Below are 454,064 nucleotides of genomic sequence, written 5' to 3' on the forward strand. Positions count from 1 at the left end.
GCATGGCGCTCTTCCGAGTATGGCTCGAAATACGCGTAGTAGATGCTGTCGAACTCGGGCGTATGGTCGATGGTCATCGTCTTGCCGTCGAACGTCGTCGGCACGCGGAACCAGTCGACCCGGTCGTAGCTCGCGACCGCGCTGTAGTTACGCCATCCCGATGGATACGCACATTCGGCCGCATTCTCGAACGACATCACGCACCGCTCACCGCGGGCGCCTGTCAGCCGGAAGTAGAACCATTGAGCGAATTCCGAACGGTTGTCGCCACGTACGCGCAGCCGGATCGCGTCGGGGCTGTCGCACGACACGACGTCGATGGCGCCTGCGTCGAAATTGCTGGTGATCGAAAGGGTCATCTATCTCTCCAGTGTCGACCGGAGTTTGTGCTTCAGCACTCACTCCGGTCCCATGCAAGGCTGACGACCGGAGCCGGCGGTTTGCCGCGTGTCCAGCCTCATGCATGTGCCGGCCGTCTCGTGAACGGCCGGCTTGGTCACTCGCCGATTCGCCGGCGATATACGTAAGTCGAATCGTTCGACGCGGCGGCATCGAACGCGTAGTCTTCCACCGCGAAATCCTTCAGCGCCGCCGGTTCGGCGATGCGGTTCTCGACGATGTAGCGCGCCATCAGGCCACGGGCGCGCTTCGCATGGAAGCTGATGATCTTGTAGCGGCCGCCCTTCCAGTCCTCGAACACCGGAGTGACGATCGGCGCGGCCAGCAGTTTCGGCTTGACCGACTTGAAGTACTCGGTCGACGCGCAGTTGACCAGCACGCGCGCCGCGCCACTACGCGTCTCGAGCTGCTCGTTCAGCGCCCGCGTGATCCGGTCGCCCCAGAATGCATACAGATCCTTGCCGCGCGCGTTCGCGAAACGGGTACCCATCTCGAGCCGGTACGGTTGCAGCAGGTCGAGCGGACGCAGCAGCCCGTACAGGCCCGACAGCACGCGCACGTGCTGCTGCGCATAGTCGAGATCGGCCGCCGATAGCGATTTGGCATCGAACCCTTCGTACACGTCGCCGTTGAACGCGAGCACCGCCTGCTTCGCGTTGGCCGTCGTGAAAGTCGGCGACCAGTCTGCATAGCGCTGGAAGTTCAGCCGCGCGAGCGGGTCGGAGATGTCCATCAGCGTCGAGATGTCCTGCGGCGACAACTTGCGCAGGCTGTCGATCAGTTCCGCCGCATCGTCGACGAATGCAGGCTTCGTGTAAGACGGCACGTGGGCGGGCGTTTCGTAGTCGAGGGATTTGGCTGGGGAGAGAACGATTATCATAGAGGCTCGCTGGCACGCCGTGCCTTGCGGTCAGACGAAAACCACCGATTGTAACGAATGACCCGCTCCCTCGCCCCGCATGCCGCACATCGCGTCGTACTCGACTCGAACGTCTGGATCGACATACTCGTATTCGACGACCCCGCCACACGCCCGATCCGTGCAGCGCTCGAACGCGGCGCGCTGGCCGCCGTAATCGACGGCCGCTGCCTGAACGAACTCGAGCTCGTGCTCGACTATCCGCAGTTTCAGGCGCGCGCGATCGACAAGGCCGAAGCGCTCGCGACAGTCGCGCGTTTGACAAGCCTTGTCGAGCCGCCGCCCATGGATGCCTGCGCGCCGCCCCTGCCGAAGTGCAAGGACCGCGACGACCAGAAGTTTCTCGAGCTCGCGCGCGCGGCGCAGGCCGACTGGCTCGTGTCGAAGGACCGCGCGCTGCTCAAGCTCGCGAAGCGCACCGCGCGCGACTTCGGCTTCCGGATCGCGCAACCCGCGCCGTTTACGGAAGCCTGCGCGCTCGGCGCCGCGTTGGCCACCATTTCCACGCCGGCCTGACGGGCCCGGCGCTACCCGCTTGCGACCGTACCGATGAACGCTCCTTCCGACATGCCTACGACTCCTGTTTTCCCCTCGCGCCTGCCGAACGTCGGCACGACGATCTTCACGGTCATGAGTGCGCTCGCCGCCGAGAAAGGCGCCGTGAACCTTGGCCAGGGCTTCCCGGATTTCGACTGCGACCCGCGCATCGTCGACGCGGTCGCGGCCGCGATGCGCAATGGTCACAACCAGTATCCGCCGATGGCCGGCGTCGCGCCGCTGCGCGATGCGATCGCCGACAAGATCACTCGGGTCTACGGCCGACGCTACGATCCGGCCACCGAGATCACGGTCACGGCCGGCGCGACGCAGGCCTTGCTGACGGCGATCCTGTGCGCGGTCCATCCGGGTGACGAAGTGATCGTCGTCGAACCGACCTACGACAGCTATCTGCCGTCGATCGAGCTCGCCGGCGGCAAGCCCGTGTTCGTCACGCTGGAAGCGCCCGACTATACGATTCCGTTCGATCGCCTGGCCGCCGCGATCACGCCGAAAACGCGGATGATCATGATCAACACGCCGCACAACCCGACCGGCACCGTGTGGCGCGAGGCCGACATGCACAAGCTCGAGGAGATCGTGCGCGGCACCAACGTGCTGATCCTGTCGGATGAAGTGTACGAACACATGGTCTACGACGGCGCGCGGCATGAAAGCGTTGCGCGCTATCCGGAACTGGCCGCGCGCAGCTTCATCGTGTCGAGCTTCGGGAAGACCTACCATGTGACGGGCTGGAAGGTCGGCTATGTCGCGGCGCCTGCCGCACTGACCGCGGAGTTCCGCAAGGTCCATCAGTTCAACGTGTTCACGGTGAACACGCCGATGCAGATCGGGCTCGCCGACTACCTGCGCGATCCGGCACCGTACCTGACACTGCCCGACTTTTATCAGAAGAAGCGCGACTTCTTCCGAGCCGGCCTCGAGCGCACGCGCTTCAAGCTGCTGCCGTGCCCCGGCACGTACTTCCAGTGCGTCGACTATTCGGCGATCAGCGATTTGCCCGAAGCGGAATTCTCGAAGTGGCTCACGTCGGAGATCGGCGTGGCGGCGATTCCGGTGTCGGCGTTTTATCACGAGCCGCACGAATCGGGCATCGTGCGCTTCTGCTTCGCGAAACAGGAAAGCACGCTCGCATCTGCACTCGAACGGCTCGCACGCCTGTAACTCCTGCATGGACGGCCGGACGCGGTACGGCACCGCGCCCGCGTCGCGCTTACGAACGTGCGGCGCTCGTCGCCTCGACGTAGGCCTTGCGATCCGCCGCCACGCGTTGCGCGGCCGGCCGCTCGCCGACCAGTTTCGCGTGCGCCTTCCAGTCGATGCCGGCATCGAGCAAGAAATCGCGTCCGAAGATGGCCTTCGTCGCCATGCCGATCACCGGCAGATGGATCGCCGCGGCAATGTCCGCAAGGCTGAACGTGTCGCCGAGCACGTAAGGCGAGAACTGCGTCATCCGCTTGAACGCATCGATCGCGCGCGGCAGGCGCTTTTCGACGTGCGCCTTCATCCCGTCGCTGACCTTGCCGCCGAAAAACGCCTCCGTATAGACCTCGCGCGCGGTCCATTCGAGATACAGCTCAAGCGTCTCGATGAGTTCGCGCACCTTCGCGGCAGCGAACGGTCCGGCCGGAAAAATGGCCTTGTCGGGATAACGCGCCGCCAGATACTCGATGATCACCTGGGACTCGAACAGCGCGCCCTCTTCCGTCTTCAGGAACGGAATCTTACCGAGCGGCGAATCGGCGAGCAGTGCCGGATCACTGATCGGCAGGCTGCATGCCGATTCCTCGAACGGGATGTCATGTTCGAGCAGGACGAACTTCACCTTGTTGTAATAGTTGGACAACGGAATACCGCATAGCTGTAGCATCGGAGTCTCCTTCGTTGCTGAAACGCGGCCAAGGTGACACCGGCCGCATCGGGATGCGTCGCGCTGAAAAGCACGTTCGTGCTAGTCTAAAGCAGTTTCGCACCCGTCACGACAACAATGCATCCGCTGCGGCAGCACCCTCACGGGTATGCGCAGGCGTCCGCGTAGCATGCGGTGCCGCAGCCTCGCCATCCGATGGAGACACACTCGCATGAGTGCTGAACTGCTGGCCTCGCGTCCGCCCGCGAGCGAATCGACGCTCGTCCTCACGCTGTCCAATCCAGGCGCGCGCAACGCGCTGCACCCCGACATGTATGCGGCCGGCGTCGAAGCGCTCGCCACCGCCGAGCGCGACCCGGCCATTCGCGCGATCGTGCTCACCGGTGCCGATCGTTTCTTTTGTGCGGGCGGCAACCTGAACCGGCTGCTCGAGAACCGTTCGAAGGATCCGTCCTACCAGGCCGACAGCATCGATCAGCTCGCTGCATGGATCACGGCGATCCGCGAAGCGACCAAGCCCGTGATCGCGGCAGTCGAAGGGGCGGCCGCCGGCGCGGGCTTTTCGCTCGCGCTCGCATGCGACCTGATCGTTGCCGCGCACGACGCGAAGTTCGTCATGTCGTATGCACGCGTCGGCCTCACGCCCGACGGTGGCGGCTCGTGGTTCCTCGCGCGCGCACTGCCGCGTGCGCTTGCCGCTGAAATCCTGTTCGAGGGCAAGCCCGTCGTCGCCGATCGCCTGCATGCGCTCGGCGTCGTCAATCGGCTCGCCGTGCCCGGTGCCGCGCTGTCCGACGCGCTCGCGTGGGCTGACTCGCTTGCAGGCATCTCGCCGAACGCGCTCACGCGCATCAAGTCGCTGCTCGACGATGCGACCGCGCAGCCGCTCGATGCGCATCTGGGCACCGAGCGCGATCACTTCGTCGCATCGTTGCATCATGCGGATGCATTCGAAGGCATGACCGCATTCCTCGAGAAACGCGAGCCGCGCTACAAGCGCTGATCTGCACGCCCCGGTCGTTACAGCGGCGTTTCCGCCGCCACAACGACACGCATGCACGGGCGCGCGGCCGCACTTTTCCGTCGCCTGCAGCCCGCATCGATCCATGCTCTAATGACCGCCTGTCGCGGCGCCCCGCCGGCGCCGTTTTCGCGCATGCAATAAAGGAGTTGACGATGATCGACGTCTACAGCTGGGCGACCCCGAACGGCCACAAGGTACACATCATGCTCGAGGAAACGGGCCTCGCGTATCGTGTGCATCCGGTCGATATCGGTGCGGGCGACCAGTTCAAGCCCGAATTCCTGAAAATCAGCCCGAACAACAAGATCCCCGCGATCGTCGACGCTGACGGCCCCGGCGGCAAGCCGATCTCGCTGTTCGAATCGGGCGCGATCCTCGTGTACCTGGCAGAAAAGACCGGTCAGTTCCTGCCGACCGAGCCGGCCGAGCGCTACGCGACACTCGAATGGCTGATGTTCCAGATGGGCGGCGTCGGCCCGATGCTCGGACAGGCGCATCACTTCCGGCTGTATGCGCCGGAGAAGATCGAGTATGCGATCAATCGCTACACGAACGAAGCGAAGCGCCTGTACAACGTGATGGAAAAGCGCCTCGGCGAATCCGAATATCTCGCCGGCGACACGTACACGATCGCGGACATCGCGACCTTCCCGTGGACGCGCTCGTGGCAAAACCAGGGCATCGCGCTCGACGAACTGCCGAACGTGAAGCGCTGGCACGAAACGATTGCCGCACGTCCGGCCGTGCAGCGCGGCGTCGAAGTACTCGCATCGTTACGCAAGCCGCTGCAGGACGACAAGGCACGCGAGATGCTGTTCGGCGCAACGCAATACGCGAAGCATTGACGAACCACGGGCGGCGCGACACGGCGGCATCCATCGATGCCGCCGCGTGCATCAGAAGTAGTGCAGTGTAATGAATTCCGCAGCGCAAACGAGCAATGGCACGTCCGGGCGCTCGACCTGCATCGACACCGACCACGTCACCTGAACACCGCCCCGCGCGGCCTCCGTAGCTTCCTTCACCGCGAACAGCGCGCGCACGCGTGCACCGACCGGCACCGGCTTCAGGAACCGCACGCGGTTCAGTCCGTAGTTCACGCCCATCTTCTGCTCGAAGCGCATCGCATCCGTCATCAGCGCGGGAATCAGCGACAGCGTCAGGAATCCGTGCGCGATCGGGCCGCCGAACGGCGACTCGCGCCGGGCCCGCTCGGGATCGACGTGAATCCACTGGTGATCGCCGGTCGCGTCGGCGAAGCGGTCGACCCGGCGCTGGTCGATCTCGATCCAGCCGCTCGCGAGCGGTTCCGCGCCGACCCGCTCGTGCAGCTCTTGCGCCGTTGAGATCAGCGGCAATGTCGCGTCCGTCATGCGCTCGCTCCCGGAGCGCGGCGCAGGCCGAAGATCACCTTGGTATGCACGGTGATCACCGTGTCGCCGGCACCGTTGACACCGATCCACTCCGTCGACACGATGCCGCGATCGGGCTTGCTCTCCGATACGCGCTTGTCGTGGATCTTCTGGTACATCGTGATCGTATCGCCGGCACGCACGGGCTTGAGCCAGCGGATCGAGTCGATGCCGGGCGAACCCATGCTGGTCGAATCCGGTCCCAGCTTCTTGATGAGCAGGCTCATGAACACCGAGCACGTATGCCAGCCGCTCGCCACCAGTCCGCCGAACGGCGAGGCCTTGCCGGCCGCTTCGTCGAGGTGGAACGGTTGCGGATCGTAGCGTTGCGCGAACGCCTTGATGTCGTCCGATTCGAACGTATAGCGGCCGATTTCGGTCGTACTGCCGACTTCCAGATCTTCGTAACTGATACCCACTCTCTGTCTCCCATGGCGCGCTCATGCGCCCCCGTCATGCCACGTCGGTCAGCGCGAAATCCGGCAGTGCCGCGATGCGCGCAAGATGATGATCGGTGTCGCCGAGTGTCGTCTCGATGATTGACAGCCGCTTGAACAGATGTGCGGCGGCGACCTCATTGGTCACGCCCATGCCGCCGTGCAGTTGCACCGCCTGCTGGCCGACGAAGCGTGCGGCCGCGCCGACCCGCGCCTTCGCCGCCGACACCGCCTTGCGACGCGCATCGGCATCGCCGCCCGCGTAACGCACCGCAGCCAGGTAAGTCAGCGAGCGCGCCTGCTCCGCGTGAATCAGCATGTCGACCATCCGGTGCTGCAGTGCCTGGAATCGTGCAATCGGCACACCGAACTGTTCGCGTGTCTTTGTGTATTCGACCGTCGCGCGGTTCAGCTCGTCGAGTGCGCCAATCGCTTCCGCGCAGAGCAAGAAAGTCGCGTAATCGGCGATCTGCTCGAGTGCGGCCGCATCGCGTGCGCCGCCCGTGAGCTGCCGCGCGGGCGTGTCATGCAGCTCGATCGTCGCGGCGCGCTGGCCGTCGATCGTCCGGTAGTCGACGAGCTTCGCCCCCTCGGCACCGCGCTCGACGACGAACAGGCCGATGCCGCCGCCATCGACACGCGCGGGCATGATCCACGCATGCGCCTGCGCGCCGTGCTGAACGACCGACTTGGTTCCGGTCAGCCGATATGTGCCGCCCTGCTTGCGCGCGCGCGTATCGAGTTCGTACAGGTCGTAGCGTGCCCGCGGTTCGTGGAATGCAACGGCCAGACGCTTCTGCCCTTGTGCGACCGCTTCCAGCAGCGCGGCATCGTCACCCATGCCGGAGCCGGCGACACGCAGCGCCTCGATGCCGACCGCCGTCGCCCAGTACGGCTCGACCACCAGTGAGCGGCCGAGCTCCTGCATCGCGACCAGCATGTCGACCGGGCCGCCACCGAAACCGCCCTGTGCATCCGGCACGGGCAGCGCGGTCAGGCCCAGCTCCGCGAATGCGCTCCATTGCGCGTCCGACACGCCGGCTTCGCTTCGCACGATAGCCTGGCGTGCGTCGAATCCGTATTGCTCGCCGAGATAACGGCGCAGCGCGTCGGCAAACTGTTGCTGCTCGTCGGTAAAGCTGAAATCCATGGTTGTCTCCGTTCCCTGATCACAGCCCCAGGATCATCTGCGCGATGATGTTCTTCTGAATCTCGTTCGAACCGCCGTAGATCGACGTCTTCCGATAATTGAAGTAGTACGCGGCGAGCGGCGCGGCATCGTCGTCGCCCGCGCAGCTGTGTTCGCGCTCGCCTTCAAGGAACGGGACGTCGAACGGCGCGGCGAGCGGCCCGATCGCCTCGAACATCAGCTCGGTAAGCGCCTGCTGCACCTCGGTGCCCTTGATCTTCAACATCGATGCCTCGGGGCCGGGCCCCTTGCCGCTCGTCTCGCGGCTCACGACACGCAGCACCGTCACCTCGAGCGCCATCAGTTCAACTTCGAGCGCCGCGATCTTCGCGGCAAACACGGGATCGGCGAGCAGCGGCTTGCCGTTCTTGCGCTGGTTCGACGCCACACGCTTCAGGAACGCGAGCTCGCGCTTCGACGCGCCAACGCGCGCGATGCCGGTGCGCTCGTGGCCCAACAGGTATTTCGCATAAGTCCAGCCGCGGTTTTCATCGCCGACCAGATTCTCGACGGGCACCTTCACGTCTTCGAAAAACACCTCGTTGACTTCGTGATCCTCGTCGAGCGTGATGATCGGGCGCACCGTGATGCCGGGTGTCTTCATGTCGATCAGCAGGAACGAGATGCCCTCCTGCTTCTTCGCCGCCGGGTCGGTACGCACGAGACAGAACATCATGTCCGCATACTGGCCCAGCGTCGTCCACGTCTTCTGGCCGTTGACGACGTAGTGGTCGCCGTGACGTTCGGCTCGGGTGCGCAGCGATGCGAGATCCGACCCGGAGCCCGGTTCCGAATAGCCCTGGCACCACCAGTCGGTGCCGTCGAGAATGCGCGGTAGATAGTGGCGCTTCTGCGCTTCGCTGCCGTATTTCATCAGCACCGGCGCGACCATCGATACGCCGAACGGCAGCACCGTCGGCGCACCGATGCGTGCGCACTCCTCATCCCAGATGTGACGCTGCGTCGCGTTCCATTCCGGGCCGCCATATTCGGCCGGCCACGCGGGTGCGGACCAGCCGCGCCGGCCGAGAATCCGGTGCCAGCTCGCTAAATCCTCGCGGTCGAGTCGTTTGTGATCGAGTACCTTGGCGCGCAGTGCATGAGGCAGATTGACCTCGAGCCAGGTGCGGACGTCGACGCGGAACGCGTCGTCGGCGGGGGAATAATCCAGATCCATGCGCAGTGTCTCCTGGCCGCGACCGTCCCCGGCCCAGGACACACTGCGTACGTCATTGCAGCGGTTCTTTCAGCGCGGCAGGAATCGGCAGCGGCATCACGTCGATGCCTTCTTCGACCAAGGATTGCGCATCCTCCGGCGTCGTGACGCCACGAATGCTGCGCGCCGGCGCCTCGTTGTAATGAATGCGCCGCGCTTCCTCGGCGAAGCGCTCGCCCACGTTCTCGGTCTTCTCCAGCACCTCGCGCAGTGCGCGCATCACCTGCGCCTGCAACGCACGCGGATCGGCCGGCTGCGCCTGCGTCGCACCCGACAGGTTCAGGCGCGGCGCCGACGGCATCCGGTTGATCTCGGTCGTCCCGCACACCGGACATTCGACCAGGTTGCGGGACAACTGCGCTTCGAACTCATCGGCGGAAGCGAACCAGCCTTCGAACCGATGACCGTGCGGGCACTGTAAATCGAGGACCTTCATGCTGAATCAGGGCGTGTGGCGAGTGTAGCGCAAAACGCGCTTTTGTGAACGATCGTGCTAAACCAGGATCGCGCAGCCGGACAGCGGCCGCGTCACGGAATTGTAACGCGGCGCCCCACCCGCCGCTGACGCGCCGTCAGGGCTTCTCGACCGGGCCGAGCGGCCAGGTTCCGGAGAGCACCTTGTCGAGCCACATCGCGCCGATGATCGTCTTCACGTCAGTGATCTGGCCCGTGCGCACCCACTCCTGCAGGTCGGGCAGCGTCGCCGTGAAGGTTTCAAGGAACTCGCCTTCGTCGAGCTTACGCTCGCCGGCAGTCAGGCCGCGTGCGAGATACAGGTCGATGAATTCGGTCGAATAGGAAATGATCGGGTGAATCCGGGCCAGGAACATGTATTCACGCGCCGTGTAGCCGGTCTCCTCGCGCAGTTCGCGCACCGCGCAGGCGAGCGCGCCCTCTTCCGGATCGAGCTTGCCGGCCGGGAATTCGGCCATGACCTTGCCGATCGGATAGCGATACTGGCTTTCCATCAGCACACGGCCATCGTCGAACAGCGGGATCACCATTACCGCGCCGGGGTGCTGGACGTATTCGCGCGTGGCCTGCTTGCCATCGGGCAAACGAACGGTATCGCGCTTCAGCTTGAGAAACGAGCCGTCGAAAATCGCCTCGCTCTCGAGGCAAGTTTCGGTCAGTGCGGCGTCGTGATTGGGTAGTTCGGCCATCGGCGGGCTCCGGAGGAATGAGCACGCGACGGCCGAAGCCGTCAGCGTCGTTTGACGAGATACTGGAACGTGAAGCCGGGAAACGCGAACACGACGAAGAGACTGAACGTGATCGCGTAGAACTGCCAGCCCTGTTCGAAGCGGTTGCCGGCGCGCGACTCGAGCCAGAAGCCGAGCGCGCCGACGACGAAATACAGCACGATCAGCTCGCCGATCCGAACCCACGCATTCTTCTTCGTCGCACCGATCGGCACGATGGCGAAGAGGCGTTGGTTCAGGAACGGCACGTTGGCGCCCGCGAGCGCCAACAGCACGATGAACCAGCCGGCTGCCGACATTACAGCGGCAGCGTGTGACGAATCGCCTGCAGGCAGGCCGTCAGCAGCGGGCTCGGGATCAGGCCGAGCACGACAACTGCAATACCGTTCAGCACGAGGATCGTGCGCTTGCAGAAATCGCCGGTGACCGGGGTCGCATCCTGCGGTGCATCGAAGTACATCAGCTTGACGATGCGCAGGTAGTAGAACGCGCCGAACAGCGACGTGATCACGGCCAGCACGGCCAGCCACGTGAGACCCGCGTTGACGGTCGCCTCGAGAACCGCCAGCTTCGCGTAGAAGCCGACGGTCGGCGGGATACCGGCCAACGAGAACATCATGACCATCATCACGAACGCGAACACCGGGCTGCGCTTGTTGAGACCCTTGAAGTCGTCGATGGTTTCGGCTTCGAAATCGCGACGTGCGAGCAGCATCACCACGCCGAACGAGCCGAGCGTCGTGATCAGGTAGACGATCGCGTAGAACATCGCCGAGCTGTACGCGTTCGCCGGTGCGGTCGCGTCGCCCTTCACGATGCCGGCGAGCAGGCCGAGCAGCACGAAGCCCATGTTCGAGATCGCCGAGTACGCGAGCATCCGCTTGATGTTGCGCTGGACGATACCGGTGATGTTACCGACGATCAGCGACAGCGCGGCGAGGATCACGAGCGCGGTCTGCCAGTTCTGTGCGAGCGGCAGCAGGCCCATCACCAGGAAGCGCAAGCCCCACGCGAACGCGGCAACCTTCGGGCCGCCGCCGACGAACAGCGTCATCGCGGTCGGTGCGCCCTGGTAGACGTCCGGCACCCACATGTGGAACGGCACGGCGCCGAGCTTGAACGCGATACCGGCGACGATGAAGATCACGCCGAACATCAGCACGGCCGCATCGGTGTTGCCGCCGACCGCCTTGTACACCTCGCCCAGCTCGAGCGAGCCGGTCGCGCCGTAGAGCATCGAGATGCCGTACAGCACGAAGCCCGACGCGAGCGCGCCCAGCACGTAGTACTTCATCGCGGCTTCGCTCGACTGTGCGGCATCGCGGCGCAGCGCGATGACGGCATACAGCGACAGCGACATCAGTTCGAGGCCGAGATACAGCGTCAGGAAGTTGTTGCCCGACACCATCACCAGCTGACCGAGCAGCGAGAACATGCCCAGCAGGAACACGTCGCCGCGGAACATGTCGCGGTCTTCGAGGTATTTGCGCGAATAGACGAGCGAGACCGCGAAGCCGAGCGACACGACGGCCTTCATCATGCTCGCGAACGAGTCGACGACGACCATCCGCGAGAAGAAGTAATACTGCTGCGGGTCCAGCGCCTGAACGCCGAACCACACGCCGGCGACGATCGACGAAACCACCGCGATCAGATAGGTCAGGCGGCGGCCAGCGGCACCGGTAAAGGTGTCGTTCAGCCATGCGACGACGATGGCGACCATCACCAGCGCGTCAGGCAACAGGACATTCATAGGTGCGTTCATGATCTTGATTTCCTCCGCTCGCGATTACTGGGCCAGCGGCAGCTTCGACTGCGCGACGTGGGAGAGGAGGTTTTCCACGGAAACGTGCATCACGTCGGTGAAAGGCTTCGGATACAGGCCCATCAGCAGCGTGAACGCGGCGAGCACGGCCAGCATCGTGAATTCGCGACGGCCGATGTCCTTCAGCTTGGCAACGTGATCGTTCGCCACCGCGCCGAAGTACACGCGCTTGTACATCCACAGCGTGTAGGCCGCGCCGAGGATCAGCGTGAATGCCGCGCCGAACGCGATCCAGAAGTTGTACTGGACGGCCGCGAGAATCACCATGAACTCGCCGACGAAACCCGAGGTACCCGGCAGGCCGCAATTGGCCATCGAGAACAGCATCGCGAATGCCGCGAACTTCGGCATCACGTTCACGACGCCGCCGTAATCGGCGATCTGGCGCGAGTGCACGCGGTCGTACAGCACGCCGATGCACAGGAACATCGCGCCCGACACGAAGCCGTGCGAGATCATCTGGACGATCGCGCCTTCGACGCCGAGCTGGTTGAAGATGAAGAAGCCGAGCGTGACGAAGCCCATGTGCGCGATCGACGAATACGCGACCAGCTTCTTCATGTCGGCCTGCACCATCGCGACGAGGCCAATGTAGATCACAGCGATCAGCGACAGCGTGATCACGACCGGTGCCAGGAAGTGGCTTGCGTCAGGCGTGATCGGCAGCGAGAAACGCAGGAAACCGTACGCGCCGAGCTTCAGCATGATCGCCGCCAGCACGACCGAGCCGCCCGTCGGCGCTTCCACGTGCGCGTCCGGCAGCCAGGTGTGCACCGGCCACATCGGCACCTTCACCGCGAATGCAAGGAAGAATGCGATGAACAGCATGATCTGCGGCGTCATCGCGATCTTGGCGTTCTGCCACGTCGCGAGATCGAACGAATGCGTCTGCGTGTACAGGTAGATCAGCGCGACCAGCATCAGCAGCGAGCCGGCCAGCGTGTACAGGAAGAACTTGAACGCCGCGTACACGCGGTTCGGGCCGCCCCACACGCCGATGATGATGTACATCGGAATCAGGGTCGCCTCGAAGAACACGTAGAACAGCAGGCCGTCGGCCGCCGAGAACACGCCGATCATGATCCCGGACAGGATCAGGAACGCCGCGAGGTACTGTGCGACGTTCTCGGTGATCACTTCCCATGCGGCGATCACGACGATCACCGTGATCAGCGCGGTCAGCACGACGAACCACATCGAGATGCCGTCGACGCCAAGGTGATACGAGATGTCGAAGCGTTCGATCCAGGTCGACTTCTCGACGAACTGCAGCGCAGCCGTGCTCGAGTCGAAGCCCGTGATCAGCGGGATCGTGACCGCGAGACCGAGCAGCGAACCGATCAGCGCGACCCAGCGGGCCGTCCCCGGATTTTTGTCGTTACCCACCGCGAGCACGAGGAGGCCGAAAACGATCGGCAACCAGATCGCGGTACTGAGAATCGGAAAAGCGTGCATTAGTTGTCCCCCCGCCTTATTTGCCGCCGAGCGTTACAAACAGGGTCAGGAGCCCCAGCATGCCGATGATCATGGCGAACGCGTAGTGATAGATGTAACCGGATTGGAGGAAGCGGATCACGCCGGCGAACCAGCCGATGAACCGGGCGCTGCCGTTGACGAGGCCGTCGATCACGACGACGTCGCCTTCCTTCCACAGGCCGCGGCCGATCGCCACCGAACCACGGGCGAACACCACTTCGTTGATCTTGTCCATGTAGTACTTGTTGTCGAGCAGCGTGTAGATCGGACCGAATGCGCGGCGGATCGACGCCGGCAGCTCCGGACGCTTCAGGTACAGGAACCACGCGACGACGACACCGGCGAGCGCCAGCCACACCGGCAGGCCCGACACCGAATGCAGGCCCATGCCCACCCAGCCGTGGAACTCTTCGGCCATCTCGGCCAGCGCCGGATGGTTTTCGCCGATGAAGATCACCTTGTCGAACGCGACGCCGTGCTGGAAGAAGTCGCCGAACAGCATCGGGCCGATCGCGATCGCACCGATGATCACCGACGGAATGGCCAGCAGGACCAGCGGCACCCACACGACCCACGGGGTCTCGTGCGGCTCGTGCGCGTGGTCGTCATGACCGTGGCCATGGCCGTGATCGTCGTGACCGTGCGCGGCCGCCATGCCCATCGGCGATTCCGGATGCTTCGGCTTGCGGAAGCGCTCTTCGCCATGGAACACCAGGAAGTACATGCGGAACGAGTACAGCGCCGTGACGAACACGCTCGCGACGACCGCGAAGTACGCGAAGCCCGAACCCGGCAGATGCGACAGCTTCACCGCGTCGATGATCGAGTCCTTCGAGTAGAAGCCCGAGAAGAACGGCGTACCGATCAGCGCCAGTGAACCGACGAGCGACGTGATCCACGTGATCGGCATGTACTTGCGCAGGCCGCCCATGTTGCGCATGTCCTGGTCGTGGTGCATGCCGATGATCACCGAACCGGCGCCAAGGAACAGCAGCGCCTTGAAGAACGCGTGCGTCATCAGGTGGAACACGGCGACCGGGTAAGCGGACACGCCGAGCGCGACGGTCATGTAGCCGAGCTGCGACAGCGTCGAGTACGCGACGACACGCTTGATGTCGTTCTGGACAATCCCGAGGAAGCCCATGAACAGTGCCGTGATCGCGCCGATCACCGTGATGAACGACAGCGCGGTATCCGACAGCTCGAACAGCGGCGACATGCGCGACACCATGAAGATGCCAGCCGTCACCATCGTCGCCGCGTGAATCAGCGCGGAGATCGGGGTCGGGCCTTCCATCGAGTCGGGCAGCCACACGTGCAGCGGGAACTGCGCCGATTTACCCATCGCGCCGATGAACAGGCAGATACAGGCGACGGTCAGCAGGCCCCAGTCGGTGCCCGGGAAGTGCAGGCTGGCGAGCTCGGCACGCTTCGCGAACACTTCGCCGTAGTTCATCGAGCCCGCGAACGCCAGCAGCAGGCCGATGCCCAGCAGGAAGCCGAAGTCGCCCACGCGGTTCACGAGGAACGCCTTCATGTTCGCGTAGATCGCGCTCTCACGCGTGAAGTAGAAGCCGATCAGCAGGTACGACACCAGACCCACCGCTTCCCAGCCGAAGAACAGCTGCAGGAAGTTGTTGCTCATCACGAGCATCAGCATCGAGAACGTGAACAGCGAGATGTACGAGAAGAAGCGCTGGTAGCCGTCTTCTTCCGACATGTAGCCGATCGTGTACACGTGCACCATCAGCGAGACGAAGGTCACGACGACCATCATCATCGCGGTCAGCGAATCGACGAGGAAGCCGACTTCGAGTTTCAGCGAGCCGACGTTCATCCATTCGTAGACGGTCGCGTTGAAGCTCGCGCCGCCCATCACGTCGAGGAAGACTTTCGCCGACAGGAGGAACGCGATCAATACGCCGAGGATCGTGATCCGGTGTGCGCCCTTGCGCCCCACTGCGTTCCCGAACAGCCCCGCAATCAGCGAGCCGGCCAGCGGAGCGAGCGGAATCGCCAGCAGCAGGTTTTCATTGAGTGTCGTTGACATAACAGCGTTGCCTGAAATTAACCTTTGAGCTGATCGAGATCCTCGACATTGATCGTGTCGAGCTTACGGAACAGGGTCACCAGAATCGCGAGACCGATCGCGGCTTCCGCTGCGGCGACGGTCAGCACGAAGAACACGAATATCTGGCCGTGCACGTCGCCGAGGTAGTGAGAGAACGCGACGAAATTGGTGTTCACCGCCAGCAGCATCAGTTCGATCGCCATCAGAATGATGATGATGTTGCGGCGGTTCAGGAAGATCCCGACGATCGCGATCGCAAAGAGGATCGCGCCGAGCACGAGGTAGTGAGCAAGAGTCAGCATGGTTTTCTTTTCCTCCGCTTAGCCGTTGGTGCTCGAACCGGCTTCGCTCTGAGCCGTTTCCGGCTGCGGCTTTTCCGCTTCCATCTTCACGAGGCGCACGCGGTCGCCGCGGCGCACCTTGACCTGATCCGACACGCGCTGGCGCTTGCTGTCCTTGCCCTTGCGCTCGGTCAGCCCGATCGCGGCGATGATCGCGACCAGCAGCACCAGGCCGGCGATTTCAAACGCGAAGATGTAGTCGGTGTAGATCACCTTGCCGATCAGGCGCGTGTTCGACCAGTCGGCCATCGCGCCTGTCGCCATCGCGTGCACCGTGTGCGTGTCGCCGTAGCCCCGCCACAGGATCAGCGCGGTCTCGACCACGATGATCGCGCCGACGACGGTCGCCATCGGTACGAAGCGCTTGAAGTCGCGGCGCAGGTAATCGATGTTGATGTCCAGCATCATCACGACGAACAGGAACAGCACCATCACGGCGCCCACGTACACCAGCACCAGCAGGATCGCGAGGAACTCCGCTTCCAGCAGCATCCAGATCGCGGCGGCGTTGAAGAACGCCAGCACAAGGAAAAGCGCAGACGCCACCGGGTTGCGCGAAGTGATCACCTTCAGCCCTGATACCACCAGGAGCAGCGCGAAGATGTAGAACAGTACGGTCGTGAATTCCATGATTACCGGTTCATCGTTAGGCCATAGTCAGGCGCGGCTTGCGGGACGCTCTCGCGTGCCGCACCCGTCGCGGCGGCTCGGCCCGTTCATGCCGGGCCGGCACTGCAAACACAATCAACGATACGGCGCGTCGGCGGCCTTCGCCGCAGCGATGTCCTTCTCGTAGCGATCGCCCACCGCGAGCAGCATTTCCTTCGTGAAATACAGGTCGCCGCGCTTCTCGCCGTGGTACTCGAGAATCTGCGTCTCGACGATCGAATCGACCGGGCAGCTTTCTTCGCAGAAACCGCAGAAGATGCACTTCGTCAGGTCGATGTCGTAGCGTGTCGTGCGGCGCGTGTTGTCCGCGCGCGTTTCCGACTCGATCGTGATCGCCAGCGCGGGGCACACGGCCTCGCAGAGCTTGCACGCGATGCAGCGCTCTTCGCCGTTTTCATAGCGGCGCAGCGCATGCAGCCCGCGGAAACGCGGCGAAATCGGGGTCTTCTCTTCCGGGAACTGCACGGTGAACTTGCGCCGGAACGTGTAACGACCGGTCAGCGCGAGCCCCTTCAGCAGTTCCGTCAGGAAGAAGGTCTTAAAGAAGTGTTGGATTGCCGTCATGATTTCGTCCGATCTTTACTTCACCCAGATGTTGAGCGGCGACATCATCCAGAAGCCGACCACGACCACCCAGATCACCGTGACGGGCAGGAATACCTTCCAGCCCAGACGCATGATCTGGTCGTACCGGTAGCGCGGGAACGTCGCGCGCACCCAGATGAACACCGACAGCAGCGCGAATACCTTCAGCACCAGCCAGAAGATGCCCGGAATGAACGACAGGAATTCGAACGGTGCGTCCCAGCCACCGAGGAACAGCGTCGCGGCCAGCGCCGAGATCACGATCATGTTGATGTACTCGGCGAGGAAGAACAGCGCGAACGCCATGCCCGAGTAATCGATCATGTGACCTGCGACGATCTCCGACTCCCCTTCCACCACGTCGAACGGGTGACGGTTCGTTTCGGCGATGCCGGACACGAAGTAGACGACGAACGCCGGCAGCAGCGGCAGCCAGTTCCACGACAGGAAGTTCACACCGTGGCCGGCGAAGAAGCCGTGCTGCTGCGAGCCGACGATTTCCGACAGGTTCAGGCTGCCGGCCGTCATCAGCACGAGCACGAGCGCGAAGCCCATCGAGATTTCGTACGACACCATCTGCGCCGCGGCGCGCATCGCGCCGAGGAACGCGTACTTCGAGTTCGACGCCCAGCCGGCGAGAATCACCGCGTACACGCCGATCGACGAGATCGCCATCGCATACAGCAGGCCCGCATTCACGTTCGCGAGCACGGCTTCGGCCTGGAACGGGATCACTGCCCACACGGCGAACGCCGGCACGACCGTCATGACCGGCGCGATCAGGTACAGCCAGCGGCTCGCTGCGCTCGGCTGAATGACTTCCTTCAGCAGCAGTTTCAGCACGTCGGCGATCGGCTGCAGCAAGCCGCCGGGGCCGACGCGGTTCGGGCCGAGACGCACGTGCATCCAGCCGATCAGCTTGCGTTCCCACAGAATCAGGTACGCGACGCACAGCAGGATCACGACGGCGACGACGAGGATGCGCACGAGGGCCCACACCGTCGGCCACGCGACGCCGAGAAGCTGGGCTCCGCCCGCGTTGATCGTATCGAACAAGCTCATTTACGCCTTCTCCACCACCAGTTCACCGGACAGGCTGCCGAGCGCTGCGCCGGCAGGCGTCGCCGCCGACACGCGAACGACCGTCTCCGCAAGATTCGCGTCGCGCACGGCCGGCAACTGCACCGCGCGCTCGCCCTGGCGCACGCGTACCGCGTCGCCTTCCTTCAAGCCCAGCTTGTCGAACAGCCCGGCCGGCAGGGCTGCGGCATTCGCAGCCTTCGCGGCGGCCGTCAGGTGCAGCGCACCCGCGCGGCGCACGAGGGCGTCGGCATGATAGATCGGCACGTCGGCGAGGCGCTCGAAGCCGCCGTTCGCGGCAGCTGCCGCGACGCGTGCCGGCGCGACCGACGTCTGGTTCGACAGACGGTTCGCGACGCCTGCGTCGCCGAGCGCCGCGAGACGCACTTCTTCCGCAGTTTCATATTCGAAGTTCGGCAGGCCGAGCAGGCTGCCGAGCACGCGCAGCACCTTCCACGCCGGACGCGTGTCGCCGAGCGGGCGCACGACGCCGTTGAAGCTCTGCACCGAGCCTTCCGCGTTCACGTACGTGCCTGCCGTTTCCGTGAACGGCGCGATCGGCAGCAGCACGTCGGCGTAATCGAGGCCGTGCTTGAACGGCGACATCACGACGACCATTTCGGCTTGGTTCAGCGCGGCAAGCGCCTGTGCCGGATCCGCCGTGTCGAATTCCGGTTCGACGTTCAGCAGCACGTAGCCCTTGCGCGGCTGCGCGAACGCTTCGCGTGCGTTCAGGCCGCCTTCGCCCGGCAGTGCGCCGACGGCGTGCGCGCCGACCGTGTTCGCCGCCTCCGTCAGGAAACCGAACGTGGCGCCGGTGTTGTCGGCGATCCACTGCGCGACCGCGTGCAGCTTCGCGAATTGAGGGTGGCGGACGGCTGCATTGCCGAGCAGCACCGCGCGGCGCTCGCCGTTCGCGAGCGACTGGGCGACTGCTTGCGCAGCCGGCGACGCGGTAACGCCCGCGAGCGCGTCAGGCAGCGCTACGCCGCGCAGTTGCGCAACGGCGGCAGCGACGCCAGCCAGTTCGTCGAGCCATGCCGACGGCGCGGCGACGATGCGCTTCGCGGTCGGAATCAGCGAGTCATCGGCGGTCGCGTGCAGGAAGTGCAGCTTCGCGCCATTCTTCGCGGCCTGACGCAGGCGTGCGGCGAACAGCGGGTGGTCGCGGCGCAGGAAAGAACCGACGACGAACGCGGCATCCACGTTCGACAGGTCGGCGATCGGCATGCCGAGCCACGGCGCGCCCTGGACCGGTGCCGAGAAATCCTGCTGACGCAGACGGAAGTCGACGTTCGGCGTCTTCAGTTCGTTGGCGAGTTGCTTCACGAGGAACAGCTCTTCAGCCGTGCTGTGCGCGCTCGCGAGCATCGCCAGCGCGTTCGCGCCGTGATCCGCGGCGATGCCCTTCAGGCCCTTCGCGACATATTCGAGCGCGGTCTGCCAGTCGGTTTCGATCCACTGGCCGCCCTGCTTGAGCATCGGCTTCGTCAGGCGCTCTTCGCTGTTCAGGCCTTCGTACGAGAAACGGTCCTTGTCCGAGATCCAGCATTCGTTGATCGCTTCGTTCTCGAACGGCAGCACGCGCATCACGCGGTTGTTCTTCACCTGCACGACGAGGTTCGCGCCGACCGAATCGTGCGGGCTCACCGACTTGCGCCGCGACAGTTCCCACGTCCGGGCGCTGTAGCGGAACGGCTTGCTGGTCAGCGCGCCGACCGGGCACAGGTCGATCATGTTGCCCGACAGTTCGGAGTCGACCGTCTTGCCGACGAACGTCGTGATTTCCGAATGCTCGCCGCGGCCCAGCATGCCGAGCTCCATCACGCCGGCGATTTCCTGGCCGAAGCGGACGCAGCGCGTGCAGTGGATGCAACGCGACATTTCTTCCATCGAGATCAGCGGCCCCACGTTCTTGTGGAACACCACGCGCTTTTCTTCCGAGTAGCGCGACGACGACTTGCCGTAGCCGACCGCCAGATCCTGCAGCTGGCATTCGCCGCCCTGATCGCAGATCGGGCAGTCGAGCGGGTGGTTGATGAGGAGGAATTCCATCACCGACTGCTGCGCCTTCACGGCCTTGTCGGACTGCGTGCGCACGATCATGCCGGCCGACACGGGCGTCGCGCAGGCAGGCACGGCCTTCGGCATCTTCTCGACTTCGACGAGACACATCCGGCAGTTGGCCGCGACCGACAGTTTCTTGTGATAGCAGAAGTGAGGAATGTACGTATCCGCCTTGTGCGCAGCCTGGATCACCATGCTGCCTTCGGGCACCTCGACCTTCTTGCCGTCTATTTCAAGTTCAACCATGATGGTGAATGGTCCTTAACCTATTTCCGCCCGTTCGCGCGTTCGCCCGACCGTGCGCTCAAATTCCGCAACCGGTGCTTCGCTTCAGGCTGCCGCCGCGTGCGCGTGGCCGCCGACCATGCAGTGCTTGTGCTCGACGTGGTACGCGAATTCGTCCCAGTAATGCTTGAGCATCCCGCGTACCGGCATCGCCGCCGCATCGCCGAGCGCGCAAATCGTGCGGCCCATGATGTTCTCGGCAACCGAATTCAGCAGGTCCAGATCTTCCTGGCGCCCTTCGCCGTGCTCGATACGATTCACGACGCGATACAGCCAGCCGGTGCCTTCACGGCACGGCGTGCACTGGCCGCACGATTCCTCGTAGTAGAAGTACGACAGGCGCAGCAGCGAACGCACCATGCAGCGCGTCTCGTCCATCACGATCACCGCGCCGGAGCCGAGCATCGAGCCCGCCTTCGCGATCGAGTCGTAATCGAGATCGGTCTGCATCATGATGTCGCCCGGGATCACCGGCGCCGACGAACCGCCCGGAATCACGGCCTTGATCTTGCGACCGCCGCGCATCCCGCCGGCGAGCTCCATCAGCGTCGCGAACGGCGTGCCGAGCGGCACTTCATAGTTGCCCGGACGCTCGACGTCGCCCGACACCGAGAAGATCTTCGTGCCGCCGTTGTTCGGCTTGCCGATCTCGAGGTAATTCTGCGGCCCGATGGACAGCAGGAACGGCACCGCGGCAAACGTCTCGGTGTTGTTGATCGTGGTCGGCTTGCCGTACACGCCGAAGCTCGCCGGGAACGGCGGCTTGAAGCGCGGCTGGCCTTTCTTGCCCTCGAGCGACTCGAGCAGCGCCGTTTCCTCGCCGCAGATGTACGCGCCGTAACCGTGGTGCGCGTGCAGCTGGAACGAGAATTCCGAGCCCATGATGTTGTCGCCGAGGAAACCCGCGGCACGCGCTTCATCGAGCGCGGCCTCGAAGCGTCGATACACTTCGAAGATTTCGCCGTGGATGTAGTTGTAGCCGACGGTGATGCCCATCGCGTACGCGCCGATGGCCATGCCTTCGATCAGCGCATGCGGATTCCAGCGCAGGATGTCGCGATCCTTGAACGTGCCCGGTTCCCCTTCGTCCGAGTTGCAGACGAGGTACTTCTGCCCCGGGAACTGGCGCGGCATGAAGCTCCACTTCAGGCCGGTCGGGAAGCCCGCACCGCCACGGCCACGCAGGCCCGACGCCTTCACGTCGGCGATCACCTGCTCCGGCGGAATCTTTTCTTCGAGAATGCGGCGCAGCTGCTTGTAGCCGCCGCGCGCGACGTAGTCTTCGAGATGCCAGTTCTCGCCGTTCAGACCAGCGAGGATCAGCGGTTTGATGTGACGGTCGTGGAGGGACGTCATTTCGAGAGCTCCTCAAGCAGCTGGTCGATCTTCTCGCGGCTCATGAAGCTGCACATTCTGTGATTGTTCACCAGCAGCACCGGTGCGTCGCCGCACGAGCCCATGCATTCGCCTTCCTTCAGCGTGAACTTGCCGTCGGGCGTGGTCTCGCCGAAGTCGATGCCCAGCTTCTGTTTCAGGTAGTCGGCGGTCGCTTCCGCGCCACCGTGCGGGCCAAGCTGGCACGGCAGGTTCGTGCAAAGCGTGATCTTGTGCTTGCCGACCGGTTTGAGCTCGTACATCGTGTAGAACGTCGCGACTTCCTGCACGGCGACGGCCGGCATGCCGAGATAGTCCGCGACGAACTGCATCAGTTCGGGCGACAGCCAGCCGTGCTCTTCCTGAGCGACGGCCAACGCCGACATTACGGCGGACTGTTTCTGATCGGCGGGATACTTCGTCAACGCTCGATCGATTTCCTTCAGGCCTTCAGCTGAGATCATTTTCAGACACGACTCTTTCAATTCCTACCGAACGAACAACCTGCCGCACTGCTGTGCAAGGACGGCAGACCTGGCGCTCACTGTTGACAGCTTGCGAAGCCGCGCCGGTTCAGCGCGCATCGCGTGTGACTTACTGCTCGCCGCCCGCTCGCGCGGGCGGCGCAACCATTAGCGATCGATTTCGCCGAACACGATGTCCTGCGTACCGATGATCGTGACGGCGTCGGCAATCATGTGCCCGCGCGCCATTTCGTCGAGCGACGCAAGGTGCGCGAAGCCCGGTGCACGAATCTTGAGGCGATACGGCTTGTTCGCACCGTCCGACACGAGGTAGATGCCGAACTCGCCCTTCGGATGCTCGACCGCCGCGTACGCCTCGCCTTCCGGCACGTGAAAACCTTCGGTGAAGAGCTTGAAGTGGTGAATCAAGTCTTCCATGTTGGTTTTCATGCCGACGCGCGACGGCGGCGCAACCTTGTGATTGTCGGTCATCACCGGGCCCGGATTCTTGCGGAGCCACTCAATACACTGTTTCGCGATGCGGACGGACTGGCGCATTTCCTCGACCCGCACCAGATAGCGGTCGTAGCAATCGCCGTTCACGCCGACCGGCACGTCGAAATCCATGCGGTCGTACACTTCGTACGGCTGCTTCTTGCGCAGGTCCCACGCGATACCCGAACCGCGCAGCATCGGGCCAGTCAGGCCCATCTGCAGCGCGCGTTCCGGGCTGACGACGCCGATCCCGACCAGACGCTGCTTCCAGATCCGGTTGTCGGTCAGCAGCGTTTCGTACTCGTCGATGCACTTCGGGAAACGCGCGAAGAAGTCGTCGATGAAATCGAGCACCGAGCCGCTGCGCGCTTCGTTCATCTTCGCGAGCGCCTTCTCGTTGCGAATCTTCGACGCCTTGTATTGCGGCATTGCGTCAGGCAGGTCGCGGTAGACGCCGCCCGGACGGTAGTACGCCGCGTGCATCCGGGCGCCGGACACCGCTTCGTACACGTCCATCAGGTCTTCCCGCTCGCGGAATGCGTACAGGAACACCGCCATCGCGCCGACGTCGAGCGCGTGCGCGCCGATCCACATCAGGTGGTTCAGCACGCGCGTGATCTCGTCGAACAGCACGCGGATGTACTGCGCGCGCTCCGGCACGTCGATGCCGAGCAGACGCTCGATCGCGAGCACGTAGCCGTGCTCGTTGACCATCATCGACACGTAGTCGAGACGGTCCATGTACGGCACGGACTGAATGAAGGTCTTGTTTTCGGCGAGCTTTTCAGTCGCGCGATGCAGCAGGCCTATGTGTGGATCGGCGCGCTGAATGACTTCGCCGTCGAGCTCGAGCACGAGGCGCAGCACACCGTGCGCTGCCGGGTGCTGCGGGCCGAAGTTGAGGGTGTAGTTCTTGATTTCTGCCATGACGCCCCCTTAATGTTTCAGACCGCCATAGCGATCCTCGCGGATCACGCGCGGCGTGATTTCGCGCGGCTCGATCGTCACCGGCTGGTAGACGACCCGCTTTTCTTCCGGGTCGTAACGCATTTCGACATAGCCCGACACCGGGAAGTCCTTGCGGAACGGATGGCCGATGAAGCCGTAGTCGGTGAGAATGCGGCGCAGATCGGGGTGCCCCTCGAACACGAGGCCGTACAGGTCGAACGCTTCGCGCTCGTACCAGTTTGCGGAGGTCCAGATGTCGACGAGCGATGCCACGATCGGCAGATCGTCGTCCGGTGCGAACACGCGCAGGCGCAGGCGCCAGTTGTTCGTAACCGACAGCAGGTGCGACACGGCCGCGAAACGCGGGCCGTCGTAGGCGCCGTCGCCGTAGGTCTGGTAATCGACGCCGCAGAGGTCGATCAGTTGCTCGAAACGGAGCTTCGGATCGTCGCGCAGCATCTTTGCGACTTCGAGGTAATCGCTCGCCTTCACGACGAGCGTCAGTTCACCGATCGCTTCGGTGAGGCTCACCACGCGCGCGCCGAGCGCGGCTTCGAGGTTTGCCTTGAGGGTCTCGATTTTGCTTGCCATATTGAGGGGACGCTCGGGGCTTTATTGACGGGCGATGGTGTTGGTGCGGCGGATCTTCGCCTGAAGCTGGATCACGCCGTAGACCAGCGCCTCGGCTGTGGGTGGACAGCCCGGCACATAGACGTCGACCGGCACGATCCGGTCGCAACCACGGACCACCGAGTACGAGTAGTGGTAGTACCCGCCACCGTTCGCGCACGACCCCATCGAGATCACCCAGCGCGGCTCGGCCATCTGGTCGTACACGCGGCGCAGTGCGGGCGCCATCTTGTTGCACAGCGTGCCGGCGACGATCATCACGTCCGACTGACGCGGACTCGGACGGAACACGACCCCGAACCGGTCCAGGTCATAACGGGCCGCGCCCGCATGCATCATCTCGACGGCGCAACACGCGAGCCCGAACGTCATCGGCCACAGCGAGCCGGTACGCGTCCAGTTGATCAGCTTGTCAGCCGTCGTGGTGACAAACCCTTCCTTCAAGACCCCTTCGATACTCATTTGCTTTCCACTCCAGACGAGCGGCCCAGCGTGGCCGCCCATGCAAACCGGCGATTAACCCATCACTCCCAGTCGAGGCCGCCTTTCTTCCAGATATAGGCAAAGCCCAGCAGGAATTCGAGCAGAAAAATCATCATTGCGATGAAACCCGGCCAGCCGATGTCCCGGAGCGCGACGCCCCACGGAAACAGGAATGCGGTTTCGAGATCGAAGATGATGAACAGGATGGCGACGAGGTAGTACCGGACGTCGAATTTCATCCGGGCGTCTTCAAAGGCTTCGAAGCCGCACTCGTACGGTGCGTTCTTATCGACGTCCGGCTTGTTGGGACCAAGGAGCTTGCCGATGCTGACCAGCGCTATACCTAAACCAGTGCCCACGAGGAGGAACAACAAGACGGGGTAATAGGCTGCGAGGTTCAAGGCAATCCTCTATCGGTTGGTTCTGAGCGTCCGGAGAATACCACTTCCGGCGGAAGGAATCATTTCGGAGTGCATGCGATCACAAGACAATCGCAAGGCACACCCCACAAATGAAAAATGCCAGCCACTAGAAGCGGCTGGCATTGAGTAACTTTGGTGCCGACGGCGAGACTCGAACTCGCACAGCTTTCGCCACTACCCCCTCAAGATAGCGTGTCTACCAATTTCACCACGTCGGCACTGCATGCAACTCGGGTTGTACTGCTTGTTCCCGCGAATCGCTTCAAGAATTAAATTCTAACCCGAGTTCCAGATTTGTTCAACGCACAAACGCAAAAAATTTAACTTTTTATTTCGGGACGTCCTGGCCCGGCGCGCTCGCTGCCGAACCCGCGACGGCAGACGCGGCGACGGCCGGCGCCGACGCCGCAGGCGCCGATGCCGGCGCGGTCGCGGCGGTGCCGAGCACACCCGCCGACGGCGTCGACTTGTACGAACCAAGGTACGTCAGCGCCAGCGTCGCGACGAAGAAGATCGTCGCGAGAATACCCGTCGTGCGCGACAGGAAGTTCGCGGAGCCAGTAGCACCGAACAGGCTGCCCGACGCGCCGCTGCCGAATGCAGCGCCCATGTCGGCGCCCTTGCCGTGCTGCAGCAGCACGAGTCCGATCACACCGAGTGCAGACAGCACCTGCACGACAATAATCAGCGTCTTGAATAACAGCATCACACCCACCCGATTGGATCAGGCAACCGGACCAACCGGTCGCCATCATGGTTCAATTCGATCGCGGACCGCTCAACGTGCGGCCCGGCAGATCGCCAGGAAATCTTCCGCCTTCAGCGACGCGCCGCCGATCAGGCCACCGTCGATGTCCGGCTGCGCGAACAGCTCTTCCGCGTTGTCCGGCTTCACGCTGCCGCCGTACAGCACCGATACGTCCGCCGCACCCTTCGCCGCGAGACGCGCACGCAGGAATGCGTGCACGTCCTGTGCCTGCGCCGACGTCGCGCTCTTGCCCGTGCCGATCGCCCAGACCGGCTCGTACGCTACGACGATGCGCGCCGCCTCGTCGGCCGTCAGCACGGCCAGCACCGCATCGAGCTGCGCTCCGACCACCTGCTCGGTCGCGCCCGCTTCGCGCTCGTCGAGCGTTTCACCGACGCACACGACGGGCGTGAGGTCCGCCGCGAGCGCGCGCTGCGCCTTCGCGGCGACGGTTTCGTTGCGCTCGCCGTGATACGCGCGACGCTCCGAGTGACCGACGATCGCATACTGCGCGCCGAACTCCGCCACCATCGCGGCCGCCACTTCACCGGTGAACGCGCCCTGCTCGTGCGCGGACACGTCCTGCGCGCCGAACGCGACACGGCCGCCGCCGAGCTGCGCCTGAACCTGCGCGAGGTACGGGAACGGCACGCACACGCCGACCGACGTTTCGGCCGGCACTGCGCCCACGCCCTGCACCACTTCGTTCAGCAATGCCTGGTTGCCGGCCAGCCGGCCGTGCATCTTCCAGTTGCCGATCACTCGCTTCGTTCGTTGTTTCGACATCGTGTCTGTCTCGTCACTATCTTGTCATTGACGCGCCGGAATCCGGCCCGTCAGGTTGGATCTAGCGAAGCAAACCCGCGATTTTACTGCGCACGGCTTGAACCGGTCAAACCGCGCATGTCAAGCCCGCCGCCCGGCCATCACGTGTTCGCGCCCCAATCCAGCACGATCTTGCCGATGTGCTCCCCACTCTCCATCAGCGCATGCGCCTGAGCGGCGTCACCGGCCGGCAGCACACGGTAGATCACCGGCTTGATGCGACCGTCCGCGAGCAACGGCCAGACGCGCGCCTTCAACTGCGCGGCGATGCGCGCCTTGAACTCGACCGGACGCGGGCGCAGCGTCGAACCCGTCACCGTCAGCCGGCGCCGCAGGATTTCGTTGAGGTTGACCTCGGCCTTTGCACCGCCAAGCAGCGCGATCAGCACGAGGCGGCCGCCATCCGCGAGCGCGGACAGCTCGCGCGGCACGTACGAGCCGGCGACCATGTCGAGGATCACGTCGACGCCGCGATCGTGCGTCAGCGACTTGACGACCTCGACGAAGTCCTCCGTCTTGTAGTTGATCGCACGCTCGGCGCCGAGCGCCTCGCATGCGCGGCATTTGTCGGCATTCCCCGCCGTGGCGAACACGCGAAAGCCAAGCGCGTGGGCGATCTGGATCGCCGTCACGCCGATCCCGCTCGAACCGCCCTGCACGAGCAGCGTTTCGTGCTCGCCGCCTTCGCCCGCGCCGAGCAGCGCACGGTCGAACACGTTGCTCCACACCGTGAAGAAAGTTTCGGGCAGCGATGCGGCCTCGATGTCGGTCAGCCCGTCGGGCACCGGCAGGCATTGCGGCAGCGGCACGACCGCATATTCGGCGTAGCCGCCGCCCGCGAGCAGCGCGCAGACGCGATCGCCCAGCTTCAGGCCGAACGGATTCAGCGCCGCATCGGACAGGTCGCCGCCGACGATCTCGCCCGCGACCTCGAGGCCCGGCAGATCCGACGCACCCGGCGGCGGCGCATACGCACCCTTGCGCTGAAATACGTCCGGCCGGTTCACGCCGGAAGCCGCCACCTTGATCAGCACTTCGCCGCGCTTCGGTTCGGGGCGCGGACGCTCCGCGAGCTTCAGCACGTCGGGGGCGCCGAATTCGGTGATTTCGATGGCTTTCATGGTGGTCGCTCCAGGATCAGTCGGATGGCGCGCCCGCGCGCGGCACGGGCGCCTCGCAGGCGCTGCTGCGCCGCACAACGATGCTACAGAAAAAACGGCCGGCACGCTTTCGCACTGCCGGCCGTTCTCACGCCTGTCCGCTTACTGCTGCGGCGGCGTATCCGCCTGCGACGCTGCCGCCGCTTCGTTCAGCAGCGCCTTCGCCGACAGACGCACGCGACCCTTCTCGTCCGTCTGGATCACCTTGACCTTCACCTGCTGGCCTTCCTTCAGGTAGTCGTTGATGTCCTTCACGCGCTCGTTGACGATTTCCGAGATATGCAGCAGGCCGTCCTTGCCCGGCAGCAGGTTCACGATCGCGCCGAAATCGAGCAGCTTGAGCACCGTGCCTTCGTACACCTGGCCGACTTCGATCTCGGCCGTGATGTTCTCGATGCGCTTCTTCGCCTCGGCCATGCCTTCGCTGCTCGTGCTCGCGATCGTCACGACGCCGTCATCCGAGATGTCGATGGTCGTGCCGGTTTCTTCGGTCAGCGCGCGAATCACCGAACCGCCCTTGCCGATCACGTCGCGGATCTTTTCCGGGTTGATCTTGATCGTGATCATGCGCGGCGCGAATTCCGACAGTTGCGTGTTCGCGCCCGAAACTGCCGACGTCATCTTGCCGAGGATGTGCATGCGACCTTCCTTCGCCTGCGCGAGCGCGACCTGCATGATTTCCTTCGTGATGCCCTGGATCTTGATGTCCATCTGCAGCGCCGTCACGCCTTGCTCCGTGCCGGCCACCTTGAAGTCCATGTCGCCGAGGTGATCCTCGTCGCCCAGGATGTCGGTCAGCACCGCGAACTTGTTGCCTTCGAGGATCAGGCCCATCGCGATACCCGCGACGTGCGCCTTCATCGGCACGCCGGCGTCCATCAGTGCGAGGCAGCCGCCGCACACCGACGCCATCGACGACGAACCATTCGACTCGGTGATTTCCGACACGACGCGGATCGAGTAGCCGAATTCGTCGGCGCTCGGCAGGCACTTGACCAGTGCGCGCTTCGCGAGACGGCCGTGACCGATTTCACGACGCTTCGGCGAGCCGACGCGACCCGTTTCGCCGGTTGCGAACGGGGGCATGTTGTAGTGGAGCATGAAGCGCTCGCGGTATTCGCCTTCGAGCGCGTCGATGATCTGCTCGTCACCCTTCGTGCCGAGCGTCGCAACGACGAGCGCCTGGGTTTCGCCACGCGTGAACAGCGCCGAGCCGTGGGTGCGCGGCAGCACGCCAGTGCGGATCTCGATCGGACGCACCGTGCGCGTGTCGCGACCGTCGATGCGCGGCTCGCCGTTCAGGATCTGCGAACGCACGATCTTCGCTTCGATGTCGAACAGGATGTTGCCGACGGTAGCCTTGTCGGCCGCGACCGTGCCGGCCGCCAGCGCGTCTTCCTCGAGCTTCGCCGAGGTCGCCGCGTAGACTTCCTTCAGCTTCGTCGAGCGCGCCTGCTTGTCGCGCAGCTGGTAAGCGGCGAGCAGGTCGCCGTGGGCCAGTTCCGTCACGCGCGCGATCAGCGCCTCGTTCTTCGGCGCCGGCTGCCAGTCCCACTCGGGCTTGCCACCGTCGCGCACGAGTTCGTGGATCGCGTCGATCGCCGTCTGCATCTGCTCGTGGCCGAACACGACCGCGCCCAACATCACGTCTTCCGGCAGCTGGTCGGCTTCCGATTCGACCATCAGCACCGCGCGCTCCGTACCGGCGACGACGAGATCGAGGCTCGATGCCTTGAGCTGCTCACGCGTCGGGTTCAGCACGTATGCGTTGTCGATGTACGCGACGCGCGCGGCGCCGACCGGACCGTTGAACGGCAGGCCCGACACGGCGAGCGCAGCCGATGCACCGATCAGCGCGGGGATGTCCGCCGGGATTTCCGGATTCACGGACAGCACGTGGATCACGACCTGCACTTCGTTGTAGAAGCCTTCCGGGAACAGCGGGCGCAGCGGACGGTCGATCAGGCGCGACGTCAGCGTCTCGTGCTCCGACGGACGGCCTTCGCGACGGAAGAAACCGCCCGGGATCTTGCCGGCCGAGTAGGTCTTTTCGAGGTAGTCGACGGTCAGCGGGAAGAAATCCTGGCCCGGCTTCGCCGACTTCGCGCCGACGACGGTTGCCAGCACGACGGTGTCTTCCACGTCGACGATCACGGCACCGCTCGCCTGGCGAGCGACTTCACCGGTTTCGAGGCGCACCTTGTGCTGGCCCCACTGGAATTCCTTCACGACCTTGTTGAACATGGACATGGTTGCTCCTTTGAATTCATTCATTTCATTCGCCGCCCGGGCCATCCCGTGCGGCGGCGTCCCGACCGAATCACCCGGAGCAAGGTGTGTTTTTTATGCCATTCCAGCGCGCCGCTCGACGAGCGCCGCGCTGGAATGACACAAATCCCGACCCCGGTATCAGCCGTTCCGGCAGCCGGCACTCACGTGCCGGACAGCCCGCGGTGCGCGTGACGCTACGCACCGCGCAAAAACAAAATGCCTGCATCAGCGGACTGACACAGGCATCTTGCTGGCGGCAATCGCCTCGATTACTTACGCAGACCCAGCTTCTCGATCAGCGCGCGGTAACGGTCGGCATCCTTGCCCTTGAGGTAGTCGAGCAGCTTGCGGCGGCGGCTCACCATGCGCAGCAGGCCGCGGCGGCTGTGGTGGTCCTTCGCGTGGGTCTTGAAGTGACCCGTCAGTTCGACGATACGTGCGGTCAGCAGTGCGACCTGGACTTCGGGCGAACCCGTGTCGTTGGTACCGCGGGCGAACTGAGCAACGACTTCCGACTTCTTGATATCTGCAACAGACATGTGATTTCCTTTGTTTCCTACTTGCTAACTGAACAGGCGGACACGGAAGAATGGCCGTGCCGTGACTTACAACCGGCGGGCATTGTAGCACAACTGCACGTCGTTCCTACCGCCCCCTGTCACGGGCGCGTCATCGAGCAGGTCGATGCCATCTGCGTGCGCTGCGCGGGCACCGCGAGGACCGTCCGGAAGCCATATCCCGAGCCCTCGTTGTCGAAGCGCACGCCCGGCGCGCCGGCCTTGTCCATTTCCATCACGTAAAGGGGCTGGATCAGCTGATGATCCTGCGCGCGCATCGTCGACGCGTGGAAGCCGTCGTCGAACGCCAGTCCCTCCAGCGCATGCGCCACCGCGACGGGATCGGCCGAAGCGGCCCGCGTCATCGCCGCAGCGAGCATTTCGATCATCAGGCTCATGCGCCGCACCGGGTAGTCGTCCTGAGCGGCGGGAAAACGGGTCCGGAACGCGCGGTAAAACGCGTCCGACTTCGCGCCGCCTGCGTTCGGATGCCAGTCCGCGACGGCCACCACCCGCCCGACGCCCGCATCGCCCAGCGCGGCAGGCGCGCCGAGGCTGTTGCCATAAAACGTATAGAACTTCGCGTTCAGCCCTTGCTCGCGCGCCGCCTTCACGAGCAGCGTGAGGTCGTTGCCCCAGTTGCCGGTCACGACGGCGTCCGCACCACTCGCCCGGATTTTCGCGATATAGGGCGAGAAATCCTTGATGCGCCCGATCGGATGGAATTCGTCACCGGCTATCGTCACGTCGGGGCGCCGCTCGGCCAGCGCCTGCCGCGCCAGACTGCTGACGTCGTGACCGAAGCTGTAGTCCTGATTCAGCAGGTAGACCTTGCGCAGCGCGCGGTCGCGCGCCATCACGTCCGCCAGCGCGGCCATCCGCATCCCCGCATGCGCGTCGAAGCGGAAATGCCAGAAGCTGCAGCGCGCACCTGTGAGCGCCGGATCGTCGGCCGAATAGTTGAGCAACAGCATCCGGCTGTCCGGATTGCGCGCATTCAGCTTGTCGAGCGCCGCGACGAGCGCGGCCGCGACCACCGAGCTGTTGCCCTGTGCAACGAAACCGATGTGCCTGTCCGCCGCCGCGCGCAACTGCACGAGCGCCTCCTCCGGGCTGCCTTTACTGTCGAGCACGACGAGTTCGAGCGGGTGTGCGCCGTCGCGCAGTTTCACGCCGCCCGCCGCATTGACCTGTTCGACGCCGAACCGCAGGTTGCGCTCGACCGCAGCGCCCGCGTTCGCGAATGGGCCCGACATGCCCTCGATCAGTGCGATGCGCACCGGCTCGCCCGCCGCGAACGCGGACGACGCCAGCAGCCACCCCACGCTCAATGCGAGCGCGCAACGTTTCCACAGCTGCATCGGCTCCTTGCCCTTCAATATCTGTCCGAGAAGCGCGGATCATAGGCCGCGAGCGCTACTGGCCGCAAGCGCGGCGCGAAGCGACACCTCGATGGTCGCTGCCGACGATCCGCACCGATTTTTTCTGCGCGATGCGCCGACGCGCGCCGTCCGTGATACAACTGAGCGGTTAGAGAGCTCTGGAGAATCCCATGCGCATTCGCATTCCCGTGCGCCTGCCGGTGCTGGTCGCCTGCGCGGCGGCGCTGCTTGCCGGTTGCGCACAACCGTGGCAGCAATACCAGGCCGGCCAGGACGAGTCGGCGATCGTCGCGCGTATGGGGCCGCCGCGCGAGATCTACGACCTGCCCGGCGGCGGCAAGCGCCTGATGTGGCCGACTCAACCGATGGGCGAAATCACCATTGCGGCCGACGTCGACGCGGCCCACCGGATCGTCAACGTCCGACAGGTGCTGCAGCCGAGCGAGTTCTATCGCGCGGATATCGGCAAGTGGACCAAGACCGACGTGCTCGTCAATTTCGGCCGCCCGGTCGAGACGTCCTACTTCCCTCTGATGAAGCGCGAAGTGTGGACCTACCGCTATCTGGAAGACAACGTCTGGTACATGATGTACAGCTTCTACTTCGACCAACAAGGCATCCTGCGCACCACGCAGAAAACGCCGGACCCGCTGCACGACCCCGACCGCCGCAACCTCTTCTGATCGGAACGATTGCGCTTTATACGCAATTTTCACAATGGCCATTTACGAATTATTGCGTGAATGGCCATTTTCATTTCTTGGTCATATTCGATTAATTTCCCATTCGATGCGGCAATCCTTTCCGATCGAAGCTGCGCTGAAAGCATTATGCGGAATCCCTTGCCACACGGGCGTCAGCGGGAAACAGGCATGCACGACACATGTCATGCATTGCATTGGTGCATGCGCTGCACCACGCCAGATCGAGTTGAAACAATTTGTTTCATTGGCACCAGACGTTAGGGCATACCCCTAATATCGGACGAAATTGAACCTTTCAATTTAGAAAGCATCATATTGCTCCACTTCGTCCGGTATCTGTTTGCCCTTATCAGAAAGGAGTCCTCATGAATCGCCCCAAGAGCATGCTGGTTGCCAACATCGCCTGGGCCCGCGAGACGCACGAGCATACGCCCGGCTTCTTCGATGCACTCGCACGCGGCCAGAACCCGCGCGTGCTGTGGATCGGCTGCGCCGACAGCCGGGTGCCAGCCGAAACCATCACGCATTGCGCGCCCGGCGAACTGTTCGTCCATCGCAACATCGCGAACCTGTTCCATCCCGACGACGACAATTCGGCGAGCGTGCTCGAGTACGCCGTGCGCGTGCTCGAAGTCGATCACGTGATCGTGTGCGGCCATTACGGATGCGGCGGCGTGCGTGCGTCGCTGCTGCCGCCGCCCGCCGACCTGCCGCACGTCGCGCGCCGCATCGCGCCGCTGTGCGCGCTTGCACGACGCCATCGCGGCACACTGGACGGACTCGACGACACGGCGGCCGCCGACCGCCTGGCCGAGCTCAACGTGCTCGAACAGGTTCGGCTGCTGCGCGCGTCGCCGATCGTGCATGGCCGGCAGCGGCCGCCGCTCGTGCACGGCTGGATCTTTTCGCTCGCCGACGGCCGCCTGAAGGAACTCGACTCCGGCTACACGACACCACCGGTCGAAGCGGAGCATGCCGCCATGGCCGCCGCACTGAGCTGATCGCCCCCTTACGCCAAGAAATCACCCCAACCATGAAACTGAACGAGCGCCTGTCCACGCTGCCGCGCGACATCGTCGCCGGCATCGTCGTTTTCCTCGTCGCGCTGCCGTTGTGTCTCGGCATCGCCAATGCGTCCGGCGTCGAGCCGTTCGCCGGGCTCGTGTCCGGCATCGTCGGCGGCATCGTCGTCGCGCTGCTGAGCGGCTCGTCGCTGTCGGTCAGCGGACCGGCCGCCGGCCTTGTCGTGATCGTCGTCGAAGGGATCGCGCAACTCGGCAGCTTTTCCGCATTCCTGCTCGCGGTGCTGTTGTCCGGCGTGCTGCAGTTCGGCTTCGGCATGCTCCGCGCCGGCCGCTTCGCCGCATACGTGCCATCGCCCGTCATCAAGGGCATGCTCGCGGCGATCGGCCTGCTGCTGATCATCAAGCAGATTCCGTTCGCATTCGGCATCGGCGGGGCGGCCGCGCAATCGTTTGCGTCATGGCCGAGCCTGCCGACCGCCTGGGCCGCGACGGCCATCGCACTTGTCTCGCTCGCGCTGCTCATCGCGTGGGATCTGCCAGCGCTCAAGCGCTTCGGCTGGGTGCGCTCGGTGCCCGCGCCGCTCGCGGTCGTCGTGTTCGGCATCGCCGCGACGCTCGTGCTCGGCGTCGTTGCACCGTCGGTCTCGCCGGGCGCCGCGCATCGCGTCACGCTGCCGGAGCTCGAATCGTTCGCGGCACTCGCGGCATCGCTGAAGCACGCCGAGTTCGGCCCGAACTTCGCGCAGCTGGTCAATCCGGACGTGTGGCGCGTCGCGATCACGCTCGCGGTCGTCGCGAGCCTCGAGACGCTGCTGAGCCTGGAGGCGGTCGAACAGATCGATCCGAAGCGCCGGCCGACCCAGCCGGACCGCGAGCTGAAGGCCCAGGGTGTCGGCAATCTCGTCGCGGGTGCGTTCGGCGGGCTGCCGATCACGTCGGTGATCGTGCGCAGTTCGGTGAACGTGAACGCGGGCGCGCAAAGCCGGATGTCGGCGATCGTGCACGGGATCCTGCTGCTTGCCAGCGTGTTCGCGCTGACCGGGCTGATCAACCTGATCCCGCTCGCGAGCCTCGCGGCGATCCTGATCCACACCGGCTTCAAGCTCGCGAAACCGGCGCTGTTCCGCTCGGTGCTGAAGCAGGGCTCGGCCGCGTTCGTGCCGTTCGCCGCGACGATCGCGGGCGTGCTGGCGGTCGATCTGCTATTCGGCATCGCGCTCGGCATCGCATGCAGCGTGCTGGCGGTCGCGGTCGCGAACCTGAAAAGCCCCGTCACGCTCGCGCAGCACGACGACCATTTCCTGCTGTCGTTCCGCAAGGACGTGTCGTTCCTCGGCAAGGTGCAGGTCAAGCATCACTTGCGGCACATTCCCGACCGCGCGGCCGTGATCATCGACGCGACGCGCGCCGACTACATCGATCACGACGTGCTGGAACTGCTCGACGCGTTCGTCGCCGATGCGCCGCGGCGCGGGATCGCGGTCGAATTCCGCCGCCGCAGCCCGGCACCCCGCCCCTCCGCGCGCCGCTGGCTGTTCCGCGCGCCGGCGGCCGAATGACCGGCGCATGAAAAAACACCCCGGGCGGCGCAAGGCCGCACGGGGTGTTTCGTGTGCGCCGGACGCTCGACGCGCAGCGCTTACGAGCGCTGCGGGTTGACCTTGTCGTCCTTCGAGTGCAGCTTGTTCAGCGCCGAGATGTACGCCTTCGCGGACGCCGCGACGATGTCCGGATCGGTGCCGACACCGTTGACGATCCGCCCGCTCTTCGACAGCCGGACGGTCACTTCGCCCTGCGCCTGCGTGCCGGTCGTGATCGCGTTCACCGAATACAGCAGCAGTTCGGAACCGCTGCCGACTTCGCCCTCGATCGCGTTGAACGTCGCGTCGACCGGCCCGTTGCCGCGCGCCTCGCCGGTCACTTCCTTGCCCTCGACCGCGAACACGATCTTCGCTTGCGGCTGCTCGCCCGTCTCCGAACGCTGCGACAGCGACACGAACTTGAAGTGCTCCTGCTCTTGCGCGAGCGCCGACTCTTCGGAGACGATCGCGATGATGTCTTCGTCGAAGATCTCGGCCTTGCGATCGGCGAGATCCTTGAAGCGCAAGAACGCGGCGTTCAGTTCGGCTTCGCTGTCGAGCGACACGCCGAGTTCCTGCAGGCGCTGCTTGAACGCGTTGCGGCCCGACAGCTTGCCGAGCACGATCTTGTTCGCGGTCCAGCCCACGTCTTCGGCGCGCATGATCTCGTAGGTGTCGCGCGCCTTCAGCACGCCGTCCTGGTGGATGCCCGACGCGTGCGCGAATGCATTCGCGCCGACCACCGCCTTGTTCGGCTGCACGACGAAACCGGTGATCTGCGACACGAGCTTCGACGTCGGCACGATCTGCGTCGTGTCGATGCCGACGTCGAGGCCGAAGTAGTCCTTGCGGGTCTTCACGGCCATCACGATTTCCTCGAGCGACGTGTTGCCCGCGCGCTCGCCGAGACCATTGATCGTGCACTCGATCTGCCGCGCACCGCCGATCTTCACGCCGGCAAGCGAGTTCGCCACCGCCATCCCGAGGTCGTTGTGGCAGTGCACGGAGAAAATCGCCTTGTCCGAATTCGGAATGCGTTCGCGCAGCGTCTTCACCAGGTTGCCGTAGAGCTCCGGCACACCGTAGCCGACCGTGTCGGCAATGTTGATCGTCGTCGCCCCTTCGGCGATCACGGCTTCCAGCACGCGGCACAGGAAGTCGAGATCCGAACGGCTGCCGTCTTCCGGCGAGAATTCGACGTTGTCGGTGAACTTGCGCGCGAAGCGCACCGCGAGACGCGCCTGCTCGAACACCTGGTCCGGCGTCATCCGCAGCTTCTTCTCCATGTGCAGCGGCGACGTCGCGATGAACGTGTGGATCCGCGAGCTGTTGGCCGGCTTCAGTGCGTCGGCCGCGCGCTGGATGTCCTTGTCGTTGGCGCGCGCCAGCGAGCAGATCGTGCTGTCCTTCACCAGGCCGGCGATCGTGTGGATTGCGTCGAAGTCGCCGTTCGAGCTGGCCGCGAAACCAGCCTCGATCACGTCGACCTTCATCCGCTCGAGATGCTTCGCGATGCGGATTTTCTCTTCCTTCGTCATCGACGCGCCGGGCGATTGTTCACCGTCACGCAACGTCGTATCGAAAATGATCAGCTTGTCTGTCATGGGGGGCTCCAGGGCTCTTTATACGGGAATCAAACGTAATGAGATCGCGCCACCGCTGGCGACGCTCAACAACAGACGAGGCTTGACGGAGGGCGAGAACGGTCAGCGCGGCAGGCGCGCCAAAGCTAGCGCGCGTAGCGGCGCACCGGCTAGAAGGAGGGAGAGGCGGGAAAATGCAGTCATGCCGAAGACTATAGCGGCATTCCGCTGGGTGCGCAATCGGACGGCACCCGGGATCCGGGCCGCGCCGTGCGAAAAAGGGGCAAATGAAAACGGCGGCCTCAAGGCCGCCGTTGCCGGGCAGGATTGCGCGTCAGTGATCGCGCTGCGACGAGCGCGCGGGGTTCGCCCGTCCGCGCACGGCCATGTAGGCCCAGAATACGTAGCCGGACAGTCCGTACAGCACGAACAGGCAGAACAGCATCAACGGCGGATCGGACGACACGAGCACGAACGCGACGACGACCAGCAGGATCGCCGCGAACGGCACGCGATGCCGCACGTCGAGCGCCTTGCCACTGTAGAACGGCGCGTTCGACACCATCGTCACGCCTGCATAGATCGTCAGTGCGAACGCGACCCACGGCAGCCAGCCGAGCTTCATCGGCACGCGGTTGTCGGTCGCGAGCCAGACGAAGCCGGCGATCAGCGCGGCGGCGGCCGGACTCGGCAGCCCCTGGAAGAATCGCTTGTCGACAACGCCGATGTTCGTGTTGAAGCGCGCGAGACGCAGCGCGGCGCCCGAACAGTAGACGAACGCGGCGAGCCAGCCCCAGCGGCCGAGATCCTTCAGCACCCATTCGTACATCACGAGTGCCGGCGCGACGCCGAACGACACCATGTCGGACAGGCTGTCGAACTGTTCGCCGAACGCGCTTTGCGTATGCGTCATTCGCGCAACGCGCCCGTCCATCCCGTCGAGCACCATCGCGACAAAGATCGCGATCGCGGCGATCTCGAAGCGCACGTTCATCGCCTGCACGACCGCGAAGAAGCCGCAGAACAGCGCAGCGGTCGTGAACGCGTTCGGCAGCAGGTAGATGCCGCGCGTTTTCAGGAACCGCTGGCGCGCGGCGCGGCGGCTTTCGATGGGCGCCGGATCCGGCGCCATCACCTTGTTGCGGCGGAACGGGCGTGGCGTCTGGCCAGAGCCGTTGCGCGGCCGACGCGGTTTGAATGCGGCCATCGTGCGTCCCGCCGCTTACTGTTCGAGCTCGGCGAGGATCGTCGACGACGCGTAGACCTTCTCGCCGATCGACACCTTCGCACGGCTGCCGAGCGGCAGGTACACGTCGACGCGCGAACCGAAGCGGATGAAACCGTAGCGCTGGCCGCGCGACAGCGGCTCGCCGGCACGCACGTAGCAGAGAATCCGGCGGGCGACGAGGCCTGCGATCTGCACGGCGGTGACGGTCTTGCCGCTCGCCGTCTGGATCACGACCGCATTGCGCTCGTTCTCGGTCGACGCCTTGTCGATCGCCGCGTTCAGGAACGCGCCGGGGAAGTATTCGACCTTGGTGACCGCGCCGTCGACCGGCGAACGCTGCGAATGGACGTTGAAGACATTCATGAACACGCTGATCTTCAGCGCTTCGCGATTCGCGTACGGATCCTGGGTGGTCTCGACCGCGACGATGCGGCCGTCCGCCGGGCACAGCACCGCGTTCGGCTGCGCCGGGATCGGGCGCTGCGGATCGCGGAAGAACTGGACGACGAAGACGAGCAGCAGCCAGAACGGCCATGCGAAGCCGAAGCCCCCGACGGCGTGGATCAACAACGCGATGACGGCTGCAATCGCGATGAACGGCCAGCCTTCGCGCGCGATGATCGGATGAGGATAGTTCATGGGTTCGTTCGGTGTTCGGTGAATTGCAAAGCCCGTAGGATAGCAAAAGCCGCCCGGGGCACTGCTGCCTTCGGACGGCTTTTTGATACCGACCCTCCACTCGAAGGGCCGGAACAGCACGACGTGCTTAGTTCTTCGTCTGGTCGACGAGCTTGTTCTTCGCGATCCACGGCATCATCGCGCGCAGCTTCGCACCGACTTGCTCGATCTGGTGCTCGGCCGTCAGGCGGCGGCGCGACTGCAGCGTCGGCGCGCCTGCCTTGTTCTCGAGGATGAAGCTCTTCGCGTATTCGCCCGTCTGGATGTCGGTCAGACACTGCTTCATCGCCTTCTTCGTCTCTTCCGTGACGACGCGCGGGCCCGTCACGTACTCGCCGTACTCGGCGTTGTTCGAGATCGAGTAGTTCATGTTCGCGATGCCGCCTTCATAGATCAGGTCGACGATCAGCTTCAGCTCGTGCAGGCACTCGAAGTACGCCATTTCCGGCGCGTAGCCGGCTTCGACCAGCGTCTCGAAACCAGCCTTGATCAGCTCGACGGTGCCGCCGCACAGCACGGCCTGCTCGCCGAACAGGTCGGTTTCGGTTTCTTCACGGAAGTTCGTCTCGATGATGCCTGCACGGCCGCCGCCGTTCGCTGCCGCGTACGACAGCGCGATGTCACGCGCCGCGCCCGACTTGTTCTGCGCAACCGCGATCAGGTGCGGCACGCCGCCACCTTGCGAGTACGTGCCGCGCACGGTGTGGCCCGGCGCCTTCGGTGCGATCATGATCACGTCGAGGTCGGCGCGCGGGATCACCTGGCCGTAGTGGACGTTGAAGCCGTGTGCGAATGCCAGTGCGGCGCCCTGCTTGATGTTCGCGTGCACTTCCTTCGCGTACACGTCGGCGATCTGCTCGTCCGGCAGCAGCATCATGACGACGTCCGCGCCCTTCACCGCTTCGGCGACTTCCTTGACCGACAGGCCCGCGTTTTCTGCCTTGCTCCACGACGCGCCGCCCTTGCGAAGGCCGACCGTCACGTTCACGCCGCTGTCCTTCAGGTTCAGTGCGTGCGCATGGCCTTGCGAGCCGTAGCCGATGATCGTGACTTGCTTGCCCTTGATGAGGGAGAGGTCAGCGTCTTTGTCGTAGAAAACGTTCATGATGGTTCCTTCGCTAATTCAAAAATTCAACAATTCGTTCAGATGGAGTACTGCGAGCCGGGACATGACGGCGCACCCGGCGTGCCTTTTCTGCAATTCGGCATCACACCTTCAGGATGCGCTCGCCGCGTCCGATGCCGGAGCTGCCGGTACGCACGGTCTCTAGGATCGCGGTGGCGTCCAGCCCCTGGATGAATGCGTCGAGCTTGTCGCTCGCGCCCGTCAATTCGATCGTGTAGGTCTTTTCGGTCACGTCGATGATGCGGCCGCGGAAAATGTCCGACATCCGCTTCATTTCTTCGCGCTCCTTGCCCACTGCACGTACCTTGATCAGCATCAGCTCGCGTTCGATGTGTGCACCGTCGGTCAGGTCCACCACTTTCACCACCTCGATCAGGCGGTTCAGATGCTTCGTGATCTGTTCGATCACGTCGTCCGAGCCAATGGAAACGATGGTCAGCCGCGACAGCGATTGGTCTTCGGTCGGCGCCACCGTCAAGGTTTCGATGTTGTAGCCGCGTGCGGAAAACAGACCGACCACGCGCGACAGCGCGCCCGGTTCGTTTTCCAGCAGGACGGAAATGATGTGTCTCATGTTCGCTTCTTCCAGAATGTGTCCGTGTCGATTCACTCGCGCCGCGCGCCGCCCCGATGCCGCACCGCCCTTCGTGAAGGCGGCCGCTTCGATCCGGGCGCGCGTCGCGCCGTTAGAGATCTTCCGATCCGAGCAGCATCTCGGTGATGCCCTTGCCGGCCTGTACCATCGGCCAGACGTTTTCGGTCGGATCGGTCTGGAAGTCGAGAAACACGGTGCGGTCCTTCAGGCGCAGCGCTTCCTTCAGCGCCGGCTCCACATCCGAGGTCTTTTCGATCCGCATGCCGACGTGGCCGTATGCCTCGGCAAGCTTCACGAAATCAGGCAGCGCATCCATGTACGAATGCGAATAGCGCTTGCTGTATTCGATTTGCTGCCACTGGCGGACCATGCCGAGATAGCGGTTGTTCAGCGAAATGATCTTCACGGGCGTGTCGTACTGCAGGCAGGTCGACAGTTCCTGGATGCACATCTGGATCGAGCCTTCGCCCGTGATGCACAGCACGTCGTCGTCCGGGTGCGCCATCTTGACGCCCATCGCTGCCGGCAGGCCGAAGCCCATCGTGCCGAGGCCGCCGGAGTTGATCCAGCGACGCGGCTTGTTGAAACGGTAGAACTGCGCGGCCCACATCTGGTGCTGGCCGACGTCCGAGCACACGAACGCGTTGCCGTCCGTCAGCTCCCAGGCCTTCTCGACCACGTACTGCGGCTTGATGATCTCGCTTTCGCGATCGAACTTCAGGCAGTCCTTCGAACGCCAGCCCTCGATGTCCTTCCACCATTGCGCGAGCGCCTCGGTGTCGGGGCCATGCTCGGCCGTCTGCAGTTGCTCGATCAGCTCCTTCAGCACTTCCTTCACGTCGCCGACGATCGGGATGTCGACCTTCACGCGCTTCGAGATCGACGATGGGTCGATGTCGATGTGGATGATCTTGCGCGGGCGCGACGCGAAGTGCGCCGGGTCGCCGATCACGCGGTCGTCGAAGCGGGCGCCGATCGCGATCAGCACGTCGCAGTGCTGCATCGCCATGTTCGCTTCGTACGTGCCGTGCATGCCGAGCATGCCGAGGAATTTCTTGTCCGACGCGCGATAGCCGCCGAGGCCCATCAGCGTGTTCGTGACCGGGTAGCCGAGCAGGTCGGCGAACTGGTTCAGTTCGCGCGACGCGTCGGCGAGGATGATGCCGCCGCCCGTGTAGATGTACGGACGCTTCGCCGACAGCAGCAGCGACACGGCCTTGCGGATCTGGCCCGAATGGCCTTTCGTGACGGGGTTGTACGACCGCAGCGACACGCTCTTGACCGGCTCGTACTGGCACGGGGTCTTCGAGATGTCCTTCGGGATGTCGATCAGCACCGGGCCCGGACGGCCGGTGCGGGCGATGTAGAACGCCTTCTTGACGGTTTCCGCGAGGTCGCGCACATCCTTCACGAGGAAGTTGTGCTTCACGCACGGACGCGTGATGCCGACCGTATCGCATTCCTGGAACGCGTCCTGGCCGATCGCGGCAGTCGGCACCTGGCCGCTGATCACGACCATCGGGATCGAATCCATGTATGCCGTTGCAATGCCGGTCACCGCATTGGTGACACCGGGGCCGGACGTCACGAGACAGACGCCGACGTTGCCGGTGGAACGCGCATACGCATCGGCTGCGTGCACGGCCGCCTGTTCGTGGCGCACCAGCACGTGCTGAATCTTGTCCTGCTTGTAAAGCTCGTCGTAGATGTAGAGTACCGAGCCGCCGGGATAGCCCCAGATGAATTCGACGTTCTCGTCGGCCAGTGCCTTCATGAGCACGGTGGCGCCGATGGAGTCGCTATCGGGAGGGGAAAGGGGTTCCGACGTGGAGAATTCCGCGCTGGGCATGTTCATTTTGACCTTTCGAATTTTCGGCAAAAAATTGATCGGGTGCTCTCTGCCGGGCTTGTGGCTCGGGTTCAAGCGGCGCGTCCAGTTTGAAGGGCGGGCTTCTTGGGCCAGCCTCAAATGAGACCATCACTTCATGTTGCGAATCGTTGACGATAGCGGGTCGTGCTGGGGGCGTCAAGCAAAATATCCCGCAGCGCATCATGGCCTCGTCCGTCCGGGCCGCAGACGCTGTTCGCGCGCAACGTACCGAGCCGCTCCCGGTGCCAAATCGCGCGAAAATTTGTTAGCATCCGCGGGTTTTACGAAATTTTTCGACCTTTCACACGCCGCAGTCCGCAGCGCATACCTTTACGGAATGGCATCAGACAAGGAACTCGCCGACTTTCTGGCGGGCGTCGAAAGGCGCGCGTTCAAGCAGGCTGCGTACGCCGTGCGTGACGACGATGCGTCGCTCGACATCGTGCAGGATGCGATGATCAAGCTGGCGGAGAAATATGGCGACCGGCCGGCGGCCGAGCTGCCGCTGCTGTTCCAGCGGATCCTGCAGAACGCGATCCATGACTGGTTCCGCCGGCAGAAGGTCCGCAATACCTGGGTCACGCTCTTCTCGTCGCTCAACAACACGGACGACGAGGACTTCGATCCGCTGGAAACGCTCGAGTCCGCGGACGACAATGCGGGCGTCGAGAGCACCGAGCACCGCCTGGAGCGGGAGCAGGTTCTGGCCCTGATCGACGAAGAAATCCAGAAACTTCCGACGCGTCAACGGGAAGCGTTCCTGATGCGTTATTGGGAAGATATGGATGTCGCCGAGACTGCCGCCGCAATGGGGTGCTCCGAAGGCAGCGTCAAGACGCACTGCTCGCGAGCCACCCACACCCTGGCGCAAGCGCTCAAGGCCAAAGGAATCACGCTATGAGCTCCGCTCCCGTAAATCGAGAACACGAATTCGCGCTGAAGGTCCGCCGCGCGCTGGACGAACGTGCCGCGGCGCTGCCTGCCGCGACCACCGACCGTCTGGCCGTCGCGCGCCGGGCCGCGCTCGCGCGCAAGAAGCCGGAAGCCGCGACCGCGCCGGTGTTCGTGCCCGCGTTCGCCGGTGCCGCCGCATACGGCACGCCGCCCGCGAGTCGCCCGCAGACGTCGTTCGCGCGCCGCCTGCTGCGCGCCTGGCCGCTCGCGCTGCTGCTCGCGGGGCTCGTCGGCATCGCGTACTGGGAAGACATGCAGCGCACCGCCGAGCTCGCCGACATCGACGCGGCGATGCTCAGCGACGACCTGCCGCTCAACGCGTATCTCGATCACGGGTTCAACGCGTATCTTTCGCACGCACGCTAACAGAGAATAACGAGGGGATCGCACGGGTGAGTCAGAAACGCGGCCTGGCCGTATTTTTCGGATGCGTGATCGCGATCGCCGTTTCGTACGTCGCCACCTATTCCCGATTCAACCCGCCTCCCACGACGACCTCCGTCGCGGCCAGCAGCGCGCCCGCGCCGACCTCGGCCGCCGCCGGGCTGACCACCGAACTCGCCCCGCTGCCCCTGCCGCTGCCGGCCGCCAACGGCCCGCTGTCGTGGGCGCGCCTGACGCCTGCGCAGCGCGCGGCACTCGCGCCGTTCGCCGAACAGTGGGACGGTTTTAGTGACGCACGCAAGCGAAAATGGCTGAAGATCGCGTCACGTTTCGCGAAATTGACGCCTGATGAGCAGAAGCACCTGCAAGAGAGGATGTCCGAGTGGGCGCGGATGACGCCCGAGCAGCGCCGCGTCGCGCGTGAAAATTACCAGAGCGCGAAGGAGTTGTCCGCGCAGGCCCGCGAGCGTGCGTGGAAGGCGTACCAGCAACTTCCCGAAGAACAGAAGCAGCGCCTCGCCGCAACCGAGCGCCGTCGCCGGCCGAGCGTCGTCAGCGCGCCGCCGGCGGTCGCCGATCGCGATGTGCGCCGTCTCGTGAATTCGCACGAGCATCCGGCGAGCAACCCGGCGCCGGCATCGGCGCCCGCTACGGCCGGCGCCGGCACGCCGCCCGTGGCGGCATCGTCGACGTCCGGCACCGCACCCGCTCCTGCAACCGTCACGCCCGTCTCGCCGGCCGACGCGCCGTCGATGTTCAAGGGCTCCTGACCCGCCGTGGCGAGCGCCTCCGCACCGCAGGCCCCGGCCGTCGTCGCCGCGCCATCCGTGCGGCGGCGCCTCGCCGCGATGCTGTACGAAGCCGTGCTGCTGTTCGGCGTCGTGTTCTTCGCGGGCCTCGCATTCAGCCTCGCGACGCAGCAGCGCAACGGCCTCGTTCATCACAACCTCCTCGCCGCGTGGATCGCGGTCGTCGTCGGCGCGTACTTCGTCTGGTTCTGGACCCACGGCGGCCAGACGCTGCCGATGAAGACCTGGCGGCTGCGGCTCGAATCGTCGAGCGGCCGCCCGCTGAGCGCCGGCCACGCGCTCGTCCGCTACGCGCTCGGGTGGCTGTGGTTCCTGCCGCCGCTCGCGCTGCATCCGCTCCTCGGCCTGTCGGTGCCCGTCACGCTTGCGCTGGCCGCCGCGTGGATCGCCGCATGGGCCGGCGCCGCCCGATTGCACGCCGATCGCCAGTTCCCGCACGACCGGATCGCCCGCACGCGCATCGTCGCAATTCCGCGCTGACGCGCCGCGGTCCGCGCGACCGCGACCCGTTCCGCGCGTTCGGCGCATCCATCAGACGAAAAGCCTCGAAGGCGCTGCGGCGGCCACCCCGCGCGGCGGGCCCGATCATCGCAGGGCGGTCGGTTCGGCCGATTACGCAACGGCGCCGCATTCACTGCTAAACACGCCGGAACGACAGTAATAAGAACGTCTCGTGACTGTCACGGCATAGTCACGCCCGCATGGCGCAATGCCGGTAATGTCAACCGGCGCGAGTCATGCATGGGCCAGAAAACGTCCGCGACCTCCCTGTTCCGTCAACCGCTCGGCGCCCGCGCCGTCACCGCCTTCCTGTCCGGCTCGGCCGCAACCGATGCCCTTTCGTCGCACGAACCGACGGCCGCGCACGCCAGGCAACACGATGACCCGGAGCCGTCCACCCACCGCTACCGCACGATCTGGCTGTCCGACATCCATCTTGGCTCGAGCGGCTGCCAGGCGCCGTACCTGCTCGACTTCCTGCGCCACAACGATTCGGAATACCTGTACCTCGTCGGCGACATCATCGACGGCTGGCAGCTGAAGAAGGGCTGGTACTGGCCGCAGGCGCACAACGACGTCGTGCAGAAGGTGCTGCGCAAGGCGCGCAAGGGCACGCAGGTGGTCTACATCCCGGGCAACCACGACGAAGGCGCGCGGCAGTTCTGCGACCTCGCATTCGGTGACATCCAGGTGCGCGGCGAAGCATTTCACACGACGCTCGCGGGCAAGCGCCTGTGGATCGTGCACGGCGACCTGTTCGACGGCGTGATCCAGCACGCGAAATGGCTCGCGTATCTCGGCGACACGCTCTACACGCTGATCCTCGTGCTGAACCGCTGGTTCAACCGGATCCGCAGCCGGCTGGGCTTCCAGTACTGGTCGCTGTCGCAGTACCTGAAGCACCAGGTGAAGAACGCGGTGAACTTCATCTCGCAGTTCGAAACCGTGATGACCGACGAAGCACGCCGCCGCGGCTGCGACGGCGTCGTGTGCGGGCACATCCACAAGGCGGAGATCCGCGACATCGACGGCGTGCTGTACTGCAACGACGGCGACTGGGTCGAGAGCCTGTCCGCGCTCGTCGAAACGATGGAAGGCGAGCTGAAGATCGTCTACTGGACGGTGATGCGCACCGCGCCGTCCGCCGCTCCGTCGCGCAAGGCCAAGGCCACCGCCGCCTGACACAACTCCACTTACAGGACACATGCCGCGATGAAGATCATGATCGTCACCGACGCGTGGGAACCGCAGGTCAACGGCGTCGTGCGCACGCTGAAGAGCACCTCGCGCGAACTCACCGCGCTCGGCCACCGGGTCGAAATGCTGACGCCGCTGGAATTCCGCACGGTGCCCTGCCCGACCTACCCCGAGATCCGCCTGTCGATCCTGCCGTACCGCAAGCTGCGCGCGCGGATCGACGCATTCGCGCCCGACGCGCTGCACATCGCGACCGAAGGCCCGCTCGGCCTCGCCGCACGACGCTATGCGCGCGCGCGCAAGCTGCCGTACACGACCGCGTACCACACGCGTTTTCCGGAATACGTGCAGGCGCGCTTCGGCATTCCGCTGTCGGCGACCTACAAGTTCCTGCACTGGTTCCACGGGCCGTCACTCGCGGTGATGGCGCCGACCCCGGTCGTGAAGCAGGACCTCGAGAAATTCGGCTTCACGAACGTCGTGCTGTGGACGCGCGGCGTCGATCTCGACATCTTCCGGCCGATGGAATCGAAGGTGCTCAATACCGCGCGGCCGATCTTCCTGTACGTGGGCCGCGTCGCGATCGAGAAGAACGTCGAGGCATTCCTGCGCCTCGACCTGCCCGGCTCGAAGTGGGTCGCGGGCGAAGGTCCGGCGCTCGCCGAACTGAAATCGCGCTACCCGGAAGCGAACTATCTCGGCGTCCTGTCGCAAGCCGAGCTCGCCAAGGTGTATGCTGCGGCCGACGTGTTCGTGTTCCCGAGTCGCACCGACACGTTCGGCCTCGTGCTGCTGGAGGCGCTCGCGTGCGGCACGCCGGTCGCCGCGTACCCCGTCACGGGCCCGATCGACGTGCTCGGCGGGGGCGATGCCGGCGCGATGCACGAAGACCTGCAGGAAGCCTGCCTCGAGGCGCTCAAGATCGAACGGGAGACTGCCCGCGCGTGGGCCGAGCGCTTCTCGTGGCGCGCGGCGTCCGAGCAGTTCGCGTCGCATCTGAAACCGCTGCCGAAGACTGCGTACTCGCCCCCCGAAGGTGCCGCCGTTTGAAACGAGACCTGAACGACAAGACCCCGCTCCCCGCCGCGACGGCGCAACCGCATCGCCCGTTCGACGAAGAAGAACCGCACGCCGATGCGGACGCGCACGCGCACGAACCGCTCGGCCCCGACGATCGCCTGGCGCCGCTGCCGCCGAACCCGTACAAGCGCCACCGCGGCATCACGCGTGCGTGGTACGCGCTCAAGCATTCGCTGAACGGGTTTCGCGTCGCGATCCGCGAAGAGAGCGCGTTTCGCCAGGAGCTCACGCTCGCCGCGCTGATGCTGCCGATCGGCGCGTTCTCGCCGGTTCCCGCCGCCTCGCGGGCGCTGCTGATCGCGTCGGTCCTGCTGGTGCTGATCGTCGAGCTGTTGAACTCGAGCGTCGAGGCCGCGATCGACCGCATCTCGCTCGAGCGTCACGAATTGTCGAAGCGCGCGAAGGATCTCGGCAGCGCGGCGGTCACGGTCGCGCTGTTCGCGTGCGTGACGACGTGGGGCTTCGTGCTCGGCCCGGTCGTCGCACGCTGGCTCGGCTTCTAGCAGCACCCGCGGCACCGCCTGCGTGCGGCGGTGCACCATGCGCGGAACGCATCGCGATCACGAAATGCGCCCGTTGTAAGGAATCCGCGGTTTATAATCGTCGGCCAGACCTAGAACAGCAACCCGCGCCGGACGAATCTCGCAGCATCGATTGCAGCGCCCGCCAGTCCGGCATACACAGGGCCGGACGACATGGAAGCGAAACCTCCCCGCCGCACCCGCGAACGGATTCTCGAGTTGTCGTTGAAACTCTTCAACGAGATCGGCGAGCCGAACGTCACGACGACGACGATCGCCGAGGAAATGGAAATCAGTCCAGGCAACCTGTACTACCATTTCCGCAACAAGGACGACATCATCAACAGCATCTTCGCGCAGTTCGAGCAGCAGATCGAACGGCGGTTGCGCTTTCCCGAAGATCACCGTCCGACGATCGACGAAACCTGGTCGTACCTGCAGTACATGGCCGACTTCATGTGGACCTACCGGTTCCTGTATCGCGACCTCAACGACCTGCTCGCGCGCAACCGTACGCTCGAGACGCACTTCAAGCAGATCATCAGCCACAAGGTGCGCTTCGCGCACGACATGTGCGAGCTGCTCGTGTCCGATGGCGAAATGGTCGCGACGCCCGCCGAGATCGAAGTCATCGCCACCAACATGGCCGTGATCTCGACGTACTGGCTGTCGTATCAGTACGTGATGCACCCGCGCAAATACAACGACCAGGACGCGATCCGCGAAGAGCTGCACCAGGTGAGCATGCACGTGATCTCGGTCATGGCCCCTTATCTGCGCGGCCGTTCGCGCCAGCTGTTCGACGATCTCGTCTCCGGCAAGCTGCCCAAGCGCCAGTTCACCGACTACCTGCCGCCGCGCGACGGTTCGCCGCGCCCAGCCGGCAGCCCGGTCGCCGCCAAGCCCGCCGCGAAGGATACGAAACAATGAAGGCTGTCTGTGTTTACTGCGGCTCGGCGTCCGGCGTGCGGCCCGTCTATGCGGACGCCGCGCGCGCGTTCGGCCGCGCGCTCGTCGATGCGGGCCTCACGCTCGTCTACGGCGGCGGCCGCGTCGGCCTGATGGGCGTGATCGCCGATGAAGTGATGGCGGCCGGCGGCCGTGCGGTCGGCGTGATCCCCGAGTTGCTGGTCGACAAGGAAGTCGGCCATACCGGGCTGTCCGAGCTGCACGTCGTGCCCGACATGCATCACCGCAAGAAGATGATGGCCGACCTCGCGGATGCGTTCGTCGCGATGCCCGGCGGCGCCGGCACGCTCGAGGAATTCTTCGAGGTCTATACGTGGGCGCAGCTCGGCTATCACCGCAAACCGGTCGCGCTGTACAACATCGATGCGTTCTACGATCCGCTGATCGCGCTGCTGCGCCATACGGTCGACGAAGGCTTCATGCGCCCGACCTACTTCGACGCGCTGTGCATCGACGCCGAACCGGTCGCGCTGATCGAACAGTTGCGCCGCTACCAGCCGCCCGTCCGCGACAAGTGGGCGCCGGACGCGGCCAAGTAACGTTTATCGGGAGCCGCACGCGATGCCCGCACCGTCGTCCGAGCGCCGGGCCGTCCTCATCACCGGCGCGAGCCGCGGCATCGGCCGTGCGACCGCCGTGCTCGCGGCCGAGCGCGGCTGGGACGTCGGCATCAACTACGCACGCGATGCGGCGGCAGCCGAACTGACCGCGCAAGCCGTTCGCGACGCCGGCGCACGCGCGTGTGTCGTCGCCGGCGACGTCGCAAACGAAGCGGACGTCATCGCGATGTTCGACACCGTCGCGGCGGCGTTCGGTCGCCTCGATGCACTTGTCAACAATGCGGGGATCGTCGCACCGTCGATGCCGCTCGCCGACATGCCCGTCGACCGGCTGCGGCGGATGTTCGACACCAACGTGCTCGGCGCCTACCTGTGCGCGCGCGAAGCCGCGCGCCGGCTGTCCACCGATCGCGGCGGGCGCGGCGGCGCGATCGTCAACGTGTCGTCGATCGCGTCCCGGCTCGGTTCCCCGAACGAGTACGTCGACTACGCGGGCTCGAAGGGCGCGGTCGATTCGCTGACGATCGGCCTCGCGAAGGAACTCGGCCCGCACGGCGTGCGCGTCAACGCGGTGCGGCCCGGCCTCATCGAGACGGAAATCCATGCGAGCGGCGGCCAGCCGGGCCGCGCGGCACGCCTCGGCGCGCAGACTCCGCTCGGCCGCGCGGGCGAGGCGCAGGAGATCGCGGAAGCGATCGTCTGGCTACTCGGCGATACCGCGTCATACACGACGGGCGCCCTGCTCGACGTCGGCGGCGGCCGATAATCGCGCCCCAAAAGGGCGAAAAACGGACCGGATGAAGCGATCCGTGGTCACGACACCACAAATCTCCACAATATCGTGACCATTTCAGTAAACATCCGTAACAGATCCGTGCTCTACTAGCGCCAAGTCAAAAACAGTCGATCATCCGGCTGTCATCTCGCTTCGATGCGACCCTTATGGGTCCGGCCTATGTCGCCGGCCCGCTTGACCCGACCGAGATCTTTTCCATGCCAGGAACCGCAGCGCCCGGCCGGCGACGCACATCCGTGCCCGCTTCGGCCATGCACGCCCGATCAGCCGCCGATCCCGACCTCAGCGCGACACGCCATGCCGCCGGCACGCCCGCCGTGGCCGGCACTCCCGCGGCAGACGCCGCCGGCGATCGCGTCCTCCGGCTCGGCTGGCGCGTCTGGCTGCTGGTTGCCGCGCTGGTCTGCGCGTACACGCTGCCGGGCGTGCTCGGCCACGATCCGTGGAAGCAGGACGAAACCTATACGTTCGGCATCATCCAGCACATGCTCGAGACGGGCGACTTCGTCGTGCCGACCAACGCCGGCCAGCCGTTCATGGAAAAGCCGCCGCTCTACGCGTGGGTCGCGACGAGTCTCGCGTGGCTGCTGCAGCGGGTGATGCCGCTGCACGACGCGGCACGGCTCGCGAGCGCGCTGTTCGCGGCGCTCGCGTTCAGCTTCATCGCGCGCGCCGCACGCAGTGCCAGCCGGGCCGACAGCTGGCTCGACCTGCGCGTGATCGGCCCCGTCGTGCTGAGCGCGAGCACGCTCGTCGTCGTCAAGCATGTGCACGACATGATGACGGACGTCGCGCTGTTCGCGGGCACTGCGATGGGCTTCTGCGGCCTGCTCGAGCTCGTGATGCAGCACGTCGCGCGTGCGCGCCAGATGCGCCACGGGCTGCCGGTGCGGCCGTCCGGCCGCTGGGCCGCGCCGATCTTCGGCGCAGGCGTCGGCATCGCGCTGATGGCGAAGGGGCTGTTCGTGCCGCTCGTGTTCTCGGCAACGCTCACGGGCGTGCTGGTGCTCTACCCCGCCTGCCGTACGCGTGCGTTCGCGCGCTCGCTCGCCGTCGCCGCGCTCGTGTTCGCACCGTTCGCGCTCATCTGGCCCACGGCGCTGTTCCTGCGCTCCGAAGCGCTCTTCATGACCTGGTTCTGGGACAACAACGTCGGCCGCTTCTTCGGTTTCTCGGTACCGGAACTGGGCGCGGAAAACGACAAGCCGTTCTTCATCGTGCGCGCATTCCTGCTGCTCGGCTTCCCGGTCGCACCGCTCGCGATCGCCGCGCTGGCACGCGGCGCATGGCGCGACTGGCGCACGCCGCGCATCGCGCTGCCCGTCCTGTTCGCCGGGATCGGCCTTGCCGTGCTGCAAGTGTCCGCGACCTCGCGCCAGCTCTACATCCTGCCGTTCTTCGCGCCGCTCGCGCTGGTTGCCGCGCAGGCGATCGAGCGCCTGCCGCGCGGGCTGCATCTTGCATGGGATTACCTGAGCCGACTGCTGTTCGGCACCGTGGTCGCGCTCGCGTGGGCGATCTGGGCGGTGATGGCCGACCCGGGTGCATCGCGTGCGGGCCTCGCGCCGCTAGGCCGCTGGCTGCCGCTCGACTGGACGATGCCGATCGTGCCCGGGTTCGTGATCGGCGCGCTCGTGCTGACGGTCGGCTGGCTGTGGCTGCTGCCGAAGCTGCGCACGACCGGCCTGTGGCGCGGCGCGCTGTCGTGGGGCGCGGGCGCGCTGGTCGCTTGGGGTCTCGTGTATACGCTGCTGCTGCCGTGGCTCGACGTCGCGAAGAGTTACCGGTCGGTGTTCGACGACCTGAACACGCACCTCGCGCTCGAATGGAGCGATGGCGACTGCATGGCGAGCCTGCACGGGCTCGGCGAATCGGAAGCGCCGATGCTGTACTACTTCTCCGGTATCCAGCACACGCCGATCGACGACGCGAAGACGACGCGCTGCACGTGGATGATCGTCCAGGGCGTGCGGGCCGTCGACCCGGCGCCGGGCAGCGAATGGAAACTGTTCTGGACTGGCGCTCGCCCGGGCGACGACGAGGAACTGCTGCGCGTCTACGTGCGCACCCCCGAAGAGCACGAAACGCAGTGATGCAAGGCGGCGCCGCGAAGCGGCGCCGTCGTCATTTCCGCAAGGCCGCGCAAGCAGCGCCCAAGCGCGGTTTCACGCCGGCCGCCCCACCGCCCCGCGCGTCAGAACGACGAGCCCGGCCCGCGCAGGAATGCCGTCTCCGCATCGGTCGACGGGCGGCCGAGAATCGCGTTCCGGTGCGGAAAACGGCCGAAGCGCTCGACCACGGCCGCATGGCGCAACGCGAAGTCGTGATAGCTCTCACACCCGGCTTCGCCACGAATGCCCGCGCACAGGCGCACGGCCTCCCGCTGGCTCTCGCCCGATTCGTCGTGTTCGAACGGCAGGTACGCAAACGCGCGGTGATGGCCACTTGGCAATTGCGCGTCCCACCCGGCCGCGACGACGCGCCGCGCGAGTGCCAGGGCCTTCGGATCGGCGGCGAACGCACGCGGCGTGCCGCGATGAATGTTGCGAGAGAACTGGTCGAGCACCACGATCAGCGCGAGCGCGCCGAGCGGCGTGTCGGCCCAGCGATCGTGGGCGCCGTCGCACGCGGCGTCGAGCAACGCGCCGTAGCGCGTCCGCAGCAGGTCGTCGAACGCCGCACCGCCGTTGAACCACACTTTGCGCGCGTGGCCGAACTCGACCGAACCCGGCTCGCCGAACCAGAAATCGAGAATCTCGCGCGCTTGCGGATCAAGCGCCGCGGCACTGCCCGTCAGGTTTTCGACCTTCATGCAAACTCCAGTACGAGGCGCCGTGTCCGCGCGCTCTTCTTTTCCAGTTTGGCGACCCGCAGCTCGCCGATTTCCGACGTATTGCGCACATGCGTGCCGCCGCACGGCTGAAGATCGACGCCTTCGATGCGCAGCAGCCGCACGCGACCCAGCCCCAGCGGCGGCTTCACGCTCATCGTGCGCACGAGCTCGGGCCGCTCGGTCATCTCGGCGTCGGTGATCCATTCGGTGGTGACGGCATGCGAGCCGTGGACCAGCGCCGCGAGACGGCGCTCGACGTCGACGCGGTCGATCGCGTCCGACGTCGCGAAATCGAGCCGCACGTAGTCGGCTGTCACGCTGCAGCCGTCGACCGGGTACGGCAGCACCGCGCACATCAGGTGCGCGGCCGTATGCAGCCGCATGTGCCGGTAGCGGCGCAGCCAGTCGATGTCCGCGACCACGCGCGCGCCGGGGGCGAGCGCCGCGACATGCGCTTCCTGGCCCGGCGCGGGCACGTGCACGGCATCGTCGGGCGTTGCGCCGTCGAACTTCGCCTTGCGCGTGTCGGCGATCGTGATCGTGCGCCCGTCAGGCAGCGTCAGCGTGCCGCTGTCGCCGGCCTGCCCGCCGCCAAGCGGATAGAACACGGTGCGGTCGAGCCGGATGCCGTCATCGCCGACGGCCGCAACGACGGCTTCGCATTGCGTCAGATAGGCATCTTCACGAAACAGGGCATGGGTCGTCATCGGGCGAGCCTCGTATCGATGGGGAAACGGTCAGTGTCGCGCCGCACCGGCCAGGCGCCCAGACGCAGATCGTCCGGCATGCGGACAGCGGCGTACCGGTCGATCAACCGGGCCGGTTGCGCATCCAGTCGGCCGTATCGTAGAACGAATGCATGAGCCGTTCACGCAACGGCTCGGCCAACCCGATGTCCTCCATTGCCCACGCCATGCAGCGCAGCCACTGATCGCGCTCGACCGATGCGATCGGGAACGGCAGGTGCCGTGCGCGCAGCCGCGGATGGCCGAACCGGCTGATGTAGTGATCGGGGCCGCCGAGCCAGCCGCTCAGGAACCAGAACAGCTTGTCGCGCGAGCCGTCGAGCGACGCCGGATGCAGCGCGCGAATCTCCGCGAACTCGGGCTCGAGGTCCATCAGGTCGTAAAAACGGTCCACCATTTCGCGCACGCGGGCTTCGCCGCCCACGAGCTCGAACGCCGTCGGTTGCGACGGCGCTTCATCATTCACATCGGTCATACGAATAATCGGAAACGGGATAGTCGGGGCCGCCGGCGACGCTCACGCGTCGCGCAGCGACTGCAGCGCCGGGCGTCGCAACACATTATGCAGGCTCAGCCAGCCGGCCGCACCGGCGCACGCGACGCCGGCCGCGATGCCGGCCGGCACGAGCCACGGATCGACGGCGAGCTGGAAGTCGAACACGCGCGACGCGAGCGCCCAGCCGACCGCGATCGCACCGGCCGACGCCAGCGCACCGGCCAGCGCGCCGACGACGATGAATTCCGCGCGCTGCACCGCATTGATCTGCGCGCGCGACGCACCGAGCGCACGCAGCAGCGCAGCCTCGCGCACGCGCTCGTCGCGCGAGCCGGCGAGCGCCGTGTACAGCACGAGCACGCCCGCAGCGAGCGTGAACGCAAACAGGAACTGCACCGCGCCGACCACCTGCAGCATCATCCGCTGCAACTGGGCGAGGATCGGCGCGAGGTCGATCGCGGTCAAGTTCGGGTAGCGCGCGATCAGCGGATCGAGCAGCGCCGTCTGCTCGGCCGGCAGGTGGAAGCTCGTCAGGTAGACGGCCGGGAAATCCTTCAGCACGGGCGGCGGCATCAGCACGAAAAAGTTGACGCGAAACGAGCCCCAGTCGAGCTTGCGCACGCTGGTGATCGGTGCATCGACCGTCAGCCCCGTCACGTCGAAGCGCAGTGTGTCGCCCGGCTTCACGTTCAGTGTCTTCGCGAGCCCGGCCTCGATCGAGATCTGCGGGCTGGCAGAGCGGCCGAACCAGTCGCCGGCGACGATCCGGTTGTCGGACGGCAGCTCGATCGTATACGACAGGTTGAACTCGCGGTCGACGAGCCGGCGCGCCTCGTCCGACGGATACGCGTCCGGGTTCACCGGCTTGCCGTTGATCGCGACGAGCCGGCCGCGCACCATCGGCGCGGGCACCGCATCGCGTACGCCGTGCGCGGCGAGCCACGCTGCAACGTCGTCGCGCTGATCGGGCTGGATGTCGATCAGGAACTGGTTCGGCGCATCGGGCGGCATCGACTGCCGCCAGCCGGCGACGAGGTCGTTGCGCGTGATCGCGATCAGCAGCAGGCACATCAGGCCCAGCGCGAGCGCGGTGATCTGCAGCGCGCTGGCCGTGCCGCGCCGGTGCAGCGACGCGAGCGCGTAACGCCAGCCGACACCCGCGGCCACGCGCGCGTCGCGCACCGCGCGCGCCGCCGCGTACAGCGCGAGTCGCGCGATCAGCGAGAACCCGACCAACGCGCCCGCGAACCCGCCCGCGACGATCAGCCCGAGCTTCAGGTTGCCCGCCGCGACGATCAGCAGCCCAGCGAACAGCACGACGCCGAGCGCATACAAGGCCCAGGCCGTGCGCGACGCATCGCCCCAGTCGCGCCGCAGCACACGCACCGGCGGCACGCGAGTGAGCGGTGCAAGCGGCGGCAGCGCGAAGCCGAGCAGCAGCACGAGCGCGGCGCCGATTCCGACGAGCGCGGGCCAGGGCGTGGGCGGCGGCAGCACGACGTCGATCAGGCTGCCGAGCGCCGCGAGGAGCGCCCAGTGGCCGCCGTAGCCGAGCAACGCGCCGGCGCCCCCCGAGACGATGCCGATGCCGGCGAATTCGAGCGCGAACAGCGTGCCGAGCGTGCGGCGGCTCACGCCGAGGCAGCGCATCGTCGCGCAGCCGTCCAGATGGCGCCGCATGTAGCGCTGCGCGGCCATCGCGATCGCGACCGCCGCGAGCAGCGCGGTGAGGAGCGCGACGAGCGTCAGGAAATGGCGCGCGCGATCGAGCGTCTGGCGCACCTGCGGCTGGCCTTCCTGCAACGATTCGAGGCCGACGCCGCGCAGCTTGCCGCCGTCCACGCGCCCGTGCGCATAGGCCTCGAAGCGCGCGACGGCCGGCGTGTCGCCGGCCACGAGCAGCCGATACGTGACGCGGCTGCCGTAACCGGTGAGCCCCGTCGCGGCGAGCTCGTCCGCGCGCATCATCAGCCGCGGCGAGAAATTGACGAACGAGAAACCGCGATCGAGTTCGCGGGAGATCGACGCCGCGACCGTGAACGTGCGCAACCCGACGCGCACGGTGTCCCCCGCCTTCAGGTGCAATGCATCGAGCAGCGCGGGATCGGCCCACACGGTACCGGGCGCGGGAATCGCGGTCGCCTTGTGCGCGGCGGTCGCACCGGCCGGCACGATCTCGACCGCGCCGCGCAGCGGATATCCGGGCGATACGGCCTTCACGGCCGCGAGGCGCGCGGGCGCTGCGGCGCCCACCTGGCCTCCGGCGGCCGATGCAATCATGCTCGGGAAAATCGCGGTCGTCGCGGTACGCAGGCCGAGTGCGCGCGCCTCGCGGTCGAACGACGGATCGACGGGATGGTCGGCACGCACGACGAAATCGGCGCCGAGCATCTGGCGCGCGTCGCGCTCGAGCCCCTGGCGCAGCCGGTCGGCGAGGAAGCCGACGCTCGTCAGCGCGGCGACCGCGAGCACCAGCGCCAGCACGAGCAGCGTCAGCTCACCGGCGCGCCAGTCGCGCGCGGTCATCCGTGCGGCCTGGCGGATCAGGTCGCGCCAGCCGAAGCGGCCGGCATGGCCGGGCCGCCCGGCAGGCGACGGGTCAGCATGCTGCCGCTCGGCGGGTGACGGCGGCTTCAATCGCGCTTGCCCCCGATCGAGTTGAGCCGCGACACCATGTGGTTCGCCATTCCGCGGAAGCCGCCCGACACGCCGCGCCACAGACGCGGCAGCGCCCAGGCCGACGCCGCGATGAACGCCGCGAGCAGTACGAGGAACGCGAGCGGAACGAAGAACGCGAGTGCGAGGCCGCCGAACACGAGGCCGTCCTCGGTGGACGACGCGACCCAGTTCGAGATCGGCTCGGGAGACAGGTTGATCAGCGCGCGCGTGCCGGCCTTCGCGACATGGGCGGCACCGGCAAGCGAACCGCCGGCCAGCCCGGCGACCGCGAGCACGGTCGGGTCGGCATGGCCGAGTGCACCGGCGGCCAGCACCGCGCCGGCCGGAATGCGGATGAAGGTGTGCACCGCGTCCCACAGTGAATCGAACGCGGGAATCTTGTCGGCAAGGAATTCGGTGACGGCGAGCACGGCGGCCGCGCCGATGACCCACGGCGACGTCAGGACCGCGAGCGTGTCAGGCAGATGGAGCCAACCGACCCGCGCGAGCACGCCGGCGATCAGCACCGTCAGGTAAAGGCGCAGCCCGCTCGCCCACGCGAGCCCCGCGCCGAGCGAAATGGCTTCGATCATGGCCCTCTCCTTGCACTTTTTCGTGCGCTTTGCCGATTGATCGGATCGAGTCGGTACGACGGCCGCGCGGCGCGTGGCGACCGGCGCCGCGCGGCCGAGCGCGGCGCGGCGACATTCAGGCCCGAATGCGTTCCATTATAGAAGGCTGGCAGGCGGGCCGGCGCAATTCCGCAGTGCGTCACGACCGGCCGCGCACCGGCCGGCGCGCGGCCCGCCGGCATCAGCCAGCCGACGACAGCTTCAGGCCGACCAGCCCCAGCACGATCAGCGACGCGCTCGCGACGCGGGCGACGGTGAGCGCCTCGCCCATCATCACGATCCCGAACACGAATGCGCCGACCGCGCCGATGCCCGTCCATACCGCATATGCGGTGCCGAGCGGCAACTGGCGCATCGCGACCGCGAGCAGCCCGAAGCTGGCGAGCGCCGTCACGATCGTAAACACCGACGGTCCGAGCTTCGTGAAACCCTCGGACGATTTCATGCCGGCCGCCCAGGCCACTTCCAGCAAACCGGCAATCAACAACAATACCCACGCCATCTCGACGTACTCCGGATCGGATGGGGCCGTCCCCGTTGAAGCGAATGACCCGGGGTCGTCCCCGGGCGGCGCCGAGTATAACAAGGCGCTTACGGGCATGCGGGATGCGCCGGAGGCGAACGGGGAGCGGACCGACGCATGGCGCGGCCACCTCCGCCCTGTCGCGCGCGGTCTCAGTTCGACACGCGCTTGGCGCCGACACCGCCGACGCAGCGGTCGTCGCGATACAGCGCCCACTCGTCGCATACGCGACCGTCCTTGAACACGCACATGCCCACCTGCCCGCGCGGCAGGTTGCGGATCACGTGGCGGCCGCCGAGCTTTTCGCAATTGACCGACGCGGGATTGGCGAGCGCCTGCTGCGGCGCCGAAGGCTGTTGCCCGGGCGGCAGCGGCTGCGCGAACGCGCCGGGCGCGGCAAACGCCAGCGCACTGATGACGACGAGACGGACGGACATGGCACGCTCCTCGGTTTCGTTCGCGGAATGGTCAGCATAGCGGGGAATCCGTGGCCGGTGTGCGTGGCCGGCGCATGCGGCGGCAATGTCGCGCCGATGCAACTTCACCGGCGTGCCGCCTTGCATTCAGGTCATATCACGCGGCGCCGACGAGCCGGTAGCCGACGCCCGTTTCGGTGACGATGTGCTCGGGCTGCGCGGGATCGCGCTCGAGCTTCTGGCGCAGGTGCGCCATGTAGATGCGCAGATAGTGATGGCTCTCGACGTGCGACGGCCCCCATACGTCGCGCAACAGTTGACGGTGCGTGAGCACGCGCCCCGCATGCCGCACGAGCGTCGCGAGCAGCCGGTATTCGAGCGGCGTCAGGTGCACGATCTCGCCATCGCGCCACACCTGGCGCAGCGCGAGATCGACGCTCACGCTGCCGAAGCCGACCTTCGGCGATTCGTTCGCGCCGCCCTGGTTGCGCCGGCGCAGTTGCGCACGAATCCGCGCGCGCAGCTCGGACACGCCGAACGGCTTGGTCAGGTAGTCGTCGGCACCTGCGTCGAGCGCAGCGACCTTCTCCTCTTCCTGCGTGCGCGCGGACAGCACGATCACCGGCACCTCGGACCAGCCGCGCAGCTCGCGGATCACATCGAGGCCGTCGGTGTCGGGCAGGCCGAGATCGACGATCACGAGATCCGGCTTGCGGGTCGCCGCGTCGATCAGCCCCTGCTTGCCCGTCTCCGCCTCGAACACGGCGATGTCCTCCTCTTCGAGCGCGGCGCGCACGAAGCGGCGGATCTGTTTCTCGTCCTCGATCAGGACGACGGTCAGGCTCGGTTCACTCATGGTCTGGCAATGGCTTGGAGGGAGACGATGCGCCGGGCACGTCGATTTCGTCGTCGGGTACGGCAGGCACGGCCGGCGGCGTCTCGACCGGCAGCGTGAACCAGAAGCGCGCGCCCGTCACGCGGCCGTCGGGCGCGGTACGGTTGAGCGCGCCGATTTTACCGCCGTGCGCCTCGACGATCGCGCGACAGATCGCAAGACCGAGCCCGATGCCGGGCGTCGCCGATTCCTTCTCGCCGCGCGTGAACTTGTCGAAGATCCGCGTTTCCATGCCGGCCGGCAGGCCCGGGCCGTGATCGTCGACGTGCACGCGCACAAATGGTTGGCCGTCGTCGGTCACGCGCTCGGCGCCGATCTCGATCGACGTGTCGGGCGGCGTGTACTTCGCCGCGTTCTCGAACAGGTTGGTGAACAGCCGCTCCATCAGCACCGCGTCCATCTGCAGGAGCGGCAGGTCGGCCGGCAGCGACACGCGCGCGGGATGCCGCGCGAGCACGCGCTTGCACGCGGCGAGCGCCGCGCCGACGGTTTCCTCGAGCAGCGACCACTGGCGCTTGAGCTGCAGGCTGCCGGCCTGCAGCCGCGCCATGTCGAGCAGGTTCGTGACGATGCCCGTCATCCGCAACGCCTCGTCGTGGATCGCGTCGACCAGCTCGCCCTCGCGCTGCGCGAAGCGTTCGGCCGCCGCGGCGTCGCCGTCGCGCGCGGCCGCGCGTCCGTTCGCGAGCATCGAGGAAAAACCGACGATCGTCGTGAGCGGCGTGCGCAGGTCGTGCGAGATCGCCGACAGCAGCGAATTGCGCAGCCGCTCGGACTCCATGTTGACGAGCGCGTCGCGCGCGATCTCGACGTAGTGCACGCGCTCGAGCGCAAGCGCGATCTGTGCGGCGAACGCATCGAGCATCCGCAACTGCTCGGGCACCTCCAGCTCCCGCGGGTCGCGCGACGCGACCGCGAGCACGCCGCGCGTGCGCATCGGCGCCTTCAGCGGCAGGTACAGCGCGGCGGTCGCGGGCAGCGTGTCGGTGCCGCGCCCGGCCGGCTTCTGCTGGTCGTACACCCACTGGCCGACGTCGCTGTCGAGATCGGCGCCGGTCAGCGTGACGGCCGCGTCGGGCTCCTCGATCTTCTGCCGCACCTGGTCCGCGCTGTCGGGCAGCAGGAACGCCACGCGCGCGCGAAACACCTCGCCCACGTGGCGGCTGCCGATCTCGACGATCTGCTCGGTCGTCAACGCCGCGCCGAGTTCGCGCGCCATCGCGTAGATCGCGCCGGTGCGACGCTCGCGACGCTGCGCGATGCTCGCCTGGCGCGTCAGCGTCGACGTCAGGTGGCTGATCACGAGCGACGTCAGCAGCATCCCGAAGAAGGTCAGCAGGTACTGCGTGTCGCTGACCGAGAACGACATGCGCGGCGGCACGAAGAAGAAATCGAACGCGGCGACCGACAGGAACGACTGCAGCACGCCCGGGCCGCGCCCGAGCCGCACGGCGGAGAACACGACGCCGAGCAGGTACAGCATCACGAGGTTCGTCAGGTCGAGCCGCTCGGACACGATGCTCGCGACGCCGGTGATCGCCGCGCAGATCGCGGCCGCGTACAGGTAATGACGCGGCGGCGAACGCCGCATGCCGAATTGCGCGAATGCGTCGCGCCAGTCGCGTGCGCGCGCGTCGAGCGGCGCCGCGCGCACTTCGTCGCTCGCGGACGCGCGGATCAGCATCAGGTCGACGTCGCCCGCGCGCTCGGCGAGCTTTTCGCCGAACGGCCGCGCGAAGCGGCGCATGAGCCCGACCTTCGGCGAGCCGCCCGCGACGAGCTTCGACACGTTGCGCACCTTCGCATAGCCGATCAGCGCGGCGACCGCGTCGTCGCCGGCGAGCGTCGCCGTCTCCGCGCCGAGCTCGGCCGCGAGCTTCAGCGCATCGAGCGTGCGCTGCCGCCGCGCGTCGGGCAACCGTTGCAGTCGTGGCGTCTCCACATAGACGGCGATCCAGTCGGCCTTCAGGCTCGCGGCGAGCCGCGCGGCCGCGCGCACGAGCGTCGGCGCCTCGGGGCCCGGCCCGACGCAGACGAGCAGCCGCTCGCGCGCCTGCCAGATGCGCTGGATCGAACGGTCGGCGCGGTATTCGCGCATCTGCGCGTCGACGCGGTCGGCCGTGCGCCGCAGCGCCAGTTCGCGCAGCGCGATCAGGTTGCCCTTGCGGAAGAAGTTGCGCACCGCGCGCTCGGCCTGCTGCGCGAGATAGACCTTGCCGTCGCGCATCCGCGCGAGCAGTTCCTCGGCCGGCAGGTCGACCAGCGTGACCTCGTCGGCCGCGTCGAACACGCGGTCGGGCACGGTCTCCCACACGCGGATGCCGGTGATCGCGCCCACCACGTCGTTCAGGCTTTCGAGATGCTGGACGTTGACCGTGGTGTACACGTCGATGCCCGCGTCGAGCAGTTCGTAGACATCCTGCCAGCGCTTCAGGTGGCGTGCGCCCTGCACGTTCGAATGCGCGAGTTCGTCGACGAGAATCAGCTGCGGTGCGCGCGCGAGCGCGCCGTCGAGATCGAATTCGGCGAGCGTGCGGCCGCGATGGTCGATGCGCGCGAGCGGCAGCACGTCGAGGCCGTCGAGCAGCGCGGCGGTTTCATTGCGGCCATGGGTCTCGACGATGCCGACGACGACGTCGACACCCTCCTGCCGGCGCTGGCGCGCGGCCTGCAGCATCGCGTAGGTCTTGCCGACGCCGGCGGACGCGCCGAAGAAGATCTTGAGCTGGCCGCGCCGCTGCTTTTCTTCGTCTCGCTGCAGCTTGTCGAGGAGTTGGTCGGGATCGGGGCGGTTCATGCGTCGGGAAGGCGAGGCGCGGGGTCGCGAACGAGTACTGTCATTGTTGTCCCAAATCGCCGCAAAAGGCAAAGACGGCGCATGCGCCGTCGGAAAAACGCGTCCGCCGCGGATCGGGCCGCGCCGGACGCCGGTTGTCGCAAACGCTCAGTGTGCGGCCTGCGCGGCATCGAGCGCGAGGTTCAGCTTCAGCACGTTCACGCGTGGCTCGCCGAGCACGCCGAACTGGCGGCCCGTCGTGTTCGCGGCGACGAGCCGCGCGACCGCGTCGGCCGTCAGGTTGCGCGCCTTCGCGACGCGCTCGACCTGGTACGCGGCGGCAGCCGGCGTGATCTCCGGATCGAGGCCGCTCGCCGACGCCGTCACGAGGTCGACGGGCACGGGCTTCGACATGTCGGTGCCCGCGTCGCGCAGCGCGACGATGCGCGCCTTCACCTGATCGGCAAGCGACGGGTTCAGCGGGCCCAGGTTCGAGCCGCCGGAGCCGGTCGCGTTGTACGGCATCGGCGACGTGGCCGACAGCCGGCCCCAGAAGTACTTCGGTGCATCGAACGGCTGGCCGATCAGCGCGGAGCCAACCGCCTTGCCGTCCTTCTCGATCAGGCTGCCGTTCGCCTGCGACGGGAACACGGCCTGCCCGAACACGGTCATCACGGCCGGGTATGCGAGCCCCGTCACGGCGGTCAGTACGACGAAGATCACGACGAGCGGGCGAATCAACGATTTCATGATGGTTCTTCCTTCAAGTACGGCGCATCAGGCCCAGCCGAGCGCGGCGAGCGTCATGTCGATCAGCTTGATGAACGGGAACGGCAGCAGCACGCCGCCGAGGCCGTACACCAGCAGGTTGCGGCGCAGCAGCGACGCGGCGCCGAGCGGCCGGTAGGTGACCCCCTTCAGCGCGAGCGGTATCAGCGCGACGATGATCAGCGCATTGAAGATCACCGCCGACAGGATCGCCGACGCCGGCGACGTCAAATGCATGATGTCGAGCACGCGCAGCTGCGGGTACGTCGTCACGAACGCGGCCGGGATGATCGCGAAATACTTGGCGATGTCGTTCGCGATCGAGAACGTCGTCAGCGAGCCGCGCGTCATCAGCATCTGCTTGCCGATCTCGACGATCTCGATCAGCTTCGTCGGGTTCGAGTCGAGGTCGACCATGTTGCCGGCTTCCTTCGCCGCCTGCGTGCCGGTGTTCATCGCAACCGCCACGTCGGCCTGCGCGAGCGCCGGCGCATCGTTGGTGCCGTCGCCCGTCATCGCGACGAGGCGCCCCGCCGCCTGGTGCTCGCGGATCGTCGCGAGCTTGGTTTCCGGCGTCGCTTCCGCGAGAAAGTCGTCGACGCCGGCCTCGGCCGCGATCGCCGCGGCGGTGAGCCGGTTGTCGCCCGTCACCATCACGGTCTTGATGCCCATCTTGCGCAGTTCCGCGAAGCGCTCCTTGATGCCGCCCTTCACGATGTCCTTCAGTTCGATCACACCGAGCACGCGCGCGACGCCGTCATGCAGGTCGGCCACGACGAGCGGCGTGCTGCCGCGTCGCGCGACGTCGTCGACCGCGCGACGCACGTCCTCCGGAAAGTGGCTGCCGTGCGTCTCGACATAGCGGCGAATCGCATCGGCCGCGCCCTTGCGGATTTCACGGCCGGGCAAGTCGACGCCGCTCATCCGCGTCTGCGCGGAGAAGCCGAGGAACGTTGCATGCAGTTGCGCCATGTCGCGCTGGCGGATGTTGAAGCGCTCCTTGGCCAGCACCACGATGCTGCGGCCTTCCGGTGTTTCGTCGGCGAGCGACGACAGCTGCGCGGCGTCGGCCAGCGCTTCCTCGGTCACGCCCGGCGCGGGCACGAACGTCGACGCCTGGCGGTTGCCGAGCGTGATCGTGCCGGTCTTGTCGAGCAGCAGCACGTCGACGTCGCCGGCCGCCTCCACCGCGCGCCCCGACGTCGCGATCACGTTCGCCTGCATCATCCGGCTCATCCCGGCCACGCCGATCGCGGACAGGAGGCCGCCGATCGTCGTCGGGATCAGGCACACCAGCAGCGCGACGAGCGCGGTGATCGTCACCACGTGACCGGCCTTCATTGCTTCGACCGAGAACATCGAGAACGGCAGCAGCGTCGCCGTCGCGAGCAGCATCACGATCGTCAGCGCGACGAGCAGGATCGTCAGCGCGACCTCGTTCGGCGTCTTCTTGCGCTTCGCGCCTTCGACCATCGCGATCATCCGGTCGAGGAACGCCTCGCCGGGGTTCGCCGTGACCTTCACGACGATCCAGTCGGACAGCACGCGCGTGCCGCCCGTCACCGACGAGAAGTCGCCGCCCGATTCGCGGATCACCGGCGCGGATTCGCCGGTGATCGCCGATTCGTCGACCGACGCGACGCCGTCGACGACTTCGCCGTCGGCCGGGATCACGTCGCCGGCCTCGACCAGCACGATGTCGCCGCGACGCAGGTCGGACGCGGTCGTGATGCGGATCGGCGACTTGGGATGCGGCTCGTTGAGCTTCTTCGCCATCACGTCCTTCTTCGCGCTGCGCAGCGATGCGGCCTGTGCCTTCGAGCGGCCTTCGGCGAGCGCTTCGGCGAAGTTCGCGAACAGCACCGTGAACCACAGCCACAGCGCGATCGCGAGGATGAAGCCCGCCGGCGCCTCGGCCTGGCCGGCGAGCGCCGCGATCCACAGGATCGTGGTCAGGATGCTGCCGACGTACACGCAGAACATCACCGGGTTGCGGAACTGCGTGCGCGGCGTGAGTTTCTTGAACGAATCCACGATCGCCGAGCGCAGCAGCGCCGGATCGAACATGGACCGTGTTGCGGAATGTTGAGTCATTGCGATCTCTTCAATCTCTTCAGTCTTTGCAAGGTGTCGCCATGCGGGCGCGCATCACGCGCCCAGCCACATCATCAGATGCTCGACGCCCGGGCCGAGCGCGAGCGCCGGCACGTAGGTCAGCGCGCCCACCAGCATCACCGTGCCGAGCAGCAGCACGACGAACAGCGGGCCGTGCGTCGGCAGCGTGCCGCTCGTCACCGCGATGCGCTTCTTCGCGGCGAGCGAGCCGGCGATCGCCAGCACCGGCACGATCGTGCCGAAGCGGCCGAACCACATCGCGATCGCGGTCATCCAGTTGTAGAACGGCGTGCCGACCGTCAGGCCCGCGAACGCGCTGCCGTTGTTGTTCGCGGCCGAGCTGAACGCGTACAGGATTTCCGAGAAGCCGTGCGGGCCGGGGTTCGCGATGCCGGCACGGCCTGCGTCCGCCAGCACCGCGACCGACGTGCCGACCAGCACGAGCAGCGGCGTGAGCAGCACGACGATCGACACCATCTTCATCTCGTACGACTCGATCTTCTTGCCGACGTATTCGGGCGTGCGGCCGATCATCAGGCCCGCGACGAACACCGCGAGCAGCGCGAACACGAGCATCCCGTAGAGGCCGGAGCCGACACCGCCGTAGACCACTTCGCCGAGCTGCATCAGCAGCATCGGCACGAGGCCGCCGAGCGGCGTCAGCGAATCGTGCATCGTGTCGACCGCGCCGCACGACGCAGCCGTCGTCGCGACCGTGAAGATGCCGGTCTGCGCGATGCCGAAGCGCGTTTCCTTGCCTTCCATGTTGCCGCCCGGCTGCAGCGCGCTCGGCGACTGGTCGACGTGCAGCGCGGCCAGCGTCGGGTTGCCGGCCTGCTCGGCGCTCACCTCGACGCCGATCGCGATCGCGAACGCGACCGTCATCGCCGCGAGCACCGCGATGCCCTGCCGCCGGTCGCCGATCATCCGGCCGAACACGAGGGCCAGCGCGGCAGGGATGATAAGGATCGCGAAGATCTGCAGAAAGTTCGTGAACGGCGTCGGGTTCTCGTACGGGTGGGCGGAGTTCGCGTTGAAGAAGCCGCCGCCGTTGGTGCCGAGCATCTTGATCGCTTCCTGCGATGCGACCGGGCCCATCGCGAGCGTCTGCTTCACGAGCGGGGTCGGCACCGTCACCGGGTTGCCCTTGTCGTCCTTCACGGCGTTGCCCTGCGCGTCGAGCTTCGGCGCCGCATACGTGCTCGCCTGCAGCACCGGCACGTCCTGGTACGCCTTCATGTTCTGGATCACGCCCTGGCTCATCAGCAGCGCGGCGACGAGCGCGGCCATCGGCACGAGCACGTACAGCGTCACGCGCGTGAGGTCGACCCAGAAGTTGCCGATCGTCTGCGCGGTATGGCGCGCGAAGCCGCGAATCAGCGCGATCACGACGACGATGCCGGTCGCCGCCGACAGGAAGTTCTGCACGGTCAGGCCGAGCATTTGCGTCAGGTAGCTGACGGTCTGCTCGGGCGTGTAGTCCTGCCAGTTGGTGTTGGTGACGAAGCTGACGGCCGTGTTGAACGCGCCGTCGGCCGTCATCGCGCCGAATTGCTGCGGATTGCCGGGCAGGAAGCCCTGCAGGCGCAGCAGGCCGTACAGGAACAGCGCGCCGAGCGCGTTGAACGCGATCGTGGCGATCGCATACTGCTTCCAGTTCATTTCGGTGCCTGCGTCGACGCCGGCAATGCGGTACAGCGCGCGCTCGAGCGGCCCGAACACGCGCACGACGCGCGAGCTGCCGTCCATCACGCCCGTCAGGTAGCGCGCGATCGGCACGGCCGCCGCGAGCAGCACGACGATGAACAGCAGCATCTGCAACAGGTTGTTCGCGTTCATTCGATGTCCTCCGCGCGCAGCAGCGCAAAGACGAGATACGCGAACAGCAGGGCCGTCGAGGCGCCCGCGAGCCAAAGCATCCAGGTCATGCGCGCCCCCCGCGTCCGTATTGCACGAGCTTCCCGCAACCGGCGAGCAAACCGAGGATCAGCGCGGTGAACAACACCAGCGCGCCGATGAAAACCCCATCCATTTTTGTGTTCTCCGTCGTCGAAATCGGACGACTAGAACCTTATGGGAACGCGCGTAAAGGTCGGGTCAAAGGTGATCGGGGCGGTATAAAAAACGCGTAAACGCGTGCGGCGGGGAACCGGGGAGCGGGATGAAGACGGAACGGACGGCAAACGGCGCCGCCCGTCACGGTGCGTGCCGGCGTGGCGCCGGCACGAAGGGATGCGTCACGGAACGAGGATCGTCGAGCCGGTCGTCTTGCGCGACTCGAGGTCGGCATGCGCGCGGCCGACTTCCGCGAGCGGATAGCGCTGGTTGATGCTGGTCTTCACCTTGCCCGACAGGATCACGTCGAACAGTTCGGCGGCTGCGGATTCGAGATCCGCGCGTTTCGCGATGTACGAGAACAGCGTCGGCCGCGTGAAGAACAGCGAGCCGCGCGACGAAAACTCCTTCGAGTCGATCGGCGGCAGCGGGCCCGATGCATTGCCGAAGCTGACGAAATACCCGAGCGGCGCGAGGCAGTCCAGCGAACCGATGTAGGTGTCCTTGCCGATCGAATCGTAGACGACCGGCACGCCCGCGCCGTGCGTGATCTCCTTCACGCGTTGCGTGAAGTTCTCGCGCGTATAGACGATCGGATGATCGCAGCCGTGCGCCTTCGCGAGCGCGGCCTTCTCGTCGGACCCGACCGTCCCGATCACGGTCGCGCCGAGTGCCTTCGCCCACTGGCACACGAGCAGGCCGACACCGCCGGCCGCCGCATGGATCAGGATCGTGTCACCGGCCTTCACCGGGTACGTGCGGCGCAGCAGGTAGTGCGCGGTCAGCCCCTGCAGCATCACCGATGCCGCGTCGTCGTAGCTGATCCCGTCGGGCAGCTTCACGAGCCGCTCGGCCGGCATCACGCGCTCCTGCGCATACGCGCCCGGCGGCTGCCCGACGTAGGCGACGCGGTCGCCCGCCTTGAGCGCGGTCACGCCGTCGCCGACCGCCGTCACCTCGCCCGCGGCCTCCATCCCGAGGCCGCCGGGCAGCGGCTGCGGATACAGGCCGGTGCGGAAATACACGTCGATGTAGTTGAGCCCGACCGCATGCTGCCGAATGCGGACTTCGCCCGCCTTCGGCTCGCCGACCTCGACATCGACCCACTTCATCACATCCGGGCCGCCCGGCTGGTCGTATCGGATTGCTTTCGGCATCGTACTCCTCCTTGTCTCATCGTCGGTTCGGAAACGGTGAACGCGATCGGCACGCTGCTTCGCGGCATCGCGTAGCGCATGCGAAAGATCGCGAAGCCCGATTCTCGCGCGTCAGATGAAGTCGTGCAGGCAGTCGTTCATTATCCCTGCCGCGTCAGGGGTAATAGGATCGTCGGTTCCGCCATCAGCGATGGCAACCTCACGGATCGTTGATTTTTAACGTTCGCCAAATCAGACATTTCCAATATTCAGACGGCGTAGAACCCGCTAGCTTTTCTCAATTGATCGACAAGATGCCTTGCCAAGAGGAGTTGCGCAATTTCGACACCGCACGAGATCGGAGCCTTCCATGACTAATCCAGAAGAAAAAACACCCTACCTCAAGATCCACTGGTTCATCCACAAATGGGTCATATGCGGCGGTGCCGACGGATGTGAAATCGTTCGCAATGCCGAGCTGAGTCTGGATCAAGCACCGCCGATGCCCGCATCGCCGAAGACTCCCGCGCAGACGAGCAAGCCGGTTACAAAACCCGATCCGGCGACGAAAATGCTGGACGACGTCGAAGCGATGCTCAACGCCGTCTCCCGATTCCGAACCTGGCTGAATACGCCAGATCCGCCGAAGTCTGTGCCTATCGCACAACCTCCACAGCCGAACCGGGAAGCAATTCCACCGTTCGATATACAAGAGATTCCGCTAACGATGCGTAAATTGAACATGCCTGTTGGTGCGAAGCTGATGGAGCGCTGGTTTGCGGGCGAACTCAACTACTCTCCCGATGATGCCGCAGAAAAGATGGGCGTCGATCAAAACGGCACCCGCTACCCGCCAGGCATGATTAGCAAGACGGACATCTCAATGAAATGGATCCTCGGTTTCGAACGAGCGAAATCTCGGTACGAAACTCTCGTCAAGCAAGCAATATTCAATTCAGCGTCTTTAGCAAGAATCGCCGCAATTTTGAAGCGCTATCCGCGCAGAATACCCATCGATGCAAACGAAATATTTGGGGGAAGAATAGAAGATATCCATCAACATCTGCAATTCCAGATGGTAGGCGTCGAAAGCTCATGGTCGCAAAAACTGAGGCAGGCATACAACCGAGCCGTCGAAGATCGCGGCGTTCCGGACGACCTCACCGCCGCACTCGGTTCGTTTACGATCTATGCTGCAATCGAGCGCGCGTATGTCGATGTCAACTCAGCCGTAGTCGATGAGATCTCAGTGTATGTAAAAGATAATTACACGTTCAATACCGAACCGGACAGAATCTCACAATACCTCGGCCATTGGAGTAGCAAGGGGGTCATCGTGGTACCTGCCACCATGGCCGCGACGACCGTCGCCAATCGAAGCTGGGCCGGGTTTCGGTCAAGCTGGGAAATCCCCGGATCAAAGGAAATGTTTACTATCCCGTGCGCAACGCGGATTTCCGAAACTGGCAAATGAAGCATCGACGCGGTGGAGACTTCATGATCTACTCCGATCGCATCATACTGAGCCTGCTGCTCCATCCGATCAAGGTGTATCTATGATCACGGAAGCCGCGCATCTGACTTGGGTAATCGCACTATTCGCAACCCCGGTCATTATCCTGCTAGTGCCCCCTTATCTGCTCGCGGCCGCACTTTTTGCCTTGTCTGGAACGCGACAAAACCGGCAACGCCGCATCAGACGCGCGGTGAAACATGCGTCGTTCGTGGTCGCAGCAACTGCCGGCATTGGCTATCTCGGGTACAACGTATGGCTTGCCGAACTACGCCAGACGGCCCACGCTTGCACATCGCAGATGTCATCTGACAGGAGGTATGTCGTGACACAGTGCCTATTGAACGCCGGATACGACGTACTGCGCGTATACGACGACCACACCAAACGAATGCTCGCAGAGAGAACCTACGCCTGTGAGCCATCCAATATAACAATGGTGATCGCCGAGGGACGCACCTTCGACGGTTGTGCCGCCGAGAAGAGCAACATCACACTTCCTCCGTCGATACTGGATCAGGTACGTGCGCGACTGCCGTAACGACCATGCACACACGCCCACTCATTGCTGTCATCACGTCCTCGCAGGAGTAATACAAACCACTTCGTAGACCTAGCACCGATCTGCCATGTTCCGCGCCAGATCGTCGAGCAGCATCCGCGCGGTCGCCACGTTCGTCGCGACCGGCACGTTGTGCACGTCGCACGCACGCACCAGCGCGGTGATGTCCGGATCGTGCGGCTGCGCGGTCATCGGGTCGCGCAGGAACACGACGATGTCGACGCGGCCTTCGGCCAGTTCCGCCCCGATCTGCAGGTCGCCGCCGAGCGGCCCCGACAGCTTGCGCTCGACCTCGAGGCCGTGCGCGGCGGCGATGCGGCCGCCCGTCGTGCCCGTTCCGACCAGCCTGCATTGCGCGAGCGTCTCGCGGTACTGGCCCGCGAGCGCGACGATCTCGTCCTTCTTCGCGTCGTGCGCGATCAATGCGATGCGGGGTTTGCTCATCTCCGATTCCTTCGTGGGTCGATTGTTGTCGTATGCATGAATGGCGGCGCGCGCGTCAGAACGTGCCTGGATATGCACCGCCGTCGAGCAGCCAGTTCTGCCCGGTGATATAGCCGGCGTGCACGCTGCAGAGGAACGCGCACGCCGCGCCGAATTCGGCGCGCGTGCCGAGGCGCCCGGCCGGGATTTCCTTCGCGCGCCGCGTGCGCATCTCCTCGACCGTCACGCCCTGCGCCTTCGCAGACGCCGCGAGCGTCGTCGCGATCCGGTCGGTGTCGAACAGCCCGGGCAGCAGATTATTGATCGTCACACCCTGCCCCGCGACCTTGCGCGACAGCCCCGCGACGAAGCCGGTCAGCCCCGAGCGCGCACCGTTCGACAGCGCGAGCACGTCGATCGGCGCCTTCACGGCCGAACTCGTGATGTTGACGATCCGGCCGAAACCGCGCCCGATCATCCCGTCGACGGTCGCCCGGATCAACTCGATCGGCGTCAGCATGTTCGACTCCAGCGCGCGGATCCAGTCGTCGTGCGAGAAATCACGGAAGTCGCCGGGCGGCGGCCCGCCGGCATTCGTCACGAGAATGTCCGGTTGCGGGCAGGCGGCGAGCGCGGCCGCGCGGCCGTCGGGCGTCGTGATGTCGCAGGCGACGGCGGTGATCGACACGTTCGACTCGGCGCGGATCTCCTCCGCGGTTTCCTCCAGCGTGGCGCGCGTGCGCGCGACGATCACGAGATTCACGCCCTCGGCGGCCAGCGCTTCCGCGCAGCCGCGACCGAGCCCCTTGCTCGCCGCGCACACGAGCGCGGTTTTTCCTGCGATGCCGAGATCCATGGTCGATTCCCTTGTGGCAACGCGCGCCGGCCGAGCCCCCGCCGCGTTGCCGGAACGGACGCGCGGTCGGGTACGGGCGCGCTCGGCGCGCGGATTGTCGTGAGACGTCGATAATATCCGGATCACGTGGCGCGCCTTGGTAAAATTGCGGCCATAAGCGATGGCCGGCCTGGCGCCGGCGCCGCCCCGATCCCCTTTTGCCGCCAAGGCACCCCGTCATGAAACAGGACAGCCGTTTCCCGAATCTCTTCATCACCGATCACCCGCTGATCCAGCACAAGCTGACCCACATGCGCGACAAGGACACGTCGACGCGCACGTTCCGCGAACTGCTGCGCGAGATCACGCTGCTGATGGGCTACGAGATCACCCGCAACCTCCCGATCACGACCAAGCGGGTCGAAACCCCGCTCGTGGCGGTCGACGCGCCGGTGATCGCGGGCAAGAAGCTCGCGATCGTGCCCGTGCTGCGCGCCGGCATCGGGATGTCGGACGGCCTGCTCGACCTGGTGCCGTCCGCGCGCGTCGGCCACATCGGCGTCTACCGCGCCGAGGATCACCGTCCGGTCGAATACCTGGTGCGCCTGCCCGATCTCGAGGATCGCATCTTCATCCTGTGCGACCCGATGGTCGCGACCGGTTATTCGGCCGTGCACGCGGTCGACGTTCTCAAGCGCCGCAACGTGCCGGCCGCGAACATCATGTTCGTCGCGCTGGTCGCCGCTCCCGAGGGTGTGCAGGTGTTCCAGGACGCGCACCCCGACGTGAAGCTGTTCGTCGCGTCGCTCGACTCGCACCTGAACGAGCACGCGTACATCGTGCCGGGCCTGGGCGACGCGGGCGACCGCCTGTTCGGCACCAAGAACTGACGCGCGCCGCCGCCGGGCCGCGCGGCCCGGCGCGCGCCGAGCGGCCCTCCCGGCCGTTCGGCCATGCACGGCGGCCCCGAAGTGACGGTCGCCGCGTGATAAAATCACGATCCACTCGACACGCGCGGCCCCGCGGCATCACGCCCGCCCAGACGGCCGCCGATTCAACGACACATTGGCACAATCGCCCGCGCAGCGCGCCCGGGCACGGAGAAAGGTATGGCTGGTCATTCGAAATGGGCCAACATCAAGCATAAGAAGGCAGCGGCCGACGCGAAGCGCGGCAAGATCTGGACCCGCCTGATCAAGGAAATCCAGGTCGCGGCCCGCCTCGGCGGCGGCGACGCCAGTTCGAACCCGCGTCTGCGCCTCGCCGTCGACAAGGCGGCCGACGCAAACATGCCGAAAGACAACGTCAAGCGCGCGATCGACCGCGGCGTCGGCGGCGCGGACGGCGCGAACTACGAGGAAATCCGCTACGAAGGCTACGGCATCGGCGGCGCGGCGGTCATCGTCGACACGCTGACCGACAACCGCACCCGCACGGTCGCGGAAGTCCGTCACGCATTCTCGAAGTTCGGCGGCAACATGGGCACCGACGGTTCGGTCGCGTTCATGTTCGATCACGTCGGCCAGTTCCTGTTCGCGCCCGGCACGTCGGAAGACGCGCTGATGGAAGCGGCGCTCGAAGCCGGCGCGGACGACGTCAGCACGAACGACGACGGCTCGATCGAAGTGCTGTGCGACTGGCAGGCCTTCTCGGCGGTGAAGGATGCGCTCGAAGCCGCGGGCTTCAAGGCCGAGCTCGCCGAAGTGACGATGAAGCCGCAGAACGAAGTCGAATTCACCGGCGACGATGCGGCGAAGATGCAGAAGCTCCTGGACGCGCTCGAGAACCTCGACGACGTGCAGGAGGTGTATACGAACGCCATCATCGTCGAGGAATGAGATGCCGGCCGCCGTGCGCATCGTCGCGGCGGCGGCCCGACCGATTTCGCGGCCGGCGCGCCTGCGCGTGCCGGCCGCCCTGTTTTCTAGTCTGCGGGGAATCCCATGAAACTACTCGTCGTCGGTTCCGGCGGCCGCGAACATGCGCTGGCGTGGAAGCTCGCGCAATCGCCGCGTGTCCAGATGGTCTACGTCGCGCCCGGCAATGGCGGCACGGCGCAGGACGAGCGTCTGAAGAACGTCGACATCACGTCGCTGGACGCGCTGGCCGATTTCGCGGAAAGCGAAGGCGTCGCGTTCACGCTCGTCGGGCCGGAAGCGCCGCTCGCGGCCGGCATCGTCAACCTGTTCCGCGCGCGCGGCCTGAAGGTGTTTGGCCCGACCCGCGAAGCCGCGCAGCTCGAAAGCTCGAAGGATTTCGCGAAAGCGTTCATGAAGCGCCACGGCATCCCGACCGCCGACTACGAAACCTTCTCCGACGCCGCCGCCGCACACGCGTACATCGACGCGAAGGGGGCGCCGATCGTCGTGAAGGCCGACGGCCTTGCGGCCGGCAAGGGCGTCGTCGTCGCGATGTCGCTGGAAGAAGCGCATGCCGCGGTCGACATGATGCTGTCGGGCAACAAGCTCGGCGACGCCGGTGCGCGCGTCGTGATCGAGGAATTCCTCGACGGCGAGGAAGCAAGCTTCATCGTGATGGTCGATGGCAAGCATGCGCTGGCGCTGGCTTCCAGCCAGGACCACAAGCGCCTGCTCGACGAGGATCGCGGCCCGAACACGGGCGGCATGGGCGCCTATTCGCCCGCGCCGATCGTCACGCCGCAGATGCACGCGCGCGTGATGCGCGAAATCATCATGCCGACGGTGCGCGGGATGGAGAAGGACGGCATCCGCTTCACGGGCTTCCTGTATGCGGGCCTGATGATCGACAAGGAAGGCAATCCGCGCACGCTCGAGTTCAACTGCCGGATGGGCGACCCCGAGACGCAGCCGATCATGGCGCGCCTGAAAAGCGATTTCTCGAAGGTCGTCGAACAGGCGATCGCGGGCACGCTCGACACGGTCGAACTCGACTGGGACCGCCGCACCGCGCTCGGCGTCGTGCTGGCCGCGCACGGCTATCCGGACGCGCCGCGCAAGGGCGACCGCATCAACGGAATCCCGGCCGAAACCGAACAGGCCGTGACGTTCCATGCGGGCACGACGCTCGCCGAAGGCGACAAGCTCGTCACGTCGGGCGGCCGCGTGCTGTGCGTGGTCGGCCTCGCCGATTCGGTGCGCGAAGCGCAGCAGCATGCGTACGACACGATCAACCAGATCAATTTCGAAGGCATGCAGTACCGTCGCGACATCGGCTTCCGCGCGCTGAACCGCAAGAGCGCGTGACGCCCTGACCGCCGCCGTGCCGTCGCAAGCGGCGGCCTCCTCTGCCGGGGTTCGATAGAATGCCCGGCAGATGCCTTTTTTACGGCCCCCGCTTTCGCGCGGAGGCACCCAGTTCAGACATGACCGATTCGACCTACGACGTGGCGCGCGTGCGCACGTACCTCCAGGGCCTGCAGACACGCATCGCCGACGCGCTCGGCGCGCTCGACGGCACGCCGCTCGCGACCGATGCGTGGCAGCGCGGGCCGCAAGAGCGCCTGCGCGGCGGCGGCTGCACGCGGATTCTCGAAGGCGGCCGCGTGTTCGAGCGCGCGGGGATCGGCTTTTCCGACGTCGCGGGCGACGCGCTGCCGCCGTCGGCGAGCGCCGCGCGCCCGCAGCTGGCCGGCCGCGGCTTCGAGGCGCTCGGCGTGTCGCTCGTGCTGCACCCGCGCAACCCGTACTGCCCGACGGTGCACATGAACGTGCGGATGCTGATCGCGACGAAACCGGGCGAGGCCCCGATCTTCTGGTTCGGCGGCGGCATGGATCTGACACCCGTTTATCCATTCGAGGACGACGCGCGGCATTTCCACCAGACCTGCAAGGACGCGCTCGATCCGTTCGGTGCCGAGCTCTATCCGCGTTTCAAGACGTGGTGCGACGAGTATTTCTTCCTGAAGCACCGCAACGAGACGCGTGGCATCGGCGGGATCTTCTTCGACGATTTCTCCGAGCCCGGATTCGAACGCTCGTTCGAGATGATGCAAGGCGTCGGCGACGCGTTCCTGAACGCGTATTTGCCGATCGTCGAACGCCGGATCGCGCTGCCGTACGGCGAGCGTGAACGCGAGTTCCAGGCTTATCGGCGCGGCCGCTACGTGGAATTCAACCTCGTGTTCGACCGCGGCACGCTGTTCGGCCTGCAAAGCGGCGGACGGACGGAGTCGATCCTGATGTCGATGCCGCCGGTCGCGAACTGGCGCTACAACTGGCAACCCGAGCCGGGCTCGCCCGAAGCGCGCCTGAGCGAGTTCCTCGTGCCGCGCGACTGGGTCTAAACCCGCCGCGCTCCGCCGCCTCCAAGAACAGGACACGTTTTTCTGAACACCACCGCCCGCCCCGCCCCGCAGCCGCGCCCGCCGTTACGTCGCATCGGCCTGCTGGGCGGCACGTTCGATCCGATCCACGACGGCCACCTCGCGCTCGCGCGCCGGTTCGCCGACGAGCTCGGCCTGACCGAGCTCGCGCTGCTGCCCGCCGGACAGCCTTACCAGAAGCGCGATGTGTCGGCCGCCGAGCATCGGCTCGCGATGACGCGCGCCGCTGCCGATTCGCTGTCGCTGCCCGGCGTGACGGTCACCGTCGCCACCGACGAGATCGAACATGCGGGGCCGACCTATACGGTCGAGACGCTTGCGCGCTGGCGCGAGCGGATCGGCCCCGATGCTTCGCTGTCGCTGCTGATCGGCGCCGACCAGCTGGTGAGGCTCGACACGTGGCGCGACTGGCGCAGGCTGTTCGACTACGCTCACATCTGCGCGGCAACGCGCCCGGGCTTCGACCTCGGCACGGCGTCGCCTGACGTCGCACGCGAAATCGCCCGGCGTCAGGCCGGCGCCGACGTGCTGAAAGCGACGCCGGCCGGCCACCTGCTGATCGACACGACGCTGGCGTTCGATATCGCCGCAACCGACATCCGTGCGCACCTGCGCGAATGCATCGCGCGTCACGCGCAAATGCCCGATGCGTCGGCCGAGCATGTGCCGGCCGCCGTCTGGGCCTATATTCTTCAACATCGTCTCTACCATTCCTGATTCCATGGATATCCGCAAACTGCAGCGCGTGATCGTCGACGCTCTCGAAGACATCAAGGCGCAAGACATCAAGGTGTTCAACACCAGCCACCTCACCGAACTGTTCGACCGCGTGATCGTCGCGTCGGGCACGTCGAACCGCCAGACCAAGGCGCTCGCGTCGAGTGTGCGCGACAAGGTCAAGGAAGCCGGCGGCGACATCGTCAGCTCCGAGGGCGAAGACACGGGCGAATGGGTGCTGGTCGACTGCGGCGACGCGGTCGTGCACATCCTGCAACCGGCACTGCGCCAGTACTACAACCTCGAGGAAATCTGGGGCGACAAGCCCGTGCGGATGAAGCTCGGCGGCGGCAAGGGTCCGAACGGCGTCGCGACGGCCGGCGAAGACGAGGACGAAGAGGAAGAAGCGCCCGCACGCCCTGCGCGCAAGACGGCGGCCCGCCGCCGCTGAGCCGCAGCGAGTCGCCCCGATGAAGCTTTTCATCCTCGCGGTCGGCCACAAGATGCCCGGCTGGATCGCGTCCGGCTTCGACGAATACACGAAGCGCATGCCGCCCGAGCTGCGCATCGAGCTGCGCGAGATCAAGCCCGAACTGCGTTCGGGCGGCCGCAGCGCGGAAAGCGTGATGGCCGCCGAGCGGCAGAAGATCGAGGCCGCGCTGCCGAAGGGCGCGCGCATCGTCGCGCTCGACGAGCGCGGCCGCGACTGGACCACGATGCAGCTCGCTCAGGCGCTGCCCGGCTGGCAGCAGGATGGTCGTGACGTCGCGTTCGTGATCGGCGGCGCCGACGGACTCGATCCGGAACTCAAGGCGCGCGCCGACCTGCTGCTGCGCATCTCGAGCATGACGCTGCCGCACGGGATGGTGCGCGTGTTGCTTGCCGAACAGCTTTACCGGGCGTGGAGCATCACGCAGAATCACCCTTATCATCGCGCATGACGCGTCGTCCTCGGGACGCGCGCCGCGCGCTCAACGAGATAACGACACCATGCCGTCCAGCACGCCTCCTGCCCTTTTCCCGATCCTCTATCTCGCTTCGCAAAGCCCGCGCCGCCAGGAGCTGCTGCTGCAGATCGGCGTGCGGTTCGAATTGCTGCTGCCGCGTCCCGACGAGGACGCCGAGGCGCTCGAAGCCGAACTGCCCGGCGAAGCCGCCGATGCGTACGTCCGGCGTGTGACCGTCGCGAAGGCCGAGGCCGCGCGTGCGCGCCTCGTCGCGAGCGGCAAACCGGCCGCGCCGGTGCTGGTTGCGGACACCACCGTGACGATCGACGGCGCGATCCTCGGCAAGCCCGCCGACGCCGACGACGCGCTCGCGATGCTGACGCGCCTCGCGGGCCGCGAACACGAGGTGCTGACCGCGGTCGCGGTCATCGGCGCCGACGGCGAACTGCTGCCGCCCGCGCTGTCGCGCTCGTCGGTGCGCTTCGCAGCCACGCCGCGCGACGCGTTCGAACGCTACGTCGACACCCGTGAACCGTTCGGCAAGGCCGGCGCCTACGCGATCCAGGGGCGCGCGGCCGAATTCATCGAGCGAATCGAAGGCTCCCATTCGGGTATCATGGGTCTGCCCCTCTTTGAGACCGCGGCACTGCTGCGCGCCGCGCGCGTCGACTTCTGAATCCCACCATGAACGAAGAAATCCTGATCAACCTCACGCCGCAGGAAACGCGGGTCGCACTCGTGCAGCAAGGCGCGGTGCAGGAGCTTCACGTCGAGCGCACGCTGTCGCGCGGGCGGGTCGGCAACATCTACCTCGGCAAGGTCGTGCGCGTGCTGCCCGGCATGCAGTCGGCGTTCATCGACATCGGCCTCGAGCGCGCGGCGTTCCTGCACGTCGCGGACATCTGGCATCCGCGCCTCGCGGGCGAGCCGCAGTCGGGCGCGCCGCACCAGCCGATCGAGAAGACCGTGTTCGAAGGCCAGACGCTGATGGTCCAGGTGATCAAGGATCCGATCGGCACGAAGGGGGCGCGACTGTCGACGCAGGTCAGCATCGCGGGCCGCACGCTCGTGTACCTGCCGCAGGAGCCGCACATCGGCATCTCGCAGAAGATCGAGAGCGAGGCCGAGCGCGAGGCCGTGCGCGCACGGCTGACCGCCGTGATCCCGCCGGACGAGAAAGGCGGCTACATCGTGCGCACGATTGCCGAGGACGCGACCTCGGACGAACTGGCCGCCGACGTCACCTACCTGCGCAAGACCTGGGCAACGATCGTCGCGCAAGCGCAGCGGCTGCCGGCGACGAGCCTGCTGTATCAGGATCTCGACCTGGCGCAGCGCGTGCTGCGCGATTTCGCGAACGACGACACGACGCGCATCCAGGTCGATTCGCGGGAGACCTACCAGCGCCTCGCGGAATTCGCGGGTGAGTTCACGCCGGCGGTAAGCCCGAAGTTGCATCACTACACCGGCGAGCGGCCGCTGTTCGACTTGTACAACATCGAGACGGAGATCCAGCGCGCGCTGTCGCGACGCGTCGACCTGAAGTCGGGCGGCTATCTGATGATCGACCAGACCGAGGCGATGACGACGATCGACGTGAACACCGGCGGCTACGTCGGTGCACGCAACTTCGACGACACGATCTTCAAGACCAACCTCGAGGCCGCGCATACGATCGCGCGGCAGCTGCGTCTGCGCAACCTCGGCGGGATCATCATCATCGACTTCATCGACATGGAGAACGCCGAGCATCGCGACGCGGTGCTGTCCGAGCTGAAGAAGGCGCTGTCGCGCGATCGTACGCGCGTGACGGTCAACGGCTTCTCGCAGCTAGGGCTCGTCGAGATGACGCGCAAGCGCACGCGCGAATCGCTCGCGCACGTGCTGTGCGAGCCGTGCCCGACCTGCCAGGGCAAGGGCCAGGTGAAGACGTCGCGCACCGTGTGCTACGACATCCTGCGCGAGATCCTGCGCGAATCGCGCCAGTTCAACCCGCGCGAATTCCGCGTGATCGCGGCGCAACAGGTGATCGATCTGTTCCTCGACGAGGAGTCGCAGCATCTCGCGATGCTGATCGACTTCATCGGCAAGCCGGTATCGCTGCAGGTCGAGTCGAACCTGAGCCAGGAGCAGTACGATATCGTGCTGATGTGACGTTCCCTCTGCCCGCCGCCGGCCATGCCGCGCGGCGATCCAACGCGGCGCCGGCCGCTCGCGCATGTCGCACCCGCGCCCGCCGCCGCTGCCTTTCCCCCCCCCTTCCCGTTCATCACACACCATGAGCAAACGCTACAACCGCCGCCAACGCAAGAAACTCCACATCGCCGAGTTCCAGGAACTCGCGTTCAACGCGACTGCGCAATACCGCAACGAACTGTCCGACCTCGAGCGCGGCCAACTGATCGATGCGTTCATCGATTTCGTCGAAGCGAACGGGCTGTTGACCGTCGCGTCGGCCGACGAAGGAATCGGCGCTTACGTGATCTCCGGCGCGCCGCGCGGCACGACGACCGACGCCGATCGCGAGAACGTGCGCGCATGGCTGGCCGCACGCCCTGAGCTGACCGACGTTCAGGTCAGCGAATTCACCGACGCGTGGTATCCGGAAGCCTGACGTTCCGGTTGCTTCGCGCCTCGCACGGCGCCCGCGCCTGCCCGCCGTGACGGCGGGCCAGGCGCCGCTGCCCCCTCCTTCCGCCTTCCCCCATCACACGACTCACATCGCGTCGATCGTGATTACCCCGACTTCAGCAATGAATCGGACGCTTACTTCAATTTAACGATCATTAAAAGACACCTCACGTCGGTGGACCTACTCTGATCGCACGAATCCGGTGATTTCCGGCACGATCGGCAAGCAAGACGAAAGAATGCAAACGATTCGTCCTGCAAGCGCTCCGGCTTCGGTTCAGGCGAATACGCGACGCGGCGGCAGGTCAATCAGGGAGACAACAACGATGCGCCCGCCGCTTCCCTTCCGCAGCGGCGACACGCCGGCGCACACGAAGGCCGCCTGACTCATTTCCATAATCGAGACGAGGACGACATGAACACGCCCACCATTCATCAAGCAGGACTCCGAATGATCATGATCGCGGCCGGTGCCGCGGCGCTGATGTCGCTGTCCGCGTGCGGCGGCTCCGGCTCGCTGAGCCAGGGCACCGGCGGCTCCGGTTCGGGATCCGGCGATACGACGGCAACGACCGGCGGCACGGGCAACGGCTCCAGCGGGACATCGGCCAACGGCGTCGGCCAGACGACCGCTGCGTCGAGCAACATCGTGACGGCAGGCGGCGGCGCCATATCGGGCGTCGGCACGGCGATCGCCGCGCAATCGGTGCCCGGCACGAGCCCCACGACGACACAGGGACTCGGCGCCGTGGTGCAGGACGTCGGCGCGGCTGTCACGACGCTCGGCACCGGCCTCGGTTCGGGCCTCGGCCAACTCGGCGCGTCGTCGGATCCGGTCGGCACGACAGTCGCGAGCACGGGGGGCGTGGTCACGAATCTCGGTCAGGCCGTCGCCGCGACGGGCGATGTCGTGTCGAGCCTCGGCGCCAGCGGTTCGGCCCTGGCGCCGCTTGCGCCCGTCACGTCGCCCGTTGGCGGGGCCGTGACGACGCTCGGCAACACGATCGCGGGCGCCGGCGGGACGCTCGGCACGCAACTGTCGACCGGCCCGGTCGCGCAAGTGACGGGCGCGGCCAGCTCGGCGATCACGCCGATCACGACGACGGTCGGCTCGGTCACGCAGACGGTCGCGGCAAGCACGCCGCTCGGGGCCCCGCTGACGAATCTCGTGACGACCGTCGGCACCGGCGTCGCGAACGCCGGCCCGACGCTCGCGAATACGGGCAACAATGCGGTCACGACCGGCGTCGGCAACGTCGTGACCGCCACCGGCAACACGGTCGCCACCGCAGGCACGGCGCTGCTCGGCGGCGGCAACGCATCGACGAATCCGCTCGGCCCGGTGACGGGGCTCCTGTCGACGGGCGCGCTCGGCGGCGCGGCGGGCGGCAGCAACCCGGCAGGTGCGCTCACGTCGGCGGTCGGCTCCGTGACGGCGGCCGCCGGCAGCTCGCCGGTCGGCGGCCTGACGGGCGGCAGCGGCACGGGCGCGCTGTCGAAGACCGGCGGCGGTCTGCTCGCCCCGGTCACGACGACGCTCGGCGCACTGGTCAAGTAACGCCGCGCCGGCAGCCCGTACGGCGCCTGCCCGTCGTCGACGGTCGGGCGCCGTGCTCTTTGGCGCCCCCGACGCCGCCCTTGCGGCGATCGATCCCCGCCATTTCCCCCCATCCCGCGCCCAATCCTCCGCAGAAATCGGTCCTGAAAGGAAGACACGTTAAACTCTCACCTCGCGCGGTGCGCCGCCCGCACCCGCCATCCATCGCCAGCCGCGCCCCTGCGCGCGGCCCCGACCCATGGAGTGAGTATCAATGAGCGGCGGACTTCCGTTTCCCGCATCCCGCATGTCGTTCCCGTCCCCGACGGTCTTGCTGGCTCTCTCGGCCGCCGCGCTGCTGTCCGGCTGCGGGCTGCTGCCAACGCAGAATCCGCCCGCGCCGATCAGCGAGGCGCTCGTCGAACCCGTCGAGGAAACCGCCGGCGAACCGCTGACGATGCCGCCCGTGCCGCCGCTCGTCCAGCCGGAGGAACCGGAAGCGCCGAAGAAGCCGCACCGTGAAGTGGCGAAGCCGAAGCCGGTGCAGCGCCCCGAATCGCCGACACCGCCTCCGCCGCCCCCGCCGCCGCTCGTCGCGACACGCCCGCTCGACCGCACCCAGATCCATGCGCTGCTCGACAGCGAGGTCGCGCGCCGCAACGGCAAGGTGATCGGCCGCGCGGTCGACATGGTGACCGACGCGAGCGGCAAACCGCGCGAGATGGTCGTCAACCTGCAGGGGTTCATGGGGGTCGGCGACCGCAAGGTCGTCTTCCCGTGGAACGTGTTCCGCTTCACGCCGGGCGGCAAACAGGAGCCGATCGTGCTCGACGTGCCGTCGGGCGACCTGCCGCCGGCCGCTCGGCCCAAGGCGGTACCGCTGTCGGGCTCGCCTGCGGCGTCACCCACGACGCGCCTGACGCTGCTCGACAGCGACGTCGAACGCCCGAACGGCACGAAGATCGGCCGGGTCGTCGACGTGCTGATCGACCGCGGCGCGCAACCGCAGGCCGTCGTGCTCGACCTCGGCGGGCTCGTCAATACCGACCGCCGCTCGATCGCCGCGAGCTGGGGCGCGCTGCACTTCGTCACGCGCGACAAGGCGCTGCGTCCGCAACTCGACCTGAACGACGCGCAGATCAAGGCGTCGCCGCCCTACGCGGCGGACAAGCCGATCGTCGTGGTTTCGCCGCCGGCTACCGCCGCCGCGCCGGCTTCGCCTGCGAGTGCCGCCCGATGACGATCAAGCATTCCGTCAGCGTTCGCAGTCTTCGAGCCCTCGACTGGCTCAACTTTTTCGTTGCAAACGTTCAAACCGGGTTCGGTCCGTTCATCGCGTCCTACCTCGCATCGCACAAGTGGACGCAGGGCGAGATCGGTATGGTGCTGTCGATCGGCACGATCAGCGCGATGGTCAGCCAGGTGCCGGGCGGCGCCGCCGTCGACGCGCTGAAGAACAAGAAAGGCGCGGCCGCATGGGCAATCGCGGCCATCATCCTGTCCGCGGTGCTGCTCGCGTCGAGCCCGACGATCGTGCCGGTGATCGCGGCCGAAGTGTTCCACGGCTTCGCGAGTTGCATGCTCGTGCCCGCGATGGCCGCGATCTCGTTCTCGCTGGTCGGCCGCGCCGATCTCGGCGACCGGCTTGGCCGCAACGCGCGCTGGGCATCGATCGGCAGCGCGATCGCGGCAGGCCTGATGGGGCTCACCGGCGAGTATTTCTCCGCGCGCGCGGTGTTCTGGCTGACTGCGGTGCTGGCGTTGCCCGCGCTGTTCGCGCTCGCGATGATCCAGCCGACACACGAAGTGATTCCGCACGCGTCGAAACCCGACGACCGCGACGAAGGCGAGGAACGCGAGACGCTGCTCGAGTTGCTGCGCGACCGGCGGATGCTGACCTTCGCGGCATGCGTCGTGCTGTTCCACCTGTCGAACGCGGCGATGCTCAACCTCGCGGCCGGCGAAGTGACGGCCGGCATGGGCGAGAACGTGCAGCTCGTGATCGCCGCGTGCATCATCGTGCCGCAGGCGATCGTCGCGATGCTGTCGCCGTGGGTCGGCCGCTCGGCGCAACGCTGGGGACGCCGGCCGATCCTGCTGCTCGGCTTCTCGGCACTGCCGGTGCGTGCGCTGCTGTTCGCCGGCGTGAGCAGCCCTTACCTGCTGGTGCCGGTGCAGATGCTCGACGGCATCAGCGCGGCCGTGTTCGGCGTGATGCTGCCGCTGATCGCGGCCGACGTCGCGGGCGGCAAGGGACGCTACAACCTGTGCATCGGGCTGTTCGGGCTCGCGGCCGGAATCGGCGCGACGCTCAGCACGGCCGTGGCCGGCTTTGTCGCCGATCATTTCGGCAACGCGGTCAGCTTCTTCGGGCTCGCCGCCGCCGGCGCGCTCGCGGTGCTGCTGGTCTGGCTCGCGATGCCGGAAACGCGCGTCGAGAACGGCGATGCGACCGCCGGCGAGCCGGCCGCGGCATCGCCGGAACAGGCCCACTGACACGCCCGCATCTCCTTCCCGGCCCGGCACGATGGATACGATCAGGACACTCAACGAAGCGCGCCAGCAGATCCAGCAGTCGATCTTCGATCTGTTCAAGGGGCTGACCTTCGGCGAGCGGCTCACGCAAGGCGCGCTGATGGCGTTGCAAGCCGTCTGCGGCGCGTGCCTCGCGTACGCGATCGGCCGCGCACTGCACACCGAGCAGGCCGTATGGGCGGCGGTCACCGCGATCGCCGTCACGCAGCACAACTACTCGGACACGATGTCGCTGTCGCGCGACCAGTTCATCGGCGCGATGATCGGCGGCCTGGTCGGCTTCGCGGGTGCCGCGCTCGGCGGCGACCGCCTCGTCGCCTATGCGATCGCGGTGGCGGTCACCATCGTCAGCTGCTGGTGCCTGAACGTCGGCAGCGCGGCGCGGCTTGGCGGCGTGACCGCGACGATCGTGCTGCTGTTTCCGGGCAACGGCCCGCTATGGGACATTCCGCTGATGCGGCTCGGGGAAGTGGCGCTGGGTACGGTCTGCGCGCTGGCCGTGTGCTGGGTGATGTCGCGCATCGAGCGGCGCTGGCTCCGCCGGGCGGCGGACGAGAACAAGGACAAGTGACGCGGCTGCCGGAACGCACGCGCCGGCAGCCGGATGAATCGACGATCGGCGGCAGGTGTTACGGGCCGACGCGCAGCACGATGCCCGAGCCGATCTGCACGAGCAGGTAGTCGCCGCCGACGCCCACCCAGTGATAGCCGCGCGGCGGCGGGCTCAGGCGGTAGCCGCGCCAGTCGTCGACCACGTACTGGCGATCGCGGAATTCGTCCGGGAGACGGTCGCCCTTGTGCCACTCGCGGCGCGGCTGGTCGGCCCAGCGCGGCGGCACGTCGTCTTCGCGATGCATCGCCTGGCCCGGCGGCATGTGCTTCGGGCCGTGACCGTGCCGCATGCCTGGACCGCCCTGGTCTCCGTGCCTGTCGTAGTTGCCGTGATCCTGCGCCATCGCGACCGGCGCTGCGAAACCCGCCGCGACCAGCGCGGCCAGCATCATCCCGTGCACTTTCTTCATTGACCTTCCCTCCGTGTTGTCACGTCGAACCGGAAACAACGAAACCGGACCTGCCCGATCAAGACTAGCACACGGTAGGGGCGATCCGACGTCACGCCGCCTGCTGCTGATACTGGATCCGGTGGAGGTGCGCGTACAGCCCGCCATGGCGCAGCAGCTCGTCGTGGCTGCCCGTTTCGACGATCTTGCCGGCTTCGAGCACGAGGATCCGGTCCGCGCGCTCGATCGTCGACAGCCGGTGCGCGATCACGAGCGTCGTGCGCCCTTCCATCAACCGCTCGAGCGCAGCCTGCACGTGGCGTTCGGATTCCGAATCGAGCGCCGAGGTCGCCTCGTCGAGGATCAGGATCGGCGCGTCCTTGTAGATCGCGCGCGCGATCGCGAGCCGCTGCCGCTGGCCGCCCGACAGACGCATCCCGTTGCCGCCGACCAGCGTGTCGAGCCCGTCAGGCATCGCGGCAACCGCGTCGGCGAGGTTCGCGGCCTCGAGCGCCGCCTGCACGCGCGCGCGATCCGGCGTCTGCCCGTATGCGACGTTCGCGGCGATCGTGTCGTTGAACAGCACGACGTCCTGGCTGACCATCGCCATCTGGCCGCGCAGCGCGTGGATGTCGTAGTCGGCCACCGGTACGCCGTCGACCAGGATCGCGCCGCCCGTCGGATCGAAGAAGCGCGGCAGGAGGTTGACGAGCGTCGTCTTGCCGCTGCCCGACGGCCCCGCGAGCGCGATCATCTCGCCCGGCGCGACCTTGAACGAAATGCGATCGAGCGTCGGCCGCTCGGAGGCGCCGTAGTCGAACGACACGTCGCGGAATTCGATCTCGCCGCGGGCATGCGGCAGCGCACGGCCACCGCCCTGCGGCTCGGCCGGCTCGTCGATGAGCCCGAAGATCAGCTCGGCGGCCGTCATCCCGCGCTGCAGCGGCTGGTTGACGTCGATCAGGTGCTTGAGCGGCGAAATGACGAGCAGCATCGACGTGACGAACGCGACGAAGCCGCCGACCGTCGTCTGATCGTTGGTCGACTGCACGACCGCGATCGTGATCACGACGGCGAGTGCGATCGACGCGAGGAACTGCGTCAGCGGCTGAGCGAGCCCGCCCGAGATCGTCATGCGCATCGCGTAGCCGCGCAGGCGCTTGCTCATCGTCGTGAAGCGATCCATCTCGTACGCTTCGCCGTTGTGCACCTTCACGACCTTGTAGCCGCCCACCGTCTCCTCGACGATGTACGACAGCTCGTTGGTCAGCGTCTGGTGCTCGCGGTTCAGGCGGCGCAGGCGGCGGTTGATCTTGCTGACGAGCCAGCCGATGCCCGGCAGGATCACCGCGACGATCAGCGTGAGCCGCCAGTTCAGGTAGAACAGGTAGCCGAGCAGGAACACCACGGTCAGCGAGTCGCGCACGAGCGTGACCATCACGCCGGTCAGCACCGACAGGATCTGGTTGACCTCGAACACGATCGCGTTGATCACGGTGCTCGCGGTTTCTCGCTGGAAGAACGATGCGCCCGTGTGAATCATCCGCTGGAACATCTCGAGCCGCAGTTGCAGCAGGATGCGGTTCGACACGTAGTTGAGCAGATAGTTGGACGCGTACTGCGACACGCCGCGCACGAGCGCGAGGCCGATCACCGCGATCGGCACGTACCATTTCGCGCGGTCGCTGCCGTGCGAGCCGAAGCCGTGGTCGAGCAGCGGCTTGAGCAGCGCCGGGATCCCGGCTTCCGTGGCCGCGACGACGCCCATCGTCATCACGGCGAGCAGCACGATACCGACGAGCGGCCGGATGTACGGCCACAGGCGCTTGAGGACCGTGACCGGCGACGTACCGGTGCCGTCCATCGGTTTGCGAAGAGTGTTCTGGGTTTCCAAGGCAATCCTTCTTGAGCCGCGACGCGGCGCCCGGGGCGAGACTGCCCGGAATTCACCCCGTCCGGCGGGTGCCGAAAAAGGCCCAACATTATAGCTGTACCGCTTCCGCCGGCATGGCCGTCGCCGAAGCGGCCGCCGACCGGCGCGCGGGTATACTGCCGCTCACCGTTTTCTCCGCCTTTTCGACGATTTCATGGCAGAACCCACCCTCGGCGTCGCCCTCATCGCCCTCAACGCGGCCGCGCGGCTCGCGCAGTGCCTCGACGCGCTGACCTTCGCCGACGATGTCGTCGTGATCGACGGCGGCAGCACCGACGATACCGTCGCGATTGCTCGCGCGCGCGGCGCCCGCGTGATCGTCGAGCGCGACTGGCCGGGCTTCGGCCCGCAGAAGAACCGCGCGCTCGATGCCCTCGACACCGACTGGATCCTGTCGCTCGACACCGACGAGGTGGTCAGCCCGGAACTCGCGCAGTCGATCCGCGCGGCCATTCGCGCGCCGGCCGCGCAGGTCTACGCGCTCGACCGGCTGTCGAGCTTCTGCGGCCAATGGATCCACCATAGCGGCTGGTATCCGGACTGGGTGCCGCGCCTGTTCCGGCGCGGCACTGCCCGCTTTTCCGACGACCTGGTGCACGAACGGCTGGTGTTCGACACGCCCGCGCATCGGCTGCCGGGCAAGCTGATGCACTATTCCTACGAGGATTTCGAAACCGTCGTGCGCAAGCTCGATGCGTATTCGACGGCCGGCGCACGCCAGCGCCGCGCGGCCGGCCAGCGCGGCGGCTTCGGCAAGGCGCTCGCACGCGGCGCGTGGGCGTTCGTGCGGACCTACGTGCTGCGGCGCGGGTTTCTCGACGGCCGCGCGGGCTTCATGATCGCCGTGTTCAATGCGGAAACGGTGTACTACCGGTTCCTCAAGCTCGGCCACGAGCCAGCCCGCTGAGCACGCGCGACCGCGCCCCCGACCCTGACGCCGCCGGCATGCGGCCACCCCGGCGTTACAATGCCGGGCTGCCCGCGCGCCATGCGCGCCCGAGCGCGGCGCCGCGCCATGCGCCGCCGACACGACGACCACCGAATCCGACCGCCATGTTCTCCATCATCATCCCGACCTGGAACAACCTGCCGTACCTCAAGCTCGTCGTCGACAGCCTGCGCCGTCATTCGGCCTACGACCACCAGATCATCGTGCACGTGAACGACGGCTCGGACGGCACGCTCGACTGGGTGCGCAGCGAAGGCATCGAGCACACCGCGTCGCCGGCCAACATCGGCATCTGCCACGCGGTGAATCTGGCCGCCGCGCGCGCGACGCGCGACTACGTCGTCTACATGAACGACGACATGTACTGCTGCCCCGGCTGGGACGCGGCGCTCGTGCGGCGCATCGAGCAGATGCCGACCGACCTGTTCATGCTGTCCGGCACGATGGTGGAGCCGGTCGACACGCGCAACCCGTGCGTCGTCGTCAGCGATTTCGGCCGCGACGCCGAACAGTTCGACGCGGCCGGCCTCGTCGCGGCCACGCCGCGGCTCGCGCGCGCGGATTGGCTCGGCTCGACCTGGCCGCCGACGCTCGTGCACCGCGACTGGTGGAACCGCATCGGCGGCTACAGCAGCGAGCTGTCGCCCGGGATGAGCAGCGACAACGACTTCTCGATGAAATTCTGGGACGCCGGCTGCCGGATCTTCCTCGGTGTCGGCGACAGCCTCGTCTATCACTTCCAGCAGAAGAGCACGGGCAAGATCGTCAAGAACGATGGCCGCCGCCAGTTCCTCAACAAATGGGGCATGACGCAGGCCACGTTCGACCGCTATTACCTCCATCGCGGCGAGCCGGCGGGCTCGCGACTCGTGCTCGACACGCCGGCCGTCGAAGGGCGCCTGAAGCGCGCACTGCTACGCTCGCGGATCAAGCGCGCATTCGGTTGATCAGACCCCGGAAACGACACGGAAACGGCCGCAGCTTCGCGTATACTGCGCGCTTCGTCCCGCGCGGTGCCGCCGGGACGCGCGGCGCGCAGCACGGTGCCCGCATCCCGCATTCGTCCATTCGACAGGTTCCGATGCTTTCGTTTTCCGCTCCCGCCACGCGGCGCCTGACCGCCGCCCGCGCTTTCGCCGTCATCGCGCTGTGCATGGTGCCCGTCTCGACCGCGCTGACCAACGTGTTCTGCGGACTGTTCGCGGCCGCGCTCGTCATCTCCCCCGAATTCTGGCGCGACCTGCGCACGTTCGTCACCGAGCCGGCGTCGCTCGCGGCGCTTCTGATCCTCGCAGCGCTGACCGCGAGCGTCACCTATACGGTCGCGCCGCATCCGAAGGCGTGGAACTGGGTCGCCAAGTACGACAAACTGCTGCTGGTGCCGTTTGCCGTGCTCGCGTTCCGCCACTCGAACTGGGCGCCGATCGTGCGGCGAGCATGGTTCGGCACGCTGTGCATGGTCCTGCTGCTGTCGACCACCAACTATCTCGGGCTGACCGCGATCGGGCCCGCGCATGCGACCGAACTGCCGCTGTCGCGTGCATGGGTGTTCAAGAACCACATCGCGGCCGGCATGTTCGGCGCGTTGCTGTTCTATCAGGCGGCCGACCTCTCGCTGTCCGCCCGCACCGCGCTGTCGCGCGCCGCGTTTGCCGCCGTCGCCGCATGGTCGCTGATCAACGTGTTCGTGATGCTGCAGGGACGAACCGGGCAGGTCATCGCGCTGCTGCTGATCCTTGTCGTCGCGGTGCGCTTCGTGCTGCTGCTGCGCCGCCAGTCGGCGCTGCGCGCGGGCCTCGCCGCCGGAGCACTGGTCCTGGCGGGTGTCGCGCTCGTCGTCGCTGCGTGCACGGTGCACAACGGCCGGCTTGTGAAGGTCGTGTCGGAAGTGCAGCAGTATCGGCAGACCGATGCGGTCACGTCGACCGGGCTGCGCCTCGAGTGGTACAAGAAGGGCCTTGAGCTGTATCGCGTGCGCCCCGTGATCGGCTACGGTGCGGGCGGCCTCGAATTCGAGTTCGAAAAGCTCACGGCCGGCAAGACGGCCGCCGAAGGGCAGCTCACGTCGAATCCGCATAACGAATACCTGCTGATGGCCGTGCAGCTCGGCACGCTCGGCGTATTGCTGTTCGTGAACCTGATCGTGCAGATCGCGCGTGGCAGCCGCGCGCTCGATCCGCGTTCGCGGCAGCTGCTGCTCGCATGGCTCGCGATCTTCGCGATCGGCAGCCTTGCGAATTCGCTGCTGCTCGATTTCGCCGAAGGGCATCTGCTGGTGCTGCTCGCCGGGATCCTGATCGGCTGCGGCGCGCGCACCGAGGCACTGCCGCGCGAGACGTCGGCGATCCGTCGCAGCGCGTAACGCATCATGCGGCGGGCGGCGCGCGATCCGCGTTGCCACCTGCCGCAGGTTCGGGCGCTCGGGCTTCAATGGCGGCGCACGCGCGCCGCTGCCGGAAGCTCAGCCGCGCGCCGTCGACGCGTCGCCACGCCATCGCTTTTCAAATCAGGAAACGCAAGGCCTTCACACGTCAGTCGGAACGCGCGCGATGCAATCGCGACGTGTCGATGACCACGTCGCTGGCGCCAAGCGCAGTCAGCCCGAGCATCTCGGCTGCCGCCGCCTTCACACGCTGCGCGCCGAGATTGACGAGGCAGTCGCTACGGCTGTCGACATGATGCTCGCAGCCTTCGTGCCGGCACGGCACGCAATCGCCCTCGCCCTGCAGCAGCCACACGTTGCCGTGCCGCGCGGAGCCGCGCAGCGCCCACGGGTTCTCGGTCGCCGGCCAGTGCTGCGGCCACGGCCCCCAGCGCACCGGATCGGACGGACCGAACAGCGCGATCGTGTCGGTGCCCGTCGCGGCCGCAACGTGCGTCGCGCCCGTATCGGGTCCGATGAAGAGCCGCGCACGCCGCACCAGTTCGGCGCTTTCGCCGAACGTCAGGCGGCCGACCAGATTCAGCACGTCGCCGCCCGCCTCGGCCGCGACCTGCTCCGCGTACTCGCGCTCGCGATCGGCCGGTCCACCCGACAGCGCGATCGCAAATCCCTGCGCGCGCAGCCAGTCGATCATCTCGACCCAGCCCTCGAGCCGCCATTGCTTGTAGCGGAACATCGGATACGGATGCAGCACGACGAGCGGCTTGCCGTCGCGGATTGCCGGCGATTCGGCGAGCCACGCGTCGAATCGCGCGCGCCGCGCGGGATCGTCGCCGATGCCCGGCGCGACCACCTCGGATACCGGCTCGATGCCGATCACCGGTGCAAGCGCGAGCGTACTGACGACCGTATGCGCGGACTCGTGATGATTGATCGCGATGCCGTTCAGCATCATTCGAGTCAGCCACGTGACGCGGTTCGGATCGACGAGGCCGACACGCCTGCGGCCGGCGAACCAGCTGTAGAAGCGCGGCCGGTCGGAGCTGAGCGCCGCGCACGCGAGATCGTAGCGGCGCCACATCGATAGCGCGTCGCGCAGCCGCTCGCGGAACCCCGCACGCTGCGCGACGACGATCACGCGCCGCACGTCGGGGTTGTGCTCCAGCACGCCCTCGGTGCCGCGAAACACCAGCATGTCGATCTGCGCGTCGGGCCAGCGCGCCTTCAGCGAACGCACGAGCGGCGTCGTCAGCAGCACGTCGCCGATACGGCGCGGAGCTGCGACGAGGATGGTTCTGGGCGGGCGGGCGGAAGAAAACAGGGCCAAGGCGATCGTTCCATCTAGCTGGCTGGACAAGGCTCGCAATGTACAGGATTTTACGGCCGGCGGCGTGGCGTCCGGCGCAGGCGTCGGCAACGCGCCGCGGTCGTCAGTCGGGGCGCCCGTCCGGCATCGCGGCAGGCAACCATGCGCCGCGTACGGCGGGGCCCGCAGCCATCGCGTGGCCTGTCGCCCGTTCGGCCGTTCGATGGCAGCGCCGGCAATGCCGTCGCCGCCTGCCGTCCCGGGGGGCTACGAAAAGATTGCGTCGACGCCGGGTGCCGCGAGCGTGGCGGCCGGGACCGGCACCGCGCCGCCCATCGCGTCGTCGGGCTGTCCGGCCGGCGTCAACAAATGAAGCACCGCGCGCTCGAGCGCGTCGACGCCGATCGCGTCGACCGTCGCGCCGGCCCGCAGGATCACGTGCGGCACGCCGAGCGGATGCCAGCGCCGGTATTTCTCGGGACGGTCCTCGAACAGCGCGGCGACCGGCACGCCGAGCGCAGACGCAAGATGCACGGGCGCGCTGTCGGCCGACACGATCGCGTCGAGCAGGCTCGCGGCGGCCACCAGGTCGGCGACGGACGACGGCGTGACATGCCGTGCGTTCACGTCCCGCCACGTGTCGCGATCGGCGTCGGCCGACACGGCGGGATCGCGGAACACGACCACGTCGGCGAACGGTGCGAGCCGCCGGCCGAGATCGCGCCATCGATCGTCTGGCCAGCGCCGCTCGGCTGCCTTGTTCGACACGAAGAGGCCGACGCGCGGTTTCGTGCGCGGCCCGAGCAGCCGATACCACGCCTCCTGCAGCGCGCGGTCGGGGTGGACGGACAGCGCGAGACCGTCGAGATCGGTGCGGCCGAGTTCGGGCACGAGCCGGAATCCCGACAGCGCCTCATGGCACATCGGCCGCGACGCGACGTGTTCCGGCTTGCGATCGTCGAATTCGGAATCGGCATCGTGCCAGCGACAATCCTTCACGCCGAGCTGCCGCGCGAACCGGATGCTGCTGCGATGCATGCCGCCGTTCGGCACGACCACGAGGTCGAACCGCAGGCGACGCAGCCGGCGCACGAGCCGCAGCCGGTCGAAGAACGCGCGCATCCGTCCCGGGCGGTCGTTGCGCTCGCACTGACGGCTGTACACGTAGGTGTGGACCGTGTGCACGTCCGGGTTGCCGGCCAGTGCGGCCGCGTTGTAGCGGTTCGCGACCACGTGCAGTTCCGCCCCGGGCCAACGCTGTTTCAGCGCGCCGAGAAAAGCGGTCGTGCACAGCATGTCGCCCAAAAAATCAATCCGGATCACGAGGATCCGCCCCGTCGGTTTCCCGTTGGCCATTGTTGTGGTCGTGCTGTCGATTTTTATCGTCGCGTACCGATCGGCATCCTGGCGTCCTTCCCCATGCCGGCCTCGTCGCTTGGTCGCTCGCGGCACCGCGCCGCATCGCGTGCAGCACTGAACCGTCCCCGTTTGTTCGCGCATGCGATGTCGCAGCCGGCCGGCGGACGTGCCGTGGCCGGCGCCGCATCCGCGTCGCGCGCGACGGATTGTATAGCGTCAGGATGACAGCCCCAAGCACCCGCCGAAATGAAAACGGCCCGCCGCACCGCCCAAAGGCGATGCGACGAGCCGTGCGAACGACGACCGTCAGGCGGGACCGCTCAGTACGTGATTTCGACGATGCTGCCGTCGAACGTCGCGCGCAACTCCGCGAGCAGCGTGTCGCTCGGTTTGACGCGCCACGCGTCGCCGAGACGCATTTCACCCTGCGCGCGCGCATTGCTGTAGTGAACCTGGACCGCGAGCCCGCTCGGCAGCGGCGCCTGCGGGCGACGGCCGCCGTCGCGCCCGCCGCCGCGCGGCGCCGGTGCCTCGACCGCCTGCACGGCCGCCGGATCGTCCTTTGACACGTGCGGCTCGAGCACGCGGCGCAGCGCCGCCGCATCCGCATTGCCGTTCATCGTGAGCCGCACCGCCTGCGCGTAGCGGCTGCGCGCGCGCTCGAGATCCATCACCGTGTCGGCCGTGAAACGGATGCCGCCGGTGAACGCATCGTTGCGCGCCTGCCCCTGCACGATCAGCAGTTCGTCTTCCTTGAACAGCGCCTTGTTCGCCTCGAACTGTTCGTTAAAAATCGTGATCTCGCACTGGCCTGAACCGTCGTCGAGCAATGCGATCAGCATCTTGCCGCGCTGGGTCATCTGCGTGCGCAGCGATGCGATGATGCCCGCGACGAGCTTGTCGCGCCCTTCCTTCAGGTCGCCAAGCTTCTGTCGCACGAACCGGCGCACTTCGTCGCGATATGCATCGAACAGGTGCCCGGACAGGTAGAAGCCGAGCGCGCCCTTCTCTTCCTGCAGGCGGCGCTTGTCGTCCCAAGCGGGTTCGTCCACGAGTGCATGCGCGTGCAGCGACTCGCCGCCCATGTCGAACAGGCCGGCCTGCATCGCGTTCGCAGCGGCCTGATCGGCCGCTTCCATCGCGAGCGGCACCGACGCGAGCATTTGCGCGCGATTCGCGTTCAGCGAATCGAACGCGCCGGCACGAATCAGCGCCTCGACCGTGCGGCGGTTGACGACACGCCGGTCGATCCGCTCGCAGAAATCGAACAGGTCGGTGAACGGCTTTTCCTCGCGCGCGCGCAGGATCTCCTCGATCGCGTTCTGGCCGCTGCCCTTCACCGCGCCGAGACCGTAGCGAATCGTGCGCGAGCGCTTGCCGTCGGCTTCCGCGACGGGCTCGAACCGGTAATGCGACTGGTTGATGTCCGGCGGCAGCACGGTAAGGTTGTTCACGATGCAGTCGTCGAACAGGATCTTCACCTTGTCGGTGTCGTCCATCGCGAGCGTCATGTTGGCCGCCATGAATTCGGCCGGATGGTGCGCCTTCAGCCACGCGGTGTAATACGCGAGCAGCGCGTAGGCCGCCGCGTGCGACTTGTTGAAGCCGTAGCCCGCGAACTTCTCCATCAGGTCGAAGATCTCGTCGGACTTCTCGCGCGTGAGGCCGTTCTTCGCCGCACCCTCGGCGAAGATCTCGCGGTGCTTGACCATCTCCTCGGGCTTCTTCTTGCCCATCGCGCGACGCAGCAAGTCCGCGCCGCCGAGCGAGTAGCCGCCGATGATCTGCGCCATCTGCATCACCTGCTCCTGATAGACCATGATGCCGTAGGTCTCTTTCAGGACGGGCTCGACGCGCGGATCCGGATACTCGACCTTCTCGCGGCCGTGCTTCCGTGCGCAGAAGCTCGGGATCAGGTCCATCGGGCCCGGACGGTACAACGACACGAGCGCGATGATGTCCTCGAAGCGGTCGGGCTGCGCGTCCTTCAGCATGCCCTGCATCCCGCGGCTTTCCAGCTGGAACACGGCGACCGTGTTGGCCTTCTTCAGGATCTGGAACGATGCCGGATCGTCGAGCGGCACCTGCGCGAGCGACCAGTCGGCCTTCGACGCATCGAGACGGCGGATGTAGCGCTCGGCCCAGTCGAGGATCGTCAGCGTCGTGAGACCCAGAAAGTCGAACTTCACGAGGCCGACGGCTTCGACGTCGTCCTTGTCGTACTGGCTGACGACGCCGCCGTCATCGCCCTGCGTGTACAGCGGGCAGAAGTCGGTCAGCTTGCCGGGCGCGATCAGCACGCCGCCCGCGTGCATCCCGACGTTACGCGTCAGGCCCTCGACGCGCTGCGCGAGGTCGAGCAGCTGGTGCACTTCGTCCTCGTGGTCGTAGCGCTCCTGCAGCTGCGGCTCTTCCTTCATCGCGTCGGCGATGGTCACGTGCTTGCCCGGCTTGAACGGAATCAGCTTCGCGACGCCGTCGGTGAACATGTAGCCAAGGTCGAGCACGCGGCCGATGTCGCGCACGGCCGCCTTCGCGGCCATCGTGCCGAAGGTGGCGATCTGCGACACGGCGTCCGCGCCGTATTTTTCCTTCACGTACTGGATCACGCGATCGCGGCCGTGCTGGCAGAAGTCGATGTCGAAGTCGGGCATCGACACGCGTTCCGGATTCAGGAATCGCTCGAACAGCAGGTTGTAGCGCAGCGGGTCCAGATCGGTAATGCCGAGCGCGTACGCGACCAGCGAACCGGCACCCGAGCCGCGGCCCGGGCCGACCGGCACGCCGTTGTTTTTCGCCCAGTTGATGAAGTCCGCAACGATCAGGAAGTAGCCCGGGAAGCCCATCTTCGTGATGGTCCCGCACTCGAACTCGAGCCGCTTGTAATACGTGTCGCGCTGCGCTTCGCGCTCCGCCGCATCCGGATACAGCTGTTCGAGGCGCTTCTCGAGCCCTTCCTTCGACAGCTGGACCAGGTAGTCGTCGAGCGACATGCCGTCCGGCGTCGGAAACAGCGGCAGCTTCGGCTTGCCGAGCTCGAGCTTCAGGTTGCAGCGCTTCGCGATCTCGACCGTGTTGGCGACCGCCGACGGCAGGTCGGCGAACAGCGCGACCATGTCGTCCTGCGTGCGGAAGTACTGATCGGTCGTGAAACGTTTCTGGCGCCGCGGGTTCGCGAGCATGTCGCCTTCCGAGATGCACACGCGCGCCTCGTGCGCGGTGAAGTCGTCGTCGGTCATGAACTGCGTCGGATGCGTCGCGACGACCGGCAGCTTCAGCGACGCGGCGAGCGTCGCGGCTTGCTGGATGTACGCCTCGGCGCCCGGCTGGCCGTAACGCTGCAGCTCGATGTAGAAGCCGCCCGGGAACACCTTCGCCCAGCGCTCGGCATGACGGCGCGCGGCTTCCTCGTTACCGGCCGCGAGCGCGAGCCCGATATCGCCCTGCTGCGCACCCGACAGCGCGAGCAGCCCTTGGGACAGCTCGCCGTCGAGCCAGCTCGCGTCGAGCTCTGCGCGGCCGCGATACTGGTTCGTAAGCCACGCCTTCGACAGCAGCTCGCACAGATTCAGGTAGCCAGTCTTGTCCTTCACCAGCAGCAGCAGGCGCGACGGTTTGTCGCGATCGTCCGGATTGGTGATCCAGACGTCGCAGCCGGCAATGGGCTTGATGCCCTTGCCGCGGGCTTCCTGGTAGAAACGAACGAGGCCGAATGCGTTGCCGAGATCGGTAAGGGCGAGCGCGCCCTGACCGTCCGCGGCCGCCGCCTTGACGATGTCGTCGAGACGCACGATGCCGTCGGCAATCGAGAATTCGGAGTGAACGCGAAGATGGACGAAGCGGGGATCTGACATGGGCGATATTGTAGCCGCGTCGTCGCGCCGGCTGCCCAAAAAATCCCCGCGCCCGGCCGTTCGGCCGATGCACGCGACGTCGGCCGAACGGTCAGGTGCCGGCGCACGCGCAGTTTGCGGGATAATACGGGTTTTCGAATCACCGCCCAGGCTTCGCACCCTTTTTTGCGGGGCCGCCGTGCGCCCGCCGCACGGCCGCGGCCGTTTTCCCGTCGGACCATCATGACCATCGTCAACCTTGCCGCCTACCATTTCGTGTCGCTCGACGCGACCGAGCAATGGCGCCCGCTCGTCACCGCCCGCTGCAACGAACTCGGCCTGCGCGGCACGATCCTGCTCGCGCCGGAAGGCATCAACCTGTTCATCGCCGGCCCGCGTGAGGCGACCGACGCATTCATCGACTACATCCGCCACGATCCGCTGTTCGAAGGCAAGTTCGCGACGCTGCAGTTCAAGGAGAGCTTGTCCGACTCGCAACCGTTCCGCCGGATGCTCGTGCGCCTGAAGCGCGAGATCATCACGATGAAGAAGCCCGCAATCAAGCCGGAGCTCGGCCGCGCGCCGTCGGTCGACGCACACACGCTGAAGGCGTGGCTCGACCGCGGCCACGACGATGCCGGTCGTCCGGTCGTGATGCTCGACACGCGCAACGCGTTCGAAGTGGACGTCGGCACGTTCGACCACGCGCTGGACTACCGGATCGACAAGTTCAGCGAGTTCCCGGAAGTGATCGACGCGAACCGCGCCGATCTCGAGGGCAAGACGGTCGTGTCGTTCTGCACGGGCGGCATCCGCTGCGAGAAGGCGGCGATCCACATGAAGGAAATCGGCATCGAGAACGTGTACCAGCTCGAGGGCGGGATCCTGAAGTATTTCGAGGAAGTCGGCGGTGCGCACTATCACGGCGACTGCTTCGTGTTCGACTACCGCACCGCGCTGAATCCGCAACTGCAGCCGACCGCAAACGTCACGTGCTTCGCGTGCCGCGCAGTCGTCACGCCGGAAGCCCAGCAATCGCCGAGCTACGTGCCCGGCCAGTCGTGCCCGGCCTGCGCGCAGGCAGCCAGCGCCGCGTAAGCGCGCGTCGCTCCGCGCCCCGATGAACGGCTACCGCGGCCGCTTCGCGCCGTCGCCCACCGGCCCGCTGCATTTCGGCTCGCTGGCCGGTGCACTCGCGAGCTGGCTCGACGCCCGGGCACACGGCGGCACGTGGCTAGTGCGCATCGAGGACATCGACGGCCCGCGCACGGTGCCCGGCGCCGCCGACGACATCCTTGCGACGCTCGCGCATTTCGGCATGACGCCCGACGAGCCGCCCGTATGGCAAAGCACGCGCGAGGCCAACTATGCGGCCGCGCTCGAACGGCTCGTCGACGCGGGGCTCGTCTACCCGTGCGGCTGCACCCGCAAGGAAATCGCCGATTCGCTACGTGCCGCGCACGAGCGCCACACGACGCTCGCGTACCCGGGCACCTGCCGCACCGGCCTGCACGGCAAGCCCGCGCGCGCGTGGCGGCTGCGCGTGCCGGACGGCGACGATGCGATCGTCACGTTCGACGACCGCTGGCAGCACACGCAAACGCAGAACCTCGCGACCGACGTCGGCGATTTCGTGCTGAAGCGGGCGGACGGCCAATGGGCGTACCAACTCGCGGTCGTGGTCGACGATGCCGACGCGGGCATCACGCACGTCGTGCGAGGCGCCGACCTGCTCGATTCAACCGCGCGCCAGATCTACCTGCAGCGCTGTCTCGGCGTGCCGACGCCGGCATACCTCCACGTGCCCGTCGTCGTCGATGCGAACGGCGAAAAGCTCAGCAAGCAGACGGGCGCGATTGCGCTCGAGCGCAACGATCCGCTGCCGGCGTTACGGGCCGCCGCCGCGCATCTCGGCCTCGCTGCGGATGGCGATCCATCGGGCGATACGATGGATGCGTTCTACGCAGCCGCGACCGATGCATGGGCGCGTCGCTTCGGGCCGCGCGCCGGTTGACGTGCGGGCTATATCGACCGCGTTCCGGCATCCGTCAGCGCCAAGTCGATCGGAACTGCGCCCCCGCTGACGACACGGCACCGAACCGTTCGCTGAACCGCCCCTGATCGACTCGGCAACGCGTCGCGCCCTCGCCCGCCTCTTCACGATTCGTCTCGCCAATGAAAAACGGGCACATGCTCTTCGCATGCACCCGTTTTCGCGGCAGCGCTCGCGCGCCGCACCGACTGCCTGAACCGCCCGCTTACGCCGACGGCTTGCGCGGCATTCCGAAGCCGCCGAGCAGCGCGGCGACCTGACGCTTCGGCCCCTTCTTCTCGGGTTGCTGCGCGGACTTCGACTCTTCCGGCTGCTGCGCCGGCGCCGACGGTTCATACGGCTTCAGGAAGAAATCGTCGACCGGCGCCTCGTGGCGACGGTGATGGCCGCCACGCTCGGAACCGCCGGAACGACGCGCCGACGCACCGCGATGCTCGTCGCGCTCGCGGCGCCCGCCACGTTCGCCGCCACGCTCCGCCCCGCGCTCGCCGCCACGCTCGTCGTGACGATGGCGCGCCGGCTTGTCGAGCGCGAGCGTCTGCACGTCGAGCGGACGCTTGATCAGCTTCTCGATATCGGCGAGCTGCTTGCGCTCGTTCGGGCTGCACAGCGACAGCGCATCGCCCGTCGCGCCCGCGCGGCCCGTGCGGCCGATGCGGTGCACGTAGTCTTCCGCGTTGAACGGCAGGTCGAAGTTGATCACGGCCGGCAGTTCGGCGATGTCGAGACCGCGCGCGGCCACGTCGGTCGCGACCAGCGCCTCGATTTCGCCGCGCTTGAACGCGTCGAGCGCCTGCATCCGCTCGATCTGCGACTTGTCGCCGTGGATCGCCGACGCGACCACGCCGTCGCGCTCGAGGTTGCGCGCCAGCCGGCTTGCGCCGATCTTGCTGTTGCAGAACACGATCACCTGCTTGAGCCCGCGATCGCGCAGCAGCTGCACGACCGCGGCCTGCTTGTCGCCCTCGGCGACGTCGTAGACGATCTGCGTGACGTTCGCGTTCGTCGAATTGCTGCGCGCGACCTCGATCGTCTGCGGGTTGCGCAGGTAGGTCGATGCGAGCTTCTTGATTTCCGGCGAGAAAGTGGCCGAGAACAGCAGCGTCTGACGCTCCTTCGGCAGCAGGTTCAGGATGCGCTGCAGGTCCGGCAGGAAGCCCATGTCGAGCATCCGGTCGGCTTCGTCGAGCACGAGCATCTGCACCTGCCCGAGGTTTGCCGTCTTCTGCTGCACGTGGTCGAGCAGGCGGCCCGGCGTCGCGATCAGGATCTCGACGCCGCGGCGCAACTCGGCCATCTGCGGGTTCATGTCGACGCCGCCGAACACGACCGCGCTGCGCAGCGACGTGTGCTTCCCGTACGCATGCACGTTCGCGGCGACCTGGTCGGCGAGCTCGCGGGTCGGCGTGAGGATCAGCGCGCGCACCGGATGGCGCGCGGGCGATGCGCTCGTGTTGGCCTGCGGCAGCAGCCGCTGGAGGATCGGCAGCGAGAAGCTCGCGGTCTTGCCGGTGCCCGTTTGCGCGGCGCCCATGACGTCGCGGCCGGCGAGCACGACCGGAATGGCCTGCGCCTGGATCGGCGTCGGCGTCGTATAGCCCTGCTCCGCAATGGCTTTCAGGATATCGGCGGCAAGGCCGAATTGATCGAAGGTTGCGTCGACTGGCTTGGCGACAGAATCGGACATGGTGGCGTTTCGCTCAAAAGGCGCGGCGGGGACATCGTGCGTCAGGCCGGCCGGGCCTGCGCTCATCACATTTCGGAAGTAGACGGAGCCGCGGCGCGCCGCGCGGCGCCGCTCTGGCGCTTGGGACCGGTTCATTTCGAACAGCGGGCGCCACAGGCCGTGCGGACTCCGTTCGGCGCGAATGCCGTCGGAAAGGGCCGTATTGTAGCACTGCGCAGCAATCTGTCCGTGACAACGCCGCGAACGCCCACGGCGGCGGTTCGCGGCGTGCTCCGACAGGCCGGGCGCGGCGAGACGCGTCGGGCGACCGGGCTATCCCGATCGGCTGATGACTAGAAATAGGGGTCGAATGCCGGACATATGTTTCGGAAATCGGCAAGCGGCCGACGAACCCGAGCACGCCTGCCTCACGTTTCGGCCCAAGGTCGAAACCGGCTGCCCGCACCGATCGCGGCAATCGGCACGCCCGCACGGCGTACCCGATCGCGCGCGGCGCTCAGCCCTTCTTCTTTTTCTTCTTTTCGACCTGCACGCAGTCGCCCAGCAGCGGAGCCGCATTCTGGTCGGCGATCTCGTCGCGCAGGGTTCCTTCCTTGCCCTTCGTCCACCAGGTATAGCGCCCGGCCTGATAACGCACGCCCGACGCCGAAACGGTATCGACGAACAGCAGTTGCTGCCCGTTGACCGGCACCAGCGCGAAGCTCTGACCGTTGCCCGCACGCCAGTACGACACGCGCACCGGCTGCTTCTGGTTCGCGCACTGATAGACGGTCTGCTCGCGGGAATCGGCGTCGATCTCCTCGACGGTCAGTTGCGCGGCATGCGCGACGGAAATGGCGGCGCCGGCCAGCGCGAGCGCGGCGAAGGTTTGGCGAATCATGCAGGTCCTCTCACGAGACGGGTGGAAGCGCGCCCTCGCGGGACGCGCGGTTATCGTTGATTATGGTTGAGCGTTCCACGGTCAGGGATCGATGACGTCGGCGCATGCATCGGTCGGCGCGGCCGCGACATGGCCGACGAGCGGCACAATCTTCAGCCCGGCCGATGCGACCCGGCACGGCGCGGCCGCAAGGCCGCATCCCGCGAGACTCGCGATCAGCGCCAATGCGGCGCCCACCTTGCCGAAACGGCAGATCCACCGCCATGTCGACGCCATCGTGCTCTCCTGTGATCCGGTCAGCGCGCCGACACGGGCCGCACGGCCGCCGCGGCGCGCTTCGCGCGTTCGCGGGCTTCGTCGACGGTCGCACCGGTCGCGAGGGCAACGCCCATGCGCCGTTTCGTAAAGCTTTCCGGTTTGCCGAACAGGCGCAGGTCGGCGCCCGGCACGGCCAGCGCGTCGCGCACGCCCTCGAACGCGATGCCGCGCTCGTCGAGGCCGCCATAGATCACCGCCGACGCGGCCGGCGAGCCCAGCGTCAGATCGACCGGCAGCCCGAGAATCGCGCGCGCGTGCAGTTCGAATTCCGACTGGCGCTGCGATGCGAGCGTCACGAGGCCGGTATCGTGCGGCCGCGGGCTCACTTCGGAGAACCAGACTTCGTCGCCACGCACGAACAGTTCGACGCCGAACAGCCCCCGCCCGCCAAGCGCCTCGGTCACCTTGTGCGCGATCTCGCGCGACTTTTCCAGCGCGACGGCGCTCATCGGCTGCGGCTGCCACGATTCGACGTAATCGCCCGCCACTTGCACGTGCCCGACCGGCTCGCAGAAATAGGTGCGCGTCTCGAGCGTCGCGGGATCGATCGCGCGCACGGTCAACTGCGTGATCTCGTAGTCGAAATCGATGAACCCCTCGACGATCACGCGGCCGTGGTTCACGCGGCCGCCCGCCATCGCGTAATCCCACGCGGGCTTCACTTCGGCCTCTGTCCGCACGACCGACTGCCCCTTGCCCGACGACGACATCACCGGCTTCACGACGCACGGCATGCCGATCTTCGCGACGGCCGCGCTGAACGCGTCGAACGACTCCGCGAACGCATACGGCGAAGTCGCCAGCCCGAGCTCCTCGGCCGCGAGGCGGCGGATGCCCTCGCGGTTCATCGTGAGCTGCGTCGCGCGCGCGGTCGGGATCACCTCGGCCAGGCCGGCCGCCTCGATCGCCGCGAGCGCATCGGTCGCGATCGCCTCGATCTCCGGCACGATCAGATGCGGGCGCTCGGCCTCGACGACCGCGCGTAGCGCGGCCGCGTCGGTCATGTCGATCACGTGCGCGCGATGCGCGACCTGGTGGCCCGGCGCATCCGGATAACGGTCGACGGCGACAACTTCGACGCCGAGCCGCTGCAACGCGATGATGACTTCCTTGCCGAGCTCGCCCGCGCCGAGCAGCATGACGCGCGTGGCCGAGGGTGAAAGCGGCGTACCGAGCCGCTGACCGATCTGCATGTGATTTCCCGCTGGTTCTGTTGGAGGACGAAAACGGCTTCGATGTTAACACGCGCACCCGCGCCGGTCCGGCCGGTTTCGTCGCGTCGCCGCGTCGCCGCGCGAAGCGCGCCGGAGGGTTGCGAACGTTTTCACGCGCGAAGTGTCGGCTCGCCTCGCGCGGGGCGGGTGCGTTACTCTTACGCCTTGATCAGAATCCGATGAGGAACGAGGCTCATGTCCCACCTGTCCGCCGCCGCACGCGCACGCACCGGCCTGCTGCGCCCGCTGCGCGCGCCGCTCTGCGCGTTGACGCTTGCCACGCTTCTCGCCGCCTGCGCAATGCCGACCCACCCCGATTCCGCCGCCCCCGCACCCGACCCGTACAACCCCGCCGCCGTCCAGCTGCTCGACGATACGAGCTGGGAGCTCACGAGCTGGGTGAACGCCGACGGCACGCCGCGCACGATTCCGCACGGCGACAACGGCGAGCCGATCAAGCTCGCGCTGTCCACCGACTCGGGCGTGCGGCGCGCCAGCGGCTTTTCCGGCTGCAACCGCTACATGGGCACCTACGCGCTCAAGAACGGGTTGCTGAGCTTCGGGCCGCTCGCCGGCACGCGCATGGCATGCCCGAACACACTCGGCGGCCAGCTCGAACACGCGTACCTCGATGCGCTCGCGCACATCCAGAAAACCGGCGTGCAGATGCGCGAGCCGCAGCAGCTGCAGATCGTGACCGAAGCCGGCGCGACGCTGACCTTCACGCGCCGGAGTTCCTGATGCAGCGCGCGGGCGAAGGCCGCCCGGCCGCCTGCGCCACGCGCGAATTCCGCACGCACGCGTCGCGCCGCCTGGAAGCGCATCGACGCCTTCATGCTGCCTTGGAGTCCTGTTCGCCGGCCGGTTAAACTCGGCGGGTCGCGCACCGCGCTCCCGCCCTCTTCCTGTTTCATCAAAGCATGCACACGGTTGTCTTCGGCTGGTTCGGCATCTCCGCCGTCTGGTTCCTCCTTCTCATCTGGCGTCTCGTTCAGGCGATGCTGCCCGGCGGCGGCGGGCTCGCCGGCCGCGGCTCGATTCGCCTGTGGCTCGGTTTCGCGGCCGTGTTCGTCGCGAGCTGCGCGCTGACGAGCCCGCTGTCGGGCCCCGACACGAATGCGCTCGGCCACGCGTTCTCGAACGGCTTCGCGCATGTGCTCGGCCCGATCGGCACGCCCGTCGCGATGGTCGTCCTGTTCTTCGCGGGCCTGCCGTGGCTGACCGGCATCGGCTGGCGGCAGTTCGCCGCTTGGGTCGACACGTCGTTCGGCGTCAAGCTCGCGCGCGATGTCGGCGACGACGACGTACGCGGCATCGCCGACCTGCCGCGCAGCGCGCTGCATCGCGACGACGACATCGTGCAGCCGACCACCGCACACACCGTCAACTCGATGGCGCCGCGGCAGAACGGCCGCTATTCGCGCCCAACGTTGTGGAAACCGGATCCGCAGGCCCGGCCGAAGCCGCGCGGCAACGCAGCGCCGCGTCCGCTCGCGGAGCCGGTCGCGCCGTCGGGCTGGCTGAAGCCGGCCTCGGCCCATCGCATGCCCCCGCCGCCCGCACCGGGCACGACGAGCGCCATGCCGCCCCCGACGACCGGCAGCACCGCCAGCCTCGCGCGGGCCGCCGCGAACGCACAGATGCCGCGCCCGAATCCGGCCCCGCTTCCGGCCGGGTTCGAGCCCGTTCGACCGCAACCGACCACCGCGCGACCGGCCGCAGCCGCATTGAAGCAGCCGGCCGCGCCGCGCACCGTCGTCACGCCGCGCCCGGCTGCAGCGACACCGCCGCGCACGCCCGCACGGCCAGTGGCAGGTACCGGCGCTGCCGGCCAGCCGCCGGACGCGGCACGGCGCCGCCCCGCGCCGCCGGTCCCCGCGCGCGCGCCGCTCTACGCATGGGTGCAGCAGCCCGCGGAGCCGATCACGCCGGCGCCGAGCGTTCACGACACGCTGCGCTCGATCGAGGCCAGCACCGCGCAGTGGGCGACGCTGGACGACGTGCGTACGCCCGATTCGGCGCCGGCGACGGCCGCCGCAGCGACCATGTCCGGCGCGGTTGCAGCGGCAGCGAGCGTCGCGGCGTCGGCATCGACGGCCGCACCCGCCGGGATCGTTGCGGGCGCGCATCAGGCCGCGCCCCGCGACGCACGCCTTCCGGACATGCACGAAACCGCGTCGGCATACGACGACGCACCGATCGTGCTGGATGCATTCATGCCGGCCGAGCCGAGCGTGCGAGCGCCCGTCGTTGATGCGGGCGCGCCGGCGTTCGGCGAGACCGTGCGGCAGGTCATGCCGGATCCCGGCGTCGAGACCGATGCACCGACGCGTCACGCGCACGGCGAGCATCGGGATGACACCGATGCTCCCGCCGCGCCGGTATTCGACTCCCCGATCGACTTTGCACCGTGGGAAGACATCGTCAGCCCGCCGGTTTCCGAATTCGGCGCAGCAGATGAAAGCCAGCTCGCTGCGCCGCTGTCCGACGCGGATGCGTCGGCGGCGACGGGCAAAGCTGCCGATACGCATCCGGCCGCCATCACGCCGAGCGCAAACGCCATGGGCAGCACCGCCGATCCGAGGGATGCGGCAACGGCCGCAGGGACGGTTCGTCAGGCCGAGTCGCGATCCACGCCGTCGGCCGGTACCGCCATATCCGTCGATACGAAACAAGACACGCTCGCGACTCAGGACGTCGTGAAACCTGTCCAGCAGGTCGCGCCGACCGCTCCCCTCCCCGCTTCGTCGAACGCCGCAGCACCGACGTGGCCGGTTGCCGATGCAACGCCCGTCGCGGCAGCGACGCCGATGGCTGCAGGCACGTCGAACACCGCACCGGCCGACGCCGCGACGGGAACGGCCTGGCATGCGGCTACAACGCACGCTGGAGACACAGCGCCGTCGCCGGCAGGTGCGCAACGCGCCGTGCCGCCAACACCGGCCGCGTCGACCTCCACGATCGCGGAACCTGCGTCCGTCAATGTCACGGCGTCCGCGTCGTGGTCGAAACCATTGTCCGCTGAACACTCCTCTGCTGCGCAGATGATTCGGGCAACCGATGCGTCGTCGCGCGTCGGCACCGCGCCGGGCTCTGCTGCACCGGCACCGGCGAACACGTCGAACAGCACACCTGCCGCTGCAACGGCGTCGGTCCCCGGCATGACGAGCACGGCCTCCTGGTCGCCGTCGCAACCGCCCGCATCGGCGGCGCCCGTTGCATCGGCTGAGCCGCTGCCGCCGGCGGGCGCCACGGGGTCCGCATACGGCTCCAGCGGTCACGTGCCGGCTGCGGCGTCATCGGCGCTCGGTACCGCGGGTCCGGCATCGGCCGCGGTCACGCCGACGCCCGCAGCGATGACACCCGCCCAGATGCCTTCGAACGGTGCCGCCGCCCTGTCCACCATGCAGCCGTCGGCACCCGCGGCGTCTGCCCCGAAGGTTACGAGCGGAGCCCCCGGCGCGACCGCAACACAACCTTCTGCGGCCGCGCCAGGCATGGCGGCGACGGCGTCTGCCCTGACGCCTGCAATGAATGCTTCCGGTCCGGCCACGTCGCAAGCGTCCGCGACCGCGCCGACCACGGCGGCCGCGACGGTCCCCGCCTCGACCGGCACGTCCTTCAGCGCAACCGCATCGCAACCGGCGCAAAGCACGCAGGGGTCGCCTGCCGTCGCATCTATCGCCCCGCCGGGCAGCGCATTTGCCGCAACGTCGATCGCACCGGCGACGCCTTCGGCAGCACCGACGAACCGCACACTCGACGCTTCGTCGATCGGTACGCCAGCTACGCCGACCGGAGCAGCGCAGGCCGCACGCGGCGCCGCGCCTGTCACCGCTGCGGTGGTCCCGGCGCCGTCTTCCGGCGTACTGCCCCCGTCGAGCACGATCGGTGCCGCTGCGCCCGCCACGTTCGGCGGCGTGTCTGCAACGACGGGTGGCGCGCCAGCCTCCTTCGCCGCGACCACCACCGCGACGGCATCGGCCGCATCCCCGACTTCCGCGGCCGCGTCGGTCTCGGCAATGCCAACCGTCTCGGCACCCGGCGGACCCATCAACACGGCGACACCGGCGCAACCGGTTGCGTCCGCACCGGCGCCGCAGACCCAGTCGTTCACGCCACCGCCCGCTCCCTCTGCCGTACCGGCGAGCGGGCCCATGCCGGGCGCCGGTGCGACGCCCGCGGCAGCCGGCATTGCCATCCCGGCCGTCACGACCGCACCACCTCCGGGCACCACACTTTCCGAGGTCGCCGCGCCGCCGGCACCCGCGGAATCGAGCGCCCCGGCCCTGGACGCGTCGGCCGCACCCGCGCGCCAGCCGCGCCCGAACGCATTCGAATTCCACGCACCTGCGTCGTTCAACGTCGAACTGCCGACGCTCGACCTGCTCGAGCCCGCCTCCGACGACGTCGAAACGATCACCGAGGAACACCTCGCGCAGACTGCCCAGGTCATCGAGCAGCGCCTGCAGGAGTTCAAGGTGCCGGTGACCGTGGTCGGCGCATCGGCGGGCCCGGTAATCACGCGCTTCGAGATCGAACCCGCGCTCGGCGTGCGCGGCAGCCAGATCGTCGGCCTGATGAAGGACCTGTCGCGCGGCCTCGGTCTCACGTCGATCCGCGTCGTTGAGACGATTCCCGGCAAGACCTGCATGGGCCTCGAGCTGCCGAACGCGAAACGCCAGATGATCCGGCTGTCGGAAATCCTCGAATCGCGCCAGTACCAGCATTCGGCGTCGCAGCTGACGATCGCGATGGGCAAGGACATCACGGGCCACCCGGTCGTCACCGATCTCGCGAAGGCGCCGCACATGCTGGTCGCCGGCACGACGGGTTCGGGCAAGTCGGTCGCGATCAACGCGATGATCCTGTCGCTGCTGTACAAGGCGACACCCGAGGACGTGCGGCTCATCATGATCGATCCGAAGATGCTCGAATTGTCGGTCTACGAAGGCATCCCGCACCTGCTGGCGCCGGTCGTCACCGACATGAAGCTCGCGGCGAACGCGCTGAACTGGTGCGTCGGCGAAATGGAGAAACGCTACCGCCTGATGTCGGCCGTCGGCGTGCGCAACCTCGCGGGCTTCAACCAGAAGATCCGCGACGCGGAGGCGAAGGAAAAGAAGATCGGCAACCCGTTCTCGCTGACGCCCGACGATCCCGAGCCGCTGTCGAAATTGCCGCTGATCGTCGTCGTGATCGACGAGCTGGCCGACCTGATGATGGTCGCCGGCAAGAAGATCGAGGAGCTGATCGCCCGCCTCGCGCAGAAGGCGCGCGCGGCCGGCATCCACCTGATCCTCGCGACGCAGCGCCCGTCCGTCGACGTGATCACGGGCCTCATCAAGGCGAACATCCCGACGCGCGTCGCGTTCCAGGTGTCGTCGAAGATCGACTCGCGCACGATCCTCGACCAGATGGGCGCCGAATCGCTGCTCGGCCAGGGCGACATGCTGTTCCTGCCGCCGGGCACGGGCTATCCGCAGCGCGTGCACGGCGCGTTCGTCGCGGACGAGGAAGTGCACCGGATCGTCGAATACCTGAAGCAGTTCGGCGAGCCGCAGTACGAGGAAGGGATTCTCGACGGCCCGACGGCCGACGGCGCGACACAGGACCTGTTTGGCGACGCGCCGGATGCGGAAGCCGATCCGCTGTACGACGAAGCGGTCGCGTTCGTCGTGCGCACGCGGCGCGCGTCGATCTCGTCGGTGCAGCGCCAGCTGCGCATCGGCTACAACCGCGCCGCGCGCCTCGTCGAACAGATGGAAGCCGCCGGACTCGTGTCGCCGATGGGCATCAACGGCAGCCGCGAGGTGCTCGTGCCGGCCGCGGCCGACTGAGCACGCGGCCGACGATCGATACGGGCGCCCCGCGCAAGCGGCCGCTCAAACGAAAAAAGGGCGCTGCCGAGGCAGCGCCCTTTTCCATTTGCCGCGCGTTTACTGCGCCACCGGCACCAACTTGAAGTCGACCGGGCTGCCGACCGCCACCTTCTGCGGATTCTGGCCGAGCAGACCGGTTTCGACGTCGCGACTGAATACATAGAACGTGTCGCTGTCCTGGTTGCCGACGATCAGCCACTTGCCGGTCGGATCGATCAGGAATTCGCGCGGCGTCTTGCCGAGGCTCGACCGATGCCCCACGGTCTTCAGCCGGCCATCCGCCTTGTTCACCGCGTAGATCACGATGTCGTTCACGTCGCCCCGGTTGCTCGCGTACAGGAAGCGGCCGTCCGGCGACAGGTGGATCGCGCCGCCGCCGACCTTGCCCTTGAAGCCCGGCACCGTCATCGGCAGCGTCTCGATCGGCGTCAGCTTGCCGTCGTGGTAGCCGAACACCTCGACCGACGCGTTGAGCTCGCTCGTCACGTACGCGAACCGGCCGTCGGCGCTGAACACCAGGTGACGCGGGCCGGAGCCGGCCTTCACCGGCGTGTAGCGCGTGTCGGTCGGGCTGATCAGCCCTCGGCTGCCGTCCACCGTGTAGCGGTAGCCGTAGATCTTGTCCGCGCCGAGATCCTGCACGAACAGGTAACGGCCGTCGGGCGAAAACACCGTCGAGTGCACGTGCGCGCCGTCCTGGCGCCCTTTCACGGGCCCGGTGCCTTCGTGGTGCACCGTCAACACGGCCGTGCCGACCGCGCCGCCGTCACGGACCGGGAACACGGCGAAGCTGCCGCCCGGATCGGCCGCGACCGAGTAGTTGGCCGTGACGAGGTACTTGCCGTCCGGCGACAGCGCAAGATAGCAAGGATCGTTCCCTTCGGACGACACGCGGTCGATGAACGTGAGCGCGCCCGTCTTCGGATCGAAGCCGAACGCGCTGACGCCGCCGCGCTGCGTCGCCGGGCCGTTGTCGCCGGGAAGTTCGTTGACCGCGTAGACGGTGCGGCCGTCGCGGCTCGGCAACAGATAGGACGGGTTCACGGTCTTCGCCGACGACACGGGCGCGACACTGCCCGTTTTCGTATCGAAGCGGTACACGTAGATCCCGTCGCTGCCATGGCCCGTATAGGTGCCGACGAGCAGGTTGTAGACACCGTCGGCCGGTGCCGGCGATTGTTGAGCAAAGGCATGGGTCGCGGACAAGGACAGCACGATCGCGAAACCTTTCATCCAGTGAGCGAGCCCAAGCGGGAACCCTCGTGTCGAAGCGCGTGCGTCACGCTCGCGTAAACGGCTGGGCATTGAATCCTCCTTGCATCGAGTCGCTTCAAGTGTTGAGATAGGACGAAACGCCGGCCGTTCATGCGCTCCGCCGCCACCCGGCCGAGTATACGGGGCGCGACGCCGGCACGTGAAGCCAGAGCGCCGCAGCCTGCATTGTGAACTCGAATACCCAAGGACCGCTTGCCCATGCCCGCCCTGATCGAAGACTACGCGCTCGTCGGCGACGGCCACACCGCCGCGCTGATCTCGAAAGACGGCTCCGTCGACTGGCTGTGCTGGCCCCGCTTCGATTCGGGCGCCTGTTTCGCGGCCCTGGTCGGCACGCCGGAGCACGGCCGCTGGCTGCTCGCGCCGGCCGCCGACGCCGCGGTCACGCACACGACGCGCCGCTATCGCGGCGACACGCTGATCCTCGAAACCGACTACGAAAGCGCGGACGGCGCCGTCACCGTGATCGACTTCATGCCGCCCGGCAACGGCTGGTCCGAGCTGGTGCGGATCGTCGTCGGCCGCCACGGCACGATGAAGATGCGCATGGAACTGGTGTTGCGCTTCGACTACGGTTTCTCGATCCCGTGGGTCACGCAGCTGACGCGCGAGGACGGCGTGAAGGCGATCGCCGGCCCCGATACCGTCGTGCTGCGCACGCCGGTGCCGCTCACCGGCAAGAACCTTCACACGCTCGCGGAATTCACGGTGAGCGCCGACGAGCGCGTGCCGTTCTCGCTCGGTTATGCGGCGTCGCACCTGCGGCTGCCGCCCGCGCGCGATCCGCTGTCGATGCTCGCCCGCACCGAGAACTACTGGCTCGAATGGTCGGGCCGCTGCCAGGTGCAGGGCCGCTACGCGGCCGCCGTGCGCCGCTCGCTGATCACGCTGAAGGCGCTCGCGTACGAGCCGACCGGCGGGATCGTCGCGGCGCCCACCACGTCGCTGCCCGAGAAGATCGGCGGCAACCGCAACTGGGACTACCGCTACTGCTGGCTGCGCGACGCGACGATCACGCTGCTCGCGCTGATGCGCGGCGGCTACTACGACGAGGCGCGCGCCTGGCGCACGTGGCTCGGCCGCGTGATGGCCGGCTCGCCCGAGCAGATCCAGATCATGTACGGGATCGCAGGCGAGCGCCGGCTGCCGGAAATGGAGCTCGACTGGCTGCCCGGCTACCAGGATTCGAAACCGGTGCGCGTCGGCAACGGCGCCGCGAACCAGCTCCAGCTCGATGTGTTCGGCGAAGTGATGGCCGCGCTGCACCTCGCGCGCGTGGGCGGCCTGCAGGCCGACGACACGGTGTGGTCCGTCCAGTGTTCGCTGCTCGATCATCTCGAGAAGATCTGGCAGGAGCCCGACGAAGGCATCTGGGAGACGCGCGGCGGCCGCCGCCATTTCACGTTCTCGAAGGTGATGGCGTGGGTCGCGTTCGACCGCGCGATCAAGTCGGCGGAGATGTTCCGGCTGCCCGCGTCGCTCGACCGCTGGCGCGCGCTGCGCGACCGGATCCATGCCGACGTCTGCGACAACGCATGGCATGAAGGCAAACAGGCGTTTGCGCAGAGCTACGGCAGCGACGAGCTCGACGCGAGCGTGCTGCTGATGCCGCTGCTTGGCTTCCTGCCGCCGGAGGACCCGCGCATCGTCGGCACGGTCGATGCGGTCGAGCGGGAATTGCTGCACGACGGCCTCGTGATGCGCTACCGAACGACGGAGTACGACGACGGCCTGCCGCCCGGCGAAGGCACGTTTCTCGCATGCAGTTTCTGGCTGGTCGACAACTACGCGCTGCTCGGCCGGATCGACGACGCGCACCGGCTCTTCAGCCGCCTGCTCGCGCTGTCCAACGATCTCGGATTGCTCGCCGAGGAATACGACCCGGTCGAGGGCCGGCTCGTCGGGAACTTCCCGCAGGCGTTCTCGCACGTGGCGCTGGTGCATACCGCGATGAACCTGATGCATCACGAGGACGCCATGGCGCGCGCGGCCGGCCAGCCCGCGCCGGCCGTGGCGACGGGGCGCTGACCGGGGACGGAGCGGCGGCGGGCGGCTTCTTCAGAGATCGTCAATTCGCAAAAGTTTGATGAAAAATCGGGGAAATGTTGCATTGCACCACCCATCGTTGTCCGATATGATCGATTCGATTGTCCGGCCGCACTGCAACATGGCCGGTCGCTGACCCACACGGCACGCCGCGACGCCCCACGCCGCCCTTGCGCACCGTCCCCCACGCGGGAGTAGTCTGCATGCTTTACCAACTGCACGAATTCCAGCGGGCGATGCTGAGCCCGCTCACGGCCTGGGCCCAGGCCGCATCCAAGTCGTTCGCCAATCCGTCCAGCCCGTTCTCGCTGATGCCCGGCGCGACGCGGATGGCCGCCGCGTACGAACTGATGTACCGGCTCGGCAAGGACTACGAGAAGCCCGAATTCAACATTCATCAGATCGTCAAGGACGGCCACAACATCCCGATCGTCGAGCAGACGATCATCGAGAAGCCGTTCTGCCGGCTGCTGCGCTTCAAACGCTATTCGGACGACGCCGATGCCGTCACGCAGTTGAAGGACGAGCCCGTCGTGCTGGTCTGCGCGCCGCTGTCGGGCCACCACTCGACGCTGCTGCGCGACACCGTGCGCACGCTGCTGCAGGATCACAAGGTGTACATCACCGACTGGATCGACGCGCGGATGGTGCCGGTCGAGGTCGGCCCGTTCCACCTGCACGACTACATCGCGTACATCCAGGAATTCATCCGCCACATCGGCGCGCGCAACCTGCACGTGATCTCCGTGTGCCAGCCGACCGTGCCGGTGCTCGCGGCGATCTCGCTGATGGCGAGCCGCGGAGAGGACACGCCGCTCACGATGACGATGATGGGCGGCCCGATCGATGCGCGCCGCAGCCCGACGTCGGTGAACTCGCTCGCGACGCAACATTCGACCGCGTGGTTCGAGAACAACGTGATCCACACGGTGCCCGCGAACTATCCGGGCGAAGGCCGCCACGTCTATCCGGGCTTCCTGCAGCACACGGGCTTCGTCGCGATGAATCCGGAACGTCACGCGCAATCGCACTGGGACTTCTACCAGAGCCTGCTGCGCGGCGACGAGGATGACGCCGAGGCACACCGCCGCTTCTACGACGAGTACAACGCGGTGCTCGACATGGCCGCCGAGTACTACCTCGAGACGATCCGCGTCGTGTTCCAGGAATTTCGGCTCGCGGAAGGCACATGGGACGTCGAAGGCGAGCGCGTGCGCCCGCAGGACATCAAGCACACCGCGCTGATGACGATCGAGGGCGAACTCGACGACATCTCGGGCAGCGGCCAGACACACGTCGCGCACGAGCTGTGCACGGGCATCCCGCAGGACGATCGCCGCAGCCTGACCGCGGAGAAGTGCGGTCACTACGGGATCTTCTCGGGCCGCCGCTGGCGCACCATCATCTACCCGCAGCTGCGCGACTTCATCCGCGAGCATGCGCCGGAACCGAAGAACGGCGCGGCGAAGGTGCCTCCCGATGCGCAGGACGCAACCACGATCGATACCGTGCCGGCCGCCACGCCGCAACCCGAGTCGACAGCGCGCGCGACTGCCGCGAAGCGCGCGCGTGCGAAGGCACCGGCCGTGACGGTTGCGCCCGCCAAGACGACCACAGCGAAGGCCGCCCCGGCCGCGAAACGGGCGGGCGGCACGCGCGCCAAACCCGTTCGCGCGCGCAAGGCCGCCTGACGCGCCGCGTTCCGACGCAAAAAACGCCGCCGTTGCTTGCGCACGGCGGCGTTTTTTTATCCGGCGGCCCGGCGTGGGCCATTCATCGGCGCGCGGGCTCAGCGTCGCAACAAATACGCGAGCAGCACCTCGGTATTCATCCTGACCATCTCCGCGCGCTCGTCGGCTTCGCTGAAATCGCGACCAAGTGTCGCGGCGAGCGTGAAGCGGTTCGACACGATGTAATAGCCGAGCCCCGACAGCGTCACGTAGAAGCGCAGCGGATCGACGTCGCTGCGAAACAGCCCGGCCTTCTGGCCGCGCATCAGCACGTTGCCGAGCTTCGCGACGATCGGCGACATCATCTCGCGGATCCGCGTCGACTTGTGCAGGTAGCGCGCTTCGTGCAGGTTCTCGTTGTTGATGAGCCGCAGCAGCTCCGGATGATCGCGGTAGTAATCCCACACGAAATGCGCGAGCCGCGTGACGGCCTCGACGGGCGCGACGCCGTCGAGATCAAGCACGCGCTCGGCCTCGGTCAGCGCGGAGAACGCGTGTTCGAGCACGGCCGTAAACAGCTGCTCCTTGCTGCCGAAGTAGTAATAGAGCATGCGCTCGTTGGTTTCGGCCCGGCGCGCGATCTGGTCGACGCGTGCGCCGAACAGCCCTCCACTCGCGAACTCTTCGGCGGCCGCCATCAGGATGCGGCGGCGAGTACCTTCAGGATCTCTTTTGATTTTTGGCTGATTCATGGTGGCGTTTTGCTATGTGAGCCGCGTGATCCGGACCGGCACCCCCACCGCCTCGGCGCCGGCTGCCCTGGAACGAGCGCACCGCATGCGGCCGCCCCCCCTGCTGAGCCCCTGCAAAAAAGCGGTTCGATTATGCGCACAGACAGCGTCCAGCGCAATGCGGGAAATCGGCGATAATCAAGGTTTGGCAAACCTTTCCGGCCGCGGCCATACGCGGCCGAGAGCCATTCGGCGCTGCTGCGCCCGTTGTCACCGTGACCGATTCCAAGACCCTCGCGGATCGCATCGAAGATCTGCTTCCCCAGACGCAATGCACGAAGTGCGGCTATGACGGCTGCCGTCCGTACGCCGACGCGATCGCCGCCGGCGACGCGAACTACAACCAGTGCCCGCCCGGCGGCGCCGAAGGCATTGCACGCCTCGCGAACCTGCTCGGCAAGCCCGTGATCCCGCTGAACCCCGTCAACGGCACCGAGCATCCGCGCGCCGTCGCGTTCATCGACGAAAGCCTGTGCATCGGCTGCACGCTATGCATGCAGGCATGCCCGGTCGACGCGATCGTCGGCGCACCGAAACAGATGCACACGATCGTCGAATCGCTGTGCACGGGCTGCGACCTATGCGTGCCGCCCTGCCCCGTCGACTGCATCGCGATGGTCCCCGTGACCGACGAGCGCACCGGCTGGGACGCGTGGTCGCAGGAACAGGCGGACGCCGCTCGCGAACGCCACGACCGTCGGCTCGCCCGCCAGCGTCGCGAACGCGAGGCCGCCGAAGCGCGCGCCGCCGCCCGCCGCGCGGCCAGTGCCGGCGCGGCCAAGGCGGCGCCCGCCGCGGCACAGCCTGGCGCACCGGGCGCCGCCCCGGCCGACGACGCCGATGCGAAGAAACGCGCGATCATCGCCGCCGCGCTCGAGCGCGCACGCAAGAAGAAGGAAGAACTGGCCGAGCACGGCGCCGGGCCGAAAAACACCGAAGGCGTGAGCGCGGCCGTGCAGGCCCAGATCGACGCGGCCGAAGCCCGCCGCAAACGGCTCGCCGAACAGCACGCGCAGCGCGATGCCGAGGCCGCCGGCAACGATCACGACGATCCGAACAACGACGACCGGAACAGCCCGAGCGCGCCGCCCGACAAGAACCGTCCATGAACGCCTCCAAACGACGCGCGATCTACGAAACGCTGCAGAGCCTTAATCCGCATCCGACCACCGAGCTCGAATACACGACGCCGTTCGAATTGCTGATCGCGGTGATGCTGTCCGCGCAGGCGACCGACGTGTCGGTCAACAAGGCGATGCGCAAGATGTTCCCGGTCGCGAACACCCCGCGACAAATCGTCGCGCTCGGTGAAGAAGGCGTCGCCGACTACATCAAGACGATCGGCCTGTACCGCACCAAGGCGAAGAACGTGATCGCGACGTGCAACATCCTGCTCGAGCGCTACGACGGCGAGGTGCCGGCCGATCGCGAAGCGCTCGAGAGCCTGCCCGGTGTCGGCCGCAAGACCGCGAACGTCGTGCTGAACACCGCGTTCGGCCAGCCGACGATCGCGGTCGACACGCACATCTTCCGCGTCGCGAATCGCACGGGGCTCGCGCCGGGCAAGGACGTGCGGGCCGTCGAGGCCGCGCTCGAGAAGTTCACGCCGAAGGAATTCCTGCACGACGCACATCACTGGCTGATTCTGCACGGTCGCTACGTGTGCAAGGCTCGCAAGCCCGAATGCTGGCACTGCGCGATCGAGCCGCTGTGCGAATTCCGGCCGAAGACACCACCGCCGAACGAGTGAGCGGCTACCGCGGCTGACGCGCGTCACGCATCACGCGGCCAGCGCGCCCGCGCGCCACGCAGCACGACTTATGCGCCGTTACGGCGCCCGCCGCTTTCCCCTTCCCTGCTATGCGTTGGACGTCGCCGTCGCGTCGTCGGCCGCCGCGCCGCCCGCACGCACGAGCGCCAGCACCGCCGCGAGGATCGCGACGCCGCCCGCCCACTGCAACGGCGACAGCGCCTCGCCGAACAGCAGCGCCGCGAGCGCGACCGTGACGACCGGTTCGAGCGTCGAAAGCATCGACGTGCGCGCGGCCCCCAGCCGCTCGAGCCCGGCGAAGAACGCGAGCATCGCGGCGACCGTCGATACCAGCGCGATCGCGAGCATCGATGCCCAGCCGGCGGCCGTCTCCGGCCAGCGCGGCGGCGCGCCGAACGCCGCGGCCCGCACGATCGCGATCGCGACGAGCGTCGCGGTCGCCGACAGGCAGATGATCGCGGTGGTCGCGAGCGGATCGACGCCGCGCGTCGCCTTCGTGCCGCCGACGATGTACAGCGAATAGATCACCGCGGCGGCCAGTGCGAGCGCGATGCCGAGCGGCTCGCCGTGGCCGCCGCCGACCATCAGCGCGGAGCCCGCGACACAGAGCACGAGCGCGACCGCCTTCGCGCGCGTGAGGCGCTCGCCGAGCCACCACGCGGCCAACAGCGTGACGAACGCCGGATACAGGTACAGCAGCAGCGCGACGAGGCTCGCCTGCGCATGCTGGAGCGCGCTGAAATAGCAGAATGACTGCCCGACGTAGCCGAGCGCGCCCATCGCCACGAGCGGCGCGAGCGCGCGGCCGCGCGGCCATGCGACGCGGCGGTGCCGGGCGATCGCGGCAAGGACGGCGCCGCCGATCGCGAAGCGCACGATCAGCAGCCCGAGCACGTCGACGCCGGCCGCATACGCGTAGCGGCCGAAGATCGCCATCGCGCCGAACGCGGCGGCGGACAGCGCGACATAGAGCGCGCCCTGCAGCGCGGCGGACGGTGAGCGAACGGTGGCGGACATGATGGAACGGTGTGAGCGCGACGACGGGAATCGTCGGAGTGTAGCGGCCCGGCGGCCGGCAGCCTAGCCCGCGCTAACCCGTTGCGCCGCGCCGGCCAAGTCCCGTGGATGTCGCGGCGCGACGCCGCGGAGCGCCCGGCCCGCCCGCCGCCAGCGCCATGTGCCGACCCGGCGTACAATGCGCGACGCGGCATGACGCCGCCCGAATCACCACGCGTCCCCACCATGTTCAATCCAAGTCGCGACGAAGTCCGTCGCTTTTTCACCGAGACCTGGCGCAAGCAGCGCGCCGGCGAGATCCTGACGCCGCTGGAAGCGATGGCAGCCGACTGGATCGTCGAGCATCCCGAATATCACGACGACCTCGCGGACGCCGACGGCGCCGCCGCGCGCAACTACACGCCCGAGGAAGGCCGCACGAACCCGTTCCTGCACCTGTCGATGCACCTCGCGATCAGCGAGCAATTGTCGATCGACCAGCCGCCCGGCATCCGCGCCGCGCACGACAAGCTGGCCGCGAAGCTCGACTCGACCCACGAGGCGCAGCACATGATCATGGAATGCCTCGGCGAGACGATCTGGGAAGCGCAACGCACCGGCACGCCGCCCGATACGGACGCGTACCTGCAGCGCATCCTGCGCCGCGCGTCGCGCGACTGAGCATCGCGGACAAAAAAATACCCCGCCGCGGCGGGGTACTCTGGCTGCACGGACCGGCAAGGTCCGGCGCGCTTACTTCTTGAAGACGAGATCGGTCTCTTTCAGCGACTCGATGTAGGCCGCGATGTCCTTCATGTCGCTGACCGACAGGTTCTGGACCTGCGCCTGCATGATCGCGTTGTTGCGACCGAGCAGCGGGTTCGTCAGCCCCATCTGGTACTGGCGCATCGCCCACACGAGGTAGTCGGCGTGCTGGCCGGCGAGGCGCGGATACTCTGCGTTGATCGGCTTGTTCAGCTGCGCGCCGTGGCAGGCCGCGCAGTTGTGCGACTCGACCAGTTCCTTGCCCTTCGTGGTGTCCGCCGCATGCGCGGTACCGATCGCGAGGCCGGCCGCCAGTGCAACCGCCGCCGTCTTGAATGCGTTGTTCATGAATGCTCCTGTCCCGCCGGTAAGAATCGGCGGCGCGCGCTTTACTTGTAGGGATTGTCCTTCGTGTCGGCCTTCTGGGCGGCGTAGTAGGCCGCCAGATCCGCGATGTCCTGGTCCGTCAGCGAACCGGCGATCGCGTTCATCGACGGGAAGTGACGATCCTTCTTGCGGTAGGCCTTCAGCGCGTTCTCGAGGTATTGCTGGTTCTGGCCGCCGAGGACCGGCACCCGGTAGACCTCCGGGTATGCCGCGCGGTAATCCTGGATGCCGTGGCAACCGATGCACATGGCGGCCTTGCTCGCCCCGTCCTTCGGGTTGCCGACCACACCGGCCGCCTGCGCGCTGCCCGCGAGCGCCACGAGCGCTGCGACAACGACGTGTTTGCCGACGAATTTGTTCATAGCTCTTGTAACCTAGCTTGAGGGGAAACTGGCGCCGAAGCGGCAACGGCCCGCGCCGTTTTGCTTATCGGATCGCCACGCAGGCCAAAAAAAACGGCCAGATTGTACCGCGTCGGCGGGGAACGCGTCCATATGGCGCCCCGGTCCGCCCCGCCGCAGCCCCGCAACGATACGCGGCCCCGGGCCAACCGGACAGCCCTTCTGACTTATACTGGGTTTTTTTGCGACCAGGAAAGAGCGCCGCCATGCGTTTCGAAGGATCCTCGCACTACGTCGCCACCGACGACCTGAAGCTCGCGGTCAACGCCGCACTGACGCTGCAGCGCCCGCTGCTGATCAAGGGCGAGCCCGGCACCGGCAAGACCATGCTCGCCGAGGAAGTGGCGGCCGCGCTCGACATGCCGCTGTTGCAGTGGCACATCAAGTCGACGACGAAGGCGCAGCAGGGCCTGTATGAATACGACGCGGTATCGCGGCTGCGCGACTCGCAGCTCGGCGACGAGCGCGTGAAGGACATCGCGAACTACATCGTGAAGGGCGTGCTGTGGCAGGCGTTCGACGCCGAGCGCCCGAGCGTGCTGCTGATCGACGAGATCGACAAGGCCGACATCGAATTCCCGAACGACCTGCTGCGCGAGCTCGACCGGATGGAATTCCATGTGTACGAGACGCGCGAGACGGTACGCGCGAAGCACCGCCCGCTCGTGATCATCACATCGAACAACGAGAAGGAGCTGCCCGACGCATTCCTGCGCCGCTGCTTCTTCCACTACATCCAGTTCCCCGATGCGGCGACGATGCAGAAAATCGTCGCGGTCCACTTCCCGAACATCCGCGAAGAGCTGCTGCACGCGGCGCTGCAGAGCTTCTTCGAGTTGCGCGGCGTGTCGGGGCTGAAGAAGAAGCCGTCGACGTCCGAGCTGCTCGACTGGCTGAAGCTGCTGCTCGCCGAGAACATCCCGGCCGACGCGCTGCGCGGCGCGGACGCGAAGCAGATCGTGCCGCCGCTCGCGGGCGCGCTGCTGAAGAACGAGCAGGATCTGAGCCTGCTCGAGCGCCTCGTCTACATGAACCGGCACAACCGGTAACCCACCCGCGAAGGCCCGGCCATGCTGCTCAATTTCTTCTACGCGCTGCGCGCAGCCAAGCTGCCCGTCTCGGTGAAGGAATACCTGACGCTGCTCGAATCGCTGAAGGCCGGGCTGATCTCGCCGTCGATCGACGCGTTCTACTTTCTCGCGCGGATGACGCTCGTCAAGGACGAGCAGTACTTCGACAAGTTCGACCAGGCGTTCGGCACGTATTTCCACGGCGTGTCCGCCCTGCCGTCCGACGCGCTCGACATTCCGCTCGACTGGCTCGAGAAGCGTCTCGAGCGCGAGCTGTCGCCGGAGGAAAAGGCGCAGATCGAAGCGATGGGCGGCCTCGACAAGCTGATGGAGCGCCTGAAGGAACTGCTCGACGAGCAGAAGGAACGCCACGAAGGCGGCAACAAGTGGATCGGCACAGGCGGCACGTCGCCGTTCGGGCACGGCGGCTACAACCCGGAAGGCGTGCGCATAGGCGGCCCGTCGAACGGCAACCGCACCGCGGTCAAGGTGTGGGAGGCGCGCGCGTATCGCGACTACGACGATTCGGTCGAGATCGGCACGCGCAACATCAAGGTCGCGTTGCGGCGCCTGCGGCGCTTCGCGCGCAAAGGCGCGGCCGAAGAGCTCGACCTGCCCGGCACGATTCGCAGCACCGCCGCGAACGCCGGCTGGCTCGACCTGCGGATGGTGCCCGAGCGTCACAACAACGTGAAGGTGCTGATGCTGCTCGACGTCGGCGGCTCGATGGACGACCACATCAAGCGCACCGAGGAGCTGTTCTCGGCCGCGAAGGCCGAGTTCAAGCATCTCGAGTTCTACTACTTCCACAATTGCGTGTACGACCACCTGTGGAAGAACAACCGCCGCCGCCATTCCGAGCGCACCGCGACGTGGGACGTGCTGCACAAGTTCACGCCCGACTACAAGCTGATCTTCGTCGGCGACGCGACGATGAGCCCTTACGAGGTGCTGCAACCGGGCGGCTCGGTGGAATACAACAACCCCGAAGCCGGCGCCGTGTGGCTGCGCCGCCTCGCCGACCAGTTCCCGCACCATGCCTGGCTGAATCCCGAGCCCGAGCGGCTATGGGAATACCGGCAATCGGTCGCGGTGATCCGCGACCTCCTCGGTCAGCGCATGTATCCGCTCACGCTCGCAGGTCTCGAAACCGCGATGCGCGCGCTCAGCAAGTAACGAACCCACCCTGCAGACACGAAGGCCGCGTCCGAGCGGCCTCCTCCGGAGATAGCATGAACCCATCGCCAACCGCGAGCGCGGGCCGCGCCGGCGGCCGCCGCTTTTTCACCGATACGTCCGTCTCCGCGCTCGTCGCCGGCTTCGTCGCGATGATGACGGGCTATACGAGCTCGCTCGTGCTGATGTTCCAGGCCGGCCGCGCCGCACACCTGACCGACGCGCAGATTTCGTCGTGGATCTGGGCATTGTCGATCGGCATGGCGCTGACGACCATCGGCCTGTCGCTGCGCTTTCGCGCGCCCGTCGTCGTTGCGTGGTCGACGCCCGGCGCCGCGCTGCTGATCGCGTCGCTGCCCGGCGTGCGGTACCCCGAGGCCATCGGCGCGTTCGTCGTGTGTGCGCTGCTGCTGACCGCGGTCGGCGTGAGCGGGCTGTTCGACACGCTGATGCGGCGCATTCCGGCCGGCATCGCGGCCGCGTTGCTCGCGGGCATCCTGTTCGAGATCGGCATCGAGATCTTCCGCGCCGCGCAGTTCCAGACCGCGCTCGTGCTTGCGATGTTCTTCACTTACCTGATCGTCAAGCGGCTCGCGCCGCGCTATGCGATCGTCACGACGCTGATCGTCGGCACCGCGGTGGCCGGCGGCCTCGGCCTGCTCGACTTCAGCCGCTTCCAGATCGCGCTCGCGCAACCCGTGTTCACGATGCCCGCGTTCTCGATCGCATCGATCGTCAGCATCGGCATTCCGCTGTTCGTCGTCGCGATGGCGTCGCAGAACGTGCCGGGCATCGCCGTGCTGCGCGCCGACGGCTATTCGACGCCGTCGTCGCCGCTCATCGCGACCACCGGCCTCGCATCGCTGCTGCTCGCGCCGTTCGGCTCGCACGGCGTGAACCTCGCGGCGATCACCGCGGCGATCTGCACGGGGCCCGAAGCGCACGAGGATCACGCGAAGCGCTACACCGCCGCCGTGTGGTGCGGCACGTTCTATCTGATCGCAGGGATCTTCGGCGCGACGATCGCCGCGCTGTTCGCGGCGCTGCCGAAAGCGCTCGTCGTGTCGGTCGCCGCGCTCGCGCTGTTCGGCTCGATCATGAGCGGCCTCGCGAACGCGATGCAGGACGTGAAGCAGCGCGAAGCAGCGCTCGTCACGTTCATGGTCACCGCATCGGGCCTCACGCTGCTGTCGATCGGCTCGGCGTTCTGGGGGCTCGTCGCGGGGATCGTCACGCAGGTGATCCTGAATGCGCGGCGCCCCGCGTAGCGCCGCATGGCGCGGGCCCGCACCGCAAACGATTCGCCCGAAACGTGCGCGACGCGATTCGGGCCTAAAATAGTGGATCGGAGGCGGCGCCCGGCGCCGCCTCGCTTCGCTGCCGCGCTCGCGCGGCCCGTGAGAACCCCGGCGCCTTGCGCCCTCCTCCCGAATCGCCATGACTACCGCACTCGACCAGCTGAAGCAGTACACGACCGTCGTCGCCGACACGGGCGATTTCCAGCAGCTTGCGCAATACAAGCCGCAGGATGCGACCACGAATCCGTCGCTGATCCTGAAGGCCGTCCAGAAGGACGCGTACAAACCGATCCTCGAGAAAACCGTCCGCGATCATCGCGACGAAAACACCGATTTCATCATCGACCGTCTGCTGATCGCATTCGGCACCGAGATCCTGAAGCTGATCCCGGGCCGCGTGTCGACCGAGGTCGATGCGCGCCTGTCGTTCGACACGCAGCGCTCGATCGACAAGGGCCGCGAACTCATCAAGCTGTACGAAGCCGCCGGCATCGGCCGCGAGCGCATCCTGATCAAGCTCGCGTCGACGTGGGAAGGCATTCGCGCGGCCGAGGTGCTGCAGAAGGAAGGGATCAAGTGCAACATGACCCTGCTTTTCTCGCTCGTCCAGGCCGCTGCATGCGCGGAAGCCGGCGCGCAATTGATCTCGCCGTTCGTCGGCCGCATCTATGACTGGTACAAGAAGCAGGCCGGCGCCGACTGGGATGAAGCGAAGAACGGCGGTGCAAACGACCCGGGCGTGCAATCGGTGCGGCGCATCTACACGTACTACAAGACGTTCGGCTACAAGACCGAAGTAATGGGCGCGAGCTTCCGCACGACGAGCCAGATCACCGAGCTCGCAGGCTGCGACCTGCTGACGATCAGCCCCGATTTGCTGCAGAAGCTGCAGGAAAGCACCGACACGGTGGCACGCAAGCTGTCGCCGGACGCGCTGCAGGACAAGCCGACCGAGCGCGTCGCGATCGACGAGGCATCGTTCCGCTTCCAGCTGAACGACGAAGCGATGGCAACGGAGAAACTGGCCGAAGGCATCCGCGTGTTCGCCGCCGACGCAGTGAAGCTCGAGAAGCTGATCGATGCGCTGCGCTGAACCGTGCCACACGTGAAGGTTGTCAGTTGAACTGTCAGCAAGACTGACAACAGCCGTCAGCACGCGTGCCGAACGGCCGCGAACCTCGTGTTCGCGGCCGTTTTTATTTTTCATTCCATCGTCAAGCGCGCGCACTACAATCCACGTCACGAGTGCGCCGGCCGCATCCCGACGCGCTTTTCCCGGTCAATCTTGGAAGTACCCGGGGCGGCACCGACACGCCGGCCCGGTCAACAGGAGACAACGATGCAAGTCCAACCGTACCTGACGTTCTACGGCCGCGCGGAAGAAGCCCTTCAGTTCTACGAAAAGGCGCTCGGCGCGAAGACGATGTTCAAGATGCACTTCAAGGATGCGCCGCCGAATCCCGACTACCCGATGTCGCCGGAGATGAGCGACAAGGTGATGCATGCGAGCTTCACGATCGGCGATTCGATGATCATGTGCTCGGACGGTGACTGCAGCCAGCCGGGCGGCGGCACGCACGCCGGTTATTCGCTATCGCTGAACCCGGCGACGGTCGAGGAAGGTCAGAAGCTGTTCAATGCGCTTTCCGACGGCGGCGAAGTGACGATGCCGTTCGGCAAGACGTTCTGGGCGCTTGGCTTCGGCATGGCCAAGGATCGTTTCGGCGTGCACTGGATGGTCAACGTCGAGGACCTGTCGCAACGCGAGGATCTCGCGAAACGCGCACAAGGCTGACGCCGACGAAAACGCCCGCCACTTCTCAGTGGCGGGCGTTCGCTTGCCGCACGATGCGCGGCAAGCGGCACACAGGCGCGCCCCCTGTTCAGCTCTCGACGACGTCGAGGTAATCCTCCGGCCGCGTGCGGTCCTCCACGTGCGTCATGCCCATCACGCGCACCAGGACGCTTACCACCACCGACACCACGAGGTTCACGACCAGCGACCACACGGCCGCATAGCCGGGGATTGCGAGACCGAACAGGTGGATCGTGAAGATCGAGCTCGCGAGCTTCAGCGACACCGCCATCCACGTGCCGCACACGATGCCTGCGGCCCAGCCGGCCAGCAGGCCGCGGTGGTCGAGCAGCCGCGTGTACAGGCCGAGCACGATCGCGGGCAGCGTCTGGATGATCCAGATCCCGCCGAGCAGCTGCAGCTGGATCGCATAGGTCAGCGGCAGCCCGAGGATGAACGCCACCGCGCCGACCTTCACGATCAGCGACACGAGCTTCGCGACGTGCGTCTCCTGGTCGTGCGTCATGTTGCGATTCACGAACTCGCGATGGATGTTGCGCGTGTACAGGTTCGCGGCCGCGATCGACATGATCGCCGCCGGCACCAGCGCGCCGATGCCGATCGCCGCGAACGCGACGCCGACGAACCACGACGGGAAATACTCGAGGAACAGCGCGGGCACCGCGAAGTTCGGGCCGAACGCCTTGAAGTACGGCGCGTACTGCGGCATGTCCTTCACGCCAGCCGCGAGCGCCATGTAGCCGAGCAGCGCGAGCAGGCCGAGCACGAACGAGTACGCGGGCAGCATCGCCATGTTGCGGCGGATCGAGTTGCCAGACGCCGACGACAGGATCGCCGTGACCGAATGCGGATACAGGAACAGCGCCAGCGCGGACCCGATCGCGAGTGTCGCGTAAGCGCTGTAGCCGTTCAGGCTCGCCGCGTCGGGCGCCTTCAGCAGCAGCTTCGCCGGCGGCACCGACGCGAAGATGTGCCCGAAGCCGCCGAGCTTCGCCGGAATCACGATGACCGCCGCGGCAATCGTGATGTAGATCAGGATGTCCTTCACGATCGCGATCATCGCGGGCGCGCGCAGCCCCGACGTGTATGTGTATGCGGCGAGAATCGCGAACGCGATGATGAGCGGCAGGTCGCCGACGAAGCCCGTCGTGTCGAAACCCAGCGCGCCGATCACGACTTCGATGCCGACGAGCTGCAGCGCGATGTACGGCATCGTCGCGAGGATGCCCGTCACCGCGATCGCGAGCGCGAGCATGCGGCTGCCGTACCGCGCGTTCACGAAGTCGGCGGCCGTCACGTAGCCGTGCCGCTTCGCGATGCTCCACAGCTTCGGGAACACGACGAACGCGAACGGGTAGATCAGGATCGTGTACGGCAACGCGAAGAAGCCCATCGCGCCGGCGCCGAACACGAGCGCGGGCACCGCAACGAACGTATAGGCCGTATAGAGGTCGCCGCCGAGCAGGAACCACGTGACGATCGTGCCGAAGCGGCGTCCGCCGAGGCCCCATTCGTCGAGATGGGCGAGATCGCCGCGCCGCCAGTTCGCGGCCAGGAAGCCGATGATCGTGACGCCGATGAAGAGCAGGACGAAAACGAAGGTTGCGCCGAGGTTCATCGCGCACCTCCCTGCGGGCCGCTCGCCTTCCACGCGTTCTTGGTCTTGAAATACACGAACGCGGTGATCACCGCGCTAATGAACACCCACAGCAACTGGTACCAGTAGAAAAACGGAAAACCCAACCATTGCGGTTCGATCTTGCTGTACGACGGCACCCAGACCATCGCGATCAGCGGCAGCACCAGCAGCCAGAGCCAGCGCTTGGCGGCCCGACTGGCGTCGGCATCGTGAGCCATGACGTCTCCTCATCTTTCCCGGTTATCGATCTTGTCAAACGGGTACGGCGGCGAGAGGAGGGGCAAAACGGGTAAGCTGCGGCTCCCCTGGCTTCGCGCCAGTATAGGAGTCGCGAGCGAGCGGTCAAGCAGGGGCGAACCCGAGGTGATCCGCCCCCAGTCAAACGGTTGCACCGGCATGCGGCCGGCGCATGAGCGTCAGATCGCGAACGAGGATTCGCGTGCGCCGGTCGTTTCTTTCAAAGCTTTCACCCACTTGCGCGCGGGCAGCTTCAGCGTGTCCTCGATCAGCTTCGCGCGGGCTTCCAGCTGTGCGAACGATACGTCGAGCGCGGGGCCCGAGAACGCGATCGCGATCCGGTTGCCGTCGTGCACTTCCGGCAGCGCGATCACGCGACGGTCGAACGCCGCGTTCAGATGCTTCATGTTGCGCACGAAACTCGGATGGTCGCCGAACAGGTTGATCGTCGCGATGCCCGCGTCGGCAAGACAGCCGCGCACCGCGCGGTAGAACGCGACGCTGTCGAGCACCGGGCCGCGCGCGGTCGCGTCGTACAGGTCGATCTGCAGTGCGCCCGTCGTGCCGCGGTTGGCCGGATCGTTGACGAAATCCCATGCGTCGGCTTCGTGCACGACGAGGCGTGCGTCATCGGGCGGCAGCGCGAACATCGTGCGCGCCGCGACGATCACGGCCGGGTTCAGTTCGACGGCCTCGACCTTCGCGTGCGGCAGGAAGCGGTGCGAGAACTTCGTCAGCGCGCCGGTGCCGAGCCCGAGCTGGACGATCCGCGCGGGCGTTTCGAGGAACAGCAGCCATGCCATCATCTGCTGTGCGTATTCGAGCTCGATGTGCAGCGGCTTCGAGATCCGCATCGCGCCCTGCACCCATTCGGTACCGAAGTGCAGGAAGCGCACGCCGCGCTCTTCCGAGAACGTGACGGGCGCGAAGCGCGGCTTGCGCGGCGCGTCGAGGACGGGCACGTCGTCGTGTTCGCCGATCTCCGGGCGGCGCTTCACGCGCGGCGGCTGGAGCTTTTCGGAGCCGTTGTAGGCGGACGGCTTGCGTTGTTTGAACGCGCGCGCCTCGGCGGACGCGCGCTTGATCAGTCGGGTCATGATTGAATCTCGCTGGGTGACGCTGGATGAGCGGACGAGAGGATAGCATTGGTGGGGGATGGCGGCCGCGCCGCGTATCCTGCCCTGCATGATTTCGAACCAGTTGGCGCTACGCTGCACGCGTGATCGAAGGAGGACGCATGAACTCGAACGGCAAACGGATCTGGTTTCCGGCGAAGCGCTACGGTTGGGGATGGGGGTTGCCGGTGGCCTGGCAGGGCTGGGTCGTGCTGCTGCTGTTCGGGACCGGGATCGTCGCGAGCGCGTGGGTGGTGCCGCCGCACCGGTCGCCGATCGCATACGGTGCATGCATCGTGGTGTTGATCGCGCTGTTGACTGCCGTTTGCTGGATCAAGGGCGAAAAGCCCGGGTGGAGATGGGGCAAGGACGACTGAGCACCGCGGCGGTGTCCGCGCGCGATCCGGGTCGGCGTCAATCGCGAATCGCCCGCCACTGCGCCAGCTTCTGCTCGAACGACAGCATCGCATTCGCCGGGCTCGACGAAGGCAGCACCAGCGTGTCGTACCCGGCCTGACCGATCACGTCGGCAAATCGACCTGCCGTCTTGCCGTTGAAACACACTTTCTTCAGCAACGGCGCATGCTCGCGCAACGACTCAAAGTCGTTCGGCTTCGCATTCCGGATCGCCGAATCGAGACTGCCTTGTCGATGGCACGCATCGAGGACATCCCAGATGCCGATCCCGTGCGAAAGCACGCGCTCGAGCCGCGCGCCGTACGCGAGCTCGTGCAGCCCCGGCTCGCCGAGCACCGCGCCGAGCAACCGCCAGAACTGATTGCGCGGATGTGCGTAGTACTGCGCGGCATCGAGCGACGCCTCGCCCGGAAAGCTGCCGAGAATCATCGTATGCGTGTGCGGCCCGACGACCGGCGGAAAGCCTCGCAGCATCACGCCGCTCCACGCGGGCCGACCGATCGCGGCCCGTCGCCGTGCGCATCGAGATGGCGCCACAGCGCGGGCAGCATGCACTCGGTGACCATCAGCGGCTTGCCATGGCGCTGGAACACCGAGCGCCGCGCGGCGAACGCATGCGGCGCCCGCGCACCCTGCAACGCATGGCTTGCGAGCGCGTACAGCGGATGGCCGGCGATCACGCGCCGGCTGACGAGCGTGGAACGCGCGACCTGCGGATCGCTGTACAGCAGCTCCGCGAGCGGTCGCGTGCGCAACCGCCGCATTGCCTGCCACACGCCCTTGCTGGCCGCGAGCGGCGCGATGCTGTGCGCGGCGACGTACGGCATGCCGTCGACCGACAGGATCACCTCGCGCACCCACATCGGCGCGCGCGGCGAACTGTCGAGCGCGTCCGGTTCGTCGAACCACGGACAGTCGACGGCCTCGCGCGTCACGCGCACGCTCACGCTGCCGAGCCGCGCCAGATGCGCCGTCAGCGAACCGCCGCGCGTCAGCCAGTCGCGCTGATCGAGCGTGCAGCCGGGCCGGGGCGTTTCGCGCCAGCCCGCCCGCGCGCCGTCGAATCGCATCCGTGCGTTCACGCCGAGCGCGACAGCAGCAGCGCGTTGGTCCGCTTCACGAAGCTCGCCGGATCGTCGAGCATCCCGCCTTCGGCCAGCAACGCCTGGTCGAACAGCAGGTGGCACCAGTCGCCGAAATCGGCGCTGTCGGCGTTCAGCTGCTTCACGAGCGCGTGCTCCGGGTTGATCTCGAGGATCGGCTGCATCGCCGGCGCGTGCTGGCCGGCCGCCTTCAGCATCCGCTGCAGGTAGCCGCTCATGTCGTTGTCGTCCGCGACGAGGCACGACGGCGAATCGGTCAGGCGGAACGTGACGCGCACTTCCTTCACCTTGTCGCCGAGCGCTTCCTTCATCTTTTCGACGACCGGCTTGATCGCCTCGCCCGCCTGCTCCTGCGCCTTCTTTTCCTCGTCGTTGAGCTCGCCGAGGTCGAGATCGCCGCGGGCCACGCTCGCGAGCGGCTTGCCGTCGAATTCATGCAGGAACGACAACATCCATTCGTCGACGCGGTCGGTCAGCAGCAGCACCTCGACGCCCTTCTTGCGGAACACTTCCAGGTGCGGGCTGTTCTTCGCGGCCTGCCACGTATCGGCGGTCACGTAATAGATCTTGCTCTGCTCGGGCTTCATGCGCGACACGTAGTCGGCGAGCGACACGTCCTGCGCGTCGGTGTCGCCGTGCGTCGATGCGAAGCGCAGCAGCTTCGCGATACGCTCGCGGTTCGCGTGATCCTCGCCCAGGCCTTCCTTCAGCACCTGGCCGAACGCGCTCCAGAACGTCTTGTACTTCTCCTTGCCGGCGTCCTCTTCCGCGTTCGCGAGCTCCTCGAGCATCGACAGCGCGCGCTTCGTCACGCCCTCGCGGATCGCCTTCACGTCGCGGCTTTCCTGCAGGATTTCACGCGACACGTTCAGCGGCAGGTCGGCCGAATCGACGACGCCCTTCACGAAGCGCAGGTATTGCGGCAGCAGCTGCTCGGCGTCGTCCATGATGAACACGCGCTTCACGTACAGCTTCAGGCCGCCGCGGTAATCGCGGTTCCACAGGTCGAACGGCGCATGCGCCGGCACGAACAGCAGCTGCGTGTATTCGCTGCGGCCCTCGACGCGGTTGTGCGTCCACGTAAGCGGATCCTGATGGTCGTGCGCGATGTGCTGGTAGAACTGCGTGTACTGCTCGTCGGTGACGTCGCTCTTCGAACGCGTCCAGAGCGCGCTCGCCTGGTTGACGGTCTCGTCCTCGTCCTTGAGGACCATCTCGCCCTTTTCCTGGTCCCACTCTTCCTTGCGCATCAGGATCGGCAGCGCGATGTGATCGGAATACTTCTGGATGATCGACTTCAGGCGGTGCGACGACAGCAGTTCGTCCTCGCCTTCGCGCAGGTGCAGCGTGATGGTCGTGCCGCGCTGCGCACGCTCGATCGCGTCGATCGTGAAATCGCCCTCGCCCGCGCTTTCCCAGCGCACGGCTTCATTCGCCGGCAGCCCGGCGCGGCGCGTCTCGACGGTGATCTTCTCCGCGACGATGAAACCCGAGTAGAAACCGACGCCAAACTGGCCGATCAGCGCCGCATCCTTCTGCTGGTCGCCGGACAGCTTCGTGAAGAATTCCTTGGTGCCCGAACGCGCGATCGTGCCGAGGTTCGCGATCGCCTCGTCGCGGCTCATGCCGATGCCGTTGTCGTCGATCGTGATCGTGCGCGCGGCCTTGTCGAAACCGATGCGAATGCGCAGGTTCGGATCGCTCTCGTACAGCGCGTTGTCCGCGAGCGCTTCGAAACGCAGCTTGTCGGCCGCGTCGGACGCGTTCGACACCAGTTCGCGCAGGAAGATTTCCTTGTTGCTGTAAAGCGAATGAATCATCAGGTGGAGGAGTTGCTTGACCTCTGCCTGAAAGCTCATCGTTTCGTGTGCCATGGATGCTGTTTCCTCTTACTTGAATGGTGTAACCCCCGACATCCCGGCGCACGATGCCGGGCCAGACGGGTGTTGCCGCAATCTGGGGGCGGGCGGCGGGATTTCAAGGGCCCGGCTGTGCGCTTCGGTGCTCTGTCCGGCGCACTCGCGATACCGATCGTGGATGCGCGCTGTTCACGGGCGAAATTCGGACCGATCCAATGTTCCGGCCGCTTTCAATTCGCTGAAATGACGTATCGCTTCCCGAATCGAGAACGAAATGATTCCTTGCAGCTTCGAACTCAATGACCGGTCCATCAGCCACTTCCGGCTCCGCGGCCTCGAATTGCCCGCGTTTTCAGGACTTCCCCTTACGTCAATGCTCGGACGGCCGCCTGCGTTGCAGAACTCGGCCCGATCCCGCCTGGAAAATACTACGTTGTCGACCGACGATCGGGAGGAAGGCTCGGATGGTTGCATGATCGTGTCGGCGGAAAATCGGAATGGTTCGCGCTATATGCGGCCGATGGCTCGATTGACGACGCCACACTGTGCGACGACGTGCAACGAGGCCAGTTCCGCCTGCATCCGCGTGGTATTCGCGGAATCAGCCGTGGATGTATCGTGATCGACAGTCAAAGCGACTTCCGGCGTTTGCGGGAGCTCCTGCTCGATAACGGCCTGCATCCCATACCCGGAAGCATGCTGCGCGCATACGGAATGGTGACAGTGCGGTGAAGCGGCTAGTCCAAATCTGCATGGTCATTGGCTGGATTTCCTCCATATCGCTTGCACTGACCTATTGGTGGATTCGTCATCCCGACCTTGCCCCTGCTCCGCCGCTCGCGTTCTCGCTGTGGCTGGACCGCCTTTTCTCCGCACATGATTGCGAGTCTTCAGCGAATGTCGACATCTACTACGCATTTGTCGTGTCGGTGCTGGTGGCAAGCCTTCTTACGTTCGTCTGCTGCCGGATATTCGGGCGGATCAATCGATCCCGTCTCGAATGACATCGTCGACTCCGCGCCTCGTGCGCCGGACGACGAAGCGCGACGCGCCGCCGTCACGACGCGCGCCGCGCCGCCGACTCGATATAGCGCGCGAGAAACCCCGGCAACGCCGGATCCCCGCAGTTCGCGACGTTGAAGCGCGTCCACGTCGACGACGACTGCTGCGGCGAGAACAGGCTCCCCGGCGTCAGCAGAAACCCTTCCTCGTGCGCGGCGGCCGCGAGCGCGTCCGAATCGACGCCCGTGTCGGCCCACAGGAACATCCCCGCCGCCGGCATCGTGAAGAGCCGCAACCCGGTACGCTCGAGCATCCGCGCGGTCTTGTCGCGCACGCCGTCGAGCCGCGCGCGCAGCCGCTCGACGTGGCGCCGGTAATGTCCCTCGGTCAGGATCTTGTACAACACGCGCTCGTTGAGCTCCGGCGTCGTCATCCCGACCAGCATCTTCTGGTCGGTGACCGCCTTCGCGATCTCCGGCGCGCAGGCGACATAGCCGACCCGCAAATTCGCCGCGAGCGTCTTCGAATAGCTGCCCAGGTAGATCACGCGCTTCAGCTGGTCGAGGCTCGCGAGGCGCGTGGCCGGATAGCTCGGCGGGCACAGGTCGCCGTACACGTCGTCCTCGACGACGAGGAAGTCGTACGCCTCGGCAAGCTTCAGGATCCGGAACGCCTGCGCGGCCGACAGCGACGTGCCGGTCGGGTTCTGCAGCACCGAATTGATCACGAGCATCTTCGGCCGCCACATCTGCACGAGCGTTTCCAGCGCGTCGAGATCGGGGCCGTCTGGCGTATAGGGCATGCCGACCAGTTGCGCGCCCTGCGACGCGAAGCGGCCGAACATCTGGAACCACGCGGGATCGCCCACGATCACCGCATCGCCGGGCCGCACGTAGATCCGCGAGATCAGATCGATCGCCTGCGTGATGCCTGACACCAGCACGAGCTGCTCGGGCTTCGCGCCGATCTCGACTTCCGCGAGCCGCGTCTGCAATTGCTGGCGCAGCGGCAGGAAACCCTGCGCGGTGCCGAAACCGAGCATCTGCGCGCCGGACTGGCGCCCGAGCGCGCGCAGCGCGCCGGTGATCAGCTCGCCGTCGAGCCAACGGCCCGGCAGGTACCCTAGGCCCGGCCCTTTTTCCGGGCTGACGGTGTGCAGCATGTTGCGCAGCAGCCAGACGACGTCGATCGTGTTGTGCACCGGCGCGGCCTCGGCCACGCGCACCACGTTGTCGGCGGGCTGCGGGCCGGCGGCGGTGCGCTCACGCACATAGAAGCCCGAGCCGCGCCGCGAGTCGAGGTAGCCCTGCGCGACGAGCCGTTCGTACGCTTCCACCACGGTAAAGCGCGACACGCTCTTGTCGAGCGCGAGCTTGCGGATCGACGGCATGCGCATGCCGGGCCGGAATACGCGTTCATCGATGCGGCGCCGCGCCCACTGGACGAGCTGGTCGACGAGCGTGAGCGTAGCCGTATCGTGCGGCGCGGGAATCTGGGCGAGTGGGACGGTGGACATGGGCGGCGGCTCTCCAACTGTACCGAAGGCTATCGCGTGGATTGTACCGTTACTGTGCCGGTGCCGACGATTACAGTTCTTCGGAATGGCGATCGTGCGGCTGCCGGCGCGGCCTTGCCGCACGCGGCGCCGCGTCGCCCCACCCATATCGCGGCCCGGGCGCCGGCCGGCTCCGTACCGTCCGGCGCATCGCCCGCCCACCATGACACTTTCGCTTCCCGACCGACGTTCATGCCAGCCCGCTCCCTGACCCTCGACCATCTCGTGATTGCCGCGCGCACGCTCGACGAAGGCGTGCGCCATATCGCCGCGTCGCTCGGCATCGAACCGGCCGGCGGCGGACGCCATCCGCTGATGCGCACCCATAACGCGCTGTTCGGCGCGTGGGGCGGGCTGTACCTCGAAGTGATCGCGATCGATCCCGACGCGCCCGCCACGGGCGACGATGCCACGCCGCCGCGCGCGCGGCTGTTCAGCCTCGACGATCCGGCGATGCATGCAAGGCTCGCGCAGGGACCGTTTCTCGCACACTGGGTCGCACGCGTCGATCGGCCGCGCCAGCTCGCGATGTGGCAAAGCCAGTATCCGGCGCGCATCGCGCCGGTCGTCGCGATGCGGCGCGGCGACCTGAGCTGGGGCCTTACGGTACCCGACGACGGCGCGTTCCCCGCGTGGCAAGGCGCGGGCGACGGCCTCGTGCCGTCGCTGATCCAGTGGGACAGCCCGCGCCATCCGGCCGAATCGCTGCCGAACGACGGCGTCGCGCTCAAGGCGCTCAAGGGCGTCCACCCGCGTGCGGACGTCATCCGCGAGCAGCTCGACTGGCTCGGCGCCGGCCATCTGCTCGACCTCGACAGCGGCGACGGCCCGCCGGCGCTCGTCGCCGAATTCGAAACCCCGCAGGGCGCGCGCACGCTGCGCTGAACGCCCCTGCCGCCCTCGATACCGAAACCCCGCAATACGGAGACACCCCATTCATGAATTCGCGCGAAACCCGCGGCATGCTGCTCGGCCTCATCGGCGTGATGATCTTCAGCCTCACGCTGCCGATGACGCGTATCGTCGTCTCCGAGCTCAATCCGCTGCTGAATGGGCTCGGTCGCGCGCTCGCCGCATCGGTGCCGGCCGGCCTGCTGCTGTGGTGGCGGCGCGAACGGCTGCCGACCCGCGCGCAGCTGAAAAGCCTCGCGATCGTGTCGGCCGGCGTGATCATCGCGTATCCGGTGTTCTCCGCCTGGGCGATGAAAACCGTCCCGGCCTCGCACGGCGCGGTCGTGAACGGGCTGCAGCCGCTGTTCGTCGCGCTGTACGCGGCGTGGCTGTCGCATGAACGGCCGTCGAAGGCGTTCTGGGCCAGCGCGCTGGCGGGCAGTGCGCTCGTGATCGCGTTCGCGCTGCGCGACGGCGGCGGCACGGTGCAGGCCGGCGACGCGCTGATGCTCGTCGCGGTCGGCATCGGCGCGCTCGGCTACGCGGAAGGCGCGCGCCTCGCCCGCCAGATCGGCGGCTGGCAGGTGATCTGCTGGGCGCTCGTCGTATCCGCGCCGTTCCTCGTGTTGCCGGTCGGCTGGCTCGCATGGACGCAGCACGTCGCGCACCCCGCCCCGCTCGCGCTGCGCACGTGGCTCGCATTCGGCTACGTGACCCTTTTTTCGCAATTCATCGGTTTTTTTGCGTGGTACGCCGGGCTCGCCATGGGCGGCATCGCGCGCGTCGGTCAGGTGCAGCTGCTGCAGATCTTCTTCACGATCGCCTTTTCCGCGCTGCTGTTCGGCGAGACGGTGACGCCGTCGACGTGGCTGTTCGCGGCCGCCGTGATCGCGACCGTGATGCTCGGCCGGCGCTCGGCGGTGGCCACCGCCCCGCGTCCCGCTCGCGCCGGCTGATGAGGTGCGCCATAATGTCCGTTTTGCCTGAACGGTTTTGCCCACCCGGCCGCGACGGCCCGATCGCGCTCCCGCAAGCCTACCCGGCCGCGTCGACGCGATCAGCCCGATCGACCTTTCTTGATTGACCACGATATCCGAACGAGGAGACTATGAATCCGAGCGACCTGCACCCGCCGCACTGGCAGCTTTCCGAACGCGCCCGCAAGCTGACGAGCTCTGCGATCCGCGAGATCCTGAAGGTCACGGAACGCCCCGAGGTCATCTCGTTCGCAGGCGGCCTGCCCGCTCCCGCGACGTTCCCGGCCGAACGCATGCGCGCCGCGGCCGACCGCGTGCTGCGCGATGCACCCGCCGCCGCACTCCAGTACAGCGCGACCGAAGGCTACCTGCCGCTGCGTGAATGGATCGCCGAGCGTTACAGCGTGCGCGTGTCGCAGGTGCTGATCACGACCGGCTCGCAGCAGGCGCTCGACCTGCTCGGCAAGGCGCTGATCGATCCGGACAGCCCGATCCTCGTGGAAACCCCGACCTACCTCGGCGCGCTGCAGTCGTTCTCGCTGTACGAGCCGCGCTATGTGCAGGTGCCGACCGACGAGCAGGGCCTGCTGCCCGAAGGCCTCACGCCCGACCTGACGCAAGGCGCACGCCTGCTGTACGCACAGCCGAACTTCCAGAACCCGACCGGTCGCCGCCTGCCCGTCGAGCGCCGCCGCGCGCTCGCCGCGTTCGCGCAGTCGAGCCCGTTCCCGGTGCTGGAAGACGACCCGTACGGCGCGCTGAACTACCAGGGCGAGCCGCTACCGACGATGCTGTCGATGGCGCCCGACCATATCGTGCACCTCGGCACGTTTTCGAAGGTGCTCGCGCCGGGCCTGCGGATCGGCTACATCATTGCCCCCGAGGAACTCCACTTCAAGCTCGTGCAGGCCAAGCAGGCCACGGACCTGCACACGCCGACGCTCACGCAGCGCATCGCGCACGAAGTGATCAAGGACGGCTTCCTCGATGAGCACATCCCGACGATCCGCCAGCTGTACGGCGCGCAATGCGAAGCGATGCTCGCGTCGCTCGCCCGCCACATGCCGGAAGGCGTCACGTGGAACCGGCCGGACGGCGGCATGTTCATCTGGGTGAATCTGCCCGCGCAGATCGACAGCATGAAGCTGCTCGAGGCCGCGGTCGCCAACCACGTCGCCTTCGTGCCGGGTGCGCCGTTCTTCGCGAACGACCCGCAGCAGAACACGCTGCGCCTGTCGTTCGTGACGGTGCCGCCGGAGAAGATCGAGGAAGGCGTCGCTCGCCTCGGCAAGCTGCTGCGCGAACGTCTCTGATCCCTTTTTCCTGTCACGACTCTCAACGAGGAATCGAACACATGGCTAACGTCTACGACAAACTGAAGTCGCTCGGCATCGAACTCCCGACCGCCGGCGCACCGGCCGCCGCCTACGTGATGAGCGCGCAAAGCGGCAACACGGTCTACCTGTCGGGCCACATCGCGAAGAAGGACGGCAAGGTCTGGGCCGGCAAGCTGGGCGCCGACCTGAAGACGGAAGACGGCAAGGCGGCCGCGCGCTCGATCGCGATCGACCTGCTCGCGACGCTGCACGCACACACCGGCGACCTGAACAAGGTCACGCGCATCGTGAAGCTGATGAGCCTCGTCAACTCGACGCTCGACTTCACCGAACAGCACATCGTGACGAACGGTGCGTCGGAGCTGATCGCCGAAGTGTTCGGCGACGCGGGCAAGCACGCGCGTTCGGCGTTCGGTGTCGCGCAGATTCCGCTCGGCGCGTGCGTCGAGATCGAACTGATCGCCGAAGTCGCGTAACGGGCGCATCGAGATGACCGGTCGTCTCGTCCGCTTCAAGCAGGTCGACGTCTTCACGTCGGTGCCGTTCAAGGGCAACCCGCTCGCCGTCGTGTTCGACGCCGATTCACTCGGCGACGACGCGATGCTCGAGATCGCCCGCTGGACGAACCTGTCGGAAACGACGTTCCTCTGCACCCCGACCGATCCCGACGCCGACTACCGCGTGCGGATCTTCACGACGGCCGGTGAACTGCCGTTCGCCGGCCACCCGACGCTCGGCACCGCGCATGCGTTCCTGGAAAGCGGCGCACGGCCGCGCGTGCCTGGCCGGCTGATCCAGCAGTGCGGGGTTGGCCGGGTCGCGCTGCGCGAGCAGGCCGGCGGCTGGGCGTTCGCCGCGCCGCCGGCTCGCGTCACGCCGCTCGACCGTTCGGACTACGCGGTGCTGGCCGCCGCGTTGCGCAGCGACGCGATCGACCTGGATGCCGAGCCGTGCGCGGTGGACAACGGCGCGCCGTGGCTGGTCGTGCGGCTGAAGTCGGCCGACGCGTGCATCGGCCTGTCGCCCGATCCGGCCGCGCTGGAGGCGCTCACGCGCCGCTATGGGACGGACGGCCTCGCGGTCTACGCGCCGCACGTCGAAGGCGGCCCCGCGACGTTCGAAATCCGCTGCTTGATGACGGGCGGCAACTTCGGCTTCGGCGAGGATCCGGTCACCGGCAGCGCGAACGCCGCGCTGGCCGGGCTGCTGACGCGGCAGGAACGCCGCCCCGGCCAGTCGTACACGGCCCGCCAGGGCACGGCGATCGGCCGCGACGGCCGCATCTGCGTCAGCTATGACGAAGACGGCACCACGTGGATCGGCGGTCACGTCGTCACGGTCGTCGACGGCACCTTCCGGTCCCCCGTGTAACATTTCGCGATGTGCGATGGCGCCGGCCCGTCCGGCGCCCCCTACGATTCGCCCAACTATCGCAAAAGTGTTCCAGCCAGTAATATCGGGCCTAATCCGTTGTTTCGGAGGTCTGTCCATGGTTGCGCGTCCCGCGAACGAACAGACGTCGGGACAATCCGAACCATAGCCATCCAGACGGATGAAGAACGCGAGCAGGACGCCGCCCTCTCTGATGAGCTCCGCCCGGTCAAACCACACGCCGCCGACCCGGCCGCTGCGCGCGCCGCGCAAGTCGCGCCGTCGCGCGCTGTTCGCGATCCCGCTGCTCGGGATGCTGGCGCTTGCGCTGCTGTGGGCGGTGATCGTGGCGCGGCTGTCGGTCGAAAAGGACAGCGCGTACAAGGAAGCGGCGGCCTCGGCGGCGATCCTGTCGTCGGCGCTCGAGCAGCACACGGTCAAGGCGATCCACCAGGTCGACCAGATCACCCGCTTCGTCAAGTTCGAATTCGAGAAATCGCCGTCGCGCTTCAACCTCGCGAGCGCGGTCGAAAAAGGCGTCGTGCCGAGCGACACGCTGATCCAGGTTTCGCTCGTCAACGCGAAGGGCATCCTGTTCGCGAACACGGCTGAACTCCATCCGAAGCCGATCAACCTGTCCGACCGCGAGCACTTCAAGGTCCACCTCGCGCACAACGACGATCGCCTGTACATCAGCAAGCCCGTGCTCGGCCGCGTGTCGAGCCATTGGACGCTGCAGATGACACGGCGCCTGAACAACCCGGACGGCAGCTTCGCCGGGATCGTCGTGGTATCGGAAGATCCGAGCTACTTCACGAACGACTTCTACAACAACGCGGCGATCGGCAAGGAAGGCGTGATCGCCGTGGTGTCCGACACGGGCGCCGTGCTCGCGCGGCGCACCGGCTCGCTCAGCAACGCGCCCGGTGCGTTCTCCGCATCGGGCGTCTACCCGATCGCCGAGCGCGTGACGGGTACGATCATCGACCCGATCGACGGCGTGACGCGCATCGTGTCGTACCGCCACCTCGACGGCTACCCGCTCGCGGTGATGGTCGGGCTGTCGCAGTCCGAGGAATTCGCGGACTACTACCACACGCGCAACGTCTATCTGCTGATGACGAGCTTCATCACGCTAGCGATGCTCGCGTTCTTCGGCGTCGCGACGGGGCTGATCGGCAAGCTGCTCGGCCGCGAGCGCGAGATGACCCAGCTCGCCGAATACGACCTCCTCACCGGCCTCGCAAACCGCTACGCGACGCTGCGCGGGCTGCGCAACGACGTGTCGATGCCGGCAAGCCTGTCGCGGCTCGGCCTGCTGTTCATCGACCTCGACAACTTCAAGACCGTCAACGACACCCTCGGCCACAACGCCGGCGACATCGTGCTGCAGATGACAGCGTCGCGCCTGTCGGATGCCGTCGGCGACGAAGGGTCGCTCGCCCGGATCGGCGGCGACGAGTTCGTCGTCGTGATGAAGGGCGACGACGTCGAACGGCGCGCGGTGCGGCTCGCGGAAGCGATCATCCGGATGTTCGCCGAGCCGTTCGACGTGCGCGGCAGTTCGTTCGTGCTGCATGCGAGCATCGGCATCGCGCTGCACACCGTCGCGAACGAAAGCGAGATCGACCTGCTGAAGAAGGCCGATCTCGCGATGTACAGCGCGAAGGACGCGGGCAAGAACTGCTACCAGTTCTACGCGCCGCACCTGTCGCATCGCGCCGACCACCTGATGCGCTGGGAACAGCAATTGCGCGTCGCGCTCGCCGAGGGGCAGCTGTTCCTCGCCTACCAGCCGAAGATCGATCTGACGCACCGCACGATCACCGGCTTCGAGGCCCTCGCGCGCTGGGACCACCCCGAGCACGGGATCATCTCCGCGAACGAATTCATTTCGATTGCCGAATCGACGGGGCTGATCGTGCCGATCGGCGACTTCGTGATCCGCACCGCGTGCGAACAGATCGCGCGCTGGCGCGACGATGGCCACGACACGCTGACGCTCGCGGTCAACATCTCGCCGGTGCAGTTCTGGCGCGGCGACCTGATCGAGACGATTTCGCAGGCGCTGCAGGACACCGGTATCGAGGCGAACCGGCTCGAAATCGAGATCACCGAGACCGCGATGATGGAATATCCGGAGCTCGTCTCCGAGAAGATCGTCGCGTTGAAGAAGCTCGGCATCCGCATCGCGCTCGACGATTTCGGTACCGGCTATTCGTCGCTGTCGTACCTGCACCGCTTCTCCGTCGATACGCTGAAGGTCGACCGCTCGTTCGTGCAGGCGATCCCGAACGATCGCAGCGTGTGCGTGATGGTGTCGTCGATCGTGCATCTCGCGCGCTCGCTCGGCCTGACGGTGGTCGTCGAAGGCACCGAAACCGAGGAGCAGATCGCATGGCTGTCGGCGCTCGGAGAAATCGAGGCGCAGGGCTTCCTGTTCTCCCGCCCCGTGCCGGCCGACGCGATCCCCGCGCTGATCGCGCGCTTCGGCGTGCGCGGCGACCGTCCGAACGTCCTCACGCACCGCGCGACCGGCAGCACGGGCGCCTGAGCCCGCAGCCCGCGCGGCAATGTTGCGCAGCACACCAATTATTTCGGTTTCCGATTCGGTTGTTTAGTCCATTAACTGGCGTTTTCGCGCATGGCAGTGTCACGATGCGCGGCGGACAATCGGGAGGGCCATCGTGTCGGCGGGCCGCCGGCACGTTTCCATGCGCCAGCCTCCCCTGCGCCAACAACACAGTCATGACAACCATCGAAGTCGAAGCGGCCGAACGTGTCGAACAGGCACCGGCATCCCTATGGGCCTTGTTCAAGGTTGTCGCCGGCATTTCCGCCGTGTCGTGGGGCGGGCTTTCGATGATGGCGCAACTCGAGCGCCACTATGTCGAGCGGTTGCAGCGCATCGAGCCGCACGTGTTCGCCGATCTCGTGGCCCTCGCATGGCTCGTGCCAGGCCCCGTCGGCTGCAATGTCGCCGTGCAGGTCGGCCGGACGCTGCATGGCCGCACCGGCGCATGGATCGCCGGCATCGCGAGCGTGCTGCCGTTCTTCGTGCTGATGACGCTGTTCGCGATCTTCTACCGCACGCCGATCGTGCGCTCGCTCGCCGCGCCGATGCTGATCAATCACTTCGGGATGGTGCTCGCCGCACTGATCGGCGTCACGTGGGTCAAGCAGTTGCGCACGCTCGCGAGCACACGGCTCGAACAGGCGATCGCCGCACTATCGACGATTCTGCTCGCTTTCGCGCATAGTCCGACCGCTTTCGTCGGGATTCTCTTCGCTGCGTTTGCAGCCGGCTGGCTGACCGGGCCACCGCAACACGACGCGGTCGATTTCACGCTGTCGAAACGCGACCGCAGCCTGCTCGTGCTGCTCGCCGTGCTCGTCGCGCTGTTCGCGCTGCCGTTGCCCGGCGACTATCAGGAGACGCTGCTGTGGCCGCGGCTCGCCGGCGCCGGCATGACGCTGTTCGGCGGCGGCTTCTCCGCGCTGCCCGTGCTCAAGACGCTGTTCGTGTCGCCGGCCACCGGCATCTCCGATCACGACTTCACGCTCGCGTTCGCGCTGTCGCCGGTGTCGCCCGGCCCGCTGCTGAACGTCGTGCCGTTTCTCGGCTACCTGACCGCCGGCTGGACCGGCGCGCTGCTCGCGACCGCAGCGCTGTTCATTCCGTCGGGGTGTCTCGTCGTGTTCGCGCAGAATCATCTGTTCCGGCTCAAGCGCCATTCGCGCTTCGAGCACGGGATGCGCCTGCTGCGCGCGGCAACGACGGGATTTCTCGTCGTCGCCGTCGTGAAGATCCTGCATCGCGAACCGGCCGATCCCGTCTACTGGCTCACGGGCGCCTTTGCGACGCTGTGCTTCGCACGCTTCAAGGTGCCCGTGTACGCCGTCTACGGTGCGGTCGCGATCGTGTGCGGCGCGTGGCTGTTGTGGGCGGCCATCGCGCACTGACGGCAGGCCCTCTTCCACCGCCGACCACTTGCCGCTCAGCCTGCCTGCACCGCGACGCGGCGTGCGACCCAGCGTGCCCGCAGCGCGTCGTACGCGAGGTTGAAGCAGAACGTGTATGGCAGGAAGAACAGCACGATGCCGAGGTCAAGCAGCAGCGCCTCGACGAGGCTCACGTTCAGCCACCATGCGGCAACCGGCACCACCATCGCGACGAGGCCGAGCTCGAACGCGACCGCATGCGCGATGCGCATCCCGAGCGTGCGCGTGAGGCCGGCGCGGCGCTCGAAACGGTCGAACAGCGTGTTGAACGTCATGTTCCAGGCCATCGCGATCAGCGACACCATCACCGTCAGCACGCCGACGTGCGAGACCGGCATATCGAGCAGCCACGCGCCGATCGGCGCGCACAGCGCGATCGCCACCAGCTCGAACGTCAGCGCGTGAACGAGGCGTTCCGTCACCGTTTTGTTCATCTGTTTCATGGTTCCTCCAATTCGTTTGTGCAGCGTATGCGGCGCATTTTGATCGGCGCAACAGCGTGAATCCAGTTTGATATCATCGGTTTTTCCGATACAACACTGTGAGATCCGCGCATGCACCACGCCCCCGAAGCCCTGCTCGCCTTCGCCGAAGCCGCGCTGCTCGGCTCGTTCACGGCCGCCGCGCGCAAGCTCGGCAAGCGCCAGTCGACGGTGTCCGAAGCGATCGCAAACCTCGAGATCGATCTCGGCGTGCAGTTGTTCGACCGCTCGACGCGCACGCCGACGCTGACCGATGCCGGACGCGCGCTGCTGCCGCAGGTGCAGCGCGCACTGGAGGCCGGCGCGGCGATCGACCGCACCGCCGCGCGGCTCGCGCAGGGCGAGGAAGCACGGCTGACGCTCGTCGTGTCCGATACGTATCAATCGAAGCGTTACGAGGAAACCTTGATGGCACTCGAGCGGCGCTTTCCGACGCTGGAACTCGAATGTCAGATCGCCGAACACGAGGACGTGCTCGACCTGATCCAGCAGGGCCGCGCTCAGCTTGGGCTGATGGCCGCGCGCGCCGTCTACCCGCCCGATATCGGCGCGGCGACGGTGGCGGAGGAGTCCGAGATCGGCCTGTTCGTCGGGCGCACGCACGCGCTGGCGGCCTTCGGCGACGCCGACGTGCCGCATGCGGCACTGCGCGACGCGCGCGAACTGCGCCTCAACACGTATGTGAAACCGGAGGATCGCGGCGCCGACGACCGGATCGTCATCGGCACGCAGCGCTGGCTCGCGCCGAGCTATCTGATGCTGCTGGAGATGGCGGTGCTGGGGTTCGGCTGGGCCGAGCTGCCGCGCTGGATGGTCGAGCATTTCGCGCGCGATCGTCTCTGCGAGCTGCGCTCGCGCGGCTGGCCGCGCCGCGTGCGGGTCGATGCGGTGTGGTCGCGCAACCGGCCGCTCGGCCCGGCCGGCGCGTGGCTGCTCGACGCGATGCTGGCAGCATAGCGGCGCGCGGCATCGCGCCGGCGGCGGCCGAATGGCGCGGCAAGGTCAGGCGTTCGCGCTCAGAATCCGCGCGACAGCACGGCCGCACCGATCGTCACCACGCCGAGCACGAGGTTGACGACGACGAGCAAGCGCACGGTGTTTACCGCGCGCGCGCCGTCCGGCCAGTTCTGCGCCTGCACCGCGCGGCGGATGCGCGGGAACAGCGCGAAGCGAATGTGACCGAAGATCAGCATCATCACGACACCGAGCCCCGCCATCGCATGCAGCGTCCACGTCGCGTGCGCGCCGCCGAAGGCCGTGAGCAGGAAACCGCCGGACAGCAGGATCACGATCACCGACCCCGACACCCAATTGAAGAAGCGGCCGAACACGCCCTCGATCAGCGGCAGCCGCAACTGCGGCGTCAGGTCGGACAGCGCCGGACGCAGGCAGAAGTTCGCAAAGACCATCCCGCCCACCCACACGGCGACGGCCAGCAGATGAAGAAACAGCGCGACGGCAACGGCGTGGGACATGGCGGCAATCCTGGTATGAGTTGAGTGCAACGAACAGCCGCGTCACGCGCGGTCTCGAGCGACGTTCGACCAGCACGCCGCCGAGCGGTTCGGCCCTCTGGCGGAATTTCACAATATTTTGCAAGTTCCGCGTGACGGCGCCACTCGCGCTTACCTGAATGCGTCGCGCAAAAAAGAACCGGCCGCACGCCCGCCGAAGCGGAGGTGCGGCCGTCGATGCCGGTCGAACCGGCCAGTGGATGCGGCGTCAGCCGAGCAACGGACGCAGCTCGTTGACGACCTTGAGCTTGGTGTCCGGCGCGCGGCCCTTGCGTGCACGCTTGCCGACGTGCGGCGCCAGCCCCGCGTACGACAGCGTTTCGTCCTGCGCCTTGCCGCCGCGACCGGTGCCGATCAGCACGACGCCGGCCGGGTCGATCGCAAGCGCCTGCACGAGCGTTTCCTTGTCGTCGAGCGCCATCAGGATCACGCCGCGACCGCCGCCCGACAGCGTCTTCATCTCGTCCATCCCGAACACCAGCAGACGGCCGCCGCTCGACAGACACGCGACCTGCGTCGCGTTCGGCAGCACGGGCATCGGTGCGAGCGGCACCGCGCCCGCATCGATGGTCATGAACGATTTGCCGGCCTTCACGCGGCTCACCATGTCGCCGACCTTGGCGAGGAAGCCGAAGCCGTTGCTCGACGCGAGCAGCAGTTGCTGGTCGGCCGGCGCTGCGTAGTAGTGCATCAGATGCGAGCCCGACTCGAGCTCGATCAGCGACGTCACCGGCACGCCGTCGCCGCGCCCGCCCGGCAGCACCGACACGTCGACCGAGTACACACGGCCGCTGCTGCCCCACGCGATCAGTCGATCCGGCGTGCGGCACTGGAACGCCGCATACAGGTGATCGCCCGCCTTGAACGAGAAGCCGGCCGGGTCGAGCCCGTGGCCCTTCAGCGCACGCACCCAGCCCTTCTGCGACACGACGACCGTCACCGGCTCGTCGACAACCTTCGCCTCGAACGTCGCGCGCTTTTCCTGCTGGATCAGCGTGCGGCGATCGTCGCCGTACTGCTTCGCGTCGGCCTCGATCTCCTTGATCATCAGCCGCTTCATCGCGCTTTCGTTCGCGAGCAGTTCCTCGAGCTTCGCCTTCTCGTCGCGCAGCGCCTCGAGTTCCTTCTCGATCTTGATCTTCTCGAGCCGCGCGAGCTGACGCAGGCGGATTTCGAGGATGTCTTCGGCCTGGCGGTCGCTGAGGCCGAACGCGCTCATCAGCGCCGCCTTCGGCTCATCCGACTCGCGAATGATGCGGATCACCTCGTCGATATTCAGGAAGACGATCATCCGCCCTTCGAGGATGTGGATGCGATCGTCGACCTTCGCGAGACGATGGCGGCAACGACGCGTCATCGTCAGCTGGCGGAACTTCACCCACTCGTCGAGGATCGTCAGCAGCCCCTTCTGGCCCGGCCGGCCGTCGGCGCCGATCATCACGAGGTTCAGTGTCGCGTTCGACTCGAGGCTCGTGTACGCGAGCAGCGTGTTCACGAATTCCGTCTGGTCGATCGTGCGCGACTTCGGCTCGAACACGAGCCGCACCGCCGCTTCCTTGCCCGACTCGTCGCGCACCGCGTCGAGCAGGTCGAGCATCGCCTTCTTGGTGTTGAGCTGCTCGGGCGTGAGCGTCTTCTTGCCGAGCTTGAGCTTCGGGTTGGTGAGCTCCTCGATTTCCTCGAGCACCTTCTGGCCCGACGTGTTCGGCGGCAGCTCGGTGACGACGAGCTGCCACTGGCCGCGCGCGAGATCCTCGATCTTCCAGCGCGCGCGTACCTTCAGGCTGCCGCGGCCGGTCTCGTAGGCCGCCGCGATCTCGGTGTCGCTCGAGATGATCTGGCCGCCGCCCGGGAAGTCCGGGCCGGGAATCAGGTTCATCAGCTCCGCGTGCGTGAGCTTCGGATTGCGGATCAACGCGACCGCCGCCGCCGCGACCTCGCGCAGGTTGTGCGACGGAATCTCGGTGGCGAGACCGACCGCGATGCCCGACGCGCCGTTCAACAGAACGAACGGCATGCGGCTCGGCAGCGTCTTCGGTTCCTCGAACGAGCCGTCGTAGTTCGGCATGAAGTCGACCGTGCCCTGGTCGATCTCGTCGAGCAGCAGCTTCGAGATCGGCGTGAGCCGGGCCTCGGTGTATCGCATCGCCGCCGCGCCGTCGCCGTCGCGTGAGCCGAAGTTGCCCTGGCCGTCGATCAGCGGATAGCGCAGCGAGAAGTCCTGCGCGAGACGCACGAGCGCGTCGTATGCCGACTGGTCGCCGTGCGGATGGTATTTACCGAGCACGTCGCCCACCACGCGCGCCGACTTCACCGGCTTCGCGTCCGGGCCGAGGCCCATTTCGTTCATCGCGAACAGGATCCGGCGCTGCACCGGCTTCTGGCCGTCGCATACGTCGGGCAGCGCGCGGCTCTTCACCACGCTGACCGCATAGCTGAGGTACGCCTGCTCCGCGTAGTTGCCGAGCGTCAGCGCATCGGCGTCCGGTGCGTCGGATCCGGCGAAGAGATCGGAAGTATTGTCGTCCATCTGTATTCCGTATTCGTAAGTGGCGTGAGGCCGGGCCGGGCGTCATGCCCGGCCGCGCGGGTTTAGATGTCCGCTTCGACGTCGTTGCCCTTTTCCTCGAGCCAGCCGCGTCGCGCGGCTGCCTCGCCCTTGCCCATCAGCATGGTCATCCGCGCGACGGTCGCCTCGTAGTCGAGTTCGCCGAGCTTCACCGGCATCAGGCGGCGCGTGTCGGGGTTCATCGTCGTGTCCCACAACTGCTCCGCGCTCATTTCGCCGAGACCCTTGAAGCGGCTGATGCTCCATTGCGTTTCGCGCACGCCGTCCTTGCGCAGCTTGTCGAGGGTCGCCTCGAGTTCGCCTTCGTCGAGCGCATAGAGTTTCTGCGCGGGCTTCTTGCCGCGCGCGGGCGCATCGACGCGGAACAGCGGCGGGCGCGCCACGTACACGTGGCCGCGCTCGATCAGCTGCGGGAAATGCTTGAAGAACAGCGTGAGCAGCAGCACCTGGATGTGCGAGCCGTCGACGTCCGCGTCCGACAGGATGCAGATCTTGCCGTAGCGCAGGTTCGACAGGTCGACGGTGTCGTCGGGGCTGTGCGGATCGACGCCGATCGCCACCGAAATGTCGTGCACCTCGTTGTTCGCGAACAGGCGGTCACGCTCGGTTTCCCACGTGTTCAGCACCTTGCCGCGCAGCGGCAGGATCGCCTGGTATTCCTTGTCGCGGCCCATCTTCGCGGAACCGCCCGCCGAATCGCCCTCGACGAGGAACAGTTCGTTGCGCGCGATATCTTCCGTCTCGCAGTCGGTCAGCTTGCCCGGCAGCACCGCGACCCCCGAGCTCTTGCGCTTTTCGACCTTCTGGCCCGCGCGCGTGCGCGCCTGCGCCTGCTTGATCACCAGTTCGGCGAGTTTCTTGCCGTGCTCGACGTGCTGGTTCAGCCACAGTTCGAGCGCCGGACGCGAGAACGACGACACGAGCTTCACCGCGTCGCGGCTGTTCAGCCGTTCCTTGATCTGCCCCTGGAACTGCGGATCGAGCACCTTCGCGGACAGCACGAACGACACGCGCGCGAACACGTCTTCCGCGAGCAGCTTCACGCCTTTCGGCTGCAGGTTGTGCAGTTCGACGAAGCTCTTGACCGCCTGATAGAGACCGTCGCGCAGGCCCGACTCGTGCGTGCCGCCGGCCGGCGTCGGGATCAGGTTCACGTACGACTCGCGCACGAGCGACCCCTCCTCGCTCCATGCGACGACCCATGACGCGCCTTCCCCTTCCGCGAAGGTTTCGTCGGTCGAGCGCGCATCGGCGAAGCGCTCGCCTTCGAACAGTGGGATCAGCAGCTCGCTGCCGTTCATCTCGTCGAGCAGGTAGCCGCGCAGGCCGTCCTCGTACTTCCACGCCTGGCGCTCGCCGGTCTTCTCGTTGACGAGCACGACCTCGACGCCCGGCAGCAGCACGGCCTTCGAGCGCAGCAGACGCTGCAGCTCGCCGAGCGGCAGGTTCGGCGAATCGAAGTACTTCGGATTTGGCCAGACCTGCACGCGCGTGCCGGACTTCTTCTCGCCGCGGCCCGCGCCTTGCGTTGCGAGCGGCTTCACGACGTCGCCATCGGCGAAGCCGAGCTCGGCGATCTTGCCGTCGCGCCAGACCGTCACGTCCAGACGCGTCGCGAGCGCGTTCGTCACCGATACGCCGACGCCGTGCAGACCGCCCGAGAACGTGTACGCGCCGCCGGCGGCCTTGTCGAACTTGCCGCCCGCGTGCAGGCGCGTGAACACGATCTCGACGACCGGCACGCCCTCTTCGGGGTGCATCCCGAACGGGATGCCGCGACCGTCGTCCTCCACCGACACCGACTGGTCGGCATGCAGCGTGACGGTGATCTGCTTGCCGTAGCCGCCGAGCGCTTCGTCGGACGCGTTGTCGATGACTTCCTGAATGATGTGCAGCGGATTTTCGGTACGGGTGTACATGCCGGGCCGCTGCTTGACCGGCTCGAGACCCTTGAGCACCTTGATCGATGCTTCGCTATAGGCCGCGCTGGGCTTCTTCGTTGACATAGGCGCTGAATTTCGTCATTCATCGGGACGTTGTCCACATCTCGTGTGGATAACGTCGTGGACAAAACGTTGAGTTCCGTAAAAAAGCGAATCGAAACAACGGTGTGCTTGGACTGCTCCGAAAGCGGGCGCGCGGCGTTCGCTACGCTGCCCGGGACGCGCGGTATTTTACTGGTTCCGCGTGGCGCGCCGTCGCAAGATCGCTCGCACGGCGCACGGGGCGTCAGACCGGCTTGCGCTTTGCCTCGAGCGTCTCCCACCGCTCGAGCGCAGCGAGGAGCTCGTCGTCGATCGCCGCGAACCGCTCGGTCAGGCGCGTGCCTTCCTGCGGATCTTTCGCGAAGATCGAACCGTCCTCGAGCTGCGCGTTGATCGTCTTCTGTTCTTCCTCGAGCGCCGCAATCTTCTCCGGCAGCGCATCGAGTTCGCGCTGCTCGTTGAACGACAGCTTCACCGTGCGCTGTGCGTTGCGGCCGGCCGCGCTTTTCGCCGCGTCTTCCTTGACCGGCGCCGCTTCCTTCACCGCGCGCTTCGCCGCCTCCTGCTGCGCGAGCTGCTGCGAACGCTCGCTCTGGATCTGCCAGTCGGTGAAGCCGCCGACGTATTCGCGCCACTTGCCGTCGCCCTCGGCTGCGATCACCGACGTGACGACGTTGTCGAGGAACGCGCGATCGTGGCTGACCAGCAGCACCGTGCCGTCGTAATCGGCCAGCAGCTCTTCGAGCAGTTCGAGTGTCGGGATGTCGAGGTCGTTGGTCGGTTCGTCGAGCACTAGCACGTTGGCCGGACGCGCGAACAGTCGCGCGAGCAGCAGCCGGTTGCGCTCGCCGCCCGACAGCGACTTCACCGGCGAGCGTGCGCGTTCCGGCGCGAAGAGGAAGTCGCCGAGATAGCTCATCACGTGCTTGCGCACGCCGCCGATCTCGACCCATTCGCTACCGGGGCTGATCGTATCGGCCAGGCTCTTTTCCTGGTCGAGCTGCGCGCGCATCTGGTCGAAATACGCGACTTGCAGGTTCGTGCCGGTGCGCACCGTGCCCGCGTCGGGCTTCAGCTCGCCGAGGATCAGCTTGAGCAGCGTGGTCTTGCCGGCGCCGTTCGGGCCGACGAAACCGATCTTGTCGCCGCGCATGACCGTCGTCGAGAAGCTGTCGACGACCGTGCGGTCGCCGTAGCGCTTCGTCACGTCCGTCAGCTCCGCGACGATCTTGCCCGACTTCTCGCCCTGCGCGACGTCGAGCTTCACGTTGCCCTGTGAATTGCGGCGCTCCGCGCGCTCGTTGCGCATCTGCACGAGCCGCGCGATGCGGCCGACGCTGCGCGTGCGGCGCGCCTCGACGCCCTTGCGGATCCACACTTCTTCCTGCGCGAGCAGCTTGTCGAACTTCTCGTTTTCCACGCGCTCGACTTCCAGCTGCTGCGCCTTGCGCGTCTGGTACGCGGAGAAGTTGCCCGGGTACGACAGCAGCCGGCCGCGATCGAGCTCGACGATGCGCGTCGCGACGCGATCGAGGAACGCGCGATCGTGGGTGATGAACAGCAGGCCCGCGCGCTGCGCGACGAGCAGTTCTTCCAGCCAGCGGATGCCGTCGAAGTCGAGGTGGTTGGTCGGCTCGTCGAGCAGCAGCACGTCAGGCTGCAGCACGAGCGCGCGCGCCAGCGCGACACGCTTCTGCATCCCGCCCGACAGCGCATCGACCTGCGCATCGCCGTCCGTCAGGCCGATCTGCGCGAGCGTCATCGACACGCGCGTGCGCCAGTTCCATGCATCGTGCGCGTCGAGCGTCGACTGCAGCGCGTTCATCCGCGCGAGCAGCGCATCGTGCTCGGCGCCTTCGGGCGTCTCCGCGAGGCGGTGCACGATCGAATCGTATTCTTCGAGCACTTCGCGCGTGTGCGCGAGCCCCGATGCGACGGCGTCGAACACGGTCGCGCCCGGTTCGAATTCGGGCTCCTGCGGCACGTAGACGGTCACGAGCTCCTGCTGGCGCGTGATCAGCCCGTCGTCTGGCTTCGCCAGTCCGGCGACGATCTTCAGCAGCGACGACTTGCCCGCGCCGTTGCGACCGATCAGGCCGACGCGCTCGCCGGCCTCCAGCGAGAAATCCGCGTGATCGAGCAACGCGACGTGACCGAACGCGAGTTGCGCGCCGGTAATGGAATAAAGCGACATGGGGAGACGGCGAAGAGAGAAATCGGAAGCGCCCATTGTACCGGTGGCGGACGCCAGCGCCGGGATGGCCGGACGGACTAGGGCGGTGCGCGGGTCATTTCGTGCCGCGGCGGCATGACGGCGCGCGTGCGGCGGACGAGGCCGCGATGCGACGCGGCGGTCTTGCGCAGCCCCCGCGGCGGGCATACGGCCCTGGCTTCCCGGCCGCGTACCCGCATGCGGGAGATGCGATTACTTCACGTTGACCGAGATCGTCGAGCTCAGCTCGGGACCGTACGAGCGATGCGCGCCGTCGCCGAGCTGCAGCGTCAGCGTGTGCTGGCCGGGCGGCAGCTTCACGTCGGTTTCGGTCTGGCCCTTGCCGAAGTGCAGCGAATGGTCGGTGGCGGGAATCACGTCGCCCTTCGGCACCGGCTTGCCGTCGATCAGCAGGTGATGGTGGCCCGTGTCCGGCGTCATGTCGCCGGCCGGCTTGAGTTCCATCCCTTCGAGGCCGAACTTCACGTGCACGGGGCTCGACACCGTCGCGCCGTCCTTCGGCTCGACGAAGAATACGCGCGCCTCGGCACGCGCGAGCGTCGACACGGCCAGAGCCGCGACGCATACCGCACCCGCGATCCACTTCTTGTTGAGCATCGTTTTCTCCTTCAGATTGAAAGGCTCACGAAGCATACACTGCGCGCCCGGCCCGCGCGACGACGGTCGTTGTTCGCGATGCGTACGTTTAAAACGACGTTGCGGCGGCGTTCGGCGAAATTCCGGTACCATTGCGCCTTTCATCCGCCGGCCACACTGCGGACGGCATCACGGATTTTCATCATTCCGAGCACCACATGAGCGAAGTAACCGAATACCAGAGCTGGGTCTGCCTGATTTGCGGGTGGGTCTACAACGAAGCGGAAGGCCTGCCCGACGAGGGCATCCCCGCCGGCACCCGTTTCGCCGACATTCCCGCCGACTGGCGCTGCCCGCTGTGCGACGTGGGCAAGGAAGATTTCGTCGTCGTCGATTTCTGATTCCGGTTTCCGGACACGACTGAGCGCGCGGCGCGTATCGGCACGCATTCCGTCCGCCGATGCGCCGCGCGTTTGCTATACTCTGCGCGCTGTCCACATCGCCGTCCCGTTCGCGTCTGCCGTACGTGAATCCGCGGACAGGGCTCTCCCCGTAGTTCAATGGATAGAACAAGCGCCTCCTAAGCGCTAGATACAGGTTCGATTCCTGTCGGGGGGACCAAATATCCCCCCAAGGTTTCGCAAACTTTCACAAGAGAACCCCGCTAGGCTTGGCTTCGCGGGGTTTTTTGTTGCACACTTCCGCCATCGACCGCCAGCACAAACAACCCCCTGACAGGGGGCGTTCTGGGGTTCCGACAATTCCGCCTCACCGACAACCCCCAGCGCACGCAGACATGGCCCTCACCGACTTGAAAGTCCGCACCGCCAAACCAGCGGAAAAGCAGCAAAAGCTCTATGACGGTGGAGGCTTGCTTCTGCTGATCACGCCGGCAGGCGGGAAGCGATGGATCTTCAAGTACCGGGGCAACGGCAAGGAAAAGAGCCTCGCGCTCGGCATCTATCCTGACGTGTCGCTTAGTGACGCTCGCAAACGCCGCGACGCCGCACGCGAGAAACTAGCAGCCGGCATCGACCCCAATGAGGCCAAGAAAGCAGACAAGCGTGCCGCGAAGCTCGCCGGCACCAACTCCTTCGAGGCAGTCTCCCGCGAGTGGCTCGAAACACAGCGAGATGGATGGTCGGAAACGTACGCCAGCAAGGTCATCAACTGCCTCGAGATCGACGTCTTTCCGAGAATCGGCACGCGCCCAATCGCAAGTATCGAGGCGCCAGAGATACTTGAGATCGTGCGGACGGTCGAATCGCGCGGCGTGCGAGAGACCGCCAAGCGGGTACTTCAGCGATCACGTGCCGTGTTCCAGTACGGCATCATGACCGGCCGCTGCTCGCGGAACCCAGCTGCGGATATCGATGCTGAGACGGTGCTGAAGAAAGGCCCGGGCGTGCAGCACATGGCCCGCGTGAAAGCCACCGAGATCCCGCAGTTGATGCGTGACATCGACGAATACCAAGGCGACCTCATTACAAGGCTCGCGCTTCGATTCATGGCACTGACGTTCGTGCGGACGAAGGAGATGATCCAGGCCGAGTGGTCGGAGTTTGACGAAGCCGCCGCAGAATGGCGCATCCCGGCGGAGCGCATGAAGATGCGGGACCCGCACATTGTCCCGCTTTCGCGCCAAGCGCTCGACGTACTCGTCGAGCTCAGGCAGATCAACAGCCAGCGCCGCTTCATCTTCTACAGCGTGCAAGGTCGCGGCCCGATCTCGAACAACACGATGCTCTACGCGCTTTACCGCATGGGATACAAGTCCCGCATGACAGGGCACGGTTTCCGGGGACTGGCAGCAACAGCGCTGCGCGAACTTGGCTACAGCCGGGACGTGGTCGAACGGCAGATGGCTCATGCCGAACGCAATCAGGTGACGGCCGCCTACGTCCATGCAGAGTACCTGCCGGAGCGTCGCCAGATGATGCAGGCGTGGGGAGATCAACTCGACCGACTCAAGAACGGCGGCGAAGTGATCCCGATCACGGTAGCTCGATAGACAGCCCCGCAAAATCCGGCCGTCAAGTTGATCACTTGCGCATCATATGTTCGGGCGCGTCCTTGCCCCAGTAGACCTTCCCGTCCTTATCCATCTTCCACTGGTCGGACTGCGCGCGGTGACTTTCGGGCTCGTAGTCGACCGCGACCTTCTTCAGACGTGCCGACTCGACGCGGCGATGGCGACGGTGCCACTGCGCCTTGTCCTGCGCTTCGGATTCTGCGGTGGTGATGCCGCCGATCGGAGTCTTCCGTTTGCTCCGGCTCATTTCGCACCTCATTTTCATAGGCTTAACGTGCGAAAGCCCGCTCGCGGCTGGCTGACGGCAATCGTCGCATAAAGGCGTAATAAGTGCAAGAGCCCGCTGGCCCTCGGCCGGTGCAGGCATTTTCTCGTCCGAAGGACCCGAGGATTGGGCATGAGGTCACGCATTCATCCGCGAAAGCGACACGACGTCCCCGCGGTGGTCGGTACTCGCCAGCACGTGAAAGAACGACATGGTGCCGTGCCCGAAGTGCAGCGGCGTTCATGCGGTTGTTGGCGTCCGGTTCGCAGCATGTACCGCTGCCGGCAGCCGCGCGGTTGGACCCGCTTTCGCCCAGCAACCCATCCTCGATTGTCAAAAATCATCGCCCTTCCGCAATCGGCTGCCCCGACTTTGATATGATCTTTTGGCATCGGGGCAGAATTCTCCACCGCATCCTCCCTCCTCACCGCCCCGATACTCGAAGTCCCGGCATGCAGCCTCCATTCTTCCGCCGGACCTTCGCTTTTTGTATGAAGCACGCAGTCTCGGCCTCGGGAAATCGATAGCGGTCGGGCGCGCTCTCCACGAACGGGGTGACCGCATGAGCGGGGAAGTGTTGTTGAAGGTACTGCGCGGCGGTTACGCGCAGTTCGATCGCATCGTCAAACTCGACACGCCGCTTGGCGACGACTGGCTCGTGCCGCTGTACGTCAAGCTTCAGGCGCGGCTCGGGCGCAATTTCGAGGTGATCGTCGACGCATCATCGGTTGTCGGCGACAAGATCAAGCTCAACGCCCTGATGCTGCAACCGGTCACGCTCTGGATTCGCCAGACGGACGGCGGCTATCTACCGATTCACGGCTACGTGCAACAGGTCCGCCGCCTAGGAAATGACGGAGCGCTATCGTATTTTCAACTCCGATTCGCCTCCTGGTTGAGCTTCCTCAAGCTCAGCAGCGACCGGCGAGACTGGCAAGAAGCCAGCGGCTGGCAGATTCTCACCGATGTATTCGACAAGCATCCGCAGGCGAACGGCCAGTACGGGCTCGAGTTGCGCACCGCGATGCGCTCGTATTCGCACCGCGTCCAGTGGGAAACCGACTGGAATTTCGTGCACCGCAGCCTCGAGGAAGTCGGCGTGTTTCCGCGATTCGATTTCGCAAAGGATGGCAAATCGCACAAGGTTGTCATGATGGACGACCTGTATTTCGGGCCGTCGCTGCCAAAGCAGGAGATGAAGTTCAGTCACGCGGGCCCGAACGAGGAATTCGACGGGCTCACGCAACTGAGCGAGCAGCAGGACGCTCAAAGCGCGACGCTGACGCTTGGCACAGCCGATTACAAGCGGCCGGACCTCGACAAGCAGATCAGCACGCCCGCAGCGAATCTAGATGAACTCCCTGGACAGGGCGAGGATTACCTCTATACCGGCTCGCAAACATGGGCTGTATCCGACGCGGGGCAACAGCAGGCGCGCATCCGTACTGAAGAATGGGCCTCCCGGGCGAAGCGCTATTTCGCGGTCGGTAGTCCCCGCTACGCATTGCCCGGCTACTGGTTCAAGGTGACCGGACACCCGATCCTCGACACGCTGCCGGACGAGGATCGTGAGTTTTCGATCATCGCGAGCGACTGGCTGATTCAGAACAATCTGCCCGGCCTTGACGCGCTCGCGCGGTTCCCGCGCAGCCTGCGCGGCGAGATCGAGCAGGCGCAAGCGGCCGGGGCCGGTGTGGCGGTCAGTCATCGTGATGGCGGCGTCGGATTCCTCCAGGTCGAGATCGAGGCGCAACGCCGCCGCACGCCGTTCCGTAGCCCGTTCGAGCACGAGAAGCCTGAAATGCACCTGCAGACGGCGATCGTCGTGACGGACAGCGACGACGAAATCCACACGGATGACGGAAATCGCGTGCGTGTCCGGACAACGAACAGCCGGAATGCCCCCAATACGAAATCGACGCCGTGGATTCGTGCCTCAATGCCCGATGCCGGCTCGAAGCGTGGCGGCTACTTCCCGTTGCGGAAAGATGATCAGGTACTCCTGGGATTCGTGAATGGCGATTGTGATCGCCCCGTCATCATCTCGAGGCTGCACGGGGGCACGACGATGCCGGTATGGCATACCCACGGCCTGCTGTCCGGCTTACGGTCCCGCGAGTACGGTGGCGACGGCTTCAACCAGCTCGTCATGGACGACTCGAGCGGCCAGAACCGGGTCCACCTGTACTCGTCGAGCTACAGCTCCCATCTACATTTGGGCTACCTGATCGAGCAGTCCGACAACACACGTGGTGCGTTCCTCGGCAACGGATTCGACTTGAAATCCGGCGCATACGGTGCCGTGCGCGCCGAGCAGGGTCTGTATGTGTCAACACAGCCAGCCACTGCGCAGCCGATGAACGTAACAGCCGCGACCGAGCCGCTCACGGGCGCGGAAGCCGTGCTTGAAACCGCGTCGAAGGCCAGTGAAACGAATCGGGCCGAAAGCCTGCAGGACGGTCAGACCGCGCTGAAGTCGTTCACCGACGCCACGCAGCGCACGGTCGCGGGCACGACCAAGGGCGGCCGCACGGCCGGAGGTGGCACGGGCAATGCGAACGGTTTTTCGAAGCCGGTGATGCTGCTGTCGAGTCCTGAGGGCATCGCGGCATCGACGCAGCAATCCGTGCATATCACGGCAAACCAGCATGCGAACATGATTGCCGGCAAGAGCGTCAACTTGGCGGCCGGCAAGTCGTTGTTGGTAAGTGTGCTCGACAAAATGAGCCTGTTCGCGCAGAACCTCGGCGTCAAGATTTTCGCGGCGAAGGGGCCGGTAGACATTCAAGCGCAAAGCGGCCCGGCTTCTTTCGTAGGCCTTCAGGACGTGAAGATCGAAAGCGCGGACGGGCGGCTGATTCTGACGGCCGCGAAGGAAGTGTGGATCGGCGCAGGCGGCTCGTATATCAGCATCAAGGGCGGGTTGATCGAGAACGTGACGACCGGCCAGATTCTGGAAAAATGCGCAAATTGGGACAAGCCGAGCGGCGCGAGCGGGACGATTCGCGATCCGTTGCACGCGACGCCGGTGTCGACCGACGGCGGCCGCGGTTCGCTCTTCTCAGGCTGACCCTGAACCAGCCATCGTCCACGCGGCGACAAAAACGAGAAACGAGAGATTCCGAGAAATATGAACAAGAGCCACCCTACCCCGAAGTCGGCTTCGCCAGCCAAGCCGCCGGCTGTACCGAGCCCATCGACCACACCGGACACAGCATCGACACCGCCGTACAAGCAGCTGCGGTGGACCTTCCCGTTCACACCGACCGGGAAGGACGACCCCGCCGACCCGATGACGTACATGAAGGTGCTCGCCAGCGCTGAAGACGGGTTCTATCCACTCGGCGCAAACGGTATGTGGCACGGCGGCATCCACTTCGACCAGAACACGGCTGCCCAACTGAAGCAAGGCGACGGCATCCGCGCAATCGCCGACGGCGAAGTCGTCGCATATCGGCTCGACAGCAAGTATCCGGAACAGGACTACCAGGACGGCCGGCACGCGCTGTATTCGACGGGCTTCGTGCTGATTCGCCATCGGCTGCAACTTCCGCCAGCACCACCGCCGAAGACGGACCCGGCGAAGAGTTCGCCCGCCCAGCCTCCTACATCGTCGACAACGCCATCGTCGCCCGCTACCTCAGCGAACCCCAATGCGACGACGAGTCAGCCGGCACCAGGCGAAACGTTGACGCTCTTCAGCCTGTACATGCACACGATGGACTGGAACACCTACCAGTCTGCGGCAGAACAGGCGAAAGTCGCTCAGGTCGATCGCTCCAAGCTGAACATGGGGCCCATGCCGTATTGGGAAGGCGAGCGTTACTATCGGGTCGGCGACAAGGCCAAAGACCAGCAAGAGGTGCCTCGGCCAAAGGCACCCGTGTCAAGCAATCGCGATGTGCTTGGTGAGTTCATCGAAAGCAATTTTAAGAAGGTGCCCGAGCCGGAGGAGGACACGAAAAACGCGACTCCGGTCCCACCTCCGATCACGGGCCTTCGCATCCGTGACCTGCCGAACGGCAAGATCATTGGCATCTTGCCGAAAGGGGCGGAATTGACTGTTTCGGACACCGACGAGCAGGCCAAGGCAAGACCGGGCTGGGTGAAAATCAAGGCGATCAAATCCGGTACGGCAGCGGCTGCAGTCGTCGGACAGCCAGTGTCGCCACACGCGCCATACGGGTACGTGTTCGTGAATGAACTTGACCCGGTTGTAGACCCTAAACCGCTGGATACGGTCGTTGTGCTGAAACAACCCTATACGGTCAAGACCGGTGACCTGATCGCCCAACTCGGTCACTATCTGCGTTACCCGGACGCAAAGCTGTTGCCGCCGAAGCCGACCCGCCCGTTGCTGCATCTCGAGATCTTCGCCGGCCCCGAGCTCGAAGCGTTCATCCAGAAGAGCCGCGAGCGAGCAAAACAGTTGCCGGCGTCCAAAGCGTTTCTGGAAATCTCGCAGGGAGCGCGGCTCGTCAACGATCTGCCGGAACCGGACCAGAAGCTGCAACCCGGCACCAAGCTTGTCGCTCTTGCCGCTGACGCAAAGGGCAAGTGGGTTAAGGTGCAACCGAAAACAGCCGCGCCCGTACATGGCGGCCGCCACACGAAGCCGGTATTCAACGACGCCGGTGCTCCTGTTTGGGTCGATGGCAGCCTCGCAAACACGACGACAACCGCGATCGTGCCAGGGTGGAAGGATTTCCCATTGAGCTTCTCGAACGCCAAGGGGCCTGGGGCGGATTTCCGCTACGTGATCCGACGCGTCGACCTGGAGAAGAACAGAGCAGGAAACATCGCGAAAGACGGCAAGGGGCGCCACTGGTATTACGTGACGATCGGCACCAAAGACGGTGGTACTCGCACCGGATGGGTGTGCGAGCAGGACCATCCGCTCGTGCGAATGTGCGGGCCATGGGACTGGCCAGGCTTTGAACTGATCGACAACAGCAACATCACGCCGATCGACATGCTCAAGCGCTACATCCACGTCGCCGAACAGTTCCTGGCAGACGAAGACAAGACCGAATTCGAGACGAGTGCGGCCACGGTCAACGCGAGCCCGCTCATCTCGAAGCTCGAAAAGGCGATCGACGCGAACCACGACGGGAAGGTAACAGCGCAGGAACTGAAGCACGCGCAGGAAACGCCCTGGATGGCGGAAGCCCTCTCCCATCTCGTCGTACGCTGTGAAAGCGAATGGGGCGGCGGCCTGGGCAAGTGGGAAGCACTCTCACCGCTGATGAAGAAGCTGCTTTGGCTGTGGAAGGCAGAGATCGAGCGGATCGGCAAGCTGCAATGGTGGGAGCAGGTCTCCAGTGTGGAAGGTTTCCCGAAGGAACCAAATCCGTGGCATTTCCATCCGATAGGATTGGTTGGCAATTTCATCAATTCAGAAATTAGCGGCAAAATACTTCAGCTATCCGACCAGGACGTAGTCGACTTAATTAAGGTTACGGCAACCGAGGTTGCCTTAAGCTTAGATGACGAAAATTTAGGAAAACAAGCCGGCGCAGTTGTCGACACCATCCTAAACCGCCGAATGTCAGGCCTAAAAAAATGGAACACGATTCGAGGCGTAATTAATGAGAGATGGCAATTTTCCGATATTAACGCACCAAGACCCAGCGCTTATGGAAGCGTGCAAAACGTGCCCGACAGCCGAGTTTCCCCGAGAGTAAAATCTCTCGTTATCGCTCATTTGCAAGACCGTGCCAACGGAGGAGCGTCCCTAGTTGGAAATAACCTAAGTTATGCAAATCCATACGCGTTGGATGAGGCTTCAGATGCAACAAAAGCATGGGTTGAAGATGTCATCCGTCAAGCGAACGTTACTGGGTATAGATATGGGAAGGGGCGTGCAGTTCACGTACACGGAACAACGCAAGGATTGATGCCATCCCGACCAGACCCTTATACAATCGAGCTTCCTGAAGCATACAATCGCTAATTTTTCGAGAAGATTATGAAAAAAATCATTTCACTAGCACTTCTACTAATACCTCTTAGCTCATTCGCCGAAGCATGCGTCGGCGGCGGAAATGTATATAATGATTTATCCTGCGCCGATCACGCGCTAGCCAAGTCGAAGCAGGACCTTAATTCAATTTACCAAAAATTATATGCATCCACACAGTACAAGAATGAGCTTGAGCAATCACAGAAGGCCTGGCTCAACTATAGAGAGAAGCAGTGTAACGGCTATATTGCTGCCGAGGCGTCACAATCCCAAGGCGCCGGCTCGGGACTAATCACGAAAGATTGCCTTGTCGCGATCACCAAACAACGAGTTGATTATTTGAAAACTCTTCTCGAGAAATAGTAAGTTAACGTGATGAATCTAATCCGCGTTGGCGACAATACCGACCATGGCGGGAAGGTCGAAACAGGCTCAACGACGATGCGCTTCGACGGTCGATTCGTCGCGCGCAAGGGTGATCGCGTGTCGTGTCCGCAGCATCCCGACGTGTCGCCCAACATCATTGAGGAAGGCGACCCGTCGATGACGGACGGCGGAATACCGATCGCCCGGCACGGCCACCGCGCCACATGCGGCTGTCGCCTGATTTCAAGTCTCTTCTGAGCGAGCGAGGAGGCAGGCACCATGAAAATGGCCGCATCCCCGGTGGGTCAAGATTCGGTGGAAATCAACACACTGCCCCTGGTCTCCTGCACCACCGCCCGCGCCGAGCTTCACCAGACATCGGCCACCACCCCGCAACCCCGCCACATCATCACAGCATCAACCCCGTCCTGACCTGCGGCATCAAACTCGCATTCGCGCCCGTCACGACAAACGTGCCCGCCAGCGACGCCCCGGCCGGCAGCGCCAGCAGACTGCCGTCCCCAAGCCGATTCGCATCGACGACGATCTGGTTCGCCGCGCAGCCATTCGTCAACAACCCGACCGGCAAACCGGCAATCGACGAGAACGTGTTGCCCGTCACGCTGAACGAACACACGTTCCCGTACGCCCGGAAACCCGCGTAGCCGGAACCCGACACGCGGTTGTCCGCCACCGTGACATCCGACACGGTTCCCGACCACGTATCCAGTTCGATCGCGCCCTGCTGCGTCGGCTGCAGCCCGTTGTTCACGTTCGTATTCTGGATGTTGGTCACGGTATTGCCCCTGATGACGACGTTCGACGAGCCGTAGGTCTTCCAGCTGTCCTCCTGCGCGACCAGAATCCCGGCCGCCTTCTCGACGCCGTCGACCGTGTTGTTCGAGATCGTTACCGCCTGCCCGCCGACGACGGTGATGCCGCGTCCCCACGCGTTGCCGGACACCGAGTTATGGTCGATCAATACGTTGCCGCTGAGGCGACCGTCGCCGAGATAGCTGACCACGGCGATCAGGTCGTCACCGGTGCCGGCCACCGTATTGTTCTGCACCAGCACGTTGGTCGAACCGTAAGTGGTATGGATGCCGTCGGCCAGCGTCGCCCGTATGGTATTGCCGACAATCGCGATACCGTTGCCACCGAACACGAAAATCCCGGCGCTCGCGCCGCCCTGGATCGTCACGCCGAGCACTTGCACGTCCGAGCCCGTCACCTCGACCTTGGTCGACTCCGGCGTCGTGAGCCGTGTCGTTCCGGTGCCGGCCAGCGTCACGCCGACGAGCGTCGAACCGGCGCCGCTCATCACGATCGTCTGGTCGGCCGGATTCGTGGCGGCCAGCGTCGCGCCGTATCCGGAAATCACCGCCTGGGGCACCGTCACGGCAAGCGAATGCCCGACGATGTAGCGTCCCGGCGCGATGACCAGGCGCTGGCCGGCACGCAGGCTGTCGAATGCCTTCTGCAACGTGTCGGCCTGGTCGCTGCCGTCGGCGGCCGGATAGACCGTCACATCGGCAACCGGAATCGGCTTGGTGCCGCTGGAAGTCGGATGCGTCGCACCGGACGCCGTACCGGTCGCCCCGGCGCTCGACGCCGGGCTGCCGGAATTCGCCGATGAAGCCGATGTGCCGGATGCAGCACCGGCGGGTGCGGCGGACGATGTCGATGTGCCCGCAACGGTCTGCGCGCCTGCGGCAGCGTTGTCGTCGCCGCCACATGCGGCAAGACAAAGGCAGAGCGCGGCAAGCATCGCCCGATCGACTGTACGCATGCGAAGTTCCGCTAGCCCAGATTGGCGTCATCGTAAGTACGCCCGATCACTTTGTAAATGAATTCAGCAATGCACCTGTGAAATAGTTCGTTATCCACTTCCGTTCATCGCCGCGTCATCACGGAGACATGCGACCGCACCTTGCCGGATCGCGACGGACATATACGGGAGAGTGCGTGGAATCCCGCACCTTCGTCCGCAAAGCGAGGCGGTCGAGCACTACGTGGTGCAGACGGCGCGCACGTTCACACGCCGCTCGAAGCCGGCCGGTTGCCTGATCGTGCTGTCGGCGCTGCATCCGGCCGAACGATCGGATACGTTCCGGCAAACACTGATCGCGATGCGCGAGCGGACGGCCTCCGCGTTACGCGCGCGGCGCGACGAAGGCGTTGCAACCGACGGGCTCTTCACGCATGCGAAGCTCGATGCGATTACACGCCACTACGTGACGGTGCAACAGGGGATGTCAATTCAGGCACGCGACGGCGCAAGCCGTCGCGGATCGGAAGACGGTCGCGCAAGCCGCGCTGGCCGCATGGCCGCCGCTCGCGGGCGCGAACGGCGGATAATGTCGGGCTCCGGAAGGAAACCTGCAAAACCGCGCGGCCGTGCAGCGGCAAGCGCCCCCGCATGACCGCACCGGTGGACGCGTTACTGCGTGACGGCGTGCTGCACGTCCTTCGACGCGTGCCACACGCGATAGCGCACGTCGAAACCGTCCGGCACGTACACGACGAGCGGCAGGCGGCTGTTGTAGCGCAGCAGCTGGCCATCACCACGCACCTGCACGAAGCGCTGCTGCGGCGCCTGGCCCGGGCAGGCCATCAGCGTCGACGCCGGCCCCTTCACGTCGGTCAGCCGGTAGTACGTATAGCCCCAGCCCTTCACGTCCTCGGCGGTCAACTCACCGCCGAACCATTGCTGGTTGCAGTCGGTCTGCAGCGTCTTGCCAATCATCAGCTCGACGCGCGCGTCGCCCTCGTTCTCGAGCGGGGGCAGCGCGATCACCGCGCGCTGCTGGCCAGCCGCCGGCTGCGGGAACATCTTGATCGATTCGGCCGACACGGCGGGTGCCGATGCGGGGCCCGCCGCGCAAGCGGCTGCGGTCGTCACGCAAAGGGCGGCCAGGACGGCCCGGATCGCGAATTTCATCGATGTGCTCCTGATAAACAAAATAGGCCCCGATGCTAACACTTTCGTCGCGCGACCTTACGAGGCTGTAATTTGACGACACAAATGCAAACAGCCGGCAATCCCCGCGCGCGGTACTTATAGGGGAACCAACGGAGAACATCATGCTGAAGCTCATTGCCGCCGCCGGCGTCGCCACGCTGCTGGCCGGGTGCGTCGTCGGTCCGGACGCAGGATACGGTTACGGACAGCCCTACTATTCCGATCCCGGCTACGCGTACGGGCCGGCCTACGGGCCCTCGCCCATCTATGGCACGGTCAATATCTGGGGAGGTGGCGGCGGACGCGACTGGGACCGCGGTCACCGCGACTACCGCCGGTGGGATCGCGATCGTGGCGATCGCGGGGACCACGGCGGATGGGGACGCGGCGGCGGACGTCGTGGCGACTGGAACGAAGGCGGCGGCGGACGCGGCGACGGCGGCCATCGTCACTGACCCTGCGGATCCAATTGCAACCGTTTGTATCCGCACGCGGCCTCGCGCGGCTGCCGTCTGGCATTCCCGATCCGACGTCCGAGAAATGACAAAGGCCCTTGCATTACGCGGGGGCCTTTCCTTTCGTCTTCGTGGTACTGGTAATTCGTTCAATCGTGACCGGCCACGCGGCGCCGCGCCCGGTCAGCCCCCGCTCACCAGCCAGCCGGCCGCGCATAGCCGCCCGACACCGGCGCGCCGCAGACGTACGGGCGCTGATAGCGGTCGTAGCAATAGTCCGAGCCATCGTCCTGGTATTGCGCTTGCTGATAGGTCGGATACGCCGGCTGCTGGTAAGCCGGTGCCTGGTAGTACGTCGGCGGCTGATAGGCCGGTGCCTGATACACGGGTGCCTGATACGCGACGGGCGGATTCATCGCCGACGTCACGATTGCGCCGAGCACCGCGCCGCCGATCAGCGCGCCGATGATGGCGCCCCCGTCGCGGCCATGCGCGGACGCCGGGCCCGCCACGGCGAGCGAACCGGCAAGGACACATACTGCGGCAATTCTTTTCATGATGGACTCCCACGCGAAGTGGTACTGGATGCGATGCATTGTGGTCGTGCGCGGCCGTAATAGATGCAGCAAGTGGTAACGCGCCATTACGGGTATCACGCACACCGAAACGCGACCCCGCCGTGCTAGGATTTTCGGCACACAGGAGACGCCTTCATGCAGCCCGAAACCGCCCGCCGTTTCGATACCGAATTCGCGCCGCGCATTGCGCAGGCGATCGCCGCCTTCTTCGCCGACCACGTGCTGACCGGCGTCGTCCCGTACGGCGGGCACGGGCAACCGACGCGCGTGCAGATCCGCAGCGCACCGCACGAGCACGTGAGCGGCTTCGTGCATCCGCTGAACCTCGAACTGACCTGGGACACCGACGAGATCGAACGACTGATGGCGCCCGACGGGCCCGCGCGGTTCGAGCACTACCTGAGCGCGCTGCCGAGGAAGCTGAGCGCATGGCAGGGCGCGCGCGACATCGATCTCGCATCGCGCACGCAGGCCGACCCGCTCGTGCGGCTCGGCGGCCTCGATTTCGAAGGCTGAATGCACGCACCGGCCGCCGGCGACGTCGCGCGATACGGTCCGGTGATACACTCGACCGGTCCCGCTCCGGCGCCGTCAGGCTGACCGGGCCGTTCACCGCCGCCGCCCGTGAGTATGGTTGCACACGCAACCGGCATCCGGGCACGCGGACCATCACGCCTTCGCTCCCGTCATGAACGCCGATACCGGCCTGCCGCTTCCGCAACGCTACTGGGCAATCGTCTGCGTCGCACTGGGCATCACGCTCGCCGTGCTCGACGGCGCCATCGCGAACGTCGCGCTGCCGACGATCGCGCGCGACCTGCACGCGTCCGATGCCGCATCGATCTGGATCGTCAACGCGTACCAGCTCGCGGTGACGATCACGCTGTTGCCGCTCGCGTCGCTCGGCGAACGCGTCGGCTATCGCCGCATCTACATCGCCGGGCTCGCGCTCTTCACAGCGGCGTCGCTCGGCTGCGCGCTCGCCGGCTCGCTGCCCATGCTCGCCGTGATGCGCGTGATACAGGGGTTCGGTGCGGCCGGCATCATGAGCGTGAACGCAGCGCTCGTGCGGATGATCTACCCGTCGTCGATGCTCGGACGCGGGTTGTCGATCAACGCGATGGTGGTTGCACTGTCGTCGGCGATCGGCCCGACGGTCGCGTCGGCGATCCTGTCGGTCGCGCCGTGGCCCTGGCTGTTCGCGGTCAACGTGCCGATCGGCATCGCCGCGGTGTTCGGCAGCCTCCGTGCATTGCCGGCCAACCCGCTACACGACGCACCGTACGACTTCCCGAGCGCGCTGATGAACGCGTGCGTCTTCGGTCTGCTGATCATGGCCGTCGACGGGCTCGGGCATGGCGAAAGTCACGCATACGTCGCGGGCGAACTGGCGATCGCGTTCGCGGTCGGCTACTTCTTCGTGAAGCGGCAGTTGTCGCAGCCGGCACCGCTGCTGCCGGTCGACCTGATGCGCATCCCGATGTTCGCGCTGTCGATCTGCACGTCGATTGCATCGTTCACGTCGCAGATGCTCGCGTTCGTCGCGCTGCCGTTCTGGCTGCAGCATTCGCTCGGCTTCTCGCAGGTCGAGACCGGCCTTTACATGACGCCGTGGCCGCTCGTGATCGTATTCGCCGCGCCGCTTGCCGGCGTGCTGTCGGATCGTTATTCGGCCGGCATCCTCGGCGGCATCGGACTCGCGCTGTTCGCGGCCGGGCTGTTGTCGCTCGCGACGATCGGCGCGCATCCGGGCACCGTCGACATCGTGTGGCGGATGGCGCTGTGCGGCGCGGGTTTCGGGCTGTTCCAGTCGCCGAACAATCGCGCGATGCTGTCGTCGGCGCCACGCGAGCGCAGCGGCGGCGCGGGCGGGATGCTGAGTACGGCACGCCTGACGGGCCAGACGCTCGGTGCCGCGCTCGTCGCACTGATTTTCGGGCTGGCGCCCGACCACGGGCCGACGATCGCGCTCTACGTCGCCGCCGTATTTGCGGCGCTCGCCGCTGTGGTCAGCATGCTGCGCATCGCGTCGCCGCGCCCCGACACGGCGGTCTGACGCCGCCGCTCACGCGGCGTCGAGCGCGTCCATCACGAAGCGCACGCGCGCCTTCACGCTCACGCACGGCAGTTCGATCAACCGATACCCGTACGCCGTATAGCAGTCGACCATTGCGTCGTAGGAGCGCACGGCCTCCGCGAAATCCTGCCGGCGCTCGGTATCCTGCGCGTAGATATCGGGCCACGGCGGCGCGATGAACACGCGGCGGTGATACCGAAAGCGCCGCGCCGCGGCCTCCGCATGCGCGGGCACCGCGAGGCCCGTCAACCGCAGATAGCCGATCACGTCCGGCACGCCGCGGTCGAAGAACACGGGTCCACGTGCGCCTCGCGCGAGGTGATACGAACGCATCTCCCAGTTCAGCATCAGCTCGGCGAACGCGGCCCGGTCACGCCAGGGCAACGCCGGGCCGTCGATCGCCATCTGGTCGCGGATCACCCCGCGCCCGGCCTCGTGCGAGCGCGCGAAACCGCTGCGTTCGAGCGCATCGAGCAATGTGCTCTTGCCGGAGCCGGGGCCGCCCGTGACGACGAAGAAGCGAGCGGACACCTCCTGCGCCACGCCGTCGTCCTCCACGCGCTCAGACATGCGCGGCTCGTCGGCCCGCGCGCTGCGTGACCGACGCGGCCGCCGCAACGCTGCGCAAGTCGGCAACGAACGTGTCGCGCCAGACGGAAAGGTTGTTCCCGCGCAGCCGCGCGAGGTTCTCTTCGTGACGCGCCTGCCGCTCCGCGAGCGGCATCGACAGCGCGCGCTCGAGCGCATCGGCCATCTGCGACAGGTCGTAAGGATTGACGAGCAGCGCACCGGTCAGCTCGGCCGCCGCGCCGGCGAACTCCGACAGCACGAGCACGCCCGGATCGGCCGGATCCTGCGACGCGACGTATTCCTTCGCGACGAGATTCATCCCGTCGCGCAACGGCGTCACGTAGCCGACCTGCGACATCCGGAAGAACGCCATCAGCAGATTGCGCTCGTACTTGCGGTTCAGGTACTGGATCGGCGTCCAGTCGAGCTGCGAAAAGCGGCCATTGATGCGGCCGGCCTCGCCTTCGAGCGTTTCGCGAATGCGCTGGTAGGTCTGCACGTCGGAGCGCGTCGGCGGCGCGATCTGCACGAGCGATACGCGCCCCTGCCAGCCCGGCGCGTTGGCGAGCATCCGCTCGAACGACTGGAAGCGTTCGACGAGCCCCTTCGAATAGTCGAGCCGGTCGACGCTCATCACGAGCTTGCGGCCGCCGAGCGCGTCGCGCAGCATCTTCACCGGCTTGCGCGACGCGTACTGGACGGCTGCCTGCGCGATCGCATCCGGGTGCACGCTGATCGGATAGGCGGCGATCTTCACGACGCGGCCGTGCGCATGCAGCATCCCGTCGTCGCTGGCCGCGCCGATGCCGCGCCGCTCGATGTAGTCGGCGAACGCCTGCTTGTCCGCTTCGGTCTGAAAGCCCGCGATGTCGTACGCGCACATGAACTTCACGAGTTCCTCGTGCGGCGGAACGATGCGCAACATGTCGGGCGACGGAAACGGGATATGCAGGAAGAAGCCGATCGGGTTCTTCACGCCGAGTTCGCGAAGGCAATGCGCGAACGGCAGCAGGTGATAGTCGTGCACCCAGATCAGGTCGTCGGGCCGCAGCAGCGCGGCGAGCTGCTTCGCGAGCATCGCGTTCACGCGCAGATAGCCCGCGTACTCCTGCCGGTCGAAGCGCGCGAGATCGCCGCGGTAGTGAAACACCGGCCACAGCGTCGCGTTCGAGAAACCGCGGTAGTACTGATCGTAGTCGCGCCGGGTCAGCCCGAGCGTCGCATACGTGACGTTGCCGTCACGCTGGATGGCGGGCGCGACGTCGGGCGTACCAACGATCTCGCCGTTCCACCCGAACCAGACGCCGCCGGTTTCCTTCAGCGCGTCCATCACGCCGACCGCGAGACCACCCGCGCTCGGGCGCGTGTCCTCGCCGGCGGCGACACGGTTCGATACCACGATCAATCTGCTCATGCGGCTTTCCCTCCTCGATTCGATTGGATGACGCGCAACGCGCGCCACGACGGGCGCGACGGCCCGAAGGCGGTCGCGCGGCGATTCAGATGTGAGCGATGCAACAAAGAGCGCAATGAAATGCAGCGGCGGAATGCAACGGCGACGGAATCAGGCGTCCTGCTCCTGGCCGAGGTCGCGTTGATAATCGAGCCCTTCCGGGCGTGCGCCGCCCTGGTTGTGGTCGCCGTCCGACGGCGTCTCGTCGGGCGGCGCGCCGGCCGGCGCATCGGTCTGCGGACGCGGGCGCTCGGGCCCCGTGTCGGGCGACCGGGGAGAAAACCGTTTCGAACGACGCATGGCTGGGTGTCTCATATGCAACGCGGCTCGGAGCCGCCGTAGAAACATTCCATAACAAAAGAGTCTAGGTGGCTTCCTCGCATGCCAAGGTAACAATTGCCTTCAATTTGTAACGTTTCGACCCCTGCTCAGCCGACTGTCCGACAATGACGCCGCGCGTGCGCGCGCGAGTCGCCAGCACGGCGATTTGTCAAAGCTTTGCAGTTTTCCTATGACAATTGCGAAACAATGACGCGGCATGGGGGCGCGCATGCGTCGCCGCTCACCCAGACAGGACTCGCACTCAGGGATGAACATTCGTTTCGAACCGCCGCGTCGGGCCATGCCGGCGCGCATCGTGCTGGCCGCGATCGCCACGGCCGCACTGCTGTCCGGCTGCAACTCGCTGTACAGCGAAGGCGCGACTGCCGGCGCCGGTATCGCGGGCGCCGCGATTGCCTCCAAGGTCACCAACAACGCCGCCGTCGCGACGGGTATCGGTCTCGGCGCCGTCGCCGGCGCGCGTGCGGGCGTCCAGTACACGCAGCGGGTCGCGCATCGCTACACGCAGGAGCAGATCGCGGAAGCGGCCGGCCCGCTCGACGTCGGCGGTGTCGCACCGTGGAAGACGCACCATTCGTTCCCGATCGAGGACGACGAACAAGGCCGCGTGACGGTCAGCCGGATGATCAGTATCGGCCCGCTCGACTGCAAGGAAATCGTGTTCGCGGTCGACACGCCCGCGAAGGCCGACAAGGCCGCGGAATCGGCGTTCTACGTCGCCACGATCTGCCGCGACGGTCCCGTGTGGAAATGGGCGTCGGCGGAACCCGCGACCGAACGTTGGGGCGCGCTGCAATGAGCGTCGCGATCCGCATCGCGGCGATCGGCACGCTGTGCGCGGCCAGCGCCGCGCTGTCGGGCTGCGGCTCGGTCGGCGCGGCGAGTGGCGCGCTCGCCGGCGCAGCGACGGGCCTCGTCACCGCGAACCCGGCCGTCGGCGTCGGTGTCGGGATTGCCGTGCAGGCGGCGACCGACGAGGCCGTCAACCGCACGATGAAGCAGCTCCATCAGAATCAGCAGGACGCAATCGCGAAAGCGGCGGGCAGCCTGGCCGTCGGCGAAGTGAAGCCGTGGAAGGTGAAGAACACGCTGCCGCTCGAAAACGGCGAAGGCGAGGTGCGCGTCACGCACGCGTACTCGACGGCGCTCGCGCTCTGCAAGGAATTCGCATTCTCGGTGAAGGACGGCGACAAGGCCGACTGGTATTTCGCGAATGCGTGCCAGCAAGGCACGCACTGGAAGTGGGCGTCGGCCGAACCGGCCGTCGACCGCTGGGGCAACCTGCAGTAACGATGCGATGCGCGGCGCATGCGGATGCCGGGCCGCGCGGCCCGGCTCGATGGCTCAGGACTCGACGTCCTCGAGACTGAAAATTTCGGTCTGGTCGTTGTACGAAAAGATCTCGCCGTAACGCCCCCAGTCGATCACCGCGTCGAGCGTTTCCTCGGCCGCGCCGTCCGACAGGAAATCCTCGAGTTCCTGCTCGAAGCGCACGCGCGGCGCGCGATGGCCGGGGCGCTCGTTCAACACCTTCTTGATCCGCGCGGCGAGCGGCACGTGCTTCAGCAGATGATCCGCGAACATCAGCTTGCGCTCCTGCGTGCCGAATTCCGCGAACACGCGCCCCGGCGGCGTCAGGAACACGTCACCTTCGCGCACGTCGGCAAAGCCGAGGTACTGCAGCACTTCGGCGATCGGGAACAGGTCGTCGACTTCCAGATGCAGCGTGCGCGCGATTTCCGGCATGTCGGCGCGGCCGTGATACGGCGCCATCGCGAGCGTCTCGATCAGGCCGGCCATCAGGTTGGTCGACACCTGCGGCAGCCAGCTGCCGAGCTCGAGCCCCTTCTTCGTCGCCTCGCCGGTCTGGCGTGCGGTCATCTTCGCGTAGATGTCGTCGACGAGCTTGCGGAAGGCCGGATCCAGCCGGTTGCGCGGATGCTTGAACGGCACCTTGATCTCGGCGATCACGCGGCCCGGATTCGACGACAGCACCAGAATGCGGTCACACATGAACACCGCTTCCTCGATGTTGTGCGTGACGATCAGCACCGACTTGATCGGCATGCGGCCTTGCGTCCACAGGTCGAGCAGGTCGGTGCGCAGCGTTTCGGCCGTGAGCACGTCGAGTGCCGAGAACGGCTCGTCCATCAGCAGGATCGTCGGGTCGACGACGAGCGCGCGCGCAAAGCCCACGCGCTGGCGCATGCCGCCCGACAGCTCGCGCGGATACGCGTTCTCGAAGCCGTCCAGACCGATCAGGTCGATCGCGGCGAGCGCGCGCTCGCGACGCTCGCGCGCACCGACGCCGAGCGCTTCCAGACCGGCTTCCACGTTCTGCAGCACGGTCAGCCACGGGAACAGCGCGAAGGTCTGGAACACCATCGCGACGCCTTCGGCCGGCCCGGTCAGCGGCTTGCCGAGGTAGGTCACTTCACCGCCGGTCGGCTCGATCAGCCCGGCGATGATTCGCAGCAGCGTGGATTTGCCCGAGCCCGAACGGCCGAGCAGCCCGACGATCTCGCCTTCGCGCAGCGACAGGTTCGCGTCGTCGAGCACGAGCAGTTCGCCCTGCGTCTTGTTGAAGCCGCGGCAGACGTGATCGACGCGCAGGATCTCCTCGCCGAGGCGCGGCGGCTGGGACGTCTGGACGGGGGCGTTTACAGCATTCGGATTGTGCATCGCGTTTCGCTCTCAATCGGTCTCAGTCGAGCCGCAGCTTCGCTTCGGCGAAGGCATACAGCGGGCGCCACAGCAGGCGGTTGAACAGGGTAACGAACAAGGACATCACGGCGATGCCCAGGATGATCTTCGGAAAGTCGCCCGCGGCGGTGGTCTGCGCGATGTACGCGCCGAGGCCGTGCGCCTCGATCCTGGTCGTGCCCCACTGCACCGCTTCGGACACGATGCTCGCATTCCACGCACCGCCCGACGCGGTGATCGCGCCGGTCACGTAGTACGGGAAGATGCCGGGCAGGATCGCCTGGCGCCACCACTGCCAGCCGCGGATCCGGAAATTCGTCGCGGCTTCGCGATAGTCGTTCGGATAGGACGTCGCGCCCGCGATCACGTTGAACAGGATATACCACTGCGTGCCGAGCACGATCAGCGGCGACAGCCAGATATCGGCGTTCAGGTGGAAGCGCGCGATCACGATCACGAACACCGGGAACAGCAGGTTCGCCGGGAACGCGGCGAGGAACTGCGCGAGCGGCTGCAGCTTCTCGGCGAGCTTCGGGCGCAGCCCGATCCACACGCCGACAGGCACCCAGATCACGGACGCGATCGCGATCAGCACGACCACGCGCAGCAGCGTGATGAGGCCAAGCACGATCACATGGCCGACTTCGGCCATCGTCACGCCGGTCGACACGAAACTGACGACACGCCACACGATATAGGCAGTGCCGAGCAGCACGAGCACCGCCCACGCGATATCGACCGTGCGCGACGCCTTCTTCTCGACCTTGGGCAGCGTGAAGCGCATCGCGCCCGACAACGGAAGACGCAGCGGAATCCGCGCGGCCTTCGCGAAGAACCAGCCGGCCGGCACGAGCAGTTGATGAATCAGGCGCGTACGGCGCACGAGGTCGAGCAGCCAGGATTGCGGCGCGTCGCCCGACGCGGTGTTCTCCATCCGGAACTTGTCGGCCCACGCGATCAGCGGGCGGAACAGGAGCTGGTCATAGGCCAGGATCACGACCGTCATCGTCAGGATCACCCAGCCGATCGCGCCGAGGTTCTTGTCCGAGATCGCCTGCGCGAGATACGCGCCGATCCCGGGCAGCGTGATGGTCTGGTTGCCGACGGTGATGGCCTCCGATGCGACGACGAAGAACCAGCCGCCCGACATCGACATCATCATGTTCCAGATCAGCCCCGGCATCGAGAACGGCACCTCGAGCTTCCAGAAGCGCTGCCACGACGTCAGGTGAAAGCCGCGCGACACTTCGTCCAGATCGCGCGGCACCGTGCGCAGCGACTGGTAGAAGCTGAACGTCATGTTCCACGCCTGGCTCGTGAAGATCGCGAAGATCGCGGCCAGTTCGGCGCCGAGCACGCGGCTCGGGAACAGCGCGAGGAAGAACGTCACCGTAAAGGAGATGAAGCCGAGCACCGGCACCGACTGCAGGATGTCGAGGATCGGGATCAGCACCATGCCGGCGCGGCGGCTTTTCGCGGCGAGCGTGCCGTAGACGAGCGTGAACGCGAGCGACGCGACCATCGCGGCGAGCATTCGCAGCGTGGTGCGCAGCGCGTATTCTGGCAGGTTCGACGGATCGAGCGAGATCTTCTGGGTCTGAAGGGTCCCGATCGGCGCCATCGTTTCATGAAAGCCGACGACCGCCATCGCGATCAGGCAGATGATCAGCGGGAACGCGATGAAGTCCCATCGGTTCGGCAGAACGCGCCACGCGGACGCGTTGGCGGTCCGGTTCGGATTGAAGAATCCGACGTCCATCAGGCGCCCTCCCCGGTAAGGCCGAACGAAGCCGGCAGACGATGTTGATTCATGGCAAAGCGCACGGGCGCGGTAATTCGACGCGGTAATTCGATTGATTCACGATCTGACGCCAGCGCGAGGCCGCCGTGCGTGCAGGCTGCGCCCCGGCGCGGCGAGTCTGGCCGCGACGGCACGACACTACACCAACCTGTATTTCAGGTTCAACCGTCCGGGGCCGGCGCCGCGCGGACGGCGCACCGATCGTGCCCGGCAGCGGGCGAACAACAGGCGCGCGATGCGGAGCAGCCCGGCCGCAGTCCTCAGGCCGGCATGCAGGCCCCGAATTATGCCGTGATCCGGGCCGGCCGGGAACCCGCCAACCACACGCGGACGCAATCCATGCCGGACGTCAGCGGACGATTGCGGCGAAGCAGGTATGATCGGGGCTAGCCCCTGGCGTCGGTGTTGACCACAGCCGCCGGGGATCGACCGACCAGCGGGAGGAAGGGAATGGCAGGAAACTTGGTGATCGTCTGCCGCGATCAGGATGCCGATGCGTTCTACGAGCTGATGCAGGAGTATGGGTCGTTCCAGACCCGGCTGTCGTCGACGGCATGGTACCTGAACATGAACGTCGTGCCGGAATCGCTGCAGGAGGAGATTCTGGAGCGCCTTGGCCGCTATACGACCGTCTATATCTTCGAGGCCACGAGCGTGACCTACAACACCATCGACAGCAACGCCGCCGAGACGCTCGGCACGCTGTTCGGCGAATGATGTCGCGCGGCGCCTGCCCGGCAGGCGCCGCATCCGCGCTTACGCGGCCTTGGCGTGCAGTTCGTCCTTCGGCACCACGTCGAACGGGAATGTCATCGCCACACGCAGGCCGCCCTCGGGACGATTGCCGATCTCGCACGCCCCGCCCAGCCTCAGCACCAGCCGCTCGACGATCGCGAGCCCCAGCCCGCTGTGGCCATTGCCGCCGCGCGCGGGGTCGAGCCGCACGAACGGCCGCGTCGCGGCCGCCAGGTCGCGCGGCGCGATTCCACCGCCGCTGTCGCTGACCGACAGCACGTAACCCGTCGGCGTGCGCGCCGTCTCGACGAGCACGGGCGGGGCGCCGTACGCATGCGCGTTGTCCAGCAGGTTCGACAGGATCCGGTCGAGCGTCGCGGTCGGCAGGCGGAAACCTTCGTCGGCTGCCAGATGCGTCTGGACCGCCGGCGCGTTCGGTGCGACCGCGCGGTAGCTGCGCGCGATCCGCTCGCAGGTCTGGTCGACCGGCACGGGCTCGCTGCGGTCCGCCCCGCCGTGCGCGAACACGAGGAACTGGTCGACGATGTGCGACATCGAGTCGACATCGCGCACCACGCCGTCGCGCAGCCGCGCGTCGTCCATCATTTCCGCGCGCAACCGCATCCGCGCGAGCGGCGTACGCAGGTCGTGCGCGACGCCCGCCAACATCACCGCGCGATCGCTCTCGGCTTGCGACACCTGTTCCACCATCTGGTTGAAGCCGTGCGTGAGCTGGCGCAGCTCACGCGGGCCGCGCTCGCGCAGCGGCGGCACCGGCTGGCCGCGGCCGAAGCGCGCGACCGCGCGCGCCAGCGAGCGCAGCGGCTGCTGCAACTGCCAGGCCGCAAACAGCGCGGCAATCACGCCTGCCGAGAAGATCGTGCCGAGCCACAGCAGCATCCGGTCGAGCGAGCGCGGCGGGCGCAGCGGCTGCACGGGCACCACGATCCAGTTGCGGTCGGTCGGCTCCTTGACCCACAGCACCGGGGGATGGCCCGGCGCGCCGATCTCGACCAGGGTGCCGGGCGGCATGCGCTCGCTCACGTCGTCGCGGAAACGCTTGAGCGGCGCCGGCAGGTTCGACCCTGCGCTCGTCGGCACGTCGGGACTGTCCGGCGACACCAGCCGCACCCGTGACGGCAGCGGCTGGTCGGGCGTGCGCTCGACGTGCTGGCGCACGGCGTCGACGAGAAAGGCGGCCTCCTCGACCGCGTAACGCGTCTGCATCTGGCTGCGCTCGAGGCGCATCGCGAAGAACCACGCGAAGTGCGACAGGAGCAGCACGCCGACGACCAGCAGCGCCAGCCGCCCGAACAGTGAATCAATGGGTTTGCGCATGGGCCTCGCCGTCGGGCACGAACACGTAACCGCGCCCGCGGACCGTCTGGATGAAGCGCGGCGTCGACGGATCCGTTTCCAGGATGCGGCGCAGGCGCCACACCTGGACGTCGATGCCGCGGTCGGTGCCGTCGTATTCGGGCCCGTGCAGCAGCTCGAGCAGCCGCTCGCGCGTGAGCGTGCGCAGCGCGTGGTTCACGAAGATCTTCAGCAGCGCGAATTCGCTGCTCGACAGCGTTGCCGGCTTGCCGTCGACCGACAACGTGCGCGCCTGGAAGTCGAGTACGAAGCGGCCGAACGCGAACGGCTCGCGTTGCTCGGGCGCAGCCGCCGACGGCGTCGCCCGGCGGCGGCGCAGCACGGCCTGCACGCGCGCGAGCAGCTCGCGCGGGTTGAACGGCTTGCCGAGGTAGTCGTCCGCGCCGAGTTCGAGCCCGACGATGCGGTCGACGTCGTCCGCGCGTGCCGTCAGCATGATCACGGGGATATCGTCGCCGGCCGCCCGCAGTTGGCGCAGTGCGGTCAGGCCGTCCACGCCCGGCATCATCAGGTCCAGCACGATCAGGTCGGGCCGCTCGCGCTCGAGACGCTTCTCGAGCGTCGCCGCGTCGTGCAGCACGGACACTTCCATCCCCTGGCGCACGAGATAGTCGCGCAGCAGGTCACGGAGTTCTTGGTCGTCGTCGACGATGAGAATCTGGGTAGTCATGGCTCGAAGTTTACCGCGCGAGCGCGGAGTCGAAGAACGATACAAAGGAACGAAAGGGTTACTGCGGGTTACGGCGCAAGGGAACTGTAATGCACCGTAACCGGGCAGCCACCCCGCGTAACACCCGCCGGGACACGCGCCGCTAACCTGCGTCTTACCGGATGCGGCAAACGCGTCACCCGCGCATCGCATCGCCGGACCCTTTGGATACAGGAGTTCCTGAAATGTATAAGAAGACTTCCCGCGTGGCCATTGCGGCCGCCGCCGTGCTCGCTCTCGCATTCGGCACCGCGCATGCCGCGTCGCCCAACGACATGCCGCCGCCGGGCGGCCCCGGGATGCACCAGATGCACGGCGGGCATGACGGCGGGCATGACGGCGGCCCGTTTGGCGTGATCATGAAGCTGCACGATCAGCTGAAGCTCAACGCATCGCAGGAGCAGCAATGGCAGACGGCCGTCAACACGATGAAGCAGAACCATGAAGCGATGCGCAAGAGCCACGAGCAGATGCGCGAGCAGTTCAAGGCGCAGCAGAATCAGCCGATCCTCGACCTGAACGCGATGCACGCCGCCCGCCAGCAGGCCGAGCAGCAGAATGCGCAGCTGCGCGAGCAGAGCTCGGCCGCGTGGCTCGCGTTCTACAACGGACTGAACGACCAGCAGAAAACGACGGTCAGCACCGCGCTGAAACAGCAGTTCGCGCGGATGGAGCAGCGTCACGAGAAGATGAAGGAACGCTGGCAGCAACACCGCGCGGGCAACGCCGCGTCGGCGCCCGCGCAGTAAGCCGGCGGGCCGCCTTCCCGGCCGGCATCGCGGGGGACGCGGGCACTCGGCCCGCGTCCCCCATTTTGTTTCAGGCGACGTCGAACAGCAGCACCTCGGCCGCCCGGCCGCGTGCGAACGCGATTGCGTCCACCCCGGCGATCCGCGCACCGTCGCCCGCGGCGAGCGCGTGGCCGTTGACTTCCACGTCGCCGCGCGCCACATGCACATAAGCACCGCGTCCGGCCGGCACACCGAATACCACCTCCTCGCCGCCGTCGATCAGCCCCGAGAAGATTCGCGCATCCGCCCGGATCGACAGCGCCCCGTCGTCGCCGTCCGGCGACGCGACGAGCCGCAGGCGGCCGCGCTTCTCGTCGTCGGCGAAACGCCGCTCCGCGTAGTCGGGTCGCCCGCCGCGCTCGGCCGGTTGCAGCCAGATCTGCAGCAGATGCAGCACGCGGTCGCACGACGCATTGGTTTCACTGTGCATGAGCCCCGTGCCGGCGCTCATCCGCTGGATGCCGCCGGCGCGGACGATGGCGCCGTTGCCGAGGCTGTCGCGATGCGCGAGCGCGCCGTCCAGCACGCAGGTGACGATTTCGAGGTCGCGGCGCGGCTGCATCCCGAAACCGCGTGTCGGCGCGATCCGGTCCTCGCTCAGCGCGCGCAGCGCGCCGAATGGGGCAGGCGCGGCCTCGGCATGACCGGCAAGCGGAAAGCTGTGGCTCGACTCGAGCCAGCCTTGGCGCGTGTGGCAGCGGTCGGCGGCGCGGCGGATCTGGAACATGGGGCGGGCACTCCGGCAGGCAGATATTCTTTGTTCGGGTTTACCTGCACTCTAGGGGCGCACCGAGCGAGCCACAATCCTCCGCCCGCGCACCGCATCGTTGCACCCACGAACCCAATCAGCGCACTGCTCGTTGCGAATACCACGATTGCCGCAACGCCCGGATCGAAGAATCCATCGGTCACGCCGGATTGCCGTTTTCCGGGTATCGCGTTCGGGTAAAATACCGCCCTTTTGGCGTTCGCCCGTCCGGCGAGCGCCGATGCCAGCGTGCCGAAACACGAATTTTGGCCGTCTAGAATACGCCGCGGCGCCCGGCCCGACCGGCCGCGAGCGCCTCCCCGGAAGTGAGCGACAAAAGAATGGAAATGAAGAAGGCCGCCCTGTGCGCCGCCCTCGCCCTCGTGGCGGGCAGCGCCTTCGCGAAAGAGTGGAAGACCGTGCGGATCGGCGTCGATGCCAGCTACCCGCCGTTCGAGTCGACCGCGCCGAGCGGCGAGATCGTCGGTTTCGACGTCGATCTCACCAAGGAAATCTGCAAGCGCATCAACGTGAAGTGCGTGTGGGTCGCGCAGGATCTCGACGGGATCATCCCCGCGCTGAAGGCGAAGAAGTACGACGTCATCGTGTCGTCGCTGACCGTCACCGACAAGCGTCGCGAGCAGATCGACTTCTCCGACAAGGTGTACGACGCGCCCGCGCGAATGATCGCGAAGGCCGGCTCGCCGCTGCTGCCGACGGTCGCTTCGCTCAAGGGCAAGCGCGTCGGCGTCGAGCAGGGCTCGACGCAGGAATCCTACGCGAAGGCGTACTGGGAACCGCAAGGCGTGACGATCATTCCTTACCAGAACCAGGACCAGGTCTATGCCGATCTCGGCTCGGGCCGCCTCGACGCGACGCTGCAGGATGAACTGCAGGCGGACTACGGCTTCCTGCGCACGCCGCGCGGCAAGGGCGTCGCGTTCGCCGGGCCGGAAGTGAAGGATCCGAAGACGATCGGCGACGGTACCGCGATCGGCCTGCGCAAGGAAGACACGGACCTGAAGCTCAAGATCAACAAGGCGCTGGCCGACATGCACAAGGACGGCACGTACGACCGGCTGTCGCACAAGTATTTCTCGTTCAGCGTCTACTCGGCTCGTTGAGCGCCGACAATGACGGGAAGCGGATGCGGGCGCGCCCCGCGTCCGGCAGTACAGGCAGTCAACCACGCGCCGCCCGCCCCTCGCCCGCTGCTCTGCGCGACGGGCTGGCCCGGCACCGTTGCCGGGGCGGACGGTCATGATACGCACGGGGCGTTCCGCGCAGCTTGGCGGGCGCGTCTTTCGCGGCGCACCGCGTGCGCCGTCCGGGACCACACCAGGGACCACATATGTTTCTACAAGGCTACGGCCCGCTGATCCTCGCAGGCACCTGGCAAACCGTCAAACTGGCGGTGCTTTCGCTCGCGCTGTCGTTCCTGCTGGGCCTGCTCGGCGCGGGCGCGAAGCTGTCGCGCAACCGCGTCACGAACGGCATCGGCACCGTCTATACGACGCTGATCCGCGGCGTACCCGATCTCGTGCTGATGCTGCTGCTGTTCTACAGCCTGCAGATCTGGCTGAACATGGCGACCGACGCGCTCAACTGGGATCAGATCGACATCGACCCGTTCCTCGCGGGCGTGCTCGTGCTCGGCTTCATCTACGGCGCGTACTTCACCGAAACCTTCCGCGGCGCATTCCTCTCCGTGCCGCGCGGCCAGCTCGAAGCAGGCAGCGCGTACGGGATGACCAACTGGCAGGTGTTCACGCGGATCATGTTCCCGCAGATGATGCGCTTCGCGCTGCCGGGCATCGGCAACAACTGGCAGGTGCTCGTGAAATCGACCGCACTGGTGTCGATCATCGGCCTCGCGGACGTCGTGAAGGCGTCGCAGGATGCCGGCAAGGGCACGCTGCGGTTCTTCTTCTTCACGCTGATCGCGGGTGCGGTCTATCTCGCCATCACGACGATCTCGAACTTCGTGCTGATGTGGCTCGAAAAGCGCTACTCGACCGGTGTCCGCAAGGCTGACCTATGATCGAACTCATCAACGAATACTGGCGCAACTACCTCTACACCGACGGCTTCCGCATCACCGGCGTCGCGATCACGCTGTGGCTGCTGGTCGTGTCGATCGGCCTCGGCTTCTGCCTGTCGGTGCCCCTCGCGGTGGCCCGCGTGTCGAAAAGAAAGTGGCTGTCGGGCGCCGTGTGGCTCTACACGTACGTGTTCCGCGGCACGCCGCTCTACGTGCAGTTGCTGCTCTGCTACACCGGCCTCTACAGCCTGCAGGTCGTGCGCGGCACGCCGCTGCTCGACGCGTTCTTCCGCGACGGGATGCACTGCACGCTGCTCGCGTTCACGCTGAACACCTGTGCGTACACCACCGAGATTTTCGCGGGCGCGATCAAGGCGACGTCGTACGGCGAGATCGAAGCCGCGCGCGCGTACGGCATGTCCACCTTCACGATGTATCGCCGCGTGATCCTGCCGTCGGCGCTGCGTCGCGCGCTGCCGCTCTACAGCAACGAAGTGATCCTGATGCTGCACGCAACCACCGTTGCGTTCACCGCGACCGTGCCGGACATCCTGAAGATCGCGCGCGACGTGAACTCGGCGACCTACATGTCGTTCCACGCATTCGGGATCGCAGCCCTGCTCTATCTCGTGATCTCGTTCACGCTCGTGTGGCTGTTCCGCCAGGCCGAGCGTCGCTGGCTCGCGTATCTGCGCCCGCAAGGCAAGTAAGTTTTCGCAGGACTATTGATGAATTCCCAGACTCAGAAGCTTTTCGTCGACGATCTGCACAAGCGGTACGGCGACAACGAGGTGCTCAAGGGCGTGTCGCTGAAGGCCAACTCGGGCGACGTGATCAGCGTGATTGGCTCGTCCGGTTCCGGCAAGAGCACGATGCTGCGCTGTATCAACTTCCTCGAGCAGCCGAACGCGGGCCGCATCGTCGTCGACGGCGAGGAAGTGCGCACCACGCCGGACAAGACGGGCGCGCTGCGCGCGGCCGATTCGAAGCAGCTGCAGCGCGTGCGCACCAAGCTGTCGATGGTGTTCCAGCATTTCAATCTCTGGTCGCACATGAACGTGATCGAGAACGTGATGGAAGCCCCCGTCAACGTGCTCGGCATCCCGAAGAAGGAAGCCGAAGACCGTGCACGCGAGTATCTCGAAAAGGTCGGCCTCGCGCCGCGCGTCGAGAAGCAGTATCCGTCGCACTTGTCGGGCGGCCAGCAGCAGCGCGTCGCGATCGCGCGCGCGCTGGCGATGCATCCGGACGTCATGTTGTTCGACGAGCCCACGTCGGCGCTGGATCCGGAACTGGTCGGTGAAGTGCTGAAGGTGATGCAGAAGCTGGCCGAGGAAGGCCGCACGATGATTGTCGTCACGCACGAGATGGGCTTCGCGCGCAACGTGTCGAATCACGTGATGTTCCTGCACCAGGGGCGCGTCGAGGAAGAAGGCGTGCCGTCCGAGGTGTTCGCCAACCCGAAGAGCGAACGCCTGCGCGGGTTCCTGTCGGGCAGCCTCAAATAACGCGCGCGACGCGCGACGACACGCGAACGGGCGCCACGCGGCGCCCGTCTTGCGTTTACGCGGCGTCCACCGGCGCGCCGTCGGCGAACGCGCGCAGCGCATCGCCCGCGAGCCGGTAACGCACCCATTCGCTCTGCGGCGCCGCGCCGACGCTTTCGTAGAAGCGAATCGCCGGCTCGTTCCAGTCGAGCACGCTCCATTCGAAACGCCCGCAGCCGGTGTCCACGGCGATGCGCGCGAGCGCCTTCAGCAGCCGCAGCCCCGCACCCGCGCCGCGGAAGCGCGGCGATACGTACAGATCCTCGAGATACAGCCCCTGGCGGCCGAGCCACGTCGAATACGAGAAGAAATACACGGCGAAGCCGGCCGGCTCGCCGCCGACCTCGCAGATCAGCGCACGCGCGGGCGTGCCTTCGCCGAACAGGCTGCGCTCGAGCGACGCAGGCGTCGCGACCACCTCATGCTCGGCCTTCTCGTAGATGGCCAGCTCGGTGATGAAACGCAGGATTTGCGGCACGTCGGCGACGGTGGCGGGACGAATGTCGATTTGCACGGTAGGGAGCCCTCCTTCGGCCCGGACCAAAAACGGAATGCGGCGCCCGCGCGAGCGCGCGTGGCGTCGGACAGATCGACATGCTACGTTTGCCGATCAACTGCAGGAAGTGCAGTTTATTCATCCGGACATGAACATGATGCATCCCGACCTGCGCCGTCTCGACCTGAATCTGCTGCTCGCATTCGACGCGCTGTACCGCCACCGGTCTGTCGCAGCGGCCGCGCACGAACTGGCGATGAGCCCGTCCGCGCTGAGCCACGCGCTTGCCCGACTGCGCGATGCGATCGGCGATGCGCTGTTCGTGCGGCTCGGCAACGAGATGCAGCCGACCGTGCGCGCCGACGACATCGCCACCTGGGCCGGCGATGCGCTCGACACGATGTCGAAAGGACTGGCCCGCGCACGCCGCTTCGATCCCGCGCAAAGCGACCGCACATTCGTGTTCGCCGCGAGCGACTACATGGCATTCGCCGTGCTGCCGGCGTTGCTCGCGCGCATCGAGCAGGTCGCGCCACGGTTGCGGATCCGCGTCGTCCACTCCGACCGAAAGATTTCGATCGACGAGCTCGCAGCCGGCCGCATCGACTTCGCGCTCGGCTATCACGAGGAATCGACCGCCGACGCGCCAGGCATCGAGGATTTCGACTGGTTCTCGGACGACTACGTGGTGATCGCGAGCGCCGCGCATCCGTCGATCCGCCGGCGGCTGACGCTCGACCAGTACCTCGCGGCACGCCACGTGGTCGTCACGCCGTGGAACGAGTCGCGCGGCGTCGTCGACTACGTGCTCGACCGGCTCGGCCTCGCTCGGCAGGTCGCCGTGCAATTGCCGAGCGTGCTGGCCGCACCGTTCGTAATCGCGGAATCCGCACTTCTGATGACGGTGCCGAACCGCGCCGCGCAGGCGTTGCGCCACGCGGCGCCGATCCGCATCTTCCCTGCGCCGTTCGCGATCCCTCGCTACACGGTGAAGGTCTACTCGCATGCGAAGCATGCGCGCACCGACGCGCACCGCTGGCTTCGCGCGCAGTTGCTCGACGCTCGAGCGGCACCCGCTTGAGCCGGACGCGCTCCACGGCAAGCGGCGGCGCCCTTGCCGGACAAGCGTTTCAGGTTCCGCCCGGCAACTGCGCGATGCCGCCAATTCATTACGAAATACTTACCAATTTCGTCTCGCCGGCGCTTACGCTTGCGCCCCGATCGCGTCAATAGTGGCAATCCTTGACCCATGTGCGTCGAAACCATGTCTCCCTTTTCCGACAAGGGTTTTCGGGGAGTCGACGTCCCGTTGGGCCCCCGTCGCGCACTGTGTTGCATGGCAAATTGGCGACAGGTGTTAGTCAAACAACGATTTCCATCGCCACAAAATTGTATTTTTGCTAAATTAGTAACCAAAGTAGCAAAACGAAGTTCGTGAAATGTAGTTTAGCTTCACGACACAACAAGGAGACCCCGCAAGCCGACCCGGCCGCGCGGGACCGCTCAACGGTTTTCCGTCCGCTTGCCCGCGTGCCGCGCTTACCGGCCCTGCACGAGGTCTCCCTGGTTATCCCGCTTTTCGCTTTTGCCCGGCGCTCGCTGCTCCGGGCATCTCGTGCAGTCTGGGTTGACTTTTTGACAGGGTATGGAGGAGATGATGAAGAAAGCTTTGGTCGCGGCCGCGCTGATGGCTGCTGGGGTGGTTACGGCGCACGCGCAGAGCAGCGTTACGCTGTATGGTCGCCTGGATGCCGGCCTCGAGTACCTGAACGGCCTGCAGAACGGCCACCAAGTGCGCGCCGAAAGCGGCGACTGGGGCACGAGCCTGTGGGGCTTGAAGGGCAGCGAGGACATCGGTGGTGGCAACAAGGTCCTGTTCCACCTCGAAGGCGCGTTCAACACGATGACGGGCGGCTTCAGCGGCTCGATCTGGGATCGTTTCGCGACCGTCGGTATTTCGAACGACCGCTACGGTACGCTGCTGCTGGGTCGCGAACTCGCGATCGCCAACGGCGTGTGGGACTTCGATCCGCTGGGCCAGTCGAGCTGGTCGTCGGCATCGCTCGTGCGCGGCCGCAACTGGAACAAGACCAGCAACAACGTGTCGTATCAGTCGCCGCAGTTCTACGGCCTCGACTTCTACGGCCAGTTCGCGTTCTCGAACTCGACCAGCTTCAACGGCAACACGACGGCCGGCCAGCCGGGTCGTGCAGCCGGCGCGCAGATCACCTATACGAACTCGCTGTTCCAGTTGCGCGGCATCTACGACGAAACGCGCGACAGCAACGGCCGCTTCTCGGACGTGTTCAACTACTCGCGTGAATACTTCGCGGGCGTGAACGTGTTCCTCGGCCAGTTCAAGCTGCAGGCGGCCTACCAGTCGTCGCACGCGGACGGCAGCGGCGGCCCGGCCGTCAACAACGGCATCACCGGCACCCAGCAGGTCTGGGGCGGCGTGACGTGGCAGGCAACGCCGGCGGCAGCGCTGATCGCGGCCGTGTACCACGTGAACGCCAACCACGGCGGCGGCAACGCGAACATCTACACGGTCGGCGGCTCGTACAACATTTCGAAGCGCACGCTGTTCGACGTGCAGGTCGCGACGGTGCGCAACAGCTCGACGGCCAACTTCGGCCTGAACGCGAACGGCGCCGGCACGGCCGTCTCGACGGGCAACCCGCATCCGGGCGGCAGCCAGACCGGCGTCTACGCCGGCATCCAGCACCTGTTCTGATCAGGCGCTGCCCAGAGAACGATTCGACAACACTTTCCACGCTGCTGCGAGAGGCGCGTATCGGTGCGGTACCCACCCGGGTATCCGCACCGTTTTTTATTGGCGGGGCGGATCGCGCGATCCGCGGCCCGATCGGCCGATCGGGCCGGATGCGGCGGTCAGACCGCCGCTTCGTTCTCCTCGCCGGTGCGGATGCGGATTACGCGCTCGACGTCCGACACGAAGATCTTGCCGTCGCCGATCTTGCCCGTGCGCGCCGCGCCGATCACCGCATCGATCACCTGGTCGACCTGCGCTTCCGCGACGACCACCTCGATCTTCATCTTCGGCAGGAAGTCGACCACGTATTCGGCGCCGCGATACAGCTCGGTGTGCCCTTTCTGGCGGCCGAAGCCCTTCACTTCCGTCACGGTCAGGCCGGTGAGGCCCACTTCGGCGAGCGCTTCGCGGACTTCGTCCAGCTTGAACGGCTTGATGATGGCGGTAATGCGTTTCATGATGGTTGTCCCTCAATGCTCGTTTGGATGCAAAATCGCGATCCCGATTGTAAGCCGGCCGGCCGCGTACGGCCCAGCACGGCTCAGTCGAGACGTTCGGTGAAGCGTGACGTGATCGGATAGCGCCAGTCGCGTCCGAATGCGCGGTGCGTGACGCGAATGCCGATCGGCGCCTGGCGGCGCTTGTATTCGTTGATCTTGATGAGCCGCGTCACACGCGCGACGTCGGCCTCCGCGTAGCCAGCCGCGACGATTTCCGCGAGCGGCCGGTCCTCCTCCATGTACATCCGCATGATCGCGTCGAGCACGTCGTACGGCGGCAGGCTGTCCTGGTCCGTCTGGTTCTCGCGCAGCTCGGCCGACGGCGCGCGCGTCAGGATCCGCTCGGGAATCACGTCGCGCAGCGCGTAGTCCGTCGTGGCGTTGCGATAGCGGCACAGCCGGTAGACCAGCGTTTTCGCGATGTCCTTGATCACCGCGAAGCCGCCGGCCATGTCGCCGTACAGCGTGCAGTAGCCGACCGCCATCTCGCTCTTGTTGCCGGTCGTCAGCACGATCGAGCCGAACTTGTTCGACAGCGCCATCAGCAGCGTGCCGCGGATGCGCGCCTGGATGTTCTCTTCCGTCGCGTCCTCCGCCCGGCCCGCGAATTCGCCGGCGAGCGCCGCACGGAACGCGTCGAACATCGGCGCGATCGCGATCTCGTCGTAGCGCACGCCGACGCGCCGCGCCATCTCCGCCGCGTCAGTGGTCGAGATGTCGGCCGTGTAACGCGACGGCATCATCACCGCGCGCACGCGCTCGGGCCCGAGCGCGTCGCAGGCGACCGCGAGCACCAGCGCCGAATCGACGCCGCCCGACAGCCCGATCAGCACGCCGGGAAAACCGTTCTTGCCGATGTAGTCGCGCACGCCGGTCACGAGCGCGCGATAGACCTGCGCATCGACCGGCAACTCCGGCGCGATCGCGCCGGGCAGCGGGCGCGGCCCGTCGAATTCGACGATCGCGTGCCCTTCTTCGAACTGCGGCATCCTCGCGACGAGCGCGCCCTGCGCGTCGAGCACGAACGAGCCGCCGTCGAACACGAGCTCGTCCTGGCCGCCGACGAGGTTCACGTACACCATCGGCAGCCCGGTTTCGCGGATCCGCGCGCGCAGGATGTCGATGCGCAGCGCTTCCTTGTTCATGTGGTACGGCGAACCATTCGGGATCAGCAGCACCTGCGCGCCGGCGGCCTTCGCGATCTGCGCGGCCGACGCATGCCATGCGTCCTCGCAGATGATCACGCCGTATCTGACGCCGTGGAGCTCGAACACGAGCGGCTCGGTGTCCGTCGCGAAGTAGCGCTTCTCGTCGAACACGTCGGCGTTCGGCAGATCCTGCTTGCGGTACGTACCGACGATCTCGCCGCCGACGATCAGCGACACCGCGTTGTAGGTGTCGGTCGGCGGCACGCCGCGCTCGATCGGGCGGTTTGCATTACCATCGACGGCTGGCGCGCTCCGCAACGGATGGCCGACCAGCACCGCGAGCCCGTCGAACGCGCGCAGCGCATCGGCGAGCGTGTCGAGCGCGGCGGCCGCCGCCGTGTAGAACGCGGGTCGCAGCAGCAGGTCTTCCGGCGGGTAGCCGGACAGCGCGAGTTCGGGCGCGATCATCAGGCGCGCACCATCGTTGTGCGCGGCGCGCGCGGCGGCGACGATCCGCGCGACGTTGCCGGCGAAATCACCGACGGTGACGTTGATCTGGGCGAGAGCGAGTCGGGTCTTCATGACGGGATCGGCGCGGCCTGGCGGCGCGCCCTGAACGGCTGACGAAATCGTCCCGGACGCGGGCCACGGCGGCACGCGTCCGGCGGCATCCAACAGTACGGATTCACGCTTGAAACACGAACGCATCGATTATCGCACGGGCATCCTGTCGTCCCCCGCGGAGGTGCCGGCCGACGAATGGAACGCGCTGCTCGAGCGCGACGCGCAGCCGACGCCGTTCCTGCGCCACGAATTCCTCGACGCGCTGCACGTCGCGCGCTGCGCGGTCGACGACACCGGCTGGTCGCCGCACTTCGTCACGCTGACCGACGCGCGCACGGGCCGGCTCGCCGCCGCCGCCCCCGTCTACGCGAAACAGCATTCGTACGGCGAATACGTGTTCGACTGGGCGTGGGCCGATGCGTACCAGCGCAACGACCTGCCCTATTACCCGAAGCTGCTGTGCGCGGTGCCGTTCACGCCGGTGCAGGGCACGCGCCTGCTCGCCGCCGACGACGACGCGCGCCGCCGGCTCGCGGCCACGCTGCTGGCGTTCGCCGAGCAGAGCGACGTGTCGTCGCTGCACGTGCTGTTCCCCACCGGCGACGAAGCGCGGCTGCTCGAGTCGATGGGGATGATGCTGCGCGAAGGCGTGCAGTTCCACTGGCTCAACGACGGCTATCGCGACTTCGACGACTTCCTCGGCACGCTCGAGCAGAAGAAGCGCAAGAACATCCGCGCGGAACGGCGCAAGGTGCGCGATGCCGGGGTCACGTTCCGGCGGCTCACCGGCGAGCAGATCGCCGACGCCGACTGGCGCTTCTTCACGCGCTGCTATCGGCAGACCTACCGCGAGCACTATTCGAGCCCGTACCTGAACCTCGACTTCTTCCGCGCAATCGGGGCGACGATGCCGGAGAACCTGCTGCTCGTGATCGCCGAAGCCGACGGGAAGCCGATCGCGAGTTCGCTCGCCGTCTACCGGCGCGGCGCGAACGGCAGCGGCGGCACGCTGTACGGCCGTTACTGGGGCGCGCTCGAACACGTGCCCTGCCTGCATTTCGAAACGGCCTACTACCAGTTGCTCGAGTTCTGCATCGAGGCCGGACTCGACACGTTCGAGGGGGGAGCGCAAGGCGAGCACAAGCTCGCGCGCGGTTTCCTGCCGACCGTCACGCATTCCGCGCACTGGCTCGCGCACCCGGCGTTCTCCGATGCGGTCGCGCGCTTTCTCGAACGCGAGACCGAGCATATCCACGCGTACGTCGACGAGCTGCGCGAGCACGATCCGTTCCGGCGCAGCGCCGGATAGCGTCGGCCGGCCGGCGCGCCGCTTCGGCGACGGTCACGGCGATCGTTGGCGTTGACGCACGCCATTTCTGAGACACTGACGGCTTCGCATCCCGCCGCCTTCCCATGTCCTGGTTTCTGTATCTGATCGAGTGCGCCGACGACAGCGTCTACACGGGCATCACGACCGACGTCGCCGCGCGCTTCGACGAGCACGCGTCCGGCAAAGGCGCGCGCTATACACGCTCCCGCAAGCCGCGCGCCGTGCTCGCATCGTTCCCGCTGCCCGACCGGTCGATCGCATCGCGCGCCGAATACTGGGTGAAGCGGCTCACGGCCGCGCAGAAACGCGAGCTGGCGGCCGGAATCCGGACGCTCGAATCGGTGTTGCCGGCCGGGATGTCGACCGGCGGAAACGTCGACGCCGCCGGGCCGCAGGACGGCGCATCCCGACGGAAGAAGGTGAAGGCGCAACGCGCCGACATTGCGACGCAGCCGGCCAAAACTGAAGCGGCTCGCGGCAAAGCCGCGAAGAGCGGAACTGCCGGAAAAAAGCCCGAGGCTGCGAAGACCGCGAAGACCGGACGCGCCGCGACGGTCCCAACGTCGGCAAAAGCCGCGCCGGCCGCCGTGAAACGTGCGAGGACGGCCGACGAAACGGAACGGAAAAAGACCGCCTCGCGCTGCACGCCGGCAAAACGGGGCAAGCCGGCCGCGAATGCACCGCCGAAACGGAAAGCGCCGGCGATCGTCGGCAAGCCCGCCTCGAACGGACTCGCCGCTCCGGCGCGCGACCGTTCGTCGGCAAGAAAGGCCGCCGCCGAAGTCATCGAAACCGTCGCGCCCCCCGTTGCCCGCGTGCACCGCGCGACGGCGAAGACCGCGGCAAGCACGGGCAGCCCCGCTCCGGCCCGCAAGAAAACCCTCACACGCGCCGCCCCGCGCACAAAACAAAACCGCGCGGCCTCCTGAGGAGACACGCGCGGTTTGCGTTCCGAACGAACCGGCCGCGAGGCCGGCCTGCCGGCTTACTTCTTGTAGTTCGCGGCGCCGTCGGCGATTTCCTTGTGCGCGGCGTCGATGCCGGCCCAGCCTTCGACCTTGACCCACTTGCCCTTCTCGAGCGCCTTGTATTGCTCGAAGAAGTGCTTGATCTGGTCCTTCAGGTACTCGGGCACGTCGTCGATCGACTTCAGGTTCGCCGTCATCGGGCAGACCTTGTCGTGCGGCACGGCGACGAGCTTCGCGTCGACGCCCGACTCGTCCGTCATCTGCAGCATGCCGAGCACGCGCGAGCGCACGATCGAGCCGGCCAGCAGCGGGAACGGCGTGATCACCAGCACGTCGACCGGATCGCCGTCGCCCGACAGCGTCTGCGGGATGTAGCCGTAGTTCACCGGGTAGCGCATGCCCGTGCCGATGAAGCGGTCGACGACGAGGAGACCCAGCTCCTTGTCCGCCTCGTACTTCACCGGATCGCTTTGCGCGGGGATCTCGATGATCACGTTGAAATCGTGCGGCAGGTCCTTGCCGGCCGGAACATGATTGAAGCTCATAGCGCTCTCTGTTGGTCGATGGAATTCGGGACAGGGCGCCGCGACCGTTGCACCGCCGCGGGCGTCCCCGCAGGGAATGCGCCATTATAGCCAATCGACCGGTGGCGTCCGGATGACGATCGGCGCGATAATCGTTCCGGATCTCGAGGCGCCGAACCGCGCACGGCGTCACTGCGGCCGGCATCCGGCCGATGCGCGAAGCATGGGAGCAGGCATGGAAGAAGCGAAGCACTTCATCGCGGGCGAATGGACGTTGCCTGCGCAACTGGAGACGATCCCGGTCGTCGACCCGTCCGACGGCCAGCCATTCGCGACGATCGCACGCGGCACCGCGCCCGACATCGAGCGCGCGGTCGCCGCGGCGCGCGACGCGTTCGCGGGCCCGTGGGGCGCGGCGAGCGCCGCCGAGCGCGGCCGCGTGCTGATGCGGCTGTCCGCGCGCGTCGCCGACCACCTCGAGGAACTCGCCGCGATCGAGGCACGCGACACCGGCAAGCCGCTGAAGCAGGCACGTGCCGACGCCGCCGCGCTCGCGCGCTACTTCGAGTTCTACGCGGGCGCCGCCGACAAACTGCACGGCGAGACCCTCCCCTATCAAGCCGGCTACACGGTGCTGACGGTGCGCGAGCCGCACGGCGTCACCGGCCACATCGTGCCGTGGAACTACCCGATGCAGATCTTCGGGCGCAGCGTCGGCGCGGCGCTCGCGGCCGGCAACGCGTGCGTCGTGAAGCCGGCCGAGGATGCGTGCCTGTCCGTGCTGCGCGTGGCCGAGCTGGCCGCCGAAGCCGGGCTGCCGGCCGGCGCGCTGAACATCGTCACCGGCTACGGCCATGAAGCGGGCGCCGCGCTCGCGCGCCATCCCGGCATCGATCACATCTCGTTCACCGGCTCGCCCGCGACCGGCAAGCTGGTCACGCAGATGGCCGCCGAGAACCACGTACCCGTCACGCTCGAGCTCGGCGGCAAGTCGCCGCAGATCGTGTTCGCCGACGCCGATCTCGACGCGGCGCTGCCCGTGCTCGTATCGGCGATCGTGCAGAACGGCGGGCAGACCTGCTCGGCGGGCAGCCGCGTGCTGATCGAGCGCGCGGTCTACGAGCCGCTCGTCGAGCGGCTTGCCACCGCGTTCAACGGGCTGCGGGTCGGCCCGAGCCGCGCGGATCTCGACTGCGGCCCGTTGATCAACGCCAAGCAGCAGCAGCGCGTGTGGGATTTCCTGTCGGACGCGCAGCACGACGGCATTCCGATGGCCGCGCACGGTCAGGTCGTCGCCGACGCACCGGAAAGCGGCTTCTACCAGGCTCCCGCGCTGCTGCGCGACGTGCCACCATCGCACCGGCTCGCGCAGGAGGAAGTGTTCGGCCCGGTGCTTGCCGCGATGCGTTTCGTCGATGAAGACGAAGCGGTTGCGCTCGCGAACGGCACGCCGTACGGCCTCGTCGCGGGGATCTGGACCCGCGACGGCGCACGCCAGCTGCGTCTCGCGCGCCGCCTGCGCGCCGGGCAGGTATTCATCAACAACTACGGAGCAGGTGGCGGCGTCGAACTGCCGTTCGGCGGCGTCGGCCATTCGGGGCACGGTCGCGAGAAAGGCTTCGAGGCGCTGTACGGCTTCACCGCGCTGAAGACGATCGCGATCCGGCACGGTTGAACCAGACGGACCCGGCCGGCAACGACCGGCCGCGCACCGAAACACCACGCATTCTTCCAATACAGGAGACACACCATGCGGCTGAGCGGCAAGACGGCCATCGTCACGGGCGGCGGTTCGGGCTTCGGCGAAGGCATCGCGAAGACCTATGCACGAGAAGGCGCGAACGTCGTCGTCAACGACCTGAACGGCGCGGCGGCCGAGCGCGTCGCGAGCGAGATCGCGCTGGCGGGCGGCAAGGCGATCGCGGTCGCGGGCGACGTGTCGAAGGACACCGACTGGCGCACGCTGCTGCAAGCCGCGCTCGACGATTTCCATTCGGTGCAGATCGTCGTGAACAACGCCGGCACCACGCACCGCAACAAGCCGGTGCTCGACGTGACGGAAGCCGAGTTCGACCTCGTGTATGCCGTCAACGTGAAGAGCCTGTTCTGGAGCGTGCAGACCTTCGTGCCGTATTTCCGCGCGCAGGGCGGCGGCGTGTTCGTGAACGTCGCGTCGACGGCCGGCGTGCGGCCGCGCCCGGGCCTCGTCTGGTACAACAGCACGAAGGGCGCGATGATCACCGCGAGCAAGTCGCTCGCGGCCGAGCTCGGCGCCGACCGGATCCGCGTGAACTGCATCAACCCGGTGCTCGGCGAGACCGGCCTGATGACCGAGTTCATGGGCTGCGAGGACACGCCGGAGAATCGCCGCCGGTTCCTCGCGACGATTCCGCTCGGCCGCTTCTCGACGCCGCAGGACATCGCGAACGCGGCCCTGTACCTCGCGTCCGACGAAGCCGAGTTCATCACCGGCGTCTGTCTCGAAGTCGACGGCGGGCGGTGCATCTAGCCGCACCGCCGTGATTGCGCCGCGCCGGCATCACCGGCCGGCGCCGCATCTGCGCATCAGCACTGCCCCGCATGGCCGGAAATCGGGCGCCGCAGCGCCCCGTCGGCCTCGACAAGAACGAACAGGAGACAACATGGCAACATCGACGCAGTCGCTGCCGGGCTCGTCCGGCGCATTCGAGGAAGCAACCTATCGCAAGGTGTCCTGGCGGCTCACGCCGCTCCTGCTGCTCTGCTACGTGGTCGCGTATCTCGACCGCGTGAACGTCGGCTTCGCGAAGCTGCAGATGGCGAGCGACCTGAATCTCAGCGACACGGTCTACGGGCTCGGCGCCGGGATCTTCTTCTTCGGCTACTTCCTGTTCGAAGTGCCGAGCAACATCATCCTGCACAAGGTCGGCGCGCGCGTCTGGATCGCGCGCATCATGGCGACGTGGGGCGTGATCTCGATCCTGACGATGTTCGTCACGACGCCCGCGATGTTCTACGTGATGCGCTTCCTGCTTGGCGTCGCCGAAGCCGGTTTCTTCCCCGGCGTGATCCTGTACCTCACCTACTGGTATCCCGCGCACCGGCGCGGCCGGATGACGACGTTCTTCATGACGGCAGTCGCGTTGTCCGGCGTGATCGGCGGGCCGATCTCCGGCTTCATCCTGAAGGCATTCAACGGCGTGAGCGGCTGGCACGGCTGGCAATGGCTGTTCCTGCTCGAAGGGATCCCGTCGGTGCTGGCCGGCGTGCTCGTGTTCTTCGCGCTCGACGACCGGATCACGAAAGCCAAATGGCTCACCGACGACGAGAAGGCACTGCTCGCGCGCAACGTCGACGCGGAGGAAGCGACCAAGGAAGACCTGCCGCTCGGCGCGGTGATGGCGAGCCCGCGCGTGTGGCTGATGGCGCTCATCTACTTCTCGTTCGTGATGGGACTGTACGGCGTCGGCTTCTGGCTGCCGACGATCATCAAGGCGACCGGCGTGACGGACACCTTCATGATCGGCCTGCTGTCGGCGGTTCCGTATGCGGCGGCGGTGGTCGCGATGATCCTGATCGCGCGCAGCGCGGACAAGCGGCGCGAACGACGCTGGCACCTTGCGATTCCGGCCGCGTTCGGCGCGCTCGGGCTTGTTCTGTCGGTGATCTGGGCGCACCAGACGGCGCTCGCGATGCTCGGCCTTACGCTCGCGACCATGGGCATCCTGACGACGCTGCCGCTGTTCTGGAGCCTGCCGACCGCGTTCCTTGGCGGCGCGGCCGCTGCCGCGGGCATCGCGATGATCAACTCGATCGGCAACCTCGCGGGTTTCCTCAGCCCGTACATGATGGGCTGGCTCAAGCAGGCGACGGGCGCCAACGACGCGGGCATGTACATGCTCGCCGGATTCCTCGTGCTCGGCGGGCTGCTTGCGCTGTCGGTGCCGAAGCGGCTCGTCGACAAGTGACACCGCACGTGATGCCGCACGCGACGACGTGTGAGCCGCAGGGCAATGCATGAAAAAGCCCCGAATGCCAACCGGCCTTCGGGGCTTTTTTACGCGCGGCAGGCAAGCGCCGCCGCGTCAGACCACGGTGATCGCGAGCGCGCTTTCGCGGTAGTGCTTGGCCGCCTTGTCGGTTTCGCCGAGATGCTCGAACAGGCGTGCGAGCGCACGGTGCGCGCGCACCTTCAGCGCGTCGTTGTCGGCCTGCTTCAGCGCGGCCTCGAGGAACGACTGTGCCTTGCCCCACAGCTGCTGTTGCTGACAGAGACGACCGAGTGCGAACAGCAGGTCGGCATCCTCCGGGTGATCCTTCTTCCATCCTTCGGCCTTCTGGATCAGCGGCAACGCATCGCCGCCGGCCGTGTCCGGATAGCGGCGCAGCAGGCGCGCATCCCAGTTGTGCGCGAGTGCTTCCTCGACGATGCGGCGCGCCTCGGTACGGCGCTCGAGCGCCACCAGCAGGTCGGCCGCGAGATCGGCCAGGCGCGGCGACTGGCGCTCGAGCGGCGACAGCGACTGCCACACCTCGAGCAGCGCGTCCGGGTCGTGCCGACGTTCACGCAGCAGATTCTCCGCCGCCTGCTGACGCAACCGCACGGCCGCGGCCGGATGCAGCGCCTCGCGCTTCTCGAGCGCCTTCGCGAGCTTCAGCACCTCGGCCCAGTTCTTCAACTGCTGCTGCGCGCGCAGCGCGACCTGCTGCGCATGGATGCGCTTGCCGCCCGCCTGCAGGTCGGCCAGCGCGGCGAGCGCGCCGTCGGCATCGCGCGCATCCGCGCGCATGTCGGCCGCGGCAAGGAGCCGTGCGTCCTGCCATTCCGGCGCGTCGACCTTCGACAGCCAGTCGTCGCGGCGTGCGTACTCGTGCATCCGATGCGCGGCCGTCGCCGCGACGAGACTCGCGGCGCCCTGGTTCGCATCGACCGCGAGCGCGTCGCGTGCGGCCTTCTCGGCACGCGAGAAGCGGCCTGCGTACAGGTTCGCGATCGCATCGCGCAGCGACGCCTGCGCCTTCTCGTTGCGCGAACGCGCGCGATATGCGGCGACCCGCTGCGGCATGCGCCAGATGTTGCGCACGATGCGCAGCAGCGCGTACACGACGATGAACAGCACGACGATGGAGATCACGAACAGGTTCAGCGACACGTCGACCCGGTACGGCGGATAGACGAGCAGCACCTGCCCCGCGTCGAAACGGCCGACGGTGGCGAGTGCCGCGGCGATCGCGAACAGGATCGCGAGCCAGACGATTCCTCGAAGCGTCATCGTTACCCCCGGCTCTTGAACTGCTGAACGGCGTTCAGGCTCGTGTTCAGGTTCGGCACCGCAACCGTCAGCGATGCGCCGTCGACCTGCTTGAGCAGATCCTCGACGGTTTGCGTGTCCTTCGATGCCTGGTCGAAATACTTGCCAAGCGACGCCTGCGCCGCATGCAGGTCGGCCTTCATCGCGCCGTCATTGCGCGCAAGCAGCGACAGCCGCGCGGTGAGCAGGCGCAGCTTCACGTTCTCGCGCACGAAGTAGCCCTGATCGGGCGACGCGAGCATTGCGTCGGCGTTGTCGATCCGGCGCACCTGCACGAGGCCCTTCAACTGCTGGCCGAGCCCGGCCGAGAAGTCGTGCCACCAGACCTTCCAGCGCGGCTCGCCGGCCACGGCCGCGGCCGACGACGCCGCGTCGGCCGGCGCGGCCTTCGGCGCCGCGTGCGGGACGATCGCCTCGCCCGACAGCGGCAATGCGTCGATCTTCGCGATCGCGTCGTCGAGCTTGATCGCAAGGCCCGTGAGGTCGGCCGACGGTGCGGCCTTCAGCTTCTCGATGTCCTGCGCGAGCGCCTTGCGCACGGTGACGGCCTGCGCGCTCTGCGACGTCGCGAGACGCGCGTCGGCGTTCTGCAGTGCGATCAGCGCGAGTTGCGTGTTTCCCGTCAGCTGCAGTTGCTGGCTCGCGCTCGACAGCATCTGGTCGACTTCCTCGAGCATCCACGCGTCGCGATTGCGCGACAGGTCCTGGTATTGCTGCTGCAGCGCCTGCTGCGCGCTCTGCGCGTCGGCGAGCTTGCCGTCGAGCTGCGCGAGCTGCGTGTCGACCTGATGCGCGCTCGCCAGCGCCTGCTCGGTCTTCGTGCGGGTCTCGGCGGTCTGCGCATCGAGCGCCTTCTGGCGCGCGACGAACGAATCGTCGAGCCGGTCGACCTTGCGGTTCAGCGCATACCCGCCGATGCCCCCCGCGCAGCCGAGCACGACGACGACGAACCACAGCGCCGCGCTGCCGCCGCGGCGCGCATGCGGTTCGGACGCGAGATAAGGAGGACTGGACGGCGGTGCGGATGCAGCGGCCGGCTGGGAAGCGACGCCTTTGGAATCGTTGGTATCTGTCATGCGTTTAGTCACCGGTGCGGCTGTCGCCGGTTGGACGGCCTCGTCGGCCATCGTTCGAAACGCGCGGACGATGCGCTCATCGCCCGCGCCGGTCAGCGTAATCCTATCAAAACCCAGTGCGCGCGCGGTCTGCTCGATGCGCGGGTGCGGCGTCACGAGCCGTGCATGCTTCAGCGCCTCGATCTCGGCGTCGTTCAGATGCGTGCGCGCGAGTTCGTTCAGATTGCGCACGCCCTCCGAGCTCGTGACGAGCCACGCGTGCGATGCGCCCGCGAGCAGCGCATGCACGCGCTCCCATGCGCCGATGCGCGGCTCGGGCACGATGCGCCGGTACGCGGCGACGAGCTCGACCTCCGCGCCGGCTTCGCGCAGCCGCTCGGCGAGCCATTCGCGGCCGCCGTCGCCGCGCACGATCAGCACGCGCTGGCCGGCGAGCGCATGCGCGCCGCCGAACGCGGTCTCAATGCTCGCGAACAGGCTTTCCGAATCGTAATGCGGAACGCCGCCATCGGCCGGCGCCTGCGGTGCGATCACGCGATGCGCGGGCGCCGCGATGCCGTGGCGCTCGAGCGCCGCGATGCTGCCGGGGCCGACGACGCCGATCGGCAGCGCATTCGGCCAGATCGCGCCGTACTGCGAGAGCGCGCGGTCGATCGCGTTCGGCGACACGAAGATCACGAGCGCGTAACGCTCGAGCGCCGCGAACGCGGCGTCGAGCGGCGCCGGATCGCCGACCGGCGCGATGTCGATCAGCGGGAATTCGAACACGTCGCAACCGGCCTCGGCCAGTTGGGCCGCAAGCGTGGCCGACTGGCCGTCCGGGCGTGTCAGGACGGCGGTGAACGCGCGCGCGCCGCCCGCCATCAGGCGTCGCCCTTGCCGGCCTGCGAGCCGGCGAGCAGTGCGTTGACGATGTCGCGCGCGCCCTGCGCCTCGAGTTCGTCGGACACAGCGCGGCCGAGTGCGAGCGCGTCGGCGGCGGTCATCACGGCACCGCACTCCTGCGCGGTCAGCACGCGCTGTCCGTCGGTCGTCGACACGCGGCCCGTCAGGTACAGCTCGCCTGCGCGCCACACCGCGTGGGCGGCGAGCGGCACCTCGCAGCTGCCGCCGAGCGCGCGCGACACCATCCGCTCGGCCTCGACCGCGAGCGCGGTCTGCAGGTCGTGCAGCGGCGCGAGCCATCCGGCGACGTCGGCGCGATGCGCGGCGATCTCGATGCCGAGCGCGCCCTGACCGGCGGCCGGCGGGCTGTCCTCCACGTCGATCAACGCGCGGATCCGCGCTTCGAGGCCAAGACGCTTCAGGCCCGCGGCCGCGAGAATGATCGCCGCATAGTCGCCGCGATCGAGCTTCGCAAGGCGCGTGTCGAGGTTGCCGCGCAGCGGCTGCACCTTCAGGTGCGGATAACGGGCGCGCAGCATCGCCTCGCGGCGCAGGCTGGACGTGCCGACGACCGCGCCGGCCGGCAGCGCGTCGAGCGACGCGTAGTCGGTCGACACGAACGCGTCGCGCGGATCCTCGCGCTCCATGATCGCGGCGAGCGCGAAGCCGTCGGGAAGCGCCATCGGCACGTCCTTCAGCGAATGCACGGCCAGGTCGGCACGGCCGTCGGCGAGCGCGCTCTCGAGCTCCTTCACGAACAGGCCCTTGCCGCCGACCTTCGACAGCGTACGATCGAGAATCTGATCGCCACGGGTCGTCATCCCGAGGATTTTCACGTCACAAGCTGGATATAATTTGCGCAGCGCATCACGCACATGTTCGGCTTGCCACATCGCCAGGCGGCTCTCGCGCGAAGCAATCGTCAGCGTCACGGGCGCTTGTGCCGAAGAGGTCTCGGAATTCATTGCAGGACAATCGAAGGACGGGATTGAAGATCGAACAATGGTAGCACGCACGCCCCCGCCCGCCCGGGGCCGGAGCCTGCGCCCGCCGCGCTTCGGCGCGGGCGGCGACACCGATGCGCGGATGTGCCGCACGTAGCTGGTTGCTTGACCGCAGTTCCCGTAGTTTCCGCAGTCCCCGCAGTCCCTTTTGACTCGAGCTTTCCCAAGGAAACCCATCGTGAAGTCTTCCGGATCGGCGCGTACGATGCGCCGCAATGCTGCCTTGCCCTCCTCCGACGCCCAGACGGGCTCCATCGCCACCGCCGCGAACGGCCGTGCGAAACCGGCAACGAAACCGAAAGACTCGATACGTCAGACAAAACGCGCGATCAAGACCGCCGCCCCGGCCGCCCGCAAGGCCGGCGCCCGCACGCGCGAGGACAAGGACGGTCCGCTGTTCGACGACATCCGCTACCTCGGCCGCCTGCTCGGCGACGTGGTGCGCGAACAGGAAGGCGACACCGTGTTCGACGTCGTCGAGACCATTCGCCAGACGGCGGTGAAGTTTCGCCGCGAAGACGACAGCGAGGCCGCGCAAACGCTGGAGAAGAAGCTGCGCAAGCTGACGCCGGAGCAGACGGTGAGCGTCGTGCGAGCGTTCAGCTATTTCTCGCATCTGGCGAACATCGCGGAAGACCGCCATCACAACCGCCGCCGCCGCATCCACGCGCTGGCAGGCTCCGCGCCGCAGCCGGGCACCGTCGCATACGCGCTCGAGCAGCTGAAGACGACCGGCAACGCGTCGAAGCGCGTGCTGCAGCGCTTCTTCGACGATGCGCTGATCGTGCCGGTGCTGACCGCGCACCCGACCGAAGTGCAGCGCAAGAGCATCCTCGACGCGCAGCACGACATCGCACGCCTGCTCGCCGAGCGCGACCAGCCGCTGACGGCGCGCGAACGCGCGTACAACGAGTCGATGCTGCGCGCGCGCGTGACCGCGCTGTGGCAGACCCGCATGCTGCGCGACGCGCGCCTGACGGTCGGCGACGAGATCGAGAACGCGCTGTCTTACTACCGCGCGACGTTCCTTGACGAACTGCCCGCGCTGTACGGCGACATAGAGGCTGCGCTGGCCGAGCACGGCCTGTCCGCGCGCGTGCCCGCATTCTTCCAGATGGGCAGCTGGATCGGCGGCGACCGCGACGGCAACCCGAACGTCACCGCCACGACGCTCGAAGAAGCGATCAATCGCCAGTCCGCGGTGATCCTCGAACACTACCTGGAGCAGGTGCACAAGCTCGGCGCCGAGCTGTCGGTGTCGAACCTGCTGGTCGGCGCGAACGACGCGGTGAAAGCGCTCGCGGCCGCGTCGCCCGACCAGTCGCCGCACCGCGTCGACGAACCGTATCGCCGCGCGTTGATCGGCATCTACACAAGGCTCGCCGCAAGCGCGCGCGTCCGGCTCGGCGAAGGCACGGTGCCGGTGCGCAGCGCCGGGCGCGGCGCGCCGCCGGTGCGCGCGGTGCCGTATGCCGATTCCGAAGCGTTCGTCGCCGACCTGAAGGTGCTGACCGCCTCGCTCGACGAGCACCACGGCACATCGCTCGCCGCACCGCGCCTTGCACCGCTCGTGCGCGCGGCCGAGGTATTCGGCTTCCACCTGGCGAGCATCGACCTGCGCCAGAGCTCCGACATCCACGAAGCGGTGGTCGCCGAGCTGTTCGCGCGTGCCGGCGTACATGCGGACTACGCGTCGCTCTCCGAGGACGACAAGCTGATCGCGCTGCTTGCCGCGCTTGCCGATCCGCGCCCGCTGCGCTCGCCGTACATCGAATACTCGGCGCTCGCGCAGAGCGAGCTGGGCGTGTTCGAGAAGGCACGCGAGGTGCGTGCGCAGTTCGGCCCGCGCGCGGTACGCAACTACATCATTTCGCATACGGAGACGGTCAGCGACCTCGTCGAAGTCCTGCTGCTGCAGAAGGAAACCGGGCTGCTCGAAGGTGCATTCGGCGCCGCGCACGACGGCGCGCGCAACGGCCTGATGGTGATTCCGCTGTTCGAGACGATCCCCGACCTGCGCGACGCCGCGCGCATCATGCGCGAATACTTCGCACTGCCGGGCATCGACGCGCTGATCGCGCACCAGGGCGCCGAGCAGGAAGTGATGCTCGGCTACTCGGACAGCAACAAGGACGGCGGCTTCCTGACGTCGAACTGGGAGCTGTATCGCGCGGAGCTCGCACTCGTCGACCTGTTCCGCGAACGCAAGATCACGCTGCGGCTGTTCCACGGCCGCGGCGGCACGGTCGGCCGCGGGGGCGGCCCCACCTACCAGGCGATCCTGTCGCAGCCGCCGGGCACCGTGAACGGCCAGATCCGCCTGACCGAACAGGGCGAGGTGATCGCGAGCAAGTTCGCGAACCCCGAGATCGGCCGGCGCAATCTCGAAACGGTGGTCGCCGCGACGCTCGAGGCGTCGCTGCTGCCGCAATCGAACGCGCCCGCGCAACTGCCCGCGTTCGAAGCCGCGATGCAGACGCTGTCCGACGCCGCGATGGCGTCGTATCGCGCGCTCGTCTATGAAACGCCCGGCTTCACCGACTACTTCTTCTCGTCGACGCCGATCACCGAGATCGCCGAGCTGAACATCGGCAGCCGCCCGGCCTCGCGCAAGCTGCAGGATCCGAAGAACCGCAGGATCGAAGACCTGCGCGCCATTCCGTGGGGCTTCTCGTGGGGCCAGTGCCGGCTGCTGCTGACGGGCTGGTACGGCTTCGGCAGCGCGGTGAGTGCGTATCTCGACGGCGCGCAGGACGCGGCCGAACGCACGAAGCGCGTCGCGCTTCTCAAGAAGATGAACAAGACCTGGCCGTTCTTCGCGAACCTGCTGTCGAACATGGACATGGTGCTCGCGAAGACCGATCTCGCGGTCGCGTCGCGCTACGCGCAGCTGGTCGCCGACCGCAAGCTGCGCAAGCACGTGTTCGAGCGGATCGTCGCGGAATGGGAGCGCACGTCGCAGGCGCTCGCGGAAATCACCGGGCACGCAGGCCGCCTCGCGACCAACCCGCTGCTCGCGCGCTCGATCAAGAACCGCTTCCCGTATCTCGATCCGCTGAACCACCTGCAGGTCGAACTGATCAAGCGTCACCGCGCGGGCGACACGAACGCGCGGCTGCGCCGCGGAATCCACCTGACCATCAACGGGATCGCGGCCGGCCTGCGCAATACGGGCTGATCCGCGCGCGGCGCGGGCCGGCCCCGCGCCGCGCCGGCATCGCGAAACGAGCGCCGCAAAACGAAAGCCGCGATACGCACTCACGCGTATCGCGGCTTTTTTTCATGGAACGGCACGACGGCACCGGCCGCCGTGGCGCCCCATACGGTCATTGCGCGTCGATCAGCAACGCATCGTGCTCGAACGACCCGTCCGGCTGCACCGCGTAATAGCCGCGCACCTCGTCGGGCGCATGCGCCCACAGCGCGCGAATGCCCGCGACGCTGTCGGCCGGCGTGCGGATCCGCTCGACCCATGTATCGAAATCGATCGGCAGACGCCAGCGGCTCTGCACGCTCGCGTCGAACCCGGCGCCGCGGAACATCGCGAGCCATTCGTCGGCACGGTAGTCACGCACGTGCGACGCGTCGCGCAGCACTTCGGCGGCCTGCAGATACGTGTCGAGCAGCGGATGGTCGTTGCCTGCGATATCGATCATCAGCACGCGGCCGCCCGGCTTCAGCACGCGACGCACCTCCGCGAGCGCCGCGCGCACGTCGTGCCAGTGGTGCGCGCTCATCCGGCTGACCACCCAGTCGAACGTGCCGGCTTCGAACGGCAGCCGTTCCGCCGGCCCCTGCTGCGTGCGGATGTTCGCGAGCCCGCGCTCGCGCGCGGCGGCCTCGACGGTCGCGAGCATCGGCGCCGCGAGATCGTACGCGACCACGTCGCGCACGTGCGGCGCGACCGCGAAGCTCGCGTGGCCCGCGCCACAACCGAGATCGAGCACCGCGCCGTCGGGCGTCGCGCGCACGGCGTCGGCCAGCGCCTGCAGATCGGCGCCCGTCGCATGGACCGTGCTCGTCAGGTAGGCGGCGGCCGTCGTGCCGAATGCGTCGGCGACCTGGTCGTGGTGTTTCATCGTTCACTCCTTCCTTGGGTGGGACGCTTGCTGCCTGTCAGCGCGCGAATCGCTACAATAGAGCCGCGCTTGTACCAGTACAAGTTAAGCAGTTATTCTGGTATTTGTTACACCTGCCTGATCCTTGTCGCGCCTTCGGCGCCCCTTTTCAGCCGTTTCCGCATGAACCTGCCGTCCTCCGCCCCCACCCCGCCCCTCGACGCGACGCCCGCCCGCGCACTCGGCGAATTCATCCGCGCGCACCGCGAACGGCTGTCGCCGCAGGCCGTCGGCCTGCCGCCCGGCCCGCGCCGCCGCACGCCGGGGCTGCGGCGCGAGGAAGTCGCGCAGCTGTGCGGCGTCAGCCCGACCTGGTACACGTGGATCGAGCAGGGCCGCCCGGTGTCGGCGTCGGCCGATGCGCTCGCGCGGATCGCCGTCGCGCTGCAGCTGTCGAAGGCCGAACGCGCGTACCTGTTCGAACTGGCCGCGCAGCGCGATCCGGCCGAGCCCGACGTCGCGGCCGGCGACCTGCCGCCGACGCTCGCGGCAACCGTCGCCGCGATCGCGACGCCCGCGTACGTGCTCGACCGGCAATGGAACGCGCTCGCATGGAACGCGCCGGCCGCCGCGCTGTTCACGGGCTGGCTCGACGGCGAGCACGACCGCAACCTGCTGCGTTTCACGTTCATGGCGCCGGCCGCGCGCACGCTGATCGTCGACTGGGAAACCCGTGCGCGCCGGCTCGCGGCCGAATTCCGCGCCGACTCGATCCGCCACCTCGCCGACGCGCCGACCCGCGCGCTGATCGACGCGCTGATGGCAGGCAGCGATGCATTCGCGCAGTATTGGGCATCGCAGGACGTGTTCGAGCGCGAAGGCGGCCTGCGTGAATTCGACCATCCGGCCGACGGCCGCCTCGTGTACCAGCAGATCACGCTGAAGCCCGCGCACCGCGAGGACCTGAAGCTGGTCGTGCTCGTGCGCGATTGACGCGGCTCAGAAACTGATCGTCGCGGTGATGGTGTCGCTGTAGTTGCCGGGCGCCGGTGTCGTCTGCGCGGGTACGCGGCCGTATATCGTGATTGCCTGCGCGAATCCGCTGCCGGTTCCGGTCGCCATCGTCGTGCCGCCGGTGCCGTCACCCCATGGCTGCGTGAAGGCGCTGTCCCGATAGAGTTGATAGCTGACCGAGCCGCCGCCCGTGCGCTGCATCGTGCGCGCAGTGACATTGCCGCTGGCGCCGCCGTTCAACGCAATCTGGAATGCATCGCCGTTCGTGCATCGCGCACTGATCGAGCCGCTCGCGGTCAGCGCCGACGCCAGCACGCCCGACGCCGGAAACGCAACGCCGGTCGCGCTGATGATGCAGTTGTTGATGACCGTGGCGGTGGCGGTAAAACTCATCGTGCCCGCCGTCGACTGCGACGCGCACGGCGTCGGCAGCACGCCCAGCAGCGAAAAACTGTAGCTGTAGGCGGCCTGATTGCCGCTGAAGCTCTGCGCATAGACCGTGCTGGCATTGTTCACGGTCGGCACGGTCGGCTGGTTCCCCGCGATGCGGCCATAGATCGTCACGTTCGTACTCGCGGACGTGCCGAGTACCGGCTTCGTCAACGAGACCGATATCGGCGTCGTGCCGGTGCTGACGGCGCCCCAGGGTTGCGAATAGCCCGAGTCCTGATACAGGTCGTACTGCATCTGGTTCGCCCCGCTCGTCAGGTAGCGCGGGCTCGTGCCGCCGAGATTCACGCAAACGAGCACGCCGGTGTTCAGGCTCAGTGCGTCCCACGTGCAACTCACGGTCATCGTGCTGTTGGTCGTATAGGCCTGCTGCGTGATCGGACTGACCTGGCCGAAGCTCGGCACCGGCGGCGTCACCGAACACGTGTCGGCGCGGGCCGACATCCACGGCATGCCGAGCAGCGCCGCCAGCAACAGGCATGACAGCACGCGCCTCCAGCAGCGCGCTGCGTCGAATCCGTCATCCGCCATGCATTCCCCCGAAAAGACTCGTCCGCTCGCCCCGCTTTCCAGTGCGGGCGGCGCCCTCATGGTATCCATCCGCGCACCGATCGTTCGCACTGTTACTTGATCCATGTCAATTCGATCGATGGCAATCCGGCCGGAACCCCGGACAATGCTCGCCAGGTGCGCGTTTTCTCCATTGCGCGCGACCAAATCCGTGGAGTAGTCTTCCACCAACGACAGAGCGGTTACGGCGACCGGCGACAGACCACGCGGCAGGCACTCCGCGGCCGGGCGTCTCCAATATAACGGCAGGAGATAACCATAATGAACGCTTCCCGGCGTCGTGTACTTTCAGCCACGCTCGCAGCCACGTTCGCATTCGCGCCTGCGCTGCAGCCCGTCACCGTTGCCGCAGTCTATTCGAACGGCACCGCTACTGCCCAGTTCAACGTCACGCTCACGATCCAGGCGAACTGCGCGATCGCCGCGAACCCGCTTGCCTTCGGCACGTCCGGCGTGCTCGCGTCTTCGCTCAACCAGCAGACCACGGTCTCCGTCACGTGCTCGAACTCGACGCCGTACAACGTCGGGCTCGACGCCGGCACGGTGAGCGGCTCGACGATCGCCAGCCGGTTGATGGGCGGGACAACGAGCGGCAATACCGGCACGACGGTGGGCTACCAGCTCTACCAGGACTCGGGCCACACGACGATCTGGGGCAACACGCAAGGCACCGACACGGTCGGCGGCACCGGCACCGGTTCCGCGCAGGTGCTGAACGTGTACGGCCAGGTACCTGCGCAAGCGACGCCGAAGCCCGACACCTACCAGGCGACCGTCACCGCGACCGTGTACTTCTGACGCGCCGTGGCATCGATCCCGCGCGCGCTGGCCGCGCTGTGCGTCGCGTCGGCGTCCGCGGCCGCATTCGCCGCCACGCTGCAGATCACCCCCGTGACGATCGAGCTGCCGCCGTCGGCGGCAGCCGCGAGCATGACGCTCAGCAATCCGGGCGGGCAGCCGATCTATGGCCAGGTTCGAGCTTATCGCTGGACGCAGGAAAACGGCGACGACGTGATGACGCCGACCGATGCGCTCGCGGCCTCGCCGCCGCTGCTGCAGATCGGCGCGAACGCCGAGCAGCTGATCCGGCTCGTACGCACGGCACGAGGCACGCCCGTCGCAGAGGAAAGCTATCGCGTGCTGATCGACGAACTGCCCGCGCCCGGTACGCCGGTCGAGAACGGCATCACGATCCGGCTGCGCTATTCCGTGCCCGTCTTCGTCGAGCCCGCTGGCACACCACAGTCGCCACGCCTTGACTGGCGCATCGAGCGCGACGGATCCGGCATGCGGCTCGCGGTCGAGAACCGCGGCGGGCGGCGCGCGCAGATTTCCGCGGTTCGTCTCGTCGACGCGCGCGGCGCCGTGCATGACGTCACGCGCGGCCTGCTCGGCTACGCACTCGCGGGCAGCACGCGACGCTGGCCGCTCAAGCTGGATGCAGGCGCGGCCGGGTTCGTCAGGATCCAGGCAACCGTGAACGCGCAGCCGGTCGAAGCCCGGCTGGCACCGCCCTGATCCGTGCCGGAGGATCGCACGACGTTGCCCGTTCCGACGACGAGCACGGCCCTCCGGGCTGGCTGCCCCGCACGATATGCCGGGCCCGCCGCCGCGGTGCTTGCACTCGCGGCGACGCTGGCGCTGCATGCCGGCGCCGTCCGTGCGCAGACCGCGCCGGTGCAGGCGGCGGCATCCGCGCCCGCTTCACTGTTTCTCGATGTGTCGCTCAATGGTGAGCCGACGCACCGCATCGCCCGTTTTCAGCAAATCGACGGCCGGCTGTACGCGGCGTCCGCCGACCTGAACGACCTGGGCGTCGCCACAGGCGACCGCGCGCACGAGTCGTCGAACACGCTCGTCGCGCTCGATGCGCTCGCGGGGCTGCGCTACGACTACGACGCGGGGCGGCAGACGCTCGACCTGCGTGTGCCCGATGCGCTGCGCATCCCGCACACGTTCGATACGCGCGCTCTCGCGGCCGCGCCGCCGGCCACCTCCGGGCGCGGCTTCGTGCTGAACTACGACGCGTACGCGCAGACCCTCGCCCACGCACCGCTCGCGGTCTGGAGCGAGGCGCGCTATTTCGATCCGGCCGGCGTATTCAGCAACACCGGCATCGCGTACCTGTACGACGACCGCCGGCGCTACGTGCGCTACGACACGTCGTGGAGCCACTCGAACCCCGGCACGCTCACGACGACCCAGATCGGCGACACGATTTCGTCGTCGTTGTCATGGACCCGCTCGCTGCGCCTCGGCGGCGTGCAGTGGCGCAGCAACTTCGGCCTGCGCCCCGACCTCGTCACGTTTCCGGTGCCTGCGCTGTCCGGCAGCGCGGTGGTGCCCACCTCGGTCGACCTGTACGTGAACAACGTGCGCCAGTTCAGCGGCGACGTGCCGAGCGGGCCGTTCGTGATCAACAGCGTGCCCGGCATCACCGGCGCGGGCAACGCGACGGTCGTCACACGCGACGCGCTCGGCCGCTCGATCGCGACAACCATCCCGCTGTACGTCGACACGCGCCTGCTCGCCCCCGGCCTCGCCAGCTATTCGGCGGAAGCCGGGTTCCTGCGTCGCGCGTATGGCAACGATTCGTTCGACTATGCGCGCACGCCGGCGGCGAGCGGCTCGCTGCGCTACGGCATCAGCGAGCGGCTGACCGTCGAGGCGCACGCGGAAGCGACGGCCGGCGTCTACAACGCGGGCGCCGGCACGCTCGCACGCCTCGGGGAACGCGGCGTGGCGAACGCGTCGCTGGCGGTCAGCGCACCGGGTCGCACGGGCGTGCAGGCCGGCGTCGGCTACCAGTACGTGACGCCGCGCTTCTCGATCGATGCGCAGACGCTGCGCGCGTTCGGCGACTACGGCGACCTCGGCAGCCGCGAAGGCGTGCCGGTCTCGCGCGCCACCGACCGCATCACCGTCTCGTTTCCGTTCCTGCGCGCGCAGACGCTGTCGTTCAGCTATCTCGGCCTCAAGTATCCGGGCATCGCCCCGTCGCGGATCGGCTCGATCGCGTACCTCGTCAATCTCGGCGGGCTGACCTCGATCACGTTCAGCGGCTTCCAGGACTTCCGGCAGCACGACGCACGCGGCTTCTTCGTGAGCCTGAGCGTCGGGCTCGGCGGCAACACGTCCGTCTCGGCGAATGCCGGCCGGCAGAACGGCGACTCGACCTACACGCTGAACGCGACGCGGCCGCCCGATTACGGCGGCGGCGTCGGCTGGAATGTGCAGGCGGGCGCCAACGCGGGCATCCGCTACGCGCAGGGGCAGCTGCAGTATCTCGGCCGCGCCGGGCAGGTCACGCTGCTCGCGCAATCGTTCGACGGGCGCGGCAACGCGTCGGTCGACGTCACGGGCGCATTCGTGCTGATGGACGGCCGGCTGATGACCGCGCGCCGCGTCGACGACGGTTTCGCGCTCGTCTCGACCGACACCGGACGCGTGCCCGTGCTGCACCAGAACCGGCTGATCGGCGAGACGGACCGGGCCGGCTACCTGCTCGTGCCCGACCTGAATGCGTACCAGAGCAATCGCGTCGCGATCGACGGCACGGCGCTGCCCGCCGACGCACGGATCGCCGACACGACGCTCGACGTCGTGCCGCAGGCGCGCTCAGGCGTGCTCGCGCACTTCGCGGTGAGCCGCTACAGCGCCGCGTCGATCGCGCTGCGCGCGCCGGACGGCACGCCGCTGCCGCCCGGGCTCGAGGTTCGCCACGTCGAGAGCGGCCAGCGCACGATTGTCGGCTACGACGGCCTGACCTTCGTCGACGGCCTCGTCGCGAACAATCACCTCGAAATCTCCGGCGGCGGCCGCGACTGCGCCGTCGAATTCGCGTACCGGCGCCCGGACGACGGCACGCTGCCGCGCATCGGACCGCTGACCTGCGGCCCCCGGTAGTTCGCGCCCGTTCGCGGGCCGCCGCGCGCGCCGGCCGCCAGCCGCGCGAATGCTAGAATTGCGGGATTCCCTCGGCGGCGCACGCCGCCCAACTCCCCTTCGAAGAATCGCCATGACGTCCCAACTGCACAAAAAGGGCGAGGCCTGGTCGGCCCGCTTCTCGGAACCGATGTCGGAGCTGGTCAAGCGCTACACGTCGTCGGTGTTTTTCGACAAGCGCCTCGCGCTCGTCGATATCGCCGGCTCGCTCGCGCACGCGAGCATGCTCGCGGCGCAGAAGATCATCAGCGCCGACGACCTCGCCGCCATCGAACGCGGGATGGCGCAGATCAAGGGCGAGATCGAGCGCGGCGAATTCGAATGGCAGCTGGATCTCGAGGACGTCCACCTGAACATCGAGGCGCGCCTGACCGCGCTGATCGGCGACGCCGGCAAGCGCCTGCACACGGGCCGCTCGCGCAACGACCAGGTCGCGACCGACATCCGTCTGTGGCTGCGCGGCGAAATCGACCGCATCGGCGGCCTCCTGAACGACCTGCGCGGCGCGCTGATCGACCTTGCCGAGAAGAACACGGACACGATCATGCCGGGCTTCACGCACCTGCAGGTCGCGCAGCCGGTCACGTTCGGCCACCACCTGCTCGCGTACGTCGAGATGTTCACGCGTGACGCCGAACGCATGCGCGACTGCCGCACCCGCGTGAACCGCCTGCCGCTCGGCGCGGCCGCGCTCGCCGGCACCAGCTACCCGATCGACCGCCACGCCGTCGCGAAGACGCTCGGCTTCGACGGTATCTGCGCGAACTCGCTCGACGCGGTGTCGGATCGCGACTTCGCGATCGAATTCACGGCGGCATCCGCGCTCGTGATGACGCACGTATCGCGTTTCTCCGAAGAACTCGTGCTGTGGATGAGCCCGCGCGTCGGTTTCATCGACATCGCCGACCGCTTCTGCACCGGCAGCTCGATCATGCCGCAGAAGAAGAACCCGGACGTGCCCGAGCTCGCGCGCGGCAAGACGGGCCGCGTGAACGGCCACCTGATGGCGCTCCTCACGCTGATGAAGGGCCAGCCGCTCGCGTACAACAAGGACAACCAGGAAGACAAGGAGCCGCTGTTCGATACGGTCGACACCGTCGCCGACACGCTGCGCATCTTCGCCGAGATGGTCGCCGGCATCACGGTGAAGCCGGACGCGATGCGCGCGGCCGCGCTGCAAGGCTTCTCGACCGCGACCGACCTCGCCGACTATCTCGTGAAGCGCGGGCTGCCGTTCCGCGATGCGCACGAAGCCGTCGCGCATGCGGTGCGGATCTGCGACGATCGCGGGATCGACCTCGCCGACCTGACGCTCGACGAAATGAAGCAGGAACTGCCGAACGTCGCGCACCTGATCGGCGACGACGTGTTCGGCTACCTGACGCTCGAAGGTTCGGTCGCGAGCCGCAACCATCCGGGCGGCACCGCGCCCGATCAAGTGCGTGCGGCGGTGAAGGCCGCTCGCGCCGCGCTCGGCAAGTAAGCCTGCCGGCACGGACGGGCGCCTGGCGCGTCCGTCCTTCCCTCGTGCGGCCACCGCGCCGCCCAACGCCTTTCCCGCTTCCCGGATACCGCCGATGACCTTCTCCGCCGCGCTCTTCGACATGGACGGCCTGCTCGTCGATTCCGAGCGGACCATCATGAACACGTGGATCGACGTGTCGAGCACGCACGGCGTCGTGCTGACCGAGATCGACTACCTGCAGATCGTCGGCCGCTCGTTCGCCGAGGGCCAGGTCATTCTCGCGCGGCTCATTGGCGACACCGACACGTTCGACGCCGTGCGCACCCGCGTGCGCGAACGGCTCGCCGCGCCCGAACCCCATCCGAAGTTTCCGCTGAAGTCCGGCGCACTGGCGCTGCTCGAGACGCTCGCGCAGGCCGGCATTCCGTGCGCGGTCGCATCGTCGTCCGCGCGCGACGTGATCCGTGCGCGGCTCGACGCGGTCGGCGTGCTGCCGTTCTTCCGCGCAATCGCGGGCGGTGACGAAGTCGCGCGCGGCAAACCCGATCCGGCCGTGTACCGGCTCGCCGCCGAACGCCTAGGCGTACCGGCGCACGCGTGCGTCGCGTTCGAGGACAGCGACTTCGGCGCGCAATCGGCCGCCGGCGCGGGCGCATCGGTCGTCACGGTGCCCGACCTGAAGGCGCCGACACCCGAGATCGTCGCGCTGAGCCTGCACGTGCTCGCGTCGCTCGGCGATGCGGTCGCGCTCGTGCCGTCGTGGTTCGGCCGCCTGGATACGCAGCAGCCGGCATAGGGCCGCTCGCGGCACGCCACATGCAAACGGGCACCCTCGGGTGCCCGTTTTCCTTAGCCGCGCCGGATGACCGGCGTCGCGGCGATCAGTTGTTGCCGGCCGTCTCCGACAGCCGCTTCATCGTCGCGATGCGCGCGCCGATCAGATCGACGCGTCCGTCCTCGCCGACGAGCGGCGCCGTCGCATCGCGGAACGCGACCCACGCGCGTTGCGCACGCACGAGCGTCGCGGCCGAATGCGCGGGCATCTTGCGACGCAGCTTCTGGTAATAGCGGTTCAAATCGAACAGCGCATGTTCACACGCGGCATCCTGCACGCACGGCCGCACGCGGCGTATCGCCGGATCGCGCGGCGCGTTCGCCGGCTTGCCGGTGGCTGCCGCCGCAGTGCCTGGCGCCGTGCCCGCACCGCCCTGGGTATCGCCCTGCGCACGGCTCGTAGCCGCGGCCGCAACGGCGACAGGCGGCGGCGCATAGCGGTCGGCCGCCGCGCGCAGCGCCAATGCGCGATCGCGCACGGGCTGCAGCTGCATATCGGCGCTCGACATCGCGTACGCGGTGCCGCGCGTCGTGTCGTACACGGCCTTCAGCAGATGAACTTCATCCTTGCGCCACGTGATCCAGTGGCGTTGGCTGTCCTGCCAGCCGCGCTTCGCGTCGGCCGGCGCGTCGTTCGTCAGGCGCTGATACGCGCTGTCCATCACCGCCTGCCACTGCTGCTGCGCTTCGCCCATGCACTGGATCTGGCCGGCCGTCGACGATCGGTCGCGCCGCGCAAGACACTGCCGCATCGCGACGTCGATCGGGTCGGCCGCCGCCACTTCCGCGTGCGCGACGTTCAACCCCGCCGGCCCTGCCGACCAGCTCGCCCAGACAACGAGCGCGGCCAGCGCCGCGCGCATCGTCCGGATTTGTCCCTGCGCCGCCATCAGTCGCGCACGCAATCGACGAAGTACTCGACGCGACCGTTCACTTCTTCCGCGACGAGACCGTGGATGTCGGTGTGGAAGCCCGGGAAGCGCTCGTTGAAGTCGCGCGCGAACCGCAGGTAGTTCACGATCGTCTTGTTGAAGCGCTCGCCCGGGATCAGCAGCGGAATGCCCGGCGGGTACGGCGTGAGCAGGATGCTCGTCACGCGGCCTTCGAGCTCGTCGAGCGGCACGCGGTCGATCTTGCGGTGCGCGAGCTTCGCGAACGCGTCCGACGGCTTCATCGCCGGCTCCATGTCCGACAGGTACATCTCCGTCGTCAGGCGAGCGATGTCGTTCGCGCGGTAGACGTCGTGGATCTGCGTGCAGAGGTCGCGCAGGCCGACACGCTCGTAGCGCGGATGCTGCGCGACGAATTCCGGCAGCACGCGCCACAGCGGCTGGTTGTTGTCGTAGTCGTCCTTGAACTGCTGCAGCTCGGTCACCATCGAGTTCCAGCGGCCCTTCGTAATGCCGATCGTGAACATGATGAAGAACGAGTACAGGCCCGTCTTCTCGACGATGATCCCGTGCTCCGCCAGGTACTTCGTGACGATCGCGGCGGGAATGCCTGTCTCGCCGAATTCGCCGTCGACGTCGAGCCCCGGCGTGATGATCGTCGCCTTGATCGGGTCGAGCATGTTGAAGCCTTCCGCCAGCGGGCCGAAGCCGTGCCAGTGGTCGTTCGGCTTCAGCATCCAGTCCTCGCGCGAGCCGATGCCTTCTTCCGAAAGGTCGTCCGGACCCCACACGCTGAAGAACCAGTCGTCGCCGTATTCGGCGTCGACCTTGCGCATCGCGCGACGGAAGTCGATCGCCTCGGCGATCGATTCCTCGACGAGCGCGGTGCCGCCCGGCGGCTCCATCATCGCGGCCGCGACGTCGCACGACGCGATGATCGCGTACTGCGGGCTCGTCGACGTGTGCATCAGGTACGCCTCGTTGAAGCGGTGCTTGTCGAACGTGCGGTTCTCCGAATCCTGCACGACGATCTGCGACGCCTGCGAGATGCCCGCGAGCAGCTTGTGCGTCGAATGCGTCGCGAACACGAGCGCGCCCGTGCGCGGACGGCCGTCGCCGATCGCGTGCATGTCGCGGTAGAACGGGTGGAACGTCGCGTGCGGCAGCCACGCTTCGTCGAAGTGCAGCGTGTCGAGCAGGTCGCCGAGCAGGTCCTTGATCATCTCGACGTTGTAGACCACACCGTCGTACGTGCTCTGCGTGATCGTCAGGATGCGCGGCTTCAGGTCCGGGTTCTCGCGCATCGCCTCGCGTGCGAACGGGTTCGCCTCGATCTTCTTGCGGATGTTCTCCGGCTTGAACTCATCGCGCGGGATCGGCCCGATGATGCCGAAGTGGTTGCGCGTCGGCGTGAGGAACACCGGAATCGCGCCCGTCATCGTGATCGCGTGCAGGATCGACTTGTGGCAGTTGCGGTCGACCAGCACGATGTCGCCGGGTGCGACCGTCGCATGCCAGACGATCTTGTTCGACGTCGACGTGCCGTTGGTCACGAAGAACAGGTGGTCCGCGCTGAAGATGCGCGCCGCATTGCGCTCGGACGCCGCGACCGGCCCCGTGTGATCGAGCAGCTGGCCGAGTTCGTCGACCGCGTTGCAGACGTCCGCGCGCAGCATGTTCTCGCCGAAGAACTGGTGGAACATCTGGCCGAGCGGGTTCTTCAGGAACGCGACGCCGCCCGAGTGGCCCGGGCAGTGCCACGAATACGAGCCTTCGTCCGCGTACTTCACCAGTTCCTTGAAGAACGGCGGCGCGAGCGAGTCGAGATAGACCTTCGCCTCGCGGATGATGTGGCGCGCGACGAACTCCGGCGTGTCCTCGAACATGTGGATGAAGCCGTGCAGCTCGCGCAGGATGTCGTTCGGCAGGTGGCGCGACGTGCGCGTCTCGCCGTACAGGAAGATCGGGATGTCCGCGTTGCGGCGGCGCACTTCGGTGACGAACGCGCGCAACTCGATGATCGCGGTCGCGAGTTCGGGCAGCTCGCCGTCCGGGCCCGTTTCGCCGAGCATGAGTTCGTCGTCGTCGATCGACAGGATGAAGCACGACGCGCGGCTCGACTGCTGCGCGAACGACGTCAGATCGCCGTAGCTCGTGAGGCCGAGGACTTCGACGCCCTCCTTCTCGATCGCTTCGGCCAACGCCCGGATGCCGGAGCCCGAGATGTTCTCGGAGCGGAAATCTTCGTCGATGATGACGACGGGGAAACGAAACTTCATGGGCGATTCTCCAAAAAGAACGACCGCGGCGCGTCACGCGCAGCGGTCACCCGGAAACTGGTGAGACGTTATGCAACCAGATCAGGTTTTCGGCAGCGTGACACCGCGCTGACCCTGATACTTGCCGCCGCGATCCGCGTACGACACGTCGCACACTTCGTCGCTTTCGAAGAACAGCACCTGCGCGACACCTTCGTTCGCGTAGATCTTCGCGGGCAGCGGCGTGGTATTCGAGAATTCCAGCGTGACGTAGCCTTCCCACTCGGGTTCGAACGGCGTCACGTTGACGATGATCCCGCAGCGCGCGTACGTCGACTTGCCGAGGCAGACGGTGAGCACGGTGCGCGGAATGCGGAAATATTCGACGGTGCGGGCCAGCGCGAACGAGTTCGGCGGGATGATGCACACGTCGCCCTTGAAATCGACAAACGAACCTTCGTCGAAGTTCTTCGGATCGACGATCGTCGAGTTGATGTTCGTGAAGATCTTGAATTCGTCCGCGCAGCGGATGTCGTAGCCGTAGCTCGACGTGCCGTAGCTGACGATCCTGCGACCGTCCTCGGACGCGCGAACCTGATCGGGCACGAACGGCTCGATCATCTTGTGTTCTTCGGCCATGCGCCGAATCCACTTGTCGGACTTGATGCTCATAACGGGGCGCCAGGAAACGCTGCGTGACGGTAAACGACGGCCGCCGGTTCAAGGCGGCCGCCGGGGAAGGCGGCCATTTTACGCGATCATCGGCTCGCGCACGCGGCGGCCGTCAACGGATCACGCCGCAGGCCAGCGCAGGGCCCGCTCCATGCTGCGGAAACGCCGGGTCGCTCGGGTCGCGATGCACCAGCGCCGCGCGATTCAGCGCGGAGCGCACGCCGTCGAGGGCCAGATCGGGTGCGACGATGAAACCGGCCGCGACGCCGTTTGCATCGGCGTGGATGTTGCCGAGATCGCCGGCGACGCGCGCGCCGGCGCGCAGCCGGTCGGCGGCCGGCGCGAACACCTGGCCGGCGCTCGAGCCGTCGCCCGCGTTGCAATCGCCGCGCTCGTGCACCTGCAGCGCGTGATCGCTGTTCGGCGGCAGGCCGACCAGGTTGTACGTGACCTGGACGCCGTCCGGGCGTTCGACGAGCGTCACCGCGCCGCGCGCCTGCGAGCCGACGGTCGGCTGCAGTTGCGCATCGGCGCGCTTTTCGTGCGACGAGGAAAAAGAGGTACAGCCGGCCAGCAGGCCCAGCGCGGCGGCGACCAGCAGCGCGCGCCGCGCGCGGCCGGCGTGCACGCCGTGATGTCGTTGGTTCATTCGATCCTCATGCCGGCTGGCGGCCGTTCGACACGGCGGCCATGCCGGGCGGGTAAAGGGACCCGGGAAAAGTCGCCATGATACCGCGCCTCGCGGCGCCGTAAACAGCGTGAGGCCCCGCCCCGCAAGGGTTTTACGTATTTTGAACAACGATCGACGGGAACTTCGACGTCATGTCGCGCGCGCGCTCGGCGATCGCCAGCGCGACCCCGCGCGCGATGTCGCGGTAGCGCCGCGCCAGCGCGCCATCCGGTTCGGCCACGACCGTCGGCATGCCACTGTCGGCGCGCTCGCGGATCGCGATGTCGAGCGGCAGGCTGCCGAGCACGGTCACGCCGTAATCCTGCGCCATCCGCTCGGCGCCGCCCGCGCCGAAGATGTGCTCTTCGTGGCCGCAGTTCGAGCAGATGTGGATGCTCATGTTCTCGACGATACCAAGGATCGGAATCCCGACCTTCTCGAACATCTTCAGGCCCTTCTTCGCGTCGAGCAGCGCGATGTCCTGCGGCGTCGTCACGATCACGGCGCCCGTCACCGGCACGCGCTGCGCGAGCGTGAGCTGGATGTCGCCCGTGCCCGGCGGCATGTCGACGATCAGGTAGTCGAGCTCGCGCCAGTTGGTCTGCCGCAGCAACTGCTCGAGCGCCGACGTGGCCATCGGACCGCGCCACACCATCGGGTTGTCTTCCTCGATCAGGAAGCCGATCGAGTTTGCCTGCAGCCCATGGCCGACCAGCGGATTCATCGACTGGTTGTCCGGCGACTCGGGGCGCTGGCCGTGAATGCCGAGCATGGTCGGCAGCGACGGACCGTAGATGTCAGCGTCGAGAATGCCGACCGACGCGCCTTCCGCGGCAAGCGCGAGCGCGAGGTTCACGGCCGTCGTGCTCTTGCCGACGCCGCCCTTGCCCGATGCGACCGCGACGATGTTCTTCACGTTCGGCAGCAGCTTCACACCGCGCTGGACCGTGTGCGCGACGATCTCCTGCGACACGGCGACGCGCGCGTCGCGCACGCCCGGCACGGCCTTCAGCGCATCGGCGATGCGCGCGCGCACGTCGTCGTGCTGGCTGCGCGCGGGATAGCCGAGCACCACGTCGACCGCCACGGCGTCGCCGTCGATCGCGACGTTGCGCACGCCCTTGTTCGCCGCGTACGGACGGCCGGTATTAGGGTCGACGACAGCCGCCAGTGCGGCGTCGACGTGTGCCCGGTCAATGCTCATTGAAACTCCGTGAAAACGTTTTTCTCTCGCGCAAACGTCAAGAAATATCAAATAACGCTGCGAAAATCGGGAAAAGTGAAAGAATCTGTTGCATGCCATTGCGCGAACGCGCGGGTCGGAGCAATCTTCGCGTGCGGCATGCTATGGGGCCAAATCGGCTACCAACCGCCTATATTGTAGAGGCTGATGCGTCGCCCTGTCCGGAACAGCCCCGCTGGCGAACAGGGCATGCAGCCGCCTCGGCGGCTGCCGCGGGCACGGGCTTGCCCTTCCTTTTTCGGGTGTCCGTGCAGGGAGCCGTAACTGTTGTTTGTCGTCGTTGTCGACTCGTTCAACCAAGAGAGGAATCCAAGATGAACATGAAAATCGCGACTCGCCTGTCCGTCTTCGCACTCGCCGGCGCGCTGCTGGCAGGCTGCGCCACGCAGCAAGGCAACAATACGGCCGTGGGCACCGGCACGGGTGCGGCGCTGGGCGCGGGCATCGGCGCACTGGCCGGTGGCGGCAAGGGCGCGGCGATCGGCGCGGGCGTCGGCGCACTGGTCGGCGGCGTGACGGGTTACAACTGGCAAGCGATCAAGAACAAGCTCGCGCCGTCGGCAGCCAAGACGGGCACGCAGGTGACCGAGCAGCCGGACGGCTCGCTGAAGCTGAACGTGCCGAGCTCGGTGACGTTCGCGACGAACCAGTACGCGATCACGCCGGCCTTCACGCCGCTGCTGAACGACCTGGCGACGACGCTGAACCAGAACCCGCAAGTGACGGCATCGATCGTCGGCTACACGGACAGCACGGGCTCGGCACAGCTGAACCAGACGCTGTCGCAGAACCGTGCGCAGAGCGTCGTGAACGCGCTGGTGCAGCGCGGCGTCGCCGGCGGCCGCCTGTCGGCACAAGGCATGGGCGCGTCGAACCCGATCGCGGACAACGCGACCGAAGCCGGCCGCGCGCAAAACCGCCGCGTCGAGATCTACCTGCGCGCAGCACAGCAGTAAGCATCGCCGCGAGAGGACGAGACGGGGGCGCACGCCCCCGCCGCACAAGGCTTCCAGCGGGATCCGTAACAAATCGAAAAAAATTTCGAACTTCTGTCGCGGCCTGCGGTCTGTCTTTACGGTACGCGGCTGGCGCAGCCGGCGCGTCACCATTCTCCTCTTGTCGTTGTTGCTCCGGGGCCGTATCCGCCCCGGTTTTTTTTGCCCGGAATTCGTATGCTGCGCCGCAGCATCACACCGCCGGGCACGCCTCCACCGCGGCCCCGCCCCTTGCGGCGTCCGATCCACGCCGCCCGCGCCGGCTGACCTGCCCGCGCCCCTGCTAGAATCGCAGTTTCCGTCGTTTCAGCCGTTCTTCTACAGACCCTATGTCCGCATCCGACCTCACTTCCGTGCAGGCCGCGGCGCCGCAAGGCAGCCGCCAGATCCTCGTTACGTCCGCACTGCCCTATGCCAACGGCCAGATCCACATCGGCCATCTGGTCGAGTACATCCAGACCGACATCTGGGTGCGGACGCTGCGAATGCACGGCCACGAGGTCTACTACATCGGCGCCGACGACACGCACGGCACGCCGGTCATGCTGCGCGCGGAGAAAGAAGGCCTCACGCCGAAGCAACTGATCGATCGCGTATGGACCGAGCACAAGCGCGATTTCGACAGCTTCGGCGTGTCGTTCGACAATTTCTACTCGACCGACTCGGACGAAAACCGCGTGCTCAGCGAGAAGATCTACCTCGCGCTGAAGGAGAACGATCTGATCGCCGAGCGCGAGATCGAGCAGGCGTACGACCCGGTCAAGGAAATGTTCCTGCCGGACCGCTTCATCAAGGGCGAATGCCCGAAATGCCACGCGAAGGACCAGTACGGCGACAACTGCGAAGTGTGCGGTTCGACCTATCTGCCGACCGAACTGCTGAACCCGTACTCGGTCGTGTCCGGTGCGACGCCGGTGCGCAAGACGTCGACGCACTACTTTTTCCGCCTGTCGGACCCGCGCTGCGAGTCGTTCCTGCGCGAATGGGTCAGCGGCCTCGCCCAGCCCGAAGCCACCAACAAGATGCGCGAATGGCTCGGCGAAGCCGGCGAAGCCCGCCTCGCCGACTGGGACATCTCGCGCGACGCGCCGTACTTCGGCTTCGAGATCCCGGGCGCGCCCGGCAAGTACTTCTATGTGTGGCTGGACGCGCCGGTCGGTTATTACGCGAGCTTCAAGAACCTGTGCGACCGCAAGGGCATCGACTTCGACGCGTGGATCCGGTCGGGCTCGACCTCCGAGCAGTACCACTTCATCGGCAAGGACATCCTGTATTTCCACACGCTGTTCTGGCCGGCGATGCTCGAATTCTCGGGCCATCGCACGCCGACCAACGTGTTCGCGCACGGCTTCCTGACGGTCGACGGCGCGAAGATGTCGAAGTCGCGGGGCACGTTCATCACCGCGCAGAGCTACATCGACACCGGCCTGAACCCGGAATGGCTGCGCTATTACTTCGCCGCGAAGCTGAACGCGACGATGGAAGACATCGATCTGAACCTCGACGACTTCCAGGCGCGCGTGAACAGCGATCTCGTCGGCAAGTACGTGAACATCGCAAGCCGCGCTGCCGGCTTCCTGCTCAAGCGCTTCGACGGCCGCGTGCAGGACAGCGCGATGAACCATCCGCTCGTCGCGAAGCTGCGCGATGCGATTCCCGCGATCGCCGCGCACTACGAAGCGCGTGAATACAGCCGCGCGCTGCGCCAGACGATGGAACTCGCCGACGAAGTGAACGCGTACGTCGACGGTGCGAAGCCGTGGGAACTCGCGAAGGATCCGGCCAATGCGGTCGCGCTGCACGAAACCTGCAGCGTGAGCCTCGAGGCGTTCCGCCTGCTGTCGCTCGCGCTGAAGCCGGTGATGCCGCGCGTGGCCGAAGCCGTCGAGGCCTTCTTCGGGATCGCGCCGCTCACGTGGGCCGACGCCGCGAAGCCGCTGTCGTCCACGCAGCCGATCAAGGCGTACCAGCACCTGATGACGCGGGTCGATCCGAAGCAGATCGACGCGCTGCTCGCCGCGAACCGCGATTCGCTGCAGGCCGAGGCCAGCGGCGCCGCTGCCGCGGGCGCGGCCGCCGCCAACGCCGCGAAGGACGGCAAGAGCGCCAAGGCGAACGCGAAGGCGGCCGCCGCGAACGCTGCCGACGACGGTCCGATCTCGATCGACGATTTCGCGAAGGTCGACCTGCGCATCGCGAAGATCGTCGCGTGCCAGGCCGTCGAAGGCTCGGACAAGCTGCTGCAGCTCACGCTCGACGTCGGCGAGGAAAAGACCCGCAACGTGTTCTCGGGCATCAAGTCCGCGTACCAGCCCGAACAGCTCGTCGGCAAGCTGACGGTGATGGTCGCGAACCTCGCGCCGCGCAAGATGAAGTTCGGGCTGTCCGAAGGGATGGTGCTCGCCGCATCGGCGGCCGACGAGAAGGCCGAACCGGGCCTCTACATCCTCGAGCCGCACAGCGGCGCGAAGCCCGGCATGCGAGTGAAGTAAGCCGCACGCACGCCGCTTGCACGAGAAAGCCCCGCACCCATGGCGTGCGGGGCTTTTTTTATGTCCGCAACCGGGCCGACGGACGGCGATGCGAGCGACGACGACGAATCCGGCGCGTGCCGGCGTGCCGCAGTGTCACCGCTGGCTGAACCAGCGATCGAAGCGCCGCGTGTAGTTCAGGTCGACGCCCTGGAACGTGCCGCCGTATGCGGACACCGACCAGAAGCGCGTCAGGTTGATCGTCGCCTTGAACGCGTTGCTCGCCGACTGCAGGCCCTGCTCGAAGCCGAGCACGAAGCGCTCGTTGATCGCCTTCGACACCTGGATGACCTGCGGATCGGTCAGCCCGACATCGCTGCGGCCGATCGAGAATTCGTCGAGCCCGAAGGTCTGCGCAACACGCTTGCCGGTCACGCTGCCCAGCAGCGCGAGCGCCGCCGTCATCGTGCCCTGCTGGCCCACGTTGTTGCCCTGATCGGTGCCGTGGCCGAACAGCAGCCACGACAGTTTTTCGTTGTCGGTGACGTTGGGTTCCGACACCAGCTTCACCGTCAGCGCCTGGATCGTGCCGGTGACCTGCACGCCGGCCTCGACTTCCTGGTTGCGCCGCATCGCGAGGATGTTCACGCCCGGATTCGACACGGGGCCGTTGAACGTGAAGAAGCCGTTCTCGACCGCGAGCTTGCGGCCGAACGACGTGTACGTGGACCCTTCGGTCACGCGCACGTTGCCGACCGCGCGCAGCGGCACGCCCGGCGCGCTCATCACGGTAATCGTGCCGCGCAGCCCGAGATCCGCGCCGTGCCCCTTGAAGCGGAAGTTGTTGCCGAGGCCGATGTCGATGTTCGCGCGCGGCGCAAGCGACGGCGCCGGCTTGTTCTCGACCTTCTGCGGCTTCGCGACCGCCGTGCCGGTCGGCGTCTCGCCGCGCACGGTCCCGTCGGGGCGCACCACGACGACATCGTCGGACAAGTGCGGCGCGGCGTCCTCCGGCAGGTCGAACAACGCACGGTCGACGACGAACTTGCCGTCGATCGACAGCGCGCCGCGCGGCCCGTCGTTCGCGACGGTCGCCTTGCCCGACAGCGACAGCTTGCGGTCCGGCGCCGCGAATAGCTCGAGCTTGTCCGCGACGATGCTCGCGGTCAGGTCCGGCGCCTCGCCGTCGAGCCGCACGCGGCCGATCGCGCGCAGCGTGCCGTCGCCGCCGTGGAACTCGACCTGCTGGAATTCGACGAGGTTCTCCGCGAGCTTCACGCGCACGATGCCGTCCTTCAGCTGCACGCCCTGGTCGACGAGCGTCGCGGACAGGTCGTCGCCCGTCAGCATGCCCGACACGTTCGGCTTCACCGGCGTGCCCGCGATCGTCAGCTTCAGCGCCGCGCGCCCGCCAAGCAGGTAGCTGGGCCCGAACAGGTTGCCGGTCGCCTTCAGCGACGGGATGTCGGCGTCGATGCGGCCGGCGAGCGGGCCGTCGTCGACGACGCCGAACACGCCGTCGCGCAGCGCGAACGGCACGGTGACATTCGCGTCGAGCGTGCCGACGCGGTTCGCCTTCGCGAGCGCCACCACGTTGAGCCGGTTGCCGGGTGCAAAACTCGCGCGCGCCGACAGGTCGGTCAGCCCGAGCGACGCGATGCCGCGGCCGGTCTCGATCGTCACGTCGCCGCCGCGCCGCTTCACCTGCACGTAGCCCGTCGCATTCGCGCCGAGCGAGAAATCCCAGTCGGCATCGAGCACGACGTCGGTGCGCACCGGCGGCCGCTGGCCCGTCAACTCCTGGCGGATCTCGAGGAAGCGCGCGACCGACGCGCCGCGCACGGCGCCTGCCGAGCGCATCTGGCCGTGATCGAACACGAACGACTTCAGGTCGATCGTCGCGCCTTCGAGCGTGAGCCGCGTCGCGCCGAGCGTCACGCGGCCCGCGCCCGCCGACACGGTGAGCGGCGACTGCAGGGCCACCGCCGGCGTGCCGCGGTTCGCGAGGCGCGTGACGGTGCCGTCCCAGCGCATCCCGTCGCGATTCTCGACCACGCCCCCGTTCGCCGCGAGCGCCAGATCGATCACGCGGCCGTCGGCCGTCCCGATCGCCGACGCGTCGAGCGTGTGCTTCGCGCGCGTGCCGTCGAGGTTCGCGCGCAGCGATTTCAATTGCAGCGAGCCGAGCGCGATGTCCGTCGCGTCGGCCGTGAACACGAGCGCACCGTGCGCACCGTCGCGGATGTCGGCGCGGCCCTGCGCGGCACCGACCCGGTTCGAGCCGACCACGACGTGCTGGGCCTTGTAGGTGCCCGTCACGTTCGGATGCGCGAAGCTGCCGGTCAGCTCGCCCTGCGCCTGCACGAGCCCCTGCACGCCGAAGCCGAGCCGGTCGAGCTCCGGCGCGTCGACAACGAAGCGCAGCCGGTCGCCCGGCGCGCCGAAACTGCCGCGCAGGTCGACATGGTTGCCCGCGATCGACAGGTTCGCGTTGCTCGGCAGGATCCGCGCGCCGGCGAGCTGCACGACGCCGGCGCCGGTCAGCGGTACGCCGTCGTAGAGGCTGTCGCCGAGCTTGAAGGTCGCCTTCGTCGACACCTGCGGCGCGAACGCGCCGGAGGCCGTCAGCGTGCCCGATACGCGCGTCTCGCCGCGCCGGGCCGGCGCCTTGGCCGTTGCCTTCGCCGTTTTGGCGACCGGCTTGCCGCCGCCCGCGCCCGGCGCGCTCATCGCGGCAAGCAGCAGCGGATCGAACGCGGTCAGCGTCGCCTTCGCGTCATAGCTCGAATGCGCGTCGTGACGGAACACGCCGGTCAGGTCGATCCGGCCCTTGCCCGCCGTCACGCGCGCATCGGTCAGCACCGTCTGCTGGCGCGTCAGCGCGACCTTCGCGCGCGCGCCGAGCGCGAGCTTCGGATCGTTCAGGTCGAAGTCGACGGTCGTCGCGTCGCCGGCGAGCGTGACGTCGAGCGGGCCGCCAAGGCGCATCGGCCGCAACTCGGCGACGAATGCATTGAGGTCGAGGTTCGCGACCTTCAGGTCGAAGCGGCCCTTGCCGCCGGTCAGCGTGCCGCCGCCGGTCACGCTGCCGTCGCGGATCAGCTTCAGCGCGAGGCCGTCGATCCGCTGCGCGTGCGCGTCGAGATTGACGGTCGCATGTGCGTCGACGACGGGCAGCAGATGTTCGACGAGCGTGCCGGGCTTCGCGTTGACGATCGACACCGGGCCGGTCACCGCGAACCCCTTCGCATGCGCGGCCACGGGCGCCAGCTCCGCGCGCACCGCGAGATCGGCGGCCGGTGCGCCCGGCGCGATCGCCTGCGGGTTCACGTGATCGAACGCGAGCGACGCGCGCGTGAGCGGCACCGCGCCGAACGGCGCGGCCTCGACGTGCGCGCGCCCGTTCAGCTTCATCCCGCTCGCGGTAACGTCGGCGACGAGCGCTTCGAGCGAGCCCGATACGTTCGCGCTCGCGTTGACCGGTTCGTCCGCGAGCTTGCCCACGTAGGTCGCGTTGCCCGTCAGCGCGAACGGCTTCACGCCGTCGAGCTTCGCGCGTGCGGTCAGCGCGCCGTACGGCGTATCGATGCCGTCGAGCGCCAGTTCATGGTGACGGCCGTCGCTGCGGCCGTTCAGCGCGAGATGGTCGAGCTGCGTCGTCGAGCCGCCTTCGTGAATCGCCAGGTGATCGACGCGCAGGTCGTCGATCCGCAATTGCAGCGGCAGGCTCAGGTCCTGCGGCGTCGCGGACGGCGTCGACGGACCCGGCGCGATGCGCACATCGATCGTGCCCGCGCGAAGGTAGTCGACGGTCAGCCGCCACGGCGCGCGGGTCAGCGCCCAGCGGCCGTCGAGCCGGTCGATCCGCACTTCGGTGCCGGCGCCGCGAGGGCTCGTCCACGCGAAGCCGCGCAGCCGCACGCCCGTCGCGAGCGCGCCGCCGTCCAGCGTGCCGGCCAGCCGGCCGCCCAGCACACGCACGGCGGTCTGCCACGCAAGCCGCGTGCCGCGCTCGGTCGTCGCCGCGGCCAGCACGAGGCCGGCTGCAAGCACGGCGAGCAGCACGACCGTCGCGAGCGTCCACGCGAGGATCCGGCCCGCACGCACGCGGCGCGGCGCGGGCTGCGGCGCGTCGGGCGCGTCCGGGTCGTGAGGCGGCGGCGTGTCGTTAGGATCCTTCGTCATGCGGTTCGTCGTGGCTCTTGCAACACGTTCAGAAAGCGATGCCGAGCGTCAGGTACGGGCGCACGCTATGGTTGCGCAGTCCGTACGCGACGTCGACGTTGATCGGGCCAACGGGGCTGCGCCAACGCGCGCCGATACCGACGCCCGGATAAAACACGCGCTCGCCCCATGCATCGGTCGCGGTGCCGATGTCGAAGAAGGTCGCGGCGCCCCAGTCGCGGTTGAACCAGTGCTGGTATTCGGCGGTGCCCGTCACCAGGTACTTGGTCGGCAGCACGGAGCCGTCGACGCTGTTGCCGATGCTCTGGTAGCCGTAGCCGCGCACCGAATTCGAGCCGCCCGCGCGGAACAGCAGCGACGCCGGCACGCCGTTCGAGCTTCCGCTCGTGAACACGCCGCCGAGCTCCGCGCGGAACACGAACAGGTCGCGCTTGCCGATCGGCAGGTACTGCTGGCCGCGCGCATAACCGCGGATGAAGGTCTGGTCGGTCAGCACGCCCTTGATCGCGAAGCCGGCCTCGGCGTGGATCAGGTTGCCCGAGCGCGGGAACAGCGGATCGTCGACGTTGCGACGCGTCCACGCCCACTGCGGCACCAGCGCACGGCTCGTGGTCGGGCCGGCGCCGTTCTGGTCGAGCCGGTCCTGGTAGAACATCAGCGAGTACGCGTAGTCGATGAACTGACCGGTGCGCGTGCGCTGCGCGCCGACCCGTGCGCTGTAGATGCGCGTGTCCGACACGTTGGTGTTCGTGTACGACGCGAGCACGCTGTTGGTCCACCCTTTTTCGCCGGGCGGCATCGACAGCTGGACCTGGCCGTACTGCTGGATCTGGTCGAGCCGGCCCGACACGGTGAGCGGCCACGCGGCGCCGAACGTGTCGAGATACGTATAGGAGCCCTGGACGTGCGGGCCCGTATCGGTCGCATAGCCGACGCCGCCGCGAATGCTGTTGTACGGAAACTCGCTGACCTTCACGTGCACGGGCGTGCGCTCCGGCTTGGCCGTATCGTCGCCGACGTCGATCGCGACGCTCGCGTAGTACGGCGTGTTCTGCAGCTGCCGCTGCAGCTCGGTGATCCGCTGCACGTCGTAGATCTCGCCTTCCGACAGCGGATTCACGTTCGTGACGATCTTTTCCGGATAGCGGCGCACGCCGTCGACGTCGACCTTGCCGATCGTAAACGTCGGGCCGCTGTCGAACGTGACGGCCAGCGTCGCGCGCTGCGTGCGCGGGTCGACGCGCGCCTCCGACGACGCGATCTTCGCGCCCAGGTAGCGGCGCGACTGCAACTGCCTGAGCGCCGCGCCCTTCGCGCCGTCCCAGTCGGATTGCGTAAACGGGTCGCCCGGCTTCAGCGAGAACGCGAAGCGAGTCGCGGCTTCCTGCTTCGGATCCTCGGTGCCGACCGGGCCCTTGAACGCCAGATCGACCGTCGACACGACGGTCTGCGGCCCCGGATCGACGGCGACGCGCACGTCGCGCTTGCCGTCGCGCGTGCGCACATCGGTGCGCACGACCGGCGAGAAATAGCCGGCCGTCGCAGTCAGGTCGCGCACCTGCTGAGGAGTCGCCGTCACGAGGAAGTCGAACTGGTCGTCGCTGATGTCGTCGCGCTTTGCGAAACGCGCGATGTCGAGATGGGCCTTGAGGAGCTTGCGGATCGCGCGCGGCGCGTCGATGTCGACGTCGTACTTCGCGTAGGCCGGCAGCGCGACGAACGCGGCGAGGCAGCCGACGAGGGCTGCCCGGGCCGCCGCAGCGGCGCCGCACCGCGCGCGCCGATCGTGGAGGCGCGCCGCGCGCGGGTTCGCCTCAAGCGCCGTATGTGTCTGCTGGTTCACCTGACCCGCCAACTATGACCTCGCCCTCGGTTGTCGTGATTTTGTGGAAAACCCCGTATTTGACCACAGGGCGGCGGCCCTGCCCGCACGGGCGCCGCTTTGACGCCTGGACGCAACGAGGCGCGCGGGGCCGGCCGGTCGCGCCGCGGGCGTCGGCCAGCGGATTCGACGCGCGATTGCCGCCGGCTGTTCCCCGCGATGCGGTAAAATCCCGCCATCGCGAACCCGGCGCATCGTGCGCCGCCCGAAACGGAAAGCCAAGCCATGCCGTACCAGTCCGACGTCACGCAATTCCTGAACCAGCTCAAGCAACAGAAGCCGACGCTCGAAGAAGAGCAGCGCAAGGGCCGTTCGCTGCTGTGGGACAAGCAGCCGATCGACCTCGACGAGCGCGCCGAGCAGCAGGAATCGCGCGTGAAGCAAACGTCCTACGTCTACTACCAGAACTTCTGACGACGTGAGCGCCGCCGACGAGGCCAGCGCCGCCCGGCAGGACGACGCGATCGCCGCGCCTGCGGGCGCCGATTCGACGCCCGACACGGTCGACGGTGTCGCGGCGTTCGCACGCCTGTACGGCGAGCCGCTCTTCAAGCTGCCGCAGGATCTCTACATCCCGCCCGATGCGCTCGAGGTGTTCCTCGAAACGTTCGAAGGGCCGCTCGACCTGCTGCTGTACCTGATCCGCAAGCAGAATTTCAACGTGCTCGACATCCCGATGGCGCAGGTCACCGCGCAATATCTGGGCTACGTCGACCAGATCCGCACGTCGAACCTCGAGCTGGCGGCCGAATATCTGCTGATGGCCGCGATGCTGATCGAGATCAAGTCGCGGATGCTGCTGCCGGTCAAGAAGGCCGATACCGGCGAGGAAGCCGAGGATCCGCGCGCGGAACTCGTGCGCCGCCTGCTCGAATACGAGCAGATGAAGCTCGCCGCGCAACGCCTCGACCAGCTGCCGCAACTCGGGCGCGACTTCCTGCGCGCCGAGGTCTACATCGAGCAGAGCATCACGCCGCGCTTCCCGGACGTCGATTCGAACGACCTGCGCGCCGCGTGGGCCGACGTGCTCAAGCGCGCGAAGCTCGTCCAGCACCACAAGATCTCCCGCGAGGAGCTGTCGGTGCGCGAACACATGAGCCTGATCCTGCGCCGGCTGCAGAACGCACGCTTCATGGAGTTCGCCGACCTGTTCGACACGTCGCGCGGCGTGCCGGTCGTCGTCGTGAACTTCATCGCGATGCTGGAACTCGCGCGCGAATCGCTCGTCGAGATCACGCAGGCCGAACCGTTCGCGCCGATCTACGTGCGCCTCGCATACCTGCCCGCGTAAGGCGCGCCGCCGCATCCGCGTCACCCCGCACACCGCAATACACCGCATCCCGCCGCCGGAGCCGCCCGCGCGGCTCGTTCGCGGTGCGCCCGCGTAAAAAGTGAACGATCGTACTTTTTTCGATGCACCCGGCGGCCAAATCCTCTACAATCCGCCGACGCCCGATGCGCCGCCCGCGCGCCGGCGTTCTCCGCTTCGACCCCGACGCCGCTGCTGCGGCGCCAACGCGCGCCTGCGCGAGGAACCCGCTACCCGATCATGAAAGTCATCAGCTCGATCCAGGAACTGCGCGACCAGTTGCGCGGACAGAACCGCACGGCGTTCGTGCCGACGATGGGCAACCTGCACGAAGGTCACCTGTCGCTGATGCGCCTCGCGCGCCAGCACGGCGACCCGGTCGTGGCGAGCATCTTCGTCAACCGGCTGCAGTTCGGCCCGAACGAGGATTTCGACAAATATCCGCGCACCCTGCAGGACGACATCGAGAAGCTGCAGAAGGAAAACGTCTACGTGCTGTTCGCGCCGACCGAGCGCGACATGTATCCGGAGCCGCAGGAGTACCGCGTGCTCCCGCCGGACGACCTCGGCGGGATTCTCGAGGGCGAGTTCCGCCCCGGCTTCTTCGCTGGCGTGTGCACGGTCGTCACGAAGCTGATGTCCTGCGTACAGCCGCGCGTCGCCGTGTTCGGCAAGAAGGATTACCAGCAGCTGATGATCGTGCGCCGGATGTGCCAGCAGCTCGCGCTGCCCGTCGAGATCATCGCGGCCGAAACCGTGCGCGACGAGGACGGTCTCGCGCTGTCGTCGCGCAACCGTTATCTGACGGCGGACGAGCGCAAGGAAGCGCCCGAACTCGCGAAGACGTTGCAGCGCGTGCGCGACAGCGTGCTCGGCGGCGAACGCGACCTCGGCAAGCTCGAGCAACACGCGCACGCGCACCTGGCCGAGCGCGGCTGGGCGCCCGACTACATCGCGATCCGCCGCCGCGCGAACCTGATCGCGCCGAGCGCGGCCGAACTCGAAGCCGGCGAGCCGCTCGTCGTGCTCGCGGCCGCAAAGCTCGGCGCGACGCGCCTGATCGACAACCTGGAAATCTGACGGGCCGCCCGCCCTCGCCTCTCACGCATCACGGAGATACCATGCAGCGCCATATGCTCAAATCGAAGATCCACCGCGCGGCCGTCACGCACTGCGAGCTGCATTACGAAGGCTCGTGCGCGATCGACGAAGACCTGCTCGAAGCGGCGGGCCTCATCGAGAACGAACGGATCGACATCTGGAACATCAACAACGGCGAGCGCTTCTCGACGTACGCGATCAAGGGCGAGCGCGGCAGCGGGATGATCTCGCTGAACGGCTCGGCCGCGCGCCGCGCCCAGCTCGGCGACCTCGTGATCATCGCTGCGTTCGCGATGGTCGACGAAGCCGAGCTGCAGGCCGGCTGGAAGCCGAAGCTCGTGTTCATCGACGAAGGCAACAAGATCAAGGGCCACCGCGATCACGTGCCGACGCAGAACTGGACCTGATCCACGTGGCGGCCGGCGTGTCGCGATGCGCCGGGCCTCGGCGCCCTCGTGCGCCGTGACGGCCAGCACCGTGCCCGCACATGCAGGAAGGGCCTGATCCGGCACGACGCCGGATCAGGCCCTTCTTCATTCACTTCACCGTAACCGCCTCGCCGGTGTTCGACCACCGGCGGTCAAGACGCCTTGGCGGCCTTCTCCGCTTTCGGCGCGCGACGCTCGGCCCATTCGACGATCGGCCGCCACTGTTCGAGATCCTTCTCGACGCGGCTTTTCGCGACATCCCACAGCGTCAGGCCGTGCGCGGCGATCTGCACGTAATTCTGCGTGTCGCGCACATAGCCGAGCACCGGCAGCCCGAGCCCTTCGACGAAACGGTGCAGCTGGTCGGACGAACGCGTGCGCGCGTCGACCCGCATCCCGACGATCCCGACCTCCACGCTGCCCTTGCGCACGGCCTTCTCGCCAGCGAGGCGCTCCAGAAACTGCTGGGTCGCGAGAATATCGAACATCGACGGCTGCAGCGGCACGATCACCTTGTCGGCGAGCTGCAGCGCGACGTTGAGCCGGTTGCCATGCAGGCCGGCAGGCGTGTCGATCACCGCATATTCGAGGCCGCGCGGCGGCTTCGACGGCGCGTCCGGATCGAGCTCCCACGCCTCGATCGCCGGCAGCCCGGCCGGCCGCAGGTCGAGCCACGCATGCGCGGACTGCTGCCGGTCGAGATCGGCGAGCGCGACCCATGCGCCCTGCGCCGCGAAATAGCCGGCAAGATTGGTGGACAGCGTGCTTTTCCCCACGCCGCCCTTCGGATTCGCCACCACGATGACCGTCATGAATTCCCCCGAGAAAGCCACGCGGCGCTTGCCGCCCGGCAGGCGCCGCTCGATTGCGGATACAGGGAGCGATGATATCGGCAAACGGGGTGTCACCGGAACGGGTTGCGCCGATGCGCTCCCCCTTTCATGCGGTTCGCGTCGTGGCGCGCGGTGCGCCGAGCGCGAATGCGCCGCCGCCCAGCAGCGCCTGCACGGCCAGCGTGACGGCCCAGAACGCCGGGTATTCCCAGCCGCCATTCGGCGACGCGAAGCTCCAGCCGTTGGGCAGATGCGCGGACACCGCGCCGAGCATGAACGGCAGCAGCACCAGCGCGGCGACACGCACGCGAAAGCCTGCGAGCAGCGCAAGGCCGCCGGCCAGCTCGACGAACGTCGTCACATACGCGAGCCAGCCCGGCAGGCCGATCGACGCGAAGAACTGCGCGGTGCCGGGCAGCGTGAAGACGAACACTTTCTGCGCAACGTGCGCGAGATACAGCACACCGAGTGCGACACGCAGCAGCGCCGCGCCGAGATCGTTCAGGCGATTGGGGTTCATGGCGAATTCCTTCATGAGTGGATGAGAATGGATCGCACTCTATTCGAATCGATTCGACCAATAAACACGCACTCCGGCTTTAACTGATTCTTTCCGGGAATGAATCGGGTCGTAAAAAAGGGCATGACCGATCATGCCCCGCTGCCCGCATCGGCCACGAACCTCAGCCGCCGCTCTTGCCTGGCGCGGCGTCACCGGAACCGGCCGGGCCGCCGCCCGGTGCATACGAGTCACATGCGTGCGCCACCGCCGAAGCGCCCAGCAACGCCGCGAGCAGCACGCTCAACCACCATCGAGCCTTCATCGTCGCGCTCCTTCGGGCGGACCTCCGCCCATCTGAGTTGTACGCGATCCGCCGCAAAATGCCAGGCCGGCACGCCCCGCGTCAGCGGAACTCGGCGTACAGCGCGCGCAGGTCGAGATGCTCGGCGAACGAATCGGCCAGCCGCTCCAGCGACGCCTCGCGCAGCGCCGGGTAGTCGATGCGCTCCGCGCCGTCGAGCCCCGCCCATGCGAGGAGTGCCGCACACGCGTCGGGCGCGTCGAACAGCCCGTGCACGTAGGTCGCGAGAATCTGCCCGTCGGCCGACCTTGCGCCGTCCATGCGCACGCCGCCCGGCCCATCGGCCGCCGCCAGTTCAAGCGCGGGCGCCGCGAGCGCGGGTCCGCGCGTGTCGCCCATGTGGATCTCGTAGCCATGCACGGCGGCCGCGCCCGGCAGCGCGAGATGCCCGGTCACGTTCTTCAGCGTCTTGTCCGGCTGCAGCGTCGTGTCGAAATCGAGCAGCCCGAGCCCCGGCACGCTGCCGGGCCTGCCTTCGAGGCCGAGCGGATCATCCAGCGTGCGGCCGAGCATCTGCATCCCGCCGCAGATGCCGATCACCTTGCCGCCATAGCGCAGGTGCCGGCGGATCAGCGCGTCCCAGCCCGTGTCGCGCAACCACGCGAGATCGCGCTGCACGCTCTTGGAGCCGGGCAGGATCAGCAGGTCGGCATCGGGCACCGGGCCGCTCTTCCAGTACGTGAACTCGACCTGCGGATGCGCGCGCAGCGGATCGAAATCGGTATGGTTGCTGATCCGCGGCAGCGCGGGCACCACCACCCGCAGCACGCCGGCGTCGGCGCGTGCGGCGGCGCTGCGCGCCTGCGACGGCAGCATGTCCTCGGCATCGAGCGTCAATCCGTGCAGGTACGGCAGCACGCCGAACACCGGCTTGCCCGTCTGCGCGCGCAGCCAGTCGAGGCCCGGTTCGAGCAGCTTGATGTCGCCGCGAAAGCGGTTGATGACGAAGCCTCGCACGCGCGCACGCTCGCTGTCCGACAGGCACGCGAGCGTGCCGACCAGGTGCGCGAACACGCCGCCGCGGTCGATGTCCGCGACCAGCACGACCGGGCAGTCCACGCGTTCCGCGAAGCCCATGTTCGCGATGTCGCCTTCGCGCAGGTTGATCTCGGCCGGGCTGCCCGCGCCTTCGACGAGCACCGTGTCGTAGCCGGCACGCAGCCGCGCGTACGACTCGAGCACCGCGTCGAATGCGACCGGCTTGTAGTCGTGGTACGCCCGCGCATCGAGGTTCATGCGCGCCTTGCCGTGGATGATCACCTGCGCGCCGCGATCGCTCGTCGGCTTCAGCAGCACCGGGTTGAAATCGGTATGCGGCGCGACGCCCGCGGCGAGCGCCTGCAACGCCTGCGCGCGGCCGATCTCGCCGCCATCGGCCGTCACCGCGCTGTTCAGCGCCATGTTCTGCGGCTTGAACGGCGCGACACGCGCGCCCGCGCGGCGCGCGAGGCGGCACAGGCCCGCGACGAGCGTGCTCTTGCCCGCGTCGGACGTCGTGCCCTGGATCATCAACGTGCCGCGCGGCTGCGGTTCGGGTGCGTTCATCGTATGCAAGTCATGGCGAAGCAAAGGCCGCATTATCGCCCGCGCCGCCACGCGCGCGCCGTTACAATCACGCGATGATTCCGCACGACATCACCTTCGTCCTCGGCGGCGCGCGTTCGGGCAAGAGCGCGCACGCCGAGCGGCTCGCCGCCGACAGCGGCCGCCCCGTCACCTATATTGCGACCGCGGCCTCGTCGGCCGCCGATGCCGAATTCGAACGGCGCATCGCGCATCATCGCGCGCGCCGGCCGGCTGACTGGGGCTTCGCCGATGCGCCCGTCGACCTCGCCGGCACGCTCGCGCGCCTCGACGATCCGCGCGCGTGCCTGCTCGTCGACTGCCTGACGCTGTGGCTCACGAACCTGCTGTGCCCGCTCGATGGCGAACCGCTCGACGATGCGCAGTATGCGACGCAGGTCGAGCGGCTCGAGCACGCGTTGCGCGGTGCGCGCGCGAAGGTGATCGTCGTCAGCAACGAAATCGGGCTCGGCGTCGTGCCGCTCGGGTCGGTCACGCGCCGCTACGTCGACGAACTCGGGCGTCTGAACCAGCGCATTGCCGCGCTCGCGACGCGCGTGACGATGCTGGTCGCCGGGCTGCCGCTCGAACTGAAGGGCGGAGCGCCGTCATGCTGATGCTGTCGCTGCCGGTCGTCGCGATGCTTGCGGTCGCGGCCGCGATCGTCGATCGCGTCGTCGGCGAGCCGGCCGGCTGGCATCCGCTCGTCGCGTTCGGCCGGCTCGCCGCGCGCATCGAAGGCGCGTTGAACACGGGCCGGCGCGGCCGCGTGATCGGCGTCGCCGCTTGGCTCGCGGCGGTGGCGCCGCCGGTGGCCGTCGCCGCATGGCTCGCGGCCGTGCTGCCATGGCCGCTCGCAGCCGTGCTGCACGTCGCGTTGCTGTGGTTCGCGCTCGGCGCGAAGAGCCTCGCCGAGCATGTGGCACCGATCGCCGCTGCGCTGCTGCGGCACGACCTCGACGCCGCGCGCGCGCTGACCGCGCGGATCGTGTCGCGCGACACGAGCGAGGCCGACGAAGGCGCGCTGTCGCGCGCCGCAGTCGAATCGGCGCTCGAGAACGGCAACGACGCGATCTTCGGCGCGCTCTTCTGGTTCGTCGTCGCAGGCGGCCCCGGCGCGCTGCTGTTCCGGCTCGCGAACACGCTCGACGCGATGTGGGGTTACCGCACGCCGCGCTTCCTGACGTTCGGCTGGGCCGCCGCGCGCATCGACGACGCGCTGAACTGGATTCCCGCGCGCCTCACCGCCGCGAGCTACGCGCTGCTCGGCGACACGGCCGCCGCATGGCGCTGCTGGCGCACGCAGGCGCACCACTGGGACAGCCCGAACGCGGGCCCCGTGATGGCCTCCGGCGCCGGCAGCCTGAACGTGCAACTCGGCGGCCCGGCCGTCTATCACGGCGAAATCGAAGACCGTCCCGCGCTCGGCACCGGCGCACCGGCGACGGCCGCGCACGTCGTCGCCGCGCTGTCGCTCGTCACGCGCACGCTTGCGCTGTGGCTCGCGCTGCTCGTCGCGAGCGGCGCACTCATCCTCGCTACCCATCATGTCTGACGCACGCATCACGCACGGCGGCAACCTGCACGAAGCCGCGCGCCGCCACGGCATTCCGTACGACGCCTGGCTCGACCTGTCGACCGGCATCAATCCGGTCGGCTATCCGGTGCCGCCGGTCCCGGCCGACGCATGGCGCCGGCTGCCCGATGACGGCGATACGCTCGCCGCATGCGCTGCCCGCTACTATCACGCGCCCGATGCCGCGCATGTGCTGCCCGTTGCCGGCAGCCAGGCCGCGATTCGCGCATTGCCCGCGCTGCTGCCGAAGGGCGACGCCGGTGTCGCAGCGCTCGCATATGGCGAATACGCGCCTGCGTTCGCACGTCACGGCCATCGCGTCGTCCCGCTCGACATCGACGCGGACGTGCTGCCCGCGTCGCTGCGCCACATCATCATCGGGAACCCGAATAATCCGACTGCCGAATTCGTTCCGGCCGAGCGGCTGCTCGGCTGGCATGCGCAGCTGTCGGCACGCGGCGGCACGCTGATCGTCGACGAGGCATTCGCGGATACGGGCGCCACGCCATCGCTCGCGCAGTTCACCGATCGTCCGGGCCTCGTCGTGCTGCGCTCGGTCGGCAAGTTCTTCGGACTCGCCGGCATTCGAGCCGGCTTCGCGCTCGCCCGTCCGGAGCTGGTCGTCGCGCTGCGCGACATGCTCGGCGCATGGACCGTCAGCGGCCCTGCACGTCACGCAGTCGCCGCCGCGTTCGCCGACCGCACATGGCAGAGCGCCGCGCGCGCGCGGCTCGCGGCCGATGGCGAACGTCTCGCCGCGCTGCTGCGCGCGCACGGCTTCGCGGTGCACGCGACGCCGCTGTTCAGCTGGACCGACGATCCGCGCGCCGCCGCACTGCACGCGGCGCTCGCCGCACGCGGAATCTGGACGCGGCATTTCGCGCAACCGTCGAGCGTGCGCATCGGCCTGCCGGGCAACGAAGCCGAATGGCGGCGCGTCGCCGATGCACTCTCGCAATGCGTCCCGGCGCTGCCGCCGGCATCCGCATGAGCGCCAGCGTGTTCCGCCGGCTGGCGGCCCTCGCGTCGCTGGCCGCGCTTGTGTACACGCCCTTCGCTCACGCCGCCGTGACGACCCGTGACGACGCCGGCAATACGGTGACGCTGCCCGCCCCGGCGCAACGCGTGATCAGCCTCGCGCCGCATGCGACCGAGCTGGTCTACGCAGCCGGCGGCGGCGCGAAACTGGTCGGCACGGTCACATACAGCGACTACCCGCCCGCCGCGCAATCCGTGCAGCGTGTCGGCGACAACAAGGCGCTCGACCTCGAGCGAATCGCCGCGCTGAAGCCCGATCTCATCGTCGTCTGGCGACACGGCAACGCCGAGCGGCAAACCGACGCACTGCGTGCTCTGCACATTCCGCTGTTCTTCAGTGAACCGAAACATCTCGACGATGTGGCCACGTCGTTGCATCGGCTCGGCACGCTGCTCGGCACCGAACCGGCCGCCGACGCGGCCGCGGCATCGTTCTCGCGCGATATCGCGGCGCTGCGCGCGCGTTATGCGGCACGCCCGCCCGTCACGATGTTCTTCCAGGTATGGGACCGCCCGCTGACGACGCTCAACGGCGCGCATCTGTTCAACGAAGTGATCACGCTGTGCGGCGGCCGCAACGTGTTTGCGGCGCTGAAGCCGCTCGCACCGACCGTCACCGACGAAGCCGTGCTCGCGGCGAATCCGGAAGCGATCGTGACGACGAGCGCCGGCGCGACCCGTTCGGACGCGCCGCTGCCAAGCCTCGCACGCTGGCGTGCGTGGCCCGCGCTGACGGCCGTGGCGCGCAACAACTTGTTCGCGATCGACGGCGATCTGCTGACCCGGCCGTCGCCGCGGATCGCGCAAGGCGCAGCCGCGCTGTGCGAGGATCTCGACGCCGCGCGGGCGCGGCGGCCGGCACGCTGATTTTCGGGCTTCGATCCGTTGCGGCCACCTATTCGTCCCAGTGGACGACTTCCCATGCGCGGGCGGCATCCTGCGTCCGTAACCAGACGGCGCCGCCCGTGGGCACCGGTCGCGACAGCAGCGTATCGAGCGGCACGCGCAACGCATGCGATGCGAATGCGCGAATCACGCCTGCGTGCGTGAGCGCCCATTGCGGCGCGTCGGTCCGCGCGACCGCGTCCGCGATCCGTGCGACACGCGCGGCGAACCGTGCGACGCTTTCGCCGCCATGCGCGCACGCATGCATCAGGTCGGCCGCCCACGCATCGAGCGCCGCGCGGTCGATATCGTCCCAGCGCCGCAGCTCCCACGCGCCGAAGTCCATTTCCTGCCAGCCAGCATCGCGCCGCAACGGCACGCCGAACGCCTGCGCGAGCCGCTCGGCGACAGACGCGCAACGCGCGAGCGGGCTCGTCCAGACCTGCTCGGGCAACGGCGCCCCGAGTGCCGCCAGACGCTCGCGAACAGCCCGCGCACCGGCCTCGGCCGATGCGGCGAGGGGCACGTCGCTGCGTCCGTAGCAAACGCCCGGCTCGACATCGACCGCCGGATGGCGAATCAGGACGAGATCCATCCGAGCACCACGAGATAGATCGCCAGCTCGCCCAACTGCTGCGCGAAGCCGAGGCAGTCGCCCGTATAGCCGCCGATCCGCTTCACGAAATAGCGGGCCGCCCATGCGCGTACGAGCACGAGCGCCACGAACGCCGCGAGCCCCGCGCGCCAGTCCGGCCAGAACAGCCACGGCAGCCCGAATGCGGCCGCGATCCAGGCCGCGCGTGCGCCCATGCGCTGCGCGACCGGTTTCGCCTTACCCTCCGACCGAACGTAGTCGAGCGACATCAGCAGGCTCACGGCCCCCGCGCGGCTCGCCGCATGCGCGGCGATCATCGTCCACGCGGCGCGCAGCGGCGGCATGGCCGAGAGCGCCTGCCATTTCAGGCCGAGCGCGATCACGAGCGCCACCGCGCCGAACGTGCCGATTCGCGAATCGTGCATGATGCGCAATACGTCGTCACGCGCATAGCCGCCGCCGAACGCATCGCAACTGTCGGCCAGGCCATCCTCGTGGAACGCGCCGGTCGCGAGCAGCGTCGCGGCCATCGACAGGCCGACCGCGATCGACGCGGGGAACACGCGCAGCGCCGCAAGGTAGACGAGCGCGCCCCACGCGCCGACGCACGCGCCGACCAGCGGAAAGTAACGTGCGGCCTGGTCGAGATCGCCGGCTGCGTAGCCGATCGCGCGCGGCACCGGCACGCGCGTGAAATAGCCGAGCGCGACGAGGAAATAGCGCAGTTCGGCGCGCACACCGCCCGCGCGCTCAGGCGTCACGATTGTCGACGCCCGCGGATTCGAAGCTCGCCATCTCGGTGAGGAACGCGACCGCCGCGCGCACCAGCGGCAGCGCAAGCGCGGCGCCCGTGCCTTCGCCGAGACGCAGGTCGAGCGCGAGCAACGGCTTCGCGCCGAAATGCTCGAGCATGCGCCGATGCCCGGCCTCGTGCGACGCATGCGAAAACACGCAGTAGTCGCGCACGCCGGGCGCGATGCGCTCGGCGACGAGCAGCGCGGCCGTCGCGATGAAACCGTCGACGAGAATCGTCATCCGCTCGCTCGCGGCCGCGAGATACGCGCCCGTCATCATCGCGATCTCGAAGCCGCCGAACGTCGCGAGCACATCGAGCGGCGCGATCGCATGCGCGTGCCGGACGAGCGCGCGGCCGAGCACCGCGCGCTTGTGCGCGAGCCCCTGGTCGTCGAGGCCCGTGCCGCGCCCGACGCACGCGTCGACCGGCACGTCGAGCAGACGGCTCATCAGGCATGCAGCGGACGACGTGTTCGCGATCCCCATTTCGCCGAAGCCGATCACGTTCGTGCCGAGCGACGCGTGCAGGCGTACGCGCGCCGCACCGGCCGCGAGCGCCGTCTTCGCTTCGTCGAGCGTCATCGCGGGTTCGGCCGCGAAGTTGCGCGTACCGCGCGCGACCGGCAGCGACACGAGCCGGTCGGACACCGGCAGCGGCGACGCGACGCCCGCATCGACGATCTCGAGCACGCTCTGCGCGACGCCCGAGAACGCATTGATCGCCGCGCCGCCGGCCAGGAAGTTCGCGACCATCTGCGCGGTAACCGCCTGCGGATACGGGCTTACGCCCTCGGCCGCGATCCCGTGGTCGCCGGCGAATACGATGGTCACCGGACGCTGTACGCGTGGCTTCTCGGTATGCTGGATCAGGCCGATCTGCAGCGCGAGCGCCTCGAGCTGGCCGAGACTGCCGGGCGGCTTGGTCTTGTGATCGATCACGTGCTGCAGGCGCTTGCGCAGCGTGTCGTCGAGCGCCGCGATCGCGGGCGGGAAGTCGGTGGTCGGGTTCGTCATCAAAAGGTTGCCTCGCTGGGGCGGCCGGTGCCGCGCATCGAAAGAAGGAAGTTCATCGTCGCTCGGGCCACGCAGGCAGCAGCGCGTCGCGGCCGTTCTCGCGAATCAGCACGAGCGGATAGCCGAATGCGTCGCTCGCGCGCGCCGGCGTCAGCACGTCATGAACGGGGCCCGCCCACGCATGGCCGCGGCCGTCGAGCAACAGCGCATGCGTCGCGAAACGCCGCGCAAGATTCAGGTCGTGGCATGAGAACAGCACCGTGCGCGGGCCCGCGTCGAGCCACGCGCTCAGCGCGGTCAGCCCATCGATCTGGTGATGCAGGTCGAGATGGGCGAGCGGTTCGTCGAGCAGCATCAGCGGCGCGTCCTGGCACAGCGTCGCGGCCAGCGCGACGCGCTGCCGCTCGCCGCCCGACAGCGACAGCACGTCGCGCGATGCGAGTGCGGTCAGGCCGAACGTCGCGAGCGCATCGTGCGCGGCCGCGCGGTCGCCGTCACGCTCCCAGCCCCAGCCGCCGAGATACGGGAAGCGGTTGAGCAGCACCGTGTCGAATACCGTCGCGCTGAACGCGTCGTGCAATTGCTGCGGCATCATTGCACGGCGCCGTGCGAGCTCTTCGGGCGGCCACGCGGCAAGCGGCCGGCCGTCGATCTCGACGTGGCCGCCGGCCGGTCGCTGCAGGCCCGCGAGCGTGGCGAGCAGCGTCGTCTTGCCGGCGCCGTTCGGCCCCGCGACACACCAGATCTCGCCAGGCCGGAACGCGTGCGTGAAGCCGTCGAGCAGCGTCCGTTCACCGGCCTTCAGCGTGAGATCGATCGCCCCATAGGTCATGTCGCCTGCAGGGTGCGCTACGGCGTGCGTCATCGCATCGGTCTCCTCAGCAACATCCACAGGAACACCGGCACGCCGATCAACGCGGTCATCACGCCGACCGGCAATTGCGCGGGCGCGATTGCTGTACGCGCAAGCAGGTCGGCTGCCATCACGCCGCCGCCGCCCGCGAGCATCGCGGCGGGCAACAGCATGCGCTGGTCGTTGCCGAATGCGAGCCGCAATGCGTGCGGCACGACGAGGCCGACGAAACCGATCGTGCCGGCCGTCGTCACCGCGGCTGCAGCGGCCAGTGACGCGACGAGGTAGATCCGCATGCGCACTCGCGCGACCGGCACGCCGAGCGCGAGTGCGGTCGCGTCGCCGCGCAGCAGCACGTTGAGTTGCTGCGCGGCCGGCAGCGCGACGCATGCGGCCACCAGCAGCGCGCCCCATGCGAACCACGGCGCCGTCACGCCGTTCAGGTCGCCCGTCAGCCAGAAGATGATGCCGCGCAGTCGCGCATCGGGCGCGAGCGACAGCAGCAGCGTGACGAGCGCGCCCCACCCGGCCGCGATCACGACACCCGTGAGCAGCAGCCGCGGCGATGCGTCGCGCGAGTCGCCGCGCCACAGCTCGCGGCGAGCAAGCCCGAGCACGAGCGCGACCGACATGAGCGAGCCGGCGAACGCGGACGCATCGACGAGCCACCACGCGCCGCCCGCGATCATCGTGACCAGCGCGAAGCCGGCCGCGCCGCCGGACACGCCGAGCACATAAGGCTCCGCGAGCGGATTGCGCAGCAGCACCTGCAGCAATGCACCGGCCAGCGCAAGCAGCGCGCCGCACGCGAACCCGGCGAGCGCACGCGGCAACCGCAGCGTGCGCACGATGTCGGCGAACAGTGCGTCGCCACCGTGCGGCACGAGCGATGCGAGCGCCTGCCACGGCGACATCGGCACGCTTCCGATTGACAGCGATGCGACGAACAGCAACGCGACCACGGCCGCGAGCGCGGTCCAGATCGCGGCGGCGCGCGCGGCGTTCATGCTCCGCACGGCGTCGCGCATGATGCGCGATGCTTGCGCTGACCATCGTTGCCGGCCGGGCACGGCATCGGCGTCGCGCTCCGGCGTGTTGCAGGCATACGCAAGCTTGTCTTCCTCGTCGAACAGGTTGTTGATGCGCGCACGGACGAACCGCGCCCCGCGGAGGTCATCGCGCACGCGGCGCGGATGTCAGACCCATGTGCGGCAACGCGAGCGATGCACGGCCGACGGCGCACGATAGCGCGCGTCACGATCGGCATTCGGATTCCGGCGTTTCGCCGATCGCGTCCCGCAAGCGGGCGAACGGCCGAGCGTCGGTCGCACCCGCGTGACATGGCCACGATCCATCGAGCCGCACCTGCGTGCGGCGGACATTCTGCGCAATATAGTGGAAGCCGCCGGATCCGGTCGATCGTCATCGCGGGCGCGTCGCCCTCACGCATGATCGGCTCGGCGACCGCGACTTCGGGCGGCAACGGCACGTCGTCGCGCGGCGCGACAGGTTCCGACGCCGCAACGGCCCGCGTCGTCGACGATCCGGGCAAACCGGCCGCCGTCGCAGTACGCGCGACGGCGGGATGCGCCACGCCGCGGCATGCGCCGAAGGGCGGACGGACGATTGGGGTCAGCATCGAAGACGAATCCCGTGAAGCACTGCGCGCCCCGCTTCCCCGCAGGCCGCGCGCCATGAAGCCGTGCAGGCTCCTCGCCTCGGCCGGTATCCGGGCTGGCGGCGTACCGGCTCTCCTTCCCGCGCGTATCACGCGCAGTGGCCCGCGCCCGCGTGCGACCTGCACGCGAAACGCGCCCGAGCCGACCTGCGTCGTCCGACGCGGCCGCTTACCGTTGCGGGGGCAGCGCAGGTTGGCGATCTCCATGCGAAGCGCGCCCTGCTTCCCGTTTAACCGCGCGACGCACGCGCGAGCACCGAGGCGGCGCCAGTTTAGGAGCGGGTCGCGCGAGCGTCAAGAAAGCGGCCGAACGTATGCCGGGAGCGCGCCGCGAACACGCCGGAGCCGCGAATTCGCGGCAAGAAGCCGGGGTGTTACGACTGGAAACGTTACAGATGTCGGAATGCGCGTTATTCCGCGCTAAAATGCTGGGTCTTTAGAGGACGCAGCAAATGCTCAACGAACTCGAAACCTTATCTCAAAATATTGGCCGTCTGATCTCGCTGAACAAGCGCTATCACTCGGAACGGCTCGCGCTCGAGGAGCAAGTCGCGCAACTGCGCGCGGAAGCGGACACGGTCCGCGCGGAACTCGCGCAACTGCGCGACGAACGCAATGCGCTCGCGGCCGAGCGCGACACGCTGTCGGCGAAGATCGACGACGCCCAGGTCAAACTGAACGCGATTCTCGAAAAGCTGCCGCGCACGAAGAGCGCGGAGCAAGCCGACAACCAGCTCGACCTGCTGGATGCGCAGGCGCGCACGGATGGCGACGACGCGGCCAGCCACGGAGAACATGCATGAGCACCAAGCAGATCGAAGTCTCGATTCTCGGTCAGCCCTATCGGCTCGCCTGTTCGGCCGAGACCGAAGCGGCGCTGCTCGAGGCCGTCGCACGTGTCGACGCCGAAATGTCGAAGATCCGCGCGAACAGTTCCGTGCGCGGCACCGACCGCATCGCGGTGATGGCGGCACTGTCGCTTGCATCCGAATTGCTGCGACTGCAAACGAGCGTGCGTCACGGTGAAGCATTTCCGGCGGAAGAAATCCGTCGTACAATGCACCAGATGAACGAACAGCTCGGCGCGGTGCTCGCACAGCACGAGACGCAATAACGTTTGATCGATGCGTCGATTCCCCTTGATCTCGGCGATCAACGGTGGTCAAATTGGCGCAACGAAACACAGTTCAGTCAGCTTCCCTGCCTGGTTCGCCAAGGTCATATATTCCTTGAACCAATGCCATGTGCACGGTTGCGGAAATTTGTAGCACGGGCGCGCGCGTCACTCTGTCTGATGTACCCGAAGTGCTGCTAACTGCGACCAATTCTGAACCTCAGGTTCAGGATGCCGGCCTAGCGGCCAAGGTGGGGGCCTATCCAACGGCATCGGGGAACCCCGATGCCGTTTCCTTTTTCAGCGTCTGTCTGCATGCGGAACGCGCAAGCAGACAGATCTTCATGCCCTGTCTGCGTCGATTACGATCCATGCAATACTGGCTGATGAAGTCCGAACCGGACGAAGCAAGCATCGACGATCTCGCACGCGCGCCACAGCATTCGCTGCCGTGGACCGGCGTGCGCAACTATCAGGCGCGCAATTTCATGCGCGACACGATGAAGATCGGCGACGGCGTGCTGTTCTATCACTCGAGCTGCCCCGAGCCGGGCATCGCCGGCCTGGCCGAAGTCTCGTCGACGCCCTACCCCGACCCCACCCAGTTCGATCCGAAAAGCCCGTATTACGATCCGAAGTCGACGCAGGAAGCACCGCGCTGGCTGCTCGTCGACGTGCGCTTCGTGAAGAAGTCGCCGCTCGTGCCGCTCGCCGTGCTGCGAGAGCATGACGAGCTCGCCGACATGCGCGTGCTCGCACGCGGCAACCGGCTGTCGATCACGCCCGTCACGCGCGCCGAATGGCGCTTCATCACCGAAAAGCTGATGAAGTAGGCGCGCGCAGTACGCGCATGCGTGCCGGACACGCGCAAAAGGTCAAATCCGGTCAATACACGCCGCAGCCACGGAACTCGCGACGCGTTGGCGCAGCCTAAGCAACCGCTGTCGCCCGATCGGGGCGACTGTCGTTTTTTTCGTCGCGCGGTACGCCCGCGTCGCGCACGCGAGATCCGCATGCGCGCCCTCGCACAAGGAGTCCAACAATGACCAAGAAATCCGCACTCGCGCTGTCGCTCGCCCTCGCCGCCGCCGTGCCCGTCGCGCTGACGCTCGCGTCGCCGGCCGCGCACGCGCAGACAGCGAACCCGCATTTTCCGGAACCGGCCGGCGTGCTGTCGCTGTCGTCGCAGGCGAGCGCCGACGTGCCGCAGGACATCATTCACATCACGCTGTTCTACGAACAGCAGGCGAAGGACCCGGGCAGCCTGACGTCCGCGCTCAACCAGCGGGCAGACGCGGCGCTCGCACAAGCGAAGGGGGTATCGGGCGTCACCGCGCGCACCGGCGCATTCTCCGTGTATCCGAGCACCGATCGTGACGGCAAGATCTCCGCGTGGCGCGGCCGTACCGAAGTCGTGCTCGAATCCCGCGACTTCTCGGCGGCATCGAAGCTCGCGGGCCAGCTGTCTAACCAGATGCAGGTCGCGAACGTCGAGTTCTCGCTGTCGCCCGAAGCGCAGCGCGCGGCCGAGCAAAAACTCACGACCGAAGCGATCAAGTCGTTCCGCGCGCGCGCGGACGAAGCCGCGAAGGCCTTCGGCTACAACAGCTACTCGATCCGCGACGTGAACGTCGGCGGCAGCCGCAACGTGCAGCCGTATCCGCGCATGATGGCGATGGCGGCGGCACCGATGGACAGCGCGAAGATGAGCGCGCCGATCTCGGTCGAAGGCGGCAAGGCGACCGTGTCGGTCACCGTCAACGGCTCGGTGCAGATGAAGTGACGCACGTCGCGCAACCCGCGGCAGACGCGAAAACGCCGGCCTGAAGGCCGGCGTTTTTCGTTCGGGATCCTGCGAGCGGTGCGCACGCCGATCGTGCGCATCCGTATCGCATCACGCATTACGCGTCATACGGCTCGCGCGGGACGATACTGCATGACGCATGCTACATCACGCAGCCACGCTCGCCGCCCGGCGGCGATACGCCCACACCAGCAGCGCGATGCCCGCGAGAATCATCGGCAGCGACAGCCACTGCCCCATCGACAGGCCGAGGGCGAGCAGGCCGAGGAAGTCGTCCGGTTCGCGCGCGAATTCGACCGTGAAGCGCGCGAGCCCGTAGCCGATCAGGAACAGCGCGGATATCGCACCCATCGGCCGCGGCTTGCGCGAGAAGAAGAACAGCACGAAGAACAGCGCAATGCCTTCGAGCGCGATTTCGTAAAGCTGCGAAGGGTGGCGCGGCAACATCTGGTACTGCATGAACACGTCGGCCAGGTGCCACTTCTCGACGAGTGCCGGGTGCTTCGGCAGCCACGCCGCGTCATCGCGCATCGCGCCGGGGAACAACATCGCCCACGGCGCATTCGGATCGGTCACACGGCCCCACAGCTCGCCGTTGATGAAGTTGCCGAGCCGGCCGGCCGCGAGCCCCGTCGGCACCATCGGCGCGACGAAATCGGTAACCTGCAGCCAGTGGCGCTTGCGCTGCCACGCGAACAGCGCCATCGCGAGCGTCACGCCGAGGAAGCCGCCGTGAAACGACATCCCGCCTTCCCACACCTTGAACACATCGAGCGGATGCGAGAAGTAGAAGTCGGCCTTGTAGAACAGCACGTAGCCGAGCCGACCGCCGAGCACGGTGCCGAGCACGCCGTAAAACATCATGTCGTCGATGTCCTTCGCGGTCCAGCCCTGCGCCGCGACGTGCGGCAGCTTCAGGCGGATCCGGCCGACGACGATCGCCGCGATGAAACCGACGAGATACATGAGGCCATACCAGCGCACGGCCAGCGGCCCGAGATGGATCGCTACGGGGTCGAAATTCGGGTGAATGATCATGGATTAGCGATGAAGTTTTCGAATGCGGTACGGCGCTCGCACTGGCGCCGCACCGCGCATTGGACGGCGCCGGCGCGCCATCGTTCGCATCATGCGGCGAGACCGTGCTCGCGCACGACGTCGATGAAGCCGGCGAGCACCGGGCTGACATCGCCCGTGCGCCACACGAGGCCCGTCTCGACGACCGGCGCGTCGCCGGCGAGCGGCCGGTAGACCACGCCGGTGCGCCGCAGGTTACGCAACGACTGCGGCACCAGTGCGACGCCCATGCCGGCCGACACGAGGCTGACGATCGTCTGCATCTGGATCGCTTCCTGGCCGATGCGCGGGGTTGCCCCCGCCGCGCCGTAGCAGCCCGTAATGATGTCATAAAAGCCGGGCGCCAAACGGCGCGGGAAGATGACGAGCGGCAGCGCGGCCAGCTCGGCCAGATGCACCGGCTCGTCTTCAGACACGCCGGGCGCCGCGGCCGCCGGCATCGCGACCACCAGCGGCTCGCGCACGACCGGCAGGTACGATAGCGCGGCCGCGTGGCGCGGCGGCACCGGCGGAATCACGAGTCCCGCGTCGATGCGGCCCGCGACGAGTTCGTCGATCTGGACGTCGCTCGTCGCCTCCGCGAGTTGCAGCCGCACCTGCGGATAGCGTGCGCCGAACGCGCGCAGCAGCGACGGCAGCAGCCCGTAGTCGGCGGTCGACACGAACGCGAGCGACAGCGAACCGGCTTCGCCGCGTGCGAGACGCCGCGCGAGCGGCGGCAGCGCGTCGGCCGCCGCGAGCAGCCGGCGCACGTCAGGCAGCAGCGCCGCACCGACCGCCGTCAGCGCGACCGAGCGCTTGGTACGCGCGAACAGTGCGACGCCGAGCGCGTCCTCCAGCGCCCGAATCGCTTGCGACAGCGGCGGCTGCGTCATCGACAGGCGCTCGGCCGCACGGCCGAAATGGCGCTCGTCGGCAACGGTCGCGAAATAGCGCCACTGGCGCAGATCGGGTGTCGGGTCGGCCATGTCTCACTCATTCGAAGAATGACTTAATAGAGGACAAATAATATATTGGACATCCCAAACCGGAAACGCCATTCTTGATCGACCGAACCGGCGCGCCGCCCGCGAGCGTCGCCAATACAACGATGGAGTCCCCCATGCCGTACAACCGTCGCTCGAAGCACATCACGCAAGGCGTGGCCCGTTCGCCGAATCGCTCGATGTATTACGCCCTCGGCTACCAGAAGGACGATTTCGACAAACCGATGATCGGCATCGCGAACGGCCATTCGACGATCACGCCGTGCAACTCAGGCCTGCAGCGGCTGTCGGACGCGGCCGTCGCGGCGGTAAAGGCGGCGGATGCGAACCCGCAGATCTTCGGCACGCCGACGATCTCGGACGGCATGTCGATGGGCACCGAAGGCATGAAGTACTCGCTCGTCTCGCGCGAAGTAATCGCCGACTGCATCGAGACCTGCGTGCAGGGCCAGTGGATGGACGGCGTGGTGGTGGTCGGCGGCTGCGACAAGAACATGCCTGGCGGCATGATCGCGCTCGCGCGGCTGAACGTGCCGGGCATCTATGTGTACGGCGGCACGATCCGGCCTGGCCACTGGAAAGGCCGCGACCTGACGATCGTGTCGTCGTTCGAGGCGGTCGGCGAGTTCACCGCGGGCCGGATGTCGCAGGAGGATTTCGAAGGGGTCGAGAAGAATGCGTGCCCGACGTCAGGGTCGTGCGGCGGGATGTACACCGCGAACACGATGAGCTCGTCGTTCGAAGCGCTCGGCATGTCGCTGATGTACTCGTCGACGATGGCGAATCCCGATCAGGAGAAGGTCGACTCGGCCGCCGAATCCGCGCGCGTGCTGGTCGAGGCCGTGAAGCGCGACCTGAAGCCGCGCGACATCATTACGCGGGAATCGATCGAGAACGCGGTGTCGCTGATCATGGCGACCGGTGGCTCGACCAACGCGGTGCTGCACTATCTCGCGATCGCGCACGCGGCCGAGGTCGATTGGACGATCGACGACTTCGAACGCATCCGCAAGCGCGTGCCGGTGATCTGCGACCTGAAACCGTCCGGCCAGTACGTCGCGACCGACCTGCACCAGGCCGGCGGCATCCCGCAGGTGCTGCGGATCCTGCTCGATGCGGGGCTGCTGCATGGCGACTGCATGACAATCACCGGCCGCACGATCGCCGAGGAGCTGAAGGACGTGCCGGGCGTGCCGCGCGCGGACCAGAAGGTGATCTTCCCGATCGATCGCGCATTGTACAAGGAAGGGCATCTCGCGATCCTGAAGGGCAACCTCGCGCAAGACGGTGCGGTCGCGAAGATCACCGGCCTGAAGAACCCGGTAATCACGGGTCCGGCGCGCGTGTTCGACGACGAGCAAAGCGCGATGGACGCGATCCTCGGCGACCGGATCCGCGCGGGCGACGTGCTGGTGCTGCGCTATCTCGGCCCGCAGGGCGGGCCGGGCATGCCGGAAATGCTCGCGCCGACGTCGGCGATCATCGGCAAGGGGCTCGGCGAATCGGTCGGCTTCATCACCGACGGCCGCTTCTCGGGCGGCACCTGGGGGATGGTGGTCGGGCATGTCGCGCCCGAAGCCTTCGTCGGCGGCACGATCGCGCTCGTGCAGGAAGGTGACTCGATCACGATCGATGCGCACCGGCTGGTGCTGCAGTTGAACGTCGACGACGCCGAGCTCGCCCGCCGGCGCGCCGCGTGGAAACAGCCGGCGCCGCGCTACACGCGTGGCGTGCTCGCGAAGTATGCGGCACTGGCCCGTCCGGCGAACAAGGGCGCCGTCACCGGCTGACGCAGCACGCAAGTCATGCGGCCCCATTGCAAATGGCCACCGGGGAAACGCGCAAAACGCGCTTTCCCTTTGCTTTTATAATGCGCGGACCGTGAAGCCGGCCGTTTCAGCCGGCGGAGAACCGCATGAAACAGACGATATTGCGCGCGCTGCTCGTGGCGCTGCTGACCGGCAGCGCGGCGGCGGCACACGCGGACCAGGCCGCCGACCAAGCCGCCAACGGACTCATGCTCGCGCAGCGCAAGAACTGCATGGCCTGCCATGCGGTCGGCAAGCCGCTGATGGGCCCGTCGTTCCACGACATCGCCGGCAAGTACGGGGCACGCGCCGACGCAGTCGATTACCTCGCGCAATCGATCGTGAAGGGCAGCGTCGGGTTGTGGGGCGGCGTGCCGATGCCCGCCAATACGCAGTTGACGAGCGTCGAAGCGCACACGCTCGCGCAGTGGGTGCTTTCGCTGCACTGAACCGGATGGCCGGGCGCGTGCGACGCGCTTTGGGCCCGGCACGATTTCATGCCTCCCGTTGCAGCAGAATCAGCGATCGTCAGCGACGATGGCCGGCGCCGCGCGCGGCGTCAGCGCACGAAATCCGCCGGGCACTCAGCCTGAATGCCCGGTCCGTCGGCGAGCGATCTCTTCGTCGACCGCGTCGCGAACCCACTCCATCACTTCGGTTTCGAGCGCCAGCGCCACCTCGCGCGTGATCTGGCCGACGAGCCAGGCCGTATGGTCGTGCAGCGCGTCGCGACAGCGGGCCTCGATAGCCTCGCGCCCTTCCCCGGTCAGATAATTCGTCAGCCGGTTGCGCAGACGCTCGGCGACATGTTGCGCGTCCTCAGGCGTCAGCGCGGCGGCCGCCTGCGACTCCGGGTGCACTGCATGAGCAAGATGATCGGTCGCCAGCCCGTGGGCAGCCGGTTCGACCGCATGAGACCGCTTCGCGTCGGCGGCATCGCGCGGCGTCGCGGCAACGTCGGCCTGCTGCGAGTCGTCGTCGACCAGCGCGGAGCGCAACGGCGCCTGCGCTGCGGCCGACTCCTCGGCGACGACGTGCCCGGCGGCACCGGGTTGCGCCGGCGCATCGCTGTCGCCCGGCAGCTCGACCGTCGGGACATCGGGCGTCGGCACCGGCTCGATCGTCACGAATTCGGGGTCGGTTCCCTGGTATTCCAGCCCGGCGGACGCCCCGGCCGGATGGCCTGGCGCGACCACGTCGGTCAGCACCGGCAGGACGGCATCGTCGCGCGGCGACGCATCGGTCGCGGACGCACGCGCCGGCACCGGCTTGCCTGGGACCAGCACGTCGGTCAGCGTCGGGATCGAAGAGGATTCGGCTTGTGTCACGGGGACGCTCCGTCGACGGTTTCGGCTAGCTGCCTTGCTTGTAGTTGTTCAGCGCGTATCCGCGATCGCGGTAGAAACGGTAACGCTCGCGGCCCGCGGCCAGTTCGTCCGGCGCATTGCCTACCACCTCGAGCAGACGTTCGAAGCGGGCGAACTGCGCGGGCACGGCCGCGCCGAGGTTCAGCAGCACGTGGTGATGCGGCGCCTGGTCGAGATCCGCGGTCAGCACGATAGGCGTGCCGGCCGCGTGCGCGCTGTCGACGCCGCAGTGCGGAATGAAATCGAGCGGCGAGAACGTCCAGAGCCGCTCGTCGAGCGCGCGCAGGCGCGCGGGCTCCGCGAGCACGACGACCGGCTGCCCGGCCTGATAGGCCTTGCGCAGCAGCCGGCACGCGTACGCGAGCGAATCGCCGACGTTCGAATGGAAATCGATTCGCGTCATCGCCCGCGCACCTGCATCGTCGTGAGACCCGCCATCACTGGCCGGCGCGGTCGATCAGGAACTGCGCGAGCAGCGGCACCGGACGGCCGGTCGCGCCCTTCGCCGCGCCGCCCTTCCACGCGGTGCCCGCGATGTCCAGGTGCGCCCACGGATAGCTTTCGGTGAAGCGCGACAGGAAGCACGCCGCCGTCACGGCGCCGGCCGGGCGTCCGCCGATGTTCGCGATGTCCGCGAAATTCGACTTCAGCTGATCCTGGTATTCGTCGTCGAGCGGCATGCGCCACGCCGGATCGTTCGCTTCGCGCGATGCATCGAGCAGCTCGCCCGCGAGCGCATCGTCTTTCGAGAACAGGCCGCTGTTGTGGCCGCCGAGCGCGATCACGCAAGCGCCCGTCAGCGTCGCCACGTCGATCACCGCGGCCGGCTTGAAGCGCTCCGCATAAGTCAGCGCGTCGCACAGGATCAGGCGGCCCTCGGCGTCGGTGTTGAGCACCTCGATCGTCAGCCCCTTCATGCTGGTGACGATGTCGCCCGGCTTCGTCGCGTTGCCGCCCGGCATGTTCTCGCAGGTCGGCACGATCGCGACGACGTTGATCTTCAGGCCCATTTCGGCGACCGCGCGCATCGTGCCGAGCACCGAGCCCGCGCCGCACATGTCGTACTTCATCTCGTCCATGGCCTCGCCCGGCTTCAGCGAGATGCCGCCCGTGTCGAACGTGATGCCCTTGCCGACCAGCACGACCGGCGCGGCCTTCGCCGCGGCGCCCTGGTAATGCAGCACGATGAATTGCGGCGGCTCGACGGATGCGCGCGCGACCGACAGGAACGAGCCCATCTTGAGCGCCTGGATCTGCTTCAGACCGAGCACCTCGACCTTCAGACCCCAATCCTTCGCGATCTTCTTCGCGGTGTTGCCGAGATAGGTCGGCGTGCACACGTTGCCGGGCAGGTTGCCCAGGTCACGCGTGAGATCCATCCCGTTCGCCAGCGCGACAGCCTGCTTGACCGCCAGCTTCGCCGCCTTTTCATCGGCCGGGTCGACGCTGAACACGACGCGCTTGAGCGCGTGCGACGCCGGTTCCGGCTTGCTCTTCATCTGCGTGAAGCGGTACGTTTCGTTGCGCAGCGCGAGGATTGCCGCGCGCACGCCCCAGTCGGAGCCGCGCTCGTCGACCGGCAGTTGCGCGAGCGTGAACGTGACCTGAACGACCTTGGTCGCCAGCAGCGCGCGCCATGCGGCCGTCGCCGCGTCGTTATAGGCTTTCTGATTGAAAGCATCCTGCTTGCCGAGGCCGACGAGCAGCACGCGCGACGCGCCGATGCCCGATACCTCGTGCAGGAACAGCGTCTTGCCGCGCTTGCCGTCCATGTCGCCGGCCTTCACCAAGCGCGAGATCAGCCCCTTGGTGGCCGTGTCGATGTCGAGCGCCGCGCCCGAGAGAGTCTGCGCCTCGAAGATGCCGAGCACGATGCAGTCGGACTTCCCGGTCAGGAACCCCTTGGCCTCGCCTTTGCTCCAATCACAGCCTTTTATGCTAAAGTCCATCGCGCTTGTCCTCGGATAAAATCTGGGCTAAGGATGAAAGCCGCAATTATCCGCTATTTTTCCCGTGGCGGCGCGAGCGCTCCACCACGCGTGCGCAGCCTCCCGCCCTCTTCTCATCAAGAATGATCTTCGAACGCTCCCTCCAGCGCGAGCTTGCGTATACGGCTGGCGCCGTGTTCATGGTGCTGCTCACGATCATGCTCACGACGATGATGATCCGCATCGTCGGCTATGCCGCGTCCGGCGAAATCGATCCGCGCGACGTGCTCGTGCTGATCGGCCTGACCGTGATCGGCTATCTGGCCGTGATGCTCGTCGTCACGCTGTTCGTGTCGATCCTGTTTGTGCTGACCCGGTGGTACCGGGACTCCGAAATGGTCGTGTGGCTCGCATCGGGCGTGAGCCTCACGCGCCTCATCAAGCCGATCGGCGTGTTCGCCACACCGATCGTCCTGCTGATCGCATTCTTCGCGTTCGTCGGCTGGCCGTGGTCGAACCAGCAGAGCAAGATGATCAAGGCGCGCTTCCAGCAGCGCGACGAGATCTCGCTGCTCGCGCCCGGCCAGTTCCGCGAATCGGCCGCGAACCATCGCGTGTTCTTCATCGAGAAGATGTCGCCGGACCAGAGCAAGGTGCAGAACGTGTTCGTCACGTCGACCGAGAACGGCAAGGTCAACGTCGTGGTATCGCACACGGGCCATACGGAAACGAAGGACGGCGATCGCTTCGTCGTACTGGAGGACGGCCGCCGCTACGACGGCACGCCCGGCCAGCCGAACTTCAAGATCATGGAGTTCCAGCGCTACGGCGTGAAGATCACGAGCACGCCGGTCACCAACGTGCCGACCACGAACAGCACGCCGACGCCCGACCTGCTGCGCAACCCGACGCGCGACAACCTCGCGGAATTCGCGTGGCGCGCGGGGCTGCCGCTGATCGCGATCAACCTGATGGTGCTCGGCATTCCGCTGTCGTACCAGAATCCGCGCCGCAGCCGCACGATCAACCTCGTGATGGCCGTGCTGATCTACCTCACGTATTCGAACCTGCTGAACGTCGTGCAGGCGCAGATCGAGCAGGGCAAGATGTCGTTCGGCGTCGGCCTCATCGGCCTGCACCTGGTCGTCGCGGCGATCGTCGCGTTCATCTTCTGGTTGCGCGTGCGCAATCGTCCGCTGTTTACACGCGCGCTGTTCGGCCGCTCGGGAGCATGATCGATGCGGCTCTATGAAAAATACTTCGCGCGGCAGATCTACGTCACGTTCGTCTTCATCCTGTTCGCGTTCTCGGGCCTGTTCTTCTTCTTCGACCTGATCAGCGAACTGAATTCGGTCGGGCACGGCAACTACAAGTTCGGCTACGCGGTGCTGCGCGTCGCGCTGCAAACGCCGTCGCGCTTCTACGAGATCATCCCGGTCGCCGCGCTGATCAGCGCGATCTACGTGTTCGCGCAGATGGCCGCGAACTCGGAATTCACGATCTTCCGCGTGTCGGGCCTCGCGACCAACCAGGCGCTGCGCTCGCTGCTGAAGATCGGCATTCCGCTCGTGATCGTCACCTACCTGATCGGCGAGTTCGTCGGCCCGTACGCCGACCAGCTGTCCGAACGCGTGCGGCTGCAGGCGCTCGGCGCGTCGGTGTCGTCGAACTTCCAGTCGGGCGTGTGGGTGAAGGACACGCTCGCGGCCCGCGAGAACGGCGAGCAGGTCACGCGCTTCGTCAACGTCGGCAGCCTGTCGCCCGATTCGACGATCAGCAACGTGCGCATCTACGAATTCGACTCGAAATTCCAGCTGCAGAACGTACGGATCGCGCAGACGGGCCGCTACGAGCCGCCCGGCCACTGGCTGCTCAAGGGCGTGACGGAAACCGAACTGACGCCGATCAAGCCGATCAGCGGCGAACCGGCCGACGCGCTGAACCCCGTGTACCGGTCGCAGCAGGTGACGCTGCCCGAATACCGGCTGCGCTCGGACCTGACGCCGCAGATCCTGTCGGTGCTGCTCGTGTCGCCGGAACGGATGTCGATCATCAACCTGTTCCGCTACATCCAGCACTTGCGCGAAAACCAGCAGGACACGCAGCGCTATGACATCGCGCTGTGGCGCAAGCTGCTCTACCCGTTCGCGGTGTTCGTGATGCTCGTGCTGTCGCTGCCGTTCGCGTACCTGCATACGCGCGCCGGCGTGGTCGGCGTGAAGGTGTTCGGCGGCATCATGCTCGGCATGAGCTTCCAGCTGCTCAACACGCTGTTCTCGCACATCGGCACGCTGAATACGTGGCCCGCGCCGTTGACCGCTGCGACGCCGGGCCTCATCTATCTCGCGCTCGGCCTGTTCGCGCTCAAGTGGGTCGACCGGCACTGAGCGCCGTCACGACGGAGGCTTCGACATGAGTTCGCACGGCATCGTCCTGTTCGGCCACGGCGCACGCGATCCGCGCTGGGCCGAGCCGTTCGAGCGGCTCGCCGCGCGGCTGCGCGGGGCCGGCTCCCCTGCCCCGCACGTGTCGCTCGCGTTTCTCGAACTGATGACGCCGTCGCTCGATACGGCCGTTGCCGCGCAGGTCGCGGCCGGCTGCACGCGCATCACCGTGGTGCCCGTGTTCTTCGGTCAGGGCGGGCATGTGCGCCGCGACCTGCCGCAACTCGTCGATGCGTGCCGTGCCGCGCATCCGGGCATCGAGATCCGTTGCGCGACGGCCGTCGGGGAAGACGACGGCGTGCTCGATGCGATCGCGCGCTACTGCATCGACCAGATCGGCCACGACGCGTAAGCGAATCGCCGGCCGAAGCGGCGAGCCCAAACAAAAAAGCGCCGGCTTCGGAAGCCGGCGCTTTTTTTTCGTCTGCGAACTGCGCGATCGACTCAAGCGGCGTCCTGCAACGCATCGCTCTCTTTCACGTGCCGCACGCGTTCGGCGAATGCATCGCCGATCATCAGCAGGCTCGGCTCCGCCGGATCGAGCCACGCCTGCGCGTCGCCCGCCGCCATCTGCGCAAGCGTGAGCGTCAGCGTGCGTTCGCGCGCGGTGCTGCAAGCTTCGACGATCGCGACCGGCGTCGCGGGCGCCCGGCCCGCGTCGATCAGATCGCGAGCGATGCCCGGCGCGCTGTCGCGGCCCATGTAGTAGACGATCGAATCGGCGCGTGCGGCCTCGCGAATCTCGTCGCTGCCCGGTGCGCGGCTGTGCGTCGCGAACGCGACGCTGCGCGACACCCCGCGCAATGTCAGCGAGCGCTTCAGCGTCGCCGCGCCGGCCAGCGCCGCGGTGATGCCCGGCACCACTTCATATTCGATGCCGGCCGCCTCGAGCGCGCGCATTTCCTCTTCGGCACGACCGAACAGCATCGGATCGCCGCCCTTCAGGCGCACGACGCACGCATGCTCGCGCGCCGCATCGACGATCTGCTTGTTGATGAAGTGCTGCGCGGTCGAACGCCGCCCGCAGCGCTTGCCGACCGCGATTTTCCGCGCGTTCGGCGCATGGTCGAGCATCGCCGGCTCGACGAGCGCGTCGTGCAGCACGACGTCGGCTTGCTCGAGCAGCCGCGCGCCGCGCACCGTGATGAGGTCCGCGGCGCCCGGCCCTGCTCCGATCAGATACACCTTGCCCATGTTTGTCGCTTCGCTTGTCCTGCTCGTGGACGGCGACCGGCGCGCGCCGCCCGCACGGGCGGCGCTGAACGCCGGTTATGCCGAGAACGCCCGGATCATGCCGGCGGCGACCGTGTGATGCGTCGCCTCGTCGATCAGCACGAATGCGCCCGTACCCGGGTGCGCGTCGTACGTATCGCAGACGATCGGCTTTTGCAGCGTCAGCGCCACACGGCCGATGTCGTTCATCTTCAGTTCCTGGCGGTCGGTCGCGTGCGACAGCGTATGCACGTCGAGCACTTCCTTGACCGCGCCGATCTTCGCGAACACCGTGCTCGTGGTCTGCTTCAGCAGGTACTTGCGCTGCGGCGACAGCGGCGTCTCGTCGAACCAGCACAGGTCCGCCTCGAGCTTCTTCGCCGGCGCGACCGTCTCGGCCGTCGTGACGAACATGTCGCCGCGCGATACGTCGACGTCCTCTTCGAGACGAATCGTCACCGTCTGGCCCGCGAACGCGTGCGCAACCGACGCGGTGCCGCCCGGCACCGGCGCGACGATCTCGGCGACCGTCGCGGTGCGGTTCGACGGCAGCACGACGATTTCGTCGCCGACCTTCACCTCGCCCGACTCGATGCGGCCCATGTAGCCGCGGAAGTCGTCGGCCGAGCTGCCATCCTGGCGTGCGACCCACTGCACCGGGAAGCGCAGCGCGTCATGCGCCTGCGTCTCGACCGGCAGCGACTCGAGCACGTCGAGCAGCGGCTCGCCCGCGTACCACGGCATGCGCTCGCTCGCGCCGACAATGTTGTCGCCCTTCAGCGCCGACACCGGCACGAAACGAACGTCCTTCAGGCCGAGCTGCTTCGCAAGCGCGACGTACGCGTCGCGGATCTCGTTGAAGCGCGCTTCGCTGTAGTCGACGAGATCCATCTTGTTGATCGCGACGATCACGTGCTGCAACGCAAGCAGCTTCACGATCGCGCTGTGGCGCTTCGTTTGCGGCAGCAGTTGCGCGACGCCGTTCTCGACCGTCACGCGCGTCGCGTCGACCAGGATGATCGCCGCATGCGCGGTCGATGCGCCCGTCACCATGTTGCGCGTGTACTGCTCGTGGCCCGGCGTGTCGGCGATGATGAACTTGCGCTTCGCGGTCGCGAAGTAGCGGTATGCGACGTCGATCGTGATGCCCTGCTCGCGCTCGGCTTCCAGCCCGTCCGTCAGCAGCGCGAGGTCGATCTCGTCGCCGACCGTGCGCTTGTTCTTCGCGCGCGACAGCGCGGACAGCTGGTCGGACAGCACGGCCTTGCTGTCGTACAGCAGGCGGCCGATCAGCGTGCTCTTGCCATCGTCGACGCTGCCCGCGGTGATGAAGCGCAGCACGCCGAGGTCTTCGTTGTTCTCGATGATGCTCATGATGTGAATGTCCTCGTGTGCTTCAGAAATAACCTTGCTTCTTGCGCTGTTCCATCGCGGCTTCGGATGCCTGGTCGTCCATCCGGGTCGCGCCGCGTTCGGTGATCTCGGTCACCGCCGTCTCGGCGATGATCTTCTCGACGTCGTCCGCGTCGCTCTCGACCGGGCACGTGCAACTGATGTCGCCGACCGTGCGGAAGCGCACCTGGGCGAGCTCGCTCGTCTCGCCGTCACGCATCGGCGTGAGCGGCGTGACCGGCACGAGCAGACCGTTGCGGCGCACGATCTCGCGCTGGTGCGCGTAGTAGATCGACGGCAGCTCGAGGTTCTCGCGTGCGATGTACTGCCACACGTCGAGCTCGGTCCAGTTCGAGATCGGGAACACGCGCAGGTGCTCGCCCTTGTGCAGGCGTGCGTTGTACAGGCTCCACAGTTCCGGGCGCTGCGCCTTCGGATCCCATTGGCCGAATTCGTCGCGGAACGAGAAGATCCGCTCCTTCGCGCGCGCCTTCTCTTCGTCGCGGCGCGCGCCGCCGATCAGCGCCGTGTAGCCGTGCTGTTCGATCGTCTCGAGGAGCGTGACGGCCTGCGCGGCGTTGCGCGAATCGGTTTCGCGGCGCAGCACGACCGTGCCGCGCTTGATCGAATCCTCGACGTGGCCGACCACCAGTTCGGCGCCGAGCTCTTGCGCACGGCGGTCGCGGAAGTCGATCACTTCCTCGTAGTTGTGGCCGGTGTCGATGTGCACGAGCGGGAACGGCAGCGTCGTCTTGCGGTTCGCGCCGAGGCCGAACGCCTTCAGCGCGAGGTGCAGCACGACGACCGAGTCCTTGCCGCCCGAGAACAACAGCGCCGGCTTGCTGCATTCCGCAACGAGTTCGCGCAGGATGTGGATCGACTCGGCTTCGAGCCAGTCGAGGTGGCCCATGCGGTCGTCGGCACCGGTGGGCGGGGCAAAGGCGGATTGCTCGAGCGTCGTGCTCATGATTTCAGTCCTTCTCTTCTGGGTTCGTGCCGCCCGCTCGCGCGGGCGGCGCAATATTCGGTTTCTTGTCGGCTTTCAGTGCGCGGCGCCGGCTTCGGCATTCGCCGGAATCGGCGTGATCGCGATGTGCAGCCCGCATTCCTTCGTGTCGCGCGACTCCCACCACCAGCGGCCCGCGCGGCTGTCCTCGCCGGGGCGGATCGCGCGCGTGCACGGCTCGCAGCCGATGCTCGGGTAGCCGCGTGCATGCAGCGGGTTGACCGGCACGTCGAACGCCTTCAGGTATGCCCACACGTCGGCTTCCGTCCAGTCGGCGAGAGGATTGTACTTCGCGATCCCGCGCGCTTCGTCCCGTTCCTCCTCGTGCAGCTCCGCACGCGTGACCGACTGCTCGCGGCGCTGGCCCGTGACCCATGCGCCGACGTCGGCCAGCGCGCGGTTCAGCGGCTCGACCTTGCGGATGTGGCAGCACGACTTGCGCAGCTCGACGCTTTCGTAGAACGCGTTCAGGCCGTGCTCGGCGACGTACTGGTCGACCGCATCCTGGCGCGGGTGAAACTGCTCGATCTCGTAGCCGTAGCGCTCGCGCACGCGGTCGATCATGCCCAGCGTTTCCGCGTGCAGGCGACCGGTGTTCAGCGAGAAGATGCCGATCGCCACGCCCTTCGACAGGATCGCGTGCGTGAGCAGCATGTCTTCCGCGGCGAGGCTGCTCGCGAACTTCACCTTCTCGTGGCGCGCGCCGATCTGCGCGAGCAGCGTGTCGAGGCGCTCGACCTTCGCGGCGAGTTCGGGCGTGAGTGCGGTCGCGGTGCTCATGCGCTCACCTTCGCGTCGACCGCGGCGTCGCGGCGGCGGAACAGCGGTGCCGGCTCGTCGAACGCGCCCTGGTAACGCTGCGTGAATTCGCCGAACGCATTCAGCGCGTCGCGGATGTCCTTGTCGGCACGCACCGCGAACGCGTCGAAGCCGCAACGCGACATGTACAGCAACTGGTCCCGCAGCACGTCGCCGATCGCGCGCAGCTCGCCGGTCCAGCCGTGGCGCTCGCGCAGCAGGCGCGCGATGCTGTAGCCGCGGCCGTCCGCGAAGCGCGGGAAATCGACGGCGATCAGCGAGATCGCACCGAAGTCGGTCACGAGATCGGCCGGCTCGCTGTCCGGCGCGAGCCATACGCCGAGTTCTTCCTTCGTCTTCGCGGCGACGAGCGCCGCGCGCTCGGCCTGCCACAGCGCGAACGGCACCAGCACCTTGCCGGCCGGCAACGCGTCGACCGCGGGCAGCGCACCGTCTTCCGACGCGCGCACGACCTGCCATGCGTCGTCGATCACTGCGCGGTTCTTGATAATCGAAGCCATCTGCAAATTCCTTCTACCCGGTTGGTTACGCGTTCACTGCCTGGCGCGCCGCATACACGCGCTCCTTGAACGGCGCGATGCCGATGCGGTCGTACGTGTCGATGAAGCGCTCGCCGTCGATGCGCGTCTCGACGAACGTGTCGATCAGCTTCGCGATCACGTCCGGCACTTCCTCCGCGGAGAACGACGGCCCGATCACGCGGCCGAGGCGCGCGCCGTTGCGGCCCGTGCCCTGCTCGCCGCCGAGCGACACCTGGTACCACTCGGCGCCGTCCTTGTCGACACCGAGAATGCCGATGTTGCCCACGTGATGGTGACCGCACGAGTTCATGCAACCGGAAATGTTCAGCGACAGGTCGCCGAGGTCGTACACGTAGTCCAGATCGTCGAAACGTTGCTGGATCGCCAGCGCGATCGGGATCGACTTCGCGTTCGCGAGCGAGCAGAAGTCGCCGCCCGGGCACGCGATGATGTCGGTCAGCAGGCCGATGTTCGGCGTCGCGAAACCGGCCGCCTTCGCCTTTTCCCACACCGCGAACAGGTCGCGCTTCTTCACGTTGGCGAGAATCAGGTTCTGCTCGTGCGACACGCGCAGTTCTCCGAACGAGTACGCGTCGGCCCAGTCGGCCACCAGGTCCATCTGCGCATCGGTCGCGTCGCCCGGGGCCACGCGGTGATCCTTCAGCGACAGCGTGACGGCGGCATAGCCCGGCACCTTGTGCGGCGCGACGTTGCGCTCGACCCAGCGCGCGAACGCCTTGTTCTCGAGCAGGTGCTGTTCGAACGACGCGTCGGTGTCGGCGAGCTTCTCGTAGACGGGCGGCTTGAAGTATTGCGACACGCGGTCGACTTCCGCCTGCGTGAGCGTCGACGGGCCGTCCTTCAGGTGCTGCCACTCGTCCTCGACCTGCTGCGCGAACTTCGCGGGCGACAGCGCCTTCACGAGGATCTTGATCCGCGCCTTGTACAGGTTGTCGCGGCGGCCGTAGCGGTTATATACACGCAGCACGGCTTCGCAGTAGGTCAGCAGGTGCTGCCACGGCAGGTCTTCCTTGATCACCGCGCCGACGATCGGCGTACGGCCGAGGCCGCCGCCCGCGAGAATGCTGGCGACCACTTCACCCTGCGCGTTCTTCTTCAGGTACACGCCGAGGTCGTGGATCTGCACGGCCGCGCGATCGTGCTTCGAGCCGGACACAGCGATCTTGAACTTGCGCGGCAGCCATGCGAATTCGGGATGGAACGTCGACCACTGGCGCAGGATTTCCGACCACGGACGCGGATCGATCTCCTCGTCCTGCGCGACGCCGGCGAACTGGTCGGCCGTGATGTTGCGAATGCAGTTGCCCGACGTCTGGATCGCGTGCATCTGCACCGACGCGAGCTTCGCGAGGATCTCGGGCGTTTCCTCGAGCTGGACCCAGTTGAACTGGATGTTCGAGCGCGTCGAGAAGTGGCCGTAGCCGCGGTCGTGTTCGCGGGCGATGCGCGCCAGCATGCGGAGCTGCTCGCTGCGCAGGTTGCCGTACGGAATCGCGATGCGGTGCATGTACGCGTGGCGCTGCATGTACAGGCCGTTCTGCAGGCGCAGCGGACGGAACTCGTCCTCGCTCAACTCACCCGACAGGCGGCGGCGCACCTGATCGCGGTACTGCGCGACTCGCTCGTCGACGATCGTCTGGTCGTACTGGTCGTACTGATACATTCGGGGACCCCAGGGTTTTCGTGATGACCGCGCGACGTCCTAGCCACGTCGCGCCCGGATCTCGGTTCCGTCGCCATCGCCGGCGTTCCGCTGCCCGGCTGGATTGCTAATGACGAAAACAGATATCCATATTTGAAAAACTCCGGTGAATCGTAATAAACTCGCCTTATATTTCAAACGACTAAAAAATTCTGTTGATATGCGGAAGGGTTATAAATGAACCTGCACCAATTTCGCTTCGTGCGCGAGGCCGTCCGGCAGAATTTCAACCTCACCGAGGCCGCCAAGGCGCTCTACACGTCGCAACCGGGGGTGTCCAAGGCGATCATCGAGCTCGAGGACGAACTCGGCGTGGAGATCTTCACGCGGCACGGCAAGCGCGTGCGCTCGCTCACCGAGCCGGGCAGGATCATCCTCGCGTCGGTCGAGCGGATCCTGCAGGAAGTTGAAAGCCTGAAAAGGGTCGGAAAAGATTATGCAGCCCAGGATCAGGGCAACCTGACGATCGCCGCCACCCACACGCAGGCCCGCTACTCGCTGCCGGCGGCCATCGCCGAGTTCAAGAAGCGCTTCCCGAAGGTGCACCTGTCGATCCTGCAGGGCAGCCCGACGCAGGTCGCCGAGATGGTGATCCACGACCAGGCGGATCTCGCGATCGCGACCGAGGCAATTGCCGACTACAAGGAACTCGTGTCGCTGCCCTGCTTCCAGTGGCATCACGCGGCCGTGGTACCCGCCGACCATCCGCTGCTCGAACGCAAGCCGGTCACGCTGGACGATCTCGCGCAATACCCGCTGATCACGTACGACGACGCGTTCGCCGGCCGCAAGAAGATCAATCACGCATTCGCGCTGCGCGGGTTGTCGCCGGACATCGTGCTCGAGGCAATCGACGCCGACGTGATCAAGACTTACGTCGAACTCGGCCTCGGCGTCGGCATCATGGCCGACATCGCATTCAACCCGGAGCGCGACCGCAACCTGCGGCTGATTCCGGTCGGCCACCTGTTCGGCAGCAACGTGACGCGCGTCGCGCTCAAGCAGGGCGCCTACCTGCGCAGCTATGTATATACGCTCGTGGAGCTGCTGTCGCCGACGCTGAACCGCAAGCTGATCGAACAGGCGCTCAAGGGCGAATCCGAATCGTACGAGCTTTGAAGGACAGGTATAAACACAGGGGCGCAAATCGCGCCCCTTTTTATTGCCCGACGGAGATTTCCGCATGACGCTTCCCGCCCTGCTGTGCCGAGCCGCCGGCGCCGCGCTCCTGATCGCCTGCGCGGCCGCGCATGCCGACCTGAAGGTCGGCGTCGACCTGTCGTCGACCGGCCCGGCCGCCGTGATCGGCATCACCAGCAAGAACGCGATCCTGATGTGGCCGAAGACCATCGCCGGGCAGCCGCTGCAGGTGACGGTGCTCGACGACGCGTCCGACCCCGGCGCCGCCGTGCGCAACATCCGCAAGCTGGTCGACGAGGATCACGTCGACGTCGTGGTCGGGCCGAACATCACGCCGGCCGCGCTAGCGGCGCTCGACGCGGTGGCGGCCGCGCAGACGCCGATGATCACGCTGGTCGGCTCCGGCGCGATCGTCGAGCCGCAGGAAGGCGCGCGGACCTGGGCATTCAAGATGGCGCAGAGCGACAGCGCGATGGCCGACGTGATGACGCGCTACATGGCCAACCACGGCGTGAAGACGGTCGGCTTCATCGGCTTCGCGGACAGCTACGGCGACAGCTGGCTGAATGAATTCACACGCTTCGCGGAAGTCCGCAAAATTCGCGTGATCGCGACGGAGCGCTTCAACCGCACCGACGCAAGCGTTACCGGCCAGTCGCTGAAGCTGATCGCGGCAAAGCCGGACGCGATCCTGATCGCGGGCTCGGGCACGCCGGCCGTGCTGCCGCAGCGCACGCTGATCGAGCGCGGCTACAAGGGCGCGATCTACCAGACGCACGGGATCGCGACGCCGGAATTCATCAAGCTCGGCGGCAAGGACGTCGACGGGACGCTGTTCCCGACCCAGCCGGTCGTCGTTGCGCGCACGTTGCCCGCCGACCATCCGGCCCGCAAGACCGCGCTTGCGTTCGTCGATGCATATGAAACGAAATACGGTGCCGGCACCGTCACGCAGTTCGCGGGCGATGCGGCGGGCGTGTATCCGCGCCTCGCCGACGCGGTCGGCCGCGCACTCAAGGCAGCACAGCCCGGCACGCCGGCCTTCCGCGCGGCGCTGCGGCGCGAGCTCGAACGCGCGCACGAGCTCGTCGTGCCGAACGGCGTCGTCAACACCAGCGACAAGGATCACGTAGGGCTCGATCAGCGCGCGAGCGTGATGGGGATCGTGAAACAGGGCAAGTTCGTCTACCTGAGCCAGTAACGTACGAACGGCCGCCGGGCGGCTTGCCCGGCGGCTCATTTTCCGCCATAATCCGCGTTTCGCCGCGCACAATCGCATGCGCGGCCAGGATCAAAGCCCAGGTGGTGAAATTGGTAGACGCAGGGGACTCAAAATCCCCCGCCGCAAGGCGTGCCGGTTCGATTCCGGCCCTGGGCACCAGTATTTCGCAGCGCGTCATGCGCTGCGTCCCTCGAAACCCGCGCAGCTCGCCGCTCCGCGGGTTTTTTGTTGTTCGCCACACGCGACGCAACGCGGGGCCGCGCGCGGCGGTCGAAGCATCATGACCGATGCGCGACACGGAGGCCGCTCATGTTCCTGCGCAAGGTGTCGCCCCTGCTCCGCGCCCGCATGCTCGCCGCCATGCTGCTGCTCGTGCTGGGCGGATGCGACGTGCTGACCGCCCCGCCCGTGCCCGACTGGCCGGGTCCGCATGCGCCTTATCCGTTCCCGGACGACGTCCCGCACCGCACCGAATGATCGCCACGCGCCGTGCCGCCGCGCACGCTCAGGCCGTCAGCTCGCGCACGAAGTCCAGAAACACGCGGACCTTGGCGGCAACCAGATTCGACGCGTGGTGATAGGCATAAAGCGGAAAGGTCTCGTCCGCCCATTCCGGCAGCAGTTGAACCAGCCGCCCGTCGGCGAGGATGTCCCGCGCATAGAGCGCCAGCAGCTGCGCGACGCCCTCGCCGCCCAGGCACGCGCCGAGCAGCCCGCCCGTATCGTTGACCATCAGCCGGCCGGTCGCGTCGACCGGCACCACGTCCTTGCCGCGATGAAATACCCAGTCATACGGCCGGCCAGTCACCGGATCGCGGATCAGCACGCAGCGATGCCCGCTCGCGAGATCCCGCGGATGCCGCGGCTCGCCGTGACGCGCGATGTAGCCGGGCGACGCGCAGGTGAGCACGCGCGTCTCCAGCAGCAGCCGTGCACGATATGACGACGGCTCCGGAATGCCGAAGCGCACGGCCACGTCGAATCCGTCGGCCACGAGGTCGCCCATCCGGTCGCGCACGCTGATCTCGACCGACAGGTCGGGGAAACGATCGAGGAACTCGGCCATCCTCGGCGCCAGCACGTAGTGGCCGAAGGTGCCGTCCACGTTGACCCGCAACCGCCCCCTCACGCGCGCCCGCGAACGACCGGCATCGACCGCCGCCTCCTCGATGCCGGCCAGCAGCGGTGCCACGGCCTCGTAGAAGCGCCGCCCTTCGTCGGTCAGCGTGATCGCGCGCGCCGTCCGGTTGAAGATCCGGATGCCGACGCGCTCCTCCAGCCGCGCGACCGCCCGGCTCACCGCCGGCTGCGTAAGGCCCATCGCCTCGCCCGCGCGCGCGAACGTGCCGGCCTCGATCACCGCCGAAAGCACGCCGATTCCGCTCAGAAGTCTGCTGTCGAATGCCATGAGACATACTTTTAGTCATTCATGATCTGATCATTATTCATTATTTTTATTGATCGAGGGCGCCTACATTAGTCCTGTCGCCGGATCCCCCGGCACTTACTCGCCAAGGAGCAGGACATGAGCACATCGAAACAGGTCGCCCTCGTCACGGGCTCGTCGCGCGGCATCGGCGCGGAAATCGCGCGTCGTCTGGCCCGGGACGGCTTCAGCGTCGTCGTGAACTACGCGGGCAGCGCAGGCGCGGCCCGCGAAGTGGTCGACACGATCACCGCCGACGGCGGCGAGGCCGTCGCGGTACAGGCCGACATCGTCGATCCGGGCGCCGTGGCCGCGCTGTTCGACGCGGCCGAGCACGCATTCGGCCGCATCGACGTGGTCGTCAACAGTGCGGGCATCATGAAGCTCGCCCCCCTCGCCGAACTCGACGACGCCGTGTTCGACGAAACCGTCGCGATCAACCTGAAGGGTGCGTTCAACGTCAGTCGCGAGGCCGCGAAGCGCGTGCGCGACGGCGGCCGCATCGTGAACCTGACGTCGAGCGTGATCGGCATGCGCCTGCCGAGCTACGGCGCATACATCTCGACCAAGGCGGCCGTCGAAGCGATGACGCAGGTGCTCGCCCAGGAAATGCGCGGCCGCCGCATCAACGTGAACGCCGTCGCGCCAGGGCCGGTCGCGACCGAGCTGTTCCTGCACGGCAAGAGCCCCGAGCTCATCGACCGCATGGCGAAGCTGAACCCGCTCGAGCGGCTCGGCCAGCCCGGCGACATCGCCAGCGTTGTCGCATTCCTCGCCGGCCCCGACGGCGCGTGGGTCAACGGCCAGATCCTGCGCGCCAACGGCGGCATGTGCTGATGCACGCCGTGATACCGCGCAACAGGGCCGCCGATCGCGGCCCGTGCCCCCCGCTTTCCGGAGATCGATCATGAAGGAAGTCATTCTCGTCACGGGCGCATCCAGCGGCTTCGGCCTGCTGACCGCCCAGGCGCTTTCCCGCGCCGGCCATACGGTCTACGCGTCGATGCGCGAGAGCACCGGCCGCAACGCGCCGTGCGTCGCCGCAATCGCCGCCTATGCGCAGGAGCACGGTGTCGACCTGCGCACCGTCGAACTCGACGTCAGCAACGACGCATCGGTCGCCGGCGCGATCGAACGCGTGATCGTCGACAACGGCCGCCTCGACGTCGTCGTCCACAACGCCGGCCACATGGTGTTCGGGCCTGCCGAAGCGTTCACGCCCGACCAGCTCGCGCAGCTCTACGACATCAACGTCGTGTCGACCCAGCGCGTGAACCGCGCCGCGCTGCCGCACCTGCGTCGCCAGGGCCGCGGCCTGCTCGTGTGGGTGTCGTCCTCGTCGGCGCGCGGCGGCACGCCGCCGTTTCTCGCCCCCTACTTCGCCGCGAAGGCCGCGATGGATTCGCTCGCGGTGTCCTATGCCGCCGAGCTCGCGCGGTGGGGGATCGAGACGTCGATCGTCGTGCCGGGCGCGTTCACCCGCGGCACGAACCACTTCGTCCATGCTGGCAAGCCGGCCGATACCGCCGTGCAAGCTGCCTACGACAGCGGACCGTACGCGGGCGTCGCCGATCGGGCGTTGAGCGGCCTCGCCGCGCTGGAGCCTGCGGACGCCGATGCCGGCGCCGTCGCGACGGCGATTGCCGGGCTCGTCGCCGCGCCGGCCGGCAAGCGCCCGTACCGCGTCTTCGTCGATCCGTCACAGGACGGCGCCGAGGAAGTGTTTCGCATCGGCGATCGCATCCGCCGCGAGATGTTCAGGAACATCGGCCTCGCCGATCTGCTCGCGCCGCGCGTCAGCACTTGAGCAACGTTGAGCGCCGTTGCGCGCCGTGCCGGCCGGCCCGTCAACCGCGCGCGCAGAACCGCAGAATCGCGTCGGCGACGGTCGACGGCGCCTCGCGCTGCGGAAAATGCCCGATGCCGTCAAGTACGGTGCGCTCGTAGCGGCCGGTGAAGAATCGCTCGCGCCCGGCGGAAGTTTCGGGCCCATTGCAGGCGTCCGCGGCGCCGTGCAGTACGAGCGTCGGGAGCGACAGCACCGGCGCCGGCGTCAGTTTCGCTTCGTCTTGCGCGTACGCGGCGCCGCCGTCGACGAATCCCCAGCGATAGCGGTACGAGCGCAGCACCACGTCGATCCAGTCAGGCCCGTCGAACGACTCGGCCGCCGCATCGAAGTCACGTTCGTCGTACCAGCCGGCCGGCGACCATGTGTCCCACATCAGGCGCGCGAACGCGCGGCGATCGTCGCGCAGCGCCTGCTCGCCGCGCGGCGTCGCCATATACCAGTGGTACCAGTAGTTGCGCGCCTGCTGCAGCGACAGCGGCTGAGCCGGATCGTTCGTGCCGTACCCGACCGACAGCATCACCAGGTGCGACGCCGCCCCGTCGCGCAGGCCACACGCGTTCGCCACCGCGCGGGCGCCCCAGTCGTGCCCGACCAGGACCGGCCGCTCGATGCCGAGCGCGTCGACGAACTCAAGCAGGTCGCGGCCGAGCGCCGCGAGCCGGCCACTACGCGGGGTCCCCGGATCACGAAAACAAGTCGGCGCAAAGCCGCGCAATGCCGGCGCCAGCACGCGATAGCCGCGCAGGCTCAGCGTTTGCGCCACGGCTTCCCACCCGGCCGGGCTGTCCGGCCAGCCGTGCAGCAACACGGCCACGCGCTCGCCTTGCGGATTCCATTCCAGATACGCGACGTCTAGCGACGCGGTCATCGCATGCCGATAAGCAGTCATCGTGCCCTCCTCCAAGTTCGGTCCGGAGAACGATGGTAGATCCGGATCTCATCACGATTCGCGGAGTATCATGACTCATTGTTCGAATATCACGTTGAATTCATCGATGGAACCACCGACCGATCCCGCGTCGACCGCGCTCGACATCACGCTGCTCCGCACCTTCCTCGAGGTGGTCGATCGCCACGGCTTCGCGCCGGCCGCCGAACGTCTCGCGCTGACGCCATCTGCGGTCAGCGGCCACATCAAGCGGCTCGAACAAGCGGCCGGCACGCTGCTGCTCGCGCGCACCACGCGCCGCGTCGCGCTCACGCCGGCCGGCGACACGCTGTATGCGTACGCACGCAACATCGTCGACATGGAGCGCGAAGTCCGCGCCCGGCTGCGCGGCGCGCCGGCGCACGGCCCGCTGCGCGTCGGCGCGTCGGAGGATTTCGCCGGCACGTGGCTGCCGCAGGTGTTGCGCACGTTCCGCGACAGCCATCCGCGCACGTCGATCGAACTGAAGGTCGGCATCACCGCGTCGCTGCTGCGGGAGCAAGCGCTGGGCCGGCTCGATGTCGTGTTCGGCAAGCAATGCCGGCTGGTCGACACGCCGGGCGAACCGCTGTGGGAGGAACCCCTGGTGTGGGCTTTCGCGGCGGATACGGCATTCGACGCCGACGGTGGCGTGCCGCTCGCGCTGTTTCCGGAGCCGTGCGTATATCGGGAAGCCGCGGTGGCCGCGCTCGCCGCCGCGCTGCGGCCGTTTCGCGTGCTGTTCGAAAGCGGCAGCATGGCCGGCTGCGTGTCGGCGGCGCTCGCCGGCTTCGCGGTCACGGCGCTCGCGCGCAGCCAGTTGCGCGACGGCCTGCGCGAATGCGGCGTGCAAGACGGCCTGCCGGCGCTGCCGGCCGCGCGCTTCTACGCATTCGCGTCGAAACCCGGCGGCGCCAGCGCCGCGCTGATCGACGCGGTGCGGGCGACCGGGCGCACGCGGCAGTTCGCCGCCTGAGCGCGCGCGGCACAATGGCCGCGCCTAGCGGACGTACCACGCCTGCCGCGTCGCACCTCTGCGGATGGATCGGAGTCACCGGCCGGCGAATGGCGAACGGTCTGAGGGTTGGGACACGACGCCGTTTTCAGTCGCCGCTGCCGGCCGCGCCGGCGTCGTTCAACGCCTCTGCCATCAATTCGCCGAACCAGTGGACGAACGCGTTGAGCCGCCGCGACCGGTGCCGACGGTGCGGGTACACGGCCGACACGTCCATCGGCGCGGCGCGGTAGCCGGGCATCACCTCGACGAGCGCGCCGCCGTCGAGCAGATGCTGGACGTCGAAGCGCGGAATCTGGATCAGGCCCATCCCGGCGATGCAGCTCGCGATATAGGTCTCCGCGTTGTTGACGATCACGCGGCTCGGCAGCGTCAGCACGTGCCGGTCGCCGTCCATGCAGTATTCCCACGCGAGCTCGCGCCCCGTCGTCGGCGACGCATAGCCGATCGCCCAGTGCCCGTGCGCGAGCGCATCCGGATGGTCGGGCACGCCGCATTCGCGCAGATAGTCGGGGCTCGCGCAGTTGATCAGCGCGAACTGGCCGAGCGGCCTGACCACGAGGCTGCTGTCCGCGAGCCGCCCGACCCGGATCGCGCAGTCAACGCCCTCCTGCACGAGATCGATCGAGCGGTCGGTCGAGCCAAGCGACAGCTGGAGCTTCGGGTAGCGGCGAAACAGCGACGGCAACGCGGGCGCGATCACGCGGCGCGCGATCCGGCTCGGCACGTCGACGCTCAGGCGCCCGATCACGTCGCGCTCGCGGCGGCGGAACAGGCGATCGAGGTCGTCGGCCTCCGCAAGCAGCCGCCGGCCGCGCTCGAGCAGCAGCGCGCCGTCGGCCGTCAGCTGCACCTGCCGGGTCGTGCGATGCAGCAGTCGCGTGCCGAGCGCGGCCTCCAGTTGCTGGACGGCCGCCGACACCGTCGCGCGCGGCACGTCGAGCGCATTCGCAGCCTTGATGAAGCTGCCCATCTCGGCTACCTGAAGGAAGATTCTGACCTGGTCCAGCTTGTCCATCGGTGGGCGGAAAACGCGAGTTCGGACGATCGTCACGGGCGAGCGCAGCACGTCGCGGCCGGCCCCGGCGACACAAGGAAAACGGGCGCGCGGCCTCGTATCCGCGCGCCCGCCCATTGTCCATGCAAACGCTCCATTGCGGGCGCCGCGCGTGCTCGACGACCGTCCGGACAGCGTGTTACTTGGTCGTATAGCCGCCGTTGATCAGGATCGTCTGGCCGGTGATCCACCAGCCGTCGGTCACGAGATGGCGGATGAACGGCACGACGTCCTCGATGTCGGTGAGGCCGGTCTTGCTGAACGGCGAGAGCGCTGCCGCCGTCTTGTGGTACGCGACCGCGTCGGCGCCTTCGGCCGGGTAGAAGAACGGCGTATCCATCGGGCCCGGCCCGACCGCCGTCACCGAGATGCCGCGCGCGCCGTATTCTTTCGACGCCGCGCGCGTGAAGTGCTCGACCGGCGCCTTCGATCCCTCGTAGGCCGCGTAGAACGGCGTGAACGCGCCGAGCAGCGACGTCACGAGCGTGACGAGCTTGCCGTGATCCTCGAGGTGCCGCCCCGCTTCCTTGATGAAGAAGAATGCCGACTTGCTGTTCACCGCGAACATCTCGTCGTATTCGGCTTCTGAGATTTCGGTGAACGGCTTCTTCAACACCTTGCCGACGGTATTGATCGCGATGTCGATCTTGCCGAAGCGCTGCTTCGCGTCGCCGAACAGCTTCTCGACCGCGGCGGCCGTCGTCAGGTCGACCTGGAACGTCGCGGCTTGCGCGCCGGCCGCGCGCACGGCGGCGGCCGTCTCTTCGGCCTGCGCCTGCGACGCCGCGCTGTTGTAGTGAATCGCCACCGCCTTCGCGCCGTGGCCGGCCAGATCCCGGGCGATCAGCCCGCCGAGATTCTTGGCGCCGCCTGCGATCAGGACGACCTTGTCTGCGAGCGTGTGAGTAGCCACGGTTGACTCCTTTTTACGATGAATGAAGCTAGGAGTGTAGGCACGCGTGGCGCACCGGTCAGCCGTGCATGGCTGGATGGATTATCCAGAAAAGCGATCCAATCGGGCATCCGGAATGGTCAGCTACCCCACCGACGTGGGCGGCGAAATCTGCTCGACGCGACACATTGCACCGCATCGCCACCGCACGCACGCGCGTCAGCGTGCGTAAAGCGCTGCGTCGATCTTGCCGAGCAACCATTGCATGCCGGCCAGATGCTGCAGGTCGTGGCTGCACAGATAATGGACCAGACCGCGCACGGTCAGCGCGCCGTAGCCTTCGAACTCGCCGGTGCGCGCAAACTGCTCGGGCGTCAGGCGCGACACGAGCTCGAGCGTCTCGCGCCGCGCATCGCGAATCGCCGCGAGCACGTCGGACGCGTACGCGGCATCGTAGCGCTTGATCGCGAGCGCGTCGCCGTCGACCGACACGAGCAGCGGATGATCCTCATCGAGCATCCGCCTCAACCGCACGTGATAACCGTCGATCTCGATGTCACGCACGTGGCAGAGTTGCCCGAGCGGCGAGAAGTGCTCGCTCGGCATGCCACTCCAGTCATCGGGGATCCAGCGCGCATAGCCGTCCGGCACGGCGGCGAAATGGGCTTCGAGCTGGCGGGGAAAATCGGCGAGTGCATCGAGCGTCGTCGGATTCATGCGGCGAACTCCGTGTCGGAAGGCAACGGCGGCAGCCCTCGCACGGAGCTGCCGCCGCCGTGGCGCGACTTCACTCGGACACCGTCTTTCCGTGAAAAGGGAACGTGCGCCGCGTCGCGCGCGGCGCTTTGCAGCTTACCAGCGCGCACGGACTCGTGCCGGTGCCGGCGCGCCGCTTGATAGAATGCGCGCGCTATGGACCTCGAAAGCATTCTCTATACGCAGGGCTTCGGCTCGCGCCGCCAGTGCCGCGGCCTGATCGAAACGGGCCGCGTCACCGTCGCGGGCGCGAGCGCGACCGACCCCGACGCGTCGTTCGACACCGACGGCCTCGTGTTCACGGTCGACGACACCGCCTGGCCGTTCCACGCCCGCGCGTATCTCGCGCTCAACAAGCCGGCCGGCTACGAGTGCTCGCGCGAGCCGCAACACCACGCGAGCGTGTTCAGCCTGCTCCCCGCGCCGCTCGTCGCCCGCGGCGTGCAGTGCGTCGGCCGCCTGGACCAGGACACGACGGGCCTGCTGCTGCTGTCCGACGACGGCCAGTTCGTGCACGCGTACACGTCGCCGAAGCGCAAGGTGCCGAAAACCTACGTCGCGACCGTGCGCCACCCGCTCGACGACGCCCAACTGGACGCACTGCGCGCCGGGGTGCAGCTGCACGGCGAGCCGAAGCCGATCGCGGCGGTCGCCGCCGACGCGCGCGACACGCACGCGCTTGCGCTGACCGTCCTCGAAGGTAAATATCATCAGGTGAAACGCATGGTCGCCGCAGCCAGCAACCGCGTCGAGGCGCTGCACCGCGAGAGCATCGGCGGTTTCACGCTGCCGGACGACCTGGCGCCGGGCGCATGGCGCTGGCTCGGGGAAGACGACCTTTCAGCCCTGCGCAATCCCGTCAAAACCCTGTAAGGGAAAATCCGCACGATCGTTCGATGCTCGCCCGCGTCGCGGCCGCTCGTTCCCCCGCTATACTGAAATCACAAGCTGTACGAGCAGCGATGCAGGGGAGACATCATGCATATCAACCATTCTTTCGAACTGTCGTACGTGACAATCGCGTTCGCGATCATGGGTGCGATCGTGATCGGCGCCTTGCTGGCCACGATGCACATGAAGCACAAATATCACCCGAACCTGATCGGCGCGCTGATCGGTGCGTTGCTGTGCTTCCTGCTGATCGAGGCGTTACCGGCGCTGACCTGACACGCCGTGCGGCGCGAGCGTTTGAAGGAATTCATCTACGGTCGGATAGCGCAACGTCACGCACAATTCGGCCTTGAGCCGCGCATTGGACAGGCGCCGCGACTCGCGCATGAACGACAGGAGCGTCGGCTCGAGCCGATGCTCGGCGTCCGCGCGGCTGATCCGCGGCGGCAGCGGCAGGCCGAACACCTGCGCGACCCGGTCGAAATACTCTCCCATCCGCAGTTCGCTGTCGTCCGACGCGTGCACGGCGCGCGCCGGCTTGCCGCGTACGGCCGCGCGCCGCAGGATCGCCGCGAGGTCGTCCGCATGGATATGGTTCGTGTAGACGTCGTCGGCCGCGTCGAGCGCCGGCGTGCCGCGCTCGAGCCGCGCGAGCGGCAGCCGGTTCGCCGCGTAGATGCCGGGAATGCGCACGATGCGCGCGGACAGCACGCCGCGCACCGTCGCGGCCCGTAGCTGACGCTCGGCCGACACGCGCCGGTACGCGCGCGGATTCGCGGGGCGCAGCGGCTGCGTCTCGTCGATGCGCGCCCCGCCGCAATCGCCGTAGACGCCCGTCGTGCTGGCGTAGACGAGCGTCGGCGCGCGAAGGGCGTCGGGTACAATACGCGCTGCCCGCGCCGGCACGCCGGCCTGTCGGGTCGCGGCGCGCAACGTGCGGAGCCGGCCGACCGACGACACCGCCGGTGCGAATGATCGCCGCGCAGGCACGGACAATGCGGCGATCAGCGCGCGGGTGCGGCGATCGTCGCGGCCGTCGGATTGCGGCGGCGCGAGATGCAGGATCGTGCGGGCGAGCCCCGCGATACGTCCGAGCGTCGCCCGCCGATCGAGGTCGCCGACGATCGGCGTCGCGCCTGCCGCGCGCAATTCGTCGCAGCGGTCCGGATGGCTCGTCAGCGCGACGATGCGCAGGTTGCCGCGCGCGGCGCGCCATTGCGCGACGCAGCGCAGGCCGACGTCGCCGCAGCCGACGATCAGTGCGCGCGGCCGGCGCAGGATTCGAGTCGCGATCATGTTGGTTGCGAAATCAGTAGCCACCGTTGCGCGGCGCGCAACGGGTTTGCATTGTAGCTGCCGTGCCGACATGCACGGTCCCCACATTTTGTTCTATTTGGTTCTATGGCATTCAACGTTACTCTCAAGCAAAGCGGCCGGCAGTTCCAGGTCGAGTCGGACGAAACCGTGCTGGCGGCGGCGCTGCGCCAGAACGTCCATCTGCCGTACGGGTGCAAGAACGGCGCGTGCGGCTCCTGCAAGGGCCAGATCGTGTCGGGCCAGATCGAACAGGGTCCGCACGCCGCGTCGGCACTGTCCAACGACGAACGCACGCGCGGCCTCGCGCTGCTCTGCTGCTCGAAGGCGCAGTGCGACCTCGAGATCGACGTGCGCGAAATCGCCGGCGTCGACGGCGTGCAGGTGAAGAAGCTGCCGTGCCGGATCGCCGCGCTCGAACGCAAGGCGGACGACGTGATGGTCGTGAAGCTCCAGTTGCCCGCCAACGAACGCCTGCAATACCTCGCGGGCCAGTATGTCGAGTTCATCCTGAAGGATGGTTCGCGCCGCAGCTACTCGATGGCGAACGCGCCGCACGAGGAAGGTCCGATCGAGCTGCACATCCGCCACATGCCGGGCGGCAAGTTCACCGACCACGTGTTCGGCGCGATGAAAGAGCGCGACATCCTGCGCTTCGAAGGCCCGCTCGGCACGTTCTTCCTGCGCGAGGATTCCGACAAGCCGATCGTGCTGCTCGCGTCGGGCACCGGCTTCGCGCCGATCAAGGCGATCATCGAACACGTGAAGCACACGGGCATCACGCGCCCGATGACGCTGTATTGGGGCGCGCGTCGCAAGAAGGACATCTACCTCGGCGAGCTCGCCGAGCAATGGGCGCGCGAAATCCCGAACTTCAAGTACGTGCCGGTGTTGTCCGAGCCGGACGACGCAGACCAGTGGACGGGCCGCACCGGCTTCGTCCACCGCGCGGTGATCGAGGACCTGCCCGATCTGTCGGGCCACCAGGTGTACGCATGCGGCGCGCCGGTGATGGTCGAATCCGCGCAGCGCGACTTCACGCAGCACCACGCGCTGCCGGCCGACGAGTTCTACGCGGATTCGTTCACGAGCGCCGCCGATCTCGCGCATCCGGTCTGAGCACCGGGCGCGCCCGCGTCCCCTGCTGTCCGCCGCCGTGTCACATCCGTGGCATCGCGGCGGTTTACAGTGGGACGCGGGATGCCTTATGCTTGCGCACATGAACCGCTTCCTGTCCGCTCTCCGACGTCGCCGCTCGCCGCTCCGCCCGGATGCCGCCGGCTCGTCACGGACTCGCGCGTAACCCTCCTCCGCTTCACCGGTTACGCACAAGCTGTTCGACCTACCAGCCACGGCCTTCCGTGGCTTTTTTATTGCCCGTTTCCCTTTCAACGCCCGCTGGAGTCTGCTGCCATGCCCCTGAACGATTACCCGATCGACTCGCTGATGTACATCACGAACCGCCCCGACATCGTGTTTACGCACGGCAAGGGTTCGTGGCTCTACGATCACACGGGCAAGCGCTATCTGGACTTCATTCAGGGCTGGGCCGTCAACAGCCTCGGCCACTGCAACGACGGCATCGTCGAAGCGCTGAAGACGCAGGCCGAGAAACTTCTGAACCCGTCGCCGGCGTTCTACAACGAACCGATGGCGAAGCTCGCGGGTCTGCTCACGCAGCACAGCGTGTTCGACAAGGTGTTCTTCACGAACAGCGGCGCGGAAGCGAACGAAGGCGCGATCAAGCTCGCGCGCAAGTGGGGCCGCAAGTTCAAGAACGGCGCGTACGAGATCATCACGTTCGACCACAGCTTCCACGGCCGCACGCTCGCGACGATGTCGGCCAGCGGCAAGCCGGGCTGGGACACGATCTACGCACCGCAGGTGCCGGGATTCCCGAAGGCCGAACTGAACGACATCAACTCGGTCGAGAAGCTGATCACCGACAAGACCGTCGCGGTGATGCTCGAACCGATCCAGGGCGAAGGCGGCGTGATTCCGGCGACGCGTGAATTCATGCAGGCGCTGCGCGCGCTGACGAAGCAGCACGACCTGCTGCTGATCGTCGACGAAGTGCAGAGCGGCTGTGGCCGCGCGGGCACGCTGTTCGCGTATGAGTTGTCCGGCATCGAACCGGACATCATGACGCTCGCGAAGGGCATCGGCGGCGGGGCGCCGCTCGGCGCGCTGCTGTCGAAGGCCGACGTCGCAGTGTTCGAGGCCGGCGACCAGGGCGGCACGTACAACGGCAACCCGCTGATGACGGCGGTCGGCCATTCGGTGATCTCGCAACTCGTCGAACCCGGCTTCCTCGAAGGCGTGCGCGCGCGCGGCGAATACCTGAAGCGCAGGCTGCTCGAACTGTCGGAGGAGCGTGGCTTCGAGGGCGAGCGCGGCGAAGGGTTGCTGCGCGCGCTGCTGCTCGGCAAGGACATCGGCCCGCAAATCGTCGAGAAGGCGCGCGACATGCAGCCCGACGGCCTGCTGCTGAACGCGGCGCGCCCGAACCTGCTGCGCTTCATGCCCGCGCTGAACGTGACGACCGAGGAAATCGACCAGATGATGGCGATGCTGCGGTCGGTCCTCGACACGCTGTAGGAGCCCGCCGCGATGGATGCCGCCGCCGATGCTGTCGCTATCCGCCCGTTCGAACGCGCCGACACCGACGCCGTGCTCACAGTCTGGCGCGACGCGTTCCCGCAATACGACGAAGCCGGCGCGCCGCCGCACCGCGATCCGCTGCGATCGATCGAGCTGAAGCTCGCGACGCAGCCGGAACTGTTCTTCGTCGCGACCAGCGGCGCGCGGGTCGTCGGCACGCTGATGGCGGGTTTCGACGGACATCGCGGCTGGCTCTACTCGTTCGGCGTGTCGAACGATGCACGGCGACTCGGCATCGGCCGCGCGCTGATCGCGCATGCGGAACGCGCGCTCGCCGCGCGCGGCTGCCTGAAAGTCAATCTGCAGGTGCTGCCCGGCAACGACGACGCATGCCGCTTCTATGCGGCACTCGGCTATCGCGTCGAGGAACGCATCTCGTTCGGCAAGACGCTGCCGGCCGCCTGACGCCGCCGGCAGCCTCTCCATCAGCGCGTGATCGGCCCCGCGCCCGGCAGCGGATTGCCGAGCGCGTCGGTCGGCACGGCCTGCTGCTCGAACGCCGCGAAATACGCGGCCCACTGCGTATCGCTCACGCGCACGATCAGCGCGCCGTCCTGCCAGACGTCGTTGTGATCGTTGTGGTCGTCACCCGCGCGGTGCAGGTAGTTCGGGCCCGTCGAACCCTGGTTCATGTGCGTGTCGTGGATGCCGTTGCCTTCCGAATACGTGCGGCCGAACACGACGACGTCGAGCCCCTGCGACTGCGCGGCGTTGACTAGCCGCAGCAGCGACGGGATCGGCTCCGCGTTCTCTGTGCCGTCCATCACCGCGCTGGCGCGCCATGCGCCCGTCTCGTTCAGGATGTCGCTGCGCAGATAGTCGAGCGCGGGCAGCGCGGTGTGCCCGGTGAGATCGGTGTAGCCTTCGGCCGCGGCCGCGAGCGTCGCCATGACCGGATGATGGAAATCGTAGACGAGCTTGTAGTTCAGCAGGTCGTCCGCGTCGTTGGTGCCGACGTTGATCGCGACGTCCCAGTCGCCGGTCGGCAATGCGAGCGTCAGGTGAATGTGATACTGGATCTCGTTGCCGTGCGGCGAGCCCTTCAGCCGCGCCACCGACGTCACCTTCGCCTTCACGAAACCGTAGTCCAGACTCATGCGTGCCCTCCGTGTCCCGATGGATCGACCATGCTACGCAACCCGCGTGTCGGTTTGCGGACGGCCGGTTGCGGACGGCCGGTCGCGGACGGCCGGTCGCGGACAGTCTGCCACCAAGTCCCGGGTCGCATGGTCGGCGTCACCGCCGAATGAATGGAGTCGCATCCGCACGCACAGTTCGTCGCCGCGCGCGCCGCGCGAAAAAAAAGCTGTCACGGCATCCCGTGACAGCTTTTCGAAAGCCCTTGCGCGGCACGCCGGCACCCGCCGCCGCGCCGCACCGGCCCGCTCATTCACCCAGATACGCGGCCCGCACCTTCGGATCGTCGAGCATCTGCTTCGCGTCGCCTTCCATCGTGACCGTGCCCGAGTCCATCACGTAACCACGATCGGCTGCCTGCAGCGCGAGGCGCGCGTTCTGCTCGACCAGCAGCACCGTGATGCCCTCCTTCGAGATCTCGCGCACCACTTCGAAGATCTTCTCGACCATGATCGGCGACAGGCCCATCGACGGCTCGTCGAGCAGCAGCAGCTTCGGCTTCGACAGGATCGCACGCGACATCGCCAGCATCTGCTGCTCGCCGCCCGACAGCGTGCCCGCAAGCTGCGTCGCACGCTCCTTCAGGCGCGGGAAGAAGGCGAACATCCGGTCGACGTCCTTCTTGATCTGCTCCTTGTCGTTGCGCAGATACGCGCCCATCTGCATGTTCTCGATGATCGACATCCGCGCGAAGATCCCGCGGCCTTCCGGCACCATCGCGAGGCCGCGCTTGAGCAGCTCGTGCGACGGCACGCCCTTGATCGACTTGCCGTCGTACTCGATGTCGCCCGCGGAGTACGGCTTCAGGCCCGTGATGGCCTTCATCGTCGTGGTCTTGCCGGCACCGTTCGCGCCGATCAGCGTCACGAGTTCGCCCTGGCGGACTTCCATGTCAACACCCTTGACGGCCTGGATGCCGCCGTAGTTGACCTGCAAGCCCTTGATTTTCAACATTGCCGCTGCCATCAGTGCACCCCTGCGCCGAGATATGCCTCAATCACCTTCGGATTCTTCTGCACGTCCTGCGGCAGACCCTCGGCGATCACCTTGCCGTAATCGAGCACCGTCATCCGGTTGCACAATCCCATCACGAGCTTCACGTCGTGCTCGATCAGCAGAATCGTGCGGCCGTCCGAGCGGATCTTGTCGAGCAGGCGCGTGAGTTCGACCTTCTCGGTCGCGTTCATCCCGGCCGCCGGCTCGTCGAGCGCGAGCAGCTTCGGGTCGGTCGCCAGCGCGCGGGCGATTTCCAGCCGGCGCTGGTGACCGTACGACAGGTTGCGCGACGTGTAGTCCGCGTACTGCAGCACGCCCACGTATTCGAGCAGCTCGATCGCGCGCTCCTTGATCTCGCGCTCTTCCTGGCGTTCGGCCGGCGTCTGGAACACCGCGCCCAGCAGCCCGTGCTTGGTCCGCACGTGGCGGCCCACCATCACGTTCTCGAGTGCGGTCATCCCGCCGAACAGGCGAATGTTCTGGAACGTGCGCGCGATGCCCGTCTTCGCGACCTGGTGCACCGCGGTCGGCTTGTATTCCGTGCCGTCGAGCTTGAACTCGCCGGAGTCCGGCGTGTAAAGACCCGTGATCACGTTGAAGAACGTCGTCTTGCCGGCGCCGTTCGGGCCGATCAGGCCGTAGATTTCGCCTTCCTTGATCTCGAGGCCGACGTCGGACAGTGCCTGCAAGCCGCCGAAGCGCTTGTTCACGCCTTTGACGGACAGTCGGATTTGCTTGTCGCTCATGTGTGATATCCCCTTGTCCGTTGGTTAAGCGCGCACCGGCTTCTTGCTGTTGCGCTTCGCCAGTTTCGCGATCTTGTCCTCATGCTTCGGCGCCGGCCACAGGCCTTCCGAGCGATACAGCATGATGATCACCATCGCGAGGCCGTACAGCGCCTGACGGATCACTTCGGTATCGACGATGTCGTGACCGAACAGCGCATGCTGCAGCGGGCTCATCGTCGAGCGCAGGAATTCCGGGAAGATCGCGAGCAGCACCGCGCCGAGGATCACGCCGGGGATGTGGCCCATGCCGCCGAGCACCACGCAGGCGAGCACGACGATCGATTCCCAGAACGTGAACGACTCCGGCGACACGAAGCCCTGGAACGCACCGAACATCGCGCCCGACAGGCCGCCGAACGACGCGCCCATCGCGAACGCGAGCAGTTTCACGTTACGGGTGTTGATGCCCATCGCCTTCGCGGCGATTTCATCTTCGCGGATCGCCGCCCATGCACGGCCGATACGCGAGTGCTGCAGGCGCGTACAGACCCAGATCACCAGCAGCGCGCAAAGCACGAACAGGTAGTAGTACATGTAGACCGACGGCAGCTGGAAGCCGAAGATCGAATGCGTCTGCGACAGGTTGAAGCCGCCGACGTGCACCGGATCGATACCCGTGATCCCCTTCGGGCCGTTGGTGATGTTCACCGGACGGTCGAGGTTGTTCATGAAGATCCGCACGATTTCGCCGAAGCCGAGCGTCACGATCGCCAGGTAGTCGCCGCGCAGGCGCAGCGTCGGCGCGCCCAGCAGGATCCCGAAGGTCGCGGCGAGCGCCATCGCGATCGGCACGATGATCAGGAACGGGATGTGCAGGCCGTTCGGCGCGAGCGCCGCGATCCACTCGAACTGCGAGGTCAGGTGCGGCGAGCTCAGCAGTGCCGCCGTGTACGCGCCCACCGCGTAGAACGCGATGTAGCCGAGGTCGAGCAGGCCGGCGAAGCCGACCACCACGTTCAGGCCGAGCGCGAGCATCACGTACAGCATCGCGAAGTCGAGCACGCGGACCCAGTAGTTGCCGCCCGCCGAGCCGATGATGATCGGCGCCGCGATCACGAAGGCCGCGGTCAGGATGCCGATGATGACCGTCTTGGCCGTGTTGCGCTCTTCGACGAGCGACGTCGAGGATTCGATCGGTTGAATGGATGTCATGTTGTTTGCTCCCCTTCCGTTACGCGCGGTCCGCGACACGTTCGCCCAGCAGGCCCGACGGACGGAACACCAGCACGATGATCAGCACGATGAATGCGAACACGTCCTGGTAGTTACTGCCGAATACGCCGCCCGTGAGGTTGCCGATGTAGCCCGCGCCGAGCTGCTCGATCAGGCCGAGCACCACGCCGCCGACCATCGCGCCGCCAAGGTTGCCGATCCCGCCGAGCACCGCCGCCGTGAACGCTTTCATGCCGGGGATGAAGCCCATGTAGAAGTGCACGTTGCCGTATTCGGACGCGATCATCACGCCGGCCAGCGCGGCGAGCGCGGAGCCGATCATGAACGTCGCCGAAATCACGAAGTTCGGGTTCACGCCCATCAGGCTCGCGGTGTTCGGGCTTTCGGCGATCGCACGCATCGCGCGGCCGAGCTTGGTCTTGTGCACGAGCAGCAGGAGGCCGGCCATCACGATGAACGCCACCGCGATGATCACGATTTCAGTCACCGAGATCACGGCGCCAGGCGTCGTGTCGGTCGCCTTGATCACGTTGATCGGATCGGTCGGCAGCAGTTGCGGGAACGGCAGCGGGTTGCGCGACCAGATGATCATCGCGGCCGTCTGCAGCAGGATCGACACGCCGATCGCGGTGATCAGCGGCGCAAGACGCGGCGCGCGGCGCAGCGGCCGGTACGCTACACGCTCGATCGTGTAGCCCACGCACGCGCAGACGACCGCCGCGATGCCAAGGCCGATCGTCAGCGTCGCGACGTTGCCGAGTCCGGGGAAGTGGTTCTGCAGCACGGTGATCGCCGACAGGGCGACCATCGCGCCGATCATCAGCACGTCGCCGTGCGCGAAGTTGATGATGCCGAGAATGCCGTACACCATCGTGTAACCCAACGCGATGATGGCGTACACACTGCCGAGCACCAGCCCGTTGAGGATCTGCTGGATGAAAATATCCATTTAAAGCTCCTTGGCCCATGCTGCCGGAGGACGTTGCGCCCCGCGGGTAAGCGAGGAATCGCGCCTTCTCGGCGACACTGCGGGTACTAGTCGATACCGGTAAGGGTGGATCGTCCCGGCGCGCGCCGCCCGGCCTGTACGGCCGGACTTGCCGCCGGAGCGGATACAGAAACGGCACCGCACTGTTCCGGTGCCATCGTGAGTCCCGTCGCTAAATCGTCACGACATCGAGGACGGTGTACTTGGCCTCCTTGAAGTCGTAGGGCAGCGTGCCGCAACGGCCGGTGTCCGGTTTCCCGAACGCCATGCCTTTTTCCGTCCGGGCCGGGGCGAATCCCGCCTCCGGGCAGATCAGGTTCCGCGCCGCGTCGCCCGCGGGCTCGACCACCTTGGCGGCGCACATGCCGTTGTCGCCAAGGGTTTGCGCTCCGATGCCGGACGCCGTCGCCTGCGCTGCAAGCGGGCCGTCCGCCGCCGCCCGCGCGGCGCCCGAACCGGCATCGCGAAGGTGGCGCCCGACTTTCGTCAGGACTGCGTCGGAATCCGTGAAACGAAGCAGACCGCCCGCCGCGACGCGATGGGTCGCGGCGACACGCTGTTTCGTCGAATCGAAATGAACGGGGATCAGTGACATCTGCACGTCGCCTGCGTTGCCCCGAAATCCGGGCGTCCGTCGCTCGACGCGCCCTGCCGTTGCCGCATCACGGTCCGCGGCTCGTTGCCGGGCAATCGGCATGCCCGTCGCCCGGTCGATGGCAGCGCTGCCGGCGCGTGCTGCCCGCCGTGCCGAATGCATGCCGATCTTCGAGCCCTGCGCGTTGATTTCCTCGATCGCCAAACGTGCCCCGTTGTCCCTATCACTGTCCCATTGCGCAATGCGGCACACCGACGGCACCGCACGACCGGTTCCGGCAGCACGCATGTCGCTGACTGCCGGTACCGCGCGTGCCGCAGCGTCCCTGCCCGCCTCGTCGTCGCTCTTTTTGCTGCAGCCGGCAAGCATTGCAACCGGTGCGGCGACGGACATGGCGTAAGCCGACTTCACATGCATCGAGTAGGTCTCCCGCGCCTTGCCAAAACCCGATTTCAAAGCCATTCCGGCCTGAAAACGGGCGCATTGTAACTCCATTTATAGGACGCCAATAATCCTGATTCGATGGGGTTTTCCTGCATTGCAACCAATTTTGAGAGACGGTTGAGCGCAATGATTGCAACTAGGTTGCACCATTGATGTGAATAATGGTTGCGATCTCATTTTCGCAGCGCAAAAAAAACGCGCCAGACGGCGCGCTTTGGGGCACTGCGGGTGCGATGCGGCAATCAGGCCGCAGGCGGCAGGTTCAGCCCGCGCGGCAGCGGAAACGACACGTTTTCCTCGATGCCGTCGAGCGCGCGGACATTGCGCACGCCGAGCTCACGCAACCGCGCGATCACGGCCTGGGCGAGCACTTCCGGCGCCGATGCGCCGGCCGTCACGCCGATGCGGCGCTTGCCGGCGACCCACGCCGGATCGATCTGATCGGGCGCATCGACCATGTACGCAGCCACGCCGCGCTTCTCGGCCACTTCGCGCAGACGGCTCGAATTCGAGCTGTTCGGGCTGCCGACCACGATCACGACGTCGCACTGCGGCGCCATGAACTTCACCGCATCCTGGCGGTTTTGCGTCGCGTAGCAGATGTCCTGCTTCTTCGGTTCGCGAATCTTCGGATACTTCGCCTTCAGCGCGCCGATGATCTCGGCGGCGTCGTCGACGGACAGCGTCGTCTGCGTGACGAGCGCGATGCGCTCGGGATCGGCGAGCTCGAGCTTCTGCACGTCCTCGACGCTTTCGACGAGATGCATGCCGCGCTCGACCTGCCCCATCGTGCCTTCGACTTCCGGGTGGCCCTTGTGGCCGATCATCACGATATCGACACCGTCCTGGCGCATCTTCGCCACTTCGACGTGCACCTTCGTGACGAGCGGGCAGGTTGCGTCGTAGATGCGCAACCCGCGCACGTCCGCCTCGTCGCGCACGGCCTTCGACACGCCGTGCGCGCTGAAGATCACGGTGTTGCCGGCCGGCACTTCCTCGAGTTCCTCGACGAAGATCGCGCCTTTCTTCTTCAGATCCTCGACCACGTACTTGTTGTGAACGATCTCGTGACGGACATAGATCGGCGCACCGTGCATCGCGATCGCGCGCTCGACGATCTCGATCGCGCGATCGACGCCCGCGCAGAAGCCACGCGGCTGGGCCAGCAGGATTTCGGCATCGGCGGCGACGGTCTGCCCGGACAGCGTATCGGTGGTGCTCATGATTACAGGATTCCGATGATTTTCACTTCGAACGTGAGCGCTTGGCCCGCGAGCGGATGATTGAAGTCGAACAGCGCAGAGGTTTCGCTGACTTCCTTCAGCACCCCTGCATAGCGGCCGCCGTCCGGCGCGTTGAACTCGATCAGGTCGCCCGGCGTGAAATCGTCGCCGACCATCCCGTTCTCGCGCAGCGTCGACAGCGTCACGCGCTGGAGCATGTCGGGATTGCGGGGACCGAACCCCTGCTCGGGCGTTAGCTGATAAGTCGAATGGTCACCCACCCTGAGCCCGATCAGAATCTGTTCCAGCGAGGGCGCCAGTTGCCCCGCGCCGAGCAGCAGCGTGGCGGGCTTGTCGGAGAAGGTGTTGACGATGTCGGCGCCGTCGGCCAATGCAAGCCTGTAATGCAGCGTCACATGGGAACCGGGCTTCACTTCGGATAGATCGATGATGCTCATGAATGACTCGTGTTCGTCGGCGCCCGAACTGGCCGAAAGGCCCGGCGCAAAGCCAATATTGTAAGTCACCTGAGCGCGCAAGGCTGAAAGTGCGACGACATCGCGCTCACGCCCGCCGCCAATGGAGTTCTGGATCATGCCGTCCCCCTGTCCCGCCGCCCCGGCGACCGAATGTCGCGACACAGTCGATGCGCCGATCTCCGCGGTCCGCCGCATCGATGCAGCCAGGCCGACGCGCAAGCGCCGCCCGCGAAACTGGAAATCCCATCTGCCGCGCGAGCGGCTGCTGGAACGCGGGCCGGCCGCGCTCACCGACGCGGAGCTGATCGCGCTGCTGCTCGGCACGGGCGGCGGCGGCCACGACGTGTTCGCCAGCGCCCGCGCGCTGCTCGCACGTTTCGGCGATTCGCTGCGCGACATGCTCGACGCGGAGCCCGACGCGTTCGCCATGCACCCGGGCATCGGCCCCGCTCGCTCGGCGGTGCTGATCGCGGTGACCGAGATCGTGCGGCGCGCGCTGATCGAGAAAGCCCGCGAGCGGATGCAGATCGGCTCGCCAGGCGCGGTCGAGGATTATCTGCGGCTCAGGATCGGCACGCGTGCGCACGAGGTTTTCGTCACGCTGTACCTGGACGCCCGTCACGGCCTGATTGACGTGGAAGAGAGCGCGCGCGGCTCGCTGACGCGGATGGTCGTCTATCCGCGCGAAATCGTGCGGCGCGCGCTCATGCTGAATGCCGCCGCGCTGATCATCGCGCACAACCATCCGTCCGGCGCGGTGCAGCCGAGCGCGGAGGATCGCCGCCTGACGCGCATGCTGCACGAAGCGCTCACGCTCGTCGACGCGAAGCTGCTCGATCACGTCGTCGTCGGCAGCGACGATACATTTTCGTTCGCGCGCGCCGGTTGGCTGTAGACTGTGGCCCGGCGACGCAACCTGCGGTCGCCGCAACGACGAAGCGAAATTGAGTTTGATTTTTCTGAGCTTTTTCTGCTAGAATCGTCGTCTGTCTTTTTTCCAACCAGTTCTAGCCATCGAAGGGCCTTGTCTGTAAAGGCTTCGGCGTTCTGAGTGCAGCCATGGATCACGTGGCGGTACGATGGAACCTTCATCGGCGATCGAACCCCGAATTTAGCGTATTAGGAGTGCTCTCATGGCACGCGTATGCCAAGTAACTGGGAAAGCGCCGATGAGCGGCAACAACGTTTCCCACGCAAACAACAAGACGAAGCGCCGCTTCCTGCCGAACCTGCAAAACCGCCGGTTCTGGGTGGAAAGCGAAAACCGCTGGGTGCGCCTGCGCGTCTCGAACGCCGGCCTGCGCCTGATCGACAAGAACGGCATCGATTCCGTGCTCGCTGACCTGCGCGCACGCGGCGAAGCCTAAGCCCAAGGAGCACAATCATGGCAAAAGGCGCACGCGACAAGATCAAGCTCGAGTCGACCGCTGGTACGGGTCACTTCTACACGACCACGAAGAACAAGCGCAACATGCCGGAAAAGATGGCGATCAAGAAGTTCGATCCCGTCGTCCGCAAGCATGTGGAATACAAAGAAACCAAGATCAAGTAATCTCCGGTTTCTGCAAGCCTGACGGCGACCGAAAAGCCCCGCACATGCGGGGCTTTTTGTTTTGCGCGCACGCACGGGCCCGACGCGGTATGCTCTCCCCTTTCCGCGGCCACGGCTGACGGAACGCACAAAAGCCAAAGCGTAACGATGGAGATGCAGCATGAAATTCGACGTGGCGATCGTCGGCAGCGGCCTGGCAGGGCTGTCGGTCGCACTCAACCTGGCCAGCACGCGACGTGTCGCGCTGATCGCGAAACGTTCGATGATGGAGGGGGCAAGCGATAACGCGCAAGGCGGCATCGCGGCCGTCCTCGATTCGGCGGACAGCATCGAGAACCACGTCGACGACACGCTCGTCGCCGGCGGCGGCCTATGCGACGAAGGCGCGACGCGCTACATCGTCGAGCACGGTCGCGAAGCGATCGAATGGCTGATTTCGCAGGGCGTGCCGTTCACGAAGGACGATGCGGCCGAACTCGGTTTCCATCTGACGCGCGAAGGCGGTCACAGTCACCGCCGAATCATCCATGCGGCCGACGCGACCGGACATGCGGTGCTCGCGACGCTGTCCGAGCGCGCGCGCCAGCATCCGAACATCACGTTCTTCGAAAACCACCATGCGATCGACCTGATCACGTCGGACCGGCTCGGACTACCCGGCCGCCGCTGTCACGGCCTGTATGCGCTCGACGTCGACAACGACCGCACGATCACGATCGAGGCACCGCACACGGTGCTCGCGACCGGCGGTGCCGGCAAGGTGTACCTCTACACGACGAACCCGGACACCGCGACGGGCGACGGCATCGCGATGGCGTGGCGCGCGGGCTGCCGCGTGTCGAACATGGAATTCATCCAGTTCCACCCGACCTGCCTGTTCCATCCGTACGCAAAATCGTTCCTGATTTCGGAAGCCGTGCGCGGAGAAGGCGGTCTGCTGAAGCTGCCGGACGGCACCCGCTTCATGCCCGCACACGATCCCCGCGCGGAACTCGCGCCGCGCGACATCGTCGCGCGCGCGATCGACTTCGAGATCAAGAAGCGCGGGATCGACTGCGTATATCTCGACATCAGCCACCAGCCGGAAGCATTCCTGCGCGAGCACTTCCCGACCATCCATGCACGCTGTCTCGAATTCGGCATCGACATCGCGAAGCAGCCGATTCCGGTCGTGCCGGCCGCGCACTACACGTGCGGCGGCGTCGTCACCGACCTCGCGGGACGCACCGATCTCGCGGGCCTGTATGCGGTCGGCGAAACGTCGTACACGGGGCTGCACGGCGCGAACCGGCTCGCGAGCAATTCGCTGCTCGAATGCCTCGTGATCGGCCGCGCGGCAGCCGAGGCAATCGAGTCGGCCGGCTTTGACGCCGAAACATCGGGCACGCTGCCCGCGTGGGACGAAAGCCGTGTGTCGGATGCGGACGAGGAAGTCGTCGTCGCGCACAACTGGGACGAACTGCGCCGGCTGATGTGGAACTACGTCGGCATCGTGCGTACCGACAAACGTCTCGAGCGCGCGAAGCACCGGTTGTCGCTGCTGCGCGACGAAATCCATGAGTACTACGCGAACTTCCGCGTCACGCGCGACCTGCTCGAACTGCGTAATCTCGTCGATGTCGCGACGCTGATCGTGAAGAGCGCGTACTCGCGCCGCGAAAGCCGCGGGCTGCACTACAGCCGCGACTGGCCGCACACGCTGCCGAAGGCGCTGCCGAGCGTGCTCACGCCCCGCTCGCGCCGCTGAGCGGCTCGCCCTGCCGGGGCTTGCGACCTACAAAAAAGCCGCTGGCGTTTGCGCGCCAGCGGCTTTTTCATCAGACGGCATAGCGCGCGGTCAGTCGACGATCCGCATCGAATAGTCGGTTGCGCGCACGTCCTTCGTCAGCGCGCCGATCGAGATGCGGTCGACGCCCGTCTCCGCGAACGTGCGCACCGTATCGAAATTGACGCCGCCCGACACTTCGAGCACGGCCTTGCCGGACGCGACGCGCACCGCTTCGCGCATCATGTCGAGCGTGAAGTTGTCGAGCAGCACCGACTGCGCGCCATGCGCGAGCGCCGTGTCGAGCTGCGCGAGCGTCTCGACTTCGACCTGCACCGGCACGCCGGCATCGAGCGCGAACGCCGCATCGAGCGCTTCGCCGACACCGCCCGCTGCCGCGATATGGTTTTCCTTGATCAGGATGCCGTCGTACAGCGCGAGACGCTGGTTCTCGCCGCCGCCGACCCGCACTGCGTACTTCTGCGCGAGCCGCAGGCCCGGCAGTGTCTTGCGCGTATCGAGGATCTTCGCGCGCGTGCCTTCGACGCGATCGACGTAACGGCGCGTCGCACTCGCGACGCCCGACAGCAGTTGCAGGAAGTTAAGCCCGTTGCGCTCGGCCGTCAGCAGCGCGCGCGCCGGCCCTTCGAGTTCGCAGACCGTCGAATCCGGAGCCATCCGGTCGCCTTCGCGATACCGCCACTGAACGACGATCGACGGATCGATCCGTGCGATGACGGCCTCGAACCAAGGCACGCCGCACAACACCGCTTCCTCGCGCACGATGATGCGGGCACGGCGCCGCTCGCCAGCCGGCACGAGCCGGCCGGTCTGGTCGCCGGTGCCGACGTCTTCGGCAATCGCATCGGCTACGTTGCGCGCGATCGCTTCGTCGAATGCCGCGCCGTATTGTGCGCGCACGGCTTCGAACAGCGGAGAGACTGCGCTCGTCATGCAGCCCCCACGTTCGCGAACAGTTGCTGATCTCGCTGCAGATCGCCGCTCGCCTGCACGCGCTTCTTGTGCGCCGCTGCAAAATCGAGCATCCGGTCGATCGGCAGACGCGCGCGCGCGCCGATCGCGGGATCGACGAAGATCTCGTTGTGACCGCGCTCGAGCACGTCGGCGAGGTTAGCGAGGCCGTTCATCGCCATCCAGGGGCAATGGGCGCAGCTCTTGCAGGTTGCGCTGTTGCCGGCCGTCGGCGCGGCGATAAAGGTCTTGCCGGGCGCCGCGAGCTGCATTTTGTGCAGAATGCCGAGGTCGGTCGCGACGATGAAGTGCGTCGCGTCGAACTTCACGGCGGCGTCGATCAGCTGCGTCGTCGAGCCGACGACATCCGCCTGCGCAACGACGTTTTCCGGCGACTCGGGATGCACGAGCACCTTCGCGTCCGGATACTCGGCGCGCAACAGGTCGAGCTCGATGCCCTTGAATTCGTCGTGGACGAGGCACGAGCCCTGCCACAACAGCATGTCCGCGCCGGTTTTCTTCTGGATGTAGCTGCCGAGATGGCGATCGGGAGCCCAGATGATCTTCTCGCCCCGCGCGTGCAGGTCGGCGACGATCTCGAGGCCGATCGACGACGTGACCATCCAGTCGGCGCGCGCCTTCACGGCGGCGCTGGTGTTCGCGTATACAACAACGGTGCGGTCGGGATGCGCATCGCAGAACGCGGAGAATTCGTCGACCGGGCAGCCGAGATCGAGCGAGCAGGTCGCGTCGAGATCAGGCATCAGAACGCGCTTGCCGGGGCTCAGGATCTTCGCGGTTTCGCCCATGAAGCGCACGCCGGCGACGACGAGCGTCTGTGCGTCGTGGTCACGGCCGAAGCGGGCCATTTCGAGCGAATCGGCGACGCAGCCGCCGGTTTCGTCGGCCAGTTCCTGCAACTCGGCATCCACGTAGTAGTGAGCGACGAGCACGGCCTTTTCACGCGCAAGCAGCGCCTTGATGCGTGCCTTCAGCGCGGCGCGTTCTTCTGCGGACGGTGCATCGGGCACCTTTGCCCACGCCTGGCCCACGCCGCAGACGGTCCCAGCCGAGACTGGCCGGTCGTACTCGACGGATTTGATCGTCGATTGCATCTCCATATCTCCTGTCGACCAGAGTTGGCGCTTTAGCGCCTACTCTGGTCCCATGCTTCGCGGTCGACCAGAGTTAGCGCTTTAGCGCCTGCCCTGGTCCCATGCTTCGCGGTCGACCAGAGTTATCGCTCCAGCGCTTGCTCGGGCCAATCCTCTCCGCTTGCCCCGGGGCGCCACGTCGGCGCGGCCCCAAACCTCACACGAATTCCGGTGCGTCCGGTCGTCCTTCGAAAACCGTCCGCCCAAATGAAAAAACCCCGCCAACGCGGGGTTTGTGACGTCCTGAGATTCTAATCGATTTCGAATCAGGCGTAGCGACGCAGGCGTGTCGCAAATTCCTGCAGCGCCTTGATGCCGCTTTGTTCCGCGCGATGGCACCAATCCTGCAATTGCGCGAGAAGTTGTTCGCGCGACGCGGTCGAACGATCCCAGATCGCGGCCAGATCCTGGCGCAGCTGGAAATACGTATGCAGCTTCTGACTGTTCGCGAAAATCTCCGGCAGCAGCTTCTTCTGCGGCTCGTCGAGGCCGTCGGCGTCCTTGTGGAACCACTTGCGCGCGCCGCGCATCAGCTGGTACTTCTCGCTCGAACCGAGTTCCTTCAGGTGCGCGAGCTCCTGGCGGTACGCACGCTTCACGGCCTTGCCGTAGCGCGCCATCACTTCGTAGCGGTTCGACAGCACGGCCTGCAGCGTTTCCTGGTCGAGCACCGTCTTCGGCTTGTTCAGACGCGGCGTCGGCGCGACCTTCTTCACCTTCGCGAGACCGAATGCCGACATGATGCGGATGTACATCCAGCCGATGTCGAATTCGTACCACTTGTTCGACAGCTTCGCCGACGTCGCGAACGTGTGGTGGTTATTGTGCAGTTCTTCACCGCCGATCACGATGCCCCACGGGAACAGGTTCGTGCTCGCGTCGGCCGAGTTGAAGTTGCGGTAGCCCCAGAAGTGGCCGAAACCGTTCACGACACCCGCGGCCCAGAACGGAATCCAGACCATCTGCACGGCCCACACGGTCAGGCCGAGCACGCCGAACAGCGCGACGTCGATCACCATCATCAGGCTCACGCCGAGGATCGGGTACTTCGAGTACAGATTGCGCTCGATCCAGTCATTCGGCGTGCCGTGACTGAACTTGCGCATCGTTTCTTCGTTCTTCGCTTCCGCGCGATACAGCTCGGCGCCTTCCAGGAACACCTTCCAGATGCCTCGCGTCTGCGGGCTGTGCGGATCTTCCTCGGTTTCGCACTTCGCGTGGTGCTTGCGATGGATCGCGGCCCACTGGCCCGTCAGCATGCCGGTCGTCATCCACAGCCAGACACGGAAGAAGTGACTTGCGATCGGATGCAGCTCCAGCGCGCGGTGCGCCTGGCAGCGGTGCAGGTAGACCGTCACGCCGATGATCGTGACGTGCGTGACGGCGAGCGCGAACAGCGCGACCTGCCACCACGAAAAGCGCAGGAGCCCGTGGGAAAGAAAATCGAGCAGGGAATTCAACAAGGCAGTTACCTGTGGTGAGAGCGACGCCGGCGCAAGCCGACGTCATAAAAATGAAAGCATACCGCGTGTAGACCGGGATTTTACTTCAACCGTTCCAAGTCTTTGTAAAAAATGAATATTTTCTTGTCTTGACGCAACGCGGACAGTCCATCGGCGGACCGGGAAAGCCGCGCGATCCGGTTTCGACCGCCCGCTTCGCCCGCTTCGCCCGATTCGCCCGATTCGCTCGATTCGCTCGATTTGCACCTAGGCCGCCGACGCCCGCCCGTCCATCGCGTCGCCGCCCACCGCCACGGGCACGCCCTCGGCCACCGCGCCGGTCGCGGCCAGACCGTCCGGCAGGCCGACCACGCGCACCTCGCGCTGCGGGAACGGAATGGAAATTCCATGCTCGCCGAAGAGCCGCCAGATGTTGCGGTTCACCGACGAACGCACGCCCGACGTGCCTTTCGCCGCATCCTCGATCCAGAAGCCGAGTTCCAGATCAATCCCGTCCGCGCCGAAGCCGACCAGGTACGGGGTCGGCGCCGGCTCGTCGAGCACGCGTGGCACGCCCCTCGCGGCTTCCGCGAGCACCGACAGCGCCTGCTCGACGTCGCAGGAATAGGCGACCTGCACGGCAACCTTCGCGTAGCCGCGCGTCAGGTACGACGACTGGTTCTGCACGACGTCGGTGATCAGTTTCTCGTTCGGGATCAGCGTCTCGTTGCCGTCGAGGCCGCGCACGACCGTATAACGCGTGCGAATCTGCGTGACGACGCCCTGCAGCCCGCCGACGCTGATCGCGTCGCCGAGCCGTAGCGAGCGGTCGAGCAGGATGATGAAGCCCGACACGTAGTTGCTGGCGATCTTCTGCAGCCCGAAGCCGAGGCCGACGCCCACCGCGCCGCCGAACACGCCGAGCACCGTCACGTCGATGCCGACGAGCGACAGCCCGATCAGGATCGCCGCGAACACGAGCAGCGCGCGGCCGACCCGCGACAGCACGACCTTCAGGTTCGCGTCGAGCGTGGTCGCGCGCGTGAGGCGCTCCTCGAGCACCGAGCCGAGCCACATCGCGACCATCAGCGTCACGCATACCCACAGTGCGCCCGAAATCAGCGACAGCAGCGTCAGGTGGGCATTCGCGACGCGGAATTGCACGCTGTCGAGCCAGCCGAGCACGTCGCGCTGGATGCCGAGCACGGTCAGCACCATCGCGACCCACACGACGGTCGACACGATCTTCTCGACGATCGACAGCCACGCATGCGTGTGTCCGTCGCGTGCGAATACGCGCCGCGCGAAAAAGAACAGCACATAGATGAGCCCGATGCCGAACAGCGGCACGAGCGCGAGCGACAGTAGCGACGTCGACATGAACGGATCGAACGCGAGCTGAGAGAGCCCCACGAAGACGCCGCCGAACAGCGGAAACAACGCACGCTTCAGGCTTTGCGCGCCTGCGCCGGGCGCGCGCCCGGCGGCCCGGCGGCGCGCATCGATGCGGCCGTGAACACAGCGTGCGGCAACCCAAGCGAAGCACAATGCGCCGACCAGGATCGCCGCCTGCCAGATCATCACGGGCTGGTGGAAATCCCGAATCACCGATGCCAGCCGGTGCGACAGCAGGCGGCTCTGCAGATTCTCCATCGTCTGTCCGGGCTGCCGTTACTGCGCGCGCCGTTCGAGGACCGCGGCGAAGAAGCCGTCGGTCGCATGGCGGTGCGGCCACAGCGACAGGTAGTCGCCGGTCTCGAGCGCGATGCGCTGATCGGCCAGCACCTTCTGCGCGGGCACCAGCACGAAGTCCGGATGGTCGGCCAGGAACTGTTCGACGATCGCTTCGTTCTCCGCGTCGAGCACGCTGCAGGTCGCGTACACGAGACGGCCGCCCTTCTTCACGAGACGCGCGGCGCTCGCCAGAATCGATGCCTGCTTGGGCGTGAGCTCCTCGATCGACGTGCGCGTCTGGCGCCACTTGAGGTCCGGGTTGCGGCGCAGCGTGCCGAGCCCGCTGCATGGCGCGTCGACCAGCACGCGGTCGATCTTGCCGGCGAGCCGCTTGATCTTTGCGTCGTGCTCGCTGTCGATCAGCACCGGATTCACGTTCGACAGCCCGCTGCGCGCGAGGCGCGGCTTCAGCTTCGTGAGGCGCTTTTCCGAAACGTCGAACGCATACAGGCGCCCGGTCGAGCGCATCATCGCGCCGAGCGCGAGCGTCTTGCCGCCTGCACCCGCGCAGAAATCGACGACCATCTCGCCGCGACGCGGCGCGACCAGCGAACACAGCAGCTGGCTGCCCTCGTCCTGCACCTCGATCTGACCTTCCTCGAACAGCTTCAGCCGCGTGAGCGCCGGCTTGCCGACCACGCGCACGCCCTGCGGCGCGAACGGCGTCTCGCCCGCGTCGATGCCGTTCGCGCGCAGCGCGTCGATCACCTGGTCGCGCGTCGCCTTCTGCGCGTTGGCGCGCAGGTCCAGCGGCGCCGGGTAGTTCAGCGCCGCGGCGAGTTGCGCGAGTTCCTCGGCGTCGAAACGGGCCGACAGCGCCTGGTAGATCCAGTCCGGCAAGTTCGTGCGCACGCGCACCGGCAGGCTCGCCGGATCGATCTTCGACACGTGTTCGAGCCACGCGGCCTCGGTGTCGGACACGAACGGCTTCAGCGCATTGCGGCCGAGCGTCTGCATCAGGCCGAGCAGCGTCAGGCGCCGCGCAGGGCTGCCCGTGCCGCTCTCGGCAAGGTGCGAAAACTCCATCTTCCGGCGCAGCACCGCGAACACCGCCTCGGCGATCACGCCGCGCTCGGCGTGGCCGAGCTTCGGGTGCGCGCGGAAGAACCGGCTCGTCGTCGCGTCGGCGGGGCCGGTGAACTTCAGCACCTCGGCGAGCAAGGTCTCGGTCTGGCCAATCAGGAATCCGTGCAGCTTCATACGCCCTCGCTCGTTTCGGTATGCGGTTGATCCGCGAAAATCCAGCGCGCCTCTTCCGGCGCCACCACTGCCCGGCCGTTCTCGAGGCGCAGGCGCCCCTCGACGAACCACCGCACCGCACGCGGATACAGCACGTGCTCGACCGTCAGGACGCGCCGCGCGAGCGCGGCCGCGTCGTCGCCGGCGCGCACGGGCACCGCGCCCTGCGCGACGATCGCGCCGCTGTCGAGTTCGGGAATCACGAAATGCACGCTCGCGCCATGCAGCGCGACGCCGGCATCCAGCGCCTGCTGGTGCGTATGGATGCCCTTGAAGCTCGGCAGCAGCGACGGGTGGATGTTCAGCAGCCGTCCCTCATATCGTCTGACGAAATCGGGCGTGAGGATGCGCATGAAGCCGGCGAGCACCACGAGATCGGGCGCGAAGCGGTCGATCTCGGCGGCGAGCGCCGCGTCGAAGCTGTCGCGGCTGTCGAACGACCGGTGGTCGACCACCGCGGTCGCCACCCCGTGCGACGCGGCAAAAGCCAGGCCGGCCGCATCGGGCCGGTTGGCGATCACGGCGGCGACCTCGGCCGGCCAGCGTTCCTGCGCGCACGCGCGGACGATGGCCTCCATGTTGCTGCCGCGACCGGAAATCAGGATCACGAGTTTTTTCATCCGCGAATTTTACCATTCGCCCCCGCGTTTCCCCCGTTCTCGGCCGCCGGGCCGCCCGAACGTTTATAATCTTCTGCTTTGCGGCATCCCACCGCCCATTCCCCGACGCTGCATCCGCTATCGTGAAAGTCTTCCGCGGCCTGCCCAACGCCGAGAGCCGCGCGCCGTGCGCGCTGACGATCGGCAACTTCGATGGTGTCCATCGCGGCCACCAGGCCCTGCTCGCGCGCGTGCGCGCGGCAGCGGACGCGCGCGGCCTGCCCGTGTGCGTGATGACCTTCGAGCCGCATCCGCGCGAATTCTTCAACCCGGCCGGCGCGCCGCCGCGCATCGCGATGCTGCGCGACAAGCTGGAGGCGCTGCGCGAACACGGGGTCGACCGCGTCGTCGTCGAGCACTTCAACCACACGTTCGCAAGCCAGTCGCCGCAGGCGTTCGTCGAACGCACGCTGGTCGGCGGGCTGCACACGCGCTGGATGATGGTCGGCGACGATTTCTGCTACGGCGCGAAGCGCGCGGGCACCTTCGACACGCTGAAGGCGGCCGGCGAGCAGTACGGCTTCGAGGTCGAACAGATGGGCACCGTCGCCGGCAGCGACGGCACGCGCATCTCCAGCTCCGGCGTACGCGCCGCGCTCGCCGCGGGCGATCTCGACGCGGCCGCGCAGGCGCTCGGCCACGGCTACGCGATCAGCGGCCACGTCGCGCACGGGCTCAAGCTCGGCCGCGACCTCGGCTTCCCGACCCTGAACCTGCCGATCGCACACAAGCGGCCCGCGCTCGCGGGCATCTTCGTCGTGCAGGTGCACGGCCTGGGCCCCGCCCCGCTGCCGGGTGTGGCGAGCCTCGGCCTGCGGCCGACCGTCGACGATTCCGGCCGCGTGCTGCTCGAAGTCCATCTGCTCGACTGGCACGGCGACGCGTACGGCAAGCTCATCCGCGTCGAATTCCTGAAGAAGCTGCGCGACGAGGCGAAGTACGACGATCTCGAGGCGCTGTCGCGCGCGATCGCGCTGGACGTCGCGAACGCGCGCGCGTACTTCATCGAGCGCGAGCGCGCGCCGGGCAGCCGCGCGACCGGCTTCTCGACGTCGGCAACCGACCGAATTAGCTGATCCGGCCGGCGGCGCCCCGCGCCGCACCCTCGCGCCGCCGACACGCGCGCATCCCCGTTTCACGACGCACGAGCGTCCCCCGATTTAGATAGCGATCCCATCATGAGCAACAAGAAAGCCGATTCGAAACCGCAGGCCAAGTATCCGGTCAACCTGCTCGACACGCCGTTCCCGATGCGCGGCGACCTGCCCAAGCGCGAGCCGCAATGGGTCAAGGAATGGGAAGAGCGCGGCATCTACGACAAGATCCGCGCGGCCAGCAAGGGCCGCCCGAAGTTCATCCTGCACGACGGCCCTCCGTATGCGAACGGCGACATCCACCTCGGTCACGCGGTCAACAAGATCCTGAAGGACATCGTCGTCAAGTCGCGCAACATGGCCGGCTTCGACGCGCCGTATGTGCCGGGCTGGGATTGCCACGGGATGCCGATCGAGATCCAGATCGAGAAGCAGTTCGGCAAGTCGCTGCCGGCGGCCGAAGTGATGAGCAAGGCGCGCGCATACGCGACCGAGCAGATCGAGAAGCAGAAGGTCGGCTTCAAGCGCCTCGGCGTGCTCGGCGACTGGGCGAACCCGTACAAAACGATGAACTTCGTCAACGAGGCGGAAGAGATCCGCGCGCTCGGCAAGATCATCGAGAAGGGCTACGTGTATCGCGGGCTGAAACCGGTGAACTGGTGCTTCGACTGCGGCTCGGCCCTCGCCGAGGCGGAAGTCGAATACAAGGACCGCACCGACCCGACGATCGACGTGATGTTCGCGTTCGCGGAACCGGAAAAAACCGCGCAGGCGTTCGGCCTGCCGGCGCTGCCGCGCGCCGAGGGTGGTATCGTGATCTGGACCACCACGCCGTGGACGATCCCCGCCAACCAGGCGCTGAACCTCCATCCGGAAATCGTCTACGCGCTGGTCGACACCGAGCGCGGGCTGCTGATCATCGCGGAAGAGCGCGTCGAAGCCTGCATGGCCGACTTCAAGCTGACGGGGCGCATCGTCGCGACCGCCCCCGGCGTGAAGCTCGCGAATCTGCGCTTCCACCACCCGCTCGCATCGGCCCACCCCGGCTACAAGCGCACCGCGCCCGTCTACCTCGGCGACTACGTGACGACCGACACGGGTACCGGCGTCGTGCACTCGTCGCCCGCCTACGGCATCGAGGACTTCCAGTCGTGCAAGGCGCACGGGATGACCGACTCGGACATCATCAACCCGGTGATGGGCGACGGCCGCTACATCGAATCGCTGCCGCTGTTCGGCGGCCTGTCGATCTGGGACGCGAACCCGAAGGTCGTCGACGCGCTGCGCGAGGCCGGCTCGCTGCTGCGCAGCGAGAAATACACGCACAGCTACATGCACTGCTGGCGCCACAAGACGCCGATCATCTACCGCGCGACGTCGCAATGGTTCGCCGGCATGGACGTCACGCCGCGCGACAGCGGCAAGACGCTGCGCGAAACCGCGCTCGAAGGCGTCGAGGCGACCGCGTTCTACCCGTCGTGGGGCAAGCAGCGCCTGTTCAGCATGATCGCGAACCGCCCGGACTGGACTCTGTCGCGCCAGCGCCAGTGGGGCGTGCCGATGGCGTTCTTCGTGCACAAGGAAACCGGCGAGCTGCACCCGCGCACGCTCGAGCTGCTCGAGGAAGTCGCGAAACGCGTCGAGCAGTCGGGCATCGAAGCCTGGCAGACGCTCGACCCGCGCGAGCTGATCGGCGACGACGCGAACCTGTACGAAAAGAACCGCGACACGCTCGACGTGTGGTTCGACTCGGGCACGACGCACTGGCACGTGCTGCGCGGCTCGCACAAGGATCAGCTGCAGTTCCCGGCGGACCTGTACCTCGAAGGCTCGGACCAGCACCGCGGCTGGTTCCACTCGTCGCTGCTGACCGCGTCGATGATCGATGGCCGCGCGCCGTACAAGGGCCTGCTCACGCACGGCTTCACGGTCGATGGCGAAGGCCGCAAGATGAGCAAGTCGCTCGGCAACGGCATCGACCCGCATGAAGTCGCGAACCGTCTCGGCGCGGAAATCATTCGCCTGTGGATCGCGTCGACCGACTATTCGGGCGAACTGGCGATCTCCGAGGAAATCCTGAAGCGCGTGACGGAAGGCTATCGCCGCATCCGCAACACGCTGCGCTTCCTGCTCGCAAACCTGTCGGACTTCGACTTCGCGCAGCACGCGGTGCCGGTCGGCGAATGGCTCGAGATCGACCGCTATGCGGTCGCGTTCTCCGCGCAACTGCAGGCGGAACTGCTCACCCATTACGAGAAGTACGAGTTCCATCCGGTCGTCGCGAAGCTGCAGACGTACTGCTCGGAAGATCTCGGCGGCTTCTACCTCGACGTGCTGAAGGACCGCCTGTACACGAGCGCGCCCGATTCGCGCGCACGCCGCTCCGCGCAGACGGCGCTGTACCACCTGACGCAAGGGCTGCTGCGCGTGCTCGCGCCGTTCCTGTCGTTCACCGCGGAAGAAGCGTGGAAGGTGTTCCAGCCGGCCAGCGACACCGTGTTTACGGAAACCTACTACACGTATCCGGAAGTCGCCGGCGCGGCCGCGCTGATCGAGAAGTGGGCGCTGCTGCGCGACGTACGCGGCAACGTGACGAAGGCGCTCGAGGAGGCACGCACCGCGAACCGCATCGGTTCGTCGCTGCAGGCCGAAGTGGCCGTGCATGCGAGCGGTGCGCGCTACGATGCGCTCACGAGCCTCGGCGACGACCTGAAGTTCGTGCTGATCACGTCGGCGGCAACGATCGTGAAGGTCGACGACGAAGCCCAGGAAAGCGTCGACGTCGAGGCGTCGAAGTACCAGAAGTGCGAACGCTGCTGGCACTACCGCGAGGACGTCGGCGCGCACGCCGATCATCCGACGCTGTGCGGCCGCTGCTTCTCGAACCTGTTTGAAGACGGCGAAAACCGGAGCGCTGCTTGAATATGGCGAAGACTGTGTCGAAACCGGCCAGCGGCGCGCTCGCGCCCTGGCTCGGCATTTCGCTGATCGTGATCCTGTTCGACCAGCTGTCGAAGATCGCGATCCTGAAAACGTTCGTGTACGGCGCGCAGCATGCGCTGACGTCGTTCTTCAACCTCGTGCTGGTGTACAACCGCGGCGCCGCCTTCGGCTTCCTGTCGACCGCGAGCGGCTGGCAGCGCTGGGCGTTCACCGCGCTCGGCGTCGGCGCGACGCTCGTGATCTGCTTCCTGCTGCGCCGCCACGGCCAGCAGCGGTTGTTCAGCCTGTCGCTCGCGCTGATCCTCGGCGGCGCGCTCGGCAACGTGATCGACCGGCTGATCTACGGACACGTGATCGACTTTCTCGATTTCCACCTCGGCGCCTGGCACTTCCCGGCGTTCAACCTCGCCGATTCCGCAATCACGATCGGTGCGGTGCTGCTGATCTACGACGAACTGCGTCGCGTGCGCGGCTCGCGCTGAGCGCGCATACTCGGTGTCGACGGCCGGCTTCGCGCCGGCCGTTCCGTTTGACCCTTGGAGGCCTGAGTTGGCACACGCAGAACTCGCAGGAAAACACCTCGTTCTCGGCCTGACGGGCGGCATCGCCTGCTACAAGATCGCCGAGCTCACCCGGCTGCTGACGAAGGCAGGCGCGACCGTGCAGGTCGCGATGACCGACGCCGCCACCCAGTTCATCACGCCCGTCACGATGCAGGCGCTGTCCGGCCGGCCCGTCTACACGAGCCAGTGGGACGCGCGCGTCGACAACAACATGGCGCACATCGACCTGTCGCGCGAAGCCGACGCGATCGTGATCGCGCCCGCGTCGACGGATTTCCTTGCGAAGCTCGCGCACGGGTTCGCCGACGACCTGCTGTCGACGCTGTGCGTCGCGCGCGACTGTCCGCTGCTCGTCGTGCCCGCGATGAACCGCCAGATGTGGCAGAACCCGGCCACGCAGCGCAATGCCGCGCAACTGCGCGCGGACGGCGTGTCGGTGCTCGGCCCCGATTCGGGCGCGCAGGCGTGCGGCGAAGTCGGCGACGGCCGCATGCTCGAACCCGAGGCAATTTACGAAGCGATCGTCGCGCACTTCGCGCCGAAGGTGCTCGCGCACCGTCGCGTGCTGATCACGGCCGGCCCGACGTTCGAGCCGCTCGATCCGGTGCGCGGCCTCACGAACCGCTCGAGCGGCAAGATGGGCTTCGCGCTCGCGCGTGCCGCGCAGCAGGCCGGCGCCGACGTGCATCTCGTCGCGGGCCCGGTCGCGCTCGATACGCCGTGGGGCGTATACCGCCAGGACGTGCAGACCGCACAGCAGATGTACGACGCAGTCATGCACGCGGTGTCCGACGCCGACATCTTCATCGCGGTGGCCGCGGTCGCCGACTGGCGTGTCGCTCAGCCGGCCGAGCACAAGATGAAGAAGACGGCCGATCACAAGATGCCCGCGCTCGCATTCGTCGAGAACCCGGACATCCTCGCGTCTGTCGCGGCGCTGCCCGATGCGCCGTTTTGCGTCGGCTTCGCGGCCGAAAGCGGCGACCTCGACGTGCATGGCGACGAGAAGCGCAAGCGCAAGAACGTACCGCTCCTGGTCGGCAATCTCGGCCCGCTGACGTTCGGCCGCGACGACAACGAAGTCGTGCTGTTCGAGGCGGCAGGCCTCACGCGCCTGCCGCGCGCACCGAAGGACGAACTCGCGCACGTGCTCGTCGCGGAAATCGCGAAGCGCCTGCCGGACAACCGCCTGATCTGATCACCCGCGCGGTGGCCCGTGCCGCCGCGCCTTTTCCGACCGATTCGACGACCGCATGAAACTCGATCTGAAGATTCTCGATGCGCGCATGCGCGACTACCTGCCCGCCTACGCCACCACCGGCAGCGCGGGCCTCGACCTGCGCGCGTGTCTCGACGCGCCCGTCACGCTGCAGCCGGGCGAAACGACGCTCGTGCCGACCGGCCTCGCGATCCACCTCGCGGACCCCGGCTACGCGGCGCTGATCCTGCCGCGCTCGGGCCTCGGCCACAAGCACGGCATCGTGCTCGGCAACCTCGTTGGCCTGATCGATTCCGACTACCAGGGTCAGCTGATGATCTCGACGTGGAACCGCGGCCAGACCGAGTTCGTGCTGAACCCGTTCGAGCGGCTCGCGCAGCTCGTGATCGTGCCGGTCGTGCAGGCGCAATTCAACATTGTCGACGACTTCGCGCAGAGCGATCGCGGCGAGGGCGGCTTCGGCAGCACCGGGCGTCACTGAACGGCGCCATGAAAAACCCCAAGAGTCGGATCTATGTCCAACTCTTGGGGTTCAGTTCATTCGCGGCCCCTTTCCTTTTTCCGTTACCGCTCAGCGATCGGCCGTCTGCGCAACCCGCGCGGGCACGAAATCGCGTCGCCGCGCCTGCGCGATGCTCGCGTAGATCACCATCGCGACGAGCACGCCGAGCAGCACTGCCGACGATCCCACCGTGCCGAGCGCGAGCCCGCCCTTGGCAACCGGTTTCGTCAGCAGGTCGCCGACCGTCGCCCCGAACGGCCGCGTGAGCACGAACGCGGCCCAAAACAGCAGCACGCCCGAAATGCGCGTGAAATAGTGGGCCAGAACGATCAATGCGAGCAGGCCGCCGATCAGCAGTGCGCCGCCGCCGAAGCCGAGACCCGAGCTGTCCGCGAGAAAATCGCCGAGCGCGGTGCCCAGCGTGTTGGAGAACAGAATCGCGATCCAGTACAGGAGTTCGACCTTGCGCGTGCGGATCAGGTCGACCGACAGCGATTCGCCGCTCAGGCGCCACACCGCGAAGATCGCCAGCAGGATCGCGACGAGAATCGACGAGCCGGCCGCGTAGCCGAGGCCGAGCGTGCGGTCCATGAAATCGGACATCGTCGTGCCGGCGGTGCTCGTCGCGACGATCACGGCCCAGTAGATCGCCGGCCGATACTGCGTCGTTCTCAGCTGTGCGCCCAGCGTCACGAGAAAGAAACCGAACAGCAGGATCGAGCTCACCGCGTAGCCGACGTTCAACGTCATCGACAGCAGGTCGCCGCCGGTCTCACCGAGCGTCGTCGCGCAGATCTTCATGATCCAGAATGCGAGCGTGATTTCGGGAAGTTTGTTCATTCGAACCCCTTTTGCGGATAGCGACGGGCTGGCTGCGCCAACCCGGATCGCGAACAGGTTCGAATGTAATCCGCGTCGGCTTAACGGAACCTTAGCGGCGTGGCAGCGCCGCGCAGCCTGCTGGGTCCGAAGCCACGCGTCGTCAACGGGCGTGCCGGTGCCGGTAGTGCAGTGCGTACGCGAGCGTCAGCAGAACGACGAACACGACGCCGACCACCATCGTCATCCGGAATTCGCGCGTGAACGCGGTCGTCAGCAGGATCGCGCCCACAAGCCCGGCGCCGAGCAGGCTGCCGAACGGGTGCCCCCACATCCGGAACGCGAGCGCCGGGCCGCGGTATTGCGCGCGAAAACGCAGATGCGTGACGAAAATCATCAGCCACGTGAACAGCGCGCCGAACATCGCGATCGCCATCATCACGGTGAAGGCCGTGTCGGGCGACAGCGCGACCAGCACGGCCGCGACCGCGACGCCGCTGGTCGAGATCCACAGCGCCGCACGCGGCACGCCGTTGTTGCCGAGCCGGCCGAACACGGCCGGCGCGAGCCGCGCACGCGACAGGCTGAACATCATCCGCGTCGTCACGTAGAGCTGGCTGTTCATCGCCGACAGCGCCGCGATCAGCAACACGAAGTTGATCACGCCGGCCGCATACGGCACGTGCGTCGCGGCCATCACCTTCACGAACGGGCTTTCGTCGGTGCCGGCCTGCGTCCAGGGCACGATCGCGAGCATCAGCGACAGCGTGAGCAGGTAGAACAGCACGAGCCGGAACACCGTCGAGCGGAACGCGCGCGTGACCGCGTGCTGCGGATCGCGCGCCTCGCCGGCCGCGATTGCGACCGCCTCGATGCTCATGTAGCTGAAGATCGCGACGATCACCGCGACCCAGGTGCCCCACGGCCCCTTCGGCATGAAGCCGTCGTGCGCGGTGTAGTTCGCAAAACCGATGCCCGAAGCCGCCGGCGCCGACCAGACGAGATACGCGCCGAGCACGATGAACACGACGATCGCCGCGATCTTCAGCAACGAAAACGCGTATTCGACCGACCCGTACAGCGTGACGCTCGCGAGGTTCACCGCGATCAGCAGCGCGGAGAAGCCAATTACCCAGTACCAGCCGGGCACGGCCGGGAACCAGTACTTCATGAAGACGGCGATCGCGCTGATCTCGGTGCCGATCGCGAACACCACCGCGAACCAGTACGCATAGCGCACGAGAAAGCCCGCGAGCGGGCCCACGTAGTGCTCGGCGTACGCCCCGAACGAGCCGGCCGTCGGATGCGCGACCGTCATTTCGGCGAGCGCGCCCATCAGCAGCAGCGCGATCAGCGCGCCGATCGCGTACGAAACCAGCACGCTCGGCCCCGCGAGACCGATCGCGAACCCGCTGCCGAGGAATAGCCCGGTGCCGATCGCGCCGCCAATCGCGATCATCGCCATCTGCCCCGACGTCAGCGCATGGCGCAACCCTTGTTCGCGCGCGACGATGTTGTCGAACGACCGTTGTTGTTGTGTCACTGCGTTGCCACTCCCCTGCACCACCATCGCGCCGCCGGCGCCAGATAAAACGAAACGGCGCGGAAAACTTCCCGCGCCGTTCGCATGAACAACGAATTATCGCTTACTCGACTTCGACCGTCTCTTCGTTCGGCTTGTGCGGCGGATTCGCCAGCTTGTCGAACGACAACTGCACCTTGTCGCTTTCGTCGACGTCGACCGTCACATGGCCACCGTTCACCAGCTTGCCGAACAGCAGTTCGTCGGCCAGCGCGCGACGGATCGTGTCCTGGATCAGGCGCTGCATCGGCCGCGCGCCCATCAGCGGGTCGAAGCCGTGCTTCGCGAGATGCTTGCGCAACGCGTCGGTGAAGAGCGCGTCGACCTTCTTCTCGTGCAACTGCTCCTCGAGCTGGATCAGGAACTTGTCGACCACGCGCATGATGATTTCCTCATCGAGCGAGCGGAAGCTGATGATCGCATCCAGACGGTTGCGGAACTCCGGCGTGAACAGGCGCTTGATGTCGGTCATCTCGTCGCCCGTCTCGCGGCGCGTCGTGAAGCCGATCGTCGCCTTCTGCATCGACTCGGCGCCCGCATTCGTCGTCATGATGATGATGACGTTGCGGAAATCCGCCTTGCGGCCGTTGTTGTCCGTCAGCGTGCCGTGGTCCATCACCTGCAGCAGCACGTTGAAGATGTCCGGATGCGCCTTCTCGATTTCATCGAGCAGCAGCACGCAGTGCGGCTTCTTCGTAACGGCTTCGGTCAGCAGGCCGCCCTGGTCGAACCCGACATAGCCCGGCGGCGCGCCGATCAGGCGGCTCACCGCGTGACGCTCCATGTATTCCGACATGTCGAAGCGGATCAGCTCGATGCCGAGCGTGAACGCGAGCTGGCGCGCCACTTCGGTCTTGCCGACGCCCGTCGGGCCGGAGAACAGGAACGCGCCGATCGGCTTGTCCATCTTGCCAAGGCCCGCGCGCGCCATCTTGATCGATGCGGCCAATGCGTCGATCGCCGGATCCTGGCCGAACACGACGCTCTTCAGGTCGCGATCGAGCGTCTGCAGCTTGCTGCGATCGTCCTGCGACACGCTCTGCGCCGGCACGCGCGCGATCTTGGAGATGATTTCCTCGATCTCGCTCTTGCCGATCGTCTTCTTCTGCTTCGACTTCGGCAGGATGCGCTGCGCGGCGCCCGCTTCGTCGATCACGTCGATCGCCTTGTCCGGCAGGTGACGGTCGGTGATGAAGCGAGCCGACAGCTCCGCCGCGGCCGACAGTGCGCCCGACGAATACTTGACGCCGTGATGCTCCTCGAAGCGCGATTTCAGCCCGCGCAGGATCGCGACCGTCTGCTCGACGGTCGGCTCCGTCACGTCGACCTTCTGGAAGCGCCGCGACAGCGCCGCGTCCTTTTCGAAGATGCCGCGATACTCGGTGAACGTGGTCGCGCCGATGCACTTGAGCGTGCCCGACGACAGTGCCGGCTTCAGCAGGTTCGATGCGTCGAGCGTGCCGCCCGAAGCGGCGCCCGCGCCGATCAGCGTGTGAATTTCATCGATGAACAGAATCGCGTGCGGCCGTTCCTTCAACTCCTTCAGCACCGTTTTCAGACGCTGCTCGAAGTCGCCGCGATACTTGGTGCCCGCGAGCAGCGCGCCCATGTCGAGCGAATACACCTGCGCGTTCGCGAGGATGTCCGGCACTTCGCCGCGCGTGATGCGATACGCGAGCCCTTCGGCGATCGCGGTCTTGCCGACGCCGGCTTCGCCGACGAGCAGCGGATTGTTCTTGCGGCGGCGGCACAGCACCTGCACGACGCGCTCGACCTCCGGCTCGCGACCGATCAACGGATCGATGCGGCCGTCTTTCGCCATCTGGTTCAGGTTCTGCGTGAACTGCGCGAGCGGGGTTTCCTTCTGCGCGTTCGAGTCTTCGCTTTCCGCGTTCGCGTCGGTCGACTTCGCGGCTTCGCCGCCGTTCGTCTTCGCGATGCCGTGCGAAATGAAATTCACGACGTCCAGGCGCGTCACGCCCTGCTGCTGCAGGTAATAGACGGCGTGCGAGTCCTTCTCGCCGAAGATCGCGACCAGCACGTTCGCGCCGGTGACTTCCTTCTTGCCGTTCGACGTCGACTGGACGTGCATGATCGCGCGCTGGATCACGCGCTGGAAACCTAGCGTCGGCTGGGTATCGACATCGTCGGTGCCCGGGACGGTAGGCGTGTTGTCATGGATGAAATTGCGCAGGTTCTGACGCAAGTCCTCGATGTTGGCCGCGCACGCGCGCAACACCTCGGCTGCCGTCGGATTGTCCAGCAGGGCCAGCAGCAGATGCTCGACCGTAATGAACTCATGGCGCGCCTGGCGTGCTTCCATGAACGCCATGTGCAGGCTGACTTCCAATTCCTGGGCAATCATGCTTCCTCCATCACGCACTGCAGCGGATGCCCGGCCTGCCGCGCATGGGTAACGACTTGCTCAACCTTGGTCGACGCGATGTCCCGCGTATAGACCCCACATACCCCTCGCCCCTCGCGATGGACCTTCAGCATGATCTGCGTGGCCGTCTCGCGATCCTTCTTGAAATACTCCTGTACGACCATCACGACGAACTCCATCGGCGTGAAGTCGTCGTTCAGCAGCACCACCTTGTACATCGAAGGCGGCTTCAGCTTCTGCTGCTTGCGTTCCAGGACGGTGCTGTCCTGCTTGTCCGGGATAATCGCCATACACCCATTCTAAACAACTCGGACAGGCCCGCAATCCTGCCATTACCCGACCGACCGGCCGGCGCCCTCCCTGGTTCCCGACGACTCGCGATCGTCTTCGCGCCATACGAAAGCCGGCTGCGGTGCCGGCTTTCACGCGTGGCGCGGAACACGAACCGTCAGGGGGAAACCGCACCGGACCGTCGCATCCGCATCCAGTATCCCACAAGCCGGGACGACTCGATCGCGTGTCACTCGAGCCTGGTATATGAGCCGATTATGCGACTTTTCAAGTCCGCGCGCTCGACGGCATGCTGCACAGCAAAGCCGGAGAAACCCTGAAAATGGGTTCTTTACAACGGCCCTCTAACCGTCTAAAAATTCCGCTTGACACTCAAATAAAGAGCGCCAACAATCAAGCTGGCACTTTTTTCAACTCGCCGGTCGGCGAAATGAAAGAGGCCGAAGGTGAGCTTGTGAGGGGGGAACGGCTGTATTTTCCGGTCGTTTAGCTTTTCGAGCGTGCTCGTGGTAAGTAGCAGCGACTGTGTGACAGGGGAAGTAGGAAAATGGCAACTGGTATCGTTAAGTGGTTCAACGACGCGAAGGGCTTCGGTTTCATCACTCCCGACGAGGGCGGTGAAGATCTGTTTGCGCACTTCTCGGCCATCAACATGCAGGGCTTCAAGACCCTGAAGGAAGGCCAGAAGGTGAGCTTCGAGGTCGTTCAAGGGCCGAAGGGCAAGCAAGCGTCGAACATCCAGGCCGCGTAAAGGCACCGGATATCAGACGAAGAAACCCGGCTTTGCGCCGGGTTTCTTTTTTCAGGCCGGCCACTCGTTAATTCGATTGGCCGGCCTTTTCGTTCAATCCCGATAATTGAACATGTATTGTCTTGTTCCACGCGCAGATGGAATCCCGTCATACGCGTGAAACATATTCAATACTGGTTACACGACCTTCAGCGTGCCCATCATGCCGAGATCCTCGTGTTCGAGAATATGGCAGTGAAACATGCGCTCGCCGGACATGTCTTGCATGACGAGTATCGTCACGGTCTCGCCGCTGCGCACGTTCACGGTGTCGCGCCACGCGCGGAATGGTTCTCTCGTACGCGTGCCGTCCGATGCGCGCTCGATCACCTGGAATTGCGTGCCGTGCACATGGAACGGATGATCCATGTCGGTGGCATTGCGAATCGCCCAGCGTTCGAGGTCGCCGCGGCGGCTCGTCAGCGTCGCAAGGTGCGGCGCGTAGGTCGCACCGTTGATTGTGAAGCGCATCCCGGCCGGGCGGCCATGCGCCGGGCTGTTCATCATCGCTGCCATGTCCATCTGCTCGCCGAACGCGACTTCCTTGTGCGCAACCGGTTCGCCGAGGGCGGGCACCGCGCGCAGCGTGGCTGGCAGCGCACGGGCGGCGGCCGGCGCGAACGCGACGTCGGCAAGCGGCAGCGCCGGATCGGCCGGCAGGCTGCCGTGACCGCCGTCATGCGACATCGCCATCTTGCGGCGATCGTATTCGGCCGCCTGCAGCACCGCCCGTGACGCGCGGTCGCCAGCGCGCACCAGCAGTTCCGCGCGCTCGCCCGGCGCGAGCAGCAGCGACGTCACCGGGCGCGGCGCGTCGAACAAGCCGCCGTCGGTGCCGACCTGCTCGAATGCACGGCCGTCGTCGAACGCAACGAGCAGGTAGCGTGCGCTGCACGCGTTCCACACGCGCCAGCGCTCATCGCTCGCGACGTCGATCCGCGGCCGGCGCGCACCATTGACCAGCACGAACTGGCCTTCGCGACCGTTCATCCAGTCCATCATGTCGTTCGGCGGGATCGTGCCGTCGCGCGCGAGTTTCAGGTCTGACACGAACAGGTTGCGCTCGGGCCAGCCGGCGAGCGGATCGTCGGCGGCCCGCACGACGAACGGGCCGGCCAGCCCGCGGAACACCTGCTCGGCGGTCATCATGTGCGGATGCGGGTGATACCAATAAGTGCCGGCACTGCCCTTCGGCAGCGTGAAGCGATACACGCGCGACGCGCCCGGCGCGACGGGATCGGACGGGTTGCCGTCCTGGTTGGGCGGCACCGGCAGGCCGTGCCAGTGGATCGTCGAAGGCTGCGGCAGTTTGTTCACGAAGCGGATTTCGACCGTGTCGCCCTCGCGCACGTCGATCAGCGGGCCGACCACCGGGCCCTGCGTACCCGCACCGAACTGCCAGAACGTCGTCGGACGTGCGCCGCGCAGCATCGGACGCGCGACCGGCTGAGCGACCAGCGTCGCGCGGAACGTGCCGGGCTCGCGGCTTTCATTCGCAAGCGTGCGCAGCGATGCGAGCGGCGCGCCGGCCGGCAGCGCATCGGCCGCCGCGAGCGCGACCGGTGCCGGCTTCGCGTGCTGCGTGTGGCCCGCCATCCCCGACATGCCCGGCATGTCGTCCATCTGATCCATGCCGGCCATGCCCGCATGACCGGCATGCTGCGCCCACGCGGTGCGCGCAAACAGCGATGCCGCCGCGACGCCAATGGCGTGCGACAGGAAGGTTCTCCGAATCATCAATCGTTCCTCGTTATTCATCCAGCGTCGCGCGGCCTCCGCGACACTCGCTCCGGCTGGCACGGAGAAGCGCTCGTGCGCGACGCGAATCCTGATGCCCGCGTCATCATAACCGTAGCCCCGGGCCGACGCGCGGCAGCAGCGGACGAGCGTCGATACGACGCAGGGCGGCCGGTCTGACGAACAGATCGAGTTGCAATCAGCGGGCGTCTTCGATCGTTATCGGATGTCGCAGTGCTTCATCGCATTCCCTGCGATCGGGCCGGCCGGCGGCCTTTGCGGCCCACGTTCGGGACGCGCCGTCGGCGCAATTCGCCCCGCCGCTCATTCCTCCGCCGGCATGCAGCGCGCCAATCAAGCGTGAACCGGTCAATTTTTCACGATGCGGAACAAGCCCCTGCGTTATAAAAATTCGTGGTGCATGGCACAAATTCGCTGTTTCGCGATGCCGAAAAACGTTCCGCAATACAAAATACGAGAGGTAAGCATATGTTTTTGCGAATGAATTTTTGTTTCGAGAAAGCGCTCTACGTGCACCATCGGGCGCCGCCCCGGACGTAGACTTTGTTCCATGCACTGACGCTTCGCCACGACGCTCGATACGGAACCCGGCGCAAGCAGCCAGTCGGGCCACAACCGGACGAGCCGGCGGAAGGCACAACAGAATCGCTTGTGATCAGAAAGGGAGAACGGAAATGAAGGGATTTCGCTTTGGTTCAGCGCTCGGGTCGTTCTATATCCTGCCGGGTAACGGCGGCTGGGAAGCGACGTTCGGCAACGCCCTGCTCGGCGCGTTCTCGTGCCCGGAAGTGGCGGCCGACCACATCTCCCGCGGCGACTGCGAGCAACTGTCCGAACTGGATACGGCCACGCTCGAAGTGCCGCATGAAATCGCCGAGTGGGAAATCGTTCACGTCTGAATGGCACGCCGGCAACGCAAAACGCCCCGGGCGACCGGGGCGTTTTCATGTTCGGCGCTGCGGCGAGCCGCCAGGCCCGCCGCAGCGGCTGCTGCCGTTGCCGTGGCGCGCGCGGTAGCGCCGCCTGCGTCAGGCGACTGCGTCGACGATGGCGTTCAGCGTTGCGCTCGGGCGCATCGCCCGGCTCGTCAGCTCGACGTTCGGACGGTAGTAGCCGCCGATCGCCTGCGCGCTGCCCTGCGCGGCCGACAGTTCTTCCAGGATGCGCGCTTCGTTGTCGGACAACGACTTCGCAACGCCTTCGAACTGCGCCTTCAGCGCGGCGTCCTCGGTCTGCGCGGCCAGTGCCTGCGCCCAGTACAGGCACAGATAGAAGTGGCTGCCGCGGTTGTCGAGGCCGCCGACCTTGCGCGCCGGCGACTTGTTCTCGTCCAGGAACTTGCCGGTCGCCTGGTCGAGCGTCTTCGCGAGCACGAGCGCCTTCGGGTTCTGGTACGCGTTGCCGAGGTGTTCGAGCGACGCGGCCAGCGCGAGGAATTCGCCGAGCGAATCCCAACGCAGGAAGCCTTCCTCGACGAACTGCTGCACGTGCTTCGGTGCCGAACCGCCCGCGCCCGTTTCGAACATCCCGCCGCCGGCCATCAGCGGCACGATCGACAGCATCTTCGCGCTGGTGCCGAGTTCCATGATCGGGAACAGGTCGGTCAGGTAGTCGCGCAGCACGTTGCCGGTGACCGAGATCGTGTCCTTGCCCGCGCGGATGCGCTCGAGCGAGAAGCGCGTGGCGTCTTCCGGCGTCATGATGCGGATATCGAGGCCGTTCGTATCGTGATCCTTCAGGTAGCGTTCGACCTTCGCGATGATCTGCGCGTCGTGCGCACGTGCCGGGTCGAGCCAGAACACGGCCGGCGCGCCGGTTGCGCGCGCGCGGTTCACCGCGAGCTTGACCCAGTCCTGCACCGGTGCGTCCTTCGTCTGGCACATGCGCCAGATGTCGCCCGACTCGACCGCGTGCTCGAGCAGCACATTGCCGGCTTCGTCCGTGACGCGCACGACGCCGTCGGCCGGGATCTGGAACGTCTTGTCATGCGAACCGTATTCCTCGGCCGCCTGCGCCATCAGGCCGACGTTCGGCACGCTGCCCATCGTGACCGGGTCGAATGCGCCGTGCTGCTTGCAGTCCTCGATCACGGCCTGATAGACACCCGCGTAGCAGCGGTCCGGAATCACGGCCTTCGCGTCGTACAGTTCGCCGTCCGGGCCCCACATGCAGCCCGACTCGCGGATCATCGCCGGCATCGATGCGTCGACGATCACGTCACTCGGCACGTGCAGGTTCGTGATGCCCTTGTCCGAGTTGACCATCGCGAGGCGCGGACGCGCTGCGTATTCGGCCTTGACGTCGGCTTCGATCGCTTCGCGCGTGTCGGCCGGCAGGTCCTTCAGGCGCGCGTACAAGTCGCCGATACCATTGTTCGGGTTGAAGCCGGCCTGCGCGAGCACGTCCGCGTGCTTCGCGAGCGCGTCGCGGTAGAACACCGACACGAAGTGACCGAACAGGATCGGATCCGAGACCTTCATCATGGTCGCCTTCAGGTGCACCGAGAACAGCACGTCCTGCGCCTTCGCGTCGGCGATCTGCGCTTCGATGAAGCTGCGCAGCGCCTTGCGGCTCATCACCGATGCATCGATGACTTCACCGGCCTTCACGGCCGTCTTTTCCTTCAGCACCTTCTTCACGCCGTCGGCCGTCGTGAGTTCGATCTTCACGCTGCCGGCATCGGCGATCAGCGCCGACTTCTCACTGCCGTAGAAGTCGCCGTCGCTCATGTGCGCGACGTGCGCCTTCGACGTGGCCTTCCACGCGCCCATCTTGTGCGGGTGCTTGCGTGCGTAGTTCTTGACCGACAGCGGCGCGCGACGGTCGGAGTTGCCTTCGCGCAGCACCGGGTTCACCGCGCTGCCCTTGATCTTGTCGTAGCGGGCCTTGACGGCCTTCTCTTCGTCGGTCGACGGCTCTTCCGGGTATGCCGGCAGCTTGTAGCCCTGCGCTTGCAGTTCGGCGATCGCGGCCTTGAGCTGCGGCACCGATGCACTGATGTTCGGCAGCTTGATGATGTTCGCTTCCGGCTTCAGCGTGAGCTGGCCCAGTTCGGCCAGATCGTCGGAACCCTTCTGCTCCGGCGGCAGGACATCGGCAAATGCCGCGATGATTCGGCCGGCGAGCGAGATGTCGCGCGTTTCGACGGCGACGCCCGACGAGCGCGTGAAGGCCTTGACGATCGGCAGCAGCGAATAGGTCGCGAGCGCCGGCGCTTCGTCGGTGAGGGTGTAGATGATCTTGGGCGAAGTGGACATGGTCGATGCGTTGCTACGTGAAAATTTGGGACTGAGGGGCGCCGACGGTAATCGGCGGGGAGCGACCGGGTCGATCGCGAAAGGGGCGTGCCGGCTAGCCGGGCGGTGGTGTTGCGAGGGCCGTCATGTTCTACCTTGCAGGGCATGCGGGCCGCATCGCGGCGCCGCGGCCCGCATGCCGGACCGCCCTGCCAACAAACCTGCCGTTCATGAAATGCCCCGGCGCCGGCAGTAGGCGCCGAGGCAGCCGGCGCTCAGCCGGCCTGCCCCGGAAGAGGACTTACATGTTCTCGATCAGCACTTCGCCGAAGCCGGAGCACGACACCTGCGTCGCGCCTTCCATCAGGCGCGCGAAGTCGTACGTGACGCGCTTCTGCAGGATCGACTTCTCCATCGCGGCGATGATCGTGTCGGCCGCTTCCGTCCAGCCGAGGTGGCGCAGCATCATTTCCGCCGACAGGATCTCGGAACCCGGGTTCACGTAATCCTTGCCCGCGTACTTCGGCGCCGTGCCATGGGTCGCCTCGAACATCGCGACCGAATCCGACAGATTCGCGCCCGGCGCGATCCCGATGCCGCCGACCTGAGCGGCCAGCGCGTCGGAGATGTAGTCGCCGTTCAGGTTCAGCGTCGCGATCACGTCGTATTCGGCCGGACGCAGCAGGATCTGCTGCAGGAACGCATCGGCGATCGAATCCTTGATGACGATCTCGTTGCCCGTCTTCGGATTCTTCACGCGCATCCACGGGCCGCCGTCGATCAACTCGCCGCCGAACTCCTTCTGCGCGAGCGCATAGCCGGCGTCACGGAACAGGCCTTCCGTGAACTTCATGATGTTGCCCTTGTGCACCAGCGTGACCGACTTGCGATCGTTGTCGATCGCATACTGGATCGCCTTGCGCACGAGACGCTCGGTGCCTTCGGTCGACACGGGCTTGACGCCGATCCCCGACGTTTCCGGGAAGCGGATCTTCTTCACGCCCATTTCTTCCTGCAGGAACTTGATGACCTTCTTCGCCTGCTCGGAGCCCGCGGCCCATTCGATGCCCGCGTAGATGTCTTCCGAGTTCTCGCGGAAGATCACCATGTCGATCTTTTGCGGCTCGCGCACAGGCGACGGCACGCCCTTGAAATACTGGACCGGGCGCAGGCACACGTAGAGGTCGAGCTCCTGGCGCAGCGCGACGTTCAGCGAACGGATGCCGCCGCCGACCGGGGTCGTGAGCGGTCCCTTGATCGACACCACGTATTCCTTCAGCACCTGCAGCGTTTCGTCCGGCAGCCACACGTCCGGGCCGTACACTTTCGTCGCCTTCTCGCCCGCGAAGATCTCCATCCAGTGGATCTTGCGCTTGCCCTTGTACGCATGCGCGACCGCCGCATCGACGACCTTGATCATCACCGGCGTGATATCGAAGCCCGTACCGTCGCCTTCGATATAGGGAATGATCGGCTGATCGGAAACGTTGAGCGAGAAGTCCTTGTTGACGGTGATCTTGTCACCGCCCTCCGGAACCTTGATGTGCTGATACGGCATGATCGACTCCAGTGACGTGGCTGAGCAGGTGATGCTGGTCGAAACTGCGCGCGCGGCGAGGTGGTCCTGCCACCCTCGTGACGGCAACAGCGAGCGCTATTCTAGCGCCCCAACCGGGGCCGGCGGCACGAAGCGCGACGCTGCGTATCAAGTCTTCCCTTATGTCTTATATAAGACAGAGGACTTGCCGTTCCGTATTATGCATTAAGATTCCGCCATTTGCCATAGACCGCCCCGTCCCGCTTCCCCGCGGGCATGCCGGGCGTGCGCTCGCCATGACCCTGATCGCCCTCAACAAGCCGTTCGGCACGATTTGCCAGTTTTCCGCGCACGAGACGCGGCCGTCGCTCGGCGACTGGGTAAAAATACCCGGTGTCTACCCGGCCGGCCGGCTCGACGCGGACAGCGAGGGCCTGCTGCTTCTTACCGACGACGGCGCGCTGCAGGCGCGCATCGCCGAGCCGCGTCACAAGCTCGTCAAGCGCTACTGGGCGCAGGTCGACGGCGCGCCCGGTCCGGCTGACCTGAAGGCGCTCGCGCGCGGCGTCGATCTCGGCGACTATGTGACTCGCCCGTGCCGCGCCGAATTCATCGACCCGCCCGATGCGCTGTGGCCGCGCAATCCGCCGATCCGCTATCGCGCCGCGATTCCGACCACGTGGATCGAACTCGCGATCACCGAAGGCAAGAATCGGCAGGTGCGACGGATGACTGCCGCGATCGGCTTCCCGACGTTGCGTCTCGTGCGCGTCGGCATCGGCGCGCTCGACATATTCGCGCTCGGCATTGCACCGGGCGAAACAATCGCGCTCCCGCCGCGCGCTCCGTGGGACGGTTTCGCACGCACCGAATGACGCATCCCGGACGCACGAATTTTTCGTCATCTTTTTCGTCAACCGCCTGCGAAGATCGCGCGTTAAACCACGCAGATGCCAACCTTAGCTATCCGGCATTGGCAGCCGAACCCGTGTTTGCGTCACGAAAGCGACGTTTTTATCGAATACGATTCGGCGCCCGCAGCGCAATGAGAAATTTCTCGAAGCGTCTGTCAACCGAAAGGTGGATGGCACCGTTAGACGACATGACTCCTATTGCCGGGTCATTTGGTTAATTAACTAAAGCTGAGGAACACAACATGAACAAACTGATCGCCGCTCTGGTCGCTGGCCTCTTCGCAACGGCTGCTTTCGCACAAGCTTCGGCTCCGGAAGCTGCTTCGGCTGCTGCTCCGGCAGCTGCTTCGGCACCGGCAAAGCACGCTGCCAAGAAGCACCACGCAAAGAAGAAGCACCACGCAGCTAAGAAGGCAGCTAGCGAAGCCGAAGCACCGGCAGCTGCTTCGAACTAAGTAAGCAAGCTGTAATAACGCAGTCAAGAACACGCAGTCCTGCCGTTCTTACGGCGTTGAAAGGCAGATCACCGCAAGGCGATCTGCCTTTTTCTTTTTGTGCCCGCCGGCGCGCTTCGCGTACCATGCGGGTCTCGTTTTCCCGATAGGAGCCCTGCTGTGCGATTCTCCCTGCGCTCGTCGCTCGGCCGCCTTGCGCGCGCCGCCGTGTTTCCCGCCGCGCTCGCCGTCCTCGCACTCGGCATGCAGACCGCCCACGCGCAGATGCCGCCCGGCGCCAAGCAGCCGAGCGAGTTCCCGCGCGCGAAGCTGCGCGCCGGCATGTACGTGATCGACGCGGCCGTCGCCGCGAACGACGCCGACCGCGAACAGGGGCTGATGTACCGGTCGCAGCTCGCACCGAACGAAGGCATGCTGTTCGTGTTCAACGAGAATGCCGTGCACTGCTTCTGGATGAAGAACACGCTGATCCCGCTGTCCATCGCATTCATCCGCGCGGACGGCACGATCACCGACATCGACGAAATGAAGGCCGAGACGACCGACAACCACTGTCCGCGCAACAACGGCGTCTATGCGCTCGAAATGAGCAAGGGCTGGTTCGCGGCGAAGGGCATCAAGCCGGGCATGAAGCTCGAAGGCCTGCCCAAGGCCCAGTAACGGCCATTGCCGCGGCGGCGCCGCACGTCGACCGAAGCCGGCCACCCACAGTTTCGTGTGGGCGCCGGCTTCTTTTTTTTGCGGGCCGATGGCGGCGACCGTCTTGATTCGGCCATCGCCGCCCGTATCTGCAAAAGCCACGGACAAGCGCTATGCTTTAAATCTCGCTTGTTTCAGCCCGGGCCGGTGCAGCCGGCCCGCTTACGATCCGAACCACCAGGAGGTTCACGTGCCCCGCAAAACCCCCATCGAGCGCTATCGCAATATCGGGATCAGCGCTCACATCGATGCCGGCAAGACCACGACGACCGAGCGCATCCTGTTTTACACCGGCGTGAGCCACAAGATCGGTGAAGTGCACGACGGCGCGGCCACGATGGACTGGATGGAGCAGGAGCAGGAACGCGGCATCACGATCACGTCGGCCGCGACCACGGCCTTCTGGAAGGGTATGGCCGGCAACTATCCGGAACACCGCATCAACATCATCGACACCCCCGGGCACGTCGACTTCACGATCGAGGTCGAGCGCTCGATGCGCGTGCTCGACGGCGCATGCATGGTGTACGACTCGGTCGGCGGCGTGCAGCCGCAGTCCGAAACCGTGTGGCGCCAGGCGAACAAGTACAAGGTTCCGCGCATCGCGTTCGTCAACAAGATGGACCGCATCGGCGCGGACTTCTTCCGCGTGCAGAAGCAGATCGGCGAGCGCCTGAAGGGCGTCGCCGTGCCGATCCAGATTCCGATCGGCGCGGAAGAGCATTTCCAGGGCGTCGTCGATCTCGTGAAGATGAAGGCGATCGTCTGGGATGACGAAAGCCAGGGCGTGAAGTTCACGTACGAGGACATCCCGGCGAATCTCGTCGAGCTCGCGCACGAATGGCGCGAGAAGATGGTCGAAGCCGCGGCGGAAGCGAGCGAGGAACTGCTCGAGAAGTACCTGCACGACCACGAATCGCTGACCGAGGACGAGATCAAGGCCGCGCTGCGCCAGCGCACGATCGCCAACGAGATCGTGCCGATGCTGTGCGGCAGCGCGTTCAAGAACAAGGGCGTGCAGGCGATGCTCGACGCGGTGATCGACTACCTGCCGTCGCCGGTCGACGTGCCCGCGATTCTCGGCCACGACTTCGCCGATCCGGAAAAGCCGGCGGAACGCCACCCGAGCGACGACGAGCCGTTCTCGTCGCTCGCGTTCAAGATCATGACCGACCCGTTCGTCGGCCAGCTGATCTTCTTCCGTGTGTATTCGGGCGTCGTCGAATCGGGCGACACGGTGCTGAACGCGACGAAGGACAAGAAGGAGCGGCTGGGCCGGATCCTGCAGATGCACGCGAACGAGCGCAAGGAAATCAAGGAAGTGCGCGCGGGCGACATCGCGGCGGCGGTCGGCCTGAAGGAAGCGACGACGGGCGACACGCTGTGCGATCCGGCCAAGCCGATCATCCTCGAGAAGATGGAATTCCCGGAGCCGGTGATCTCGCAGGCCGTCGAGCCGAAGACGAAGGCCGATCAGGAAAAGATGGGCCTGGCGCTGAACCGTCTCGCGCAGGAAGATCCGTCGTTCCGCGTGCAGACCGACGAGGAATCCGGCCAGACGATCATCTCGGGGATGGGCGAGCTCCACCTCGAAATCCTGGTCGACCGGATGAAGCGCGAATTCGGCGTCGAAGCGACGGTCGGCAAGCCGCAGGTCGCGTATCGCGAGACGGTGCGCACGACGGCGACCGATGTCGAGGGCAAGTTCGTCAAGCAGTCGGGCGGGCGCGGCCAGTACGGGCACGCGGTAATCACGCTGGAGCCGAACCCCGGCAAGGGCTACGAGTTCCTCGACGAGATCAAGGGCGGCGTGATTCCGCGCGAATTCATTCCGGCCGTCGACAAGGGCATTATTGAAACGCTGAAGAGCGGCGTGCTCGCGGGCTACCCGGTCGTCGACGTGAAGGTGCACCTGACGTTCGGCTCGTACCACGACGTCGATTCGAACGAAAACGCGTTCCGGATGGCCGGCTCGATGGCGTTCAAGGAAGCGATGCGCCGTGCGAAGCCCGTGCTGCTCGAGCCGATGATGGCCGTCGAGGTCGAGACGCCCGAGGACTTCATGGGCAACGTGATGGGCGACCTGTCGAGCCGGCGCGGCATCGTGCAGGGCATGGAGGACATCGCGGGCGGCGGCGGCAAGCTGGTGCGCGCCGAAGTGCCGCTTGCCGAGATGTTCGGCTATTCGACGTCGCTGCGCTCGGCCACGCAAGGTCGTGCGACGTATACGATGGAGTTCAAGCACTACGCGGAAACGCCGGCGAACGTGTCGGAAGCCGTGATCAACGCGAAAGTGAAGTAAGCGCGAGGTGCGCGCCCTGCTGCGCGCAGACCGCAGGCCCGTCCGGTTCCGGACGGGCCTTTTTTTCATCCGTCGAACGCGGCGATGCGGGAGACCGATGCCGCTTTTTGATCGACACGCCAAGCCATTTTTGCGCATGCCACAATGCATCGCGATTCGTCCGATGGAACCACTCCGATGCCGTCCACCCCTGCCCTGCGCCGCCTGCTGATGCTGTACGCCGGCCTGATCGCCGCGAACGTCGCCGTCTGGCTGTGGGCGCTCGCGGTGCTCCGCGACCATCCGCTGCTGCTCGGCACCGCGGCGATCGCTTACGGGCTCGGGCTGCGTCATGCGGTCGACGCCGATCACATCGCCGCGATCGACGTCGCGACGCGCAAGCTGATGCAGGACGGCCAGCGTCCGGTGACGGTCGGTCTGTTTTTCTCGCTCGGCCACTCGACGATCGTGGTCGTCGCGACGCTCGGCATCGCGCTGAGCGCGTTCGCGCTGCGCGAGCGCTTCGACGCATTCCGCGAAATCGGCGGCACCATCGGCACGGCGGTGTCCGCCACCTTCCTGCTCGTGCTCGCATGCATGAACCTGATGATCCTGCGCGACGTGTGGCGGCGCTATCGCGGCGCGCCGGACGCAGCTCACGACGCCGCGCACACGCATCGCGCGAGCGGCCTCGCGTCGCGGCTGCTGCGCCCGTTGTTCCGGTTCGTGTCGAAAAGCTGGCACATGTATCCGGTCGGCGTGCTGTTCGGCCTGGGTTTCGATACTGCAACGGAAATCGCGTTGCTCGCGATCGCGGCCGCGCAGGCGAGCCACGCGGTGCCGCTCCATTCGGTCATGCTGTTTCCCGCGCTGTTCGCCGCCGGCATGACGCTGATCGACTCGACCGACAACGTGCTGATGATCCATGCGTACGGCTGGGCGATGGACGATCCGCGCCGCAAGCTGCTCTACAACGCGAGCATCACGCTGCTGTCGGCGGCCGTCGCGCTGGCGGTCGGCGGGATCGAGGCCGCCGGCCTGCTCGCCGACAAGCTGTCGCTGACGGGCCCCGTACGCGATGCGCTCGACGCACTTGGCACGCGCTTCGGCACGATCGGGTACGGCATCGTCGCGCTGTTTCTCGTCGCCTGGATCGCGTCGATCCTCTGCCATCGCTGGCCGCGTGCTGCCGACACGACGGCGCGATAGACGTAGTCAGACGTTTCATTTCGGAAACAAAAAGCTCACGACGGCGTATCACGCGCTGTCGCGCGATACGTGCTCGCCTTGCGCCACGGGCATGACCGCCCGGTGGCACGAATCTCGCAGTTAGAGATTCGCACGGCGGGCCCGCGTGCTGATTCGTGTTCCCGGCCTTTCGCGCCGGTCCGACACGCATCGGCCGTCGATACGACAATGCATCGTTGCTGGTCCCCTGCATCACACGTTGATGGTCGCGCGTGACGAGGCATCGCGCGTATCGGGGAGATCAATAATGAGCAGAACGAATCAACAGTCCCGTACGGCGGGACGGTGCTATCGCACGACCCTGCTGGCCGCAGCTGCGTTTGCGTGCTGCTGTTCCTACGCGATTGCTCAGGACTCGATGCCCGACGTCGCGTCCGACCCGACTGCCAGCGCAGACCCCGTCATGATGCTCGCCGAGGACACGGCGTCCTGCGCCGCCAGTCCGGCTGCTTGCGCGGTACACATTTATGCCGGCCGAGGCGCTGCGGGCAGCGGCGCCGGAAGTACCTCGGGCGGTAGCAGTCCGGGTAACAGCGGGAACGGTGGAAGCGGTGGAAGCGGCGCCGTCGGGCCTGCAGGCGTCGGTGGATCGACCGGGGCGACTTCCGGTGGTACGAGCGGAACAGGTCGTAGCGGCGGTGCATCAGGCAACGAGGGTAAAGGCGGTGGTACCACGGGTAACGGTACTTCAGGTGGCGGTAGCTCGGGTGGCGGTACTTCGGGTGGCGGTACTTCGGGTGGCGGTACCTCGGGTGGCGGTACCTCGGGTGGCGGTACTTCGGGTGGCGGTACTTCGGGTGGCGGTACTTCGGGTGGCGGTACCTCGGGTGGCGGTACCTCGGGTGGCGGTACCTCGGGTGGACGTACCTCGGGTGGCGGTACCTCGGGTGGCGGTACCTCGGGTGGCGGTACTTCGGGTGGCGGTACTTCGGGTGGCGGTACTTCGGGTGGCGGTACTTCGGGTGGCGGTACTTCGGGTGGCGGTACTTCGGGTGGCGGTACCTCGGGTGGCGGTACCTCGGGTGGCGGTACTTCGGGTGGCGGTACTTCGGGTGGCGGTACTTCGGGTGGCGGCACCTCGGGTGGTCATGGTGGCCACGGCGGCGGCAATGGCGGCGGCAGCGGCGGTGGTAACGGCGGTGGTAACGGCGGTGGTAACGGCGGTGGTAATGGCGGTGGTAATGGTGGTGGTAATGGCGGTGGTAATGGCGGTGGTAACGGCGGCGGCAACGGCGGTGGCAACGGCGGCGGTGGTCACGGTAACGGCGGTGGCAACAGCGGCGGCGGTAACGGTAACGGTGGCGGTAATGGCGGTGGCAGCGGCGGCGGTAACGGCGGTGGCAACGGCGGTGGTAACGGCGGCGGCAACGGCGGTGGCAACGGCGGTGGCAACGGCGGCGGTGGTCACGGTAACGGCGGTGGCAACAGCGGCGGCGGTCACGGTAACGGTGGCGGCAATGGCGGTGGCAGCGGCGGTGGCAGCGGCGGCGGTAACGGCGGTGGCAACGGCGGCGGCAACAACGGCGGTCACGGTAACGGTGGCGGCAGCGGCGGCAGCAACGGCGGTCACGGTAACGGCGGTGGCAGCGGTGGCGGCAACGGTGGTAGTGGCAACGGCGGCGGCAATGCTGGCGGAAACGGTGGCCACGGCAACGGCGGCGGCAACGGTAACGGCAATGGTAGCGGCGGCGCGGGCAATGGCGGTGCCAACGGTGTCGGCAACGGAAACGGCAATGGCGGCAACGGCGGCTCGGCCGGTGGCCGTGGCCACTGACCGACGCAGCGCCCGACCCGCTGCGGTCAGAGCATTTCGAGCGCGCGCTTGCTGCGCGGCGGGTGGAAGTAACCGTCGAGTTGCGCGCGCTCGTCATCGCTCAGCACGAGATCGAGCGCCGCGCGATTGTCGCGGACATGTTCGATCCGCGACGCCTTCGGGATCGCGAATACACCCGGCCGCGCAAGCACCCAGGCAAGCGCGACGCGCATCACCGACACGCCGCGTTGCCGCGCGATCTCGTCGAGTGGCGAACGCTTCGGCAGCCGTCCGTGATCGACCGGGCTGTAGGCCATCGCCGGCATCCGATGCTTGGCCAGCCATGGCAGCAGGTCGAATTCCGGGCCGCGCCGCGCGATGTTGTAGAGGATCTGGTTGGTCGCGCACGCGCCGCCGCCCGCGTCGTCGACGAGTTCCGCCATGTCGGCCGTATCGAAGTTGCTGACGCCCCAATGGCGGATCTTGCCCGCGCGCCTCAGCGCCTCGAATCCCTCGACCGTCTCCTCGAGCGGCACCGAACCGCGCCAGTGCAGCAGGTACAGGTCGAGACGGTCGGTACGCAACCGCTTGAGGCTCGCGTCGCACGCGGCGACGACACCACGCCGGCTCGCATGATGCGGATACACCTTGCTGACAAGGAACACGCCGTCGCGCAATCCGGTCAGCGCCTCGCCGACGAGCGCCTCGGTCGCACCGTCGCCGTACATCTCGGCGGTGTCGACCAGCGTCATCCCAAGCGCGATCCCCTCGCGCAATACGGCGATCTCGTCCGCGCGACGCGCGGGCCGCTCGCCCATTTCCCACGTGCCCAGGCCGAGCTTCGGAATCGTCTCGCCGTCCGGCAGGACGACCGTGGCAATCGTGTCTGTCATGCGCTCCTCGCTGCGGATTGATGGCCGCGCATCCGCGGCCGTAGCATCGAATACGACGCATCAGTGTAGTCAATCGGTGCGGCTTCCACCTGCTGCACGGCAAAAACCGGATATAACGGCGCCGCATGATGACTTAGAATGGCCGGCAATCTGATCGATACCCATTCCATGAAGGCACCCACGGACGACCGCTGGCAGGACCTGCGCCCCGACCCCGAGAACGATACGCCGCTCTACCTGCAGCTCGCCCGCAAGCTCGGCGACGCGATCCACGACAACCGCTGGGCGGCCGGCGAGGCGCTGCCGTCCGAACGCGTACTGTCCGACGCGCTCGGCGTATCGCGCATCACCGCGCGCAAGGCGATCGCGCTGCTCGTCGAGCAGGGCTTGATCCGCCGCACGCAAGGCGCCGGCAACTTCATCCAGCCGCGCTACGAGGATCCGCTGTCGCGGCTGTCGAGCTTCAGCGAAATGCTCGAGCGCCGTGGCTTCAAGCCGAGCTCGCAGTGGCTCGAACGCGAGATTCAGCCCGCGAACCGCGACGAAGTCATCCAGCTCGGCCTGTCGCCGGCCGCATCTGTTACACGGCTGAAACGCCTGCGCCTCGCCGACGGCATCGTGATGGCCGTCGAGAACTCGACCTTCCCCGCCACGCTGATTCCCGATCCGCAGGCGATCGGCGGTTCGCTGTACAGCTATCTCGAAGCACGCGGCACGCCGATCGTGCGCGCGCTGCAGCATTTCCGCGCGGTCAATGCGACCGACGAGATCGCGCAACAGATGGGCATCGCGCCGCACGACGCGCTACTGCTGATCACGCGGATCGGCTATACGGCCGACCAGCGCGCGATCGAGCTCACCGATACCTATTGCCGCAACGATTACTACGACTTCGTCGTCGAGCTGCGCAAGTAACGCGCACGGCGCCGCCGCCACTCATCGCCAGCGCGCTTCGTCCGTGCCGAGCGGCACGGGTGGAAGCGCGAATCGCGGCGGCGTCGCCGACAGGCGTTCGGCCGGGCGCACGGCATCGATCGTGCCGAACGGCGACGCGCCGCGGTCGATCCGGTCGCGCACGTCGTCGAACGTGACATCCGGCGCATGCAGGCCGTCCGGCACCGTGCCGAACGACTGCAGCCAGCGCCCCGTCTGCGCGAGCGACAGCCGCACGTGCCAGCTTCCCCCTTCCGTTGCACGGCGCGCGAGCGCGATCATCGCGCCGAACGCCGCGAGATAACCCGTCGCATGATCGAGCGCCTGGCACGGCAGATGGCGCGGGCCGTCCGCGTGCGCGGCGTGCTGCTCGTGCCATGCGATACCGCTCGCCGACTGCACGAGGCTGTCGAACCCACGCCGCATCGACCACGGCCCCGCATGCCCGTACGCGGACACCGACACGTACACGATGCCGGGCCGGACCTCCGCCAGCGCCTGCGGCGAGAATCCGCGCGCCGCCAGCGCACCGGGGCGATAGGCCTGCAGGAATACGTCGGCGTCGCGTGCGAGCGCGCGCAGCGTGGCAACGCCGGCCGCCTCGCGCAGATCGATCCACGTCGAGCGCTTGCCGCGCCCGTTGTCGATCACGAGCGATGCGATGTTCGGCAGGTGCGGACCGTTGACGAGCAGCGTCTCGGCACCGTGCGATGCCAGCGTGCGGCCCGCGACCGGCCCTGCGATGATGCGCGTGAGATCGAGCACGCGCACGCCCGTGAGCGGCTGGTCGGGCTCGCCGCGACCGATCGCCTCGACGGGCGCCTCGCCGATCCGCTCGATCTCGAACAACGGCAACGACGCGAGCGCGCGGGCCTGGTCGTGCGCCGCCCATTCGTCAGGGGTTCTGATCAATGCCGCGCACAGGCCGGCGTTGGCCAGCGCGGTATCGAGCACCGCGCCGTCCCACGTGCGGATCGCCGCTGCAACGTCGTCACGCCCCGGGCCGCAGCCGAGCACGTCCAGTATCCCGCGCAGGTGATGCGGAAAGTTCGCATGCAGCTGGATCCAGCGTCCGTCGCGCGTGCCGTAGAAACCGGTCACCGGATGGCGCGGCTCGGGCGGCAGGCCCCCATCCACGCGCAGGTAGCGTTCGCTGCGGAACGCGACGAGCGCGTCGCGCATCGACACGTCGACGCGCTGCGCGATGCCCGTGCGCAGCCGATGGCATTCCGCCGCCGCGAGCCCGGCTGCCGCGATCGTCGCCGCGGCGAGCGTGCCGACGCGGAACGTCGACGGCAGCATCGGGTCCTGCCCCGTCACGGCCGCGCGGGCCAGCGCGCCGGGTTCGCCGTGCGCGAGTTGCCACAAGCGGGTCAATGCGAGTTCGGGAGTCATGGTGGAGGCGAGCCGTTGTGGAGACGGATTCGAGTCTAGAATTCGCGACGGGCGCGATCAATCTTGATTGCGCGAATCAATGCATAACGAATAGTTGTAGCCGGGCCGCGCTTCATGCGCCCCGACAGGAACGATCGGCATGACATCCCTCAGCGCGCCTGAAGCCGCCGGCATCCTCGGTGTCAGCGTGAGCACCCTTTACGCGTATGTGAGCCGCGGCCTGCTGCGCTCGCTGCCCGACGGCGCGAGCAAGCGCCGCCGCTACGACGCGGACGAAGTGCGCCTGCTCGCACGCCGCCGCGCCGACGCGAAACGCGCGGGCGGCGTCGCCGAACGCTCGCTCGACTGGGGCGTGCCCGTGCTCGAATCGCGGATCACGCAGATCGCCGGCGGCCGCCTGCACTATCGCGGCGCGGATGCGATCGCGCTCGCGAACGACGCGACGCTCGAGGAGACGGCCGCACTGCTGTGGGATTGTCCGCCCGCGCGGCTCGGCGCGGCATCGCTCGCGTCCACCGGTTTCGACGCCGCGCAGTGGGACGACTGGGCCCGCCGCTGGGCACATCTCGCGCCGCTCGAGCGCACGCTGGTGCTGCTCCCCGCCGCGGCCGCCTCGCTGCCGCGCCTGTGGGCGCAGGGGCGCGACGCGCAGTTCGACGCGGCCACGCTGCTGCTGCGCGTGACGACGGCCGCGCTGGCCGGCATCGCGCCGGCCGACGCGCCCGTGCATCGGCAGCTCGCCGCCGCGTGGCGGCTCCGGCGACGCGACGAAGCCGACCTGCTGCGCCGCGCGCTCGTGCTGTGCGCCGATCATGAACTGAATCCGTCGACCTTTGCGGTGCGCTGCATCGCGTCGACTGGCACTCATCTGTTCGGCGCGATCGCGGGCGGGCTCGCGGCGCTGTCGGGCCCGCGCCACGGCGGCGAGACGTTCCGCGCGGGCGCGCTGCTCGACGAAGCGGCGCGCGCGGCCGACCTCGACCGCTACGTCGCGCTGCGCGTCGCGCATGACGAACGGGTGGACGGTGCACGCACGGTGTTGTCCGGTTTCGCGCACCCGCTCTATCCCGACGGCGATCCGCGCGCACGCGCGTTGCTCGACGCGCTGCACGCGATGCTGCCGGACCGGACCCCGCTGCGCATGGCCCGTGCGCTCGCCGCGCGCGTCGAGGCAGCAACCGGCCTGCGACCGGCGATCGATTTCGCGCTCGCGGTGCTGGAACGCACGCTGGCGCTACCCGACGGCGCCGCGTTCACGGTGTTCGCGGCCGGCCGCACCGCGGGCTGGATCGCACACGCGCTCGAGCAATATGCGGACGGCAAGCTGATCCGGCCCCGCGCACGCTATGTCGGCAGCGACGCGGCTGCCTGACCACGGCCGCCGCGCCATGCGGCGAACCGTTGCCACGCGATTGGCGCAGCCTGGACGGCCGGCGCCGCCTGCTCGCCGAACGCGAACACCGCACCGCCCGCCGCCGCGCTGATCCATACGCGCATGCCGGGCAGCAGCGCCAGCGTCTCGCCGGCGCGCAGCCAGTGATCGTCGGGCCGGCCCTCGATCGTCACCCACAGAGCGCCGTGCGCGACCTGCAGCGCGGTGCGATCGACGATCCGCCACCGCCCGGCCGGCTCGTTGCCGTCCATCTCGTAGAGTCGCAGTTCTCGCATGGTCGCCTCCGGGTCGGGTGGGTTCGATGACACCAGTATTTCGGACGGTGTCGACACACGGACAGATACGCCTGCGGACACTTTCGACTGAACTGTACCGGTCGGCTGACGGACGGGCGTCCGGCGCACCTGCGCGGATCCTGCGCGGCACGGCGGCTTTGCCTACAATGGCGGCTGTCCCGCGCCACCGGTCCGTCCCCATGTTCCAACGCCCGCCCGCCGCCGCTCCCGGCGAAAAGAACCTCACCGTGATGCTCTGGCTCGTTGCGACGGGCTTCTTCATGCAGACGCTCGATGCGACGATCGTGAACACGGCGCTGCCGTCGATGGCTGCGAGTCTCGGCGAATCACCATTGCGGATGCAGTCGGTCGTGATCGCATACTCGCTGACGATGGCGGTGATGATTCCCGTCTCGGGCTGGCTCGCCGACACGTTCGGCACGCGGCGCGTGTTCTTCAGCGCGATCCTGGTGTTCTCGCTCGGTTCGTTGCTGTGCGCGAACGCGCATACGCTGTCGCAACTCGTCGTGTTCCGGGTCGTGCAGGGGGTAGGCGGCGCGATGCTGTTGCCGGTCGGGCGGCTCGCCGTGCTGCGCACCTTCCCGGCCGAGCGCTACCTGGCCGCGTTGTCCTTCGTTGCGATTCCCGGGCTGATCGGGCCGCTGATCGGGCCGACGCTCGGCGGCTGGCTCGTGAAGATCGCATCGTGGCACTGGATCTTCCTGATCAACGTGCCGGTCGGCGTCGCCGGCTGCGTCGCGACCTTCTACTCGATGCCCGACGCGCGCAATCCGGCCGTCGGCCGCTTCGACCTGAAGGGCTATCTGCTGCTGACGATCGGGATGGTCGCGATCTCGCTGTCGCTCGACGGGCTCGCCGATCTCGGCATGCAGCACGCGGCCGTGCTGGTGCTGCTGATCCTGAGCCTCGCGTGCTTCGTCGCGTACGGGCTGTACGCGGTGCGCGCGCCGCAACCGATCTTCTCGCTCGAACTGTTCAAGATCCATACGTTCAGCGTGGGCCTGCTCGGCAACCTGTTCGCGCGGATCGGCAGCGGCGCGATGCCGTACCTGATTCCGCTGCTGCTGCAGGTGAGCCTCGGTTATTCGGCATTCGAGGCCGGACTGATGATGCTGCCGGTCGCCGCGGCCGGGATGTTCTCGAAGCGGATCATCACGCGCCTGATCACACAGCACGGCTACCGCAAGGTACTGCTCGCGAACACGATCATGGTCGGCGTGATGATGGCGAGCTTCGCGCTGATGCGCGACTCGGTGCCCGTGTGGGTGAAGGTCGTGCACCTCGCGCTGTTCGGCGGTTTCAACTCGATGCAGTTCACCGCGATGAACACCCTGACGCTGAAAGATCTCGGCACCGGCGGCGCAAGCAGCGGCAACAGCCTGTTCTCGCTCGTGCAGATGCTGTCGATGAGCCTCGGCGTCACGGTCGCGGGCGCGCTGCTGGCCACCTTCACCGGGATGCTGCGCACGGTGACGCCGAGCAACACGCTGCCCGCGTTCCATGCGACCTTCGTCTGCGTCGGGATCATCACGGCCGCGTCGGCGTGGATCTTTGCGCAACTCGCGCCCGAGATCCGCGGCCGCGCGCAGCACAAGACCGATCCATCCGAGCGCGCGTGACGCACGGCGCGCGCCGCACCAGGGAACCCACGACGGCGCACTGCGCACCATGTCGGTGCAGCGCAGCTGCGCCGCGCGAACGCCGGCAACCGCGACGGGGCGCCGCACGGGGATCGATGCCGTGCATGCTTCTTGCTCGCCTATTCTGTAGGTAAACTGGCAGTCTTCCTTCGGCCGACATCATGAGCATGATCGACATCGATCCACCCGGCTTCCAGCCGCCCCGCCCCGTCGCCGGCGACGACGGGAAGCGGCGCACCGTGCTGTACGGCGCGTACACCGTGTTCAGCGTGTTCCAGCCCGTTTTCTCGGTGTCGCACCGCCGCGCGATCGGCTACCACGCGTCGCTGCGCGCGCACGACGAGGACAGCCGCCAGGTTGCGTCGCACGAAGTGTTCACGCAGGCGGCGCGGCGCGGCGATCTGCTCGAGCTCGGCCGGCTCGCCGAGTCGTTGCATCTCGGCAACTTCCACGCGTTCGACAGTCACGACGAATGGCTTTTCCTGAGCCTGCATCCGGCCGCGCTGATGGACACCGTCTACGGTGACGCGCTGCTCGCGAACCTGAAGGCGCTCGGCCTGCCGCCGCATCGCGTGGTGCTCGAAGTGCCCGAGCAGGCAGGCGGCGAGACGCCGCGCTATGCGGCGATCGTCGACGGCCTGCGCAAGGCCGGCTTCCTGATCGCGCTTGGCGGATTCGGCGCGAAACATTCGAACATCGACCGCGTGTGGCACCTGCATCCCGACATCGTCACGCTCGACCGCGGGATCCTCGCGCAGGCGAGCGAACACTCGCATCTCGAGCGCGTGCTGCCGGGGCTCGTGTCGCTGCTGCACGAATCCGGCCAGCTCGTGCTGATGGGCGGGCTCTCGACCGAGCGTGACGCGCTGATCGCGCTCGAATGCGATGTCGATTTCGTGCAGGGGCAGTACTTCGCGGGGCCGAGCGTCGACCCCGTGCAACCGCAGGCCGCCGCGGGCTGCATGGATACGCTGTCGGCCGCGTTGCGGCTACGCGTCGCGCAACGCGAGCGCACGCAGGCCGAACGCCTCGCGCCATACGTCGCCGCGCTGGAGGAAGCGAGCCGCAAGCTCGTCGCGGGCGAGCCGCTGATCGACGCAGCCAGCGCCGTGCTCGGATTGCCGGAAACCGCTCGCTGCTTCCTGCTCGATGCATCGGGCCGCCAGATCGGCGACAACGTGCTCGCACGCGGCAGCGTATCGCAGCGGGCGAAACGCTTCCGGCCGCTGCTGCATTCGGAAGGCGCGAGCTGGGAGCGCCGCCCCTACTTCATCCACGCGATGCGCGCGCCGGGCCGCGTGCACCTGACACCGCCGTACCTGTCGATCAACGAAGCGCACCTGTGCGTGACGGCATCGATCGCCGCGCCGGCCGCGACCGGCATGCAGGTGCTGTGCGTCGACATCAACTGGGAAGCGGCGCTCAACGGCGAATGAGTTCGTGCGCCGCGCTCATGCGGCGCCATCGAGGTCGTCGGCCCGGCGCGCGATCAGCCGATGCACGCGCTTGCCGGACGACGCGCTGACCACCTCGTGCTCGTCGATCACATGCATGCCCGCGCCGAGCGCCGCATGCATGCGCGCCGAATCGAGCGGTGTGTACAAGCGACCGCGTTCGTCGCGCAACGCGCCGTTGCCGGCCACCCGCCAGCTCAGGTACAACGTGCCGCCGGGCATCAGCAGCGCGGCCAGCCGTGCGGCCGCCGCGGCGGCATCCGCCTGCTCGAGATGCATGACGACCGTCTCGCACAACACGTTTCGAAACGCGCCGGACGGCACGCCCGCGAGCGCCGGCAGCGCGGCCAGTTCGAACGTCAGCGACGGGTGGCGCAAGCGCGCCTCGGCGAGCAGCGCCGCGCTCGCATCGTAGCCGCGCACGTCGAATCCTTGCGACGCGAGCCACGCGGTGTCGCGCCCCGCGCCGCAGCCGACGTCGGCGGTCGGCCCCGGCGAGAAATACTGCTCGAGCAACGCATACATGTCGTCGGGCGCGGCCTGGTCGAGCCAGTCCTGCGCGTATTGCGCCGCATGGGCTTCGTAGGCATCGAGAGTCGGGCGATCCACCATGGCGATTGCTCCGCGTACGCGTCCTGTCGTGCGACGCACACCGCATCTTAGCCGTTGCGCATCGCGCGTGGTGTGGCGCGCGGTCCCAACCCGCGCTCACGTGGCCCGCGCGATACGCGTGCGCAGGCAGATCGACCGATAGCGCCCATTGCCGCCGCGAGCCGGCCGCCGAGATAGCAGTCGAGCGAGCCCGCGCCGAACACGCGGACCGGCGCGGCCGACGGGTCAGACATGCGAGTGCGCGCCACCGTGGACCGGGCCCGCGCGCCGCTCGACTTCGCGGCGCACATTGCCGCGCAGGCCCGCGAAAAACGCGACTTCGGCGACGACGAACAGCGGCCCGACCATCAGGCCGACCAGGTCGTCGACGAACGCGGGCTTGCGCCCTTCGAACCAGTGCCCGACGAACTGCACGATCCAGCCGACCACGAACGCTCCAACGCCGATCCCGAGCCATTGCGCGGTCGGCTGCAGTGCGAGCGTCTGCGCGGCCCACAGGCCGAGCGCGAACAGCGCGGTCATCACCAGCCCGAAACGCAGGTCGAGACGCAGGTAGAACACCGCGAACGCCACCGCGAGCAGCAACGCCGGCGACAGCGCGACGCCCGCCAGCACGCCGATCGCGGGCCGTGACAGCAGCACCTCGACCGCGAACACGATCATCGGAATGCCGACCAGATGCGTCGCGATGTTGCGCGCGTCGCGATGATAGGCCGCATACTGGGAAAGGTGATCCACGAGCGTCTTCATGGCGCCTCCTGAACGATCATTGAACGCTATGATGCGCGTCACGCCCGACAACCTCTGTCAGCTACCCGACATCGCGTGCCCATGCCCTCGCCGCTCGCCCCGTACCTGCCGCAGATCGAAGCGCACCCGTGGTTCGCCGCGCTGCCGCCCGCGTTGCGCGAGGCGCTGCTCGCCCACGCCGCGTTGCGGCACCTGCCTGCCGGCCACGCGCTGTTCCGTCGTGGCGACCCGCCGTGCGGGCTGTATGCGGTGCTGGCCGGTTCCCTCACCATAGGCGCGGTCGATCCGCACGGCAAGGAAGCGCTGCTGACGGTCGCCGAGCCCGTTACGTGGTTCGGCGAGATCGCGCTGTTCGACGGCCAGCCGCGCACGCACGATGCGATCGCACTCGACGACACGCTGCTGCTGCACGTCCCGCAGGCCGCGCTGCTCGCGATGCTCGACGCGACGCCGCAATACTGGCGGCAGCTCGCGCTGCTGATGGCGCAAAAGCTCCGGCTGAGCTTCCTGACCGTCGAATCGATGAGCGTGATGCCGGCCGCGCAGCGGCTTGCCGCACGGCTGCTGATGATCGCCGACGGCTACGGCGGGATCAGCGCCGGCCGCACGCGCATCCGCCTGTCGCAGGAAAAGCTCGCGGCGATGCTCTCGCTCACGCGGCAGACCACCAACCAGCTGCTGAAGGCGCTGCAGGCCGACGGTGTCGTGCGGCTGCATGTCGGCGAAATCGAACTCGTCGACGTCGACGCGCTGCGTCGCGCGAGCGGCCTGCCCGACGGTTCGCACTGATCGCGCCCCGACGCCGCGCAATCGCCGCAACGCGGCATTCCCGCCGTCATGGCATTGCGCTATCGTGGCGGCTCCTTCGCCCACCCCGCATCCTCTCTTGAACACGTCGACCGTCACTGCTCCGTCCCGCCATGCGTGGCCCGTATTCGTCGCATTCCTGCGGCTCGGCCTCACGTCGTTCGGCGGCCCCGTCGCGCATCTCGGCTACTTCCGCGACGCGTTCGTCACGCGCCGCGGCTGGCTGACCGAGCGCGCCTATGCGGATCTCGTCGGCCTGTGCCAGTTCCTGCCTGGACCGGCGAGCAGCCAGGTCGGGATGGCGATCGGCCTGTCGCGCGCGGGCTATGCGGGGATGTTCGCCGCATGGCTCGGCTTCACGCTGCCGTCCGCGCTGCTGATGATGCTGTTCGCGCTCGGCGTCCACGCGACGGGCATGCCGGTCGCGGCAGGCGCGCTGCACGGGTTGCGGATCGTGTCGGTCGCGGTGATCGCTCAGGCGGTGTGGGGCATGGCGCGCACGCTGTGCCCGGATGCGCGCCGCGTCAAGCTGATGGCGATCGCGGCCTGCATCGCGCTGCTCGTCCCGACCGCGTGGCTGCAGGTCGTGGTGATCGTCGCGGCTGGGGCAGCCGGTCTCATGCTGTTGCCGCAGCCCGAGCGCGGCGCCCACGATCCGCTGCCGCTGCACGTGTCGCACCGCGGGGGCGTGCTGTGGCTCGTACTGTTCGCCGCGCTGATCGTCGTGCTGCCGGTCGCGGCGAGCGCGTTCCACTCGAACACGCTCGCCGTCGTCGATGCATTCTTCCGCACCGGCGCGCTGGTGTTCGGCGGCGGCCACGTTGTGCTGCCGCTGCTGCAAGCGGCCGTCGTCGCACCCGGCTGGGTCGGCGATTCGGCGTTCCTGGCCGGCTATGGCGTCGCGCAGGCCGTGCCGGGGCCGCTCTTTACGTTCTCGGCCTTCCTCGGTGCGTCGCTGCGCGACGCGCCGAACGGCTGGCTCGGGGCGACGATCGCGCTCGTGTCGATCTTCGCGCCGTCGTTCCTGCTCGTCGCGGGCACCGCGCCGTTCTGGGAACGCCTGCGCCGCAGCACGCACATGCAGGCCGCACTCGCGGGCGTGAACGCGGCGGTCGTCGGGCTGCTGCTTGCCGCGCTCTATCACCCGGTGTGGAGCGACACGATCGTGTCGCCGCGCGACTTCGCGGCCGCGCTCGTCGCATTCGTCGCGCTCGTGTTCTGGCGCGTGCCGCCGTGGGCCGTCGTGATCGCGAGCGCGGCGCTCGGCTGGTTGTCGGGGATGATCGTCTGATCGGGCGAATGCCGCGTGTCGCTTCATGGCAGACGAAAACGAAAAAGCCCTCGTGACGAGGGCCTTTTTCTAGGGTATCGCGCGCCGCAGTGGCACGCGGGATACCTGGACTTACGCGAAGTTCTTCGCTGCGAAGTCCCAGTTCACGATGTTCCAGAACGCTTCGACGAACTTCGGACGTGCGTTGCGGTAGTCGATGTAGTACGCGTGTTCCCACACGTCGATCGTCAGCAGCGGCTTGTCGGCCGTCGTCAGCGGCGTGGCGGCGTTGCTCGTCGACACGATGTCGAGCGAACCGTCGGCCTTCTTCACGAGCCATGCCCAGCCGGAACCGAACGTGCCGACCGCGGCCTTCGTGAAGGCTTCCTTGAATGCGTCGTACGAACCCCACTTCGCGTTGATCGCGTCGCCCAGCGCGCCCGACGGTGCGCCGCCGCCGTTCGGCGACAGGCTGTTCCAGAAGAACGTGTGGTTCCAGATTTGCGCGGCGTTGTTGAAGATGCCGCCCGACGACTTCTTCACGATCTCTTCCAGCGACAGGTTTTCGAATTCCGTGCCCGGGATCAGATTGTTCAGGTTCGTCACATATGCCTGGTGATGCTTGCCGTAGTGGTACTCGATCGTCTCTTTCGAGATGGTCGGCGCGAGTGCGTCTTCAGCGTACGGGAGCGGCGGGAGCGTATGAGCCATGGCGATTCCTTCGTTGAGTATGTAGGGAGGCTGTGTTGAATGCTGCCGAGCGTCCGATTGTAGGCGAGTCCGAATATCCCCGCAAACTCACGGGCATTTATCCGCGGTATGCAGAAAATCGCCGCTGGCGCTTCATCCGGCAGGACGAGACGGCGACGCGCAGCATCCGTTCCCGCGTCGGGCAGCCGAAGTACGGCCGGGGCGCCGGACGCGCGACCTTCGTTTCGCTTACGCGTTGCGCCGCCGTCAGATCGTGTCAGTCAGCCTCGGCTGCACGTCGGCAAGCGACACGTCGGCCGAGCCTTCGGCAAGATGCACAGTGAGCCGGCGCTGCGGCTTCAGCGCACTCGGCGCGCGCACCGCGCGGCCGGTCTGCGCGTCGATCAGGGCCGCATAGCCGCGCTCCAGCGTGCGCTGCGGGCTCAGCACCTCGAGCCGCGCCGCGCAGGCCGACACGCGCGCGGTATCGCGCTCGTGACGGCGCTGCAGCGCCACCGCGAGACGTTGCGACAGTGCGGCCAGCGCCTGACGCGCCTGCGCCGGGTCGGGCCGCACACGCTGCCAGCGCAATTGCGCGAGCGCGAAACGCGCACGCGCGTCGCGCACCGGCCGCGACGCCGCCGACGCGAGCCGCACCGCCAGTTGTTCGACGTGGGTGCGTTGCCGCTGCAGCCGTTCGGCCGGGCTGACGAGCCGGCGCGCGAGCCAGTCGAGCTGCTGCGCACGCTGTTCGAGCCCGCGTTCCAGGCAGCGTGCGAGCGCGCGCTGCCGGTCGGCCACTTCGCGCAGCAGCAACGCGCGCTGGGGACTCGCGAGCTCGGCCGCGCCGGTCGGCGTCGGCGCGCGCAGGTCCGCCGCGAAGTCCACGATCGTGAAATCGGTTTCGTGGCCGACGCCGCTGACGACCGGCAGTTCGCTCGCCGCGATCGCACGTGCAAGCGCTTCGTCGTTGAACGACCAGAGATCCTCGATCGATCCGCCGCCGCGACAGACGAGCAGCACGTCGACCTCGCGCCGCGCGTTCGCGATCTGCACGGCCGCGACGAGCTTTTCGGCGGAACCGGCACCCTGCACGGGCGCCGGATAGACGATCACCGGAATGTGCGGCGCGCGGCGCGCGAGCGTGGTCAGCACGTCGCGCAACGCGGCGGCCTGCAGCGACGTGACGATGCCGATCGCGCGCGGGTGTGCGGGCAACGGCCGCTTGCGTTCGGGCGCGAACAGCCCTTCGGCCTCGAGCTGCGCCTTCAGCCGCAGGAACGCCTCGTACAGACGCCCCTGGCCCGTGCGCCGCACGGCCTCGACGTTGAGTTGCACTTCGCCGCGCGGCTCGTACATCGTGACGACCGCGCGCACCTCGATCCGGTCGCCTTCGCGCGGCGTGAATTCCGCATACTGCGCGCGACCGCGGAACATCACGCAGCGCATCTGCGCCTGCTGGTCCTTGATCGAGAAATACCAGTGGCCGCTGGCGGCGCGCGTGAAATTCGACACTTCGCCCGAGATCCACAGCAGCGGAAACGAGCGCTCGAGCATCGTCGAGATTGCGCGATTGAGCGCCGAAACGGGAATCACTTCGTCGCCGCCGCGAGTCGCGCCGGGAGCGGAAAAAGGGGAGTCGGAAAGCATGAGCGGTCGGATGAATGCTGGCGGCGACACGATAGTCCGACACGCGCGCGGCGTCCAGCGCCGGCCGCCCGCACTGCAACACGCCAAAGGTGTCCACACTCTGGAAATCGTCCGCCAAAAACACCCGAAAACCGCGAAAAAGACCAGACAATTCCGCGTAACGCATTGATTTTTATATATTTTTAAACCTTTCGATTTTATTCGAAGTCGATTCGATGTCCGGCCGGCGGGCGTTTGGCGCGAACGAGCGGGGAGTTTTTCACAGAGTTATCCACAACCCGCGCCGATCCGCCCCCAACGGATACGTCGCCTGGCCGCGCTTGCCGCGTGCGCGTGCGGCGCGCTAGAGTGCCGCCTTCCGAAGACCTTGCGGCATGCGCCGCCCAACGGAGAATCCGTCTTGATGAATCCGTCTCAAGCCGCGGTGCACGACGCGCCGCATCCGGCCCGATGAGCACGCCCGGCGGCCCGCTCGCGCGGCTCGAAGCGCGCCTCACGCGCGAATGGCAGCGACGCGGCGCCCTCGCCTGGGCGCTCACGCCGTTCGCGTGCGTGTTCGGCCTGTGCGCGGCGCTGCGCCGCACGGCCTACGCGCAAGGCTGGAAGCAACCGGTCGACGTCGGCGTGCCCGTCGTCGTGGTCGGCAACGTGACCGTCGGCGGCACCGGCAAGACGCCGACCGTGATCGCGCTCGTCGACGCGCTGCGCGCAGCCGGGTTCACGCCGGGCGTCGTGTCGCGCGGCTACGGCGCGCACGTGAAGGCGCCCACCGCCGTCACGCCCGCATCGCGCGCAAGCGCGGCAGGCGACGAGCCGCTGCTGATCGCACGCCGCACCGGCGTGCCCGTGTGGGTGTGCCCCGACCGCGTCGCGGCCGCGCAGGCGCTGCGCGCCGCGCACCCGGATGTCGACGTGATCGTCAGCGACGACGGCCTTCAGCACTACCGTCTCGCCCGCACGGTCGAGCTCGTCGTCTTCGACCACCGGCTCGGCGGCAACGGCTTCCTGCTGCCGGCTGGGCCGTTGCGCGAGCCGCTGTCGCGCCACCGCGACGCGACGCTCGTCAACGATCCGTACAGCGGCGCGCTGCCGCCGTGGCCCGACACCTATGCGCTCGCGCTCACGCCGGGCGCCGCGTGGCACCTCGACCAGCCGGCGCTGCGCCGCCCGCTGTCGCAGTTCGCGAACGAGCGCGTGCTCGCCGCGGCCGGCATCGGCGCGCCGGAACGCTTCTTCGCGACGCTGCGCGCGGCCGGCCTCGCACCGGCGACGCGCGCGCTGCCCGACCACTACGCGTTCGCCGACAATCCGTTCGTCGACGACGCGGTCGATGCGATCCTGATCACCGAGAAGGATGCAGTAAAATTGGGCGCTTCCTGGCGCGACGCTCGGCTGTGGGTCGTCCCCGTCGAAGCCGCGCTCGATCCTCGCCTCATTGCCCTCGTTGTGGAGAAACTCCGTGGACGCTCGCCTGCTTGAAATCCTTGTGTGCCCTATCTGCAAAGGCCCGCTCCACTATGACCGCGCCGCGCAGGAGCTGATCTGCAACGCGGACAAGCTCGCCTACCCGATCCGCGACGGCATCCCCGTGATGCTCGTCGACGAAGCGCGCCAGACCGTCGAAGGCACGCCGGTCGACCCCGCCGGCCCGGCCGGCAGCTGACGCCGCACCGTTGCACCAGCGCCTGGCCGCGGTTCGCCGCGACCGCGTGCCGGCCCCTGCCCCGGGCGGCGTGCCTTCGACGCGCCGCCCGCCCCGCTCTTCTCACCGCCCAGCCCCGATGACTCATCCGCAGCCCTTCATCGCCGTCATTCCTGCCCGGCTCGCGTCGACGCGTCTGCCGAACAAGCCGCTCGCCGATCTCGGCGGCAAGCCGATGGTCGTACGCGTCGCCGAGCGCGCGCGCGAAGCGGGCGCGCAGCAGGTGTTCGTCGCGTCCGATGCGCAGAGCGTGCTCGACGCGGCCCGCGAGCACGGGTTCGAAGCGGTGCTGACGCGCGCCGATCATCCGTCCGGCACCGACCGGCTCGCGGAAGTTGCCGCGACGTTCGGGTGGAGCGACGACACCGTCGTCGTCAACGTGCAGGGTGACGAGCCGCTGATCGACCCGGTGCTCGTGCGCGACGTAGCGTCGCACCTCGCCGCACATCCGGACTGCGCGATCGCGACCGCCGCGCACCCGATCCACGACGCCGCCGACGTGTTCAACCCGAACATCGTGAAGGTCGCGCTAGACGCGCGCAACGTCGCGATGTACTTCTCGCGCGCGCCGATTCCGTGGAGCCGTGATGCTTACCAGCCGCACTGGCCCGACGTCGCAGCCATGCCTGCACCGGCCTTTCCGGTCCATCGCCACATCGGGCTGTACGCGTATCGCGCGCGTTTCCTGCGCACCTATCCGTCGCTCGCGCAGGCGCCGATCGAGCAGGCCGAGCAGCTCGAACAGCTGCGCGCGATGTGGCACGGCGAGCGCATCGCGGTGCTGATCACCCAACATGCGCCCGAAGCCGGCATCGACACGCCAGCCGATCTCGCACGCGTGCAGGCCCTTTTTCGGCCGGGTTCAAAATAACCCGTGGCATAATCAGGCGATTGTGCGAGCCGTCCGCGACCCGCGCGTCCTCGCTTGACCCTGCCACGGCCCGCCCCGGCAGCCGCGCGTCGCTTTTCGCCGACGCGCCGCATCAGACCGGTCCGCCGCGCGCAAGGCAAGCCCCGCGCACGCTGTCGCCGACGCTTTTGCGTCTCGCCACACGAATCTACATACTGGAGATATCACCATGCGTTTGATCCTGTTGGGCGCGCCCGGCGCGGGAAAGGGCACCCAGGCAAACTTCATCAAGGAAAAGTTCGGCATCCCTCAAATCTCGACGGGCGACATGCTGCGCGCGGCCGTCAAGGCCGGCACGCCGCTCGGCATCGAGGCGAAGCGCTTCATGGACGAAGGCAAGCTCGTGACGGACGACCTGATCATCGGTCTCGTGAAGGAGCGCCTGAAGGAAGCCGATTGTGCGAACGGCTATCTGTTCGATGGCTTCCCGCGCACGATCGCGCAGGCTGACGCGATGAAGGAAGCCGGCGTCGCGATCGACTACGTGCTCGAGATCGACGTCCCGTTCTCGGAGATCATCGAGCGCATGAGCGGCCGCCGCACGCACCCGGCGTCGGGCCGCACGTACCACGTCAAGTTCAATCCGCCGAAGGTCGAGGGCGTGGACGACATGACGGGCGAACCGCTGATCCAGCGCGACGACGACAAGGAAGAAACCGTCAAGAAGCGTCTCGAAGTGTATGAAGCGCAGACCAAGCCGCTGATCAAGTACTACGGCGACTGGGCGCAGCGCGGCGAGGAAAACGGCCTGAAGGCCCCGCAGTATCGCAAGATCTCGGGCCTCGGCACCGTCGATGAAATCCGCGAGCGTGCGTTCGACGCACTGAAGTAACGACCGCGTCGCGCACCGCAAGCCGCCCTTCCGGGCGGCTTTTTTTCGTCTGCTGCGTCCGTTTCGTCCGACCTGGATTCGCACGACCGGGCCGCACTGGCCGACGTGCGACGGCGCCCCGTACAATCGACCGAACGCGTGGACCGGCGCACCGGCGTTGCTCCGATCGACCGGCATCGCATCCAACCAAGGAGACAGTGATGGAGATTCGCGGCAACGTCTTTCTGATCACCGGCGGCGCATCGGGCCTCGGCGCCGGGACGGCCCGCATGCTCGCGCACGCCGGCGGCAAGGTCGTCCTCGCCGACCTGAACGACGCGGCCGGCACGGCGCTCGCAACCGAGCTGGGCGGCCTGTTCGTGCACTGCGACGTGTCGAGCGAGGCCGATGCGCACGCGGCCGTCGACGCCGCGACGCGCACGGGCATGCTGCGCGGCCTCGTGAACTGCGCAGGCATCGCGCCCGCCGCGAAAACCGTCGGCAAGGACGGCGCGCATCCGCTTGACGTGTTCGCGAAGACGATCAACGTGAATCTGGTCGGCACCTTCAACATGATCCGGCTCGCGGCCGCCGCGATGGCTGCGACCGCGCCGAACGACGGCGGCGAGCGCGGGGTGATCGTCAGCACCGCGTCGGTCGCGGCTTACGACGGACAGATCGGCCAGGCCGCGTACGCGGCGTCGAAGGCCGGCGTCGCGGGCATGACGCTGCCGATCGCACGCGACCTTTCGCGCAGCGGCATCCGCGTGATGACGATCGCGCCCGGACTGTTCGAGACGCCGATGCTGCTCGGCATGCCGAAGGACGTGCAGGACGCGCTCGGCGCGATGGTGCCGTTCCCGCCGCGGCTCGGCAAACCGGAGGAATACGCGATGCTGGTGCGCCAGATCGTCGAGAACCCGATGCTCAACGGCGAAGTGATCCGCCTCGACGGCGCGATCCGGATGCAGCCGAAGTAAGCGGCCACGCAACTGCAAATGAAAACGCCCGCGATGCGGGCGTGTTCACGTTCGGGGTTTCGGCGATGCCGGGCGGCTCAGTCCTCGCCGTCGCGCTGCATCCGCTGCCGCAACTCGCTCACCTGCGATTCGACGACGGTCGCGTCGTCCGCATCGGGCCGCTCGCCGAGATACTGCTCGAGATCCTCGAGCGCCGGGCGCAGATAGTCGAGCCTCGCATAGGCGAAACCGCGGTCGCGCACCTCGTCGAGCTGTTCCGGCAGCAGGATCACGAGCCGCTGCTGCACGGCGAGCAGCCGCTGCCAGCGTTCCGTCTGCAGGTAGATCGTCTTCAGGTTGCGCAACATCCGCGCGATGATCTCGCGGCTCGTTGCCGGCTGCAGCAGCGCGCGCAACGCGCTGTCGACCGCGCCCGCCGCACGCGCGACGTACGGCTCGAGCATCTCGACCATCTCGGCCTCGGACAGCGAATGACCATTGGTCGGATCGATGATGAGATCGCCGTCCGGCAGCGTCACGCGCAGCAGGAAGTGGCCGGGGAACGACACGCCGCGCGCCGGCACGCCGATCTGCTCGGCGAGCTCCAGGTACAGCACCGACAGCGAGATCGGAATCCCGCGCCGCCGCTTCAGCACCGCGTTCAGGTGGCTGTTATCGGGGTCGTAGTAATCGTTGTGATTGCACGCGAAGCCGAGTTCGCGGAAGAAGAACTCGTTCAGCGCGGCGACGCGGTCCTTCAGGTCCGCATCGTCGGCGAGCCGGCGGCGCAGCCGCGCGGCCAGCATGTCGATTTCGGCGAGCGTGCCCTGCAGGTCGAGGTCGGGATACGCGTCCTGCGCAAGCGACAGCGCGGTTTCCGTGACGGGCAGACTGTCGTCGTCCGCCACGAGCGTGCTGAAGTAGTCGAGGACGCGGGTCATTGCGGTCGTCACTTGGCGCGCCTTCTGAAGTAAGCGTATTTGAAGCCCATTACCCACAACATACCGAAATATAGTGCAGCGAACAGCACGAGGCATGCGGCCATCAGCGCGATGCGATCGAGCGGCTGCGCGCGCATGCCCGTCCAGTCGAAGCTGATCGCGCACCAGTGCATCAGGCCCGCGAGCACGAGCGCCGCGCCGATCATCTGCACGAAGAAGCGCAGCCAGCCCGGCGACGGCTGATAGATGCCGCGCTTGCGCAGCCCGAGAAACAGCAGCAGCGAGTTCAGGCATGCGCCGACGCCGATGCTCAACGTGAGGCCCGCGTGGCCGATCAACGGCACGAACACGTAGTTCGAGATCTGCGTGACGATCAGCACGCCGATCGCGATCTTCACGGGCGTCTTGATGTCCTGCTTCGCGTAGAAGCCCGGCGCGAGGATCTTGATCAGAATGATGCCGACGAGGCCGATCCCGTAGGTCGCGAGCGCGCGCGCGACCATCGTGACCGTATGCGCGTCGAACTTGCCGTAGTTGAACAGCGTCGCGGTGAGCGGCGTCGCGAAGAAGAACAGCGCGAGCGCGCTCGGCGCCGCGAGCAGGAACGTGACGCGCAGCCCCCAGTCGAGCAGTGCCGAATATTCATGCGTATCGGCGTCGACGTGCGCCTTCGACAGGCTCGGCAGCAGGATCGTGCCGAGCGCGACGCCGAGCAGCGCGGTCGGGAATTCCATCAGGCGATCGGCGTAGTTGATCCACGACACGGCACCCTGCCCGAGCCGCGACGCGATGTTGGTGTTGATGATCAGCGACAGTTGCGCGACCGACACCGCGAACGTCGCGGGCACCATCTTCGCGAGCACGCGCTTCACGCCGGGATGACGCAGCGCGCGCACCGGATTGAGGCCGATCAGCGGCACCATGTCGATCTTCTTCAGCCCCGGCAGTTGCACGACGAACTGCAGCACGCCGCCCACGATGACGGCCCATGCGAGCGCATAGACCGGCACCTTCAGGTGCGGCGCGACGAACACGGCCGCGGCGATGAACGCGACGTTGAGCAGCACCGGCGCGAACGCGGGCAGCGAGAAGCTCTTGTAGGTATTCAGCACGCCGGACGCGAGCGTCGTCAGCGAGATGAACACGATGTACGGGAACATGATCCGCGTCATCGTGACAGCGAGCGGGAACGCCTGGCCGTCGGTATGCAGGCCGGACGCGACCGCGAACACGACCCACGACGCGCCGGCGATTCCGAGGACCGACAACACGGCGAGCGCCCAGGCGAGCACGGTCGACATCGCGTCGACGAGCGCCTTGGTCGCATCGTGCCCCTGCTGGTTCTTGAACTCGGCCAGGATCGGCACGAACGCCTGCGAGAACGCGCCTTCGGCGGACAGGCGGCGCAGCAGGTTCGGAATGCGGAAGGCGACGTAGAACGCGTCGGTGTATTGACTGGCGCCGAACGCACGGGCGATCAGCGTCTCGCGGGCCAGTCCGGTCACGCGCGACAGCAGCGTGAAGCCGCTGACCGTCAGCAGGGCTCGGAATAGATTCATGGGGCGCTTATTATACGGACGTTGCGTGTCCCGGCACGGACGGATGCCGAAAAGGGCCCACGCCGCCGGCGGCCCCGTTCGGCCGACGTCACGTTGACCTTGCCACGCGCTTGATTTTGTTGCTATAATCGCCGGTTTCTGAGCCTGTTACATGCACGGCGCCTGTCGTTTTCATGTCTCGGCCTCGGTTAAAATCACCGTTTTTTATGCGCCCCTGGGCAATCGTTCTCAGGGGACGGATCGAAAAGCAGCGCTTGGCCGTCAGGCTCCAAGCTCTGGAAACAGGACAGGATAAGGAACCGTCATGGCTAACTCCGCACAAGCACGCAAGCGCGCCCGCCAAGCCGCGAAGGCAAATTCGCACAACTCGGCGCTGCGCTCGAAATTCCGTACCGCGATCAAGTCGGTCCGCAAGGCTGTTGAAGCCGGCGACCAGGCAAAGGCTGCCGAGCTGTTCAAGGCTGCCGTGAAGACGATCGACACGATCGCCGACAAGAAGATCGTTCACAAGAACAAGGCCGCTCGCAGCAAGAGCCGCCTCGCCGCAGCCGTCAAGGGTCTGCAGGCAGCAGCGTAAATCCGGTGCGCCCGCTCTCGCGGGCGTTCCTGTTTCCTGCGATCGCAAAAAAGCCCGCCTAGGCGGGCTTTTTTGTTGCGCGTCGCCCGCGCATCGCGCCGGGCGGCCGTCAGGCGCGGGATGCCCCCTCGCCCGCCGAATTCACTTCTTCTCGTTGTAGTCCGGCAACTCGCACGCCTCGGTGACGACGAGGTTGTTGTCCTTCGCGAAGTTCAGCACGAAATCGAACGCCATCGGCTCGATGTCGCGCAGCCGGGAATCGAGGATCACGCATTTCAGGTCGCCGAGCATCGTCGGACGCACGTACAGCGAATATTTCAGGCGCGCATTCGGCCCGCTTGCACCCGGCCCGAAACAGGCCATCACGCCGGCCAGACGCTCCGACCAGTCGCTCGGGCGAAACTTTTTCCCGTCTTTCGTGATGCCCTGGATGAAGAATTCGGTCGGAGGGGTTTCAGCCATGTGGTTACCCAAGTGACGGCCCGGCGATGCCCAGGCGACGGCGCCTGGATACGCGAACACAAAGCTGGAGTGGACGACGGCACATGCGCTCCGATATCCCGAAAACAGGCTGTCGATGCGTGCCGCCGACGCGCCGCACCGGATTTGTGCAGCGCATCGCTTGTGTCCGGCAGAGCGCCAAAACGCTTGCCTGCCGGGCTGGAGAAAACTTTTGAATTATACCGCAGCGCGACATCGCGCGTCGTCTCGCGGCCCCTCTTCCGGCGTGCTCCCGCGCACGCCACGATCCCGCCCCGGTTTTCGGCGCGGCTCGTCAAAGCACAGAAAATCCTTTATGCTGCTTTGAGTTATCCACACCCGACGGCGGCGCCGTCCGGCCCCGCTGCCGGTTCCGACCCGCCGTATTTCGTTTCATGACCGCCAAAACCATTCGTCACTACCTGCAGTTCAAGGATTTCTCGCTGGAAGACTACGAGTACGTGCTCGAACGCACGGGTATCCTGAAGCGCAAGTTCAAGAACTACGAGACCTATCACCCGCTGCACGACCGCACGCTCGCAATGATCTTCGAGAAGAGTTCGACGCGCACGCGCCTGTCCTTCGAAGCCGGCATCTTCCAGCTCGGCGGCCACGCGGTGTTCATGAGCACGCGCGACACGCAGCTCGGCCGCGGCGAGCCAGTCGAGGATTCCGCGCAGGTCATTTCGCGGATGGTCGACATCATCATGATCCGCACGTTCGAGCAGGACGTGATCACCCGCTTCGCGGAAAACTCCCGCGTGCCCGTGATCAACGGCCTGACCAACGAATACCACCCGTGCCAGGTGCTCGCCGACATCTTCACGTACTACGAGCACCGCGGCCCGATCGCTGGCAAGACGGTCGCGTGGGTCGGCGATGCGAACAACATGCTGTACACGTGGATCGAAGCCGCACAGATCCTCGGCTTCAAGCTGCGCCTGTCGACGCCGCCGGGCTATGCGCTCGACATGAAACTCGTGTCGCCGGACAGCGCGCCGTTCTACGAGGTGTTCGACGATCCTAACGAAGCGTGCAAGGGCGCCGATCTCGTGACGACCGACGTGTGGACGAGCATGGGTTTCGAAGCCGAGAACGAAGCCCGCAAGCAGGCGTTTGCCGACTGGTGCGTCGACGAGGAAATGATGGGCCACGCGAACGCGGACGCGCTCTTCATGCACTGCCTGCCCGCGCACCGTGGCGAGGAAGTGACCGCCGGCGTGATCGACGGCCCGCAGAGCGTCGTGTGGGACGAGGCGGAAAACCGCCTGCACGTGCAGAAGGCGCTGATGGAGTTCCTGCTGCTCGGCCGCCTCAAGCACTGATCGCAGCACCCGCACGCCGCCGGCATCCGGCGCCATGCAAAAAAAGCGCCGATCGACGATTGGCGCTTTTTGTTCGTATGGGGCGAAAGCGAATGAAATGCGCGGTACGCAAGACCGCGCTACAGGCACACCGGCTCGGGTTCGAGCTCGACGCCGAACCGCTCGCGCACGTCGTCCTGGATCGCACGCGCCAGCGCAAGGACCTCGGCACCCGTCGCGCCGCCGCGATTCACCAGCACGAGCGCCTGCCGGTCGTGCACGGCCGCCGCGCCGAGCGCTCGCCCCTTCCAGCCGCAGCGGTCGATCAGCCAGCCGGCCGCGAGCTTCACCTGCCCGTCCGGCTGCGCATACGACACGACGTCCGGCGCGCGCGCGCGCAGCGCGTCGAACTGCGCGGCGTCGATCACCGGATTCTTGAAGAAACTGCCCGCGTTGCCGAGCACGAGCGGATCGGGCAGCTTCGCGCGGCGGATCGCGACGACCGCGTCGAACACGTCGCGCGGCGTTGCCGCGTCGGGCGAAATGCCGCGCGCGTCGAGCTCGCGCGTGACGTCCGCGTAGCCGAGCCGCGGTGTCCAGCGCTTGGGCAGCCGAAACGTCACCGCGACGATGGCGAAGCGCCCGCGCCCTTCCCGCTTGAAGAAACTGTCGCGATAGCCGAATGTGCAGCGCGCCGCATCGAAGCATTCGCTACGCCCCGTCGCGAGCTCGACGGCGACCAGCGAGTCGAAATACGTCTTCATCTCGAGGCCGTACGCGCCGATGTTCTGGATCGGCGCGGCGCCGACGGTGCCCGGAATCAGCGCAAGGTTCTCGAGGCCCGGCATCCCGTGCTCGAGCGTCCACGCGACGAACGCGTGCCAGATCTCGCCGCCGCCGGCCTCGACGTACCACGCGTCGTCGTCCTCGCGCACGACGCGGCGGCCGGCGATCTCGTCGAACAGCACAACGCCGTCGAAATCGCGCGTGAACACGACGTTGCTGCCGCCGCCGAGCACGAGCCGCGGCAGCGATGCGACGCGCGGGTCGCGATGCAGCGCCTCGAACTGCGCCGCCTGCGTGATGCGCGCGGCGAAGCGCGCCTTCGCGGCGATGCCGAACGTGTTGTGCGCGGCGAGCGGATGGTCGGGGAGCAGCGACAGGGCGGAATCGTCAGGAGGCATCGGCATTCGCGGTCACGTCCGCCGGGCGGGCTCACGGCCGGCCTTGGGCAAACGGAGGGGCATCGGTAAAATGGCAAACAGTCCGCAATTATAGCGAGTGCCCGCGCGCAAGCCGGGGCGCCCGCATCTCAAGGGAGAATGCCATGCCATCGTTCGACGTCGTTTCCGAAGCGAACATGATCGAAGTGAAGAACGCCATCGAGCAGTCGAACAAGGAAATTTCGACGCGCTTCGACTTCAAGGGCTCCGACGCACGCGTCGAGCAGAAGGAGCGCGAGCTCACGCTGTTCGCCGACGACGATTTCAAGCTCGGCCAGGTCAAGGACGTGCTGATCAACAAGCTAGCGAAGCGCAACGTCGACGTGCGCTTCCTCGACTACGGCAAGATCGAGAAGATCGGCGGCGACAAGGTCAAGCAGGTCGTCACCGTGAAGAAGGGCGTGACGGGCGACCTCGCGAAGAAGATCGTCAGGCTCGTGAAAGACAGCAAGATCAAGGTGCAGGCAAGCATCCAGGGCGACGCGGTGCGCGTGGCCGGCACGAAACGCGACGACCTGCAGAGCGTGATCGCGATGCTGCGCAAGGACGTGACCGACACCCCGCTCGACTTCAACAACTTCCGCGACTGATCGACGCGGTCGACCGGGCAGTCCGCCGGTCACGCCGCGCCGCCGGGCCCCGCATGCGGGGCGCCTCGGCGGGCGGCAGCAGTCACTTCCTTCCTCAGGCCTTCCCGCCGTCCTGCGCGCCGCCGTCGGACGCCGCCTTCTTCTTGTCGCCAATCCGGCTTTCCTGCCCCGCCAGCAGCTTCGAGATGTTGCCGCGGTGGCGCCACACGAGCAGCACGCTCATCGCGAGCACGGCCCACGCGACCGGGTTGTGGCCGGTGCCGAACAGGAACACGTCGAACACCGGTGCGAACACGGCCGCCACCAGCGCCGCGAGCGACGAATAGCGGAAGAAGAACGCGACGATCAGCCAGGTCAGCGCGGTCGCGAGGCCAAGCACCGGATGCACGGCGAGCAGCACGCCGGCCGCGGTCGCGACGCCCTTGCCGCCCTGGAAGCGGAAGAACACCGGATACAGGTGGCCAAGGAATACGGCGATCGCGACCCACGCAACGGCGACGTCGGGCAGCCCGAAGTGCCGCGCGAGCCAGACGGCGAGCCAGCCCTTGAATGCGTCGCCGGCGAGCGTCAGGATCGCGGCCTTCTTGTTGCCGCTGCGCAGCACATTGGTCGCGCCGGGATTCTTCGACCCGTACGAACGGGGGTCGGCCAGGCCCATCGCGGCGCTGACGACGACGGCGAACGACACCGAACCGATCAGGTAGGCAACTAGTGCGGCGAGCAGGATCTGCATGCGGAGAACTCTTCTTTCAACGTATCGGTGAAGGGGCGGCCGGGCACGGCATGCCGGCCGGTTGTGGCGGGCGCCGTCGCGGCGAACCGCCGGCAGGCCGTGGCGGCCGGTCGTGCGGGCCGACCGGCCGAAACGGCGCCCATTCTACCGAACGAGCGCGGCCTGCCACGAAGGTGAAACCCTCAGTCGACGCTCGCACACTGCACGGGCGCCGCGCCGAGCAGCGTCGTGAGCACCGCCGGCGCGAGGCTGACGAGATAGCCGCGGCGGCCGCCGTTCAGGTAGATCGTCGGCAATTCGAGGATGGTCGACTCGACGTACACGGGCATCGTCTTGCGCGTGCCGAACGGCGACGTGCCGCCGACCAGATAGCCGGAATGGCGGTTCGCGACGTCGGGCTTGCACGGCTCGACGCGCTTCGCGCCGATCTGCCGCGCGAGGTTCTTGGTCGACACCGTGCGGTCGCCGTGCATCAGCACGATCAGCGGCTTCGCGTGCTCGTCCTCCATCACGAGCGTCTTCACGACGCTGTGTTCGTCGACGCCGAGCTGGCGCGCCGACTCGCCGGTGCCGCCATGCTCGACGTAATCGTACGGATGCTCGCCAAAGGCGACGCCGTGGCGGCGCAGCAGCTGGGTCGCGGGTGTCTCGGACACGTGTCTGGATTTGCTCATGGCGGCATTTTAATGGCGAACGACCGGTACACGGGCGTCAACGCACGATTGCGTCGTCCCGTGTTCGCGGCGGCGTGCCGCACGCCGGCGGTATACTCGCGACCCGTTTTGCACGGTGCCCCCGGCGAGCGCCCGTCGCCGCGGCGCGTTCGTCCGTCATCATTGCGGACATCGCGAAGCGCTATTGCCCGATTGGCCGATTGTGGCGCGCCCGCCGTCATGGCACGATCGTTCGCAAAACTCGCCGCGCCGCCGCCCGGCCCTTCTTCTGGAGACGCCATGTCCTCGCCTGTCCGCTCATCCGCGCCACTCGACGTCGCGGCACTGCTCGCCGCCTTGCCCGGCCGCATCGCCGACGTGCCCGCCCGCTGGGCCGCGCACGCACCCGCGCGTCCGGCGCTGGTCGAAGATGCGCGCCGCCTGTCGTACGGCGAGTTGTCGCGAGCAGTCGATGCGGCCGCCGAGCGGCTCGCGCGCCTCGGCGTGCACGGCGGCGATCGCGTGATGATCGTCGCGGAAAACAGCGTCGCGCAGATCGTGCTGCTGTTCGCGGCGGCGCGCGTCGACGCATGGGCGCTCGTGTCGAACGCGCGACTGTCGGCCGGCGAACTCGATGCGATCGCCGCGCACGCGCGGCCGAAGCTGATCGCATTCGCGACGGAAGCGTCGCCCGATGCACGCGCGCACGCGGCGCGCCACGACGCGACGCCAGCCGATACGCTGCCGGTCGACATCGGCGCGTGGTCATACCGCGTCGACGCGAGCGCGCCCGGCGAACCTGTGGCGGCCGATGGCGCCGCGCAGTGCGCGGCGCTGATCTACACGACCGGCACGACGGGTACGCCGAAAGGCGTGATGCTGTCGCACCGCAACCTGTTGTTCATCGCGGCGACGTCGAGCGCGCTGCGCCGCGTGTCGCCGGACGACGTCGTCTACACGGTGCTGCCCGTGTCGCACGTGTACGGGCTCGCATCGGTATGCCTCGGCAGCCTGTACGCCGGCGCGACGCTGCGGCTTGCGCCGCGCTTCTCGCCGGAGGCCGTGCGCGTGGCGCTCGCCGACGAAGGCGTGACGATCTTCCAGGGCGTGCCCGCGATGCACGCGAAGCTGCTCGAGCATCTGCACACGCATGCGCACGCGTGGCGCGCGCCGCGGCTGCGCTTCGCGTATTCGGGCGGCTCGCCGCTCGACGCCGACCTGAAGGCGCGCGTCGAGCGCGTGTACGGCGTGCCGCTGCACAACGGCTATGGAATGACCGAGAGCAGCCCGACGATCACGCAGACACCGCTCGACGCGCCGCGTGCGGACTGCTCGGTCGGCGTGCCGATCCCGGGGGTCGAGATGCGGATCGTCGCGCCCGACGGTGCCGACGTGCCGCAGGGCGAAGTCGGTGAAATCCGCGTGCGCGGGCCAAACGTGATGCTCGGCTACTACCGCAACGCGGAGGCCACGCGCGCGGCCGTATCGCCGGACGGCTGGCTCAGCACCGGCGACCTCGCGCGCCAGGAAGCGGACGGCTCGGTGACGATCGCGGGCCGCAGCAAGGAGCTGATCATCCGCTCGGGCTTCAACGTGTATCCGGTCGAAGTCGAACAGGTGCTGAACGCGCATCCGGATGTCGTGCAGGCGGCGGTCGTCGGCCGCGCTGTCGACGGCAACGAGGAAGTGCTCGCGTTCGTCGAGCTGGTGCCGGGTGCGACCGCGACCGAGGCCGAGGCCGCGCTGCAGGCGTGGTGCGCGCAACGGCTCGCGCCTTACAAGCGGCCCGCGCGCATCCGCGTGCTCGATGCGCTGCCGGCCGCATCGACGGGCAAGGTGCTCAAGCACAAGCTGCGCGAGCTCGCGTGACGCACGTGCGCGGGCCGCGTCCCGCGCGTGGGCCCGCACACGCCGCACTAACCGCGCGGGTGGTGCTGCGCGTGCAGCGTCTTCAGCCGCTCTCGCGCGACGTGCGTGTAGATCTGCGTGGTCGAGATGTCGCTGTGGCCGAGCAGCAACTGCACGACGCGCAGGTCGGCGCCGTGGTTCAGCAGATGCGTCGCGAACGCGTGCCGCAGCGTATGCGGCGACAGGTGCGCGCGCACGTCGGCCTGCTGCGCGTGGCGCTTGATGATGTTCCAGAACTGCTGGCGCGTCATGCCGTCGCCGCGGCCGGTGACGAACAGCGCATCGGCCGCGCGCGCGCCGAGCAGCGCCGGCCGCGCATCGCGCAGATAGCGCTCGATCCAGCCGTGCGCGACTTCACCGAACGGCACGAGCCGTTCCTTCGAACCCTTGCCCATCACGCGCACGACGCCCTCGTTGAGCCCGACCTCGACGGTCTTTAGCGTGACGAGTTCGCTCACGCGCAACCCGCTCGCGTACATCAGCTCCAGCATCGTGCGATCGCGCAGGCCGAGCGGCGTACCGATGTCGGGTGCGCCGAGCAGCGCTTCGACCTGCGCCTCGGACAGCGTCGACGGAAACCGCGCGGCCTGTTTCGCCGACGTGATCCGCAGCGTCGGGTCCGCGCTCGCGTGATGCTCGCGCACGGCCCAGCCGTAATAGCGACGGAACACCGACAGCCGCCGGTTCGACGACGTCGCCTTGCCATCGCTGCGCGCGGCGATGTAGCCGGTCACCATCGCTTCGTCCGCCGAATCGAGCGACGCGCCGTGCGTCGCGGCCAGCCATTGCGAAAACAGCATCAGGTCGCGCCGGTACGCGTCGAGCGTGTTGCGCGCGAGCCCGTGCTCGAGCCACAGCGCGTCGCAGAACACGTCGATCGACGCACGGCTCGCGAGCAGCGCGGGCGATGCCGCGGCTTCGTCGCCGTCGGCACCGGACGCGGAGTCGGAGGAAAGCAAGGGTTCACTCATCAGTACGGCACGCCTTCGTGCGCCAGCAGCCAGCGCTTCACTTTCTGGTAATAGCCATTGTCGTCGTGGTTCGCGAAACCGCCGAGACCGCCTGCCGCCACGACGCGATGACACGGAATCACGAGCGGGAAATAGTTCGCGCCGCACGCCTGGCCGACCGCACGCGGCGCACTGCCGATCCGCTTCGCGACCTGCCCGTAGGTCAGCACCGTGCCCGGCGGAATGTCGCTGATCACGTTCCACACACGATGCTGGAATGCGCTGCCGACGTCGGCAAGCGGCAGATCGAAACGCGCCGAAGCGCGCTCGAAATAACGTTCGATCTGCTCGACCGCGCGCTTGGCGAGCGGCGAGTCCGGCTCGACCGACTTCACCGACTCGGGCAGATAGACGATCTCGCGCACCACCGCGGCATCGGTACGGATGCCGACCTTGCCGAACGGTGCGTCGATGACTGCGTTGAACATGAACTTCTCCTCACCGGTGAGGCGCGCGTCGCCGCGCGCCGACGACACTGTACGCCGCCTTCATGCAGCCCGCAGCGCCCATTCGACATGCTCGCGCACGACCGGCGACGGATCGTCGGCCCGCGCGCGCAATGCGGCGACGATCGCGTCGCGTGCATCGGGCGCAAGCCGATCGGCCGGCGCGCGCAACGCGTTGCCGAGCCCGACCGCGAGGTTGCGCAGCCAGCTTTCGTAACCGATGCGCCGGATCGCGCTGCCCTGCATCCGCGTGTCGAACGCGTCGGCATCCCAGCCGAACAGCTCGACCAGCGTCGCGCGGTCAAGCCCGTGCCGCACGTCGAAGTCGGCGACGGGTGCCGCCTGCGCGAACTTGTTCCACGGGCACACGAGCTGGCAATCGTCGCAGCCGTATACGCGATTGCCGATCATCGGCCGCAGCGGCTCCGGAATGCTGCCTTTCAGCTCGATCGTCAGGTAGGAGATGCAACGGCGCGCGTCGACGCGATACGGTTCCACGATCGCGCCGGTCGGGCACGCGTCGATGCAGCGCGTGCAACTGCCGCAGTGCGCGCCGGGCGTCTCGGGCGCGACGTCGGGCGCGGTTTGCGCGTCGGTCGGCAGCGGCACGTCGACGTAGATCTCGCCGAGGAAGAACAGCGAACCCGCGTCGCGCTGCAGCAACAACGTGTGCTTGCCGCGCCAGCCGACGCCGGCCTTCTGCGCGAGCTCGACCTCGAGCACCGGCGCCGAGTCGGTGAACACGCGGTAGCCGAATGCGCCGATCTCGCGCTCGATGCGCTCCGCGAGCGTCTGCAGCCGGTTGCGCAGCACCTTGTGATAGTCGCGGCCGCGTGCGTAGATCGACACCACGGCCGCCTGCGGATCGTCGAGACGCGCGCGCTCGCGTGCGCGCCAGTCGTGCGGCGCGAGTGCGCCGGATCGCGCATCGGGGGTGTCGACGGCGAGCGTTTCGGCCGGCAGATACGCGAGCCGTGCGGAAATCACGCGTCGCGTACCGGCCACAAGTTCGGCCGGCCGCGCGCGTTTCATCCCGTGTTTGGCCATATAATCCATTTCGCCGTGGTAACCGGCTTCCAGCCAGGCGGCAAGGCCTGCTTCGGCATCCGAGAGATCGGTATCGCTGATGCCGATCGCCCCGAAACCCAATTCGCGCCCCCACGCCCTGATGCGAGCGGCGAGCGCTGTCAACGTCGCATCGTCGAGCGCGCACGGCGCCGCGCCTTCGGCACGTGTCGAAGGTCTGTCGGATGCGGCGAGTTCCGGTAATCGGTTCATCGCACTATTTTACGAGAATGCCAGCCACGTCCCATACGCCTCATGCCGACACGCTGCCCGTCCCGCTCGCGGAGCGCGTGATCGCACTCGCCGACGAAGCGGCGACCGAGGCCTTCGGCACCCGCTTCGCGCACGCGCTCGACGCGGCACGCAGCGAACTTGCCCATGCACACGCGTTCGACGGGCTGCAGATCCAGCTGATCGGCGACCTCGGCGCGGGCAAGACGACCCTCGTGCGCGCGATCCTGCGCGGCCTCGGCTATCCCGGGCGCGTACGCAGCCCGACCTACACGCTCGTCGAACCGTACGCATTCGCACGCGACGATGGGGAACTTGAGGTCTATCACTTCGATCTGTATCGATTCAACGATCCGGCCGAATGGTCCGACGCCGGCTTTCGCGAATATTTCAATTCCAGCGCGATCTGCCTCGTCGAATGGCCGCAACAGGCGGGCACCCTGCTCGGCGTGCCCGATCTGGTTTTCTCGCTCGACGTGGATGGCGACGGCCGCGTCCTCACCGTCAGGGCGTTCAGCGCTTCAGGAAAGGCATGTCTCGAAAGATGTTGATCAAACCGTTCCGCTCGATCGAATCGGCGGCCACCGCGACGCACAACTGGCGGCGCCGTCAGATCCTGTGCGCGGGCGCGTCGACGCTGGTGCTCGGCCTGGTCGCGCCGCGGCTCGCGCACGCGTCATCGGTGCTCGGCGTGCGCGTGTGGCCCGCGCGCGATTACACGCGTGTCACGATCGAATCCGACCAGCCGCTGCAGAATAGCCAACAGCTGCTGCAGGGTCCCGACCGGCTCGTCGTCGACCTGAACGGGCTCGATCTCGACCAGGCGCTGCGCGACCTCGTGTCGAAGATCGCGCCGAACGATCCGCAGATCCAGTCGGTGCGCGTCGGCCAGTATCAACCGCACGTCGTGCGGATGGTGTTCGACCTGAAAGGCTCGGTGAAGCCGCAGGTGTTCACGCTGCCGCCGGTGGGCACCTACAAGTACCGGCTCGTGTTCGACCTGTATCCGGCCGTCGCGCCCGATCCGCTGACCGACCTGATCGCGCAGACGGAGCGCAAGGAACAGGCGCTCAACGACAGCGCGCGCGCGCAGCAAGTGCAGCCGCCGACCGCGCTCGCCGGCCCCGCCGCGCCGCCGCCCGCCACGGGCGACAACAGCGACGCATTCTTCCAGCGCTTCGCGCAGAACACGCCGGCCACCCCGCGCACGCCGCCGGCCGCCGCGACGCCTTCCGCACCCGCGAAGCCGGCCGTCAAGCCGCCGCCCGTCATCGCACGCCGCGACGACAGCGAAGACGACGGCGACACCTACAAGTTCACCGCACCGAAATCGGGCAAGGGCGGCACCGTGCGCCTGCTGACCGTCGCGATCGATCCGGGCCACGGCGGCGAGGATCCGGGCGCGATCGGCGGCGGCGGCACGTACGAGAAACACATTGCGCTCGATATCGCGAAGAAGCTGCGAGCGAAGATCGACGGCGCGCCGAACATGCGCGCGATGATGACGCGCGACGCGGACTTCTTCGTGCCGCTGAACGTGCGCGTGCAGAAGGCGCGCCGCGTCGGCGCCGACCTCTTCGTGTCGATCCACGCGGATGCATTCACGACGCCGTCCGCGCATGGCTCGTCGGTGTTCGCGCTGTCTGACCACGGCGCATCGAGCGCCGCGGCGCGCTGGCTCGCGAACAAGGAGAACTCGTCCGACCTGATCGGCGGCATCAACATCAAGACCCAGGACGCGGCAGTCAGCCGAGCGCTGTTCGACATGTCGACGACCGCGCAGATCCGCGATTCGCTGCGCTACGGCAACTACGTGCTGAAGGAAGTCGGCGGCATCAACAAGCTGCACAAGGGCTCGGTCGAGCAGGCCGGGTTCGCGGTGCTGAAGGCGCCCGACATTCCGTCGATCCTGGTCGAGACCGCGTTCATCAGCAACCCTGACGAAGAACGCAGGCTCAACGACGACAGCTATCGCGACGAGATGGCCGACGCGATCTTCCGCGGCATCAAGCGTTACTTCGCCGCGAATCCGCCGCTCGCGAAGAGCCGGATGGCCTGACCGGCCGCCCTTCCCCGCCGCCGGCACGCATTGCGTGCCGGCGCGTCACGACGCCGCGAAGCGGCGCACCAGCCTTGCGCCGAACACGTTCACCGCGAGGCCGCCCATCACGAGCGCGGCGCCGATCAGTTGTGCGTCCGTCAGATGCTCGTCGAGCAACAGCGCCGACGACGCTAGCCCGACGATCGGCACCAGCAGCGAGAACTGCGCGACCTGCGCGGCCGGATAGCGCGACATCAGGCGGCTCCACAAGCCATAGCCGACCAGCGTCGCGACGAACGCGAGATAGACGACCGCGAAGATCGACGCGCCGTCGAGCCCGGCCAGCGCGGCCCCGATCCGCTGCGGCCCCTCGAACCAGAGCGACAGCAGGAAGAACGGCACGGGCGGCACGAGGCTCGCCCACACCACGAGCGACACCAGGTCGGCCTTGCCGACCTTTTTCGTGACGATATTGCCGAACGCCCACATCGCCGCCGAGCAGATGGTCAGCAGGAAGCCCGCGAGCGTCATCGCGCGGCCGCCCTGCGCGGCAATCACGACCAGCCCGCCCGCCGCGATCGCGAGCCCGATCAGGTTCTGCACACGCAGCCGCTCGCCGAGGAACAGCATCGCGAACACGAGCGTGAAGAACGCCTGCGACTGCAGCACGAGCGACGCGAGGCCTGCGGGCATGCCGACGTACATGCCGGTAAACAGGAACACGAACTGGCCGAGCTGGATCGTCGCGCCGTACAGGATCAGCATCCGCCACGGAATCTGCGGCCGGCGCACGAAAAACACCGCGGGCACCGCCGCGAGCGTGAAGCGCAGCGCACCGAGCAGCATCGGCGGCATGCCGTGCAGGCCGACCTTGATCACGACGAAGTTCACGCCCCACGCCAGGATCACGACCAGCGCGAGCAGCAAGTCCTTCGGGGCCATCATCTGCGCCTCCTCAATTGTCGGATGGTTTCCGGAAAGCCGATGAGTCTACCGAATTTCGCCGCACGGCCCGATACCCGCGCGGTGCACATGGAATCGGCGACCGATGCAACGACGGGGCGCGCGCACGACGCGTGCCCGCAGGCGCGCATCGCAGGAGAACCGCGAACCCGCCCGCACGCGCCCCGGCACGCACGTCGCCACCGCGCCGCCAGTACAATGACCGGCATTCCAGCCGTTGCCCACGAGGCTCGCCATGACCGATTCGATCAAAGCCCTGCTCAAGCCGCACATCCGCGACATCGGCAACCTGCAGGTGCGACGCACGCTGCCCGCGCTCGCCGCGCGCCTCGTCGGCCCGTTCATCTTCTTCGATCACATGGGACCTGCGACGCTGCCGGCCGGCACCGGGCTTGACGTACGCCCGCACCCGCACATCGGACTCGCCACCGTCACCTACCTGTTCGACGGCGCGATCCTGCATCGCGACAGCCTCGGCTCGCTGCAGGAGATCGTGCCGGGCGACGTGAACTGGATGACGGCCGGCCGCGGCATCGTCCATTCGGAGCGCACCCCCGACGCGCAGCGTGCGAGCGGCCACACGGTGCATGGGATCCAGACCTGGGTCGCACTGCCCATCGCGCACGAGACCACCGAGCCGTCATTCGAGCACCATGCGGCCGACACGCTGCCCAGGCGCGACGAGAGCGGCGTGTCGCTGACGGTGATCGCCGGCGACGCGTTCGGCCTGCGCTCGCCCGTCACGACGTTCTCGCGCACGCTGTACGTGGCCGCCGAATTCGCGGCTGGCGGCCGCCTCGAACTCGACGCATCGCACGAGGAGCGCGCGGTCTATGTGGTCGACGGCGACCTCTCGATCGACGGCACGCCGGTGCCCGCCGAACAGATGGCCGTGCTCGCGCCCGGCGCCACCGTTACGCTCGCGAGCGGCGGCGGCGCGCGTGCGATGCTGCTGGGCGGCGCGAAAATCGACGGCGAGCGCTTCATCGAATGGAACTTCGTCGCCAGCAGCCGCGACGCGATCGAGCGCGCGAAACAGGCATGGACGAACCAGGAAATGGGCAAGGTGCCCGGCGAAACCGAGTGGATTCCGCTGCCCGCATCAAAGCCGCGTTGAAAAAGGGGCACGCAGCCCCCACCCTGACGACATTCGAACGGAAGAGAACGACATGGACACCACGCTTGCCACTTTCGAGAAAGACGTCATCGAGGCGTCGCTGGACACGCCCGTGCTGGTCGACTTCTGGGCGCCGTGGTGCGGCCCCTGCAAGACGCTCGGCCCGCTGCTCGAAAAACTCGAAGCCGACTACGAAGGCCGCTGGAAGCTCGTGAAGGTGAACGTCGACGAGAACCAGGAGCTCGCCGCGCACTTCCAGACGCGCAGTATCCCGCACGTGATCGCGTTTGCCGACGGACGCCCCGTCGACCAGTTCATCGGCGTGCTGCCGGAAGGCCAGTTGCGCGCGTTCCTCGACCGGCTGCTGCCGGCGCCCGACGAAGCCGAACGCCGCGCCGCGCAATACGCGATCGCCGAATCGCGTCACGACGATGCGATCACACACCTCGAAGCGGCGCTCGCGCTGAACCCGGGCTTCGACGACGCACGGCTCGACCTGATCGAACTGCTGCTCGCGAACAACCAGGTGGACGCCGCGCGCGCCGAGGCCGAGCGCCTGTCGCCGCAGACGGTTCAGGGCGCCGATCCGCGCTATCAGGCGATCAAGACCCGTTTCGATGCGCTCGACGCGACGGCCGACCTGCCGCCGACCGACGCGCTCGAAGCGCGCATCGCGGCGAACCCGGCCGATCTCGACGCACGCTTCGACCTCGCACAGAGCCTGATCGCGCGACGCGCATACGAAGGTGCGCTCGAGCAGTTGCTGGAAATCGTGTTGCGCGACCGCGCGTATGGCGACGATCTCGGCCGCCGCACGATGATCTCGGTGTTCGAACTGGCGGGCGATCGCCCCGAACTCGTTGCCGCATGGCGGCGCAAGCTGAGCATGGCGCTCAACTGACGAACGACCGGCCGGCCGCGATGGGCTGGCCGAATCACGTTTCGCGCGTGGCGGTTCTGCCGCGCCGCGACATTCCCTTGCGCGTCGACCGGTTCCCCGATCAGCCCGCGGCCCGCGCCGCGATCGCCCGCAGCGCATGCGCGGCGGCCGCGAAGCCGAAGCTCGCGGTCACGCATACGCTCGAACCGAACCCCGCGCAGTTGAGCCCCGCGACATGCGCGGCGGCGGACGGCTCCGCGCCGTCCTCGATGTCGCACGCGGCCGCTTCCGGATAAATCAGCGGTTCGTCGGAATACACGGCGCTGACCTTGAAACGCGCCTTCGGCCCGCGCGGAAAGCCGTGCTGCTTGCGCAACTGCGCGCGCACCTTCGACAGCAGCGGATCCTGGATCGTCAGCGCGAGATCGTCGATGCGGATGCGCGTCGGGTCGAGTTGCCCGCCCGCGCCGCCGACCGTGACGAGCGGCTGCCCTTTTGCGACGCACCACGCGATCAGCGCGACCTTCGTGCGAACGCTGTCGATCGCGTCGACCACGTAGTCGAAGCCGCCGCCGAGCAGCGCGTCGAAGTTGTCCGGTTCCGCGAAATCCTCGATCCGGTTCACACGGCAAGCGGGATCGATCAGCGCGATCCGCTCGGCCATCGCGTCGACCTTCGGCTTGCCGTAATTGCCGTCGAGCGCGTGGATCTGCCGGTTCGTATTGCTTTCCGCGACGTTGTCGAGATCGATCAGCGTCAGCGTGCCGATCGCGCTGCGCGCGAGCGCCTCGGCCGTCCACGATCCGACGCCGCCGATGCCGATCACGGCGACGTGCGCGCGCTCGAACGCCGCGAGCGCGGGGGCGCCATACAGGCGCGCGATGCCGCCGAAGCGGCGCTCGCGATCCACGTCAAGCTGGATTGTCGGGCTCGGGGTAAGATCAGAAGAACTGTGCGGGGCAGCGTCGGCGGCGGGCATGGCAGCAAGGTAAACGTAAGTCGTGCAGCCCTCTATTTTGCCTGAACTCTTCGCCGACACGCGCTCCTGTGCACGCACGATTCTCGCGCGTTCGCTATACTGGCCCCCGATTGAAGCGTTTGCATAACATGACGACTCTCGCCGATCTCCGCATCAATTATTCGCGTGCTTCGCTCGACGAAGCCGATGCCGCCCCCGACCCCTTCGCCCAGTTCGATCGCTGGTTCAAGGAGGCGCTCGACGCCAAACTCCCCGAGCCCAACACGATGACGCTCGCCACCGTCGGCGACGACGGCCGGCCGTCGGCCCGAATCGTGCTCATCAAGGGGGTCGACGAACGCGGGTTCGTCTTCTTTACCAATTACGAAAGCCGCAAGGGCCGCGATCTCGCCGCCAATCCGCACGCGGCGCTGCTGTTCTACTGGATCGAGCTCGAGCGCCAGGTGCGCATCGAAGGCCGGATCGAGAAAACCAGCGCCGACGAAAGCGACCGCTATTTCGCGTCGCGCCCGCTCGGCTCGCGCATCGGCGCGTGGGCGTCCGAGCAGAGCGCCGTGATCGACAGCCGCGCAACGCTCGAAGCGCGCGAAAAGGCCGTGAGCGAACGCTACGGCGAGAACCCGCCGCGTCCGCCGCACTGGGGCGGTTATCGCGTCGTGCCTGACGCGATCGAGTTCTGGCAAGGCCGCCCGTCGCGGCTGCACGACCGCCTGCTCTATACGCGCGACGCCGCGGCGAAGTCGGGCTGGACGATTTCGCGCCTGTCGCCGTAAGCGCGGCTGCCGCGCTGCCGGCGCGCGCCGGCCGTGTCTCGTGTTGCATCCGGGCGCCCGCCTCGCGAGGGGCGCGCGCCGGTCAAGATACTTGGCTGTATTCGATTCAACGAACAAACGGAGAATCCAAATGTTCTGGGAAAAGAAGCTGGCACAGTGGGCGGACGAAGTACGGGCGAAAGCGAACATACCGGCGCGACTCGTGCTATGGAACGGCGATCAACTCGATTTCGGCACCTTCAGCGCGCCGCAGGTCACGCTGAAGGTCAACAGCGCGTCGGCGTTGCCGCTGCTGCTCGAACCGAGCCTCGACAATCTCGGCGAGGCGTACGTGAAGGGCAAGATCGACATCGAGGGGCGCCTGTCGGACATCATCAACATCAGCTACTCGCTCGCGCGCAGCACGGTCACCAGCGCAAGCAAGCTCGCGCGCGTGAAGCGCTACTTCAATCACACGAAAAGCACCGACAAGAAGGCGATCCAGTATCACTACGACGTCTCGAACGCGTTCTACAAGCTGTGGCTCGACGAGAACATGGTGTACTCGTGCGCGTACTTCGAGAACGGCGACGAGGATCTCGCGACCGCACAGATCAAGAAGATCGACCATATCCTGACCAAGATCCGGCTCGAGCCCGGCCAGCGCCTGCTCGACATCGGCTGCGGCTGGGGCGCGCTCGTGCTGCGCGCCGCGCAGAAGTTCGGCGCGACATGCCTGGGCGTGACGCTGTCGCAGAACCAGTTCGATCTCGCGACCGCGCGCGTGAAAGCCGCCGGGCTCGAGGACAAGATCGAGATCCGGCTGCAGGACTACCGCGAAATCGATGGGCAGTTCGATCGCATCACGAGCGTCGGGATGTTCGAGCACGTCGGCCGCAAGAACCTGCCGCTCTATTTCTCGCGCGTGCACGACCTGCTGACCGACGACGGCATCGCGATGAACCACGGAATCACGTCGACCGATGCCGAAAGCGGCGAAACGGCGCTCGGCGGCGGCGAATTCATCGACCGCTACGTGTTCCCGGACGGCGAGCTGCCGCACATCAGCCTCGCGCTCGAAGCGGCGCAGCGCGGCGGCCTCGAGGCGATTGACGTCGAAAGCCTGCGGCGGCACTATGCGCGCACGCTCGAGATCTGGACCGAGAACTTCGAGGCGAAGGCGGAAGAGGCACGCACGCTGGTCGACGACGAAAAATTCCGCATCTGGCGCGTGTATCTCGCCGGTTGCGCGTACGCGTTCGAGCACGACGACGTGTCGATCTTCCAGATCGTGTGCCGCAAGGCCGGACGCAGCGCGAAAACGCTGCCGTGGTCGCGGCGCTACATGTACGAACACACGCTGCCGCGCTAGGCGGCACTTCACGCTGGGCATGCATGGGTGACGGCAGGACGCGGCGCAACACACCGCCGCAACGACAGCAGCGCGACGTACCGGACGGGTCGCACGCCGACGAGCAGTTCGACCTGTTCGGCGCGTTGCCCGACGACGCGCGCGCGGCCGCGCCCGCGGACGACGACGCCCCCGCAGGCGCCAGCGAATGCGCGACGCCCGACCAACCCGACACTGCGCGGCCGGCGAAGGCGCCTCCCCGCGCCGACCGCGCATCGCGCAGCCCTCGCACCGACCAGGAGGTGGAACCGTCCTCTGCGTCCGGCCTGCTGTGGGACGAACTGTCGCCACCGACTGCGCCGGCGAAGCAGGCCCGGCGTCGGCGCGGCGTGCCGCCCGCACCGGTTTCCGCGGAAGTCGCCGACGCGGCGGCCGCGCTGCCGCCGAACGTGCGGCTCGGCACGTCGTCGTGGTATTTCCCCGGCTGGGACGGCATCGTCTACGACGGCGATTTCGCGCGAACGAAGCTGTCGCGCGAAGGGCTCGAGGCGTACGGCGCGCATCCACTGCTGAAGAGCGTGAGCCTCGACCGATCGTTCTACGGGCCGCTGTCGGTGGCCGACTACCTGCGCTATGCGCAGCAGGTGCCGGACGACTTCCGCTTCGTCGTGAAGGCGCCCGCGTCCGTCACCGACGCGGTCGTGCGCGGGCGGCGCGGCGAGCCGGCGGGCCCGAATCCGACCTTTCTCGACGCGCAGCTCGCCACGCGCGAATTCGTGCAGCCGTGCCTCGAAGGGCTCGGCAGGAAGGCCGGCGTGCTGGTGTTCCAGTTTTCCCCGATGCCCGATCAACTGCTCGCCGAACCGGCCGCGCTGATCGACCGGCTGTCGGCATTCTTCGCGGCGCTTCCTACGCTGCCGCCGGACGCCGACGGCACGCGCTACGCGATCGAGATCCGCGACGCGAGCCTGCTCACGCCGCGCTTTATCCGCGCGCTCGCGACGCTGGGCGTGCGCTACTGCGTCGGCCTGCATGCGCGAATGCCCGACCCGCTGCGTCAGGCGGCCGCGCTCGCGCTGCTTGACGGAGATGCGCCGGGCCCGTTGATCGTGCGCTGGAGCCTGCATGGCGGCTTCAAGTACGAGCAGGCGAAAGCGAAATACGAGCCGTTCGACAAGCTCGTCGACGAGGATCCGGCCACGCGCGCGGCGCTCGCCGAGCTGGCCGCGCGCTACGCGCTGGCCGGACAGCCCGTGATCATCACGATCAACAACAAGGCGGAAGGCTCCGCGCCGCTGTCGTGTCTCGCGCTCGCGCGCGAGATCGCCGCCGTATGCGCGCACTGGCGCAGCGAGGCGGCGTAAGAATCGCGGCGCGGGCGCCGGTCGCGCGCCGGCGAAACGGTTACGCGCCGCGCAACGACTTCAGCCGGTGCGAGAATTTCTGGCGGAATTTCGCGAGCTTCGGCCCGATCACGACCGAGCAGTAGCCCTGCCCCGGATTGCGCGCGTAATAGTTCTGGTGATAGTCCTCGGCCGGCCAGTAGTTGTCGTCGAGCGGCACGACCTGCGTGACGATCGGCTGCCCGAACACCTGCTCGCGCTCCAGTTCGCGGATCACGTCGAGCGCGATGTCGCGCTGCGTGTCCGAATGCGTGAACACGACCGAACGGTATTGCGTGCCGACGTCGTTGCCCTGCCGGTTCAGCTGGGTCGGATCGTGCGTCGCGAAGAAGATCTCGAGGATCTCGCGATAACCGATGCGCGTCGGATCGAACGTCACCTGCACGACCTCCGCGTGACCGGTGTCGCCGTCGCATACGTCGCGATAGCCGGGATTGCGCGTATGGCCGCCCGCATAGCCCGACTGGACGGCCGTCACGCCGTCGACATCGAGAAACACGGCCTCCGTGCACCAGAAGCACCCGCCGCCCACAGTCGCGGTTTCAAGCATCTCGTTCACCATGAAATCATTACCTCGTTGATGACAACGGCCCGCACGCGGACGCGCGCCGGCGCCGCCGGTCCCGCCGGTCCATATGGCCGCGGCCCGGTTGCCCGGTGCGCAGCGGCGTGTGCGTTCAAGTATCTCACTCGTGCGCAAATCCGGCAGAACCGCAAGCGCGCCGCGCACGACTCGCTGCGCATTTCTCGACTACACTTAGGCACGCTTCGCCGCGACGGCACACCGTCCGGCTGCACGCAGCGTCCGATGCCTGCCCGCCCTGATGCCAACGTCATCTGCCGGAACATCGATATGCACGCCTTGACAGAAACCGCCCGCATTGCGGGCCCGACCGCCGGCGGCCCGCGCGCCGTCGCCTTCACGTCCTCGCGCCGCCGTGCGCACATTGCGCCGCGATCCGGCGCACCGCGTTTCCCCGCTTTCCCGACCTGATGCCCAGCACCGCGCGTCCTCGATCGCGCGCGGCCGCCCGTGCATTCCCGTCACGCAATCTGTTCGACCCGCACGTTCGCAGCGAACGGCCGTGCGCCCGCAATACGATACGACTGAGAGAGGCACCACGATGAGCATGCGGCCCGACCCGACATTTCACGCTTCGCCGGAACTTGCGATGCAGGCGCCGGCGGAGGAATTTGCCTATACGTTGTTGCTGAGTCCCGATTTTTCCAGACCCGACGCGCTCGCCGTGATCGACGTGAAACCGGGCTCGGCGAGCTACGGCAAGATCGTGCATACGGTGACGATGCCGAACACCGGCGACGAATTTCACCACTTCGGCTGGAATGCGTGTTCGTCGTCGCTGTCGCCGCTGACCGGCCACGCGTTCCTCGAGCGCCGCTTCCTGATCATCCCGGGCCTGCGTTCGTCGCGGATCTACGTGATCGACACGAAGCCTCACCCGACGCAGGCGCGCATCCACAAGATCATCGAGCCCGACGAAGTTTTCGCGAAGACCGGCTATTCGCGGCCGCATACGGTTCATTGCGGCCCCGAAGGCATTTATGTGAGTACGCTCGGCGGCGCGGGCAAGGACGGCACCGACGGCGCGCCCGGCATCTTCATCATGGACTGCGAGACGTTCGACGTGCTCGGCCGCTGGGAGATCGACCGCGGCCCGCAGGACAAGCATTACGACTTCTGGTGGAACCTGCCGCGCGACTACATGGTGTCGAGCGAATGGGCGCTGCCGCCGCAATTCGAGAACGGCATCGTGCCGGAAGACCTGCTCGCGAACCGCTACGGCCACCGGCTGCATTTCTGGGACCTGCGCGCGCGGCGCAACGTGCAGACGATCGATCTCGGCGCGCAGCACCAGATGGCGCTCGAGGTGCGGCCCGCGCACGATCCGGTACGCGAATACGGGTTCGTCGGCGTCGTGGTCGACACGAGCAACCTCGAAGGATCGATCTGGACCTGGTGGCGCGAGGACGGCCGGTTTCATGTGAAGAAGACGGCGACGATTCCGCCCGAGCCTGCCGCGGCCGACGAACTGCCGCCGCTGCTCAAGGGGTTCGGCGCCGTGCCGCCGCTCGTGACCGACATCGACCTGTCGCTCGACGACCGTTTCCTGTATGTGTCGTGCTGGGGCACCGGTGAGATGCGCCAGTACGACGTGTCGGATCCGCATCGTCCGGTGCTCGCGGGATCGGTGCGCATCGGCGGCATCGTGCGCCGCGCGCCGCACACGAACGGCCGCGCGTTCGCCGGCGGCCCGCAGATGGTCGAGATCAGCCGCGACGGCCGCCGCGTGTACTGGACCAACTCGCTCTACTCGACGTGGGACGACCAGTTCTATCCGGACGGCGTGCCGGCCGCGCAGGTGCTCGCGCATGCGGGGCCGGATGGCGGGCTGGCGCTCGCCGACGATTATTGGGTCGAGTTCCCCGACGGCTATCGCGCGCATCAGATCCGGCTCGAAGGCGGCGACTGCTCGACCGACTCGTTCTGCTATCCGTCGGTCAGGCGTTGAGCACCGGCCTCTCCGCGCCGCTCGTGCTGTGGGCGGCCGTACTCGCGAGCGGCGTCTATCACGGGCTCAATCCGGCGATGGGCTGGCCGCTCGCGGTGTCGAACGCACTGATGACGCGCCGCGGCGGCGCACTGGTCGCGGCGCTCGGCTATCTCGCGCTCGGCCATGCGCTCGCGGTATTCACGGTGATGCTGCCGTTCGGGCTGCTTGCCGTGCTGCTTGAGTGGCAGTCGGCGATCCGGATCGGCGCGAGCGCCCTCGTGATCGGCTTCGGCGCGGCGCTGCTGATCCGGCGGCGACACCCGCGTGCGCTCGCGCGGATTCCGGCCGCGCGGCTCGGATTCTGGTCGTTCGCGGTTGCGCTCGCACACGGCGCGGGGCTGATGCTGGTGCCGATTTATCTCGGGCTCTGCGGGCTCGACCGGGACGCCGGCCATCGCGCGGCGGCCGCGCTCGTCGATGCGCATCTCGGGATGGCGCTCGTCGTCGCGGCCGTGCACGCAGCCTCGATGATCGGCGCGGGCGGCGTGCTCGCGTGGCTCGTGTACCGCTATCTCGGGCTGAAGTTCGTCGCGCGGAGCTGGTTCAATCTCGATGCGGTGTGGGCGTCCAGCCTGATCCTGACGGGTGCGGTGTCGTTCGGGCTGGCGGCGCGATAGCGCCCGGCTCGCGCGCGAAGCGCGCCGCCGACGGCACCACGACGAAAGATGCGCGAACCACCGCTCCAGCACGACGCCGGCGTCGCGCGACAGTGTTCGTTACCGCACGCTCGCCCCTCGACGGGCCGCCCGCACGGGCCCGGCGGTCGCGATTCCGCTAAAATCGGGCCATGCGCACCACTTCCCAACCGACCGCCCTGGCCTTGCCGCCTTTCGTCCGCCGCGCCCCTCGCATCCGCCGCGCGCCGCGCCCGTCCGTTCCGTCCCGGATCGCCGCCCGATGAACCACGCCACCCCGCCGGATTTCGACTCGGCCGCCTTTCGCCAGGCGCTCGGCCAATTCGCGACCGGCGTCACGGTCATCACGACGCGTGCGCCGTCCGGGCAGCTGATCGGCATCACGGCGAGCTCGTTCAACTCGGTGTCGCTCGACCCGCCGCTCGTGCTTTGGAGCCTCGCGCACAAATCGGCGTCGACCCCGGTGTTCCGCAACAACAGCCATTACGTGGTGAACGTGCTCGCGGCGTCGCAGCTCGACCTGTGCAAGCGCTTCTCGACGTACAAGGGCGACCGCTTCGAAGGGATCGCGCACGCGGCCGGCAACTCGGGCATGCCGGTGCTCGACGGCGCGCTCGCGTGGTTCGAATGCCACAATCGCAGCCGCTACGACGAAGGCGACCATGTGATCTTCGTCGGCGAAGTGGAACGCTGCGGCGTGCGGGCCGCATCGGATGCCGCAGCGCCGCTCGTGTTCCACGGCGGCGGCTTCCACGGCCTCACACAGCTTTGATCGCCCCCATGCGGGCCAGCCCGACCGGCGCGCCCGCTTCGTCCTTCAGCGTCTGCAACACGATGTTCGAACGGATGTCCATCACGCCCGGCGCCTTGTAGAGCCGGTTCAGCACGAAATCCGAATAGTGCTTGAGGTTGTGCGCGAGCACGCGCAGCAGATAGTGACTCTCGCCCGTCACGACGAACGCGCCGACCACCTCCGGCCATTCGCGCAGCGCTTCCGCGAAGCGCTCGTGCCATTGATTTTCTTCGTTGCGCATCGATACCTGCACGAACGCCTCGAGCTCGAAGCCGAGCTTCTCGCGGCTCAGGCACGCGCGATAGTGCTCGATCACGCCCTGCTCTTCGAGCAAGCGCATGCGGCGCAGACAGGCGGACGGCGAGAGCGAAATCCGCTCCGCCAGGTCGAGATTGCTGATTCTGCCCTCCTCCTGCAGTACCGCCAGAATCCGGCAGTCGGTGGCATCGAGCGTGATCGCGTGCATTTTTGGTCCCCGTTTTCCCTCTGAGTCGAATTATCTGCCAATCGGGCGGATTGTCCATGTTTATTTCGCAAGCACTTTCTGCGAGCGTCCACCTATCATTCGAAGGATCGATTCACCGGTTCGTCATGCCATGGACACACTCTGGGACATCTCGCCGCCCGTCAGCCCCGCCACCCCCGTGTGGCCGGGCGACACGCCGGTTTCCGTCGAACGCGTATGGCGGATGGAGGCCGGCTCGCCGGTCAACGTCGCGCGCCTGACGCTGTCTCCGCATACGGGCGCACACTGCGACGCGCCGCTCCACTACGACGCCGACGGCGCTCCGATCGGCGCGGTGCCGCTCGATACGTATCTCGGCCCGTGCCGCGTGATTCACTGCATCGGCGCGTCGCCGGTCGTGCGCCCGGCCGACATCGAGGCGGCGCTCGACGCCGTGCCGGCGCGCGTGCTGCTGCGCACCTATGCGCGCGCCAGCGTCGAGCAATGGGACAGCGGCTTCTGCGCGGTCGCGCCCGAAACCATCGACCTGCTCGCCGCGCGTGGCGTGAAGCTGATCGGCATCGACACGCCGTCGCTCGACCCGCAGGAATCGAAGACCATGGATGCGCATCACCGCGTGCGCGCGCACCGGATGGCGATCCTCGAAGGAATCGTGCTCGACGACGTGCCGCCCGGCGACTACGAGCTGATCGCGCTGCCGCTGAAGCTCGCGACGCTCGACGCGAGCCCCGTGCGTGCGGTGCTGCGCGCGCTGCCCGGCCGGTCCGCCTGATTCACCGAACCACTGACCCGAGAACCACTGACCCGACATCATGATCAAGACCCGTGAAGACGCGCTCGCCCTCGACCGCGACGACCCGCTCGCCCCGCTGCGCGGCCAGTTCGCGCTGCCCGACGGCGTGATCTATCTCGACGGCAACTCGCTCGGCGCGCAACCACGCGCGTCGGCCGCCCGCGCGCAACAGGTGATCGGCGCCGAATGGGGCGAAGGCCTGATCCGCAGCTGGAACACCGCCGGCTGGTTCGCGCTGCCGCGCCGCCTCGGCGACAAGCTCGCGACGCTGATCGGCGGTGCATCCGGCGAGACCGTCGTGACCGACACCATCTCGATCAACCTGTTCAAACTGCTGTCGGCGATGCTGCGCCACCAGGCCGAGCGCGCGCCGGAGCGCCGCGTGATCGTGTCGGAGCGCTCGAACTTCCCGACCGACCTGTACATCGCGCAAGGGCTGATCGAACAGCTCGGCGGCGGCTATGAACTGCGCCTGATCGACGATCCGGCGGACCTGCCCGGCGCGCTCGGCGCGGACACGGCCGTCGCGATGATCACGCACGTGAACTACCGCACCGGCTACATGCACGACATGCCGGCCGTCACGCAGCTCGTACACGACGCGGGCGCGCTGATGCTGTGGGATCTCGCGCATTCGGCCGGCGCGGTGCCGGTCGACCTGAACGGCGCGCATGCGGACGGCGCGGTCGGCTGCACGTACAAGTACCTGAACGGCGGCCCCGGTTCGCCGGCGTTCGTGTGGGTGCCGCACCGCCATCACGCGCACTTCTCGCAACCGCTGTCGGGCTGGTGGGGCCACCGTGCGCCGTTCGCGATGCAGCCGGGCTTCGCGCCCGATCCGGGCATCGCGCGCTTCCTGTGCGGCACGCAACCGATCGTGTCGATGTCGATGGTCGAATGCGGGCTCGACGTGTTCCTGCAGACCGACATGCACGCGATCCGGCGCAAGTCGCTCGCGCTGACGGACGCGTTCATCGCACTCGTCGAGGCCCGCTGCGCGGGCCTGTCGCTGAAGCTCGTCACACCGCGCGCGCATCATCAGCGCGGCTCGCAGGCGAGCTTCGAACACCCGCACGGCTACGAGGTGATGCAGGCGCTGATCGCGCGCGGCGTGATCGGGGACTACCGCGAACCGTACGTGCTGCGCTTCGGCTTCACGCCGCTCTACACGCGCTTCGTCGACGTGTGGGACGCCGTCGAGACGCTGCGCGACATCCTGGCCACCGATGCGTGGAAGGCACCCGAGTTCGCCGAGCGCGGCGCGGTGACCTGACCGGTTTTTGCCCGGCGCGCGCCGCGCTGACATGCGCATTGCGCGCCGCGCCCCGTCATTCAATTCTGGAGAGAGTCGTGAATTCTGGTCATATGCAGCCACCCGGCGACGATGCGCCGGCGGGCTGCCCGTTCTCGGGCGCACGCGCGGCCCAATCGGCACACGAAGCCCCGCACGTGCCCGGCGATGCGTCGGGCGAAGCCGGCTGGCACAACGCGCAGCTCGATTTCTCGAAGTCGATGAGCTATGGCGACTACCTGTCGCTGAATTCGATCCTCGACGCGCAGCATCCGCTGTCGCCCGATCACAACGAGATGCTGTTCATCATCCAGCATCAGACGAGCGAGCTGTGGATGAAGCTCGCGCTGTTCGAGTTGCGCGGCGCGCTCGACGCGGTGCGCGGCGACGCGCTGCCGCCCGCGTTCAAGATGCTCGCGCGCGTGTCGCGCATTCTCGAGCAACTCGTGCAGGCGTGGAACGTGCTGTCGACGATGACGCCGTCCGAGTATTCGGCGATGCGGCCGTACCTCGGCCAGTCGTCGGGCTTCCAGTCGTACCAGTACCGGCAGCTCGAATTCCTGCTCGGCAACAAGAACGTTCAGATGCTGCAGCCGCATGCGCACCGGCCCGACATCCTCGAACAGGTGCGTGCGACGCTCGAGGCGCCGTCTTTCTATGACGAGGTCGTGCGCCTGCTCGCGCGACGCGGCTTCCCGATCGCACCCGAGCGGCTCGAGCGCGACTGGACGCAGCCGATGCGGCACGACGAAACCGTCGAGGCCGCGTGGCTCGAGGTCTACCGTCATCCGCAGCAGCACTGGGAGCTCTACGAGATGGCCGAGGAACTCGTCGATCTCGAGGACGCGTTCCGCCAGTGGCGGTTCCGTCACGTGACGACCGTCGAGCGCATCATCGGCTTCAAGCAGGGCACGGGCGGCACGAGCGGCGCGCCGTATCTGCGCAAGATGCTCGACGTCGTGCTGTTCCCCGAGCTCTGGCACGTGCGCACCACGCTGTAACGGACGCGCGCGTCGTGCGCCCGCGCGTCACGACGACGTGCGGGCCAGCTCCTCCCCTTCGCTCGGCAACGCGGGTTCGCGCGTGAGCCGCGGAATGTGCCGCCGCATCGCGAGCAGCGCGACGCACACCACGCTCATCGCGACGGCCAGCATCGTCAAATACGCCGTCGCACCGCCCGCAGTGATGACAATCGCGCCCACGAACGCGCTGAGGATCGCGCCGAGCCGGCCGAACGCGAGCGCGCTCGCGGTGCCGGTCGCGCGCACCGCCGTCGGGTAGATGTACGCGCACAGCGCATACATCGTCGACTGCACCGCGTTGACGAACAGGCCATGCACGCCGAGCCCGACGATCAGCCAGCCCGTGTGGCGCCCCGCATCGACACCCAGCAGCCACACTGCGCTCGCCGCGCCGCCGATGCTGCACAGCGCGAGCGGCCAGCGCGAACCCGCATGCGCGATCGTCCACGCGCACAGCAGCGCACCGATCACGCCGCCGAGGTTGTACGCGGTGAGTCCCGAACCCGCGACCGACACGCTCAGCCCGCTCGCGGCTAGCATCGTCGGCAGCCAGCTGAACGCCGCATATACGGCGAGCAGGCACATGAAGAACGCGCACCACAGCGCGATCGTGTCGCGCGCCTGGCCGCCGGCGAACAACGCGCCGAAGCCGGCGCGTGCGCCGGGTGCGCGTGCGTCGCGAAGATCGGTGAACGCGGTGCCGGGCGCGACCGGCCGCTGCATGCGCGCGAGCAATGCGCCGAGTTCCGGCCAGCGTGCGGGGCGCCGCGCCAGGAAACGCGGCGATTCGGGCAGCGCACGCACGAGCACGAAGCCGAGCACGAGCGGCAGCGCGCCGCCAGCGAAGAACAATCCGCGCCAGCCGTAGCGCGGCAGCACCTCGTGCGCGAACAGCCCGGCCAGCATGCCGCCGAGCGGCACGCAGACGATCGTCGCCGTCACCATCATCGTGCGACGCCGCGCGGGCGTGTATTCGGCCGTCATCGTCGTGGCCGTCGGCAGCGCGCCGCCGATCCCGAGCCCCGCGCAGAAGCGCAGCATCGCGATCGTCGCGACATTCGGCGCGAAGCCGATCGCGCAGGTCGCGATGCCGAACAGAAACACGCTGCCGATCAGGGCCTGGCGGCGCCCGAAACGGTCCGCGACGAGGCCCGCGCACGCGCTGCCGATGCCCATCCCGATCAGCCCGGCGGCCACCGCCGGCGCGAATGCGCCGCGTGTGATTCCCCATTCCCGGATCAGCACCGGAATCGCGAAGCCGATCAGCTGGCCGTCGAAGCCGTCGAGCACGATCGCGAGCGCGGCGAGCAGCACCACGCAACGCTGCATCGTCGTGAACGGTCCGTCGTCGAGCGTCGCGCCGATGTCGACCGGTGGCGGCTGCAATCCGTCGCGCGTGCTCATGCGACCTCCCGTGCGCCACGCGTCGGCGGCAAGGTGCGCGCACGGCGCGCGGCAAGACAACGGCATTCGATGACTTTCATGGCGTCTCCAGTTGTCCGGGCTGGCGCGCCGGCGCGTGCCCGGATCTCATGCTGCATGGTCGGCCGGCGTTCATGCATCGTGGCCGGCCCCGCATCCTGTCCAGTCCGTCTCCGATCCGGCGACGTCGCCTGCATGCGGCGCGCCCGCATCTCCCGCCGGCGCGATGCTCAGTCGCCGCGCGCGTCGATCAGCCTGACGAGCGCGAGCAGCGTATCGGTGTGCGGAACCGCGATACCCGTCTCGCGCGCAGCCGCGACGATCTTGCCGTTGATCGCGTCGATCTCGGTGCGGCGGCCCGCGAGCACGTCCTGCAGCATCGACGGCCGATGGCCGCGATGCGCGTGGATCGCATGCTCGACGTTGCGCGCGATGCGCTCGCCGTCCACCGCGATGCCTTTCGCATGCGCGACGGCGGCCGTCTCCGCCGCGATCGCGAGTGCAAGCCGCGGGCCGCCGGGCTCGCGGCCAAGCTGGTCGACCGTGCAACCCGTCGCCGCGCACAGCGTATTGAGCGCCGCGTTGAACGCGACCTTTTCCCAGATCGCGGCCCACACGTCGGCATCGAGCGAACACGCGAGGCCGGCACGCGAGAACGCGTCGGCCACGGCCGCCGCGAACGGGCGCGCCGTGCCGTCGGCCGTCATCATGCGGATCGTGCCGGCGCCGTGCGAGCGCACGTGCCCGGCGCCGGCGAAGTCGGCCGGCCACGTCGTGACGCCGACCAGAATCCGTTCGAGCGGCACGAACGCGTTCAGCGTCTCGACGTTGCCGAGCCCGTTCTGCAGCGTCAGCACGTAGGGGCGCGACGTCAGCAAAGCGCGCACGCCTTCGAGCGCCTCACGCGTGTGCAGCGATTTCGTGAAAACGATCAGCAAATCGAACGGCATGTCGGGCGATGCGCTTGCCTGCGCATTCGCCGTTTCCGGCCGGATGGCCTGCAACGCGCGGATGCGGCGTTCGCCGCGATCGTCGTCGATACACAATCCGTCACGCCGGATCGCATCGAGATGCGCATCGTTCACGTCGATCAGCGTGACGGCCTCGCCGTGCTCGGCCAGCCGCGCGCCGAACAGCGAGCCCATGGCGCCGGCGCCGAGAATCGCGATCTTCATCGTCGGCGGCCTCTCAGAACGGATAGTGGCGCGGCGCGGTCTGCACGGTGATCCAGCGCAGATCCGTGAACGCGGCGATGCCGGCCTTGCCGCCGAAGTGGCCGAAGCCGCTGTCCTTCACGCCGCCGAACGGCATTTGCGCCTCGTCGTGCACGGTCGGACCGTTCACGTGGCAGATGCCCGATTCGATGCGCGCCGCGACCCGCATCGCACGGGCGACGTCGCGGCTGAATACGGCCGACGCCAGACCGAACGCGTTGTCGTTCGCGCAGCGAATCGCAGCCGCCTCGCCGTCGACCCGCACGATGCCCTTCACCGGCCCGAACGATTCCTCCGCGTAGATCCGCATCGCGGGCGTCACGTGATCGAGCAGCGTCGCGGGGAACAGCGTGCTGTCCGACTTGCCGCCGCACAGCAGCGTCGCGCCATGCGCGAGCGCATCGTCGATCAGCGCATTGCAGCGCTCGACGGCCTTCATGTCGATCAGCGAACCGAGCACGACCGGCCCTTGGCGCGGATCGCCGAGCGGCAGCGACGCGGCCTTGGCCGCGAGCTTCGCGACGAATGCGTCGGCGATCGACGCATCGACGACGATCCGCTCGGTCGACATGCAGATCTGTCCGGAATTCGCGAACGCGCCGAATGCGGCCGCCGCGACCGCCGCGTCGAGATCCGCATCGTCGAGCACGACGAACGGCGCCTTGCCGCCGAGTTCGAGCACCGACGGCTTCAGATGACGCGCGCACGCTTCGGCGACGATCCGCCCGACGCGCGTCGAGCCGGTGAAGTTCACGCGGCGCACGGCCGGATGTGCGATCAACGCGTCGACGACGGCTCCCGCATCCTCGGGCGCGTTCGTCACGAAGTTGACGACGCCCGCCGGCAGCCCGGCCTCCTGCAGCGCCTCGACGATGAGTCCGTGCGTGACGGGGCACAGCTCGGAGCCCTTCAGCACGACCGTGTTGCCGCACGCGAGCGGCAGCGCGAGCGCACGCGTCGCGAGGATCACCGGCGCGTTCCACGGCGCGATGCCGAGCACCACGCCGGCCGGCTGCCGCATGCCCATCGCGAGCGAACCGGGCACGTCGGACGGGATCAGCTCGCCGCCGATCTGCGTGGTCAGCGACGCAGCCTCGACGAGCCCGCTCGCGGCCAGGTGCACGTTGAAGCCCGCCCACAGCGCCGACGCGCCGGTCTCGGCCGCCATCGCGGCGACGAACTGATCGTGCTTCGCTTCGAGCGCGGCGGCAGCCTTCAGCAGCAGCGCGCGGCGCGCGCCCGGGCCGAGCACGGCCCATTCGGGAAACGCGCGGGCGGCCGCGTCGGCCGCCGCGCGCGCATCGTCGAGCGTGCAGGCAGGCGCGGCCGACGCGACTTCTCCGTCGAGCGGGTTACGGCGCACGAAGGTCGCGCCGCTGGACGAATGGCGGCGTTCGCCGCCGATCAGCATCGATACGGTTTGCATGGATTCTCCGGAACGACGCGCACACGCGCGTCAGGCTACCTCGACGTCGATGACCACGGGCGTACCGGCCCGCAGCGCATCCGTCAGCGTGTCATGCAGGCGCGCGGCATCGGCGACACGGATGCCGCGGCACCCCATCCCTTGCGCGAGCGCGACGAAATCCAGATCCGGCAGATCGGTGCCCTGCACCGGATCGTCGGGGCCGAAGCCGAACACGGGCGCGAAATCCTGCAGCGCCGCGTAACGCCGATTGTTCAGGATCACGAACGTGATCGGCAGCTTCAGCTGCGCGGCGCTCCACAATGCCTGGATCGAATAGAGGCTCGATCCGTCGCCGATCAGGCCGATCACGCGCCGCCCCGGCCGCGCGAGCGCGACGCCGACCGCGGCCGGCATCCCGTAGCCGAGCCCGCCGCTGTCCATCGTGTAGAACGTGCCGCTGCGCGTGAACGGCAGGTGTGCCTGCATCACCGGCCGCGCGCTCGGCGCCTCCTCGACGACGATGTCATGCGCGTCTCGTACGTCCGCGAGCGTCTGCAGCGCGAAGGCCACCGACATCCGCTCGCCGGCGGCCGGCGCCTCGGCGCGCGGGCGCGGCGGTCGCGGCGCGGGCATCGGCCGCTCGGGCGGCGCCGGCCTCGCCAGCAGGTCGCGTGCCGCGAGCCGCAGGTTGCCGACGACCGCGTCGCCCGACGGCGTCCATGCGGCGGTGCCGGGATCGTCGACGAGCTGCACGAGCGTGGCGCCCGGCGGCACGTGCGGGCCGCTGCCTTCGATGTGATAGGTGAACGCGGGCGCGCCGAACGCGAACACGAGGTCGTGCCCGTCGAGCTGCGAGACGATCTTCTCGCGGATCGCGGGCAGGAAGCCGGCGAACAGCGGGTGATCTTCGGGAAAACTGCAGCGGCCCGACATCGGCGCGACGTACACGCTGGCCCGGTGCCGCTCGGCAAGCCGCACGACGTCGTCCCACGCACCGGCCCGATCGACGGCCGCGCCGACCACCAGCGCGGGGCGCCGCGCGGCATCGAGCGCGTCGCCGAGCCGCGCGAGCGCTTCGGGATCGGGCCGCACGACGCTGCTTACCGCGCGGCGCGGCAGCAACTCGGCCGGCTGATCCCAGTCGTCGACCGGAATCGACACGAACACAGGCCCGCGCGGCTCCTGCATCGCGATCCGGTACGCGCGCGCGATCGCGGCCGGCACGTCCTGCGCACGCGCGGGCTCGATGCTCCATTTCACGTACGGCTTCGGCAGCTCGGCGGCCTGCGTCGCGCCGAGGAACGGATCGAACGGCAGGATCGCGCGCGCCTGTTGGCCCGCGGTGACGATCAGCGGCGTCCGGTTCCTGAACGCGGTGAACAGGTTGCCCATCGCGTTGCCGACGCCGGCCGCCGAATGCAGGTTGACGACCGCCGCGTTGCCGGTGGCCTGCGCGTGACCGTCCGCCATCCCGACCACGACGGCCTCCTGCAGGCCGAGCACGTAGCGGAAATCGGCGGGGAAATCGCGGAACATCGGGAGCTCGGTCGAGCCGGGATTGCCGAACACGCGATCGATGCCGAACTGGCGAAACAAATCGATGACGGCATCGCGGACGGTGATCGCGGCGGCCGTTGCGGCGGAATGGGACGGGGTGCCGGTCATGCTCGGGCGTCTCCTCGGTGGCTTGGCGGTTTCCACAGTATCGAAGCGCGAGTCATTCACCGATACTGTATTTTTTGCGAAAAGCCATTACGGTTCGGCATGACTTTCGATCTCCGACAATTGCGCGCCTTCACGACCATCGTCGCGTGCGGCAGCCTCGGCCGCGCGGCCGACGCACTGCACGTGACGCAGCCGGCGCTGAGCCGGATCCTGAAGCGGCTAGAGGATCAGGTCGGCGCGCCGCTGTTCGAGCGCCATTCGAAAGGCGTGCAGCTGACGGCATTCGGCGACGCGCTGCTGCCGCACGCGACGCTGCTGCAGCACGAGGCCGAGCATGCGCGCGAGGAACTCGATGCGATGCGCGGCTTCGCGAAGGGCACGATCAAGGTCGGCACGGTGGGCAGCATCGCGAGCCTCGTGCTGCCGGTCGCGGTCGGCCGCGTGCTCGACCGCTGGCCGAACCTGCGCGTCGAGATTCTCGAAGGCGTGTGGGACCGGCTCGCGCAAGGGCTGAACAAGCACGAGATCGATCTCGCGCTGTCCGCGCACGGGCCCGACACCGACGAGATCGTCGCGATTCCGGAGTGCCGCTGGGAAGATCGCAGCCACATCGTTGCCGCGCCGCACCATCCGCTGCGCATGCTCGGCCGCGCACCGACGCTCGCCGACACGCTGCACGCGCGCTGGGCGATTCCGCCACGCGGCACCGCGCCGTTCGACCACATGCGCGCGACCTTCGGCGCGCAAGGGCTCGCCCTTCCAGACATCGCGGTCGAAACGCGCTCGGTCACGACGCTGAAGAGCCTCGTCGCGCATGCCGGCTTCCTGAGCTGGATGGCCGAGCCGATGTACGGCGCCGAACAGCGCGCCGGCACGATCGACACGCTGCCCGTGCGCGAGGTCGTCGCGGTGCGCACGCTCACCGCGTTCCGGCGCCGCCACGGGATCCTGCCCGGACCGGCCGGCAAGCTGCTCGACGAACTCGTCGCGCTCACGCGCGAGCAGCGCTGACGCCTTTCCCCTTCCGGCCCGGCTTCCGCGCGGCCAGCGCGCCGCCGCAGCGCACCATCGAAATGCCATGTCCGCGCCTTGACTTTCGCTCGCCCGAATACGATCATTCGCTCACATAAAGAGCAAATGATCGTATTCGACAGGAAAGACTGGCACGAACAGGAGACACCGGATGAGCGAATCGTCCTCCGCCCGCGCGCCCGTGCTGCTGCACATCGGCGCGGGCTCGTTCCACCGCGCGCATCAGGCGTGGTATCTGCATCGCGTGAACGCGGCCGTGCCGGCCGACGAACGCTGGTCGCTGACCGTCGGCAACATCCGCGACGACATGCGCGCGACGATGGACGCGCTCGCCGCGCAGCACGGCGCGTACACGCTCGAAACCGTCACGCCGCAGGGTGAGCGCGCATACGAGACGGTCCGCGCGATCTCGCGCGTGCTGCCGTGGTCGATCGACCTCGCCGCGTTGATCGACGCGGGCGCCGATCCGGCCTGCCGGATCGTGTCGTTCACCGTGACCGAAGGCGGCTACTACCTTGACGAACACAACCGGCTCGACGTCGCGAACGTCGATCTCGCGGCCGACCTGCAGGGCGCGCGCACGACGCTGTACGGCGCGCTCGCGGCGCTGCTCGCCGAACGCGTGAAGCGCGGCGCGGGCCCGCTCACGCTGCAGAGCTGCGACAACCTGCGCAACAACGGCGCGCGCTTTCGCGCGGGCATGCGTGAATTCCTCGAACGGCGCGACGAGGACGGCCTGCTTGCATGGTTCGATGCGAACGTCGCGACGCCGAGCGCGATGGTCGACCGCATCACGCCGCGCCCGACCGCCGACGTGCGCGAACGCGTGCGCGCGGCCACGGGCGTCGACGATGCATGCCCGGTGATGGGCGAATCGTTCATCCAGTGGGTGATCGAGGATCGCTTCGCAGCCGGCCGGCCGCGCTGGGAGCTGGCCGGCGCGGAGCTGGTCGACGACGTGCACCCGTACGAAGAAGCGAAGATCCGCATCCTGAACGCAACGCACAGCTGCATCGCGTGGGCCGGCACGCTCGCGGGCTACACGTACATCCATGAGGGTACGCACGATGCGGCGATTCGCCGGTTCGCGCACGACTACGTGACGCAGGACGTGATTCCGTGTCTCAGTCCGAGCCCGCTCGATCTCGAACGCTACCGCGACGTCGTGCTCGAACGCTTCGGCAACCCGTACGTGCTCGACACGAACCAGCGCGTCGCGGCCGACGGCTTCTCGAAGATTCCCGGCTTCATCGCGCCGACGCTCGCCGAATCGCTCACACGCGGCGCGGCGCCGGTCGCCACGGCCGTGTTGCCGGCGCTGTTCCTGCGCTTTCTCGAACGCTGGGCGCGCGGCTTGCTGCCGTATGCATACCAGGACGGCGTAATGGACGACGGCGTCGCGCGCGCGATCGTCGAAGCCGACGACCCGGTCGTCGCGCTGTGCAGGAGTCGTGCGCTATGGGGCTCGCTCGCCGGCAACGCGGCGCTGTTCGAAGCGCTGCGCGCCGGGCTCGCACGCGTCGACGCATGGCTCGCGCAGCGCTGACACGCAGCGCCCCGCGGCCTGCCAGCCGGCCGCCCGCGAGCGGCCGCGCATCCGGGCGAACCTGCGTTGGCATGGCCGCGCACGTGCGGCTAAAGTAGCGACTCCTCACTGACGCAACGGATCGCTCATGTATCTCGGCATCGACCTCGGCACCTCGGAAGTGAAGGTGCTGCTGCTTGCCCCGGACGGCACGGTGATCGGCACCGCAGGCACGCCGTTCAGCGTGTCGCGGCCGCACCCGCGCTGGGCGGAACAGCATCCGGACGACTGGTGGCAGGGCACGCTCGCCGCACTCGCGGCGCTGCGCGAACGGCATCCGCAGGCATTCGCTGAGGTGCGCGGGATCGGCCTGTCGGGCCAGATGCACGGCGCGGTGCTGCTCGGCCGCGACGACTGCGTCCTGCGCCCCGCGATCCTGTGGAACGACATGCGCAGCGCCGACGAATGCGCGGTGCTCACCGAACGCGCGCCCGATCTGCATGCGCTGGCCGGCAACCTGGCGATGCCCGGCTTCACCGCGCCGAAACTGCTGTGGGTCGCGAAGCACGAGCCGGACGTGTTCGCGGCGACCGCGTGCGTGCTGATGCCGAAGGACTACCTGCGCTTCCGTCTGACCGGCGCGAAGGTGTCGGACCCGTCCGACGCGGCCGGCACGCTGTGGCTCGACGTCGCGCGCCGCGACTGGTCCGACGCGCTGCTCGCCGCGTGCGGCATGACGCGCGAACAGATGCCGCGCATCGTCGAAGGCAACGCGCCGTCCGGCACGCTGCGCGCGGATCTCGCGCGCGAGCTCGGGCTGTCGGAGGCCGTCGTGGTGGCCGGCGGCGGCGGCGACAACGCGACGAGCGCGCTCGGCATCGGCGCGATCCACGCGGGCGACGGCTTCGTGTCGCTCGGCACGTCGGGCGTGCTCAGCGTAGTCGGCGACCGCTTCATGCCGAACTCCGCATCGGCCGTGCATGCGTTCTGCCACGCAATTCCCGATCGCTGGCAACTGATGAGCGTCGTGCTGTCGGCGGCGAGCTGCCTGCGCTGGGTCTGCAAGCTGACGGGCACCGACGAGCCGGCGCTGCTCGCTGAAATCGAGGCGCTCGACGCGGACGCGCTCGCGACGGCGCCGCTGTTCCTGCCCTACCTGTCCGGCGAACGCACGCCGCACAACGATCCGTATGCGCAGGGCGTGTTCTTCGGGATGACGCATGCGACCGAACGCGCGCACCTCGGCTATGCGGTGCTCGAAGGCGTGACGCTCGGCCTCGCGGACGGCCTCGACGCGCTACATGCGGCCGGCGTCGAAACCGACCGCCTGTCGCTGATCGGCGGCGGCGCACGCAGCGCATTCTGGGCGCAACTGATCGCCGACGCGCTGAACGTGCGCACCTGCCAGCACGGCGGCGGCGAAACCGGCGCGGCGCTCGGCGCCGCTCGCCTGGGCTGGCTCGCCGTCGGCGGCGATCCGCATGCGGTGCTGGCCAAGCCGCCGGTGCGCGCCGAATACGCGCCCGACGCCGGCCGTCATGCGCGGTTGCGCGAGCGCCTCGACGCGTTCCGCGCGCTGTATCGCCACGTGCGCCCGCTTTACGAACCGTCGCGCGCGCGCCTCGCGTAAGCGCCGCCGCGGCCGTACGACCGGCATGCGTTACAGTGCATACCGTTGCGCCGCCCGACGGCCGGCCCAGATCCGAACCGAACCGCTATCGTGTCCAAGTCCTCAGAAAAACTCGATCTCGCCACGCGCGCCGCGTGGCTCTACTACGTCGCGGGCGACACGCAGAACGAAATCGCCGAGAAGCTGCAGGTGTCGCGCCCGGTCGCGCAACGCCTCGTCGCGTTCGCGGTCGAGAAGAACCTGATCCGCGTGCGCGTCGATCATCAGCTCGCCGACTGTCTCGAGCTCGGCGCGCAGCTGTCGAAGCGCTACGGGCTCACGATGTGCGAAGTCGTGCCCGTCGATGCGGACGCGCCCGAAGGGATCGACCGCAAGCTCGCGGTCGCCGGCGCGCAGGTGATGGAGCGCTACCTGAACGAAACGCGGCCGATGGTGATCGCCGTCAGCAGCGGCCGGACGCTGAAGGCCGCGGTCGCGCAGATCGCACAGATCGAGCGGCCGCAGCACCGGCTCGTGTCGATGGTCGGCGCGATCGCGGCGGACGGCTCGTCGAACCGCTACGACGTCGCGCAGTACATCTCCGAGAAAACCGGCGGCAAGCACTTCCTGCTGCCCGCGCCGCTGTTCGCCGACAGCGACGCCGAGCGCGCGCAATGGTGCAATCACCGGCTGTATCGGATCGTCGACGCGTTGTCGGCGCAAGCCGACGTCGCGTTCGTCGGGATCGGCAACATCGGCCCGCACTGCCCGCTCTACGAAGACGGCTTCATCACCGAACAGGAACGCGACGAGATGACCGCGCTCGGCGCGGTGGCCGAACTGCTCGGCGTGCCGATCGATGCGCAGGGCAAGCTGGTCGACGTGTCGACCAGCGCGCGGGTGACGAGCGTCGCGCTCGACACGCCGCCGAAGCGCCCGACGATCGCGTTCGCAGGCGGTCCGAAAAAGCGCGACGCCGTGATCGCCGCGCTGCGCGGCGGCTGGTTGTCGGGGCTCGTCACCGACGAAACCTGCGCGCGCGCGGCACTCGACGCGAAGGCGGGCTGACGCCGCCGAACGCTCACGCGGCCGCGCGAAGCGCGGGAAACGCGTGCCGGCGCACGCGCCACGCGCCGATCCAGGCCGCCGCCAGCAGCGCAACGAGCGCCGCCGGCATCGTTCCCGCGCGCGTCACGCCGCCTTCGCGTGCGGGCTCAGCCGGCGCAGCGCTTGCCCCCGGTCGTCGAACAGGTGGCAGTGCTCGGCCTGCGCATGCACGTGCAGCGCCTCGCCGGTGCGGTACGTGTCGAGCGGGGGAATCCGCGCGATCAGCCCGTCCGGCGCGACGGCCGACTCCGCGTACAGATACGCGGCATCGCCGAGCGATTCGACGGCCATCGTCCGTGCGGCGACACCGTCGGCCGCCTGTCCCACCAGCAGATGCTCGGGCCGCACGCCGACGGTCACCGCCGCGCCGCGCTGCAGGCCGGCCGCATCGACGGCAACGTGCTGCGTCTCGCCGCTGCCGAAGCGCACCAGCACGCCGGTCGCATCGACCGACTCGACCGTGCCCGTCAGGAAGTTCATCTTCGGCGAGCCGATGAAGCCCGCGACGAACTGGTTGGCCGGCGCGTGGTACAGCGCGTTCGGCGTGCCGACCTGCTGCACCGCGCCGCCCGACAGCACGACGATCTTGTCGGCGAGCGTCATCGCCTCGACCTGGTCGTGAGTCACGTAGATCATCGTCGTCTTCAGCTCGTCGTGCAGCCGCGCGAATTCCAGCCGCATCTTCACGCGCAGTGCCGCGTCGAGGTTCGACAGCGGCTCGTCGAACAGGAACACCTTCGGCTTGCGCGTAATCGCGCGGCCGATCGCGACGCGCTGCCGCTGGCCGCCTGACAGCTGCTTCGGCTTGCGGTCGAGCAGGTGATCGATGTGCAGGATCTTCGCGGCCTGCTTCACCGCCTGGTCGATCTCGGGCTTCTTCGCGCCGGCGAGCTTCAGGCCGAACGCCATGTTGTCGTACAGCGTCATGTGCGGGTACAGCGCATACGACTGGAACACCATCGCGATGCCGCGCTTCGCGCTCGGCACGTCGTTGACCTTCGCGCCGTCGATCAGCAGGTCGCCGCTCGAGATGTCCTCGAGCCCGGCGATCATCCGCATCAGCGTGGATTTGCCGCAGCCGCTCGGCCCGACGAACACGACGAATTCGCCGTCGGCGATGTCGAGGTTCACGTTGCGCAGCACTTCGGTGTCGTCGTAGCGCTTCGCGATGTTGCGCAGGAGCACGCTTGCCATGATCTGTCTCCGTTCGTTCGTGATGCGCCACGTCCGACGCGGCGCGATCGTTCGTGGTTGCTAGTTCGGCAGCACGGCGCCGGTCGCCTGCCAGCGCGCGACGTAGCCGGGCAGCTCGTGCATGTCGTCGAAAACGTGACGCGCGCCGATCCCGCGCAGCGCGTCGATCTGCGCGGCCGACGCATGCCCGCCGCCGACGAAGCCGAGCACGGTCATGCCGGCCGCGGCGGCCGCGGTGATGCCGGTCACGCTGTCCTCGACGACGAGGCATTGCGCGGGCACCGCGTCGAGCGCGCGGGCGGCCGCGAGATACACGTCGGGCGCCGGCTTCGGCCTCGCGACGGCGTCCGCGCAGAACAGCCGGTCGCCGAAGAAGCGCGCGAGACCGGTGCGCGCGAGCGCCGCCTCGACGTATGCGCGGTAGCTGTTGCTCGCGCATGCGGTCGTCATGCCGATCGCGGCGAGTGCCGTGTCGATGCCGTCGACCATCGGCGCATTCACGGCCGCCGCCTCGACCGCGCGGCGGATCGCGTCGACGTCGTCGGCGGTCAGCGCGCGGCCGACCGCCTCGCTCGCTCCGGCCAGCACGCGCTCGATGCGCAGCCCGAGCAGCGGCATCACCGCCGGCCGCGCGTCGATGCCCGGCCAGCGCGCGTCCAGCTCGCGCACGATCACGTCGGCGGCGACGGCCTCGCTGTCGATCAGCACGCCGTCGCAATCGCAGATCAGCACGTTCGTCCCGTGACCGGCCGCGCCTTTGCCGGCCGCGCTCATTTAACCGCCCCGAACGTGAGCCCGCGCACGAGCTGCTTCTGCGACAGCCAGCCGACGATCAGGATCGGCGCGACCGCGAGCAGCGAAGCGGCGGACAGCTTCGCCCAGAACAGGCCTTCAGGGCTCGAGTACGACGCGATGAACACGGTCAGCGGCGCGGCGTTCGAGCTCGACAGGTTGATGCTCCAGAACGCCTCGTTCCACGACAGGATCACGAGCAGCAGCGCGGTGGACGCAAGCCCCGGCAGCGCCATCGGCATCAGCAGGTAGACGATCTCCTGCCACGTCGACGCGCCGTCGATGCGCCCGGCCTCGAGGATGTCCTTCGGGATCTCGTTGAAGTACGTGAAGGTCATCCACACCGCGATCGGCAGGTTGATCAGCGTGTACACGATCACGAGACCCGACACGGTGTCGAGCAGCCCCGCGTTCTTCCACAGCAGGTAGATCGGCACGAGCACGCCGACCGACGGCATCATCTTCGTCGACAGCATCCACAGCAGCACTTTCTGCGTGCGGTGGTTCGGGAAGAACGCCATCGCGTAGGCCGCCGGCACCGCGAGGAGCAGCGAGATCGCCGTGACACCGGCCGAGATAAGCACCGAATTCCACGCGAACGCGAAGTAGTTGCTGCGCGCGAACACCTCGCGGAAGCTGTCGAGCGTCGGCATGAAGAACAGCGTCGACGCGTACGCCTGCTGCTCGGTCTTGAACGCGGTGATCGCCATCCAGAAGATCGGGAAGAACAGCAGCAGCGCGAGGAGCCACGCAAGCGCGCCCGGCAGCGCACGCCGCACGAGGTCGAGCGGAGCCGACGCACGCCGCCCTTCGAAAGTCAGGTCGCTCATTTCTCGTACTCCCCCTTCAGGTTGCGCGCGAGCATCCGCACCAGGAAGAACGACACGACGTTCGCGACCACGACGGCGATGATCCCGCCCGCGGACGCGAGGCCGACGTCGAACTGCTGCAGGCCGAGCGCGTAGATCAGGTACGACAGGTTGGTCGTCGCGTTGCCGGGGCCGCCGCCCGTCGTCGTGTAGATCTCCGCGAAGATCGACAGCAGGAAGATCGTCTCCATCATCACGACCACGGCGATCGCGCGCTTCAGGTGCGGCAGCGTGATGTAGAAGAACATCGCGATCGGGCCCGCACCGTCGATGCGCGCGGCTTCCTTCTGCTCCTGGTCGAGCGACTGGATCGCGGTGAACAGGATCAGGAACGCGAACGGCAGCCACTGCCACGCGACGATGATGATCACGGCGGTGAGCGGGTAGTCGGCGAACCAGTCGATCGGCGTCAACCCGAGCGCGCGCATCGCGTTCGCGACGAGCCCGTACACCGGATGCAGGATCATGTTCTTCCAGATCAGCGCGGCGACCGTCGGCATCACGAAGAACGGCGCGATCACGAGCAGGCGCGCCACGCCCTGCCCGTAGAACTTGCGGTCGAACAGCACGGCCATCAGCACGCCGCCGACCACGGTGATCGCGAGCACTGCGCCGATCAGCACGAGCGTGTGCCCGATCGCGGGCAGGAACGACGGATCGGTCGCGAGGAAGCGGTAGTTGTCGAACCCGGCAAAGCCCTTCACGTCCGGATTCAGCAGGTTGTAGCGCGAGAACGAATACCAGATCGTCATCGCGAGCGGAATCGACATCCACAGCAGCAGCACCGCGACGGACGGCGACACGAGCCAGCTCGCGCCGCCGCGCGCACGGCGCGGCGCGCCCGGCGGCGACGACGCTTCGCCGACCGACGGTGCATGGCTCAGGGGAAGACGTAAATGACGCATGATCGGAGTTCCTCCGGTTGACGCGCGGGCGTGAACGGCCGGCCCGCCTTGCTGCTTCTCCGGCCCGTGCCGCGCGCAACGGCGCGGCGCGGGCCGCGTGACTCCCCGCGTTACTTCCTGTAGCCGGCCTGACGCACCGCGCGGTCGGCGGCGGCCTGCCCGGCGGCGAGCGCCTGATCGACCGTCATCTGGCCGGCCACCGCGCCCGCGATCGCCTGCCCGACCACCGTGCCGAACGACTGGAATTCAGGAATCCCGACGTACTGCACGCCCGTGTACGGCACCTTCTTCAGCGACGGATCGTTCGGGTCGGCCGTCTCGATCGCCTTCAGCACGAAGTCGGAAAACGGCGCGGCGGCCTTGTACTCGGGGCGCTGGTAGGTCGACGCGCGCGTGCCCGGCGGCACCGACGCCCAGCCTTCGTCCTTGCCAACCATCTCGATGTACTGCTTCGACGTCGCCCACGCGATGAACTTGCGTGCGGCGTCCTGCTGCTTCGACGTCTTCGGCACGGCCAGCGCCCATGCCCACAGCCAGTGCGAACCCTTCGGCGTGACGGCGACCGGCGCGGCCGCGAAACCGATCTTGTCGGCGACCTGCGACTGCTGTTTGTTATAGAGCATCCCCGCCGCGACCGTCGCGTCGATCCACATCGCGCACTTGCCCGAGGCGGTCAGGGTCAGGTTCTCGTTGAAGCCGTTCGAGCTCGCTCCCGGCGGGCCGTCCTTCTTCAGCAGGTTCACGTAGAAATTGATGGCCTTCTTCCACTCCGGCGACGTGAGCTGCGCGTTCCAGTTCTCGTCGAACCAGCGCCCGCCGAACGTGTTCACGACCGTCGACACGTACGCCATGTTCTCGCCCCACCCGGCCTTGCCGCGCAAGCAGATGCCGTAGGTGCCCTTCGCCTTGTCGGTGAGCTTGTCCGCGAATTCGGCGATCTGGTCGTAGGTCGGCTGATCGGGCATCTTCAGCCCCTTCGCCGCGAACAGGTCCTTGCGGTAGAACGTCATCGAACTCTCGACGTAGAACGGCAGCGCATACAGCTGACCGTTGTACGACAGGCTGTCGCGCGCCGTCTTCACGATGTCGTTCAGGTCGTAGTCGGCGGGCAGGCCCGTCATCGGCGCGAGCCAGCCGCGCTTGCCCCACTGCGGCGTCTCGTACGTGCCGATCGCCATCACGTCGAACTGGCCGCTGCCGGTCGTGATGTCGGTCGTCGCGCGCTGGCGCAGCACGTTCTCCTCGAGGATCACCCAGTTCAGCTTGATGTCCGGGTTCGCCTTCTCGAACGCCGGCGACAGCTTCTTCAACTCGATCATGTCCGGGTTGTTCAGCGTCGCGATCGTCAGCGTGCCGGCGGACGCCGCGCACGCGGCCGTCGCGAGCGCGGCTGTAGCGAAGCAGCGTGCGGCGGCATCGAGCATCTTTCGTTGCATGGCATGTCTCCTGTGATTGTTCGAACTGTCGTCGGTGTTACGTACTGCGCATTGCGTGTTTCGTATTGCCTCGCTTCCTTCGCGGCCCGTCACGCCGGCCGCTGCATCCCGCACGCGCGCGCATAGTGCGCGATCACGTCGCGTATCCGGTGGCGCACCCATGCGCGCGGCTCTCTCGCGAGACCGCCCGCGCGGCACGCCGCGTACACGTCCGGCAGCCACTGCGCGACGAGCGTCTCGGGCACCGGCTGGCGCGCGAGGTTGTCGAACAGCTGCTCGACCGCCGCCGCGACGGCCGGCTGCAGCCAGTAGTAGCGGATCCGGTCGCTGTAGCTGAACTGGCGCGCGAGCCGCTGCTCGGTTTCGTCGCCGCGGTAATACGGCGCCCAGTGCTCGGGTTGCGCGCGCATCGCGGCGTCGACGACATCGCGCAGCCGCGAGCGCTGCGCGACGCCGTTGATCAGCGCGTCCTCGATGAAAGTGAGCGCGAACAGCGCCTCGCGCAACGCAAAGGTCAGCGCGGGCCCGACCTTCAGCACCGCGAAATGGTCGCGCACGAGCGCGGCGAGCGCGCCTTCGGTCTGGTAGTCGGTCGAATGCGCCTCGAACACGAGGCGCGGCGTGCGCAGGATGCTCGCGCCGAGCGACGCGGCCTTCGCACTGTCGTAGTCGAGCACGTGGCGATCGTCGAAATCGACGCCCGGCTGCGCGACGATCGCGATCACGCGCGTCCATGCGTCGTCGAGCCCGGCCGCCGCGAATGCGCTGCGATGCGCGTCCAGCGTCGCGGCGATGCTGTCGCTGCGCGTGACCGCGATCCGTGCGATCGCATCGCCGCCCGTGCCGCCGGCCACTTCGCCACCCGGCGTGGGCACCTCGGTGCCGATCACGTAGACGGGGGCAACGCCGGCGCGCGCCGCCGCGCCCTCGGCCGCGCGGCACAGCTCGGCCGCGCGGGCGGCGATCGTCCGGTCGTCCAGTCGCTCCGGATCGTCCGCGCATGCCATGCTCGCGTCGAGGTGAATCTTTTGGAACCCGGCTTCGACGTATGCGGCGACCATCGCGGCCGCTTCGCGCATCGCCTCGGCTGCGCGACGGTGCCGCCACGGGTTCGGGCCCAGATGGTCGCCGCCGAGCACGAGCGCCGACGGCGCGAGCCCGCAGCGCAGCGCGATCGCATCGACGTCGCGCCGAAAATCGGCGGGCGTCATGCCCGTGTAGCCGCCGAGATGATTCACCTGGTTGCAGGTCGCCTCGATCAGGAGCGGCGAGCCGTCCGCGCGCGCGGCCTCGCACGCGGCCTCCAGCACAAGCCGGTGCGCGCTGCAGATCGAATAGATGCCGCGCTGCGCATCCGCGCGGTTCGCGTCGAAGATCATCCGCAGCACGGTGTCGGCGTGCGCATTGCGCGGGCGTTCGGCGACGGAGTTCAGGCCGGACATGCGATACCTCGTTCGGTCAGGAAGCGGTCGATTTCGGTCGCGCTGCTGTTGCCCTCCATCGGGCCGCGCCGCGTGACCGCGATCGCACCGGCCGCGTTCGCGCGGCGCAGCGCGACATCGATCGGCAGGTCGGCGACGAGGCCCGCGACCAGCGTGCCGCCGAAGCAGTCGCCGGCGCCGGTCGGATCGAGTTCGTCGACCGGCCAGGCCGGCGCGTCCACCCGGCTCGCACGGTCGAACGCGGCGCTGCCCGCCGCGCCGCGCTTGAGCACGACGCGTTCGAGCAGCGGATGGGTGGCGAGCAGCCCCGCGATCGCGCGCTCGGCCGGCTGCGGTCCGCAGAAGAACGGCAGGTCGGCTTCACTCGGCAGAAACAGATGGCAAGCGGCGAGCATCGTGTCGAGCGCCGCGCGCATCGGACGGAAGCTCAGCATCTCGGGCCGAACGTTCGGGTCGAACGACACTTTCGCGCCGACGCGCGCCGCCTCGATCACGCCGCGCTGGACCGCCGCGATCGCCGATTCGCTCGTCAGCGACGAGCCCATCACGTGGAAGTAGCGGCAGCCGTCGAACATCGCGGTGTCGACGTCGGATGCGTCGACGCACGCGGCCGCGCTGGTCGACAGGCTGAACACGAAGCTGCGCGAGCCGTCGTCGCGATAGGCGACGAACGCGGTGCCGGTCGGACGCGCGACGCGGCGAATGCGCGTGATGTCGACGCCGTCGCGCTCGAGCCGCGCGACGATCGCGTCGCCGAACGCATCGCGGCCCACGCACCCCGCATACGCGACGCGCGCGCCGAGCCGCGCGGCCTGATCGGCGAAGATGGCCGGCGCACCGCTCGGAAACGGACCTGCGAACAGCCCCGGCGCGTCGAAGCCCTGCCCGCGCTCGGCGGCGACGAATTCCGCCAGCAGTTCGCCGGCAACGACGATCTCGGCCATCACGCGTGCCCTCGTGCGGCGGCGGCCGCGCGCGGCGCGCACGCCCGGGTTGCGGGTGCGAGCGGAACCATGTCAGCTCATCCAGTTGCCGCCGTCGACGTTCAGCGTCTGGGCGGTGATGTAGTCGGCATCGGCCGACGCGAGAAACAGCGCGGCGCCCGTCAGGTCGCCCGGCACGCCCATCCGGCCGAGCGGCACGGCTTCGCCCACGAGCCGCTTCTTCTCGCCGAGCGGCCGGTTCTCGTAGCGCGCGAACAGCGCATCGACCTGCTCCCACATCGGCGTGTCGACCACGCCCGGCGCGATGCCGTTCACGTTGATCCGGTGCGGCGCGAGCGCGAGCGCGGCCGATTGCGTGTAGCTGATCACCGCGGCCTTGGTCGCGCAGTAGTGCGAAACGAGCGCTTCGCCGCGACGCCCGGCCTGCGACGACATGTTGACGATCTTGCCGCCGCGGCCCTGCTCGACCATCCGTTGCGCGACGGCCTGCATCAGGAAGAACAATCCTTTCACGTTGACCGCGAACAACCGGTCGAACACGTCCCACGATTCGTCGAGGAGCGGGCGCATGTCGAACAGCGCCGCGTTGTTGAACAGGATGTCGACGCCGCCGAAGCGCTCGACGGCGGTCGAAACGATGCGCTCGATGTCGTCGCGGCGCGTGACGTCCGCGGTGACGGCCACCGCGCGGCCCGGGTTCGCCTCGATCAGCCGTGCGAGCGACCCGCCCGCGGGCTTCACGTCGACCAGCACGCAGCGCGCGCCTTCGTCCAGATAGCGTTGCGCGACCGCTTCGCCGATGCCGCTTGCCGCGCCCGTCAGGATCGCGACCTTGTCTTCCAGTCTCACTGGTTGTCTCCGGTTCGTTCTGCTGTACGAAGGCCGCGAGGTGAGCGAACGCTCGCCAGCCGATCAATTGCTCTGTTGTTGGTCGAATGATCGGATACGCGATTCATGCTGTCAAGGCGACGCGACGGCTTTCGATGATGCGCTGCGGCATGCTCGCGCCGGGCATCGAGTGGAGAACCACGTCCGGCAAGGCGCGGCGCCTCGGGTGCGGCGCGGCTGAAACGGCGGTGAAGGGGACGGAGCCGGTGCGCGGGAGGAATTCGGGCTGCACGTCGGAAAGATACGTTATATCATCGCGATACTTCGTTACATTGCCTGCTTCACGCCATGGCCACCTCATCGCCCATCGACGCCCGGCTGTCCCGGGCCGACGCATTCGCCGCCGAGCACGGGCTCGCGTGGACGCCGTTGCGCCGCCAGGTCTACGAACGCGTGCTGGCCGCGCAGCGTCCGATCGGCGCATACGACCTGCTCGCCGAGCTCGAGCCGCAGCGCGGCCGCGTGCCGCCGACGACCGTCTATCGCGCGCTGGATTTCCTCGTCGAGCACGGCTTCATCCACCGGATCGAATCGAAGAACGCGTTCTTCGCGTGCTGCGAGATCGGCGTGCCGCACGAAGGCCAGTTCCTGATCTGCGACGCGTGCGGCGAGACCGTCGAGATTCCGGGCAGCGACCTCGCGAAACAGCTGTCGGCGAGCGCGCCCGCGCACGGGTTCGAAGTCCACCACCAGGTCGTCGAGCTGAACGGCCTGTGCGGACACTGCAAGGGCAAGCCCGCGCCACGCTGACGTTGCATCCCGCGGCGCATGGTGCCGCCCCTTCCAACGAGGAGTTTCATGTCCATTTCCCTGAAGCGCGCGCCGCGGCGCGCCCTGCCGCTTGCCCGTCTGTTTGCCGCCGCGGCCGCCGCGCTGTCGATTGCCGCCCCCGCCCTCGCGCAGGCCGCGACCGTCAACGTGGTCGCCGCCGAGAATTTCTATGGCGACGTCGCATCGCAGATCGGCGGCCGCCACGTCGCGGTGACCAGCATCCTCAGCAATCCCGACCAGGATCCGCACCTGTTCGAAGCGAGCCCGAAGACCGCACGCGCACTGCAGCACGCGCAGGTCGTGATCTACAACGGCGCGGACTACGATCCGTGGATGGGCAAGCTGCTCGGCGCGTCGAAGCAGGCGAAGCGCACGACGATCGTCGTCGCGGATCTCGTCGGCAAGAAGGCCGGCGACAACCCGCACCTGTGGTACGACCCGGCGACCATGCCGGCCGCCGCGCGCGCGATCGCGGCCGAGCTCGGCCGTGCCGACCCGGCGAACAAGGCCGACTACGACGCGAACCTGCAGAAGTTCGTCGCGTCGCTGAAGCCCGTCGACGACAAGGTCGCCGCGCTGCGCGCGCAATACAAGGGCGTGCCGGTCACGGCCACCGAGCCGGTGTTCGGCTACATGTCCGACGCGATCGGCCTCGACATGCGCAACCAGCGCTTCCAGCTCGCGACGATGAACGACACCGAAGCCAGCGCGCAGGACGTCGCCGCGTTCGAGAACGACCTGCGCAAGAAGCAGGTGCGCGTGCTGATCTACAACAGCCAGGCCGAAGCGCCGATGACCAAGCGCCTGCTGAAGATCGCGCGCGAAGGCGGCGTGCCGAGCGTGAGCGTCACCGAGACGCAGCCGGCCGGCAAGACCTTCCAGCAATGGATGGCCGGCCAGCTCGACGCGCTCGCGGCCGCGCTTTCCGCCAGCAAGAAATGACCCGCGCAACGACATGACTGCCACTCCCCACGCACTCGCACTCGATCGCGTCACGCTTGAACTGGGCGGCCGCACGATCCTGCGCGACGTGAGCTTCTCGATCGAACCGGGCGAATTCGTCGGCGTGCTCGGGCCGAATGGCGCGGGCAAGACGACGCTGATGCGCGCGGTGCTCGGTCTCGTTCCCGTCACGGGCGGCACGCTGTCGGTCGGCGGCGTGCCGGTCGCGCGCGGCAACGCGTCGATCGGCTACATGCCGCAGATCAGGAGCGGGCTCGCGAATCGCCGGATGCGCGGCTACGACTTCGTCGCGATGGCCGCCGACGGCCATCGCTGGGGGCTGCCGCACATCAACGCCGCGACGCGACGCGACGTCGACCGCGTGCTCGACCTCGTCGGCGGCCCGACGCTCGCGCGCCGGCCGCTGTCGGAGCTGTCGGGCGGCGAGCGGCAGCGCCTGCTGCTCGCGCAGTGCCTGCTCGGCAGCCCCAAGCTGCTGCTGCTCGACGAGCCGCTGATCAGCCTCGACCCGAACCACCAGCGCGGCGTCGTCGAACTCGTGCGCAACGTGCAGCGCGAGCTCGGCATCACCGTGCTGTTTTCCGCGCACGAACTGAATCCGCTGCTGAACGCGCTCGATCGCGTGCTGTATCTCGGCAACGGCGTCGCGGCGCTCGGCACCGTCGACGAGGTGATCACCAAGCCCGTGCTGTCGGGGCTCTACGGTTCGCCGATCGACGTGATGCGCGTGAACGGCAAGATCTTCGTGATGTCGGGCGACGTCGAAATCGAAAAGCACGATCACGAACACGAGGACGACGACGGCCACTCGCACGGCGGTGGCGGCGGCCACGGCGATCATCACCACGGACACGCTCATTCCGGGCATTCCCACGATGTTTGAATACGACTTCATGATCAACGCGTTCGCCGCGTCAGGGATCGTCGCGGTGCTCGCGGGCATCGTCGGCTACTTCCTGGTGCTGCGCGGACAGACCTTCGCCGGCCATGCGCTGTCGCACGTCGGCTTCACCGGCGCGACGGGCGCGGTGCTGCTGGGTATCTCGCCGATCTGGGGGATGGTCGGCTTCACGCTCGCGGCCGGGATCGGCATGGGCGCGCTCGGCGAACGGCTCGCGGGCCGTGACGTCGCGATCGGCGTGATCCTGTCGGGCGCGCTCGGATTCGGCCTGCTGTTCCTGCACTTCTTCACGTCGTTCGCGACGCAAGTCACCGCACTGCTGTTCGGCAACGTGCTCGCGGTCAGCCACGACACGCTCGCGGTGCTGGCCGGCATCGGCGCGGTGAGCCTCGTCGCGCTCGCGCTGATCGCGCGCCCGCTGCTGTTCGCGTCGCTGCAGCCCGAACTGGCCGAAGCCAAGGGCGTGTCGCTTCGCACGGTGTCGATGCTGTTCCTCGCGGTATGCGCGCTCGCGGTGGCCGCGGCCACGCAGATCGTCGGCGTGCTTCTCGTGTTCACGCTGCTGGTCGGGCCGGCTGCGGCCGCGCAGAACGTATCGACGCGGCTGTCGACCGGCGTGCTGCTCGCCGCGCTGTTCGCGCTGTTCGAAGCGTGGGCCGGCATCGCGCTCGCGTATCACACCGACTGGCCGACGAGCTTCTGGATCACCGCGCTGTCGGCGCTCGTGTATGGGGCGAGCCTGTTGCGGCGACGCACATGACGGTCGGCCGGCTCTCGGCAAGCCGCGTAACCTCGGATGTCGACGCACCCGATATTTTCAGACCGGTCTGATCGCGCGCGCCGCATTGGCCATGGCAGCATGTTTAGCCTCCACTTCGACTGAACCATGCCTGCCATGCTCGAATGCACATTCGAACTGAACGATCAGGACATGAGTCGCCTGCAATGCGGCGCCATGTCCTTTCCCGCCTTTTCGGGCAGCGCGCGTCACTGCAATCGCCGCTCGTCGTCGTGCCTCGCTGGCGAAGGTGCCATTCCGCCAGGTCGTTACTACATCGTTGATCGGCCAACCGGCGGTATGCTGGGCCCGCTGCGAGAACTATTCAGCGACAGAAGAGACTGGTTTGCGCTCTACGCCGCCGACGACAGCATCGACGATTACGTACTTTGCGACGACGTCAGGCGCGGCAACTTCCGGCTTCACCCCAAAGGCGTGCAGGGAATCAGCCGTGGATGCGTAACCATCGAATCGACGATCGATTACGCGCGGCTGAGAGACTTGCTGATCGCGCAGAAGCCGGTTCCGATCCCCGGTTCCTCCGCGCAGGCATACGGCACGATTGCAGTCAAATGAAGCGAGTCGCGTACCGAGCCGCAGTCATCGCATGGGCGCTCGTGGCATCCGTGTCGCTGGCAAGGCTGTGCCTCACTCACGAATCGTTCGCACTACCGATTCCCGAGCGCACGTGGGCCTGGCTCTTCACGCACGTTCCCGGATTCTGGGACGGCGAGGCAGGCGATGATCTCGTCATCGTCGTGCATTGGCTGATAGCGCTTGCGGTGGTGATACCGGCGACATGGCTCGCCTTGCGGGTGCTGCGAAAGTCGAAGTGCCACGCCACCCGCTGACGCAGGATGGCGCGGCAGGTTTGCCGCACTAACGGGACAACGCCCGCGCATGATGCGTGATGTGATCGGCGATGAACGTCGAGATGAAGTAGTAACCGTGGTCGTAGCCCGCATGGCGGCGCAGCGTAAGCGGCTGGCCGGCCTTCGCGCACGCGGCTTCGAACACGTCCGGGTTCAGCTGGTTCGCGAGGAACTGGTCGGCAAGACCTTGGTCGACGAGGATGCCGTCCGCGAACTTGGGCGCATCCGTGCGCGCGACAAGTTCGCTTGCATCGTGCTGCTTCCACGCTTCGCGATCATCGCCGAGGTAGCCCGAGAACGCCTTCTCGCCCCACGGGCAACGCGTCGGCGCGGCAATCGGCGCGAACGCCGACACCGACCGGTACAGCTCGGGGTGACGCAGCGCGAGCGTCAGCGCGCCGTGCCCGCCCATCGAGTGACCGAAGATTCCAAGCCGCACACCGTCGATCGGCAGCTCGGCCGTGATGAGCTCACGCAGTTCACCCGTCACGTACGATTCCATCCGGTAATGCGCGGACCACGGCGCTTGCGTCGCGTCGACGTAGAAGCCCGCGCCGACGCCGAAATCCCACGCATCGGTCTCACCCGGCACGCCCGCGCCGCGCGGGCTCGTATCGGGCATCACGAGCGCGAGGCCGTGCTGCGCCGCGTACTGCTGCGCGCCGCCCTTGATCGCGAACGTCTCCTCGGTGCACGTGAGCCCCGCGAGATAGAACAGCGCCGGCACGCGGCCGTGCGCGGCCTGCGGCGGCAGGTACACCGAGAACTTCATCGACAGGCCGATCGCCTTCGAATCGTGGCGATAGAAGCGTTGCTCGCCACCGTGGCAAGCATGCGAAGAAACGAGTTCGAGCATGGGATTCCCTTCCGTTCGATACAGCACAATCGGGCGAATCGATTCGCCCTTCTTGATCGGGTCGGCGCCGCCGTGGAGCGTCTCGAGCGGCAGCGCATGCGGATCAGGCCGAGCCGCGACAGCCGGCACGGCGATACCGTAGCGTGCCCGTCATGATCCCCGATCCTGCAGCCCGTCGCGTGCGGGAAACAGCCGCCGGCTTGCCGCGATGCGTCACCGCTGTCGCGACAGGACAAGCGTACCGAGTTTAAACGTCGGCCGTGAACCACGCATCCGTTCGCGCATACAGATCGACGAAACGCGCATGGCGTGCGGCCAGCGCGCCATCGTCGTGCGGTGCGGCCACCGGCGATGCGGTGGGCGCCAGCGTGCGCAGCGCGTCTTCGCGCCAGTGTCCGATCGCGAGGCCCGCGAGCAGCGCGGCACCACGCGTCGCGGCGTTCGGACAATCGACCGCGTCGAGCGACGCGCCGAGCGCATCGGCGAGCAACTGACGCCAGCGCGGATCGACCGAGCCGCCGCCGGCGAGGCGCAGCGTCGCCACCGGATCGGCCCGGTTCGCATCGCGGATCGCGTCGAGCCCCGCGCGCAACGCGAACGCGACACCCTCGAACGCAGCGCGCATCATCGCGCCGCGCGTGTCGCCGAGCCCGAGACCGAGCCAGCCGCCGCGCGCGTCGGGACTCATCCACGGCGAACGCTCGCCCGTCAGATACGGCAGGAAGCAGAGCCGCTCCGACGCCGGCCGCGCGAACGCGTCGTCATACGCATCCGGCCAGCCCGGATAGCCGAGCCAGCCGCGCACCGCTTCGAGCGCGAGCCCGACGTTCTGCATCGCGGCCATCGTGTAATAGCCGCCGCCAGCCGCCGTGCGATAACGATGCAGTCCGCGCCGCGCGGGCGGCAATACATCCGCGAGCACGACGATCTGGCCGCCGCTGCCGGTAGTCAACAGCGCGTCGCCGGCCGCGACGAGCCCGCTGCCGAGTGCCGCGCATGCGGTATCGGCCGCCCCCGTCGCGAGCGGCACGCCGGCCGGCAGCCCGAGTACCGCCGCCGCCTTCGCATCGAGCACGCCACAGCGCGCACCCGCCGCCCGCACAGGTGCGAACCGGTCGACGGGCAAGCCCAGCGCATCGATCAGCGCCGTATCCCACGCGCCGTCCGGCGTCGCGAGCGCGGTCGCGCATGCGTCGCTCGGATCGGCTGCGACCTCGCCGCCCAGCGCGACGCGCAGCCAGTCCTTCGGCTGCACGGCCCAGCGTGCGTGCGTCAACGCCTGCGGCTCGTGTGCGGCCAGCCAGCGCAACAGCGGACCCGCCATGCCGGGCGCGACCGGATTCGACGCCGTCGGCCAATCGGCCGCGTCTGTTTCGCGCACCGCCCGCGTGTCTGGCCACAACAGGGCGGGCCGCACCGGCTGCCCGGCCACGTCGATCAGCACGACGCCATGCATCTGGCCGGAAAAACCGATCGCCGCGACCTGCGCGCGCTCGCCGGCCGGCAGCCGCGCAGCGGCACGCACGAGCGCCTGCCACCATACATCGGGGGCGATTTCAGCCCAGCCGGGCTGCGGCGACGACAACGCATAAGGTTCGCTCGCAACCGCGCGCTCGACGCCATCGGCATCGAGCGTGACGAGTTTGACTGAGCCGGTACCGAGGTCGATTCCGAGCAGGCGCATGACGGGTTGGTGTATTCGGGTGAACGGATATCGATGATAGCGGGATCGCGAGATGCGGCCCGATTTGCACGGCGCTTTTTGCCGCCGCGGCGACACGAAAGCGCGGCCGCGCGCAACCGGTTTCACCTGGCTGCTCGTTGTGTGCCAAAACGGCCGGCAGCGGGTTAACCCGGCGCGATTTTCCGCCGGTCGTTTTTTCCACTATTCCGCTGACGCGATACACACCATAAAGCCGTCGATATTTGACATGGGGGCCCGCACTATTTTGGAGGGCTATAAAACCGGGGAACCTCACTCCAGCGGCAGTTTCCCGATGATCGACACCCCGTTTCATGCCGACATGGCATATCGAACCAGCAAAGAACGGAATAGAACCCAGCGCTCTTGTTGCGAGTTTGCATTCCGCATAACTTCGTATCACCCCGAAAACAAGATCATGGAGTGAGACAGATGCAATCGAACACGGTCCATCCGTGCGATGAGGTGCTGCCGACCGGCAAGCTTGTAACGCTTGGTCTCCAGCACGTCCTCGTCATGTACGCCGGCGCTGTCGCCGTGCCGCTTATCGTCGGCGGCGCGCTGAAGCTGCCGAAAGACCAGATCGCGTTCCTGATCAGCGCCGATCTGTTTTCGTGCGGCATCGCCACGCTGATCCAGACGCTCGGCCTGTGGATCTTCGGGATCCGCCTGCCCGTCATCATGGGCTGCACGTTCGCCGCCGTCGGCCCGATGATCGCGATCGGCACCAACCCCGGCCTCGGCATTCTCGACATCTTCGGCTCGACCATCGCGGCCGGCATCATCGGCATCGTGCTCGCGCCGATGATCGGCAAGCTGTTGCGGTTCTTCCCGCCTGTCGTCGTCGGCACCGTGATCGCGGTAATCGGCCTGTCGCTGATGGAAGTCGGGATCAACTGGGCAGCCGGCGGCGTCGGCAATCCGGAATACGGCAGCCCCGTCTATCTCGGCCTGTCGCTGCTCGTGCTCACGCTGATCCTTCTGATCAACAAGTACGGGCGCGGCTTCATCGCGAACATCTCGGTGCTGCTCGGCATCGTCGCGGGCTTCGTGATCGCTTTCGCGATCGGCCGCGTGAATACCGACGGCGTCGCGCACGCACCGTGGGTCGGCTTCGTGATGCCGTTCCACTTCGGCATGCCGCACTTCGACCCGCTGTCGATTGCAACGATGGTCACGGTGATGTTCGTCACGTTCATCGAATCGACCGGCATGTTCCTCGCGGTCGGCGACATGGTCGATCGTCCCGTCAACCAGGAGCGCCTCGTGCGCGGCCTGCGCGTCGACGGCCTCGGCACGCTGATCGGCGGCATCTTCAACTCGTTCCCGCATACGTCGTTCTCGCAGAACGTCGGCCTGATCGGCGTGACGGGCGTGAAGAGCCGGTTCGTCTGCGCGACGGGCGGCGTGATCCTGGTGCTGCTTGGCCTGTTCCCGAAGATGGCGCAGGTCGTCGCATCGGTGCCGCCGTTCGTGCTCGGCGGAGCGGGCATCGTGATGTTCGGGATGGTGGCCGCGAACGGCATCAAGGTGCTGTCGAAGGTCGACTTCGTGAACAACTCGCACAACCTGTTCATCGTCGCCGTAAGCGTCGGGATGGGCCTCGTGCCGGTCGTGTCGCCGCACTTTTTCTCGAAGCTGCCGCCCGCGCTCGCGCCGATCCTGCACAGCGGCATCCTGCTCGCGTCGGCTACCGCGGTGATCCTGAACATCGTGTTCAACGGCGTGAAGGGCGAGAAGGACGCACGTTGCGAAATCCGCCGCGCAGGGCACGACTTCGACGGACGCCCGGCCGACGTGCATCACTGATCGCTGCGAGCCGGATGCGCCGGAGCATGGCGCGATACGGTAGAAGGTAGAGGAAAAACGCCACGGCTTGCCGTGGCGTTTTGCTTTGTGGCGAGTGGTTTGGGCGACGATAGCGGTGGTGCCGGTGGTGCCGGCGGTGACGACGATCCACGGTCGCTGCAAACCGGACCACGCACAAAAAAACGCCACGGACTTTCGTCCGTGGCGTCGTCGCATCCCGGGAACCGCGACTTCAGCGAACCGGAGCGGTCACCCGCGCCGGCCCGGCTTCGTCTTACCCGTTCGTCGCCGCTACCGACGCAGGTGCCGGTGCGGCCGCCTTGTCGTAGTCGGCCGTTTCGTCCGGTGCGCGCGGCGTCTCGCCGGCGCGCTGGATCCAGCCGCCGCCCAGTGCGCGGTACAGCGTGACCAGGTTCGTCCAGCGCGCCAAACGCGCGCTGATCAGCGACTGCTGCGCCGAGTACAGATCGGTCTGCGCGGTGAGCACCGACAGGTAGCTGTCGACACCGTTCTTGTAGCGCAGGTCCGACAGGTCGAAGCGACGCTGCTGCGCGTGCTCGTTGCGCTCGAGCGCGGCGATCTGCTGGTCGTACGTGCCGCGTGCAGCCAGCCCGTCCGACACTTCGCGGAACGCCGACTGGATCGCCTTCTCGTAGTTGGCGATCTCGATGCGCTTCTGCACGTTCGCGAGGTTCAAGTTCGCGATGTTCTGCCCGCCTTCGAAGATCGGCATCGTGATCTGCGGCGCGAACGACCACGCCGCCGTGCCGGCCTTGAACAGGCCGCCGAGCGTCGGGCTGCCGGTGCCGAACGCGCCCGTGAGCGAGATGCGCGGGAAGAACGCCGCGCGTGCCGCGCCGATGTTCGCGTTCGCGGCCAGCAGCGTCTGCTCGGCCTGCATCACGTCCGGACGACGCGTCAGCAGGTCGGACGGCAGCCCGGCCGGCACATCCGTGAGCAGGTTCTGCGCGTCGAGCGGCATGCCCGCCGGCAGGTCGTCCGGCAGCGGCTCGCCGATCAGCAGCACCAGCGCGTTCAGTGCCTGCGCACGGGCGCGCGCCTGCGCCTGCTGGTTCGCGAGCGCTGTCTCGACGACCGTCTGCGCCTGACGCAGCTCGAGCTCGGAGCCCGTGCCGTTGTCGAACTGCAACTTCGTCAGGTCGTACGATGCCTGTGCCGTCTTCAGCGTGTTCTCCGTGACCTGCAGCAGGTCGTCGGTGGACAGCAGCGTCAGGTACTGGTCCGCGACCTGCGACACGAGCGAGATCTCGGCAGCCTGCCGTGCGTACGACGTCGACAGGTATTGCGCGAGCGCCTGGTCCTTCAGGCTCTGCACGCGACCGAACAGGTCGAGTTCCCACGAAGCCGAAACGCCGACGTTGTAGGCGCGCGAGATATACGGCGCGCCCGTCTGCGACAGGCCCTGCGGCACGCGCTGGATGTTGCCGGTGCCCGTGCCGTCGAGCGTCGGGAACAGGCCCGCGCGCGTGATCTGGTACTGCGCGCGCGCCGCCTCGATGTTCAGCACCGACACGCGCAGGTCGCGGTTGTTCTTCAGCGCGATCTCGATCAGCCGCTGCAGGCGCGGATCGACGAAGAATTCGCGCCAGCCGATGGCGGTCGCCGCCTGGCCGTTCGCGCTGCGCGCGCCGGCAGCGCCCGGCTGCGTCGCATAGACGCCGCCGGCCGGGTACGCCTGCGCGACGGGCGCGTCGGGCCGCGTGTAATGCGGCGCCATCGTGCAGCCCGTGGCAAGGAGCGCGACCGCGATTGCAGTCAAAGCGTGTTTTTGCATCATCACTGTCCCTTGTTGCCTTCGTCGCCGTTGCCCGGCTTCTCTTCGTGGTGCGAGTGCTCCTGAGCCAGGCGCAGCGCCTCGTCGACGTCTTCCTTCTCGCCGCTGAAGATCGCACGGATCTTCACGAAGAACATCGGGATCATGAAGATCGCGAGGAACGTCGCCGTGATCATCCCGCCGATCACGCCCGTACCGATTGCGTGCTGGCTCGCCGAACCCGCGCCGTTGCTGATCGCGAGCGGCATCACGCCGAGAATGAACGCGAGCGACGTCATCAGGATCGGACGCAGCCGCAGGCGCGCTGCTTCCAGCGCGGCCTCGATCGGCCCCATCTTCTCCGTCATCTGCAGTTCGCGCGCAAACTCGACGATCAGGATCGCGTTCTTCGCGGACAAGCCCACGGTAGTCAGCAGGCCGACCTGGAAGAACACGTCGTTCTCGAGGCCGCGCATCGTCGCCGCGAGCAGTGCGCCGATCACGCCGAGCGGCACCACCATGATCACCGAGAACGGGATCGACCAGCTTTCATACAGCGCCGCGAGACACAGGAACACGACGAGGATCGAGATCGCGTACAGGATCGGCGCCTGCGAACCCGACTGGATTTCCTGGAACGACAGGCCGGTCCACGAATAGCCGATACCGACCGGCAGCTTCTTCGCGAGCCCTTCCATCGCCGTCATCGCCTGGCCGGTCGACTTGCCCGGCGCGGCCTGCCCCTGGATTTCCATCGCCGACACGCCGTTGTAGCGCTCGAGCTTCGGCGAACCGTACGTCCAGTGACCGGTCGCGAACGCGCTGAACGGCACCATCCCGCCCGACCCGTTGCGCACGTACCAGATGTTCATGTCCTCCGGCGTCATCCGGAACGGCGCGTCGGCCTGCACGTACACCTTCTTGATCCGGCCGTCGGTGTCGAGGAAGTTGTTCACGTACTTCGACGCCCACGCGATCGAGAACGTCTGGTCGATCGCGTCCGCCGTCACGCCAAGCGCATTCGCCTTCTCGCGGTCGATGTCGACCTTGTACTGCGGCGTGTCGTTCAGGCCGTTCGGGCGCACGCCCTGCAGCGTCGGATCCTTCGAGGCCATCCCGAGCAGCTGGTTACGCGCGGCCATCAGCGCGTCGTGGCCGAGACCGGCGTTGTCCGTCAGCTCGAAGTCGAAGCCCGCGGCCGTACCGAGTTCGGGAATCGACGGCGGGTTGAACGGGATCACGACAGCGTCCTTGTAGCCGGCGTAGCGACCGAACATCCGCCCGATCAGCGCCTGGACCTTCTGGTTCGCATGCTGACGCTGCGAGTAGTCCTTCAGCTTCACGAACACGAGACCGGAGTTCTGGCCGCGGCCCGCGAAGCTGAAGCCGTTGACCGTGAACGCCGATTCGACGATTTCCTTCTCGTCCTTCAGCAGGTAGTCGGAGATGTTCGCGAGCGTCTTCGCGGTCGTTTCCTGCGTGGAGCCCGACGGCGTCTGCACGATCACGAACATCAGGCCCTGGTCTTCATCCGGCAGGAACGACTTCGGCAGGCGCACGAACAGCAGCCCGACCGCGACGATCACGACCAGATAGATGATGAGCCAGCGGCCCGAGCGCTTGATCACGTGGTGCACGCCGACGTGGTACTTGTCGCGGCTGTTGTTGAACGTGCGGTTGAACCAGCCGAAGAAGCCCTTCTTCTCTTCGTGATGCCCTTGCGGGATCGGCTTGAGGATCGTCGCGCACAGTGCGGGCGTCAGAATCAACGCGACCAGCACCGACAGCACCATCGCCGATACGATCGTCAGCGAGAACTGACGATAGATCGCGCCGACCGAACCGCCGGAGAATGCGACCGGCACGAACACCGCCGACAGCACGAGCGCCACGCCGACGAGTGCGCCGGTGATCTGGCCCATCGCCTTGCGCGTCGCCTCCTTCGGCGACAGGCCCTCTTCCGCCATCACGCGCTCGACGTTCTCGACCACCACGATCGCATCGTCGACCAGCAGGCCGATTGCGAGCACGAGGCCGAACATCGACAGCGTGTTGATCGAGAAGCCCACGAGCGACATGATCGCGAACGTGCCGAGCAGCACCACCGGCACCGCGATCGTCGGGATGATCGTCGCCCGCAGGTTCTGCAGGAACAGATACATCACGAGGAACACGAGCACGATACCTTCGAGCAGCGTCTTGACCACTTCCTCGATCGACAGCTTCACGAACGGCGTCGTGTCGTACGGATACTTCACGACGAGGCCGTGCGGGAAGAACGGTGCGAGCTCGTCGATCTTCGCGCGCACGGCCTTCGCGGTCGCGAGCGCGTTCGCGTTGGTCGCGAGCTGGATACCGAGTGCCGCGGTCGGCTGACCGTTGTACTTCGTGTCGAAGTTGTAGTTTTCGCCGCCGAGGCCGATCTGCGCGACGTCCTTCAGGCGAACCTGCGAGCCGTCCTGGTTGACCTTCAGCAGGATGTTGCCGAACTGCTCGGGCGTCTGCAGCAGCGTCGATTCGGTGATCGTCGCCTGCAGCACGGTGCCCGGCTTGGCCGGCGTGCCGCCGATCTGGCCGCCCGCGATCTGCACGTTCTGCGCGGTGATCGCCGAGCTCACGTCGACCGGCGTGAGGCCGTAGTTCGTCAGGCGGGTCGGGTCGAGCCAGATCCGCATCGCGTACTGCGAGCCGAACAGCGTCACGGTGCCGACGCCGTTCAGCCGGCTGATCGGATCCTTCACGTGCGACGCCACGAAGTTCGCGAGGTCGTACTTGTTCATGCTGCCGTCTTCGGAGTTGAAGGCGAGCACCAGCAGGAAGCTGCTGCTCGACTTCGTCACCGACAGGCCGAGCTGCTGCACGACCTGCGGAAGAACCGGCGTCGCGAGCGACAGCTTGTTCTGCACCTGGACCTGCGCGATGTCGGCGTTGGTGCCCGGCGCGAACGTCAGCGTGATCGTCGCGTTGCCCGAGTCGTCACTGGTCGACGACATGTACAGGAAGTTGTCGAGACCGCTCATCTGCTGCTCGATCACCTGCGTCACCGTGTCTTCCACCGTCTTCGCGGAAGCGCCCGGGTAGTTCGCGGTGATCTGGATCGATGGCGGGGCGATCGTCGGATACTGCGCGATCGGCAGCGTGAAGATCGCCGCGACCCCGGCCAGCATCAGGATGATGGCGATCACCCACGCGAAGATCGGGCGATCGATAAAAAACTTTGCCATGAAACAGGCTCCCTGTTATTGCGCGCTCGAAGCAGCGGCAGCACTCGCCGGCGCGGCGCCCGATGCAGCGGTACCGGACGCGGCGGTGGCGCCGGAACCGGCGGCAGCCGGCGCGGCGGAGGCAGCGGCGGCACCCGATGCGGCACCGGCCGCCGGCGCGAGTTGCGCCTCTACCGACTTCACGGTCGCGCCCGGACGCACCTTCTCGCCCCCCTGCACGATCACGTGGTCGCCCGCCTGCAGACCGCCTTCGACGATCCAGTCCTGGCCGCGCATGCCCGCCGTCTTCAACGGACGCGGCTCGACCTTGTTGTTCGCGTTCACCACCATCGCGATCGCCTGACCCTTCTGGTCATGCGTGACGCCGATCTGCGGCACCAGGAACGCGTTCTCGTTCACGCCTTCCTCGATCCGCGCGCGCACGAACATCCCCGGCAGCAGCACACGGCCCGGGTTCGGGAAGACCGCGCGGATCGTCACCGAGCCGGTTGCCTGGTCGACCGTCACGTCGGAGAACTGCAGCTTGCCGGCTTCCGAATACGTCTTGCCGTCCTCGAGGATCAGCGACACCTTCGCCGCGCCCGGGCCGCTCGTCTTCAGGCGGCCGCTCTGCACGTCCTGGCGCAGCTTCAGCCCCTCGAGGCTCGATTGGGTGAGGTCCACGTACACGGGGTCGAGCTGCTGCACCGTCGACATCAGCGTCGCCTGGCTCGCCTGCACGTACGCGCCCGGCGTCACTTGCGAAATGCCGACGCGGCCCGTGATCGGCGAGACCACGTCCGTGTAGCCGAGGTTGATCTGCGCGGTGTCGACCGCAGCCTTGCCGGCCGCGACGTCCGCCGCGGCCTGCCCTTGGGTGGCCACCGCGTTGTCGTAGTCCTGCTTGCTGACCGCGTTCGCGGCCACGAGCACCTTGTAGCGCGCGACGAGCGCGTTCTGCGTGACGAGGTTCGCCTGCGCCTTCGCGAGCGTTGCCTTCGCGCTGTTCAATGCCGCGATGTACGGTGCCGGATCGATCTTGTACAGACGCTGGCCAGCCTTGACGTCGGTGCCTTCGGTGAATTCACGACGCAGCACGATGCCGTCGACCCGCGCGCGGACCTGCGCGACCAGGAATGCGCTGGTGCGGCCCGGCAGTTCGCTGAAGACCGGCACGGCTTGCGGCTGGACGGTGACGACGCCGACTTCCGGCGTTTGCGGCGGAGGTGCCGATTCTTTTTTTCCGCATGCAGCCAGGAAAACCGCGGCTGCCGCGACAGTGATCAAGCGGTATGGAACCCGTTCGACGCGCATGGAGCGACCTCTGTGTGTAACCAATGGAATAAGTGCAGCACCCGACGGGAGCGCAACACGGATGCGCCTCGCGGCGCAGATCGAACACCTGAATTACTGGACTACTAGATACAGCAAGTCGGCACGAGACCTCCATGCCGACGAGATGCCGCGAACTGCGGACTGGTACTTTGGCGGGAATCAGCAGAGTGGGATATTAACTGATTGCCACTTTGGTCATTCGATCGTAGGGTGGTATTGTATATACATTCACGAATGTATGTAAAAAGCCCGCCCGTCGCCGACCGCCAAGTCTTACGAATTATTTCCAGTCGCAAGCATAGCCCGTCCGCACAGCGGCGACGAGGGTTGCGGACCCTATATTCACCTACGACAGATTCATTCAGGCCTGCACATGGTCAGACGCACCAAGGAGGAGGCGCTCGAGACGCGCAACCGCATTCTCGACGCCGCCGAACACGTGTTCTTCGAGAAGGGCGTGTCGCACACGTCGCTCGCGGACATCGCCCAGCACGCCGGCGTGACGCGCGGCGCGATCTACTGGCATTTCGCGAACAAGAGCGAGCTGTTCGACGCAATGTTCGACCGCGTGTTCCTGCCGATCGACGAGCTCAAGCGGATGCCGCTCGACGCGCCCGGCGGCAATCCGCTGGAGAAAATCCGCAAGATCCTGATCTGGTGCCTGCTCGGCGTGCAGCGCGACTCGCAGTTGCGGCGCGTGTTCAGCATCCTGTTCATGAAGTGCGAGTATGTCGCGGACATGGAGCCGCTGCTGCAGCGCAACCGCGCCGGGATGAGCGAGGCGCTGCACGCGATCGATGCCGATCTCGCGGGCGCCGTCCGGCTCAAGCTGCTGCCCGACCGGCTCGACACATGGCGTGCGACGCTGATGCTGCACACGCTCGTCAGCGGTTTCGTGCGCGACATGCTGATGCTGCCCGACGAGATCGACGCCGAGCAGCATGCGGAACAGCTCGTCGACGGCTGCTTCGACATGATGCGCTACAGCCCGGCGATGCTGAAGACGGGCGACTGACCAACCGCCCCTGCGCCGGCGCGCCGCGCGCCGGGCCATCGCCGGCCGGTCGATCCGGCCACGTGCGAACGACAGCGCCGCTCCGCCCGATCGCCCCCTGCTCCGCCCGATTCGCTCAAGCCGCCTTCGCGCGTTGCGCGCGGGCTCGCCGGTTCGACGCGGCGACCGAATCGCGCGCGGGCATCGCCGCGCCGCCGAGTCCCGCGATCCACGCATCGGTCGACATCACGGCCGCGAAATTCGACTGAAACACCACCGTGTACGCGCGGTGAATCTCTTCGGCACTCACAGCACCCGCTTCGTTCTCGTACGGCAACGCGCCGGTCGCGTCCGCCAGGTACTCGACGGCGAGCCCCGCATGCGCCGCGTGATAGACCGTCGACGCATTGCAGTTGTGCGTCATGTAGCCGGCGACCGCGAGCGTGTCGATGCCGTGCGCGTCGAGCCATGCGGCGAGATCGGTGCCGGCGAACGAGCTGGCCTGCGCCTTCACGATCAGGTGCGCATACGGCCGGTCGGCGACGACCGGATGCAGCGCGACACCGTCCGTACCCGGCGCGAAGATCGGCGCACCCGCCGGCGCGACGTGCTGGACGACGATCACGGGCACGCCGGCCGCATTCGCGGCGTCGATCGCGCGGCCGATGTTCGCCAGCGATGCGTCGACGGGCGGATATTCGATCGGCAGGTTGCCGGTCACATATTCGTTCTGGACATCGATCACGATCAGCGCACGGCGGGAAGCGGAAGGCAATGTGGCATTCGACATGGCAGGCTCCGGTGTCGGCTGCGCCGCCCCGCTCCGGAACGGGGCGGCCAGCAGCGCGATGCGATGCATTGTCGGATCGCATCGCGCAGACGGATAGTGGCCCGATAGCCATTCTTCGATAGAATCGGGCCATCGCCATTCCGGAGCCCGCCATGCGCGCCGCTGCGTCGTCCGTTGCCGCTGCCCCGACCGTCGTCGCCGTGATCGCGTACGACGGCATCAGCCCGTTTCACCTGTCGGTGCCGTCCGTCGTGTTCGGCAAGGAGCGCGATGCGGCCGCGATGCCCGCGTTCGAGTTTCGCGTGTGCTCGGCCGAGCGCGGCCCGCTGTCGACAACGGGCGGCTTCACGATCACCGCGCCTTACGGGCTCGATGCGCTCGACGACGCGGACATCGTCATCGTGCCGGCATGGCGCGATCCCGACGAAGCGCCGCCTGACGTGCTGGTCGACGCGGTACGCGCGGCCGCTGCGCGCGGCGCGCAGGTCGTCGGCCTTTGCCTCGGCGCGTACGTGCTCGCCGCGGCCGGGCTGCTCGACGGGCGCCCGGCCACGACGCACTGGGCGTGGGCCGACGACTTCGCGCAACGTTTTCCACACGTGAAGCTCGATCCCGACGTGCTGTACGTCGACGACGGCAACCTGATGACGTCGGCCGGCACGGCCGCGGGGCTCGACTGCTGCCTGCACGTCGTGCGGCGGCGCTTCGGCTCGGACGCCGCGAACCAGATCGCACGCCGTCTCGTGATTCCGCCGCACCGCCAGGGCGGGCAGGCGCAATATGTGCCGCAGCCGGTCGCTGCGCATCCGCGCGATGCGCGGCTCGCGGGCCTGCTCGACTGGGTACGCGCGAATCTGGACATCGTGCACAGTGTGGATTCGCTCGCCGAACGCGTGCTGATGAGCCGGCGCACGTTCACGCGCCACTTCCGCCAGGCGACGGGCACGACCGTCACCGCGTGGCTGCAGGCCGAGCGGCTCGCGCGCGCGCAGCATCTGCTGGAAACCACCGGACAATCGATCGATGCGATCGCGCAGGCGTCCGGCTACGGATCGAGCGTGTCGCTGCGCCAGCATTTCGCGGGGGCGCTCGGCACGTCGCCGTCAGCATATCGGAGGGAATTTCGCGGCGCCGGGCCCGACGCGCGGGGCTAACGGCCGCCGCGTCGTCGGCTCTCGGCCGGGTAACGCCGTGGCACGCCCGGCCGCTCAGGCACCGTTGATCCAGCGCGCCGCATACAGCAGCAGCGCGACGAACACGACGATCGCCGCCCACGCCCAGACGGGCAGCGGCCCGGATTCGCGATGATGCACGGCGCTCGCGACGCGGCCGCCCAGCGCGCCGCCGAGGTGCGGCGGCAGCGGCCGCTTCGCCGCGGCCAGCAGCGACGCGGGCCGTAGAAACACATGCTGGCGACGCTGCGGATTCGAACGCGCGCGGTTCGGCACGAGACCATGCTTCGCCTGCACGACCGCGCAGAATTCGCGGAAGAAATCGTCGGTCCACTCGTACAGCGCATTCTCGATCTGCCGCGCCGGCAGTTCGGCGAGCGGCCCGCTCGCCGTCGCCCACACCACGTATTCGATGCGCGTCGCGGCCGCGTCGTCATCGTCCGGCCGCAGCACCAGTTCGACCTGCCCACGCAGCGCGCCGAGGCCGTCGGCCCGAGCCTTGAAGTTGAGCACGCGGCGCGGCTCGCCTTCCGCGTCGCCCTGCTCGCTCGCCGAATGCGCACGCACGTCGTAGCGCGCACGCAGCGGGCCGAGCGGCACGGTGATGGTCAGCGCGAACTCGCCGTGCGCGTGCTTCACGAACGATTCGCAATGGTCGAAACTCGCCCGCAGCAACGCGAGATCCTCGAGTGCCTCCCGCACGACGGCCGGCGCGAGCGGTACGCGTAAGGTGTCGTTCAGTTCCATGATGCCTCCCCGATGACAGCGCGCCGCATCAGGACGTCTCGATGAGACTGTCGACCCGCGCGACATCGAAGGCGACGTAGTGCGCAAGCGCGGACGCTGTCTCCCCCGGTTCCTCGTAACTCCATGCGGCGTTCTCGATCACGCCGTCTTCGGTCTGCAGGTTGAAATACACGGCACGGCCCCGCAGCGGACAAACCGTCGTGACGCTCGACTTCACGAGCCTGTGCATGTTGACGTCGCCGCGCGGCAGGTAATGAATGTCCGGCAGGCCCGTTTCGCGCACGGTCAGCGCGCCGTGCGAATCGGCATACGTGATGCCGCGATGAATCACGCGCACGCGATGGCGGTTCGGCACGATTTCGAGGCAAGGGTCGGCAGCGTCGGACATCGTTTCTCCTCCGGTCGGCGGCCCCGGCGGCAGGCCGGGCGCAGGAAACGAAAAAGCCACGGCACAAGTGCCGTGGCTCTCATTATGGGCGAAACCGCATCCGATTGCGCGGCCTGGCCGCGCCCGTGCGATGCGCTACTGCGCACTCCACTGGAACGCGGCCTTCGCCCCGCCTTTCGCACCGACCGTGACCGCGCGTGATTCGTCGCTTCCCTGGTACGACGCATGCACGGTATAGCGCCCGGGCGGTAACTTCACGAGCATGTACGGCCCGCGCGCGTCCGTCGCCAGCAGCTCGGTGCCCTTGCCGTCGACGATCCGGACATGGACATCGGCCAGGTATTCGCCGCCCTTGCCGGTGAAGCGCAGCGCGAGCGGCCACGCCGCTTCGTTCCGCTCGAATGCCGTCGATTGATCCTTGCCGATGCCGCCCGACACATAGCTGACATCGCCCTGCTGACTCGCCGCCGGCAAGCCGTCCGATTGTGCGTACGCGCCTGGCGCAGCGACCGCGAAGCCGGCGACCAGCGCCGCGGCAGCGGCAAATCGGGACACGTTGCGTAGATATTGCATGGCTCCCTCCTTTCGGGTCGGAACACAGCACCCCGGGCCGAACGCCGGCTGCGCCCGCCACGGCCGGCGAAGCCGGCCCGCAGCGGCCGCCGGTCAGCTCAGGTCGACCGGCACGAAGATCTGTGCATTATCGCGCTGGATCAGGAGAGCAAGACTGTTGCCCGCTCCCTTGACCGCGTCGCGCAACTGCTCGGGGCTCGTGACCGGGCGGCCGTTCACCGCGAGGATCACGTCGCCGGGCTGGATGCCCGCGCTGGCTGCCGGGCCGCCCGCCTGCTGCACGATCAGCCCGTGCGACAGGCTGGTGGCGCTGCGCTCCTGCGGCGTGAGCGGACGCACCGCGACGCCGAGGCGCCCCTGCTCGACGGGGCCGCCGTCGTTCGATGCCAGCTTCGCGTCGGTCATCGCGCCGAGCGTCACGCTGATCGACTTCCTCGACTTGTCGCGCCACACCTGCAGATCGGCCTTCGAGCCCGGCTTCAGGTTCGCGATCTGCGCGGGCAGCGACGTGGAGTCGGCAACCGGCGAACCGTTGACCGCCAGGATCACGTCACCCGGCTGCAAGCCCGCTTTCGCGGCCGGACCGTTCGGGTCGACCGAACTGACGAGCGCGCCGTCCGGCTTCTGCAATCCGAACGAGCTGGCGAGCGTCTGGTTCAGCCCCTGCACGGCGACGCCGAGGCGGCCGCGGCTCACGTGGCCCGTCTTCACGAGCTCGTCCTTGACCTTGATCGCCTCGTTGATCGGAATCGCGAACGACAGCCCCTGGAAGCCGCCCGTCTGCGAGTAGATCATCGAGTTGATGCCGATCACCTCGCCCTGCAGGTTGAACAGCGGGCCGCCCGAGTTGCCGGGGTTCACCGGCACGTCGGTCTGGATGAACGGCGTGTAATTCTCGTCCGGCAGCGCGCGCGATTTCGCGCTGATGATGCCGGACGTGACCGTGTTGTCGAAGCCGTACGGCGAACCGATCGCGACGACCCATTGGCCGACCTTGCTCTGCGCCGGATCGCCGATCTTCACGGTCGGCAGGCCGCTCGCGTCGATCTTCAGCACCGCGACGTCGGACTGCTTGTCGGAGCCGACGACCTTCGCCTTGTACTCGCGCTTGTCGGTCAGCTTGACCGTGACGACGTTCGCGCCGTCGATCACGTGCGCGTTGGTGAGGATGTACCCGTCCGCGCTGACGATGAATCCCGAACCGAGGCTCGCGCTCGGCTGGTCGTCCGGCTGCGTGTCGCCGCCCATGCCCGGCACCTGGCCGTAGAAGTGCTTGAAGAACTGGTAGAACGGATCGCTCGGATCCATCGGCAGCTGCGGTTGCGGCACGCGCCGCGACACCTGCTTCACGACGTGCTTCGCGCTGATGTTCACGACCGCCGGGCCATAGGTTTCGACCAGCCCGGAGAAATCGGGAATGCCGGTCTTCGCCGCGGCCTCCGCCGGCATCAGCGCCGCGGCCTGCGCGGGCGTGATGATCTGCGGATCGGCACGGCGGGTGCCTGCGACGTAGCCGGCGGACAGGGCGGCCGCCACGGCGACCGCGACGGCGCCGCGCGCAAGGAATCGGGTGTTCATCGTAGGACCTCCTCGTTGTTAGGACGCAGCGTAACGACCCTGACTTAAAGGAGGCTTAATCAACCTTAAACGAGGCTTAGGCCATCGCCCGCGCCGCTCGTCATACCGATTCGGACGCCTCCGGCACGGGCGCCGGCCTCTCGGCGTCGCGGAACACGACGCTCACGAGCAGGCCGCCCGCCGCCGCGTCGCCGAGCGTTACCGTCGCTCCCTGCTGCGCCGCGACGCGCTTGACGATCGCCAGCCCGAGGCCGCTGCCCGAGACGTCGGCGCGCGCCCGCGCGGAGCTGTCGCGATAGAAGCGGTCGAACACGCGCTCGCGTTCGTCGGCCGGAATGCCGGGGCCGCTGTCGCCGATCTGCACGCACACGCGGCCGGCCGCGTCGTGGGTCAGCGACACGTCGATGCGGCCGCCATCCGGCGTGTACTTCACCGCGTTGTCGAGCAGGTTGCCGAACATCACGCGCAGCGCGCCGACATCCGCGACGACGGTCGCCGCGCGGCGCTCCTCGAAGCCGAGATCGATGCTGTGCCGTTGCGCGAGCGGCGCATGCGCGGCCACGCATTCGACGAGCAGCGCCTGCAGGTCGACCGGCTCGCGCATCGTCGCGCCGTCCGGTTCGGCGCGCGCCAGCGCGAGCAACTGCTCGGCGAGGCGCGTTGCGCGCGTGACGCCGTCCTGAAGATCGGCGAGCGCCTCGCGGCGCGACGCGTCGTCCTTCGCGCGCGCGACGAGCTGTGCCTGGATCTGCACGGCCGCGAGCGGCGTGCGCAGCTCGTGCGCGGCATCGGCGACGAAGGCCTTCTGCGTGTCGAGCGCCGCCGACAGCCGCGCGAGCAGCCCGTTCAGCGCGCGCACGAGCGGCTGCACCTCGAGCGGCAGGCGCGCATCGGGCAACGGATCGAGCGCTTCGGGCCGGCGCGCTTCGACTGCGCGCGTCACGCGGCCGAGCGGCGCGAGCCCGCGCCCGACGATCATCCACACCGCCGCGCCGAGGAACGGCAGCAGCACGATCAACGGCCACAGCGTGCGCAGCGCCACGTTCGCCGCGAGCCGGTTGCGCACCGACAGCGGCTGTGCCAGCTGCACGACGTTGTCGCCGACGATCGCGCCGTACACGCGCCATTCGCCGCGATCGGTGCGCTCGGTCGAGAAGCCGAGCTCCGCGCGCGGCGCGATGGGCGCGCGCGGATGCGAGAAGTACATCAGCACGCCGTTGCGGTTCCAGATCTGGATCACAATGCCTTCGTCGCCGTTGGTGCGCGAACCGAACACCTGCGAGAACGGCTCGGACGGCAGCGCCGCGGCGATTTCCTGCAGCTGGTAGTCGAACAGCTCGTTCGCCTCGGCGAGCGCCTGTCGATAGATGAGCCAGCCCGCGGCGCCCACGCCCGCGACGACGATCGCGAGCAGCCAGATCAGCAATTGATGACGAATCGACCTCACGCGTCAGCTTTCCTTGACGACCATGTAGCCGAGCCCGCGCACGTTGCGGATCAGATCCGAGCCGAGCTTCTTGCGCAGCGCGTGGATGTAGACCTCGACCGTGTTGCTGCCGATCTCCTCGCCCCAGCCGTACATCTTTTCCTCGAGCTGGCTCTTCGACAGCACCGCGCCGGGCCGCGCGAGCAGCGCCTCGAGCAGCGCGAACTCGCGCGCGGACAGCGCGACGGGCGCGCCGTCGAGCGTCACCTGGTGCGACGCGGGATCGAGCGTCAGCGCGCCGTGACGGATCAGCGACTCGCTGCGCCCCGCCTGACGGCGGATCAGCGCGCGCATCCGCGCGCCCAGTTCGTCGAGGTCGAACGGTTTGACGAGGTAGTCGTCGGCGCCCGCGTCGAGCCCCTTCACGCGATCGGCGACCGCATCGCGCGCGGTGACGATCAGCACCGGCAGCGACAGCCCGCGCGCGCGCAGCGTGCGCAGCACGTCGATGCCGTCGCGCTTCGGCAGGCCGAGGTCGAGCAGCAGCAGGTCGTACGTCTCTCCGCCGAGCGCCGTGAGCGCGGCGTCGCCGTCCTGCACCCAGTCGACCGCGAAGCCATCGGCGCGCAACGCCTTGCGTACGCCCTCGGCAATCATTCGATCGTCTTCAACAAGCAGAATCCGCATCGGAGCTGGAACCCATCGGGCGAGTGAAACATGGCGACCATTGTAGCGCCGCGAATCGCATGCGCCCCGTGCAATGCAATAGAAAGGCAGATTGCAACGGACATGTCCGCACTTGTCTCTACAATGTGCGCTCCGGCGCCGCGCGCGCCACTCCCGAATCCCGTGCTTTTCCCGTATTCGCCCATGCCGATTGCCGATCTTTCCGCCCGGTTCGCCCCCCGCGCCCGCCCCTTCCTGCGCGCGGCCGCCGTCGTCGCCACCTGCACGGCCCTTGCGTTCGCACCGTCCGCGCAGGCCCGCAAGAAGTCCCACAAGGAAGCGCGCAAGACGGCCGTGGTGTCGCCCGCCGCGCGGGCGGCCGGCCTGCCGGCGTCGGTGCTCGTCGCGCTGCAGCGCGCGAAGGTGCCGGCATCGGCGATGAGCGTTGTCGTCGAGCGCGTCGGCGATCCCGAGCCGCTGATCGCCTGGAACGCGAACCGGCCGATGATGCCGGCGTCGACGATGAAACTCGTCACGACCTTCTCGGGCCTGTCGATCCTCGGCCCCGACTACCGCTGGCGCACCACCGCGTATGCGGACGGCCCGGTCGATCCGGACGGCACGCTGCAGGGCAACCTGTACATCAAGGGCACCGGCGATCCGAAGCTCGTGCCGGAGGAACTGATCGACCTCGTCGACAAGCTCCGCAAGGCGGGCATCAAGCGCGTGGCCGGCGGCCTCGTGCTCGACAAGAGCTATTTCGCCGCGTCGACGCGCGACCTGCCGTCGTTCGACGACGACGCGAGCGCACCGTACAACGTCGGCCCCGATCCGCTGCTGTATGCGTTCAAGGCCGTGTCGTTTACGGTCACGCCGGGCGACGACGGCAAGGTCGCCGTCGACGTGCTGCCGCCGCTCGCGAACCTGTCGATCGACAATCAGCTGTACGAAGGCACGGGGTCGTGCGGCGCGGCCGCCGCGGCCGCGCGTCCGACCCTGTCGGCGGGCGGCGGAATCATGACCGCATCGTTCGTCGGCGACTATCCGCTGCGCTGCGGCGCGCACACGACCAACCTCGCGATCCTCGATCACACGACGTTCTTCGCGCGCGGCTTCCTCGCGCTGTGGCAGCAGGACGGCGGCACGATCGCTGGCCCCGTCAGCGAAGGCAAGGTTCCGACCTCCGCGCGCCCGCTCGCCGTCCATCACAGCCCCGTGCTCGGCAGCATCGTCTACGACATCAACAAGTTCAGCAACAACGTGATGGCGCGCAACCTGTTCCTGACGATCGGCGCGGCCGCCGGCAAGCCCCCGGCGACACCCGAGCAGTCGAGCCGCGCGATTCGCGCGTTCCTGCAGAAGAGCGGGATCGCAATGCCCGACCTCGAGCTCGAGAACGGCTCGGGCCTGTCGCGCGAGGAGCACGTGAGCGCGCAGTCGCTCGCCGCGCTGCTGCAGGCCGCGAACGCGAGCCCCGTCGCGCAGGCGTTCATCGACTCGCTGCCGATCGCCGGCATCGACGGCACGATGAAGAACCGCCTGACCAATGCCGGCGTGCTCGGTAACGCGCACATCAAGACCGGCACGCTGCGCGACGTGCGCGCGATCGCGGGCTACGTCGCGGGCGCCGACGGCCAGAGCTACATCGTCGTCAGTTTCATCAACGACGATCACGCCGAAGCCGCGCGCGCCGCGCACGACACGCTGCTCGAATGGGTCTACGCGGGCGCGCATTGACGACGCACGTGGCGCCCGCGCCCCGCTGCCGGCTAGCTTCGATCGCGGGACAGCAATATCCGCCGGGCCGCACGGCACCGAAATCGCGCCGGCACGTTTGAAACGGCATCGGCCGCCCGCACACCGCACACCGCCCGCGGGTGCTGACCATAAAACGGGGCCGCACCGCACGGCCCCGTTCCGCATGACTTCCGTAGAAACCCTGTCCTCAGAGGGAACCCTCTACGCTGCCCCCTCGCCTAGCGCGTGGCGATTGCGTAGGCTGTTGGCCTGACCGATATCTACAACGGGCCGTACACTCGGCCTCACGGCTTGCAGGGGAAAGGAGGAGACACGTCCATGCGATTCGACGTCGAATTGCTTCTGCTCGCGCTGGCGCCCGTCTTCCTGCTCTGCATCGCGTGGGAAGCCTGGCACCTCGCCCGCACGCGTGCGCAGGACCATGTCTATGCGTGGCGCGACACGCTGTGCAACGCTGTGCTCGCCCTGATGCACCAGGGCGCCGACAAGCTCGCGTGGTTGTTCGTGATCCCCGTTTATGCGTACTGCTACGCACATTTCCGGCTGTTCACGTGGCACGACGGCTGGCTGTCATTCGCCGTGCTGTTCGTCGGCCAGGACTTCCTCTACTACGTGTTCCATCGCGCGAGCCATCGCGTGCGCTGGCTGTGGGCCGCGCACGTCGTGCATCACTCGTCCGAGCGGATGAATTTCTCGACCGCGTTCCGGCAGAGCCTGATGTATCCGGTCGCGGGCATGTGGGCGTTCTGGCTGCCGCTCGCATTCCTCGGCTTTCCGCCACAGCAGATCGTCGGCATCGTGCTGATCAACCTCGCGTTCCAGTTCTTCGTGCACACACAGGCGATCGGCAAGCTCGGCTGGCTCGAATACGTGTTCAACACGCCGTCGATCCATCGCGCGCACCATGCACGCAACCCGCGCTACATCGACCGCAATTACGCAGGTGTGCTCGTGATCTGGGACCGCCTGTTCGGCAGCTACGTCGAGGAGTCGCCCGACGACCCGCCGCAATACGGAATCGTCGAGCCGCTGGGCTCGAACAACCCGCTCGTCGCGACGTTTCACGAGTGGGTGTCGATGGCGGCCGACGCGTTGCGCGTCCGCGGATGGCGCAACAAGCTGCGCGCTGTTTTCGGCCCGCCCGAATGGGCGAGCGCTTATCATGCGCAGATCGCCGAGGCCGCGAATCACGATCCGCGCACCGTGCCGCTTGCGGCCGTTCGCGACCAATAACCGTTTCAGCCAACGGCCGCCGTGCCGCCGGATCCGAGCCGGCGCGCGGCAGATGAGAAACACATCGGGCCATATCTACGAGGAGATCGAACGATGCAGTCACAACAACAAATCCCGACGCGCCACCGTCAACGCCTGTTGCGCACCGCGCAGGTCGCGATCGCGGGCGCCGCGCTCGCGCTGCTCGCCGCGTGCGGCGGCGGTGACGACAACAACAACAGCGCGTCGAACACGCCGCCGTCCGGCGTGAAGATGCAGATCGTGTCGTTCGGCGACAGCCTGTCGGACGCCGGCACCTACTCGCAGATCAAGCTCGGCTTCGGCGGCGGCCGCTTCACGACCAACCCCGGCCAGGTGTGGACGCAGGACGTCGCACAGTACTACGGCGACACGCTGCAACCCGCGAACCAGGGCGGCTTCGGCATTCCGCTGCAGGCCACGGGCGGCCTCGGCTACGCGCAGGGCGGCTCGCGCGTGACGCTGCAACCGGGCATCGGCCACGCGGACGCCAGCGTCGCGAACTCTGACTACGCACAAGCGACGACGACGCCGATCGCCGATCAGGTCAAGCAGTACCTGTCGCAGCACGGCAGCTTCAACGCCGGCCAGATCGTGCTGATCAACGGCGGCGCGAACGACATCTTCTATCAGGCGCAAGTCGCGCAGGCGCAAGGCAACACGCCGGCCGCGCAACTCGCGGCCGCGCAGGCGATCGGCCTCGCCGCGCAGCAGCTCGGCGGCATCGTTCAGCAGATCGTCGCGGCCGGCGCGACGCACGTGTTCGTCGCAACCGTGCCGGACATCGGCGGCACGCCGCTCGCGCTGCAAGGCGGCACGCAGGCCGCGTTCACGCAACTGTCGGGCCTCTTCAACCAGACGCTGGTCGGCACGCTGGCCGCGCTGAAGGTCGACACGACGAAATACGCAGTGGTCGACGCGTTTACGTGGCAGGACGGCATCGCGGCCAACTACCAGGCGAACGGCTTCAGCGTGTCGAATACCGATACGGCGTGCAACCTGAAGGCAATGGTTCAGGCCGCAACGCAGTACGGCGTCGCGAACGCGACCGCCTTCGGCTCGTCGCTGTTCTGCTCGCCGCAGACCTACACGACCGCCAACGCGGACCAGACGTACATGTTCGCCGATACGGTCCATCCGACCACGCGCCTGCACGCGCTGTTCGCGCAATACGTCGAACAGCAGATCGCGAAGTCCGGCGTCGGCAAGTAAGCCGCCAGCCACGCGCGCAAACGAAAACGCCTGACCGGTTCGTGCCGGTCAGGCGTTTTTTCTGGCTCGCCGAATGCGAACGGCGGCGTCAGTCGCGCGCTTCGAACGCCGCCGCCGCGCGACCGAGACGATCGTTCACCGCGATCCACTCGACGGTCTCGGGGAGTTTCTCGACGAGGATGCGTGCGACCTGCGCGCGGTCGAGCGCGCGCAGCATGCCGTACAGGTCGCGCGCGTACGCCTGCGGGTCTTCCGGCGCCGCGACGAAATGCACGCCGTCGGCTTCGGCCCAGCGTCCCGCGCGCGACGCGCGTGCGACGAGCGCGACACGTTCGCCGTCGGTCTGCGCGGCCGCGAGCAGCGGCTCGAGCGCATCGAACGGCAGCAGCGCGAGCGGCGTACGCGGCGCGTAATGCGCCTTCAGCGTGCCCGACGCGCGCGGCGCGGTCGCATCGCTGCCGTCGGGCAGGCGCGGCGCGCGGCCGAGCACGTCGGCGATCTGCTGCGGCGTCACGTGGCCCGGACGCAGCAGCGCGGGGAAGCCGCGCGACAGGTCGAGAATCGTCGATTCGATGCCAACCTCCGACGGACCACCGTCGAGCACGTGCACGGTGTCGCCGAATTCGTCGCGCACGTGCTGTGCGGTGGTCGGACTCACGTGCCCGAAGCGGTTCGCGGACGGCGCGGCGACGCCGCCATGGCCGCCGCGCCGTGCGCTGAACGCGGCCAGCAGCGCCTGCGCGACCGGATGCGACGGACAGCGCAGGCCGACCGAATCCTGGCCTCCGCTCACGGCGTCCGGAATGCGCGCATGGCGCTTCAGGATCAGCGTCAGCGGGCCCGGCCAGAATGCATCGATCAGCGCCTGTGCATCGGCCGGCAGATCTTCGACCCAGTAACCGGGATCGCCGCCTGGCGGCAGGTGCACGATTACCGGATGGTTCGCGGGGCGCCCCTTCGCCGCGTAGATGCGCGCGACGGCCTCGGGATTCGCCGCATCGCCGCCGAGCCCGTAGACAGTTTCGGTCGGGAACGCGACGAGTTGTCCCGCGTCGAGCAACGCGGCGGCCGCGTCGATCTGCGCGGGCGTCACGGAATTCGGAAGATCGATGGACATCGGCTGGCGCCTCAGTCGAGCGGCACGCGCAGCAGTTGCGCGCACGCGGTGGCGGCGGCGACGGCTTCGTCGCGCGTTGGCGCCGTGAAGTTCACGTGACCCATCTTGCGGCCGACGCGCGCTTCTTCCTTGCCGTACAGGTGCAGGTGCGCGGCCGGCATCGCGGCGACCGTGTCCCACGGCGGCGTGACAGCCTCGGACGCACCGTTCGGGAACCACACGTCGCCGAGGATGTTCAGCATCGTGGCGGGCGAATGCTGGCGCGGGTTGCCGAGCGGCATGCGCGTCATCGCGCGCACCTGCTGCTCGAACTGGCTCGTGGCGCACGCATCGACCGTGTAGTGGCCAGAGTTGTGCGGGCGCGGCGCCATTTCGTTCGCGACGAACGAGCCGTCTTCCAGCACGAAGAATTCGACGCAGAGCACGCCGACGTAGCCGAGCGTATCGGCGATCCGGACGGCTGCCTGCTGCGCCTCCTCGACGCGCGCGGCATCGGCGGCCGGCGCGGGCACGACGGTCAGCGCGAGGATGCCGTTGTGATGCACGTTCTGCGCGAGCGGGAATGCGGCCGAGCGGCCGTCCGCGCCGCGCGCGATCAACGCGGACACTTCGTATTTCAGCGGCAGGCGCTTTTCGAGCACGCACGGCACGCCGCCGAGCGATGCATGCGCGTCGCGCGCTTCCCGCGCGGTGCTCACGCGCACCTGGCCCTTGCCGTCGTAGCCGAGGCGCGCCGTCTTCAGGATGCCCGGCAGCACCGCGTCGAGCTCGGCATCGTCGAGCGCGGCGAGCGCCGCGGCTGATTCGATCACGACGTGCGGGGCGACCGGCACGCCCGACGCCTCGATGAAACGCTTCTCCGCGATTCGGTCCTGCGCGACCGCGACGCAGCGGCCGGCAGGCGCGACGAACGTCGTGCGCGCGAGGAAATCGAGGCTCGCGGCCGGCACGTTCTCGAATTCCGTCGACACGGCATCGCACAGCCCGGCCAGTTCGGCGAGCGCGGCTTCGTCGTCGTAGGCCGCGCGCAGATGACGGTCGGCGACCGCGCCGGCGGGGCTCGTCGGATCGGGATCGAGCACGGCGACGCGATAGCCCATCGACTGGGCGGCAAAGCAGAACATGCGGCCGAGCTGGCCACCGCCGACCATGCCCAGCCACGCGCCGGGCAGGATCGGGGAAACGGAATCAGGAGTTGCGGTCATGTCAGTGGTCGGTCGCGGCGGGCAACCCCGCCGCAGTGGGGAGGATCAGGCGGCCGCCGGAATGGCAGTGCGGCCGCCGGTGCACCGTCATTCGAGCGGCGGCAGCACCATCGCGTGCGCGGCTTCGTTCTGGCGCACGCGGAACGCGGCGAGGCGGTTCGCGTAGTCGACCGACGTGCCGGACAGAATCGACACCGCGAACAGCGCCGCATTCGCGGCGCCGGCCTCGCCGATCGCGAACGTCGCGACCGGCACGCCCTTCGGCATCTGCACGATCGAGTGCAGCGAATCGACGCCCTTCAGGTACTTGCTCGCGACCGGCACGCCGAGCACCGGCACCGTGGTTTTCGCGGCCAGCATGCCGGGCAGGTGCGCGGCACCGCCGGCGCCCGCGATGATCGCGCGCAGCCCGCGCTCGCGCGCCTTCTCCGCATAGTCGAACATCTCGTCGGGCATCCGGTGCGCGGACACGACCTTCGCTTCGTACGGCACGCCGAATTCCTGCAGGATCGCGACCGCGTTCTTCATCACGTCCCAGTCGGAACTCGAACCCATCAGCACGCCGACGAGCGGCGCGCTGTGCGTGTGGGCAGTCTGGACTTCACTCATTTCGTGCGTTCCTTCCTTCAGGCGAGCGGCTGGCCGGTGATGCGCTCGAGCGCTTCCTGGTACTTCGCGGCCGTCTTCTCGACGACGTCGGCCGGCAGCGCCGGCGCCGGCGCGGTCTTGCCCCACGGCTGCGCCTCGAGCCAGTCGCGCACGAACTGCTTGTCGAACGACGGCGGATTGGTGCCCACCTGGTACTGGTCGGCCGGCCAGAAGCGCGACGAGTCGGCGGTCAGCACTTCGTCCATCAGGTACAGCTTGCCGTGATTGTCGAGGCCGAATTCGAACTTCGTGTCGGCGATGATGATGCCGCGCGTCGCCGCGTAATCGGCCGCTTCCTTGTACAGCTTGATCGAGATGTCGCGGATCGTCGCCGCCAGCTCGGTGCCGATGCGGCGCTCGGTTTCCTCGAACGTGATGTTCTCGTCGTGCTCGCCGAGTTCGGCCTTCGCGGCCGGCGTGAAGATCGGCTCGGGCAATTTCTGCGCGTTCTGCAGCCCTTCCGGCAGCTTCACGCCGCACACGGCGCCCGACTGCTGGTATTCCTTCCAGCCGCTGCCGGCCAGGTAGCCGCGCACGACCGCCTCGATCATGATCGGCTCGAGGCGCTTGACGACCACGGCGCGGCCCTTGACCTGCTCGACTTCATCGGCGGCGACGACCGCTTCGGGCGCGTCGCCCGTCAGGTGGTTCGGCACGATGTGCGCGAGCTTGTCGAACCAGAAGTTCGCCATCTGGTTCAGCACGCGGCCCTTGTTCGGAATCGGCTCGCCCATGATCACGTCGAATGCCGACAGGCGATCCGTCGTGACGATCAGGAGCTTGTCGTTGCCGACCGCGTAGTTGTCGCGGACCTTGCCGCGACCGAGGAGCGGCAGCGAGCGGAGCGTGGATTCGTAAAGGGTAGACATCGTCTTTTCGCAGATAAGGAGCCAAACAAAAAGGGAAACGCCGTTCCCCGCGGCAGGCGGGAACGGCGGTCTTGCAATGCGTCGGCAACCGGCCGGCGATCAGGCCCGCCGGTTGCCGGCCGGCCCTTGTTCGGCCGGACGGAACGGTCGCTCCAAGGGCCGGATCGAATCCGGCGCCGGGGCGGCCACCCTCGCCGCGGCGGCAAGACCGGGCGGGGCAATCGTACTACAGTCTCAACGCACGACCTGCGCAAGCGCGCCGGACTTGTACTGCTCGGCGATCTTGTCGAGCGAGACCGGTTTGATCTTCGCGGCCTGGCCTTCGCAGCCGAACGCGAGGTAGCGGTCGACGCACACCTTCTTTGCCGCTTCGCGCGCGGGCTTCAGGTAGTCGCGCGGATCGAACTTGCCCGGGTTCTCGAACATGCAGCGGCGGATCGCGCCGGTGATCGCGAGGCGCAGGTCGGTGTCGATGTTGATCTTGCGCACGCCGTGCTTGATGCCTTCCTGGATTTCCTCGACCGGCACGCCGTAGGTTTCCTTCATGTCGCCGCCGAATTCGCGGATCTCGGCCAGCAGTTCCTGCGGCACCGACGACGAGCCGTGCATCACCAGGTGCGTGTTCGGGATGCGTGCGTGGATTTCCTTGATGCGCTGGATCGACAGGATGTCGCCCGTCGGCTTCTTCGAGAACTTGTACGCGCCGTGCGACGTACCGATCGCGATCGCGAGCGCGTCGCACTGCGTGAGCTTCACGAAGTCGGCGGCCTGCTCCGGATCGGTCAGCAGTTGCTCGCGGGTCATCGTGCCTTCCGCGCCGTGGCCGTCTTCCTTGTCGCCCTTCATCGTCTCGAGCGAGCCGAGCACGCCGAGTTCGGCCTCGACCGTCACACCGATCGAGTGCGCCATCTCGACGACCTTGCGCGACACCTCGACGTTGTACTCGTACGAGGCGACCGTCTTGCCGTCGGCTTCGAGCGAACCGTCCATCATCACGCTGGTGAAGCCGCTGCGGATCGCGGCCATGCAGACGGCCGGCGACTGGCCGTGGTCCTGGTGCATCACGACCGGGATGTGCGGATACGATTCGACCGCCGCTTCGATCAGGTGACGCAGGAACGGCTCGCCCGCGTACTTACGCGCGCCGGCCGATGCCTGCATGATCACGGGCGCGCCGACCTGATCCGCCGCCGCCATGATCGCCTGGACCTGCTCCAGGTTGTTCACGTTGAAGGCCGGCAGGCCGTAACCGTGCTCTGCCGCGTGGTCCAGCAATTGACGCATTGATACGAGAGGCATTGTGGAACTCCTTGGAATGAAAACCGGTGCGCCCTGACGCCGGCGCGGCGCTCGGCCCCGTCGAAAGCGGGACGGCACGGCGCGGCTGAGCGTCGAATAGCCGCATTTTATCGCGAAGCGCCTCCGATTCCGACCGGCCGGTGGCGCGTACTCGCAATTTGTTACCTTCGCACGGCACAATCCGGGCAAAAAACAGAAAAAAAGCCGCGCGGGGCATCAGACCCCGCGCGGCTTTCGTCAGAAAACGGTGCCCGATCGCCCGGGCGGCCGGTGGACCGGTCAACGGCCGGCCCGGTGCATGCCGGTGCTCAGTAATGCTCGCCGACCCGCACGATCTTCAGCGTGTTGGTGCCGCCCGCCTGCCCCATCGGCTCGCCGACGGTGAGCACGACCATGTCGCCGTGCTGCACGTAGCCCTGCTTGACGACGATCTCGAGCGCGGCCTGCAGCGCCGAGTCGCGATCGCTGTTGAAGTCGACGTGCAGCGGCGTCACGTTGCGGTACAGCGCCATCGTGCGCTCGCTGCCGACGCGCGGCGTCAGCGCGAAGATCGGCACGTGCGTGTAGTGACGCGACATCCACAGCGCGGTCGCGCCCGATTCGGTCAGCGCGACGATCGCCTTGGCACCCAGGTGATACGCGGTGAACAGCGCGCCCATCGCGATCGACTGGTCGATCCGCGTAAACGTGCGGTCGAGGAAATCCTTGTCCAGCTCGACGTGCTCGGACTTTTCCGCCTCGACGCACACGGCCGCCATCGTCTCGATCGTGACGACCGGGTACTTGCCGGCGGCCGTCTCGGCCGACAGCATCACCGCGTCGGTGCCGTCGAGCACCGCGTTCGCGACGTCCGACACTTCCGCGCGGGTCGGCACCGGCGCGTGAATCATCGACTCCATCATCTGCGTCGCGGTGATCACGAGCTTGTTCGATTCGCGCGCCATCCGGATCATGCGCTTCTGCAGCGCCGGCACGGCCGCGTTGCCGACTTCCACCGCGAGGTCGCCGCGCGCGACCATGATGCCGTCGGACGCGTCGAGAATGCTCTGCAGCGCCGGAATCGCTTCCGCGCGCTCGATCTTCGCGATCATCTTCGGCTTGATGCCGTACGGCGCGCCCGCGATGTTCGCGAGCTGGCGCGCCATTTCCATGTCCGTTGCGTTCTTCGGGAACGACACCGCGACGAGATCCGCGCCGAGCGACATCGCCGTGCGGATGTCCTCCATGTCCTTCGCGGTCAGCGCGGGCGCCGACAGGCCGCCGCCCTGGCGGTTGATGCCCTTGTTGTTCGACAGCTCGCCGCCCACCTTGACGATCGTGTGGATCTCGTCGCCGAGCACGCGCTCGACGGTCAGCACGATCAGGCCGTCGTTCAGCAGCAGCAGGTCGCCCGGCTTGAGGTCGCGCGGCAGTTCCTTGTAGTCGAGGCCGACGCGCTCGTCGTTGCCGAGTTCACAGCCCGCGTCGAGGATGAAGGCCTGCCCCGGCACGAGCGTCGTCTTGCCGTTCTCGAACTTGCCGACGCGGATCTTCGGGCCCTGGAGATCGGCCATGATCGCGATCTCGCGGCCGACCTTGCGGGCGGCCTCGCGCACCATCTCGGCGCGCTGGCGGTGATCGTCGGCCGTGCCGTGCGAAAAGTTGAGCCGCACGACGTCGAGGCCCGCCTGCATCATCTGCAGCAGAATCTCCGGCGAACTGGAAGCCGGGCCGATCGTGGCGACTATCTTGGTGGCGCGCTGCATGAAACTCCTCATCTGGATCAAGGTGGATGCGCTGGGTGAAACGCTGCGAGAGCCGGAATCGGCAGGCCCAGCGGCGGCCGTTCCGGGGGGCGTGCCGGTGCTTGCGCCCGGCATCGCTTTGTTCTGAATCTCGTGGTGCTGCACGACCGCGTCGCCGGCGGCCGCCGGTGCGCGCGGGGTCGAGTTCGCCCGCGCGGGCGCGCGTTTGCGCTTGCCCGCGCCGGCCGGCTGCTCCGCCTTCGCGGAGCGCGCGGCCCTCACCCCTGCGCGCGCCGCCACGCTCAGGCCGCCCGCGTTTCGAGCACTTCCACTGCCGGCAGCTTCTTCCCCTCGAGGAACTCGAGGAAGGCGCCGCCGCCCGTCGAGATATAGCTGACCTGGTCGTGGATGCCGTACTTCGCGATGGCCGCGAGCGTGTCGCCGCCGCCTGCGATCGAGAACGCGGACGATTTGGCGATTGCGTCGGCGAGCGTCTTGGTGCCGTTGCCGAACTGGTCGAATTCGAACACGCCGACCGGGCCGTTCCAGACGATCGTGCCGGCCTTCTCGAGCTGGCTGGCGAGCGCCTTGGCCGTATCCGGGCCGATGTCGAGGATCATGTCGTCCGCTTCGATGTCGGCGACCTGCTTCACCGTGGCCGCCGCCGTCGGCGAGAATTCCTTGGCCGTCACGACGTCGGTCGGAATCGGCACCGACGCGCCGCGCTCACGTGCCTCGTCGATGATCGCCTTCGCCTCGGCGACGAGGTCGGCTTCCGCGAGCGACTTGCCGATCGACAGGCCGGCCGCGAGCATGAACGTGTTCGCGATGCCGCCGCCGACGATCAGCTGGTCGACCTTGCCGGCGAGCGACTTCAGAATCGTGAGCTTGGTCGACACCTTCGAGCCGGCGACGATCGCGACCAGCGGGCGAGCCGGGTTGCCGAGCGCCTTGCCGAGCGCGTCGAGTTCGGCGGCCAGCAGCGGGCCCGCGCACGCGACCGGCGCGTACTTCGCGATCCCGTGGGTGGTCGCTTCCGCACGGTGCGCGGTGCCGAACGCATCGTTCACGTAGACGTCGCAGAGCTTCGCCATCTTCTGCGCGAGCTCGTCCGAATTCTTCTTCTCGCCCTTGTTCACGCGGCAGTTCTCGAGCAGCACGACCTGGCCCGGCGCGACGTTCACGCCGTTCTCGACCCAGTTCGACACGAGCGGCACGTCGCGGCCGAGCAGTTCGGCGAGGCGCTTCGCGACCGGCGCGAGCGAGTCTTCCGGCTTGAATTCGCCTTCGGTCGGACGGCCGAGGTGCGACGTGACCATCACGGCCGCGCCGGCGTCGAGCGCGGCCTTGATGGCCGGCACGGACGCGCGCACGCGCGTGTCTTCGGTGATGTTGCCGTGATCGTCCTGCGGGACGTTCAGGTCGGCGCGGATGAACACCCGCTTGCCGGCGAGCTGGCCGGCGGCGATCAGGTCGGTAAGACGCTTGACTTGGCTCATGTTGAACAGATTGAAGTAGTGGATGGGGAAAGGGGGTTCACGCTGGACGTGCGCGGGCTGCCGCGAAAGGGCGCCGGATGCGGCCGTGGCTGGCGGTTCGCATGACGCGCACGGGTAAAAAATCTCGAACGGGCATTCTAGCCGATCCGTCCGGCAGACTGACCCGTGCGGCGGCGAATTCCGCCTATTTGGGATCGCGCGCGGCCGCCGACATATTTCCGCAATGCAGCAATACATGCGCGCCGGTCGCCGACGCCCGGTGGACCGACACGGCGATTCGTCAGAAGATCAGCCGCAGGACGGTGAAGACGAGCATGCCGACAACGATCGTACCGAGCATGCTGCGCCGCCACAAAAACCAGCCGAGGCCGGCGAGCGCGGCATAGAACGGATGGTTGGACAGCGCGAACGACAGCCCGGCCGGCGTTTCGAGCACGTCGGGCAGCACGACCGCGACGAGCGCGGCGGCCGGCGCGTAGCGCAACGCGCGCTGCGCGCGCTCGGGCAGCACGGTGCGTTCGCCGCCGATCAGGAACAGCGCACGCGTGACGGCGGTGACGATCGTCATCCCGACGATCACGATCCAGATTTCCGTCGCGCTCATTCGACTTCCTTCTCGTGCACGGTTTCGGTGCGGATGCGGCGCCAGTCGGCGCGTTCGACGAAGAAATCGGCCGTGCAGCCGGCCGCGAGCGCTGCCAGCACCGCAATCGGCAGCGCGAGCCGGTACGGCAAGTCGAACGCGATCAGCGACACGATGCCCGCGACGGCAACGGCCGCGACCGTCGAGCGGTTCGCGACCGCCGACACGATGATCGGGAGCAGCGCGAGCGTGCCGGCCAGCTCCAGCCCCCAGCTCGCGGGAAAGAAGCTCGCGAGCAGGATGCCGGCGAGCGACGACACCTGCCACGACGCCCAGCTCGCGAGCGCCATCCCCCAGAAATACGCCTCCTTGCCCGGCACGTGGCCGTACGCGAAGCCCTGTTTCTGGAACAGCAGGTAGATCACGTCGCCGTTGAAATAGCCGATCGCGAGGCGCCGCCACAGCGGCAGGTAGGAAAAATGGGGCGCAAGCCCGGCGCTGAAGATCACGAAGCGCAGGTTGACCATCGCGGCCGTGAGCAGGATCGTCCAGATCGGCAGCTTCGCGACGAGCAGCGGCAGCACCGCCAGTTGCGACGAGCCCGCGTAGACGAAGATCGACATCGCGCTCGCCTGCCCGAGGGTCATCACCGACTTGCTCATCGCGACCCCGGTGACGAGCCCCCAGGACAGGATCGCCATCAGTGTCGGGGAATAGTCGCGCGCGCCCTGGATCAGCGCGAAGCGGTCGGTGGCGGACAATCGAGCGAGCATGGGAAGCGGGCCGCGGCGGGCAGTTCGCCGGGCCGCCGGCGCCTCCTGCCGGTAAGACCCGTCGTTATTGGAATCGGTACCGGGCGATTATAGCGCCGCCCCTGTGCCGATCGACCGGATCGCCTTCAAATGACGCTAAAATAAGCGTCTTTCCGGCTCAATGCTGCACACAACCCGCTGTACAACCGCTTCCCAGGAGAATCCTATGTCAATGGCCGACCGCGACGGCAAGATCTGGATGGACGGCAAGCTGATCGACTGGCGCGACGCCAAGATCCACGTCCTGACCCATACGCTGCACTACGGCATGGGCGTCTTCGAAGGCGTGCGTGCGTACAAGACGGCCGACGGCAGCACCGCGATCTTCCGTCTGCGCGAGCACACCAAGCGTCTGCTGAATTCGGCGAAGATCTTCCAGATGGACGTGCCGTTCGACCGGGAAACGCTCGAAGCCGCGCAGCTCGAAGTCGTGCGCGAAAACAAGCTCGAGTCGTGCTACCTGCGCCCGATCATCTGGGTCGGCTCGGAAAAGCTCGGCGTGTCGGCGAAGGGCAACACGATCCACGTCGCGATCGCCGCATGGCCGTGGGGCGCGTATCTCGGCGAGGACGGCCTCGCGAAGGGCATCCGCGTGAAGACGTCGTCGTTCACGCGCCACCACGTGAACGTGTCCATGGTGCGCGCGAAGGCGTCGGGCTGGTACGTGAACTCGATCCTCGCGAACCAGGAAGCAACCGCCGACGGCTACGACGAAGCGCTGCTGCTCGACGTCGACGGCTACGTGTCCGAGGGCTCCGGAGAGAACTTCTTCCTCGTGAACAACGGCAAGCTGTACACGCCGGACCTGTCGTCGTGCCTCGACGGCATCACGCGCGACACGATCATCACGCTCGCGAAGGACGCCGGCATCGAGGTGATCGAGAAGCGCATCACGCGCGACGAGGTCTACACGGCCGACGAAGCGTTCTTCACGGGCACGGCCGCCGAAGTCACGCCGATCCGCGAGCTCGACAACCGCACGATCGGCAGCGGCGCGCGCGGCCCGGTCACGGAAAAGCTCCAGTCGGCATTTTTCGATATCGTGTCGGGCAAGAACGCGAAGTACGCGCACTGGCTGACGAAGGTCTGAGCGCGCTGCGCCACCGACCGCCCCACAAAAGAGTGATAAGAGAAAGTCTCATGAGTGAAATCAAGGAAATGCCGCTGGTCGAACTGACGGCCAAGGATCTCCCCGCCTACTGCCCGAACCCCGCCATGGCGCGCTGGAGCGCGCACCCGCGCGTGTTCATCGACGTATCGCACGGCGAGGCACGCTGCCCGTACTGCGGCACGCGCTACAAGCTGCGCGACGGCGAGGTGGTCAAGGGCCACTGAGCCCCTGCCGGGCCCGCGGGCCCGCCGCACGCGAGGCGGCGCAGCCGGAACCCCGGCGCGCCGCCCTTTTCCTGTTCTGACAACCCGAACGCGGTGCATGCGCGCCGTGCTTCATTACGACATCGGAAGTCGACCTGATGCGTCGAGCGCTGGTTATCGCACCGAACTGGATCGGTGACGCATTGATGGCGCAGCCGCTTTTTGCGCTGCTGAAGAAGCTCCATCCCCGCATCGCGATCGATGCCGTCGCGCCCACGTGGGTCGCGCCCGTGCTCGAGCGGATGCCCGAGATCCACGATGTCTACGCGACCGACCTCGCGCACGGCAAGCTGCAGCTGCTGCGCCGCTGGCAGCTCGCGACCGACCTGCGCGACGTCGGCTACGACGCGGCGTACGTGCTGCCCAATTCGCTGAAGTCCGCGGTGATCCCGTGGCTCGCGAACATCCCGCTACGTATCGGCTACACGGGCGAGCACCGCTACGGCCTGCTGAACGTGCGGCACGCGAACCCCGACAAGTCGGCCGAGCGTGCGCCGATGACGACCCACTACGCGGCGCTCGCGTATGCGCCGGGCGCGAAGCTGCCCGAGTCGATGAAGACGCTGCCCGCGCCGCGCCTCGACGCCGACCTGAACGAGACGGCGCGCGTGTCCGCACGTTTCAATCTCGATACGCGAAAGCCGCTCGTCGTGTTCTGCCCCGGCGCGGAATACGGCCCGGCCAAGCGCTGGCCGCCCGAGCATTTCGCGACGCTCGCGACGATCGTCCACCAGTCGTTCCCGTACACGCAGATCGTCGCGCTCGGTTCGCAGAAGGACGCCGCCGCCGCGCAGGCGATCGCCGACCACGCGCCGAACGTGCGCAATCTGTGCGGGCAGACGTCGCTGTCCGAGGCGTGCGCGCTCATCGCGCGCGCGAACGCGGTCGTGACCAACGATTCCGGGCTGATGCACGTCGCGGCCGCGTTGCGCCGGCCGCTCGTCGCGCTGTACGGCTCGACGGATCCGCGCCACACCCCTCCGCTGTCGGAGCTGGCGAAGGTACAATGGCTGCATCTCGAATGCAGTCCCTGCTTCCAACGCGAGTGCCCGCTCGGCCATCTGAACTGCCTGCGCGAACTCGGTCCCGAGCAGGTATTCGGCGATTTGCGCGGCATGCTCGTCGGGCAGCGCTGACCCTGGCCGGCAGCGTCGCACGACGCGCCGGGCAATCCGATTCACCGGTGTACGGCAGCTCCACCTGGGCCGCCGTGCTGAATACGGCGCGCGACGCGCGCGAGAGATAACCCCGATGCCACGTTTTGCCCGCCTTTTCGAAGCCGCTGCCGATACGCTGAACGCTTACTACCAGGCCGTCGCCGATGCCAATCTCGACGCGCTGCTGGGGTTGTGGATCGACGAGGACTTCGCCAGCTGCGTCTGGGCCGACGGCGAGCATCTGCACGGCCTCGACCAGATCCGCAGCGGGTTGGCGAACCGCCTCGCGACGCGTCCCGTGACGATCGAGCCGCTCGACATCCGCGTATACGACAGTCTCGGCACCGTCGTCTACACAATCGCCGAAGCGCACCAGCAGGCCGACCTGACGGCCGAACCGGACATGGTTTTTGCCACGTACGTGATGATCCACGAACGCGGCGAGTGGCGCATCGCGCATATTCACGCGAGCCCGATTCCCGAACAAGCGGCCGGACAATTCGCCGCGAAGATCCGTCACGGGCAGGGTCCGCTGCACTGACGAAGAACGAAGCAACGCATTAGCGGGGCGATCATGAGTACGGCTTCTCCGCCCACCTCGCCGCTGACCGGGGCCCCGGCCCCCGACGACGATTCATTGCGCTATCGCGCACCGCGCTGGCTGCCGAACAGCCATGCCCAAACCATCGTGCCCGCGCTGTTCGCACGGCGTCCGGCCGTCGCGTACCGACGAGAGCGATGGGAAACCCCCGACCACGACTTCATCGATCTCGACTGGGTCGCGCATCTCGACAGTGCCGCGCCGCCGCCCGACGCGCCGCTGTTCGTGCTGTTCCACGGCCTCGAAGGCAGTTCCGGCTCGCACTACGCGCTGGCGATGATGGCCGCTGCGCGCGCGAAGGGCTGGCACGCGGTCGTCCCGCACTTTCGCAGCTGCAGCGGCGAGCTCAACCGGCAGCCGCGCTTCTACCATCTCGCCGACAGCGCCGAAGTCGACTGGATCCTGCGCCGGCTTGCCGCGCAGCATCGCGGGCCGGTCGTCGCGGCCGGCGTGTCGCTCGGCGGCAACGTGCTGCTGCGCTGGCTCGGCGAGCATCGCAGCGACACGTCGATCGTGCATGCGGCCGCCGCGATTTCGACGCCGATCGACGTGCACGCGGGCGGCCGCGCGCTGTCGCAAGGCTTCGCGATGGTCTATACGCGCAGCTTCCTGAAGACGCTGAAGCGCAAGGCGCTCGCGAAGCTCGATCAGTATCCGGGGCTATTCGACCGCGACGCGATGCTGCGCGCCGTGACGATGCGCGACTTCGACGAAGTCGTGACCGCGCCGCTGCACGGCTTCGCAAACGCAGACGACTACTGGACCCAGGCCACGACGCGCCCGCTGCTGCCCGCGATCGACGTGCCGACGCTGATCCTCAACGCCCGCAACGATCCGTTCCTGCCCGAATCCGCGCTGCCGAGCGCCGCCGACGTGTCGCCGGCTGTCGAGCTCGACCAGCCCGCGCACGGCGGCCATGCGGGGTTCATGACCGGGCCGTTCCCCGGGCGCCTCGACTGGCTTTCGGCGCGCGTGTTCGGCTATTGCTCGAAATTCGTCGACCATGGATGACATCGTCAGGCAGGCCCTCGCCAAGTGGCCGAACGTGCCGCACTGCACCGGCTGGCTGCTGCTCGACCGGCGCGGCCAGTGGCGGCTGCGCGACGACGCCGCACAGGCCGCGGGCGAGCTCGGCTCGCCGGTCCGGCATGCGGCATTGAACGCGTTCATCGGTCGCAACTACGACTGCGACGCGCACGGCCAGTGGTTCTTCCAGAACGGGCCGCAGCGTGTGTATGTCGAGCTTGCCTATACGCCGTGGGTCGTGCGTCTGGCCGAACGCAACGGACAACTTGCGTTGACCGACCAGACCGGCGCACCGTTCGAGCCCGACGCCGCATGGCTCGACGATGCGGGCGGCGTGCTGTTTCGCGCGGCCGGCTCGCCGCCGCGCATCGCGGCGCTGCACGACCACGACCTCGGCCTGTTCGCCGATCACGCGGACTTCGACACGACACCGCCGGTGCTGCGCTGGCGCGACGGGCGCACGCTGTCGCTCGGCAATCTCGCCTGCGCCGACGTGCCGGCGACGTTCGGCTTCGTCGCGAGTCCCGCGCAGCGGGCGCGGCGCGACGCATCGGACGGCCACGATGGTCTCATCGAAGGCTGACGCGCAATCCCCCCTGCTCGCCTGACGGTCGTTATCCGCGGCCGTTCTTCTCGTCCTCGCGCTCTTCCTTGTAGCGCGCCTCGAATTCCAGCAGCCGCGCGCCGATGATCGACTGGTCGTAGAACGACACATCCTTCGCGTCGCGCGCCTCCTTCAGCTGGCGAATCGCCGACGGCCACGCGCCGTCGAGCGCCAGCTTCTCCGCGAGCGCGCGACGCCGCGCGAGCACGTCGCCCCGGCCGTCGCTCGCTTTCGCGAGATAGTCCCACCAGTCCGGCTGCTCGGGATCCGCTTGCGCCTCCTTGCGCGCGAGCGTCTGTGCTTCGGCGAAGCGGCGCGCGGCGATCAGCGCCTGCAGGTGCGCGACGATCGCCGCGTGCGACGCCGGCCAGCGCCGCTGCGCGAGCGCCGCGAGCCGCACCGCATCGTCGGTCCGGCCCGCGCGGCGCGCGATGTCGGCGGCGAGCACGTCGAGGCTCGGCGAACTCGTTTCGGGATCGTCCGCGCGCCGTTCGCGCGCGTCGAACGCGGCGCGGGCCGATGCGAGCGCCTTGTCGGCCGCGTCGTACTGGCCGAGCAGCGTGTTCGCGAGTGCGATCCCGTACGCGTTCGCCGCGACGTTCGGCGCCGTGCGATCGTCGAGCTCGAGCTGCATCCGGCGCGCTTCGGCCGCGATGTCGTTCGGCGCGCGGTTCTGCAGGATGCGCAGCCGTGCGCGCACGAAGCCGTATTCAGCCGACTGGCGCGGCTGCCGGTATGGCGCGCGGCGCGCGCGATCCTCCATGTCGGCGATCCGTTCGCCCGTCAGCGGGTGCGTACGCGCATAGGCAGGCACGCCTGCGTCGCCCATCGATGCGCGCTCGAGCCGTTCGAAGAAGCCCGGCATCCCGTACGGGTCGTAGCCGGCGCCGGCGAGCAGCTGGAACCCGACGCGATCGGCCTCGCGCTCCGCCGAGCGCGAGAAGCGCAGCTGGTTGTCCACCGCGTACGCCTGGCCGCCCATCGCGATCGCGCTGCCGAGATCGCCGCTTCGTGCGAGCACGCCCGCCAGCACGCCGAGCAGCATCGTCGCGAGCGCCGTGTAGCCGGTCTTCTCGTTCGCGCCGATCATCCGCGCGATGTGCCGTTGCAGCACGTGGCCCATCTCGTGGCCGACCACCGATGCGAGTTCGGATTCCGTCTGCGTCGTGACGACCAGTCCGCTGTTGATCCCGATGAAGCCGCCCGGCATCGAGAACGCGTTGATCTGCGGATCGCGCACCGGGAACAGTTCGAAGTCCGGCATGTAGCCGCCGATGTAGCGCGCCGCCGCCGCGGCCGCGAGCCGCTTCGCGATCGTGTTCAGATAATCGCGCGCGAGCCAGTCGTCGAGATAGTCCGGGTCGCGCCGCACCTCGCGCATCACGCGCTCGCCGAGACGGCGCTCGGCCTGCGGCGTGAGCGAACCGCCGGAGCCGTCGCCGAGGTCGGGCAGTTCCAGCGCGCGCAGCGGTGCGCGCAGGCTCGCGACGGGTGCGGATGCGCCGTCGGCGCCGGAAAACCGGCTCTCCGCACCGCCGTAAGTGCCGAATACGCCGGTCGCGATGCCGGACGGCACCGTGGAAATCGATGGCGACGCGCCTGCCGCCGGCTCGAGCGGCAGCGCGGACGTGCGCTGTGCATGGCCGCTCGGCGGCAACACGAGCGCCGCCGACAGCGACACGGCAAGCAACTGTTTGACACGCATGGCAGGATGAAAGCGACGCCGTCCCGCGCGCCGGGCGCGCATCGCGGCGTTTGGTCTGAATATTCGGGTCATTGTACCGGCGACATCGCGACTGTCCCGCGCGGCATATGCGCCATCTGCGCGCTCGGTGCCGCGAAGGCCACTGCTATGATAGGCGCCCGTTGAAACGTTGGATCGGATCGGGTGCAGAGACGGGATTCGGTGCCCCGGCCGATCGCGAAGCAGGAGCGAGGGACGCGCTCGCGCGCACTCCGCTCCACTGGAGCAAGACATGTCAGGACTCACCCATTTCGACGCCGCGGGCCACGCACACATGGTCGACGTCGGCGGCAAAGAGGAAACGCAACGCATCGCGATCGCGCGCGGCACGATCCGGATGCTGCCGGCGACGTTCGAGCTGATCCGCGACGGCAAGGCGAAGAAAGGCGACGTGCTCGGCGTCGCGCGCATCGCCGCGATCCAGGGTGCGAAGCGCACCGCCGAGCTCATTCCGCTGTGTCACCCGCTCGCGCTGACGCGCGTGGCCGTCGACTTCGAGCTCGACGACGCACTGCCGGGCGTGCGCTGCATCGCGCAGGTCGAGACGTTCGGGCGTACCGGCGTCGAGATGGAAGCGCTGACTGCCGTGCAGGTCGGGCTGTTGACCGTGTACGACATGTGCAAGGCGGTCGATCGGGGGATGGTGATCACCGAGGTGAGCGTCAGGGAGAAGCGCGGAGGGAAGTCGGGGGACTGGAAGGCGGGGGACGCGGCGGATTGAGCGGCGCAGGGCCGGTCGATCCGACTTGCATGACCATGCCCGACCGGTCGGCGTGCGTGCCCCGCCACGCCGACGCTCTGACCATCCTTGAAATATCGTTGAAAGGCAAATTCGAGATAACTGTCGTTTTTCTCATACAATTACCGGATTCCGCACGGGAGAGCGTGCGACCCAGCACAAAAAAATCGAGCACGGGTGATGAATTCGCAAGCATTGAGAAACGCACTGCAGGCAGGGCCAATCCAGGACGAACGACTCGTCAAGCTGGAGACGCCGCTCGGCCCTGACGTCCTGCTGCCCCATCGCGTCAAGGGACGATCGCGGCTCGGGCGTCATTTCGAGTTCACCGTCGATGCCGTGTCGGTATCCGACGACATCGCGCTCAAGAAACTGATCGCCCAACCCGTCACGCTGCGGATCCAGCAGACCGACCGGTCGTACGCACCGCACCACGGATATGTGCACGCGGCACGCCGGCTCGGGTCGGACAGCGGCCTCACGCACTACCAGATCGTCTTCGCGTCATTCCTGCATTTCCTGAAGTTCCGCCGCGACCAGCGTATCTGGCAGGACAAGCCGGCCGACGAGATCATCGCCGACGTGCTGAACCAGCATCCGCAAGCCAGGGGCTGCTTCGAGTTCAGGCTCTACCGGCCGCTGCCGTCCCGATCGTTCTGCATGCAATACGAGGACGACTGGAACTTCGTGCATCGCCTGCTGGAATCGGAAGGCCTGTACGGCTTCTGGGAGCAGGCGCAAGACGGCAAGTCGCACAAGCTCGTCGTCGTCGACACGATCGACGCGCTGCCCGCGCTGTCGCCGCAGAGCGTGCGCTTTCATCACGCCGGCGCGCGCGACGAGGCCGACACGCTCGTCCAGTTCTCCGGCACGCGCACGCTGCGCAGTGTCGAGCGCACGACGCGCACGTTCGACTACAAGCAGCCGCCCACTGCGTCGAATCCGAAGGCAACCCACACGCCGACGATCGCGAACCAGGGCGACCTGCCGCAGCAGCTCGAAGTCTACGAATACACCGGCGCCTACACATACGCCGAACAGTCTCGCGGCGATCATCTGTCGAAGATCTGGATGGAGCAACAAGAGTCGCTTGCGAAGCGTTTTCACGGCGTGGGCGGCGTCCGGCGCATGGACGCGGGTCGCACGTTCGAACTCGCCAATCACCCGGAACACGACAAGGACGATGTCGGCCAGCGCCGCTTCGCCGTGATCAAGACGGTCTGGCGCATTGTCAACAACCTGCCCGTCGCCGATCGCCAGGCCAGGTTCCCGCACAGCCTGGAGGCCGAAATCGACGAACTGGTGCGGGCTGGCGGCACGGACCTGCCGCACGTCCGGCATCCGGACGGCAGCGAAGGCATTTTCCAGGTCAGCATCGAAGCGCAGCGCACGACCGTGCCCTTCCGCAGCCCGTTCGAGCATCCGAAGCCGCCGATGCATCTGCAATCGGCGATCGTCGTCGCGCCGCAAGGCGAGGAAGTCCACACCGACGAACTCAACCGCATCAAGGTCCGATTCCACTGGGATCGTCTCAATGACGGCGACGAGAAGGCTTCGTGCTGGCTGCGCGCCGCCGCGTCGGATTCAGGCAATGGCTACGGCGCCGTTCATCCGCATCGCAGCGGCGAGGAAGTGCTGGTCGATTTCCTCGGTGGCGACTGCGATCGTCCGATCGTCGTCGGAAAGGTGTACAACGGCGCGACCCGTCCGCAATGGCACAGTAACGGGATCCTGTCCGGATACCGATCCAGGGAATATTCGGGCGCGGGCTACAACCAGCTGGTGCTCGACGATGCAACATCGCAGAACCGCGTGCATCTGTACAGCAGCCAGGCCAACACGCACCTGCACCTCGGCTACCTGATCGACCATACCGGCAACGACCGCGGCGGCTATCTCGGCAGCGGCTTCGACCTGCGCTCCAATGCATTCGGCGCGGTCCGCGCGAACCGCGGCCTGTACGTCACGACGCATCCGAAACAACCGGCGAGCCAGCCGCTCGATGTGAAGGAAACGCAACAGCAGCTCGTCAGGGCGGAGGGCCTGATGGAAGCGATGTCGGAACTCAGCACGCAGCATCAGGGCGAGTCGCTTGACGCCGGTCATTCGGCGCTGAAGCAGTTCAGCGACGCGACGCAGAACAGCGTGAGCGGCAGCGCGTCGGGCGGGCGAACCGGCGGCGGCGGAACCGGAAGCGCCAATGCATTCAAGGAGCCGGTGATGCTGTTCGGCAGCCCGGCCGGCATCGCGCTCGCGACGCAACAATCCGTGCAGTTCGCCGCGGACAAGCACGTCAACCTCGTCAGCGGACAAAGCCTGCACGTCGCTGCCGGGAAGTCGCTCATCGCGAGCGTCCTCGACCGGATCAGCCTGTTCGCGCAGAACGCGGGCATGAAGCTGTTCGCCGGCAAGGGCAAGGTGGAAATCCAGGCGCACGCGGACAACATCGAACTGACTGCGCAGAAGTCGCTGAAACTGCTGGCGGCTACGCAGTCGATCGAAGGCGCGGCAGCGAAGGAGATCCTGCTGACGTCCGGCGGCGCCTACATCCGCATCGCGGACGGCAACATCGAAGTGCACGCGCCCGGCAAGATCGACATCAAGGGAGCGCAGCACGTGTTCGACGGCCCCACGCACCTGTCGCAAACCCTGCCGACGCTGCCGAACTCGAACGGCAACTACGACCAGGCGTTCATCGCGCACTGGGCCGGCACCGACATTCCGGTCGCGAATACGCGATACCAGATGTTCTCGAACGGCACGCTGATCTCGGAAGGCGTCACCAACGCGGGAGGCGAGACGGGACTCACGCAGAGCCACGTGCCGCATGACGTCGTCGTCAAGTTTTTAGGGAAATCGAATGGCTGACGTGCAACAGAAGGACAACGTGCTGGGTACCGGCGCCGGGATGCTGACGCCGACGGGGTACAAGGATCGGCCGAAAGTGGCGATCCAGATCTGTGACAAGCATGTCACGCCGGCACCCAAATGGATCGTCGGCACCTGTCCGTTCTACTATCGGCCGCTTCATGGCGCGTATCTGGAGACGGTCGAAAAGGTAAGCATGTCGAGCATTTGGTCGACCATCAAGGCCTTCGCGCTATCGTGGGATCCGTGGACCGACTCCGATGTGGCGCACAAGCTCCTGCATCGGCGCGAGCGATTGATAGAGCCGGAGAGTTCGGACTCCGACTGGTCGCGGCATGGAAACTTCATGATGCGCCATATCGGGTGCGGGCATAAGCCGCCCGATTACTACATCAGCTACGGCTACTACTACTGCTCCGACTATGGAGCGAATCTCTACCCTCGACTCAGCCCGCAGGGAAAGGCATGGTTGAATAAGGCGCGGAAGCTGCTTCAGGTCAACATGGAAGACGGGCTCAATCAAAACATGATGGGCGATACGATCCAGATGGCCAGCACGACGCCGGGAAACGGTGGCGTCGATATGAAGTGGCCACAGTTCGAGCTGGAAATGAACACCGAGAAATTCAAGGAATTCGCGTTCAAGACGCACCCGATGGCTTATCTCGACGGGGGGCTGGCGGATCTGCCGATCATGGACCTCGTCAGGATCGGTACACGCCCGAACATTCAGGAGTGGGGCGACGGTAGAACGTGGGGACAGGCGGTCGATTCGGCCATTCCCGTTCTGAGGAACAAGGCCGAAGCGTGGGACGTCGACGATCCGGTCGGCAAGGCGCTCGGAAGGCTGTTGGTGAAATGACATGCGACTGGGAAAACGATGGCTTTGGGTCGCGGGATGCGTTCTTGTTCTGCCGATCGCTATTTACGGATACACGGAAATGACTTCAGGGTGGGAAACGGTATCGACCGAATTCATGCGCAACGACAAGCCATACGGCGCCGGCGCATTTCGCGTGCAACGCAACGACTTCATGTCGCTGAAGGTTGCGAGACCGGAACTCAGATTCAAGCCGGAAAGCGAGCAGAAGAATCCCGACGTCGCGGAATTCGCCGAACCCTGGATGGATGATTCGAACCAGCGGCTGAATCGTTCGACCGTCAGTTTCCTGCGCGGCACGCTGGGAGGCAGCGTCGCGCGCCACTTCCAGCAACCGGGACAGACCGCTTCATGGTGGTACACGCCCGACTGGCGGGTCCTGTACGTCAGCACGGGCTGGATGGACTATGCGGCACCGCGTCCCGCCGACGGGGCCTCCCCGCAGACAACCAGACTCTGGAAGTCGAGCGATGGCGGGCTGCATTGGTCCCAGCTGGAATGGCCGGCGGAGCGCAACATCAATCGCTTGCTGTTCATTGATGCGCAACGGGGCTATGCGATCGGCTGGGGGCCACGCGTATGGCGAACGGCCGACGGCGGGCAATCGTGGCAGGAAATCAAGCAGCCGCCCGGTTCCATCATCCAAGGCAAGCCGCGCCGGACTTTCGACGGTACCAACCTCGGTCCCGACGGTGTACTGCGTGTTGCATGTCAGGTTGAGGACGCCGAGCATCCGCAACCGGTAACAGTCGTATGGCGGCTCGCGTGGAATCAGCAGGACTTCGCCCGGGAAACCGTGCTTCCCGGACAAGTTATCGTCAGCCTCGAATCGCCGCCGGCACCGGCCCGGGATTACGCACTGTATGCGTTGTCGCGTACAAGCAGCGAATCCGGCCAAGGTCGTGGTACGGGCGTCATTTCGACCTGGACCAGCGAGCACCCCGAGCACGTCGAGGAGTTGCATGCGTTCGACAGCCCGCTGACACTCAACGGACTGAGCGCGGGTCGTAACGGCGTCCTGCTCGTCCACGCAACCGATCCGAACACCGCGAACGGCGGTGGTGCCCCGATCGACCTGACGATCAGCAGCACCGACGGTGGAAAGACGTGGCGGCAAACCACCGACAAGGCCTCGCAGGGCGGCTACTTCGATCCACAAACGAATACGCTCTATTCGGTGTTCGCCTACACGCTGCGCAAACGGCAATTCTGATCGCTGACTGATGCGTTTGCCGGGGGCGACGTCCGCGGACACCGGGCAATGTGAATCTTGCGCTACCGCGTCGACGGTGACACCGTGTAGCGCGTGCAGCCCGTCGGGGTCAACGGCCGCGATTTCGTCGACGAATGGCTGAACGTGGATGATGCGCTTGCGCGCGAATGGAGTGACCCTGCGGCCGCCACGACAACGCCGAAAGCGCGGCAAGCGCTCAACGCGGAATGCAAGGCACCCGAGACCGGGTCGCCGGACAGAAATCAACATCGAGCGGCTGGTGCAACGCGCCGGCCGCGCATCATTCGCCCCGTCGCGGCTCGAACACGAACGGTTGCGTGAGCAGAAACGGATTCGCGGTGGCGCCCGTCTGCGCGCAGGTCGCGTGCGTCATCGCGTCGACGGCCGCGCGGTCCGCCGCAGCATTGCGGCTGCTCGTCGTCACGGTCACGTTCTGCGCTTCGCCCGACGTCGTCATCAGCGCGCGCACGAGCACGGTGACGGAGCGCGTGAGCGGCTTCGCGGTTTCGGGATAGACCGCGCGTGGAATGTGGCAGGTCAGCTTGCTTTCCTGCGACGACGACAGCATCGCGCAGCCGGACGACAGCACGGCGACGGCGGGCAGGATCAGGATGGTCGAGCGAAGGGTCATGGTCGAATATCGTTCTTCAGTACTGTTCCGTTCCGGACAAGCGCCGCGCCGGTGGACATCGTCCGCCAGCATCGCATGCGTTGCCTCACGACGCGGCCGGCGAACCGGCGCCCCGTTACGGCCGCGCGACGATGGCTGCCCGGTCGCGATCCTGCTTGGCGGGTTCCCCGGAGATCCGAGGGCTGCATTCGCGCCGGCGGCCCGCACCGGGCGACCTTGACGCGAACGCTTTCGCGCATTGTGCACGCGCCGCCTCGCGCTTGGCGTCAATTTAACAATGGTTGACGCGAATCACGCTAGGTTCGGCGGGCATCCATTCTCCATGGGAAGCAATCGCGCCACCGTCCCGGGCCGCCGCCGCTCGCGTGCCTCGCCATGTTCCGACCAGCACCGGGATTCCCCGCCCGGCGCCGCTCCGCGTCACTCCGAGTCGTCGTCCGTGTCGTCGTCGGCGGCGTCGGCAGGGACTTCCCCGTACTTCGCGACGACGGCCGCCTTGAACCCCTTCAGCGCCGGCTGCTGGTCGCACAGCTTGTACAGCGCCGCGAGCTGCTGCGGCCAGTCCTTCAACTCCTTCGCGAACACATGCAGGCGCGCGACCGTATCGAGGGCATCGGCTTCGCGACCGGCCAGCGCCTGCAGCGCCGCATAACGGCGCAGCACCGTCTCGCCGGGCAGCAGCGCGATCGCACGCTCATGCGCGACGAGTTTGAGCGGCAGGTTGTCCGGCGAAATCGTCAGCAGCGTGGCCGCCCCGTAATCGCCCCACGCACCGAACAGCAGCGAAGGCGCATCGCGGTACTGCGCGGCCGGATCACTGCCGTAATACAGCACTTCCGCGCGCTGGTAGTCGCGCAGCACGGGTACCGCCGCCAGCACGCCGCCGACCGACAGCACCGCGAACAGCCCGAACGCCGCACGGCCCGGCAGGATGCGCAGCGGCTTCACGTCGAGCAGGCCGATCACGAACATCGCCGGCAGCAGGAAGAACATGTACTGCTGCGGATATTCGACGAGCGCGTGCATCAACAGGATGCCGATCAGCGCGAGGCCGAACACGCGCGTGCTCGACTGCGGCGCGCGCACCGCGCGCACGAACCACGTCACGAGCGCGGCGACGAGCACGCCGAGACCGACGAGGCCGGACTTCGCGAGCAGGTCGATGAAGATGTCGTGCGAGTTGTTCGCGATCTCGACACCGCCGAGCGTCCGCACGAGCGCGAACTGGTGCGACGGGAACTCGCCCCAGCCGACGCCGAGCACGGGATGCTCGCGGAACATCGCAAGCCCGTACTTCCACAGCGCGAGGCGCGGCGCGATCTGCCCCGCGTCGCGCATCCGTTCGGCCGCCGACTCGGCGAGCCCCAGATGGAAATGCACGTTGGCCCAGCGCACCGCGACGTTCACCGCGACGAAAGTCACCGCGAGCGCGACCGGCATCACCCATGCACGGCGGTTGCCCGGCGCACGACGCGACTCGAGCCACGCCATCCAGAAGCCCGCGACGACCAGCACCGCGACTTGCAGCCACGGGCCGCGCGACACCGTCAGCGCGAGCCCGACCGACAGCGCGATCGACAGCGCGAGCCATGCCCATACCGCGAGCCGGCGCGTCTGCACCAGATACATCGCGCCCGCGAGCGCGAACGCGATGTAGGTCGCCAGGTGGTTCGCCTGCGCCATGTTGCCGTACGGACGGCGATCGACCGCGATGTTGTACACCACCACGAACGGCGACACCGCGGATTCGAGATGGAACAGCTGCCCAACCTGGCTCGCGACCGCGAGCATCCCGCCGAGCAACAGCGCGCCAGACATCATTTGCGCGGTGGCTTCGGCAAGGCCCTCGCGAGCGAGCGTGTAGCCGGCCTGCATCGCGACCAGCGCGGCAGCCAGATAGCCGACCGCCAGCCAGTTCATCGACGGCACCTTCAGCGGCATCAGCGCGACCTGCGCGATCAGCACCGCCGCGAACCCGAGCGGCGCGACGAACGCGGCCGGCGCGGCGAACGGCTCGGCCGGGCGACCCGTGCGTGCGAGCAGCACGACGGAGAGCCCCACCAGCAGATACAGCACGAGTGCGGCAAACTCGGAATAGAAGGTCGGGATCGGATACGTATGATTCGTGATCGAGTACGGCACGATCAGGGCGACAGCCAGCGCAACGAGCGGCAACGAACGGGAAAAAGTAGAAGGCATGAGCGAACCGGATGTCAGCAACCGGCGCACTATACAAAACTTTCCCCCCTCTGTGCGGGCCCGTCGTGCCATCACCCAGGCGGTGGGGCGGGCGCAGCCGGCTCACCGGCACGGCGGGCGACGCCGCCCGCGCACGCGGCTGCGCCGCCCCGACACTACGCACGGCACTCCGCCGGCGCATATTGCGCCGGCAACGTCGCGGCTTCCGCCGGCAACGGGCCCGCGCCCGGCGCCGGAAGTGACGACGCGGACTTGCCGGCGGCAAAGCATTCCCACGCGATCGCACCGGCCTGCATCGCGCCCTTTTTCAGCGGCACGCGCGCGGTCGGCGTATCGGCCTTGTCCGGGGCGGACGGTACCAGGACGAGCGTATTCGCGCCAGCCGCGGCGACGCGAGTGGTGAAGGCCACCGTAATCTGGCCGGTGTCGCCGTCGATCGCGACGGATTCGACGTTGCGGGTCGCGGCCGGCGGGCTGTAACCGCCGTCGAGACTCGCGCCGCTCGCGGCGTTGTCGGCAACCGCGAGCCGCGCGGACGACGCGAGCGCGAGCCCCTCGCCGACACGCGATCGCGCAAGGTAATCCTGGTACGCGGGAATCGCGTAGGCCGCGACCACGCCGACGATCGCGAGCACGATCATCAATTCGATCAGTGTGAAACCGTGTGGCCGCCAACGCGGCACCGGCCGGCGCGCGCGCCGCAGATCGGCGGCGATGCGCCGGAACAGGGAAACGGAAAAGGCTTCGAACATGACTGGCTCCGGAAACGAAAAACGCCTGCCGAATCAGGCAGGCGTTTCGATCGTAGCCAGCGGGCCGCGACCCCGGCAGTCGGCCGGACGGCCAGCGTCAGTGCGCGTGCGAGGCGCCGCGACGGCGCCGCAACGCATAACCCGCAGCGACGACGAACAACGCGCCAGCGATGCTGGCGCCGTAGATCGCCGCCGGCGTATCGAGCACCGGCCAGCGGTCGCCGACCGGGTCGTGCACCATCAGCCCCCCGGCGATCCAGCCGAGCAGCCCCGCGCCGAGCGCCACGACGACCGGGAACCGATCGAGCAGCTTCAACACCAGCGTACTGCCCCACACGATGATCGGCACGCTGACGACGAGCCCGAAGATCACCAGCGCCAGCCGATGCGACGGATCGGCCTGCTCGGCCGCGCCGGCGATCGCGATCACGTTGTCGAGGCTCATCACGGCATCGGCGATCACGATCGTCTTCACCGCGTCCCACAGCCGGTCGGCCGGCTTCACGTTGTCGTGCGCATCGGCGTCCGGCGCCATCAGCTTGATGCCGATCCACAGCAGCAGTAGGCCGCCGCCGAACTTCAGGAACGGCACGTCGAGCAGCACCACCGCGAACGCGATCAGCGCGACCCGCAGCAGGATCGCGCCGGCCGTGCCCCATACGACGCCGCGCAGCCGCTGGTTGGCCGGCAGGTTGCGGCACGCGAGCGCAATCACGACCGCGTTGTCGCCGCCGAGGAGGATGTCGATGATGACGATCTGGAACACGGCGCCCCAGTGGAGCGACGTCAGGAATTCAAGCATGAGCGGTATCGTGGGGAGCGGTTGCGGGACGGGGTGCCCGGATGAACACCGGGACAGGCATCGCGCATGCCCGGCTGCTTACAAATTCATTGCGCGAGCATAACAAAAAACGCCGGCAAGGCCGGCGTTTTTTGCAGGACGAACCCACGCGTAAATTACAGCGCCTTCTTGAGCAGGCGACCCATTTCCGACGGGTTGCGCGTGACGGTGATGCCGCACGCTTCCATGATTTCCAGCTTCGCTTCGGCCGTATCAGCACCGCCCGAGATCAGCGCGCCGGCGTGGCCCATGCGCTTGCCCGGAGGCGCCGTGACGCCAGCGATGAAGCCGACGACCGGCTTCTTCATGTTGTCCTTGATCCACTGAGCGGCGTTGGCTTCGTCCGGACCGCCGATTTCGCCGATCATCACGACCGCATCCGTATCCGGATCGTCGTTGAACATCTTCATCACGTCGATGTGCTTCAGACCATTGATCGGGTCGCCGCCGATGCCGACTGCCGACGACTGGCCAAGGCCCAGTGCCGTCAGCTGAGCAACGGCTTCATACGTCAGCGTGCCCGAACGCGACACGACGCCGATGCGGCCCTTGCGGTGGATGTGACCCGGCATGATGCCGATCTTCAGTTCGTCCGGCGTGATCGTGCCCGGGCAGTTCGGCCCGAGCAGCAGCGTCTTGCGGCCTTCGCGACGCATGCGGTCCTTCACTTCGATCATGTCGCGCACGGGGATGCCTTCCGTGATGCAGATCGCGAGATCCAGGTCGGCTTCGACCGCTTCCCAGATCGCAGCGGCCGCGCCTGCCGGCGGAACGTAGATGACCGACACGGTCGCGCCGGTTTCTGCCTTCGCTTCCTTGACGCTCGCGTAGATCGGAATGCCTTCGAAGTCTTCGCCGGCCTTCTTCGGGTTCACGCCCGCGACGAATGCTTCGCGGCCGTTTGCGTATTCACGGCAGGCGCGCGTATGGAACTGACCGGTTTTGCCGGTAATGCCCTGCGTGATGACCTTCGTGTCCTTGTTGATCAGAATCGACATGTATTTTGACCTCTGTTCGATTGGCGTCGCGTGCGAAGCGCGCCGCCATGCGTGTTCATTAGCGCGCCAAGAAAACGCCGGGCCGCCCCAAGTTTTCTTGACCCCCCGCAGAGCCCGGCGCGTAGCGCCAGGTCCGGGGGCGCTTCTTTACTTGCCTGCGGCAGCCGCGACGACCTTCTGCGCAGCCTCTTCCATGCTGTCCGCCGAGATGATCGGCAGGCCCGAATCGGCCAGCATCTTCTTGCCGAGGTCCTCGTTCGTGCCCTTCATGCGCACGACGAGCGGCACGTTCAGGTTCACGGCCTTCGAACCGGCGATCACGCCTTCCGCGATCACGTCGCAGCGCATGATGCCGCCGAAGATGTTCACGAGGATCGCCTTCAGGCCCGGGTTCTTCAGCATCAGCTTGAACGCTTCCGTGACCTTCTCGGTCGTAGCGCCACCGCCGACGTCCAGGAAGTTCGCCGGCTCGCCGCCGAACAGCTTGATCGTGTCCATCGTCGCCATCGCGAGGCCAGCACCGTTCACGAGACAGCCGATGTTGCCGTCGAGCGAGATGTACGCGAGGTCGAACTTCGACGCTTCGATTTCAGCCGGATCTTCTTCGTCCAGGTCGCGGTACGCGACGATTTCCGGGTGGCGGAACAGCGCGTTCGAGTCGAAGTTGAACTTCGCGTCGAGTGCGGTGACCTTGCCGTCGCCCGAGACGTTCAGCGGGTTGATTTCAGCCAGCGACGCGTCGGTTTCCCAGAATGCCTTGTACAGGCCTTGCAGGATCGCGCGCGCTTGCGGGATCGAAGCAGCCGGCACGCCGATCTTCGCTGCGAGGTCGTCGGCCTGTGCGTCGAGCAGGCCCGTCGACGGCTCGACGATGACCTTGTGGATCAGTTCCGGGTGCTTTTCGGCGACTTCTTCGATGTCCATGCCGCCTTCGCTCGAACCCATCAGAACGATCTTTTGCGACACGCGATCGACGACGAGGCTGACATACAGTTCCTGCTTGATGTCGGCGCCTTCTTCGATCAGCAGACGGTTGACCTTCTGGCCTTCCGGACCGGTCTGGTGCGTGACGAGCTGCATGCCGAGGATCTGGCTCGCGTATTCGCGCACCTGCTCGATCGACTTCGCCACCTTCACGCCGCCGCCCTTGCCACGGCCACCCGCGTGAATCTGAGCCTTCACGACCCACACCGGGCCGCCCAGCTCTTCTGCCACCTTGACGGCCTCATCAACCGAGAACGCCGGCTTGCCGCGCGGTACCGCGACTCCGAATTTCCGCAGGATTTCCTTACCCTGGTACTCGTGAATCTTCATGCGTGATTCCCTTCAGTCTGAGAGTTGGATGAAATGTCGCTTAAGACGCTTCTTCGAATGATTTCCGTTCATTCCTTCGTGCTGCCTTCACCGGGCAGATCCGGCCGAATCGGCCCATACCACCGCGGGTAGTACTGCCGCACGACCTCGCCGTCGAACCGCAACGCGCGGCAGCGGCCGAGCTGGAAGGGCGGTTCGGCGTGTTCGCCGTCGTGGTCCGGCCCTTCGCCGCCCTCCTCGCGCACATTCCACACATCACCGGCGAACGCCTGGATCGCTGCCGTCGGCAGCACGGCGCACAGTTCGGTGAGATGGGAGCAGCCTTCGACACCGGCGAGCAGCCGGTTCGCGTTGCGGCGGAAATTGCGGAAGAGATTGAGCCCGATGAGGGCCCGATAGGCGGGAGGGGCGGTTTGACAGTGACCGGGATAGGGAACCCACTCCGAAGACGCTTCGGCGTCGACGACATTGAGGTCACGATCGATAGTCACGCGCAGCCAGAGTTCGTGGATCGGCAGGCCCTGGGGCCGGATGCCCGACGCAAGCGCGACATCGCGCGGCTTGTGGTCGGTCAGGCAGGCTTCGATGTCCCACAAGCCGTCGCCGCGCTCGTAGGCTTCCGCTCGGATTGCGCGTCGATGTCGCAACTGACGGGGCACGGGCTCGGATAGCGGCATGCTGGAGGTTGAGGCCGAAGAGGAAAACCCGTGGATTTTAGCATATTGGGTATTTGAGGCATCCGGCCGCGAAGGCGGGTATTCCCGCCTGTCCGGAAACGGTTGCATTGCAGCAAAATCGCGCGCAGCGCGCGCGACCGAGCCGGTCAGTCGTCGATCGGGAAATCGTCGCCGACCTTCAGCAACTTCACGATGGTCGAGCTCGAGAAGCCACGCGCGGCAAGGAAGCGCGCCTGCTTCGCGCGCTCGGCGGGCGTTTGCGGCAGTGCACCGAATTTCTTGCGCCAGACGGCCTGCGCGCGTGCCCACTCGGTCTCGCGCAGTTGCGCATTCACTTCCTCGACGAGACTGTCGCCGACCGCATGACGCTTCAGTTCGCTGACGATGCGCGCGACGCCGACGCGCGACGCGCGGCGATGCACGAGGCTCTCGGCAAAGCGTGCGTCCGACAGCCAGCCTTCCTTTTCCAGTGCATCGAGCACCGGCTCGACGGATTCGTCCTCACCGACATACGGTGCGAGCTTGCGCGCAAGTTCGGCCCGGCTGTACTCGCGCCGGGACAAATAGCCGAGCGCGCGGCCCTTCAGCGAACGCTGCGGTTTCGACGACTTGCGCTCGGTGGCGCCGGATTCATCGCCTGAAGCAGTGCCGGCGGAACCGCCGGACGCACGACGCGTGCGACGCGGATGCTGGCTGCTGCGTGTATACACATCTTCCTTGACCGACGCAGATGCATCATCCGCACGCTCGCCCGGAAAGCTGACACCGGATACGCGACGGCGCGACCGGTCGTGCGCGTCGAACGATTCGTCGTCGTCGAACGGATCGACCGGCGCGGTCATCTCAAACGAAACGAGGGCATCCTCGGATGCCCTCGTCGCGGTGCGGCGCGCGGCATGACTGCCCGCGCTCCGCCGGTGGGCCCCCGAGGATTCGGCTTGCCGGCCGGAGCGACCCGCCGTGTCGGGCACGTCGCTCGGTTCCGGTTCGCCAGCCTGACCTCGGCGCCCGACCATCACTCTTCTTCGTCCATCGCCTCGGCTTCGTCGAGCCCTGCACCATCCGGCATGGCGGCAACGCCGAGCGATTCGCGAATGCGGTTTTCGATCTCGCGCGCGATTTCCGGATTCTCGCGCAGGAATTCACGCGCGTTATCCTTGCCCTGGCCGATCTTCTCGCCGTTGTAGCTGTACCAAGCGCCTGCCTTGTCGACGATCTTCGCCTGAACGCCGAGATCGATGATCTCGCCCTGGCGCGAAATACCTTCGCCATACAGGATGTCGAAGATCGCTTCGCGGAACGGCGGCGACACCTTGTTCTTGACGACCTTCACGCGGGTTTCGTTGCCGATCACCTCGTCGTTCTTCTTGATCGAACCGATCCGGCGGATATCCAGACGCACCGACGAGTAGAACTTGAGCGCGTTGCCGCCCGTCGTGGTTTCCGGGTTGCCGAACATCACGCCGATCTTCATCCGGATCTGGTTGATGAAGATCACGAGGCAATTCGTGCGCTTGATCGTGCCCGTCAGCTTGCGCAGTGCCTGCGACATCAGGCGAGCCTGCAGGCCCGGCAGCGAATCGCCCATCTCGCCTTCGATTTCGGCCTTCGGCACGAGCGCCGCGACCGAGTCGATGACGATCATGTCGATCGAGCCCGAGCGAACCAGCGCGTCGGTGATTTCGAGCGCCTGTTCGCCGGTGTCCGGCTGCGAGATCAGCAGCTCCGGCACGTTCACGCCGAGCTTTGCCGCATATTGAACGTCGAGCGCGTGCTCGGCGTCGATGAAGGCTGCCGTGCCGCCCAGCTTCTGCAGTTCGGCGATGACCTGCAGCGTGAGCGTGGTTTTACCGGACGATTCCGGACCGTAAATCTCGACCACCCGGCCGCGCGGCAGGCCGCCGACGCCGAGCGCGATATCGAGACCCAGCGAGCCCGTGGAGACGACCTGGATGTCCTCGGCCGCTTCGCCGTCGCCCATCCGCATGATCGACCCCTTGCCGAACTGCTTCTCGATCTGCGCGAGTGCGGCCGCCAGCGCCTTGCTCTTCTCGGCGGTCATCCCGGAGCCCTTCTTGCTATCTTCCATGAATCGTCCTTTGCTATGATGAGCAGCGTCTGTCAGAGGCGCGCCCGCTTTCAAGCGCTGCCCACGAATGCAGACACTGTATAAAAAAACAGTGTTTTATGCAAGCCCGCAATGCAGGCTGCGTTGTACACGGATAACTTCGGAGACAGCCGCGCCGGCGCGAACGCCCCGCCGGCCATCGGTCAGCAACATGCGAATTCTCATCGCCGAAGACGACAGCATACTCGCGGACGGCCTCACCCGGTCACTCCGCCAATCGGGCTATGCCGTCGACCACGTGAAGAGCGGCGTCGAAGCCGATACCGCGCTGTCGATGCAGTCCTTCGACCTGCTGATCCTCGATCTCGGGCTGCCCAGGATGCCCGGGCTCGACGTGCTCAAGCGCCTGCGCGCGCGCAATTCCAATCTCCCCGTGCTGATCCTGACCGCCGCCGACAGCGTCGACGAGCGCGTGAAGGGGCTCGACCTCGGCGCGGACGACTACATGGCCAAGCCGTTCGCGCTCAACGAGCTCGAGGCGCGCGTGCGTGCGCTGACCCGGCGCGGCGCGGGCGGCGGCCCGACCGTCGTGCGCCACGGCTCGCTCGCGTTCGACCAGGTCGGCCGAATCGCATATGCGAACGAGCGCGTGCTCGACTTGTCCGCGCGCGAGCTCGGGCTGCTCGAAGTGCTGCTGCAGCGCATCGGCCGGCTCGTGTCGAAGGAGCAGCTCGTCGACCATCTGTGCGAATGGGGCGAGGAAGTCAGCAACAACGCGATCGAAGTGTACGTGCACCGGCTGCGCAAGAAGATCGAGCCGAGCGGCGTGCGGATTTCCACCGTGCGCGGCCTCGGCTACTGCCTTGAGAAAGTCGCGCCCGCGGCGCCGGCCGACTCGCCCGCGCCCCAGTCAGCGGCCGCCGGCACGCCGCTGCGCTGAACCCGGCCGTCGCCGCGATGGCCACGCCGGCCCGTTCCCGCCATCCGACCGGCGATCAACCGTCGGCCGCCGACGCCGCGCGCGACGCGCGCTACGAGAACCCGTTCGCGCCGCCCGATGAAACCGACACGCCCGAGGCCGCGCGTCCGCGCTCGCTGTTCGGCGAAATCCTCGACTGGATGCTCGCGCCGCTCCTGCTGCTGTGGCCGATGAGCATCGCCGTCACCTATCTCGTCGCGAAGACGATCGCGAACGGCCCGTTCGACCGCGCGCTCGAGACCAACGCTTACGTGCTCGCGCGTCAGATTCATCCGGTCAACGGCGTCGCCGAGCTGACGCTGCCGCAGCAGACGCGCGACTTCCTGCGCGCGGACAACGTCGACAGCGTTTATTTCCAGGTGCTCGGCACGCGCGGCGAACTGGTCGCGGGCGAGGCCGACATGCCGCTGCCGCGCGACGAGGACCGCCCGCCGCCGGGCGTCGTCGTATTTCGCGACGACCTGCTGCGCGGCAACGACGTGCGCGTCGCGTATACGACCGTCGCGCTGCCGGAGTCGAACAACACGCAGCCCGTGCTCGTGCAGGTCGGCGAGACGCTCGACAAGCGTAACGCGCTCGCGAACGACATCATCAAGGGCGTGATACTGCCGCAATTCGTGATCCTGCCGCTCGCGATCCTGCTCGTCTGGTTCGGGCTGTCGCGCGGGCTCGCGCCGCTCAACGCGCTGCAGGCGCATATCCGCGCACGGCGGCCCGACGACCTGTCGCCCGTCGAGGCGCAGCGCGCGCCGCCCGAGATCGAGCCGCTCGTCACGTCGTTCAACGACCTGCTCGCGCGCCTCGAACAGAACATGGCGCTGCAGAAGCGCTTCATCGCCGACGCCGCGCACCAGATGAAGACGCCGCTCGCGGGGCTGCGCACGCAGGCCGAGTTCGCGTTGCGCCATCCCGTGCCGCCCGACGTGCAGCGTTCGCTCGAACAGATCGCGACGAGTTCCGAGCAGGCCGCACGGCTCGTCACGCAACTGCTCGCGCTCGCGCGCGCCGAGAACCGCGCGAGCGGGCTGACGTTCGAGCCGGTCGAAATCACCGCGCTTGCACGCCGCACGGTGCGTGACTGGGTGCAAGCCGCGCTCGCGAAGCGCATGGATCTCGGCTACGAAGGCCCGGAAGACGACGCGCCGCTCGAGGTCGACGGCAATCCCGTGATGCTGCGCGAGATGCTCGGCAACCTGGTCGACAACGCAATCCGCTACACGCCCGAAGGCGGCCGCATCACCGTGCGCGTGCGGGCCGAGCACGCGGCGCGGCGCGTGCATCTCGAAGTCGAGGACACCGGGCCCGGCATCCCGGCCACGGAACGCGACCGCGTGGTCGAACGCTTCTACCGGATCCTCGGCCGCGAAGGCGACGGCAGCGGCCTCGGGCTCGCGATCGTGCGCGAGATCGCGGCGCAGCACGGCGGCACGCTGACGCTCGACGATCACGTCTATCAGAGCGAGCCGCGCCTGGCGGGCACACTCGTGCGCGTCAGCCTGCCGCTGTCGGACACCGCGCCGGATCAATCCTGATACGCGCGGATCCGTGCCGCGCGCCGCACCGCGATCGCATCGAAACCGGCGCTTTACCTTCCGATTGCGACACGATCAGGATGCGAAACGGCCGATTCGGCACGGGTTAACGCGCAGTCGTTTTGTGCCCGCGAGTCAGTGCGCCGTAAGTTTCCGTGCCAATAATCGTCGACAGGCCCGCCCACCCAAGGCGGCCGCACATCTATATCAAGGGACTTGGAGACGATTCATGGCAACGTTAGGCGAGCAAATTTCGCACTCGCCGATGACGGGCGAAGAGAAGAAGGTGATCTTCGCGTCGTCGCTCGGCACCGTGTTCGAGTGGTACGACTTTTACCTGGCCGGATCACTCGCGGCCTACATCAGCAAGAGCTTCTTCTCCGGGGTCAATCCGACCGCCGCGTTCATCTTCACGCTGCTCGGCTTCGCGGCCGGCTTCGCCGTGCGGCCGTTCGGCGCGATCGTGTTCGGCCGGCTGGGCGACCTCGTCGGCCGCAAGCACACGTTCCTCGTGACGATCGTGATCATGGGCATCTCGACCTTCGTGGTCGGCTTCCTGCCCGGCTACACGTCGATCGGCATCGCGGCGCCCGTGATCTTCATCGCGATGCGGCTGCTGCAGGGCCTCGCACTCGGCGGCGAGTACGGCGGCGCGGCGACCTACGTCGCCGAGCATGCGCCGGCGAACCGTCGCGGCTTCTATACCGCGTGGATCCAGACGACCGCGACGCTCGGCCTGTTCCTGTCGCTGCTCGTGATCCTCGGCGTGCGCACGTTCATCGGCGAGGAAGCGTTCGGCAGCTGGGGCTGGCGCGTGCCGTTCGTCGCGTCGATCCTGCTGCTCGCGGTGTCGGTATGGATCCGGCTGCAACTGAACGAATCGCCGGTGTTCCTGCGCATCAAGGCGGAAGGCAAGACGTCGAAGGCGCCGCTGACCGAAGCGTTCGGCCAGTGGAAGAACCTGAAGATCGTGATCCTCGCGCTCGTCGGCCTGACCGCCGGCCAGGCCGTCGTGTGGTACACGGGCCAGTTCTATGCACTCTTCTTCCTCACGCAGACGCTGAAGGTCGACGGTGCCAGCGCGAACATCCTGATCGCGATCGCGCTCCTGATCGGCACGCCGTTCTTCCTGTTCTTCGGTTCGCTGTCCGACAAGATCGGCCGCAAGCCGATCATCCTCGCGGGCTGCCTGATCGCGGCACTCACCTACTTCCCGCTGTTCAAGGCGCTCACGCACTACGCGAACCCGCAGCTCGAACTCGCGACGCAGAAGGCGCCGATCACGGTCCTCGCCGATCCGGCCACCTGCTCGTTCCAGTTCAACCCGGTGGGCACGTCGAAGTTCACGAGCTCGTGCGACATCGTGAAGAGCGCGCTCGCGAAGGCCGGCCTGAACTACGAGAACGTCGCGGCGCCGGCTGGCGCGACCGCGCAGATCAAGGTCGGCGATACGGTGATCCCCGCATATGATGGCAAGGCGGCCGACGCGAAGGCACAGGGCGCGGCGTTCGACAAGACGCTCGCGTCGACGCTGAAGGCGGCCGGCTACCCGGCAAAGGCCGACCCGTCGCAACTCAACTGGCCGATGACGATCGTGATCCTGACGATCCTCGTGATCTACGTGACGATGGTCTACGGCCCGATCGCGGCGATGCTGGTCGAGATGTTCCCGACGCGCATTCGCTATACGTCGATGTCGTTGCCGTATCACATCGGCAACGGCTGGTTCGGCGGCTTCCTGCCGGCGACCGCGTTCGCGATCGTCGCGGCGAAGGGCGACATCTATTCGGGGCTCTGGTATCCGATCGTGATCGCGCTGGTCACGTTCGTGATCGGTCTGCTGTTCGTCAAGGACACGAAGAACTCGAACATCTACGCGCAGGATTGACCCGGGCGGCGGGCGGCATCTCGCCCGCGACCCGTGCCGGCACGGGCTGTTGGCACCTTTTTTCACTTTCCTGAAAAAAGGTGTTGACAGCCCGGCGGCACATCTACATAATTCAAGTCTTCGGCGAATTAGCTCAGTCGGTTAGAGCGACGGAATCATAATCCGCAGGTCCGGGGTTCGAGTCCCTGATTCGCCACCAAATGCGAAAAGCCGCTGTTCCGAAAGGATCAGCGGCTTTTTTCATTGCGTCGTCCGATACGGGCGACGGCGCGCGTCGGCCCGTCCAGCAGGTCGCGCGCTATGCCACCGCTACGCCACCACCGCCCCGCGCTGCGCATCGGGCACTTCCGCCCGCACCTTCCCCCGCCAGTTCTCCCCGCCCTCCAGCGCCGGCGTCGATTCGAACAGCTCCGCGATCCAGTCCGCGAACACGCGCACCTTCTGCGACAGATGCCGGTTGTGCGGATACACGATCGAGATCGGCTTGGGCTTCGGATTGCAGTCGGGCAGCACCTCGACCAGCGAGCCGTCGCGCAGGTTCGGCAGCACCATGAACAACGTCGGCTGGATCATCCCGAACCCTTCGAGCCCGCACGTCACGTACGCATCCGAATCGTTGACGGTGACGCTGCCGTTCATCCGCACCTCGACCGGCTTGCCCTCGATCATGAACACCCACGGAATCGCCCGCGCGCCGTGGCTCGCGCGGAAATTCACCGCATGATGTTCGGCCAGGTCGGCGATCTCCTGAGGCTCGCCGTGGCGCGCGAGATAGTCCGGCGACGCGCATGTCACGCGCTTGAGCATCCCGATCCGTCGCGCGACCATCGACGAATCCTCGAGCGGCCCGACCCGGATCATGCAGTCGATGCCCTCCTCCACCGGATCCACGTAGCGGTCCGACAAGCCGAGGTCGAGTGTGATGTCCGGATAGCGCTGCCGGAAGATCGACAACGCCGGCAACACGACGCGCCGCCCGAGCGAACTCGGCATGTGGACGCGCAGCACGCCGCTCGGCTTGCGGTTGCCGGTCTGGAAACTCGCGTCGGCCTCCGCGATCTCCGAAATGATCTTCATGCAATGCTCGTAATACGCGGCGCCCTCCGGCGTCAGCGACAACCGGCGAGTCGTCCGGTGCATCAGGCGCACGCCGAGCAGCGCCTCGAGATTCTGGATGATGGTCGTCACCGATGCGCGCGGCATCGCGAGCGTGTCGGCGGCACGCGTGAAGCTGTTCGCGTCGACCACGCGGGTGAAAACTTCCATTGCCTGAATGCGGTCCATACTGCGCCCCCTTCGAATCGCCAACGGAACAGAATAGAGCGCGCAACCCGCGCGGCACAAGCCCCCGGCTATTGTTCTCCACCTCTGAACAGTCGCGGCATTTCGGACTCGAAAGTGATGCGGATTCACGCAGGTCCAGACGCGGCGGCTCCGTCCCCGGTCGCGGCGCGCTCACCGCTCACCGCTCACCGCTCACCTCTCACCTCTCACCGACACGTTACCGCACGAACCGATCGCGATAGCCCTGCGGCGACACGCCGAGCACGCGCACGAAACTGCGCCTCAGCGTCTCTTCCGAGCCGAAGCCGCACCGCGAGGCGATCCGCTTGACGGGCCACGCGGTTTCGCCGAGCAAACGCTGCGCGGCCTCGATGCGAATCTGCTCGACCGCGCGCGCGGGCGTGCGGCCGGTGCCCGCGCGGTAGTGGCGCACGAAGCTGCGCTCGCTCATGTTGACGCGCTCCGCGAGCGCCGGCACCGACAGGTCGGCCGTCAGGTGCTCGGCGATCCATGCGTGGAGTTCGCCGAAACGGTCGTCGGTGCACTGCATCGACAGCATCGCGCTGAACTGCGCCTGCCCGCCCGGCCGCTTCAGGAACACGACGAGTTCGCGCGCGGCGTCGAGCGCGATCGCCCGCCCGAGATCCTCCTCGACCAGCGCGAGTGCGAGATCGATGCCGGCCGTCACGCCGGCCGACGTCCACAGCGCGCCTTCGCGGATGAAGATCGGATCGGGCTCGACGCGCACGTTCGGATAGCGCGCCGCGAATTCGTCGCAACGCGCCCAGTGCGTGACCGCGCGTCGCCCGTCGAGCAGGCCGGCCTCGGCGAGCAGGAACGCGCCGGTGCAGACCGACGCGACACGTCGCGCGCGCTGTGCCTGCTGCCGGACCCAGCGCACCGTCCGCGCATCGCGCGAAGCGGCGTGCACGCCCTTGCCGCCGGCCACGATCACCGTATCGGGCGGCCCGGCCGAGCGCAGCGAATCGGCCATCACCACGAGGCCGGAGGACGTCTCGACCGGCCCCGCCTCGGCGGCGACGACACGTGGCGCATACGGCACGGGCCGCCCGCGCTCCTGCGCGAGTTCGTTGACGGATGCGAACACCTGCAGCGGCCCGGTCACGTCGAGCAACTGCGCACGGGGGAACGCGAGGATGAGGATCGAACGCGGAGCGGCAGGCATGGCGATTGGCTGAAAACGTGGCTGATATGGCAATTTCGCCAAACACTACGCGCCTAGAATCGATCTGTCCATCGTGCGCCGGCCGTGGCGCATCCCCTTCCGTTCGGAGTGTTCGCATGACCCTGCATATCGGCCTTCTCGTGTTTCCTGGCGTCCAGCAACTCGATCTCACCGGCCCGCACGATGTGCTCGCTTCGTTGCCCGACGCGGCTGTCCATCTGGTCTGGAAATCGCGCGACACCGTCGCGTCGAGCAGCGGCCTCGCGCTCGCGCCGACCTGCACATTCGACGATTGCCCGCCGCTCGACGTGATCTGCGTGCCCGGCGGGATCGGCATCAACGACCTGCTGCTCGACACCGAAACGATCGCGTTCGTGCAGCAGCGCGCGGCCGCCGCGCGCTACGTCACGTCGGTCTGCACCGGTGCACTGCTGCTCGGCGTGGCCGGCCTGCTGCGAGGCCGCCGCGCAACGACGCACTGGGCGTTTCATTCACTGCTCGCGCCGCTCGGGGCGGTGCCCGTACGCGAGCGCGTGGTGCGCGACGGCAACCTGATCACCGGCGGCGGCGTGACGGCCGGCATCGACTTCGCGTTGACGATCGCCGCCGAACTCGTCGGCGACGAAGAGGCGCAGGCGATCCAGTTGGCGCTCGAATATGCGCCCGCGCCGCCGTTCGATGCCGGCTCGCCGGATACCGCACCGGCGTCGGTACTGAAGCGCGTGACCGAGCGCACCGCGGCAGGGCTGGAGAAGCGCAAGCAAACGATCGACGCGGCCTTGCGCGCGATGGCGCACTGAAGACGAGCACACGCAAACGGAAAGGCAGACGAGCCGGAAAGCCATGCCGCCGGCCCGACTTCCATGGCATTCGCATCGACGCACCGAGATCTACCGATGAACATCATCCGCAGCACCGCATTCACCGCGCAACGCCCGTGGGGCGCGCTGGACATCGCCAACCTGAACGGCATCACGGTCCGCCTGCACTGGACCGATCGACCGTACCAGTGGCACGTGAACGATGGCGAGGAAGTTTTCGCGGTGCTCGACGGCCGCGTCGAGATGCGTTACCGCTCGGCAGGCATCGAGCACGCGACGGTGCTCGAAACGGGAGACGTATTCCACGCGACGATCGGCACGGAACACGTCGCGCACCCGCTCGGCGAAGCGCGCATCCTCGTGATCGAGACCGAAGGCAGCGACTGACGACGGGCGTCAGCCCGAGGTGGTGCCCGTGCCCTGCGACGGGATCAGCTTCGGCTGAGGCACGCACAGGCACTGGCACAGGTCGTGTTCGAGCGCGACGACCTTGCCCATCACGGTCATCGTCCGCTCGCCGCCGTCGGACACGATCACGCCCTGGGTCTTGCATGCGGCGCAGAACACCGGCGCGCCGAGATAGGCGAGTTCGCGGCCGTCGAATGACGAATCGGCGATTCCGTCGAGCACGACGCCGCCATGGTCGGTCGTATCGCCCTTCAGGATGAATTTGCGGCTCATGGTTCGGCTCTCCCTCGGAAACGCCGCGCAGCACGGCGTCGGGCCGCGCGCGGGCAGTCGGTATCCGCCCGTCGGTCGCGGGCGTTTCGCGAGGATATCACCGCGCAGCCGATCGCCGAATGCATGCCGTTCAGCGCGGCGTTCGCGCTGTCGTTGCGCACCGACGCCGCGTCATGCGCGCCGAAGCCCTTCATGGCGTTCGACTGGATACGCGAGCGGATGGTCGGGATCGACGTGAAGGAGACGATCCCGACCATTCGGCCGACGTGCTTACGCGGCGCGATGCGCCGGGCACAAGCGCGTGCGACCACCTGATTCACTGCTTCGCCGAAGCCGTGCGCCGGTACGATCCCGCGAAATGGTCATGGCGATAGCGACGCGCTCAAACGAACAGCGCGACGCAAAGCGCGGCGCCGCACAGATACGTGCCGAGCGCGCCGATGAAGCGCAAAGGGTTCGGCCTTTCCATCGTCGGCCACGCGAGCAGCCCGATCACGAGCAGACAGCGGCACGCGGTTGCCGCGACGATCAACGACACGATCGCGCGCGACGGGTCGTGTGCGCCGAAATAGAGAAACAGCGCCGCGAGAAACGGCGCATATTCGGCCGTGTTGCCGTGCGCGCGTACGACCTTGTGCAACCCGTCGG

General features: G+C 67.1%; 422 protein-coding genes, 4 tRNA genes, 1 other RNA gene, 4 pseudogenes and 1 riboswitch (2 of these 432 only partly in view). Of the genes and pseudogenes, 208 read left to right on the forward strand and 223 right to left on the reverse strand.

Annotation, left to right across the window (positions count from 1 at the left end; genetic code table 11):
• Together WI26_RS10770 and yaaA are read right to left on the reverse strand one after the other, a co-directional pair.
• Positions 1 to 359, reverse strand: partial view of a M14 family metallopeptidase gene (locus WI26_RS10770; protein ID WP_069225920.1) — the 5' portion only. 796 nt of this gene lie to the left of the window's left edge; 359 of the gene's 1,155 nt are visible here — the first part of the coding sequence; it begins with the start codon at positions 357 to 359; the stop codon falls past the left edge of the window.
• Between the two features lie 137 nt (positions 360 to 496).
• Positions 497 to 1,279, reverse strand: a complete 783-nt coding sequence (gene yaaA, locus WI26_RS10775; protein WP_069225921.1) for a peroxide stress protein YaaA — start codon at positions 1,277 to 1,279, stop codon at positions 497 to 499.
• Positions 1,280 to 1,336: 57 nt separating this feature from the next.
• Between yaaA and WI26_RS10780 the strand changes: the two genes are divergently transcribed.
• Positions 1,337 to 1,834 carry a putative toxin-antitoxin system toxin component, PIN family gene (locus tag WI26_RS10780; protein WP_069225922.1) on the forward strand — a complete coding sequence of 166 codons (498 nt, stop codon included), beginning with the start codon at positions 1,337 to 1,339 and terminating at the stop codon, positions 1,832 to 1,834.
• 33 nt (positions 1,835 to 1,867) lie between these two features.
• Positions 1,868 to 3,040 (forward strand): pyridoxal phosphate-dependent aminotransferase, encoded by a 1,173-nt coding sequence (locus tag WI26_RS10785; RefSeq protein ID WP_059539197.1) that lies wholly within the window; start codon positions 1,868 to 1,870, stop codon positions 3,038 to 3,040.
• Positions 3,041 to 3,089: 49 nt separating this feature from the next.
• Here the strand turns inward: WI26_RS10785 and WI26_RS10790 are convergent, their stop codons facing one another.
• Positions 3,090 to 3,746 carry a glutathione S-transferase gene (locus tag WI26_RS10790; RefSeq protein WP_059510006.1) on the reverse strand — a complete coding sequence of 219 codons (657 nt, stop codon included), beginning with the start codon at positions 3,744 to 3,746 and terminating at the stop codon, positions 3,090 to 3,092.
• Between the two features lie 211 nt (positions 3,747 to 3,957).
• On the opposite strand from WI26_RS10790, the gene WI26_RS10795 reads away from it, so the two are divergent.
• Positions 3,958 to 4,749 carry an oxepin-CoA hydrolase, alternative type gene (locus WI26_RS10795; protein ID WP_069225923.1) on the forward strand — a complete coding sequence of 264 codons (792 nt, stop codon included), beginning with the start codon at positions 3,958 to 3,960 and terminating at the stop codon, positions 4,747 to 4,749.
• A 173-nt stretch (positions 4,750 to 4,922) separates the two neighbouring features.
• The gene (locus WI26_RS10800) at positions 4,923 to 5,615 is read left to right on the forward strand and encodes a glutathione binding-like protein (protein ID WP_059468297.1); all 693 of its coding nucleotides are present in this window, start codon (positions 4,923 to 4,925) and stop codon (positions 5,613 to 5,615) included.
• A 51-nt stretch (positions 5,616 to 5,666) separates the two neighbouring features.
• Here the strand turns inward: WI26_RS10800 and WI26_RS10805 are convergent, their stop codons facing one another.
• The 28 genes from WI26_RS10805 to WI26_RS10940 form a co-directional block, all read right to left on the reverse strand.
• Positions 5,667 to 6,143 (reverse strand): MaoC family dehydratase, encoded by a 477-nt coding sequence (locus WI26_RS10805; RefSeq protein WP_059468096.1) that lies wholly within the window; start codon positions 6,141 to 6,143, stop codon positions 5,667 to 5,669.
• Positions 6,140 to 6,601, reverse strand: a complete 462-nt coding sequence (locus tag WI26_RS10810; protein ID WP_059468097.1) for a MaoC family dehydratase — start codon at positions 6,599 to 6,601, stop codon at positions 6,140 to 6,142. Before WI26_RS10810 ends, WI26_RS10805 begins: the two co-directional genes overlap by 4 nt.
• Before the next feature lie 34 nt (positions 6,602 to 6,635).
• Complete coding sequence (locus WI26_RS10815; protein WP_069225924.1) at positions 6,636 to 7,769, reverse strand: acyl-CoA dehydrogenase family protein; 1,134 nt, start codon at positions 7,767 to 7,769, stop codon at positions 6,636 to 6,638.
• A 19-nt stretch (positions 7,770 to 7,788) separates the two neighbouring features.
• Positions 7,789 to 8,985 (reverse strand): acyl-CoA dehydrogenase family protein, encoded by a 1,197-nt coding sequence (locus WI26_RS10820; RefSeq protein WP_069225925.1) that lies wholly within the window; start codon positions 8,983 to 8,985, stop codon positions 7,789 to 7,791.
• Positions 8,986 to 9,037: 52 nt separating this feature from the next.
• The gene (locus WI26_RS10825) at positions 9,038 to 9,460 is read right to left on the reverse strand and encodes a DUF1178 family protein (RefSeq protein WP_059468100.1); all 423 of its coding nucleotides are present in this window, start codon (positions 9,458 to 9,460) and stop codon (positions 9,038 to 9,040) included.
• Positions 9,461 to 9,596: 136 nt separating this feature from the next.
• Positions 9,597 to 10,187, reverse strand: coding sequence for an NUDIX domain-containing protein (locus tag WI26_RS10830; protein ID WP_069225926.1), 591 nt, complete (start codon positions 10,185 to 10,187; stop codon positions 9,597 to 9,599).
• 41 nt (positions 10,188 to 10,228) lie between these two features.
• A complete protein-coding gene (locus tag WI26_RS10835; RefSeq protein ID WP_059468102.1) occupies positions 10,229 to 10,525 on the reverse strand; it encodes a DUF2818 family protein in 297 nt (98 codons plus the stop codon).
• Positions 10,525 to 11,979 carry an NADH-quinone oxidoreductase subunit NuoN gene (gene nuoN, locus WI26_RS10840; RefSeq protein ID WP_196480704.1) on the reverse strand — a complete coding sequence of 485 codons (1,455 nt, stop codon included), beginning with the start codon at positions 11,977 to 11,979 and terminating at the stop codon, positions 10,525 to 10,527. The genes WI26_RS10835 and nuoN overlap by 1 nt, the downstream gene beginning before the upstream one ends.
• A 36-nt stretch (positions 11,980 to 12,015) precedes the next feature.
• Entirely contained in the window at positions 12,016 to 13,506 is a 1,491-nt protein-coding gene (locus tag WI26_RS10845; protein WP_060321877.1) for an NADH-quinone oxidoreductase subunit M, read from the reverse strand.
• A 16-nt stretch (positions 13,507 to 13,522) separates the two neighbouring features.
• Positions 13,523 to 15,577, reverse strand: a complete 2,055-nt coding sequence (gene nuoL / locus WI26_RS10850; protein WP_059468104.1) for an NADH-quinone oxidoreductase subunit L — start codon at positions 15,575 to 15,577, stop codon at positions 13,523 to 13,525.
• 17 nt (positions 15,578 to 15,594) lie between these two features.
• Complete coding sequence (gene nuoK / locus WI26_RS10855) at positions 15,595 to 15,900, reverse strand: NADH-quinone oxidoreductase subunit NuoK (protein ID WP_004185739.1); 306 nt, start codon at positions 15,898 to 15,900, stop codon at positions 15,595 to 15,597.
• Between the two features lie 18 nt (positions 15,901 to 15,918).
• Positions 15,919 to 16,569 carry an NADH-quinone oxidoreductase subunit J gene (locus WI26_RS10860; protein ID WP_069225927.1) on the reverse strand — a complete coding sequence of 217 codons (651 nt, stop codon included), beginning with the start codon at positions 16,567 to 16,569 and terminating at the stop codon, positions 15,919 to 15,921.
• Positions 16,570 to 16,683: 114 nt separating this feature from the next.
• On the reverse strand, positions 16,684 to 17,172 hold the full coding sequence (gene nuoI, locus WI26_RS10865) for an NADH-quinone oxidoreductase subunit NuoI (RefSeq protein WP_006398806.1): 489 nt from the start codon (positions 17,170 to 17,172) through the stop codon (positions 16,684 to 16,686).
• Between the two features lie 15 nt (positions 17,173 to 17,187).
• Complete coding sequence (gene nuoH / locus WI26_RS10870; RefSeq protein WP_063550150.1) at positions 17,188 to 18,255, reverse strand: NADH-quinone oxidoreductase subunit NuoH; 1,068 nt, start codon at positions 18,253 to 18,255, stop codon at positions 17,188 to 17,190.
• Positions 18,256 to 20,586 carry an NADH-quinone oxidoreductase subunit NuoG gene (gene nuoG, locus WI26_RS10875; RefSeq protein WP_069225928.1) on the reverse strand — a complete coding sequence of 777 codons (2,331 nt, stop codon included), beginning with the start codon at positions 20,584 to 20,586 and terminating at the stop codon, positions 18,256 to 18,258.
• An 84-nt stretch (positions 20,587 to 20,670) separates the two neighbouring features.
• Positions 20,671 to 21,981 (reverse strand): NADH-quinone oxidoreductase subunit NuoF, encoded by a 1,311-nt coding sequence (nuoF, locus tag WI26_RS10880; RefSeq protein WP_006756904.1) that lies wholly within the window; start codon positions 21,979 to 21,981, stop codon positions 20,671 to 20,673.
• Positions 21,978 to 22,463, reverse strand: a complete 486-nt coding sequence (nuoE, locus tag WI26_RS10885) for an NADH-quinone oxidoreductase subunit NuoE (protein ID WP_009694121.1) — start codon at positions 22,461 to 22,463, stop codon at positions 21,978 to 21,980. Before nuoE ends, nuoF begins: the two co-directional genes overlap by 4 nt.
• A 168-nt stretch (positions 22,464 to 22,631) precedes the next feature.
• Positions 22,632 to 23,885 (reverse strand): NADH-quinone oxidoreductase subunit D, encoded by a 1,254-nt coding sequence (locus WI26_RS10890; protein WP_059468107.1) that lies wholly within the window; start codon positions 23,883 to 23,885, stop codon positions 22,632 to 22,634.
• A 9-nt stretch (positions 23,886 to 23,894) separates the two neighbouring features.
• The gene (locus WI26_RS10895) at positions 23,895 to 24,497 is read right to left on the reverse strand and encodes an NADH-quinone oxidoreductase subunit C (protein WP_059468108.1); all 603 of its coding nucleotides are present in this window, start codon (positions 24,495 to 24,497) and stop codon (positions 23,895 to 23,897) included.
• A 21-nt stretch (positions 24,498 to 24,518) separates the two neighbouring features.
• A complete protein-coding gene (locus WI26_RS10900; protein WP_006398799.1) occupies positions 24,519 to 24,998 on the reverse strand; it encodes a NuoB/complex I 20 kDa subunit family protein in 480 nt (159 codons plus the stop codon).
• Between the two features lie 62 nt (positions 24,999 to 25,060).
• Positions 25,061 to 25,420: an NADH-quinone oxidoreductase subunit A gene (locus WI26_RS10905; protein ID WP_059448012.1), complete on the reverse strand. Its 360-nt coding sequence runs from the start codon at positions 25,418 to 25,420 to the stop codon at positions 25,061 to 25,063.
• A 154-nt stretch (positions 25,421 to 25,574) separates the two neighbouring features.
• A tRNA-Leu gene (locus WI26_RS10910) sits at positions 25,575 to 25,659 on the reverse strand.
• Positions 25,660 to 25,769: 110 nt separating this feature from the next.
• Positions 25,770 to 26,147 (reverse strand): preprotein translocase subunit SecG, encoded by a 378-nt coding sequence (gene secG, locus WI26_RS10915; protein ID WP_069225929.1) that lies wholly within the window; start codon positions 26,145 to 26,147, stop codon positions 25,770 to 25,772.
• Between the two features lie 72 nt (positions 26,148 to 26,219).
• Positions 26,220 to 26,975: a triose-phosphate isomerase gene (gene tpiA / locus WI26_RS10920; protein ID WP_060190239.1), complete on the reverse strand. Its 756-nt coding sequence runs from the start codon at positions 26,973 to 26,975 to the stop codon at positions 26,220 to 26,222.
• A 140-nt stretch (positions 26,976 to 27,115) separates the two neighbouring features.
• Positions 27,116 to 28,135 carry an NAD(P)H-quinone oxidoreductase gene (locus WI26_RS10925; RefSeq protein WP_069225930.1) on the reverse strand — a complete coding sequence of 340 codons (1,020 nt, stop codon included), beginning with the start codon at positions 28,133 to 28,135 and terminating at the stop codon, positions 27,116 to 27,118.
• A 141-nt stretch (positions 28,136 to 28,276) separates the two neighbouring features.
• Positions 28,277 to 30,424: a polyribonucleotide nucleotidyltransferase gene (pnp, locus tag WI26_RS10930; protein ID WP_059468112.1), complete on the reverse strand. Its 2,148-nt coding sequence runs from the start codon at positions 30,422 to 30,424 to the stop codon at positions 28,277 to 28,279.
• Between the two features lie 290 nt (positions 30,425 to 30,714).
• A complete protein-coding gene (gene rpsO / locus WI26_RS10935; protein WP_006398792.1) occupies positions 30,715 to 30,984 on the reverse strand; it encodes a 30S ribosomal protein S15 in 270 nt (89 codons plus the stop codon).
• Positions 30,985 to 31,103: 119 nt separating this feature from the next.
• Positions 31,104 to 32,363 (reverse strand): branched-chain amino acid ABC transporter substrate-binding protein, encoded by a 1,260-nt coding sequence (locus tag WI26_RS10940; protein WP_069226402.1) that lies wholly within the window; start codon positions 32,361 to 32,363, stop codon positions 31,104 to 31,106.
• 191 nt (positions 32,364 to 32,554) lie between these two features.
• On the opposite strand from WI26_RS10940, the gene WI26_RS10945 reads away from it, so the two are divergent.
• Entirely contained in the window at positions 32,555 to 33,067 is a 513-nt protein-coding gene (locus WI26_RS10945) for a hypothetical protein (RefSeq protein ID WP_059468114.1), read from the forward strand.
• 499 nt (positions 33,068 to 33,566) lie between these two features.
• A pseudogene (locus WI26_RS10955) lies at positions 33,567 to 35,672 on the forward strand (SulP family inorganic anion transporter); the annotation flags it as partial.
• Between the two features lie 80 nt (positions 35,673 to 35,752).
• On the opposite strand, the gene WI26_RS10960 reads toward WI26_RS10955, so the two are convergent.
• The 6 genes from WI26_RS10960 to WI26_RS10985 form a co-directional block, all read right to left on the reverse strand.
• Positions 35,753 to 37,297 carry a 2-isopropylmalate synthase gene (locus WI26_RS10960; protein WP_059468117.1) on the reverse strand — a complete coding sequence of 515 codons (1,545 nt, stop codon included), beginning with the start codon at positions 37,295 to 37,297 and terminating at the stop codon, positions 35,753 to 35,755.
• A 313-nt stretch (positions 37,298 to 37,610) separates the two neighbouring features.
• Positions 37,611 to 38,483, reverse strand: coding sequence for a CDP-diacylglycerol--serine O-phosphatidyltransferase (gene pssA, locus WI26_RS10965; protein WP_059468118.1), 873 nt, complete (start codon positions 38,481 to 38,483; stop codon positions 37,611 to 37,613).
• A gap of 15 nt (positions 38,484 to 38,498) precedes the next feature.
• A complete protein-coding gene (locus tag WI26_RS10970; protein ID WP_059468119.1) occupies positions 38,499 to 39,143 on the reverse strand; it encodes a phosphatidylserine decarboxylase in 645 nt (214 codons plus the stop codon).
• 127 nt (positions 39,144 to 39,270) lie between these two features.
• Positions 39,271 to 40,287, reverse strand: coding sequence for a ketol-acid reductoisomerase (gene ilvC / locus WI26_RS10975; protein ID WP_006478252.1), 1,017 nt, complete (start codon positions 40,285 to 40,287; stop codon positions 39,271 to 39,273).
• A 103-nt stretch (positions 40,288 to 40,390) separates the two neighbouring features.
• Complete coding sequence (gene ilvN, locus WI26_RS10980) at positions 40,391 to 40,882, reverse strand: acetolactate synthase small subunit (protein ID WP_034207977.1); 492 nt, start codon at positions 40,880 to 40,882, stop codon at positions 40,391 to 40,393.
• A gap of 112 nt (positions 40,883 to 40,994) precedes the next feature.
• Positions 40,995 to 42,758, reverse strand: a complete 1,764-nt coding sequence (locus tag WI26_RS10985) for an acetolactate synthase 3 catalytic subunit (RefSeq protein ID WP_059468120.1) — start codon at positions 42,756 to 42,758, stop codon at positions 40,995 to 40,997.
• 352 nt (positions 42,759 to 43,110) lie between these two features.
• Between WI26_RS10985 and WI26_RS10990 the strand changes: the two genes are divergently transcribed.
• From WI26_RS10990 to WI26_RS11040, 11 genes are all read left to right on the forward strand, one after another.
• A complete protein-coding gene (locus WI26_RS10990) occupies positions 43,111 to 43,674 on the forward strand; it encodes an RNA polymerase sigma factor (protein WP_059468121.1) in 564 nt (187 codons plus the stop codon).
• On the forward strand, positions 43,671 to 44,093 hold the full coding sequence (locus tag WI26_RS10995; protein WP_059468122.1) for a DUF3619 family protein: 423 nt from the start codon (positions 43,671 to 43,673) through the stop codon (positions 44,091 to 44,093). Before WI26_RS10990 ends, WI26_RS10995 begins: the two co-directional genes overlap by 4 nt.
• A 26-nt stretch (positions 44,094 to 44,119) precedes the next feature.
• Positions 44,120 to 44,881 (forward strand): DUF3106 domain-containing protein, encoded by a 762-nt coding sequence (locus WI26_RS11000; protein WP_069225933.1) that lies wholly within the window; start codon positions 44,120 to 44,122, stop codon positions 44,879 to 44,881.
• Positions 44,882 to 44,959: 78 nt separating this feature from the next.
• Positions 44,960 to 45,400, forward strand: coding sequence for an RDD family protein (locus WI26_RS11005; protein WP_420480783.1), 441 nt, complete (start codon positions 44,960 to 44,962; stop codon positions 45,398 to 45,400).
• 261 nt (positions 45,401 to 45,661) lie between these two features.
• The gene (locus WI26_RS11010; protein WP_059538592.1) at positions 45,662 to 46,603 is read left to right on the forward strand and encodes a UDP-2,3-diacylglucosamine diphosphatase; all 942 of its coding nucleotides are present in this window, start codon (positions 45,662 to 45,664) and stop codon (positions 46,601 to 46,603) included.
• A gap of 30 nt (positions 46,604 to 46,633) precedes the next feature.
• On the forward strand, positions 46,634 to 47,668 hold the full coding sequence (locus tag WI26_RS11015) for a glycosyltransferase family 4 protein (protein ID WP_059468126.1): 1,035 nt from the start codon (positions 46,634 to 46,636) through the stop codon (positions 47,666 to 47,668).
• On the forward strand, positions 47,665 to 48,201 hold the full coding sequence (locus tag WI26_RS11020; RefSeq protein WP_059468127.1) for a diacylglycerol kinase: 537 nt from the start codon (positions 47,665 to 47,667) through the stop codon (positions 48,199 to 48,201). The genes WI26_RS11015 and WI26_RS11020 overlap by 4 nt, the downstream gene beginning before the upstream one ends.
• Before the next feature lie 192 nt (positions 48,202 to 48,393).
• A complete protein-coding gene (locus WI26_RS11025; protein ID WP_059468128.1) occupies positions 48,394 to 49,149 on the forward strand; it encodes a TetR/AcrR family transcriptional regulator in 756 nt (251 codons plus the stop codon).
• Positions 49,146 to 49,727, forward strand: coding sequence for a TIGR00730 family Rossman fold protein (locus WI26_RS11030; RefSeq protein WP_069225935.1), 582 nt, complete (start codon positions 49,146 to 49,148; stop codon positions 49,725 to 49,727). The genes WI26_RS11025 and WI26_RS11030 overlap by 4 nt, the downstream gene beginning before the upstream one ends.
• A 22-nt stretch (positions 49,728 to 49,749) precedes the next feature.
• Positions 49,750 to 50,514, forward strand: coding sequence for an SDR family oxidoreductase (locus tag WI26_RS11035; protein WP_059468130.1), 765 nt, complete (start codon positions 49,750 to 49,752; stop codon positions 50,512 to 50,514).
• A 227-nt stretch (positions 50,515 to 50,741) separates the two neighbouring features.
• On the forward strand, positions 50,742 to 52,637 hold the full coding sequence (locus tag WI26_RS11040) for an ArnT family glycosyltransferase (protein WP_069226403.1): 1,896 nt from the start codon (positions 50,742 to 50,744) through the stop codon (positions 52,635 to 52,637).
• 101 nt (positions 52,638 to 52,738) lie between these two features.
• Here WI26_RS11040 and WI26_RS11045 read toward each other — a convergent pair whose 3' ends face one another.
• From WI26_RS11045 to WI26_RS11110, 14 genes are all read right to left on the reverse strand, one after another.
• Entirely contained in the window at positions 52,739 to 53,356 is a 618-nt protein-coding gene (locus WI26_RS11045; RefSeq protein ID WP_069225936.1) for a DUF924 family protein, read from the reverse strand.
• Entirely contained in the window at positions 53,353 to 54,084 is a 732-nt protein-coding gene (locus WI26_RS11050) for an alanyl-tRNA editing protein (protein ID WP_059538585.1), read from the reverse strand. Before WI26_RS11050 ends, WI26_RS11045 begins: the two co-directional genes overlap by 4 nt.
• Positions 54,085 to 54,187: 103 nt before the next feature.
• The gene (locus tag WI26_RS11055) at positions 54,188 to 54,598 is read right to left on the reverse strand and encodes a group II truncated hemoglobin (protein ID WP_059468133.1); all 411 of its coding nucleotides are present in this window, start codon (positions 54,596 to 54,598) and stop codon (positions 54,188 to 54,190) included.
• Between the two features lie 42 nt (positions 54,599 to 54,640).
• Positions 54,641 to 57,145: an ABC transporter permease gene (locus WI26_RS11060; RefSeq protein WP_069226404.1), complete on the reverse strand. Its 2,505-nt coding sequence runs from the start codon at positions 57,143 to 57,145 to the stop codon at positions 54,641 to 54,643.
• A 107-nt stretch (positions 57,146 to 57,252) separates the two neighbouring features.
• The gene (locus WI26_RS11065) at positions 57,253 to 57,870 is read right to left on the reverse strand and encodes a DUF4126 domain-containing protein (RefSeq protein WP_040144699.1); all 618 of its coding nucleotides are present in this window, start codon (positions 57,868 to 57,870) and stop codon (positions 57,253 to 57,255) included.
• 220 nt (positions 57,871 to 58,090) lie between these two features.
• Positions 58,091 to 58,411, reverse strand: coding sequence for a quaternary ammonium compound efflux SMR transporter SugE (gene sugE, locus WI26_RS11070; RefSeq protein WP_059468135.1), 321 nt, complete (start codon positions 58,409 to 58,411; stop codon positions 58,091 to 58,093).
• 173 nt (positions 58,412 to 58,584) lie between these two features.
• Positions 58,585 to 58,869, reverse strand: a complete 285-nt coding sequence (locus tag WI26_RS11075; RefSeq protein ID WP_059468300.1) for a DUF333 domain-containing protein — start codon at positions 58,867 to 58,869, stop codon at positions 58,585 to 58,587.
• Positions 58,870 to 59,005: 136 nt separating this feature from the next.
• Positions 59,006 to 59,704: a two-component system response regulator KdpE gene (gene kdpE / locus WI26_RS11080; RefSeq protein ID WP_069225937.1), complete on the reverse strand. Its 699-nt coding sequence runs from the start codon at positions 59,702 to 59,704 to the stop codon at positions 59,006 to 59,008.
• Positions 59,697 to 62,540, reverse strand: coding sequence for a sensor histidine kinase (locus tag WI26_RS11085; RefSeq protein ID WP_059914481.1), 2,844 nt, complete (start codon positions 62,538 to 62,540; stop codon positions 59,697 to 59,699). The genes kdpE and WI26_RS11085 overlap by 8 nt, the downstream gene beginning before the upstream one ends.
• Positions 62,541 to 62,687: 147 nt before the next feature.
• The gene (gene kdpC, locus WI26_RS11090; RefSeq protein ID WP_069225938.1) at positions 62,688 to 63,269 is read right to left on the reverse strand and encodes a potassium-transporting ATPase subunit KdpC; all 582 of its coding nucleotides are present in this window, start codon (positions 63,267 to 63,269) and stop codon (positions 62,688 to 62,690) included.
• Between the two features lie 27 nt (positions 63,270 to 63,296).
• Entirely contained in the window at positions 63,297 to 65,381 is a 2,085-nt protein-coding gene (gene kdpB / locus WI26_RS11095) for a potassium-transporting ATPase subunit KdpB (protein ID WP_069225939.1), read from the reverse strand.
• Positions 65,382 to 65,435: 54 nt separating this feature from the next.
• On the reverse strand, positions 65,436 to 67,241 hold the full coding sequence (gene kdpA / locus WI26_RS11100; RefSeq protein ID WP_069225940.1) for a potassium-transporting ATPase subunit KdpA: 1,806 nt from the start codon (positions 67,239 to 67,241) through the stop codon (positions 65,436 to 65,438).
• Positions 67,238 to 67,330 carry a K(+)-transporting ATPase subunit F gene (kdpF, locus tag WI26_RS11105; RefSeq protein ID WP_006752209.1) on the reverse strand — a complete coding sequence of 31 codons (93 nt, stop codon included), beginning with the start codon at positions 67,328 to 67,330 and terminating at the stop codon, positions 67,238 to 67,240. The genes kdpA and kdpF overlap by 4 nt, the downstream gene beginning before the upstream one ends.
• A gap of 309 nt (positions 67,331 to 67,639) precedes the next feature.
• Positions 67,640 to 68,614: a quinone oxidoreductase family protein gene (locus WI26_RS11110; protein WP_059509987.1), complete on the reverse strand. Its 975-nt coding sequence runs from the start codon at positions 68,612 to 68,614 to the stop codon at positions 67,640 to 67,642.
• Between the two features lie 349 nt (positions 68,615 to 68,963).
• On the opposite strand from WI26_RS11110, the gene WI26_RS11115 reads away from it, so the two are divergent.
• From WI26_RS11115 to WI26_RS11120, 3 genes are read left to right on the forward strand one after another with little or no spacing between them, the layout of a single operon-like run.
• The gene (locus WI26_RS11115; RefSeq protein WP_155768751.1) at positions 68,964 to 70,067 is read left to right on the forward strand and encodes a DUF6402 family protein; all 1,104 of its coding nucleotides are present in this window, start codon (positions 68,964 to 68,966) and stop codon (positions 70,065 to 70,067) included.
• Positions 70,034 to 70,153 (forward strand): DUF6402 family protein, encoded by a 120-nt coding sequence (locus WI26_RS33405; RefSeq protein ID WP_420480777.1) that lies wholly within the window; start codon positions 70,034 to 70,036, stop codon positions 70,151 to 70,153. The genes WI26_RS11115 and WI26_RS33405 overlap by 34 nt, the downstream gene beginning before the upstream one ends.
• The gene (locus tag WI26_RS11120; RefSeq protein WP_069225941.1) at positions 70,150 to 70,647 is read left to right on the forward strand and encodes a hypothetical protein; all 498 of its coding nucleotides are present in this window, start codon (positions 70,150 to 70,152) and stop codon (positions 70,645 to 70,647) included. The genes WI26_RS33405 and WI26_RS11120 overlap by 4 nt, the downstream gene beginning before the upstream one ends.
• A gap of 72 nt (positions 70,648 to 70,719) precedes the next feature.
• Here WI26_RS11120 and WI26_RS11125 read toward each other — a convergent pair whose 3' ends face one another.
• Together WI26_RS11125 and WI26_RS11130 are read right to left on the reverse strand one after the other, a co-directional pair.
• Positions 70,720 to 71,112 (reverse strand): methylglyoxal synthase, encoded by a 393-nt coding sequence (locus tag WI26_RS11125; RefSeq protein ID WP_060321822.1) that lies wholly within the window; start codon positions 71,110 to 71,112, stop codon positions 70,720 to 70,722.
• Positions 71,113 to 71,167: 55 nt separating this feature from the next.
• Positions 71,168 to 71,947, reverse strand: coding sequence for an SDR family oxidoreductase (locus tag WI26_RS11130; protein ID WP_060321819.1), 780 nt, complete (start codon positions 71,945 to 71,947; stop codon positions 71,168 to 71,170).
• A gap of 218 nt (positions 71,948 to 72,165) precedes the next feature.
• Between WI26_RS11130 and upp the strand changes: the two genes are divergently transcribed.
• The 14 genes from upp to WI26_RS11200 all read left to right on the forward strand — a co-directional run bounded on the left by upp (position 72,166) and on the right by WI26_RS11200 (position 85,167).
• On the forward strand, positions 72,166 to 72,816 hold the full coding sequence (gene upp, locus WI26_RS11135) for a uracil phosphoribosyltransferase (RefSeq protein ID WP_006478229.1): 651 nt from the start codon (positions 72,166 to 72,168) through the stop codon (positions 72,814 to 72,816).
• A gap of 219 nt (positions 72,817 to 73,035) precedes the next feature.
• Positions 73,036 to 73,764 (forward strand): YebC/PmpR family DNA-binding transcriptional regulator, encoded by a 729-nt coding sequence (locus WI26_RS11140; protein ID WP_059509985.1) that lies wholly within the window; start codon positions 73,036 to 73,038, stop codon positions 73,762 to 73,764.
• Between the two features lie 105 nt (positions 73,765 to 73,869).
• Positions 73,870 to 75,150: a phosphoribosylamine--glycine ligase gene (gene purD, locus WI26_RS11145; RefSeq protein WP_059468145.1), complete on the forward strand. Its 1,281-nt coding sequence runs from the start codon at positions 73,870 to 73,872 to the stop codon at positions 75,148 to 75,150.
• Between the two features lie 119 nt (positions 75,151 to 75,269).
• On the forward strand, positions 75,270 to 76,190 hold the full coding sequence (gene hemF, locus WI26_RS11150) for an oxygen-dependent coproporphyrinogen oxidase (protein WP_059468146.1): 921 nt from the start codon (positions 75,270 to 75,272) through the stop codon (positions 76,188 to 76,190).
• 42 nt (positions 76,191 to 76,232) lie between these two features.
• On the forward strand, positions 76,233 to 76,946 hold the full coding sequence (locus WI26_RS11155; RefSeq protein ID WP_081334255.1) for a nicotinate-nucleotide adenylyltransferase: 714 nt from the start codon (positions 76,233 to 76,235) through the stop codon (positions 76,944 to 76,946).
• 4 nt (positions 76,947 to 76,950) lie between these two features.
• Entirely contained in the window at positions 76,951 to 77,397 is a 447-nt protein-coding gene (gene rsfS, locus WI26_RS11160) for a ribosome silencing factor (protein ID WP_069225943.1), read from the forward strand.
• A gap of 19 nt (positions 77,398 to 77,416) precedes the next feature.
• A complete protein-coding gene (gene rlmH / locus WI26_RS11165; RefSeq protein WP_044844705.1) occupies positions 77,417 to 77,887 on the forward strand; it encodes a 23S rRNA (pseudouridine(1915)-N(3))-methyltransferase RlmH in 471 nt (156 codons plus the stop codon).
• A 49-nt stretch (positions 77,888 to 77,936) separates the two neighbouring features.
• Positions 77,937 to 78,569 carry a Maf family protein gene (locus WI26_RS11170; protein ID WP_069225944.1) on the forward strand — a complete coding sequence of 211 codons (633 nt, stop codon included), beginning with the start codon at positions 77,937 to 77,939 and terminating at the stop codon, positions 78,567 to 78,569.
• An 8-nt stretch (positions 78,570 to 78,577) separates the two neighbouring features.
• The gene (gene rng, locus WI26_RS11175; protein WP_059448692.1) at positions 78,578 to 80,047 is read left to right on the forward strand and encodes a ribonuclease G; all 1,470 of its coding nucleotides are present in this window, start codon (positions 78,578 to 78,580) and stop codon (positions 80,045 to 80,047) included.
• A gap of 124 nt (positions 80,048 to 80,171) precedes the next feature.
• Entirely contained in the window at positions 80,172 to 80,507 is a 336-nt protein-coding gene (locus WI26_RS11180) for a YggL family protein (protein ID WP_059468151.1), read from the forward strand.
• Between the two features lie 432 nt (positions 80,508 to 80,939).
• Positions 80,940 to 82,082, forward strand: a complete 1,143-nt coding sequence (locus WI26_RS11185; RefSeq protein ID WP_069225945.1) for a collagen-like triple helix repeat-containing protein — start codon at positions 80,940 to 80,942, stop codon at positions 82,080 to 82,082.
• A gap of 253 nt (positions 82,083 to 82,335) precedes the next feature.
• Positions 82,336 to 83,301, forward strand: coding sequence for a PRC-barrel domain-containing protein (locus tag WI26_RS11190; RefSeq protein ID WP_069225946.1), 966 nt, complete (start codon positions 82,336 to 82,338; stop codon positions 83,299 to 83,301).
• Positions 83,298 to 84,557, forward strand: a complete 1,260-nt coding sequence (locus WI26_RS11195) for an MFS transporter (RefSeq protein ID WP_059468154.1) — start codon at positions 83,298 to 83,300, stop codon at positions 84,555 to 84,557. Before WI26_RS11190 ends, WI26_RS11195 begins: the two co-directional genes overlap by 4 nt.
• Before the next feature lie 31 nt (positions 84,558 to 84,588).
• Positions 84,589 to 85,167, forward strand: a complete 579-nt coding sequence (locus WI26_RS11200; protein ID WP_059914489.1) for an FUSC family protein — start codon at positions 84,589 to 84,591, stop codon at positions 85,165 to 85,167.
• 58 nt (positions 85,168 to 85,225) lie between these two features.
• On the opposite strand, the gene WI26_RS11205 is transcribed toward WI26_RS11200, so the two are convergent.
• Together WI26_RS11205 and msbA are read right to left on the reverse strand one after the other, a co-directional pair.
• Entirely contained in the window at positions 85,226 to 85,618 is a 393-nt protein-coding gene (locus WI26_RS11205) for an RcnB family protein (RefSeq protein WP_059468156.1), read from the reverse strand.
• A 91-nt stretch (positions 85,619 to 85,709) separates the two neighbouring features.
• On the reverse strand, positions 85,710 to 87,461 hold the full coding sequence (gene msbA, locus WI26_RS11210; RefSeq protein WP_059468157.1) for a lipid A export permease/ATP-binding protein MsbA: 1,752 nt from the start codon (positions 87,459 to 87,461) through the stop codon (positions 85,710 to 85,712).
• Between the two features lie 223 nt (positions 87,462 to 87,684).
• On the opposite strand from msbA, the gene WI26_RS11215 reads away from it, so the two are divergent.
• From WI26_RS11215 to WI26_RS11225, 3 genes are all read left to right on the forward strand, one after another.
• A complete protein-coding gene (locus WI26_RS11215) occupies positions 87,685 to 88,437 on the forward strand; it encodes a glycosyltransferase family 2 protein (RefSeq protein WP_069225947.1) in 753 nt (250 codons plus the stop codon).
• A 146-nt stretch (positions 88,438 to 88,583) separates the two neighbouring features.
• Complete coding sequence (locus tag WI26_RS11220; protein WP_069225948.1) at positions 88,584 to 89,426, forward strand: glycosyltransferase family 2 protein; 843 nt, start codon at positions 88,584 to 88,586, stop codon at positions 89,424 to 89,426.
• A 134-nt stretch (positions 89,427 to 89,560) separates the two neighbouring features.
• Positions 89,561 to 90,841: an O-antigen ligase family protein gene (locus WI26_RS11225; RefSeq protein WP_069225949.1), complete on the forward strand. Its 1,281-nt coding sequence runs from the start codon at positions 89,561 to 89,563 to the stop codon at positions 90,839 to 90,841.
• Between the two features lie 169 nt (positions 90,842 to 91,010).
• Here WI26_RS11225 and WI26_RS11230 read toward each other — a convergent pair whose 3' ends face one another.
• From WI26_RS11230 to dnaE, 3 genes are all read right to left on the reverse strand, one after another.
• Positions 91,011 to 92,189, reverse strand: coding sequence for a glycosyltransferase family 9 protein (locus WI26_RS11230; RefSeq protein WP_069225950.1), 1,179 nt, complete (start codon positions 92,187 to 92,189; stop codon positions 91,011 to 91,013).
• 246 nt (positions 92,190 to 92,435) lie between these two features.
• Positions 92,436 to 93,524, reverse strand: a complete 1,089-nt coding sequence (locus WI26_RS11235; RefSeq protein ID WP_069225951.1) for a glycosyltransferase family 9 protein — start codon at positions 93,522 to 93,524, stop codon at positions 92,436 to 92,438.
• 323 nt (positions 93,525 to 93,847) lie between these two features.
• The gene (gene dnaE / locus WI26_RS11240; RefSeq protein WP_069225952.1) at positions 93,848 to 97,381 is read right to left on the reverse strand and encodes a DNA polymerase III subunit alpha; all 3,534 of its coding nucleotides are present in this window, start codon (positions 97,379 to 97,381) and stop codon (positions 93,848 to 93,850) included.
• 222 nt (positions 97,382 to 97,603) lie between these two features.
• Here dnaE and WI26_RS11245 point away from each other — a divergent pair, with 222 nt between their 5' ends.
• Both WI26_RS11245 and gluQRS read left to right on the forward strand, forming a co-directional pair.
• Positions 97,604 to 98,458, forward strand: coding sequence for a sulfurtransferase (locus WI26_RS11245; RefSeq protein ID WP_069225953.1), 855 nt, complete (start codon positions 97,604 to 97,606; stop codon positions 98,456 to 98,458).
• Between the two features lie 22 nt (positions 98,459 to 98,480).
• Complete coding sequence (gluQRS, locus tag WI26_RS11250; RefSeq protein WP_069225954.1) at positions 98,481 to 99,374, forward strand: tRNA glutamyl-Q(34) synthetase GluQRS; 894 nt, start codon at positions 98,481 to 98,483, stop codon at positions 99,372 to 99,374.
• A gap of 244 nt (positions 99,375 to 99,618) precedes the next feature.
• Here gluQRS and WI26_RS11255 read toward each other — a convergent pair whose 3' ends face one another.
• The 4 genes from WI26_RS11255 to purT form a co-directional block, all read right to left on the reverse strand.
• Positions 99,619 to 101,166, reverse strand: coding sequence for a DEAD/DEAH box helicase (locus WI26_RS11255; protein WP_069225955.1), 1,548 nt, complete (start codon positions 101,164 to 101,166; stop codon positions 99,619 to 99,621).
• Positions 101,167 to 101,596: 430 nt separating this feature from the next.
• Positions 101,597 to 101,980: an MliC family protein gene (locus WI26_RS11260; RefSeq protein ID WP_059468167.1), complete on the reverse strand. Its 384-nt coding sequence runs from the start codon at positions 101,978 to 101,980 to the stop codon at positions 101,597 to 101,599.
• A gap of 81 nt (positions 101,981 to 102,061) precedes the next feature.
• Entirely contained in the window at positions 102,062 to 102,256 is a 195-nt protein-coding gene (locus WI26_RS11265; RefSeq protein WP_069225956.1) for a DUF6726 family protein, read from the reverse strand.
• A gap of 20 nt (positions 102,257 to 102,276) precedes the next feature.
• Entirely contained in the window at positions 102,277 to 103,491 is a 1,215-nt protein-coding gene (gene purT, locus WI26_RS11270) for a formate-dependent phosphoribosylglycinamide formyltransferase (protein ID WP_069225957.1), read from the reverse strand.
• 216 nt (positions 103,492 to 103,707) lie between these two features.
• Here purT and WI26_RS11275 point away from each other — a divergent pair, with 216 nt between their 5' ends.
• Together WI26_RS11275 and WI26_RS33410 are read left to right on the forward strand one after the other, a co-directional pair.
• Positions 103,708 to 104,253 (forward strand): META domain-containing protein, encoded by a 546-nt coding sequence (locus tag WI26_RS11275; protein WP_059509973.1) that lies wholly within the window; start codon positions 103,708 to 103,710, stop codon positions 104,251 to 104,253.
• Between the two features lie 2,843 nt (positions 104,254 to 107,096).
• Positions 107,097 to 109,352, forward strand: a pseudogene (locus WI26_RS33410) (DNA translocase FtsK); the annotation flags it as partial.
• A gap of 99 nt (positions 109,353 to 109,451) precedes the next feature.
• On the opposite strand, the gene WI26_RS11285 reads toward WI26_RS33410, so the two are convergent.
• Complete coding sequence (locus WI26_RS11285; protein WP_155768752.1) at positions 109,452 to 110,699, reverse strand: lactonase family protein; 1,248 nt, start codon at positions 110,697 to 110,699, stop codon at positions 109,452 to 109,454.
• Between the two features lie 168 nt (positions 110,700 to 110,867).
• Here WI26_RS11285 and WI26_RS11290 point away from each other — a divergent pair, with 168 nt between their 5' ends.
• On the forward strand, positions 110,868 to 112,697 hold the full coding sequence (locus WI26_RS11290; RefSeq protein WP_059538549.1) for a glycoside hydrolase family 15 protein: 1,830 nt from the start codon (positions 110,868 to 110,870) through the stop codon (positions 112,695 to 112,697).
• 221 nt (positions 112,698 to 112,918) lie between these two features.
• On the forward strand, positions 112,919 to 114,406 hold the full coding sequence (locus WI26_RS11295) for a polyhydroxyalkanoate depolymerase (protein ID WP_069225960.1): 1,488 nt from the start codon (positions 112,919 to 112,921) through the stop codon (positions 114,404 to 114,406).
• A gap of 98 nt (positions 114,407 to 114,504) precedes the next feature.
• On the opposite strand, the gene WI26_RS11300 is transcribed toward WI26_RS11295, so the two are convergent.
• Positions 114,505 to 115,137 carry a TetR family transcriptional regulator gene (locus WI26_RS11300; RefSeq protein WP_041490613.1) on the reverse strand — a complete coding sequence of 211 codons (633 nt, stop codon included), beginning with the start codon at positions 115,135 to 115,137 and terminating at the stop codon, positions 114,505 to 114,507.
• A gap of 254 nt (positions 115,138 to 115,391) precedes the next feature.
• On the opposite strand from WI26_RS11300, the gene rsxB reads away from it, so the two are divergent.
• A complete protein-coding gene (gene rsxB / locus WI26_RS11305) occupies positions 115,392 to 116,285 on the forward strand; it encodes an electron transport complex subunit RsxB (protein ID WP_069225961.1) in 894 nt (297 codons plus the stop codon).
• Complete coding sequence (nth, locus tag WI26_RS11310) at positions 116,282 to 116,926, forward strand: endonuclease III (RefSeq protein WP_059468177.1); 645 nt, start codon at positions 116,282 to 116,284, stop codon at positions 116,924 to 116,926. The genes rsxB and nth overlap by 4 nt, the downstream gene beginning before the upstream one ends.
• Positions 116,927 to 117,034: 108 nt before the next feature.
• Here nth and WI26_RS11315 read toward each other — a convergent pair whose 3' ends face one another.
• Positions 117,035 to 117,964 carry a DMT family transporter gene (locus tag WI26_RS11315; RefSeq protein ID WP_069225962.1) on the reverse strand — a complete coding sequence of 310 codons (930 nt, stop codon included), beginning with the start codon at positions 117,962 to 117,964 and terminating at the stop codon, positions 117,035 to 117,037.
• 192 nt (positions 117,965 to 118,156) lie between these two features.
• Between WI26_RS11315 and WI26_RS11320 the strand changes: the two genes are divergently transcribed.
• A complete protein-coding gene (locus WI26_RS11320) occupies positions 118,157 to 118,624 on the forward strand; it encodes a DUF1841 family protein (protein WP_390885647.1) in 468 nt (155 codons plus the stop codon).
• A 72-nt stretch (positions 118,625 to 118,696) separates the two neighbouring features.
• Here WI26_RS11320 and WI26_RS11325 read toward each other — a convergent pair whose 3' ends face one another.
• Positions 118,697 to 119,056 carry a c-type cytochrome gene (locus WI26_RS11325; protein ID WP_011885615.1) on the reverse strand — a complete coding sequence of 120 codons (360 nt, stop codon included), beginning with the start codon at positions 119,054 to 119,056 and terminating at the stop codon, positions 118,697 to 118,699.
• A 41-nt stretch (positions 119,057 to 119,097) separates the two neighbouring features.
• Positions 119,098 to 119,457, reverse strand: coding sequence for a c-type cytochrome (locus WI26_RS11330; RefSeq protein WP_011885616.1), 360 nt, complete (start codon positions 119,455 to 119,457; stop codon positions 119,098 to 119,100).
• A gap of 245 nt (positions 119,458 to 119,702) precedes the next feature.
• On the opposite strand from WI26_RS11330, the gene WI26_RS11335 reads away from it, so the two are divergent.
• The 5 genes from WI26_RS11335 to WI26_RS11355 all read left to right on the forward strand — a co-directional run bounded on the left by WI26_RS11335 (position 119,703) and on the right by WI26_RS11355 (position 124,835).
• Positions 119,703 to 120,545 (forward strand): AAA family ATPase, encoded by an 843-nt coding sequence (locus WI26_RS11335; RefSeq protein WP_059468179.1) that lies wholly within the window; start codon positions 119,703 to 119,705, stop codon positions 120,543 to 120,545.
• 21 nt (positions 120,546 to 120,566) lie between these two features.
• Positions 120,567 to 121,742, forward strand: a complete 1,176-nt coding sequence (locus WI26_RS11340) for a vWA domain-containing protein (protein ID WP_069225963.1) — start codon at positions 120,567 to 120,569, stop codon at positions 121,740 to 121,742.
• A 56-nt stretch (positions 121,743 to 121,798) separates the two neighbouring features.
• Positions 121,799 to 123,010 carry a benzoate/H(+) symporter BenE family transporter gene (locus WI26_RS11345; RefSeq protein WP_069225964.1) on the forward strand — a complete coding sequence of 404 codons (1,212 nt, stop codon included), beginning with the start codon at positions 121,799 to 121,801 and terminating at the stop codon, positions 123,008 to 123,010.
• Positions 123,011 to 123,179: 169 nt separating this feature from the next.
• Positions 123,180 to 124,133: a transaldolase gene (gene tal, locus WI26_RS11350; RefSeq protein WP_069225965.1), complete on the forward strand. Its 954-nt coding sequence runs from the start codon at positions 123,180 to 123,182 to the stop codon at positions 124,131 to 124,133.
• 246 nt (positions 124,134 to 124,379) lie between these two features.
• Entirely contained in the window at positions 124,380 to 124,835 is a 456-nt protein-coding gene (locus WI26_RS11355; protein ID WP_059468183.1) for a VOC family protein, read from the forward strand.
• 88 nt (positions 124,836 to 124,923) lie between these two features.
• Here WI26_RS11355 and mctP read toward each other — a convergent pair whose 3' ends face one another.
• The 3 genes from mctP to WI26_RS11370 all read right to left on the reverse strand — a co-directional run bounded on the left by mctP (position 124,924) and on the right by WI26_RS11370 (position 127,829).
• A complete protein-coding gene (gene mctP / locus WI26_RS11360) occupies positions 124,924 to 126,474 on the reverse strand; it encodes a monocarboxylate uptake permease MctP (protein ID WP_069225966.1) in 1,551 nt (516 codons plus the stop codon).
• A complete protein-coding gene (locus tag WI26_RS11365; protein WP_059448657.1) occupies positions 126,471 to 126,713 on the reverse strand; it encodes a DUF3311 domain-containing protein in 243 nt (80 codons plus the stop codon). The genes mctP and WI26_RS11365 overlap by 4 nt, the downstream gene beginning before the upstream one ends.
• A 198-nt stretch (positions 126,714 to 126,911) precedes the next feature.
• Complete coding sequence (locus tag WI26_RS11370; protein ID WP_069225967.1) at positions 126,912 to 127,829, reverse strand: spermidine synthase; 918 nt, start codon at positions 127,827 to 127,829, stop codon at positions 126,912 to 126,914.
• Positions 127,830 to 127,969: 140 nt separating this feature from the next.
• On the opposite strand from WI26_RS11370, the gene WI26_RS11375 reads away from it, so the two are divergent.
• Positions 127,970 to 128,224, forward strand: coding sequence for a hypothetical protein (locus WI26_RS11375; RefSeq protein ID WP_069225968.1), 255 nt, complete (start codon positions 127,970 to 127,972; stop codon positions 128,222 to 128,224).
• Positions 128,225 to 128,261: 37 nt separating this feature from the next.
• On the opposite strand, the gene WI26_RS11380 is transcribed toward WI26_RS11375, so the two are convergent.
• From WI26_RS11380 to htpG, 3 genes are read right to left on the reverse strand one after another with little or no spacing between them, the layout of a single operon-like run.
• Complete coding sequence (locus WI26_RS11380) at positions 128,262 to 128,738, reverse strand: DNA-deoxyinosine glycosylase (RefSeq protein WP_059468186.1); 477 nt, start codon at positions 128,736 to 128,738, stop codon at positions 128,262 to 128,264.
• The gene (locus WI26_RS11385; RefSeq protein WP_069226405.1) at positions 128,738 to 129,334 is read right to left on the reverse strand and encodes a chorismate--pyruvate lyase family protein; all 597 of its coding nucleotides are present in this window, start codon (positions 129,332 to 129,334) and stop codon (positions 128,738 to 128,740) included. The genes WI26_RS11380 and WI26_RS11385 overlap by 1 nt, the downstream gene beginning before the upstream one ends.
• A gap of 8 nt (positions 129,335 to 129,342) precedes the next feature.
• Positions 129,343 to 131,241, reverse strand: a complete 1,899-nt coding sequence (gene htpG, locus WI26_RS11390) for a molecular chaperone HtpG (protein ID WP_069225969.1) — start codon at positions 131,239 to 131,241, stop codon at positions 129,343 to 129,345.
• A gap of 396 nt (positions 131,242 to 131,637) precedes the next feature.
• Here htpG and WI26_RS31125 point away from each other — a divergent pair, with 396 nt between their 5' ends.
• A complete protein-coding gene (locus tag WI26_RS31125) occupies positions 131,638 to 131,958 on the forward strand; it encodes a DUF2778 domain-containing protein (protein WP_335622146.1) in 321 nt (106 codons plus the stop codon).
• 20 nt (positions 131,959 to 131,978) lie between these two features.
• A complete protein-coding gene (locus WI26_RS32195) occupies positions 131,979 to 132,230 on the forward strand; it encodes a hypothetical protein (RefSeq protein WP_155624380.1) in 252 nt (83 codons plus the stop codon).
• A 53-nt stretch (positions 132,231 to 132,283) separates the two neighbouring features.
• Here WI26_RS32195 and WI26_RS11395 read toward each other — a convergent pair whose 3' ends face one another.
• A complete protein-coding gene (locus WI26_RS11395; RefSeq protein ID WP_059538529.1) occupies positions 132,284 to 133,744 on the reverse strand; it encodes a PLP-dependent aminotransferase family protein in 1,461 nt (486 codons plus the stop codon).
• Between the two features lie 231 nt (positions 133,745 to 133,975).
• Between WI26_RS11395 and WI26_RS11400 the strand changes: the two genes are divergently transcribed.
• The 7 genes from WI26_RS11400 (at position 133,976) to WI26_RS11430 (ending at position 142,322) form a co-directional block, all read left to right on the forward strand.
• The gene (locus tag WI26_RS11400; protein ID WP_069225970.1) at positions 133,976 to 134,668 is read left to right on the forward strand and encodes a VOC family protein; all 693 of its coding nucleotides are present in this window, start codon (positions 133,976 to 133,978) and stop codon (positions 134,666 to 134,668) included.
• 53 nt (positions 134,669 to 134,721) lie between these two features.
• Positions 134,722 to 135,630 (forward strand): DMT family transporter, encoded by a 909-nt coding sequence (locus WI26_RS11405; RefSeq protein WP_059468190.1) that lies wholly within the window; start codon positions 134,722 to 134,724, stop codon positions 135,628 to 135,630.
• Positions 135,631 to 135,782: 152 nt separating this feature from the next.
• A complete protein-coding gene (locus WI26_RS11410) occupies positions 135,783 to 136,964 on the forward strand; it encodes a PLP-dependent aminotransferase family protein (protein WP_059468191.1) in 1,182 nt (393 codons plus the stop codon).
• 41 nt (positions 136,965 to 137,005) lie between these two features.
• Entirely contained in the window at positions 137,006 to 137,464 is a 459-nt protein-coding gene (locus WI26_RS11415; RefSeq protein ID WP_059468192.1) for a RidA family protein, read from the forward strand.
• A gap of 13 nt (positions 137,465 to 137,477) precedes the next feature.
• On the forward strand, positions 137,478 to 138,359 hold the full coding sequence (locus tag WI26_RS11420; protein ID WP_069225971.1) for a PhzF family phenazine biosynthesis protein: 882 nt from the start codon (positions 137,478 to 137,480) through the stop codon (positions 138,357 to 138,359).
• Between the two features lie 214 nt (positions 138,360 to 138,573).
• The gene (locus tag WI26_RS11425) at positions 138,574 to 140,913 is read left to right on the forward strand and encodes an EAL domain-containing protein (protein WP_069226406.1); all 2,340 of its coding nucleotides are present in this window, start codon (positions 138,574 to 138,576) and stop codon (positions 140,911 to 140,913) included.
• A 194-nt stretch (positions 140,914 to 141,107) separates the two neighbouring features.
• Complete coding sequence (locus tag WI26_RS11430) at positions 141,108 to 142,322, forward strand: chromate transporter (RefSeq protein WP_069225972.1); 1,215 nt, start codon at positions 141,108 to 141,110, stop codon at positions 142,320 to 142,322.
• Between the two features lie 35 nt (positions 142,323 to 142,357).
• On the opposite strand, the gene WI26_RS11435 is transcribed toward WI26_RS11430, so the two are convergent.
• Positions 142,358 to 142,804, reverse strand: a complete 447-nt coding sequence (locus WI26_RS11435; RefSeq protein ID WP_059509958.1) for a multidrug/biocide efflux PACE transporter — start codon at positions 142,802 to 142,804, stop codon at positions 142,358 to 142,360.
• Positions 142,805 to 142,915: 111 nt separating this feature from the next.
• On the opposite strand from WI26_RS11435, the gene WI26_RS11440 reads away from it, so the two are divergent.
• Complete coding sequence (locus WI26_RS11440; protein ID WP_059509957.1) at positions 142,916 to 143,800, forward strand: LysR family transcriptional regulator; 885 nt, start codon at positions 142,916 to 142,918, stop codon at positions 143,798 to 143,800.
• Between the two features lie 59 nt (positions 143,801 to 143,859).
• Here the strand turns inward: WI26_RS11440 and WI26_RS11445 are convergent, their stop codons facing one another.
• From WI26_RS11445 to WI26_RS11465, 5 genes are all read right to left on the reverse strand, one after another.
• Positions 143,860 to 144,318 carry a CopD family protein gene (locus tag WI26_RS11445; RefSeq protein ID WP_059448642.1) on the reverse strand — a complete coding sequence of 153 codons (459 nt, stop codon included), beginning with the start codon at positions 144,316 to 144,318 and terminating at the stop codon, positions 143,860 to 143,862.
• A 247-nt stretch (positions 144,319 to 144,565) separates the two neighbouring features.
• Positions 144,566 to 146,887 (reverse strand): DNA topoisomerase IV subunit A, encoded by a 2,322-nt coding sequence (gene parC, locus WI26_RS11450; RefSeq protein WP_069225973.1) that lies wholly within the window; start codon positions 146,885 to 146,887, stop codon positions 144,566 to 144,568.
• Positions 146,888 to 146,949: 62 nt separating this feature from the next.
• Positions 146,950 to 148,932, reverse strand: coding sequence for a DNA topoisomerase IV subunit B (gene parE, locus WI26_RS11455; RefSeq protein WP_059468198.1), 1,983 nt, complete (start codon positions 148,930 to 148,932; stop codon positions 146,950 to 146,952).
• 223 nt (positions 148,933 to 149,155) lie between these two features.
• Positions 149,156 to 151,141, reverse strand: a complete 1,986-nt coding sequence (locus WI26_RS11460) for an ATP-binding cassette domain-containing protein (protein WP_196483724.1) — start codon at positions 151,139 to 151,141, stop codon at positions 149,156 to 149,158.
• A 195-nt stretch (positions 151,142 to 151,336) separates the two neighbouring features.
• Positions 151,337 to 151,741, reverse strand: coding sequence for a DUF4399 domain-containing protein (locus WI26_RS11465; RefSeq protein WP_059468200.1), 405 nt, complete (start codon positions 151,739 to 151,741; stop codon positions 151,337 to 151,339).
• 197 nt (positions 151,742 to 151,938) lie between these two features.
• Here WI26_RS11465 and WI26_RS11470 point away from each other — a divergent pair, with 197 nt between their 5' ends.
• The 3 genes from WI26_RS11470 to WI26_RS11480 all read left to right on the forward strand — a co-directional run bounded on the left by WI26_RS11470 (position 151,939) and on the right by WI26_RS11480 (position 153,731).
• Entirely contained in the window at positions 151,939 to 152,121 is a 183-nt protein-coding gene (locus WI26_RS11470; RefSeq protein WP_006478164.1) for a rubredoxin, read from the forward strand.
• Between the two features lie 145 nt (positions 152,122 to 152,266).
• Positions 152,267 to 152,341: transfer RNA gene (locus tag WI26_RS11475), tRNA-Arg, on the forward strand.
• Between the two features lie 175 nt (positions 152,342 to 152,516).
• The gene (locus WI26_RS11480; RefSeq protein ID WP_069225974.1) at positions 152,517 to 153,731 is read left to right on the forward strand and encodes a tyrosine-type recombinase/integrase; all 1,215 of its coding nucleotides are present in this window, start codon (positions 152,517 to 152,519) and stop codon (positions 153,729 to 153,731) included.
• Between the two features lie 31 nt (positions 153,732 to 153,762).
• Here WI26_RS11480 and WI26_RS11485 read toward each other — a convergent pair whose 3' ends face one another.
• Positions 153,763 to 153,999: a hypothetical protein gene (locus WI26_RS11485; RefSeq protein ID WP_069225975.1), complete on the reverse strand. Its 237-nt coding sequence runs from the start codon at positions 153,997 to 153,999 to the stop codon at positions 153,763 to 153,765.
• A 580-nt stretch (positions 154,000 to 154,579) separates the two neighbouring features.
• On the opposite strand from WI26_RS11485, the gene WI26_RS11490 reads away from it, so the two are divergent.
• The 4 genes from WI26_RS11490 to WI26_RS11500 are packed head-to-tail and all read left to right on the forward strand — an operon-like array spanning position 154,580 to position 160,603.
• A complete protein-coding gene (locus WI26_RS11490) occupies positions 154,580 to 157,087 on the forward strand; it encodes a type VI secretion system Vgr family protein (RefSeq protein WP_069225976.1) in 2,508 nt (835 codons plus the stop codon).
• 60 nt (positions 157,088 to 157,147) lie between these two features.
• Entirely contained in the window at positions 157,148 to 159,970 is a 2,823-nt protein-coding gene (locus WI26_RS11495; protein WP_236849278.1) for a cell wall hydrolase, read from the forward strand.
• A 15-nt stretch (positions 159,971 to 159,985) separates the two neighbouring features.
• Entirely contained in the window at positions 159,986 to 160,342 is a 357-nt protein-coding gene (locus WI26_RS31140; protein ID WP_081334256.1) for a lysozyme inhibitor LprI family protein, read from the forward strand.
• Positions 160,343 to 160,351: 9 nt separating this feature from the next.
• Positions 160,352 to 160,603, forward strand: a complete 252-nt coding sequence (locus WI26_RS11500) for a PAAR domain-containing protein (protein ID WP_069225978.1) — start codon at positions 160,352 to 160,354, stop codon at positions 160,601 to 160,603.
• Positions 160,604 to 160,754: 151 nt separating this feature from the next.
• Here the strand turns inward: WI26_RS11500 and WI26_RS11505 are convergent, their stop codons facing one another.
• Complete coding sequence (locus WI26_RS11505) at positions 160,755 to 162,134, reverse strand: right-handed parallel beta-helix repeat-containing protein (protein WP_236849279.1); 1,380 nt, start codon at positions 162,132 to 162,134, stop codon at positions 160,755 to 160,757.
• 208 nt (positions 162,135 to 162,342) lie between these two features.
• Between WI26_RS11505 and WI26_RS11510 the strand changes: the two are divergent.
• A pseudogene (locus WI26_RS11510) lies at positions 162,343 to 162,703 on the forward strand (TetR/AcrR family transcriptional regulator); the annotation flags it as partial.
• 82 nt (positions 162,704 to 162,785) lie between these two features.
• Here WI26_RS11510 and eco read toward each other — a convergent pair.
• Positions 162,786 to 163,286 (reverse strand): serine protease inhibitor ecotin, encoded by a 501-nt coding sequence (gene eco, locus WI26_RS11515; protein WP_069225979.1) that lies wholly within the window; start codon positions 163,284 to 163,286, stop codon positions 162,786 to 162,788.
• Between the two features lie 143 nt (positions 163,287 to 163,429).
• On the opposite strand from eco, the gene WI26_RS11520 reads away from it, so the two are divergent.
• Positions 163,430 to 163,762 carry a hypothetical protein gene (locus tag WI26_RS11520; protein ID WP_059468202.1) on the forward strand — a complete coding sequence of 111 codons (333 nt, stop codon included), beginning with the start codon at positions 163,430 to 163,432 and terminating at the stop codon, positions 163,760 to 163,762.
• Between the two features lie 194 nt (positions 163,763 to 163,956).
• On the opposite strand, the gene WI26_RS11525 is transcribed toward WI26_RS11520, so the two are convergent.
• Positions 163,957 to 164,358 (reverse strand): hypothetical protein, encoded by a 402-nt coding sequence (locus WI26_RS11525; protein WP_081334257.1) that lies wholly within the window; start codon positions 164,356 to 164,358, stop codon positions 163,957 to 163,959.
• 117 nt (positions 164,359 to 164,475) lie between these two features.
• Here WI26_RS11525 and WI26_RS11530 point away from each other — a divergent pair, with 117 nt between their 5' ends.
• Complete coding sequence (locus WI26_RS11530; protein WP_069225980.1) at positions 164,476 to 164,856, forward strand: DUF5594 family protein; 381 nt, start codon at positions 164,476 to 164,478, stop codon at positions 164,854 to 164,856.
• 172 nt (positions 164,857 to 165,028) lie between these two features.
• Positions 165,029 to 166,396, forward strand: a complete 1,368-nt coding sequence (locus WI26_RS11535; protein WP_069225981.1) for an MFS transporter — start codon at positions 165,029 to 165,031, stop codon at positions 166,394 to 166,396.
• 9 nt (positions 166,397 to 166,405) lie between these two features.
• Here WI26_RS11535 and WI26_RS11540 read toward each other — a convergent pair whose 3' ends face one another.
• The 3 genes from WI26_RS11540 to WI26_RS11550 all read right to left on the reverse strand — a co-directional run bounded on the left by WI26_RS11540 (position 166,406) and on the right by WI26_RS11550 (position 168,740).
• On the reverse strand, positions 166,406 to 166,987 hold the full coding sequence (locus WI26_RS11540; RefSeq protein ID WP_069226409.1) for an AAA family ATPase: 582 nt from the start codon (positions 166,985 to 166,987) through the stop codon (positions 166,406 to 166,408).
• A complete protein-coding gene (otsA, locus tag WI26_RS11545; RefSeq protein ID WP_069225982.1) occupies positions 166,980 to 168,401 on the reverse strand; it encodes an alpha,alpha-trehalose-phosphate synthase (UDP-forming) in 1,422 nt (473 codons plus the stop codon). Before otsA ends, WI26_RS11540 begins: the two co-directional genes overlap by 8 nt.
• Before the next feature lie 150 nt (positions 168,402 to 168,551).
• Positions 168,552 to 168,740 (reverse strand): hypothetical protein, encoded by a 189-nt coding sequence (locus WI26_RS11550; protein WP_069225983.1) that lies wholly within the window; start codon positions 168,738 to 168,740, stop codon positions 168,552 to 168,554.
• A 289-nt stretch (positions 168,741 to 169,029) separates the two neighbouring features.
• Here WI26_RS11550 and WI26_RS11555 point away from each other — a divergent pair, with 289 nt between their 5' ends.
• Positions 169,030 to 169,581: a hypothetical protein gene (locus WI26_RS11555; RefSeq protein ID WP_069225984.1), complete on the forward strand. Its 552-nt coding sequence runs from the start codon at positions 169,030 to 169,032 to the stop codon at positions 169,579 to 169,581.
• Positions 169,578 to 170,072, forward strand: a complete 495-nt coding sequence (locus WI26_RS11560; protein WP_069225985.1) for a hypothetical protein — start codon at positions 169,578 to 169,580, stop codon at positions 170,070 to 170,072. The genes WI26_RS11555 and WI26_RS11560 overlap by 4 nt, the downstream gene beginning before the upstream one ends.
• Positions 170,073 to 170,126: 54 nt before the next feature.
• On the opposite strand, the gene WI26_RS11565 is transcribed toward WI26_RS11560, so the two are convergent.
• Positions 170,127 to 171,464 carry an AAA-associated domain-containing protein gene (locus WI26_RS11565; protein ID WP_059468207.1) on the reverse strand — a complete coding sequence of 446 codons (1,338 nt, stop codon included), beginning with the start codon at positions 171,462 to 171,464 and terminating at the stop codon, positions 170,127 to 170,129.
• Between the two features lie 22 nt (positions 171,465 to 171,486).
• Positions 171,487 to 173,244 (reverse strand): ABC transporter permease, encoded by a 1,758-nt coding sequence (locus tag WI26_RS11570; RefSeq protein ID WP_069225986.1) that lies wholly within the window; start codon positions 173,242 to 173,244, stop codon positions 171,487 to 171,489.
• 492 nt (positions 173,245 to 173,736) lie between these two features.
• Here WI26_RS11570 and WI26_RS11575 point away from each other — a divergent pair, with 492 nt between their 5' ends.
• A complete protein-coding gene (locus WI26_RS11575; RefSeq protein WP_027786765.1) occupies positions 173,737 to 174,003 on the forward strand; it encodes a hypothetical protein in 267 nt (88 codons plus the stop codon).
• 39 nt (positions 174,004 to 174,042) lie between these two features.
• On the opposite strand, the gene WI26_RS11580 is transcribed toward WI26_RS11575, so the two are convergent.
• Positions 174,043 to 175,359 carry an ATP-binding protein gene (locus WI26_RS11580; protein ID WP_059468209.1) on the reverse strand — a complete coding sequence of 439 codons (1,317 nt, stop codon included), beginning with the start codon at positions 175,357 to 175,359 and terminating at the stop codon, positions 174,043 to 174,045.
• Positions 175,343 to 176,068: a response regulator gene (locus WI26_RS11585; protein ID WP_009693256.1), complete on the reverse strand. Its 726-nt coding sequence runs from the start codon at positions 176,066 to 176,068 to the stop codon at positions 175,343 to 175,345. Before WI26_RS11585 ends, WI26_RS11580 begins: the two co-directional genes overlap by 17 nt.
• A gap of 224 nt (positions 176,069 to 176,292) precedes the next feature.
• On the opposite strand from WI26_RS11585, the gene WI26_RS11590 reads away from it, so the two are divergent.
• Positions 176,293 to 176,856, forward strand: a complete 564-nt coding sequence (locus tag WI26_RS11590; RefSeq protein WP_069225987.1) for a periplasmic heavy metal sensor — start codon at positions 176,293 to 176,295, stop codon at positions 176,854 to 176,856.
• 70 nt (positions 176,857 to 176,926) lie between these two features.
• Here the strand turns inward: WI26_RS11590 and WI26_RS11595 are convergent, their stop codons facing one another.
• Positions 176,927 to 177,625 carry a pirin family protein gene (locus tag WI26_RS11595; RefSeq protein ID WP_069225988.1) on the reverse strand — a complete coding sequence of 233 codons (699 nt, stop codon included), beginning with the start codon at positions 177,623 to 177,625 and terminating at the stop codon, positions 176,927 to 176,929.
• A 368-nt stretch (positions 177,626 to 177,993) separates the two neighbouring features.
• Between WI26_RS11595 and WI26_RS11600 the strand changes: the two genes are divergently transcribed.
• From WI26_RS11600 to WI26_RS11615, 4 genes are all read left to right on the forward strand, one after another.
• Positions 177,994 to 178,770, forward strand: coding sequence for an ABC transporter substrate-binding protein (locus WI26_RS11600; RefSeq protein ID WP_069226410.1), 777 nt, complete (start codon positions 177,994 to 177,996; stop codon positions 178,768 to 178,770).
• A 227-nt stretch (positions 178,771 to 178,997) separates the two neighbouring features.
• Positions 178,998 to 179,687, forward strand: coding sequence for an ABC transporter permease (locus WI26_RS11605; RefSeq protein WP_059451024.1), 690 nt, complete (start codon positions 178,998 to 179,000; stop codon positions 179,685 to 179,687).
• The gene (locus WI26_RS11610) at positions 179,684 to 180,397 is read left to right on the forward strand and encodes an ABC transporter permease (protein ID WP_059451023.1); all 714 of its coding nucleotides are present in this window, start codon (positions 179,684 to 179,686) and stop codon (positions 180,395 to 180,397) included. Before WI26_RS11605 ends, WI26_RS11610 begins: the two co-directional genes overlap by 4 nt.
• An 18-nt stretch (positions 180,398 to 180,415) precedes the next feature.
• Positions 180,416 to 181,195 (forward strand): ABC transporter ATP-binding protein, encoded by a 780-nt coding sequence (locus WI26_RS11615; protein ID WP_057925998.1) that lies wholly within the window; start codon positions 180,416 to 180,418, stop codon positions 181,193 to 181,195.
• 55 nt (positions 181,196 to 181,250) lie between these two features.
• On the opposite strand, the gene WI26_RS11620 is transcribed toward WI26_RS11615, so the two are convergent.
• Positions 181,251 to 181,748: a GNAT family N-acetyltransferase gene (locus WI26_RS11620; protein ID WP_069225989.1), complete on the reverse strand. Its 498-nt coding sequence runs from the start codon at positions 181,746 to 181,748 to the stop codon at positions 181,251 to 181,253.
• Positions 181,749 to 181,884: 136 nt separating this feature from the next.
• Here WI26_RS11620 and WI26_RS11625 point away from each other — a divergent pair, with 136 nt between their 5' ends.
• Entirely contained in the window at positions 181,885 to 182,811 is a 927-nt protein-coding gene (locus WI26_RS11625; RefSeq protein ID WP_069226411.1) for a LysR family transcriptional regulator, read from the forward strand.
• A gap of 573 nt (positions 182,812 to 183,384) precedes the next feature.
• On the forward strand, positions 183,385 to 184,464 hold the full coding sequence (locus WI26_RS11630; RefSeq protein WP_059468308.1) for a porin: 1,080 nt from the start codon (positions 183,385 to 183,387) through the stop codon (positions 184,462 to 184,464).
• Positions 184,465 to 184,622: 158 nt separating this feature from the next.
• On the opposite strand, the gene WI26_RS11635 is transcribed toward WI26_RS11630, so the two are convergent.
• Positions 184,623 to 184,961, reverse strand: a complete 339-nt coding sequence (locus WI26_RS11635; RefSeq protein ID WP_006398637.1) for a P-II family nitrogen regulator — start codon at positions 184,959 to 184,961, stop codon at positions 184,623 to 184,625.
• A gap of 83 nt (positions 184,962 to 185,044) precedes the next feature.
• Positions 185,045 to 186,733 carry an NAD+ synthase gene (locus WI26_RS11640; RefSeq protein ID WP_069226412.1) on the reverse strand — a complete coding sequence of 563 codons (1,689 nt, stop codon included), beginning with the start codon at positions 186,731 to 186,733 and terminating at the stop codon, positions 185,045 to 185,047.
• A 109-nt stretch (positions 186,734 to 186,842) separates the two neighbouring features.
• Between WI26_RS11640 and WI26_RS11645 the strand changes: the two genes are divergently transcribed.
• Entirely contained in the window at positions 186,843 to 188,024 is a 1,182-nt protein-coding gene (locus WI26_RS11645) for a GNAT family N-acetyltransferase (RefSeq protein WP_059511679.1), read from the forward strand.
• A 104-nt stretch (positions 188,025 to 188,128) separates the two neighbouring features.
• Positions 188,129 to 188,974: a GIY-YIG nuclease family protein gene (locus tag WI26_RS11650; protein ID WP_069225990.1), complete on the forward strand. Its 846-nt coding sequence runs from the start codon at positions 188,129 to 188,131 to the stop codon at positions 188,972 to 188,974.
• A 56-nt stretch (positions 188,975 to 189,030) separates the two neighbouring features.
• On the opposite strand, the gene ppa is transcribed toward WI26_RS11650, so the two are convergent.
• Complete coding sequence (gene ppa / locus WI26_RS11655; protein ID WP_011885693.1) at positions 189,031 to 189,558, reverse strand: inorganic diphosphatase; 528 nt, start codon at positions 189,556 to 189,558, stop codon at positions 189,031 to 189,033.
• Positions 189,559 to 189,772: 214 nt separating this feature from the next.
• On the opposite strand from ppa, the gene WI26_RS11660 reads away from it, so the two are divergent.
• The 3 genes from WI26_RS11660 (at position 189,773) to WI26_RS11670 (ending at position 193,484) form a co-directional block, all read left to right on the forward strand.
• Positions 189,773 to 191,212 (forward strand): aldehyde dehydrogenase family protein, encoded by a 1,440-nt coding sequence (locus WI26_RS11660; protein WP_059468310.1) that lies wholly within the window; start codon positions 189,773 to 189,775, stop codon positions 191,210 to 191,212.
• Positions 191,213 to 191,287: 75 nt separating this feature from the next.
• A complete protein-coding gene (locus WI26_RS11665) occupies positions 191,288 to 192,046 on the forward strand; it encodes an SDR family oxidoreductase (RefSeq protein WP_069225991.1) in 759 nt (252 codons plus the stop codon).
• Between the two features lie 133 nt (positions 192,047 to 192,179).
• Positions 192,180 to 193,484 (forward strand): MFS transporter, encoded by a 1,305-nt coding sequence (locus WI26_RS11670; RefSeq protein ID WP_059468219.1) that lies wholly within the window; start codon positions 192,180 to 192,182, stop codon positions 193,482 to 193,484.
• Positions 193,485 to 193,601: 117 nt separating this feature from the next.
• On the opposite strand, the gene WI26_RS11675 is transcribed toward WI26_RS11670, so the two are convergent.
• From WI26_RS11675 to hemC, 3 genes are read right to left on the reverse strand one after another with little or no spacing between them, the layout of a single operon-like run.
• Positions 193,602 to 194,789 carry a heme biosynthesis protein HemY gene (locus WI26_RS11675; RefSeq protein WP_069225992.1) on the reverse strand — a complete coding sequence of 396 codons (1,188 nt, stop codon included), beginning with the start codon at positions 194,787 to 194,789 and terminating at the stop codon, positions 193,602 to 193,604.
• Positions 194,790 to 194,791: 2 nt separating this feature from the next.
• A complete protein-coding gene (gene hemDX / locus WI26_RS11680; protein WP_069225993.1) occupies positions 194,792 to 196,768 on the reverse strand; it encodes a fused uroporphyrinogen-III synthase HemD/membrane protein HemX in 1,977 nt (658 codons plus the stop codon).
• Entirely contained in the window at positions 196,768 to 197,754 is a 987-nt protein-coding gene (gene hemC / locus WI26_RS11685) for a hydroxymethylbilane synthase (RefSeq protein WP_069225994.1), read from the reverse strand. Before hemC ends, hemDX begins: the two co-directional genes overlap by 1 nt.
• Before the next feature lie 217 nt (positions 197,755 to 197,971).
• On the opposite strand from hemC, the gene ppc reads away from it, so the two are divergent.
• Positions 197,972 to 200,971 carry a phosphoenolpyruvate carboxylase gene (ppc, locus tag WI26_RS11690; protein WP_069225995.1) on the forward strand — a complete coding sequence of 1,000 codons (3,000 nt, stop codon included), beginning with the start codon at positions 197,972 to 197,974 and terminating at the stop codon, positions 200,969 to 200,971.
• Positions 200,972 to 201,119: 148 nt separating this feature from the next.
• Here ppc and WI26_RS11695 read toward each other — a convergent pair whose 3' ends face one another.
• Positions 201,120 to 201,872, reverse strand: a complete 753-nt coding sequence (locus tag WI26_RS11695) for a class I SAM-dependent methyltransferase (protein WP_059511683.1) — start codon at positions 201,870 to 201,872, stop codon at positions 201,120 to 201,122.
• A gap of 162 nt (positions 201,873 to 202,034) precedes the next feature.
• Here WI26_RS11695 and WI26_RS11700 point away from each other — a divergent pair, with 162 nt between their 5' ends.
• Positions 202,035 to 202,844 carry a helix-turn-helix transcriptional regulator gene (locus tag WI26_RS11700; protein ID WP_059468225.1) on the forward strand — a complete coding sequence of 270 codons (810 nt, stop codon included), beginning with the start codon at positions 202,035 to 202,037 and terminating at the stop codon, positions 202,842 to 202,844.
• 6 nt (positions 202,845 to 202,850) lie between these two features.
• Here WI26_RS11700 and WI26_RS11705 read toward each other — a convergent pair whose 3' ends face one another.
• Complete coding sequence (locus tag WI26_RS11705) at positions 202,851 to 203,846, reverse strand: spore coat U domain-containing protein (RefSeq protein ID WP_069225996.1); 996 nt, start codon at positions 203,844 to 203,846, stop codon at positions 202,851 to 202,853.
• Between the two features lie 300 nt (positions 203,847 to 204,146).
• On the opposite strand from WI26_RS11705, the gene WI26_RS11710 reads away from it, so the two are divergent.
• The 5 genes from WI26_RS11710 to WI26_RS11730 all read left to right on the forward strand — a co-directional run bounded on the left by WI26_RS11710 (position 204,147) and on the right by WI26_RS11730 (position 210,091).
• Positions 204,147 to 204,683: a spore coat U domain-containing protein gene (locus WI26_RS11710; RefSeq protein WP_069225997.1), complete on the forward strand. Its 537-nt coding sequence runs from the start codon at positions 204,147 to 204,149 to the stop codon at positions 204,681 to 204,683.
• Between the two features lie 6 nt (positions 204,684 to 204,689).
• A complete protein-coding gene (locus WI26_RS11715; RefSeq protein WP_069225998.1) occupies positions 204,690 to 205,403 on the forward strand; it encodes a molecular chaperone in 714 nt (237 codons plus the stop codon).
• Between the two features lie 24 nt (positions 205,404 to 205,427).
• Complete coding sequence (locus tag WI26_RS11720) at positions 205,428 to 207,791, forward strand: fimbria/pilus outer membrane usher protein (RefSeq protein WP_081334281.1); 2,364 nt, start codon at positions 205,428 to 205,430, stop codon at positions 207,789 to 207,791.
• Between the two features lie 112 nt (positions 207,792 to 207,903).
• Positions 207,904 to 209,313 carry an argininosuccinate lyase gene (gene argH / locus WI26_RS11725; protein ID WP_069226000.1) on the forward strand — a complete coding sequence of 470 codons (1,410 nt, stop codon included), beginning with the start codon at positions 207,904 to 207,906 and terminating at the stop codon, positions 209,311 to 209,313.
• Positions 209,314 to 209,407: 94 nt separating this feature from the next.
• Positions 209,408 to 210,091, forward strand: coding sequence for an HAD family hydrolase (locus WI26_RS11730; protein ID WP_069226001.1), 684 nt, complete (start codon positions 209,408 to 209,410; stop codon positions 210,089 to 210,091).
• An 85-nt stretch (positions 210,092 to 210,176) separates the two neighbouring features.
• Here the strand turns inward: WI26_RS11730 and WI26_RS11735 are convergent, their stop codons facing one another.
• The 5 genes from WI26_RS11735 to apbC form a co-directional block, all read right to left on the reverse strand.
• Entirely contained in the window at positions 210,177 to 211,019 is an 843-nt protein-coding gene (locus WI26_RS11735; RefSeq protein ID WP_069226002.1) for a lysozyme inhibitor LprI family protein, read from the reverse strand.
• On the reverse strand, positions 211,019 to 213,298 hold the full coding sequence (locus tag WI26_RS11740) for an arginine/lysine/ornithine decarboxylase (RefSeq protein ID WP_059468233.1): 2,280 nt from the start codon (positions 213,296 to 213,298) through the stop codon (positions 211,019 to 211,021). Before WI26_RS11740 ends, WI26_RS11735 begins: the two co-directional genes overlap by 1 nt.
• A gap of 81 nt (positions 213,299 to 213,379) precedes the next feature.
• Positions 213,380 to 213,949 carry a dCTP deaminase gene (dcd, locus tag WI26_RS11745; RefSeq protein WP_006398615.1) on the reverse strand — a complete coding sequence of 190 codons (570 nt, stop codon included), beginning with the start codon at positions 213,947 to 213,949 and terminating at the stop codon, positions 213,380 to 213,382.
• 112 nt (positions 213,950 to 214,061) lie between these two features.
• Positions 214,062 to 214,598, reverse strand: coding sequence for a superoxide dismutase [Cu-Zn] (gene sodC, locus WI26_RS11750; RefSeq protein ID WP_059468234.1), 537 nt, complete (start codon positions 214,596 to 214,598; stop codon positions 214,062 to 214,064).
• A gap of 133 nt (positions 214,599 to 214,731) precedes the next feature.
• Positions 214,732 to 215,823 (reverse strand): iron-sulfur cluster carrier protein ApbC, encoded by a 1,092-nt coding sequence (apbC, locus tag WI26_RS11755; protein ID WP_059538457.1) that lies wholly within the window; start codon positions 215,821 to 215,823, stop codon positions 214,732 to 214,734.
• Positions 215,824 to 216,176: 353 nt separating this feature from the next.
• On the opposite strand from apbC, the gene WI26_RS11760 reads away from it, so the two are divergent.
• The gene (locus WI26_RS11760) at positions 216,177 to 216,818 is read left to right on the forward strand and encodes an OmpA family protein (RefSeq protein ID WP_011885709.1); all 642 of its coding nucleotides are present in this window, start codon (positions 216,177 to 216,179) and stop codon (positions 216,816 to 216,818) included.
• Positions 216,819 to 217,186: 368 nt separating this feature from the next.
• Positions 217,187 to 219,349: a methionine--tRNA ligase gene (gene metG / locus WI26_RS11765; protein ID WP_069226003.1), complete on the forward strand. Its 2,163-nt coding sequence runs from the start codon at positions 217,187 to 217,189 to the stop codon at positions 219,347 to 219,349.
• Positions 219,350 to 219,484: 135 nt separating this feature from the next.
• Here metG and WI26_RS11770 read toward each other — a convergent pair whose 3' ends face one another.
• Entirely contained in the window at positions 219,485 to 223,513 is a 4,029-nt protein-coding gene (locus WI26_RS11770; RefSeq protein WP_069226004.1) for a translocation/assembly module TamB domain-containing protein, read from the reverse strand.
• 28 nt (positions 223,514 to 223,541) lie between these two features.
• Positions 223,542 to 225,368 (reverse strand): autotransporter assembly complex protein TamA, encoded by a 1,827-nt coding sequence (locus tag WI26_RS11775; protein ID WP_069226005.1) that lies wholly within the window; start codon positions 225,366 to 225,368, stop codon positions 223,542 to 223,544.
• Between the two features lie 252 nt (positions 225,369 to 225,620).
• On the opposite strand from WI26_RS11775, the gene WI26_RS11780 reads away from it, so the two are divergent.
• The 4 genes from WI26_RS11780 (at position 225,621) to panD (ending at position 228,212) form a co-directional block, all read left to right on the forward strand.
• Complete coding sequence (locus WI26_RS11780; RefSeq protein WP_044849219.1) at positions 225,621 to 225,809, forward strand: DUF3460 family protein; 189 nt, start codon at positions 225,621 to 225,623, stop codon at positions 225,807 to 225,809.
• Positions 225,810 to 225,813: 4 nt separating this feature from the next.
• Positions 225,814 to 226,686 carry a segregation and condensation protein A gene (locus WI26_RS11785; RefSeq protein ID WP_059468239.1) on the forward strand — a complete coding sequence of 291 codons (873 nt, stop codon included), beginning with the start codon at positions 225,814 to 225,816 and terminating at the stop codon, positions 226,684 to 226,686.
• Between the two features lie 258 nt (positions 226,687 to 226,944).
• A complete protein-coding gene (panC, locus tag WI26_RS11790) occupies positions 226,945 to 227,784 on the forward strand; it encodes a pantoate--beta-alanine ligase (RefSeq protein WP_059511693.1) in 840 nt (279 codons plus the stop codon).
• A 41-nt stretch (positions 227,785 to 227,825) separates the two neighbouring features.
• Positions 227,826 to 228,212 (forward strand): aspartate 1-decarboxylase, encoded by a 387-nt coding sequence (gene panD / locus WI26_RS11795; protein WP_006484038.1) that lies wholly within the window; start codon positions 227,826 to 227,828, stop codon positions 228,210 to 228,212.
• A gap of 173 nt (positions 228,213 to 228,385) precedes the next feature.
• On the opposite strand, the gene WI26_RS11800 is transcribed toward panD, so the two are convergent.
• From WI26_RS11800 to WI26_RS11810, 4 genes are all read right to left on the reverse strand, one after another.
• On the reverse strand, positions 228,386 to 229,045 hold the full coding sequence (locus WI26_RS11800) for a ParA family protein (RefSeq protein ID WP_059468241.1): 660 nt from the start codon (positions 229,043 to 229,045) through the stop codon (positions 228,386 to 228,388).
• A gap of 127 nt (positions 229,046 to 229,172) precedes the next feature.
• Positions 229,173 to 229,586 (reverse strand): DoxX family protein, encoded by a 414-nt coding sequence (locus WI26_RS11805; protein ID WP_059468311.1) that lies wholly within the window; start codon positions 229,584 to 229,586, stop codon positions 229,173 to 229,175.
• A 163-nt stretch (positions 229,587 to 229,749) separates the two neighbouring features.
• Positions 229,750 to 229,890, reverse strand: a complete 141-nt coding sequence (locus tag WI26_RS32690; RefSeq protein ID WP_167359243.1) for a hypothetical protein — start codon at positions 229,888 to 229,890, stop codon at positions 229,750 to 229,752.
• 81 nt (positions 229,891 to 229,971) lie between these two features.
• Positions 229,972 to 231,474 carry a cobyric acid synthase gene (locus WI26_RS11810; RefSeq protein WP_069226006.1) on the reverse strand — a complete coding sequence of 501 codons (1,503 nt, stop codon included), beginning with the start codon at positions 231,472 to 231,474 and terminating at the stop codon, positions 229,972 to 229,974.
• Positions 231,475 to 231,548: 74 nt separating this feature from the next.
• Between WI26_RS11810 and cobU the strand changes: the two genes are divergently transcribed.
• The 4 genes from cobU to WI26_RS11830 are packed head-to-tail and all read left to right on the forward strand — an operon-like array spanning position 231,549 to position 234,973.
• Positions 231,549 to 232,109 (forward strand): bifunctional adenosylcobinamide kinase/adenosylcobinamide-phosphate guanylyltransferase, encoded by a 561-nt coding sequence (gene cobU / locus WI26_RS11815; RefSeq protein ID WP_059595720.1) that lies wholly within the window; start codon positions 231,549 to 231,551, stop codon positions 232,107 to 232,109.
• Entirely contained in the window at positions 232,103 to 233,047 is a 945-nt protein-coding gene (gene cbiB / locus WI26_RS11820; protein ID WP_069226007.1) for an adenosylcobinamide-phosphate synthase CbiB, read from the forward strand. Before cobU ends, cbiB begins: the two co-directional genes overlap by 7 nt.
• Positions 233,040 to 234,059, forward strand: a complete 1,020-nt coding sequence (gene cobD / locus WI26_RS11825) for a threonine-phosphate decarboxylase CobD (RefSeq protein WP_069226008.1) — start codon at positions 233,040 to 233,042, stop codon at positions 234,057 to 234,059. Before cbiB ends, cobD begins: the two co-directional genes overlap by 8 nt.
• Positions 234,056 to 234,973 carry a cobalamin-binding protein gene (locus WI26_RS11830; protein WP_069226413.1) on the forward strand — a complete coding sequence of 306 codons (918 nt, stop codon included), beginning with the start codon at positions 234,056 to 234,058 and terminating at the stop codon, positions 234,971 to 234,973. Before cobD ends, WI26_RS11830 begins: the two co-directional genes overlap by 4 nt.
• A 28-nt stretch (positions 234,974 to 235,001) precedes the next feature.
• Here WI26_RS11830 and cobC read toward each other — a convergent pair whose 3' ends face one another.
• From cobC to WI26_RS11855, 5 genes are read right to left on the reverse strand one after another with little or no spacing between them, the layout of a single operon-like run.
• Entirely contained in the window at positions 235,002 to 235,586 is a 585-nt protein-coding gene (gene cobC / locus WI26_RS11835) for an alpha-ribazole phosphatase (protein WP_059511698.1), read from the reverse strand.
• Positions 235,571 to 236,347 (reverse strand): adenosylcobinamide-GDP ribazoletransferase, encoded by a 777-nt coding sequence (locus tag WI26_RS11840; RefSeq protein ID WP_069226009.1) that lies wholly within the window; start codon positions 236,345 to 236,347, stop codon positions 235,571 to 235,573. Before WI26_RS11840 ends, cobC begins: the two co-directional genes overlap by 16 nt.
• Positions 236,337 to 237,395 carry a nicotinate-nucleotide--dimethylbenzimidazole phosphoribosyltransferase gene (cobT, locus tag WI26_RS11845; protein WP_069226010.1) on the reverse strand — a complete coding sequence of 353 codons (1,059 nt, stop codon included), beginning with the start codon at positions 237,393 to 237,395 and terminating at the stop codon, positions 236,337 to 236,339. Before cobT ends, WI26_RS11840 begins: the two co-directional genes overlap by 11 nt.
• A 52-nt stretch (positions 237,396 to 237,447) precedes the next feature.
• Positions 237,448 to 238,260 (reverse strand): ABC transporter ATP-binding protein, encoded by an 813-nt coding sequence (locus WI26_RS11850; RefSeq protein WP_069226011.1) that lies wholly within the window; start codon positions 238,258 to 238,260, stop codon positions 237,448 to 237,450.
• Complete coding sequence (locus WI26_RS11855; RefSeq protein ID WP_236849309.1) at positions 238,257 to 239,276, reverse strand: FecCD family ABC transporter permease; 1,020 nt, start codon at positions 239,274 to 239,276, stop codon at positions 238,257 to 238,259. Before WI26_RS11855 ends, WI26_RS11850 begins: the two co-directional genes overlap by 4 nt.
• A gap of 674 nt (positions 239,277 to 239,950) precedes the next feature.
• A riboswitch (cobalamin riboswitch) is annotated at positions 239,951 to 240,202 on the reverse strand.
• Between the two features lie 176 nt (positions 240,203 to 240,378).
• Here WI26_RS11855 and WI26_RS11860 point away from each other — a divergent pair.
• From WI26_RS11860 to WI26_RS11880, 5 genes are all read left to right on the forward strand, one after another.
• Complete coding sequence (locus WI26_RS11860) at positions 240,379 to 240,729, forward strand: hypothetical protein (RefSeq protein ID WP_059468250.1); 351 nt, start codon at positions 240,379 to 240,381, stop codon at positions 240,727 to 240,729.
• Entirely contained in the window at positions 240,726 to 241,040 is a 315-nt protein-coding gene (locus tag WI26_RS11865; RefSeq protein ID WP_011885730.1) for a cell division protein ZapA, read from the forward strand. The genes WI26_RS11860 and WI26_RS11865 overlap by 4 nt, the downstream gene beginning before the upstream one ends.
• 80 nt (positions 241,041 to 241,120) lie before the next feature.
• Positions 241,121 to 241,302: non-coding RNA, 6S RNA (ssrS, locus tag WI26_RS11870), on the forward strand.
• Between the two features lie 109 nt (positions 241,303 to 241,411).
• Positions 241,412 to 241,873 (forward strand): EVE domain-containing protein, encoded by a 462-nt coding sequence (locus WI26_RS11875; RefSeq protein ID WP_059538438.1) that lies wholly within the window; start codon positions 241,412 to 241,414, stop codon positions 241,871 to 241,873.
• Between the two features lie 209 nt (positions 241,874 to 242,082).
• A complete protein-coding gene (locus WI26_RS11880; RefSeq protein WP_059450986.1) occupies positions 242,083 to 242,823 on the forward strand; it encodes an SIMPL domain-containing protein in 741 nt (246 codons plus the stop codon).
• A 168-nt stretch (positions 242,824 to 242,991) separates the two neighbouring features.
• On the opposite strand, the gene lgt is transcribed toward WI26_RS11880, so the two are convergent.
• On the reverse strand, positions 242,992 to 243,882 hold the full coding sequence (gene lgt, locus WI26_RS11885; RefSeq protein ID WP_059468252.1) for a prolipoprotein diacylglyceryl transferase: 891 nt from the start codon (positions 243,880 to 243,882) through the stop codon (positions 242,992 to 242,994).
• Positions 243,883 to 243,971: 89 nt separating this feature from the next.
• On the reverse strand, positions 243,972 to 244,889 hold the full coding sequence (locus WI26_RS11890; protein WP_069226012.1) for a LysR substrate-binding domain-containing protein: 918 nt from the start codon (positions 244,887 to 244,889) through the stop codon (positions 243,972 to 243,974).
• A gap of 134 nt (positions 244,890 to 245,023) precedes the next feature.
• Here WI26_RS11890 and ilvD point away from each other — a divergent pair, with 134 nt between their 5' ends.
• Together ilvD and WI26_RS11900 are read left to right on the forward strand one after the other, a co-directional pair.
• Positions 245,024 to 246,697: a dihydroxy-acid dehydratase gene (ilvD, locus tag WI26_RS11895; protein WP_059914528.1), complete on the forward strand. Its 1,674-nt coding sequence runs from the start codon at positions 245,024 to 245,026 to the stop codon at positions 246,695 to 246,697.
• 125 nt (positions 246,698 to 246,822) lie between these two features.
• Positions 246,823 to 247,164, forward strand: a complete 342-nt coding sequence (locus tag WI26_RS11900) for a c-type cytochrome (RefSeq protein ID WP_069226013.1) — start codon at positions 246,823 to 246,825, stop codon at positions 247,162 to 247,164.
• A gap of 135 nt (positions 247,165 to 247,299) precedes the next feature.
• Here WI26_RS11900 and WI26_RS11905 read toward each other — a convergent pair whose 3' ends face one another.
• Genes WI26_RS11905 through WI26_RS11915 form a run of 3 tightly spaced genes read right to left on the reverse strand, consistent with a single transcriptional unit; the run spans position 247,300 to position 250,031 of the window.
• Entirely contained in the window at positions 247,300 to 248,043 is a 744-nt protein-coding gene (locus WI26_RS11905; protein WP_069226014.1) for a DUF2486 family protein, read from the reverse strand.
• A 25-nt stretch (positions 248,044 to 248,068) separates the two neighbouring features.
• Positions 248,069 to 248,485 carry a DNA polymerase III subunit chi gene (locus tag WI26_RS11910; RefSeq protein WP_059468257.1) on the reverse strand — a complete coding sequence of 139 codons (417 nt, stop codon included), beginning with the start codon at positions 248,483 to 248,485 and terminating at the stop codon, positions 248,069 to 248,071.
• 34 nt (positions 248,486 to 248,519) lie between these two features.
• Positions 248,520 to 250,031, reverse strand: a complete 1,512-nt coding sequence (locus WI26_RS11915) for a leucyl aminopeptidase (RefSeq protein ID WP_069226015.1) — start codon at positions 250,029 to 250,031, stop codon at positions 248,520 to 248,522.
• 122 nt (positions 250,032 to 250,153) lie between these two features.
• Here WI26_RS11915 and lptF point away from each other — a divergent pair, with 122 nt between their 5' ends.
• Genes lptF through WI26_RS11930 form a run of 3 tightly spaced genes read left to right on the forward strand, consistent with a single transcriptional unit; the run spans position 250,154 to position 252,806 of the window.
• Complete coding sequence (gene lptF / locus WI26_RS11920; protein ID WP_069226016.1) at positions 250,154 to 251,245, forward strand: LPS export ABC transporter permease LptF; 1,092 nt, start codon at positions 250,154 to 250,156, stop codon at positions 251,243 to 251,245.
• A gap of 3 nt (positions 251,246 to 251,248) precedes the next feature.
• Positions 251,249 to 252,397: an LPS export ABC transporter permease LptG gene (lptG, locus tag WI26_RS11925; protein ID WP_059468260.1), complete on the forward strand. Its 1,149-nt coding sequence runs from the start codon at positions 251,249 to 251,251 to the stop codon at positions 252,395 to 252,397.
• A gap of 25 nt (positions 252,398 to 252,422) precedes the next feature.
• The gene (locus tag WI26_RS11930; RefSeq protein WP_059538428.1) at positions 252,423 to 252,806 is read left to right on the forward strand and encodes a sirohydrochlorin chelatase; all 384 of its coding nucleotides are present in this window, start codon (positions 252,423 to 252,425) and stop codon (positions 252,804 to 252,806) included.
• 92 nt (positions 252,807 to 252,898) lie between these two features.
• On the opposite strand, the gene cobA is transcribed toward WI26_RS11930, so the two are convergent.
• The 6 genes from cobA to WI26_RS11960 form a co-directional block, all read right to left on the reverse strand.
• Complete coding sequence (gene cobA / locus WI26_RS11935) at positions 252,899 to 253,648, reverse strand: uroporphyrinogen-III C-methyltransferase (RefSeq protein ID WP_069226017.1); 750 nt, start codon at positions 253,646 to 253,648, stop codon at positions 252,899 to 252,901.
• Between the two features lie 75 nt (positions 253,649 to 253,723).
• Positions 253,724 to 255,040, reverse strand: a complete 1,317-nt coding sequence (locus WI26_RS11940; protein ID WP_059468263.1) for a sulfate adenylyltransferase subunit 1 — start codon at positions 255,038 to 255,040, stop codon at positions 253,724 to 253,726.
• A 22-nt stretch (positions 255,041 to 255,062) separates the two neighbouring features.
• Positions 255,063 to 256,025: a sulfate adenylyltransferase subunit CysD gene (gene cysD / locus WI26_RS11945; protein WP_059468264.1), complete on the reverse strand. Its 963-nt coding sequence runs from the start codon at positions 256,023 to 256,025 to the stop codon at positions 255,063 to 255,065.
• 75 nt (positions 256,026 to 256,100) lie between these two features.
• A complete protein-coding gene (locus WI26_RS11950) occupies positions 256,101 to 256,844 on the reverse strand; it encodes a phosphoadenylyl-sulfate reductase (protein ID WP_059538426.1) in 744 nt (247 codons plus the stop codon).
• On the reverse strand, positions 256,841 to 257,383 hold the full coding sequence (locus WI26_RS11955; RefSeq protein WP_069226018.1) for a DUF934 domain-containing protein: 543 nt from the start codon (positions 257,381 to 257,383) through the stop codon (positions 256,841 to 256,843). The genes WI26_RS11950 and WI26_RS11955 overlap by 4 nt, the downstream gene beginning before the upstream one ends.
• A 25-nt stretch (positions 257,384 to 257,408) precedes the next feature.
• Positions 257,409 to 259,088, reverse strand: coding sequence for a nitrite/sulfite reductase (locus WI26_RS11960; protein ID WP_069226019.1), 1,680 nt, complete (start codon positions 259,086 to 259,088; stop codon positions 257,409 to 257,411).
• 216 nt (positions 259,089 to 259,304) lie between these two features.
• Between WI26_RS11960 and WI26_RS11965 the strand changes: the two genes are divergently transcribed.
• From WI26_RS11965 to WI26_RS32200, 4 genes are all read left to right on the forward strand, one after another.
• Positions 259,305 to 260,246 carry a CysB family HTH-type transcriptional regulator gene (locus tag WI26_RS11965; protein ID WP_009689198.1) on the forward strand — a complete coding sequence of 314 codons (942 nt, stop codon included), beginning with the start codon at positions 259,305 to 259,307 and terminating at the stop codon, positions 260,244 to 260,246.
• Positions 260,247 to 260,310: 64 nt separating this feature from the next.
• Positions 260,311 to 261,468 (forward strand): ABC transporter substrate-binding protein, encoded by a 1,158-nt coding sequence (locus tag WI26_RS11970; RefSeq protein WP_069226020.1) that lies wholly within the window; start codon positions 260,311 to 260,313, stop codon positions 261,466 to 261,468.
• 95 nt (positions 261,469 to 261,563) lie between these two features.
• Positions 261,564 to 261,648 (forward strand) — tRNA-Leu (locus WI26_RS11975).
• A gap of 150 nt (positions 261,649 to 261,798) precedes the next feature.
• Complete coding sequence (locus WI26_RS32200; protein ID WP_155768753.1) at positions 261,799 to 261,966, forward strand: hypothetical protein; 168 nt, start codon at positions 261,799 to 261,801, stop codon at positions 261,964 to 261,966.
• Positions 261,967 to 261,994: 28 nt separating this feature from the next.
• Here the strand turns inward: WI26_RS32200 and WI26_RS11980 are convergent, their stop codons facing one another.
• A complete protein-coding gene (locus WI26_RS11980) occupies positions 261,995 to 262,897 on the reverse strand; it encodes a LysR family transcriptional regulator (protein ID WP_069226021.1) in 903 nt (300 codons plus the stop codon).
• Between the two features lie 117 nt (positions 262,898 to 263,014).
• Here WI26_RS11980 and WI26_RS11985 point away from each other — a divergent pair, with 117 nt between their 5' ends.
• On the forward strand, positions 263,015 to 263,752 hold the full coding sequence (locus tag WI26_RS11985; RefSeq protein WP_069226022.1) for an SDR family oxidoreductase: 738 nt from the start codon (positions 263,015 to 263,017) through the stop codon (positions 263,750 to 263,752).
• Between the two features lie 70 nt (positions 263,753 to 263,822).
• Positions 263,823 to 264,722 carry an SDR family oxidoreductase gene (locus tag WI26_RS11990; protein ID WP_069226023.1) on the forward strand — a complete coding sequence of 300 codons (900 nt, stop codon included), beginning with the start codon at positions 263,823 to 263,825 and terminating at the stop codon, positions 264,720 to 264,722.
• Positions 264,723 to 264,762: 40 nt separating this feature from the next.
• Here the strand turns inward: WI26_RS11990 and WI26_RS11995 are convergent, their stop codons facing one another.
• Positions 264,763 to 265,653 (reverse strand): alpha/beta fold hydrolase, encoded by an 891-nt coding sequence (locus WI26_RS11995; protein ID WP_069226415.1) that lies wholly within the window; start codon positions 265,651 to 265,653, stop codon positions 264,763 to 264,765.
• A 106-nt stretch (positions 265,654 to 265,759) separates the two neighbouring features.
• Here WI26_RS11995 and WI26_RS12000 point away from each other — a divergent pair, with 106 nt between their 5' ends.
• The gene (locus tag WI26_RS12000) at positions 265,760 to 266,647 is read left to right on the forward strand and encodes a LysR family transcriptional regulator (protein ID WP_069226024.1); all 888 of its coding nucleotides are present in this window, start codon (positions 265,760 to 265,762) and stop codon (positions 266,645 to 266,647) included.
• A gap of 127 nt (positions 266,648 to 266,774) precedes the next feature.
• Here the strand turns inward: WI26_RS12000 and WI26_RS12005 are convergent, their stop codons facing one another.
• The 3 genes from WI26_RS12005 to WI26_RS12015 form a co-directional block, all read right to left on the reverse strand.
• Positions 266,775 to 267,704 (reverse strand): LysR family transcriptional regulator, encoded by a 930-nt coding sequence (locus WI26_RS12005; RefSeq protein WP_069226025.1) that lies wholly within the window; start codon positions 267,702 to 267,704, stop codon positions 266,775 to 266,777.
• 178 nt (positions 267,705 to 267,882) lie between these two features.
• Positions 267,883 to 268,656 (reverse strand): SDR family oxidoreductase, encoded by a 774-nt coding sequence (locus tag WI26_RS12010; RefSeq protein WP_069226026.1) that lies wholly within the window; start codon positions 268,654 to 268,656, stop codon positions 267,883 to 267,885.
• A 198-nt stretch (positions 268,657 to 268,854) separates the two neighbouring features.
• Positions 268,855 to 269,352, reverse strand: coding sequence for a DinB family protein (locus WI26_RS12015; RefSeq protein WP_069226027.1), 498 nt, complete (start codon positions 269,350 to 269,352; stop codon positions 268,855 to 268,857).
• Positions 269,353 to 269,547: 195 nt separating this feature from the next.
• Between WI26_RS12015 and WI26_RS12020 the strand changes: the two genes are divergently transcribed.
• Together WI26_RS12020 and WI26_RS12025 are read left to right on the forward strand one after the other, a co-directional pair.
• On the forward strand, positions 269,548 to 270,264 hold the full coding sequence (locus WI26_RS12020) for a pseudouridine synthase (RefSeq protein ID WP_044845611.1): 717 nt from the start codon (positions 269,548 to 269,550) through the stop codon (positions 270,262 to 270,264).
• Between the two features lie 105 nt (positions 270,265 to 270,369).
• Complete coding sequence (locus WI26_RS12025) at positions 270,370 to 270,558, forward strand: hypothetical protein (RefSeq protein WP_059468274.1); 189 nt, start codon at positions 270,370 to 270,372, stop codon at positions 270,556 to 270,558.
• Here the strand turns inward: WI26_RS12025 and WI26_RS12030 are convergent.
• Positions 270,541 to 271,578: an NAD-dependent epimerase/dehydratase family protein gene (locus WI26_RS12030; protein ID WP_069226028.1), complete on the reverse strand. Its 1,038-nt coding sequence runs from the start codon at positions 271,576 to 271,578 to the stop codon at positions 270,541 to 270,543. The two genes, WI26_RS12025 and WI26_RS12030, sit on opposite strands and share 18 nt — an antisense overlap.
• A 105-nt stretch (positions 271,579 to 271,683) precedes the next feature.
• On the opposite strand from WI26_RS12030, the gene WI26_RS12035 reads away from it, so the two are divergent.
• From WI26_RS12035 to WI26_RS12045, 3 genes are all read left to right on the forward strand, one after another.
• Positions 271,684 to 272,715: a CDP-6-deoxy-delta-3,4-glucoseen reductase gene (locus WI26_RS12035; protein ID WP_059511713.1), complete on the forward strand. Its 1,032-nt coding sequence runs from the start codon at positions 271,684 to 271,686 to the stop codon at positions 272,713 to 272,715.
• A 294-nt stretch (positions 272,716 to 273,009) separates the two neighbouring features.
• Positions 273,010 to 274,194, forward strand: a complete 1,185-nt coding sequence (locus tag WI26_RS12040; RefSeq protein WP_069226029.1) for an acetylornithine transaminase — start codon at positions 273,010 to 273,012, stop codon at positions 274,192 to 274,194.
• A gap of 12 nt (positions 274,195 to 274,206) precedes the next feature.
• Complete coding sequence (locus WI26_RS12045) at positions 274,207 to 274,662, forward strand: GNAT family acetyltransferase (RefSeq protein WP_069226030.1); 456 nt, start codon at positions 274,207 to 274,209, stop codon at positions 274,660 to 274,662.
• 20 nt (positions 274,663 to 274,682) lie between these two features.
• On the opposite strand, the gene WI26_RS12050 is transcribed toward WI26_RS12045, so the two are convergent.
• The 8 genes from WI26_RS12050 to WI26_RS12085 all read right to left on the reverse strand — a co-directional run bounded on the left by WI26_RS12050 (position 274,683) and on the right by WI26_RS12085 (position 282,059).
• Positions 274,683 to 275,354, reverse strand: coding sequence for a DUF2278 family protein (locus WI26_RS12050; protein WP_069226031.1), 672 nt, complete (start codon positions 275,352 to 275,354; stop codon positions 274,683 to 274,685).
• Positions 275,355 to 275,643: 289 nt separating this feature from the next.
• Positions 275,644 to 276,360, reverse strand: coding sequence for an ABC transporter ATP-binding protein (locus WI26_RS12055; protein ID WP_059468280.1), 717 nt, complete (start codon positions 276,358 to 276,360; stop codon positions 275,644 to 275,646).
• Complete coding sequence (locus tag WI26_RS12060) at positions 276,360 to 277,136, reverse strand: ABC transporter ATP-binding protein (protein WP_011352945.1); 777 nt, start codon at positions 277,134 to 277,136, stop codon at positions 276,360 to 276,362. Before WI26_RS12060 ends, WI26_RS12055 begins: the two co-directional genes overlap by 1 nt.
• Positions 277,137 to 277,160: 24 nt before the next feature.
• Entirely contained in the window at positions 277,161 to 278,330 is a 1,170-nt protein-coding gene (locus WI26_RS12065) for an ABC transporter permease subunit (protein ID WP_059468281.1), read from the reverse strand.
• Between the two features lie 19 nt (positions 278,331 to 278,349).
• Positions 278,350 to 279,300 (reverse strand): branched-chain amino acid ABC transporter permease, encoded by a 951-nt coding sequence (locus WI26_RS12070; RefSeq protein WP_059468282.1) that lies wholly within the window; start codon positions 279,298 to 279,300, stop codon positions 278,350 to 278,352.
• Positions 279,301 to 279,511: 211 nt separating this feature from the next.
• Positions 279,512 to 280,351 (reverse strand): branched-chain amino acid ABC transporter, encoded by an 840-nt coding sequence (locus WI26_RS12075; RefSeq protein WP_081334259.1) that lies wholly within the window; start codon positions 280,349 to 280,351, stop codon positions 279,512 to 279,514.
• A 269-nt stretch (positions 280,352 to 280,620) separates the two neighbouring features.
• Positions 280,621 to 281,601 carry a 4-hydroxy-3-methylbut-2-enyl diphosphate reductase gene (ispH, locus tag WI26_RS12080; RefSeq protein ID WP_006488968.1) on the reverse strand — a complete coding sequence of 327 codons (981 nt, stop codon included), beginning with the start codon at positions 281,599 to 281,601 and terminating at the stop codon, positions 280,621 to 280,623.
• A 2-nt stretch (positions 281,602 to 281,603) separates the two neighbouring features.
• Entirely contained in the window at positions 281,604 to 282,059 is a 456-nt protein-coding gene (locus WI26_RS12085) for an FKBP-type peptidyl-prolyl cis-trans isomerase (protein WP_059468284.1), read from the reverse strand.
• A gap of 136 nt (positions 282,060 to 282,195) precedes the next feature.
• Here WI26_RS12085 and radC point away from each other — a divergent pair, with 136 nt between their 5' ends.
• The 4 genes from radC to nadB all read left to right on the forward strand — a co-directional run bounded on the left by radC (position 282,196) and on the right by nadB (position 285,379).
• Positions 282,196 to 282,975, forward strand: a complete 780-nt coding sequence (gene radC, locus WI26_RS12090) for a RadC family protein (RefSeq protein WP_059538605.1) — start codon at positions 282,196 to 282,198, stop codon at positions 282,973 to 282,975.
• 238 nt (positions 282,976 to 283,213) lie between these two features.
• On the forward strand, positions 283,214 to 283,447 hold the full coding sequence (gene rpmB, locus WI26_RS12095; protein ID WP_004186391.1) for a 50S ribosomal protein L28: 234 nt from the start codon (positions 283,214 to 283,216) through the stop codon (positions 283,445 to 283,447).
• Positions 283,448 to 283,464: 17 nt separating this feature from the next.
• Positions 283,465 to 283,632: a 50S ribosomal protein L33 gene (gene rpmG, locus WI26_RS12100; RefSeq protein ID WP_006478046.1), complete on the forward strand. Its 168-nt coding sequence runs from the start codon at positions 283,465 to 283,467 to the stop codon at positions 283,630 to 283,632.
• Positions 283,633 to 283,792: 160 nt separating this feature from the next.
• Positions 283,793 to 285,379: an L-aspartate oxidase gene (nadB, locus tag WI26_RS12105; RefSeq protein WP_069226033.1), complete on the forward strand. Its 1,587-nt coding sequence runs from the start codon at positions 283,793 to 283,795 to the stop codon at positions 285,377 to 285,379.
• A gap of 90 nt (positions 285,380 to 285,469) precedes the next feature.
• On the opposite strand, the gene nadC is transcribed toward nadB, so the two are convergent.
• The 6 genes from nadC to purN form a co-directional block, all read right to left on the reverse strand.
• The gene (gene nadC, locus WI26_RS12110; protein WP_059468286.1) at positions 285,470 to 286,351 is read right to left on the reverse strand and encodes a carboxylating nicotinate-nucleotide diphosphorylase; all 882 of its coding nucleotides are present in this window, start codon (positions 286,349 to 286,351) and stop codon (positions 285,470 to 285,472) included.
• Positions 286,348 to 287,484 carry a quinolinate synthase NadA gene (gene nadA, locus WI26_RS12115; protein WP_059511738.1) on the reverse strand — a complete coding sequence of 379 codons (1,137 nt, stop codon included), beginning with the start codon at positions 287,482 to 287,484 and terminating at the stop codon, positions 286,348 to 286,350. Before nadA ends, nadC begins: the two co-directional genes overlap by 4 nt.
• Before the next feature lie 305 nt (positions 287,485 to 287,789).
• Complete coding sequence (locus WI26_RS12120; protein WP_059468287.1) at positions 287,790 to 288,986, reverse strand: acyl-CoA desaturase; 1,197 nt, start codon at positions 288,984 to 288,986, stop codon at positions 287,790 to 287,792.
• 246 nt (positions 288,987 to 289,232) lie between these two features.
• Positions 289,233 to 290,618: a mechanosensitive ion channel family protein gene (locus tag WI26_RS12125; protein ID WP_069226034.1), complete on the reverse strand. Its 1,386-nt coding sequence runs from the start codon at positions 290,616 to 290,618 to the stop codon at positions 289,233 to 289,235.
• Positions 290,619 to 290,636: 18 nt separating this feature from the next.
• A complete protein-coding gene (locus WI26_RS12130) occupies positions 290,637 to 291,899 on the reverse strand; it encodes an RsmB/NOP family class I SAM-dependent RNA methyltransferase (RefSeq protein WP_059468289.1) in 1,263 nt (420 codons plus the stop codon).
• On the reverse strand, positions 291,896 to 292,558 hold the full coding sequence (purN, locus tag WI26_RS12135) for a phosphoribosylglycinamide formyltransferase (protein WP_059468290.1): 663 nt from the start codon (positions 292,556 to 292,558) through the stop codon (positions 291,896 to 291,898). Before purN ends, WI26_RS12130 begins: the two co-directional genes overlap by 4 nt.
• 122 nt (positions 292,559 to 292,680) lie before the next feature.
• Here purN and WI26_RS12140 point away from each other — a divergent pair, with 122 nt between their 5' ends.
• The 5 genes from WI26_RS12140 (at position 292,681) to dut (ending at position 298,897) form a co-directional block, all read left to right on the forward strand.
• Positions 292,681 to 293,673 carry a bifunctional riboflavin kinase/FAD synthetase gene (locus WI26_RS12140; protein WP_069226035.1) on the forward strand — a complete coding sequence of 331 codons (993 nt, stop codon included), beginning with the start codon at positions 292,681 to 292,683 and terminating at the stop codon, positions 293,671 to 293,673.
• A 102-nt stretch (positions 293,674 to 293,775) separates the two neighbouring features.
• Complete coding sequence (gene ileS, locus WI26_RS12145; protein WP_069226036.1) at positions 293,776 to 296,613, forward strand: isoleucine--tRNA ligase; 2,838 nt, start codon at positions 293,776 to 293,778, stop codon at positions 296,611 to 296,613.
• A gap of 2 nt (positions 296,614 to 296,615) precedes the next feature.
• Positions 296,616 to 297,116: a signal peptidase II gene (lspA, locus tag WI26_RS12150; RefSeq protein ID WP_059468293.1), complete on the forward strand. Its 501-nt coding sequence runs from the start codon at positions 296,616 to 296,618 to the stop codon at positions 297,114 to 297,116.
• Positions 297,117 to 297,183: 67 nt separating this feature from the next.
• Entirely contained in the window at positions 297,184 to 298,395 is a 1,212-nt protein-coding gene (gene coaBC / locus WI26_RS12155) for a bifunctional phosphopantothenoylcysteine decarboxylase/phosphopantothenate--cysteine ligase CoaBC (protein ID WP_059914540.1), read from the forward strand.
• 55 nt (positions 298,396 to 298,450) lie between these two features.
• Complete coding sequence (gene dut, locus WI26_RS12160) at positions 298,451 to 298,897, forward strand: dUTP diphosphatase (protein WP_059468295.1); 447 nt, start codon at positions 298,451 to 298,453, stop codon at positions 298,895 to 298,897.
• A gap of 90 nt (positions 298,898 to 298,987) precedes the next feature.
• Here dut and WI26_RS12165 read toward each other — a convergent pair whose 3' ends face one another.
• The 4 genes from WI26_RS12165 to clpS form a co-directional block, all read right to left on the reverse strand.
• Positions 298,988 to 299,758 (reverse strand): hypothetical protein, encoded by a 771-nt coding sequence (locus WI26_RS12165; protein WP_069226037.1) that lies wholly within the window; start codon positions 299,756 to 299,758, stop codon positions 298,988 to 298,990.
• Between the two features lie 142 nt (positions 299,759 to 299,900).
• Positions 299,901 to 301,280 carry an amino acid permease gene (locus WI26_RS12170; protein WP_069226416.1) on the reverse strand — a complete coding sequence of 460 codons (1,380 nt, stop codon included), beginning with the start codon at positions 301,278 to 301,280 and terminating at the stop codon, positions 299,901 to 299,903.
• Positions 301,281 to 301,383: 103 nt separating this feature from the next.
• Positions 301,384 to 303,684 carry an ATP-dependent Clp protease ATP-binding subunit ClpA gene (clpA, locus tag WI26_RS12175; protein WP_059468296.1) on the reverse strand — a complete coding sequence of 767 codons (2,301 nt, stop codon included), beginning with the start codon at positions 303,682 to 303,684 and terminating at the stop codon, positions 301,384 to 301,386.
• The gene (gene clpS / locus WI26_RS12180) at positions 303,681 to 303,995 is read right to left on the reverse strand and encodes an ATP-dependent Clp protease adapter ClpS (protein WP_006398529.1); all 315 of its coding nucleotides are present in this window, start codon (positions 303,993 to 303,995) and stop codon (positions 303,681 to 303,683) included. The genes clpA and clpS overlap by 4 nt, the downstream gene beginning before the upstream one ends.
• Positions 303,996 to 304,285: 290 nt before the next feature.
• On the opposite strand from clpS, the gene WI26_RS32205 reads away from it, so the two are divergent.
• Complete coding sequence (locus WI26_RS32205; protein WP_155768754.1) at positions 304,286 to 304,486, forward strand: hypothetical protein; 201 nt, start codon at positions 304,286 to 304,288, stop codon at positions 304,484 to 304,486.
• Between the two features lie 57 nt (positions 304,487 to 304,543).
• Positions 304,544 to 304,747 (forward strand): cold-shock protein, encoded by a 204-nt coding sequence (locus WI26_RS12185; protein ID WP_004196460.1) that lies wholly within the window; start codon positions 304,544 to 304,546, stop codon positions 304,745 to 304,747.
• 177 nt (positions 304,748 to 304,924) lie between these two features.
• Here the strand turns inward: WI26_RS12185 and WI26_RS12190 are convergent, their stop codons facing one another.
• The gene (locus tag WI26_RS12190; RefSeq protein ID WP_069226038.1) at positions 304,925 to 306,523 is read right to left on the reverse strand and encodes a multicopper oxidase family protein; all 1,599 of its coding nucleotides are present in this window, start codon (positions 306,521 to 306,523) and stop codon (positions 304,925 to 304,927) included.
• A gap of 695 nt (positions 306,524 to 307,218) precedes the next feature.
• Between WI26_RS12190 and WI26_RS12195 the strand changes: the two genes are divergently transcribed.
• Positions 307,219 to 307,443: a hypothetical protein gene (locus WI26_RS12195; protein ID WP_006490888.1), complete on the forward strand. Its 225-nt coding sequence runs from the start codon at positions 307,219 to 307,221 to the stop codon at positions 307,441 to 307,443.
• A gap of 129 nt (positions 307,444 to 307,572) precedes the next feature.
• On the opposite strand, the gene WI26_RS12200 is transcribed toward WI26_RS12195, so the two are convergent.
• Together WI26_RS12200 and icd are read right to left on the reverse strand one after the other, a co-directional pair.
• Complete coding sequence (locus WI26_RS12200) at positions 307,573 to 309,801, reverse strand: NADP-dependent isocitrate dehydrogenase (protein WP_069226039.1); 2,229 nt, start codon at positions 309,799 to 309,801, stop codon at positions 307,573 to 307,575.
• Between the two features lie 280 nt (positions 309,802 to 310,081).
• Positions 310,082 to 311,338, reverse strand: coding sequence for an NADP-dependent isocitrate dehydrogenase (gene icd, locus WI26_RS12205; protein WP_044845581.1), 1,257 nt, complete (start codon positions 311,336 to 311,338; stop codon positions 310,082 to 310,084).
• A 275-nt stretch (positions 311,339 to 311,613) separates the two neighbouring features.
• Between icd and WI26_RS12215 the strand changes: the two genes are divergently transcribed.
• From WI26_RS12215 to WI26_RS32970, 6 genes are all read left to right on the forward strand, one after another.
• Positions 311,614 to 312,192, forward strand: coding sequence for a pseudouridine synthase (locus WI26_RS12215; RefSeq protein ID WP_059465623.1), 579 nt, complete (start codon positions 311,614 to 311,616; stop codon positions 312,190 to 312,192).
• A 281-nt stretch (positions 312,193 to 312,473) separates the two neighbouring features.
• Positions 312,474 to 312,686 (forward strand): hypothetical protein, encoded by a 213-nt coding sequence (locus WI26_RS31155; RefSeq protein WP_072465376.1) that lies wholly within the window; start codon positions 312,474 to 312,476, stop codon positions 312,684 to 312,686.
• A gap of 159 nt (positions 312,687 to 312,845) precedes the next feature.
• The gene (locus tag WI26_RS12220; RefSeq protein WP_059465624.1) at positions 312,846 to 313,346 is read left to right on the forward strand and encodes a DUF192 domain-containing protein; all 501 of its coding nucleotides are present in this window, start codon (positions 312,846 to 312,848) and stop codon (positions 313,344 to 313,346) included.
• A 229-nt stretch (positions 313,347 to 313,575) separates the two neighbouring features.
• Positions 313,576 to 315,687 (forward strand): elongation factor G, encoded by a 2,112-nt coding sequence (gene fusA, locus WI26_RS12225; RefSeq protein ID WP_059538389.1) that lies wholly within the window; start codon positions 313,576 to 313,578, stop codon positions 315,685 to 315,687.
• Positions 315,688 to 315,864: 177 nt separating this feature from the next.
• The gene (locus tag WI26_RS12230) at positions 315,865 to 316,875 is read left to right on the forward strand and encodes a HoxN/HupN/NixA family nickel/cobalt transporter (RefSeq protein WP_069226040.1); all 1,011 of its coding nucleotides are present in this window, start codon (positions 315,865 to 315,867) and stop codon (positions 316,873 to 316,875) included.
• 286 nt (positions 316,876 to 317,161) lie between these two features.
• Positions 317,162 to 318,688 (forward strand): hypothetical protein, encoded by a 1,527-nt coding sequence (locus WI26_RS32970; protein ID WP_236849280.1) that lies wholly within the window; start codon positions 317,162 to 317,164, stop codon positions 318,686 to 318,688.
• Positions 318,689 to 318,714: 26 nt separating this feature from the next.
• Here WI26_RS32970 and WI26_RS12240 read toward each other — a convergent pair whose 3' ends face one another.
• A complete protein-coding gene (locus WI26_RS12240) occupies positions 318,715 to 319,560 on the reverse strand; it encodes an aldo/keto reductase (protein ID WP_069226042.1) in 846 nt (281 codons plus the stop codon).
• 168 nt (positions 319,561 to 319,728) lie between these two features.
• On the opposite strand from WI26_RS12240, the gene WI26_RS12245 reads away from it, so the two are divergent.
• Complete coding sequence (locus tag WI26_RS12245; protein ID WP_059450135.1) at positions 319,729 to 320,475, forward strand: GntR family transcriptional regulator; 747 nt, start codon at positions 319,729 to 319,731, stop codon at positions 320,473 to 320,475.
• A 21-nt stretch (positions 320,476 to 320,496) separates the two neighbouring features.
• On the opposite strand, the gene WI26_RS12250 is transcribed toward WI26_RS12245, so the two are convergent.
• Positions 320,497 to 321,888 carry a CoA transferase gene (locus tag WI26_RS12250; protein WP_069226043.1) on the reverse strand — a complete coding sequence of 464 codons (1,392 nt, stop codon included), beginning with the start codon at positions 321,886 to 321,888 and terminating at the stop codon, positions 320,497 to 320,499.
• 139 nt (positions 321,889 to 322,027) lie between these two features.
• Here WI26_RS12250 and WI26_RS12255 point away from each other — a divergent pair, with 139 nt between their 5' ends.
• Positions 322,028 to 323,260 (forward strand): citrate/2-methylcitrate synthase, encoded by a 1,233-nt coding sequence (locus tag WI26_RS12255; protein ID WP_059465629.1) that lies wholly within the window; start codon positions 322,028 to 322,030, stop codon positions 323,258 to 323,260.
• Here WI26_RS12255 and WI26_RS12260 read toward each other — a convergent pair.
• Positions 323,233 to 323,556, reverse strand: a complete 324-nt coding sequence (locus WI26_RS12260) for a DUF2917 domain-containing protein (protein WP_059511848.1) — start codon at positions 323,554 to 323,556, stop codon at positions 323,233 to 323,235. The two genes, WI26_RS12255 and WI26_RS12260, sit on opposite strands and share 28 nt — an antisense overlap.
• A gap of 200 nt (positions 323,557 to 323,756) precedes the next feature.
• On the opposite strand from WI26_RS12260, the gene mdtD reads away from it, so the two are divergent.
• Together mdtD and WI26_RS12270 are read left to right on the forward strand one after the other, a co-directional pair.
• Complete coding sequence (gene mdtD / locus WI26_RS12265) at positions 323,757 to 325,196, forward strand: multidrug transporter subunit MdtD (protein ID WP_059465631.1); 1,440 nt, start codon at positions 323,757 to 323,759, stop codon at positions 325,194 to 325,196.
• A gap of 182 nt (positions 325,197 to 325,378) precedes the next feature.
• Positions 325,379 to 326,653, forward strand: coding sequence for an EAL domain-containing protein (locus tag WI26_RS12270; RefSeq protein WP_059465632.1), 1,275 nt, complete (start codon positions 325,379 to 325,381; stop codon positions 326,651 to 326,653).
• A 15-nt stretch (positions 326,654 to 326,668) separates the two neighbouring features.
• Here the strand turns inward: WI26_RS12270 and WI26_RS12275 are convergent, their stop codons facing one another.
• Entirely contained in the window at positions 326,669 to 327,283 is a 615-nt protein-coding gene (locus tag WI26_RS12275; RefSeq protein ID WP_059511846.1) for a class I SAM-dependent methyltransferase, read from the reverse strand.
• A gap of 225 nt (positions 327,284 to 327,508) precedes the next feature.
• On the reverse strand, positions 327,509 to 328,033 hold the full coding sequence (locus tag WI26_RS12280) for a DUF962 domain-containing protein (protein WP_069226044.1): 525 nt from the start codon (positions 328,031 to 328,033) through the stop codon (positions 327,509 to 327,511).
• A gap of 81 nt (positions 328,034 to 328,114) precedes the next feature.
• Here WI26_RS12280 and WI26_RS12285 point away from each other — a divergent pair, with 81 nt between their 5' ends.
• Entirely contained in the window at positions 328,115 to 328,822 is a 708-nt protein-coding gene (locus WI26_RS12285; protein ID WP_069226045.1) for a Crp/Fnr family transcriptional regulator, read from the forward strand.
• A 97-nt stretch (positions 328,823 to 328,919) separates the two neighbouring features.
• On the forward strand, positions 328,920 to 330,131 hold the full coding sequence (chrA, locus tag WI26_RS12290) for a chromate efflux transporter (protein ID WP_069226046.1): 1,212 nt from the start codon (positions 328,920 to 328,922) through the stop codon (positions 330,129 to 330,131).
• A 111-nt stretch (positions 330,132 to 330,242) separates the two neighbouring features.
• Here chrA and sodB read toward each other — a convergent pair whose 3' ends face one another.
• Positions 330,243 to 330,821 (reverse strand): superoxide dismutase [Fe], encoded by a 579-nt coding sequence (gene sodB, locus WI26_RS12295; RefSeq protein WP_044848579.1) that lies wholly within the window; start codon positions 330,819 to 330,821, stop codon positions 330,243 to 330,245.
• A 246-nt stretch (positions 330,822 to 331,067) separates the two neighbouring features.
• The gene (gene xseA / locus WI26_RS12300; protein ID WP_069226047.1) at positions 331,068 to 332,450 is read right to left on the reverse strand and encodes an exodeoxyribonuclease VII large subunit; all 1,383 of its coding nucleotides are present in this window, start codon (positions 332,448 to 332,450) and stop codon (positions 331,068 to 331,070) included.
• 450 nt (positions 332,451 to 332,900) lie between these two features.
• Here xseA and lpxK point away from each other — a divergent pair, with 450 nt between their 5' ends.
• The 5 genes from lpxK to WI26_RS12325 all read left to right on the forward strand — a co-directional run bounded on the left by lpxK (position 332,901) and on the right by WI26_RS12325 (position 336,853).
• Positions 332,901 to 333,929, forward strand: a complete 1,029-nt coding sequence (lpxK, locus tag WI26_RS12305) for a tetraacyldisaccharide 4'-kinase (RefSeq protein WP_060323756.1) — start codon at positions 332,901 to 332,903, stop codon at positions 333,927 to 333,929.
• Complete coding sequence (locus WI26_RS12310; RefSeq protein WP_006750935.1) at positions 333,910 to 334,113, forward strand: Trm112 family protein; 204 nt, start codon at positions 333,910 to 333,912, stop codon at positions 334,111 to 334,113. Before lpxK ends, WI26_RS12310 begins: the two co-directional genes overlap by 20 nt.
• A gap of 118 nt (positions 334,114 to 334,231) precedes the next feature.
• A complete protein-coding gene (kdsB, locus tag WI26_RS12315; protein ID WP_059540139.1) occupies positions 334,232 to 335,023 on the forward strand; it encodes a 3-deoxy-manno-octulosonate cytidylyltransferase in 792 nt (263 codons plus the stop codon).
• 208 nt (positions 335,024 to 335,231) lie between these two features.
• Entirely contained in the window at positions 335,232 to 335,894 is a 663-nt protein-coding gene (gene adk, locus WI26_RS12320) for an adenylate kinase (RefSeq protein ID WP_069226048.1), read from the forward strand.
• A gap of 200 nt (positions 335,895 to 336,094) precedes the next feature.
• The gene (locus tag WI26_RS12325; RefSeq protein WP_069226049.1) at positions 336,095 to 336,853 is read left to right on the forward strand and encodes an SDR family NAD(P)-dependent oxidoreductase; all 759 of its coding nucleotides are present in this window, start codon (positions 336,095 to 336,097) and stop codon (positions 336,851 to 336,853) included.
• A 77-nt stretch (positions 336,854 to 336,930) separates the two neighbouring features.
• Here the strand turns inward: WI26_RS12325 and WI26_RS12330 are convergent, their stop codons facing one another.
• Both WI26_RS12330 and murJ read right to left on the reverse strand, forming a co-directional pair.
• Entirely contained in the window at positions 336,931 to 337,773 is an 843-nt protein-coding gene (locus WI26_RS12330) for a SirB1 family protein (protein WP_059465805.1), read from the reverse strand.
• Positions 337,774 to 337,781: 8 nt separating this feature from the next.
• Entirely contained in the window at positions 337,782 to 339,332 is a 1,551-nt protein-coding gene (gene murJ / locus WI26_RS12335; RefSeq protein ID WP_059465641.1) for a murein biosynthesis integral membrane protein MurJ, read from the reverse strand.
• 304 nt (positions 339,333 to 339,636) lie between these two features.
• Between murJ and rpsT the strand changes: the two genes are divergently transcribed.
• A complete protein-coding gene (gene rpsT / locus WI26_RS12340; protein ID WP_006482211.1) occupies positions 339,637 to 339,909 on the forward strand; it encodes a 30S ribosomal protein S20 in 273 nt (90 codons plus the stop codon).
• Between the two features lie 141 nt (positions 339,910 to 340,050).
• Here the strand turns inward: rpsT and WI26_RS12345 are convergent, their stop codons facing one another.
• Complete coding sequence (locus WI26_RS12345; protein WP_006762342.1) at positions 340,051 to 340,371, reverse strand: DUF3579 domain-containing protein; 321 nt, start codon at positions 340,369 to 340,371, stop codon at positions 340,051 to 340,053.
• A gap of 413 nt (positions 340,372 to 340,784) precedes the next feature.
• Between WI26_RS12345 and argF the strand changes: the two genes are divergently transcribed.
• Entirely contained in the window at positions 340,785 to 341,714 is a 930-nt protein-coding gene (gene argF / locus WI26_RS12350) for an ornithine carbamoyltransferase (RefSeq protein WP_059511839.1), read from the forward strand.
• Between the two features lie 119 nt (positions 341,715 to 341,833).
• Here the strand turns inward: argF and murB are convergent, their stop codons facing one another.
• Positions 341,834 to 342,883, reverse strand: coding sequence for a UDP-N-acetylmuramate dehydrogenase (murB, locus tag WI26_RS12355; protein ID WP_069226050.1), 1,050 nt, complete (start codon positions 342,881 to 342,883; stop codon positions 341,834 to 341,836).
• Between the two features lie 137 nt (positions 342,884 to 343,020).
• On the opposite strand from murB, the gene WI26_RS12360 reads away from it, so the two are divergent.
• Entirely contained in the window at positions 343,021 to 343,506 is a 486-nt protein-coding gene (locus WI26_RS12360) for a YajQ family cyclic di-GMP-binding protein (RefSeq protein ID WP_069226051.1), read from the forward strand.
• A 94-nt stretch (positions 343,507 to 343,600) separates the two neighbouring features.
• Here the strand turns inward: WI26_RS12360 and plsY are convergent, their stop codons facing one another.
• Together plsY and ybaK are read right to left on the reverse strand one after the other, a co-directional pair.
• A complete protein-coding gene (gene plsY, locus WI26_RS12365; protein ID WP_069226052.1) occupies positions 343,601 to 344,239 on the reverse strand; it encodes a glycerol-3-phosphate 1-O-acyltransferase PlsY in 639 nt (212 codons plus the stop codon).
• 182 nt (positions 344,240 to 344,421) lie between these two features.
• Positions 344,422 to 344,913 (reverse strand): Cys-tRNA(Pro) deacylase, encoded by a 492-nt coding sequence (ybaK, locus tag WI26_RS12370; protein WP_069226053.1) that lies wholly within the window; start codon positions 344,911 to 344,913, stop codon positions 344,422 to 344,424.
• Positions 344,914 to 345,192: 279 nt separating this feature from the next.
• Between ybaK and WI26_RS12375 the strand changes: the two genes are divergently transcribed.
• Complete coding sequence (locus tag WI26_RS12375; RefSeq protein WP_069226054.1) at positions 345,193 to 346,761, forward strand: class I adenylate-forming enzyme family protein; 1,569 nt, start codon at positions 345,193 to 345,195, stop codon at positions 346,759 to 346,761.
• Positions 346,762 to 346,808: 47 nt separating this feature from the next.
• Here WI26_RS12375 and xerD read toward each other — a convergent pair whose 3' ends face one another.
• The 3 genes from xerD to queG are packed head-to-tail and all read right to left on the reverse strand — an operon-like array spanning position 346,809 to position 349,534.
• A complete protein-coding gene (gene xerD / locus WI26_RS12380; protein WP_069226055.1) occupies positions 346,809 to 347,771 on the reverse strand; it encodes a site-specific tyrosine recombinase XerD in 963 nt (320 codons plus the stop codon).
• On the reverse strand, positions 347,771 to 348,238 hold the full coding sequence (locus tag WI26_RS12385) for a methylated-DNA--[protein]-cysteine S-methyltransferase (RefSeq protein WP_059511859.1): 468 nt from the start codon (positions 348,236 to 348,238) through the stop codon (positions 347,771 to 347,773). The genes xerD and WI26_RS12385 overlap by 1 nt, the downstream gene beginning before the upstream one ends.
• 60 nt (positions 348,239 to 348,298) lie before the next feature.
• Positions 348,299 to 349,534, reverse strand: a complete 1,236-nt coding sequence (gene queG, locus WI26_RS12390) for a tRNA epoxyqueuosine(34) reductase QueG (RefSeq protein WP_060323770.1) — start codon at positions 349,532 to 349,534, stop codon at positions 348,299 to 348,301.
• 17 nt (positions 349,535 to 349,551) lie between these two features.
• On the opposite strand from queG, the gene tsaE reads away from it, so the two are divergent.
• Positions 349,552 to 350,103 carry a tRNA (adenosine(37)-N6)-threonylcarbamoyltransferase complex ATPase subunit type 1 TsaE gene (gene tsaE / locus WI26_RS12395; RefSeq protein WP_059540133.1) on the forward strand — a complete coding sequence of 184 codons (552 nt, stop codon included), beginning with the start codon at positions 349,552 to 349,554 and terminating at the stop codon, positions 350,101 to 350,103.
• Positions 350,085 to 351,611, forward strand: a complete 1,527-nt coding sequence (locus tag WI26_RS12400; protein WP_069226056.1) for an N-acetylmuramoyl-L-alanine amidase — start codon at positions 350,085 to 350,087, stop codon at positions 351,609 to 351,611. Before tsaE ends, WI26_RS12400 begins: the two co-directional genes overlap by 19 nt.
• A 45-nt stretch (positions 351,612 to 351,656) precedes the next feature.
• On the opposite strand, the gene WI26_RS12405 is transcribed toward WI26_RS12400, so the two are convergent.
• The gene (locus WI26_RS12405) at positions 351,657 to 352,535 is read right to left on the reverse strand and encodes an EamA family transporter (RefSeq protein WP_208604136.1); all 879 of its coding nucleotides are present in this window, start codon (positions 352,533 to 352,535) and stop codon (positions 351,657 to 351,659) included.
• 256 nt (positions 352,536 to 352,791) lie between these two features.
• Here WI26_RS12405 and WI26_RS12410 point away from each other — a divergent pair, with 256 nt between their 5' ends.
• Together WI26_RS12410 and trxA are read left to right on the forward strand one after the other, a co-directional pair.
• Positions 352,792 to 353,673: a pirin family protein gene (locus tag WI26_RS12410; RefSeq protein WP_069226058.1), complete on the forward strand. Its 882-nt coding sequence runs from the start codon at positions 352,792 to 352,794 to the stop codon at positions 353,671 to 353,673.
• 52 nt (positions 353,674 to 353,725) lie between these two features.
• Positions 353,726 to 354,574: a thioredoxin gene (trxA, locus tag WI26_RS12415; protein WP_059540130.1), complete on the forward strand. Its 849-nt coding sequence runs from the start codon at positions 353,726 to 353,728 to the stop codon at positions 354,572 to 354,574.
• 100 nt (positions 354,575 to 354,674) lie between these two features.
• Here trxA and tcdA read toward each other — a convergent pair whose 3' ends face one another.
• Positions 354,675 to 355,532, reverse strand: a complete 858-nt coding sequence (gene tcdA, locus WI26_RS12420) for a tRNA cyclic N6-threonylcarbamoyladenosine(37) synthase TcdA (RefSeq protein ID WP_059450059.1) — start codon at positions 355,530 to 355,532, stop codon at positions 354,675 to 354,677.
• Between the two features lie 128 nt (positions 355,533 to 355,660).
• Here tcdA and pdxH point away from each other — a divergent pair, with 128 nt between their 5' ends.
• The 3 genes from pdxH to WI26_RS12435 all read left to right on the forward strand — a co-directional run bounded on the left by pdxH (position 355,661) and on the right by WI26_RS12435 (position 358,999).
• A complete protein-coding gene (gene pdxH / locus WI26_RS12425) occupies positions 355,661 to 356,305 on the forward strand; it encodes a pyridoxamine 5'-phosphate oxidase (RefSeq protein ID WP_069226059.1) in 645 nt (214 codons plus the stop codon).
• A 130-nt stretch (positions 356,306 to 356,435) separates the two neighbouring features.
• Entirely contained in the window at positions 356,436 to 357,656 is a 1,221-nt protein-coding gene (locus tag WI26_RS12430; protein WP_059465655.1) for an SAM-dependent methyltransferase, read from the forward strand.
• A 23-nt stretch (positions 357,657 to 357,679) separates the two neighbouring features.
• Positions 357,680 to 358,999 carry a DUF72 domain-containing protein gene (locus tag WI26_RS12435; RefSeq protein WP_069226060.1) on the forward strand — a complete coding sequence of 440 codons (1,320 nt, stop codon included), beginning with the start codon at positions 357,680 to 357,682 and terminating at the stop codon, positions 358,997 to 358,999.
• A 40-nt stretch (positions 359,000 to 359,039) separates the two neighbouring features.
• Here the strand turns inward: WI26_RS12435 and msrA are convergent, their stop codons facing one another.
• Positions 359,040 to 359,600 (reverse strand): peptide-methionine (S)-S-oxide reductase MsrA, encoded by a 561-nt coding sequence (msrA, locus tag WI26_RS12440; RefSeq protein ID WP_069226061.1) that lies wholly within the window; start codon positions 359,598 to 359,600, stop codon positions 359,040 to 359,042.
• A gap of 562 nt (positions 359,601 to 360,162) precedes the next feature.
• Here msrA and WI26_RS12445 point away from each other — a divergent pair.
• The 3 genes from WI26_RS12445 (at position 360,163) to WI26_RS12455 (ending at position 363,018) form a co-directional block, all read left to right on the forward strand.
• On the forward strand, positions 360,163 to 361,569 hold the full coding sequence (locus WI26_RS12445) for a selenium-binding protein SBP56-related protein (protein WP_059540148.1): 1,407 nt from the start codon (positions 360,163 to 360,165) through the stop codon (positions 361,567 to 361,569).
• The gene (locus tag WI26_RS12450) at positions 361,566 to 362,228 is read left to right on the forward strand and encodes a hypothetical protein (RefSeq protein ID WP_069226062.1); all 663 of its coding nucleotides are present in this window, start codon (positions 361,566 to 361,568) and stop codon (positions 362,226 to 362,228) included. Before WI26_RS12445 ends, WI26_RS12450 begins: the two co-directional genes overlap by 4 nt.
• 280 nt (positions 362,229 to 362,508) lie before the next feature.
• The gene (locus WI26_RS12455) at positions 362,509 to 363,018 is read left to right on the forward strand and encodes a flavin reductase family protein (RefSeq protein WP_059540126.1); all 510 of its coding nucleotides are present in this window, start codon (positions 362,509 to 362,511) and stop codon (positions 363,016 to 363,018) included.
• Here WI26_RS12455 and WI26_RS12460 read toward each other — a convergent pair.
• Positions 363,005 to 363,505, reverse strand: a complete 501-nt coding sequence (locus WI26_RS12460; RefSeq protein ID WP_044844460.1) for an Lrp/AsnC family transcriptional regulator — start codon at positions 363,503 to 363,505, stop codon at positions 363,005 to 363,007. The two genes, WI26_RS12455 and WI26_RS12460, sit on opposite strands and share 14 nt — an antisense overlap.
• A 130-nt stretch (positions 363,506 to 363,635) precedes the next feature.
• Between WI26_RS12460 and kynB the strand changes: the two genes are divergently transcribed.
• From kynB to kynA, 3 genes are all read left to right on the forward strand, one after another.
• Positions 363,636 to 364,277, forward strand: a complete 642-nt coding sequence (gene kynB / locus WI26_RS12465) for an arylformamidase (protein WP_059540125.1) — start codon at positions 363,636 to 363,638, stop codon at positions 364,275 to 364,277.
• Positions 364,278 to 364,317: 40 nt separating this feature from the next.
• The gene (gene kynU, locus WI26_RS12470; RefSeq protein WP_069226063.1) at positions 364,318 to 365,571 is read left to right on the forward strand and encodes a kynureninase; all 1,254 of its coding nucleotides are present in this window, start codon (positions 364,318 to 364,320) and stop codon (positions 365,569 to 365,571) included.
• Positions 365,572 to 365,663: 92 nt separating this feature from the next.
• Complete coding sequence (gene kynA / locus WI26_RS12475; protein WP_059465662.1) at positions 365,664 to 366,590, forward strand: tryptophan 2,3-dioxygenase; 927 nt, start codon at positions 365,664 to 365,666, stop codon at positions 366,588 to 366,590.
• Between the two features lie 27 nt (positions 366,591 to 366,617).
• Here kynA and WI26_RS12480 read toward each other — a convergent pair whose 3' ends face one another.
• From WI26_RS12480 to mdlC, 4 genes are all read right to left on the reverse strand, one after another.
• The gene (locus WI26_RS12480; RefSeq protein ID WP_069226064.1) at positions 366,618 to 368,015 is read right to left on the reverse strand and encodes an MFS transporter; all 1,398 of its coding nucleotides are present in this window, start codon (positions 368,013 to 368,015) and stop codon (positions 366,618 to 366,620) included.
• 248 nt (positions 368,016 to 368,263) lie between these two features.
• Positions 368,264 to 369,208 carry a ketopantoate reductase family protein gene (locus WI26_RS12485; protein WP_069226065.1) on the reverse strand — a complete coding sequence of 315 codons (945 nt, stop codon included), beginning with the start codon at positions 369,206 to 369,208 and terminating at the stop codon, positions 368,264 to 368,266.
• 13 nt (positions 369,209 to 369,221) lie between these two features.
• Positions 369,222 to 370,673, reverse strand: coding sequence for an aldehyde dehydrogenase family protein (locus WI26_RS12490; protein ID WP_069226066.1), 1,452 nt, complete (start codon positions 370,671 to 370,673; stop codon positions 369,222 to 369,224).
• Positions 370,674 to 370,703: 30 nt separating this feature from the next.
• On the reverse strand, positions 370,704 to 372,320 hold the full coding sequence (gene mdlC, locus WI26_RS12495) for a benzoylformate decarboxylase (protein WP_069226067.1): 1,617 nt from the start codon (positions 372,318 to 372,320) through the stop codon (positions 370,704 to 370,706).
• A 99-nt stretch (positions 372,321 to 372,419) separates the two neighbouring features.
• Here mdlC and WI26_RS12500 point away from each other — a divergent pair, with 99 nt between their 5' ends.
• The 4 genes from WI26_RS12500 (at position 372,420) to WI26_RS12515 (ending at position 377,554) form a co-directional block, all read left to right on the forward strand.
• Entirely contained in the window at positions 372,420 to 373,331 is a 912-nt protein-coding gene (locus tag WI26_RS12500; protein WP_069226068.1) for a LysR family transcriptional regulator, read from the forward strand.
• A gap of 172 nt (positions 373,332 to 373,503) precedes the next feature.
• Positions 373,504 to 374,898, forward strand: coding sequence for a D-arabinitol 4-dehydrogenase (gene dalD / locus WI26_RS12505; protein ID WP_069226069.1), 1,395 nt, complete (start codon positions 373,504 to 373,506; stop codon positions 374,896 to 374,898).
• Between the two features lie 127 nt (positions 374,899 to 375,025).
• Positions 375,026 to 376,507 (forward strand): xylulokinase, encoded by a 1,482-nt coding sequence (xylB, locus tag WI26_RS12510; RefSeq protein WP_069226070.1) that lies wholly within the window; start codon positions 375,026 to 375,028, stop codon positions 376,505 to 376,507.
• A 90-nt stretch (positions 376,508 to 376,597) separates the two neighbouring features.
• Entirely contained in the window at positions 376,598 to 377,554 is a 957-nt protein-coding gene (locus tag WI26_RS12515; protein ID WP_069226071.1) for a sugar-binding transcriptional regulator, read from the forward strand.
• A 123-nt stretch (positions 377,555 to 377,677) separates the two neighbouring features.
• Here WI26_RS12515 and WI26_RS12520 read toward each other — a convergent pair whose 3' ends face one another.
• The 8 genes from WI26_RS12520 to WI26_RS12555 form a co-directional block, all read right to left on the reverse strand.
• Positions 377,678 to 378,787, reverse strand: a complete 1,110-nt coding sequence (locus WI26_RS12520; protein ID WP_059595792.1) for an ABC transporter ATP-binding protein — start codon at positions 378,785 to 378,787, stop codon at positions 377,678 to 377,680.
• Positions 378,788 to 378,847: 60 nt separating this feature from the next.
• Complete coding sequence (locus WI26_RS12525) at positions 378,848 to 379,561, reverse strand: HAD family hydrolase (protein ID WP_069226072.1); 714 nt, start codon at positions 379,559 to 379,561, stop codon at positions 378,848 to 378,850.
• Positions 379,558 to 380,409, reverse strand: coding sequence for a carbohydrate ABC transporter permease (locus tag WI26_RS12530; protein ID WP_059465675.1), 852 nt, complete (start codon positions 380,407 to 380,409; stop codon positions 379,558 to 379,560). The genes WI26_RS12525 and WI26_RS12530 overlap by 4 nt, the downstream gene beginning before the upstream one ends.
• A complete protein-coding gene (locus tag WI26_RS12535; RefSeq protein WP_069226073.1) occupies positions 380,406 to 381,353 on the reverse strand; it encodes a carbohydrate ABC transporter permease in 948 nt (315 codons plus the stop codon). The genes WI26_RS12530 and WI26_RS12535 overlap by 4 nt, the downstream gene beginning before the upstream one ends.
• Positions 381,354 to 381,463: 110 nt before the next feature.
• The gene (locus WI26_RS12540) at positions 381,464 to 382,789 is read right to left on the reverse strand and encodes an ABC transporter substrate-binding protein (protein ID WP_069226074.1); all 1,326 of its coding nucleotides are present in this window, start codon (positions 382,787 to 382,789) and stop codon (positions 381,464 to 381,466) included.
• 89 nt (positions 382,790 to 382,878) lie between these two features.
• A complete protein-coding gene (locus WI26_RS12545) occupies positions 382,879 to 384,231 on the reverse strand; it encodes a D-tagatose-bisphosphate aldolase, class II, non-catalytic subunit (protein ID WP_069226075.1) in 1,353 nt (450 codons plus the stop codon).
• Entirely contained in the window at positions 384,219 to 385,175 is a 957-nt protein-coding gene (locus WI26_RS12550) for a sugar kinase (RefSeq protein ID WP_069226417.1), read from the reverse strand. The genes WI26_RS12545 and WI26_RS12550 overlap by 13 nt, the downstream gene beginning before the upstream one ends.
• A gap of 72 nt (positions 385,176 to 385,247) precedes the next feature.
• Positions 385,248 to 386,024, reverse strand: a complete 777-nt coding sequence (locus tag WI26_RS12555; protein ID WP_069226076.1) for an L-iditol 2-dehydrogenase — start codon at positions 386,022 to 386,024, stop codon at positions 385,248 to 385,250.
• A 327-nt stretch (positions 386,025 to 386,351) separates the two neighbouring features.
• Between WI26_RS12555 and WI26_RS12560 the strand changes: the two genes are divergently transcribed.
• From WI26_RS12560 to WI26_RS12585, 6 genes are all read left to right on the forward strand, one after another.
• Positions 386,352 to 386,813: a Fur family transcriptional regulator gene (locus WI26_RS12560; protein ID WP_059450086.1), complete on the forward strand. Its 462-nt coding sequence runs from the start codon at positions 386,352 to 386,354 to the stop codon at positions 386,811 to 386,813.
• Between the two features lie 48 nt (positions 386,814 to 386,861).
• Complete coding sequence (locus tag WI26_RS12565; RefSeq protein WP_069226077.1) at positions 386,862 to 387,776, forward strand: metal ABC transporter solute-binding protein, Zn/Mn family; 915 nt, start codon at positions 386,862 to 386,864, stop codon at positions 387,774 to 387,776.
• A 13-nt stretch (positions 387,777 to 387,789) separates the two neighbouring features.
• Positions 387,790 to 388,680: an ABC transporter ATP-binding protein gene (locus WI26_RS12570; protein ID WP_069226078.1), complete on the forward strand. Its 891-nt coding sequence runs from the start codon at positions 387,790 to 387,792 to the stop codon at positions 388,678 to 388,680.
• Positions 388,673 to 389,458, forward strand: a complete 786-nt coding sequence (locus WI26_RS12575) for a metal ABC transporter permease (RefSeq protein ID WP_069226079.1) — start codon at positions 388,673 to 388,675, stop codon at positions 389,456 to 389,458. The genes WI26_RS12570 and WI26_RS12575 overlap by 8 nt, the downstream gene beginning before the upstream one ends.
• A gap of 135 nt (positions 389,459 to 389,593) precedes the next feature.
• Complete coding sequence (locus WI26_RS12580; RefSeq protein ID WP_069226080.1) at positions 389,594 to 390,052, forward strand: DUF2778 domain-containing protein; 459 nt, start codon at positions 389,594 to 389,596, stop codon at positions 390,050 to 390,052.
• Complete coding sequence (locus WI26_RS12585) at positions 390,049 to 390,327, forward strand: hypothetical protein (protein ID WP_069226081.1); 279 nt, start codon at positions 390,049 to 390,051, stop codon at positions 390,325 to 390,327. Before WI26_RS12580 ends, WI26_RS12585 begins: the two co-directional genes overlap by 4 nt.
• A gap of 28 nt (positions 390,328 to 390,355) precedes the next feature.
• Here the strand turns inward: WI26_RS12585 and fghA are convergent, their stop codons facing one another.
• Positions 390,356 to 391,204, reverse strand: coding sequence for an S-formylglutathione hydrolase (gene fghA, locus WI26_RS12590; protein WP_069226418.1), 849 nt, complete (start codon positions 391,202 to 391,204; stop codon positions 390,356 to 390,358).
• A gap of 247 nt (positions 391,205 to 391,451) precedes the next feature.
• Positions 391,452 to 392,888 (reverse strand): xylulokinase, encoded by a 1,437-nt coding sequence (locus tag WI26_RS12595; protein WP_069226082.1) that lies wholly within the window; start codon positions 392,886 to 392,888, stop codon positions 391,452 to 391,454.
• A gap of 52 nt (positions 392,889 to 392,940) precedes the next feature.
• Between WI26_RS12595 and WI26_RS32695 the strand changes: the two genes are divergently transcribed.
• Together WI26_RS32695 and WI26_RS12605 are read left to right on the forward strand one after the other, a co-directional pair.
• Positions 392,941 to 393,333 (forward strand): hypothetical protein, encoded by a 393-nt coding sequence (locus tag WI26_RS32695; RefSeq protein ID WP_069226083.1) that lies wholly within the window; start codon positions 392,941 to 392,943, stop codon positions 393,331 to 393,333.
• Positions 393,334 to 393,338: 5 nt separating this feature from the next.
• Entirely contained in the window at positions 393,339 to 394,715 is a 1,377-nt protein-coding gene (locus WI26_RS12605; RefSeq protein ID WP_059465684.1) for a nucleobase:cation symporter-2 family protein, read from the forward strand.
• A gap of 274 nt (positions 394,716 to 394,989) precedes the next feature.
• Here the strand turns inward: WI26_RS12605 and WI26_RS12610 are convergent, their stop codons facing one another.
• The 3 genes from WI26_RS12610 to WI26_RS12620 are packed head-to-tail and all read right to left on the reverse strand — an operon-like array spanning position 394,990 to position 401,006.
• Positions 394,990 to 396,513, reverse strand: a complete 1,524-nt coding sequence (locus tag WI26_RS12610) for an efflux transporter outer membrane subunit (RefSeq protein ID WP_069226084.1) — start codon at positions 396,511 to 396,513, stop codon at positions 394,990 to 394,992.
• Positions 396,513 to 399,713, reverse strand: a complete 3,201-nt coding sequence (gene bpeB, locus WI26_RS12615; RefSeq protein ID WP_059465686.1) for an efflux RND transporter permease BpeB — start codon at positions 399,711 to 399,713, stop codon at positions 396,513 to 396,515. Before bpeB ends, WI26_RS12610 begins: the two co-directional genes overlap by 1 nt.
• 15 nt (positions 399,714 to 399,728) lie before the next feature.
• Positions 399,729 to 401,006, reverse strand: coding sequence for an efflux RND transporter periplasmic adaptor subunit (locus WI26_RS12620; RefSeq protein ID WP_069226085.1), 1,278 nt, complete (start codon positions 401,004 to 401,006; stop codon positions 399,729 to 399,731).
• Positions 401,007 to 401,400: 394 nt separating this feature from the next.
• On the opposite strand from WI26_RS12620, the gene WI26_RS12625 reads away from it, so the two are divergent.
• A complete protein-coding gene (locus WI26_RS12625; RefSeq protein ID WP_069226086.1) occupies positions 401,401 to 402,042 on the forward strand; it encodes a TetR family transcriptional regulator in 642 nt (213 codons plus the stop codon).
• Between the two features lie 115 nt (positions 402,043 to 402,157).
• On the opposite strand, the gene WI26_RS12630 is transcribed toward WI26_RS12625, so the two are convergent.
• Complete coding sequence (locus WI26_RS12630; RefSeq protein ID WP_069226419.1) at positions 402,158 to 402,811, reverse strand: cysteine hydrolase family protein; 654 nt, start codon at positions 402,809 to 402,811, stop codon at positions 402,158 to 402,160.
• Positions 402,812 to 402,963: 152 nt separating this feature from the next.
• Here WI26_RS12630 and WI26_RS12635 point away from each other — a divergent pair, with 152 nt between their 5' ends.
• The gene (locus WI26_RS12635) at positions 402,964 to 403,965 is read left to right on the forward strand and encodes a helix-turn-helix domain-containing protein (RefSeq protein ID WP_069226087.1); all 1,002 of its coding nucleotides are present in this window, start codon (positions 402,964 to 402,966) and stop codon (positions 403,963 to 403,965) included.
• 54 nt (positions 403,966 to 404,019) lie between these two features.
• On the opposite strand, the gene WI26_RS12640 is transcribed toward WI26_RS12635, so the two are convergent.
• The 6 genes from WI26_RS12640 to WI26_RS12665 all read right to left on the reverse strand — a co-directional run bounded on the left by WI26_RS12640 (position 404,020) and on the right by WI26_RS12665 (position 409,382).
• Positions 404,020 to 404,730, reverse strand: coding sequence for a CoxG family protein (locus WI26_RS12640; RefSeq protein WP_069226088.1), 711 nt, complete (start codon positions 404,728 to 404,730; stop codon positions 404,020 to 404,022).
• A gap of 28 nt (positions 404,731 to 404,758) precedes the next feature.
• Positions 404,759 to 405,118 carry a DUF427 domain-containing protein gene (locus WI26_RS12645; protein ID WP_069226089.1) on the reverse strand — a complete coding sequence of 120 codons (360 nt, stop codon included), beginning with the start codon at positions 405,116 to 405,118 and terminating at the stop codon, positions 404,759 to 404,761.
• A gap of 135 nt (positions 405,119 to 405,253) precedes the next feature.
• Positions 405,254 to 405,691, reverse strand: coding sequence for a carboxypeptidase-like regulatory domain-containing protein (locus WI26_RS12650; RefSeq protein ID WP_059915340.1), 438 nt, complete (start codon positions 405,689 to 405,691; stop codon positions 405,254 to 405,256).
• Positions 405,692 to 405,784: 93 nt separating this feature from the next.
• Positions 405,785 to 407,269 carry a DegQ family serine endoprotease gene (locus WI26_RS12655; RefSeq protein WP_059511810.1) on the reverse strand — a complete coding sequence of 495 codons (1,485 nt, stop codon included), beginning with the start codon at positions 407,267 to 407,269 and terminating at the stop codon, positions 405,785 to 405,787.
• Between the two features lie 100 nt (positions 407,270 to 407,369).
• Positions 407,370 to 408,716: an ATP-binding protein gene (locus tag WI26_RS12660; RefSeq protein WP_069226090.1), complete on the reverse strand. Its 1,347-nt coding sequence runs from the start codon at positions 408,714 to 408,716 to the stop codon at positions 407,370 to 407,372.
• A gap of 3 nt (positions 408,717 to 408,719) precedes the next feature.
• On the reverse strand, positions 408,720 to 409,382 hold the full coding sequence (locus WI26_RS12665) for a response regulator (RefSeq protein WP_040141750.1): 663 nt from the start codon (positions 409,380 to 409,382) through the stop codon (positions 408,720 to 408,722).
• Between the two features lie 183 nt (positions 409,383 to 409,565).
• Between WI26_RS12665 and dacB the strand changes: the two genes are divergently transcribed.
• The 3 genes from dacB (at position 409,566) to WI26_RS12680 (ending at position 413,582) form a co-directional block, all read left to right on the forward strand.
• Entirely contained in the window at positions 409,566 to 411,098 is a 1,533-nt protein-coding gene (dacB, locus tag WI26_RS12670; RefSeq protein ID WP_069226091.1) for a D-alanyl-D-alanine carboxypeptidase/D-alanyl-D-alanine-endopeptidase, read from the forward strand.
• A gap of 339 nt (positions 411,099 to 411,437) precedes the next feature.
• Positions 411,438 to 412,352 carry a sterol desaturase family protein gene (locus WI26_RS12675; protein WP_069226092.1) on the forward strand — a complete coding sequence of 305 codons (915 nt, stop codon included), beginning with the start codon at positions 411,438 to 411,440 and terminating at the stop codon, positions 412,350 to 412,352.
• Between the two features lie 93 nt (positions 412,353 to 412,445).
• The gene (locus WI26_RS12680; protein WP_069226093.1) at positions 412,446 to 413,582 is read left to right on the forward strand and encodes an SGNH/GDSL hydrolase family protein; all 1,137 of its coding nucleotides are present in this window, start codon (positions 412,446 to 412,448) and stop codon (positions 413,580 to 413,582) included.
• An 88-nt stretch (positions 413,583 to 413,670) separates the two neighbouring features.
• Here the strand turns inward: WI26_RS12680 and WI26_RS12685 are convergent, their stop codons facing one another.
• The 6 genes from WI26_RS12685 to pyk all read right to left on the reverse strand — a co-directional run bounded on the left by WI26_RS12685 (position 413,671) and on the right by pyk (position 420,465).
• Positions 413,671 to 414,699, reverse strand: coding sequence for an L-threonylcarbamoyladenylate synthase (locus WI26_RS12685; RefSeq protein ID WP_059465697.1), 1,029 nt, complete (start codon positions 414,697 to 414,699; stop codon positions 413,671 to 413,673).
• An 11-nt stretch (positions 414,700 to 414,710) separates the two neighbouring features.
• Positions 414,711 to 415,904 carry a 5-(carboxyamino)imidazole ribonucleotide synthase gene (locus tag WI26_RS12690; RefSeq protein WP_069226094.1) on the reverse strand — a complete coding sequence of 398 codons (1,194 nt, stop codon included), beginning with the start codon at positions 415,902 to 415,904 and terminating at the stop codon, positions 414,711 to 414,713.
• Positions 415,905 to 415,991: 87 nt separating this feature from the next.
• On the reverse strand, positions 415,992 to 416,513 hold the full coding sequence (purE, locus tag WI26_RS12695; RefSeq protein WP_059447773.1) for a 5-(carboxyamino)imidazole ribonucleotide mutase: 522 nt from the start codon (positions 416,511 to 416,513) through the stop codon (positions 415,992 to 415,994).
• 17 nt (positions 416,514 to 416,530) lie between these two features.
• The gene (locus tag WI26_RS12700; RefSeq protein WP_059465699.1) at positions 416,531 to 417,421 is read right to left on the reverse strand and encodes a phosphoribosylaminoimidazolesuccinocarboxamide synthase; all 891 of its coding nucleotides are present in this window, start codon (positions 417,419 to 417,421) and stop codon (positions 416,531 to 416,533) included.
• Between the two features lie 234 nt (positions 417,422 to 417,655).
• Positions 417,656 to 418,720, reverse strand: a complete 1,065-nt coding sequence (gene fba, locus WI26_RS12705) for a class II fructose-bisphosphate aldolase (RefSeq protein ID WP_069226095.1) — start codon at positions 418,718 to 418,720, stop codon at positions 417,656 to 417,658.
• A 308-nt stretch (positions 418,721 to 419,028) separates the two neighbouring features.
• Positions 419,029 to 420,465 carry a pyruvate kinase gene (gene pyk, locus WI26_RS12710; RefSeq protein ID WP_059447904.1) on the reverse strand — a complete coding sequence of 479 codons (1,437 nt, stop codon included), beginning with the start codon at positions 420,463 to 420,465 and terminating at the stop codon, positions 419,029 to 419,031.
• Here pyk and WI26_RS33245 point away from each other — a divergent pair.
• On the forward strand, positions 420,464 to 420,592 hold the full coding sequence (locus WI26_RS33245; RefSeq protein WP_256097633.1) for a hypothetical protein: 129 nt from the start codon (positions 420,464 to 420,466) through the stop codon (positions 420,590 to 420,592). The genes pyk and WI26_RS33245 overlap by 2 nt on opposite strands.
• Positions 420,593 to 420,746: 154 nt before the next feature.
• Here the strand turns inward: WI26_RS33245 and WI26_RS12715 are convergent, their stop codons facing one another.
• From WI26_RS12715 to WI26_RS12725, 3 genes are all read right to left on the reverse strand, one after another.
• Entirely contained in the window at positions 420,747 to 421,943 is a 1,197-nt protein-coding gene (locus WI26_RS12715; RefSeq protein ID WP_059465701.1) for a phosphoglycerate kinase, read from the reverse strand.
• A gap of 280 nt (positions 421,944 to 422,223) precedes the next feature.
• The gene (locus tag WI26_RS12720; RefSeq protein ID WP_059511805.1) at positions 422,224 to 422,547 is read right to left on the reverse strand and encodes an AzlD domain-containing protein; all 324 of its coding nucleotides are present in this window, start codon (positions 422,545 to 422,547) and stop codon (positions 422,224 to 422,226) included.
• Entirely contained in the window at positions 422,544 to 423,299 is a 756-nt protein-coding gene (locus tag WI26_RS12725; protein WP_059465703.1) for an AzlC family ABC transporter permease, read from the reverse strand. Before WI26_RS12725 ends, WI26_RS12720 begins: the two co-directional genes overlap by 4 nt.
• A gap of 205 nt (positions 423,300 to 423,504) precedes the next feature.
• On the opposite strand from WI26_RS12725, the gene WI26_RS12730 reads away from it, so the two are divergent.
• From WI26_RS12730 to WI26_RS12755, 6 genes are all read left to right on the forward strand, one after another.
• Positions 423,505 to 424,428 (forward strand): branched-chain amino acid transaminase, encoded by a 924-nt coding sequence (locus WI26_RS12730; RefSeq protein ID WP_059447778.1) that lies wholly within the window; start codon positions 423,505 to 423,507, stop codon positions 424,426 to 424,428.
• Between the two features lie 50 nt (positions 424,429 to 424,478).
• On the forward strand, positions 424,479 to 424,673 hold the full coding sequence (locus tag WI26_RS12735) for a zinc-finger domain-containing protein (protein ID WP_006749970.1): 195 nt from the start codon (positions 424,479 to 424,481) through the stop codon (positions 424,671 to 424,673).
• 137 nt (positions 424,674 to 424,810) lie between these two features.
• Positions 424,811 to 425,848 (forward strand): lipopolysaccharide heptosyltransferase II, encoded by a 1,038-nt coding sequence (waaF, locus tag WI26_RS12740; RefSeq protein WP_059465704.1) that lies wholly within the window; start codon positions 424,811 to 424,813, stop codon positions 425,846 to 425,848.
• A gap of 115 nt (positions 425,849 to 425,963) precedes the next feature.
• Complete coding sequence (locus WI26_RS12745; protein WP_006749968.1) at positions 425,964 to 426,410, forward strand: nuclear transport factor 2 family protein; 447 nt, start codon at positions 425,964 to 425,966, stop codon at positions 426,408 to 426,410.
• Between the two features lie 33 nt (positions 426,411 to 426,443).
• The gene (locus WI26_RS12750; RefSeq protein WP_059465705.1) at positions 426,444 to 427,481 is read left to right on the forward strand and encodes a hydrolase; all 1,038 of its coding nucleotides are present in this window, start codon (positions 426,444 to 426,446) and stop codon (positions 427,479 to 427,481) included.
• Complete coding sequence (locus WI26_RS12755; RefSeq protein WP_069226096.1) at positions 427,474 to 428,079, forward strand: DUF2946 family protein; 606 nt, start codon at positions 427,474 to 427,476, stop codon at positions 428,077 to 428,079. Before WI26_RS12750 ends, WI26_RS12755 begins: the two co-directional genes overlap by 8 nt.
• Before the next feature lie 31 nt (positions 428,080 to 428,110).
• On the opposite strand, the gene WI26_RS12760 is transcribed toward WI26_RS12755, so the two are convergent.
• Positions 428,111 to 429,805: a M48 family metalloprotease gene (locus WI26_RS12760; RefSeq protein ID WP_069226097.1), complete on the reverse strand. Its 1,695-nt coding sequence runs from the start codon at positions 429,803 to 429,805 to the stop codon at positions 428,111 to 428,113.
• A gap of 271 nt (positions 429,806 to 430,076) precedes the next feature.
• Here WI26_RS12760 and moaC point away from each other — a divergent pair, with 271 nt between their 5' ends.
• The 5 genes and pseudogenes from moaC to WI26_RS32975 form a co-directional block, all read left to right on the forward strand.
• Positions 430,077 to 430,565, forward strand: coding sequence for a cyclic pyranopterin monophosphate synthase MoaC (gene moaC / locus WI26_RS12765; RefSeq protein ID WP_069226098.1), 489 nt, complete (start codon positions 430,077 to 430,079; stop codon positions 430,563 to 430,565).
• 198 nt (positions 430,566 to 430,763) lie between these two features.
• Positions 430,764 to 433,451 carry a type VI secretion system Vgr family protein gene (locus WI26_RS12770; protein ID WP_069226099.1) on the forward strand — a complete coding sequence of 896 codons (2,688 nt, stop codon included), beginning with the start codon at positions 430,764 to 430,766 and terminating at the stop codon, positions 433,449 to 433,451.
• Positions 433,444 to 434,313, forward strand: coding sequence for a hypothetical protein (locus WI26_RS12775; RefSeq protein ID WP_069226100.1), 870 nt, complete (start codon positions 433,444 to 433,446; stop codon positions 434,311 to 434,313). Before WI26_RS12770 ends, WI26_RS12775 begins: the two co-directional genes overlap by 8 nt.
• 79 nt (positions 434,314 to 434,392) lie before the next feature.
• Positions 434,393 to 435,544, forward strand: a complete 1,152-nt coding sequence (locus tag WI26_RS12780) for a WD40/YVTN/BNR-like repeat-containing protein (RefSeq protein WP_069226101.1) — start codon at positions 434,393 to 434,395, stop codon at positions 435,542 to 435,544.
• A 54-nt stretch (positions 435,545 to 435,598) separates the two neighbouring features.
• Positions 435,599 to 435,793: pseudogene (locus WI26_RS32975) on the forward strand (hypothetical protein); the annotation flags it as partial.
• Between the two features lie 52 nt (positions 435,794 to 435,845).
• On the opposite strand, the gene WI26_RS12785 reads toward WI26_RS32975, so the two are convergent.
• The 9 genes from WI26_RS12785 to recA all read right to left on the reverse strand — a co-directional run bounded on the left by WI26_RS12785 (position 435,846) and on the right by recA (position 445,066).
• Positions 435,846 to 436,196, reverse strand: a complete 351-nt coding sequence (locus tag WI26_RS12785) for a TonB family protein (RefSeq protein WP_059506799.1) — start codon at positions 436,194 to 436,196, stop codon at positions 435,846 to 435,848.
• A gap of 420 nt (positions 436,197 to 436,616) precedes the next feature.
• Positions 436,617 to 438,395: a PglL family O-oligosaccharyltransferase gene (locus WI26_RS12790; protein WP_069226102.1), complete on the reverse strand. Its 1,779-nt coding sequence runs from the start codon at positions 438,393 to 438,395 to the stop codon at positions 436,617 to 436,619.
• Between the two features lie 155 nt (positions 438,396 to 438,550).
• Positions 438,551 to 439,147 (reverse strand): pilin, encoded by a 597-nt coding sequence (locus WI26_RS12795; protein WP_069226103.1) that lies wholly within the window; start codon positions 439,145 to 439,147, stop codon positions 438,551 to 438,553.
• A 97-nt stretch (positions 439,148 to 439,244) separates the two neighbouring features.
• Positions 439,245 to 439,949: a TerC family protein gene (locus tag WI26_RS12800; RefSeq protein ID WP_059465712.1), complete on the reverse strand. Its 705-nt coding sequence runs from the start codon at positions 439,947 to 439,949 to the stop codon at positions 439,245 to 439,247.
• Positions 439,950 to 440,104: 155 nt separating this feature from the next.
• On the reverse strand, positions 440,105 to 440,986 hold the full coding sequence (gene sucD, locus WI26_RS12805; RefSeq protein WP_010090788.1) for a succinate--CoA ligase subunit alpha: 882 nt from the start codon (positions 440,984 to 440,986) through the stop codon (positions 440,105 to 440,107).
• A gap of 147 nt (positions 440,987 to 441,133) precedes the next feature.
• Entirely contained in the window at positions 441,134 to 442,300 is a 1,167-nt protein-coding gene (gene sucC / locus WI26_RS12810) for an ADP-forming succinate--CoA ligase subunit beta (protein WP_069226104.1), read from the reverse strand.
• A gap of 68 nt (positions 442,301 to 442,368) precedes the next feature.
• Positions 442,369 to 442,977: a DUF2889 domain-containing protein gene (locus WI26_RS12815; RefSeq protein ID WP_069226105.1), complete on the reverse strand. Its 609-nt coding sequence runs from the start codon at positions 442,975 to 442,977 to the stop codon at positions 442,369 to 442,371.
• Between the two features lie 146 nt (positions 442,978 to 443,123).
• Positions 443,124 to 443,993, reverse strand: coding sequence for a recombination regulator RecX (gene recX / locus WI26_RS12820; RefSeq protein WP_069226106.1), 870 nt, complete (start codon positions 443,991 to 443,993; stop codon positions 443,124 to 443,126).
• A complete protein-coding gene (recA, locus tag WI26_RS12825) occupies positions 443,993 to 445,066 on the reverse strand; it encodes a recombinase RecA (protein WP_059465716.1) in 1,074 nt (357 codons plus the stop codon). The genes recX and recA overlap by 1 nt, the downstream gene beginning before the upstream one ends.
• 190 nt (positions 445,067 to 445,256) lie before the next feature.
• On the opposite strand from recA, the gene WI26_RS12830 reads away from it, so the two are divergent.
• The 4 genes from WI26_RS12830 (at position 445,257) to WI26_RS12845 (ending at position 449,643) form a co-directional block, all read left to right on the forward strand.
• Positions 445,257 to 445,985 (forward strand): response regulator transcription factor, encoded by a 729-nt coding sequence (locus WI26_RS12830; RefSeq protein ID WP_059465717.1) that lies wholly within the window; start codon positions 445,257 to 445,259, stop codon positions 445,983 to 445,985.
• 17 nt (positions 445,986 to 446,002) lie between these two features.
• Complete coding sequence (locus WI26_RS12835) at positions 446,003 to 447,556, forward strand: sensor histidine kinase (protein ID WP_069226107.1); 1,554 nt, start codon at positions 446,003 to 446,005, stop codon at positions 447,554 to 447,556.
• A gap of 229 nt (positions 447,557 to 447,785) precedes the next feature.
• A complete protein-coding gene (locus WI26_RS12840) occupies positions 447,786 to 449,444 on the forward strand; it encodes an MFS transporter (RefSeq protein WP_059465719.1) in 1,659 nt (552 codons plus the stop codon).
• Positions 449,445 to 449,566: 122 nt separating this feature from the next.
• Positions 449,567 to 449,643, forward strand: a tRNA-Met gene (locus WI26_RS12845).
• A 110-nt stretch (positions 449,644 to 449,753) separates the two neighbouring features.
• On the opposite strand, the gene WI26_RS12850 is transcribed toward WI26_RS12845, so the two are convergent.
• A complete protein-coding gene (locus WI26_RS12850) occupies positions 449,754 to 450,728 on the reverse strand; it encodes a LysR family transcriptional regulator (RefSeq protein WP_069226108.1) in 975 nt (324 codons plus the stop codon).
• Between the two features lie 217 nt (positions 450,729 to 450,945).
• A complete protein-coding gene (locus WI26_RS12855; RefSeq protein WP_069226109.1) occupies positions 450,946 to 451,914 on the reverse strand; it encodes a GlxA family transcriptional regulator in 969 nt (322 codons plus the stop codon).
• Positions 451,915 to 452,030: 116 nt separating this feature from the next.
• On the opposite strand from WI26_RS12855, the gene WI26_RS12860 reads away from it, so the two are divergent.
• A complete protein-coding gene (locus WI26_RS12860) occupies positions 452,031 to 452,714 on the forward strand; it encodes a DJ-1/PfpI family protein (RefSeq protein ID WP_069226110.1) in 684 nt (227 codons plus the stop codon).
• Positions 452,715 to 452,810: 96 nt separating this feature from the next.
• A complete protein-coding gene (locus WI26_RS12865) occupies positions 452,811 to 453,122 on the forward strand; it encodes a cupin domain-containing protein (RefSeq protein ID WP_069226111.1) in 312 nt (103 codons plus the stop codon).
• 9 nt (positions 453,123 to 453,131) lie between these two features.
• Here WI26_RS12865 and WI26_RS12870 read toward each other — a convergent pair whose 3' ends face one another.
• The 3 genes from WI26_RS12870 to WI26_RS12880 all read right to left on the reverse strand — a co-directional run.
• On the reverse strand, positions 453,132 to 453,416 hold the full coding sequence (locus WI26_RS12870) for a PAAR domain-containing protein (protein ID WP_069226112.1): 285 nt from the start codon (positions 453,414 to 453,416) through the stop codon (positions 453,132 to 453,134).
• The gene (locus WI26_RS32215; RefSeq protein ID WP_155768757.1) at positions 453,413 to 453,736 is read right to left on the reverse strand and encodes a hypothetical protein; all 324 of its coding nucleotides are present in this window, start codon (positions 453,734 to 453,736) and stop codon (positions 453,413 to 453,415) included. Before WI26_RS32215 ends, WI26_RS12870 begins: the two co-directional genes overlap by 4 nt.
• Before the next feature lie 62 nt (positions 453,737 to 453,798).
• On the reverse strand, positions 453,799 to 454,064 hold the 3' portion of the coding sequence (locus WI26_RS12880) for an MAPEG family protein (RefSeq protein WP_069226114.1). 127 nt of this gene lie beyond the right edge of the window; the window shows 266 of its 393 coding nt (coding positions 128-393); the start codon falls outside the window, past its right edge; its stop codon occupies positions 453,799 to 453,801.

The sequence above is a fragment of the Burkholderia diffusa genome, from assembly GCF_001718315.1.
In the GTDB taxonomy this organism is placed as follows: domain Bacteria; phylum Pseudomonadota; class Gammaproteobacteria; order Burkholderiales; family Burkholderiaceae; genus Burkholderia; species Burkholderia diffusa_B.

Coding starts and splice junctions, on each gene's coding strand:
- lpxK (WP_060323756.1), top strand. CDS start 332,901: ATGAGCACGCCCGGCGGCCCGCTCGCGCGGCTCGAAGCGCGCCTCACG.
- recX (WP_069226106.1), bottom strand. CDS start 443,993: ATGGTCGGGCGCCGAGGTCAGGCTGGCGAACCGGAACCGAGCGACGTG.
- WI26_RS12240 (WP_069226042.1), bottom strand. CDS start 319,560: ATGACAGACACGATTGCCACGGTCGTCCTGCCGGACGGCGAGACGATT.
- hemC (WP_069225994.1), bottom strand. CDS start 197,754: ATGAATTCCGAGACCTCTTCGGCACAAGCGCCCGTGACGCTGACGATT.
- WI26_RS11485 (WP_069225975.1), bottom strand. CDS start 153,999: ATGAGCCGGAGCAAACGGAAGACTCCGATCGGCGGCATCACCACCGCA.
- WI26_RS11540 (WP_069226409.1), bottom strand. CDS start 166,987: ATGTCTGAGCGCGTGGAGGACGACGGCGTGGCGCAGGAGGTGTCCGCT.
- WI26_RS12830 (WP_059465717.1), top strand. CDS start 445,257: ATGCGAATTCTCATCGCCGAAGACGACAGCATACTCGCGGACGGCCTC.
- WI26_RS11235 (WP_069225951.1), bottom strand. CDS start 93,524: ATGGCCAACGGGAAACCGACGGGGCGGATCCTCGTGATCCGGATTGAT.
- nth (WP_059468177.1), top strand. CDS start 116,282: ATGAACGCCTCCAAACGACGCGCGATCTACGAAACGCTGCAGAGCCTT.
- secG (WP_069225929.1), bottom strand. CDS start 26,147: ATGCTGTTATTCAAGACGCTGATTATTGTCGTGCAGGTGCTGTCTGCA.
- WI26_RS10845 (WP_060321877.1), bottom strand. CDS start 13,506: ATGCACGCTTTTCCGATTCTCAGTACCGCGATCTGGTTGCCGATCGTT.
- rng (WP_059448692.1), top strand. CDS start 78,578: ATGAACGAAGAAATCCTGATCAACCTCACGCCGCAGGAAACGCGGGTC.
- WI26_RS11525 (WP_081334257.1), bottom strand. CDS start 164,358: ATGCATCGCATCCAGTACCACTTCGCGTGGGAGTCCATCATGAAAAGA.
- WI26_RS12060 (WP_011352945.1), bottom strand. CDS start 277,136: ATGAGCGACAAGCAAATCCGACTGTCCGTCAAAGGCGTGAACAAGCGC.
- WI26_RS12780 (WP_069226101.1), top strand. CDS start 434,393: ATGACTTCAGGGTGGGAAACGGTATCGACCGAATTCATGCGCAACGAC.
- WI26_RS11325 (WP_011885615.1), bottom strand. CDS start 119,056: ATGAACAACGCATTCAAGACGGCGGCGGTTGCACTGGCGGCCGGCCTC.
- WI26_RS11425 (WP_069226406.1), top strand. CDS start 138,574: ATGAGCTCCGCCCGGTCAAACCACACGCCGCCGACCCGGCCGCTGCGC.
- WI26_RS11120 (WP_069225941.1), top strand. CDS start 70,150: ATGATCACGGAAGCCGCGCATCTGACTTGGGTAATCGCACTATTCGCA.
- WI26_RS12460 (WP_044844460.1), bottom strand. CDS start 363,505: ATGCACGCGATCACGCTCGATGCCACCGACTGCCGGATTCTGGCGGTA.
- WI26_RS12015 (WP_069226027.1), bottom strand. CDS start 269,352: ATGAATCCGACGACGCTCGATGCACTCGCCGATTTTCCCCGCCAGCTC.
- WI26_RS11860 (WP_059468250.1), top strand. CDS start 240,379: ATGCTCAACGAACTCGAAACCTTATCTCAAAATATTGGCCGTCTGATC.
- pyk (WP_059447904.1), bottom strand. CDS start 420,465: ATGCAGCGCGCCACCAAGATAGTCGCCACGATCGGCCCGGCTTCCAGT.
- mctP (WP_069225966.1), bottom strand. CDS start 126,474: ATGAACCTCGGCGCAACCTTCGTTTTCGTCCTGCTCTTCATCGGCGTC.
- WI26_RS11535 (WP_069225981.1), top strand. CDS start 165,029: ATGAACGCCGATACCGGCCTGCCGCTTCCGCAACGCTACTGGGCAATC.
- WI26_RS12360 (WP_069226051.1), top strand. CDS start 343,021: ATGCCATCGTTCGACGTCGTTTCCGAAGCGAACATGATCGAAGTGAAG.
- WI26_RS11495 (WP_236849278.1), top strand. CDS start 157,148: ATGAACAAGAGCCACCCTACCCCGAAGTCGGCTTCGCCAGCCAAGCCG.
- sucD (WP_010090788.1), bottom strand. CDS start 440,986: ATGTCGATTCTGATCAACAAGGACACGAAGGTCATCACGCAGGGCATT.
- WI26_RS12485 (WP_069226065.1), bottom strand. CDS start 369,208: ATGAAGATCGCGATTCTCGGCGCCGGCGCCATGGGCTCGCTGTTCGGC.
- yaaA (WP_069225921.1), bottom strand. CDS start 1,279: ATGATAATCGTTCTCTCCCCAGCCAAATCCCTCGACTACGAAACGCCC.
- WI26_RS12855 (WP_069226109.1), bottom strand. CDS start 451,914: ATGCCTGCCGCTCCGCGTTCGATCCTCATCCTCGCGTTCCCCCGTGCG.
- WI26_RS12545 (WP_069226075.1), bottom strand. CDS start 384,231: ATGTCCGGCCTGAACTCCGTCGCCGAACGCCCGCGCAATGCGCACGCC.
- nadC (WP_059468286.1), bottom strand. CDS start 286,351: ATGACGAGCGCAGTCTCTCCGCTGTTCGAAGCCGTGCGCGCACAATAC.
- WI26_RS10860 (WP_069225927.1), bottom strand. CDS start 16,569: ATGGAATTCACGACCGTACTGTTCTACATCTTCGCGCTGCTCCTGGTG.
- purE (WP_059447773.1), bottom strand. CDS start 416,513: ATGAGTGAAGTCCAGACTGCCCACACGCACAGCGCGCCGCTCGTCGGC.
- parC (WP_069225973.1), bottom strand. CDS start 146,887: ATGGACGACAATACTTCCGATCTCTTCGCCGGATCCGACGCACCGGAC.
- WI26_RS12800 (WP_059465712.1), bottom strand. CDS start 439,949: ATGCTTGAATTCCTGACGTCGCTCCACTGGGGCGCCGTGTTCCAGATC.
- WI26_RS12655 (WP_059511810.1), bottom strand. CDS start 407,269: ATGAACACCCGATTCCTTGCGCGCGGCGCCGTCGCGGTCGCCGTGGCG.
- WI26_RS12050 (WP_069226031.1), bottom strand. CDS start 275,354: ATGAGTCTGGACTACGGTTTCGTGAAGGCGAAGGTGACGTCGGTGGCG.
- dnaE (WP_069225952.1), bottom strand. CDS start 97,381: ATGTCAGATCCCCGCTTCGTCCATCTTCGCGTTCACTCCGAATTCTCG.
- WI26_RS11760 (WP_011885709.1), top strand. CDS start 216,177: ATGAACATGAAAATCGCGACTCGCCTGTCCGTCTTCGCACTCGCCGGC.
- WI26_RS12850 (WP_069226108.1), bottom strand. CDS start 450,728: ATGGACCGCATTCAGGCAATGGAAGTTTTCACCCGCGTGGTCGACGCG.
- WI26_RS11505 (WP_236849279.1), bottom strand. CDS start 162,134: ATGCGTACAGTCGATCGGGCGATGCTTGCCGCGCTCTGCCTTTGTCTT.
- WI26_RS11440 (WP_059509957.1), top strand. CDS start 142,916: ATGCACCACGCCCCCGAAGCCCTGCTCGCCTTCGCCGAAGCCGCGCTG.
- sodB (WP_044848579.1), bottom strand. CDS start 330,821: ATGGCTCATACGCTCCCGCCGCTCCCGTACGCTGAAGACGCACTCGCG.
- WI26_RS12650 (WP_059915340.1), bottom strand. CDS start 405,691: ATGCAATATCTACGCAACGTGTCCCGATTTGCCGCTGCCGCGGCGCTG.
- WI26_RS11040 (WP_069226403.1), top strand. CDS start 50,742: ATGCCAGGAACCGCAGCGCCCGGCCGGCGACGCACATCCGTGCCCGCT.
- WI26_RS10815 (WP_069225924.1), bottom strand. CDS start 7,769: ATGGATTTCAGCTTTACCGACGAGCAGCAACAGTTTGCCGACGCGCTG.
- WI26_RS11910 (WP_059468257.1), bottom strand. CDS start 248,485: ATGACGCGAATCGATTTCCATTCGAACGTCGGCGATTCGCTCGCGTAC.
- moaC (WP_069226098.1), top strand. CDS start 430,077: ATGTCAGGACTCACCCATTTCGACGCCGCGGGCCACGCACACATGGTC.
- WI26_RS11030 (WP_069225935.1), top strand. CDS start 49,146: ATGAAGGCTGTCTGTGTTTACTGCGGCTCGGCGTCCGGCGTGCGGCCC.
- WI26_RS11420 (WP_069225971.1), top strand. CDS start 137,478: ATGACCGGTCGTCTCGTCCGCTTCAAGCAGGTCGACGTCTTCACGTCG.
- WI26_RS11665 (WP_069225991.1), top strand. CDS start 191,288: ATGCGGCTGAGCGGCAAGACGGCCATCGTCACGGGCGGCGGTTCGGGC.
- nadB (WP_069226033.1), top strand. CDS start 283,793: ATGAAATTCGACGTGGCGATCGTCGGCAGCGGCCTGGCAGGGCTGTCG.
- WI26_RS12375 (WP_069226054.1), top strand. CDS start 345,193: ATGTCCTCGCCTGTCCGCTCATCCGCGCCACTCGACGTCGCGGCACTG.
- rsfS (WP_069225943.1), top strand. CDS start 76,951: ATGGATATCCGCAAACTGCAGCGCGTGATCGTCGACGCTCTCGAAGAC.
- ispH (WP_006488968.1), bottom strand. CDS start 281,601: ATGAGCACCACCGATACGCTGTCCGGGCAGACCGTCGCCGCCGATGCC.
- WI26_RS11900 (WP_069226013.1), top strand. CDS start 246,823: ATGAAACAGACGATATTGCGCGCGCTGCTCGTGGCGCTGCTGACCGGC.
- ilvC (WP_006478252.1), bottom strand. CDS start 40,287: ATGAACGTTTTCTACGACAAAGACGCTGACCTCTCCCTCATCAAGGGC.
- WI26_RS11650 (WP_069225990.1), top strand. CDS start 188,129: ATGTCCTGGTTTCTGTATCTGATCGAGTGCGCCGACGACAGCGTCTAC.
- WI26_RS10805 (WP_059468096.1), bottom strand. CDS start 6,143: ATGACGGACGCGACATTGCCGCTGATCTCAACGGCGCAAGAGCTGCAC.
- purD (WP_059468145.1), top strand. CDS start 73,870: ATGAAACTACTCGTCGTCGGTTCCGGCGGCCGCGAACATGCGCTGGCG.
- lgt (WP_059468252.1), bottom strand. CDS start 243,882: ATGATCATTCACCCGAATTTCGACCCCGTAGCGATCCATCTCGGGCCG.
- WI26_RS11595 (WP_069225988.1), bottom strand. CDS start 177,625: ATGTTCCAGATCCGCCGCGCCGCCGACCGCTGCCACACGCGCCAAGGC.
- WI26_RS12775 (WP_069226100.1), top strand. CDS start 433,444: ATGGCTGACGTGCAACAGAAGGACAACGTGCTGGGTACCGGCGCCGGG.
- WI26_RS11245 (WP_069225953.1), top strand. CDS start 97,604: ATGACCATCGTCAACCTTGCCGCCTACCATTTCGTGTCGCTCGACGCG.
- lspA (WP_059468293.1), top strand. CDS start 296,616: ATGGCGAAGACTGTGTCGAAACCGGCCAGCGGCGCGCTCGCGCCCTGG.
- WI26_RS12735 (WP_006749970.1), top strand. CDS start 424,479: ATGAGTGAAATCAAGGAAATGCCGCTGGTCGAACTGACGGCCAAGGAT.
- WI26_RS11185 (WP_069225945.1), top strand. CDS start 80,940: ATGAACACGCCCACCATTCATCAAGCAGGACTCCGAATGATCATGATC.
- WI26_RS12500 (WP_069226068.1), top strand. CDS start 372,420: ATGACTTTCGATCTCCGACAATTGCGCGCCTTCACGACCATCGTCGCG.
- ppa (WP_011885693.1), bottom strand. CDS start 189,558: ATGAGCTTCAATCATGTTCCGGCCGGCAAGGACCTGCCGCACGATTTC.
- WI26_RS11530 (WP_069225980.1), top strand. CDS start 164,476: ATGCAGCCCGAAACCGCCCGCCGTTTCGATACCGAATTCGCGCCGCGC.
- WI26_RS11985 (WP_069226022.1), top strand. CDS start 263,015: ATGAGCACATCGAAACAGGTCGCCCTCGTCACGGGCTCGTCGCGCGGC.
- WI26_RS12000 (WP_069226024.1), top strand. CDS start 265,760: ATGGAACCACCGACCGATCCCGCGTCGACCGCGCTCGACATCACGCTG.
- WI26_RS11005 (WP_420480783.1), top strand. CDS start 44,960: ATGCTGTACGAAGCCGTGCTGCTGTTCGGCGTCGTGTTCTTCGCGGGC.
- WI26_RS12270 (WP_059465632.1), top strand. CDS start 325,379: ATGAGCATGATCGACATCGATCCACCCGGCTTCCAGCCGCCCCGCCCC.
- WI26_RS11300 (WP_041490613.1), bottom strand. CDS start 115,137: ATGAATCAGCCAAAAATCAAAAGAGATCCTGAAGGTACTCGCCGCCGC.
- WI26_RS12005 (WP_069226025.1), bottom strand. CDS start 267,704: ATGGACAAGCTGGACCAGGTCAGAATCTTCCTTCAGGTAGCCGAGATG.
- WI26_RS11980 (WP_069226021.1), bottom strand. CDS start 262,897: ATGGCATTCGACAGCAGACTTCTGAGCGGAATCGGCGTGCTTTCGGCG.
- WI26_RS12255 (WP_059465629.1), top strand. CDS start 322,028: ATGACATCCCTCAGCGCGCCTGAAGCCGCCGGCATCCTCGGTGTCAGC.
- WI26_RS12260 (WP_059511848.1), bottom strand. CDS start 323,556: ATGCGAGAACTGCGACTCTACGAGATGGACGGCAACGAGCCGGCCGGG.
- WI26_RS11470 (WP_006478164.1), top strand. CDS start 151,939: ATGAGCGAAGTAACCGAATACCAGAGCTGGGTCTGCCTGATTTGCGGG.
- murB (WP_069226050.1), bottom strand. CDS start 342,883: ATGCCGATGCCTCCTGACGATTCCGCCCTGTCGCTGCTCCCCGACCAT.
- nuoK (WP_004185739.1), bottom strand. CDS start 15,900: ATGCTGACTCTTGCTCACTACCTCGTGCTCGGCGCGATCCTCTTTGCG.
- trxA (WP_059540130.1), top strand. CDS start 353,726: ATGGACACCACGCTTGCCACTTTCGAGAAAGACGTCATCGAGGCGTCG.
- WI26_RS11395 (WP_059538529.1), bottom strand. CDS start 133,744: ATGTCCACCGTCCCACTCGCCCAGATTCCCGCGCCGCACGATACGGCT.
- argF (WP_059511839.1), top strand. CDS start 340,785: ATGACCGCCAAAACCATTCGTCACTACCTGCAGTTCAAGGATTTCTCG.
- WI26_RS12285 (WP_069226045.1), top strand. CDS start 328,115: ATGCCCTCGCCGCTCGCCCCGTACCTGCCGCAGATCGAAGCGCACCCG.
- WI26_RS12520 (WP_059595792.1), bottom strand. CDS start 378,787: ATGGCAAGCGTGCTCCTGCGCAACATCGCGAAGCGCTACGACGACACC.
- WI26_RS32205 (WP_155768754.1), top strand. CDS start 304,286: ATGCTGCACAGCAAAGCCGGAGAAACCCTGAAAATGGGTTCTTTACAA.
- WI26_RS11670 (WP_059468219.1), top strand. CDS start 192,180: ATGGCAACATCGACGCAGTCGCTGCCGGGCTCGTCCGGCGCATTCGAG.
- nuoE (WP_009694121.1), bottom strand. CDS start 22,463: ATGATCTCAGCTGAAGGCCTGAAGGAAATCGATCGAGCGTTGACGAAG.
- WI26_RS12025 (WP_059468274.1), top strand. CDS start 270,370: ATGCATATCAACCATTCTTTCGAACTGTCGTACGTGACAATCGCGTTC.
- WI26_RS10780 (WP_069225922.1), top strand. CDS start 1,337: ATGACCCGCTCCCTCGCCCCGCATGCCGCACATCGCGTCGTACTCGAC.
- WI26_RS11640 (WP_069226412.1), bottom strand. CDS start 186,733: ATGAAGACCCGACTCGCTCTCGCCCAGATCAACGTCACCGTCGGTGAT.
- WI26_RS11805 (WP_059468311.1), bottom strand. CDS start 229,586: ATGAACCCCAATCGCCTGAACGATCTCGGCGCGGCGCTGCTGCGTGTC.
- WI26_RS11880 (WP_059450986.1), top strand. CDS start 242,083: ATGACCAAGAAATCCGCACTCGCGCTGTCGCTCGCCCTCGCCGCCGCC.
- waaF (WP_059465704.1), top strand. CDS start 424,811: ATGCGTCGAGCGCTGGTTATCGCACCGAACTGGATCGGTGACGCATTG.
- kynB (WP_059540125.1), top strand. CDS start 363,636: ATGGACACACTCTGGGACATCTCGCCGCCCGTCAGCCCCGCCACCCCC.
- WI26_RS11865 (WP_011885730.1), top strand. CDS start 240,726: ATGAGCACCAAGCAGATCGAAGTCTCGATTCTCGGTCAGCCCTATCGG.
- hemF (WP_059468146.1), top strand. CDS start 75,270: ATGACCGATTCGACCTACGACGTGGCGCGCGTGCGCACGTACCTCCAG.
- kynU (WP_069226063.1), top strand. CDS start 364,318: ATGATCAAGACCCGTGAAGACGCGCTCGCCCTCGACCGCGACGACCCG.
- WI26_RS12725 (WP_059465703.1), bottom strand. CDS start 423,299: ATGCTCGCTCGATTGTCCGCCACCGACCGCTTCGCGCTGATCCAGGGC.
- WI26_RS12760 (WP_069226097.1), bottom strand. CDS start 429,805: ATGCGTGTCAAACAGTTGCTTGCCGTGTCGCTGTCGGCGGCGCTCGTG.
- queG (WP_060323770.1), bottom strand. CDS start 349,534: ATGAACCGATTACCGGAACTCGCCGCATCCGACAGACCTTCGACACGT.
- WI26_RS11965 (WP_009689198.1), top strand. CDS start 259,305: ATGAACCTGCACCAATTTCGCTTCGTGCGCGAGGCCGTCCGGCAGAAT.
- kdpB (WP_069225939.1), bottom strand. CDS start 65,381: ATGACTCAACATTCCGCAACACGGTCCATGTTCGATCCGGCGCTGCTG.
- WI26_RS11490 (WP_069225976.1), top strand. CDS start 154,580: ATGAGCGGGGAAGTGTTGTTGAAGGTACTGCGCGGCGGTTACGCGCAG.
- xseA (WP_069226047.1), bottom strand. CDS start 332,450: ATGCTTTCCGACTCCCCTTTTTCCGCTCCCGGCGCGACTCGCGGCGGC.
- WI26_RS11315 (WP_069225962.1), bottom strand. CDS start 117,964: ATGTCCGCCACCGTTCGCTCACCGTCCGCCGCGCTGCAGGGCGCGCTC.
- WI26_RS12045 (WP_069226030.1), top strand. CDS start 274,207: ATGGATGCCGCCGCCGATGCTGTCGCTATCCGCCCGTTCGAACGCGCC.
- WI26_RS11405 (WP_059468190.1), top strand. CDS start 134,722: ATGAATTCGCGCGAAACCCGCGGCATGCTGCTCGGCCTCATCGGCGTG.
- WI26_RS11970 (WP_069226020.1), top strand. CDS start 260,311: ATGACGCTTCCCGCCCTGCTGTGCCGAGCCGCCGGCGCCGCGCTCCTG.
- WI26_RS10945 (WP_059468114.1), top strand. CDS start 32,555: ATGCGCATTCGCATTCCCGTGCGCCTGCCGGTGCTGGTCGCCTGCGCG.
- panD (WP_006484038.1), top strand. CDS start 227,826: ATGCAGCGCCATATGCTCAAATCGAAGATCCACCGCGCGGCCGTCACG.
- WI26_RS11200 (WP_059914489.1), top strand. CDS start 84,589: ATGGATACGATCAGGACACTCAACGAAGCGCGCCAGCAGATCCAGCAG.
- WI26_RS12130 (WP_059468289.1), bottom strand. CDS start 291,899: ATGAAGCTGCACGGATTCCTGATTGGCCAGACCGAGACCTTGCTCGCC.
- WI26_RS11060 (WP_069226404.1), bottom strand. CDS start 57,145: ATGACCGCGCGCGACTGGCGCGCCGGTGAGCTGACGCTGCTCGTGCTG.
- WI26_RS11990 (WP_069226023.1), top strand. CDS start 263,823: ATGAAGGAAGTCATTCTCGTCACGGGCGCATCCAGCGGCTTCGGCCTG.
- otsA (WP_069225982.1), bottom strand. CDS start 168,401: ATGAGCAGATTGATCGTGGTATCGAACCGTGTCGCCGCCGGCGAGGAC.
- WI26_RS12685 (WP_059465697.1), bottom strand. CDS start 414,699: ATGTCCATCGATCTTCCGAATTCCGTGACGCCCGCGCAGATCGACGCG.
- WI26_RS11800 (WP_059468241.1), bottom strand. CDS start 229,045: ATGACGGTCATCGTGGTGGCGAATCCGAAGGGCGGCGTGGGGAAAAGC.
- WI26_RS11890 (WP_069226012.1), bottom strand. CDS start 244,889: ATGGCCGACCCGACACCCGATCTGCGCCAGTGGCGCTATTTCGCGACC.
- tal (WP_069225965.1), top strand. CDS start 123,180: ATGACTACCGCACTCGACCAGCTGAAGCAGTACACGACCGTCGTCGCC.
- WI26_RS11010 (WP_059538592.1), top strand. CDS start 45,662: ATGGGCCAGAAAACGTCCGCGACCTCCCTGTTCCGTCAACCGCTCGGC.
- WI26_RS12190 (WP_069226038.1), bottom strand. CDS start 306,523: ATGATTCGGAGAACCTTCCTGTCGCACGCCATTGGCGTCGCGGCGGCA.
- WI26_RS11660 (WP_059468310.1), top strand. CDS start 189,773: ATGGAAGAAGCGAAGCACTTCATCGCGGGCGAATGGACGTTGCCTGCG.
- WI26_RS12560 (WP_059450086.1), top strand. CDS start 386,352: ATGGCCACCTCATCGCCCATCGACGCCCGGCTGTCCCGGGCCGACGCA.
- WI26_RS11290 (WP_059538549.1), top strand. CDS start 110,868: ATGCCCGCCCTGATCGAAGACTACGCGCTCGTCGGCGACGGCCACACC.
- WI26_RS12200 (WP_069226039.1), bottom strand. CDS start 309,801: ATGTCCACTTCGCCCAAGATCATCTACACCCTCACCGACGAAGCGCCG.
- WI26_RS11025 (WP_059468128.1), top strand. CDS start 48,394: ATGGAAGCGAAACCTCCCCGCCGCACCCGCGAACGGATTCTCGAGTTG.
- cobT (WP_069226010.1), bottom strand. CDS start 237,395: ATGACGAACCCGACCACCGACTTCCCGCCCGCGATCGCGGCGCTCGAC.
- sucC (WP_069226104.1), bottom strand. CDS start 442,300: ATGAAGATTCACGAGTACCAGGGTAAGGAAATCCTGCGGAAATTCGGA.
- apbC (WP_059538457.1), bottom strand. CDS start 215,823: ATGAGCATTGACCGGGCACACGTCGACGCCGCACTGGCGGCTGTCGTC.
- WI26_RS11585 (WP_009693256.1), bottom strand. CDS start 176,068: ATGACTACCCAGATTCTCATCGTCGACGACGACCAAGAACTCCGTGAC.
- kdpF (WP_006752209.1), bottom strand. CDS start 67,330: ATGACCTGGATGCTTTGGCTCGCGGGCGCCTCGACGGCCCTGCTGTTC.
- WI26_RS11560 (WP_069225985.1), top strand. CDS start 169,578: ATGAGCGTCGCGATCCGCATCGCGGCGATCGGCACGCTGTGCGCGGCC.
- WI26_RS11015 (WP_059468126.1), top strand. CDS start 46,634: ATGAAGATCATGATCGTCACCGACGCGTGGGAACCGCAGGTCAACGGC.
- WI26_RS11065 (WP_040144699.1), bottom strand. CDS start 57,870: ATGATCGAAGCCATTTCGCTCGGCGCGGGGCTCGCGTGGGCGAGCGGG.
- WI26_RS12055 (WP_059468280.1), bottom strand. CDS start 276,360: ATGGCAGCGGCAATGTTGAAAATCAAGGGCTTGCAGGTCAACTACGGC.
- WI26_RS12345 (WP_006762342.1), bottom strand. CDS start 340,371: ATGGCTGAAACCCCTCCGACCGAATTCTTCATCCAGGGCATCACGAAA.
- fghA (WP_069226418.1), bottom strand. CDS start 391,204: ATGCTCGAACTCGTTTCTTCGCATGCTTGCCACGGTGGCGAGCAACGC.
- WI26_RS12620 (WP_069226085.1), bottom strand. CDS start 401,006: ATGCGCGTCGAACGGGTTCCATACCGCTTGATCACTGTCGCGGCAGCC.
- bpeB (WP_059465686.1), bottom strand. CDS start 399,713: ATGGCAAAGTTTTTTATCGATCGCCCGATCTTCGCGTGGGTGATCGCC.
- cbiB (WP_069226007.1), top strand. CDS start 232,103: ATGCTGATGCTGTCGCTGCCGGTCGTCGCGATGCTTGCGGTCGCGGCC.
- WI26_RS12750 (WP_059465705.1), top strand. CDS start 426,444: ATGAGTACGGCTTCTCCGCCCACCTCGCCGCTGACCGGGGCCCCGGCC.
- cobC (WP_059511698.1), bottom strand. CDS start 235,586: ATGGATCTCGTCCTGATTCGCCATCCGGCGGTCGATGTCGAGCCGGGC.
- xylB (WP_069226070.1), top strand. CDS start 375,026: ATGTATCTCGGCATCGACCTCGGCACCTCGGAAGTGAAGGTGCTGCTG.
- WI26_RS10940 (WP_069226402.1), bottom strand. CDS start 32,363: ATGCAGCTGTGGAAACGTTGCGCGCTCGCATTGAGCGTGGGGTGGCTG.
- WI26_RS10960 (WP_059468117.1), bottom strand. CDS start 37,297: ATGACAGACAAGCTGATCATTTTCGATACGACGTTGCGTGACGGTGAA.
- WI26_RS11735 (WP_069226002.1), bottom strand. CDS start 211,019: ATGGCGGCGCAGGGACAAATCCGGACGATGCGCGCGGCGCTGGCCGCG.
- WI26_RS12230 (WP_069226040.1), top strand. CDS start 315,865: ATGCCGTCCACCCCTGCCCTGCGCCGCCTGCTGATGCTGTACGCCGGC.
- WI26_RS10785 (WP_059539197.1), top strand. CDS start 1,868: ATGAACGCTCCTTCCGACATGCCTACGACTCCTGTTTTCCCCTCGCGC.
- WI26_RS12815 (WP_069226105.1), bottom strand. CDS start 442,977: ATGCCGCTATCCGAGCCCGTGCCCCGTCAGTTGCGACATCGACGCGCA.
- WI26_RS31140 (WP_081334256.1), top strand. CDS start 159,986: ATGAAAAAAATCATTTCACTAGCACTTCTACTAATACCTCTTAGCTCA.
- WI26_RS12445 (WP_059540148.1), top strand. CDS start 360,163: ATGAGCATGCGGCCCGACCCGACATTTCACGCTTCGCCGGAACTTGCG.
- WI26_RS11930 (WP_059538428.1), top strand. CDS start 252,423: ATGAGTTCGCACGGCATCGTCCTGTTCGGCCACGGCGCACGCGATCCG.
- WI26_RS12785 (WP_059506799.1), bottom strand. CDS start 436,196: ATGACCCTTCGCTCGACCATCCTGATCCTGCCCGCCGTCGCCGTGCTG.
- WI26_RS10995 (WP_059468122.1), top strand. CDS start 43,671: ATGAGCTCCGCTCCCGTAAATCGAGAACACGAATTCGCGCTGAAGGTC.
- WI26_RS12525 (WP_069226072.1), bottom strand. CDS start 379,561: ATGAGCGCGGCCGGCAAAGGCGCGGCCGGTCACGGGACGAACGTGCTG.
- clpA (WP_059468296.1), bottom strand. CDS start 303,684: ATGATTGCCCAGGAATTGGAAGTCAGCCTGCACATGGCGTTCATGGAA.
- ybaK (WP_069226053.1), bottom strand. CDS start 344,913: ATGAGCAAATCCAGACACGTGTCCGAGACACCCGCGACCCAGCTGCTG.
- WI26_RS11430 (WP_069225972.1), top strand. CDS start 141,108: ATGACAACCATCGAAGTCGAAGCGGCCGAACGTGTCGAACAGGCACCG.
- tsaE (WP_059540133.1), top strand. CDS start 349,552: ATGCCAGCCACGTCCCATACGCCTCATGCCGACACGCTGCCCGTCCCG.
- WI26_RS12840 (WP_059465719.1), top strand. CDS start 447,786: ATGGCAACGTTAGGCGAGCAAATTTCGCACTCGCCGATGACGGGCGAA.
- WI26_RS11055 (WP_059468133.1), bottom strand. CDS start 54,598: ATGACCGATGTGAATGATGAAGCGCCGTCGCAACCGACGGCGTTCGAG.
- WI26_RS10900 (WP_006398799.1), bottom strand. CDS start 24,998: ATGAGTATCGAAGGGGTCTTGAAGGAAGGGTTTGTCACCACGACGGCT.
- WI26_RS12040 (WP_069226029.1), top strand. CDS start 273,010: ATGCCCCTGAACGATTACCCGATCGACTCGCTGATGTACATCACGAAC.
- WI26_RS11520 (WP_059468202.1), top strand. CDS start 163,430: ATGCTGAAGCTCATTGCCGCCGCCGGCGTCGCCACGCTGCTGGCCGGG.
- WI26_RS12580 (WP_069226080.1), top strand. CDS start 389,594: ATGCTCGAATGCACATTCGAACTGAACGATCAGGACATGAGTCGCCTG.
- WI26_RS11205 (WP_059468156.1), bottom strand. CDS start 85,618: ATGAAGAAAGTGCACGGGATGATGCTGGCCGCGCTGGTCGCGGCGGGT.
- WI26_RS11220 (WP_069225948.1), top strand. CDS start 88,584: ATGTTCTCCATCATCATCCCGACCTGGAACAACCTGCCGTACCTCAAG.
- murJ (WP_059465641.1), bottom strand. CDS start 339,332: ATGAATCTATTCCGAGCCCTGCTGACGGTCAGCGGCTTCACGCTGCTG.
- WI26_RS12185 (WP_004196460.1), top strand. CDS start 304,544: ATGGCAACTGGTATCGTTAAGTGGTTCAACGACGCGAAGGGCTTCGGT.
- WI26_RS12715 (WP_059465701.1), bottom strand. CDS start 421,943: ATGAGCCAAGTCAAGCGTCTTACCGACCTGATCGCCGCCGGCCAGCTC.
- WI26_RS11635 (WP_006398637.1), bottom strand. CDS start 184,961: ATGAAACGCATTACCGCCATCATCAAGCCGTTCAAGCTGGACGAAGTC.
- WI26_RS12870 (WP_069226112.1), bottom strand. CDS start 453,416: ATGAGCCGCAAATTCATCCTGAAGGGCGATACGACCGACCATGGCGGC.
- WI26_RS12745 (WP_006749968.1), top strand. CDS start 425,964: ATGCCACGTTTTGCCCGCCTTTTCGAAGCCGCTGCCGATACGCTGAAC.
- plsY (WP_069226052.1), bottom strand. CDS start 344,239: ATGCAGATCCTGCTCGCCGCACTAGTTGCCTACCTGATCGGTTCGGTG.
- WI26_RS10970 (WP_059468119.1), bottom strand. CDS start 39,143: ATGAACTATCCTCATCCGATCATCGCGCGCGAAGGCTGGCCGTTCATC.
- rpmB (WP_004186391.1), top strand. CDS start 283,214: ATGGCACGCGTATGCCAAGTAACTGGGAAAGCGCCGATGAGCGGCAAC.
- kdpC (WP_069225938.1), bottom strand. CDS start 63,269: ATGAAATCGTTGATTCGCCCGCTCGTCGTGATCTTCGTCGTACTGACC.
- WI26_RS11730 (WP_069226001.1), top strand. CDS start 209,408: ATGACCTTCTCCGCCGCGCTCTTCGACATGGACGGCCTGCTCGTCGAT.
- WI26_RS11170 (WP_069225944.1), top strand. CDS start 77,937: ATGCCGTCCAGCACGCCTCCTGCCCTTTTCCCGATCCTCTATCTCGCT.
- recA (WP_059465716.1), bottom strand. CDS start 445,066: ATGGAAGATAGCAAGAAGGGCTCCGGGATGACCGCCGAGAAGAGCAAG.
- nuoH (WP_063550150.1), bottom strand. CDS start 18,255: ATGAGCTTGTTCGATACGATCAACGCGGGCGGAGCCCAGCTTCTCGGC.
- pdxH (WP_069226059.1), top strand. CDS start 355,661: ATGACGACTCTCGCCGATCTCCGCATCAATTATTCGCGTGCTTCGCTC.
- WI26_RS12035 (WP_059511713.1), top strand. CDS start 271,684: ATGGCATTCAACGTTACTCTCAAGCAAAGCGGCCGGCAGTTCCAGGTC.
- WI26_RS12385 (WP_059511859.1), bottom strand. CDS start 348,238: ATGTTCAACGCAGTCATCGACGCACCGTTCGGCAAGGTCGGCATCCGT.
- WI26_RS31155 (WP_072465376.1), top strand. CDS start 312,474: ATGAACAAACTGATCGCCGCTCTGGTCGCTGGCCTCTTCGCAACGGCT.
- WI26_RS11940 (WP_059468263.1), bottom strand. CDS start 255,040: ATGAGCATCATCGAGAACAACGAAGACCTCGGCGTGCTGCGCTTCATC.
- WI26_RS11625 (WP_069226411.1), top strand. CDS start 181,885: ATGATGCATCCCGACCTGCGCCGTCTCGACCTGAATCTGCTGCTCGCA.
- gluQRS (WP_069225954.1), top strand. CDS start 98,481: ATGAACGGCTACCGCGGCCGCTTCGCGCCGTCGCCCACCGGCCCGCTG.
- WI26_RS11255 (WP_069225955.1), bottom strand. CDS start 101,166: ATGAGCGCAGGCCCGGCCGGCCTGACGCACGATGTCCCCGCCGCGCCT.
- nuoI (WP_006398806.1), bottom strand. CDS start 17,172: ATGACGGCAATCCAACACTTCTTTAAGACCTTCTTCCTGACGGAACTG.
- WI26_RS12630 (WP_069226419.1), bottom strand. CDS start 402,811: ATGTCGAATGCCACATTGCCTTCCGCTTCCCGCCGTGCGCTGATCGTG.
- cysD (WP_059468264.1), bottom strand. CDS start 256,025: ATGAGCACGACGCTCGAGCAATCCGCCTTTGCCCCGCCCACCGGTGCC.
- WI26_RS12065 (WP_059468281.1), bottom strand. CDS start 278,330: ATGACATCCATTCAACCGATCGAATCCTCGACGTCGCTCGTCGAAGAG.
- WI26_RS11960 (WP_069226019.1), bottom strand. CDS start 259,088: ATGTATCAGTACGACCAGTACGACCAGACGATCGTCGACGAGCGAGTC.
- WI26_RS11555 (WP_069225984.1), top strand. CDS start 169,030: ATGAACATTCGTTTCGAACCGCCGCGTCGGGCCATGCCGGCGCGCATC.
- WI26_RS11435 (WP_059509958.1), bottom strand. CDS start 142,804: ATGAAACAGATGAACAAAACGGTGACGGAACGCCTCGTTCACGCGCTG.
- clpS (WP_006398529.1), bottom strand. CDS start 303,995: ATGGCGATTATCCCGGACAAGCAGGACAGCACCGTCCTGGAACGCAAG.
- WI26_RS12215 (WP_059465623.1), top strand. CDS start 311,614: ATGACCCTGATCGCCCTCAACAAGCCGTTCGGCACGATTTGCCAGTTT.
- lptF (WP_069226016.1), top strand. CDS start 250,154: ATGATCTTCGAACGCTCCCTCCAGCGCGAGCTTGCGTATACGGCTGGC.
- parE (WP_059468198.1), bottom strand. CDS start 148,932: ATGTCAACGAAGAAGCCCAGCGCGGCCTATAGCGAAGCATCGATCAAG.
- WI26_RS11995 (WP_069226415.1), bottom strand. CDS start 265,653: ATGACTGCTTATCGGCATGCGATGACCGCGTCGCTAGACGTCGCGTAT.
- WI26_RS12530 (WP_059465675.1), bottom strand. CDS start 380,409: ATGAGCGACCTGACTTTCGAAGGGCGGCGTGCGTCGGCTCCGCTCGAC.
- WI26_RS11740 (WP_059468233.1), bottom strand. CDS start 213,298: ATGAAGTTTCGTTTCCCCGTCGTCATCATCGACGAAGATTTCCGCTCC.
- WI26_RS12585 (WP_069226081.1), top strand. CDS start 390,049: ATGAAGCGAGTCGCGTACCGAGCCGCAGTCATCGCATGGGCGCTCGTG.
- ileS (WP_069226036.1), top strand. CDS start 293,776: ATGAGCAACAAGAAAGCCGATTCGAAACCGCAGGCCAAGTATCCGGTC.
- WI26_RS12570 (WP_069226078.1), top strand. CDS start 387,790: ATGACTGCCACTCCCCACGCACTCGCACTCGATCGCGTCACGCTTGAA.
- WI26_RS11115 (WP_155768751.1), top strand. CDS start 68,964: ATGACTAATCCAGAAGAAAAAACACCCTACCTCAAGATCCACTGGTTC.
- WI26_RS32195 (WP_155624380.1), top strand. CDS start 131,979: ATGGTCATTGGCTGGATTTCCTCCATATCGCTTGCACTGACCTATTGG.
- WI26_RS12250 (WP_069226043.1), bottom strand. CDS start 321,888: ATGACTCCCGAACTCGCATTGACCCGCTTGTGGCAACTCGCGCACGGC.
- WI26_RS10890 (WP_059468107.1), bottom strand. CDS start 23,885: ATGGCAGAAATCAAGAACTACACCCTCAACTTCGGCCCGCAGCACCCG.
- purN (WP_059468290.1), bottom strand. CDS start 292,558: ATGAAAAAACTCGTGATCCTGATTTCCGGTCGCGGCAGCAACATGGAG.
- WI26_RS12795 (WP_069226103.1), bottom strand. CDS start 439,147: ATGTTCGAAGCCTTTTCCGTTTCCCTGTTCCGGCGCATCGCCGCCGAT.
- cobA (WP_069226017.1), bottom strand. CDS start 253,648: ATGGGCAAGGTGTATCTGATCGGAGCAGGGCCGGGCGCCGCGGACCTC.
- WI26_RS32695 (WP_069226083.1), top strand. CDS start 392,941: ATGCGGCCCGATTTGCACGGCGCTTTTTGCCGCCGCGGCGACACGAAA.
- WI26_RS12435 (WP_069226060.1), top strand. CDS start 357,680: ATGGGTGACGGCAGGACGCGGCGCAACACACCGCCGCAACGACAGCAG.
- WI26_RS11695 (WP_059511683.1), bottom strand. CDS start 201,872: ATGAAACACCACGACCAGGTCGCCGACGCATTCGGCACGACGGCCGCC.
- dcd (WP_006398615.1), bottom strand. CDS start 213,949: ATGAGCATCAAGTCCGACAAGTGGATTCGGCGCATGGCCGAAGAACAC.
- rpsT (WP_006482211.1), top strand. CDS start 339,637: ATGGCTAACTCCGCACAAGCACGCAAGCGCGCCCGCCAAGCCGCGAAG.
- kdpE (WP_069225937.1), bottom strand. CDS start 59,704: ATGAGTGAACCGAGCCTGACCGTCGTCCTGATCGAGGACGAGAAACAG.
- WI26_RS12770 (WP_069226099.1), top strand. CDS start 430,764: ATGAATTCGCAAGCATTGAGAAACGCACTGCAGGCAGGGCCAATCCAG.
- WI26_RS11225 (WP_069225949.1), top strand. CDS start 89,561: ATGCTTTCGTTTTCCGCTCCCGCCACGCGGCGCCTGACCGCCGCCCGC.
- rlmH (WP_044844705.1), top strand. CDS start 77,417: ATGAAGCTTTTCATCCTCGCGGTCGGCCACAAGATGCCCGGCTGGATC.
- metG (WP_069226003.1), top strand. CDS start 217,187: ATGTCCGCATCCGACCTCACTTCCGTGCAGGCCGCGGCGCCGCAAGGC.
- WI26_RS11260 (WP_059468167.1), bottom strand. CDS start 101,980: ATGATTCGCCAAACCTTCGCCGCGCTCGCGCTGGCCGGCGCCGCCATT.
- WI26_RS12535 (WP_069226073.1), bottom strand. CDS start 381,353: ATGCGTCATTTACGTCTTCCCCTGAGCCATGCACCGTCGGTCGGCGAA.
- WI26_RS12835 (WP_069226107.1), top strand. CDS start 446,003: ATGGCCACGCCGGCCCGTTCCCGCCATCCGACCGGCGATCAACCGTCG.
- nadA (WP_059511738.1), bottom strand. CDS start 287,484: ATGCAATCGACGATCAAATCCGTCGAGTACGACCGGCCAGTCTCGGCT.
- WI26_RS11385 (WP_069226405.1), bottom strand. CDS start 129,334: ATGCGATTCGACGGCGCGCGGGCGGGCTGGCGCGAAACGCCCCGGCCC.
- WI26_RS12610 (WP_069226084.1), bottom strand. CDS start 396,513: ATGATGCAAAAACACGCTTTGACTGCAATCGCGGTCGCGCTCCTTGCC.
- WI26_RS11275 (WP_059509973.1), top strand. CDS start 103,708: ATGTCCCACCTGTCCGCCGCCGCACGCGCACGCACCGGCCTGCTGCGC.
- WI26_RS11600 (WP_069226410.1), top strand. CDS start 177,994: ATGAAGAAGGCCGCCCTGTGCGCCGCCCTCGCCCTCGTGGCGGGCAGC.
- WI26_RS12275 (WP_059511846.1), bottom strand. CDS start 327,283: ATGGTGGATCGCCCGACTCTCGATGCCTACGAAGCCCATGCGGCGCAA.
- WI26_RS11810 (WP_069226006.1), bottom strand. CDS start 231,474: ATGAACGCACCCGAACCGCAGCCGCGCGGCACGTTGATGATCCAGGGC.
- WI26_RS12195 (WP_006490888.1), top strand. CDS start 307,219: ATGAAGGGATTTCGCTTTGGTTCAGCGCTCGGGTCGTTCTATATCCTG.
- panC (WP_059511693.1), top strand. CDS start 226,945: ATGAAAGTCATCAGCTCGATCCAGGAACTGCGCGACCAGTTGCGCGGA.
- WI26_RS11265 (WP_069225956.1), bottom strand. CDS start 102,256: ATGGCGTCGACATGGCGGTGGATCTGCCGTTTCGGCAAGGTGGGCGCC.
- WI26_RS11295 (WP_069225960.1), top strand. CDS start 112,919: ATGCTTTACCAACTGCACGAATTCCAGCGGGCGATGCTGAGCCCGCTC.
- WI26_RS11370 (WP_069225967.1), bottom strand. CDS start 127,829: ATGACCCGACTGATCAAGCGCGCGTCCGCCGAGGCGCGCGCGTTCAAA.
- purT (WP_069225957.1), bottom strand. CDS start 103,491: ATGCAGATCGGTCAGCGGCTCGGTACGCCGCTTTCACCCTCGGCCACG.
- msbA (WP_059468157.1), bottom strand. CDS start 87,461: ATGGACGGCACCGGTACGTCGCCGGTCACGGTCCTCAAGCGCCTGTGG.
- pssA (WP_059468118.1), bottom strand. CDS start 38,483: ATGGCCGCATTCAAACCGCGTCGGCCGCGCAACGGCTCTGGCCAGACG.
- WI26_RS12575 (WP_069226079.1), top strand. CDS start 388,673: ATGTTTGAATACGACTTCATGATCAACGCGTTCGCCGCGTCAGGGATC.
- WI26_RS11400 (WP_069225970.1), top strand. CDS start 133,976: ATGCCAGCCCGCTCCCTGACCCTCGACCATCTCGTGATTGCCGCGCGC.
- tpiA (WP_060190239.1), bottom strand. CDS start 26,975: ATGTCGAAACAACGAACGAAGCGAGTGATCGGCAACTGGAAGATGCAC.
- dacB (WP_069226091.1), top strand. CDS start 409,566: ATGCCGATTGCCGATCTTTCCGCCCGGTTCGCCCCCCGCGCCCGCCCC.
- ilvN (WP_034207977.1), bottom strand. CDS start 40,882: ATGAGACACATCATTTCCGTCCTGCTGGAAAACGAACCGGGCGCGCTG.
- WI26_RS12595 (WP_069226082.1), bottom strand. CDS start 392,888: ATGCGCCTGCTCGGAATCGACCTCGGTACCGGCTCAGTCAAACTCGTC.
- nuoG (WP_069225928.1), bottom strand. CDS start 20,586: ATGGTTGAACTTGAAATAGACGGCAAGAAGGTCGAGGTGCCCGAAGGC.
- WI26_RS11415 (WP_059468192.1), top strand. CDS start 137,006: ATGGCTAACGTCTACGACAAACTGAAGTCGCTCGGCATCGAACTCCCG.
- WI26_RS12755 (WP_069226096.1), top strand. CDS start 427,474: ATGGATGACATCGTCAGGCAGGCCCTCGCCAAGTGGCCGAACGTGCCG.
- WI26_RS11630 (WP_059468308.1), top strand. CDS start 183,385: ATGATGAAGAAAGCTTTGGTCGCGGCCGCGCTGATGGCTGCTGGGGTG.
- WI26_RS12730 (WP_059447778.1), top strand. CDS start 423,505: ATGTCAATGGCCGACCGCGACGGCAAGATCTGGATGGACGGCAAGCTG.
- WI26_RS12455 (WP_059540126.1), top strand. CDS start 362,509: ATGAACCACGCCACCCCGCCGGATTTCGACTCGGCCGCCTTTCGCCAG.
- WI26_RS12625 (WP_069226086.1), top strand. CDS start 401,401: ATGGTCAGACGCACCAAGGAGGAGGCGCTCGAGACGCGCAACCGCATT.
- sodC (WP_059468234.1), bottom strand. CDS start 214,598: ATGAACCAACGACATCACGGCGTGCACGCCGGCCGCGCGCGGCGCGCG.
- radC (WP_059538605.1), top strand. CDS start 282,196: ATGCCGTCCCCCTGTCCCGCCGCCCCGGCGACCGAATGTCGCGACACA.
- nuoN (WP_196480704.1), bottom strand. CDS start 11,979: ATGAATGTCCTGTTGCCTGACGCGCTGGTGATGGTCGCCATCGTCGTC.
- WI26_RS11085 (WP_059914481.1), bottom strand. CDS start 62,540: ATGAACCGCCCCGATCCCGACCAACTCCTCGACAAGCTGCAGCGAGAC.
- rpmG (WP_006478046.1), top strand. CDS start 283,465: ATGGCAAAAGGCGCACGCGACAAGATCAAGCTCGAGTCGACCGCTGGT.
- WI26_RS12280 (WP_069226044.1), bottom strand. CDS start 328,033: ATGAAGACGCTCGTGGATCACCTTTCCCAGTATGCGGCCTATCATCGC.
- WI26_RS11445 (WP_059448642.1), bottom strand. CDS start 144,318: ATGTCCCACGCCGTTGCCGTCGCGCTGTTTCTTCATCTGCTGGCCGTC.
- WI26_RS11850 (WP_069226011.1), bottom strand. CDS start 238,260: ATGACGCACGCCGTAGCGCACCCTGCAGGCGACATGACCTATGGGGCG.
- upp (WP_006478229.1), top strand. CDS start 72,166: ATGAAACAGGACAGCCGTTTCCCGAATCTCTTCATCACCGATCACCCG.
- WI26_RS11710 (WP_069225997.1), top strand. CDS start 204,147: ATGAACGCTTCCCGGCGTCGTGTACTTTCAGCCACGCTCGCAGCCACG.
- WI26_RS11130 (WP_060321819.1), bottom strand. CDS start 71,947: ATGGATCTCGGCATCGCAGGAAAAACCGCGCTCGTGTGCGCGGCGAGC.
- WI26_RS11460 (WP_196483724.1), bottom strand. CDS start 151,141: ATGGGCGCTTCCGATTTCTCTCTTCGCCGTCTCCCCATGTCGCTTTAT.
- WI26_RS10825 (WP_059468100.1), bottom strand. CDS start 9,460: ATGAAGGTCCTCGATTTACAGTGCCCGCACGGTCATCGGTTCGAAGGC.
- WI26_RS12700 (WP_059465699.1), bottom strand. CDS start 417,421: ATGTCTACCCTTTACGAATCCACGCTCCGCTCGCTGCCGCTCCTCGGT.
- fba (WP_069226095.1), bottom strand. CDS start 418,720: ATGCCTCTCGTATCAATGCGTCAATTGCTGGACCACGCGGCAGAGCAC.
- WI26_RS10990 (WP_059468121.1), top strand. CDS start 43,111: ATGGCATCAGACAAGGAACTCGCCGACTTTCTGGCGGGCGTCGAAAGG.
- WI26_RS11770 (WP_069226004.1), bottom strand. CDS start 223,513: ATGACGAAGGATCCTAACGACACGCCGCCGCCTCACGACCCGGACGCG.
- WI26_RS10925 (WP_069225930.1), bottom strand. CDS start 28,135: ATGAAAGCCATCGAAATCACCGAATTCGGCGCCCCCGACGTGCTGAAG.
- mdtD (WP_059465631.1), top strand. CDS start 323,757: ATGTTCCAACGCCCGCCCGCCGCCGCTCCCGGCGAAAAGAACCTCACC.
- WI26_RS12245 (WP_059450135.1), top strand. CDS start 319,729: ATGAAGGCACCCACGGACGACCGCTGGCAGGACCTGCGCCCCGACCCC.
- WI26_RS12675 (WP_069226092.1), top strand. CDS start 411,438: ATGCGATTCGACGTCGAATTGCTTCTGCTCGCGCTGGCGCCCGTCTTC.
- lptG (WP_059468260.1), top strand. CDS start 251,249: ATGCGGCTCTATGAAAAATACTTCGCGCGGCAGATCTACGTCACGTTC.
- nuoL (WP_059468104.1), bottom strand. CDS start 15,577: ATGTCAACGACACTCAATGAAAACCTGCTGCTGGCGATTCCGCTCGCT.
- WI26_RS12865 (WP_069226111.1), top strand. CDS start 452,811: ATGAACATCATCCGCAGCACCGCATTCACCGCGCAACGCCCGTGGGGC.
- WI26_RS12540 (WP_069226074.1), bottom strand. CDS start 382,789: ATGCAACGAAAGATGCTCGATGCCGCCGCACGCTGCTTCGCTACAGCC.
- WI26_RS12645 (WP_069226089.1), bottom strand. CDS start 405,118: ATGTCCGACGCTGCCGACCCTTGCCTCGAAATCGTGCCGAACCGCCAT.
- WI26_RS11195 (WP_059468154.1), top strand. CDS start 83,298: ATGACGATCAAGCATTCCGTCAGCGTTCGCAGTCTTCGAGCCCTCGAC.
- WI26_RS11480 (WP_069225974.1), top strand. CDS start 152,517: ATGGCCCTCACCGACTTGAAAGTCCGCACCGCCAAACCAGCGGAAAAG.
- WI26_RS11320 (WP_390885647.1), top strand. CDS start 118,157: ATGACGCCGCCCGAATCACCACGCGTCCCCACCATGTTCAATCCAAGT.
- WI26_RS12680 (WP_069226093.1), top strand. CDS start 412,446: ATGCAGTCACAACAACAAATCCCGACGCGCCACCGTCAACGCCTGTTG.
- WI26_RS10835 (WP_059468102.1), bottom strand. CDS start 10,525: ATGTCGGCAGCCGGCTGGTTCATCGTGCTGTTGGCGCTCGCGGGCGCC.
- WI26_RS12325 (WP_069226049.1), top strand. CDS start 336,095: ATGGAGATTCGCGGCAACGTCTTTCTGATCACCGGCGGCGCATCGGGC.
- WI26_RS11855 (WP_236849309.1), bottom strand. CDS start 239,276: ATGCGCGACGCCGTGCGGAGCATGAACGCCGCGCGCGCCGCCGCGATC.
- WI26_RS11575 (WP_027786765.1), top strand. CDS start 173,737: ATGGCAGGAAACTTGGTGATCGTCTGCCGCGATCAGGATGCCGATGCG.
- WI26_RS12550 (WP_069226417.1), bottom strand. CDS start 385,175: ATGGCCGAGATCGTCGTTGCCGGCGAACTGCTGGCGGAATTCGTCGCC.
- WI26_RS11610 (WP_059451023.1), top strand. CDS start 179,684: ATGATCGAACTCATCAACGAATACTGGCGCAACTACCTCTACACCGAC.
- WI26_RS11140 (WP_059509985.1), top strand. CDS start 73,036: ATGGCTGGTCATTCGAAATGGGCCAACATCAAGCATAAGAAGGCAGCG.
- msrA (WP_069226061.1), bottom strand. CDS start 359,600: ATGGTGAACGAGATGCTTGAAACCGCGACTGTGGGCGGCGGGTGCTTC.
- htpG (WP_069225969.1), bottom strand. CDS start 131,241: ATGGCACACGAAACGATGAGCTTTCAGGCAGAGGTCAAGCAACTCCTC.
- WI26_RS10895 (WP_059468108.1), bottom strand. CDS start 24,497: ATGGCAAGCAAAATCGAGACCCTCAAGGCAAACCTCGAAGCCGCGCTC.
- WI26_RS12020 (WP_044845611.1), top strand. CDS start 269,548: ATGGACCTCGAAAGCATTCTCTATACGCAGGGCTTCGGCTCGCGCCGC.
- WI26_RS11830 (WP_069226413.1), top strand. CDS start 234,056: ATGAGCGCCAGCGTGTTCCGCCGGCTGGCGGCCCTCGCGTCGCTGGCC.
- WI26_RS11950 (WP_059538426.1), bottom strand. CDS start 256,844: ATGAGCACCGCGACCGCACTCACGCCCGAACTCGCCGCGAAGGTCGAG.
- WI26_RS11340 (WP_069225963.1), top strand. CDS start 120,567: ATGCTGCTCAATTTCTTCTACGCGCTGCGCGCAGCCAAGCTGCCCGTC.
- WI26_RS10985 (WP_059468120.1), bottom strand. CDS start 42,758: ATGAACATGCCCAGCGCGGAATTCTCCACGTCGGAACCCCTTTCCCCT.
- WI26_RS12075 (WP_081334259.1), bottom strand. CDS start 280,351: ATGCATGTGAAGTCGGCTTACGCCATGTCCGTCGCCGCACCGGTTGCA.
- WI26_RS11955 (WP_069226018.1), bottom strand. CDS start 257,383: ATGGCTTCGATTATCAAGAACCGCGCAGTGATCGACGACGCATGGCAG.
- WI26_RS11345 (WP_069225964.1), top strand. CDS start 121,799: ATGAACCCATCGCCAACCGCGAGCGCGGGCCGCGCCGGCGGCCGCCGC.
- hemDX (WP_069225993.1), bottom strand. CDS start 196,768: ATGGCGGGCGGCGCGCGCGCGTTCACCGCCGTCCTGACACGCCCGGAC.
- WI26_RS12070 (WP_059468282.1), bottom strand. CDS start 279,300: ATGGATATTTTCATCCAGCAGATCCTCAACGGGCTGGTGCTCGGCAGT.
- cobD (WP_069226008.1), top strand. CDS start 233,040: ATGTCTGACGCACGCATCACGCACGGCGGCAACCTGCACGAAGCCGCG.
- xerD (WP_069226055.1), bottom strand. CDS start 347,771: ATGAGTGAACCCTTGCTTTCCTCCGACTCCGCGTCCGGTGCCGACGGC.
- WI26_RS11285 (WP_155768752.1), bottom strand. CDS start 110,699: ATGCCCAGCCGTTTACGCGAGCGTGACGCACGCGCTTCGACACGAGGG.
- WI26_RS11465 (WP_059468200.1), bottom strand. CDS start 151,741: ATGCTCAACAAGAAGTGGATCGCGGGTGCGGTATGCGTCGCGGCTCTG.
- cobU (WP_059595720.1), top strand. CDS start 231,549: ATGATTCCGCACGACATCACCTTCGTCCTCGGCGGCGCGCGTTCGGGC.
- kdpA (WP_069225940.1), bottom strand. CDS start 67,241: ATGAACGCGAACAACCTGTTGCAGATGCTGCTGTTCATCGTCGTGCTG.
- WI26_RS11550 (WP_069225983.1), bottom strand. CDS start 168,740: ATGCGTCGTTCGAAACGGTTTTCTCCCCGGTCGCCCGACACGGGGCCC.
- mdlC (WP_069226067.1), bottom strand. CDS start 372,320: ATGACCGGCACCCCGTCCCATTCCGCCGCAACGGCCGCCGCGATCACC.
- WI26_RS11355 (WP_059468183.1), top strand. CDS start 124,380: ATGCAAGTCCAACCGTACCTGACGTTCTACGGCCGCGCGGAAGAAGCC.
- WI26_RS12400 (WP_069226056.1), top strand. CDS start 350,085: ATGTCTCGAAAGATGTTGATCAAACCGTTCCGCTCGATCGAATCGGCG.
- WI26_RS11035 (WP_059468130.1), top strand. CDS start 49,750: ATGCCCGCACCGTCGTCCGAGCGCCGGGCCGTCCTCATCACCGGCGCG.
- WI26_RS12860 (WP_069226110.1), top strand. CDS start 452,031: ATGACCCTGCATATCGGCCTTCTCGTGTTTCCTGGCGTCCAGCAACTC.
- WI26_RS12410 (WP_069226058.1), top strand. CDS start 352,792: ATGACCGATTCGATCAAAGCCCTGCTCAAGCCGCACATCCGCGACATC.
- WI26_RS11375 (WP_069225968.1), top strand. CDS start 127,970: ATGAACTCGAACGGCAAACGGATCTGGTTTCCGGCGAAGCGCTACGGT.
- WI26_RS10790 (WP_059510006.1), bottom strand. CDS start 3,746: ATGCTACAGCTATGCGGTATTCCGTTGTCCAACTATTACAACAAGGTG.
- sugE (WP_059468135.1), bottom strand. CDS start 58,411: ATGGCGTGGGTATTGTTGTTGATTGCCGGTTTGCTGGAAGTGGCCTGG.
- argH (WP_069226000.1), top strand. CDS start 207,904: ATGACGTCCCAACTGCACAAAAAGGGCGAGGCCTGGTCGGCCCGCTTC.
- WI26_RS12125 (WP_069226034.1), bottom strand. CDS start 290,618: ATGGAGAATCTGCAGAGCCGCCTGCTGTCGCACCGGCTGGCATCGGTG.
- kynA (WP_059465662.1), top strand. CDS start 365,664: ATGCAGCCACCCGGCGACGATGCGCCGGCGGGCTGCCCGTTCTCGGGC.
- WI26_RS32970 (WP_236849280.1), top strand. CDS start 317,162: ATGAGCAGAACGAATCAACAGTCCCGTACGGCGGGACGGTGCTATCGC.
- WI26_RS11380 (WP_059468186.1), bottom strand. CDS start 128,738: ATGCTGCGAGGCTTTCCGCCGGTCGTCGGGCCGCACACGCATACGATG.
- WI26_RS11050 (WP_059538585.1), bottom strand. CDS start 54,084: ATGACGACCCATGCCCTGTTTCGTGAAGATGCCTATCTGACGCAATGC.
- WI26_RS11365 (WP_059448657.1), bottom strand. CDS start 126,713: ATGGCTCACGATGCCGACGCCAGTCGGGCCGCCAAGCGCTGGCTCTGG.
- WI26_RS11705 (WP_069225996.1), bottom strand. CDS start 203,846: ATGGCGGATGACGGATTCGACGCAGCGCGCTGCTGGAGGCGCGTGCTG.
- ilvD (WP_059914528.1), top strand. CDS start 245,024: ATGCCGTACAACCGTCGCTCGAAGCACATCACGCAAGGCGTGGCCCGT.
- WI26_RS11590 (WP_069225987.1), top strand. CDS start 176,293: ATGTATAAGAAGACTTCCCGCGTGGCCATTGCGGCCGCCGCCGTGCTC.
- eco (WP_069225979.1), bottom strand. CDS start 163,286: ATGAAATTCGCGATCCGGGCCGTCCTGGCCGCCCTTTGCGTGACGACC.
- WI26_RS12430 (WP_059465655.1), top strand. CDS start 356,436: ATGTTCTGGGAAAAGAAGCTGGCACAGTGGGCGGACGAAGTACGGGCG.
- kdsB (WP_059540139.1), top strand. CDS start 334,232: ATGACTCATCCGCAGCCCTTCATCGCCGTCATTCCTGCCCGGCTCGCG.
- WI26_RS12030 (WP_069226028.1), bottom strand. CDS start 271,578: ATGATCGCGACTCGAATCCTGCGCCGGCCGCGCGCACTGATCGTCGGC.
- WI26_RS12165 (WP_069226037.1), bottom strand. CDS start 299,758: ATGAACAAACTTCCCGAAATCACGCTCGCATTCTGGATCATGAAGATC.
- WI26_RS11045 (WP_069225936.1), bottom strand. CDS start 53,356: ATGAAGGTCGAAAACCTGACGGGCAGTGCCGCGGCGCTTGATCCGCAA.
- WI26_RS11075 (WP_059468300.1), bottom strand. CDS start 58,869: ATGTCCGTCCGTCTCGTCGTCATCAGTGCGCTGGCGTTTGCCGCGCCC.
- WI26_RS11125 (WP_060321822.1), bottom strand. CDS start 71,112: ATGAGCAAACCCCGCATCGCATTGATCGCGCACGACGCGAAGAAGGAC.
- WI26_RS10830 (WP_069225926.1), bottom strand. CDS start 10,187: ATGGCCGAACTACCCAATCACGACGCCGCACTGACCGAAACTTGCCTC.
- icd (WP_044845581.1), bottom strand. CDS start 311,338: ATGCCGTATCAGCACATCAAGGTTCCGGAGGGCGGTGACAAGATCACC.
- nuoF (WP_006756904.1), bottom strand. CDS start 21,981: ATGACGTCCCTCCACGACCGTCACATCAAACCGCTGATCCTCGCTGGT.
- WI26_RS32690 (WP_167359243.1), bottom strand. CDS start 229,890: ATGAAGGCTCGATGGTGGTTGAGCGTGCTGCTCGCGGCGTTGCTGGGC.
- WI26_RS11190 (WP_069225946.1), top strand. CDS start 82,336: ATGAGCGGCGGACTTCCGTTTCCCGCATCCCGCATGTCGTTCCCGTCC.
- WI26_RS11565 (WP_059468207.1), bottom strand. CDS start 171,464: ATGCACAATCCGAATGCTGTAAACGCCCCCGTCCAGACGTCCCAGCCG.
- WI26_RS11180 (WP_059468151.1), top strand. CDS start 80,172: ATGAGCAAACGCTACAACCGCCGCCAACGCAAGAAACTCCACATCGCC.
- WI26_RS12790 (WP_069226102.1), bottom strand. CDS start 438,395: ATGCCTTCTACTTTTTCCCGTTCGTTGCCGCTCGTTGCGCTGGCTGTC.
- WI26_RS12690 (WP_069226094.1), bottom strand. CDS start 415,904: ATGACCGCAACTCCTGATTCCGTTTCCCCGATCCTGCCCGGCGCGTGG.
- WI26_RS11915 (WP_069226015.1), bottom strand. CDS start 250,031: ATGGACTTTAGCATAAAAGGCTGTGATTGGAGCAAAGGCGAGGCCAAG.
- WI26_RS12405 (WP_208604136.1), bottom strand. CDS start 352,535: ATGGCCCCGAAGGACTTGCTGCTCGCGCTGGTCGTGATCCTGGCGTGG.
- pnp (WP_059468112.1), bottom strand. CDS start 30,424: ATGTCCATGTTCAACAAGGTCGTGAAGGAATTCCAGTGGGGCCAGCAC.
- WI26_RS11110 (WP_059509987.1), bottom strand. CDS start 68,614: ATGCCGAAAGCAATCCGATACGACCAGCCGGGCGGCCCGGATGTGATG.
- WI26_RS10820 (WP_069225925.1), bottom strand. CDS start 8,985: ATGGATCTGGATTATTCCCCCGCCGACGACGCGTTCCGCGTCGACGTC.
- WI26_RS11215 (WP_069225947.1), top strand. CDS start 87,685: ATGGCAGAACCCACCCTCGGCGTCGCCCTCATCGCCCTCAACGCGGCC.
- WI26_RS12665 (WP_040141750.1), bottom strand. CDS start 409,382: ATGCGGATTCTGCTTGTTGAAGACGATCGAATGATTGCCGAGGGCGTA.
- WI26_RS12480 (WP_069226064.1), bottom strand. CDS start 368,015: ATGAGCACGCGCGACGGATTGCAGCCGCCACCGGTCGACATCGGCGCG.
- WI26_RS12490 (WP_069226066.1), bottom strand. CDS start 370,673: ATGCAAACCGTATCGATGCTGATCGGCGGCGAACGCCGCCATTCGTCC.
- WI26_RS10795 (WP_069225923.1), top strand. CDS start 3,958: ATGAGTGCTGAACTGCTGGCCTCGCGTCCGCCCGCGAGCGAATCGACG.
- WI26_RS12565 (WP_069226077.1), top strand. CDS start 386,862: ATGTCCATTTCCCTGAAGCGCGCGCCGCGGCGCGCCCTGCCGCTTGCC.
- WI26_RS11700 (WP_059468225.1), top strand. CDS start 202,035: ATGAACCTGCCGTCCTCCGCCCCCACCCCGCCCCTCGACGCGACGCCC.
- WI26_RS12085 (WP_059468284.1), bottom strand. CDS start 282,059: ATGAGCATCATCGATCTATCCGAAGTGAAGCCCGGTTCCCATGTGACG.
- WI26_RS11615 (WP_057925998.1), top strand. CDS start 180,416: ATGAATTCCCAGACTCAGAAGCTTTTCGTCGACGATCTGCACAAGCGG.
- tcdA (WP_059450059.1), bottom strand. CDS start 355,532: ATGCCCGCCGCCGACGCTGCCCCGCACAGTTCTTCTGATCTTACCCCG.
- WI26_RS32200 (WP_155768753.1), top strand. CDS start 261,799: ATGTTCCTGCGCAAGGTGTCGCCCCTGCTCCGCGCCCGCATGCTCGCC.
- WI26_RS11410 (WP_059468191.1), top strand. CDS start 135,783: ATGAATCCGAGCGACCTGCACCCGCCGCACTGGCAGCTTTCCGAACGC.
- WI26_RS11780 (WP_044849219.1), top strand. CDS start 225,621: ATGCCGTACCAGTCCGACGTCACGCAATTCCTGAACCAGCTCAAGCAA.
- WI26_RS11675 (WP_069225992.1), bottom strand. CDS start 194,789: ATGACGCTTCGAGGAATCGTCTGGCTCGCGATCCTGTTCGCGATCGCC.
- WI26_RS12605 (WP_059465684.1), top strand. CDS start 393,339: ATGCAATCGAACACGGTCCATCCGTGCGATGAGGTGCTGCCGACCGGC.
- WI26_RS11605 (WP_059451024.1), top strand. CDS start 178,998: ATGTTTCTACAAGGCTACGGCCCGCTGATCCTCGCAGGCACCTGGCAA.
- WI26_RS11580 (WP_059468209.1), bottom strand. CDS start 175,359: ATGCGCAAACCCATTGATTCACTGTTCGGGCGGCTGGCGCTGCTGGTC.
- WI26_RS11335 (WP_059468179.1), top strand. CDS start 119,703: ATGCGTTTCGAAGGATCCTCGCACTACGTCGCCACCGACGACCTGAAG.
- WI26_RS11330 (WP_011885616.1), bottom strand. CDS start 119,457: ATGAACAAATTCGTCGGCAAACACGTCGTTGTCGCAGCGCTCGTGGCG.
- WI26_RS33245 (WP_256097633.1), top strand. CDS start 420,464: ATGAAACTCCTCATCTGGATCAAGGTGGATGCGCTGGGTGAAACGCTG.
- dut (WP_059468295.1), top strand. CDS start 298,451: ATGAAACTCGATCTGAAGATTCTCGATGCGCGCATGCGCGACTACCTG.
- WI26_RS12720 (WP_059511805.1), bottom strand. CDS start 422,547: ATGAGCGCGACGGAAATCTGGATCGTGATCGTCGGGATGACGATCGTC.
- WI26_RS12635 (WP_069226087.1), top strand. CDS start 402,964: ATGCGCGCCGCTGCGTCGTCCGTTGCCGCTGCCCCGACCGTCGTCGCC.
- rpsO (WP_006398792.1), bottom strand. CDS start 30,984: ATGTCTGTTGCAGATATCAAGAAGTCGGAAGTCGTTGCTCAGTTCGCC.
- WI26_RS11875 (WP_059538438.1), top strand. CDS start 241,412: ATGCAATACTGGCTGATGAAGTCCGAACCGGACGAAGCAAGCATCGAC.
- adk (WP_069226048.1), top strand. CDS start 335,232: ATGCGTTTGATCCTGTTGGGCGCGCCCGGCGCGGGAAAGGGCACCCAG.
- WI26_RS10800 (WP_059468297.1), top strand. CDS start 4,923: ATGATCGACGTCTACAGCTGGGCGACCCCGAACGGCCACAAGGTACAC.
- WI26_RS12640 (WP_069226088.1), bottom strand. CDS start 404,730: ATGGAACTGAACGACACCTTACGCGTACCGCTCGCGCCGGCCGTCGTG.
- WI26_RS12330 (WP_059465805.1), bottom strand. CDS start 337,773: ATGACCCGCGTCCTCGACTACTTCAGCACGCTCGTGGCGGACGACGAC.
- WI26_RS11570 (WP_069225986.1), bottom strand. CDS start 173,244: ATGGACGTCGGATTCTTCAATCCGAACCGGACCGCCAACGCGTCCGCG.
- dalD (WP_069226069.1), top strand. CDS start 373,504: ATGAGCGAATCGTCCTCCGCCCGCGCGCCCGTGCTGCTGCACATCGGC.